At 72.3% G+C, this 459,237-nt stretch carries 369 protein-coding genes, 10 tRNA genes, 1 other RNA gene, 3 pseudogenes and 1 riboswitch (1 of these 384 only partly in view); of the genes and pseudogenes, 155 read left to right on the top strand and 228 right to left on the bottom strand.

All coding sequences use genetic code 11. The annotated features are described in order from the left end of the window. The 8 genes from rodA to folC all read right to left on the bottom strand — a co-directional run. On the bottom strand, positions 1 to 937 hold the 5' portion of the coding sequence (rodA, locus tag ACZ58N_RS09185) for a rod shape-determining protein RodA (protein ID WP_471157250.1). It extends 263 nt beyond the left edge of the window; only the first 937 of its 1,200 coding nucleotides appear in the window; it begins with the start codon at positions 935 to 937; the stop codon falls past the left edge of the window. 19 nt (positions 938 to 956) lie between these two features. Beyond that, entirely contained in the window at positions 957 to 3,137 is a 2,181-nt protein-coding gene (mrdA, locus tag ACZ58N_RS09180) for a penicillin-binding protein 2 (protein WP_471157248.1), read from the bottom strand. 13 nt (positions 3,138 to 3,150) lie between these two features. Further along, positions 3,151 to 3,855 carry a rod shape-determining protein MreD gene (gene mreD / locus ACZ58N_RS09175; protein ID WP_281209717.1) on the bottom strand — a complete coding sequence of 235 codons (705 nt, stop codon included), beginning with the start codon at positions 3,853 to 3,855 and terminating at the stop codon, positions 3,151 to 3,153. A gap of 12 nt (positions 3,856 to 3,867) precedes the next feature. Beyond that, a complete protein-coding gene (gene mreC / locus ACZ58N_RS09170) occupies positions 3,868 to 4,809 on the bottom strand; it encodes a rod shape-determining protein MreC (protein ID WP_471157246.1) in 942 nt (313 codons plus the stop codon). A gap of 167 nt (positions 4,810 to 4,976) precedes the next feature. Further along, positions 4,977 to 5,996 (bottom strand): rod shape-determining protein, encoded by a 1,020-nt coding sequence (locus ACZ58N_RS09165; protein WP_008738981.1) that lies wholly within the window; start codon positions 5,994 to 5,996, stop codon positions 4,977 to 4,979. A gap of 296 nt (positions 5,997 to 6,292) precedes the next feature. Next, positions 6,293 to 6,703 carry a nucleoside-diphosphate kinase gene (gene ndk, locus ACZ58N_RS09160; RefSeq protein ID WP_388894689.1) on the bottom strand — a complete coding sequence of 137 codons (411 nt, stop codon included), beginning with the start codon at positions 6,701 to 6,703 and terminating at the stop codon, positions 6,293 to 6,295. Between the two features lie 65 nt (positions 6,704 to 6,768). Then, positions 6,769 to 7,125: a DUF4233 domain-containing protein gene (locus ACZ58N_RS09155; protein ID WP_388894686.1), complete on the bottom strand. Its 357-nt coding sequence runs from the start codon at positions 7,123 to 7,125 to the stop codon at positions 6,769 to 6,771. A gap of 7 nt (positions 7,126 to 7,132) precedes the next feature. Next, complete coding sequence (gene folC, locus ACZ58N_RS09150) at positions 7,133 to 8,653, bottom strand: bifunctional tetrahydrofolate synthase/dihydrofolate synthase (RefSeq protein WP_471157243.1); 1,521 nt, start codon at positions 8,651 to 8,653, stop codon at positions 7,133 to 7,135. Positions 8,654 to 8,771: 118 nt separating this feature from the next. On the opposite strand from folC, the gene ACZ58N_RS09145 reads away from it, so the two are divergent. Then, positions 8,772 to 9,821: a rod shape-determining protein gene (locus ACZ58N_RS09145; protein ID WP_471157241.1), complete on the top strand. Its 1,050-nt coding sequence runs from the start codon at positions 8,772 to 8,774 to the stop codon at positions 9,819 to 9,821. A 69-nt stretch (positions 9,822 to 9,890) separates the two neighbouring features. Here the strand turns inward: ACZ58N_RS09145 and ACZ58N_RS09140 are convergent, their stop codons facing one another. Next, complete coding sequence (locus ACZ58N_RS09140; protein ID WP_471157239.1) at positions 9,891 to 11,042, bottom strand: sensor histidine kinase; 1,152 nt, start codon at positions 11,040 to 11,042, stop codon at positions 9,891 to 9,893. A 163-nt stretch (positions 11,043 to 11,205) separates the two neighbouring features. Between ACZ58N_RS09140 and ACZ58N_RS09135 the strand changes: the two genes are divergently transcribed. Continuing rightward, entirely contained in the window at positions 11,206 to 11,814 is a 609-nt protein-coding gene (locus ACZ58N_RS09135; RefSeq protein WP_471157238.1) for a vitamin K epoxide reductase family protein, read from the top strand. A gap of 79 nt (positions 11,815 to 11,893) precedes the next feature. Here ACZ58N_RS09135 and ACZ58N_RS09130 read toward each other — a convergent pair whose 3' ends face one another. Then, positions 11,894 to 14,515, bottom strand: coding sequence for a valine--tRNA ligase (locus tag ACZ58N_RS09130; RefSeq protein WP_471157236.1), 2,622 nt, complete (start codon positions 14,513 to 14,515; stop codon positions 11,894 to 11,896). A 219-nt stretch (positions 14,516 to 14,734) separates the two neighbouring features. On the opposite strand from ACZ58N_RS09130, the gene ACZ58N_RS09125 reads away from it, so the two are divergent. Continuing rightward, positions 14,735 to 15,718, top strand: a complete 984-nt coding sequence (locus ACZ58N_RS09125; RefSeq protein WP_471157234.1) for a hypothetical protein — start codon at positions 14,735 to 14,737, stop codon at positions 15,716 to 15,718. Positions 15,719 to 15,791: 73 nt separating this feature from the next. Here ACZ58N_RS09125 and clpX read toward each other — a convergent pair whose 3' ends face one another. From clpX to ACZ58N_RS09100, 5 genes are all read right to left on the bottom strand, one after another. Beyond that, on the bottom strand, positions 15,792 to 17,078 hold the full coding sequence (clpX, locus tag ACZ58N_RS09120; RefSeq protein ID WP_471157232.1) for an ATP-dependent Clp protease ATP-binding subunit ClpX: 1,287 nt from the start codon (positions 17,076 to 17,078) through the stop codon (positions 15,792 to 15,794). A gap of 151 nt (positions 17,079 to 17,229) precedes the next feature. Further along, entirely contained in the window at positions 17,230 to 17,904 is a 675-nt protein-coding gene (locus ACZ58N_RS09115) for an ATP-dependent Clp protease proteolytic subunit (protein WP_281211022.1), read from the bottom strand. Positions 17,905 to 17,978: 74 nt separating this feature from the next. Next, positions 17,979 to 18,596, bottom strand: a complete 618-nt coding sequence (locus ACZ58N_RS09110; RefSeq protein ID WP_471157229.1) for an ATP-dependent Clp protease proteolytic subunit — start codon at positions 18,594 to 18,596, stop codon at positions 17,979 to 17,981. 275 nt (positions 18,597 to 18,871) lie between these two features. Continuing rightward, the gene (tig, locus tag ACZ58N_RS09105) at positions 18,872 to 20,278 is read right to left on the bottom strand and encodes a trigger factor (protein WP_471157228.1); all 1,407 of its coding nucleotides are present in this window, start codon (positions 20,276 to 20,278) and stop codon (positions 18,872 to 18,874) included. Positions 20,279 to 20,453: 175 nt separating this feature from the next. Continuing rightward, a tRNA-Pro gene (locus ACZ58N_RS09100) sits at positions 20,454 to 20,530 on the bottom strand. 179 nt (positions 20,531 to 20,709) lie between these two features. Between ACZ58N_RS09100 and ACZ58N_RS09095 the strand changes: the two genes are divergently transcribed. Next, a tRNA-Gly gene (locus tag ACZ58N_RS09095) sits at positions 20,710 to 20,780 on the top strand. Here the strand turns inward: ACZ58N_RS09095 and ACZ58N_RS09090 are convergent. After that, a complete protein-coding gene (locus ACZ58N_RS09090) occupies positions 20,752 to 21,906 on the bottom strand; it encodes a helix-turn-helix transcriptional regulator (protein ID WP_471157227.1) in 1,155 nt (384 codons plus the stop codon). The two genes, ACZ58N_RS09095 and ACZ58N_RS09090, sit on opposite strands and share 29 nt — an antisense overlap. Before the next feature lie 97 nt (positions 21,907 to 22,003). Here ACZ58N_RS09090 and ACZ58N_RS09085 point away from each other — a divergent pair, with 97 nt between their 5' ends. After that, on the top strand, positions 22,004 to 23,242 hold the full coding sequence (locus tag ACZ58N_RS09085) for an FAD-dependent oxidoreductase (protein WP_471157225.1): 1,239 nt from the start codon (positions 22,004 to 22,006) through the stop codon (positions 23,240 to 23,242). 84 nt (positions 23,243 to 23,326) lie between these two features. On the opposite strand, the gene ACZ58N_RS09080 is transcribed toward ACZ58N_RS09085, so the two are convergent. The 4 genes from ACZ58N_RS09080 to ACZ58N_RS09065 all read right to left on the bottom strand — a co-directional run bounded on the left by ACZ58N_RS09080 (position 23,327) and on the right by ACZ58N_RS09065 (position 27,144). Continuing rightward, positions 23,327 to 23,521, bottom strand: coding sequence for a hypothetical protein (locus ACZ58N_RS09080; protein WP_079426944.1), 195 nt, complete (start codon positions 23,519 to 23,521; stop codon positions 23,327 to 23,329). Positions 23,522 to 23,675: 154 nt separating this feature from the next. After that, entirely contained in the window at positions 23,676 to 24,131 is a 456-nt protein-coding gene (locus ACZ58N_RS09075; protein WP_471157224.1) for an HD domain-containing protein, read from the bottom strand. After that, positions 24,128 to 25,516 carry a pyridoxal phosphate-dependent decarboxylase family protein gene (locus ACZ58N_RS09070; protein ID WP_471157223.1) on the bottom strand — a complete coding sequence of 463 codons (1,389 nt, stop codon included), beginning with the start codon at positions 25,514 to 25,516 and terminating at the stop codon, positions 24,128 to 24,130. The genes ACZ58N_RS09075 and ACZ58N_RS09070 overlap by 4 nt, the downstream gene beginning before the upstream one ends. 485 nt (positions 25,517 to 26,001) lie before the next feature. Further along, positions 26,002 to 27,144: a SpoIIE family protein phosphatase gene (locus tag ACZ58N_RS09065; RefSeq protein ID WP_471157221.1), complete on the bottom strand. Its 1,143-nt coding sequence runs from the start codon at positions 27,142 to 27,144 to the stop codon at positions 26,002 to 26,004. Positions 27,145 to 27,260: 116 nt separating this feature from the next. Here ACZ58N_RS09065 and ACZ58N_RS09060 point away from each other — a divergent pair, with 116 nt between their 5' ends. Further along, positions 27,261 to 28,496 carry a GNAT family N-acetyltransferase gene (locus ACZ58N_RS09060; protein ID WP_471157219.1) on the top strand — a complete coding sequence of 412 codons (1,236 nt, stop codon included), beginning with the start codon at positions 27,261 to 27,263 and terminating at the stop codon, positions 28,494 to 28,496. A 57-nt stretch (positions 28,497 to 28,553) separates the two neighbouring features. On the opposite strand, the gene ACZ58N_RS09055 is transcribed toward ACZ58N_RS09060, so the two are convergent. Both ACZ58N_RS09055 and ACZ58N_RS09050 read right to left on the bottom strand, forming a co-directional pair. Further along, on the bottom strand, positions 28,554 to 29,360 hold the full coding sequence (locus ACZ58N_RS09055) for an Fpg/Nei family DNA glycosylase (RefSeq protein ID WP_471157217.1): 807 nt from the start codon (positions 29,358 to 29,360) through the stop codon (positions 28,554 to 28,556). 66 nt (positions 29,361 to 29,426) lie between these two features. Further along, positions 29,427 to 29,915, bottom strand: coding sequence for a ribose-5-phosphate isomerase (locus ACZ58N_RS09050; RefSeq protein ID WP_281210771.1), 489 nt, complete (start codon positions 29,913 to 29,915; stop codon positions 29,427 to 29,429). A 220-nt stretch (positions 29,916 to 30,135) separates the two neighbouring features. Between ACZ58N_RS09050 and ACZ58N_RS09045 the strand changes: the two genes are divergently transcribed. Then, positions 30,136 to 31,566, top strand: a complete 1,431-nt coding sequence (locus ACZ58N_RS09045; RefSeq protein WP_471157216.1) for an amino acid permease — start codon at positions 30,136 to 30,138, stop codon at positions 31,564 to 31,566. 80 nt (positions 31,567 to 31,646) lie between these two features. On the opposite strand, the gene ACZ58N_RS09040 is transcribed toward ACZ58N_RS09045, so the two are convergent. Then, positions 31,647 to 32,231 carry a biotin transporter BioY gene (locus ACZ58N_RS09040; protein ID WP_471157214.1) on the bottom strand — a complete coding sequence of 195 codons (585 nt, stop codon included), beginning with the start codon at positions 32,229 to 32,231 and terminating at the stop codon, positions 31,647 to 31,649. A gap of 285 nt (positions 32,232 to 32,516) precedes the next feature. On the opposite strand from ACZ58N_RS09040, the gene ACZ58N_RS09035 reads away from it, so the two are divergent. From ACZ58N_RS09035 to ACZ58N_RS09025, 3 genes are all read left to right on the top strand, one after another. Continuing rightward, entirely contained in the window at positions 32,517 to 33,917 is a 1,401-nt protein-coding gene (locus ACZ58N_RS09035; RefSeq protein WP_471157213.1) for an amino acid permease, read from the top strand. 221 nt (positions 33,918 to 34,138) lie between these two features. Next, positions 34,139 to 35,548: an amino acid permease gene (locus ACZ58N_RS09030; protein ID WP_471157212.1), complete on the top strand. Its 1,410-nt coding sequence runs from the start codon at positions 34,139 to 34,141 to the stop codon at positions 35,546 to 35,548. Positions 35,549 to 35,756: 208 nt separating this feature from the next. Continuing rightward, a complete protein-coding gene (locus ACZ58N_RS09025; protein ID WP_471157210.1) occupies positions 35,757 to 36,413 on the top strand; it encodes a superoxide dismutase in 657 nt (218 codons plus the stop codon). Between the two features lie 122 nt (positions 36,414 to 36,535). Here ACZ58N_RS09025 and ACZ58N_RS09020 read toward each other — a convergent pair whose 3' ends face one another. After that, on the bottom strand, positions 36,536 to 37,183 hold the full coding sequence (locus tag ACZ58N_RS09020; protein WP_471157208.1) for a mycothiol-dependent nitroreductase Rv2466c family protein: 648 nt from the start codon (positions 37,181 to 37,183) through the stop codon (positions 36,536 to 36,538). A gap of 127 nt (positions 37,184 to 37,310) precedes the next feature. On the opposite strand from ACZ58N_RS09020, the gene pepN (ACZ58N_RS09015) reads away from it, so the two are divergent. Together pepN (ACZ58N_RS09015) and ACZ58N_RS09010 are read left to right on the top strand one after the other, a co-directional pair. Beyond that, complete coding sequence (gene pepN / locus ACZ58N_RS09015) at positions 37,311 to 39,866, top strand: aminopeptidase N (protein ID WP_471157207.1); 2,556 nt, start codon at positions 37,311 to 37,313, stop codon at positions 39,864 to 39,866. A 313-nt stretch (positions 39,867 to 40,179) separates the two neighbouring features. Next, positions 40,180 to 41,142 carry a hypothetical protein gene (locus ACZ58N_RS09010; RefSeq protein WP_471157205.1) on the top strand — a complete coding sequence of 321 codons (963 nt, stop codon included), beginning with the start codon at positions 40,180 to 40,182 and terminating at the stop codon, positions 41,140 to 41,142. On the opposite strand, the gene ACZ58N_RS09005 is transcribed toward ACZ58N_RS09010, so the two are convergent. Together ACZ58N_RS09005 and ACZ58N_RS09000 are read right to left on the bottom strand one after the other, a co-directional pair. Further along, on the bottom strand, positions 41,118 to 42,026 hold the full coding sequence (locus ACZ58N_RS09005) for a pyridoxamine 5'-phosphate oxidase family protein (protein WP_471157203.1): 909 nt from the start codon (positions 42,024 to 42,026) through the stop codon (positions 41,118 to 41,120). The two genes, ACZ58N_RS09010 and ACZ58N_RS09005, sit on opposite strands and share 25 nt — an antisense overlap. A gap of 30 nt (positions 42,027 to 42,056) precedes the next feature. Then, positions 42,057 to 42,524 carry a VOC family protein gene (locus ACZ58N_RS09000; RefSeq protein ID WP_471157201.1) on the bottom strand — a complete coding sequence of 156 codons (468 nt, stop codon included), beginning with the start codon at positions 42,522 to 42,524 and terminating at the stop codon, positions 42,057 to 42,059. Positions 42,525 to 42,714: 190 nt separating this feature from the next. Here ACZ58N_RS09000 and ACZ58N_RS08995 point away from each other — a divergent pair, with 190 nt between their 5' ends. The 3 genes from ACZ58N_RS08995 to ACZ58N_RS08985 all read left to right on the top strand — a co-directional run bounded on the left by ACZ58N_RS08995 (position 42,715) and on the right by ACZ58N_RS08985 (position 48,278). Next, positions 42,715 to 43,281, top strand: coding sequence for a CGNR zinc finger domain-containing protein (locus ACZ58N_RS08995; RefSeq protein WP_471157200.1), 567 nt, complete (start codon positions 42,715 to 42,717; stop codon positions 43,279 to 43,281). A 274-nt stretch (positions 43,282 to 43,555) separates the two neighbouring features. Then, on the top strand, positions 43,556 to 46,900 hold the full coding sequence (locus ACZ58N_RS08990; protein ID WP_471157199.1) for a S8 family serine peptidase: 3,345 nt from the start codon (positions 43,556 to 43,558) through the stop codon (positions 46,898 to 46,900). Positions 46,901 to 47,246: 346 nt separating this feature from the next. Next, positions 47,247 to 48,278, top strand: a complete 1,032-nt coding sequence (locus tag ACZ58N_RS08985) for an aspartate-semialdehyde dehydrogenase (RefSeq protein ID WP_471157197.1) — start codon at positions 47,247 to 47,249, stop codon at positions 48,276 to 48,278. A gap of 108 nt (positions 48,279 to 48,386) precedes the next feature. Here the strand turns inward: ACZ58N_RS08985 and ACZ58N_RS08980 are convergent, their stop codons facing one another. Next, a complete protein-coding gene (locus ACZ58N_RS08980; RefSeq protein ID WP_471157195.1) occupies positions 48,387 to 48,896 on the bottom strand; it encodes a DUF1203 domain-containing protein in 510 nt (169 codons plus the stop codon). 139 nt (positions 48,897 to 49,035) lie between these two features. Between ACZ58N_RS08980 and pepN (ACZ58N_RS08975) the strand changes: the two genes are divergently transcribed. After that, positions 49,036 to 51,618, top strand: coding sequence for an aminopeptidase N (gene pepN / locus ACZ58N_RS08975; protein WP_471157193.1), 2,583 nt, complete (start codon positions 49,036 to 49,038; stop codon positions 51,616 to 51,618). A gap of 69 nt (positions 51,619 to 51,687) precedes the next feature. Here pepN (ACZ58N_RS08975) and ACZ58N_RS08970 read toward each other — a convergent pair whose 3' ends face one another. From ACZ58N_RS08970 to ACZ58N_RS08955, 4 genes are read right to left on the bottom strand one after another with little or no spacing between them, the layout of a single operon-like run. Then, positions 51,688 to 52,590 (bottom strand): LysR family transcriptional regulator, encoded by a 903-nt coding sequence (locus ACZ58N_RS08970; RefSeq protein WP_471157191.1) that lies wholly within the window; start codon positions 52,588 to 52,590, stop codon positions 51,688 to 51,690. Positions 52,591 to 52,600: 10 nt separating this feature from the next. After that, the gene (locus ACZ58N_RS08965; RefSeq protein WP_471157189.1) at positions 52,601 to 53,569 is read right to left on the bottom strand and encodes a DMT family transporter; all 969 of its coding nucleotides are present in this window, start codon (positions 53,567 to 53,569) and stop codon (positions 52,601 to 52,603) included. Positions 53,570 to 53,612: 43 nt separating this feature from the next. Beyond that, positions 53,613 to 54,554, bottom strand: a complete 942-nt coding sequence (locus ACZ58N_RS08960) for an EamA family transporter (RefSeq protein ID WP_471157187.1) — start codon at positions 54,552 to 54,554, stop codon at positions 53,613 to 53,615. 54 nt (positions 54,555 to 54,608) lie between these two features. Then, on the bottom strand, positions 54,609 to 55,901 hold the full coding sequence (locus ACZ58N_RS08955) for an MFS transporter (RefSeq protein WP_471157186.1): 1,293 nt from the start codon (positions 55,899 to 55,901) through the stop codon (positions 54,609 to 54,611). Between the two features lie 107 nt (positions 55,902 to 56,008). Here ACZ58N_RS08955 and ACZ58N_RS08950 point away from each other — a divergent pair, with 107 nt between their 5' ends. Further along, on the top strand, positions 56,009 to 56,506 hold the full coding sequence (locus ACZ58N_RS08950) for a MarR family winged helix-turn-helix transcriptional regulator (RefSeq protein WP_385582845.1): 498 nt from the start codon (positions 56,009 to 56,011) through the stop codon (positions 56,504 to 56,506). A gap of 98 nt (positions 56,507 to 56,604) precedes the next feature. On the opposite strand, the gene ACZ58N_RS08945 is transcribed toward ACZ58N_RS08950, so the two are convergent. The 4 genes from ACZ58N_RS08945 to ACZ58N_RS08930 all read right to left on the bottom strand — a co-directional run bounded on the left by ACZ58N_RS08945 (position 56,605) and on the right by ACZ58N_RS08930 (position 60,381). Beyond that, on the bottom strand, positions 56,605 to 56,838 hold the full coding sequence (locus tag ACZ58N_RS08945; RefSeq protein WP_471157183.1) for a hypothetical protein: 234 nt from the start codon (positions 56,836 to 56,838) through the stop codon (positions 56,605 to 56,607). A 20-nt stretch (positions 56,839 to 56,858) separates the two neighbouring features. After that, on the bottom strand, positions 56,859 to 58,898 hold the full coding sequence (locus ACZ58N_RS08940; RefSeq protein ID WP_471157182.1) for a 4-alpha-glucanotransferase: 2,040 nt from the start codon (positions 58,896 to 58,898) through the stop codon (positions 56,859 to 56,861). Positions 58,899 to 58,910: 12 nt separating this feature from the next. Further along, positions 58,911 to 59,237 (bottom strand): hypothetical protein, encoded by a 327-nt coding sequence (locus ACZ58N_RS08935; RefSeq protein WP_471157180.1) that lies wholly within the window; start codon positions 59,235 to 59,237, stop codon positions 58,911 to 58,913. 607 nt (positions 59,238 to 59,844) lie between these two features. Continuing rightward, entirely contained in the window at positions 59,845 to 60,381 is a 537-nt protein-coding gene (locus ACZ58N_RS08930; protein WP_389703349.1) for an HNH endonuclease, read from the bottom strand. 262 nt (positions 60,382 to 60,643) lie between these two features. Here ACZ58N_RS08930 and ACZ58N_RS08925 point away from each other — a divergent pair, with 262 nt between their 5' ends. From ACZ58N_RS08925 to ACZ58N_RS08860, 14 genes are all read left to right on the top strand, one after another. Next, positions 60,644 to 61,732, top strand: a complete 1,089-nt coding sequence (locus ACZ58N_RS08925; protein ID WP_471157179.1) for a mechanosensitive ion channel family protein — start codon at positions 60,644 to 60,646, stop codon at positions 61,730 to 61,732. A gap of 152 nt (positions 61,733 to 61,884) precedes the next feature. Beyond that, positions 61,885 to 63,102, top strand: a complete 1,218-nt coding sequence (locus ACZ58N_RS08920; protein ID WP_471157178.1) for an ROK family transcriptional regulator — start codon at positions 61,885 to 61,887, stop codon at positions 63,100 to 63,102. A gap of 92 nt (positions 63,103 to 63,194) precedes the next feature. Continuing rightward, a complete protein-coding gene (locus tag ACZ58N_RS08915) occupies positions 63,195 to 64,529 on the top strand; it encodes an ABC transporter substrate-binding protein (RefSeq protein ID WP_471157176.1) in 1,335 nt (444 codons plus the stop codon). A gap of 5 nt (positions 64,530 to 64,534) precedes the next feature. Then, positions 64,535 to 65,503, top strand: a complete 969-nt coding sequence (locus ACZ58N_RS08910) for a carbohydrate ABC transporter permease (RefSeq protein WP_471157174.1) — start codon at positions 64,535 to 64,537, stop codon at positions 65,501 to 65,503. Further along, positions 65,500 to 66,363, top strand: a complete 864-nt coding sequence (locus ACZ58N_RS08905; protein WP_471157172.1) for a carbohydrate ABC transporter permease — start codon at positions 65,500 to 65,502, stop codon at positions 66,361 to 66,363. The genes ACZ58N_RS08910 and ACZ58N_RS08905 overlap by 4 nt, the downstream gene beginning before the upstream one ends. Before the next feature lie 5 nt (positions 66,364 to 66,368). Then, on the top strand, positions 66,369 to 67,634 hold the full coding sequence (locus tag ACZ58N_RS08900; RefSeq protein ID WP_471157170.1) for a 6-phospho-beta-glucosidase: 1,266 nt from the start codon (positions 66,369 to 66,371) through the stop codon (positions 67,632 to 67,634). Then, on the top strand, positions 67,625 to 68,632 hold the full coding sequence (locus ACZ58N_RS08895; protein ID WP_471157168.1) for an N-acetylglucosamine kinase: 1,008 nt from the start codon (positions 67,625 to 67,627) through the stop codon (positions 68,630 to 68,632). The genes ACZ58N_RS08900 and ACZ58N_RS08895 overlap by 10 nt, the downstream gene beginning before the upstream one ends. Positions 68,633 to 68,843: 211 nt before the next feature. Next, positions 68,844 to 70,241: a hypothetical protein gene (locus tag ACZ58N_RS08890; protein WP_471157166.1), complete on the top strand. Its 1,398-nt coding sequence runs from the start codon at positions 68,844 to 68,846 to the stop codon at positions 70,239 to 70,241. A 20-nt stretch (positions 70,242 to 70,261) separates the two neighbouring features. Beyond that, positions 70,262 to 71,293, top strand: coding sequence for a glutamate ABC transporter substrate-binding protein (locus ACZ58N_RS08885; RefSeq protein ID WP_471157567.1), 1,032 nt, complete (start codon positions 70,262 to 70,264; stop codon positions 71,291 to 71,293). Positions 71,294 to 71,349: 56 nt separating this feature from the next. Continuing rightward, positions 71,350 to 72,783, top strand: a complete 1,434-nt coding sequence (locus ACZ58N_RS08880) for a hypothetical protein (RefSeq protein WP_471157164.1) — start codon at positions 71,350 to 71,352, stop codon at positions 72,781 to 72,783. Beyond that, positions 72,780 to 75,575, top strand: a complete 2,796-nt coding sequence (locus ACZ58N_RS08875) for a serine/threonine-protein kinase (RefSeq protein ID WP_471157162.1) — start codon at positions 72,780 to 72,782, stop codon at positions 75,573 to 75,575. Before ACZ58N_RS08880 ends, ACZ58N_RS08875 begins: the two co-directional genes overlap by 4 nt. Before the next feature lie 3 nt (positions 75,576 to 75,578). Beyond that, complete coding sequence (locus tag ACZ58N_RS08870; protein ID WP_471157160.1) at positions 75,579 to 77,159, top strand: PP2C family protein-serine/threonine phosphatase; 1,581 nt, start codon at positions 75,579 to 75,581, stop codon at positions 77,157 to 77,159. Positions 77,160 to 77,201: 42 nt separating this feature from the next. Then, a complete protein-coding gene (locus ACZ58N_RS08865) occupies positions 77,202 to 78,527 on the top strand; it encodes a VWA domain-containing protein (protein ID WP_471157159.1) in 1,326 nt (441 codons plus the stop codon). 16 nt (positions 78,528 to 78,543) lie between these two features. After that, positions 78,544 to 79,596 carry an FHA domain-containing protein gene (locus tag ACZ58N_RS08860; RefSeq protein ID WP_471157157.1) on the top strand — a complete coding sequence of 351 codons (1,053 nt, stop codon included), beginning with the start codon at positions 78,544 to 78,546 and terminating at the stop codon, positions 79,594 to 79,596. On the opposite strand, the gene ACZ58N_RS08855 is transcribed toward ACZ58N_RS08860, so the two are convergent. Beyond that, positions 79,593 to 80,633, bottom strand: coding sequence for a methyltransferase domain-containing protein (locus ACZ58N_RS08855; RefSeq protein WP_471157155.1), 1,041 nt, complete (start codon positions 80,631 to 80,633; stop codon positions 79,593 to 79,595). The genes ACZ58N_RS08860 and ACZ58N_RS08855 overlap by 4 nt on opposite strands. Before the next feature lie 113 nt (positions 80,634 to 80,746). Between ACZ58N_RS08855 and ACZ58N_RS08850 the strand changes: the two genes are divergently transcribed. Next, positions 80,747 to 81,148, top strand: coding sequence for a globin (locus tag ACZ58N_RS08850; RefSeq protein WP_471157153.1), 402 nt, complete (start codon positions 80,747 to 80,749; stop codon positions 81,146 to 81,148). Between the two features lie 20 nt (positions 81,149 to 81,168). Here the strand turns inward: ACZ58N_RS08850 and ACZ58N_RS08845 are convergent, their stop codons facing one another. From ACZ58N_RS08845 to ettA, 3 genes are read right to left on the bottom strand one after another with little or no spacing between them, the layout of a single operon-like run. Further along, positions 81,169 to 81,900: a DUF8010 domain-containing protein gene (locus tag ACZ58N_RS08845; protein WP_471157151.1), complete on the bottom strand. Its 732-nt coding sequence runs from the start codon at positions 81,898 to 81,900 to the stop codon at positions 81,169 to 81,171. Continuing rightward, positions 81,897 to 82,352, bottom strand: coding sequence for an acyl-CoA thioesterase (locus ACZ58N_RS08840; RefSeq protein WP_471157150.1), 456 nt, complete (start codon positions 82,350 to 82,352; stop codon positions 81,897 to 81,899). The genes ACZ58N_RS08845 and ACZ58N_RS08840 overlap by 4 nt, the downstream gene beginning before the upstream one ends. Before the next feature lie 9 nt (positions 82,353 to 82,361). After that, complete coding sequence (ettA, locus tag ACZ58N_RS08835) at positions 82,362 to 84,026, bottom strand: energy-dependent translational throttle protein EttA (RefSeq protein ID WP_471157148.1); 1,665 nt, start codon at positions 84,024 to 84,026, stop codon at positions 82,362 to 82,364. A 214-nt stretch (positions 84,027 to 84,240) separates the two neighbouring features. Here ettA and ACZ58N_RS08830 point away from each other — a divergent pair, with 214 nt between their 5' ends. Further along, entirely contained in the window at positions 84,241 to 84,810 is a 570-nt protein-coding gene (locus ACZ58N_RS08830; protein ID WP_471157146.1) for a hypothetical protein, read from the top strand. A 394-nt stretch (positions 84,811 to 85,204) separates the two neighbouring features. Here ACZ58N_RS08830 and ACZ58N_RS08825 read toward each other — a convergent pair whose 3' ends face one another. The 5 genes from ACZ58N_RS08825 to ACZ58N_RS08805 all read right to left on the bottom strand — a co-directional run bounded on the left by ACZ58N_RS08825 (position 85,205) and on the right by ACZ58N_RS08805 (position 92,608). After that, positions 85,205 to 86,800: a phosphatase PAP2 family protein gene (locus ACZ58N_RS08825; RefSeq protein WP_471157145.1), complete on the bottom strand. Its 1,596-nt coding sequence runs from the start codon at positions 86,798 to 86,800 to the stop codon at positions 85,205 to 85,207. Positions 86,801 to 86,934: 134 nt separating this feature from the next. Beyond that, entirely contained in the window at positions 86,935 to 88,191 is a 1,257-nt protein-coding gene (locus tag ACZ58N_RS08820) for a TQXA domain-containing protein (RefSeq protein WP_471157143.1), read from the bottom strand. Positions 88,192 to 88,532: 341 nt separating this feature from the next. After that, entirely contained in the window at positions 88,533 to 88,940 is a 408-nt protein-coding gene (locus ACZ58N_RS08815; RefSeq protein WP_471157141.1) for a single-stranded DNA-binding protein, read from the bottom strand. Positions 88,941 to 89,064: 124 nt separating this feature from the next. Then, positions 89,065 to 90,990 carry a YfjP family GTPase gene (locus ACZ58N_RS08810; protein WP_471157139.1) on the bottom strand — a complete coding sequence of 642 codons (1,926 nt, stop codon included), beginning with the start codon at positions 90,988 to 90,990 and terminating at the stop codon, positions 89,065 to 89,067. Positions 90,991 to 90,994: 4 nt separating this feature from the next. Beyond that, positions 90,995 to 92,608: a dynamin family protein gene (locus ACZ58N_RS08805; RefSeq protein WP_471157565.1), complete on the bottom strand. Its 1,614-nt coding sequence runs from the start codon at positions 92,606 to 92,608 to the stop codon at positions 90,995 to 90,997. A 331-nt stretch (positions 92,609 to 92,939) separates the two neighbouring features. On the opposite strand from ACZ58N_RS08805, the gene ACZ58N_RS08800 reads away from it, so the two are divergent. Then, positions 92,940 to 93,015: transfer RNA gene (locus tag ACZ58N_RS08800), tRNA-Arg, on the top strand. Positions 93,016 to 93,213: 198 nt separating this feature from the next. Here the strand turns inward: ACZ58N_RS08800 and ACZ58N_RS08795 are convergent. The 7 genes and pseudogenes from ACZ58N_RS08795 to ACZ58N_RS08765 all read right to left on the bottom strand — a co-directional run bounded on the left by ACZ58N_RS08795 (position 93,214) and on the right by ACZ58N_RS08765 (position 100,350). After that, positions 93,214 to 94,593: a tyrosine-type recombinase/integrase gene (locus ACZ58N_RS08795; RefSeq protein ID WP_471157138.1), complete on the bottom strand. Its 1,380-nt coding sequence runs from the start codon at positions 94,591 to 94,593 to the stop codon at positions 93,214 to 93,216. Continuing rightward, positions 94,593 to 94,790: a helix-turn-helix transcriptional regulator gene (locus ACZ58N_RS08790; RefSeq protein ID WP_386957201.1), complete on the bottom strand. Its 198-nt coding sequence runs from the start codon at positions 94,788 to 94,790 to the stop codon at positions 94,593 to 94,595. The genes ACZ58N_RS08795 and ACZ58N_RS08790 overlap by 1 nt, the downstream gene beginning before the upstream one ends. Before the next feature lie 172 nt (positions 94,791 to 94,962). Next, positions 94,963 to 96,405 (bottom strand): DNA primase family protein, encoded by a 1,443-nt coding sequence (locus ACZ58N_RS08785; RefSeq protein ID WP_471157135.1) that lies wholly within the window; start codon positions 96,403 to 96,405, stop codon positions 94,963 to 94,965. Beyond that, complete coding sequence (locus ACZ58N_RS08780; protein ID WP_471157134.1) at positions 96,402 to 96,716, bottom strand: hypothetical protein; 315 nt, start codon at positions 96,714 to 96,716, stop codon at positions 96,402 to 96,404. Before ACZ58N_RS08780 ends, ACZ58N_RS08785 begins: the two co-directional genes overlap by 4 nt. Next, positions 96,713 to 97,629 (bottom strand): annotated as a pseudogene (locus ACZ58N_RS08775) (bifunctional DNA primase/polymerase). Before ACZ58N_RS08775 ends, ACZ58N_RS08780 begins: the two are co-directional and overlap by 4 nt. Positions 97,630 to 97,926: 297 nt before the next feature. Continuing rightward, the gene (locus tag ACZ58N_RS08770; protein ID WP_471157133.1) at positions 97,927 to 100,035 is read right to left on the bottom strand and encodes an ATP-binding protein; all 2,109 of its coding nucleotides are present in this window, start codon (positions 100,033 to 100,035) and stop codon (positions 97,927 to 97,929) included. A 93-nt stretch (positions 100,036 to 100,128) separates the two neighbouring features. Then, positions 100,129 to 100,350, bottom strand: a complete 222-nt coding sequence (locus ACZ58N_RS08765) for a DUF6257 family protein (protein WP_471157132.1) — start codon at positions 100,348 to 100,350, stop codon at positions 100,129 to 100,131. A gap of 356 nt (positions 100,351 to 100,706) precedes the next feature. On the opposite strand from ACZ58N_RS08765, the gene ACZ58N_RS08760 reads away from it, so the two are divergent. Then, the gene (locus ACZ58N_RS08760) at positions 100,707 to 100,883 is read left to right on the top strand and encodes a hypothetical protein (protein ID WP_471157130.1); all 177 of its coding nucleotides are present in this window, start codon (positions 100,707 to 100,709) and stop codon (positions 100,881 to 100,883) included. Positions 100,884 to 101,005: 122 nt separating this feature from the next. Here the strand turns inward: ACZ58N_RS08760 and ACZ58N_RS08755 are convergent, their stop codons facing one another. The 5 genes and pseudogenes from ACZ58N_RS08755 to ACZ58N_RS08735 all read right to left on the bottom strand — a co-directional run bounded on the left by ACZ58N_RS08755 (position 101,006) and on the right by ACZ58N_RS08735 (position 103,440). Beyond that, a complete protein-coding gene (locus ACZ58N_RS08755) occupies positions 101,006 to 101,377 on the bottom strand; it encodes a DUF6251 family protein (protein WP_471157129.1) in 372 nt (123 codons plus the stop codon). Between the two features lie 22 nt (positions 101,378 to 101,399). Next, complete coding sequence (locus ACZ58N_RS08750) at positions 101,400 to 101,549, bottom strand: hypothetical protein (RefSeq protein ID WP_471157591.1); 150 nt, start codon at positions 101,547 to 101,549, stop codon at positions 101,400 to 101,402. A 342-nt stretch (positions 101,550 to 101,891) separates the two neighbouring features. Continuing rightward, positions 101,892 to 102,251: pseudogene (locus ACZ58N_RS08745) on the bottom strand (DNA cytosine methyltransferase); the annotation flags it as partial. A gap of 62 nt (positions 102,252 to 102,313) precedes the next feature. Then, a complete protein-coding gene (locus ACZ58N_RS08740; RefSeq protein ID WP_471157127.1) occupies positions 102,314 to 103,174 on the bottom strand; it encodes a DUF2637 domain-containing protein in 861 nt (286 codons plus the stop codon). Further along, entirely contained in the window at positions 103,171 to 103,440 is a 270-nt protein-coding gene (locus ACZ58N_RS08735; RefSeq protein ID WP_471157125.1) for a DUF6284 family protein, read from the bottom strand. Before ACZ58N_RS08735 ends, ACZ58N_RS08740 begins: the two co-directional genes overlap by 4 nt. Positions 103,441 to 103,899: 459 nt before the next feature. Here ACZ58N_RS08735 and ACZ58N_RS08730 point away from each other — a divergent pair, with 459 nt between their 5' ends. Then, positions 103,900 to 104,745, top strand: coding sequence for a sigma factor-like helix-turn-helix DNA-binding protein (locus ACZ58N_RS08730; protein WP_471157123.1), 846 nt, complete (start codon positions 103,900 to 103,902; stop codon positions 104,743 to 104,745). Position 104,746: 1 nt separating this feature from the next. Beyond that, positions 104,747 to 105,565 carry a protein phosphatase 2C domain-containing protein gene (locus tag ACZ58N_RS08725; RefSeq protein WP_471157121.1) on the top strand — a complete coding sequence of 273 codons (819 nt, stop codon included), beginning with the start codon at positions 104,747 to 104,749 and terminating at the stop codon, positions 105,563 to 105,565. An 87-nt stretch (positions 105,566 to 105,652) separates the two neighbouring features. Here the strand turns inward: ACZ58N_RS08725 and ACZ58N_RS08720 are convergent, their stop codons facing one another. Beyond that, positions 105,653 to 106,048, bottom strand: coding sequence for an HIRAN domain-containing protein (locus ACZ58N_RS08720; RefSeq protein WP_471157119.1), 396 nt, complete (start codon positions 106,046 to 106,048; stop codon positions 105,653 to 105,655). Positions 106,049 to 106,245: 197 nt separating this feature from the next. Continuing rightward, positions 106,246 to 106,998 (bottom strand): hypothetical protein, encoded by a 753-nt coding sequence (locus ACZ58N_RS08715; protein WP_471157117.1) that lies wholly within the window; start codon positions 106,996 to 106,998, stop codon positions 106,246 to 106,248. A gap of 314 nt (positions 106,999 to 107,312) precedes the next feature. On the opposite strand from ACZ58N_RS08715, the gene ACZ58N_RS08710 reads away from it, so the two are divergent. Beyond that, a tRNA-OTHER gene (locus tag ACZ58N_RS08710) sits at positions 107,313 to 107,381 on the top strand. Positions 107,382 to 107,545: 164 nt separating this feature from the next. Beyond that, a complete protein-coding gene (locus tag ACZ58N_RS08705) occupies positions 107,546 to 108,238 on the top strand; it encodes a histone deacetylase (protein WP_471157116.1) in 693 nt (230 codons plus the stop codon). 146 nt (positions 108,239 to 108,384) lie between these two features. Here ACZ58N_RS08705 and ACZ58N_RS08700 read toward each other — a convergent pair whose 3' ends face one another. The 18 genes from ACZ58N_RS08700 to ACZ58N_RS08615 form a co-directional block, all read right to left on the bottom strand. Then, positions 108,385 to 109,203 (bottom strand): thioesterase II family protein, encoded by an 819-nt coding sequence (locus tag ACZ58N_RS08700; protein WP_471157114.1) that lies wholly within the window; start codon positions 109,201 to 109,203, stop codon positions 108,385 to 108,387. After that, positions 109,200 to 109,706, bottom strand: a complete 507-nt coding sequence (locus ACZ58N_RS08695; RefSeq protein ID WP_471157112.1) for a YbaK/EbsC family protein — start codon at positions 109,704 to 109,706, stop codon at positions 109,200 to 109,202. Before ACZ58N_RS08695 ends, ACZ58N_RS08700 begins: the two co-directional genes overlap by 4 nt. Further along, positions 109,703 to 111,361 (bottom strand): phosphoglycerate dehydrogenase, encoded by a 1,659-nt coding sequence (gene serA / locus ACZ58N_RS08690; RefSeq protein WP_471157110.1) that lies wholly within the window; start codon positions 111,359 to 111,361, stop codon positions 109,703 to 109,705. The genes ACZ58N_RS08695 and serA overlap by 4 nt, the downstream gene beginning before the upstream one ends. A 44-nt stretch (positions 111,362 to 111,405) precedes the next feature. Continuing rightward, a complete protein-coding gene (gene sbnA / locus ACZ58N_RS08685) occupies positions 111,406 to 112,419 on the bottom strand; it encodes a 2,3-diaminopropionate biosynthesis protein SbnA (RefSeq protein WP_471157108.1) in 1,014 nt (337 codons plus the stop codon). Beyond that, positions 112,416 to 113,489 (bottom strand): 2,3-diaminopropionate biosynthesis protein SbnB, encoded by a 1,074-nt coding sequence (gene sbnB, locus ACZ58N_RS08680; RefSeq protein ID WP_471157106.1) that lies wholly within the window; start codon positions 113,487 to 113,489, stop codon positions 112,416 to 112,418. The genes sbnA and sbnB overlap by 4 nt, the downstream gene beginning before the upstream one ends. A gap of 114 nt (positions 113,490 to 113,603) precedes the next feature. Further along, on the bottom strand, positions 113,604 to 117,143 hold the full coding sequence (locus tag ACZ58N_RS08675) for a non-ribosomal peptide synthetase (protein WP_471157104.1): 3,540 nt from the start codon (positions 117,141 to 117,143) through the stop codon (positions 113,604 to 113,606). Between the two features lie 11 nt (positions 117,144 to 117,154). Further along, positions 117,155 to 117,850 carry a DsbA family protein gene (locus ACZ58N_RS08670; RefSeq protein WP_471157102.1) on the bottom strand — a complete coding sequence of 232 codons (696 nt, stop codon included), beginning with the start codon at positions 117,848 to 117,850 and terminating at the stop codon, positions 117,155 to 117,157. Continuing rightward, positions 117,847 to 118,590 carry a 3-oxoacyl-[acyl-carrier-protein] reductase gene (gene fabG, locus ACZ58N_RS08665; protein WP_471157101.1) on the bottom strand — a complete coding sequence of 248 codons (744 nt, stop codon included), beginning with the start codon at positions 118,588 to 118,590 and terminating at the stop codon, positions 117,847 to 117,849. The genes ACZ58N_RS08670 and fabG overlap by 4 nt, the downstream gene beginning before the upstream one ends. Next, on the bottom strand, positions 118,587 to 119,108 hold the full coding sequence (locus ACZ58N_RS08660) for a 3-hydroxyacyl-ACP dehydratase FabZ family protein (protein ID WP_471157099.1): 522 nt from the start codon (positions 119,106 to 119,108) through the stop codon (positions 118,587 to 118,589). Before ACZ58N_RS08660 ends, fabG begins: the two co-directional genes overlap by 4 nt. Next, complete coding sequence (locus ACZ58N_RS08655; RefSeq protein ID WP_471157097.1) at positions 119,105 to 119,509, bottom strand: 3-hydroxyacyl-ACP dehydratase FabZ family protein; 405 nt, start codon at positions 119,507 to 119,509, stop codon at positions 119,105 to 119,107. The genes ACZ58N_RS08660 and ACZ58N_RS08655 overlap by 4 nt, the downstream gene beginning before the upstream one ends. Beyond that, positions 119,506 to 120,612 (bottom strand): beta-ketoacyl synthase N-terminal-like domain-containing protein, encoded by a 1,107-nt coding sequence (locus ACZ58N_RS08650; RefSeq protein ID WP_471157096.1) that lies wholly within the window; start codon positions 120,610 to 120,612, stop codon positions 119,506 to 119,508. Before ACZ58N_RS08650 ends, ACZ58N_RS08655 begins: the two co-directional genes overlap by 4 nt. Then, positions 120,609 to 121,613, bottom strand: coding sequence for a hypothetical protein (locus tag ACZ58N_RS08645; RefSeq protein WP_471157094.1), 1,005 nt, complete (start codon positions 121,611 to 121,613; stop codon positions 120,609 to 120,611). The genes ACZ58N_RS08650 and ACZ58N_RS08645 overlap by 4 nt, the downstream gene beginning before the upstream one ends. Continuing rightward, on the bottom strand, positions 121,613 to 122,368 hold the full coding sequence (locus ACZ58N_RS08640) for an alpha/beta fold hydrolase (protein ID WP_471157092.1): 756 nt from the start codon (positions 122,366 to 122,368) through the stop codon (positions 121,613 to 121,615). The genes ACZ58N_RS08645 and ACZ58N_RS08640 overlap by 1 nt, the downstream gene beginning before the upstream one ends. Then, on the bottom strand, positions 122,365 to 123,255 hold the full coding sequence (locus ACZ58N_RS08635; RefSeq protein WP_471157091.1) for a beta-ketoacyl synthase N-terminal-like domain-containing protein: 891 nt from the start codon (positions 123,253 to 123,255) through the stop codon (positions 122,365 to 122,367). The genes ACZ58N_RS08640 and ACZ58N_RS08635 overlap by 4 nt, the downstream gene beginning before the upstream one ends. Continuing rightward, a complete protein-coding gene (locus ACZ58N_RS08630) occupies positions 123,252 to 124,382 on the bottom strand; it encodes a beta-ketoacyl-[acyl-carrier-protein] synthase family protein (protein WP_471157090.1) in 1,131 nt (376 codons plus the stop codon). The genes ACZ58N_RS08635 and ACZ58N_RS08630 overlap by 4 nt, the downstream gene beginning before the upstream one ends. Beyond that, positions 124,379 to 125,629: a beta-ketoacyl-[acyl-carrier-protein] synthase family protein gene (locus tag ACZ58N_RS08625; RefSeq protein ID WP_471157088.1), complete on the bottom strand. Its 1,251-nt coding sequence runs from the start codon at positions 125,627 to 125,629 to the stop codon at positions 124,379 to 124,381. The genes ACZ58N_RS08630 and ACZ58N_RS08625 overlap by 4 nt, the downstream gene beginning before the upstream one ends. 54 nt (positions 125,630 to 125,683) lie before the next feature. Continuing rightward, on the bottom strand, positions 125,684 to 125,935 hold the full coding sequence (locus tag ACZ58N_RS08620; protein WP_281207732.1) for an acyl carrier protein: 252 nt from the start codon (positions 125,933 to 125,935) through the stop codon (positions 125,684 to 125,686). Positions 125,936 to 125,965: 30 nt separating this feature from the next. Next, positions 125,966 to 126,184, bottom strand: coding sequence for an MbtH family protein (locus ACZ58N_RS08615; protein ID WP_471157085.1), 219 nt, complete (start codon positions 126,182 to 126,184; stop codon positions 125,966 to 125,968). Positions 126,185 to 126,546: 362 nt separating this feature from the next. Between ACZ58N_RS08615 and ACZ58N_RS08610 the strand changes: the two genes are divergently transcribed. Next, positions 126,547 to 127,437 carry a thioesterase II family protein gene (locus ACZ58N_RS08610; RefSeq protein ID WP_471157083.1) on the top strand — a complete coding sequence of 297 codons (891 nt, stop codon included), beginning with the start codon at positions 126,547 to 126,549 and terminating at the stop codon, positions 127,435 to 127,437. On the opposite strand, the gene ACZ58N_RS08605 is transcribed toward ACZ58N_RS08610, so the two are convergent. Next, on the bottom strand, positions 127,341 to 127,874 hold the full coding sequence (locus tag ACZ58N_RS08605; RefSeq protein ID WP_471157081.1) for a hypothetical protein: 534 nt from the start codon (positions 127,872 to 127,874) through the stop codon (positions 127,341 to 127,343). The two genes, ACZ58N_RS08610 and ACZ58N_RS08605, sit on opposite strands and share 97 nt — an antisense overlap. A 279-nt stretch (positions 127,875 to 128,153) precedes the next feature. On the opposite strand from ACZ58N_RS08605, the gene ACZ58N_RS08600 reads away from it, so the two are divergent. From ACZ58N_RS08600 to ACZ58N_RS08585, 4 genes are all read left to right on the top strand, one after another. Next, positions 128,154 to 132,095, top strand: coding sequence for a PA14 domain-containing protein (locus ACZ58N_RS08600; RefSeq protein WP_471157079.1), 3,942 nt, complete (start codon positions 128,154 to 128,156; stop codon positions 132,093 to 132,095). A gap of 167 nt (positions 132,096 to 132,262) precedes the next feature. Beyond that, the gene (locus ACZ58N_RS08595; RefSeq protein WP_471157077.1) at positions 132,263 to 133,495 is read left to right on the top strand and encodes a sensor histidine kinase; all 1,233 of its coding nucleotides are present in this window, start codon (positions 132,263 to 132,265) and stop codon (positions 133,493 to 133,495) included. A gap of 199 nt (positions 133,496 to 133,694) precedes the next feature. After that, positions 133,695 to 134,633, top strand: coding sequence for an ATP-binding cassette domain-containing protein (locus ACZ58N_RS08590; RefSeq protein ID WP_471157075.1), 939 nt, complete (start codon positions 133,695 to 133,697; stop codon positions 134,631 to 134,633). A gap of 14 nt (positions 134,634 to 134,647) precedes the next feature. Then, positions 134,648 to 135,493 (top strand): ABC transporter permease, encoded by an 846-nt coding sequence (locus ACZ58N_RS08585; protein WP_471157073.1) that lies wholly within the window; start codon positions 134,648 to 134,650, stop codon positions 135,491 to 135,493. 84 nt (positions 135,494 to 135,577) lie between these two features. Here ACZ58N_RS08585 and ACZ58N_RS08580 read toward each other — a convergent pair whose 3' ends face one another. The 5 genes from ACZ58N_RS08580 to ACZ58N_RS08560 form a co-directional block, all read right to left on the bottom strand. Continuing rightward, positions 135,578 to 136,678 carry an NYN domain-containing protein gene (locus ACZ58N_RS08580; protein ID WP_471157071.1) on the bottom strand — a complete coding sequence of 367 codons (1,101 nt, stop codon included), beginning with the start codon at positions 136,676 to 136,678 and terminating at the stop codon, positions 135,578 to 135,580. Positions 136,679 to 136,871: 193 nt separating this feature from the next. Beyond that, positions 136,872 to 151,571, bottom strand: coding sequence for an amino acid adenylation domain-containing protein (locus tag ACZ58N_RS08575; protein WP_471157564.1), 14,700 nt, complete (start codon positions 151,569 to 151,571; stop codon positions 136,872 to 136,874). Positions 151,572 to 151,642: 71 nt separating this feature from the next. Beyond that, positions 151,643 to 167,131 carry an amino acid adenylation domain-containing protein gene (locus ACZ58N_RS08570; RefSeq protein WP_471157070.1) on the bottom strand — a complete coding sequence of 5,163 codons (15,489 nt, stop codon included), beginning with the start codon at positions 167,129 to 167,131 and terminating at the stop codon, positions 151,643 to 151,645. Further along, positions 167,132 to 173,431, bottom strand: coding sequence for an amino acid adenylation domain-containing protein (locus ACZ58N_RS08565; RefSeq protein ID WP_471157068.1), 6,300 nt, complete (start codon positions 173,429 to 173,431; stop codon positions 167,132 to 167,134). Between the two features lie 410 nt (positions 173,432 to 173,841). Continuing rightward, the gene (locus ACZ58N_RS08560) at positions 173,842 to 174,813 is read right to left on the bottom strand and encodes a TauD/TfdA family dioxygenase (RefSeq protein WP_471157067.1); all 972 of its coding nucleotides are present in this window, start codon (positions 174,811 to 174,813) and stop codon (positions 173,842 to 173,844) included. A 393-nt stretch (positions 174,814 to 175,206) separates the two neighbouring features. Here ACZ58N_RS08560 and ACZ58N_RS08555 point away from each other — a divergent pair, with 393 nt between their 5' ends. Then, positions 175,207 to 175,857, top strand: coding sequence for a response regulator (locus ACZ58N_RS08555; protein ID WP_471157066.1), 651 nt, complete (start codon positions 175,207 to 175,209; stop codon positions 175,855 to 175,857). 34 nt (positions 175,858 to 175,891) lie between these two features. Here the strand turns inward: ACZ58N_RS08555 and ACZ58N_RS08550 are convergent, their stop codons facing one another. From ACZ58N_RS08550 to ACZ58N_RS08540, 3 genes are all read right to left on the bottom strand, one after another. Further along, positions 175,892 to 176,146, bottom strand: a complete 255-nt coding sequence (locus ACZ58N_RS08550; protein WP_471157065.1) for a LysR family transcriptional regulator — start codon at positions 176,144 to 176,146, stop codon at positions 175,892 to 175,894. A gap of 242 nt (positions 176,147 to 176,388) precedes the next feature. After that, positions 176,389 to 178,929, bottom strand: a complete 2,541-nt coding sequence (locus tag ACZ58N_RS08545) for an ABC transporter permease (protein ID WP_471157063.1) — start codon at positions 178,927 to 178,929, stop codon at positions 176,389 to 176,391. Continuing rightward, complete coding sequence (locus ACZ58N_RS08540) at positions 178,929 to 179,717, bottom strand: ABC transporter ATP-binding protein (RefSeq protein WP_471157061.1); 789 nt, start codon at positions 179,715 to 179,717, stop codon at positions 178,929 to 178,931. Before ACZ58N_RS08540 ends, ACZ58N_RS08545 begins: the two co-directional genes overlap by 1 nt. A 242-nt stretch (positions 179,718 to 179,959) precedes the next feature. Between ACZ58N_RS08540 and ACZ58N_RS08535 the strand changes: the two genes are divergently transcribed. After that, entirely contained in the window at positions 179,960 to 181,177 is a 1,218-nt protein-coding gene (locus tag ACZ58N_RS08535; RefSeq protein WP_471157060.1) for a cytochrome P450 family protein, read from the top strand. Between the two features lie 18 nt (positions 181,178 to 181,195). Here ACZ58N_RS08535 and ACZ58N_RS08530 read toward each other — a convergent pair whose 3' ends face one another. Then, the gene (locus ACZ58N_RS08530) at positions 181,196 to 183,283 is read right to left on the bottom strand and encodes an ABC1 kinase family protein (protein WP_471157058.1); all 2,088 of its coding nucleotides are present in this window, start codon (positions 183,281 to 183,283) and stop codon (positions 181,196 to 181,198) included. A 72-nt stretch (positions 183,284 to 183,355) separates the two neighbouring features. Continuing rightward, complete coding sequence (locus ACZ58N_RS08525) at positions 183,356 to 184,909, bottom strand: tryptophan 7-halogenase (RefSeq protein WP_471157057.1); 1,554 nt, start codon at positions 184,907 to 184,909, stop codon at positions 183,356 to 183,358. 159 nt (positions 184,910 to 185,068) lie between these two features. Here ACZ58N_RS08525 and ACZ58N_RS08520 point away from each other — a divergent pair, with 159 nt between their 5' ends. Then, the gene (locus tag ACZ58N_RS08520; protein WP_471157055.1) at positions 185,069 to 185,311 is read left to right on the top strand and encodes a DUF6269 family protein; all 243 of its coding nucleotides are present in this window, start codon (positions 185,069 to 185,071) and stop codon (positions 185,309 to 185,311) included. A 184-nt stretch (positions 185,312 to 185,495) separates the two neighbouring features. Here the strand turns inward: ACZ58N_RS08520 and ACZ58N_RS08515 are convergent, their stop codons facing one another. Next, on the bottom strand, positions 185,496 to 187,373 hold the full coding sequence (locus ACZ58N_RS08515; RefSeq protein WP_471157054.1) for an AfsR/SARP family transcriptional regulator: 1,878 nt from the start codon (positions 187,371 to 187,373) through the stop codon (positions 185,496 to 185,498). 215 nt (positions 187,374 to 187,588) lie between these two features. Between ACZ58N_RS08515 and ACZ58N_RS08510 the strand changes: the two genes are divergently transcribed. Then, positions 187,589 to 187,885, top strand: coding sequence for a hypothetical protein (locus ACZ58N_RS08510; RefSeq protein WP_471157052.1), 297 nt, complete (start codon positions 187,589 to 187,591; stop codon positions 187,883 to 187,885). Positions 187,886 to 187,915: 30 nt separating this feature from the next. Here the strand turns inward: ACZ58N_RS08510 and ACZ58N_RS08505 are convergent, their stop codons facing one another. From ACZ58N_RS08505 to ACZ58N_RS08490, 4 genes are all read right to left on the bottom strand, one after another. Then, positions 187,916 to 190,918 (bottom strand): AfsR/SARP family transcriptional regulator, encoded by a 3,003-nt coding sequence (locus ACZ58N_RS08505; RefSeq protein ID WP_471157051.1) that lies wholly within the window; start codon positions 190,916 to 190,918, stop codon positions 187,916 to 187,918. Positions 190,919 to 191,036: 118 nt separating this feature from the next. Then, a complete protein-coding gene (locus ACZ58N_RS08500; RefSeq protein ID WP_471157049.1) occupies positions 191,037 to 191,246 on the bottom strand; it encodes an acyl-CoA carboxylase subunit epsilon in 210 nt (69 codons plus the stop codon). A gap of 11 nt (positions 191,247 to 191,257) precedes the next feature. Then, on the bottom strand, positions 191,258 to 192,805 hold the full coding sequence (locus tag ACZ58N_RS08495) for an acyl-CoA carboxylase subunit beta (protein ID WP_471157047.1): 1,548 nt from the start codon (positions 192,803 to 192,805) through the stop codon (positions 191,258 to 191,260). A 19-nt stretch (positions 192,806 to 192,824) separates the two neighbouring features. Then, the gene (locus ACZ58N_RS08490; protein WP_471157045.1) at positions 192,825 to 193,877 is read right to left on the bottom strand and encodes a polyprenyl synthetase family protein; all 1,053 of its coding nucleotides are present in this window, start codon (positions 193,875 to 193,877) and stop codon (positions 192,825 to 192,827) included. Between the two features lie 246 nt (positions 193,878 to 194,123). On the opposite strand from ACZ58N_RS08490, the gene ACZ58N_RS08485 reads away from it, so the two are divergent. Further along, positions 194,124 to 194,792 (top strand): hypothetical protein, encoded by a 669-nt coding sequence (locus ACZ58N_RS08485; RefSeq protein ID WP_471157044.1) that lies wholly within the window; start codon positions 194,124 to 194,126, stop codon positions 194,790 to 194,792. A 96-nt stretch (positions 194,793 to 194,888) separates the two neighbouring features. Here the strand turns inward: ACZ58N_RS08485 and ACZ58N_RS08480 are convergent, their stop codons facing one another. The 5 genes from ACZ58N_RS08480 to ACZ58N_RS08460 all read right to left on the bottom strand — a co-directional run bounded on the left by ACZ58N_RS08480 (position 194,889) and on the right by ACZ58N_RS08460 (position 199,272). Beyond that, positions 194,889 to 195,341, bottom strand: a complete 453-nt coding sequence (locus ACZ58N_RS08480; RefSeq protein ID WP_471157043.1) for a hypothetical protein — start codon at positions 195,339 to 195,341, stop codon at positions 194,889 to 194,891. After that, entirely contained in the window at positions 195,338 to 196,456 is a 1,119-nt protein-coding gene (locus ACZ58N_RS08475; RefSeq protein ID WP_471157562.1) for a beta-ketoacyl synthase N-terminal-like domain-containing protein, read from the bottom strand. Before ACZ58N_RS08475 ends, ACZ58N_RS08480 begins: the two co-directional genes overlap by 4 nt. Positions 196,457 to 196,612: 156 nt before the next feature. Further along, positions 196,613 to 197,374, bottom strand: a complete 762-nt coding sequence (locus ACZ58N_RS08470; protein WP_471157041.1) for an IclR family transcriptional regulator — start codon at positions 197,372 to 197,374, stop codon at positions 196,613 to 196,615. A gap of 283 nt (positions 197,375 to 197,657) precedes the next feature. Continuing rightward, the gene (locus tag ACZ58N_RS08465) at positions 197,658 to 198,446 is read right to left on the bottom strand and encodes a TrmB family transcriptional regulator sugar-binding domain-containing protein (RefSeq protein WP_471157040.1); all 789 of its coding nucleotides are present in this window, start codon (positions 198,444 to 198,446) and stop codon (positions 197,658 to 197,660) included. Between the two features lie 121 nt (positions 198,447 to 198,567). Next, positions 198,568 to 199,272 carry a DNA-binding response regulator gene (locus ACZ58N_RS08460; protein WP_471157038.1) on the bottom strand — a complete coding sequence of 235 codons (705 nt, stop codon included), beginning with the start codon at positions 199,270 to 199,272 and terminating at the stop codon, positions 198,568 to 198,570. 891 nt (positions 199,273 to 200,163) lie between these two features. On the opposite strand from ACZ58N_RS08460, the gene ACZ58N_RS08455 reads away from it, so the two are divergent. The 5 genes from ACZ58N_RS08455 (at position 200,164) to ACZ58N_RS08435 (ending at position 205,570) form a co-directional block, all read left to right on the top strand. Next, positions 200,164 to 200,550 (top strand): 4'-phosphopantetheinyl transferase family protein, encoded by a 387-nt coding sequence (locus ACZ58N_RS08455; protein WP_471157037.1) that lies wholly within the window; start codon positions 200,164 to 200,166, stop codon positions 200,548 to 200,550. Positions 200,551 to 200,623: 73 nt separating this feature from the next. Further along, positions 200,624 to 203,437: an AMP-binding protein gene (locus ACZ58N_RS08450; RefSeq protein WP_471157036.1), complete on the top strand. Its 2,814-nt coding sequence runs from the start codon at positions 200,624 to 200,626 to the stop codon at positions 203,435 to 203,437. Further along, on the top strand, positions 203,434 to 204,387 hold the full coding sequence (locus ACZ58N_RS08445; RefSeq protein WP_471157035.1) for an NAD-dependent epimerase/dehydratase family protein: 954 nt from the start codon (positions 203,434 to 203,436) through the stop codon (positions 204,385 to 204,387). Before ACZ58N_RS08450 ends, ACZ58N_RS08445 begins: the two co-directional genes overlap by 4 nt. After that, positions 204,384 to 204,809 (top strand): nuclear transport factor 2 family protein, encoded by a 426-nt coding sequence (locus ACZ58N_RS08440; RefSeq protein WP_471157034.1) that lies wholly within the window; start codon positions 204,384 to 204,386, stop codon positions 204,807 to 204,809. The genes ACZ58N_RS08445 and ACZ58N_RS08440 overlap by 4 nt, the downstream gene beginning before the upstream one ends. A 239-nt stretch (positions 204,810 to 205,048) precedes the next feature. Continuing rightward, on the top strand, positions 205,049 to 205,570 hold the full coding sequence (locus ACZ58N_RS08435; protein WP_471157032.1) for a hypothetical protein: 522 nt from the start codon (positions 205,049 to 205,051) through the stop codon (positions 205,568 to 205,570). A 112-nt stretch (positions 205,571 to 205,682) separates the two neighbouring features. On the opposite strand, the gene ACZ58N_RS08430 is transcribed toward ACZ58N_RS08435, so the two are convergent. Further along, positions 205,683 to 206,468, bottom strand: coding sequence for an alpha/beta fold hydrolase (locus ACZ58N_RS08430; RefSeq protein WP_471157030.1), 786 nt, complete (start codon positions 206,466 to 206,468; stop codon positions 205,683 to 205,685). A gap of 81 nt (positions 206,469 to 206,549) precedes the next feature. Between ACZ58N_RS08430 and ACZ58N_RS08425 the strand changes: the two genes are divergently transcribed. Next, positions 206,550 to 207,251 carry a 4'-phosphopantetheinyl transferase family protein gene (locus ACZ58N_RS08425; RefSeq protein WP_471157029.1) on the top strand — a complete coding sequence of 234 codons (702 nt, stop codon included), beginning with the start codon at positions 206,550 to 206,552 and terminating at the stop codon, positions 207,249 to 207,251. Between the two features lie 115 nt (positions 207,252 to 207,366). On the opposite strand, the gene ACZ58N_RS08420 is transcribed toward ACZ58N_RS08425, so the two are convergent. Continuing rightward, positions 207,367 to 208,059, bottom strand: coding sequence for a nucleoside deaminase (locus ACZ58N_RS08420; RefSeq protein ID WP_471157028.1), 693 nt, complete (start codon positions 208,057 to 208,059; stop codon positions 207,367 to 207,369). 42 nt (positions 208,060 to 208,101) lie between these two features. On the opposite strand from ACZ58N_RS08420, the gene ACZ58N_RS08415 reads away from it, so the two are divergent. The 4 genes from ACZ58N_RS08415 (at position 208,102) to ACZ58N_RS08400 (ending at position 213,152) form a co-directional block, all read left to right on the top strand. Continuing rightward, the gene (locus ACZ58N_RS08415) at positions 208,102 to 208,521 is read left to right on the top strand and encodes a GNAT family N-acetyltransferase (RefSeq protein WP_471157026.1); all 420 of its coding nucleotides are present in this window, start codon (positions 208,102 to 208,104) and stop codon (positions 208,519 to 208,521) included. Between the two features lie 497 nt (positions 208,522 to 209,018). Next, positions 209,019 to 210,494, top strand: coding sequence for a S8 family peptidase (locus tag ACZ58N_RS08410; protein WP_471157025.1), 1,476 nt, complete (start codon positions 209,019 to 209,021; stop codon positions 210,492 to 210,494). A gap of 233 nt (positions 210,495 to 210,727) precedes the next feature. Next, on the top strand, positions 210,728 to 212,020 hold the full coding sequence (locus ACZ58N_RS08405; RefSeq protein WP_471157023.1) for a hypothetical protein: 1,293 nt from the start codon (positions 210,728 to 210,730) through the stop codon (positions 212,018 to 212,020). 85 nt (positions 212,021 to 212,105) lie between these two features. Further along, the gene (locus tag ACZ58N_RS08400) at positions 212,106 to 213,152 is read left to right on the top strand and encodes a WxL protein peptidoglycan domain-containing protein (RefSeq protein WP_471157022.1); all 1,047 of its coding nucleotides are present in this window, start codon (positions 212,106 to 212,108) and stop codon (positions 213,150 to 213,152) included. Between the two features lie 57 nt (positions 213,153 to 213,209). Here ACZ58N_RS08400 and ACZ58N_RS08395 read toward each other — a convergent pair whose 3' ends face one another. From ACZ58N_RS08395 to iolC, 5 genes are all read right to left on the bottom strand, one after another. Further along, the gene (locus ACZ58N_RS08395) at positions 213,210 to 213,737 is read right to left on the bottom strand and encodes a hypothetical protein (RefSeq protein ID WP_471157020.1); all 528 of its coding nucleotides are present in this window, start codon (positions 213,735 to 213,737) and stop codon (positions 213,210 to 213,212) included. A 123-nt stretch (positions 213,738 to 213,860) separates the two neighbouring features. Next, entirely contained in the window at positions 213,861 to 215,360 is a 1,500-nt protein-coding gene (locus tag ACZ58N_RS08390) for a CoA-acylating methylmalonate-semialdehyde dehydrogenase (RefSeq protein WP_471157019.1), read from the bottom strand. An 11-nt stretch (positions 215,361 to 215,371) separates the two neighbouring features. Next, the gene (gene iolD / locus ACZ58N_RS08385; RefSeq protein WP_471157018.1) at positions 215,372 to 217,246 is read right to left on the bottom strand and encodes a 3D-(3,5/4)-trihydroxycyclohexane-1,2-dione acylhydrolase (decyclizing); all 1,875 of its coding nucleotides are present in this window, start codon (positions 217,244 to 217,246) and stop codon (positions 215,372 to 215,374) included. After that, positions 217,243 to 218,127, bottom strand: a complete 885-nt coding sequence (gene iolB / locus ACZ58N_RS08380) for a 5-deoxy-glucuronate isomerase (protein ID WP_471157561.1) — start codon at positions 218,125 to 218,127, stop codon at positions 217,243 to 217,245. Before iolB ends, iolD begins: the two co-directional genes overlap by 4 nt. Before the next feature lie 7 nt (positions 218,128 to 218,134). After that, complete coding sequence (iolC, locus tag ACZ58N_RS08375) at positions 218,135 to 219,067, bottom strand: 5-dehydro-2-deoxygluconokinase (RefSeq protein ID WP_471157559.1); 933 nt, start codon at positions 219,065 to 219,067, stop codon at positions 218,135 to 218,137. Between the two features lie 114 nt (positions 219,068 to 219,181). Between iolC and ACZ58N_RS08370 the strand changes: the two genes are divergently transcribed. From ACZ58N_RS08370 to ACZ58N_RS08360, 3 genes are all read left to right on the top strand, one after another. Further along, positions 219,182 to 220,096 carry a sugar phosphate isomerase/epimerase family protein gene (locus ACZ58N_RS08370; protein ID WP_471157016.1) on the top strand — a complete coding sequence of 305 codons (915 nt, stop codon included), beginning with the start codon at positions 219,182 to 219,184 and terminating at the stop codon, positions 220,094 to 220,096. Between the two features lie 30 nt (positions 220,097 to 220,126). Next, positions 220,127 to 221,140, top strand: a complete 1,014-nt coding sequence (locus ACZ58N_RS08365; protein WP_471157015.1) for a Gfo/Idh/MocA family protein — start codon at positions 220,127 to 220,129, stop codon at positions 221,138 to 221,140. A 285-nt stretch (positions 221,141 to 221,425) separates the two neighbouring features. After that, entirely contained in the window at positions 221,426 to 221,626 is a 201-nt protein-coding gene (locus ACZ58N_RS08360) for a helix-turn-helix transcriptional regulator (protein ID WP_471157014.1), read from the top strand. A 49-nt stretch (positions 221,627 to 221,675) separates the two neighbouring features. Here ACZ58N_RS08360 and ACZ58N_RS08355 read toward each other — a convergent pair whose 3' ends face one another. Beyond that, positions 221,676 to 222,896: a cation:proton antiporter gene (locus ACZ58N_RS08355; protein WP_471157558.1), complete on the bottom strand. Its 1,221-nt coding sequence runs from the start codon at positions 222,894 to 222,896 to the stop codon at positions 221,676 to 221,678. A 137-nt stretch (positions 222,897 to 223,033) separates the two neighbouring features. On the opposite strand from ACZ58N_RS08355, the gene ACZ58N_RS08350 reads away from it, so the two are divergent. Together ACZ58N_RS08350 and ACZ58N_RS08345 are read left to right on the top strand one after the other, a co-directional pair. After that, positions 223,034 to 223,333, top strand: coding sequence for a heavy-metal-associated domain-containing protein (locus ACZ58N_RS08350; protein ID WP_471157012.1), 300 nt, complete (start codon positions 223,034 to 223,036; stop codon positions 223,331 to 223,333). A gap of 94 nt (positions 223,334 to 223,427) precedes the next feature. After that, positions 223,428 to 225,707 carry a heavy metal translocating P-type ATPase gene (locus tag ACZ58N_RS08345; protein ID WP_471157010.1) on the top strand — a complete coding sequence of 760 codons (2,280 nt, stop codon included), beginning with the start codon at positions 223,428 to 223,430 and terminating at the stop codon, positions 225,705 to 225,707. A gap of 382 nt (positions 225,708 to 226,089) precedes the next feature. Here ACZ58N_RS08345 and ACZ58N_RS08340 read toward each other — a convergent pair whose 3' ends face one another. Next, the gene (locus ACZ58N_RS08340; RefSeq protein WP_281209936.1) at positions 226,090 to 227,379 is read right to left on the bottom strand and encodes a citrate synthase; all 1,290 of its coding nucleotides are present in this window, start codon (positions 227,377 to 227,379) and stop codon (positions 226,090 to 226,092) included. Between the two features lie 182 nt (positions 227,380 to 227,561). Then, complete coding sequence (recD2, locus tag ACZ58N_RS08335; protein WP_471157009.1) at positions 227,562 to 229,805, bottom strand: SF1B family DNA helicase RecD2; 2,244 nt, start codon at positions 229,803 to 229,805, stop codon at positions 227,562 to 227,564. Between the two features lie 333 nt (positions 229,806 to 230,138). Here recD2 and ACZ58N_RS08330 point away from each other — a divergent pair, with 333 nt between their 5' ends. Then, positions 230,139 to 230,693, top strand: a complete 555-nt coding sequence (locus ACZ58N_RS08330; protein ID WP_471157007.1) for a DUF937 domain-containing protein — start codon at positions 230,139 to 230,141, stop codon at positions 230,691 to 230,693. Positions 230,694 to 230,841: 148 nt separating this feature from the next. Then, on the top strand, positions 230,842 to 231,360 hold the full coding sequence (locus ACZ58N_RS08325) for a GNAT family N-acetyltransferase (protein ID WP_471157006.1): 519 nt from the start codon (positions 230,842 to 230,844) through the stop codon (positions 231,358 to 231,360). Here the strand turns inward: ACZ58N_RS08325 and ACZ58N_RS08320 are convergent. Further along, positions 231,305 to 232,246 carry an EamA family transporter gene (locus ACZ58N_RS08320; protein WP_471157004.1) on the bottom strand — a complete coding sequence of 314 codons (942 nt, stop codon included), beginning with the start codon at positions 232,244 to 232,246 and terminating at the stop codon, positions 231,305 to 231,307. The genes ACZ58N_RS08325 and ACZ58N_RS08320 overlap by 56 nt on opposite strands. Positions 232,247 to 232,328: 82 nt before the next feature. Here ACZ58N_RS08320 and ACZ58N_RS08315 point away from each other — a divergent pair, with 82 nt between their 5' ends. Continuing rightward, the gene (locus tag ACZ58N_RS08315) at positions 232,329 to 233,291 is read left to right on the top strand and encodes a LysR substrate-binding domain-containing protein (protein ID WP_471157003.1); all 963 of its coding nucleotides are present in this window, start codon (positions 232,329 to 232,331) and stop codon (positions 233,289 to 233,291) included. Positions 233,292 to 233,301: 10 nt separating this feature from the next. Next, entirely contained in the window at positions 233,302 to 235,122 is a 1,821-nt protein-coding gene (locus ACZ58N_RS08310) for a glycoside hydrolase family 3 protein (RefSeq protein WP_471157001.1), read from the top strand. Between the two features lie 66 nt (positions 235,123 to 235,188). Here ACZ58N_RS08310 and ACZ58N_RS08305 read toward each other — a convergent pair whose 3' ends face one another. Beyond that, positions 235,189 to 236,622 carry an aminopeptidase gene (locus ACZ58N_RS08305; protein ID WP_471156999.1) on the bottom strand — a complete coding sequence of 478 codons (1,434 nt, stop codon included), beginning with the start codon at positions 236,620 to 236,622 and terminating at the stop codon, positions 235,189 to 235,191. Positions 236,623 to 236,704: 82 nt separating this feature from the next. Continuing rightward, positions 236,705 to 237,022, bottom strand: a complete 318-nt coding sequence (locus ACZ58N_RS08300; RefSeq protein ID WP_471156998.1) for a hypothetical protein — start codon at positions 237,020 to 237,022, stop codon at positions 236,705 to 236,707. A gap of 345 nt (positions 237,023 to 237,367) precedes the next feature. Between ACZ58N_RS08300 and ACZ58N_RS08295 the strand changes: the two genes are divergently transcribed. Next, positions 237,368 to 237,922 carry an EF-hand domain-containing protein gene (locus ACZ58N_RS08295; RefSeq protein ID WP_471156996.1) on the top strand — a complete coding sequence of 185 codons (555 nt, stop codon included), beginning with the start codon at positions 237,368 to 237,370 and terminating at the stop codon, positions 237,920 to 237,922. 43 nt (positions 237,923 to 237,965) lie between these two features. On the opposite strand, the gene ACZ58N_RS08290 is transcribed toward ACZ58N_RS08295, so the two are convergent. The 3 genes from ACZ58N_RS08290 to speB form a co-directional block, all read right to left on the bottom strand. Continuing rightward, complete coding sequence (locus ACZ58N_RS08290) at positions 237,966 to 241,823, bottom strand: ABC transporter ATP-binding protein (protein WP_471156995.1); 3,858 nt, start codon at positions 241,821 to 241,823, stop codon at positions 237,966 to 237,968. Between the two features lie 224 nt (positions 241,824 to 242,047). Further along, entirely contained in the window at positions 242,048 to 243,730 is a 1,683-nt protein-coding gene (locus tag ACZ58N_RS08285) for a thiamine pyrophosphate-binding protein (RefSeq protein ID WP_471156993.1), read from the bottom strand. A gap of 5 nt (positions 243,731 to 243,735) precedes the next feature. Further along, entirely contained in the window at positions 243,736 to 244,701 is a 966-nt protein-coding gene (gene speB, locus ACZ58N_RS08280) for an agmatinase (protein WP_281210177.1), read from the bottom strand. 116 nt (positions 244,702 to 244,817) lie between these two features. On the opposite strand from speB, the gene ACZ58N_RS08275 reads away from it, so the two are divergent. From ACZ58N_RS08275 to ACZ58N_RS08250, 6 genes are all read left to right on the top strand, one after another. Further along, positions 244,818 to 246,335 (top strand): PucR family transcriptional regulator, encoded by a 1,518-nt coding sequence (locus tag ACZ58N_RS08275; RefSeq protein WP_471156991.1) that lies wholly within the window; start codon positions 244,818 to 244,820, stop codon positions 246,333 to 246,335. Between the two features lie 74 nt (positions 246,336 to 246,409). Beyond that, positions 246,410 to 247,453 (top strand): FUSC family protein, encoded by a 1,044-nt coding sequence (locus tag ACZ58N_RS08270; RefSeq protein ID WP_471156989.1) that lies wholly within the window; start codon positions 246,410 to 246,412, stop codon positions 247,451 to 247,453. Positions 247,454 to 247,602: 149 nt separating this feature from the next. Then, the gene (locus ACZ58N_RS08265; RefSeq protein WP_471156988.1) at positions 247,603 to 249,114 is read left to right on the top strand and encodes a cytochrome ubiquinol oxidase subunit I; all 1,512 of its coding nucleotides are present in this window, start codon (positions 247,603 to 247,605) and stop codon (positions 249,112 to 249,114) included. Between the two features lie 214 nt (positions 249,115 to 249,328). Continuing rightward, positions 249,329 to 250,486, top strand: a complete 1,158-nt coding sequence (locus ACZ58N_RS08260; protein ID WP_385574596.1) for an acyl-CoA dehydrogenase family protein — start codon at positions 249,329 to 249,331, stop codon at positions 250,484 to 250,486. Between the two features lie 6 nt (positions 250,487 to 250,492). Further along, positions 250,493 to 251,383 (top strand): acyl-CoA thioesterase II, encoded by an 891-nt coding sequence (tesB, locus tag ACZ58N_RS08255; RefSeq protein WP_471156986.1) that lies wholly within the window; start codon positions 250,493 to 250,495, stop codon positions 251,381 to 251,383. Positions 251,384 to 251,450: 67 nt separating this feature from the next. After that, positions 251,451 to 252,371, top strand: a complete 921-nt coding sequence (locus ACZ58N_RS08250) for a cation diffusion facilitator family transporter (RefSeq protein WP_471156984.1) — start codon at positions 251,451 to 251,453, stop codon at positions 252,369 to 252,371. A 67-nt stretch (positions 252,372 to 252,438) separates the two neighbouring features. Here ACZ58N_RS08250 and ACZ58N_RS08245 read toward each other — a convergent pair whose 3' ends face one another. Then, positions 252,439 to 252,864, bottom strand: coding sequence for a MerR family transcriptional regulator (locus tag ACZ58N_RS08245; RefSeq protein ID WP_471156982.1), 426 nt, complete (start codon positions 252,862 to 252,864; stop codon positions 252,439 to 252,441). Positions 252,865 to 252,967: 103 nt separating this feature from the next. Between ACZ58N_RS08245 and ACZ58N_RS08240 the strand changes: the two genes are divergently transcribed. After that, entirely contained in the window at positions 252,968 to 253,621 is a 654-nt protein-coding gene (locus ACZ58N_RS08240) for an O-methyltransferase (RefSeq protein ID WP_471156980.1), read from the top strand. 19 nt (positions 253,622 to 253,640) lie between these two features. On the opposite strand, the gene ACZ58N_RS08235 is transcribed toward ACZ58N_RS08240, so the two are convergent. Further along, the gene (locus ACZ58N_RS08235; RefSeq protein ID WP_471156979.1) at positions 253,641 to 254,447 is read right to left on the bottom strand and encodes a phosphatase; all 807 of its coding nucleotides are present in this window, start codon (positions 254,445 to 254,447) and stop codon (positions 253,641 to 253,643) included. Positions 254,448 to 254,503: 56 nt separating this feature from the next. Beyond that, complete coding sequence (locus ACZ58N_RS08230) at positions 254,504 to 255,082, bottom strand: SACE_7040 family transcriptional regulator (RefSeq protein WP_362879159.1); 579 nt, start codon at positions 255,080 to 255,082, stop codon at positions 254,504 to 254,506. Between the two features lie 98 nt (positions 255,083 to 255,180). Between ACZ58N_RS08230 and ACZ58N_RS08225 the strand changes: the two genes are divergently transcribed. From ACZ58N_RS08225 to ACZ58N_RS08200, 6 genes are all read left to right on the top strand, one after another. Next, positions 255,181 to 256,797, top strand: a complete 1,617-nt coding sequence (locus ACZ58N_RS08225; RefSeq protein ID WP_471156977.1) for a carboxyl transferase domain-containing protein — start codon at positions 255,181 to 255,183, stop codon at positions 256,795 to 256,797. Positions 256,798 to 256,813: 16 nt separating this feature from the next. Then, positions 256,814 to 258,820, top strand: coding sequence for an acetyl/propionyl/methylcrotonyl-CoA carboxylase subunit alpha (locus ACZ58N_RS08220; protein WP_471156976.1), 2,007 nt, complete (start codon positions 256,814 to 256,816; stop codon positions 258,818 to 258,820). 11 nt (positions 258,821 to 258,831) lie between these two features. Next, the gene (locus ACZ58N_RS08215; RefSeq protein WP_471157557.1) at positions 258,832 to 259,752 is read left to right on the top strand and encodes a hydroxymethylglutaryl-CoA lyase; all 921 of its coding nucleotides are present in this window, start codon (positions 258,832 to 258,834) and stop codon (positions 259,750 to 259,752) included. Positions 259,753 to 259,759: 7 nt separating this feature from the next. Beyond that, on the top strand, positions 259,760 to 260,920 hold the full coding sequence (locus ACZ58N_RS08210; protein ID WP_471156974.1) for an acyl-CoA dehydrogenase family protein: 1,161 nt from the start codon (positions 259,760 to 259,762) through the stop codon (positions 260,918 to 260,920). Between the two features lie 161 nt (positions 260,921 to 261,081). Further along, positions 261,082 to 262,122: an ABC transporter substrate-binding protein gene (locus ACZ58N_RS08205; protein ID WP_471156972.1), complete on the top strand. Its 1,041-nt coding sequence runs from the start codon at positions 261,082 to 261,084 to the stop codon at positions 262,120 to 262,122. A gap of 88 nt (positions 262,123 to 262,210) precedes the next feature. Beyond that, positions 262,211 to 263,137, top strand: coding sequence for a siderophore-interacting protein (locus ACZ58N_RS08200; protein ID WP_471156970.1), 927 nt, complete (start codon positions 262,211 to 262,213; stop codon positions 263,135 to 263,137). Between the two features lie 164 nt (positions 263,138 to 263,301). Here the strand turns inward: ACZ58N_RS08200 and ACZ58N_RS08195 are convergent, their stop codons facing one another. Next, positions 263,302 to 264,882 carry a beta-N-acetylhexosaminidase gene (locus ACZ58N_RS08195; RefSeq protein WP_471156969.1) on the bottom strand — a complete coding sequence of 527 codons (1,581 nt, stop codon included), beginning with the start codon at positions 264,880 to 264,882 and terminating at the stop codon, positions 263,302 to 263,304. A 52-nt stretch (positions 264,883 to 264,934) separates the two neighbouring features. On the opposite strand from ACZ58N_RS08195, the gene ACZ58N_RS08190 reads away from it, so the two are divergent. The 3 genes from ACZ58N_RS08190 (at position 264,935) to glmS (ending at position 268,076) form a co-directional block, all read left to right on the top strand. Next, on the top strand, positions 264,935 to 265,840 hold the full coding sequence (locus ACZ58N_RS08190) for a DUF4429 domain-containing protein (RefSeq protein WP_471156968.1): 906 nt from the start codon (positions 264,935 to 264,937) through the stop codon (positions 265,838 to 265,840). 107 nt (positions 265,841 to 265,947) lie between these two features. Beyond that, on the top strand, positions 265,948 to 266,223 hold the full coding sequence (locus ACZ58N_RS08185; RefSeq protein ID WP_030008735.1) for a hypothetical protein: 276 nt from the start codon (positions 265,948 to 265,950) through the stop codon (positions 266,221 to 266,223). A 35-nt stretch (positions 266,224 to 266,258) separates the two neighbouring features. Continuing rightward, the gene (gene glmS / locus ACZ58N_RS08180) at positions 266,259 to 268,076 is read left to right on the top strand and encodes a glutamine--fructose-6-phosphate transaminase (isomerizing) (protein WP_471156966.1); all 1,818 of its coding nucleotides are present in this window, start codon (positions 266,259 to 266,261) and stop codon (positions 268,074 to 268,076) included. A 73-nt stretch (positions 268,077 to 268,149) separates the two neighbouring features. On the opposite strand, the gene ACZ58N_RS08175 is transcribed toward glmS, so the two are convergent. Together ACZ58N_RS08175 and ACZ58N_RS08170 are read right to left on the bottom strand one after the other, a co-directional pair. Beyond that, positions 268,150 to 268,719 (bottom strand): acetate uptake transporter, encoded by a 570-nt coding sequence (locus ACZ58N_RS08175; protein ID WP_471156964.1) that lies wholly within the window; start codon positions 268,717 to 268,719, stop codon positions 268,150 to 268,152. A gap of 99 nt (positions 268,720 to 268,818) precedes the next feature. Then, positions 268,819 to 269,349, bottom strand: coding sequence for a universal stress protein (locus ACZ58N_RS08170; protein ID WP_281206489.1), 531 nt, complete (start codon positions 269,347 to 269,349; stop codon positions 268,819 to 268,821). A gap of 470 nt (positions 269,350 to 269,819) precedes the next feature. Here ACZ58N_RS08170 and ACZ58N_RS08165 point away from each other — a divergent pair, with 470 nt between their 5' ends. The 4 genes from ACZ58N_RS08165 (at position 269,820) to ACZ58N_RS08150 (ending at position 272,508) form a co-directional block, all read left to right on the top strand. Continuing rightward, entirely contained in the window at positions 269,820 to 270,098 is a 279-nt protein-coding gene (locus tag ACZ58N_RS08165) for a hypothetical protein (RefSeq protein WP_471156962.1), read from the top strand. 376 nt (positions 270,099 to 270,474) lie between these two features. Continuing rightward, positions 270,475 to 271,647 carry a helix-turn-helix domain-containing protein gene (locus ACZ58N_RS08160; protein WP_471156961.1) on the top strand — a complete coding sequence of 391 codons (1,173 nt, stop codon included), beginning with the start codon at positions 270,475 to 270,477 and terminating at the stop codon, positions 271,645 to 271,647. Between the two features lie 91 nt (positions 271,648 to 271,738). Continuing rightward, entirely contained in the window at positions 271,739 to 272,341 is a 603-nt protein-coding gene (gene orn / locus ACZ58N_RS08155) for an oligoribonuclease (protein WP_281206487.1), read from the top strand. 94 nt (positions 272,342 to 272,435) lie between these two features. After that, a tRNA-His gene (locus ACZ58N_RS08150) sits at positions 272,436 to 272,508 on the top strand. A 119-nt stretch (positions 272,509 to 272,627) separates the two neighbouring features. On the opposite strand, the gene ACZ58N_RS08145 is transcribed toward ACZ58N_RS08150, so the two are convergent. Then, positions 272,628 to 273,692, bottom strand: a complete 1,065-nt coding sequence (locus ACZ58N_RS08145) for a LacI family DNA-binding transcriptional regulator (RefSeq protein ID WP_471156960.1) — start codon at positions 273,690 to 273,692, stop codon at positions 272,628 to 272,630. A 102-nt stretch (positions 273,693 to 273,794) separates the two neighbouring features. On the opposite strand from ACZ58N_RS08145, the gene ACZ58N_RS08140 reads away from it, so the two are divergent. Genes ACZ58N_RS08140 through ACZ58N_RS08125 form a run of 4 tightly spaced genes read left to right on the top strand, consistent with a single transcriptional unit; the run spans position 273,795 to position 278,299 of the window. After that, positions 273,795 to 275,120 carry an ABC transporter substrate-binding protein gene (locus ACZ58N_RS08140; RefSeq protein WP_471156958.1) on the top strand — a complete coding sequence of 442 codons (1,326 nt, stop codon included), beginning with the start codon at positions 273,795 to 273,797 and terminating at the stop codon, positions 275,118 to 275,120. A 7-nt stretch (positions 275,121 to 275,127) separates the two neighbouring features. Further along, positions 275,128 to 276,144 carry a carbohydrate ABC transporter permease gene (locus ACZ58N_RS08135; protein WP_471156957.1) on the top strand — a complete coding sequence of 339 codons (1,017 nt, stop codon included), beginning with the start codon at positions 275,128 to 275,130 and terminating at the stop codon, positions 276,142 to 276,144. Continuing rightward, on the top strand, positions 276,141 to 276,965 hold the full coding sequence (locus tag ACZ58N_RS08130) for a carbohydrate ABC transporter permease (protein ID WP_471156956.1): 825 nt from the start codon (positions 276,141 to 276,143) through the stop codon (positions 276,963 to 276,965). Before ACZ58N_RS08135 ends, ACZ58N_RS08130 begins: the two co-directional genes overlap by 4 nt. Continuing rightward, positions 276,962 to 278,299 (top strand): GH1 family beta-glucosidase, encoded by a 1,338-nt coding sequence (locus ACZ58N_RS08125; protein WP_471156954.1) that lies wholly within the window; start codon positions 276,962 to 276,964, stop codon positions 278,297 to 278,299. The genes ACZ58N_RS08130 and ACZ58N_RS08125 overlap by 4 nt, the downstream gene beginning before the upstream one ends. Before the next feature lie 55 nt (positions 278,300 to 278,354). Here the strand turns inward: ACZ58N_RS08125 and ACZ58N_RS08120 are convergent, their stop codons facing one another. Then, entirely contained in the window at positions 278,355 to 279,179 is an 825-nt protein-coding gene (locus tag ACZ58N_RS08120) for an NAD(P)H-binding protein (RefSeq protein ID WP_471156953.1), read from the bottom strand. A gap of 225 nt (positions 279,180 to 279,404) precedes the next feature. Here ACZ58N_RS08120 and ACZ58N_RS08115 point away from each other — a divergent pair, with 225 nt between their 5' ends. After that, on the top strand, positions 279,405 to 279,902 hold the full coding sequence (locus tag ACZ58N_RS08115; RefSeq protein WP_471156952.1) for a MarR family winged helix-turn-helix transcriptional regulator: 498 nt from the start codon (positions 279,405 to 279,407) through the stop codon (positions 279,900 to 279,902). Positions 279,903 to 279,980: 78 nt separating this feature from the next. Here the strand turns inward: ACZ58N_RS08115 and ACZ58N_RS08110 are convergent, their stop codons facing one another. From ACZ58N_RS08110 to ACZ58N_RS08095, 4 genes are all read right to left on the bottom strand, one after another. Further along, positions 279,981 to 280,628: a disulfide bond formation protein B gene (locus ACZ58N_RS08110; RefSeq protein WP_471157555.1), complete on the bottom strand. Its 648-nt coding sequence runs from the start codon at positions 280,626 to 280,628 to the stop codon at positions 279,981 to 279,983. A 12-nt stretch (positions 280,629 to 280,640) separates the two neighbouring features. After that, a complete protein-coding gene (locus ACZ58N_RS08105) occupies positions 280,641 to 280,805 on the bottom strand; it encodes a DUF5993 family protein (protein WP_471156951.1) in 165 nt (54 codons plus the stop codon). A 165-nt stretch (positions 280,806 to 280,970) separates the two neighbouring features. Continuing rightward, positions 280,971 to 282,368 (bottom strand): sensor histidine kinase, encoded by a 1,398-nt coding sequence (locus ACZ58N_RS08100; protein WP_471156949.1) that lies wholly within the window; start codon positions 282,366 to 282,368, stop codon positions 280,971 to 280,973. Then, complete coding sequence (locus ACZ58N_RS08095) at positions 282,365 to 283,051, bottom strand: response regulator transcription factor (RefSeq protein ID WP_362879197.1); 687 nt, start codon at positions 283,049 to 283,051, stop codon at positions 282,365 to 282,367. The genes ACZ58N_RS08100 and ACZ58N_RS08095 overlap by 4 nt, the downstream gene beginning before the upstream one ends. A gap of 77 nt (positions 283,052 to 283,128) precedes the next feature. On the opposite strand from ACZ58N_RS08095, the gene ACZ58N_RS08090 reads away from it, so the two are divergent. Further along, a complete protein-coding gene (locus ACZ58N_RS08090) occupies positions 283,129 to 283,701 on the top strand; it encodes a hypothetical protein (protein ID WP_471156948.1) in 573 nt (190 codons plus the stop codon). Between the two features lie 68 nt (positions 283,702 to 283,769). Here the strand turns inward: ACZ58N_RS08090 and ACZ58N_RS08085 are convergent, their stop codons facing one another. Together ACZ58N_RS08085 and ACZ58N_RS08080 are read right to left on the bottom strand one after the other, a co-directional pair. Further along, complete coding sequence (locus tag ACZ58N_RS08085) at positions 283,770 to 284,669, bottom strand: spermidine synthase (protein ID WP_471156947.1); 900 nt, start codon at positions 284,667 to 284,669, stop codon at positions 283,770 to 283,772. A gap of 25 nt (positions 284,670 to 284,694) precedes the next feature. After that, positions 284,695 to 285,132: a hypothetical protein gene (locus ACZ58N_RS08080; protein WP_471156946.1), complete on the bottom strand. Its 438-nt coding sequence runs from the start codon at positions 285,130 to 285,132 to the stop codon at positions 284,695 to 284,697. 260 nt (positions 285,133 to 285,392) lie between these two features. Here ACZ58N_RS08080 and ACZ58N_RS08075 point away from each other — a divergent pair, with 260 nt between their 5' ends. Continuing rightward, a complete protein-coding gene (locus ACZ58N_RS08075) occupies positions 285,393 to 286,724 on the top strand; it encodes a tetratricopeptide repeat protein (protein ID WP_471157553.1) in 1,332 nt (443 codons plus the stop codon). Between the two features lie 19 nt (positions 286,725 to 286,743). Here the strand turns inward: ACZ58N_RS08075 and ACZ58N_RS08070 are convergent, their stop codons facing one another. Beyond that, on the bottom strand, positions 286,744 to 287,340 hold the full coding sequence (locus ACZ58N_RS08070; protein ID WP_471156944.1) for a histidine phosphatase family protein: 597 nt from the start codon (positions 287,338 to 287,340) through the stop codon (positions 286,744 to 286,746). Positions 287,341 to 287,457: 117 nt separating this feature from the next. On the opposite strand from ACZ58N_RS08070, the gene ACZ58N_RS08065 reads away from it, so the two are divergent. The 8 genes from ACZ58N_RS08065 (at position 287,458) to ACZ58N_RS08030 (ending at position 294,347) form a co-directional block, all read left to right on the top strand. Then, the gene (locus ACZ58N_RS08065; protein WP_471156942.1) at positions 287,458 to 288,372 is read left to right on the top strand and encodes a phosphatase PAP2 family protein; all 915 of its coding nucleotides are present in this window, start codon (positions 287,458 to 287,460) and stop codon (positions 288,370 to 288,372) included. Next, positions 288,299 to 289,480, top strand: a complete 1,182-nt coding sequence (locus tag ACZ58N_RS08060) for a hypothetical protein (protein ID WP_471156940.1) — start codon at positions 288,299 to 288,301, stop codon at positions 289,478 to 289,480. Before ACZ58N_RS08065 ends, ACZ58N_RS08060 begins: the two co-directional genes overlap by 74 nt. Beyond that, positions 289,468 to 291,054 (top strand): hypothetical protein, encoded by a 1,587-nt coding sequence (locus ACZ58N_RS08055; protein ID WP_471156939.1) that lies wholly within the window; start codon positions 289,468 to 289,470, stop codon positions 291,052 to 291,054. Before ACZ58N_RS08060 ends, ACZ58N_RS08055 begins: the two co-directional genes overlap by 13 nt. Continuing rightward, entirely contained in the window at positions 291,051 to 292,382 is a 1,332-nt protein-coding gene (locus ACZ58N_RS08050) for an AAA domain-containing protein (protein ID WP_471156937.1), read from the top strand. The genes ACZ58N_RS08055 and ACZ58N_RS08050 overlap by 4 nt, the downstream gene beginning before the upstream one ends. 172 nt (positions 292,383 to 292,554) lie before the next feature. After that, positions 292,555 to 293,112 (top strand): NADPH-dependent FMN reductase, encoded by a 558-nt coding sequence (locus tag ACZ58N_RS08045; protein WP_471156935.1) that lies wholly within the window; start codon positions 292,555 to 292,557, stop codon positions 293,110 to 293,112. 77 nt (positions 293,113 to 293,189) lie between these two features. Continuing rightward, positions 293,190 to 293,537: a hypothetical protein gene (locus ACZ58N_RS08040; protein ID WP_471156934.1), complete on the top strand. Its 348-nt coding sequence runs from the start codon at positions 293,190 to 293,192 to the stop codon at positions 293,535 to 293,537. Positions 293,538 to 293,689: 152 nt separating this feature from the next. Beyond that, entirely contained in the window at positions 293,690 to 294,283 is a 594-nt protein-coding gene (locus ACZ58N_RS08035) for a bifunctional DNA primase/polymerase (protein WP_471156932.1), read from the top strand. After that, positions 294,274 to 294,347 (top strand) — tRNA-Lys (locus ACZ58N_RS08030). The genes ACZ58N_RS08035 and ACZ58N_RS08030 overlap by 10 nt, the downstream gene beginning before the upstream one ends. Before the next feature lie 59 nt (positions 294,348 to 294,406). On the opposite strand, the gene ACZ58N_RS08025 is transcribed toward ACZ58N_RS08030, so the two are convergent. Then, positions 294,407 to 295,642 (bottom strand): M6 family metalloprotease domain-containing protein, encoded by a 1,236-nt coding sequence (locus tag ACZ58N_RS08025; protein ID WP_471156931.1) that lies wholly within the window; start codon positions 295,640 to 295,642, stop codon positions 294,407 to 294,409. 368 nt (positions 295,643 to 296,010) lie between these two features. On the opposite strand from ACZ58N_RS08025, the gene ACZ58N_RS08020 reads away from it, so the two are divergent. Continuing rightward, positions 296,011 to 297,864 (top strand): putative bifunctional diguanylate cyclase/phosphodiesterase, encoded by a 1,854-nt coding sequence (locus ACZ58N_RS08020; protein ID WP_471156930.1) that lies wholly within the window; start codon positions 296,011 to 296,013, stop codon positions 297,862 to 297,864. Positions 297,865 to 297,913: 49 nt separating this feature from the next. Here the strand turns inward: ACZ58N_RS08020 and ACZ58N_RS08015 are convergent, their stop codons facing one another. The 4 genes from ACZ58N_RS08015 to ACZ58N_RS08000 form a co-directional block, all read right to left on the bottom strand. Further along, positions 297,914 to 298,174, bottom strand: coding sequence for a DUF397 domain-containing protein (locus ACZ58N_RS08015; protein ID WP_471156927.1), 261 nt, complete (start codon positions 298,172 to 298,174; stop codon positions 297,914 to 297,916). Beyond that, complete coding sequence (locus ACZ58N_RS08010; RefSeq protein WP_471156925.1) at positions 298,134 to 298,982, bottom strand: helix-turn-helix domain-containing protein; 849 nt, start codon at positions 298,980 to 298,982, stop codon at positions 298,134 to 298,136. Before ACZ58N_RS08010 ends, ACZ58N_RS08015 begins: the two co-directional genes overlap by 41 nt. Before the next feature lie 165 nt (positions 298,983 to 299,147). Next, the gene (locus ACZ58N_RS08005; RefSeq protein WP_471156922.1) at positions 299,148 to 300,842 is read right to left on the bottom strand and encodes a glycosyl hydrolase family 18 protein; all 1,695 of its coding nucleotides are present in this window, start codon (positions 300,840 to 300,842) and stop codon (positions 299,148 to 299,150) included. 254 nt (positions 300,843 to 301,096) lie between these two features. Beyond that, on the bottom strand, positions 301,097 to 302,224 hold the full coding sequence (locus ACZ58N_RS08000; RefSeq protein ID WP_471156920.1) for an LLM class flavin-dependent oxidoreductase: 1,128 nt from the start codon (positions 302,222 to 302,224) through the stop codon (positions 301,097 to 301,099). Positions 302,225 to 302,466: 242 nt separating this feature from the next. Here ACZ58N_RS08000 and ACZ58N_RS07995 point away from each other — a divergent pair, with 242 nt between their 5' ends. Next, positions 302,467 to 303,225: an IclR family transcriptional regulator gene (locus ACZ58N_RS07995; protein WP_471156917.1), complete on the top strand. Its 759-nt coding sequence runs from the start codon at positions 302,467 to 302,469 to the stop codon at positions 303,223 to 303,225. 102 nt (positions 303,226 to 303,327) lie between these two features. On the opposite strand, the gene ACZ58N_RS07990 is transcribed toward ACZ58N_RS07995, so the two are convergent. The 5 genes from ACZ58N_RS07990 to ACZ58N_RS07970 all read right to left on the bottom strand — a co-directional run bounded on the left by ACZ58N_RS07990 (position 303,328) and on the right by ACZ58N_RS07970 (position 310,412). Next, a tRNA-Lys gene (locus tag ACZ58N_RS07990) sits at positions 303,328 to 303,401 on the bottom strand. Between the two features lie 65 nt (positions 303,402 to 303,466). Then, the gene (locus tag ACZ58N_RS07985; RefSeq protein WP_471156914.1) at positions 303,467 to 305,185 is read right to left on the bottom strand and encodes an AMP-binding protein; all 1,719 of its coding nucleotides are present in this window, start codon (positions 305,183 to 305,185) and stop codon (positions 303,467 to 303,469) included. A 26-nt stretch (positions 305,186 to 305,211) separates the two neighbouring features. After that, positions 305,212 to 305,856, bottom strand: coding sequence for a lytic polysaccharide monooxygenase auxiliary activity family 9 protein (locus ACZ58N_RS07980; RefSeq protein WP_471156912.1), 645 nt, complete (start codon positions 305,854 to 305,856; stop codon positions 305,212 to 305,214). A gap of 246 nt (positions 305,857 to 306,102) precedes the next feature. Beyond that, on the bottom strand, positions 306,103 to 309,018 hold the full coding sequence (locus ACZ58N_RS07975; protein ID WP_471156909.1) for an SPFH domain-containing protein: 2,916 nt from the start codon (positions 309,016 to 309,018) through the stop codon (positions 306,103 to 306,105). Between the two features lie 11 nt (positions 309,019 to 309,029). Next, on the bottom strand, positions 309,030 to 310,412 hold the full coding sequence (locus ACZ58N_RS07970) for a peptidoglycan-binding protein (protein WP_471157551.1): 1,383 nt from the start codon (positions 310,410 to 310,412) through the stop codon (positions 309,030 to 309,032). Between the two features lie 227 nt (positions 310,413 to 310,639). Here ACZ58N_RS07970 and ACZ58N_RS07965 point away from each other — a divergent pair. Then, positions 310,640 to 310,713, top strand: a tRNA-Lys gene (locus ACZ58N_RS07965). 110 nt (positions 310,714 to 310,823) lie between these two features. Here the strand turns inward: ACZ58N_RS07965 and ACZ58N_RS07960 are convergent. The 13 genes from ACZ58N_RS07960 to ACZ58N_RS07900 form a co-directional block, all read right to left on the bottom strand. Beyond that, positions 310,824 to 311,486, bottom strand: a complete 663-nt coding sequence (locus ACZ58N_RS07960) for a class F sortase (protein WP_471156906.1) — start codon at positions 311,484 to 311,486, stop codon at positions 310,824 to 310,826. Continuing rightward, a complete protein-coding gene (locus ACZ58N_RS07955) occupies positions 311,483 to 312,118 on the bottom strand; it encodes a hypothetical protein (RefSeq protein ID WP_471156904.1) in 636 nt (211 codons plus the stop codon). Before ACZ58N_RS07955 ends, ACZ58N_RS07960 begins: the two co-directional genes overlap by 4 nt. Positions 312,119 to 312,274: 156 nt before the next feature. Continuing rightward, entirely contained in the window at positions 312,275 to 313,054 is a 780-nt protein-coding gene (locus ACZ58N_RS07950; RefSeq protein ID WP_389706993.1) for an HAD-IIA family hydrolase, read from the bottom strand. A gap of 139 nt (positions 313,055 to 313,193) precedes the next feature. After that, positions 313,194 to 314,738: an alkaline phosphatase family protein gene (locus ACZ58N_RS07945; RefSeq protein ID WP_471156900.1), complete on the bottom strand. Its 1,545-nt coding sequence runs from the start codon at positions 314,736 to 314,738 to the stop codon at positions 313,194 to 313,196. A gap of 125 nt (positions 314,739 to 314,863) precedes the next feature. Beyond that, positions 314,864 to 315,931 carry a 2-aminoethylphosphonate ABC transporter substrate-binding protein gene (locus tag ACZ58N_RS07940; RefSeq protein WP_471156897.1) on the bottom strand — a complete coding sequence of 356 codons (1,068 nt, stop codon included), beginning with the start codon at positions 315,929 to 315,931 and terminating at the stop codon, positions 314,864 to 314,866. Positions 315,932 to 315,963: 32 nt separating this feature from the next. After that, on the bottom strand, positions 315,964 to 316,761 hold the full coding sequence (locus ACZ58N_RS07935) for an ABC transporter permease (protein WP_471156894.1): 798 nt from the start codon (positions 316,759 to 316,761) through the stop codon (positions 315,964 to 315,966). Then, positions 316,748 to 317,701 carry a 2-aminoethylphosphonate ABC transporter permease subunit gene (locus ACZ58N_RS07930; RefSeq protein ID WP_471156891.1) on the bottom strand — a complete coding sequence of 318 codons (954 nt, stop codon included), beginning with the start codon at positions 317,699 to 317,701 and terminating at the stop codon, positions 316,748 to 316,750. Before ACZ58N_RS07930 ends, ACZ58N_RS07935 begins: the two co-directional genes overlap by 14 nt. Continuing rightward, on the bottom strand, positions 317,694 to 318,743 hold the full coding sequence (locus tag ACZ58N_RS07925) for an ABC transporter ATP-binding protein (protein WP_471156889.1): 1,050 nt from the start codon (positions 318,741 to 318,743) through the stop codon (positions 317,694 to 317,696). Before ACZ58N_RS07925 ends, ACZ58N_RS07930 begins: the two co-directional genes overlap by 8 nt. Next, positions 318,740 to 319,435: a phosphonatase-like hydrolase gene (locus tag ACZ58N_RS07920; protein ID WP_471156887.1), complete on the bottom strand. Its 696-nt coding sequence runs from the start codon at positions 319,433 to 319,435 to the stop codon at positions 318,740 to 318,742. Before ACZ58N_RS07920 ends, ACZ58N_RS07925 begins: the two co-directional genes overlap by 4 nt. Positions 319,436 to 319,440: 5 nt before the next feature. Further along, the gene (locus ACZ58N_RS07915) at positions 319,441 to 320,562 is read right to left on the bottom strand and encodes a TIGR03364 family FAD-dependent oxidoreductase (protein WP_471156886.1); all 1,122 of its coding nucleotides are present in this window, start codon (positions 320,560 to 320,562) and stop codon (positions 319,441 to 319,443) included. Between the two features lie 155 nt (positions 320,563 to 320,717). Continuing rightward, on the bottom strand, positions 320,718 to 321,488 hold the full coding sequence (locus tag ACZ58N_RS07910; protein WP_471156883.1) for a GntR family transcriptional regulator: 771 nt from the start codon (positions 321,486 to 321,488) through the stop codon (positions 320,718 to 320,720). 115 nt (positions 321,489 to 321,603) lie between these two features. Further along, the gene (locus tag ACZ58N_RS07905) at positions 321,604 to 322,356 is read right to left on the bottom strand and encodes a hypothetical protein (protein WP_471156882.1); all 753 of its coding nucleotides are present in this window, start codon (positions 322,354 to 322,356) and stop codon (positions 321,604 to 321,606) included. A 208-nt stretch (positions 322,357 to 322,564) separates the two neighbouring features. Continuing rightward, positions 322,565 to 323,728, bottom strand: coding sequence for an ROK family transcriptional regulator (locus ACZ58N_RS07900; RefSeq protein ID WP_471156880.1), 1,164 nt, complete (start codon positions 323,726 to 323,728; stop codon positions 322,565 to 322,567). On the opposite strand from ACZ58N_RS07900, the gene ACZ58N_RS07895 reads away from it, so the two are divergent. Together ACZ58N_RS07895 and ACZ58N_RS07890 are read left to right on the top strand one after the other, a co-directional pair. Further along, complete coding sequence (locus ACZ58N_RS07895; protein ID WP_471156878.1) at positions 323,727 to 324,824, top strand: Gfo/Idh/MocA family oxidoreductase; 1,098 nt, start codon at positions 323,727 to 323,729, stop codon at positions 324,822 to 324,824. The genes ACZ58N_RS07900 and ACZ58N_RS07895 overlap by 2 nt on opposite strands. 110 nt (positions 324,825 to 324,934) lie before the next feature. Then, positions 324,935 to 326,194 (top strand): ALF repeat-containing protein, encoded by a 1,260-nt coding sequence (locus ACZ58N_RS07890; protein ID WP_471156876.1) that lies wholly within the window; start codon positions 324,935 to 324,937, stop codon positions 326,192 to 326,194. Between the two features lie 67 nt (positions 326,195 to 326,261). Here the strand turns inward: ACZ58N_RS07890 and ACZ58N_RS07885 are convergent, their stop codons facing one another. The 4 genes from ACZ58N_RS07885 to ACZ58N_RS07870 all read right to left on the bottom strand — a co-directional run bounded on the left by ACZ58N_RS07885 (position 326,262) and on the right by ACZ58N_RS07870 (position 329,671). Beyond that, complete coding sequence (locus ACZ58N_RS07885) at positions 326,262 to 327,119, bottom strand: fumarylacetoacetate hydrolase family protein (RefSeq protein WP_471156873.1); 858 nt, start codon at positions 327,117 to 327,119, stop codon at positions 326,262 to 326,264. 139 nt (positions 327,120 to 327,258) lie between these two features. Further along, positions 327,259 to 327,984, bottom strand: coding sequence for a YidC/Oxa1 family membrane protein insertase (locus ACZ58N_RS07880; RefSeq protein WP_471157549.1), 726 nt, complete (start codon positions 327,982 to 327,984; stop codon positions 327,259 to 327,261). Between the two features lie 177 nt (positions 327,985 to 328,161). Continuing rightward, positions 328,162 to 328,506 carry a DUF6412 domain-containing protein gene (locus ACZ58N_RS07875; protein ID WP_471156866.1) on the bottom strand — a complete coding sequence of 115 codons (345 nt, stop codon included), beginning with the start codon at positions 328,504 to 328,506 and terminating at the stop codon, positions 328,162 to 328,164. 298 nt (positions 328,507 to 328,804) lie between these two features. Next, positions 328,805 to 329,671, bottom strand: a complete 867-nt coding sequence (locus tag ACZ58N_RS07870) for a class E sortase (protein WP_471156864.1) — start codon at positions 329,669 to 329,671, stop codon at positions 328,805 to 328,807. Positions 329,672 to 329,727: 56 nt separating this feature from the next. On the opposite strand from ACZ58N_RS07870, the gene ACZ58N_RS07865 reads away from it, so the two are divergent. Further along, positions 329,728 to 330,726, top strand: coding sequence for an SEC-C metal-binding domain-containing protein (locus ACZ58N_RS07865; RefSeq protein WP_471156861.1), 999 nt, complete (start codon positions 329,728 to 329,730; stop codon positions 330,724 to 330,726). A 227-nt stretch (positions 330,727 to 330,953) separates the two neighbouring features. After that, entirely contained in the window at positions 330,954 to 331,427 is a 474-nt protein-coding gene (locus ACZ58N_RS07860) for a very short patch repair endonuclease (RefSeq protein ID WP_471157548.1), read from the top strand. Between the two features lie 40 nt (positions 331,428 to 331,467). Here the strand turns inward: ACZ58N_RS07860 and ACZ58N_RS07855 are convergent, their stop codons facing one another. Further along, on the bottom strand, positions 331,468 to 332,649 hold the full coding sequence (locus tag ACZ58N_RS07855; protein ID WP_471156858.1) for a hypothetical protein: 1,182 nt from the start codon (positions 332,647 to 332,649) through the stop codon (positions 331,468 to 331,470). Between the two features lie 174 nt (positions 332,650 to 332,823). Further along, complete coding sequence (locus ACZ58N_RS07850; protein ID WP_471156855.1) at positions 332,824 to 333,360, bottom strand: GNAT family N-acetyltransferase; 537 nt, start codon at positions 333,358 to 333,360, stop codon at positions 332,824 to 332,826. A 161-nt stretch (positions 333,361 to 333,521) separates the two neighbouring features. On the opposite strand from ACZ58N_RS07850, the gene ACZ58N_RS07845 reads away from it, so the two are divergent. Continuing rightward, positions 333,522 to 333,698, top strand: a complete 177-nt coding sequence (locus ACZ58N_RS07845; RefSeq protein WP_471156852.1) for a hypothetical protein — start codon at positions 333,522 to 333,524, stop codon at positions 333,696 to 333,698. Positions 333,699 to 333,810: 112 nt separating this feature from the next. Then, positions 333,811 to 334,110: a hypothetical protein gene (locus tag ACZ58N_RS07840; RefSeq protein WP_471156850.1), complete on the top strand. Its 300-nt coding sequence runs from the start codon at positions 333,811 to 333,813 to the stop codon at positions 334,108 to 334,110. 66 nt (positions 334,111 to 334,176) lie between these two features. Here the strand turns inward: ACZ58N_RS07840 and ACZ58N_RS07835 are convergent, their stop codons facing one another. The 5 genes from ACZ58N_RS07835 to ACZ58N_RS07815 form a co-directional block, all read right to left on the bottom strand. Continuing rightward, positions 334,177 to 335,391, bottom strand: coding sequence for a DUF445 domain-containing protein (locus tag ACZ58N_RS07835; protein ID WP_471157546.1), 1,215 nt, complete (start codon positions 335,389 to 335,391; stop codon positions 334,177 to 334,179). 248 nt (positions 335,392 to 335,639) lie between these two features. Then, positions 335,640 to 336,326, bottom strand: coding sequence for a DUF1707 SHOCT-like domain-containing protein (locus ACZ58N_RS07830; RefSeq protein ID WP_471157544.1), 687 nt, complete (start codon positions 336,324 to 336,326; stop codon positions 335,640 to 335,642). A gap of 166 nt (positions 336,327 to 336,492) precedes the next feature. After that, on the bottom strand, positions 336,493 to 337,461 hold the full coding sequence (locus ACZ58N_RS07825; protein WP_471156847.1) for an ABC transporter ATP-binding protein: 969 nt from the start codon (positions 337,459 to 337,461) through the stop codon (positions 336,493 to 336,495). Positions 337,462 to 337,467: 6 nt separating this feature from the next. Continuing rightward, the gene (locus ACZ58N_RS07820) at positions 337,468 to 338,358 is read right to left on the bottom strand and encodes an ABC transporter permease (protein ID WP_471157542.1); all 891 of its coding nucleotides are present in this window, start codon (positions 338,356 to 338,358) and stop codon (positions 337,468 to 337,470) included. A gap of 1 nt (position 338,359) precedes the next feature. Further along, entirely contained in the window at positions 338,360 to 339,175 is an 816-nt protein-coding gene (locus ACZ58N_RS07815) for an ABC transporter permease (protein WP_471156844.1), read from the bottom strand. Positions 339,176 to 339,349: 174 nt separating this feature from the next. On the opposite strand from ACZ58N_RS07815, the gene ACZ58N_RS07810 reads away from it, so the two are divergent. Continuing rightward, entirely contained in the window at positions 339,350 to 341,854 is a 2,505-nt protein-coding gene (locus tag ACZ58N_RS07810; RefSeq protein WP_471156841.1) for a transglycosylase domain-containing protein, read from the top strand. 66 nt (positions 341,855 to 341,920) lie between these two features. Here ACZ58N_RS07810 and ACZ58N_RS07805 read toward each other — a convergent pair whose 3' ends face one another. The 3 genes from ACZ58N_RS07805 to ACZ58N_RS07795 all read right to left on the bottom strand — a co-directional run bounded on the left by ACZ58N_RS07805 (position 341,921) and on the right by ACZ58N_RS07795 (position 343,159). Continuing rightward, positions 341,921 to 342,241: a DMT family transporter gene (locus ACZ58N_RS07805; protein WP_266947600.1), complete on the bottom strand. Its 321-nt coding sequence runs from the start codon at positions 342,239 to 342,241 to the stop codon at positions 341,921 to 341,923. Between the two features lie 31 nt (positions 342,242 to 342,272). Next, a riboswitch (guanidine-III (ykkC-III) riboswitch) is annotated at positions 342,273 to 342,351 on the bottom strand. Between the two features lie 102 nt (positions 342,352 to 342,453). Further along, on the bottom strand, positions 342,454 to 342,795 hold the full coding sequence (locus tag ACZ58N_RS07800) for a GroES family chaperonin (RefSeq protein ID WP_362880373.1): 342 nt from the start codon (positions 342,793 to 342,795) through the stop codon (positions 342,454 to 342,456). 46 nt (positions 342,796 to 342,841) lie between these two features. Next, positions 342,842 to 343,159 carry a DUF3618 domain-containing protein gene (locus ACZ58N_RS07795; RefSeq protein WP_362880375.1) on the bottom strand — a complete coding sequence of 106 codons (318 nt, stop codon included), beginning with the start codon at positions 343,157 to 343,159 and terminating at the stop codon, positions 342,842 to 342,844. Positions 343,160 to 343,279: 120 nt separating this feature from the next. On the opposite strand from ACZ58N_RS07795, the gene bcp reads away from it, so the two are divergent. The 3 genes and pseudogenes from bcp (at position 343,280) to ACZ58N_RS07780 (ending at position 344,135) form a co-directional block, all read left to right on the top strand. Continuing rightward, complete coding sequence (bcp, locus tag ACZ58N_RS07790) at positions 343,280 to 343,747, top strand: thioredoxin-dependent thiol peroxidase (protein ID WP_319193606.1); 468 nt, start codon at positions 343,280 to 343,282, stop codon at positions 343,745 to 343,747. Between the two features lie 133 nt (positions 343,748 to 343,880). After that, positions 343,881 to 344,072 (top strand): annotated as a pseudogene (locus ACZ58N_RS07785) (hypothetical protein); the annotation flags it as partial. Next, positions 344,052 to 344,135 (top strand) — tRNA-Leu (locus ACZ58N_RS07780). The pseudogene ACZ58N_RS07785 and the gene ACZ58N_RS07780, both read left to right, overlap by 21 nt. A gap of 54 nt (positions 344,136 to 344,189) precedes the next feature. Here the strand turns inward: ACZ58N_RS07780 and rdgB are convergent. From rdgB to ACZ58N_RS07760, 4 genes are all read right to left on the bottom strand, one after another. Next, positions 344,190 to 344,804: an RdgB/HAM1 family non-canonical purine NTP pyrophosphatase gene (gene rdgB / locus ACZ58N_RS07775; protein WP_453439978.1), complete on the bottom strand. Its 615-nt coding sequence runs from the start codon at positions 344,802 to 344,804 to the stop codon at positions 344,190 to 344,192. A gap of 29 nt (positions 344,805 to 344,833) precedes the next feature. Continuing rightward, positions 344,834 to 345,220 (bottom strand): hypothetical protein, encoded by a 387-nt coding sequence (locus ACZ58N_RS07770; protein ID WP_471156836.1) that lies wholly within the window; start codon positions 345,218 to 345,220, stop codon positions 344,834 to 344,836. Between the two features lie 168 nt (positions 345,221 to 345,388). After that, positions 345,389 to 346,123: a ribonuclease PH gene (gene rph / locus ACZ58N_RS07765; RefSeq protein WP_471156833.1), complete on the bottom strand. Its 735-nt coding sequence runs from the start codon at positions 346,121 to 346,123 to the stop codon at positions 345,389 to 345,391. A gap of 148 nt (positions 346,124 to 346,271) precedes the next feature. After that, positions 346,272 to 346,583: a PTS sugar transporter subunit IIB gene (locus ACZ58N_RS07760; RefSeq protein WP_281208483.1), complete on the bottom strand. Its 312-nt coding sequence runs from the start codon at positions 346,581 to 346,583 to the stop codon at positions 346,272 to 346,274. A 139-nt stretch (positions 346,584 to 346,722) separates the two neighbouring features. On the opposite strand from ACZ58N_RS07760, the gene ACZ58N_RS07755 reads away from it, so the two are divergent. Together ACZ58N_RS07755 and ACZ58N_RS07750 are read left to right on the top strand one after the other, a co-directional pair. After that, positions 346,723 to 348,024 carry a PTS transporter subunit EIIC gene (locus ACZ58N_RS07755; protein WP_471156829.1) on the top strand — a complete coding sequence of 434 codons (1,302 nt, stop codon included), beginning with the start codon at positions 346,723 to 346,725 and terminating at the stop codon, positions 348,022 to 348,024. Positions 348,025 to 348,344: 320 nt separating this feature from the next. Continuing rightward, on the top strand, positions 348,345 to 349,619 hold the full coding sequence (locus ACZ58N_RS07750; protein WP_471156826.1) for a PTS transporter subunit EIIC: 1,275 nt from the start codon (positions 348,345 to 348,347) through the stop codon (positions 349,617 to 349,619). A gap of 85 nt (positions 349,620 to 349,704) precedes the next feature. On the opposite strand, the gene ACZ58N_RS07745 is transcribed toward ACZ58N_RS07750, so the two are convergent. Continuing rightward, positions 349,705 to 350,457 carry an MBL fold metallo-hydrolase gene (locus tag ACZ58N_RS07745; RefSeq protein WP_471156824.1) on the bottom strand — a complete coding sequence of 251 codons (753 nt, stop codon included), beginning with the start codon at positions 350,455 to 350,457 and terminating at the stop codon, positions 349,705 to 349,707. A gap of 195 nt (positions 350,458 to 350,652) precedes the next feature. On the opposite strand from ACZ58N_RS07745, the gene ACZ58N_RS07740 reads away from it, so the two are divergent. Both ACZ58N_RS07740 and ACZ58N_RS07735 read left to right on the top strand, forming a co-directional pair. Next, entirely contained in the window at positions 350,653 to 351,078 is a 426-nt protein-coding gene (locus ACZ58N_RS07740; RefSeq protein WP_471156821.1) for a hypothetical protein, read from the top strand. Then, the gene (locus tag ACZ58N_RS07735) at positions 351,075 to 351,428 is read left to right on the top strand and encodes a DUF488 domain-containing protein (protein ID WP_471156818.1); all 354 of its coding nucleotides are present in this window, start codon (positions 351,075 to 351,077) and stop codon (positions 351,426 to 351,428) included. Before ACZ58N_RS07740 ends, ACZ58N_RS07735 begins: the two co-directional genes overlap by 4 nt. 33 nt (positions 351,429 to 351,461) lie before the next feature. Here ACZ58N_RS07735 and ACZ58N_RS07730 read toward each other — a convergent pair whose 3' ends face one another. The 7 genes from ACZ58N_RS07730 to clpS all read right to left on the bottom strand — a co-directional run bounded on the left by ACZ58N_RS07730 (position 351,462) and on the right by clpS (position 356,202). Next, the gene (locus tag ACZ58N_RS07730) at positions 351,462 to 352,412 is read right to left on the bottom strand and encodes a PLP-dependent cysteine synthase family protein (protein ID WP_471156815.1); all 951 of its coding nucleotides are present in this window, start codon (positions 352,410 to 352,412) and stop codon (positions 351,462 to 351,464) included. After that, complete coding sequence (locus tag ACZ58N_RS07725) at positions 352,412 to 352,699, bottom strand: MoaD/ThiS family protein (protein ID WP_281208476.1); 288 nt, start codon at positions 352,697 to 352,699, stop codon at positions 352,412 to 352,414. The genes ACZ58N_RS07730 and ACZ58N_RS07725 overlap by 1 nt, the downstream gene beginning before the upstream one ends. 88 nt (positions 352,700 to 352,787) lie before the next feature. Then, entirely contained in the window at positions 352,788 to 352,895 is a 108-nt protein-coding gene (locus ACZ58N_RS07720; protein WP_389706928.1) for a putative leader peptide, read from the bottom strand. Between the two features lie 77 nt (positions 352,896 to 352,972). Further along, entirely contained in the window at positions 352,973 to 353,395 is a 423-nt protein-coding gene (locus ACZ58N_RS07715; RefSeq protein ID WP_471156811.1) for a M67 family metallopeptidase, read from the bottom strand. A gap of 132 nt (positions 353,396 to 353,527) precedes the next feature. After that, positions 353,528 to 354,964, bottom strand: coding sequence for an amino acid permease (locus tag ACZ58N_RS07710; protein WP_471156808.1), 1,437 nt, complete (start codon positions 354,962 to 354,964; stop codon positions 353,528 to 353,530). A gap of 315 nt (positions 354,965 to 355,279) precedes the next feature. Continuing rightward, positions 355,280 to 355,888, bottom strand: coding sequence for a DUF2017 domain-containing protein (locus tag ACZ58N_RS07705; protein ID WP_471156805.1), 609 nt, complete (start codon positions 355,886 to 355,888; stop codon positions 355,280 to 355,282). Continuing rightward, the gene (clpS, locus tag ACZ58N_RS07700; protein ID WP_471156803.1) at positions 355,888 to 356,202 is read right to left on the bottom strand and encodes an ATP-dependent Clp protease adapter ClpS; all 315 of its coding nucleotides are present in this window, start codon (positions 356,200 to 356,202) and stop codon (positions 355,888 to 355,890) included. Before clpS ends, ACZ58N_RS07705 begins: the two co-directional genes overlap by 1 nt. A gap of 80 nt (positions 356,203 to 356,282) precedes the next feature. Here clpS and ACZ58N_RS07695 point away from each other — a divergent pair, with 80 nt between their 5' ends. Then, positions 356,283 to 357,611, top strand: coding sequence for a nicotinate phosphoribosyltransferase (locus ACZ58N_RS07695; protein WP_471156801.1), 1,329 nt, complete (start codon positions 356,283 to 356,285; stop codon positions 357,609 to 357,611). 118 nt (positions 357,612 to 357,729) lie between these two features. Next, positions 357,730 to 358,323 carry an isochorismatase family protein gene (locus tag ACZ58N_RS07690; RefSeq protein WP_471156798.1) on the top strand — a complete coding sequence of 198 codons (594 nt, stop codon included), beginning with the start codon at positions 357,730 to 357,732 and terminating at the stop codon, positions 358,321 to 358,323. Positions 358,324 to 358,348: 25 nt separating this feature from the next. Here ACZ58N_RS07690 and ACZ58N_RS07685 read toward each other — a convergent pair whose 3' ends face one another. Continuing rightward, the gene (locus tag ACZ58N_RS07685; RefSeq protein ID WP_471156795.1) at positions 358,349 to 358,654 is read right to left on the bottom strand and encodes a hypothetical protein; all 306 of its coding nucleotides are present in this window, start codon (positions 358,652 to 358,654) and stop codon (positions 358,349 to 358,351) included. A 112-nt stretch (positions 358,655 to 358,766) separates the two neighbouring features. After that, complete coding sequence (locus tag ACZ58N_RS07680) at positions 358,767 to 361,121, bottom strand: immune inhibitor A domain-containing protein (RefSeq protein ID WP_471157540.1); 2,355 nt, start codon at positions 361,119 to 361,121, stop codon at positions 358,767 to 358,769. Between the two features lie 500 nt (positions 361,122 to 361,621). Between ACZ58N_RS07680 and ACZ58N_RS07675 the strand changes: the two genes are divergently transcribed. Beyond that, positions 361,622 to 361,900, top strand: coding sequence for a hypothetical protein (locus tag ACZ58N_RS07675; protein ID WP_471156792.1), 279 nt, complete (start codon positions 361,622 to 361,624; stop codon positions 361,898 to 361,900). A 92-nt stretch (positions 361,901 to 361,992) separates the two neighbouring features. On the opposite strand, the gene ACZ58N_RS07670 is transcribed toward ACZ58N_RS07675, so the two are convergent. Both ACZ58N_RS07670 and ACZ58N_RS07665 read right to left on the bottom strand, forming a co-directional pair. Next, entirely contained in the window at positions 361,993 to 362,721 is a 729-nt protein-coding gene (locus ACZ58N_RS07670) for an RDD family protein (protein ID WP_471156789.1), read from the bottom strand. 68 nt (positions 362,722 to 362,789) lie between these two features. Then, on the bottom strand, positions 362,790 to 364,244 hold the full coding sequence (locus ACZ58N_RS07665; protein ID WP_471156786.1) for an RDD family protein: 1,455 nt from the start codon (positions 364,242 to 364,244) through the stop codon (positions 362,790 to 362,792). A 396-nt stretch (positions 364,245 to 364,640) separates the two neighbouring features. Between ACZ58N_RS07665 and ACZ58N_RS07660 the strand changes: the two genes are divergently transcribed. After that, complete coding sequence (locus ACZ58N_RS07660; RefSeq protein WP_471156783.1) at positions 364,641 to 365,120, top strand: SsgA family sporulation/cell division regulator; 480 nt, start codon at positions 364,641 to 364,643, stop codon at positions 365,118 to 365,120. A 53-nt stretch (positions 365,121 to 365,173) separates the two neighbouring features. Here the strand turns inward: ACZ58N_RS07660 and ACZ58N_RS07655 are convergent, their stop codons facing one another. Next, complete coding sequence (locus ACZ58N_RS07655; RefSeq protein ID WP_471156780.1) at positions 365,174 to 366,556, bottom strand: FAD-binding oxidoreductase; 1,383 nt, start codon at positions 366,554 to 366,556, stop codon at positions 365,174 to 365,176. 96 nt (positions 366,557 to 366,652) lie between these two features. Here ACZ58N_RS07655 and ACZ58N_RS07650 point away from each other — a divergent pair, with 96 nt between their 5' ends. Continuing rightward, complete coding sequence (locus ACZ58N_RS07650; protein ID WP_471156777.1) at positions 366,653 to 368,278, top strand: hypothetical protein; 1,626 nt, start codon at positions 366,653 to 366,655, stop codon at positions 368,276 to 368,278. Between the two features lie 90 nt (positions 368,279 to 368,368). Here ACZ58N_RS07650 and hppD read toward each other — a convergent pair whose 3' ends face one another. After that, on the bottom strand, positions 368,369 to 369,514 hold the full coding sequence (gene hppD, locus ACZ58N_RS07645; protein WP_471156775.1) for a 4-hydroxyphenylpyruvate dioxygenase: 1,146 nt from the start codon (positions 369,512 to 369,514) through the stop codon (positions 368,369 to 368,371). 133 nt (positions 369,515 to 369,647) lie between these two features. Between hppD and ACZ58N_RS07640 the strand changes: the two genes are divergently transcribed. From ACZ58N_RS07640 to ACZ58N_RS07625, 4 genes are all read left to right on the top strand, one after another. Beyond that, positions 369,648 to 370,118, top strand: coding sequence for an Lrp/AsnC family transcriptional regulator (locus ACZ58N_RS07640; RefSeq protein ID WP_281209580.1), 471 nt, complete (start codon positions 369,648 to 369,650; stop codon positions 370,116 to 370,118). 110 nt (positions 370,119 to 370,228) lie between these two features. Next, a complete protein-coding gene (locus ACZ58N_RS07635) occupies positions 370,229 to 370,819 on the top strand; it encodes an ArsR/SmtB family transcription factor (protein ID WP_471156771.1) in 591 nt (196 codons plus the stop codon). Between the two features lie 86 nt (positions 370,820 to 370,905). After that, the gene (locus ACZ58N_RS07630; protein ID WP_471156768.1) at positions 370,906 to 371,127 is read left to right on the top strand and encodes a hypothetical protein; all 222 of its coding nucleotides are present in this window, start codon (positions 370,906 to 370,908) and stop codon (positions 371,125 to 371,127) included. Beyond that, positions 371,124 to 372,422, top strand: coding sequence for an MFS transporter (locus tag ACZ58N_RS07625; protein WP_471156766.1), 1,299 nt, complete (start codon positions 371,124 to 371,126; stop codon positions 372,420 to 372,422). The genes ACZ58N_RS07630 and ACZ58N_RS07625 overlap by 4 nt, the downstream gene beginning before the upstream one ends. Here ACZ58N_RS07625 and ACZ58N_RS07620 read toward each other — a convergent pair. Next, positions 372,352 to 373,149 (bottom strand): S16 family serine protease, encoded by a 798-nt coding sequence (locus ACZ58N_RS07620; protein ID WP_471156764.1) that lies wholly within the window; start codon positions 373,147 to 373,149, stop codon positions 372,352 to 372,354. The two genes, ACZ58N_RS07625 and ACZ58N_RS07620, sit on opposite strands and share 71 nt — an antisense overlap. Positions 373,150 to 373,358: 209 nt before the next feature. Further along, positions 373,359 to 374,000, bottom strand: coding sequence for an IclR family transcriptional regulator (locus tag ACZ58N_RS07615; RefSeq protein WP_069920456.1), 642 nt, complete (start codon positions 373,998 to 374,000; stop codon positions 373,359 to 373,361). Positions 374,001 to 374,364: 364 nt separating this feature from the next. Here ACZ58N_RS07615 and ACZ58N_RS07610 point away from each other — a divergent pair, with 364 nt between their 5' ends. Continuing rightward, positions 374,365 to 375,423, top strand: coding sequence for a hypothetical protein (locus tag ACZ58N_RS07610; RefSeq protein WP_471156762.1), 1,059 nt, complete (start codon positions 374,365 to 374,367; stop codon positions 375,421 to 375,423). Positions 375,424 to 375,530: 107 nt separating this feature from the next. Here ACZ58N_RS07610 and ACZ58N_RS07605 read toward each other — a convergent pair whose 3' ends face one another. The 4 genes from ACZ58N_RS07605 to ACZ58N_RS07590 form a co-directional block, all read right to left on the bottom strand. Continuing rightward, positions 375,531 to 377,315 carry a DEAD/DEAH box helicase gene (locus ACZ58N_RS07605; RefSeq protein ID WP_281209574.1) on the bottom strand — a complete coding sequence of 595 codons (1,785 nt, stop codon included), beginning with the start codon at positions 377,313 to 377,315 and terminating at the stop codon, positions 375,531 to 375,533. A gap of 285 nt (positions 377,316 to 377,600) precedes the next feature. Next, a complete protein-coding gene (locus ACZ58N_RS07600; RefSeq protein WP_471156758.1) occupies positions 377,601 to 377,972 on the bottom strand; it encodes a type II toxin-antitoxin system death-on-curing family toxin in 372 nt (123 codons plus the stop codon). Further along, positions 377,972 to 378,169 carry a plasmid mobilization protein gene (locus ACZ58N_RS07595; protein ID WP_471156756.1) on the bottom strand — a complete coding sequence of 66 codons (198 nt, stop codon included), beginning with the start codon at positions 378,167 to 378,169 and terminating at the stop codon, positions 377,972 to 377,974. Before ACZ58N_RS07595 ends, ACZ58N_RS07600 begins: the two co-directional genes overlap by 1 nt. A 108-nt stretch (positions 378,170 to 378,277) precedes the next feature. Beyond that, positions 378,278 to 379,744, bottom strand: coding sequence for an MFS transporter (locus tag ACZ58N_RS07590; protein WP_471156753.1), 1,467 nt, complete (start codon positions 379,742 to 379,744; stop codon positions 378,278 to 378,280). A 195-nt stretch (positions 379,745 to 379,939) separates the two neighbouring features. On the opposite strand from ACZ58N_RS07590, the gene ACZ58N_RS07585 reads away from it, so the two are divergent. Further along, positions 379,940 to 380,011 (top strand) — tRNA-Cys (locus tag ACZ58N_RS07585). 71 nt (positions 380,012 to 380,082) lie between these two features. Here ACZ58N_RS07585 and ACZ58N_RS07580 read toward each other — a convergent pair. The 12 genes from ACZ58N_RS07580 to ACZ58N_RS07525 form a co-directional block, all read right to left on the bottom strand. Further along, the gene (locus ACZ58N_RS07580; protein WP_471156750.1) at positions 380,083 to 380,328 is read right to left on the bottom strand and encodes a hypothetical protein; all 246 of its coding nucleotides are present in this window, start codon (positions 380,326 to 380,328) and stop codon (positions 380,083 to 380,085) included. Between the two features lie 293 nt (positions 380,329 to 380,621). Continuing rightward, on the bottom strand, positions 380,622 to 382,916 hold the full coding sequence (locus ACZ58N_RS07575) for a DUF6571 family protein (RefSeq protein WP_471156749.1): 2,295 nt from the start codon (positions 382,914 to 382,916) through the stop codon (positions 380,622 to 380,624). A gap of 10 nt (positions 382,917 to 382,926) precedes the next feature. Further along, on the bottom strand, positions 382,927 to 383,349 hold the full coding sequence (locus ACZ58N_RS07570; protein ID WP_471156746.1) for a hypothetical protein: 423 nt from the start codon (positions 383,347 to 383,349) through the stop codon (positions 382,927 to 382,929). 31 nt (positions 383,350 to 383,380) lie between these two features. After that, positions 383,381 to 384,559 (bottom strand): type VII secretion-associated serine protease mycosin, encoded by a 1,179-nt coding sequence (gene mycP / locus ACZ58N_RS07565; protein ID WP_471156743.1) that lies wholly within the window; start codon positions 384,557 to 384,559, stop codon positions 383,381 to 383,383. A gap of 21 nt (positions 384,560 to 384,580) precedes the next feature. Then, positions 384,581 to 385,999 carry a WXG100 family type VII secretion target gene (locus ACZ58N_RS07560; RefSeq protein WP_471156740.1) on the bottom strand — a complete coding sequence of 473 codons (1,419 nt, stop codon included), beginning with the start codon at positions 385,997 to 385,999 and terminating at the stop codon, positions 384,581 to 384,583. Further along, a complete protein-coding gene (locus ACZ58N_RS07555) occupies positions 385,999 to 386,469 on the bottom strand; it encodes a DUF2563 family protein (RefSeq protein ID WP_471156737.1) in 471 nt (156 codons plus the stop codon). Before ACZ58N_RS07555 ends, ACZ58N_RS07560 begins: the two co-directional genes overlap by 1 nt. A 131-nt stretch (positions 386,470 to 386,600) precedes the next feature. After that, complete coding sequence (locus ACZ58N_RS07550; RefSeq protein WP_471157539.1) at positions 386,601 to 388,898, bottom strand: xanthine dehydrogenase family protein molybdopterin-binding subunit; 2,298 nt, start codon at positions 388,896 to 388,898, stop codon at positions 386,601 to 386,603. 65 nt (positions 388,899 to 388,963) lie between these two features. Then, complete coding sequence (locus ACZ58N_RS07545; protein ID WP_471156734.1) at positions 388,964 to 391,129, bottom strand: (2Fe-2S)-binding protein; 2,166 nt, start codon at positions 391,127 to 391,129, stop codon at positions 388,964 to 388,966. After that, complete coding sequence (locus ACZ58N_RS07540) at positions 391,126 to 392,046, bottom strand: FAD binding domain-containing protein (protein WP_471156732.1); 921 nt, start codon at positions 392,044 to 392,046, stop codon at positions 391,126 to 391,128. The genes ACZ58N_RS07545 and ACZ58N_RS07540 overlap by 4 nt, the downstream gene beginning before the upstream one ends. A 362-nt stretch (positions 392,047 to 392,408) precedes the next feature. Continuing rightward, entirely contained in the window at positions 392,409 to 394,097 is a 1,689-nt protein-coding gene (locus tag ACZ58N_RS07535; protein WP_471156729.1) for a beta-N-acetylhexosaminidase, read from the bottom strand. 160 nt (positions 394,098 to 394,257) lie between these two features. Then, positions 394,258 to 394,542, bottom strand: a complete 285-nt coding sequence (locus ACZ58N_RS07530; protein WP_281211013.1) for a DUF3039 domain-containing protein — start codon at positions 394,540 to 394,542, stop codon at positions 394,258 to 394,260. 28 nt (positions 394,543 to 394,570) lie between these two features. Continuing rightward, on the bottom strand, positions 394,571 to 395,131 hold the full coding sequence (locus ACZ58N_RS07525) for a YqgE/AlgH family protein (protein ID WP_281211014.1): 561 nt from the start codon (positions 395,129 to 395,131) through the stop codon (positions 394,571 to 394,573). 263 nt (positions 395,132 to 395,394) lie between these two features. Here ACZ58N_RS07525 and murA point away from each other — a divergent pair, with 263 nt between their 5' ends. Next, a complete protein-coding gene (gene murA, locus ACZ58N_RS07520; RefSeq protein WP_362880443.1) occupies positions 395,395 to 396,738 on the top strand; it encodes a UDP-N-acetylglucosamine 1-carboxyvinyltransferase in 1,344 nt (447 codons plus the stop codon). A gap of 130 nt (positions 396,739 to 396,868) precedes the next feature. On the opposite strand, the gene ACZ58N_RS07515 is transcribed toward murA, so the two are convergent. The 3 genes from ACZ58N_RS07515 to ACZ58N_RS07505 form a co-directional block, all read right to left on the bottom strand. Then, positions 396,869 to 397,150 (bottom strand): HU family DNA-binding protein, encoded by a 282-nt coding sequence (locus ACZ58N_RS07515; RefSeq protein ID WP_007264399.1) that lies wholly within the window; start codon positions 397,148 to 397,150, stop codon positions 396,869 to 396,871. A 577-nt stretch (positions 397,151 to 397,727) separates the two neighbouring features. After that, the gene (locus tag ACZ58N_RS07510; protein ID WP_471156725.1) at positions 397,728 to 399,134 is read right to left on the bottom strand and encodes an NAD-dependent malic enzyme; all 1,407 of its coding nucleotides are present in this window, start codon (positions 399,132 to 399,134) and stop codon (positions 397,728 to 397,730) included. A gap of 469 nt (positions 399,135 to 399,603) precedes the next feature. After that, entirely contained in the window at positions 399,604 to 401,910 is a 2,307-nt protein-coding gene (locus tag ACZ58N_RS07505; RefSeq protein ID WP_471156721.1) for a HelD family protein, read from the bottom strand. A gap of 267 nt (positions 401,911 to 402,177) precedes the next feature. On the opposite strand from ACZ58N_RS07505, the gene ACZ58N_RS07500 reads away from it, so the two are divergent. Then, the gene (locus ACZ58N_RS07500) at positions 402,178 to 402,396 is read left to right on the top strand and encodes a hypothetical protein (protein WP_471156718.1); all 219 of its coding nucleotides are present in this window, start codon (positions 402,178 to 402,180) and stop codon (positions 402,394 to 402,396) included. Between the two features lie 10 nt (positions 402,397 to 402,406). Here ACZ58N_RS07500 and ACZ58N_RS07495 read toward each other — a convergent pair whose 3' ends face one another. From ACZ58N_RS07495 to ACZ58N_RS07475, 5 genes are all read right to left on the bottom strand, one after another. Continuing rightward, positions 402,407 to 402,997: a CGNR zinc finger domain-containing protein gene (locus tag ACZ58N_RS07495; RefSeq protein ID WP_471156715.1), complete on the bottom strand. Its 591-nt coding sequence runs from the start codon at positions 402,995 to 402,997 to the stop codon at positions 402,407 to 402,409. Positions 402,998 to 403,079: 82 nt separating this feature from the next. Then, entirely contained in the window at positions 403,080 to 403,622 is a 543-nt protein-coding gene (locus ACZ58N_RS07490) for a GNAT family N-acetyltransferase (RefSeq protein WP_471156712.1), read from the bottom strand. Positions 403,623 to 403,721: 99 nt separating this feature from the next. Then, on the bottom strand, positions 403,722 to 404,972 hold the full coding sequence (locus ACZ58N_RS07485; RefSeq protein ID WP_471156709.1) for a uroporphyrinogen-III synthase: 1,251 nt from the start codon (positions 404,970 to 404,972) through the stop codon (positions 403,722 to 403,724). Positions 404,973 to 405,129: 157 nt separating this feature from the next. Continuing rightward, positions 405,130 to 406,500 (bottom strand): nitrate/nitrite transporter, encoded by a 1,371-nt coding sequence (locus ACZ58N_RS07480; protein ID WP_471156706.1) that lies wholly within the window; start codon positions 406,498 to 406,500, stop codon positions 405,130 to 405,132. A gap of 96 nt (positions 406,501 to 406,596) precedes the next feature. Then, entirely contained in the window at positions 406,597 to 407,565 is a 969-nt protein-coding gene (locus ACZ58N_RS07475; protein WP_471156703.1) for a LysR family transcriptional regulator, read from the bottom strand. An 84-nt stretch (positions 407,566 to 407,649) separates the two neighbouring features. Between ACZ58N_RS07475 and ACZ58N_RS07470 the strand changes: the two genes are divergently transcribed. The 4 genes from ACZ58N_RS07470 to ACZ58N_RS07455 all read left to right on the top strand — a co-directional run bounded on the left by ACZ58N_RS07470 (position 407,650) and on the right by ACZ58N_RS07455 (position 410,913). Next, the gene (locus tag ACZ58N_RS07470) at positions 407,650 to 408,936 is read left to right on the top strand and encodes an MFS transporter (protein ID WP_471156701.1); all 1,287 of its coding nucleotides are present in this window, start codon (positions 407,650 to 407,652) and stop codon (positions 408,934 to 408,936) included. Positions 408,937 to 409,029: 93 nt separating this feature from the next. Then, on the top strand, positions 409,030 to 410,205 hold the full coding sequence (locus ACZ58N_RS07465; protein ID WP_471156698.1) for an SH3 domain-containing protein: 1,176 nt from the start codon (positions 409,030 to 409,032) through the stop codon (positions 410,203 to 410,205). Positions 410,206 to 410,383: 178 nt separating this feature from the next. Next, positions 410,384 to 410,659, top strand: coding sequence for a type II toxin-antitoxin system Phd/YefM family antitoxin (locus tag ACZ58N_RS07460; RefSeq protein ID WP_471156695.1), 276 nt, complete (start codon positions 410,384 to 410,386; stop codon positions 410,657 to 410,659). Continuing rightward, a complete protein-coding gene (locus ACZ58N_RS07455) occupies positions 410,656 to 410,913 on the top strand; it encodes a Txe/YoeB family addiction module toxin (protein WP_471156694.1) in 258 nt (85 codons plus the stop codon). Before ACZ58N_RS07460 ends, ACZ58N_RS07455 begins: the two co-directional genes overlap by 4 nt. Positions 410,914 to 410,977: 64 nt before the next feature. Here ACZ58N_RS07455 and ssrA read toward each other — a convergent pair. From ssrA to ftsE, 5 genes are all read right to left on the bottom strand, one after another. Then, positions 410,978 to 411,366: a transfer-messenger RNA gene (ssrA, locus tag ACZ58N_RS07450) on the bottom strand. 128 nt (positions 411,367 to 411,494) lie between these two features. Then, complete coding sequence (gene smpB / locus ACZ58N_RS07445) at positions 411,495 to 411,980, bottom strand: SsrA-binding protein SmpB (RefSeq protein WP_243337352.1); 486 nt, start codon at positions 411,978 to 411,980, stop codon at positions 411,495 to 411,497. An 18-nt stretch (positions 411,981 to 411,998) separates the two neighbouring features. After that, positions 411,999 to 413,219: a S41 family peptidase gene (locus ACZ58N_RS07440; protein WP_471156691.1), complete on the bottom strand. Its 1,221-nt coding sequence runs from the start codon at positions 413,217 to 413,219 to the stop codon at positions 411,999 to 412,001. Positions 413,220 to 413,286: 67 nt separating this feature from the next. Next, complete coding sequence (gene ftsX, locus ACZ58N_RS07435; protein ID WP_471156688.1) at positions 413,287 to 414,267, bottom strand: permease-like cell division protein FtsX; 981 nt, start codon at positions 414,265 to 414,267, stop codon at positions 413,287 to 413,289. 17 nt (positions 414,268 to 414,284) lie between these two features. Then, a complete protein-coding gene (ftsE, locus tag ACZ58N_RS07430; protein WP_471156685.1) occupies positions 414,285 to 414,974 on the bottom strand; it encodes a cell division ATP-binding protein FtsE in 690 nt (229 codons plus the stop codon). Positions 414,975 to 415,199: 225 nt separating this feature from the next. Between ftsE and ACZ58N_RS07425 the strand changes: the two genes are divergently transcribed. After that, positions 415,200 to 415,388 (top strand): hypothetical protein, encoded by a 189-nt coding sequence (locus ACZ58N_RS07425; protein ID WP_389706849.1) that lies wholly within the window; start codon positions 415,200 to 415,202, stop codon positions 415,386 to 415,388. Positions 415,389 to 415,496: 108 nt separating this feature from the next. Here ACZ58N_RS07425 and prfB read toward each other — a convergent pair whose 3' ends face one another. Beyond that, entirely contained in the window at positions 415,497 to 416,606 is a 1,110-nt protein-coding gene (prfB, locus tag ACZ58N_RS07420) for a peptide chain release factor 2 (protein WP_471156682.1), read from the bottom strand. A 317-nt stretch (positions 416,607 to 416,923) separates the two neighbouring features. On the opposite strand from prfB, the gene ACZ58N_RS07415 reads away from it, so the two are divergent. Then, positions 416,924 to 417,988 (top strand): isopenicillin N synthase family dioxygenase, encoded by a 1,065-nt coding sequence (locus tag ACZ58N_RS07415; protein ID WP_471156680.1) that lies wholly within the window; start codon positions 416,924 to 416,926, stop codon positions 417,986 to 417,988. Between the two features lie 84 nt (positions 417,989 to 418,072). Here ACZ58N_RS07415 and ACZ58N_RS07410 read toward each other — a convergent pair whose 3' ends face one another. Together ACZ58N_RS07410 and ACZ58N_RS07405 are read right to left on the bottom strand one after the other, a co-directional pair. Further along, positions 418,073 to 419,335, bottom strand: a complete 1,263-nt coding sequence (locus ACZ58N_RS07410; RefSeq protein ID WP_281208859.1) for a serine/threonine-protein kinase — start codon at positions 419,333 to 419,335, stop codon at positions 418,073 to 418,075. 204 nt (positions 419,336 to 419,539) lie between these two features. Further along, positions 419,540 to 421,315, bottom strand: coding sequence for a serine/threonine-protein kinase (locus tag ACZ58N_RS07405; protein WP_471156677.1), 1,776 nt, complete (start codon positions 421,313 to 421,315; stop codon positions 419,540 to 419,542). Positions 421,316 to 421,804: 489 nt separating this feature from the next. Here ACZ58N_RS07405 and ACZ58N_RS07400 point away from each other — a divergent pair, with 489 nt between their 5' ends. The 5 genes from ACZ58N_RS07400 to ACZ58N_RS07380 all read left to right on the top strand — a co-directional run bounded on the left by ACZ58N_RS07400 (position 421,805) and on the right by ACZ58N_RS07380 (position 430,917). Next, positions 421,805 to 424,735, top strand: coding sequence for an FtsK/SpoIIIE domain-containing protein (locus tag ACZ58N_RS07400; RefSeq protein WP_471156676.1), 2,931 nt, complete (start codon positions 421,805 to 421,807; stop codon positions 424,733 to 424,735). 118 nt (positions 424,736 to 424,853) lie between these two features. After that, positions 424,854 to 426,251 carry an ABC transporter substrate-binding protein gene (locus tag ACZ58N_RS07395; RefSeq protein WP_471156673.1) on the top strand — a complete coding sequence of 466 codons (1,398 nt, stop codon included), beginning with the start codon at positions 424,854 to 424,856 and terminating at the stop codon, positions 426,249 to 426,251. A gap of 3 nt (positions 426,252 to 426,254) precedes the next feature. Further along, positions 426,255 to 427,640, top strand: a complete 1,386-nt coding sequence (locus tag ACZ58N_RS07390; protein ID WP_471156672.1) for a carbohydrate ABC transporter permease — start codon at positions 426,255 to 426,257, stop codon at positions 427,638 to 427,640. Then, positions 427,637 to 428,512, top strand: a complete 876-nt coding sequence (locus ACZ58N_RS07385) for a carbohydrate ABC transporter permease (RefSeq protein WP_471156670.1) — start codon at positions 427,637 to 427,639, stop codon at positions 428,510 to 428,512. Before ACZ58N_RS07390 ends, ACZ58N_RS07385 begins: the two co-directional genes overlap by 4 nt. A gap of 128 nt (positions 428,513 to 428,640) precedes the next feature. After that, the gene (locus tag ACZ58N_RS07380; protein ID WP_471156667.1) at positions 428,641 to 430,917 is read left to right on the top strand and encodes a bifunctional glycosyltransferase/CDP-glycerol:glycerophosphate glycerophosphotransferase; all 2,277 of its coding nucleotides are present in this window, start codon (positions 428,641 to 428,643) and stop codon (positions 430,915 to 430,917) included. Between the two features lie 157 nt (positions 430,918 to 431,074). Here the strand turns inward: ACZ58N_RS07380 and ACZ58N_RS07375 are convergent, their stop codons facing one another. Further along, positions 431,075 to 431,689: a TetR/AcrR family transcriptional regulator gene (locus ACZ58N_RS07375; RefSeq protein WP_471156664.1), complete on the bottom strand. Its 615-nt coding sequence runs from the start codon at positions 431,687 to 431,689 to the stop codon at positions 431,075 to 431,077. A 147-nt stretch (positions 431,690 to 431,836) separates the two neighbouring features. Between ACZ58N_RS07375 and ACZ58N_RS07370 the strand changes: the two genes are divergently transcribed. Together ACZ58N_RS07370 and ACZ58N_RS07365 are read left to right on the top strand one after the other, a co-directional pair. After that, positions 431,837 to 432,784, top strand: a complete 948-nt coding sequence (locus ACZ58N_RS07370) for an ABC transporter permease (protein ID WP_471156662.1) — start codon at positions 431,837 to 431,839, stop codon at positions 432,782 to 432,784. 61 nt (positions 432,785 to 432,845) lie between these two features. Further along, positions 432,846 to 433,598, top strand: coding sequence for an ABC transporter ATP-binding protein (locus ACZ58N_RS07365; protein WP_471157537.1), 753 nt, complete (start codon positions 432,846 to 432,848; stop codon positions 433,596 to 433,598). Positions 433,599 to 433,677: 79 nt separating this feature from the next. On the opposite strand, the gene ACZ58N_RS07360 is transcribed toward ACZ58N_RS07365, so the two are convergent. The 3 genes from ACZ58N_RS07360 to ACZ58N_RS07350 all read right to left on the bottom strand — a co-directional run bounded on the left by ACZ58N_RS07360 (position 433,678) and on the right by ACZ58N_RS07350 (position 440,181). Continuing rightward, a complete protein-coding gene (locus ACZ58N_RS07360; protein WP_471156660.1) occupies positions 433,678 to 438,645 on the bottom strand; it encodes an NAD-glutamate dehydrogenase in 4,968 nt (1,655 codons plus the stop codon). A 370-nt stretch (positions 438,646 to 439,015) separates the two neighbouring features. Beyond that, positions 439,016 to 439,684 (bottom strand): HAD family hydrolase, encoded by a 669-nt coding sequence (locus ACZ58N_RS07355; RefSeq protein ID WP_471156658.1) that lies wholly within the window; start codon positions 439,682 to 439,684, stop codon positions 439,016 to 439,018. Continuing rightward, positions 439,681 to 440,181, bottom strand: a complete 501-nt coding sequence (locus tag ACZ58N_RS07350; RefSeq protein WP_471156655.1) for a DUF6912 family protein — start codon at positions 440,179 to 440,181, stop codon at positions 439,681 to 439,683. Before ACZ58N_RS07350 ends, ACZ58N_RS07355 begins: the two co-directional genes overlap by 4 nt. 316 nt (positions 440,182 to 440,497) lie before the next feature. Here ACZ58N_RS07350 and ACZ58N_RS07345 point away from each other — a divergent pair, with 316 nt between their 5' ends. Continuing rightward, a complete protein-coding gene (locus ACZ58N_RS07345) occupies positions 440,498 to 440,983 on the top strand; it encodes an Rv3235 family protein (protein ID WP_471156652.1) in 486 nt (161 codons plus the stop codon). A 160-nt stretch (positions 440,984 to 441,143) separates the two neighbouring features. Here the strand turns inward: ACZ58N_RS07345 and secA are convergent, their stop codons facing one another. Continuing rightward, positions 441,144 to 443,936, bottom strand: coding sequence for a preprotein translocase subunit SecA (gene secA / locus ACZ58N_RS07340; protein ID WP_471156650.1), 2,793 nt, complete (start codon positions 443,934 to 443,936; stop codon positions 441,144 to 441,146). 240 nt (positions 443,937 to 444,176) lie between these two features. Here secA and ACZ58N_RS07335 point away from each other — a divergent pair, with 240 nt between their 5' ends. Further along, positions 444,177 to 444,758, top strand: coding sequence for a GNAT family N-acetyltransferase (locus ACZ58N_RS07335; RefSeq protein ID WP_471156647.1), 582 nt, complete (start codon positions 444,177 to 444,179; stop codon positions 444,756 to 444,758). 10 nt (positions 444,759 to 444,768) lie between these two features. Beyond that, the gene (locus ACZ58N_RS07330) at positions 444,769 to 445,950 is read left to right on the top strand and encodes a winged helix-turn-helix domain-containing protein (protein WP_471156645.1); all 1,182 of its coding nucleotides are present in this window, start codon (positions 444,769 to 444,771) and stop codon (positions 445,948 to 445,950) included. Between the two features lie 13 nt (positions 445,951 to 445,963). On the opposite strand, the gene ACZ58N_RS07325 is transcribed toward ACZ58N_RS07330, so the two are convergent. The 6 genes from ACZ58N_RS07325 to mtrA all read right to left on the bottom strand — a co-directional run bounded on the left by ACZ58N_RS07325 (position 445,964) and on the right by mtrA (position 453,303). Then, entirely contained in the window at positions 445,964 to 446,692 is a 729-nt protein-coding gene (locus tag ACZ58N_RS07325) for a response regulator (RefSeq protein ID WP_389711577.1), read from the bottom strand. A 187-nt stretch (positions 446,693 to 446,879) separates the two neighbouring features. Further along, a complete protein-coding gene (gene hpf, locus ACZ58N_RS07320; RefSeq protein ID WP_471156642.1) occupies positions 446,880 to 447,575 on the bottom strand; it encodes a ribosome hibernation-promoting factor, HPF/YfiA family in 696 nt (231 codons plus the stop codon). Positions 447,576 to 447,926: 351 nt separating this feature from the next. Next, on the bottom strand, positions 447,927 to 448,682 hold the full coding sequence (locus tag ACZ58N_RS07315; protein WP_471156640.1) for a ComF family protein: 756 nt from the start codon (positions 448,680 to 448,682) through the stop codon (positions 447,927 to 447,929). A gap of 149 nt (positions 448,683 to 448,831) precedes the next feature. Then, positions 448,832 to 450,670 (bottom strand): LpqB family beta-propeller domain-containing protein, encoded by a 1,839-nt coding sequence (locus ACZ58N_RS07310; RefSeq protein WP_471156638.1) that lies wholly within the window; start codon positions 450,668 to 450,670, stop codon positions 448,832 to 448,834. Beyond that, complete coding sequence (mtrB, locus tag ACZ58N_RS07305) at positions 450,660 to 452,519, bottom strand: MtrAB system histidine kinase MtrB (RefSeq protein ID WP_471157536.1); 1,860 nt, start codon at positions 452,517 to 452,519, stop codon at positions 450,660 to 450,662. The genes ACZ58N_RS07310 and mtrB overlap by 11 nt, the downstream gene beginning before the upstream one ends. Positions 452,520 to 452,613: 94 nt before the next feature. Then, on the bottom strand, positions 452,614 to 453,303 hold the full coding sequence (gene mtrA / locus ACZ58N_RS07300; RefSeq protein WP_323188307.1) for a two-component system response regulator MtrA: 690 nt from the start codon (positions 453,301 to 453,303) through the stop codon (positions 452,614 to 452,616). A gap of 238 nt (positions 453,304 to 453,541) precedes the next feature. On the opposite strand from mtrA, the gene ACZ58N_RS07295 reads away from it, so the two are divergent. Genes ACZ58N_RS07295 through ACZ58N_RS07275 form a run of 5 tightly spaced genes read left to right on the top strand, consistent with a single transcriptional unit; the run spans position 453,542 to position 459,007 of the window. Continuing rightward, the gene (locus ACZ58N_RS07295; protein WP_471156636.1) at positions 453,542 to 454,810 is read left to right on the top strand and encodes a hypothetical protein; all 1,269 of its coding nucleotides are present in this window, start codon (positions 453,542 to 453,544) and stop codon (positions 454,808 to 454,810) included. A gap of 6 nt (positions 454,811 to 454,816) precedes the next feature. Further along, positions 454,817 to 455,497 (top strand): DUF4129 domain-containing protein, encoded by a 681-nt coding sequence (locus ACZ58N_RS07290; RefSeq protein ID WP_471156634.1) that lies wholly within the window; start codon positions 454,817 to 454,819, stop codon positions 455,495 to 455,497. Next, complete coding sequence (locus ACZ58N_RS07285) at positions 455,494 to 456,738, top strand: DUF4350 domain-containing protein (protein ID WP_471156631.1); 1,245 nt, start codon at positions 455,494 to 455,496, stop codon at positions 456,736 to 456,738. The genes ACZ58N_RS07290 and ACZ58N_RS07285 overlap by 4 nt, the downstream gene beginning before the upstream one ends. Further along, entirely contained in the window at positions 456,735 to 457,697 is a 963-nt protein-coding gene (locus ACZ58N_RS07280; RefSeq protein WP_471156628.1) for an AAA family ATPase, read from the top strand. Before ACZ58N_RS07285 ends, ACZ58N_RS07280 begins: the two co-directional genes overlap by 4 nt. Beyond that, positions 457,697 to 459,007 carry a DUF58 domain-containing protein gene (locus ACZ58N_RS07275; protein ID WP_471156626.1) on the top strand — a complete coding sequence of 437 codons (1,311 nt, stop codon included), beginning with the start codon at positions 457,697 to 457,699 and terminating at the stop codon, positions 459,005 to 459,007. Before ACZ58N_RS07280 ends, ACZ58N_RS07275 begins: the two co-directional genes overlap by 1 nt. The last annotated feature ends 230 nt before the right edge of the window (positions 459,008 to 459,237 follow it).

Raw genomic sequence — 459,237 nt, 5'->3', positions numbered from 1 at the left:
GGATCAGCCCGGCCCCGAGGAAGCCCAGCTCCTCCCCCGCGACCGTGAAGACGAAGTCGGTCTGCTGCTCGGGCACGAACTGGCCGGTGGTCTGGGAGCCCTTGAAGAGGCCGGATCCGGTGAGTCCGCCGGAGCCGATCGCGATGCGGGCCTGGTTGGTGTTGTAGCCGACGCCCGCCGGATCGAGTTCGGGGTTGGCGAAGGCCGCGAAGCGGTTGATCTGGTACTCGTCGAGGACGCCGAGCTGCCAGATCAGGATGGCCCCGCCCGCGCCGGAGCCGATCAGTCCGAGCACCCAGCGGTTGGACGCGCCGGAGCCCAGCAGGACGCCGAGCACGATGACGACCATGACCATGACGGAGCCGAGGTCGGGCATCAGCATGACGATGCCCATCGGGGCGGCGGCCAGGCACAGTGCCTTGACGACGGTGCGGTGGTCGGGGTGGGCGAGGTCACCCGCGTCCACCCGTGACGCGAGCAGCATCGCCATGCCCAGGATGATCGTGATCTTCACGAACTCGGAGGGCTGGAGCGAGAATCCGCCGCCGATCACGATCCACGCGTGGGCGCCGTTGATGGTGGCGCCCAGCGGGGTGAGCACCGCGATGATCAGGACCAGTGAGAGCCCGTACAGGACCGGTACGGCGCCGCGCAGGGTGCGGTGCCCGAGCCAGATGGTGCCGATCATCAGCACGAGGCCGATGCCGGTGTTCAAGGCGTGCCGGAACAGGAAGTAGTACGGGTCGCCCTGGTTCAGCTGGGTCCGATTGCGGGTGGCCGACCACACCAGCAGGGCGCCGATGAAGGAAAGGGCGAGCGCGGACAGGAGTATCGGCCAGTCGAGCCGGCGCACGACGGAGTCGCGGGCGGTGAGCTTGGCCACCGTCCCGCGCTCGGGCGCGTACCGGGAGACGGAGAACTTGTTGGCGGTCTGCATGTCGTGCGGTCCTCGGTCCTCAGTCCTGGTGCTTGGGGGGTGTGGCCGGAGGGCCGGCGAGCACGGGCGGTGCCTCGTCCTCCGGGGACGGCGGCACGTAGGGCTTGATCTCGGGGGCCTCGATCGAGCCGTCGGCGTTGACCTTGGGCAGTTGTGCCTGCGGCTTCGGCAGCAGGGCCCGCTTGAGGTCCTGCTTGCCGGCCATGTCGAGCCCGTACATGGCGTTGTAGATGTTGCGGACGGCGGGCCCGGAGGCCCCGGAGCCGGTGCCGCCCTGGGAGATCGTCATGACGATGGTGAAGTCGTCGGTGTAGGTCGCCAGCCACGAGGTGGTCTGCTTGCCGTAGACCTGGGCGGTGCCGGTCTTGGCCCGCATCGGGATCTTGTCGAGCGGCCAGCCGCCGAACCTCCAGGCGGCGGTGCCGCCGGGCGCGACGACCGAGCGCAGCCCCTTGTCCAGGTCGTTGATCGTCTTGGCGTCGATCGGCAGCCGGCCGTGGGAGGCGGGCTTGATCATGTCGACGCGCTTGCCGTCGGGGCTGATCACGGCCTTGCCGACGGTGGGGTTGTAGAGGGTGCCGCCGTTGCTGATGGCGGCGTAGGCGGTGGCCATCTGGATGGGGGTGACGAGGACGTCACCCTGGCCGATGGCGAAGTTGATGCTGTCGAACGCCTTGAGTTGGTTGCCTTCGAGGCAGCTCTCGTAGGCGATCTGCTGGACGTAGGTGCCGCCCTTCTTGCCCTGCTTGCACCAGGAGTCCTTGTTGGCCGCCCAGAAGCTCTTCTTCCACCGGCGGTCGGGGATCCGGCCGGTGACCTCGTTCGGCAGGTCGACGCCGGTCTCCGAGCCGAGCCCGAACTCGCGGGCGGTCCGGTAGAACCAGTCGTGGGCGTCCTTCTTGGGCTTGAGGCCGCCGTCGCGCTGCCATTCCTTGTGGCCGAGGGCGTAGAAGACGGTGTTGCAGGAGAACTTGAGGGCGTCCCCGAGGGTGATGGGGCCGTGGCCCTGGGACTCGAAGTTGGCGAAGCTGCGGCCGCCCAGGCTGTAGGAGCTGCTGCAGTTGTACTTGCTGTTGAAGTCGTAGCCGGCCCGCACGGCCGCGCTCGCCGAGACCACCTTGAAGATGGAGCCGGCGGGGGCCTGGCCCTGGATGGCGCGGTTGAGCAGCGGGTAGTTGGAGCTCTTGCTGGTCAGCCTGGCGTAGTCGGTGCCGGAGATGCCGCCGACCCAGGCGTTGGGGTCGTAGTCGGGCTGGGAGGCCATGGCGACGATGCGGCCGGTCTTGGTCTCCATGACGACGACGGCGCCCGAGTCGGCCTCGTACTTGCGGCCGGTGATCTTGTCGGTCTCGTTGCGGACGGTCTTCATCGCCGCTTGGAGTTCGAATTCGGCGACGGACTGGACCCGTGCGTCGATGCTGGTGACGAGCGTGGCGCCGGGGATGCCCGGGTCGGACTTGGTCTGGCCCATGACCCGGCCGAGGTTGTCGACCTCGTAGGAGGTGACCTCCGCCTTGCCCCGCAGCTGCGTGTCGTAGGTGCGCTCGATGCCGGAGCGGCCGACCTGGTCGGACCGCAGGTGGGGCGAGTCGGTGTCCTTGGCCTTCTGGATCTCCGCGTCGGTGACGGGCGAGAGGTAGCCGAGGACCTGCGCGGTCCGGGTCCCGCCGGGGGCAGGGTAGCGGCGGACGGCGGTGGGTTCCGCGGTGATGCCGGGGAAGTCCTCGGGGCGTTCGCGCAGTTGCAGTGCCTGCTGCGTGGTGGCTTCGAGGGTGACCGGGATCGGCTGGTACGGGGAGCCGTTCCAGCAGGGTTTGGGGGTTTCGGAGTCGCAGAGCCGAACCTTGTCCATGACTTCCTTGGGAGCCATGTCCAGGACGCCGGCGAGGCGGGTCATGACGGCCTTGCCCCGGTCCTTCATCTTCATCAGCTGGGTGCGGCTGGCGGAGACGACCAGGCGGGTTTCGTTGTCGGCGAGCGCGATGCCGCGGGCGTCGAGGATGGAACCGCGTACGGCGGGTTGGACGACCCGCTGGACGTGGTTGCTCTTCGCCTCGTGGTAGTACTCCTCGCCGTTGCGGATCTGGAGGTACCACAGGCGTCCGCCGAGGGTGACGAACATGGAGAGGACGAGCACCTGGATGATGACCAGGCGGATCCGCACCCGGGAGGTGCGGCCGGTCTCGGGGATGTTGCTCACGTCCGCTCCCGTCTCACAGTTTCTTGACGCTCTTCACGCTCTTCACTGCCTTGACGCCCTTTATGCGGCCGGCCCGGTTGGCCCGTCCCCGTGCGGTCTTCAGGCGCAGGCCGCCGCGCTGGCTGCCGATGCGCAGTCCGGTGCCGCCGGCGAGCCAGCCGCTGGACACGTCGTTGCCCTGGGGCGGTCCGCCGCCGGCCTCGACGGCCATCGGGTCGTTCTCGGCGCGCCGGGCCAGGGCCATGATGAACGGCACCGTGAAGGGCGCGAGGAGCAGGTCGTAGAGGGTGGCGGTGAACACCAGCCCGGTCAGGCCCACGTGGCGGGCGGCGGTGTCGCCGACGAGGGCGCCCACTCCGGCGTAGAGGAGGGTCGAGCCGATCGCGGCGGCGACGACGGTGAGCATCGGCCCCCAGGCCGAGCGGAACCGTCCGTTGTCGGGCCGGACCAGGCCGACGAGGTAGCCGATCAGGCACAGCACGAGCGCGTACCGGCCGGCGGCGTGGTCGGCGGGCGGGGCCAGGTCGGTGAGCAGTCCGGCACCGAAGCCGATGAGGGCGCCGCTGAGGTGCCCGTACACGAGGGCGAGGGCGACGACGGTCAGGAGGACGAGGTCGGGTACGGCGCCGGGCAGCTGGAGGCGGCCGAGGACGCAGACCTGCACGACGAGGGCGACCACGATGAGGGTGGCCGAGAGCAGGATCCGGTTGAAGCGCATGACGGTCAGCTCCTACTCGTCGGCCGGCTTGCCGGACACGCCGGTGGAGGGCGTGACCGTGACCGTGACGGTCGGGGTCGGCTTGGGGGCCTCGGGCTTGGGCGGCAGGACCGTGTCGCGGGGGTCCTCGCGCGGCGGCATGACGACGACGCCGACAATGTCCAGGCGGGAGAAGCCCACGTACGGGCGGATCCAGACGGTCCGGGTCAGGTCGCCGCGCGAGGGGTCGACCTTGACGACCTCGCCGATCGGGACACCCGGCACGAAGGGCTTGTTCCCGCGCGAGCCGAAGGTGACGAGCCGGTCGCCCGGGCTCACCTTGGCCTTGCCGTTGAGCATCTGGACGGAGAGCGCCCGGTCGCCCTGGCCGGTGGCGAAGCCGAGTTCGTTGGTCTTCTCCAGCCGGGTTCCGACGGTGAAGTCGGGGTCGTTGGCGAGGACGACGGTGGCGGTGTCGGGGCCGACGGTGGCGACCCGGCCGACGAGCCCGTCCCCGTTGAGGACGGTCATGTCGCGCTCGATGCCGTCCTTGCTGCCGGCGTCGATGGTGACGGTCCAGGAGAAGCCCTGGGCCGCTCCTATGGCGATGACCTCGGCACCCTTGATGCCGTACTGACCGGCGCCGGCGCGCTTGAGCATCTCGTCGAGTTCGCGGATCCGGCTGCGGTTCTGGTCCTCGCTGCCGAGCTTCGCCTTCATCATGCTGTTCTCGCGTTCGAGCGTGGCGATCCGGTTGTGGCGCTCACCGGAGTCGCGCACCGCCCCTATGGCGTTGGCGACCGGGTCCACCGCGGTCGCGACGCCCTTCTCGACCGGGCCGAAGACCGCCGCGGCGGCCTGCCGGGCACCGTCGACCGGAGACTCCTCACCCGCTCTGATGTCCACCGTGATCAATGCGAACGCGATGGCGATCAGAAGCACCAGGAGCAGCCGGCTCTCTCGTGTGTCCCTCACGTGCGGCGGCCGTGCCTTCCTCGTAGATACCCGTGCGGCGAAGCCGCTCCGGTGGAGCCGGGACTCCGACCGGACTGTGCCTGTATATCAACGATCCGCCGCACCGGCGCGCTAGCACCCGTACGGCGGATCCTTGTGTTCCGCTTGCCCCTTCGACGGGGATCCGGTCATCGTCGGGGCTGGGCGTCCAGGACCTGCTGGAGGGCTTCGAACTCCTCCACGCACTTGCCGGAGCCGAGCGCGACGGAGTCGAGCGGATCCTCCGCGATGTGGATCGGCATGCCCGTCTCGCGGCGCAGCCGCTCGTCGAGGCCGCGCAGCAGGGCGCCGCCTCCGGTCAGCACGATGCCGCGGTCCATGATGTCGCCGGAGAGTTCCGGCGGGCACTTGTCGAGGGTCGTCTTGACCGCGTCGACGATGGCGTTGACCGGCTCCTCGATGGCCTTGCGCACCTCGGCCGCGGAGATGACCACGGTCTTGGGCAGACCCGAGACGAGGTCGCGGCCACGGATCTCGGTGTGCTCGTCCTTGTCGAGGTCGTACGCCGACCCGATGGTGATCTTGATCTGTTCCGCGGTCCGCTCACCGAGGAGGAGCGAGTACTCCTTCTTGATGTGCTGGATGATCGCGTTGTCCAGCTCGTCACCGGCCACCCGGATGGACTGTGCCGTGACGATTCCGCCGAGGGAGATGACGGCGACCTCGGTGGTGCCGCCGCCGATGTCCACGACCATGTTTCCGGTGGCCTCGTGGACGGGCAGGCCCGAGCCGATGGCGGCGGCCATGGGCTCCTCGATGATGTGCACCTGACGGGCGCCGGCCTGCGTGGACGCCTCGATGACGGCGCGTCGCTCCACTCCCGTGATGCCGGAGGGCACGCAGACCACCACGCGCGGACGGGCCAGGTAGCGGCGCTTGTGGATCTTGAGGATGAAGTACCGGAGCATCCGCTCGGTGATCTCGAAGTCGGCGATCACGCCATCCTTGAGGGGCCGTACGGCGACGATGTTGCCGGGCGTCCGGCCGATCATCTTCTTCGCCTCGGAGCCGACCGCCAGGATGCCACCGGTGTTCGTGTTGATGGCGACCACGGACGGCTCGTTCAGGACGATTCCCCGGCCCCTCACGTACACCAGCGTGTTGGCGGTCCCGAGGTCGATCGCCATGTCACGGCCGATGAACGACATAGTGTTCCCCTTGTTCCCCATGAGGAGCGTCTGGCCTTCCAGTTGATAGCGGCTGCTGTCAGGTCGGCGAGGTGGGTGTGTGGGTGGAGGCCCCATCGTAGTGCCGCAAGTACGGACACCGCGCGACGGGACTCCGGCAATCCCGCCGGAACGGATACCCGCCCCCTTAGTGGTGACGTCGCGTCCTGCCCATGCGTTCCCCGAAGGGGCCGGGAATACCGAAGGGCGACCGAAATTACTTCGGTCGCCCCAGGTCATGAGCGCTATTTGGCTGATGTCTCGTCAGGAAAGAGTATTCAGAGCGCGGGGAAGAACAGCTTCAGTTCCCGCTCCGCGGACTCCTCGGAATCCGAGGCGTGGATCAGGTTCTCCCGGGTGATGCTCCCGAAGTCCCCCCGGATGGAGCCGGGCGCGGCGGCGATCGGGTCGGTGGGGCCGGCCAGCTGACGGACACCCTCGATCACGCGTTCCCCTTCGACCACGAGGGCGACGACCGGACCGCTCGACATGAAGCCCATGAGCGGCTCGTAGAAGGGCTTGCCCTTGTGCTCGCCGTAGTGGGTCTCCAGTGTCTGCGCGTCCAGCGTGCGCAGCTCCAGCGCGGGGATGGTCCAGCCGGCCTTGCGCTCGATGCGACCGACGATCTCGCCGATCAGGCCGCGACGGACGGCGTCGGGCTTGAGCAGGACGAGCGTGCGCTGGGTCATGGTGGCAACTCCTTGCGGCATACGGGTGCGGTAGGACGAATCTACAGGGCCGTCACGGTGAACCGTCACGCAGCGTCAGGAGCCGCCGCTTCCGCCTGCTCGGCCCAGCGGGCCTTGATGGCGTCGATCCGCCGTCCGTAGTGCACCGAGCACCACCACAGACCGGCGAAGACCGCGCCCAGGAAGAACATCGTCGGCACCACGAAGCCGCTGGCGATCAGGCCGATCTGGAGCGCCCAGCCGAGCTGGACCGCGCCCGGGCGCGAGAGCATCCCGCACAGCAGCACGGACAGCAGCATGGTCACGCCGCAGACCGTCCACACCTGGGCCTGGGTCAGGTCCGGGTTCTTCATGGCCACCAGGCCCGCGAAACCGACGATGAAGAACTCACCGATCAGCGTGCTCGCGCAGAGCGTGCGCATCGATCCCTCAGCCTCTCTTGAACAGCAGGCGGGCCTCGCCCACCGTGATCACGGAACCGGTCACCAGGACTCCGGCCCCTCCGTACTCGGCCTCTTCCTCCGCCAGGGTGACGGCGGCCTCCAGGGCGTCGTCGAGCCGCGGCTCGACCTGCACCCGGTCGGCGCCGAAGACCTCGACCGCGACGGCCGCCAGCTCGTCCGCGCCCATGGCCCGGTGGCTGGTGTTCTCCGTGATGACGACCTCCGCGAAGATCGGCTCGAAGGCCTCCAGCACCCCCCTGACGTCCTTGCCCTCGCTCGCCGCCACGACCCCGATGAGCCGGCTGAAGCCGAACGCCTCGGTGACCGCCTCGGCCGTGACCCGGGCGCCCGCCGGGTTGTGCGCGGCGTCCAGCACCACGGTGGGACTGCGGCGGACGACCTCCATGCGGCCCGGTGAGGTCACCGAGGCGAAGGCCTTCCGCACGGTGTCGCCGTCCAGTTCGCGGGCGTGCTCCCCGCCGATCCCGAAGAACGCCTCGACGGCCGCCAGGGCGACGGCCGCGTTGTGCGCCATGTGGGCGCCGTACAGCGGCAGGAAGATGCCGTCGTACTCGCCGCCCACACCGCGCAGGGTCAGCATCTGGCCGCCGACCGCCACCTCGCGGGCGACGACACCGAACTCCATGCCCTCGCGGGCCACCGTCGCGTCGACCTCGACGGCCTTCTTCAGCAGCACCTGTGCGGCGTCCACCGGTTGCTGCGCCAGGATGACGGTCGCGTCCTGCTTGATGATGCCGCCCTTCTCCTGGGCGATCTCACCGGGCGTCGTGCCGAGCCGGTCGGTGTGGTCGAGGCTGATGGGGGTGATCACCGCGACCGTGCCGTCGATGACGTTCGTGGCGTCCCAGCTGCCGCCCATGCCGACCTCGACGACGGCCACGTCGACGGGCGCGTCCGCGAACGCCGCGTACGCCATGCCCGTGAGGACCTCGAAGAACGACAGCCGGTACTCCTCGGCCGCGTCGACCATCTCCACGTACGGCTTGACGTCGTGGTACGTCTCGACGAAACGCTCGGCGTCGATCGGGGCGCCGTCCAGGCTGATCCGCTCGGTCACCGACTGCACGTGCGGGCTGGTGTAGCGACCCGTGCGCAGCTCGAAGGCGTTCAGCAGGGCCTCGATCATGCGGGCGGTGCTGGTCTTGCCGTTGGTGCCGGTGACGTGGATCGAGGGGTACGCGCGCTGCGGCTCGCCCAGGACGTCCATCAGCGCGGAGATCCGGCTGACGGAGGGCTCCAGCTTGGTCTCGCCCCAGCGCGTCGCCAGCTCCTGCTCCACCTCCAGCAGCGCCTTCGCCACCTCGGGGTCCTCGGGGCGGGACGGCACGGGATCGCCCTGGGGCGCTCCGGCCTGCGCGCGCAGGGTACGACTACCGGCCTCGATCACCGCCAGGTCGGGGTCGCGGTCGGACTCCTCCGCGACGATCTGGTCGAACGCGTCGACGGTGTTGTCTCGGTCGGGGTTCTCGGGCTGCTGGTCACTCACGGACCCCAGTCTACGGACGGGGACCCCGAGGACTTTCGACCCGGCCCTTTCGGGACCTTCGGCGGGGATCGCGACCTGATCGTTATGCAAGCCTTGCGGGCAGGAGATTGGGGAACAAATGCCGCAGGCCAGCACCAAGAAGACCGCGTCCAGCCGCGACATAGGAATCGACCTGGGGACCGCCAACACCCTCGTCTACGCCCGGGGTCACGGGATCGTCCTCAATGAGCCGTCCGTGGTCGCGGTCAGGGCGGGCACGACCACGGCGCTCGCCGTCGGCGCGGAGGCCAAGGAGACCATCGGCCGCACGCCGGGCTCCATCACCGCGATCCGCCCCCTGAAGGGCGGGGTGATCTGCGACTACGAGGCCGCCGAGGAGATGATCCGGCACTTCGTCCGCAAGGCCGTCCCGGGCCGGCGCCCACGCACCCGCATGGTCATCTGCGTGCCCTCGGGGGTGACCCCGGTCGAGCGACGGGCCATCGTGCACGCCTCCACCCGGGCCGGCGCGAAGTCCGTCCACCTCATCGAGGAACCCATGGCGGCGGCCATCGGCGCGGGCCTTCCGGTGGCCGAGGCCCGCGGCTCGATGGTCGTCGACATCGGTGGCGGCACCTCCGAGGTGGCCGTCATCTCCCTCGGCGGCATCGTCACCGCCCAGTCCCTGCGGATCGGCGGCGACCGGCTCGACGCGGCGATCATGGATCACGTGCGCAAGGAGCACTCCCTGCTGATCGGCGAGCGCACCGCCGAGGACGTCAAGGTCGCCATCGGCTCCGCCGGGCCCGTCCCGGACCGGCCGGAGCTGGAGACCCTCACCTTCACGGTGCGCGGCCGCGAGCGGGTCGGTGGCATGCCCAAGACCCTCGAACTCACCGCCGCCGACGTCCGGGCCGCGCTCGACGAACCGGTCGAGGCCATCATCGCGGCCGTCCGCACCACCCTGGAGGAGTGCCCCCCGGAGCTCTCCGGGGACGTCATGGAACACGGCATCGTGCTCACCGGGGGTGGCGCGCTGCTGCCGGGCCTGGACCTGCGCATCGCCGCCGCGACCGGCATCCCCGTCTTCGTCGCGGACGCCCCGCTGGACTGCGTGGCCCTCGGCTCGGGCCGCTGCGTCGAGGACCTGGACACACTGAACGGCCTGCTGGCCCCGGCCAAGGCCTGACCGGACCGGCTCGGGAGGTCGCCCGGCGGTCGCGGCGGCTCCGCGCCCGCCGCCCACGGAGCCACGGCGTCAGGAGCGCGGCAGGGTGGCCACCACCAGGTAGCCCCCGTCCGTACGGGTGGCGGTCAGGGTTCCGCCGAGGCTGCTCACCCGTTCGGACATGCTCGCCGTGCCGGAGCCCGCCGAGACGGGGGCCCGGACCGGCGTACGGTCCGGCACGCTGTTGCGGACGGCGATCCGCAGCAGCGGTCCCCGCGCGGCGATGGAGACCTCGATGGTCTCCCCGTGGGCGTGCTTGGCCGCGTTCGTCAGGCACTCCTGCACCACCCGGTACACCGCCGCCTGCCGCAGCGGAGACAGCCCGTGCACCTCCGGGTCCAGCGTGAGCCGTACGGGTGAGCCCGCCCGTTCGCTCTCCCTCGCCAGCGCGGCGAGGCCCTCCACGCCGGGCGTCGCGTCCCGCCCCCCGCGCTGCACGATGAGCTCGTTCAGCACGAGGTGAGCCCGCCGCGCGGTGTCGGCGAGCTCCTCGAAGTCCTTCGCGTACGTCGTCTGCCGCGCCCGCACCGAGAGCACCTCGGAGCGCACCGTCAGCAGGGTCAGCTCCCGCCCGACGAAGTCGTGGACGTCCCGGGCGACCGAGGTCCGCTCCTCCTGGACGGCTTTCGACACGGCCGACTCCGCCCGCCGGGCCTCCAGCTCCCGTACCAGGTCGTGCCGGTAGGCGGCGATGCCCACGGCCGAGGCCAGGACACCGATCGGCAGGACGAGGCTGAGGAAGGAGCTCAGGGTCTGGATCCGCGGCTCGGGCCAGCCCGGAATGCTGAACACCGCGAACGCGAAGGCGACGTAGCCGACGGTCGCGAGGATCCCGGCCCGGCGGCCCCGGTAGCGGCCGACCGAGTACAGCGCGAACTGGATCAGGGTGAGCTCGTGCAGCCAGCCGACGAACAGCAGGGCCGTCACGTACGCGACCCAGGGCGCCCGACGTCGCACCAGCAGGCTCGAACAGCCCACGGCCAGCACGAGGGCGGCCAGCCAACCGTTGAGGGAATTGTCGGCGGCGGCCAGACCGGGCAGGTCCAGCGCCACCAGGGCCAGACAGCTCAGGGCCGTGATGACGTCCAGCGCGCGGGGCGAGGCCGCCCAGCACTCGGCCCGCCGGCGGCCCGAGGCGGCGACCCGGTGGTACGCCGCGAGGACGACGGGCTTGACGCGCATGCACCCCATCATCCGTGGTCGGCGCACCGGGATCGGGGCCGAGTGGGGGGCATATGAAGTGATATGCGGCACTCCGGTTACCGCCCGGCAGGGTCGATCGACCCTGCGCAGCCGCGACCTTCCGCCCTGGGCCGCGGGCACCGATCCTCGTAGCGTCGGGAGAATGACCGCCGCGAAGATCACCCCGCAGACCGTCGGGAAGACCTCCCGAAAGGGCGCCCCGCGGTTCGACGGGAGCCGGCGCACCGGATGGCTGCTGCTGATCGGCGGCCTGCTCGGCGCCCTGGCGTCCGGCGTCCTGACCCACGACCGCATCCGCACCCTGGAGGATCCCCTCTTCACCCCGGGCTGCAACGTCAACGCGGTGCTGAGCTGCGGTGACGTGATGAACACCTGGCAGGGCAACCTGCTGGGCTTCCCCAACATGCTGCTCGGCCTCGCCGGTTTCGCCGCGCTCGCCGCCCTCGGCGCGGCCCTCGCCGCCGGCGCCGCACTCCCCCGCCCGCTCTGGCGCGCCGTGTGGGCGGGCACCGCGGCGGGCTTCGCGTTCACGGTGTGGCTGATCGGCCAGTGTCTCTACGTCATCGGCGCGCTCTGCCCGTGGTGCGTGCTCGTCTGGGCGGTGATGATCCCGCTGTTCTGGTACGTCACCCGACACCTGTCCCGGCCCGGCTCCCCGCTGCGCGCCCTCCCCCACTGGCTGGTCCCGCTGACCCTGTACGCGGTCGTCGCCGTACTCGTCCTTGAGCGGTTCGGCACCCGGCTGCTGTGACGGCCGGGCACCCGGGCAGGTCCGGGGAACGCGAAGGGCCCCGTACGGCCGACAGCCGTACGGGGCCCCTCACCCGTGCTTACGCGGCGGGCAGCGCGTCCAGCTGGGCCTGGATCCGGGCGATGTCCGCCTCGGCCTTGGCCAGCCGGCCCTTGATCTTGTCCACGACGTTGTCGGGTGCCTTGGCGATGAACGCCTCGTTCCCGAGCTTCGCCTCGGCCTGCTGCTTCTCCTTCTCGGCGAGGCCGAGGTCCTTGGAGAGTCGCTTGCGCTCGGCGGCCACGTCGATGGTGCCCGACAGGTCGAGCGCGACGGTGGCGCCGGCGACCGGGAGGGTCGCGGTGGCGCTGAAGGCGTCGCCCTCCGGCTGGAGCCGCAGCAGCTGACGGATGGCGCCCTCGTGCGCGGCGAGCGCCGTACCCGACAGGTCGAGGCGGGCCGGAACCTTCTGGCCGTCCTGGAGACCCTGCTCCTTGCGGAACCGGCGGACCTCGGTGACCACGGCCTGGACGGTCGCGATCTCGGCCTCGGCGGCCTCGTCGCGGAAACCGCTGTCCTTCGGCCAGTCGGCGATGACGAGGGATTCGCCACCGGTCAGCGTGGTCCACAGGGTTTCGGTGACGAAGGGCACCACCGGGTGCAGCAGCCGCAGCATGACGTCGAGGACCTCGCCCAGGACCCGGCCGGAGACCTGTGCCTGCTCGCCGCCCGCGAAGAACGTCGTCTTCGACAGCTCGACGTACCAGTTGAAGACCTCGTCCCACGCGAAGTGGTAGAGCGAGTCCGACAGCTTCGAGAACTGGTAGTCGTCGTAGAACGCGTCGACCTCGGCCACGGTCTTGTTGAGCCGCGACAGGATCCAACGGTCGGTCGCCGACATCCGCTCGGGGTCCGGCAGCTCGCCCTCGATGGTCGCGCCGTTCATCAGGGCGAAGCGGGTGGCATTCCAGATCTTGTTGGCGAAGTTGCGGGAGGCCTGCACCCAGTCCTCGCCGATCGGGACGTCGACACCCGGGTTGGCGCCGCGGGCCAGGGTGAAGCGGACGGCGTCGGAGCCGTATTCGTCCATCCAGTCCAGCGGGTTGACGGCGTTGCCGAACGACTTCGACATCTTCTTGCCGAACTGGTCGCGGACCATGCCGTGCAGGGCGATGGTGTGGAACGGAGGAGTGCCGTCCATCGCGTAGAGGCCGAACATCATCATCCGGGCGACCCAGAAGAAGAGGATGTCGTAGCCGGTGACCAGGACGGAGTTCGGGTAGAACTTCGCGAGGCTCTCGGTCTGCTGCGGCCAGCCGAGCGTGGAGAAGGGCCACAGGCCGGAGGAGAACCAGGTGTCCAGAACATCCGTGTCCTGGTGCCAGCCCTCACCGCTCGGCGGCTGCTCGTCCGGTCCGACGCAAACGATCTCACCGTTCGGGCCGTACCAGACCGGGATGCGGTGGCCCCACCACAGCTGGCGCGAGATGCACCAGTCGTGGAGGTTGTCGACCCAGTCGAAGTAGCGCTTCTCCATCTCCTGCGGATGGATCTTGACCCGGCCGTCACGGACGGCATCGCCCGCCGCCTTCGCCAGCGGGCCGACCTTGACCCACCACTGCATCGACAGGCGGGGCTCGATGGTGGTCTTGCAGCGCGAGCAGTGGCCCACGGAGTGGCTGTACGGACGCTTCTCGGCGACGATCCGACCCTCGGCGCGCAGCGCGGCGACGATGGCGGAGCGCGCTTCCAGGCGGTCCAGGCCCAGGAAGGGACCGTGGACGGTGATGACGGCGTGCTCGTCCATGACGGCGATGTTCGGCAGGCCGTGGCGCTGGCCGATCTCGAAGTCGTTGGGGTCGTGTGCCGGGGTCACCTTGACGGCGCCGGTACCGAACTCGGGGTCGACGTGCTCGTCGGCGACGATCGGGATGCGGCGGCCGGTCAGCGGCAGCTCGATCTCGGTGCCGACCAGGTGCTTGTAGCGCTCGTCCTCGGGGTGGACGGCGACGGCCGTGTCCCCGAGCATCGTCTCGGCACGCGTCGTCGCGACGACGATGGCGTCTTCGCCCTCGCCGTAACGGATGGAGACCAGCTCGCCGTCGTCGTCCTGGTACTCGACCTCGATGTCGGAGATCGCGGTGAGACAGCGCGGACACCAGTTGATGATGCGTTCGGCGCGGTAGATCAGCTCGTCGTCGTAGAGCTTCTTGAAGATCGTCTGGACGGCCTCGGACAGACCCTCGTCCATGGTGAAGCGCTCGCGCGACCAGTCGACGCCGTCGCCGAGGCGACGCATCTGGCCGGAGATCTGACCGCCCGACTCGCCCTTCCACTGCCAGACGCGCTCGACGAACGCCTCACGGCCGAGGTCGTGACGCGACTTGCCCTCCTTGGCCAGCTCGCGCTCGACGACGTTCTGCGTCGCGATGCCGGCGTGGTCCATGCCGGGCTGCCACAGGGTCTCGAAGCCCTGCATGCGCTTGCGGCGCGTGAGGGCGTCGATCAGCGTGTGCTCGAAGGCGTGCCCCAGGTGCAGGCTGCCCGTGACGTTCGGCGGCGGGATGACGATCGTGTACGGGGGCTTCTCGCTCTTGGCGTCCGCCTCGAAGTAACCGCGCTCTACCCAGCGCTCGTAGAGCTTCCCCTCTACCTCGGCCGGCGCGTACTGGGTCGGCAGTTCGGAGTTGGGGGCGCTGGGTGTCTGCGTGTTCTCGGTCACGGGGCACAGGATACGGGGGGTGCCGCCCACGGTACGAATCCGTTTCACGGCGGCGCCCTCCGTTGACGCGGACCGCGGCCGGGCCGTCCCCGTGGCCCGTACGGACGTCGCGGCGGCGTCGTGGTTCGGTAACGCCTGGGACCCCGACGCCCCGGCCGGGGCCGCCTTCCGTCAGGATGTGAGGAACGGATAAGCAGATACCTCACAGGGGGACGCGGGATGAGTTTCAACCAGCCGGGACCGTACGGCCAGCAGCCGCAGCAGCCCGGACCGTACGGGCAGCAGCCCCCGCAGCAGCCGAACCCGTACGGCGGGCCCGCCCCGCAGCAGCCCGGCTACGGATACCCGCAGCAGGCCCCGCCGCCGCCCGGCGCCCCCTCGCAGGGCTACGGCCAGCAGCCCCCGCCGGGCTACCCCCAGCAGCCCCCGGCGGCCCCCGGCTACCCGCAGCAGCAGCCCGCGTACGGCTACCAGCAGCCCCAGCAGCCTCCGTACGGCGGCGGGATGCCCCCGCAGGAGACCCCGAAGAAGTCGAAGACCGGCGTCATCATCGGCGTGGTCGTGGCGGTCGCGGTGATCGCGGGCGGCGGCTGGTACTTCCTCGGAGGCGGCAGCGGCGGCTCGGTCTCCGACGCCACCAAGGGCTACAAGCTGGTCGCGCCGGAGACGGTGAACGACTTCAAGAAGAGCCCGAAGTACCAGCCGAAGCCCTTCACCGACGAGGAGCGCAAGGAGGCGGAGGCCGCCGGCGTCAAGAACCCGACCGCGGTGGAGATGGACTACCAGATCGCCGACCCCAACAACCCCCTCGCGATCAAGGGGCTGACCTTCAACGGCCTCTACGGTGAACTCGCCGACCCGGAGAAGTCGGTCGACTCCTACTTCACCGCGTTCAAGCTGAAGGCCTCCAAGGAGGGCAAGAGCCAGGTCGAACTCGTCGGAACCCCCAAGGCGATGAGCCCCGCCGGTTTCGACGGCGCCATCCTGAAGTGCCAGGAGGTCAAGGCCACGAACACGGACCCGAGCTTCAAGGGCCCCAAGGTGATGACCCTCCCGCTTTGCGTCTGGGGTGACTTCAGCACCCTGAGTCTCGTCTCCGCCTCCGACGCGATGGCCCTCCTCGCGGGCAAGCAGGGCTACACCCTCGACCAGACCGCCGAGTTCGCGGCCAAGCTCTACAACACCGCCCGCGTCAAGAACTGACACCGGCCGGCCGCGCACGCGAGAAGGGGCGCCCCCTCGGGGGCGCCCCTTCTCGTACGTATCTCCGGTACCGCTACGCCGACTTCTCGTGCGGGCCCTGGTCCTTCGGGACGATGCGCGGCACCAGCGTCGGGTTGACGTTGGAGCGGACCACGTCCGCGGTGATGACCACGCGGGCCACGTCCTTGCGGGACGGGACCTCGTACATCACCGACATCAGGACCTCTTCCATGATGGCGCGCAGGCCGCGCGCGCCGGTCTGGCGGAGGATCGCCTGGTCGGCGATGGCTTCGAGGGCCTCGCGCTCGAAGTCCAGCTCGACGCCGTCGAGTTCGAACAGCCGCTGGTACTGCTTGACCAGCGCGTTGCGCGGCTCGACGAGGATCTGCAGCAGGGCCTCGCGGTCCAGGTTGTGCACGGAGGTCAGTACGGGCAGGCGGCCGATGAACTCGGGGATCATCCCGAACTTCACCAGGTCCTCCGGCATGACCTCGTGGAACTGGTCGCTCGCCTCGATCTCGCGCTTCGAGCGGATCGTCGCCCCGAAGCCGATTCCCTTGGCACCCGCGCGCGACTCGATGATCTTCTCCAGGCCGGCGAAGGCGCCGCCCACGATGAAGAGCACGTTCGTCGTGTCGATCTGGATGAACTCCTGGTGCGGGTGCTTGCGTCCGCCCTGCGGCGGCACGGAGGCGGTCGTGCCCTCCAGGATCTTCAGCAGGGCCTGCTGCACGCCCTCGCCGCTGACGTCACGCGTGATCGACGGGTTTTCGCTCTTACGGGCGACCTTGTCGATCTCGTCGATGTAGATGATCCCGGTCTCGGCCTTCTTGACGTCGTAGTCGGCCGCCTGGATCAGCTTCAGCAGGATGTTCTCGACGTCCTCGCCGACGTACCCGGCCTCCGTCAGCGCCGTCGCGTCGGCGATGGCGAACGGGACGTTCAGCATGCGGGCGAGCGTCTGCGCGAGGAGGGTCTTGCCGGAACCCGTGGGGCCCAGCAACAGGATGTTGGACTTCGCGAGTTCGATCGCGTCGTCGCGGCCCTGCGCGCCGCCGTTCTCGCCGGCCTGGACCCGCTTGTAGTGGTTGTAGACCGCTACGGAGAGCGCCTTCTTCGCCGGCTCCTGGCCGACGACGTAGCTCTCCAGGAACTCGTAGATCTCACGGGGCTTGGGGAGTTCCTCCCACCGGACCTCGGAGGTTTCCGCGAGTTCCTCTTCGATGATCTCGTTGCAGAGGTCGATGCACTCGTCGCAGATGTACACACCGGGTCCTGCGATGAGCTTCTTCACCTGCTTCTGGCTCTTTCCGCAGAACGAGCACTTGAGCAGGTCGCCGCCGTCACCGATGCGTGCCACGAGGTGCTTCCCCTTCGCCTGGGAGACGCCTGGTTCAGCGCTCCTGGTGCCTCATATCCGACGGTACCTTGCCGGGGGCCCCGTGCGGGGCCCCCTTGACGTGGTTCACATCGCCGAACGGCGACGCGCCCACGCCAACTGGCGGCAAGGATCAGACCGCGCTGCTCTTACGGGTGGAGACGATCTGGTCGATCAGGCCGTACGCGAGCGCGTCCTCGGCCGTCAGGATCTTGTCGCGCTCGATGTCCTCGCGGATCTTCTCCAGCGGGGTGGTCGAGTGCTTGGCCAGCATGGACTCCAGCTGGTCGCGCATGCGCAGGATCTCGTTGGCCGCGATCTCCAGGTCGGAGAGCTGCTCGCGGCCGGTGCCGCCCGAGGGCTGGTGGATCAGCACGCGGGCGTTCGGCAGCGCCATGCGCTTGCCGGGGGTACCGGCGGCGAGCAGGACCGCGGCGGCGGAGGCGGCCTGGCCCATGCAGACCGTCTGGATGTCCGGCTTCACGAACTGCATCGTGTCGTAGATCGCCGTGAGCGCGGTGAAGGAGCCACCGGGGCTGTTGATGTAGATGGAGATGTCGCGGTCCGGGTCCATCGACTCCAGGCACAGCAGCTGCGCCATGACGTCGTTCGCGGACGCGTCGTCGATCTGCACGCCGAGGAAGATCACGCGCTCCTCGAAGAGCTTCGCGTACGGGTCGTACTCGCGCACGCCCTGCGAGGTGCGCTCGACGAAGCGCGGGATGACGTAGCGGTTGTCCACCTGCGGGCCGTTGTGGAGGCCGCTCGCGGGAGAGAGGTTGTTCATGTACATCTGGGTGTTCACCATCCTGGTGGCGTTCTGCGGGCTGAGGACTGCCTGGAACGGGCGGGCGTACGGAAGTGCGTTCGCCGGGGCCGGGATCAGGCCCCGGTGCCGCCGCCGCCCGGGACCAGGGACGCCGCGGAGATGATCTCGTCGATCAGGCCGTACGCCTTGGCCTCCTCGGCCGTGAACCAGCGGTCGCGGTCACCGTCACGGATGATCGCTTCCACGGTCTGGCCCGAGTGGTGCGCGGTGATCTCAGCCATGCGCTGCTTGGTGCGCAGCAGGTACTGGGCCTGGATCTTGATGTCCGAGGCCGTGCCGCCGATGCCGGCGGAGCCCTGGTGCATCAGGATGTCGGTGTTCGGCAGCGAGAAGCGCTTGCCCGGGGTGCCGCCGGTGAGCAGGAACTGGCCCATGGAGGCCGCCATGCCCATACCGATGGTGACGACGTCGTTCGGGATGTACTGCATGGTGTCGTAGACGGCCATGCCGGCCGTCACGGAGCCACCGGGGCTGTTGATGTACAGGTAGATGTCCTTCTCCGGCTCGGCGGCCAGGAGGAGGAGCTGCGCCGTGATCTTGTTCGCGATGTCGTCGTCGACCTGCTGCCCGAGGAAGATGATGCGCTCGCCGAGCAGCCGGTTGTAGACATGGTCGCCGAGGCCGCCACCGATGGACGGCTCACCCGCGGCGTAAGGCTTCAGATTCGTCACGTATCCACCTGCTCGTCTCCGACGGCCATGTGCCGTCTCAGCGTCTCGTTCTGGGGCGCGGACCTACCGGTGGGACGATGCCCTCCGGCTTCGGGTACTCCCGTGCCCTCGTATTCATGGACCCTAACGCGCAGGTAGGACAACGCCATCCCGCTTCCCGAACTGTTCGCTCGGAGCGCAAGGTCCGTACCCCTCACGACGGGTGTGCGGAAGGGCCCGGACGCGACTGCGTCCGGGCCCTTCACGGCACTGCTCAATGGGCTTCGCCCGGGGTGTTACTTGGCCTCGTCGGCAGCCGGCGCGACGTCGGCGTTGCCCTCGGCCTCGACGTCGGCGTCGGCCGCGGCCTCGACGGCCTCGGTCTCGTCCTCGTCGTCGGAGAGGTCGATGACCTCACCGTTGGTGTCGGTGACCTTGGCCTTCTCGACGACGACCGCGAGGGCCTTGCCGCGAGCGACCTCGCCGACCAGCATCGGGACCTGGCCGCCTTCGACGACCGCCTGGGCGAACTGGTCGGGGGACATGCCGGAGGACTGCGCGCGGCGCATGAGGTGCTCGGTGAGCTCCTCCTGGTTGACGCCCAGCTTCTCCTTGTTGACCAGGGCGTCCAGCAGGAACTGGGTCTTGATGCCCTTGACGGCCTGCTCGGTGGTCTCGGCGTCGAACTCCTCGACCGTCTTGCCCTGGAACTCCAGGTACTTCTCGATGGTCAGACCCATCTGGCCGAGCTGGTGGTGCTCCAGGTTGTGCTTGCGGGTCTGGACCTCGTCCGCGAGCAGCTTCTCGGGGACCGGGATCTCCGCGAGCTCCAGGAACTTCTCCAGGACGCGCTCCTGGGCCTGGGTGGCCTGGTCGTACTGCTTGGTGTCCTCAAGGCGCTTGCGGCTGTCCGCCTTGAGCTCTTCGAGGGTGTCGAACTCGCTCGCCATCTGGGCGAACTCGTCGTCCAGCTCCGGCAGCTCGCGGGCGGAGACCTTGGTGACCTTGACGGTGACCTCGGCGTCCTTGCCCTCGGCGGAGCCGCCCTTCAGCTGGGAGGTGAAGGTGGCCTCGCCACCGGCCTCCAGGCCCTTGACGGCCTCGTCGATGCCGTCGAGGAGCTCGCCCGAGCCGATGGTGTAGGAGACGTCGCTCGCGACGCCGTCCTCCAGCACCTCACCGTCGACCTTGGCCTCAAGGTCGATCGTGACGACGTCGCCGTCCTGGGCGGCGCGCTCGACGTCCTTGGTGGACGCGAAACGGCCGCGCAGCTGCTCGACCGCCTTCTCGACGTCCTCGTCGGACACCTCTACGGCGTCGACCTCGACCTCGATGCCGGAGTAGTCCGGGATCTCGATCTCGGGGCGGACGTCCACCTCGGCGGTGAAGGACAGCAGCTCGCCGTCCTTCAGCTCCTTGATGTCGACCTCGGGCTGGCCCAGCGGGTTCAGGTCGGCCTCGTTGACCGCCTCGGTGTAGAACTTCGGGAGGGCGTCGTTGACGGCCTCCTCAAGCACCGCACCGCGGCCGAAGCGCTGGTCGATGACGCGGGCCGGGATCTTGCCCTTGCGGAAGCCCTTCACCGTGACCTGCTGGTTGATCTTCTTGTAGGCCGCGTCGAGGCTGTCCTTGAGCTCCTCGAAGGGCACCTCAACAGTGAGCCGAACCCGAGTCGGGTTCAGGGTCTCCACGGCGCTCTTCACGGTTCGGTCTCCTTGTGGCTGACTGCTGGGGGTTCTGCCGTCACGCTGTGATTCAGCGGTTCGGCGGATTCGGCCCGGCATCAGACACACGGGCACGCAGCTTGCATAGTAACCGCAAGCGGCAATCAGCCCACAACGCGATCATCGACGTGATCTTGTCGAAGGGCAGTACTGGTGGTCGGGGTGGCCGGATTCGAACCGACGACCTTCCGCTCCCAAAGCGGACGCGCTACCAAGCTGCGCCACACCCCGTCGGTGCGACACGTAGGGTACATGCCCGGAGACCCTCCGACACGCGCGTTTCCCCTACGGGCGGCCGCGCGCGCGGAGCGGGGCTCCCGTGACGGCGCGCAAAGCGGTGTGCAATCCCCCGGTGGGACCCGCTAGGATGCTGTTCGTGCCGCGGTCCCCGGACCTGCGGCGCACGTGTTGCGGGTGTAGCTCAATGGTAGAGCACTAGTCTTCCAAACTAGCTACGCGGGTTCGATTCCCGTCACCCGCTCTGAAGTACGAAGGGCCAGGTCAGAGGATGTTTCCTCGACCTGGCCCTTCGTCATTCCCGGGGCTGGTTCGGAGCCGGACGGCCGCCTTTCGGGGCTGTCGGTCGCGGTGCCCGCGGCGATGGTGAGGCGGTGGGCGAGCCGGTGGCAGGCGTGCGCGAGTTCGGGCGGGCGGAATTCGGTGAGTTCGGTGTCGAACGTGGCGAGGATCCCGGCGACGCCGGCCCAGGACCATGCGCCGAGGGTCAGCCGGCAGTGCTCCGGGTCGAGGTGTTCGACGACCGAGCCGCTCGGTGCCCAGCGGGCGACGACGCCGGCCGGCAGGTTGAGGCGTGCCGTGCCGGTGCACTGCCAGGCGGCGGGGGTGTCGCCGCGGTCGTGGCTGCTCATGACGAAGTGCGCGAGGTCGCCGTGGGGAGGCAGGCGGGGACCGAAGGGCTGCGTCGTGGGGCGGACACGGAGCCGGTCGACACGGTCCACCCGCCACCGGTCGTCCGCGAGGTCGTAGCCGACCAGGTACCAGCGGCCGGCCCACACGACCAGGTGGTGGGGCTCGACGCGGCGGGCGGGCGGCCGGTCGGCGTCGACGATGCCGCCTCCGGCTGAGTCGGCGGCGGCGGTTGCGTGGTCCGGGTCGTCGGCGCGCGGCGGTTCGACGACGAGTACGTGGCGGCGGCGCACCGCGGCCCCCACGGTGGTGAGCGCGGTCGGATCGATGGGGGGCGCGGCGAACTCCCAGGGGTTCCCCAGCCTGGTCAGGCGCAGGGATCCCATGTGCGCGCGGAGGGTGGCGGGCATGGCCTGTTCCAGGGTCACCAGCGCCCGCGCCGCATCGTCGCCCAGGCCGAACACCGAGCCGGGCGCGGTCTGCAGGGCCACCGCGACCGCGAGGGCCTGATCGTGGTCGAACAGCAGTGGGGGGAGGGTGTGCCCCGCGCCGAGCCGGTATCCGCCGTGGGGTCCGTGGACGGTGGTGATCGGGTAGTCGAGCCCGCGCAGGGTCTCGATGTCGCGGCGGACCGTCCGCTCGCTGCAGTCGAGCGCCCCGGCCAACTCCCCCAGGGACCAAAGGCGGTGCGATCCGAACAGGGACAGCAGCCGCAGGGCCCGCCGTGAGGTGCTCGCCATCGTCCCATCATGCCCGGTGGTGGCCACTCGGTGTCCACCACCGGTGTCACCGTGAACCGCTCGTGCTGGTGAACGGCGATGAACAGGACGGACCGGTATGCGTGTTGTCGTGGTCGGTGGCGGGATCGGTGGGCTCGCGCTGGGAGCGGGATTGCGCCGCAGGGGGTTCGAGGTGGCGGTGTTCGAACGCGACACCGACCTGGCGGCGACGGGTGGCTACCACATCACCCTGGACGGACGGGCCCGGTCGGCGCTGGAGGAACTGATCGCCCCGCGGACGATGCGGCGGCTGCTGGCCTCGTCCTCGGCGCTGCGGCTGCGCGACCGCGACGCGTTGTGGGACCGGCGCGGCCGGCTGATCGGCCGTGGGCCGGACCTTCGCGACCACCCCGGCATCGACGTCGACCGCGTCACCCTGCGCCTGCTGCTGGCCGAGGAGGTGGGCGGCGCCCTGCACGCGGGGCGGACGGTGACCGGCGTCGACCCGGGTGACGACGGCGCGCCCCGGGTGCTGTTCGCCGACGGCTCGGCCACCACGGCGGATCTGGTGGTGGGCGCGGACGGCACCCACTCCCTGGTCGCCCGATACCTGGCGGGCGGCCGGACCAATCACCCGGCGGGCATCATCGGGTTCTCCGGGCGCACTCTCCGCTCGGACCTGACGCCGGGTGACGGGCATCGGCTCGGGACCCGTTCGGGGATGGCGATCGGTCCGTGGGGGGCGGCGTTGTACGTCGGTTTCCTGGACCCGGTCGGCAACGCCGCGCTCGACGCACCCGGGCTGCGGATGTCCGTCACCGCCGGACCCACCTACATCTGGGGCGCCATGTTCCCCGAATCCCCCGCGACCGACTCCCTCCGTGCGTTGCGCGACGGCGCGCTGCGGGCGGCGCTGGTGGGGCGGTTCCGTGAGCAGGGATGGGCCGAGCACACCTTGGACGTCATCGCCCGCTCCGACCCGCGGAGCGTGGCCGCGTACCGGTTCAACGCGGCCCCGACCCGCGCCGCCGAGCTCGCGCCCTGGCCCGCCGGGCGCATCACCGCGCTCGGCGACGCGGTCCACGCGACACCGCCCACCGCGGGAATGGGGGCGGGCGCGGCGATCCGCGACGCCGCCGCGCTGCTCCGGCACCTGGGCGAGGTCGAGGACGGCGGGACGCCGACCGAGGCGGTGGGGCGGTTCGAGGCGGGCATGCGTCTGCGCGGCAGCGAGGTGCTCACCCTGGCCATGCGGACGGTGCGGCTGATCCTGGCCACCGACACCACGCTCGGCGCCGCCGCCACCGCCCTGACGACTCCGGTCCTGGCCGCCGCCGCCCGGCTGGGTCGGCGGTGAAGCCCGTCGACGCCGGTGCCGTGGCCGGAACGGTTCCCGGGTCGGAGCGGGGCGTGCGGTGCGGTGCGGTGCGGTGCGGTGCGCCTAGAGCTTGATGCCGGCGATGGTGTCGGCGAGGGAGTTCAGGAAGCGGTTGACGTCCGGGGCGATGGAGCTGGACGCCAGGAAGAAGCCGAAGAGGACGGCGACGATGGCGGGGCCGGCCTTCATGTGCTTGCCGCGGATCAGGATCACCAGGATGATCGCCAACAGAACCACCACTGACAGCGAAATGGCCACTACTGATCACACCTTCGGTCGTCCCCTGGTCGGCCCGGGGTGTACAGCCGTGCGCACCCCCACACGTTCCATCCTCCCACCAACCGGCCCCGGCTATCCGTCTCGTGACGAATCGCCCCCGCATGTTTCCCTCCGCGTGGGCGTGTTGCGGATTTCACGGCACGGTGATGCCGAGGAGAGAGCGGACATAGGCGTACTTCGCGGACAAACGATCGCGGGTGGGGCCGTCGAGGACGGAGAGCCTGACGGGATCGGCGTTGTGTGCCAGGTCCGCCTCCTTCACGAGGACGGCCCCGGGGGTGGCCAGGATGCGGGCGGCGTACTCCTCCAGCGGCTCCCCGGGGCGTTTGGTCAGGGCCAGGACCATGTCCTTGACCGCCTCCGGGAGGGCCGCCGAGGCCAGCCATTCGGCGCTGAGGGCCTCGTCCTCGACGGAGTCGTGGAGCCAGGCGGCTGCCTGTTGTTCGGGGCTGCCGCCGCGTAGGCGGACGCCCTCGGCGACGGCCGCGAGGTGCTCGGCGTAGGGTCGGCCGGACTTGTCGGTCTGCCCGTCGTGCGCCGTGCGGGCGAGCGCTTCGACCTCCAGCAGGGTCAGGGGCTGTCCCGTCACGCGATCTCCTTCGCTGCCGTACGGAGGGCCTCGGCGGCCCGGCGCACATCTGCTTGCGTGGTGCGCCAGTTGGAGAACGCGGCGCGCAGCGCGGGGGTTCCCCCGTGGACGGTCGGGGTGACGAAGACCTCGGCCGCGGCGGCCTCCCGGAGGGCGGTGAGGCGCTCGGGGGTGGGGTCCTGGGCGAGGGTGAAGCAGACGACGTTGAGTCGGACGGGGGCGAGGAGCCGGAAGGCCGGATCGGCGTCGAGGCGCTCGCCGAGGGAGCGGGCGCAGGCGATGTCCCGTTCGACGATCTCCCGATGGCCCCGGCGGCCGTAGGCGCGCAGGGTGAACCAGGCGGCGAGGGCGCGCAGTCGGTGCGAGTTCTCGGGGGTGAGGTGGACCAGGTCGGGGTGCTCGCCGAGCGGGCCGAGGTAGGCGGCGGCGTTCTGGAGGACGCGGGCCTGGAGGTCGCGGCGGCGGGTGAACTGGACGGCGCTGTCGTAGGGGACGTTGAGCCACTTGTGGAGGTCGACGCAGACGGAGTCGGAGGCGTCGAGGCCGTCGGCGAGGTGGGCGTGCTCCGGGGAGAGGGCGGCGAAGGCGCCGAAGGCGGCGTCGGTGTGGAGCCAGAAGTCGTGGTGGTCCTTGAGGGCGGCGACCGCCCGGAGGTCGTCGAAGTCGACGGTGTTGACGGTGCCGGCGTTGGCGACGACCACCGCCGGGCCGGGGGTGTCCGCCAGGGCCCGCGCCAGGGCCGCCGGGTCGACGGCCTCGCGATCGGGCAGCGTGGGGACGCGGACGAGGGAGGAGCGGCCGAGGCCGAGGAAGGAGAGGGCCTTGGCGATGGAGGAGTGCGGAGCTCCGGAGAGCACCCGTACGGGGCCGAGGACGCCGGCGCCGTCCTCGGCCGGGGAGACCCCGAGGCGTTCGCCGAGCCACTCGCGGGCGATGGCGAGGCCGGTGGTGTTGGACATGGTGGCGCCGCTGACGAAGGTGCCGCTGTGGGCGTCGGAGAGGCCGAAGAGCTCGCGGAGCCAGCCGACGGTCTCCCGTTCGAGGAGTTGCCCGGCGCCGTCGAAGGAGGAGTTGGAGTTCTGGTCGTGGGCCGCGGTCAGCCAGTCCCCCACGAGGGCGGCGGGGGTGGCGCCGCCGGTGACGAAGCCGAGGTAGCGGGGGCCCGCGGAGGCCGACAGGCGCGGCGCCCAGCGGGTCGCGAAGTCGGCGAGGGCCTGTTCCGTGCCGTCGCCGTGCTCGGGGAGCGGTGGGGGAAGGGGCGGTGCTCCGGGGGCCGGTACGACGGGCCGGGCGTCCAGGGTCGCGAGGGTCTCGGTCGCGGCGAGGCGGGCGGCGTCGAGGAGGTCGGGGAGGCGGGCGAGGTCGCCGGCGAGGCTGCGGTCCATGGCGGCACCGTAGACGCGGGTGGGGGCGGCGGGGGTGTGCCAATGCGCGGCAATTGGCCGGTGTCGGAGCCGGGGCGGCGGTGGGCGCACCCCACGGGCCGCCACGGGCCCTCGCGGGCTCCTCGCGGTCCACTGCGGCCCGACCCGGCCCGCTGTGGCAGGGGCCCGCCCCGGGTCGGGGCGTTCCGTGGACCTCGCCGACGTCGGGAAGTCCGGTATCGGCCCGCCGCGGAATCGTGGGCCGCCGTGGGCCGTCATGGGCCGCCGTGGAGTGACGGCGGGGGCACCGGCCGGCGGAGGTCGCTCCGGTGGTCGGGGCGCCGGAAAGCGCGGTTGGGGGCCGGGGCCGCGGAGGGCGTTGCGGGCCGGGAGGGTGGTGGCGGCCGGGCCCGGAGGAGGGCCGCGGCCACGAAGGAGCCGTGGAGGAGCGGCGGACCGTACGGGTCGGGCGGGTCCGCTGTCGCACCGGGGGCCCGGGGGTGGGGTCAGGCCGACCGGCGGATGAGGAGGAGGGCGCGGTCGTCGTTGACGTCCTTGGCGACCTTTTCGATCAGGTGCCAGGCGGCGCCGTCCCAGCCGGCGGCGACGTAGCGGTCGGCTTCGCCGGTGAGGCGGTCCATGCCCTCGCTGATCTCGCGCTCGGCGGTCTCGACGAGGCCGTCGGTGAAGAGCATGAGGACGTCGCCGCGCCGCAGGTTGCCGCGGGCGGGCTCGAACTCGGCTCCGTCGTACACGCCGAGGAGCGGTCCCTCGCCGGAGACCTCCTGCCAGCGACCGGTTCCGGCGGAGAGCTGGAGGGCGGGGAGGTGCCCGGCGGAGAGGAGTTCGTAGTCGCCGGTCTCCAGGTCGAGGACGAGGTGGATGGAGGTGGCGAAGCCCTCGTCCCAGTCCTGTCGCAGGAGGTAGCCGTTGGCGGCGGGCAGGAAGCCGTGCGGGGGCAGCGCGCCGAGCAGGCCGCCGAAGGCGCCGGAGAGGAGCAGGGCGCGGGAGCCGGCCTCCATGCCCTTTCCGGAGACGTCGGTGAGGACGATCTCCAGGGTGCGGCCGCCGTTGGTGCGGGCGGCGACGACGAAGTCGCCGGAGAAGGACTGGCCGCCGGCCGGGCGCAGCGCCATCTCGCGGTGCCAGCCGCGCGGCAGGGCGGGCAGTTTGCTCTGCACGCGGATGCGTTCGCGCAGGTCGAAGAGCATCGTGCCGCCCCGTCTCCAGGGCACGCCGACGCGGCTGCGGAACTGGGCGATGACCAGTCCGAAGAACCCGCAGGCGGCCACCACGAGGACGGTCCCGGGCGTGACCCTCGCCGGGCCCTGGGTGTACGGGCCGAGGACGAGTGCCTCGACGATGAGCGCGGCGGCGGAGGCGGCGTACAGGGCGAGCAGGCTCGCGGGGCGCAGCAGCAGGCCGCCGGCCACGATGGGCAGGACGAGGGCGGAGGGCGAGAACCAGACGGGCAGCATGAGCGTGCCGCAGGCGATCGCGGGAACGGTCAGGAGCAGGCCGCCGAAGGCGAGCCAGTCGGAGGCGTCGCCGCGGAAGTAGTCGACGGCGGATTTGCGCAGGGCGGTGCGGGCCCGGTGCGACAGCATGCGCGCCCGGGCCGTGAGCGTCTCCACGCGTGCTCCGGCCATGGTTCGGGACCCTATCCATCCTGGCTGTGTGTGCGCAGGGGTACCCCCGGACGGCCGGTCCGTTCCGGGGGAAAATCGCTTCGTACGGGCCGGAAGGCCCTGGTAGGCATGGACTCATGGCTCTTGTTACGCGCGTATTGCAGTCCGATGAGTGGGATGTCTGGTACGACCATCTGGAACTGGCGTTCGGAGGTGTGGCCGAGCCGCCGGAGGAGCGGGAGCTGTACCGGTCGCTGACCGAGCCGGAGCGTTCGTTGGGGGTCTGGGACGGCGGGACGTGCGTGGGCTCGGCCGGTGCGTTCAGTTTCCGGCTGTCGGTGCCGGGTGGTGCGGCGGTTCCGGCGGCGGGCGTCACGATGGTCGGGGTGGCTCCCACGCACCGCCGGCGCGGGGTGTTGAGGTCGTTGATGCGCCGCCAATTGGACGACGTCAGGGCCGGCGGTGAACCGATCGCGGTGTTGACCGCCTCGGAACCGGAGATCTACGGGCGTTTCGGGTACGGGACGGCCGCGTACGCCCTGTCCGTGGACATCGACACGACCCGCGCGCGGTTGATCGCGCCACCGGCGGCGGACGCGGTGCGGTTGCGGTTGGTGGACCCGGAGAAGGCGGTGGACGCATGCGAGCGGGTCTACGCGGCCCTGGTCCCGTCCCGGCCGGGGATGACGGTGCGCCGGCCCGGCTGGGAGCGGCAGGGCCTGCTGGATCCGCGGGGGCGGCGGGCGGGCGCGTCCCCGTTGAAGTGCGTGGTGGCCGAGGACGCGGACGGTGAGGTCGTCGGCTACGCGCGTTACCGGGTCGCGCCGGACTGGGAGCCGACGGGTTCGGACGGCAAGGTCCACGTCGGCGAGGTGAACGCGCTGGATCCGTCCGCGTACGCGGCGCTGTGGCGCTACCTCTTCGAGATCGACCTGACCTGGCACGTGCTGGCGTTCGGGCGGCCGATGGACGATCCGCTGCTGCACCTGGTCAGTGACGTCCGCCGGACCCGGGCGCGGCAGCGGGACGCGCTCCACCTGCGGCTGGTGGAGCTGGGCGCGGCGCTGGAGGCGCGGACGTACGGGGCTCCGCTGGACGTGGTCATGCAGGTCGAGGACGCGTTCTGTCCGTGGAACACGGGCCGGTGGCGGCTGACGGCCGACGTCGGGGGCGCCGCGAAGTGCACCCGGACCGAGGACGCGGCGGAGCTGGAGCTCTCGGTGCGGGAGCTGGGCTCGGCGTACCTGGGCGGGGTGACGCTGAACTCGCTGGCGGCGGCGGGCCGGGTGCGCGAGCTGCGTCCGGGCGCGCTGCGGGAGGCTTCGCGGGCCTTCGCCGGGGACGTGGCGCCCTGGCTGCCCCACCAGTTCTAGGCCGACAGGTCCTATGCCCTGTGCTCGAAGGTTCGGGGCCGGGGCGGCCCCGGGCGTTCAGCGGGCCTGGCAGGTCGGGCACCAGAAGAGGTTGCGGGCGGCGAGACCGGCGGTGCGGATTCCGCCTCCGCAGAGGTGGCAGGGCATGTTCGCCCGTCGGTAGACGTAGACCTCGCCGCCGTGGTCGTCCACCCTCGGCGGGCGGCCCATGGCCTCGGGGAGGTGTTCGTCGCGGACGGTGTCGATGCGGTTGTGGCGCACGCCCTCGCGCATCAGGGCGGCGAGGTCCGTCCACATCGCGTCCCATTCGGCGCGGGTGACGTCCTTGCCGAGCCGGTATGGGTCGATTCCGTGCCGGAAGAGGACCTCGGCGCGGTAGACGTTGCCGACGCCCGCGATGACCTTCTGGTCCATGAGGAGGGCGGCGATCGTGGTGCGGGAGCGGGAGATCCGGGCCCAGGCGCGGTCGGGGTCGTCGGCCGGGCGCAGTGGGTCGGGGCCGAGGCGGTCGTGTATCGCCTTCTTCGCGCCCTCGTCGATCAGCGCGCAGGCGGTGGGGCCGCGCAGGTCGGCGTGGTGTTCGTCGTTCAGCAGGCGCAGCCGGACGGTGTCGGCGGCCGGCGGTGCGGGGGCGGGGCCGAAGCCGAGTTTGCCGAAGAGGCCGAGGTGGATGTGGATCCAGGCGTCGCCGAGTTCGAGGAAGAGGTGTTTGCCGTGTGCCTCGGCGCTCTCCAGGGTGCGGCCGTCGAGCAGGGCGGCGCTTTCGGCGAAGCGGCCCTGGGGGCTGCTGACCCGGACGGGGCGGGCGGCGAACCGCTCGGTGTGGTCCCGGGCGAGGCGGTGGATCGTATGCCCTTCGGGCACGGCGGTTCTCCTCGACGTGAACATGACCGTGCCGCCGGACTCCGGTCCGGCGGCACGGGCGGGGTCCTACTGGTCCTGCGGGTGGTGGGCCGGGATCGGGGGGAGCTCGCCGGTCTGTTCGTAGGCGGTGAGCATGTCGATGCGGCGGGTGTGGCGCTCGGCCTCGGAGTACGGGGTCTTCAGGAAGGCGTCGATGAAGCTGATCACCTCGTCCTGGGTGTGCATGCGGCCGCCGACGGAGATGACGTTGGCGTTGTTGTGCTCGCGGCCCAGCTCGGCGGTCTGGACGCTCCAGGCCAGGATGGCGCGGATGCCCTTCACCTTGTTCGCGGCGATCTGCTCGCCGTTGCCGGAACCGCCGATGACGATGCCGAGGCTGTCGGCGTCCGCGGCGGTCTTCTCCGCGGCGCGCAGGCAGAACGGCGGGTAGTCGTCGACTTCGTCGTAGATGTGGGGCCCGCAGTCGACGGGCTCGTGGCCGTTGTTCTTGAGCCAGTCCACCAGGGTGTTCTTGAGCTCAAAACCGGCATGGTCGGATCCGAGGTACACGCGCATGGGTCGAGTGTGGCATGCGGACGGTCGAAGGCCGGTGGAGGGGTGTCGCGTAGGTCACTCCGGAAGCTCAAATAATCCACAACACCGCAGATGGGACGCGGCAGGACGAAGGTCCGGGACTTCGTGCCCGAGGCAACGATACGGAATAGGGTCTTCCGTCCCGACGGCGTGTCGGGTTTGAATGCCGGGGCTCGAAACCCGAGAACCTAAGGATCCGTCCATGAGCTCCACGACGACCCTTCAGAAGGCAGGCGACCCCACCGGCAACCCCGGTGAAGGCCAGCCCTCCGACGGACTGAAGGCCGGTCTCAAGAACCGCCACCTTTCCATGATCGCCATCGGCGGCGTCATCGGCGCCGGCCTGTTCGTAGGCTCCGGCGGCGGCATCGCCAAGGCCGGCCCCGCCATCCTCGTGTCGTACTTCCTCGTCGGCGCGATGGTCGTCTTCGTGATGCGGATGCTCGGCGAGATGGCCGCGGCCAGCCCGAACTCGGGCTCCTTCTCCGCCTATGCCGACCGCGCGCTCGGCCGCTGGGCCGGGTTCTCGATCGGCTGGCTGTACTGGTTCTTCTGGGTCGTCGTGCTGGCCGTCGAGGCCACCGCCGGCGCCGTCATCCTCGAAGGTTGGGTCCCGGCCGTCCCGCAGTGGGCCTGGGCACTGATCGTGATGGTCGTGCTGACGATCACGAACCTCGGCTCGGTCGCCTCGTACGGCGAGTTCGAGTTCTGGTTCGCCGGGATCAAGGTCGTCGCCATCGGCGCGTTCGTGGTCATCGGCCTGCTGGCCGTCTTCGGCGTCCTGCCCGGTTCGGACAACCCCGGAGCCGGGTTCGCGCACCTGACCGACACCGGAGGGTTCGCGCCCAACGGCCTGGGCGCCATCCTCACCGGTGTGCTGATGGTCGTCTTCTCCTTCATGGGCAGCGAGATCGTCACCCTGGCGGCCGGCGAGTCCGAGGACCCGCGCCGCGCGGTCACCAAGGCCACCAACTCGGTGATCTGGCGCATCGGCATCTTCTACCTGGGTTCGATCTTCGTCGTCCTCACCCTGCTGCCGTGGAACGACAAGTCGATCGTCGAGAAGGGCTCGTACGTCGCCGCCCTGGACTCGATCGGCATCGCGCACGCCGGCCAGATCATGAACGTGATCGTCCTGACGGCCGTGCTGTCCTGCCTCAACTCGGGCCTGTACACCGCCTCGCGCATGGCCTTCTCGCTCGGTGAGCGCGGTGACGCCCCCAAGGCGTTCGCCAAGGTCAACAAGAAGGGCGTGCCCGTCGCCGCGATCCTGGGCTCCGTGGTCTTCGGCTTCGCCGCCGTCTACTTCAACTACGCGTTCAAGGACACCGTCTTCAACTTCCTGCTGAACTCCTCGGGTGCCATCGCGCTCTTCGTGTGGCTGGTGATCTGCTTCACCCAGCTGCGCATGCGCGGCATCCTGATGCGCGAGGCGCCGGAGAAGGTCACCGTCAAGATGTGGCTCTTCCCGTACCTGACGTGGGCCACCGCCGCGATGATCAGCTTCGTCCTGGTCTACATGCTCTTCGACGACGCCAACCGCGAGGTCGTGCTGCTGTCGCTCGCCGTGGCCGGCCTGGTCGTCGCGATCGGCTCGATCCGCGACGCCGTCCGCCGCAAGGCCGTGGCGTAGGACGGACCGGACCGGACCGCACGCACGAAACAGCCCCGGACCGCACTCGCGGTCCGGGGCTGTCGTGTGGGGCGCGGCGCTCAGCCGCGGCGGCCCAGCAACTTCCAGGCGGTCGGCAGGACGCCCATGGCCAGCGCGGCCTTCAGGGCGTCGCCGATCAGGAACGGGACCATGCCGGTCGCCAGGGCCGTGCCGAGGGACATTCCGGTGACGCCCATCAGGTACGGCACGCCCACCGCGTAGACCACCGCCGAGCCGAGGACCATCGCCCCGGCCGTACGGAGCACCGAGCGGTCGGCGCCGCGCCGGGCGAGCGCGCCGACGAGGGTGGCGGCCAGGAGCATGCCGAGCACGTAGCCGAAGGTGGCGCCGCCCGCGCCGGAGGCGCCGTTCGCGAACCACGGGACCCCGGCCATGCCGACCAGCGTGTACAGCGCGAGGGAGAGGAAGCCGCGGCCCGCTCCGAGGGCGGTGCCCACCAGCAGCGCGGCGAAGGTCTGGCCGGTGATCGGCGCGGCCAGCCCGTCGACCTTGACGGCGATCTGGGCGGCGACGCCGGTGAGCGCGGCTCCGCCGACGACCAACGCGATGTCGCGGACGCGGCTCGCGGGCAGCAGGTCGGCGAGGACGGCGCCGGGCCGGAAGGAAACGGAAGCAGTGCTCATCGTGGGGCTCCGCGAGGTGGTGATCGTTGGGGACACCGTGACGTTAGTCCGCGGCCCGCCGCCGCCCCACCGTCGTCCGACACAAAGCCGTACTGCCCGGTTTCGTGGGGAGTGGACAAAGGTCCCGACCTACACCCGAGTTGAAGTGATACGCATCACGGCCGACATTCGACACCACGCCCTTTTTGCTCCGACGGGTGTCCTCCAGCCAGACTGTAGGTTCCCGCCAATCCTCCCCGTGCAGCCCCCAGCGCCGCTTGGCCGACCGAGAGTGCGAGCATCCTCATGCGCGACCGCCTGCCCGACCCGCCCCCCACCGAGGACGGGCTCCGGGAACCACTGAGCCACAGCCTCAAGCAGCGCCACCTGACCATGCTGGGCCTCGGCGGCGTCATCGGGGCCGGCCTCTTCGTCGGCTCCGGCGCCGGCATCGGCATCGCCGGGCCGGCGATCATCCTGTCGTACCTCCTCGCGGGCGTGCTCGCGATGCTGGTGATGCGGATGCTCGGCGAGATGTCCGCCGCGATGCCCGCCTCCGGCTCCTTCTCCGTCTACGCGCAGAAGGCCCTCGGACGCTGGGCCGGGTTCTCGGCGGGCTGGCTGTACTGGTTCCTGCTGGTCGTGGTGCTCGCCGTGGAGGCGACCGGCGCCGCGAAGATCGCGAACGGCTGGCTGCCCGCGGTCGACCAGTGGGTGTGGGTGCTGGTCTTCATGGTGGTCTTCACGGTCTCCAACCTGGCGGCCGTGCGGAACTTCGGTGAGTTCGAGTTCTGGTTCGCCGCCCTCAAGGTCGGCGCGATCGTGCTGTTCCTGATCCTCGGCACGCTCGCGATCTTCGGGGTGCTGCCGGACACCGATCCGGTGGGCATGGCCAACCTGACCGGCCACGGCGGCTTCTTCCCCGCGGGGATGGGCGGGGTCGTCGCCGGCATGCTCGCGGTCGTCTTCGCCTTCGGCGGTCTGGAGGTCGTCACCATCGCGGCGGCCGAGTCCGACGACCCGGCCCGGTCGGTGGCCCGCGCCGTGCGCAGCGCCGTGTGGCGCATCCTCTTCTTCTACGTCGGCTCGATGCTGGTCATCGTGACCCTGCTGCCCTGGGATTCGCTGGAGCCCGGGCAGAGCCCGTACGTGGCCGTGCTCGACTCGATCGGCATTCCGGCGGCCGGTCAGATCATGAACATCGTGGTGTTCGTGGCGCTGCTGTCCGCGCTCAACGCGAACCTGTACGGCTCCTCGCGCATGGTGTTCTCGCTCGCCGAGCGCGGCGAGGCCCCCCGGTCGCTGCTGAAGGTGTCCGGTGGCGGCGTGCCGCGCCGGGCCGTGTTCGCGTCGGTGGCCTTCGGCTTCGTGTCCGTGGTGCTGAACCTGCTGTGGCCGGACACGGTGTTCCTCTACATGCTCAACGCGGTCGGCGCGGTGCTGCTGTTCGTGTGGGCGCTGATCGCCGTCTCCCAGCTGAAGCTGCGCGGCATGCTGGAACGGGAGATGCCGGAGCGGCTGACGCTGCGGATGTGGCTGTTCCCGTACCTGACCTGGGCGGCGCTGGTCGGAATGGCGGCGGTGCTGGTCCTGATGCTGTTCGACGACTCGGCGCGGCCGCAGCTGCTGTGGTCCTCGGGCGCGGCGGCGGCGGTGCTGTTGGTGGCGTGGCTGCGGGAGGTCCGGGCGCGGCGGGCCGGCGCCTGATCGACTCCCGCCCGTGAGGACCCCCGCGCCCCGTCGGCGCGGGGGTCCTCGCGCGTTCGGCAGGGCCGCGGCGGGCCGTGCCCGGCCGGGGCGGGCGTGGGGCCGCGATCACGATCCGTGAACCAGCTGTCCGGATACCGGACACGGAACGTCCGCTGAACGGACACTCGGCACACTGAGGGCATCGCTCGACCTCCCGCACACCGGACAGGCGCACCCCCATGAGCCACAGCGGCACCCTCGCACCCCCCGAACCCCAGCAGGACGACACCGGGTCCCCCCTCGGCAACGGCCTGAAGCAGCGGCACCTCTCGATGATCGCCCTCGGCGGGGTCATCGGTGCCGGCCTCTTCGTCGGCTCCGGCGCGGGCATCGCGGCCGCGGGACCCTCGATCGTCCTCGCGTACGCCGCGTCCGGGCTCCTCGTGATGTTCGTGATGCGGATGCTCGGCGAGATGTCCGCCGCCAACCCCGCCTCCGGCTCCTTCTCGGTGCACGCCGACCGGGCCATCGGGCCCTGGGCCGGTTTCACCGCGGGTTGGATGTTCTGGACCCTGCTGTGCGTGGGCGTGGCCATCGAGGCGATCGGCGCGGCGCACATCATGACGGGCTGGTTCCCCGGGACGCCCTCGTGGATGTGGGTGCTGGTGTTCATGGCGCTGTTCTGCGGCAGCAACCTGGCCGCGGTCTCCAACTTCGGCGAGTTCGAGTTCTGGTTCGCCGCCCTCAAGATCGGCGCCATCGCGCTCTTCCTCGGCCTGGGCGTCCTGGCCGTCCTCGGCCTGCTGCCCGGCACCGCCTCCCCCGGCTCGGCCAACCTCCTGCACGACGGCGGCTTCCTGCCCAACGGCGTCGACGGCCTGCTGGTCGGCCTGCTCGCCTCGGTCGTCGCGTACGGCGGCCTGGAGACGGTGACCATCGCCGCCGCCGAGTCCGACGATCCGGTCAAGGGCGTCGCCAAGGCGGTGCGGACCACCATGTGGCGGATCGCGATCGTCTACGTCGGCTCGATGCTGGTGATCGTGACCCTGCTGCCGTGGAACGACCCGGCCGTCACCGGGACCGGCCCGTACGCGGCGACCCTGGAGCACCTGGGCATCCCGGCCGCCGGCCAGATCATGAACGTGGTCATCCTGATCGCCCTGCTGTCCGCGATGAACGCCAACATCTACGGTTCCTCCCGCATGGCCTACTCCCTGGTCTCCCGCGGCCAGGGTCCCCGGGCGCTGGGCAAGGTCACCGGCCGGGTCCCGCGGCGCGCGGTGCTGGCCTCCTCCGGTTTCGGCTTCGTCACCGTCCTCCTCTCGTACTGGTACCCGGACACCCTCTTCGCCTGGCTGCTGAACATGGTCGGCGGGGTCATCCTCGTGGTCTGGGGCTTCATCGCCGTCTCGCAGTTCGTGCTGCGGCGCCGCACCGAGCGCGAGGCCCCCGAGAAGCTGGTCGTGCGGATGTGGGGCTTCCCGTACCTGACCTGGGTGGCGCTGGCCGGCGTCGCCGGGGTGCTGGTCCTGATGGCGTGGGACGAGGACACCCGGGTGCAGGTGCTCTTCACGGGCGGGCTGACGGTGGCCCTCGCCATCACCGGCCGGGTGATGCAGCGTCGGGCGGCGGCCCGCGCGGAAGCCTGACCGGGGCACGCGAAAAGCGGTAACACCCCCTGCGGAACGGCACGTCGGAGGCCGGGTTCATGCGATCGCATGGGCCCGGCCTCCGACGTTCCGGAGGTGCCGACAAGAGAGGTGACCCTTACTCGTGGGGTGGAATAGATACTGCTAGCGTGCAGTTGCGCATTAATTGCAATTAGCGATTGGCACGCTGAGGGGACCGGATACACGCATGGCCATCTACACGCTTCCTGAGCTTCCTTACGACTACGCGGCGCTCGAACCCGTGATCAACCCGCAGATCATCGAGCTGCACCACGACAAGCACCACGCTGCCTACGTGACGGGTGCCAACAACACCCTGGAGCAGCTCGAAGAGGCGCGCGACAAGGAGAATTGGGGCGCCCTCAACGGCCTGGAGAAGAACCTCGCGTTCCACCTCTCCGGCCACATCCTCCACAGCATCTACTGGCACAACATGGCCAGCCCGAAGACCGGTGAGGGCGGCGGCGAGCCGACCTCGGCCGACGGTCTCGGCGACCTGACCGACGCGATCACCGAGTCCTTCGGTTCCTTCGCGAAGTTCAAGAAGCAGCTGACGTTCGCGGCCTCCGCGACCCAGGGCTCCGGCTGGGGCGTGCTCGCGTACGAGCCCGTCAGCGGCCGTCTGGTCGTCGAGCAGGTCTACGACCACCAGGGCAACGTGGGCATCGCCAGCACCCCGGTCCTCGTCTTCGACGCCTGGGAGCACGCCTTCTACCTGCAGTACAAGAACCAGAAGGTCGACTTCATCGAAGCCATGTGGAACGTCGTCAACTGGCAGGACGTGGCCAAGCGCTACGCCGACGCCAAGGCGAACACCCCGCTGCTGATTCCCGCCAAGGGCTGATCGGCACACCCCAGCCGTCCGCCTCGTGATCGTCTTCTCAACCTTCACGGCGGACGTTTCCAACAGAAGGCCCCCGCGAGGACGTGACTCGCGGGGGCCTTCTGCGCACTGCTGCGGGCGGACTACTCGAAGCTCGGGCCCTTGTCACGGGTCCGCTTGATCTCGAAGAAGCCCGGGGTGGAGGCGACGAGCAGGGTGCCGTCCCACAGCCGGGCCGCGTCGTCGCCGCGCGGGGTCGGGGTGACGACCGGACCGAAGAAGGCCACGTCCGCGCCGTCGGCTCCGGGCACCGAGATCACCGGGGTGCCGACCTCCTGGCCGACCCGGTTGATCCCTTCGTTGTGGGACGCGCGCAGCTCGGCGTCGTACTCGTCGGAGATCCCGTAGTCCGCGAGCTCGGCCGGCAGGCCGACCTCGGCCAGCGCCTCGGCGACGACCTCGGCGGTGTTCCCGCGTCCCTCGTTGTGGATGCGGGTGCCGAGCGCGGTGTAGAGCTTGCCGGTGATCTCCTTGCCGTGCTTCTGCTGCGCGGCCGTCACCACCCGGACCGGTATCCAGGCCTCGGGTCCGAGCAGCTTGCGGTAGGTCTCGGGCAGCTCGTCGAGCTTGTCCTCGTTCAGGACGCCCAGGCTCATCACGTGCCAGCGGACCTCCACGTCGCGGACCTTCTCGACCTCCAGCATCCAGCGGGACGTCATCCAGGCCCAGGGGCAGAGCGGGTCGAACCAGAAGTCGACCGGGGTCTTCTCGCTCACCTGCGTGTCGGCCATGTCTCTCCTCATGTCAAAAACAAGCCATTGCCCAGTACCGTCCCCAGGGCCAACCGGACCGGGGCCGGCCGCATTCCCCGTGGGAGGATTCGAACCGAAGAACGCGATCACGCACGAAGGAGTGCACGTGCCCGGAGAGAATCTGTCCCGCGACGAGGCCCACGAGCGGGCCGAGCTGTTGTCCGTCGACGGGTACGAGGTGGTCCTCGACCTGAGGTCCGCGGTGGACGAGGCCGAGCCGGCCGACGGCCCCCGGACGTTCCGTTCGGTGACGACCGTCCGTTTCCGGGCAGCGACCCCCGGGGCCTCCTCGTTCGCGGACCTGATCGCCCCCTCGGTGAACGCGGTCACCCTCAACGGGCAGCCGCTGGACCCGGCCTCCGTCTTCGACGGGACGCGGATCGCGCTGGACGGGCTGGCCGCCGAGAACGTCCTCGTCGTCGACGCGAACTGCGCCTACAGCCGCACGGGCGAGGGCCTGCACCGGTTCGTGGACCCGCAGGACGGCGAGGTCTACCTCTACACCCAGTACGAGCCGGCGGACGCCCGCCGGGTCTACGCGAACTTCGAGCAGCCCGACCTGAAGGCCCCGTACCGCTTCGAGGTGACCGCGCCGGAGGGCTGGCAGGTGTGGAGCAACGGCGTCGAGGAGTCCCGCGAAGGGCTGACCCGGCGCTTCGCCGAGACCGCGCCGATCTCCACCTACATCACCTGTGTCGTCGCGGGCCCGTACCACTACGTCACGGACACCTACACGCGCGGCGACCTGACGATCCCGCTCGGCGCGATGTGCCGGAAGGCGCTCGCCGAGCACTTCGACGCGGACGACGTCTTCCTCGTCACCAAGCAGGGCTTCGACCTCTTCCACGAGATCTTCGACTACCCCTACCCATTCGGGAAGTACGACCAGGCGTTCGTGCCGGAGTACAACCTGGGCGCGATGGAGAACCCGGGGATGGTGACCTTCCGCGAGGAGTACATCTTCCGCGGGAAGGTCACGCAGGCCTCCTACGAGCGCCGCGCGAACGTCATCCTGCACGAGATGGCGCACATGTGGTTCGGCGACCTGGTCACCATGAAGTGGTGGGACGACCTGTGGCTGAAGGAGTCCTTCGCGGACTTCATGGGCTCCTTCGGACTCGTCGAGGCCACCCGCTTCGACCAGGCGTGGGTCACCTTCGCCAACAGCCGCAAGGCCTGGGCCTACCGTGCCGACCAGCTGCCGTCCACGCACCCGATCACGGCCGACATCCGTGACCTGGAGGACGCCAAGCTGAACTTCGACGGGATCACCTACGCCAAGGGCGCGGCCGTGCTCAAGCAGCTCGTCGCGTACGTGGGCCGGGAGGCGTTCCTGGAGGGCGCACGGCGCTACTTCAAGGCCCACGCCTACGGGAACACCACGCTCGACGACCTGCTGTCGGTCCTCGGCGAGGTCTCCGGCCGGGACATGGCCGAGTGGTCGCGGGCCTGGCTCCAGACGGCCGGGGTGAACGCGCTGACCCCGGTGGTGACCTGCGACGCGGGCGGCCGGGTCACGGAGCTGGCGGTGCTCCAGGAGGGCGACGAGCTGCGACCGCACCGGGTCGCCGTGGGCCTGTACCGGCTGGAGACCGACGGCACCCTGGTGCGCTTCGCGCGGATCGAGGCGGACGTCGCCGGCGCCCGTACGGCGGTCGCCCTGCCGGCCGGGTCCGAGCGGCCCGACCTGGTCCTGGTGAACGACGAGGACCTCACCTACTGCAAGATCCGCTTCGACGAGGTCTCCCTGGCGACGCTCCGGTCGCACCTGGGCGGCCTGACGGACCCGCTCGCCCGGGCCCTGTGCTGGTCGGCCCTGTGGAATCTGACCCGTGACGGGCTCATGCCGGCCCGGGACTTCCTCGCGCTGCTGCTCGCGCACGCGGGCCGGGAGACCGACGTGGGCGTGCTCCAGATGCTGCACCTCCAGGCGCTGACCGCGATCAACCGGTACACGACCCCGGAGCTGCGCGAGCAGCGCGGCCGGGAGCTGGCGGCCGGTGCGCTGCGCGAGCTGCGGCAGGCCGAACCGGGCTCGGAGCACCAGCTGACCTGGGCGCGGTTCTTCGCCGCGAGCGCCGCGACCGAGGGCGACCACCAGCTGCTGCTCGGCCTGCTGGACGGGAGCGCGCGGATCGACGGCCTGGAGGTGGACCAGGAACTGCGCTGGGACTTCCTGCTGCCGCTGACGGCGCACGGCTCGGTGGACGAGGCCGCCCTGGCCGCCGAACTGGTCCGGGACGACACCGCGTCGGGCAAGCAGCACCAGGTGCGCTGCCTGGCCGCGCGGCCGTCGGCGGCGGTGAAGGACCAGGCCTGGGCGGCGACCGTCGAATCGGACGCCCTGTCGAACGCGCTGGTCGAGGCGACGATCTCGGGGATGCAGCAGTCCTCCCAGCGGGACCTGCTGGCGCCCTACGCGGACCGCTACTTCGAGGTGATCGAGCGGGTGTGGGCGGAGCGTTCGATCCAGATCGGCATCCATGTGGTGCGGGGCATGTACCCCTCGCTCCAGGACTCGCCGGCCACGGTCGCGGCGACCGACGCCTGGCTCACCTCCCGTCCGGACGCCGCGCCGGCCCTGCGGCGGCTGGTGCTGGAGTCCCGTGACGACCTGGACCGGGCCCTGCGCGCCCAGGCCCGCGACGCGGCGGCGGGCTGACGGCGGGCAGGCGCGGGCGCCGGCCCCGACAGGGCGGGCGCGAACCGCGCGAGGAGCGGGCGGGGGCGGCGACGGACGGACATCCGTCGCCGCCCCCGCCCGTTCCCGCGTCGGCCTCCCGGGCTCATTGCCGGCCGCTTCCCCGCCTCCTTCCCCGTCGCCGGAAGCACCGATATGGTCATACGACGGATGTAGGGCGGCGGGGTCCCTTTCGGCAGTCGAACGCCCGTACTTTAGCCCTGCCTTGTCCGGATTTGTCGACGAGCGTGTAACAGGGGTTAGCAAGGCCATGGCCTGAGGGAATCACCGCGTCATGAACCAGAACGCGCCCCTCCCCCTCGCCCACCTCACCGCCAGCCGCCCCCGCGTGCTGACCCTGGCCCAGCTCCGCGAGCACGGCGTCAGCGCCTCCGACGCCGCCGGGCGGCCCTGGCAGCAGCTGCTGCCCGGGGTCTTCCTGCTCCACTCCGGTCCGGCGACCAGTGAGGAGCGGCTGCACGCGGCCCTGCTGTACGCCGGCCGTCGGGGCGGCGCCGAGGTCATGATCACCGGGCTGGCCGCCCTCGCCCTGTACCGCTTCACCTCCACCCCCGCCCTGCTGGGGCTCTCCCACATCGACGTCCTCGTGGCGAACACCCGGCGGCTGCGGTCCACCGGCGACGTACGGATCATCCGCACGCACACCCCGCCGCGCTCCGTCGAGGTGACCGGGCTGCCCGTGGCCCCGGTGGCCCGGGCCGTGGCCGACGCGGTGTCGCAGCTGTCCGACGCCACGACCGTGCGCCGCGTCCTCAGCGAGGCCGTCCGCGCCGGACACTGCGAGCCGGCCGCCATCGTCCGGGAGTTGACGGTGGCCCGGCTGCTGAACCGGCCGCACGTCGTGGACGCCGTCGAGGCCCTGCTGGCGGAGGGCCGGGCCATCGCGGAGGACCGGCTCTACCAGCTCGTACGGGGCCACGAGCTGCCGGAGCCCGTCTGGAACGTGGACCTGCGGCTCCCGGGGGGCCCGCACCTCGGCGGCGTCGACGCCTACTGGCCGGAGCAGGCCGTGGCCATCGAGATCGACACCCGCGCCCCGCGCCGGCACGACGACGAGGACTGGTCGGAGGCCGTCCGCAAGCGCGAGACCCTGGAGCGACTCGGGGTGACCGTGCTGCACCTGACCCCCCGCAAGCTGCGGGACTGGCCCGAGCAGCAGGCGACGGTCGTCCGGACCGCCCTGACGGCCGCCGACGACCGCGAGCCCGCCGCCTATCTGGTGGTGCTCCCCCGGTGAGGCACCGGCCGCGCGAGCGGCGGGTTGGCCGGGGAATACTCCGGGGCGCTCCAGCGCAGCCGCCCCGGATGCAGGCCCTCCACCACCGACTCCACGGTGAACCGCACCGTCCGCGCCCCGTCCGCCCCGAAGCCGGTCCGGGCCCGCCCGCTCAGCTGGAGCACGCCGCCGCCCTCCCAGTCGGGCAGGAGCAGCCCGGCCCGCCCGTCGGCCGCGAGGTTCCCCAGGGTCAGGAACATGGCGTTGCCGGAGTAGTCCGGCCAGGTCAGCTCGGTGGCCGAGAGCACCTCGACGAAACCCGGGAACCCTCCCCGGTGGCTGACGTCGGCCCCGTCCGGCGACGCGGTCGCCACGAAGAAGGTGTCGGCGTCGCGGACCGACGCCTGCTGGGCGGGGGTGAGCGCCTCCCCGCGCCGGACGATCCCGACCCCCTCGGCGAGCACCTCCAGCGGCAGGCGTTTCTGCAGGTACTTCGGGCAGTTCGCGAAGACCCGGTCCGCCTCGACCGCGAAACCGCCGGGCACCGGCGCGACGGTCCCGCCCAGCCGCATCCGGCGCCTGGTCCGCGGGTCGAGGGCGATGGTCCCGACCCGGGTACCCGCGGCGGCCAGGGCCCGCTCCAGCGGGTCGCCCTGCGGCAGGCCGCCGGTCACGACGATCCGGGTGCGCCCGGTGGCCCGTACGAAACCGGGTGCGCCGGTGAGCAGCGAGGCCCACACCCGACCGGCGGCATCGGCGGCTCCGACGACGAGGTGGGGCTGCGCGGCGAGGAAGGCCGCGGCCACGTCCCGGATGTCGGTGCCGATCGAGCGGCCGACGTGATCGGCGAGGTCGCGCACGCCGACCCGTTCCTGCACGGCCAGTGAACCCCAGTGGTACGTCATGACGGTGCTCCCTTTCCGCGTCCGCAGCCCCTAGAAGAACCCGCAGGTGGGAGCGGATCCCGTCGGGGCGGGAGCTCCTTGTGCGCCCGTGGCGACGGAGATCTCCAGGCGGGTGCCGTCGGGGTCGTGGAAGAAGATCCCGCCGGACTCGGCTCCCTCGGCGTGGGCGACGAGGCCCTCATGGGCGAAGTCGACCCCCAGCCCGCGCAACCGCTCCCCGTAGGCCCGGACCTCCTCGATGCCCCCGGCGGTGAACGCCAGGTGGTGCAGGCCCGCCGCGGCCGGCAGGTAGCCCCCCTCGGCCTGCTGCCAGAGCGTGAGGGCGAGCTCGCCGTCCCGGCCGAGGAAGGCGAAACGGCGACCCTCCTCCGCGCCCTCCGCGAGCGGGGCGAAGTCCAGCGCGTCGCGGTAGAAGGCGAGCGAGCGGTCGAGATCGGTGACGTTCAGGCCGATGTGGCCGGTGCGGAGCGTGCCGACGGCGGTGTGGGCGGCGGTCATGGTGCATTCCCTTCCCGAGGCTTCCGAGCATGCGGGTGTTCGAGCTTGCGAGGGCTTCGAGCGCCGAGGCCCGTGGGCTGTGGTGTGGACTGTCGATGCGTTCTAACCCTTCAATTCGAGATTAAGGGTTAGAGTCGGAGTGGTCAACCGGTCACGTACCCTTGAGCGGTTAGCGACGCGAGGAGGCGGCATGACGGCGCAGGTGGCGGACCCCCGTCCGCTGGTCGGGGAACCGGTCGCCCTCGACCTGCTGAACACGCGCTGGGTCGTCGACGGCGAGCCTCTCGACCTCTTCGCCGGAGCCTTCGGGCTGAGCCGCGTCGAAGGGCTCGCGGTCTGGCTGGGGAGCGTCGGTCTGGCCGATCGCTTCAGGGCCGACGCCGCGACCCTGGTGCACCTGCTGACCGCGCGCGAGTCGCTGGCCCGCGCCGTCGCGGACCCGGCCGACGAGGGGGCGCGCGCACTGGTCGACGCCGTGCTGGAACACGGCCGGATCCGGGCCACCCTGACGGCCGAAGGCCCGGGCGAGCGCGCCGAGTTCGCCGATCCCGCCTGGGGTCCCGCCTGGATCGCCGCCCGGAGCTACCTGGACCTGCTGGTCGCCGGCCCGGACCGGATCCGCAAGTGCGCCGCCGAGTCCTGCGTGCTGCACTTCCACGACATCTCGCGCAACGGCACCCGGCGTTGGTGCTCGATGGCCGCCTGCGGCAACCGCGCCAAGGCCTCGCGCCATTACGCGCGCACGCGCGTGCGCTGAACGATCGGAATCTGTCACACCCGCTGCAAGACGGAAGTCCGCTCCGACCCTGCCGCGAGCCGGGAAAGTCTATAAATCCACTCGCAGACACCCGAGAATTGCCCCGGCCTGCCCTACCTTGCGCCCCCTGGCGGGCACTGCATGGCGGCGGGTATCCGCCATGTCAGGTCTCGGTCAATGACAACACTCCCCAAACAGCAGTCACTTCGGCAAAGCTGACCGGTCATCCGGCACCGAAATCCGGACCGTATCTTTCACTTAGCCAGGGATGCTGATGACCCTCGACTCCCCCAGCTCCACCAACGGGGCCATACCGGGCACCCGGCGCGTGGCCCGCGTCGCCGCGGCCGCGGGCCTCGTGGCCGCCCTCTGCGCCACCGGTGCGATGCCCGCCTTCGCGGTGGGCACCGCCGACGGTCCGGGGACGGGACCGGCCTCCGCGCCGGTCAAGTCCGCCGACCAGAAGCTCGGTTCGGCGGACGCCGAACTGCTCCAGGAGGCCAAGGCCAAGGGTGACGCGACCGTCACCGTCATGGTCGCCACCGCCCCCGGGAAGACCAAGCAGGTCGCCGACCAGCTGGGCGCCGTCCAGGGCGCCTCGGTGGGTCGGACGTACGACAAGCTCGGCTACGTCCGCGCCACCCTGCCGACCGGCAAGGCCGAGGCCGCGCTGAAGGCCGCCGGCAAGCTGGACTCCGTCCACGGCATCGACCTGCGGCACGAGATCCAGCGTCCGGACCCCCGTCCGGACGCCGACCGGGAGACCGGCACGGTCAAGAAGACCGCGGCCGAGACGTACGCGGCGCCGGACAAGAACACCCCGGCGAAGAACCCGTACAACCCGTCCTTCGAGACGGGCTCGGTGGACTTCGTCAAGAACAACCCGCAGGCCGACGGCCGCGGCGTGACCATCGGCATCATGGACTCGGGCGTCGACGTCGGTCACCCGGCCCTGCAGAAGACCACCACCGGCGAGCGCAAGATCGTCGACTGGGTGACGGCGACCGACCCGATCACGGACAACGACGGGACCTGGCGCGCCCAGATCACCCCCGTCACCGCCGCGGGCGGCACCTTCAGCGCCGGTGGTCAGAGCTGGAAGGCCCCGGAGGGCAACTTCCAGTGGAGCCGCTTCAGCGAGTCGATCACCGCCACCGGTGACATGAAGGGCGACGTCAACCGGGACGGGGACACCACCGACCGGTTCGGCCTGCTCTACGACGTCGCCGCCGGCACCGTCCGCGTCGACACCGACCAGGACGGCGACTTCACGAACAACGAGCCGATGAAGCCGTACAAGGACGGCAACCAGATCGGCTACTTCGGCACGGACAACGCGGCGACCGATGTCGCCGAGCGCATCCCGTTCGTGATCGAGATCCGCAAGGACGTCCCGATGGACCCGCTGGGCGGTGACTGGGTCGGCAAGAAGGCCGACTTCGTCAACGTCGGCATCATCGAGTCCGAGCACGGCACCCACGTCGCGGGCATCACCGCCGCCAACGGCCTCTTCGGCGGCCAGATGAACGGCCAGGCCCCCGGCGCCAAGCTCGTCTCCTCGCGCGCCTGCTCCTGGTCCGGCGGCTGCACCAACGTCGCGCTGACCGAGGGCATGATCGACCTCGTCGTGAACCGCGGCGTCGACATCGTCAACATGTCGATCGGCGGCCTGCCGGCGCTCAACGACGGCAACAACGCGCGTTCCGAGCTCTACAAGAACCTCATCGACACCTACGGTGTCCAGCTCGTCATCTCGGCGGGCAACGAGGGCCCCGGCGTCAACACCATCGGCGACCCCGGCCTCGCGGACAAGGTCATCTCCGTGGGTGCCGCGGTCTCCAAGGAGACCTGGGCCGCCAACTACGGCTCCGGCGTGAGCAAGAAGTACAACATGTTCCCGTTCTCCTCGCGCGGTCCGCGTGAGGACGGCGGCTTCACGCCGACCATCACCGCCCCCGGCTCGGCCATCAACACCATCCAGACCTGGCTGCCCGGCGCGCCCGTGAAGGAGGCCGGTTACAACCTCCCGGCCGGTTACGGCATGCTCCAGGGCACCTCGATGTCCTCCCCGCAGGCGGCGGGCGCCGGCGCCCTGCTGATCTCGGCCGCCAAGCAGAGCAACATCGCTCTGAAGCCGGCCAACCTGCGGGTCGCGCTGACCAGCACCGCCAAGAAGATCGACGACGTCCCGGCGCACGCCCAGGGCGCGGGCCTGCTCGACGTGAACGCCGCGTGGGAGTCCATCCAGCGCGACGCGAAGGCCGAGGAGTTCACGGTCAAGGCCCCGGTCGACACCGCGATCGACCAGTTCCTGAAGACCCCCGGCTTCGGCACCGGCATCTACGACCGCGAGGGCGGTCTGAAGGTCGGCCAGAAGAAGGTCTACAACGTCGTCGTCACGCGCACCACCGGCGTGAAGTACGGCACCCGGCACAACCTCAGCTGGCGCAACGACGACGGCAGCTTCAAGGTCATCGGCGGCTACGACTACGTCACCCTGCCGCTGAACAAGCCCGTCACCATCAAGGTCGAGGCCAACGTCAAGTCGGCCGGCGTCCACAGCGGCATCCTGCAGCTCGACGACCCGAACACCGAGGGCATCGACAAGCAGGTCCTGGCGACGGTCGTCGCGGCCTCCCCGCTGGCGAAGCCGTCCTACACGCTGTCCGACACCTCGTCCGTGCAGCGCAACAGCCACAAGTCGTACTTCGTGACGGTCCCCCCGGGCACCAAGACCCTTGAGGTCGCCCTGGGCGGTCTGAAGCCCGACAGCCAGACCCGCTTCATCTCGATCCACCCGTACGGTCTGGGCGTCGAGGACAGCGCGACGACCCAGTGCTACCCGAACTACGACAACCCGGCGAACACCTGCCGCCCGGACCTGCGCTCGTACGCCGAGCCGACCCCGGGCGTCTGGGAGATCGAGGTCGAGTCGCGTCGTACGTCGCCGCTGCTCGACAACCCGTACAAGCTGGACGTGTCCGTCCTCGGCGCTTCCTTCGACCCCGCGGTCAAGGTCCTTCCCGAGGTCAAGCAGGGCACCCCGGCGCCGGTCCAGTGGACCGTCAAGAACGACGCCGCGGTCATCGCCGGCGGCAAGCTCCAGGGCGGTCCGCTCGGCTCCGCGAAGGTCGCCAAGCCGACCATCGCCGCCGGGGAGACCCAGACCACCGAGGTCACCATCGGTGAGGGCGTCTCCCGCCTCGACGTCGCCATCGGCAAGACGTCCGACACGGGCGCCGACCTCGACCTTGAGGTCTACAAGGACGGCGTCAAGGTCGGCACCGCCGCCGACGGCGACTCCGAGGAGGCCGTGAGCCTGCTCAAGCCGGCCGCGGGCACCTACAGCATCAAGGTCATCGGCTACGCGATCCCGGCCGGCACCACCACGTACGACTACCGCGACGTGTTCTTCTCGGCCGGTCTGGGCTCCGTCCAGGTCGACGAGGCCGCCACGGTGAACCTCGCCTCCGGCGCCTCGGCGCAGGTCTCGGCGAACGTCCTGGTCAACAGCGCGGCCCCTGAGGGCCGTCAGTTCTTCGGCCAGGTCCAGCTGCTCAACGCCCGCGGCACCGCCGCCGGCACCGGCAGCGTCCAGATCGACAAGGTCCTCCCGTAACCCGGTAGGACCGGCACGACCGGAGGGGCGGCGCTCATGACGAGCACCGCCCCTCCGGGCATTTCCCCCCTCCCCGGCCTCCCGCACGGTGGTCCTCCCCGCCACAGGGTTCGACACAGGGCACGGCGTGTCCGGATATCGGACCCGACAGTCCGGACGCCAACCCCCACCGACCAGGCAAAACGGCTGTTCGAGGGCGGCGGAACACGCGCTTCGCGCGTTCGTCACGGGGGTTCACGTCCGTGACACCGTCCGTCCCTCGGACAATGGATTGGACAAGGCTCGTGGGGTCGAACGCATGATGGCTCCACGCGCGCCCGCGTCGTACATACGTAGAGGAGTCACCGTGAGGGTCGGAATCGTCGGAGCCACCGGACAGGTCGGCGGAGTCATGCGCGGCATCCTGGCCGAGCGGAAGTTCCCGCTGGACGAGCTGCGGCTGTTCGCCTCGGCCCGTTCCGCGGGCTCGACCCTGGAGTGGGAGGGCCAGGAGATCACCATCGAGGACGCCTCCACGGCCGACTACTCCGGCCTGGACATCGTGCTCTTCTCCGCGGGCGGCGCGACCTCCAGGGCCCTCGCCGAGAAGGTCGCCGCCCAGGGCGCCGTCGTGATCGACAACTCCTCGGCCTGGCGCGGTGACCCGGACGTCCCCCTCGTCGTCTCCGAGGTCAACCCCCACGCGGTCAAGAACCGCCCCAAGGGCATCATCGCGAACCCGAACTGCACCACCATGGCGGCGATGCCGGTGCTGCGCCCGCTGCACGACGAGGCCGGCCTCCTCGCCCTGATCGCCACCACCTACCAGGCCGTCTCCGGCTCGGGCGTGGCCGGTGTCGCCGAGCTCGACGGCCAGGTCAAGGCCGTGGTCGAGGGCGCGGCCGGGCTGGCCCACGACGGCGGGGCCGTCGACTTCCCGGAGCCGGGCGTCTACAAGCGTCCGATCGCCTTCAACGTGCTCCCCCTGGCGGGCTCGATCGTCGACGACGGCTCCTTCGAGACCGACGAGGAGCAGAAGCTCCGCAACGAGTCCCGCAAGATCCTGGAGATCCCGGAGCTCAAGGTCTCCGGCACCTGCGTCCGCGTCCCCGTCTTCTCGGGCCACTCGCTCCAGGTCAACGTCCGCTTCGAGCGCCCGATCGGCGTCGAGCGCGCCTACGAGCTGCTCAAGGACGCCCCCGGCGTCGAGCTGTCCGAGATCCCGACGCCGCTCCAGGCCGCCGGCAAGGACGCCTCGTACGTCGGCCGCATCCGCGTGGACGAGACCGTCGACAACGGCCTCGCGCTGTTCCTGTCGAACGACAACCTGCGCAAGGGCGCCGCGCTGAACGCGGTGCAGATCGCGGAGCTCGTCGCCGAGGAGCTGCGGCAGGGCTGACCCGGTCCTCCGGGCGCGTGAGGGGCGGGTGCCGTACGTACGGCGCCCGCCCCTCCCCCGTTCCACGCCCGCCCCTCCCCCGGTGTCACGGCCGCCGCTCCCCCCGTGTCACGGCCGCCGCACCTCGTAGAGGAAGCAGCCGTACTCCACCGCCCGGACGTGCACGAGGGCGACCTCCGGGTCGGCGAAGGCCTCGGCGAGCGCCCGCCCGACGACCGCGTCGGGCTCCTCGCCCAGTTCCAGCGCCCGGCCGCCGAGGATCCGACCGGCCGCGTCGTAGCGCCGGGCGACGCGCAGCGCCCCCGGTGTCCCGAAGGGCAGGCCGTCGCCCTCCGGCGGGCCCGCGCAGGGATCGGCGTGCACGAACACGGGGCCCTGTTCGTCGTACGCCCCCGGGTCCGCGCCGGAGCCGGCCGCCCAGCGGCGCAGCGGCGCGTAGGACACCAGGGCGATGCGCTCGCCCGCCCGGCTGCGGCGCAGGCAGCAGCGCAGCGGGGCGCCGCCCTCGGGGTCCTCGTACGGGAGGCAGGGCCGGCCGGCGTCGTCGCGCAGGCGCAGCTCGGCGAGGGCGGCGGGGTCGAGGGGCAGGGCGCGGGGTCGCACGGTGGAGGAGGTCATGGCAGCGATCGTGCTGCGCCGGCGCCCCCGGCGCCGGCCGAAATCGGACCTCGCGTTCGCCCGCGGGATACTCCGCCGCGGTGGCCCGGACCTCGTGGAAGGATGGCGGGGCTACGTCACCATCAAAGGAGATGACCGCGTGCCTGGCACGAATCTCACCCGTGAAGAGGCTCAGCAGCGCGCGGCGCTGCTCACCGTCGACTCGTACGAGGTCGAACTCGACCTCAGCGGTGCGCAGGAGGGCGGTACCTACCCGTCCGTGACCACCGTGCGCTTCCGGTCGGCCGAGGCCGGCGCCGAGACCTTCATCGACCTCGTCGCGCCGGCCGTGCACGAGATCATCCTGAACGGCAAGTCGCTCGACGTGGCCGCCGTCTTCCGGGATTCCCGGATCGCGCTGCACCACCTCGCCGCCGGGGACAACGAGCTGCGCGTCGTCGCCGACTGCGCCTACACCAACACCGGGGAGGGCCTGCACCGCTTCGTCGACCCGGTCGACCAGCAGGCCTATCTCTACACCCAGTTCGAGGTGCCGGACGCGCGGCGCGTGTTCGCCAGCTTCGAGCAGCCCGATCTGAAGGCGACTTTCCGGTTCACCGTGACGGCCCCCGAGGGCTGGACGGTCATCTCGAACTCCCCGACGCCGGAGCCGAAGGACCGGGTCTGGGCCTTCGAGCCGACCCCGCGCATCTCCTCGTACATCACCGCGCTGATCGTGGGCCCGTACCACGCGGTGCACAGCTCGTACGAGGGCAGGGACGGCCAGTCGGTGCCGCTCGGCATCTACTGCCGTCCCTCGCTCGCCGAGTTCCTCGACGCGGACGAGATCTTCGACGTGACCCGGCAGGGCTTCGACTGGTTCCAGGAGAAGTTCGCGTACGACTACCCGTTCGCGAAGTACGACCAGCTGTTCGTGCCCGAGTTCAACGCGGGTGCCATGGAGAACGCGGGCGCGGTGACCATCCGCGACCAGTACGTCTTCCGTTCGAAGGTGACGGACGCGGCGTACGAGGTGCGCGCCGAGACCATCCTCCACGAGCTCGCCCACATGTGGTTCGGCGACCTCGTCACGATGGAGTGGTGGAACGACCTGTGGCTGAACGAGTCGTTCGCCACCTACACCTCGATCGCCTGCCAGGCCGACGCCGAGGGCTCGAAGTGGCCGCACGCGTGGACCACCTTCGCCAACTCCATGAAGACGTGGGCGTACCGGCAGGACCAGCTGCCGTCCACGCACCCGATCATGGCGGACATCCGTGACCTGGACGACGTCCTGGTCAACTTCGACGGCATCACGTACGCCAAGGGCGCCTCGGTGCTCAAGCAGCTCGTCGCGTACGTCGGCAAGGACGCCTTCTTCAAGGGCGTGCAGGCCTACTTCAAGGCGCACGCGTTCGGCAACACGCGCCTGTCGGACCTGTTGGGCGCGCTGGAGGAGACCTCGGGCCGCGACCTGACGGCCTGGTCGAAGGCGTGGCTGGAGACGGCCGGCATCAACGTCCTGCGGCCGGAGGTCGAGACGGACGTGCAGGGCGTGATCACCGCCTTCGCGATCCGCCAGGAGGCCCCGGCGCTCCCCGCGGGCGCGAAGGGCGAGCCGGTGCTGCGTCCGCACCGCATCGCGGTCGGCCTGTACGACCTGCGCGACGGCGCGCTCGTGCGCACGGAGCGGATCGAGCTGGACATCGACGGCGGCCTCACGGCGGTGCCGGAGCTGGTGGGCCGGGCCCGCCCGACGGTCATCCTGCTCAACGACGACGACCTGTCGTACGCGAAGGTCCGCCTGGACGAGGTGTCCCTCGCCAACGTGACCGCCCACCTGGGCGACTTCGCGGAGTCGCTGCCGCGCGCCCTGTGCTGGGCCTCCGCCTGGGACATGACCCGCGACGGCGAGCTCGCGACCCGCGACTACCTCGCGCTGGTGCTGTCGGGCATCGGCAAGGAGTCGGACATCGGCGTCGTGCAGTCGCTGCACCGCCAGGTCAAGCTCGCCGTCGAGCTGTACGCCGACCCGGCGTGGCGCGAGCAGGGCCTCGCCACCTGGACGGAAGCCACGCTGGAGCACCTGCGGGGCGCCGAGCCGGGCGGTGACCACCAGCTGGCGTGGGCCCGCGCCTTCGCGGCGACCGCCCGTACCGAGGGGCAGCTGACCTACCTGGCGGCGCTGCTGGACGGGACGGCCGAGATCGAGGGCCTGGTCGTGGACACCGAGCTGCGGTGGGCGTTCCTGGAGCGCCTGGTGGCGACGGGCCTCGTCGGGGAGGCGGCGATCGACGCCGAGCTGACGCGGGACGCGACGGCCGCGGGCGAGCGCCACGCGGCGACCGCCCGGGCCGCGCGCCCGACCGCGGAGGCGAAGGCCGCCGCGTGGGCTTCGGTCGTGGAGTCCGGCGACCTGCCGAACGCGGTGCAGGAGGCCGTGATCGGCGGCTTCGTCCAGACCGACCAGCGCGAGCTGCTCGCCCCGTACACGGCGAAGTACTTCGCCGCGGTCAAGGAGGTCTGGGACACCCGCAGCCACGAGATCGCCCAGCAGATCGCGGTGGGCCTCTACCCGTCGCTCCAGGTCTCGCAGGAGACCCTGGACGCGACGGACGCCTGGCTGGCCTCGGCCGAGCCGAACGCGGGCCTGCGCCGTCTGGTGTCGGAGTCCCGGTCGGGCGTCGAGCGCGCCCTGAGGGCCCAGGAGGCCGACGCGGCGGCGGGCGCCGCCGCCATCTGACCCGGCCCCGGACCGGCCCCGGCCCCCGCCCCGTTCACCGGGCGGAGGCCGGGTGCGTCCGGACCGGGTTCAGCGCAGCGCGCCCGCGGTCCCGCGCAGGGCCGCGAGGACGCGGGACACGGCGGGCGCCGATTCGGAGCCCCGGCGCAGCGCGGCGATGACGTGCCGGGCGGGCCGGTCGTGGGCGAGGACCCGTACGGTGACCCCCGCCGCCCGGCCGGTGACCATGCGCGGGACGAGCGCCACTCCCATGCCGGCCTCCACCATGGCCAGGATCGCGGTCCATCCGGAGGCCGAGTGGGCCTGCTCCGGGACGAACCCGGCGGCCTCGCAGGCGCTGCGGGTGATCTCCGACCAGGGGCCGCTGCCCCCGTAGATCCATCGTTCACCCGACAGGTCGGCCAGCCGTAGCGCGGGCGCGGCGGTCAGCGGGTGGCCGGGTGGCAGGGCCACGTCGAGGGGGTCCTCCAGCAGCGTGATCCGGCTGAAGCGGGGGTCGCGGGCGCCGGGCGCGTGCGCGGCCAGGGACAGCGCCAGGTCGACGGCCCCGGCGGTCAGCAGCTCGTAGGACTCGGCGGCCTCGGTCTCGCGGATCCGCACCTCCACCCCCGGGTGGGTGCGCCGCAGGGCGGCGACGGCGGGGACGACCAGGACGGGCACGGCGGTGGAGAAGGCCCCGATCCGTACCTCGCCGGCCTCCCCGGACAGGTACCCGGCGAGTTCGGCGTCGGCCCGCTCCAACTGTGCGAAGACGGCCTCGGTGTGCCGCAGGACCAGGTGGGCGGCGTCGGTGAGGCGGACCCGCCGGCCCTGGGCCTCCAGCAGCGGCACCCCGAGCTGCCGGGCGAGGTTGGTCAGCTGCTGCGAGACGGCCGAGGGCGTCATGTGCAGCGCCTCGGCCGTGGCGGTGACGGTTCCCCGGTCGGCCAGGGTCCGCAGGATCCGCAGCTTCTTGATGTCCCACTCGGTCATGGGACCGAACCTACCGGCGGGCACCGAGTCCCACGCCGCCCAGGATCAGCGCCATGCACAGCAGTTGGGCGGGGCCGGTGTGTTCGCCGAGGAGCAGGAAGCCCAGTCCGGCGACGCACACGGGCTGGAGGTAGTAGACGACGCCCGCCCGGGCCGCGCCGATCACCGAGACGGCCTTGTTCCAGGCGAAGAAGGCGACGGCGGAGGAGAAGACGCCGACGTACAGCAGTTGTCCGGCCGAGCCGGGGGTGACCGCGAAGCCGCCCTGGACCGCGAGGGAGACGGCGTAGGCGGGGGCCAACATCAGCGCGCCGAGGACGAAGGTGGCGAACAGGAAGGCCAGTTGGCCGATCTCGGCGGGCTTGCGCTTGAGCAGGGCGCTGTAGGTGGCGAAGGACAGGGCCGCGCCGAACATCCACAGGTCGCCGGCGCCGAAATCGAAGCCGATGGAGCCGTCGCCGACGAGCAGGAGGACTCCGAACGCGGCGAGCAGCAGCCCGAAGGTGCGTCGGGCGCCGAGGCGCTCGCCGCCGAGGCGGGAGTAGACGGCCATGATGACGGGCGAGGCCGCCATGATCATGCCCATGTTGGAGGCGGAGGTGGTGAGCCCGGCCTGGTGGACGAGGGTGTTGTAGAGGGTGACGCCGAAGAGGGTGGCGAGGCTGACGTAGCCGAGGTGCCGGCGCAGCAGGGCGCGTTGCCGCCAGGCCTGCCGGGCGGCGAACGGGGCGACCGCGACGGCGGCGATGATCCACCGCCAGAAGACGGCCTGGACGGGCGGGACGGTGTCGGCCATGCCGCGGGTGGCGACGAAACTGCCGGACCAGACGACCGTGGCGACCAGGGCGAGGAGGAGACCGATGCCGGCGGCGCCCTTGCCGCCGGGGGCGCCGGGCTGTCGAGGGGCCTGCCGGCCCTCGTTCTCCTGCTGGGCCTGCCGGGCCTGCCGGCCGGTGCGGACCTGGTCCGTGACGGTCACGTGGTGTCTCCCCCTCGGGGTCGGGATCGGTGTGTCGTGGGACCTACCGTCGCACCTCCGTATTGCTGAGGTCCATCGAAACATTTCGATCAATACCTTCAGCAGAACTGAACGTTTGCTGCGGGACCCGAGGGGTCCGACCGGGAAGCTGCCCGATGACGGTGGCGCCGAAGGCGATGGCCATGCCGACCAGCTGCACCGGTGACAGGGCCTGGCCGAGCGCGGCCCAGCCGATGACGGCCGCGGTGAGCGGGGACAGCGGGCCGAGCAGGGTGACGGAGGTGGCGCTGAGCCGGCCGATGCCGCGGAACCACAGCCAGTACGCGATGCCGGTGTTGATCAGCATCATGTAGCCGTAGCCGAGGAAGGCGTTGCCGTCGAGGGCGGGCGGCGCCCCCTCGATCAGGACGGCGAGCGGGATGATCACCAGCCCGCCCGCGGTCAGCTGCCAGCCGGTCACGGCCAGCGGACCCACGCCCTCGGGGCGCCCCCAGCGCTTGGTCATCACGGTGCCGGCGCCCATGGAGGCGGAGGAGACCACACCCGCGATGACGCCGATGAGGTCGAGCTCGGCCTCGGCGGTCAGCACCACCATGCTCACGCCGAAAGCGGCGGCGACGGCGGCGAGGACGGTGCGCAGCCGGGCCCGCTCGCCCAGCAGCAGGGCGGCGAGTCCGACGACGAACAGCGGGCCCGCGGAGCCCAGCACGGCGGCCACGCCCCCGGGCAGCCGGTAGGCGGAGAGGAAGAGCAGGGGGAAGAAGGCGCCGATGTTGAGCGTGCCGAGGACGGCGGACTTCCACCACCATTCGCCCTTGGGCAGGGTCCGGGAGAGGGCGATGAGGAGCAGTCCGGCGGGCAGGGCCCGCATGGCTCCGGTGAACAGGGGCCGGTCCGGGGGCAGGAGCTCGCTGGCGACGAAGTACGTCGAACCCCAGGAGATCGGGGCCAGGGCGGTCAGGAGGGTGGTGGTCAGGCGGTTCACGGGGACTCCTCGGGCGGATGAGGAAACGTGGGATCGGACCGGGCGCCGGCGGGCTCAGCCGACGGCGCCGGCGGGGGCGACGACGGGCCCACCGGCGCGGGCCGGCGGGGCGGTGTGGACGGCCTCGGCGGGCAGGTGCCGCTCCAGCAGGAGCAGGGCCGCGGCGGCACCGAGGGCGGCGACGGCGAGGACGGCCCAGGGCAACCGGCCGTCGACCGCGAGCAGGAGGGTGAACAGGGACGGGGCCAGTGCCGTGGCCAGCGCGTACGACAGTTGGTAGGTGGCCAGGTAGCGGCCGCGGACCGCTTCGGGGGCGGCCGAGACGGACAGGGCGCCGCCCGAGGGGCTGTGCACCAGTTCGCCGAGGGTGTAGAGGACGACGATGGCCAGCAGGGCGACCACGGTGACGGTCCGTCCGGGGCGCAGGGTGCCGAGCACGATGAGGGCGGCGAAGGCGGCGGCGAAGAGCAGCGCGCCGAGGGCGGCGGACCGGGTGCGGCGGGCTCCGGAGCGTCGCACCCGGCCGGCGACCAGGACGCCGATCCCGGCGCACAGCGCGGTGTTGAGGGTGAAGGCGGCTCCGGTGAGGGAGTCGGGCCCGCGCAGCCAGGTGGAGATGTAGAGGGGGAAGAGGACCGACAGGGCCGCGTAGCCCAGCGCGGTCAGGAAGTTCGCGGCCGTCAGCCCCAGGAAGGGCCGGTCGCGCAGCACCGTCCGGTACCCGACGGCCGGGCGGTCGGCGGAGCCCGGCGCGGCGGCGTCGCGCACGGGCCGGACCCGGGAGACGAGCGCTCCGGCGAGGGCGAAGGCGAGGGCGTTGCCCCAGGCGGTGTAATGGAACCCGCCGGTCCCCCAGAGCGCGAGGGCCCCGGAGACGAGCAGGGCGCCGGCGCCCATGCCCGCGTTCTGCAGGGCCCGCACGGAGGCCTGGAGGCGGTCGCGGGCGCTTCCGCGGGCCACCTCCCCGATGAGGGACTGCTGGACGACGGGGAAGGAGCGGTCGGCGAGCGCGGTCACCAGGGCGACGGCCGCGAAGGCGGTCGGCGACCCCGCGAAGGGGTAGAGGGCGAAGCCGAGCGCCCGGACCGCGTAGAGCGCGAGGTTGACCCTGCGGGCGCCGAACCGGTCCACGGCGGATCCGGCCAGCGGCACGAGAGCCAGCCCGGCCAGGCCGGTGACGGTGAGCACCAGCCCGACCAGGGTGAAGGAGAGGCCGGTGACGTGGTGGAAGAACACGAGGGAGAACGGGATGTACATCCCGATGCCGACCGCGCTGATGCCGACACCGGCGAGGAGGGAGCGTTCCCCCTCCACCCTGGTTTCCGCGGTCCCCCGGAACACCTTCATCACGCCTTCTCCCCCAAGTAGGTCACTTGAAAGTAGCTTAGCACTAAGCCACTTTCCGTCAAGCAACTTTCTTGCGAACGAGGAAGCGGAACCCGGATACTGCGTCCATGACCGAGGCCAACAAGGACGCCGTCGACGCCATCGCCGCGCAGTGGTACGCCGTACGCCCCGACCTGGACACGGCCCCCATGGCCGTCTTCGGGCGGATGTACCGGATCACCAAGGCCATGGGCGACGCGATGGAACGGACCTACAACCGCTACGGGATCTCCCGCGGGGAGTTCGACGTCGTCGCCACGCTGCGCCGCTCCGGAGCGCCCTACACGCTCTCTCCGCGCCAGCTGTCGGCCACGCTGATGCTCACGACGGGCGGGATGACGGGCCGGCTGGACAAGCTGGAGAAGGCCGGGCTGCTGGGCCGCAGCCCCGACCCGCACGACCGGCGCGGGCTCCAGGTGACGATCAGCGACCGCGGGCTCGCCCTGATCGACGAGGCGGTCACCGCGGGCCTGGAGGTCCAGCGCGCCGCCCTGGCCGGCCTTGACGGCGAAGAGGTCGAGCAGCTGACCGTCCTGCTGCGCAAGCTGATGGCCGACGTGCCGTAGACACGACGGGGCGCCGGAGGTCGCGCCGCGACCGTCCTACGACGGCCGCGCGGACCTCCGGCGCCCCGGAAGCATGAAGTTGGGACCTGCCCGGTCGGTCAGGCCTGGGTCTTGCGCGACTTGTCGCCGACCATCACCAGACCCGCGATGACCAGGAACAGCACGATCGGCGTGGCCACGAACAGGCCGAGCGTCTCGGCGATGCTCAGCTTGGGGCCCGGGTCGTCACCGTCGTCGGGGGTCAGCGCGAGGGCGGGAGACGTCATCAGCAGCATCATCAGCGTCGTTCCGGCCGTGATGGCGCCGGCGCGCAGAGCGTTCTTCTTGTCCACGGTGCAAACGTAGCGAACACCTAGAGCGGCCGCGCGCCCGGGGGTGCCGTACGGGTCCCCGCCCCCTCCCGCACCGCGCCCAGCAGGGCGTTCGCCCGGGGCGAGGCCGTCAGTTCCCCCAGGGTCAGCGGCCGGCCCGAGGCGTCGGCGATCGGCAGCCTCCAGTTGGGGTACTGGTCCCACGTGCCCGGCAGGTTCTGCGGTCGCCGGTCCCCCACCGCGTCCGGCAGCCACACGCCGACCAACCGGGCGGGCGTGCGCAGCAGGAAGGCGTACAGCGACCGGACGTCCGCCTCCTCGTTGCCGGTCTCCAGGCCGAGCCGCTCCAGGACCTCCAGCCACCGGGCGGTGTCGGCGGCGTCCTCGGCCTTCTCGACCTCCAGGGGCCGGGTCAGCAGCCCGAGCCGGTCCCGCAGTTCGACGTGTTCCCCGGCCAGCTTGGCGGCGGTGGGCGGCAGGTCGTGGGTCGTGACGCCGGCCAGGCAGTCGGCCCGCCACTCCTCGGGCTCCAGCGGCTCCCCGTCGCCCTCCCAGTCCCGTTCGAACCACAGCACGGAGGTACCGAGGATCCCGCGCCGGGCCAGCGCCCGGCGCACGCGCGGCTCCACCGTCCCGAGGTCCTCGCCGACCACCAGGGCCCCCGCCCGGTGGGCCTCCAGCACCAGGACGGCCAGCATCGCCTCGCCGTCGTAGGAGACGTACGTGCCTTCGGCCGGTGGCGCCCCCTGCGGGATCCACCACAGCCGGAACAGACCCATCACGTGGTCGATGCGGACGGCCCCCGCGTACCGGAACAGCCCGCGCAGCAAGGCCCTGAAGGGGGCGTAGGCGGTGCCCTCCAGGGCGTCGGGCCGCCACGGCGGCAACCCCCAGTCCTGGCCGCGCGCGTTGAAGGCGTCCGGCGGGGCGCCGACGCTGATGTGCCGGGCGTGGAAGGGCCCCGTACCGGCGTCCGAGCCCTCGGGGTGCACGCCGACGGCCAGGTCGTGCACGATGCCGACCGTCATCCCGGCCTCCCGCGCGGACCGCTGGGCGGCGGTCAGCTGGGTGTCCGTCAGCCAGACCAGCCAGCGGTGGAAGTCGGCCCGCTCCTGCGGGTCCTCCCCGGCCGCGGTCGCGCACCAGACGGCGTGCGCGTCGAGGTCGGCGCCCTGCTCCGCGCGGAACTCGCCGTAGCCCGCCTCCCGGGCGGGTGCGCGCGGTACGGCGTACAGCAGTTCCAGGGCCTCGCGCTTGAGGGCCCACACGGCGTCCCGGTCGATCAGGGCCCCCTTCTCCAGCACCTCCCGGCGCAGCTCCGCGCCGCGGGCGGCGAGTTCGGCGAGGGCGGCGCGGTCCGGGCAGTCGGCGTACTCGGGGACGTCCTCGATCCGCAGGTGCACCGGATCGGGGAAGCGGCGCGAGGAGGGCCGGTACGGGGACGGGTCGGTCGGGGTTCCGGGGACGGCCGCGTGCAGCGGGTTGACCTGGATGAAGTCGACGCCGTGGGAGCGGGCCGCCCACCGGGCGAGCTCCGTCAGGTCGCCGAGGTCGCCCATGCCCCAGGAGCGCTCGGAGAGCAGGGAGTACAGCTGGACGAGCAGTCCGTGGGCCCGGTCGGGCGCGGCCGGGGCCCGCTCCGGGGCGACGACCAGGGTGGCCCCGGCCGTGTGCCCGTCGGGCAGCTCGACGGTCAGGCGGTGCACCCCGAGGGGCGGTTCCGCGGGGCTCCCGGAGACGAGTCCCCGGGGTGGCTGCTCGCCGCCCGCCTCCCACACGAGGGGTTCGGGCCCCTCCTCCGGGTCCACCCGGATCCGGGTGCCGGCGGGCAGCGCGGTCAGCGGCGCGGGGGCGGGCTCGCCCTGCCAGAGCACCACCGTGGGGGGCAACGCCCGCCCGGCCCGCTCCCGCTCGTCCTCGTCGGCCATCGCCCGGACGTCCTGCGGGGTGTCCACGGGTACCCCGATCCGGCCGAGGACGGCCCTGACGGTGTCCCGGGGCACGGGGACGGTGACGTCCTCGGCCGGCTGGTAGGAGGAGGCGACGCCGTGCAGGGCCGCGAGCCGGTCGAGGTCGTCCATCGATGTCCCTGTCTAGTAGCCCGCGACGATCGCGGCGGGGAGGTTCGGCTCGCTGGTCAGCGGGACCTCTTCCATGAGCGGGGGTTCGCTGGTCAGCGGCGGGTACGCGGATCCGGCCTGCGGGGGCTCACTGATGAGGGGCGTGTCCTGCGGCCGGCTCGCGGCCGGCGGGTCGGCGAGCGGTGCCTCGGGTTTCGGGGTGGTCGGATCGGAGGGTTCGCGGGCGGCCGGACCCGCGGGGGCGGGGACGGTCGGTGCGGTACCGGCCGCCGGCCGGGAGGGGTCGGCGGGGTGAGAGGGGCGGGTGGGGAGAACGTCTGTCGCGGTACGGGCGTTCACAGCAACACTCCTTTGCGCGGAATTGTCGGACCCGCCCATGCAACACACCGGCGAACAACGCAGCCATACCCAGTCGGCGGCGGGGCATTCCTGGCGGATCCAGGTCGGATCACCCCATGATCATGGGATCCGGTGGTGGGCGGAAGACCGCCCGGGCCCGTACCGGCGGCCCGGCGCGCCCCGGGAAGGTGGGGCTCCGCCCAGCTCAGGGGCGGTGGACCGGGCCCCGATCGAGACGGTCCGGACGGCCGGGTCACCGGCGGGCGGCCCGGTGGTTCCCGCCGTCGGGGGCCGTCGCGGCGAGGGGTGGGGCCACCCCGAACGGTCCCGTCCCGGGAGGGCCGGGTCGCCCGCTTCGATCCGCCCTCCGGCGCGTCCCGAGACCGCGTCGAGGCGCCGGTCCGGGCGGCGACCACGGCCACCCGGACCGGGTCGCGGACACGGCCGACCGGCAGCCGCGTCGCCGCCGGCACCGGGCGTACCGGAGGCGGCGGCGACGGGGGCGACGGGGGCGACGGGGGCGACGAGCGATGGGGGCTGGGCCGGACGGACGGAGGGGATCGGGTGATCGGGGCGGTGGACGGCCGGCGGAGGCGGGCGGCCGGCCCTACGACGCCGCGGCTCCGATGCGTTCCAGCGCGTCGTCGGCGCCGTAGGGCTGGAGGTAGGGCATCCACCGGGGGTCCCGGTGGCCCGTTCCGATGATCCGCCAGGCCAGACCGGACGGCGGGGCCGGCTGGTGGCGCAGCCGCCAACCCAGCTCCAGGAGGTGACGGTCGGCCTTGACGTGGTTGCAGCGGCGGCAGGCGGCGACGACGTTGTCCCACGCGTGCAGGCCGCCCCGACTGCGCGGGATCACGTGGTCGACGCTGGTGGCGACGGCCCCGCAGTACATGCATCGACCGCCGTCGCGGGCGAAGAGCGCACGTCGGGTGAGCGGAACGGGCCCCCGGTAGGGGACCCGCACGAAGCGCTTGAGCCGGACCACGCTGGGCGCGGGGACGGCTCTGGTGGCGCTGTGCAGAAAGGCGCCCGATTCTTCCAGGGAGACCGCTTTGTTCTCCAGGACGAGGACGAGCGCGCGTCGGAGCGGTACGACGCCGAGCGGCTCGTACGACGCGTTGAGGACCAGGACGTGCGGCACGGACTGCCTCCTTGTACGCCGGCGGCGCGTGGCTCGCGCCGGGACGATCTGCTCTCCAGTCTCCCCTTACGGCTGGTCGAAGCGCCACCACGCGCCCGTAACGGGTCCGAGGTGTTTTCAACCACACCGCTCTTCATCCCCAGGTGAGTCCGGTCTCTCCCTCGAACACGACAACAAGGTCGGCCCCGTGCCCCGTTAGTGTGGTTGGTCTGCCCGCACACCCCGTTCGGCGGGCAGGCCGCTACGCCTGGAGGTTCCTGCCGTGCCCTCGCCCGCCACTCTGCTCCCGTTGGCAGCGACGACCACCGACGACGCCGCCGAGAGCGTGACCAACGCCGCGAGCTTCATCGAGGAGAACTGGGCCACCTGGCTGAGCATCGGCCTGCGCATCCTGCTGATCGTGGTGATAGCCGCGGCGCTGCGATCGGTGGTCCGCAAGGCGCTGACCAAGCTCATAAGCCGGATGAACAGCAGCGCCGAGGCGGTGGAGGGTACGGCGCTCGGCGGGCTCCTCGTCAACGCCGAGCGCCGCCGGCAGCGCTCGGAGGCCATCGGTTCGGTCCTGCGGTCGGTGGCCTCGTTCCTGATCCTGGGGACGGCCGCGCTGATGGTGCTGGCAGCCCTGAAGATCGACCTGGCCCCGCTGCTGGCGAGTGCCGGTGTGGCCGGTGTGGCCATCGGTTTCGGTGCCCGCAACCTGGTGACGGACTTCCTCTCCGGTGTGTTCATGATCATGGAGGACCAGTACGGCGTCGGTGACAAGATCGACGCCGGGGTCGCCTCCGGCGAGGTGATCGAGGTCGGACTGCGCGTGACGAAGCTGCGCGGTGACAACGGGGAGATCTGGTACGTCCGCAACGGTGAGATCAAGCGGATCGGCAACCTCAGCCAGGGGTGGGCGACGGCGGCCGTGGACGTTCAGGTCAAGCCGACGGAGAACCTCGCGCACATCCGCGAGGTGGTCCAGGAGGTCGCCGACTCGCTGGCGAAGGAGTCCCCGTGGGACGAGCGCCTGTGGGGTCCGGTGGAGGTGCTGGGCCTGGACGAGGTGCTGCTGGCCTCCATGACGGTGGCCGTCTCGGCGAAGACCATGCCGGGTCAGCAGTTCTCCGTGGAGCGCGAGCTGCGGTGGCGCATCAAGGAGGCCTTCGACGCGGCGGGCATCAAGATCATCGGCGGCCTGCCGGTCGCCGACGAGCCCGAGGAGGCCGCGGACGCGTCGGCCTCCGTCGCCGCGCCCTCCGCCCTGTCGAACCCGACCTCGCCGCAGTCGTTGGCGACCGCCCCGATCCCGCCGCACCCGGCCTCCGGCTCGGGCTCCGGTTCCGGCTCGCCGAGGATCACCAAGTAGCCCCTTCGCCCCCATGTCCGGGCGGCGCGAACCCGCCGTACCCCTCCGCTGCCCCGCCGGGCCCGTTTCCGGCGGGGCAGCGGCATTGACAGGGCTCGGAACCCGATAGGAAACTTACCTAACAGTTCACTTCGCTGAGGAGAGACCGCGCCATGCCCGCCGCCACGCCCGGAACGCCCAGCCTGCTGCGCGCCATGAACGACCGCGCCGCCCTGGAGCTGCTGCTGACGCACGGTCCCCTGTCCCGGACCCGGATCGGGCAGCTGACCGGGCTGTCGAAGCCGACCGCCTCGCAGCTGCTGGCCCGGCTGGAGAGCGCCGGGCTGGTCGTGGCCACCGGCACCGACGGCGGCCGTCCCGGCCCCAGCGCCCAGCTCTACGCCCTCAACCCCGGTGCCGCCCACGTCGGCGGACTCGACGTCACCCCGGAACGGGTGCTCGCCGCGGTCGCCGACCTGACGGGGACGGTGACGGGCAGCTTCGAACTCCCCTACACCGAGGGCGCCGGCGCCGTGGAGCAGGTCACGCGGGCCCTCGACGGCGCGGTCCGCGCCGCCGGGGTCGAACTCGGCGACCTGCACCGGCTGGTCATCGCCACCCCGGGCGCCTTCGACCCGCAGAGCGGTCAACTGCGGTACGCCAGCCACCTGCCCGGCTGGCACTCCCCCACCCTGCTCGACGAACTGGCGGCGGCGCTGCCGGTGCCCGTCGAGTACGAGAACGACGTCAACCTCGCCGCCGTCGCCGAGCAGCGGCTCGGAGCGGCCCGCGGTCACCAGGACTTCGTCCTCCTGTGGAACGAGGAGGGCCTCGGCGCCGCCCTGGTCCTGGGCGGCAGGCTGCACCGCGGCTGGACCGGCGGCGCGGGCGAGGTCGGCTTCCTGCCCGTGTCCGGGCACCCCCTCGTCCGCCAGGTCACCCGGGCCAACACCGGCGGCTACCAGGAGTTGGCCGGCGTGCAGGTGCTGCCCCGGCTCGCCGCCGAACTGGGCGTCGACACCCCGGCGCCGCCCGCGCCGGACGCCCCGCACGGGCCGCAGGTCGCCGTCGGCGTCGCGCTGCTGGAGCGGGCCGCCGCCGCGCCCGACGGGGCGAACCTCGACTTCCTGCGGTCGTACGCCACCGTCCTCGCGACCGGTCTGGCCTCGCTGGTCGCCGTACTGGACCCGGAGATCGTGGTGCTCTCCGGGGCCGTGATCACCGCGGGCGGCGACCCGCTGCGCACCCTGCTGGAGGCCGAGCTGGCGGAGCTGGCGCCGTCCCGGCCCCGGCTCGTGACCGGCGAGGTACGCGAGCGGCCCGTCCTGCGGGGCGCCCTGGAGAGCGCCCTGGCCGCGGCCCGCGAGGAAGTGTTCGACACCTCCCGCTAGGGCGTCCCGCCCCGTTCACTCCCGTCCCCTTCGTCCCGACCCTCCCTGGCACCCCTCACCGGAAGTTCCTCCCGCAGAGAGCGAGCCCCGCCATGCCCAGAACCGGACGCCTCACCACGGCCGCGGCCGCCCTGGCCGCCATATCCGTACTCGCCACCGCCTGCACCGGGCAGAGCGGGACCGCGGCCGCCGACGATCCGAAGGCGGACGTCACCCTCACCTTCTGGCACGGCTGGTCCGCGCCCGCCGAGGTCAAGGCGATCGAGGAGAACATCGCCCGGTTCGAGAAGGCCCACCCGAACATCAAGGTGAAGGCCACCGGAAACATGACCGACGACAAGGTCAACCAGGCCCTGCGGGCGGGCGGGGACAAGGCCCCCGACGTGGTCTCCTCCTTCACCACCGACAGCGTCGGAAAGTTCTGCAACTCCGGCGCCTTCGTCGACCTGAACCCCTTCCTCACGAAGTCCGGGGTCGACAAGGCGAAGGTGTTTCCCAAGACCCTGCTGGAGTACACGCAGTTCAAGGGCAACCAGTGCACGCTGCCCCTGCTCAACGACGCCTACGGCCTCGTCTACAACAAGACGGCCTTCGCGGCGGCCGGCATCACCGAACCGCCGCGCACCTGGAACGAATTCACCGAGGTCGCACGGAAACTGACCAGGCCGAGCGGCGACTCGTACGAACAGGTCGGCCTGATGCCCACCTTCCACGGCTACGAGACCACCCCCATGCGCCTGGCCGCCCAGTGGAGCCCCACCTACTTCACCCCCGACGGAAGGTCGAACCTCGCCGGCGACCCCGCCTTCGCGAAGATGCTGACCGCGCAGCGGGGCCTGGTGGCCGACCTCGGCGGCTACGAGAAACTGGAGAAGTTCCGCGCCGGCTTCGGAGACGAGTGGAGCGCCGAGCACCCCTTCCACCGGGGACAGGTCGCCATGCAGATCGACGGCGAGTGGCGGGCCGCCATGGCGAAGGAGGCCGGGGTCCCGTTCGAGATCGGCACCGCCCCGCTGCCCGTGCCGGACGACCAGCTCGCCGACTACGGCAAGGGCTACGTCTCCGGCACGATCATGGGCATCTCGGCGGCGAGCCGAAAGCAGAACGCCGCCTGGGAACTCGTGCGGTACATGACCACCGACACCGCGGCGGTCGTCGCCTTCGCCAACGCCATCCACAACGTGCCGTCCACGCTCGCCGCCCTGGATTCCCCGGACCTCCGGGTGACGCCCGAGTTCAGGACGTTCATCGACATCGCCCGGCATCCGAAGTCGAACACCACCCCGGCCCAGGCCGACGGCGGCACCTACCAGCTGACCTTCCAGGACTTCGCGTACGCGGTGGAGAAGGGCGCCGTGCCCGACGTCCCCGCCGGACTGGCCGCCACCGACCGGCAGATCGACACGGACATCGCGAAGGCCCGGTAAGCCCGATGCCCGACACCCACGCCCCCGCGGGCCCGCACGCGGGCGCCCTGAAGGCCAGGCGCCGCCGGTCCCGGCTGCGAACCCTCGCCTTCATGTCCCCCTGGCTGATCGGCTTCTCGGTCTTCTTCGCCTACCCGCTGCTGTCCACCGTCTACTTCTCCTTCACCTCCTACGACGGCTTCCGACCGCCCGTCTTCAACGGACTGGCCAACTGGAGCTACGTCCTCACGGACTATCCGCTGTTCTGGCCGGCCATGCGCAACACGCTCTGGCTGGTGGTGGTGATGGTGAGCTGCCGGGTCGTCTTCGGCCTCGGCGTCGGCCTGCTCATCACGAGGATCAAGACCGGGGCCGGACTCTTCCGGACCCTGTTCTACCTGCCCTACCTGGCCCCGCCGGTGGCGGCGACGCTCGCCTTCGTCTTCCTCCTCAACCCCGGGACCGGCCCGGTCAACACCCTGCTGGAGTCGGTGGGGCTGCCCGCGCCCGGCTGGTTCACCGACGCCGACTGGTCCAAGCCCGCCCTCACGGCGCTCGCGCTGTGGGGGGTCGGCGACCTGATGGTCATCTTCATGGCCGCGCTCCTCGACGTACCGAAGGAGCAGTACGAGGCCGCCGAACTCGACGGCGCCGGCGCCTGGGCCCGCTTCCGGCACATCACCCTGCCGAACATCTCGCCGATCATCCTGTTCGCGGTGGTCACCGGGGTCATCCAGGCCATGCAGTACTACACCCAACCGCTGGTCGCCGGGAAGGCGGCCGCCGGGGTCATCGGCGGCTCGGGGCAGCAGTTCGAGCCGGGCTACCCCGACAAGTCCACCCTGACCCTCCCCCAGGTGGTCTACAACGTCGGCTTCCAGCGCTTCGACTACGGCACCGCCTGCGTCGTCGCCCTGGTGCTGTTCGCCCTCTCCATGGCCTTCACCGCACTCCTCATGCGGCGCCGTGGCGGACTGATCGGAGCAGCGGAATGAGCACCCCGGACCCCGCGCCCGGCCGCCGGGCGCGGCGCGGGGCAGCCCTGCACTGGATCGCCGTGCACAGCCTGGGCGTGGCCGCCGCCCTGTTCTTCGTCCTTCCCTTCGTCTTCCTGCTCCTCACCTCCCTGATGAGCGACCAGCAGGCGCTGACCCGCGACCTGTGGCCGCGGACCTGGGAATGGGGCAACTACGCCACCGTCTGGCACACCCCCGGATTCCTCACCTGGTGGCGCAACACCCTGCTGTACGCGGGCCTCGGCACGCTGCTGACCGTGGTGTCCTCGGTGCCCGTCGCGTACGCCCTCGCCAAGTTCCGCTTCCGCGGCCGGCGGCCGGCGCTGCTGCTGGTGATCGCCATGATGATGCTGCCGCCGCAGGTGGTGGTCATCCCCATGTACCTCTTCTGGGCCAAGCAGTTGGACCTGTCCGGCACCCTGTGGCCGCTGATCGTCCCGATGGCCTTCGGTGACGCCTTCTCGATCTTCCTGCTGCGCCAGTTCCTGCTGACCATCCCCGACGAGTACCTCGACGCGGCCCGCGTCGACGGCTGCGGCGAACTGCGCACCCTGCTGCGCGTCGTGCTGCCCATGGCCAAGCCGGGCATCGCGGCCGTCGCCCTGTTCCAGTTCTTCTGCGCCTGGAACGACTACTTCGGCCCGCAGATCTACGCCTCGGACAACCCTGCCGCCTGGACCCTCAGTTACGGCCTGGAGTCCTTCAAGGGCGCGCACCACACCAATTGGAACCTCACCATGGCGGCGACCGTGCTCGTCATGGCACCGGTGATCGTCCTCTTCTTCTTCGCCCAGAAGGCGTTCGTCGAAGGCGTCACCCTGACCGGAGTGAAAGGCTGACGACCATGAAACTCGCAGTGGTGGGCGGCGGTTCCACCTACACCCCCGAGCTGATCGACGGGTTCGCCCGGCTCCGCGCCGGCCTGCCCGTCGAGGAACTGGTACTGATCGACCCCGCCACCGAGCGGCTGGAGCTGATCGGCGGCCTGGCCCGCAGGATCTTCGCCCGCCAGGGACACCCGGCCACCGTGACCACCACCTCCGACCTGGACGCGGGCGTCGCCGGCGCCGACGCGGTGCTGATCCAGCTGCGGATCGGCGGGCAGGCCGCCCGGCTCCAGGACGAGACCTGGCCACTGGAGTGCGGCTGCGTCGGGCAGGAGACCACCGGCGCGGGCGGCCTCGCCAAGGCCCTGCGCACCGTCCCGGTGGTGCTGGACATCGCCGAGCGCGTCCGGCGGGCCGCGCCCGACGCCTGGATCATCGACTTCACCAACCCCGTCGGGATCGTCACCCGAGCCCTGCTCGACGCCGGGCACAAGGCGGTGGGGCTGTGCAACGTCGCCATCGGCTTCCAGCGCAAGTTCGCCGGGCTGCTGGACCTCTCCCCCGCCGAGATCCACCTCGACCACGTCGGCCTCAACCACCTGACCTGGGAGCTCGGGGTCCGCAGGGGCGGCCCGCAGGGCGAGGACCTGCTGCCGCGGCTCCTCGCCGCCCACGGCGACGCCATCGCCGCCGACCTGCACCTGCCGCCCGCGGTACTGGACCGGCTCGGCGTCGTCCCCTCGTACTACCTGCGCTACTTCTACGCGCACGACGAGGTGGTCCGGGAACTGGCCGAGAAGCCCTCGCGGGCCGCGGAGGTCGCCGCGATGGAGAGGGAACTGCTCGGCCTGTACGCGGATCCCGCGCTCGACGAGAAGCCATCGCTGCTCGCCAAGCGCGGCGGCGCCTTCTACTCGGAGGCCGCCGTGGACCTGGCCGCCGCCCTGCTGGGCGACGGCGCCGGCGCCGTCCAGGTGGTGAACACCCGGAACGCCGGGACCCTGCCGTTCCTCCCGGACGACGCGGTCATCGAGGTGCAGGCCCGGGTGGACCGCTCCGGTCCCACCACGCTGGCAGTGCCCCGGCTGGACCCGCTGTACGCCGGTCTGGTCTCCCACGTCACGGCGTACGAGGACCTCGCGCTGGACGCCGCCCTGCGCGGCGGGCGCGAGCGGGTGTTCAAGGCGCTCCTCGCGCACCCCCTCGTCGGGCAGTTCGACCTCGCGGAAGGACTGACCGACCGGCTTCTTGCCCACAACAAGGAGCACCTGCCATGGGCGTGACGCCCGCCGGCGCCGCCGTGCTCGCGGTCGACGCCGGCAACAGCAAGACCGACGTCGCGTTGATCGGCGCCGACGGCAGCGTCCTCGGCACCGGTCGGTCCGGGGGCTTCCAGCCGCCCCGGGTCGGTGTCGAGGCGGCCGTGGACGTCCTCGGGCAGGCCGTCGCGGAGGCGGCCGAGGCCGCCGGTCTGCCCCGGCTGCGGCCCGGCGCCCCCTACGCCGCCCAGGTCTCCGCCTGCCTGGCCAACGCGGACCTTCCCGTGGAGGAACGCCGGCTGGCCGACGCCGTCAGCGCGCGCGGGTGGGGCGCGGCGACCGCGGTGCGCAACGACACCTTCGCGATCCTGCGGGCGGGGCTGCCCGCCGGGGACGCGCCGCGCGGGGTCGCGGTGGTCTGCGGGGCCGGCATCAACTGCGTCGGCATGCTGCCCGACGGGCGCACCGCCCGTTTCCCGGCCGTCGGAATGATCTCCGGTGACTGGGGCGGCGGGGGCGGACTCGCGGAGGAGGCCCTGTGGTGGGCGGCGCGCGCCGAGGACGGGCGCGGCGGTCCGACGGAGCTGGCGGTCGCGCTGCCCGGGCACTTCGGGCTCGGCTCCATGTACGAGTTGATCGAGGCGCTGCACCTGGGGTCCCTCCCCCGGCGGCGGGTGCACGAGCTGGTGCCGGTGTTGTTCGCGGTGGCGGCGGCGGGCGATCCGGTGGCGTCCTCCCTCGTGGAACGACAGGCCGACGAGGTGGTGGCGATGGCGTCCGTGGCACTGGAGCGGCTCGGCCTGTCGACACAGGAGGTGCCGGTGTTGCTGGGCGGCAGCGTGCTCGCGGCCGGGCATCCGCAGCTCAACGACAGGATCCGGGCGCGGCTGGCGCGGCGGGCCCCGCTCGCGCGGGTCTCGGTGGTGGCCGCGCCGCCGGTGCTGGGCGCCGGTCTGCTGGGACTGGACGCGCTGGGGGCGCCCCCCGGGGCCCACGGAAAGCTCCGTGCCCATTTCGGGTGAACCCGCCCGGGAACGCGGCGGGTCTGGAACCGTGGGGGCCCTCCCGACGTATTGACGGTGAAGGGGCGGCGGGGGTGGCGGGGGCGGCACCGGGGGCGTTCTCGGGGACGGTCGCGGGTACGGATCACCCAAGATCGAGCACCGGGTGCTGTGGTCGGCCGCCGCTAAGGCCATACTGCTCCGGAGCAGAGGGACCGAGGGGGAGGTCACGGTGGCCATCACGACACGCGCGCCCGCGCCCGGGGGCGGCACTTCCGGTGCGCCGCCCCGGCCTGCCGCGGGTCCGCCCGCCCCGCCGGGGCGGGGCACCGCCTGGGCGGAGGGCGTCGAGCGGCTGCGCGCCGCCGCGACCACCGAGCCGGGTCGGCTGCGGATCATCGGGGCCGGACTCGCCGCACTGATCGTGCTGTTCGGCGCGGTCGCCGTGTGGGAGGTGTCCGACCGGGTCGCCGCGTCCGAGGCCGTGGTGGGCCGCAGCCAGCCGCTCAGCGCGGACGCGGCGAACATCTACCGCTCCCTCGCCGACGCCGACACGGCCTCCTCCAGCGGGTTCCTCGCGGGCGCCCAGGAGCCCAGGGAGGTCCGCCGGCGGTACGAGAAGGACATCGCCAGTGCTTCCCGGCTCCTGATCAGCGCGGCGGCGAACACCGGCGCCGGCGGGGAGTCCCGCAAGGAGATAGCGCTGCTCGGCGAGGAGTTGCCCCGCTACACCGGCCTGATCGAGCAGGCCCGCGCCAACAACCGGCAGGGCCTGCCGCTGGGCGGGGCCTACCTGCGGCACGCCAACGAGCAGATGAGCACGGTCCTGCTGCCCGCCGCGCAGCGGCTTTACGAGGCGGAGACCGGCCGGCTCTACACGGACCACGACGAGGCCCGGTCCTGGCCACTGGCCGCGACGGGGGCCGGGGTGCTGGCCGTCGGCGCGCTGGTGTGGGCGCAGCGCCGCAACTACCTGCGCACCCACCGGGTCTTCAACCAGGGGCTGCTCGCAGCGACCGCCGCTTCGGTGGTGGTGCTGCTGTGGCTGACGGTCGGGCAGACCGTCGCCCGTTCGGGGCTGAGCGAGGCCCGGGCCGACGGGCAGGAGTCGTTGAAGGTGCTGAACGACGCGCGGATCGCCTCGCTCCAGGCCCGGGCCGGCGAGAACCTGACACTGATCGCGCGGGGCGCCGTGCTGGCCGAGGACAAGAAGTCCGACAAGTACGACGTCGACTACGCGACCAACATGCGGCAGCTCGACGAGGGGCTGGCGAAGGCCCTGCGACTGGCCGACGACGCCAGTGGCCGGGATCCCCTCAAGAAGGCCGCGGCCGGCGTGACCGAGTGGAAGCAGCGGCACGCGGCGGCCCGCGAGTCGGACATGAAGGGCGACTACGAGTTGGCCCTGCCCCAGGTCATCGGGGACAAGGACAGCAGTGGCGCGTCGTTCGACGTCGTGGACGCCTCCTTGGAGGAGGCCGTCGTCCACGAGCAGCAGGAGTTCACCCGGGCGGCCCGGAGCGGGCTCGGCGCGCTGGACGGACTGGTGACGGGCTCGGCGGCCCTGGCCGTCCTCGGCGCGGTGGCCGCCCTCCTCGGCATCGGTCGCAGGCTTTCGGAGTACAGGTGAGATCGATGCGGATACGGCGGATGCGGGCGGGGCAGGACGAGGCATCGGGGACGCCCGGGGCCTCCCCGGTGCGGCGCGCGGCGGGCCGGATGCGCGGCTGGGGCGGGGTCAGCGCGATGGCCGCCGCCTGCGCGGTGACCGCGGCGGCCGTGCTGCTGCCGCTCGCCCACGGCGCACCGGACGGCGCACGGACCGGACCGGTCCGTCCGCCGTCCGCGGTGGTCGCGGCGCCCGCCGCTCCCGCCGACACCTGCCCGGATCCGGAGGCGAGCCTGCGCCCGTCCACCATGGACGGGCCGACGATCGAGCGGATCCGCAAGGCCGGCAAGCTCGTCGCGGGCGTGGACCAGAACAGCTTCAAGTGGGGTTACCGCAATCCGGACGGCCACCTCGTCGGCTTCGACATCGACCTGGTGAAGGCCATCGCCAAGGACATCCTCGGCAACGAGGACCTGGTCATCTACCGGGCGATCCCCACCAGCCAGCGGATCCCCGCCCTCCAGGAGGGCCGCGTCGATGTCGTCGTCCGGACGATGACCATCAACTGCAAGCGTCTGGAGGACGTCGCCTTCTCCACCGCCTACTTCGAGGCCGGGCAGCAGGTCCTGGCGCCCAAGGGTTCGCCGATCACCGGGTACGACGGCTCGTTGAACGGCCGCCGGATCTGCACGGCCGCCGGGTCCACGGCGGAGGCGGCCCTCACGTCACAGTCCTACGGCTCGGTGCCGGTCTCCGTCCCGAACCAGCTGGACTGCCTGGTGCGGCTGCAACTGGGCGAGGTCGACGGGATCATCACGGACAACGCGCTCGCCGCCGGTCAGGCCGCGCAGGACCCGTCCGTGCAGCTCGTCGGCGCCCCCTTCACCCGCGAGTTCTACGGGGTGGCCATGAACAAGGACGCCTCCGACCTGGTGCGCCGCGTGAACAAGGTGCTGGAGGACTACCGTGCCGGCGGCGACGGCAGCCCGTGGGCCACCTCCTACCGGAACCACTTCCAGAACGTGCTGCCGAAGGTGGCCTCGCCGCCCGCGCCCAAATACCGGGACGGCTGAGGCCTGTGGCGGATTCGAGGCCGTACGTGAGCCTTCCGGGAACGGGGCCCGCATTGATGGACAGGGATGACGTCGACCGTGCGCTGACACGGCTGGGCGCGGAGCACGAGGCCGTGGAGACCTCGCTGCTCGCGCTCCAGGACCATGCCGGCCGCCGGCTCCTGGAAGGGGCCGCGCTGAGCGGGATCACCCAGGAGCGGTGGGCCGCCGCCGACACGGCCATCACTCGGCTGTGGACGTACTTCGACGCCTACAGCGGGGCCCTGGCCGCCGCCCGCGCGATCCGTGAGCGGCGGCGTTGGCCGAACCGGGAGGACCTGGCGGAGCTCACCGAGCGGCTGCGCGGCCCCGGGGTGACCATCGCCGGCGCCGGGCTGGAGGGCGCCGCGCTCGCGGAACGGTTCTCGCTGGCCGAGCTCGTCGCCCGGATGAACGAGCTCTACGCGAGCTCCCTGGACCTGGTGGTCGCGGCGGACGCGGTGTGGTCGGCGCTGCCCGCGCGGATCGACCTGCTGGCCGCCGAGCTGCACCGCACGCGGTCGCTGGCGCACTCGGTGGGGGTCCGGCCGGGCGAGCACCCGTCGGGGGACGACCTGGAGTCGATCACCGTCGAGCTGGCGCGGCTGCGCGAGCGGGTGATCGCGGACCCGCTGGCCTTCTGGACCCCGGCGCCGGGAAGTTCCGCCCCGGGCGGCGGGCGACCGGACACCGCCCGCTACGACCGGGCGGCCCGCGCCCTGGACGACGTACGGCGGGAGGTCGAGGCGGTGCTGACCGTCCGGCAGGACGCCGAGCAGCGGCTGGTCGCCCTGCGGGACGTGCTCTCGCGGGCCGATCGCACGCTCGCGGAGGCGCGCAACGCCCGCGTCGAGGTACTGGCGAAGATCGCGGCGTCCGAGGTGCCGGCCGTCAGCGGACCGCCGACCGCCCTGCACGAGCAGCTCGCGGCGGCGGCGGAGTACCGCCGGCACGCACAGTGGCACCGGTTGTCACCGCTGCTGGACGCCCTGGAGGACCGGGCCGAGGAGGAACTCCGGCGGGCCCGTGAATCGTTGACGGCGGTGACGGCCCCGCTGGCCGTGCGGGCCGAACTGCGCGGCAGGTTGGACGCCTACAAGGCGAAGGTCGCCCGGCACGGACTGGCGGAGGACCCGCTGCTGATCGAGCGGTACGACACCGCCCGGCGGATGTTGTGGAGCGCTCCCTGCGATCTGCGGGCCGCCGAACTGGCGGTCCTGCGCTACCAGCGGGCCACCGCCGAGGCGCTGGCACCACCGCAGGACCACGGCGCGCGGGACGACGGGGCTCAGGACCCGGCCGAAGGGAACCCCGGCGCACCGGACCGGCACGACGTGCGGGAGCACCATCTACCGGCGCCCCATCCGCCCGAGCAGCACCCGCGTGAGCACCACCTGCCCGAGCAGCACCTGCCGAAGCGGTACCCACCCGAGCAGCACCGGCCCGTCGGGCCGGGGAAGGAGGACGCATGAGCCTGATCGGAACGCCCTGCATGCGCCCCGGCTGCCCCGGCGCGTACGAGGACATGGGCGGCGGCGAGTTGTACTGCGACACCTGCGGGCTCGCCCCGACGGGCGCGGTCGCGGCGGGCGCCGAGGAGCTGGTCTCCCCGCCGACGGGCATGACCAGCGCCGCCCGGCACGGCGACTCCAGGGGCTCGGCGGGCTCCCGCGGATCGGGGCGGTCCTCGGCCTCGGCGCGTTCCTCCCGCTCCTCACGCTCCTCCTCGTCCCGCCGCTCGGTGTCCGGGCGGCTGTCGCGGTCCCTGCCGGGTTCCGCGTCCACCCGTTCGGTGTCGGTGCGCAGTTCCGGCTCGGCCTCCTCCGGCTCGGGGCGCGGCCGGTTGGGAGCCGGGCTGGTCAGCGTGCCGGAGGTGCCGCGTCCCGACCCCTCGGCGGCGGTGCTGGAGAACCCGGAGGTTCCGGAGCGCAAGCGGTTCTGCTCCCGCTCGGACTGCGGAGCGCCGGTCGGACGGTCGCGGGGCGAACGGCCGGGTCGTACGGAGGGGTTCTGCACCAAGTGCGGCCACCCCTACTCGTTCGTGCCCAAGCTGCGCGCGGGCGACGTGGTGCACGGCCAGTACGAGGTGGCGGGCTGCCTCGCGCACGGGGGTCTGGGCTGGGTCTACCTGGCCGTGGACCGGGCCGTCTCCGACCGGTGGGTGGTCCTCAAGGGCCTCCTGGACACCGGGGACCAGGACGCGATGGAGGCGGCGATCTCCGAGCGGCGCTTCCTCGCGGAGATCGAGCACTCCAACATCGTGCGGATCTACAACTTCGTGGAGCACCTGGACCAGCGGACGGGTTCGCTCGACGGGTACATCGTCATGGAGTACGTGGGCGGCAAGTCCCTGAAGGAGATCGCGAACGAGCGGCGCCGGCCGGACGGCAGACGCGACCCACTGCCCGTGGAGCAGGCCTGCGCGTACGGGATCGAGGCGCTGGAGGCCCTCGGGCACCTGCACAGCCGCAACCTCCTGTACTGCGACTTCAAGGTCGACAACGCCATCCAGCAGCAGGACCAGCTCAAGCTGATCGACATGGGCGCGGTCCGGCGGATGGACGACGACGAGTCGGCGATATACGGAACCGTCGGCTACCAGGCCCCCGAGGTGGCCGAGCTCGGTCCGTCCGTGGCCTCGGACCTGTACACGGTGGCGCGCACCCTCGCCGTGCTCACCTTCGACTTCCAGGGCTACACGAACGTGTTCGTGGACTCGCTGCCCGACCCGGAGCACATCGAGGTGTTCGGCCGGTACGAGTCGTTCTACCGGTTGCTGGTCCGGGCCACCGATCCGGATCCGGGTCGGCGGTTCGCGTCCGCGCAGGAGATGGCCGACCAGCTGACCGGCGTGCTGCGGGAGGTCGTCGCGTTGCAGACGGGTCGGCCGCGTCCGCAGCTGTCGACGCTGTTCGGGCCCGAGCTGCGGGTCCCGGACACCCGGCTGTACGCGGACGGGCCGGGCGCCGAGGTCTCCCGACTGGGTGCGCGAGAGATCGCGGGCCGGACGTGGGGCCGGGGTCGGGGCAGCAGACGGGCACCGGCCGGAACTCCGGCGCCGGTCGCCGTTCCCGCTCCGGTTGCGGCGCCGGCCGGTGGCCCGGGATCCGTCGCGGTCGTTCCGCCGCTGGTCGGCCCCTCGCCCGTCGCCGCACAGGCCCCTGCCGTGGGCGGCGTCGCCCCGCTCGGTACCACCGCCACACACCTGGCGGGCGCCCAGGTGCCCGGGGCCCGCCGGGCCGGCCCGGCGCAGGAGGCGCGGTCGGCGCAGGCCGGTCCGTCGGTGGTCGTCCTTCCGGTGACCGCGCCGGGCGCCGGGTCGGCCGCGGTGCGGACCGGGTTGGCCCGTCTCGACGCGCGCGACACGGCACTGGCCCTGCCCGTGCCCTTGGTCGACGCCGCCGACCCCAACGCCGGCTTCCTGACCGGACTCCTCGCGTCCGCGCCCGCCGACCTGTTGGGCGCCCTCGGCTCGGCCCCGGCCGACTCGGCCGAACTGCGGCTGCGCGAACTGCGGGCCCGGCTCGAACTGGGAGAACTCGCGGTGGCAGGCGAGGCCCTGACCGCGCTGGAGGACCGGCACCCGGACGACTGGCGCGTGGTGTGGGCCCGCGGGATCGCCTCGCTGGCCACCGGGGACGACGAGATAGCGGCGCTTTCCTTCGACGCGATCTACGACGCCTTCCCGGGTGAGCCCGCTCCGAAGCTGGCCCTCGGTCTGTGCGCCGAGATCCTCGGACAGCTGGACAACGCCGCCGAGTACTACCGCCTCGTCTGGACCACCGACCCGGGTTTCGTGAGCGCGGCCTTCGGCCTGGCCCGGGTCCAGCTGGCGTCCGACGACCGGGACGGTGCGGTGCGCACCCTGGAATCCGTGCCGGAGGCCTCCATCCACTACACCGCCGCACGGGTGGCGGCCGTACGGGCACGCCTGCGCGACCGGTCCCCGCAGGAGCCCCTGCTGACCGATCTCGTGGCGGCGTCCGGCCAGGTCGAGGCGCTGCGGCGGTTCGGGCTGGACCCGGAGCGGCAGGAGCGACTGGCGACGGAGGTTCTGGGCGTGGCCCTGGACTGGGTACTGTCGGGTAGCCGGGGCGCCGACCCCGGCCGGACCTCGCTGCTCGGCAGTCAACTGGACGAGCGGGGGCTGCGCTTCGGCCTGGAACGCTCGTACCGCGTCCTCGCCCGGCTGGCGCAGCGGGGCGAGGAGAGGATCGAACTGGTGGAACGGGCAAACCGTTTCCGTCCCCGGACGTGGGTGTGAGTGATGTCGATGCATCGGCCGTCGGGCTGCCCCAGCTGCGCGGAGCCCTTGGAGGAGGGTGACTGTTTCTGCGGCGTGTGCGGTTACGCGTTGTCCTCCCCACCCCCGCCCCCGGACCCCGATCCGACCCTGCCGGTCGGATCCCTGCCGGCGTCGGCTCCGGCCGCACGGCCCGCCGCCCCGGCACACGCACCGGCGGGCGGGACCCCCGGTGCGGTACCCGGCCCCTCGGGTGGGGCGGGCGAACCGGTCGGCGCGGGCCTGCGCAGCTCCGCCGGATACACCCCCGGCGTGCCCGCGCCCGGCTGGGGCAGTGTGGCCGAGGCCGCGCCGACCCTGGTCGGCGACGGCTCCGGCATGCCGGGTTCGACCCCGCCCCGGGGCGGGGTCGAACCCGGGCACGGGGCCCGGCACGGGCAGGAACCGGGCCGCCACGAAGCACCGCAGGAGCAGGGACCGGGCCGCCACGCGGCCCCGTACGGGCAGGAGCCCGTACGCCACGACCTCCCCGGCGGCGCCGGGGATCCCGGCACGCCGTCCGGGGACGGGGCCTGGGGACCGCCCGCGCACGAGGACCCGTACGCCCCGCAGGGCGGGCCCGCGCACGAGGACCCGTACGGCGCCGCCCCGGCGGGGGACGGCGGGAAGACCTGCGTCGCCTGCCGGTCCGGGCACGTCGATCCCGACGGGTACTGCGAGCACTGCGGCCACGCCCAGCCCCGCGAGCGGGACCACCTGGAGGAGGAGCTCGGCAGCGTGGCCGCCGTCAGCGACCGCGGCCTGCGCCACCACCGCAACGAGGACTCCTTCGCCGTGTCGGCGACCGCCCTGCCCGACGGGTCGGCCGCCACCGTGGCCATCGTCTGCGACGGCGTCTCCTCCGCGAGCCGACCCGACGAGGCCTCGGCCGCGGCCGCCCGCGCCGCCAACGAGGCACTGCTCGAAGCCCTCCCCCGCGGCGCCCACCCCCAGGAGGCCATGCACGAGGCGATCCTGGCCGCGGCCACCGCCGTGAACGCCCTCGCGCCCGAGACGCCCGGGGCGCAGAACGCGCCGGCCTGCACGCTGGTCGGCGCCGTCGTCAGTGGCGGCGTCCTGACCATCGGCTGGGTCGGCGACAGCCGCGCCTACTGGGTGCCCGACGACCGCGCCGCCATGCCGCGGCGCCTCACGGAGGACGACTCGTGGGCCGCCCAGATGGTCGCGGCGGGCCTGATGGGCGAGGCCGAGGCCTACGCCGACGTCCGGGCCCACGCCATCACCGGCTGGCTCGGGGCCGACGCGTACGAGCTCGAACCGCACACCGCCAGCTACAAGCCGGATCACCCCGGTGTCGTCGTCGTCTGCACCGACGGCCTGTGGAACTACGCGGAGTCCGCCCGGGACATGGCCCAGGTCCTGCCCCCCGACGCGGCCGTCCGTCCCCTGCACAGCGCGCAGGTCCTGGTGGGCCACGCCCTCGACGGGGGCGGGCACGACAACGTCACCGTCGCCCTGGTGCCCTTCGCGGCCCAACCGGAACCGGGAGATCCCGGCGCCGCACCGGAAGCGGAAGCCGAAGCGGAACCACACCCCCGGGCCTGACCAGCCCGTCCCCGTCAGCGAGCCCCCCGAGGAGTCCAGTCGATGGCGAACTTCGCCAAGCCGAGCGCCCCGCGCTTCAGCGTGGAGGTGTACCAGAACGAGTTCCTGCCCGAGGGCGGCCGGGACGTGCACGCCATCGTGACGGTCACCTCCAGCGGGGGCGCCACCGCGACCGCCGCCCGCGTCCTGGGGCAGGACGCGGCCGTGGTGATCATGGTCGACTGCTCGGGTTCGATGGAGTACCCGCCGGACAAGATGCGCGGGGCCCGCGAGGCGACGGCCGCCGCGATCGACACCTTGCGCGACGGCACCGCCTTCGCGGTGATCGCGGGCACCCACGTGGCCCGCGAGGTGTACCCGGGCCAGGGCCTGCTGGCCACCGCCGACCCGACGACCCGGGCCCGGGCCAAGGAGTCGCTGCGCGGCCTGTCCTCGGGCGGCGGCACCGCCATCGGGACCTGGTTGCGCCTGGCCGACGGCCTGCTCCGCCGGTCCACGGCCACGATCCGGCACGGGATCCTGCTCACCGACGGCCGCAACGAGCACGAGGAACCGGCGGTGCTGCGCGCCACCCTCGACGCCTGCGCCGGCCGCTTCACGTGCGACGCCCGCGGCGTGGGCACCGACTGGGAGGTCAAGGAGGTCACCGGGATCGCGGGCGCGCTGCTGGGCTCGGCGGACATCGTCGCCGATCCGGCCCACCTCGCCGAGGACTTCACGCGCATGATGGAGAACGTCATGGGCAAGGAGGTCGCGGACGTGGCGCTGCGCCTGTGGACCCCGGTGGGGGTGGAGGTCCAGTACGTCAAGCAGGTCGCGCCCGCCGTCCAGGACCTCACTGCCCGCCGCACCGGGGCCGGGCCCCGCGCCGGGGACTACCCGACCGGGTCGTGGGGCGACGAGTCCCGCGAGTACCACGTCTGCGTCCGGGTGCCGGGTGCCTCCGTCGGTCAGGAGATGTTGGCGGCCCGCGCCTCGCTGGTCCTGCCCGGGCCGGCGGGCGAGCCGCAGCCGCCGCTCGCGCAGGGCCTGGTCAGGGCGGTGTGGACGGACGATCTGGCGGCCTCGACCGCCATCAGCCCGCAAGTGGCGCACTACACGGGACAGGCAGAACTCGCGCAGGCTATCCAACAGGGCCTGGAAGCCCGCAAAATGGGTGATGTGGACGGGGCCACGGCCAAACTGGGGCGTGCCGTGCAGCTTGCCAGCGTCTCCGGGAACGCCGACACTGCCAAACTGCTGGCGAAGGTGGTGGATGTCGTCGATGCGGTGGCGGGTACTGTGCGGCTGAAAGCGAAGGTCGCCGATGCCGACGAGATGACCCTTGAAACGCGTTCGACGCAGACCGTCCGAGTGAAGAAGTACTGAGAAGAAACCTGACGCGATGACGCAGGGAGAAGGGGGAAGCGCCGCGATGCCGACCTGCCCGAACGGGCACCAGTCCGCCTCCGACGACTGGTGCGAGGTCTGCGGCCACCGCATGGCTGCCCCTACGGGCAACCCCGCGGCGCCCTCCTACGGATACGGCTACCCTCCCACGGCCGGTGAACCGACCGCCCAGGCGGAGCTGTGCCCGCAGTGCCGCACCCCGCGCGAGGCCATGGCCCCGTTCTGCGAGGAGTGCCGGTACAACTTCCTGACCCGCACGCCGACTTCGTACGCTCCGCTGTCCCCGGACGCCACGGGCGCGGGACCCGGCACCGGGGCGGGCGCGCAGCCCGGCCCGCCGCCGGCCCAGGCCCCGCCCGTCTTCTCCCAGGACCACTTCGAGTACCAGGGGTCCCGGCCGTCCCGGGTCAACCGGCCCGCCGAGCCGCTCCAGCGTGAGGACGACTGGCTGTTGCCGCCGCCCTCGCACGAGCAACAGGGTCGCTCCGGTCAGCAGCCCGTACAGCCCGTGCAGCAGGAGTACCAGCAGGACTACTACCAGCAGCAGGCACCGCCGCCGCAGGAGTACCACCAGCAGCAACAGCACCACGAGTACCAGCAGCAGCAGCATCAGTCGTTCCCGCCGCAGCACAACCCGGCGCCGGTGTCCTGGTCGGCGACGGTCGCGCCCGACCGCTCGTACTTCCTGGCCATGATGCAGCGCAGCGGACCGGAAGCGGCCGCGCTCAACCTGCCCGCGTACTCCCCCGAGCAGCACCTGCCGCTCTCCGGCGGCCAGATCACCATCGGCCGGCGGCGCGCGTCCACCGGCGAGGCCCCGGACATCGACCTGGCGGTTCCGCCGGAGGACCCGGGCGTCTCCCACCAGCACGCGGTGCTCGTCCAGCAGCCCGACCTCAGCTGGGCGGTCGTCGACCAGAACTCCACCAACGGCACCACCATCAACGGCGGCGAGGAGCCGATCCAGCCCTACGTCCCGGTCCCCCTCTCCGACGGCGACCGCGTCCACGTCGGGGCCTGGACCACCATCACCATCCGCCGCGGCTAACCGGGCCGGACGGGTTCCCCCAGCGGCCACACGTACGGTCCCTGGGGGTCGTCGAGCCAGGACCACTGTCCCTCGGCCGTCACCGTGACCCCGAACCGTTCGCGCGGCGGCCGGCCCTCCCTGCGCCACAGGTCCAGGGCCTCACGGGGGTGCAGAACGCCCGCGGTCAGGATCAGCAGGAACTGGAAGCGCTCGTTCTCCACCAGTTCGTACGGCACCCCGTGCAGCGGGCCCGTCGTCCCGGCGGGAGTGGGCGAGGCCGTGGCCCCGCGCAGGGGGACGAAGTAGGCCGAGGTGTGCAGGAAGTGCCCCTCGGCGAAACCGGCGTCCCGGACGGTGAGCGCGATCAACCCCGTCGACAACGGCGCCAGGATCCGCGCGCCCGGCCGGCACTGGCCGGGCCAGGCGTCCGGGATCAGCGGCAGGGTGCAGGTCACCAGGATCCGGTCGAAGGGGGCCCGGGAGGGGCAGCCGCGCGCGCCGTCCCCCGTCACCACCGTCGGGTGGTGACCGAGCAGCGCCAGGTGGGCCCGCGCCGACTCGGTGATCTCCTCGTCCAGATCGACCGTGGTGACCAGGTCCTCGCCGAGCCGGTGGCAGAGCAGGGCGGCGTTGTAGCCGGTGCCCGCGCCGATCTCCAGCACGTTGTCGCCGTCGCGCACCCCCAGCGCCTCCAGCATCCTCGCCATCAGCGAGGGCTGGCTGCTGGAGGAGACCAGCTCTCCGTCGCGCAGTCGGGTCGCCAGCGGGGCGTCGGTGTACACGCCGCGCAACCAGCGGGCCCGCTGCTCCGGATCCGGGTCCTCGCCCCACAGCCGTTCGTGCCCGGCGCCGCGGCCGGTCCAGAAGTACGGGACGAACACGTGCCGGGGCACGGCCGCGAAGGCGGCCCGCCAGGCGGGGTCCTCCAGCGCCCCGGCCGCCGTCAGCTCCCGCACCTGGGCGGCGTGCGCCGCCGCCCGCAGGTCCCGGACCGCTTCGTCCGGCGCGCCGCGGGACCTGCGTGGGGTGTGTGCCCCGGTGCCACCCGTGCCCATGACTCCACTGTGCTGCGGTCGGGCCGCCCGTGCGACCCCGGCGGACGGTCGGCGGGTCCCGGGCAGGACCTAGGACCGGGGTCCTCCGTCCGGGCGTCTGAGACGATGGTCGGGTGAATGACGAGTCGCAGAGCACGGTCCAGGAGCAGACCTTCTACGAGCTGGTGGGCGGCGAGGACTTCTTCCGCCGGCTGGTCCACCGCTTCTACCAGGGGGTCGCGGGGGACCCGCTGCTGCGCCCGATGTACCCGGAGGAGGACCTCGGGCCCGCCGAGGAACGGTTCGCGCTGTTCCTGATGCAGTACTGGGGCGGCCCGACGACCTACAGCGACAACCGGGGCCACCCCCGCCTGCGGATGCGGCACGCGCCGTTCCAGGTCGACGCCGCCGCGCACGACGCGTGGCTGAAGCACATGCGGGTGGCGCTGGACGGGATGGGTCTGGCGCCGGCGCACGAGGCGCAGCTGTGGCGCTACCTGACCTACGCGGCCGCCTCGATGATCAACACTGCCTGAGTCGGGGGCCGGCCGGCCGGTCAGACGGGTCGTACCTGGAGGGCGCCCAGGCCACCGGTCCGCCCGGGGCGCCGGGTGGCGACGGACCCGTACGGGGTGCTGAGGCGCAGCCAGCCACCGGAGGCGAACAGCGCCACGGGGGCGGGCGCCACGACCGGGGCTGCCGCGGGGGTCGTCGCGGCGGGGACGGGGGTCCGTACCGGCCGCAGGAAGCCGAGGGACTGCGCGGCGTGCACGGCGCGCAGCGGAAGTTCGGTGTCGCCCACGGTGCGCGACCAGATCTCGCGGCCGATGCGGTCCCGCTCGGAGCGGGTCCGGTGCTGCGGGGGCAGGGCCTCGTCGCGGGCCCGGAACTCGGTGACGGCCGCGGCCACGGAGGCCCGGACCGCCTCGGGGGCGGGCAGGCCCGCCACCGGCTGCCAGCCGCCGCGGGGCGGTAGCACACCGGCCCAGGGCGGGCCGGTCACCGGCGCGGGCACGACGGCTCCCGCGGTGGTCTCGTCGATCGCCTCCAGCAGCTCGCCCGCCGACACGGTCAGGTCGAGCGGTGTCGCGAGGGGCTCGGCGAGGCGGGCCGTACGGACGGCGAGCACGTCGAAGGACGGCGGGCGTCCGAAGACGGCGAGCGCGCCGCCGCCCGCCCGCGCCTGCAGGCGGACCGCGGCGGCGCGGTCGTAGTGCACCAGCCGACCCAGGAAGGCGGCGAGGTCCGCCGCCTCCCCGGGATCGACGAAGCGCAGCTGCTCGCTCATGCCGCGAGGCGCCCTTCGGCGGCCTCGGGCCGGTCGAGGTACTCCTCCAGGAAGCGACGCTCCTCCGCGGTGATGCGGCGGGGACGTCCCTCGGCGAGGTTGTAGGGCACGACCACGGTCTCGGCCCGTACGTACACCTTCTCCGGCGCGTCCTGCGTCGCCTCGTCCTTGACCTCGTAGCGAATGGTCAGGGACGCGGCGCCGATGCGGGTCACCCAGGACTCGATGAGGACGGGCTCGTGCCGGTGCACCAGGGGCAGCTTGTAGTCGATCTCGTGGCGGGCCACGACGGAGCCGCCCGTGAAGGATTCGCTGCCCTCCCCCGGCGCCAAGCGGAACATGAAGTCGATCCGTGCCTCCTCCAGGTAGCGGAGGAAGACGACGTTGTTGACGTGCCCGAAGGCATCCATGTCCGCCCAGCGGAGGGGGCACCGGTAGTGGTGTCTCGCCATGGTCTCGACCTAGCCCCGGGTGAGCTTCTTGTAGGTGGCACGGTGCGGACGGGTGGCGTCCGGGCCGAGCCGCTCGATCTTGTTCTTCTCGTAGGACTCGAAGTTGCCCTCGAACCAGTACCACTTGGACTCACCCTCGTACGCGAGGATGTGCGTGGCGACCCGGTCCAGGAACCAACGGTCGTGGGAGATGACCACGGCCGCACCGGGGAATTCGAGGAGCGCGTTCTCCAGCGACGACAGGGTCTCGACGTCGAGGTCGTTGGTGGGCTCGTCGAGGAGCAGCAGGTTGCCGCCCTCCTTGAGCGTCAGCGCCAGGTTCAGGCGGTTGCGCTCACCACCGGACAGGACACCGGCCGGTTTCTGCTGGTCCGGACCCTTGAAGCCGAAGGCGCTGACGTACGCGCGGGACGGCATCTCGACCTGGCCCACGTTGATGTAGTCCAGCTCGTCCGACACGACCGCCCAGAGGGTCTTCTTGGGGTCGATGTTGGCGCGGCTCTGGTCGACGTAGCTGATCTTGACGGTCTCGCCGACCTTGATGGCGCCGGAGTCCGGCGTCTCCAGGCCCTGGATCATCTTGAAGAGCGTGGTCTTGCCGGCGCCGTTCGGGCCGATGACGCCGACGATGCCGTTGCGCGGCAGCGTGAACGACAGGTCGTCGATGAGGACCTTGTCGCCGAACGCCTTGGTCAGGTTGTTGACCTCGACCACGATCGAGCCCAGACGCGGGCCCGGCGGGATCTGGATCTCCTCGAAGTCCAGCTTCCGCATCTTGTCGGCCTCGGCCGCCATCTCCTCGTAGCGGGCGAGACGGGCCTTGGACTTGGTCTGACGCCCCTTGGCGTTGGACCGCACCCACTCCAGCTCTTCCTTGAGGCGCTTCTGGCGCTTCTCGTCCTTGCGGCCCTCGACCTTGAGGCGGGTGGCCTTCTTCTCCAGGTACGTGGAGTAGTTGCCCTCGTAGGCGATGGCGCGGCCGCGGTCGAGTTCGAGGATCCACTCGGCGACGTTGTTCAGGAAGTACCGGTCGTGGGTGACCGCGATGACGCAACCCTTGTACTGCGACAGGTGCTGCTCCAGCCAGTTCACCGACTCGGCGTCGAGGTGGTTGGTGGGCTCGTCGAGGAGCAGCAGGTCGGGGGCTTCCAGCAGCAGCTTGCAGAGCGCCACGCGACGCTTCTCACCGCCGGAGAGGGTGGTGACCGGCCAGTCGCCGGGCGGGCAGCCCAGCGCGTCCATGGCCTGCTCAAGCTGGGCGTCGAGGTCCCACGCGTTGGCGTGGTCCAGGTCGTCCTGGAGCTTGCCCATCTCCTCCATCAGCTCATCGGTGTAGTTCGTCGCCATTTCCTCGGCGATCGCGTTGAACCGGTTGAGCTTGCCCTTGATCTCGGCGACGCCGTCCTCGACGTTCTCCAGGACCGTCTTCGACTCGTCGAGCTTGGGCTCCTGCATCAGGATGCCGACCGTGTAGCCGGGAGACAGGTACGCCTCACCGTTCGACGGCTGCTCGATGCCCGCCATGATCTTCAGAACGGTGGACTTGCCGGCGCCGTTCGGGCCCACCACACCGATCTTCGCGCCGGGCAGGAAGTTCAGGAAGACGTCGTCAAGGATCACCTTGTCGCCGTGCGCCTTGCGCGTCTTGCGCATGGTGTAGATGAACTCAGCCAAGAGAAACCGTCCGGCAGATCGATGATGGGCAGATACACCCCATCTTGCCAGTCGTCCATACCTGCGGGCGAATGGGTAGGTCAGAGGCCCCTGAGCTGGGGTGGGACGGTGGCCCGCGGGTGGCGGGGCGGCGGCGGGACGGGACCTGGTCGTATCTCCCCCTGGGAGGGCACGATGTGCTGCGCCACCCGGTGCCGGCAGCCCCGGAGGTCCCTTGAACGCCAGTTCCCTCGTCCCGCTCGCCATCGCGCTCATCGGGGTCGGCGGCACCCTGTTCGCCCCGCTGCTGACGCAGCGCCTCGTCGCCCGCGTCCAGGCGGAGCAGGGTGACCGGCAGGAGCGGGTGGCCGAGGCCCAGTGGCGGCGCGAACAGCAGGTCGCGGCGCTGGACCAGCGGCGCGACTGCTACGTGGCGGCGAACTCCGGCTACCGCCGCTTCCGCGTCGAGCTCATGAACCACCTCTGGCTGGTGCACAAGGACGCCGTCGCCCCGGAGCGGCGAACGGCCCTGGAGGAGGCGCGGCACGCAATGCACGCGTCCTTCGCCGAGGCCCAGATGGCCGCCTCCGACGCGGTCCTGGCGGAACTGGACGCGATGTCGCAGACCTTGGCGGCCCTGTACGACCGGGTCATGCGGCTGGAGGAGGGCAACCCGGCGCCGAACGGTTCGTTCGAGGAGATCCAGTCCGGGCTGCTCCGCGCGAACGAGCAATGGGTGGTCATGCGGGGCGCGATGCGCACCGACCTGGGGGTGGACCCGGGCCCGGCGGTGGAGCCCTACTAGGGCGTGCCGGCCGGGGCCCGGGAACGGCCGTCCCGGGCGGCGGCCCCGGGGCGGTCGGTCGCGGGGCGGTCGGTCGCGGGGCGCCCGGGTTGCTGCCCGAGGCGGAAGCCACGCCCCGGGCGGTGGCCCGAGGGCGGTCGGGGTGCCCGGGGCGGTCGGGATACCTGATCTGCGGCCCGCGGGCGATCGGGATGCCCGTGGTGCGGCCCAAGGCGGAAGCCACGCCCGGGTGGAGGCCCCCGGACGATCGGGGCGCGCGGGTTGCTGCCCAAGGAGGATCGGGGTGCCCGGGTGCGGTTCGAGGCGGGAGCGGCGACCGCGTGGCCTTCCGGGGGCGGGCGCGGCGCCCGGGCGGGCGGCTTCGCCCCGACCGTGGGGCCGGGGCGAAGGGGCGTCAGTGGGGGCGGTAGACGGTGAGGGCGTCCGGGAGGGCGTCGAGGACGAAGGCGGGGGGTGCCTCGGCGTACTCGCCGTCGTAGGCGAGGGGGGTGCCGGGCGGGACGTCCGAGACGCGCAGGCTGCGCAGCTTGCTCGCCACGTGCACCGGGGAACGCGTCAGCGGACCGGTGAAGGCAGCCGCCAGGAGCCGGGGGCCGGGCCGGCCACCGCCGAGGACGAGCCGCAGGTCGAGCAGGCCCTCGCCGAGGGTGGCACGGCGGCGCGGCGTCGGGCCGGTCCCCTGGTAGGTGCCGTTGCCCGCGAAGAGCAGCCACACGCTCCGGGGTCGACCGGCCAACCGGAGCCGGACGGGCCGCTCGGCGCGCAGCACCTGCCAGGCGGCGAGCAGCGCGGCGGGCCCGCCGCCGATGCGCGGCCCCCAGCGCAGCCGGTGCCGCAGCAGCTCCGGGTACGCGCCGACGCTGAAGTTGTTCAGGAAGTACCCGGAATCGTCGCCCGGCCGGGGGCCGGCGGCGGGGGCCGGTACGGCACCGGAATCGGAATCGGAGCCGGCGGCGGGCTCCGGGTGGTGGCCGGTGACCGGGTTCGCGGGGGCGTCCGGCGCGGCGGGATGCCGGGGGCCGGGGGTGAAGCGGCCGACGCCGACGCGAACCGCTTCGCCCGCAGCAACGGCCCGGCAGGTGTCCGCCGGACCGGCGAGGCCGAGGTCCAGCGCGAAGTGGTTGAGGGTGCCGCCCGGGAACACCGCGAGCGGGACCCCGGCCCGCAGCGCGGCGGTGGCCGCGGCGTTGATCGTGCCGTCCCCGCCGCACACTCCGAGGACGGTGGCCCCGGACGCCGCCGCCGCGAGCTCGGCCACCAGATCGCCGCTGTCGACCTCCACCAGCTCCGCCTTCGGCAGCCGCTCCCGCAGGACGTCGAGCCCGGCCTCCGCGGCCGTCCCCGACGCGGTGTTCACGACCACCGTCAGCCCCTCCCCGTCCGGGAGCGCGGGGACTCCGGGCGCGGGCCGTTCGTCCCCCGGCACCACCCGGGCCTCCTGGGCGTCCCGCGCGAGCCGCCGTACGACGAACCCGGCTGCCACCCCGAGTGCCGCACCCGTCACCACGTCGGACGGGTAGTGGACCCCCGTGTACACGCGGGAGAACGCCACCGAAGCGGCGACGGGCGCCACCACGGCCCCCCACCCCGGGGACTCCAGCGCCAGCCCGGCGGTGAACGCGAAGGCCGACGCCGCGTGCCCGGACGGGAAGGAGGTGGTCTGCGGCTGCGTGTGCAGCTGCCGCACGGCGGGCACGCCGTCCAGCAGCGGGCGGGGCCTGCGGACCGACCACTTGCCGACGGTGTTGATGGTCGCCGAGGCCAGCGCCAGCGAGGCGGCCCCGCGCACGGCGGCCTTGCGGGCCCGGGGGGAGCCGAGCACGCCGATCGCCACCGCGGTCCCGCCCCACAGGACCCCGTGGTTGGCGGCCCGACCGAGACGCGGCAGTACCCGGTCGGCCCCGGGCCAGTGTCGGCGCGCCACGGCTTCGAACAGCTGCCGGTCCCAGCGCGCGACCGCACCCCGCCAGGTGAGTTCTTGATCAGACATCCCCAGCGCCTACCCCGGGGAACGGGTCCGAAATCAGACGCGCCCCGAATGCCTCGGCTCAGGCAGGCCCCGGCTCCGGCGCGCCGCCACCCGCACGCCGGAGCCCGGGGCCCGGGCGGGGCCCCGGAGTCCGCCTAAGCGCCGTCCTCCTCCGCGTATTCGCCTTCGAGGGGGCGCTTGCGCAGCAGGAGGACGACCATTCCGCCCAGGACCACCAGGCCGACGGCCAGGGAGGCGATGACCGGGGTCGCCGCGGAACTGCCGCTGGAGGCCAGCCGCTCCTCGTCCGGCGAGGCCGGAGAGGTCGAGGAGGTCGCGGAGGTCGGGGAGGTCTCGAACACCTGGGACCGGGACGCCGGGGACTGCGGGGACGACGGGAGGGTCGCCCCGGCGGTGGCGACGGGGACCGCCGTCGCTCCGGACAGGTTTCCGACCGTGCCCGCCGGGGCCTGCCCCGGTGCGCGCCACGCCGCCGCCGCCCCGGCCGAGGCCGCGGATTCGCTGGAACCGGCCACGATCTGCGCCTCGGCGGGAACACCGCTGGTGAAGACCCGCCCGACGGGGACCTTGGTGGAGCCCTGGACGGTGACGGAGGCCCTGCCGTCCGGGGTGCCCGCCGGCACCTCGAAGTACAGGCGGCTTCCGTCGGCGGCGGACGTCAGGGGCTTGCCGTCGACGTCGACGACCCGGACCCCCATCGCGGCGGCCGCCGCGTCCGGGGTGACGGTCACGCTCTGGGCCCGGGTCCGCACCGTGACCGGGCCGATGCGGCTGCCGGTCGGTCCGGTGACGGGTCCCGTCGCCGAGCCGGGGTCGAGCCCCAGTGAGGCGGGTGGTTCGGGCAGTCGGCCCGCCTCACGCTGGAGGTAGTCGGCGAGGCGTTCGGCGGCCGGGTCGGCGGCCTCCACCGGGGCCCCGTCGGCCAGTCTCCAGATCGCCACCTGGGTACCGGCCGCCGCGCTCTCGGCGGTCAGGGAACCGGCACCGGAAGCCTTGGCGAGCCCCGCCAGATCGTTGAACTGGGGGTAGGAGTGCTCCAGGACCCAGCGGATGCGGCCCGCCTCGGCGTTCCCGGCGAGGGGGCTGCCGCCCCAACCGGTCTCGGTGAAGCGGGCCTGGGGCTGCGCGTAGCCCGCGACGCCCACCCCGTACGTCTGGAGGGTGCCTCCGCCGTCGACCCGCATCTCGTGCAGGCCGGCCGGGATCTGCCGGACCGAGCCGTCGCCGGCGCGCAGGACGGCCTGTCCGTACGTCTTGAGTCCGTCGAGGACGGCACTGGCCCCCTCCGACGTCCGCCCAGCGGGCGGCCCGGCGTCCGCCTCGGCCCGGGCCCCGGGTGCGGCGGTGAAGGCCGCCGCCGCCAGCAGCGCCACCGCGAGCGGCCGGCGCACGGAGGGCCTCCCCCCGCCGGCGGCCGCGGGGACGGTCCGGACAACAGGAACGGCGGTAACGGCGGGAACAGCCGGAGCAGCAGGACGAGCAGGGACGGCTTCCCGGCCAGGAAGCGGAACCGCGGGCTTGGCGGTTCTGGATGTTGGTCGGGCGCCGGAGGGCGCCACCGGAACGGACGTCGATCCGCCTGCGGCCGGGGCCGCGGAATCGGAGACCGCTGAGGATCCGGCGGATGCGGAGGATGCGGAGGACGCGGGAACAGCAATCGACACAGTCTTCCCCTTCGGGCCAAAGACCCAGGTGCCCGTGAGTACCGGGGAATCCTAGCCTCCTCGAACACTCAGACCACCGCCGCGTTCTGAGTGCCCATCAGCGGGGTGTCCGTCCTGACCACCCTGCGGAACGCGGCCGTGCCGCGGTTGAGGTCGTGTCCGATCGCGATGGCGTCGATGTCCGCGGAGAACCACCGGGCCCCGTCGCCGTCGGGCGGATCCTCCCGGACCCGCAGGCGGCCGTGCACCACGAGCGGTTCGCCGACCGAGACGGAACCGGCCAGGTTCACCGCGAGCACACGGCGTGCCCACACCGTGTAGAAGCTGGTGGCCCCGTCCGTCCAGGCGTCCGTCCGCCGGTCGAAGTACCTCGGCGTGACGGCGAAGCGGAACCTCGCCGACGGGCCGGTGGGCGTCTCCTTGAAGTCGATCTGCGTCGCCACGTACCCGACCAGCGTCACCAGGGTGTCGTTCATCCCGGCCGCCCTCCCCACATGTGCCGCACCCCCGCGGGCCGTCCGCACGGGTACCCCGGCGGACCGGCCGCGCGAGGTACGACCATGCTGGACCCGACCCCCGGGTCCCGCTCCGGCCTGTGGACTACTGGCGGGTTGTGGACAACTTGCTCCCCCCTGCGGCCACCGTGGCGTACTGCTCGCGCACCTCCCGGTAGCGCAGCAGCTCGGCCGCGACCGGCTCCAGGACCCGGGCCCGTCCGCAGCCCGCCGCGGCCTGCCGCAGCCGGCGTTCGGCGTCCTGCCCGTAGCGGCGGGCCGGACCGCGCGCCGCGAGGGAGCAGGCCCACTCCACCAGCGGTCCGCCGATGATGCCCGCCACCATGAACAGCACCGGCGGCATCAGCTTCGGTTCGAGGACGCCCACGATCTGCCCGACGAGCCACAGCCCGCCGAAGATCTGAACGAGCGTCATGGCCGCCTGGGCGAGCACCGCGGCGGGCCACCACGTCGGCCGGGGCGGCTTGGCGCCGGGAACGGCGACCTCGGGGCCCAGGGTCACGGCCAGCTCGTCCAACGCCTCGGGCAGCTGTTCGCCACCGCGCACGGCGGTCTCCCGGACCGCTTGCGCCCAGGGGTCGGGCAGCCCGATGACCGCCTCGTCGGCGACGGTCCGTACGGCCTGTTCCACGCGCTGCCGGGCGGTCACCTCCTCCTCCACGGGTGCCGGCGCGGACGGCGTAGTGGAGCGGCCGATCGCGGCGAGGGCGGCCAGTCCGGCCAGGGAGCGCGGGGCGCGGCGGCCCTCGTACCACCGCCACAGCCGCAGCCAGGGCGTCCCGCACGCCTTGCCGGCGTTGCGCCGCCAGGCCCGTTCGGCGGCGAGGCCCGCCGCGTAGGCGCCGACGGCTTCCGCGAGCCGGTCCTCGAACTCGGCGCGCGCCGCCTCGCCGATCTCCGGCCCCGGGTGCCCGTCGGCGACGTACAGCGGGCGCAGGCGCAGCGCGGCCCGATCGACATCGGCGGAGATCCGCCGGGTCGCGGCGCCCTTCTCCTGGGTGAACTGTCCGAGGAGTTCGCGGAGTTCCCCGACGCCTTCACCCGTGAGGGCGGACAGTCCGAGGACGGTGGCTCCGGGTTCGCCGTGCTCGCCGAGCGCGATGCCGTCGTCGTCGAGGAGCCGGCGCAGGTCGTCGAGGACGAGGTCGGCGGAGTCGCCGGGCAGCCGGTCCACCTGGTTCAGCACGACGAAGGTGATCTCCGCGTGTCCGGCGAGGGGGCGCAGGTAGCGCTCGTGGAGGACGGCGTCCGCGTACTTCTCGGGGTCGACGACCCACACCACCGCGTCGACCAGGGCCAGGACCCGGTCCACGTGGTCCCGGTGCACGCCGAGCGCCGAGTCCAGGTCGGGCAGGTCGACGAGGACCATGCCGCGCAGGGCCTCGGCCTCGGAGGTCTCGCGGGGCCGGCGCCGTAGCCGGCCGGGGATCTCAAGCCGGTCCAGGAGGCCGGCGGCCCCGTCCGACCAACTGCACGCGATGGGTGCGGCGGTGGTCGGGCGGCGCAGTCCGGTTTCGGAGATCTGCACTCCGGCGAGTGAATTGAACAGCGTGGACTTGCCGCTTCCGGTGGCCCCGGCGATGGCGACGACGGTGTGCTGCGGTGACAGACCGCGGCGCGCCGCGGCCTCGTCGAGGACCCGGCCGGCCTCGGCGAGGGTCTTGCCGTCGAGCCGGGTGCGGGACAGTCCGACGAGCTGGCGCAGGGCGTCGAGCCGCGTCCGCAGGGCCTGGGCCTCGGGGCTGAGGGGTGGCGCGGAGACCTTGCCGCCGTCGCTGCCCGCCCCGGAGACGGCGCGGACGAGTTCCTCGTCGCCCTCGCCCAGCACCTCCGCGTCGTCGTGGTCCCCGTCGCACAGGCCCTCGTCGCAGAGGCCCTCGCCGCACAGTTCGCCGCCGGAGCCGGGGACGGCGCCCAGGTTCCTTCGACTCTTGGGCCGGGGGCGGGAGCGCGCGATGAACCCGTCGTCCCAGCGGTCATCGGTGCGGTCACGGTCGGTCAGGGCGGTCACCGCGTCACCTCTCCTTCTGCAGTACGGACAGCGCGGCGATCAGCTCGGCCTGTGGTTCCGGGGTCACTTCGAGCGCTTCCAGCGGGGCGAGACGGCGGTCGCGTTCGGCGCGCAGCACCTCGTCGAGGTGGTCGCCGACGAGTTCCCCGCCCCGGTCGCGCAGGCGTACGGCGGCCTGGACGCCGATCCGCTCGGCGAGCTTCTCCCCGGCGGGGCGGGCACGCTTGCCGCCGAGGAGGGCCGCGACGAGGAGGGCCGCGACGCCGTCGGGGTCGGGCAGCGGTTGCTTGTCGAGGTGGGCGACCTCTTCCTCCGCGAGTTCCTCCAGGACGCGGCGCCAGCGCCGTACGGCCATGCCGATACGTTCCGCCGCGTCCCGGTCGGGCGCGGGCAGGGACACCGCCGCGGCGGCCGGTTCGCGTCGCCACGCTTCGGCGATCCGCTCGTCGGCGGCGGCGACGGCGCACTGGAGCAGTGCGGCGAGGGATTCGGCGAGGGAGTCCAGCAGCTCGTCGGCGCTGGTGTCGAGGGGGTATCCGCGCCACCTGGTCAGGGCGTCCCCGGCGAGGACGGCGCCTTGGTCGAGGCGGTTGCGGACCCGCTTGCCCTCCCGCTTGTACGCGTCCTCGACGGCCGATGTCAGCCGTACGGCGGCGGCGTGCTGGGCGGCGACGGCCGAGGCGAGCTCCGGCATCCGCCGCCCGAGGGAGTCGAGCGCGCCCAGCGCGGTGCGCCCGACGGCGTACTGCCGGGCGGCGGGGTCCTGGGCGTGGTGGCTGAGCCAGGCGAGCAGCGGCGCGACGGCGCTGGCCGGAAGCAGCCCGCCCCCACCCGCCGACTCGGGCAGTTCGGGCACCGTGAACCGCGGTACGTCGCCCAGCCCGGCCCGGGTGAGCAGGGCCCCGTACTGCCGCGAGACCTCGGTGAGCACCTGGTGCGGGACCCGGTCGAGGACGGTGACGAGGGTGGCCTTGTACTGCTTGGCGGTGCGCAGCAGGTGCCAGGGCACGGCGTCGGCGTACCGCGAGGCGGTGGTGACCATGACCCAGACGTCGGCGGCGCAGATGAGTTCGGCGGCGAGCGTGCGGTGCTCGACGACGAGGGAGTCGATGTCGGGGGCGTCGAGGATGGCGAGCCCGCGCGGGAGGGTGGAGACGGTCTCGATCCGCAGTTCGCGGGCGGAGGTGCGGCGGTTCTGGGTGCGGAGGGGGTTCCTCTTGGCCGGGGTGGCCGGTTCCTCGTCCTCCTGGGGCGCCCAGACGCGCATCAGGTCGGGGAGGATCCGCATCCCGGCGAACCAGTGGTGGTCATCCGGATGGCAGACGAGCACCGGTGTGCGTGTCGTGGGGCGCAGCACGCCCGCTTCGCTGACCTGCCGGCCGACGAGGGAGTTGACGAGGGTGGATTTGCCGGCCCCGGTCGACCCGCCGATGACGGCGAGCAGGGGCGCCTCGGGCGCCTTGAGCCGGGGTACGAGGTAGTCGTCGAGCTGCGCGAGCAGCTCGGCTCTGGTCTGGCGGGCGCGCGGGGCGCCGGGCAGGGGCAGCGGCAGACGCACGGACGCGACCCGGTCGCGCAGGGCGGACAGGGCATCGAGCAGCTGAGGCCGTACATCCAAGGTCACCACATGCGAAGAATGCCCAATTTAGGACCATTTTTGAAGCTTATACGCCCTCTGCGCGCCGACGGCGACTCCAGCGGAACATCAAGGACACGGCGGACGAGTGGGACGCAGGCATAACGAGTGCACAACACCCAGGGCGACGCGGCGCAAAAGCGATGCGAGAATCGCACCTGCCTGCGAGTATCGGGACCGCTTCACCGAACCTCCACATCGTGGCACGCGGGTGAAGCAACCGGGACAAGGCAACCGGAGCCCTATCCTTGACCCGGCACGGACGGCGCCCCACCCCCACCCAGGGGCTCCAGGCCACAACGGCCACCTTCCGGCCCCCGTAGCTCAGCGGATAGAGCAGGTGCCTTCTAAGCACTTGGCCGCAGGTTCGAGTCCTGCCGGGGGCACCACTTCTCCACCCCTCGAAGCCCTCCCTCACGGGAGGGCTTTCGTGCAGGTCAGGGGCACGCTACCGAGTCGCCGGTAGCCCCGCGGTAAGGGTCCGGCCGGCGCCTGGCGGCGCCGGCTACAGTCCGACTCTCACCGACTGATTCCCGCTTTCTACGGGTGTCCACGGTGGATACGCGGTGGCGTTTCCGGGTCCCCCCTCAGATCTCGGGCAGGTCCCCTCCGGCCTCGATGCGCTTCTTCAGGTCGCTCAGATGACCGACGATGCAGCGGGCATAGACCGCCAAGAGCACCGGGACGCTGTTGCCCGCCCACTCCGCCACCTGCGCCGGCGGCACCCCGTCGTTGAGCCAGTTGGTCAGACACGTGTTCCGCAGGTCGTAGACGCGCTTCCCGAGGGGAGATGCGAACTCCTCGGGAGTGAGAGTCTCCTGACGTGCAGATCGCCACGCTCGGCGGATGACCGAGCCGGCGAGCATCTCTCCCTTTTCACCCGGAAAGAGCAGGTCACCGGGCCTGAGCCCTTCCCGTTCGATGTGCTCTCGCAGGACCCTTGTCAACGCCGGTCGGCACGGGACCGTGCGCATGTCGTCCCTGGCCCGACCCTTCAGGCCTCTCTCCTCGTGAATCGCACCATCGTTCGTCCAGTGCTTGCCGACCTCGGGCTGGGCAGTGTGAATCAGCAGCTCGCCCCACTGGTCGGCAGCCTTCGCCGAAGGAAGCCGGACATCCATGACGTACATGGCGACCGCTTCTTCCGGCCGCGGCCCGGCGTAGTACATCGTGGCGAAGAAGGCGTGAAGGCGAAGACCCCCACGGGGTCGCCGACGTACCCACCCGAGAAGGGCAGCCGCCTGGCGCGGATTGATCAGCGAGCGCTTGTCGACGGCAATCGACGTCTTCGGCGCCGTACCTCGTCCCTTGGGCAGAGGGTTGGTACGTAAAACGTTCTCCTTTACGGCGTATTCGAGCATGACGTTCAACACACGCCGATTGCGCTTGATGGTGCTCGCAGCAGTCTCGGAGCCGTCGAGGCGGCTCGATACCGCCTGGAGTACCGCTTCGACCCGTGAGGAGTCCTCCCAGACCGCCATGGAATGGCAGTTGCGCTCCACCCACTTGAGCGCAGTAGCGACCTCCGGCGGTGCTTCCGCCCTACGGCGGGTGTTGAAGGCAAACTCACGGAGCGCGGTCCGCAGGGCCACGGGATCGAGTGTGCTCGGCACCGATGTCCGCAGGAGGGCACTGGTGGCCGTCATGAGGACCTTGGAGGTCGTCTTACGGCTATTGCCGCTGGTGCGGTGCCACTGGGCATCCGTGAACCTCAGGGCGAATTCGTACCAGCTCACCGAGCTAGCGCCCGACGTGTGCGAGAGCGGCCGTCCCGTCAGCACGCTGAAGGCCTCGCCGCGACGTGTGGCACTGACCAGTTCGGAGCGGAAGGCGTCGGCAAGCGCTCGGGTGGCGAAGGGGGTACGCCATTCACGCCCTGCCAAAAACCATCGCACGGTGTAGGTGGTGCCCTTGGCCTGCTTTCGGGACCCGATTTTCCAGATCTTGACCTCGTACGTGGTGTCCATCAGGCCGCGGCCTCGCAATCGTTCAGCCAGAGATCCAGGTCATCGCGACGCACGCGCAGTTCCCCGTTCGGGAGCTTGATGCAGCGGGGGGCGCGGTGTTTCAGCCGCCACTCGTAGAAGGTGGAGCGAGAGATGCCGAGTTCGTCACAGACCTCCGGGACTTTGAGCATCCCCCGCCTGCTGGTGTGCGTGGCCATGTGGGTTCCTTTGAACCGGCAGCAGGGCACGGTCGACGGGAGCCGGCCGTGCCCTGCTGAGGATGGGGTGTGGGCTAGTTGGGCTTCGGGAGACGGACTCGCGGCACCGAGGCTGGGGAAACCCGGTGAATCCACATTGCGTTGAGTCGCGACTCAAGCGACTCAGAGCGGCTCAGAGGGTGGTCTGAGTGGGGTTGAGTCGCTTGAGTCGCGACTCAGTGGAATGTGGCGCCGACTGGTTGAGCGTGATCCCGGTGTACGTCGGGACCTGTCGGCCGTACTCGTCCCGCGGGCGTTCCCGGTGGAGCTGGGGGACGACGGATTGCAAGTTGCGGCCGAAGACCTGCTTCGTGCCGGCACGTACGCCGTTGTCCTCGGCCCACTCGCGCCAGACGTTCCACAAGGCGTCCACGGGCACGGCGCATTCGGGTCCGGTGGTGCAGCGTTCGCGGACGAATGCACTGGTGGGGGAAGCGGTGTCCTGCATGATCATGACCGCGTCGAGGGAGGATGCGGGTTGGGTGATCCGGCCGGTCCGCTGGAGTCGGGCGAGGCCGTCCAAAGCCCAGTTCAGGATGCCGGGCATCTCGCGCTTGAGGGACGCGTCGAGGGTGGTGTCTTCCTTGCCGAGCCAGGAGACGGTCATGTTGAGGACGATGAACCGCCTTGCGATGACGCCGGAGGAGTCGCCGAAGCTGGGGAGTTCGTTGGTGAGGATCATCAGCCGGGTGGGGAGTTTCCCGGTCCACAGGTCGCGGTACTTACGGTCGATGTCGATGGTGTCCTCGCCGGAGATGGTCAGGAGCCGTTCCACCACCTGACCGCCCTCGTTGCCGGTCAGGCGGGCATCGGAGATGACGGCCAACGGCTTGTCGACCAGTGAGGACAGTCCAAAGTTGGTGCCGAGGCTGGCCAGGGTGGGGCCGGCGATGTTCTTCTTGCCGACGAACTCGGTCAGGATCCGTGTGATGGTGCCCTTCCCGGACCGGGTGGGTCCCTTCACGAGCAGGATCTTCTGTTGGTCCGTGCGCCCGGAGAGGACGTAGCCGAACCACTCCTGCAAGGCCTGGATGGCGCTGGGGTCATCGGGCCAGAGCTGGTTCAGGAACTTCTCCCAAGCCGGGGCCGTGGCGTCCTCGTCGTAGGCGAACGGCACCGACACCAGGTTGAAGAACCCCGGCGTGTGAGGCAGCAGGGCCCGGTCCCGGATCCGCAGAAGCCCGTTCTCGCACGCCACGATCGGGCTCCGGTCCGCCGCGGCTTCCTCCCCGTCGATCCATGACGGCGCGTCCACTTCGGAGGGAAGGAGCGTGATGGCCGAGAGAGCGTCCAGAAGGTTGCTGAGCTTGGTCCGGGTCGGCGCCCAGTCCTTGACCTCCGGCAGCCCGTCCTTGTCGGTCCCGGCCACGTAGGTCGCGTGCTCCAACAGCTTGTACAGCGTGGCGCGCATCTGCTGCTCCTCGAACTCGCGCCAGCAGGTGCCGGTCCAGCGCATCCACGATCCCCGCCACCGCCGGCACAGCAGGTGCCCTTGTTCGTCTTCCCAGTCGGGCAGGATCCGGCGTGCGACGGCCATGGGGTTGGTCGGAGCGGGCAGCTCCTCGGCGCGGCTCATGCGACCTTCCTCCCTTCCTGCGGGGTGATGCGGGGGCATTCGGTGCGGTGCTGCTGGTGGTCGGCGATCAGGGCGAGGGCGCGCCGGTGGCCGGCCGCGAACAGGTCGCGTCCGCACGAGCACCAGGACCGGACGGACGGGGTCACGCCGCGGCCGGGGGCGACGGTGTGGAGCCAGGCGACGGGGCGGCGGCCGTCGTCGCCGTGCGGGTCAGGGCGAGGGGCAGAAGGGACGCCTTCGGCGGCGGCCTTCGGCGCACCACGCCCGTCCGCGGCCGGGGTCTGTTCGGCGGGGTGGGGGTTGGTGGTCACGATGCCCTCACCGCGACCGCGTTGAAGCCGTTGGCGACCGCGCGGGCCACATACGCCTTGGGCACGTCGACGGCGACGGCCGCGTCGATGATGCGGTCACCGAGGATCTCCAGGCCGCAGGGGCCGGGGCAGGCGGTGTGCTGGTTGGCGAGGAAACGTGCGACCCCGTACGCGGTACTGCCGGCGCCTTCCTCGCGGCAGGCGGCGATCCGGGCGAGACCCCGTTCCAGACCGGTGCGGACGAAGGCTTCGGTATGGCGGCATCCCGTGGCTACCGACCGGTCCCAGACGGCGCGGGTGGGCGAGGAAGAGTCCACCTCCGCCCGAGGCGGGCGGGTGGTCTCTTCCCTCACGACCAGCTCGCGGACGATGTCCGGCAGGAGCGTGATCGACCCGGTTCCGGGGCCGTACCAGCGGGTGTATTGCATGCGGGATTTGACGTCGATGCCGGGCCGAACCTTGTTGGCGGACTGCATGGCGCCCCGGTAGATCCAGTGCTCCCCGCGGGTCGTCGCCACGACCTTGGTGACAGGAAGGTTCTGGCGAGCCCAGGTGACGGCGTCCGCGTTGTCGAGGTCCACAACCGTGAGGTCGGCGCCGCCCGGGTGGTAGCCGACCGCTTCGGCTTGGCGCCAGGCGGTCGCCCAGGCCGGGGAGGTGAGGACGCCGGGGTCGGTGGTCGCGGCGGCCCAGCCGTGGCACGGGCGGGGGCACTGGCAGGGGCCGGCGGCCTTCATTTGGGGCCGGTCGCCGCAGAGGGAGCCGGTGCAGGCGGGGCAGTCCCGAAGGGAAGCTTGCCCTCCCGCAGGGGCAGTGCGGGCAAGCCCATGTCGGCGAGCCAGAGAGCGGTTTGCAGGTTCGGGGGTAAGACCGCGCGGCCGGGGCCTCGCGGGAAGTCGGTGGTGTGAGTCATGCTGGTCTCTCCAGTTCTTGAGCGTTCTGGACGAGAGCGGCCCCGCTTCATTGGCGTGAGAGGGGGCCGCTCTTGGCCTGTCGGACGGGTGATGCGGAATCCCTGCCGCAGGTGGGGCAGGGAGGCTTGGGCACCCCCTGGCGGGGGGCGTGTGGAGGGGGTTTCGGGGGCCTGACCTGCGGCGCCTCCCTGCCTCCCTGACAGATCATTTGCGCAGGTCAAGCCGAGGGAGGGGGGTCAGGGAGGCGGTCAGGGACTTCTCCCTGCCTCCCTGCCCCGTGCGGGGTGCGGCTCCCTCTACTCGGCGGCGGAAGCGGAACCCGTCTCGGGGCGTCCGGCGAGGACGCGGGCGATGCGGTCGCGGCCGATGACCATGCGCCCGTCGGACTTGTAGGGTTCGGCGCCGGTGCCGTCGAGGACGCGCTTGAGGTCGAGGAAGGACCAGCCGCCGTACGCGTCCTCGTTCAGTGCGGCCAGCCGCTTGAGGACGTCATGGGTCAGGACGCGGGGGTTGTCACCGAGCACGGTGAGGATGTCCGCGAGCGGATCGACCGCCGGCTCTCGGGCGACCGTGTGGGCGGTGGTGACTCCGTCGCGCAGGGCCTTGGCCCGGTCGGCGACCGCGGTGGCCTGGTCGGTGTCGACGTAGTGCGTGCGGACGGTGATGGAGGCTTGGCCGGCGGGGATGGTGATGCCGTCCGAGGCGACGACCACGGTCCCCTTGTCGAGACCCTGCCGGAGCAGGTGCGGTGCCGCCCCGCCGTCGACGGCCTTGTCACCCAACGCCATGCGGGCCTGGGATTCGGTGCCGAGCACGAGGGACACGCGGGTGTGGGCGCCTTCCCGGACCAGCTTGGGAAGGTTCTGGTCGGTGGGGTCCTGTGTTCCCTCCCACAGGACGACGTCCACGGCCCGCCCCTGGTTGTGGATCTTCCGGACGGCCATGAAGTACCGGGATGTGGCCTTGGATCCGCCGTAAGGGCGCTTGTCGTCGCCGACGGCCGGGCACATGAACGCGACCTGCGCTTCATCCACGATGCCGACCAGCGGCGGGAACACGGTGCCGGGCGGGGCCTGGATGCGGCGTTCCATCTCGGCGACCAGGCCCTCGACCATCTCGGTCGCCTCGATCACGTGCTCATCGGTCGGCCCCTGGATCAGGGTGGTGGCGAGGCCGTCGAACATGCCCCAGTCTCCGACGCCCTTGAGGTCGGCGATCCGGAACTCCACCGTGCGATCGAGGGCGAGCCACAAAGCGAGTGCGCGCAGGGCGGCGGTCTTGCCCTGGTTGGAGAGGCCGGTGATGAGGACCATGCGCTGGTACAGGCTCATCCTCGCCGCGTCGCCGCGCAGGTCCTGACCCCAGGGGGCCTTGCCGGTCTTGTAGTTCGCGGTGGCCGTCTGGTCGGTGACCAGCGGGGACGGTCCGATCGGCTCGTCCAACGCTCCGGAGTCGGCGATCCACAGCCGGACGGTGCGGGCGGCGGTGGGCAGGGTGATGAAGACTTCGTGTTCGTGGCGGGCGAGGTTCTCGGCGAGCTTGCGGCGGCGGCCTTGGACTTCGGCGGTCGAGACGCCGGAGGGCAGGGTGACGTCGACTTCCACGCCACATCCCGCGATCCGGATCGGCCCGAGCATCCCGGCGCCCGCGTCCCCCATCTCCCTGATCGCACCCCGAAGCGGGCCGATGCCCAGATCCCGCAGGGCGGTGACGACGATCGAGGGGGTGATCGGGGCGCCGGCGTCGTCGCGCTGCTGGGTGGGAAGCGCCCACTGGGGTGCGGTCTGCCGTTGGCGGCCGACGCCCCACAGGGCCAGTAAGGCCAGCCAAGGCCCGATGGTGACGGCCGGTCCCCACACGATCGTGCCGATGTGGACGATCCAGCGGATCGCTTCGATCACCGCCGAGATCGGGGCGACCACGTCGGCGATGTCCTTGTTGGCGATGGCCAGCACGATCCCCAACGCCAGCAGACCACCCACGGTCAGCCCGGTGCCGAACAGAGCGCTCCGGGCAGCGTCCTGGGGTGCTTTCAACAGGTCCATGCGGCGGTGATGGCGGGCGGCCCGGAAGCGGGTGAGGCGGTCTTCCCACTCCTTGGCCTCCTCCCAGTTCCCCGCCGCTTCCGCCGCCCGGATCATGCGTTCGTACCGGGACCCGGTGCGGCCGTCCCAGGTGCGCTTCGCGGTGATCCGAGTTCCGCCGAACACGTACATGCCGTGCCGGGCCACCAACCGGGCCGCGGTGTGGGTCCGCTCGTGCGTGACGACCGTGCGCAGGCCGCGGGCGGTGCGCTTCCACACCCGAACCGGCCGCACACCCTCGGCGACCGAGGTCGTGTCGGTGGTGGGGGTCGTGTCGGTGGTGGTGGGTTCTTTGAACAGGGGGACGACGTTGTCGGTCATGCTGTGAACTCCTGCTCTCGCCGAAAGGCGGGTGGGTAGGGACCGGGGCGGCCGGCGTTCTTTGGCGAGAGGGACGGCCGCCCCGGGGCACAGCTACTTGTTGATGCGGGCCTTGCGCGCAGCCTTCTCGGCCGCCTTCGCGTCCAGCGCCTGGCGCTCTTCGCGCTCGCGGGCGCCGTCGATGATCCGATCGACCTTCTTCTCCAGGTCGCCCTGGTAGACGGTCTGGCTCGCGATGCCTCGCTTGGCCATCCGGGCCGCGTACCAGGCGATCTGCGCGGCTTCCTTCGCGGTGAACTTCGGGTCCTTCGCCATCACGGAACTCCTGCTCTGGGCCGGGCTGTCCGGCTCCCTGGCCGCACCGGAGCGTGTCCGGGGCGGCCAGGCAGCCGTCAGGTTCGCGCGGAGCGGCTCGGCCTGGTAGGCGGGCCATCGGTTGGTTACGGCGATGCGCGTGGGATCCGGGAGGTACTACCAACGATGGCCGGAGCAACCCGAGAAGCCGGATTGTTTTGCTCGGTTATCGCCTGAATCTCTGACCTCAGAACGTCCAGGGCCCTTGTCCCGCCCGCTGCTGTGCGAAGCCATCCGAGACCGCGAAAGGGGTGGAAGGGCCCGATGTCGGAGCCCGATACGAGCGCCCGTAGGGGCATCTTCAGGAGGACACGAAAATGGACGTTCTGATCTGGCTGGTGGTCCTGACTCTCGGTCTGGTGACGGCGGGCGCCGCTGTCGCCGCGGCCGTGATGGTCCGGCGCCACCCCGACTGGAATCAGCCGGTGCTTGTCGCGCTCGGCGTGATCACCGTCATCGTCATGGCCGTTGGCATGATCATCTCGATGCGCTGAGGCTGGCCTCGGCGCGTGGACGCGACGCACCGGCCTGAGGCCAGTTTCACAGCGCCGATCCGGTGAGGGCTCCCTGAACGGGTGAGCCCTCACCGGCGAGCTGAGACCTCCGAGGAGAAGGTTCAGCCGCGCTTGCGGCGGGCCTTGCGCACGTTATTCGCGGCCTGCGTTCCGGCCTCGCCACCGACCGCCTTGACGACGGTGTGGACGCCCCAGCCGAGGACCAGGGCGAGGAAGGCCAGGAACGCGATGTTCGCGGCCATGGCGGTCAGGGCGGCGATCAGCAGCGGGCCGAAGTACACGCCGGCCGCGACGGCCCCGGCGCCGACGCCGGAACCGAGCGCCAGGCGCTGAACCGTGCGGTCGGGGGCGGCCTGGTGGATGTGTTGGTGTACGACCTGCGGCCCGGTGTACGTCTCGGGGAGCTGGTCGGCGTAGACGTGGCGGCCGTCCGGGAGTTGGACGACGCGGGCGGGTTCGGGCAGGTGATTCACGAGCGTCTCCCTTCGAAGTGGTTCACGCGGCCACGGCCGCTTCGACCGGGTCCATGAGGGTGCGGAGAGCGGCGGTGGCCTGCTGGGGGACGACCCCGTTCCCCAGGGCTTTGAGCTGGGCGGCGCGCGACAGGCCGGGGACGTCGGTGACGTGGCCCTCGGGCAGGCCCATGAGCCACTCGACGAGGAGCGGGTTCAGGCGTCCCAGAGGGTCAGTTGGTCGGGGTGCGGGGCGGTCGAGGACCGTTTCCCAACGGTGGATGGCGGGGGCGAAGCGGCCCCAATCCGGTGTGCCACCGCCGGGAGCGCCAGATCGCCCTTCGAGCCGCGTTGGTTGGGGCCGCCCTTCTCGCCGTCCGACGCGCGAGGCGTCGGGAGCAGGGCGAGCGTCGTCCGCAGATCCCGGCCACCGCTGCCGTGTTCCCCGGGCCCGTTGGTGTCCGAGGACAGGGGTGTTGGCAGCAGTGGCGTGGACGATGAGCCGGCGCCGCCGGTGGGGCGCGCCGACCTCGTCCGCGCGTACAACACGCCACTCCGCATCGAACCCGAGGGCGGCAAGGTCGGCGAGGACGACGTCGAAGCCGAGTCGAAGGTGCCCGCCGACGTTCTCAAAGATCGCGTGGCGGGGTCGTAGAACGCGAAGGGCACGGGCAATGTCGGGCCAGATGTGCCGGTCATCGGCGACTCCCTTGCGCTTCCCCGCGGAACTGAACGGCTGACACGGATAACCCCCACACACGACGTCGACCGGCTCGACCCGCTCCCAGTCGACGGCGGTCAAGTCCCCCAGGTTCGGGACCTGCGGGTAGTGGTGGGCGAGGATGCGGGAGGCGCCCGGGTCGTTGTCCGCGACCCACGCGGTCGTGCCGCCCATCACGTTGTGGACGGCCATGTCGAGACCGCCGTAACCGGTACACAGCGAACCGATGCGAAGGCTCATCCGGCCACCGCCGCCGCGGCAGCGTCCCGCTCGCGCTCCGCCCGGAGCGTCTCCCGGACGATGCGGGCCTTCGCCGGCGACGTCCGCAGGGCCTTGCGGATCCCTTCGCCGGTCAGCTTCTCGACCGGCCACGACTCCGTCAGACTCCGCGCCTCAGCCAACAACTCGATTTCCGAGCGGGTCGGTCGGGTCGATCGGGCGACCTCGGGGACTCGACCGGTCGCCCGACGCGGACGCGTCGACTCGGCCGCCACCGCCACCAGCGGACGCACCTCGATCGGCTCGACCGGAGCGACGGGGGAAGAGTCCACCTCCTCCGCCGGCTCGGACTGCTCGGCGGGGGGTTCGGCCTGTTCAGAGGTAGACCGATATGCGGGGGTGTGGGTGGATTCTTGCTCGACCGGTTCGACCGGTTCGACCGGCTCGACTGCCGGTCGGTGGTGGAGGACTTTGGCTACGAGGTCGGAGCCGAAGTAGATCGAGGCGACCGGAAGCGACGTCGCCAGCAGCACGAGAGCCCAGTTCGTCAGGTTCCCCTCGGCCAGTCGACTCCAGCCGATCGACTCGGCATGCAGCTCCGGCAGCAAGCCGTGAACGTAGTTCAGGACCAGTGACGCCAGGGTGTATCCGGCGAGGACCCTCAGGGCGAACTTGCGGGCCTCGTTGGTCAGCACGAGGGCGGCGACCAGAGCGAGGGCCATCAGGCCGTCGACGACGAACGGGTACAGGGTCGCCGCGACGTCGTCGGCGCCGATGGCCTTCGCGATGTCCCGCAGGGCGTTCCAGGAGACCCGAAACGCCATGGCGACCACGACGACCAACGCGAGGACAAGGGCGATCTTCGCTTTGCGGTTCATGCCGCGTCACCGGAGGACGGGAGGTGTGCGGCCCGGTTCTCCAGCGCGGCCCACGCGGCGAGCACGCGCCGGCGGGCCCGGCGCAGTCGCTGCCGGTCGACTTCGGTGGGGGTGCGGTCCAGCGTCACGATCTGCGCGTCCAAGAGGTCGCGTTCCGCCAGGATCAGCGGCAACTCGATCTCGATCGCCATCAGCTCCGCGTCCGTCGGCTCCAGGCCGACGGACCACGGGGTAACACGGTTCTGAAGTGGGGCGATGATGTCCACGGGTCTTGCTCCTTCGGTAGAGGAACGGGACCCAACAGCAGCCCCGGCGTTCGAGCGCCGGGGCTGCACTGCGTTGGGGTGAAGCAGGAAGAAGAACTCCGGCTCCCCTCGACCCCACCCGTACGAGACGGGCAGAGGAGGCAACCGGCCGCGGCAAGGCGGCGAGGTTGAGCAGTACGCATGTCTCCTTCAGGTCTGAGACCTGGCGTAGGCGTATGGAGACGTGACCTTTCGGTCTAAGCCCTCCGGTCAATGACAAGGCGCCGGGTCGCCTCCCCCCGTCCAACGCGGGGCTCCTGGCCATGCAGAAGTGCAGTTCAAGCGCCTGTTAGGCCCCCAAGCAACTTGCCGCTTAGGGGGTCTATGCGCTGACCTGATAGCCAAGGTAGGCAGTCTCGGCGTAGCCGTCAAGCCCCCCTGGCGGTATGGTTGCTAGACCCCCTAAGCGCGGAGGATGGAATGAACGAAGAGATGCAGCGAGTTGCGCGGGTGGAAGTGCCTGTAGAGCGCGCGAAGGCTGCAATCGACCTGTTGGCGGACTACCAGGGGCGCGTAGTTGAACTCTCGCGGATCCGACGAGAGGCGATCGAAGAGGCTGCTGCGTCGGGGATGTCGCAGTCGGAGATCGCGGCACTTTTGGGTGTCAGTCGCGGCCGGGTAGGTCAGTTGGCCTCACAGGGGCCCCCGCCAGAGCGCGCCTTCTTCGGGACAGACCTCATGACGATCTCACTCGGCGGCAAGTACGAAGCCGGAAAGTCACCCGCGGAGAACCCGGGCGAGGTGGTCGCACGAGAAGACCTGGGGAACTTCGATCGACTGAGGAAGCTCTTGGCCACGCTCAAGCTCGATGCGCACTACGAAGTGATCCCACCAAGCGGCATGGTCAACCTGAACCGGGACAACCACGTCGTGGTCTGCGGGCCGCGACTCTCGCCGATCATCGCCCAGGTCCTTGAGGGCGACGACTACCTGCGCTTCGAGAAGGACCGGGCCTGGCATCTCGTGGACCTCAAAACCGAGGAGCGATTCCGGTCCCCCATGGACGAGGACGGATCGGCGGCAGACTACGGGTACCTGGCGCGTCTCCCGCGGCTTGATGGTCGAGGAACCTTCCTCTACGCCGCCGGCATCCACGCCATTGGGGCGAACGGCGTCGTGCACTACCTGGAGAACAACCTTCCGGAGCTGTACAGGGAAGTTCGCACCCGGCGCTTCTCCACTCTGATCTCCTGCCGATATGACCCCAAGACTTTGGAAGTCCTGGAGAGCAAGAGGGTCACACCGCTCTACCGACACGAGGGATGACATGCAGGTCAGCGTTGCAACTCAGGCCGGCGGTACGACCCCCAACGAAGACTGGGTAGCGGGTACCCCTAGCTTCGCGGTGGTCCTCGACGGGCTCAGCACGGCAGGTTTGGACACCGGATGCGTACACGGCGTTCCTTGGTATGTCGCGCAATTGGGCGGCCACATCGTCGCCGCTCTTGCGAACCCTGGTATGCCACTGCCGGACGCGTTGGCATCGGCGTTGGAGCGCGTGTCGCACCTTCACCAAAGCTGCGACCTGAAGAACCCCGGCACGCCGTCGGCAACCGTGGCCATTCTCCGAGAGCAGTCGGATTGCATCGATCATCTGGTCCTTGCCGACTCACCGATCGTGCTTGAGGGACCAGAGGGGTTCACAACCCTGACCGACCTCCGAGTAGATGACGTCTGCCAAGACCTACGGGCCGAAACAGAGCGTCACGCGACTGGTTCCCCGGAGCACCGAGCCAGCGTAGCGAGGCTCGTGACGGCTCAACGTCAAATCCGGAACACGCCTGAGGGCTACTGGGTAGCCGCTTCGACACCCGATGCGGCATTTCACGCACTGACGGGCACTGTGAACTCACGGGAGGTTCGGTCGGCAGCCGTTGTTTCAGACGGCGTCTCACGCCTCGTCACCGAGTATCGGATGGCCTCTTGGGAGGACGTGTTCACCCAACTGCGCAGCGAAGGCCCGGCAGCACTGATCGCGATGGTGCGCAAGGTTGAGGCGACCGATCCCCACGGTCAGCGGTGGCCCCGATACAAGGCCGGAGATGATGCCGCCGTGGCATTCTGTGAGCGTCATACCGACAATTGACCAGGCCCGAGATCAACCCGCAGACGAGCTGAACGCCCAAATTGCCACGGGACATGCGGTTTTGAAGGCAGCAGAGACGGCACAGACTTACAGGAGGAACACCGGCTTGGGGAGCGAGGAGGGCCTTGGTGATAGCAGGTGAGCAACCGTGCTCGGTTTGGCTGCTAGAACAGCCACAGCCTCGCACGCCAGCCCCGGGCCAGTCCCTCTAAGGCTCACCGCTGCGAGCTGCGTCCCTTCGGCAAGTAGCCGCGACCAATAGCGGGCCTTCTGTTTGTTCACATAGCCGATCGGCCCGACATCATTGACTGGATGTACTGCAACAGCATTGGAGTCGTGGAGGTTCGCAGGCTCGCGAACGAGATCGAGAGGCTGACCAGGGCGCAGGTCAGCCCGCGTGACTGCCGCCGCGCAATACGCGACACCTCGCAGATTGGCGACGTAAAGGCCGGCGTGCTGGAGCCGCCGATCAGTAGGGCCCACGAGTAGGCCCGTATCGTCCTCACAAAGGCGAAGTCCACCTTGGTATTCCACGAGATGAAGGCGATGCGGGCTCCCCAGTGGTGGGACAAAGCGATCTACAGGCCCACCCGACGACACATACACGATTCCCCCTCAAGTTACATTCACCTCTGGCAACCACTGCTGACATGTCTCTATAATTAACGAGATCCCGGGATTCACATCACAGGCAGCCGACTCCTTCGATGTAGACGCGCCTTCCTGTAAAGGTAGAACGGATCAGTTTCGGTACTCTCGAATTGCCAGCGATAGAATATCCCAACATATCCGATCAGGATTGAGCTGGAAAAGGAAGTGAGCCGGCCCAAGCTAGGGCTCACGAACCCCATCCCTCGCCCTATGGATACAATGGACACTTCGCTCAATCTGCGCTGCACCTTCCATACTTCGCGATCCTTGAAGGTGACCATCTGGACACTTTGCAGCAGTTCGGCACCGTCGAGGAAGGCGCAGAACTCTGGCGGGACTGCATAACCTTCCGCTTCCATTCGGCAGCCCATATGCTTCACAACGTAGCGAGCCAGATTTACGACGGCCGAAGACCAGTCGTCTCCATAGACTGCCGCCATGTCAATGAATCGCGAGGAGTAGAGCTGATCACTATTCTCCCAAATATGCTCAGCGAATCGATCGTAGGCGCGATCAAATTTTTGACTCCGCGCGTTGTTGCAGTTGGCGCAGAGATTCGAGGCGAACTTCACTCGGGATGACTTCCGCAGGGAGCGGACCGACTCTACCTTCCCCTCGCCACCCCACAGCAATCCCACACCATCAGCATTAAGCCTCCGCAGGTCGCTGTGCTTGAATTTGTGTTCTGCCGTGTCGGCCCGATTCCCACACCACCAACAATTTCCGGTTCGCGCCATCTTGTATGGGTCGAGTTCTGGCCCCTGCATGAATTCGGCATCCATGATTCACTCCGCGAATTCGAACCCAGACTGAACGAATGGATACAGGTTCCATGCTGCCGCCAGACTCGTCAAGCATTTAACATACTTCTGCCTGCACTAGATGTAGAGCGCCGACACCTAGATGCGCAAGCTTGCAGCGAAGCGGAGGTCAGCCCTGCAACGCCCCGCCAGAACGGCTGTGCAGCGGCCTTGCAGTCATTTTCCACAGGAGGTGGGGCGATCCTCGTTCAGTGCAACCGGAATACATACCTCCGGTGCACGTGCGGTGCGCCTGGCCGGAAGCAACGACACTCGCAGGCATAGATGCAGGTCGGAACCCCATAGACAGTAAACAGCGCCAGTCTCTTCTAAGCACTTGGCCGCAGGTTCGAGTCCTGCCGGGGGCACACTTCACGTCCCACCCACGGCCCTCCCTCCGGGGAGGGCTTTCGTGCAGGTCGGCGGCGCGTCACCGATCCGGCGCCGGTAGTACCGCGACACGATTCCGGCCGGCCGGTGACGGGGCCCACGGGCATCTCGCCCGTTCGTCCCGGGCAGGGTGGACCGCATGACGTCAGAGGAACCGAACACGGTCGTGCACACCGCCGTTCCCCTCACCCGGGCGATCCCGGTGCCCGAACGGGTCTGGTACGCCTCCTACGGGTCGAACATGCACATGGACCGCCTCGCCGCGTACATCTCCGGCGGGACTCCGCCCGGCGCGACGCGCACCTACCCGGGCTGCCGGGACGGACGGGCGCCGGAACGGTCGATCGCGGTCGAGCTGGAAGGCTGCCTGTACTTCGCCACGGAATCACCCGTGTGGACCGGCGGCCGCGCGTTCTACGACCCCGGGGCCACCGGGCGGCTGTGGGGACGCGCGCACCTGGTGACGGTCGGCCAGATCTCGGACATCGCCACCCAGGAGATGTACCGGGATCCCGCCGCGGACCTGGATCTGTCGACGGTCCTGCGGGACGGTCGCGACGAGATCGGCCCGGGGCGGTACGAGACGCTGATCTGCCCGGGCACGATCGACGGCGTCCCGGTGCTGACCTTCACGGCCCCCTGGGCCCACCGGGACGTCGAGGCCGTCACCCCGTCGGCCGCCTATCTGCGCCACCTGGCCGGCGGCCTCCTGGAATCCCGGCCCCGGGCGGAGCGGGGCATCGCGCGGTACCTCGCCGACTGCCCGGGCGCCGCGGGCACCTGGACGGCCCGCCGGGTCCACGCGTTGTTCGCCGGGGACACCGGTCGGTGACAGTCGCGCGGTGACGTACGGGCGATGGCATCGGTCGCCGGCATCACCGTCCGGCCGAACTGCTCCCCGTCCCGGCGCCGGGACGGCGGCGGCGGGGCCGGGGGCCGGTCGGGCCCCCGGAGCGGGCGTGCGGGCGTGCGGGTGGCTCAGGAGGTGGCCGTCAGGTGCCGGGAGACGGCCCCGATCAGGGCCTCCCGGTGCTCCAGGAGGTAGAAGTGGCCGCCGGGCAGCGTCTGGAGGTCGAAACCGGCCGGGGCGACGTCGGACCAGGCGGTCATGTCCTCGATGGTGGTGGACGGGTCCCCGTCCCCGATGTGGGCGTGGACGGGACAGCCGACCGGGGTCGCCGGTCGCGGGCCGTAGGTGCCGACGACCGTGAAGTCCGCCCGGATCGCGGGCAGGAGGATCTCCCTCAGGTCGGGGTCGTCCAACAGGGAGTCGTCGGTGCCGCCGAGCCGGCGGACTTCGGCGATCAGCGCCTCGTCGCCCTCCTTGTACAGGGCTCGCGGGGTCAGCCGGTGCGGGGCCTTGCGGCTCGACACGTGGAGCCCCGCGGGACTCACGCCGTACCGGCCTTCCAGCCTCAGGGCCACCTCGTAGGCGACGGAGGCTCCCATGCTGTGCCCGAAGAGGGACACGGGGACGTCCAGGAAGGGCAGCAGGGCGGCGGTGACCCGGTCGGCGAGTTCCTCCATGGAGTGGACGCAGGGGTCGGTGAGGCGGTCGTGGCGGCCCGGGTAGCGGGCGACGAGCACTTCGGTGTCCTCGTCGAAGGCGACGCCCCAGGAGTGGAAGAAGCTCGCCGAGCCGCCGGCGTGCGGCAGGATCACGAGCCGTCGGCGCGGATCGGCACGTACGGCGTACCGCCGGAACCACCGGTCCCCGTCCGGCCGGACGGGTGCGGCGGGGCGGCGCGTGGAAGCGAAGGCGGACGGGGAGGCCGAGGTGGAAGCGGAAGGGGTCATGCTGTCGTCCTCCGTACCAGGGCCCGTTGGGCGATGGCCACCACCCGGGGCCGGGCAAGGGCGAGGTAGTCGGCGGTGGCCAGGGCCACCGACCGGTCGAGTCGGGCCGCGTTGAAGAAGATCTCGTCGTGCACGAGCAGGTCCGGGTCGGCCACCAGGTCGAGTTCGGGATCGCGGGCGAACGGCACGACGGAACCGCTGACGCTGCCCGCCAGCCGCTCGGCCACCTCCCGGGTCGCGAACGAGGCCTCCGTCCCGGAGTACATGTCCCGCAGACCGTCCAGGTCGACCCTGCGGTCCCCCGGCACGACGGCCAGTACGTAGCGCCGCGTACGGCGGGTCAGCGCGACGCGCACCACCAGGCACTTGGCCGCCTGCTCCAGCGGGTGCCCGCGCAGCAGGCTGGCGGGTTCCGTGCGCCCCTCGGGGGCATGGTCGATGACCCGGAACCGGGCCTCGCCGGCCTCCAGCCGACCCATGAGCCAGTCGTGGGTCGTCGTCATCCCGACCGCTCCACGGACCAGCTGCGGGTGGCGTCGATCCGGGCCGCCGCGTCGTCCAGGTGGTCCTGGGCGGACGGTCCGCCAGGGTCCCGCGGCGACTGCTCCCGGGCGGAGCGGCCGACCACCACCAGGACCTCTCCCGGCGCCGCCGCGGAACGGGCGACCTGGAGGGTTTCGATCGGGATCCCGGCGCGGCCCAGGACCTCCCCGACCTCGGCGATCACCCCGGGTCGGTCCGGTGCCCGGAGGAACGCGAGGTCCGCGGCGAGCGAGAGGTCCACTTCGAACCCGCCTACCTCCACGAGGCGTTCCCCGGAACGGGGGCCGCTCAGGGTGCCGGAGACGGACACCCGTTCCCCGGACGCGAGCGTTCCCTCGATGGCGACCAGGCTGCGGCGGACGGGGTCGTCGGGGCCGGTCGTCACCTCGGCGTGCAGGCCGCGTTCCTGCGCGATCAGCGGGGCGTTGACATAGGAGATCCCGCCCTCGACGACGCCGCCGAGCGCGCCCTTGAGCGCCGACAGCGCCAGTACGGCGGTGTCGTGGCGGGCGATCTCGCCGGATACCGTCACCCGGAGCCGCTCGGGCAGCCCGCCGGCGGTGGCCGTGAACAGCCCGCTCAGCCGTTCGGTGAGGGTGAGCCACGGGTCGAGGTCCTCGTCGACCGTTCCCGTACGCACGTTGACGGCTTCGGGGACGAACCGTCCCGACAGGGCACGGCGCACGGACGCCGCGACGGACACCCCGGCCCGTTCCTGGGCCTCCTCCGTGCCGGCGCCCAGGTGCGGGGTGACGACCACGTTGTCGAGTTCGAACAGCGGTGAATCGGTGCAGGGTTCGGACGAGAAGACGTCGACGGCGGCGCCGGCGACCCGCCCCTCCTTGAGCGCGGCGTACAGCTCGGCCTCGTCCACGATCCCGCCTCGGGCGGCGTTGACGATCCGGACGCCGGGCTTGACCCGGTGCAGCGCCTCGAAACCGATGAGACCGGCGGTCTCGGGGGTCTTGGGCAGGTGCACCGTCAAGAAGTCCGACGTGGCGAGCAGCTCGTCGAGGTCGACGACCCGCACGCCGGCCGCTTCGGCGTATCCGGGGCGTACGTAGGGGTCGTGGGCGATCAGCCGCATGCCGAAGGCGGCCATGCGGCGGGCGACCAGGGTGCCGATCCGGCCGAGGCCGACGATGCCGAGCGTCTTGCCGGAGAGCTCGACGCCGGTGAACCGGCTGCGCTGCCAGTGTCCTTCCTTGAGGGCCGCGTCGGCCTGCGGGATGTTCCTGGCCACCGCGAGGAGCAGGCCGACGGTCAGTTCGGCCGCGCTGACGATGTTCGAAGTGGGGGCGTTGACCACCATGACGCCGGCCCGGGACGCCGCCGTCACGTCCACGTTGTCCAGGCCCACCCCGGCCCGACCGATCACTTTGAGCCGGGTACCCGCAGCGATGGCCTCCGCGTCCATGCGGGTGGCGCTGCGCACGAGAACGGCATCGGCCCCGGGCAGGGCCGCCAGCAGTTCCGCCCGATCGGCGCCCGCGCAGTGCCGGACCTCGAAGTCGGGGCCCAGAGCCTCGACGGTCGCGGGTGAGAGCTCCTCCGCTATCAGCACGACCGGTTTTCCCACCGGTCTGTCGGCCGTTTGTTCAACTGGCTTTTCCATGACGCGCGATTCCTCTTCTCGCGGGGACATTGCCGGGTACGTTTTCAGCCGACGCTAGTGACCAGCTGGGGCGGTGCGGCGACCGTGGCCGGTACCTCCGCGTCCCAGGTCCGGGGGTCGCCGAAGTGCTCCTGGACCCAACCGGGGTCGTAGAGGGTGTCCAAATAGCGGTCACCCTGGTCGGGCGAGAGCGCGACCGCGGTGAGCCGTTCACCGCGGGGCCGTCCGGCGAGCCAGCGCAGGGCGCCGCTGACGACGGTCCCGGTGGAACCGCCGAAGAGGAAGCCCTGCCGGGCCATCGCGTGGCAGCTCTCCAGGGTGTCCCGTTCGGGGACCATGACGACCTCGTCGACGAGGCCGTCCTCCAGCAGCGCGGGCCGTACACCCGCACCGAGGCCCGGGATGTGGCGGGTGAGGGCCGGCCCGCCGAAGGTCACGGAGCCGACGCTGTCGACGGCCACGATCCGGACGGGGCGCCGCTGTTCGCGGAAGTACCGGGCGCAGCCCATCAGGGTGCCGGTGGTGCCGGCGCCGACGAACAGCACGTCGAGCTCGGGGAACTGGGCGGCGACGGCGGGGGCCGTCGACCGGTAGTGCGCGAGCCAGTTGTGCGGGTTCACGTACTGGTTGAGCCAGACGTAGTTGGGGTCGAAGTCGACGAGTCGTCGGACGTAGTCGATCCGGGCGCCGAGCAGGCCGCGCTCCTTGTCGGGGCGCGAGATGACCAGGACGCGGGCGCCGAAGGACTCCATGAGGCGGCGGCTCGCCGGGTTGCAGCGGGAGTCGGTGACGCAGACGAAGCCGTATCCCCGGTTGGCGGCGATCATGCTGAGGGCGATGCCGAGGTTGCCCGAGGAGGATTCGACGAGCACGTCGCCGGGGGTCAGGGTGCCGTCGCGCTCGGCGGCGAGCACCATCCCCAGGGCGGCCTTCAGTTTGACCGAGCCGGCGAGGTTGAGTCCTTCGTACTTGAGGTAGAGCGGCACGTCGAAGACTGAGCGCAGATCGACGAAGACGTCGTCCACGTTGATCTCGTACGGGGCGGATATGACCGTCACTTCATCACCGTGTTCCGTTCGGGCGGCGTCGCCTGGTTGCGGCCGTAGCGGTCGAGCTCGTGGAAGAAGCCGTCGATGACGCCGAGCCCGCCCGCGTCCCGCAGCTGGTCGTGCACGTACCGGCCGAGGGCGATGTCGAGCACGCCGAGGCCGAAGGGGGAGAAGACGATCGTGCGGTCGGCGGGCAGCTCGACCCGGCCCTCCAGGACGTCGAAGAGGGTCCCGTCGAGGAAGTCGCGGTTGCCGGTCAGCTGTTCGGTCAGGTGCGGGGAGGTGTCGGCCTTCAGGCAGTGCTCGACGTCGTCGACGATGTTGGTGGCCGACAGCAGGATCTCGGGGGCGAGGTCGCGCAGGGACACGTTGAGCACCAGCGGGTGGTGGGCGAACCAGGACGGGTCGTGGACGTGGGGGCTGCCGGCGACGGTGGCGAAGACCACCAGGTCGCTCTCCCTGATCAGCTCCTCGGCGGTGCGGTGCACGACGACGGGGGCGTCGCCCGGACGGCCCGCGAGGTAGTCCGCGAAGGACTCGGCGTGCTGCTCGGACAGGTCGTGGACGCCGAGCGCGTCGAAGGTCCAGCCGGTCGCCTCCAGGTAGTGGTGGACGTAGCGGGCGATCAGCCCCGTGCCGACGAAGCCGATCCGGCGGGGGCGTTCGCCCCGGCTCAGCCGGTCGGCGGCCAGGGCCGCCGAGGCCGCGGTCCTGGACGCGCTGATGATGGAGCTCTCCAGACAGGCGAACGGGTAGCCGGTCGCGTGGTCGTTGAGGATCAGTACGGCGGAGGCGCGGGGAATGCCGGCCGCGACGTTCTCCGGGAAGCTGGAGATCCACTTCAGGCCGTCGGTGGGCCGGTCTCCGCCAACGGACGCGGGCAGCGCGATGATGCGCGAAGTGGGCCGGTCGGGGAAGCGCAGGAAGTACGACGGAGGGTTGACCGAGTCGCCGCGGCCGTGGAGGCGGTAGACCTCCTCGGTCAGCTCCACGACCTGCTTCTCGTTGCCGGTGAGGACCCCGGCCACCTGCGCGCCGGTGATGACGGCGAAGGGCGGCACGAGCGACGGGCGGGACATGGCTGCTCCATCCAAGGGGTTGGCGAGGGGCGGGCCGGGCGCCGTGGGGCGCCCGGCCGCGGGTCCGCGGGTGCGGCGGGAGGGCGGTGCGTGGTGCGTCGGGGCGGCGTGGTGCTACGGGTGTCCCGGGACGGTGACCGGGTCTCCGAGGACGACCGCGATCTCCCGGTCCCCCTCGTACGGCTCCCGGCTGTGCGCCATGCGGAGGTTGTCGACGATCAACAGGTCACCGGCACGCCACGGTTCGCGCAGCGTGTGCTTCTCGTACACCGCGTTGATGGCGAGCACGGTGTCCTCGTCCAGGTGGGTTCCCGAGCCGTAGGTGCTGTTGAACGGCAGCCCGTCGTCGCCGAACTCGAACTTGAGGTACTCCCTGATCATCGGGTCCAGCGTCCACTCGTTGAGGAACGCGATCTGGTTGAACCAGCCTCGGCGGCCGGTCAGGGGGTGGGTCAGGACCGCGGCGGCGCGCTGGCTGGTGCGCAGGTCACCGCCCGGCTGCCAGGTGCACGTGATGCCCCGCTCCGCGCAGTACGCCTCCACGGCCGCGCGGTCGTCGGTGCCGAAGGCGTCGGCGAGGGTGACGCCGACCGTGCCGGTGTAGTTGCGGTCGAGCCGCCACCCCTGTGCCTCGAAGCGGGACACCAGACCGGCCGGGAGGGCCTCCAGCACGTCCGCGGAGTCGGCCACGCCGGTCACGCCGCCGGAGGCGGGCTCGGTGAGGCAGGCGAACAGCAGGGTGGCGGGGACCTCCCGGGCGTAGCTGAGCTCGTGGTGCATGCACATGGGCTGGTCGGCGGGCCACTCCGAGGAGGAGTACACGCCGTCCGCGAGGCGCCGGCGGACGGCGAAGCCCTCCCGTTCGGTGATCACCTCGTGGAGGACCTCCCGGCCGACCGCGGCCACGGTCTCGGCGTCCGCCAGGCCGAGGCCCCGCACCAGGAGCGCCCCGTGCTCGGCGACGCCGGCCCGCAGCCGGGCGCGGTGCTCGGCGGCCCAGGCCGCCGGATCGGCGGGCGCCGGGCCGTCGAGGACGAGCACGGCCGGCCGGCCCTCGGTCCGGGTCACCTCGTACGCGTCCGCCGCCGCGTCGGCGGCGGACGGCCCGGCCGACGGGCCGCGGGGAGCGTCGGCGGAGGAGCCGGAGCGGGTGGAGGAGCCGGTGTCGGCGGAGGAGCCGGTGTCGGCGGAGGAATCGGACGGCGCGGCGCCGGCCCCGGAGGCGCCGGTGGCTCCGGCGTCGATCAGGGCGGCCAGTTCGCCGAGCGTCGGGTGGCGCATGACGTCGCCCAGTGTGAAGGCGCGCTCCATGTGGACGACCAGCCGTACGGCCGACAGCGAGGTGCCGCCCCGGTCGAAGAAGCCGTCGCCGCGCCCGAGCCTGCCGGCGGGCACCTTGAGCACCTGCGACCAGGCTTCGGCGAGCCGGCGTTCGGTGGCGGTGACGAGTTCCTCGTGCGCCCGGTCCTCCTCCCGGACCGCGAGTCGCGCGGCCAGTGCGGTCAGGGCGCGCTTGTCCGTCTTGCCGTTGGGCGTGAGCGGCAGCGCGTCCAGGCGCTCCAGCCGGGCGGGCACCATGTAGCCGGGCAGGGTCTCCCGCAGGCGCAGCCGCAGGGTGTCCGGGGTCTCGTCCGAGCCGGTCTGGAAGGCGACCAGGTGGCGACCCTCGTCGGCGCTCTCCACGACCACGACGGCGCCGTCGCGGACGTCGGGCAGCTTCAGCAGCTGGTTCTCGATCTCGCCGATCTCGATCCGGAAGCCCCGGATCTTGATCTGGGCGTCGCGGCGGCCGAGGAACTCCAGGGTGCCGCCGGGCAGCCAGCGTCCGAAGTCGCCCGAGCGGTAGAGCCGCTGCCCGGGCCGGTGCGGGTCCTCGCCGAAGGCCTGGGCGGTCCGCTCGGGGTCGTTGACGTAGCCGCGGCCCACGCACACACCGGAGAAGACGATCTCGCCGGGGGCGCCCAGGGGAACGGGCCGCAGGTTCTCATCGACGACGTACACGGTGACGTTGCCGACCGCCCGTCCGAGCGGCACCGAATCCCACACCGGGACGGACGTCATCACCTCGTGGTTGGTGTCGTCCGAGGTCTCGGTCAGGCCGTAGGCGTTCATCAGGGCGACGTTCGGGAAGCGCTCGAACCACCGGACGGCGAGTTCCTTCTTCAGCGCCTCGCCCGTGACCGACACGCAGCGCAGGGCGGGCAGCTCCCGGGGCCTCTCCTCCAGACGGGTGAGCACCACCTCCAGGTAGGAGGGGACGGCCTGCAGGACGGCGACCCCGCCCTGTTCGACGGTGTCGAGGTAGCGGTCGACGTCGAGGATCTCGTCCTGACCGACGATCAGTGTCCGGCCGCCCACGACGAGGGCCGCGACCAGCTGCCACAACGAGACGTCGAAGGACTGCGGCGCGGTCTGCGCGACCACCTGGCCCTCGGCGATGCCCTGGTCGTCGATCTTGGCGTACAGGTGGTTGAGGAACCCGGCGTGCTCGCACATCGCGCCCTTGGGTTCGCCGGTAGAGCCCGACGTGAAGTACAGGTAGGCGAGCTGGTCGGGCCCCACCGGAATGCGGGGATCCGACTCGCCCCTGTCCTCCGCGTGCGCGGCGGCGACGTCGAGGAGCTCCAGGCCCGCGGGCGCGGCCTGTTGGAGGTGCCCGGGTCCGCCCTTCTCGGTCAGGACGAGGCGGCAACCGCTGCGCACCAGGGTGCGGGCCATCCGGTCGACCGGCGCGTGCGGCTCGACGGGCAGGTAGGCGGCGCCGGCCTTGAGGATGCCGATGACGGAGGCGAGCCAGTCCAGGTTGCGTTCGGTGACGACGGCCACCACCGCCTCGGGTCCCAGGTCCCGGGCGAGCAGCGCGTGCGCGATCCGGTTGGCCCGGGCGTTGAGCTCCCCGTACGTCCAGCTCCGACCGGCGTGCGCGGCGGCGGTCTCCTCGGGGCGGGCGGCGGCCTGCGCCTCGAACAGTTCGTGGAAGCGCCGGTCGGGCAGTTCCCGCGCCGGACCGGCCAACTCGTGGACCTGGAAGCGGTACTCGGACTCGGAGAGCAGTCCCCGGTCGCGGACGCCGGTGTCGGGTCCGGCCACCAGCTGTTCCAGCGCGGTGAGGTAGTAGCCGGCGATCCGGCCGGCGGCCTCGGAGTCCAGGACGTCGGTGCGGTGGCGCAGCAGCAGGGCGGGGCCCCGCGGGCCGTACCGCAGGGTGGTGACCAGCACGGTGTCGCCGTCCGGGGCGGCCGGTTCACCGTCGGGGTGCCCGAGGTCCAGCACGGTCTCGAAGGCGCCGCCGGAGGGTTCGGCGGTCGCCGCGTCGGCGGCGGTCAGGAGCTCGCGCCAGGTGCCGGCGTCCGGGGACGGCGTCAGGGCGTGCGGGGCGGGCGCGGCGGAGCCCGGGGCGGCCGGCGGGACGTAGCCGCTCACCACGGCCCGTTCGCCGCTGAGCGCGCTCAGCACGGCGGTGTGGGCGGCGATCGGCGCGGCGGCCCAGCCGGTGTGCGACCGCCTGGTCAGCAGCCGCGCGCGGGCGGCGAGCCGGACCGGGACCGGTACGGTCGTCTCCGCCCACGCGGCGGGTACGGGCGCCCCGCCCGGACCGCGCGCCGGTGGCACGCGGCGCGGGACGAGCCGCTGGGGGGTTCCGGTGGTCGTCATCGTCTCTCCTGTCAGGCGTGCGGGCTGCCGTCGGGGACGACGGAGTGGGGAGCCGCGTCGAACGGGGCGTCGCTGATGCCGTCCCAGTCGTGGCCGCGGACGGCGGCCACGAACGCCCCGACCCGCTCGGCCCCCCAGAACGCTTCGCGTCCGTGCATGAAGAACGGCACCCCGAAGGCGTCGTCGTGGTAGGCGGCGATCAGGCACTCGACGCCCTTGAGCCGCAGGTCCGGGTCGTCGACGGCCTCTGCGAGTGAGGGGTCGAGACCGAGGGCGGCGGCGATGGCCTCGATGGTCTCCGGGTCCGCCAGGTCGCGTCCCTCGTTCCACCGGGCCCGGTAGGCGAGGTCGACGAACTGCCGTCCCAGGCCCTTCTCCTCCGCCGCGAGGTAGGCCAGGTGGGAGACCTCCCAGTGCGGGGCGCGGTCCACGGGCCAGGTCACGTGCCAGCCGCGGGCGTGGGCCCAGCGCCGGGCGTCGCGGAGGATGTAGAAGTTCTTCGAGCGGTGCATCGGCATCACCGGCAGGGTGACCCCGGCGTCCGCGAGGAGCCGGGTGGACTCCTCGTCCGGCTCCCAGTAGGGGATCCATTCGATCTGGTCGAGGACGTCGGGATACTTCTCGGTGAGGTCCCGGTACGCGAACCACGAGTACGGGCTGCGCAGCGAGAAGTACCACCGGGGGTGCTTCTTCCGGCGGGTGCTCACAGGGATATCCCCCCGTCGATCTGGAGGACGGCTCCGGTGATGTAGGCGGCGCGGTCGTCGGAGAGGAACGCGACGAGCTCGGCGACCTCCTCGGGCGTACCCATCCGTCCCAGCGCCACGTTCGCCAGGACGCCCTCGACGGCGCCCCCGGACACGGCCGCGGTCATGTCGGTGTCGACGAAGCCGGGGGCGACGACGTTGACGCGGATGCCGTAGCGGCCCGACTCCTTGGCCAGCGACCGGGAGAAGCCGATGATCCCGGCCTTGGAGGCGGCGTAGTTGGTCTGGCCGGCGTTGCCGTAGATCCCGGCGACGGAGGAGATGTTGACGATGCTGCCCTTGCGGCGCTTCATCATCGGGAAGGCCACCGCCCGGCACACGTGGAAGACGCCGTCGAGGTTGGTGCCGACGACCGATCTCCAGTCGTCGTCGGACATCATGACCAGCCCCTTGTCCCGGGTGATGCCCGCCGAGGTGACGGCGGTGGCGACCGGCCCCAGCTCGTCCTCGGTGGCGGCGACCCACTCGCGGACCGCGGCGGCGTCGCTGACGTCGACCCGCCGGTACAGGACGCGGGCGCCGAGCTCGTCGGCCTCCTTGGCCAGGGTCAGCGCCGCCTCCTCGCGGGAGTGGTAGCAGAAGCTCACGTCGTGGCCGTCGGCGGCGAGTTTGAGCACCGTCGCCCGGCCGATGCCGCGGGAGCCTCCGCTGATCAGGGCCACGGGCCTGTCGTCGGTCATCGGAGGGCCTCTCGGTCGGGGGTGTCGGTGGGCTGGTCGGTGGAGGCGCCGGCGGGGCGCAGCTGTTCGGCGGGGCGGAACGCCATCACCATCCGGGTCACGGTCATCACGGTGTCGTCGCCGCGGTGGCTGCTGCCCTCGAAGATCACCGTGTCGGTGAGGGCCCGGCTGACGCGGACCCGGTGTTCGATGAGCTCCCCGGGCCGGACCGGGAGGTGGAACTCGGCGTCGGCGACCGAGCCGAAGAGCATGACCTGCCCGACGGGCGCCTCGGCGAGCGCCGAGGCGAGCAGTCCGGCGGCCTGGCCCCAGGACTCGATGAGCAGGGCCGGCGGGTAGTCCAACGGCGAGTCCGGGGAGATCCCCCGGTACCAGGGCTCGTTGTGCGTGACGGCCTTGACGGCGCGCACGTACTCACCGGGTACGAGTTCCAGGACCCGGTCGACCAACAGCATCGGGTAGCGGTGCGGCAGGAGGTCCGTGACCCGGGGCAGGGCCCGCTCGGGTGCGGTGGTCATGGCGCGTCTCCGGGGAACTCGTAGCGCAGCCGTACGGAGGCGGCCTTGCCGCGTTCCGTGGCCGCGACGGCGTCGCAGCGCAGCCCGGTTCCGGTGCGGCGCCACTTGAGGGTGAGGGTGAGGGTGTCCCCGGGGTGGACGGCTCCGGCGAACCGCGCCGATTCCACGGCGGCGAGTTCGGTGGGGGCCGGCGCGGCGTCGCCGTCGGTGGCGGCGCGCTGCACGCACTCCAGCACGCACACCCCGGGGAAGATCGGGAAGTCCGGGTAGTGGCCGGCGAACACCGGTTCGCTCGGGTCGATCTCGACGCGGGCGGTGGCGGCCAGCCCGTCCGCGGTCCGGGACTCCACCCGGACCTCGGCGGCGACCGGGCTCACCCGGGAGGACGGGGCCGTGCTCACGAGGCACCTCCCAGCCGCAGGACCGCGCAGGCCAGCGAGCCGTCGCGGTCGGCGGAGCTGACGACGACGACCCGGCCGGCGGCGGAGGCGTCCGCCGCGGCGGTGGCCAGCACCATGGCGATCTGGAACGAACCGGAGGCCGCGGAGACGTCACCGAGGCGACTGACGGCGGGTACCCGTTCCAGGGCCTCGGAGCCGCAGACCGCGGTCAGTACCTCGCGCTCCTGGTGGCCCAGCAGGCCCGGCGCGTCTCCGGCACTCGCCGCCCACACCTCCCGGGGGTCGACACCGGCGGCTTCCAGGGCGGAGCGCACGCAGGCCTCCAGGACCGGGCGCACGAGGCTGCCCGTCGCCACCCTGGTCCGGACGGCCAGGACCTCGGCGAGCCGGGGCCGCTCGGGGGCGGCACGGTCGGCCGGTTCGACCAGGAGCACGGCCGCGCCCTCGCCGAGCGCGACGCCCGGCGCCTCGGCCCCCCGGCTGTGGCGCTCCAGCCAGTAACGGGCCGCCGAGTACTCCTCGGCGGCGGTGCAGAGCACGGTGTCGGCGCGGCCCGAGGAGAGCAGCCGCGTCGAGTAGTTGAGGGCCAGCAGGCCCGCCGCGCGCCCGCCCGCGAGGGTGGTGTTGGGTCCCTTGATGCCGTACCGGATGGCGCACTGGCCGGCGGCGCAGTTCATGACGGCGTTGGGCATGACGGCCGGGTCGACGTCGTAGGGCCGCTCCCCGACCAGCGAGCTGCGGGTGAAGTCCATCATGCTGGCGGCGCTGCCCGTGGTGGTGGCCAGGACGAGCGCGGCCCGCTCGCCGGTCTCCGACCCGCGCACGGCGCCGGGCCGTTCCAGGAGGGAGCCGACGGCGGCGACGGCCAGGCCGGTGACCCGGTCCATGGATCGGGTGCCCTTCTTGCCGAGGACCTCGCGGGTCTCGAAGCCGGGGACCAGGTGGGCGCGGCCGGCCGGTACCTTCCAGCGCGCGGTGTCGATCGGGGCGCCCGTGGAGCGCTCGCCGCGCAGTCCCTCGGCCAGCGCGTCGGCGCCGATGCCGTACGGGGAGACCGCCGACCAGCCGGTGATGACGGCCCCGGGGGCCGCGGTGGTGCTCATGCCACCGCCCGGGGAGCGGAGAGGGCGGTGACGGTGGCCTCGTCGAACTCGGCCATCTCCCAGTGGTTGGGGGCCGACTCGTGGAGGTAGCCGTGGGTGATGGTGCCGGTGGCGGTCTTCACGAGTCGGCCGTCGCGCAGCACCCAGCAGTCCATGCGGGTGGAGTAGAGGAGGGTCTTGAAGACGTCCTCGACGGTGTAGACGGTGTAGAGCTCCTCCTCCATCACGGTCTCGTCGAGGATCTCGATGCGGGACTGGGTGACGACGGGGATCCAGCCGCGGGTGTCGAGGACCTTCTTGATGGGCAGGCCGCGGTCGGCGAGGAAGAGGTCCTCGACCTCCTCCATCACGCGCAGGAAGCCGGACATCTGGACGCGCTCGTTGAAGTGGCAGTAGAAGTAGGGCATCCGCCAGCGCCAGCCGAACGCGTTCGTGTCGCCGATGAGTTCGTCGAGGACCGGGTCTGTGGTCGTGCCGCGGCCGGCGGTGAACTCCCCGTAGGGCAGCGGGACGGCCGTGGCCCGGCGGCTCTCGCCGGTGCCGAGGCGGGCGGCGGTGAACCGCTCGATGCCCTCGGGCCAGGCCTCCTCGGCCTTGATGTGGTCGTCGACGCGCAGGACGACGACCACGGTGGAGCCCGCGCACTTGATCCGTGCGCCGTCGCGTTCGACGTACAGGGCGACCTTGAAGCGGAGCCGGTCGTCGCTCGCCCTGACGGCCGGGGTGACGACCGCTTCGACCTCGTCGTCGACGGCGAGGAGCGCGGCGAGGCGGGAGTGGACGTCCACCACGTCGAATCCGAGGCCGAATCGCCGGTAGAGCTCACCGACGGGCAGGCCCGCCGTCCTGAAGTGGTTCAGCACGGCCGCTTCGGCCACGTAGTTGATGTGCTTGAAGCCGATGGCGAAGCTGATGTTGTTGCCTTCGAACAGGGGGCGCAGCCGTCCCGTCGTCGGGTTCTCCAGCAGCGCCGTCACAGCGGGATGGGGCGTCGGGCCCATCACGGACTCCTTCGTAGGGGGGCGGATCGGGCGGGGGTGCCGTCGAGGACGGACTCCACGGTGCGGGCGAACCACTCGGGCCGCTCCAACATCGGGAAGTGGCCGCAGTCGGGTGCGGTCACGCAGGTGCCGGCGGGCAGTCGGGCGGCGAGCCGGCGGGCCTCGTCCACGGGGGCCGAGAGGTCCAGCTCGCCGCCGATGGTCAGTACGGGGGTGTGGACGAGGTCCACGCGCTGCAGCGGGGTGCGCAGGTAGGTCTCGAAGAAGCGGAGCCAGCCGTAGGGGCCGACCCATTCGGTCATCCGCCGGGCCATGTCGGCCCGCAGGTCCTCGTCGATGGGCCGGTCCAGGGTGCGCAGCCGGATGGACTCGGACATCGTGCGGGGGAAGTCGGCCATGCTCGTGCCGAGCAGGTCCCAGTGGAACTCGTCGGCGTCGGCCCGGTAGAAGGGGTTGACGAGGACGACGGGAACGTCGAGGGGGTTCCCCTCTGCGGCCCGGCGACAGAGCAGTTCCAGCAGCAGGACGGAACTGAAGGAGTGGGCCACCACCAGGTCGGCGCCGCCGGGGACCGCGTCCAGGACGTCCTGGAGCAGGCCCGCCGAGTCGCCCTCGTGCCGCCACCCGGTGATGCCGCCGCTGTGCCAGGGCAGCCGGGGCGCGTGGACGCGTACCCGCGGGTCCCAGTGCGCCGCCGTGGGCTCCCAGATCGCCTCGTTGTTGCCGAGTCCGTGGAGCAGCACCACGGTGCTCATGCCGTGGCCCCGACGGGGAGCAGGGCGGTTCCGGCGCCGCCGAGGACGACGTGCACCGGGTCGGTGTGCCCCTGCGCGAACCAGCCGGCGGCGGCCGCGCACTGGACGACGCCCAGCGCGCCGGAGAGTTCGCCCCAGCCGCCGAGGGTGAGGTGGAGGGCATCGCCGGCGACCGGAACCCCCTCGGGGGTGAGCCGGAGTCCTGCGTCGGGTACCCGCTCGGCGAGCCGGGCGAGGGTCTCCTCGGAGCGGGGGGTGCGGACCACGGGGCCGAGGAGCGCCTTCGCCGGCGCGGTGGGGATGCGGCTGAGGACCAGGGCGGCGCCGCCGTCGGCGACGGGCCCGCCGACGAGGCGGCGGGTCACCTCGTTGTCCGGCTCGACGCCGGTGACCAGCATGTGGTCGGCACGGCCGGTGCGGAGCATCAGGGTGGCCCAGCGGATCGCGTCGAGGCCGGAGGTCCGGCCGTTGCAGACGGTGAGGTTGGGGCCGCGCAGTCCGAATCGGATGGCGGTCTCCGAGGCGATGATGTTGCTGGACGCGTTGGGGGTGTCCATGGGGCTGAGGGCGCTGGTGGACTCCTTGGCTATGGTCTCGACCGCGCGGCAGACGGTGTCCGCGTTGCCGAGGTTGGAGCTGACCACTGTGCCGATCCGGTCGCCGGGCACGGTGAGTTCCGTGCCGTCGAGGATCGCCGCGTCGGTGAGCGCCACGTGCGCCAGGTGCAGGCCGAGCCGGGTCGCACGGTCCTTGAAGCGCAGGCCCTTCCTGCCGATGAGGGCGGCGGCGTCCACCGGATCGGCGCCGGGCACTGCGGGCCTCAGGAGGGCCTGCGGGTCGGAAACGCCGGGCAGGGCCACGGCGACACCGGAGACGGCGAGGTTCACGCGGCGCCTCCCACGATCGCGACGGCGTTGACGCCGCCGAAGCCGAAACTGTTGACCTGGGCCACGCGCAGGGACGCCGCCAGTGGCCGGCCGGCCACCAGGTGCAGGTCCTCGCCCTCGGGCAGCGGGTCGGTGAGGCCCGCGATCGGCGGCACCAGTCCGGTGTCGAGGGCGCGCACGGCGACGATCAGGCTGAGCAGACCGGCCGAGCCCGAGGTGTGTCCGGTGAGCGACTTGATGCCGGTGAGGGCCGGCCTGGCTCCCGCGAACACCCGTCCGGTCACGGTGGCCTCGGTGAGGTCGTTGAGCGGGGTACCGGTGGCGTGCAGGACGACGAGGTCGATCTCCTCGGGCGTGACCTGCGCCAGTTCCTGGGCCTCGCGGACGGCCGCCTCCACACCGGCTCCGTCCGGGGCCGTCTGGTGGTGGGCGTCGCAGTTCACGGCCACCGAGCGGAGCCAGGCGTGGACGCGGCGGCCGGCGCCGGCCGCCCGGGTGAGGACGACGGCGGCCGCGCCCTCGCCCAGGATGGTGCCGCCGCGGTCCTTGTCGAAGGGGCGCACGGAGGTCGGCGGATCGAACTGGACGCGGTCCGCCTGGCCGAACATGCTCTCGGTGACGACGTCGCAGCCGGCCACGATGACCGTCTCCGCCTCGCCGAGTTCGAGCATGTCCCAGGCCAGCGCCAGGGCGTACAGCGAGGCGGAACAGGCCCCCGCGAAGGTGTGCGTGTCGGCGGCGGAGAACCTGCGCCGCAGGGCCTCCTCGAAGTGGAGGCCGTCGGTGTCGAAGGGGATGCCGTCGCGCCACCACAGTTCCAGCGAACGCAGTTCGCGCAGGCCGGTACCGACCAGGACGGGGATCCCGCCGAGGTCCTCGGGGAGCCCGGCGTCCTCGGCGGCCTGCCGGACGGCTTCGATCAGGAGGCGGGTGGCACGGCCGGGTTCGTCCACGCCGTCGAGCTCCCGGTCGTCGACCTCGAAGAGCTGCTGCGCGTTGAAGCGGGAGCGGTCGAAGGCCCGCAGGGGGGCGAGGCCGCTCCGGCCCGAGCACAGGCCGTCGAAGATCTCCTGGGGGTCCCGGCCGATGCTGGTGACTCCCCCGATGCCGATGATGGGGTACTTCACCGCCCGGCCCCCTCGTACTTGCCCAGGATCACGATGGCGTTGTTGCCGCCGAAGGCCAGACCGTTGTTCTGCACGACGCGCAGGTCGGCCTCGACCGCGTGGTTGGGTACGCAGTCGATGCGGCACTCCGGGTCGGTCGTGCGGTGGTTGATGGTCGGCGGGATGAAACCGTGGGTGATCGCCAGTCCGCAGGCGATGGCCCCCAGCGCGCTGGCGGCGCCCATGGTGTGGCCGAGCATCGACTTCAGCGAGATGGTCCGCGGTGGGCCTTCGCCGAAGACCTTGTTGATGGCCTCGGCCTCGGTGATGTCGTTGGCCTTGGTGCCCGTGCCGTGCGCGGAGATCAGATCGACCTCGGCGGGCTTCACGCCGGCGTTCTCCAGCGCGATGCTCATGGCCTGGGCGACGCTGTCGCCGTTGGGGGCGACCTGGTGGTACGCGTCGCAGTTGAGGCCGTACCCGAGGACCTCCGCGTAGATCGTGGCGCCCCGGGCGAGGGCCGAGTCCAGGCTCTCCAGGACCAGGACGCCGGCGCCCTCGCCGGTGAGGATGCCCTTGCGGTCCACGTCGAACGGCTGGCAGAACTCCGGCGCAATGGTGCCGAGTCGGTAGAAGCCGGTGAAGGTCTTGCGGCACATGGCGTCCGCCCCGCCGCACAGGGCGAACTCGACCTCGCCCGAGCTCACCGCGTCGAAGCCGTACCCGATCGCGTAGTTGCCCGCGGAGCAGGCGGTGGCGATGGTGGGGGCTTCGACGTCGGTGAGCTCCAGCTCCTGCGCGATGGCCGTGGAGAGCCTGGCGGGTGACACGCGCCGCACGACCTGCGGGTCCATGTGCTCGGGCCCGTCGACGAGTTCGGCGGCGACCAGCTGGTCCAGTTCGTAGGACTCGCCGTCCGTGGTGCCGACGGAGACCAGTCCCCGTCGGCCGGCGAGGTCCACCGGATCCAGACCCGCGTCCCGAACGGCCATCCGGGCCGCCGCGACGGCGAAGCGGCTGGCGCGTCCAAGCTCCGCCACGGGTGTACGGGTGATCCACTGCTCGGGGTCGAACCCCTTGACCTCGCACCCGTTGACGTGCGCGAAGCCTTCGACGTCGAACACCGAGATCGGGCTGACGCCGCTGCGGCCGGCCCGCAGACTGGCGGTGAACTCCTCCGCCCCGATGCCAATGCTGGAGATGACTCCGAAGCCGGTGAGGACCACCCGGCGTTTCCCGGTTCCGGCTCCGGGGCGTACTGAGGACATGCTGTTCCCCCTTCAGACCTACGGACCTGCGGTGCGGCGTGCGTACGGACCGGGTCAGCGGACGGGAGCCGCCGCGACGACCTCGTACACGCGCTCCAGGTTGACCATCTGGGCGAGCTCGGACTGGTCGATGGTGATCCCGAACTCCTTCTCCAGGGAGGCGAGGATCTCGATGGCGCGGAGCGAGTCGGCGCCGTGGTCGTCGATGAAGAGACTGGTCTCGGTGACCTCGTCGTCCTCCAGCTCAAGGATGTCGATGACGATTTCCTTGATGGCGGTACGGCGCTCGTCGGTGAGGGTCGACATTTCTTTTCTCCTAGGTCGTGGTTCGTCTGATCAGGACGCGTCGGCGGACATCGCCGCCGCGAGGCTGCGGGGACGCATGTCGGTCCAGTGCTCGTTCACGTATTCCAGGCATTCCGCCCTGGCGGCCTTGCCGTGCGCAACGGTCCAACCCGCCGGCACTTCGGCGAATCCGGGCCAAAGGGAATGCTGCCCCTCTTCGTTCACGAGTACCCAGTACTCGGCGCTGTCGTCCTCGAATGGATTGGCCATCGGCTCTTCCCTTCCTGGCACTGTCGCCCAATTCGGCTCGACCATAAGCACCCGGGAATCATCTCGACAAGGGCTGCCCGACCCGCGACGACCGGCCGGCCGTGAGAGATTGCAATGAAAAGAATTGAATAATGTGTTGCGCGGATTCGGGACGCGCCTCCACGCCGGTCGCGCCGACGGCGAAAAAGTACGTTTGCTCCGCCCTGGAGGCCGCTCCGCGCCGGCGCCGGCGCCGGCCGTCGTGCGCCCCGGCGGCAGGGGCCGCTTCCGGCCATCGAAGAATTCTTGGCGCGGTCGGCATCCTCGCGCGCCGACCAGTACGGTCCACCGTGCCATCCCCACACGACCAGCCGGGAGTTCAGGTGTCAGGACCGCTGATCAGACCGCTGCCGCGCCCCCGGGCCCGGCTGACCCTGTTCTGCCTGAGCTTCTGCGGCGGCGGCACGGCGCCCTTCCGTTCCTGGGCCCGGACCCTGCCGGAGGACGTGGAACTCGTCCTGTACTGCTATCCCGGCCGGGAGGGACGCTTCACCGACCCGTTCGCCCGGGACTGGGAGGAGCTGCTCGACGGCGCCCTGGGAGCGGTGCGGAGCCTGGGCGGCCGACCCTACGTACTGCTGGGACACAGCATGGGGGCCTGGGTCGCCTTCGACCTCGCGGTGCGGGCGGAACGGGCGGGCGGTGGAGACGGCCTGCGGGCCCTGGTCGTCTCGGCCGCTCACGCTCCCGACCGCGTACGGGAGGCCCTGGCCGCTCCGCCGAACCTGTACGGCACCGACGAGGAGCTGCTCGACTGGATGGGAGCGGCGGGGCAGTTGGCGGACGCGGTGCGGGCGGAGCCGGAACTGACGCGGATGGCCGTCGACGTGTTCCGCGCCGACCTGCGCGTCCTGGACGGGTACCACCACCGGCCGGGCACGCGCGTACGGGCGCCGTTGCAGTTGCTGTACGGCCGGCGGGACACGGTGGACGCCACCGACGCCGAGGCGTGGCGCCGGCTGACCGAGGGCGGCTTCACGGCCACGCAGCTGCCCGGCGGGCACTTCTACACGCCCGAGGTGTGGCGACGGCTGACCGACCACGTACCGGCGCTCCGTCCGGCCGGGCCGGGCGGAGCGGGCGCCCCCGGGACGGCCGACGTACGGGCCCCGGACGTTCAGGCCGCCGAAGCCTCCTTCAGCACCCGGTCCCGAATGGCCCGGAGCATGGACTTGCGCGTCGCCCCGCTGCCGAACCTGATGAACAGCCAGTAGGGGGCGAACCTGCGCCGGGCCCGGTCGTCCGTGGCGAAGATCCGGGTCTCCGTGGAGAGGATCCCCCGGGCGTACCGGACGTTCATCCCGATCTTCAGTATTCCGGGCCCGGGACAATCACGAATGATCTCGGAAATCGTGCCCGGGGGGCGAGGAATGTCCTCCATCGACTGCACCGCCGCGAAGAGGAACTCCTCCCCTCCGCTGGGAATCACCTCTCCGCTCTCCTTGAGGTAGTCGGATACGATGCGCCGCTCCGCCGACACGTCGGCCCGGGTGAGGGCGATGAGGGCGCGTGCCACGGGCGCCTCCGCCCAGGTGGTGGCGTACACGGCGCGCATCACGTCGTCCGTCGAACCCACAACGGGAATCCGGTGGATCTCCCTGAAATGCCATTTCGGCACCAGACGGTCCAATTCCGACCGGTCGTCGGTCATTTAACTCTCCCTCACGCCTTTACGGATCGACTCGCTGCACATCCTAAGGAAGAACGTCAGAACGGTCCGCCCGGACCCTTCCGGATGGCAGCTTGCTGCCATTTCTCCGAACGGAGAAGAATACTGGTCCGCCCGGATTCCGGAGAGGAACGACGGGGAACTCTCGGATCCGTTTTCAAGGATTAACAGCGGACTTCCCGCCCGCTCCCGATATTCGGCAGGGTTCGGGCGAATCCTCGTGCGCACCGGAGCACGGTGCCTACCCGTTGGGAGCGGTGAGTGGACGCTGGTCGGTTCAGAAGGACGAGAACGGGGCCGGCCTGCGCCGCCGCGTTGGCGGTGACGGTCGGCCTGCTCGGCGCGGCGCAACCGGCGTCGGCCGCCCCGGACAGGGGGAGCGCGCTGGGCGTCGCTCCGATCATCAGCAGGGCCGGTGACCCGGTCACGCCCGTATGGCCCGCCGGCAGGTTCGAGGCGGGTGGCCCGGAGCGGGACGCACAGGGTCCCGGGCGCCCCGCCCCCACCGGACCGGCCGACGGCGCGGTGCTCGCCGACGAGCGGCCCACGCTGGCGGCCGAGCCGCTCCCGGGGGCCGTGGCCTACGAGTTCGTGCTCGGCACCGGCGATTCGCCGCGCACGGGACAGGTCGTCACGTCGGGCTGGCTCCCCTCTCCCTCGTGGACGGCGCCGGCAGGGCTGCTGAAGGACGGCGGACAGTACCGTTGGACCGTCCGGGCGCGGAACGCGGGAGGCGGGACCGGCCCGGACGGCGCGGCAAGGTCCTTCACCGTGAACCAGCGGCTGGGCACTCCGGATCCGGCGGGCCCGGCCCCCTCGGACTCCATGGACCCGGTGTCGGTGAACCTGGCAACGGGCAACGTGTCGTTGTCGGTGAGCACGGGCCGTACCTTCACGGCGGCCGGCCCGCTGGCCGCGACCTTCACGTACGACTCGCGGGCGGCGGCCGTCGGCGGATTGACCGGGTCGTACTTCGCGGGTGACGCGGAGACGATCGGACCCGACGAGCGGCCCGCGGCCGTACGTACCGACGCCCAACCGTCCTTCGCCTGGGGCGGACAGGCCCCCTACCCGGGGGCGGAGGCGGACGCACCCTTCCGCGCCCGCTGGTCGGGAACGCTGCGGGTCCCCGAGTCGGGAAGCTACCGGCTGGGGGGAACGTACGAGAAGGGCCTGCGGATCACGATCGACGGCAAGCCCGTGCTCGACGACTGGAACCGTGCTTCGGGTACCGGTGACGTCCCCGCCCACGGCGCCTCCGTCGAACTGCGGGCCGGGCAGTCCTACGCGCTGCGGGTGGAGTACCGGCGCCCGGGCAAGGGCGGCGGCGTGGTCCTGTGGGCGGCGAAGCCGGGCCGGGACGCGGTACCCGTACCGTCCTCCTGGCTCTCGCCCTCCGGCGCGGTCCTGCCGCCCGGCTGGCGCGTGACGCCCGGCGCCGAACCGGCGGCCACGGGCACCACCGGTGCCGGCGGCACCCCCCTCGACCCGCAGGCCGGCTCCCCGCCGGCCGAATCCGCCAAGCCCAGGAAGCGGGCCGTGCCCGCTGCCTCCGCGCAGGCCGGGCCACGGGCGGGCGTCGAAGCCGCCGAGCAGGCGGGGGTGACGTTCATCCACTCGGGCAGCCCCCGGTGCGCGAACCGATCGGCCCCGACCGGGTACGTATGCGCGGTCGAAGTTCCGGGCGCCGGCCGGACCGACCTCGTGTACAGCGGTGGAAAGCTCGCGCGGATCGTCAACCCGGGCGCGGAGGTGACCGACTTCGGCTTCACCCCGGACCACCGGCTCTCCGCGGTTCGCACCCCCCTGGTGACTGACTGGATCGGCGTCGACCCCGCCCGACGCGACACCGGGGCCGCCCAGTACCGGATCGACTACGCCGGGAACTCCCCACGCGCCGCGTCCCTGACCGGGCCCGAGCCCACGGGGACCGTCAGCACGCCCTCGGTCAGGCCTCGGCACACCTACGAGTACGCCGCCGCGGCCACCGAGGTCCGGGTGGCCGGAACGACCACCCCTCAGGGTTGGTCCCGCCGGACGGTCCATGACCCTGCGGGCCGAACGCTCTCCGACACCGACGGCACCGGACGCACGGTCCGCACCGAATGGACGGCCGCCGACCTGACCGCGTCCGTGACCGACGCCGCGGGACGGATGACGACGACCGTGTACGACGACGCGTCGGGCAGGCCCGTCGGTGCCTACGGCCCCGGACCTCGTGCCTGCTTCGGCCCCGACCGCCGCCCCCTCTCCCCCGCGCCCGCGGGTTGTGACCGGGTACCCGCTCAATCGACGGTGTACGGGGAGCGGGACGTCACCACCGTTCGCGCCGACTCCGACGGGGTGCCGGAGCTGACCACCCGGACGGAGCTCGACGCGCTCGGCCTGCCCGTCGCGGTCGTGACCGACCCCGCGGGCCTAGGCCTGCGGACGCGGATGTCGTACGACTCCTCGTACCGGCTGACCGGGAAGACCCTGCCGACCGGCGCCGAGCAGCGGTTCGAGCACTACGGGGAGACCGAGAGCGTCGACAACCCCTGCACCCCGGGCGTCGATCCCGCGCCCCAGCGGGGCCTGTGGAAGTCGGTGACCCTGCCCACCCCGGCGAACGGTCCGAGCCGGCTCAACAAGAACGTCTACAGCGCCCGTGGCGTGCCGATCGCCCAGAACACCGGCTCCGACGGCTGGATCTGCCTGGACTACGACGCGCGGGGCCGGACGATCCGGATGCACATGCCGAAGACGGACGCGCTGCCCGAGCGGACCGTCGACTACGACTACGCCTTCGGTGGTGACCCGCTCGTCCTGCGGGGGTCCGAGCCCACCGACCGGTTGACGCGCACGGTGGACCTCCTGGGCCGGCAGGTCCTCTTCGTCGACGCCCACGGCACGCACACACGGACGGTCTACGACCGTGCGGGCAGGGCGGTCGAGGAGCGACTGACACCGCCGTCGCGGGCGGACCGGGTACAGGTGACCCGAACCGTCCACGACGCGGCGGGCCGGGTGCGGGAGATCTCGCTGGACGGCCGGAGGTTGGCCGTGGCCGAGCACGACGCGGCCGGCGGTCTGGCCGCCGTGCGGTACGCCAACGGGACCTCCCTGACGGTGTCCCGGGATGCCGCGGGCCGGATCACCGGCAAGGAGTGGACCTTGGCGGACGGACGGAAGGTCGGCAGCGGGGTGACCCGGTCCCGATCGGGCGCGGTCGTCGACGAGGTCACGGCGGGGGAGGACCCGGGCAAGGGTCGCCCCAACTACCGCTACGACGCGGCGGGCCGACTCGTCGAGGCCTCGGTGACCGGGCACGTGTACGGCTACGACTTCACGTCCGCCGCCCCTGCGGGCTGCCCTCGCGGCACCACGGCCGGTGCGGGCGCCAACAGCAACAGGGTGCGCCTGCTGGACCGGACCGCAGCCGGCACCGCGGTGACCGGATACTGCTACGACGCGGACGACCGGCTGCTCGCCACCACGGGGGCCTCGCCCCTGACCGACTTCAGGTACGGACCCAACGGCAACCTGGAGAGCTACTCCGCGGACGGCAAGAAGGTCACCCGCCGGTACGACTTCACCGAACGCTACCTGGGCGGCGCTGAGGGCGGCAGCGAGGTCGGCTACCTCCAGGGCCTCGGCGACAGCCTGATCCGACGGGACGTCAAGGCGGCGGGCACACGCGAGACCCTGCTCTACGCCCACAGCGCCATGACCGACCTGGACCCGGAGTTGGTCCTGCGAGCGGACAAGCGTCTCCTCACCCGCATCGTCCCCCTGCCCGGTGGCGTGCTGCACGTCACCACCGGGGGCCCGTACGGTGGCCAGGGAGGCTGGAACCACCCCACCGTGCGCGGTGACGTCTTCCTCGTCACCGGGGAGGACGGCCGGCAGCGCGGTCCCGTGTACCGCTACGGCCCGTACGGCGAGCCGCTCACCCCGGACGGCAAGGTCGACGCCGACCACGTGCCGGACAACCAGCCCGGCGACTTCGACTACGCCTGGCAGGGCCAATTCCGACAGGGATACGAGCACAGCGGCGACTTCTCCGCCGTGGTGCTGGGACTGCGCACCTTGAACGTCCGGTTCGCCCGGATGGAGGTGGGCTACTTCCAGAGCGAGTTCCTCAACGCCTACGAATACGGTGCCGGTGATCCGATCAACCACCGGAGCGTGAACGGCATCACCTTCGAAACCGTTACGGAGTAGTCGGAGGCGGTATGCCCGGCGCCGGTCGTCGGCGCCGAACAGCCCGGGTCCGGGTCCCGGCGACCTCCCGGTCGTCGGGACCCGGGCCGCTCGCCGTCCGTCAACCGGGCTTCTTCCGGGGCGCCTTGGCCGTACCTCCCGTATCCGACCCTTCTAGAATCGGCGAAATGCCCTACGAAGAGCGACACCGGCTGAGGACCGCCCTTCCGGGCATCCTCTGCGCGGTCCTGGGAGCGGGCGCCCTGACGGCCGCCCTGCTCGCCACACCTTCGGCGGGCCTGCGGGCCCTCCTGCCCATGTCGGTGGCGGTCATCGCGGCCCTCGCCCTGACCGTCCTGCCGTCACGGGTTCCGCTCGTGCCGACGGCCGCGGCCGTGGCCGTGGCGTCGGCCCTGGGAACCGCCGCCCAGTTCCCCCCGCCCATCGGGACGGAGCAAGGCCCGGCCGGCCTCCTCGCCCTGGTCGAGGTGGCCGCCCTGCTCGTGGTCGTCCTGCTGCTGGCACGACGCGCGCCCGCCCGTCAGGCCGTCGTGCTCGGCTCGGCGATCGGGCTGTTGGAGTCGACGATCGTCCTGCGGTTCCACGTGCCGCCGAGCGTCATGGAAGCCGCCGCACAGAGCGCCTTCTTCGCGCTCGGCGCCGTGGCGGCCGCGGCGGTAGGAGGCTATCTGCGCAGGCTGGAGTCCCACAGGCTGCTCGCGGTGCGCGAGGCCCGTCGCACCCAGCGCCTGCAACTGGCGCGCGACCTGCATGACTTCGTGGCCCACGACGTGTCGGGCATCGTGGTGCTCGCACAAGCCGCCCAAGTCGTCGGCGCCACAAGGCCGGAACAGGTCCTGCCGCTCCTGGCACAGATCGAGGCCGCGGGGCTCCAGGCCCTGAGCTCGATGGACCGCACCGTCCACATGCTCGACGGCGCCGACGCGACGTCCGGGGAGGTGGCGGGCCAGGGCGGTGAGGGCCCTCCCCAGCCGTACGGGCTGACGGACATCGTGGACGTCGTCGAACGGTTCCGGGCCGCCGGGCGGGCCGAGGTCGACCTCGGCATCGACCTGTCACCCGGGCACGTCGACCGGGTTCCGCGCGAGGTGGCCGCGACCGCCCACCGGGCCGTCGTGGAGGCACTGACCAACATCCGTCGGCACGCGCCGGGCACTGCCCTCGTCCGCGTCCGGGTCCTGCCCGACCTCTCCGGCCCCGTCCCGCTACTGGCCGTGTCCGTGACCAACAGCGCCCCGTCCCGCCACGGCGCCGGGGTCGCCGAACGGGGCCGGCGCGGCGGCGGTTCGGGGCTGGCGGGCCTGACCGAACGTGTGCGGGCACTCGGCGGCACGTTCGACTTCGGCCCGCGGGCCGAGGGCGGGTGGCGAACGTCCGCCGCACTCCCCCTCGGCGAATGACCGTGGGGAAAAGCGAATAGCAGCCCGTACAGCCGCCGCGCAATATCACTTCGAGACTTCTGATCCTCACTCCGCATTACCGCATGCCGCTACTACCGTACCGGTGACAGGTAACGGCCCGTGTTATCCATTTCGGTCATTCCTCCATTACGCCCGACGACCGGTGGGGGGCTCCCGGAATCGAGCGAGGACAGAATTCATGGACGACCTGATGATTGAAGTCTCGGAGATATCGAAGGTATTCGGTCCGGCCAAGGCGCTCGACGGGGTCAGTCTCGGAGCGGCACGAGGGACGGTACTGGGACTCCTCGGGCACAACGGCGCCGGGAAGACCACCCTCATCAACATCCTGAGCACGCTGGCCCTGCCCACCTCGGGCACGGCCCGCGTCTGCGGCCTCGACGTCACCCGCGACGCGGAAGAGGTCCGCCGCCGCATCGGGCTCACCGGCCAGTACGCGGCGGTGGACGAAACCCTCTCGGGACGCGGCAACCTCGTCCTCATCGCGCGGTTGCTCGGCGCGTCCCGGCGGCAGGCCGCGGCCCGCGCCGACGAGCTGCTGGAGGTGTTCGACCTCACGGGCGCCGCGGAACGCAAGGCGAAGACCTACTCGGGCGGAATGCGCCGCCGCCTGGACCTCGCGGCCGGCCTGGTCGGGCACCCGGACGTCATCTTCCTCGACGAACCCACCACCGGCCTCGACCCGGCGGCGCGGCGCGCCCTGTGGGAGATCGTCAAGCTTCTCGTCAAGGACGGCACCACAGTGCTGCTGACCACCCAGTACCTCGACGAAGCGGACTACTTGGCGGACTCGATCACCGTCCTGGCGGCCGGCCGGGTCATCGCGTCCGGCACCGCCGACGAACTGAAGGCCCGGGTCGGGCGGCGCAGCGTGTCCGTCACGGTGCGCGGCGAGCCGGACCGTCCGCGGGCGTCCGAGGCCCTGAGGGGCGCCGGCTTCGCCCCCGCCCACGAGGGTGACGGTCTGGTCCTGACGATGCCCGTCACGAACTCGACCGATCTGGCCCGTGTCGTCCGGGCCACGGACGAGGCGGGAGTGGACCTCGCCGGGCTGGCCTTCGCCGAACCGTCCCTCGACGACGTGTACATGGCCCTGAACCATTCCACCGGACGCTAGGCAGGGATCCCCCGATGACCATCACGACCAGCCGGGCGGCCGATCGGCCGACCCACGAAGCCGCCCCCGTGGCGCCTCCGAGGTTCGCCGGGACCGGCGTCCTCAAGCAGATCCAGGTCCTGTCCGGCCGGTCCCTTCGGGCCCTGCGCGAACCCGCCCTGGTACTGCCGGGCGCCCTGGAGCCCATCCTGATGCTGACGGTGTTCAGCCAGGTCTTCAAGAGTGTCTCGCAGACCTCGGCGTTCCCCGCCGGGGTCAGCTACATCGACTACCTGCTGCCTGCCTTCCTCGTCACGGGGTCGATCAGCGCGGGGCTCAAGTCGGGCGTGGCGCTGACGACCGAACTCAACAACGGCATCATCGCCCGCTTCAAGGCGATGCCCATCCACACGGCGTCCATCCTGATCGGCCGGAGCATCGCCGACACCGTGCTCAACACGGTCAACATGCTCGTCATGCTGGTGGCCGCGGCCCTGGTCTTCGGGTTCGACCCGGCGGGCGGCGTGTTCGGCGCGCTGGGCGCGGTCCTGGTCGCCGTGGTCCTCGGCTGGTCGCTGGGTTGGGTCTTCATGGCCCTGTCGGCCTGGCTGCGCCGCCCCGAGGCGCTGCAACCCATCGGCGGCATCATCAACATGGTGCTGCTCTTCGCCTCGAACGCCTTCGTGCCGGCCGAGGGGCTGCCGGGCTGGCTCAAGGGGTTCGCCGAGGTCAACCCGATGTCCCACGCGATCACGGCTGCGCGTGATCTGGCCTTCGGGGAGCCCCGGCTGAGCACCGTCCTGGCTCCCCTGGGCATCTGCCTGGTCGTCGTGGCCCTCACCGCGCCGCTGGCGATCCGCAGCTTCCGCAAGGTGACCTGAGACCGTTCCTGTACGCGCGAGGGCCCGCCGTCCCCTGGGGACGGCGGGCCCTCGCGCGTACAGGAACGGAGGTCTCCGGGTGCGTCACTCCTGTCCACAGCCGCGGCACCGGCCGCGGCGGCGCAGGTGGTAGAGGTAGGTGGCGGCGCCGAGGGCGGCGGCCCAGACCACCCAGAGGATCGAGGGGCCCATGATCCCCCACGAGTCGAGTTCGAAGCCGCGCAGGCCCATCAGGCCGGCGGGAACGAGGACGAGCGTCATGATGCCGGCCGGGACGATGGCGGTCGCCGGGTGGATCCGGCGCCCCTTCTTGAACCAGACCCAGCGCGGCCAGACCTCGCCCCACCTGGCGACGAGCCCGTGCGTCAGCAGGCTGCCAAGCGCCGACAGGATCCCCAGCACGAGTCCGATCTCCAGCATGCCGGGGGTGTCCTGCATCTCCTTGAGGAACTCGTCCGTGATGCCGAGCGGTTGGCCGAAATACCACGCGATGCGGGTGACGTCGTAGGGGATGGTCGCGATCAGCGCGACCCATACCGCCCGGCGCCCCCACGTGCGCAGCTCGGCCGGATCGCTCCAGGCAGCGGGACCGTGCGGGGCCCGGCCGCAGCGCACGCACCTACCCTTGGTGCGCCGTTGGTAGGCGACGGTCGTTGCGATCCGCAGCAGCCCTCCGATGAAGACGATCATCAGGTTGCCGCGGTGCCAGTAGAGGATGTCGCTCATTTCCTGCGCCCCGGGAACCCCGGTGAAGGCGAACACGAGCAGGGCGGGGGCGAACACCAGCAGCCCGAGCAGCGAGTAGTCGGGGATCACGAGGGTCAGGACGACGCCGGCGACCCACCCGTGGGCCAGGAGGACCGTGCGCAGCCACCCGGTGGCCCGGTTCCTCAACATCAGGATCCCGGCGACCACGCCGAGGGCACAGAACGCGGCCAGCACGGGGGCGACGACTTCGGCGCTGCTCGGCTCCAGGACCGATCCCGACGAGCGGTCCTCGTGGACCCGCTCGAAGGGGTAGGCGTCGCCGCCCAGGGCCCAGTACAGGGCCGCCGCCCCGTAGAGCGCCGACCACACGAGCGCCAGGTATCCCGCCCAGTCCGGCCACCTGGACCACCAACGCGGGCGCGGCGGAACAAGTGGAGAGGGTTCCCGGGTATGCGTTTCGGTGGCTGTGTTCGGCATGACGGACTTCCTCTGATTCACCGCTCGGAGCGGTATCTGTCGTCGTGGGATCAAGGCTGCCGCGCGGGGCGTCCCGGCACATCTGCCGATCGGCAGATCCTGCGCGGGCGCCCGGCCGGCAGCAGGAGGGCCCGGCGCCCGTCCGCGCGAAGGCGGAGGACGCCGGGCCCCGTCGTCCGGTGGTGCCCCGCGGTCAGTCCCGCGTCCCGCGGAGCCTTTCCTGGAGGGCGCGGCCGATCTCGGCGACCGGTCCGGTCTGGAGCAACTGCCGGTGCGCGCAGTCGACCTCGACGACGTCGATGCCGCCGCTGACGTACGGGCGGAGGCCGGCCAGGGAGTGCTCCACCTTGTCGTCGGGGTGGTCGTCGTCCCGAGTGGCGACGAAGAACAGCACGTCTCCCTCGAAGACGCCCGGCACGTGGTCGACCGTCAGTCCCCAGTTGTTGTTGTTGACCGCTCCGATCCGCAGGATGTGCTCGTCGTCGAAGGTCGCCAGCGCGCTTCCCTCCTCCCGCAGGACGGCCATGACCTCGTCGTACTGAAGCTGTTCGTCACCGAACATCCCCGGATCGCGTCCGACGAAGTCCAGCAGGGCCAGAAGTACCTTCTGTTCGTCGGCGGCCACGTACTCCCCACCGAGGTCCTCGGACTTGACCGGGACCTGGTCGAGGTTGGCCAGCAGGGCGATGGACTCGCCCTGCCGCTGGAGCTGGACGGCCACCTCGTGGGCCAGCAGCGCACCCATCGACCAGCCCACCAGGTGGTAGGGGCCGGAGGGCTGGACCTCCCTGATCCGTTCCACGTAGTGCTCGGCCATCCGCGGTATCGAAGTGGGCAGTTCCTCCCTACGGGCCAGGCCGCGGGCCTGGATCCCGTAGATGGGACGGTTCCCGTCGACGTACCGCATCAGACCCGAGTACATCCAGCTGACACCGCCCACCGGGTGCAGGCAGAACAGCGGGGGCTCCGCTCCCCCGGTGCGCAGCGGCAGCACCACGTCGAAGGAGTCCTCGTGCTGTCCGCCGGTCCCCATCAGGTCCATGAGGGCTGCCACGGTGGGGGCTTGGAAGACCGCGCGGTTGGACAGTTCGACACCGAAGACCGAGCGGATCCGGCTGGTCAGCTGGATGGAGACGATGCTGTCGCCGCCCAGTTCGAAGAAGTTGTCGTCGATGCCGACCCGGTCCAGCTTGAGCAGTTCGGCCCACAGCCGGCAGAGCAGTTCCTCGCGCGGGTCGCGCGGACCCCGGCCGCCGGCCGCGGGGCCGAAGTCCGGGGCGGGCAGGGCCTTGCGGTCGATCTTCCCGTTGGCGTTCAGGGGAAGGTCCTCAAGGACCACGAACGCCGAAGGGACCATGTAGTCCGGAAGCCGTTGCGCGACCGCGGCGCGCAGTCCGGCGGCCGTTGCGCCGGTGGCCGGGACGACGTAGGCCACCAGCTTCTTGGTGCCGGGCTGTTCCTCCCACACGGTCACCAGGACCCGGGAGACCTCCGGTCGGTCCTCCAGGACCGCCTCGATCTCGCCGAGCTCGATGCGCAGGCCGCGGATCTTGACCTGGTGGTCGGCCCGGCCGACGAACTCGATGTCTGCCGCCTTGTTCCGGCGCACCACGTCGCCGGTGCGGTACATCCGCTCCCCCGGCGTCCCGTACGGGTCGGGCACGAAGCGTTCCGCGGTCATGCCGGGCAGTCCGAAGTATCCGCGCGCCGTGCCGGCTCCCGCCAGGTAGAGCTCACCGGACACGCCGGCCGGCACCGGGCGCAGGCGGTCGTCCAGCACGTAGGCGCGCTGGTTGTCCATCGGGCGGCCGATCGGCACGTTCCGGCCGGTCCGGTACGGGGCCCGCAGCGGGTGGCAGGTGGCGTACACGGTGGTCTCGGTGGGTCCGTAGACGTGCACCACCCCGGTGTCCGGGCAGGCGTCGAGCACCCGTTGGAAGGCGGCCGGGGAGACTTGCTCGCCGCCGGTCCAGACCTCGACGAGCCCGCCGAACACGGACGGGTCCTCCTCGGCCACCAGGTTGAACAGGGCCGTGGTCATGAACAGGGCGGTGAGCTCCTCGTCCGCGACGAGCGTGCGGAGCCCGTCCGCGTCGAGCTGGCCGGGGGGCGCCACCACGATGCGGCCGCCGCCCAGGAGGGGCGTCCACATCTCGTACGTCGAGGCGTCGAAGGCGTGCGGCGAGTGCAACAGGACCCGCTCGTGTCCGGTGGTCCACCGGGTGTCGGCCGCGAAGGCGACGATGTTGCGGTGGGTGATGCCGATGCCCTTGGGCTTACCCGTGGATCCGGAGGTGTACATGATGTAGGCCAACCGGTCGGGGTGCTGCGGCACCTCCGGCGCGGTGGTGTCGTACCCGTCGGCCGGGCCGGGTCCGTCGACGGGGTCGACGGTCAGCACCTCGGCGTCGTGGCGGAACTCCACCTCGGCCATGGCCCGGTCGACGAGGAGCACCCCGCACCGGGTCTCCTCGACGATGCCCTCCAGGCGCGGCACCGGGTGCCGGGAGTCGAGCGGCACGTATGCCGCCCCCGCCTTCAGGACCGCGAGGGTGGACACCACGAGGGCCACGGAGCGTTCCTGGAGGATCGCCACCCGGTCGCCCGGGTTGACGCCGGCGGCGATCAGCCGGCGGGCCAGCGCGTTGGCGCGGGCGTCGAGTTCCGCGTAGTCGAGGCGTTCTCCGCCGCCGACGAGGGCGAGGGCCTTCGGGGTGTCGGCGGCACGCGCCTCGAACAGGGCGGGGACGGTGTCCCGCGGGAAGTCCCGGGCGGTGTCGTTGGCCTCGCGCAGGAGGGACTTCTCCCGCTCGGAGAGCAGGTCGAGCACGCCGACGGTCGCGGCCGGGTCGGTGACGGCTCCTTCCAGCAGTCGCACCAGGCGGTCGGCGAAGGTCTCGGCCGTGGAGCGGTCGAAGAGGGCGGTGCCGTACTCCAGGCGGCCTCCCAGAACGGTCGTCCCGTCGGGCAGCCGCTCCTCACCGAAGTGGAACGAAAGGTCGAACTTGGCGATCTCCGCGTCTGTCGGCTGCGGGGCCAGGGTGAGGCCGGGGAAGACCAGGTCGGCCTCCTCGTTGTTCTCCAGGCTGATCGCGACTTGGAACAGCGGGTTGCGGGACAGGGTGCGGACAGGATTGAGCTCCTCCACCAGACGTTCGAAGGGAACGTCCTGGTGGGAGAAGGCCGCCAGATCAGCCGTCCTGACGCGTTCCACCAGTTCCAGGAAGGTCGGGTCGCCGGAGAGGTCGGTGCGCAGGACGAGGGTGTTGACGAAGAAGCCGACGAGTTCTTCGAGGGCTTCGTCGCCCCGGCCGGCGACGACGGTTCCGACCGGGATGTCCGTACCGACACCGAGGCGGTGCAGCAGGGCCGCGACGGCGGCGTGCAGCACCATGAACAGGCTGGCGCCGCTCTCGGCGGCCAGTCGGTGCACCTCTCGCGAGAGCTCCGCCGGGATCGGCAGCGGCACGTGCCCGCCGGCGTTGCCCGCCTCGGCGGCGCGCGGTCGGTCGAAGGGGAGTTCCAGTTCCTCCGGCAGCCCGGTGAGGGTGGTGCGCCAGTGGTCGAGCTGTCGTCCGAAGGCGCTGTCGGGGTCATCCTCGTCGCCGAGGACGCGCCGCTGCCACAGGGCGTAGTCGGCGTACTGGACGGGCAGCGGCACGAACTCGGGTGCGCGGCCGTCGACGCGGGCCGCGTAGGCGGCCCCGAGGTCGCGTGCCAGGGGGGCCAGTGAGGAACCGTCGCCGGCGATGTGGTGCAGGACGAGCACCAGGACGTGCTCGCGGGGGCCCGACCTCAGCAGGCGGGCGCGCAGCGGGAGGTCCCGGCCCAGGTCGAAGTCCGACACCGCGAACGCGCGGAGCTCGTCCTCCAGTGCGGTCCCGGTCACCGGGACCGTGTCGAGGGTGAACGCGTGGGTTCCGGCGGGCAGGATCCGCTGGCGCGGTACGCCGGCCTCGGCGGGGAAGACGGTGCGCAGACTCTCGTGACGGTCGACGACGTCGACGAGCGCCTCCCGCAGCGCCTGCTCGTCCAGTTCGCCGAGCAGCCGTACGGCCAGCTGGATGTTGTACGAGCCGGTGGTGTCCGTGACGGAGTCGATGAACCACAGCCTGCGCTGGGCGTGGGACAGCGGGAGCACCTCGGGACGTTCGACGGGTTCGAGTCGCCCGCGCGCCGCGTCGGCGTCCGTCAGTCGGGCGGCGAGGGCCGCCACCGTGGGCGCCTCGAACACCGTTCGCACGGGCACTTCGGCGCCGAAGGCGGTACGGATCCGGTTGACGAGCCGGGTCGCGAGCAGCGAGTGGCCGCCCAGGTCGAAGAAGCTGTCGTCGATGCCCACGTCCGGCAGGCCGAGTACGTCGGCGTACAGGGCGCACAGCACCGTCTCCCGTTCGTCGCGCGGGGCCCGCGGTCCCGCGGCGCTCACGTACTCGGGGGCGGGCAGGGCCTTGCGGTCGATCTTGCCGTTCGCGGTGAGCGGCAGGGAGGCGACGGACAGCAACGCCGAGGGCACCATGTAGTCCGGCAGTTCGGTGCTCAGGTGTTCCTTCAGCGCGCCGGTGTCCACGGCGCCGGCGACGCCGACCACGTATCCGACGAGGCGCTTGTCGCCCGGCCGGTCCTCGCGGACGATCACCGCGGCCTGCGAGACGTCCGGATGGCGGGCCAGCCGGTCCTCGATCTCGCCGGGTTCGATGCGGAAGCCGCGCAGCTTGACCTGTTCGTCGGCGCGGCCGACGAACTCCACGACGCCGTCGGCGTTCCAGCGGGCCAGATCCCCGGTGCGGTACATCCGGGCGCTGGCGGGGCCGAACGGGTCGGCCACGAACCGTTCGCCGGTGAGGCCGGGCCGGCCGGTGTAGCCGCGGGCGAGTCCGGCGCCGCCGATGTAGAGCTCGCCGGCCACCGAGACCGGGACGGGGCGCAGCGCCGCGTCCAGGACGTAGACCCGCATGTTGTCGAGCGGACGTCCGACGGGGACGTGGGCCGGTACGGGCTCGTCCGCGGCGATGACGTGGCCGAGGGCGAAGGTGGTCGTCTCGGTGGGGCCGTAGCCGTCGGCGACGACCGTGCCGGGGCAGGCCTCACGGATCCGGCGGACCGCCGCGGCGGGTACGACGTCGCCGCCCGTCCACACCTCGCGGACGCCGGCCAGGGAGCGGGGTGCCTCCTCGGCGACGAGCCGGAACAGTCCGGCGGTGAGCCAGAGTCCGGTCACCCGGTGTTCGGTGAGGACCCGTTCCAGGCCGGCGACGTCGAGTTCCCGGGGCGGGGCGACGACCACGCAGCCGCCGGTGAGCAGCGGAACCCAGACCTCGTAGGTCGAGGCGTCGAAGGCCGTCGGGGAGTGCATGAGCACCCGCCGGTGGGCCTGTCCCTCCCAGCGTCGGTCGAAGGCGAGTTCGACCACGTCGCGCTGGGTGATCTCCACGCCCTTCGGCAGACCGGTGGATCCGGACGTGTACATGATGTAGGCGAGCTGGTCGGGAAGAACGGTCACCTCCGGCGCCCCTGCCGGCTCGTCCTCGTGCGCGGGCAGGACGTGGACACCGAGTTCGGCGGCACGTGCGGCCAGCGCGCGGTCGGTGACGACGACCGGGGCACCCGTGTCGTCCATGACGTGCCGCAGCCGCGTCACCGGGTCGGTGTCGCGCAGCGGCACGTACGCGCCGCCCGCCTTGAGGACGGCCAGCAGGGCGACCGGAAGGTCGGCGGACCGTTCCATCAGTACGGCGACGGGCGTCTCGCGGCCCACTCCGAGCGCGGCGAGCCGGCCGGCCAGCCGGTCGGACCGTTCGTCGAGCTGCCGGTAGTCGAGGCCTTCGGCGCCGAAGACGACGGCCGGGGCCTCCGGGGTACGGGCGGCCTGGGCGCGGAAGAGTTCGGCGACACCGGCCGACGGCACGGCGCGGGCCGTGTCGTTCCATGCCACGAGCAGGGTGTGGCGCTCCGCTGCGGAAAGCGGGTCGAGGGTGTCGACGAGCCGGCCCGGGTCGGCGGAGAAGTGTTCGAGGATCAGCCGGAGCCGCTCGGCGAGGGCGGCGGCCGCCTCGTCGTCGAACAGGTCGGCCCGGTAATCGATCTTGAGGGTGATCAGCGTCCCGTCGTCCCGGGCGCCCAGCGCCAGCGGATAGTGGGTGCCGTCCTGGATTCGGGCGTCGACGACCCCGAGCCCCGCGGCGGTCTCCTCCAGCGTCTCCGCGTCGACCGGGTAGTTGCTGAACTCGGTGGAGGTGTCGAAGAGCGCTCCGGTGCCCGCGATCCGCTGGATGTCGGTGAGCCCCAGGTACTTGTGCGGCAGGAGTTCGTACTGCTGCTCCTGGAGCCTGGTGAAGAGGGCCAGCAGCGAGTCGCCCCGCTCGACGCGCACCCGTACGGGCAGGGTGTTGATGAAGAGGCCCACCATCGACTCGACTCCGGGGAGGTCGGCCGGTCGGCCGTTCACCGTCTCCCCGAAGAGCACGTCGTCGCGGCCGGTGAGACCGGAGAGCAGCAGGCCCCAGGCGCCCTGGATCACAGTGTTCTTGGTGAGACCGTGGCGGCGCGCCTGCTCGGTGAGAGCGGCCGTCGTCGCGGCGGGGACCTCCACCTCCAACACCCGGGGGCGCATCGGGGCGCGGGCCGGATCGGCCGGCGCGACGAGCGTGGGCTCGTCGACCCCGTCGAGCGTCCGGCTCCAGGCCTCCTCCGCGGCGGTTCGGTCCTGGCCCGCGAGCCAGGCCAAGTACTCCTTGTAGGGAGTGACGGGCGGCAGGCCGGAGTCGTCGCCGGTGCGGTAGAGCTCGAACAGCTCGGCCGACAGGACCGGCCCGGACCAACCGTCGAACAGGATGTGGTGGCTGGCGAGCATCAGGCGGTGCGCCTCGGCACCCACCTTGACGAGGGTGAAGCGCAGCAGCGGTGCCCGGCGCGGATCGAAGCGTTCGGCCAGGGCCCGCGACGTCAACCCGTCCAGCTCCCGGTCGCGTTCCACCGCGTCCAGCGCGCTCAGGTCCACCTCGCTCCAGGGCAGCTCCACCTCGCGGGGGATGACCTGGAGCGACTGGCCGGAGGCGCCGGGCCGGAAGGCCGCGCGCAGGTTGTCGTGCCGGCGGAGCAGGGTCTCCGCCGCCCCGCGTAGCGCGGCCGCGTCGAGTCCGCCACGCAGTTCGAAGGCGAGGAGCGTGGTGTAGATGTCCGCGCCCCGCTCGTCGTAGAGCGCGTGGAAGAGCAGCCCCTCCTGGAGCGGGGAGAGGGGCAGCACGTCGCTGATCGCGCTCTGCGCGGATTCCAGCCGGTCGATCTCGTCCTGACCGAGCGTGACGAGGGTGAGGTCGGACGGGCTGAGCCCGCCTGCTCCCGGCGCTCCCTCGGCGTGCAGGACGAGGGCCTCCAGGGCCCGGAACCAGGTTTCGGCGAGGTCGCGGACGTCCTCGTCGGAGAAGAGCTGCTGGGCCCAGATCCAGTGGGCGACCAGGTGCGGGCCGTCGGGGTAGGTGACGGCCGTCGCGGTGAGGTCCATCGAGTGGGGCAGCGCCATGGCCGCGTCGGCGACGCCCGAGAGGTCGTGCTGGACCTCGGGCCGCCCGGTCGGTGCGGCCTCCTCGGCGACACCCAGCCGTCCCAGGTAGTTGAAGCCGATCTGGGGCTGCGCGTACCGGCCCAGGACCTGCGCGGTCTGCGGGTTGAGGTGGCGCAGCAGGCCGAAGCCGATGCCGTTGTCCGGCAGGGCCCGCAGTTGCTCCTTGATCCGCTTGACGGCCCGGCCGGCCCCCGGACCACCCGCCCAGAGCTCCTCGGACGGGGACTCGCCCGGGTTCAGGCGCAGCGGGTAGAGGCTGGTGAACCAACCCACGGTGCGGGAGAGGTCCACACCGTCGGCGATCTCCTCGCGGCCGTGTCCCTCCAGGTCGATCAGGACGTCCTCACCCCCGCCGCGCCCCGACCGCTCCCGCCAGTCGATGACGGCCAGCGCCAGCGCGGTCAGCAGGACGTCGTTGATACCGGCGTTGAACAGGGCGGGGATACGACCCAGCAGGGGCTGGGTCAGGGCGGCGGGCAGGTTCAGGCTGAGCGAGGCGGCCGTGCCGAAGGTGTCCCGTGCGGGGTCCAGCCGCTGGGGCGTCAGCAGCGGGTCGGGCCCGTCGAGGATCCCTCGCCACAGCGAGAGCTCCCGCATCCGGTCCGGCGCGCCGGCCAGTTCGGTCAGCTGCTGCGACCAGTGGCGGAAGGAGGTGCCGACCGGTTCCAACAGCACCGGCCTGCCCGCCGTCAGCGACTCGAAGGCCGCCTCCAGGTCGGGCAGCAGGATCCGCCAGGACACGCCGTCGATGACCAGGTGGTGGGCGACGACGGTCAGCCGGCCGGGGGCGTCGCCGCCCGCGTCGAACCAGACGCACCGGACCATCGCCCCGGCGCCGGGGTCCAACCGGCCCTGGGCCGCGGTGATCTCCCGGGTCGCACGTGCGTCGAGTTCCTCGTCCGTCAGACCGGAGGCGATCAGAGCGGCCGCGTCCACGCGGTGGACGAGGTCCTCGGCCCGGACCGTGCCGGCCGGGGCGGTCTCCAGCGACCAGCCGAAGTCGTCCCCGATGCGGGACAGCGTCATCCGCAGGGCGTCGTGGTGGTCGAGGACCGCCTGGAGCGCCGCGGCCACCAGGGAGACGTCGACGCCCGCGGGAACGGGGAGGGACATCGTCTGGTTGAACTGGTCGATGGCTCCGCCGCGTTCGCGGATCCAGTGGATGATCGGGGTCAGCGGGACGTCGCCGACCCCGTCGCCCGCGACGGGCGCCGGAGCGGCGTCCGCCGACCGGGCCGCCTCGACCACCGCCACGAGGGCCTCGACCGTCTTCGCGGCGAAGACGTCGCGCGGGCTGAAGTGCAGCCCGGCCCGGCGGGCACGGCCGACCAGTTGGATGGTGAGGATGCTGTCGCCGCCGAGCGCGAAGAAGCTGTCGTCGACGCCGACCCGCTCCACGCCCAGGACCTCGGCGTAGAGCGCGGCGAGGGTCTCCTCCGCCTCCGTGCGCGGCGGGCGCGAGGCCTCGTCGGCGTGGAACTCGGGTGCGGGCAGGGCCTTGCGGTCAACCTTGCCGTTCGGGGTCAACGGCAGCCGTTCCAGCACCACGAACGCCGCCGGCACCATGTAGCCGGGCAGCGCGCCGGCGACGTGGTCGCGCAGTGCGGCCGGGTCCGCGGTGCGCCCTTCGGCCGGCATCACGTGCGCGACCAGCCGCCTGTCCCCGGGCCGGTCCTCGCGCACCCCGGCCACGGCACGGCCGACGTCGGCGTGTCCGTTCAGTACCTCCTCGATCTCGCCGAGCTCGATCCGGAAGCCCCGCAGCTTCACCTGGAAGTCGGTGCGGCCGAGGTAGTCGATCCGTCCGCCGTCGGTCCAGCGCACCAGATCGCCGGTGCGGTACATCCGGGTACCCTCCGGGCCGTACGGGTCCGCCACGAACCGCTCCGCGGTCAGTGCCCGGCGGCCGTGGTAGCCGCGGGCCACCCCGGCCCCCGCGATGTACAGCTCACCGGCCACACCGGGCAGGACCGGGCGCAGCGCCGCGTCCAGGACGTACACCCTGGTGTTGGCGACCGGCCCGCCGATGGTGACCGGCTCGGCGGCGTCGATCTCGGTGCCGGTGGAGTAGACCGTCGTCTCGGTGGGGCCGTACAGGTTCGTCAGCGTGCCACCCAGCCCGCACAGCCGGCGGGCCAGGTCGGCGGGGAGCGCCTCGCCCGCCGTGACCTTGTGCAGTCCGCGCAGCGCGTCGGGGACGGCGCCCTCCAGCACGTGCCACAGGCTCGGGGGCGCCTCCATCACGGTGGTCCCGGTCCGGGTGATCAGGGATGCCAGCTCGTCGGGGTTCTTCACCGTCTCCGAGCCGGCGAGGACCACCGCGGCGCCGTTGACCAGCGGGACGAAGAGTTCCATGACCGCGATGTCGAAGCTGACCGTGGCCAGCGCGGCCAACCGGTCCGTCGGGGTGAGCCCGAGCCGCTGCTGCACCGCCCCCAGCAGGTTGCTCATCGCACCGCCGGGCACCACGACGCCCTTCGGCAGTCCGGTGGAGCCCGAGGTGTAGATGACGTACGAGGCCTGCGAGGGGAGCCTCGTCACGGCCGGCGCCGTGGCCGGGCGGGTCTCCAGTCCCGCCCGGGCGATCTCGTCCTCGGTCACGGTGAGGACCGGCGCGGCGTCCTCCAGCATGTAGGCGATCCGGTCCGCCGGGAGCGCGGGGTCGACCGGAACGTAGGCCGCTCCCGCCTTGAGCACGGCCAGCAGGGCCACGACCAGGTCGGCGGAGCGGGGAAGCAGCACGGCGACGAACGTCTCGGGACCTGCCCCGCGTGCGCGCAGCCAGTGCGCCATCCGGTTGGCCCGGGCGTCGAGCTCCCGGTACGACAGTTCCCGGTCCTCGGTGATGAGGGCGACCGCGTCCGGGGTCCGGGCGGCCCGTGCCTCGAACAGCTCGGTCACCGAGTCGTCGGGGAACGCGGCCCCGCTGTCGTTCCACTCCACCAGCAGCCGCCGGCGCTCGGCGCCGGTCAGCAGGTCGAGGTCCGCGACGGGCCGGTCGGGGTCGGCCGCGAACGCCCGCAGCACACCGAGGAATCGGTCGGCGACGGCGAGCAGCCGGTCCCCGTCCAGCAGGTCCGGTCGATAGGACCAGTCCACGGTGATCCGGTCGCCGCGCTGGGCCGCCAGCAGGGCCAGCGGGTAGTGAACGGCGTCCCGCACCTCGGCGTCGACGACGCCGAGTTCCTGCGCGGACTCCCGGAGCGGCTCGGACTCCACCGGGTAGTTCTCGAACACCACGAGCGTGTCGAAGAGTTCACCCGTACCGGCCAGACGCTGCACGTCGGCGAGACCCAGGTACTGGTGGGCCATCAGCCGCGACTGACCCTCCTGGAGCCGCTGGAACAGCCCGGACAGGGTGAGGGTGTGGTCGATGTCCAGCCGCACCGGCAGGGTGTTGATGAACAGGCCGATCATGCCCTCCACCCCGCCGAGCTCCGGCGGACGGCCCGAGACGGTGGCGCCGAACACCACGTCGTTGCGGCCCGTCAGCGCCGAGAGCACCAGGCTCCACGCGCCCTGCACCAGCGTGTTGACCGTCAGGCCGTGCCGGCGGGCCGCATCGGTGAGCGCGACGGCCAGCTCGTCCGGGATCTCCGTCCGCCGACGCTCGGGCACGGCGGGTTCCCCGGTTCCGTCCGTCGCGGGCGCGATGAGGGTGACCTCCTCGATCCCGGCCAGCGCCGCGCGCCAGGCTTCGTCGGACGCCGTCCGGTCCTGGGCGGCCAGCCAGCCCAGGTACTCCTTGTAGGGGGTGACGGGCGGCAGGGCGCTCCCGTCGCCACCGCGGCGGTACTCCCCGTACAGCTGGAAGAGGTCCCGGACGAGCAGCGGCATCGACCAGCCGTCGATGGCGATGTGGTGGACGGTGAGGACGAAGCGGTGCCGGTCTCCGCCGAGCCGGATCAGCGTGCAGCGGACCAGCGGGGGCCGGGACAGGTCGAAGCGCAGCGCCCGGTCCCCGGCGAGCAGGGCGTCCACCCGCTCGGCCGTCTCCTCGTCGCTCAGATCACCGAAGTCGACCTCGGTCCAGGGAAGTTCGGCGCGGGCGGGGACCACCTGGAGGGTTCGGCCCGCCGCGCCCTCGACGAAGTGGGCGCGCAGGTTGTCGTGGCGGCGCAGCAGGCCGCGGGCGGCCCGGTGCAGCACGGCGGCCTCGACGGGTCCGCGCAGTTCCAGGACGGACTGGACCGTGTAGACGTCCGATGCCGATTCGTCGAACGAGCCGTGGAAGTGCAGGCCCTGCTGGAGCGGGGACAGCGGGAGGAGGTCCGCGAGCCCCGTGGGGGCGGCTTCCAGCTGCTCGATCTCCGCCTGGGAGACGGTGACCAGCGGCAGGTCCGAGGGGGTGAGGCCGCCGGCGGCCGGGCGCGAGGCGTGCGCGGACAAGGCCTCCAGCGCCTCGAACCACAGGCCGGCGATCTCGCGGACCTCGGCCTCGGCGAGGAGTTCACCGGACCAGGTCCAGGAGGCGACGAGGCGCTGCCCGTCGGGGTGTTCCACGGCCGCCGCGTTCAGTTCCAGGGTGTACGCCAAGGGCATCTCCCCGTCAGCGGCGCCCGTCAGGTCACGGACCCGGACGGTGTCGGCGCGGGCGGCGTCCTCGGCGTCGGCGCGACCCAGCCGGCCGAGGTAGTTGAAGCCGATCTGCGGTTCCGCGTGGCCGGCCAGCTCCGGGCCGGTCTCCGGGTTCAGGTGGCGCAGCAGGCCGTAGCCGATGCCCTTGTCGGGGATGGCCCGCAGCTGCTCCTTGACCGCCTTGAAGGCGGCGCCGAGGGCCGGGCCGCCGGACCACAGTTCGTCCTGCGGTGCCGTACCGGGATCGACGGCGACCGGGTGGAGGCTGGTGAACCAGCCCACGGTGCGGGACAGGTCGAGCCCGTCGCCGATCTCCTCGCGACCGTGGCCTTCGAGGCCGATCAGGACGGCGGAGCCGTCGCCGCGTCCGCGTTCGCGCCGCCAGCGCGCCACCGCCAGGGCGAGGGCCGTCAGCATGGCTTCGTCGGGGCCCGCCCGGAACAGGGCCGGAACCGGACCCAGCAGCGACTCCGTCACCGTGGCGGGCAGGGTCACGGACAGCTGCCGTCCGGCGCCGACCACGTCGCGGGCGGGGTCGGTGCGGCGGTCGGCCAGCAGGGGGTCGTCGGTGGACAGCACCGACCGCCACAGGTCCAGCTCGCGGACGCGGGGCCCGGAGCGGGCCTCCTTCGCCAGCTCCCGGGACCAGCGGCGGAAGGAGGTGCCGACGGGGTCGAGCCGTACCTCGGCGCCGGCCAGGAGCGAGGCGAAGGCGGCTTCCAGGTCGGGCAGCAGGATGCGCCAGGAGACCCCGTCGACGGCGAGGTGGTGGACGACCAGGGCGAGCCGGCCCTCGGTGTCCGCTCCGGCGTCGAACCAGACGGCCTGGACCATCCGGCCCTCGGCGGGTGCGAGCCGGTCCATGGCCGCCTCCACGTGGGCGGCCGCGGCGTCGTCGTCCCCGGATGCCGCGCGCCGGACGCAGTCCTGCGCCCGCACCGAGCCCGGGGCGGCGATGTCCAGTTCCCAGCCGCCGGCGCCGTTGGTCAGTCGCAGCCGCAGGGCGTCGTGCCGGTCGAGGAGTGCCTGTACGGCCGCGCGGATCCCGTCCTCGTCGAGACCGGCGGGGACGGGAACGGTCATGGTCTGGTTGAAGCGGTCGACGGGACCGCCCTGCGCCTGCTGCCAACGCATGATCGGGGTGAGCGGCACCGGTCCGGTCCCGTCGTCGGCGACGGCGGGCGCGGGCCGGCCCGCTCCGGCGAGCGCGGCGAGCCGGGCGACGGTCCGATGCTCGAAGATCTCCCGCAGGCTGAGCGCGATGCCGGCCTTTCGGGCGCGGTGGGCGAGCTGGATGGAGCTGATGGAATCGCCGCCGCGCTCGAAGAAGCTGTCGTGGACGGAGACCGATTCGACTCCGAGCACCTCGGCGAACAGCCCCCTCAGGACGGCCTCGCGCTCGCCGTCGGCCTCCCCGGGGGCGGGAACGTCCGCGTCGCGCGTGGGAACCGTCGCGGCGGGGGCGGCGGGCCCGGCCAGGACCAGGCGCGCCCGGTCGGCGTCGGTGAACAGCCTTACGGATCCGACCGGTTGGGAGGGGTCAGCCGCGAAGGCCGCGAGGACGCGCAGCAGCCGATCGAGGATCTCGCGTCCGGCGCCCGCGGCGAAGAGGTCGGTGCGGTGGTCGAGGCGGACCGTCATCCGCTCGCCCCGTACGGTCCCCTCCAGGTTGAGGGCGTAGTGCGTGGCGTCCACGGTGGAGGCGGCGACCGCGCCGATCCCCTCGGCCGAGTCCTGGAGGGTGTCCGTGTCGATCGGATAGTTCGCGAAGATCGTGATGGCGTCGAACAGGGGTCCGCCGCCCATCAGTTGCTGGATCTCCGCCAGCCCCATGTGCTTGTGGGCGAGGAGATCGGCCTGCTGGTCCTGGAGGCCGCGGACCTGCTCGCCGAGCGTCAGCGCGGCATCGACGCGCAGCCGCACGGGGAGGGTGTTGATGAAGAGGCCGACCATCTTCTCGACTCCGGACAGCTCCGGGGGCCGGCCGGAGACGGTCTCGCCGAAGACGACGTCACCGCGGCCGGTCAGGGAGCCGAGCACCATGCCCCAGGCCGTCTGGACCACGCTGTTGAGGGTGAGGCCCAGCGACCGGGCCCGCTCGATCAGCGCCGCCGACAGCCGCGGCGGGACCTCTTCGATGAGGGTCGCGGGCAGGGCGACACCCGTGCCGTCGCCGGCCACCAGGGTCGGCTCGGCACCCGCCAGGGCCCGCTTCCAGGCCAGTTCCGCCTCGGAGCGGTCCTGCCGGCCCAACCAGCCGAGGTACTCCTTGTAGGGAATGACGGGCGGCAATTGGGCGGTGTCCCCGCCGTTGTTGTACAGCGCCATCAGCTCACCGAGCACCAGCGGCATGGACCAGCCGTCGAGCAGGATGTGGTGGGCGGTGAAGACGAACCGGTACTCCTGCTCCGCCAGCCTGATCAGCGAGAACCGCAGCGGCGGCCGGGCGAGGTCGAACTTGCGGGTGCGGTCGGCGTCGAGCAGACGCTGCAGTTCCGTCCCGCGCTCGCCGGGCTCGACGTCACTGATGTCGGTCTCGGACCAGTCGGGCTCCGCGTCACGGAGGATGATCTGGACCGGCTCGCCCGAGGCACGGTTGCGGAACGAGGCGCGCAGGTTGTCGTGCCGGCGCAGTACGCCGGTGACCGCTTCGCGCAGTCCGGCAACGTCCAGGTCGTGCCGCAGGTCGAGCGCCATCTGAATGACGTACACGTCCGCGCCCTGCTCCTCGTAGAGGGCGTGGAAGAGCATGCCCTTCTGCAGCGGGGACAGCGGCCAAATGTCGACGAATCCAGCCTTCGTCACTTTGCTGTTTCCTTTCATCAGCTCAGATCACTTTCGAATTCATCGATCTCGTCCTGCGACAGTTCGAGAAGGGACAGGTCGGACGGGGTGAGGCCACCGGCCTCGGGGCGGGCCGCGAACTCGGTCAGGGCCTCCAGCGCCCGGAACCACAGGCGGGCGAGCCTGCGGATCTCCGGCTCCTCGAACAGCTCACCGGGCCAGGACCAGATGGCGACCAGCCGCACCCCGTCGGGCCGGTCCTGCGCCACGGCGCTCAGGCCGACGGCGTGGGACAGCGGCCTGGCGTCGTCGCCGCCGCTGCCCAGGGTCTCGGTGGCCTCGGGCGGCGCCGTCCAGTCGTCGGACCGGGTGGCGGACTCGTCCACGGCCGCGAACCGGCCGAGGTAGTTGAAGCCGATCTGCGGTTCCGGTCCGCCGGCGAGCAGCGCCCGGGCCTGCGGATTGAGGTGGCGCAGCAGGCCGTAGCCGATGCCCTTGTCGGGGACGGCCCGGAGTTGTTCCTTGACCCGTTTCAGCGCGGTGCCGAGGTCGGCTCCGGCGGGCCACGGTTGCGCTGCCGGGGACGTACCGGGGTCGACGGCGACCGGGTAGAGGCTGGTGAACCAGCCCACCGTGCGGGACAGGTCGATCCCGTCGGCGATCTCTTCCCGGCCGTGGCCTTCGAGGCCGACCAGGACCGCGGTGCCGGCGTCGATGCCGCGGTCCGCCCGCCAGCGGGCGACCGCCAGCGCCAGGCCGGTCAGCAGCACCTCGTCGACCGCCGCGTTGAACACGGCGGGGACCCGGCCGAGCAGCGGACCGGCCACCTCGTCCGGGAGGACCACCGTCAGTTGTCGGGCCGTGGCGACGATGTCGCGGGTGACGTCGAGCGGACGGTGGGACAGGAGGGGGTCCGCGGTGGCGAGGACCGTCCTCCACAGGTCCAGTTCCCCGGTCCGCGCCGGGGAGAGGGCCTGCTGCTCCAGTACGGAGGACCAGCGTCGGAAGGAGGTTCCCACGGGTTCGAGCCGGGGTTCCCGGCCCTCGGACAGGGCCTGCCACGCGGTCGCCAGGTCCTCCTGGAGCACGCGCCAGGACACGCCGTCCACGGCCAGGTGGTGGACCAGGACCAGGAGCCGTCCCGGCCTGTCGGGGCCCGCGTCGAACCAGACCGCGCGGACCACTGCGCCGTCCGACGGGGAGAGCTCGGCCTGGACCCGCTCCTGGGTCGCGGCGACCAACCCGATCAGGTCCTGCTGCGGTACGTCCGCGATGTCGGTGCGGGTCAGCAGCGCGGCCGCGTCGACGGCGCCGCGGGCGGCGATGTCGAACCGTCGGCCCCCGGGCCCGTCGACGATCCGCGAGCGGAGGGTGTCGTGGTGGTCGAGGACCGCCTGGAGGGTGGCCACGAGCCGTTCCCGCGCGCAGTCCGCGGGCAGTTGGAGGAGGGCTGCCTGGTGGACGGCGTCGGTCGGGCCGCCCCGCTCGTACAGGTCGAGCATGACCGGGGTGAGGGCGAGTTCGCCGATGGCGTCCTCGGGCGCCTCGGGGGTCCCTTCCTCGTCCTCCCTCGCGATCCTGGCGAGCGCCCGGACCGTCTTGTGCTTGAAGACGTCCCGCAGGCTGATCAGCAGGCCCGCCTTGCGGGCCCGGCCCGCGAGCTGGATGGAGACGATGCTGTCGCCGCCCAGTTCGAAGAAGTCGTCGTCGGGACCGACCTCGGCGACGCCGAGGAGCTCCGCGAAGAGCCCTGCCAGCACGGCCTCCCGGGTGGCGGAGACCGCAGGCACCCCGCCGGCGATGGCCTCCCCGACCATGGCCTCGTCGGCCTCGTGGGCCGCGTGCGGAGCCGAACGGGCGCGGATCCCCGACCACCAGGCGGCCAACGGGTCGGGGTCCGCGGGTGCGGCCTGGACCGGCAGCCCCGCCGCGAGTGCTTCGAGGACCTCGCTCAGACCCTGGGCGACGGTCTCGGCCTCGGCCTTGGTGAACAGGTCGGGGCGGTAGCCCAGTCCGCAGTGCAGCTGGTCGCCGGAGAGTCCGGCGTCCAAGGTGAGCGGGTAGTGGGTCGCGTCGTTCATCTCCAGGTCGACCGCGCGGACCCGGTCGGCGTCGCCGCCGAATCCTGCGCCGTCGGCGGGAACGTTCTGGAAGACGAGCAGCGTGTCGAACAGTTCACCCTTGCCGACGGTCCGCTGCAGGTCCACGAGCCTGATGTGCTGGTGCGGCGTCAGGTCGACCTGTTGGTTCCACAGCCGGGAGAGCAGCGCCCCGGCCGGCTCGCCGGTCCGATGGACGACGCGCACGGGAACGGTGTTGATGAAGAGCCCGACCATGCGCTCGATGCCGGGAACCTCCGGCGGCCGGCCGGAGACGGTGGCGCCGAACACCACGTCCTGCCGACCGGTGAGGCGGGACAGCAGCATCCCCCAGGCGGCCTGGACGACCGTGTTCATGGTCGTTCCGTGACGGCCGGCCAGGGCGGTGAGCCCGGCCACGAGCTCGCCGCCGAAGGTGACGGAGAGCTTCTCGGTGGCCACCGCGGCCCGGTCCGGGTCCGCGGGCACCAGCAGCGTCGGTTCCACGGACGGATCGAGCACCTCGCCCCAGGCCCGTTCGGACGCCGCCCGGTCCTGCCGGCCGACCCAGTCCAGGTAACCGGCGTACGGACGGGTGGCGGGCAGACCTGCCGGGTCGCCACCGGAGGCGTACAGCTGCATCAACTCGTCCAGCAGGATCGGCGTGGACCAGCCGTCCAGCAGGAGGTGGTGGAACGTCAGCACGAGCCGGGCACGCCCACCGCCGAGGCGGAGCAGGGTGCAGCGCAGCAGTGGCGGTCGGGTGGTGTCGAAGCGTTCCGCCCGAGCCTCCCGCATCACCCTGCCGATCTCGGCCGTGCGCTCCCCGTCGGTCAGGTCCGTCAGGTCGCGCTCGGTCCACGGGACCTCGACGCCGGCCGGGACGAACTGGACCGGCCGGGACAGGCCCTCGTACGCGAAACCGGCACGGAGGTTGGCGTGGCGGGCCAGGAGGGCCCGGACGGCCGCGCGCAGGACCCGGGTGCTCGGTTCGCCCTCCAGGTCCAGCCCGAACTGGACGGTGTAGACGTCCTGGTCCCGCTGGTCGTACAGCGAGTGGAAGAGGAGCCCCTCCTGGAGCGGTCCCAGGGGGAGCACGTCGGCCAACTCACGGCCATCCCGCTCCAGCAGGTCGATGTCGCGCTGCTCCAGCCGGACCAGCGGGAAGTCGGAGGGGGTGCGTCCACCGGACCGGCCGGCGTCGGCGAGCAGTGCGCGCACCGCGTCCTGCCAGGCCCGGGCCAGCCCGGGCACGTCCCCTTCGCCGAACAGCGCGTCCGGCCAGGCCCAGCGGGCCGTCAGTCGGAGTTCGTCCCCGTCCTCGTCCACCCGGACGGTGACGTCGAGCGGGTGGACGACCGGCATGTCCGGGTCCTCGCCCGGCACCGCCCGGACGGCGCCCGCGGCGCCGAACGGCACGGAACCGTCGGCGAGTGGCGCGTCGAAGCGGCCGTGGTAGGCGAAGCGGACCTGTGGCGCGCCGAGGGCGGCCAGCAGGGGCACCGTCTGCGGGTTGAGGTACCGCAGCAGGCCGTGGCCGCTGCCGCCGTCGGGGAGGGCGGCGAGTTGTTCCTTGACCTGCTTGACCCGGGCGCCGGCGCCGGCTCCCGCCCCGTCCCCTCCCAGATGTACGGGGCGGATGGTGGTCAGGTGCCCAACGGTGCGGGCGAGGGCGGCGCCGGCGGGCCCGCGGCCCCGGCCGTCGTCCTCCAGGGCGACCAGCACGCCGGTGCCGCCTTCCCTGCCGAGGTGGGCGCGCCACTCACCGACGGCGGCCGTGAGGGCGCCGAGCAGGACGTGCTGGACGTCGGTTGCGAAAGCCTGCGGGACGCTTTCCAGCAGGGCCCGGGACTCGGAGGGCGAGAAGGACACCTCGATGTGGCGGACGGTGGCGACGGTGTCGCGGCGGGGGTCCGGCACGTGCGGGGTGAGGGGCGCGGTGCCCGCGCCGAGGACTTCGGTCCAGACGGGCAGTTCGTCGACCAGCTCCGGGGCGGTCGCGGCGACGGTCCTGTCCTCGGCCCACGCCTTGTACGAGGTGGTCACGGAAGGCAGCCGCACGGGGGCGCCGGCCGTGACCGCGGCCCACGCGGTGCGCAGGTCGGAGGCCAGGACCTGCCAGGAGGCCGGGTCCGCGGCCAGGGTGTGCGCCGCGAGCAGGAGCCGGTGCTCGCCGCCGGGACCGCCGTCGAACCACACGGCCCGGAACACGGCGCCGTCCTGCGGCGCGATGGCGGAACGGACCGATCCGGTGTGCGCGGCGAGCAGGCCGCCCAAGGTGTCCGGTTCGGCGCCCCGGACGTCGACCCGGCTGAGCAACGAGGCGGCGTCGGCCTCGGCGCGCGGGCGGGTCTCCAGGTTCCAGACCAGGTTGCCGGCGCGGCGGGTGAGCTTCAGCCGCAGCGCGTCGTGGTGGTCGAGGAGCGCTTGGAGGACGCGCACCAGACGGGGCTCGTCGGTGTCCGCGGGGAGGCCGAGCGCGATGGTGGTGACGCTGTGCGCGACCGGGCCTCCCCGCTCGCGCAGGGCGTGCGCGGCGGGGCTCAGCGGCACCTCTCCGATGCCGGTGCCGTCGATGGCGGCCTGCTCCTCGACGGTGTCGCCGCTCCGGACGGCGGCGGCGGCCAGGTCGGCGACCGTGCGGTGACGCAGTACGTCCGCCGCGGTGAACTCAAGGCCCGCCTCCAGGGCGCGGCTCACCAGTTGGATGGAGACGATGCTGTCGCCGCCGAGTTCGAAGAAGCTGTCCTCGACGCCGACCCGCTCGACCCCGAGGAGGTCGCGGATCAGCTCGCAGAGCAGCGTCTCCTTCTCGTCGGCCGGTGCCCGGCCCTCCTCGCGGGCGCCGAGGTCGGGCTCCGGGAGCGCCTTGCGGTCGACCTTGCCGTTGGCGCTCAGGGGCAGGGCGTCGAGGGCGGTGTAGGAGGCGGGCACCATGTGGTCGGGGAGCAGTCCGGCGAGGTGGGCGCGCAGGTCCGTCGTCGTCCCGCCGGCCCCCGCCGCGGGGACCACGTAGGCGGCGAGCTGCTTGCGGCCCGCCGCGTCCTCGCGGACCGAGACGGCCGCGTGGTCGACCCCGGGGTGGAGGGTGAGGGCCGCCTCGATCTCGCCGAGCTCGATGCGGAAGCCGCGGACCTTGACCTGGTCGTCGGCCCGTCCCGCGAACTCCAGCTGGCCGTCGGCGTTCCACCGCACCAGGTCGCCGGTGCGGTAGAGCCGTTCGCCGGGCGCCCCGAAGGGGTGGGCCACGAACCGCTCCGAGGTCAGGGCCGGCAGGCCCAGGTAGCCGCGGGCCAGCCCGTCGCCGGCGATGTGCAGTTCACCGGTCACTCCGTCCGGTACCGGTCGCAGGAACGCGTCGAGGACGTACACCCGGGTGTTCCAGAGCGGGGTGCCGATGGGCGGGTGGACCTCACCGGTCTGGGGGCGGCTCATGGTGGAGCAGACGGTCGCCTCGCTGGGTCCGTACACGTTCAGCAGGCGGCGCCCGCGGGACCAGTGCGCGACCTGGTCGGGGGGGCAGGGCTCGCCGCCGACCGCGAGGGTGCCCAGGGTGGGCAGTGCGGTGCGCGGAAGGGTGGCGAGCACTCCCGCGGTGATCTGGAGGTGGCTGACCCGGTGTACGTCGATCAGCGCGGCGAGTTCCTCGCCGGCGGGCGAGGTGTTGCCCGGTGCGATGACGAGTGCCGCGCCCGTCAGGAGGGTCATCGCCAGGTCCGCCATGGAGACGTCGAAGCTGGGTGAGACGGCCTGGAGGATCCGGCTGTCCGGGCCGATGCCGAAGTTCTCGGCGTGCGAGCCGGCCAGGCCCGCGATGCCCCGGTGGGTGACGAGGACTCCCTTGGGGCGGCCGGTGGAGCCCGAGGTGTAGATGACGTAGGCGGGGTGGTCCGGGCCGAGCGGATGCGTACGGTCGGCGTCGGTGGGGTCGGTCGCGGCGGCCGCGGCGGCCTCGGCCCGGACGGACGGGGCGTCGACGGGGATCACCGGGACCGAGGTGGGCAGGGCGAGCCGTCCGGTGGTCCCGTCGGTGGTCAGGACGAGGGCGGGACGTGCGTCCTCGACGATGTGGGCGATGCGGTCGGCCGGGTAGCCCGGGTCGACGGGCAGGTGCGTGGCACCCGCCTTGAGGACGCCGAGGGTGACGGCGAGCCAGTCCGCCGAGCGCGGCACGGCGACGGCCACCCGCTGCTCGGGGCCGACCCCCCGATCGATGAGCCAGTGCGCCCACCGGTTGGCCCGGGCGTTGAGCTCGGCGTACGTCAGCTCGGTGGGCCCTGCGACCAGGGCGACCGCGTCGGGGGTGGCGGCGGCGCGCTCCTCGAACAGCACCGGGAAGGTCGCCGCCCGCACCTCCCGGACGGTGTCGTTGCGGGTGGTGAGGACCTCGGTCAGCGCGGCGGCGGCGAGCAGCTCGATCCGGCTGATGGTGGCTTCGGGGTCGGCCGTGACCGCGTCGAGCAGGGCTGCGTAGCGGGCCGCGATCGACTCGACCGTGGAGCGGTCGAACAGGTCGGTGCGGTAGCTGATCAGGCCGCGCATCCCGGCGTGTCCGCCGTCGGCGTCGAAGACCTCGGTCAGCTCGATGCCCAGGTCGGTCTTGGCGGAGGTGATCTCGACGTCCGCCGGGGAGACCGTCAGGCCGGGCAGTTCCAGGCGTGGTGCCGCGTTGTTCTGGAAGGCGAGGAACACCTGGAACAGCGGGGTGTGCGCCAGTGTCCGCACGTCGGGGCCGAGCTGGTCGACCAGCCGCTCGAAGGGCAGGTCCTGGTGGGCGTAGGCCGCGAGGTCCGTGGCCCGGACCCGGCGCAGGAGTTCGGTGAAGGAGGGGTCGCCGGAGGTGTCGGTGCGCAGGACGAGCGTGTTGACGAAGAACCCGACGAGGTCCTCCAGTGCCTCGTCCGGGCGTCCGGCGACGGCGGTGCCGACGGGGATGTCGGTGCCTGAGCCCAGCCGGGTCAGGAGCCCCGCGAGGGCCGCCTGGGCCACCATGAAGAGGCTGACCTGGTGGGTCCGGGCGAGGGCGGCGAGTCGTCCGTGGAGCGCGGCGTCGAGAGTGAAGCCGACGGTGGCGCCGTCGGTGGTCATCTCCGCGGGGCGCGGTCGGTCGGTGGGCAGGGGCAGCTCCGTCGGCGCGCCGGCCAGGGTCCGCTGCCAGAAGGCGAGCTGGCGTGCGGCGAGGCTCTCCGGGTCGTCGGCGTCGCCGAGCAGCTCCCGCTGCCAGAGGGTGTAGTCGGCGTACTGGACGCGCAGCGGGGTGAAGCCCGGTTCCCGTCCGGCGGACCGGGCGGCATAGGCGGCGGACAGGTCCCGGGCCAGGGGGCCGTTGGACCATCCGTCGGAGGCGATGTGGTGGACGGTGAGCAGCAGGACGTGTTCGGTGTCGGAGACGGTGAAGAGGGTTGCCCGCAGGGGCGGTTCGACGGCCAGGTCGAAGCCGCGGGCGGCGGCGCGGCGGAGCTCGTCGTCGAGTTCGTGCGGCGTGGTCCGCACGGTCTCCATCGGAACCGCGGCCGCGGTCCCGGTGAGGACATGCTGGCGGGGCTTCCCGGCGGTGTCGGGGAAGACGGTCCGCAGGCTTTCGTGGCGTGTCACCACGTCGGCGATGGCCTCGCGCAGCGCGTCGGGATCGAGGGTGCCGGTGAGCCGGATGCCGATGGGGATGTTGTACGAGCCGGAGGGTCCCTCCAGCCTGCCGAGGAACCACAGTCGGCGCTGGGCGGACGACAGCGGGATCTCCTGTGGCCGCGGCCCGGCGGTCGGGCCGGGTCGGGCGGAGTCGCCGTGGACCATCAGGGCGGCGAGCCGGGCGGGGGTGGGCGCTTCGAAGACCGCGCGGACGTCGACCTCCGAGCCGAAGGCCGAGCGGACCCGGCTCAGGAGCCGGACGGCGCTGAGCGAGTTGCCGCCGAGTTGGAAGAAGTCGTCGTCGATGCCCGCTCCGGGCAGGTCCAGGACCTGGGCGAAGAGCGCGCAGAGGATCTCCTCCTGAGGGGAGCGCGGGAGGCGGGTGGTGGCTGCCGCGAACTCCGGTTCGGGCAGTGCCGCGCGGTCCAGCTTTCCGTTGACGGTCAGCGGCAGCTCGTCGAGGACGACGACGGCTTCCGGGACCATGTGCTCGGGCAGGGTGGCGGCGAGCCGCTCGCGCAGCTCCGTTCCCGTCGGTGCGGTGCCTGTCGCGGGGACGGCATAGGCGAGGAGGCGGACGCCGTTCTCGCCGCCGTCGCGGACGATCACCGCCTGGGCGGCGACGGCGGGCAGGGCGGCGACCGCCGCGGATACCTCGCCGAGTTCGACGCGGTGGCCTCGGATCTTCACCTGGTCATCGGCCCGGCCGACGAACACCAGGTTGCCGTCGGCGAGCCGGCGGGCCACGTCGCCGGTGCGGTACATCCGCTCGCCGGCCGGTCCGTACGGGTCGGCGGTGAAGCGCTCGGAGGTCAGCGCGGGGCGACCGAGGTAGCCGCGGGCCAGGCAGGGTCCGGCGAGGTAGAGCTCTCCCGCGACCCCGGCGGGGACCGGGCGGAGCGCCGCGTCGAGGACGTAGGCCCGTACGTTGCCCTGCGGGCGGCCCATCGGGACCGGCCCCGGGGCCAGGGCGGTGCCGGGCCCGACGCGGAACTCGGTGGCGTTGACGGTGGCTTCGGTGGGCCCGTACACGTTCCAGACGGTGGCGTCGGGGTGGCGCTCGCGCCACCCGGCCAGGGCCTCGCCCATCAGGGCCTCGCCGCCGAGGAGCAGTTCGGTGGTGGGCGAGTAGGCGGCGGGCAGCGCGCCGAGCAGCGGAAGGTGGCTGGGGGTGGCCTTCATGAAGGTCACCGGGGTGGTGGCGAGCCGGGCCGAGAGGCCGGCGCTCTCCTCCAGCGCGGAGATCAGCACGGCGCCGCCGACGGTGAGCGGCGTGAACAGGGCGGTGACGGTGAGGTCGAAGGAGACCGGTGAGTGCAGCAGTGCGAGGCCGGCCGCGCCGGCGTATGCGCCGCCCGCCCAGCCGAGGTAGTCGACGACCGAACGGTGCTCGACGACGACGCCCTTGGGGCGGCCGGTGGAGCCGGACGTGTAGATCACGTAGGCGGGGTGGGCCGGGTCCGGCCCGTCGGTGGGGGCGGTGGCGGGGAGGGCCGCGATGGCCGCGGCGGTCGGCGCGTCGTCGACGACGAGCCGCTCGATGTCCGAGGTCGGCAGCGCGGCGGCGGCCGCCCGGGTGGTCACCAGCAGGCGGGGGGCGGCGTCCTGGAGGAGGTAGGAGATCCGCTCCTGCGGGTACGCCGGGTCGACCGGTACGTACGCGGCGCCGGACTTGAGGACGGCGAGCAGGGTCACGACCAGTTCGGCGGAGCGCTCCATGGCCACCGCGACCAGTTCCCCGGGGCCCGCTCCCCGGGCGGTCAGGGCGTGGGCGAGCCGGTCGGCCCGCGCGTCGAGTTCGGCGTAGGCGACCTCCAGGGCGCCGTCGACGAGCGCGACGGCGTGCGGGGTGCGGGCCGCCTGGGCCGCGATCAGTTCGTGGACGAGGGCGTCGGCGACGGGGACGACCGGTCCGGCGGAGCCGGAGGTCAGCTCCCGGGTCTCGGCGTCGTCCAGCAGGGCCAGCCGGCCGACGGGGGTGTGCGGGGCGTTGGCCACGGTCTCCAGCACCCGGCGCAGTTGCCGGGTCGCGGAGGCGACGAGCCGCTCGTCCAGCAGGTCGGGGCGGTGGTACCAGTTGAGGACGAGGCGCTGCTCGTCCTGCATCACCACCATGCCCAGGGGGTAGTGGTTGTCGCCCTTGGTGTCGACCTCGGACAGCGTCAGGCCGTGCACGGGCTCCCCCGAGCCGGGCTCCGCCGGGAAGTTCTCGAAGACGACGGCGGTGTCGAACAGCGTTCCGAGGCCGGCCAGTTCCGTCACGTCGGCGAGGCCGAGGTAGTGGTGACCGAGCAGTTCCACGCGCTGTTCCTGCACCCGGACGAGGGTGTCCACGAGCGCCGTCGCGGGTTCGATCCGGACGCGGACCGGGAGGAGGTTCGTGAAGAGGCCCACCATCGATTCGACGCCGTCCAGCTCCGGCGGACGTCCGGAGACCGTCTCGCCGAACAGCACGTCGTCGCGCCCGGTGAGGCTGCCGAGGACGATGCCCCAGGCCCCTTGCACGACTGCGTTCATCGTGAGTCCGTGCTCGCGGGCCGTCGCCGTGAGGGCGGCGGTCAGGGCGGCGGGCAGTTCGTCCACGATGCGGCCGGGGCGACCCGAGGTGTGACCGACGGGGGCGACGAGGGTGGGTTCCCGTACCCCGGCCAGGGCCGAGCGCCAGGCCTCCTGGGCCGCCACGTGGTCCTGCTCGGACAGCCAGCGCAAGTAGTCCTTGTACGGGGCGACGCGGGGCAGGCCCGAGGCGTCTCCGCGGCTGCCGTACAGCTCGAAGAGCTCCCCGGCGAGCACCTGCGCCGACCAGCCGTCGAGGAGCAGGTGGTGGGCGGCGAAAAGCAACCGGTGGGTGTCGACGCCGAGCCGGACCAGGGTGAAGCGGAGCAGCGGGGGCTGCTCCGGAGCGAACGGACGGGTGCGTTCCGCCGCCAGCAGACGGTCCAGGGCCGCGGCCCGCCCGTCGGCGTCCAAGTCGCTCAGGTCGATCTCGTTCCAGGGCAGTTCGACGTCCGCCGGAACGAGCTGGACGGGTACGCCCTCACCCGTGCGACGGAAGGAGGCGCGCAGGCTGTCGTGACGGGCGAGGAGCCCGGCGACCGCGGCTCGCAGCGCCTCGACGTCCAGCTCGCCGCGCACGTCGAGGGCGAGTCGGGTGATGTAGACGTCCTCGGCACCCTGGTCGAACTGGGCGTGGAACAGCAGGCCCTCCTGGAGCGGGGAGAGCGGCAGGATGTCGGTGAGCCTCGGTTGGGCGCGCTCCAGCTCGCCGATCTCCGCGGGGGTGAGCCGGACGAGCGGCAGGTCGGAGGGGACGAGCCCGCCGACCCCCTCGGGGCGCTCGGCGCAGCGCACCAGGGCTTCGAGGGCGCGGAACCAGGCCTCGGCGAGCCGGCGCACCGCGTCCTCGGTGAGGAGGTCCCCCGGCCAGGTCCAGGTGACGGCGAGCCGGGGACCGTCGCCGTGGGTTTCGGTGACGGCGTTGACGGTGAGGGTGTACGGCAGTGGGGTGGCGTCCTCGGCACCGCCGCCCAGTCCGCTGTCGCGCGGGTCGTCGGACGCCCCGCCGATGCGGCCCAGGTAGTTGAAGCCGATCTGCGGTTCGGGGTACTTGGCCAGGTTCGCGGCGGTGCGCGGGTTGAGCCGGCGGAGGAGTCCGAAGCCGATGCCGTTGTCGGGGACGGCCCGCAACTGCTCCTTGACGGCCTTGACCGCGCCGACGAGGGCGGGTCCTCCGGCAGTCAGCTCCGCGGCCGGTACCTCGCCCGGGTCCAGGCGGACCGGGTACAGGCTGGTGAACCAGCCGACCGTACGGGACAGGTCGGTCCCTTCGGCGATGTCCTCGCGGCCGTGGCCCTCCAGGCCCACGAGAACCGAGGACCCTCCGTCGCGGCCGGCGCCGCGGCGCCAGTCGGCCACGGCGACGGCCAGGGCGCTGAGCAGGACGTCGTTGATCTGTGCGTGGAAGGCGGCCGGGACGCGGCCGAGGAGCGGTTCGGTGAGCTCCGGGGGCAGCCGCAGGGTCAGGTGACCGGCCCGGGCCAGGGTGTCGCGCTCCGGGTCCAGGGGACGGTCGGTGAGCCGCGGGTCCGGGCCCGAGAGGATCTCGCGCCACAGCGGGAGCTCACGGATGCGATCGGGCTCGCCGGCCGCCGCGGTCAGGTGCTGGGCCCAGCGGCGGAAGGAGGTGCCGACCGGTTCCAGGGTGTGGACCCGGCCCTCGGCGGCGGCGGTCAGCGCGGCGACGAGCTCGGGCAGCAGGATGCGCCAGGACACGCCGTCCACCGACAGGTGGTGGATGACGAGCAGCAGGCGGCCCGGGTGGGCGGCGCCCGCGTCGAACCAGACGGCCTGCACCATCCGGCCCTCCTCGGGGGCGAGCCGGGCCTGGGCCGCGGCGAACTCCGCTTCCGTCACGGCGGGCAGGGCGTCCTCGTCGAGGTGGGACACGTCCACCCGGTGCAGGCAGTCACCCGCCGCCACGGCACCGGGCGGCGGGATCTCCAAGGTCCACTCGCCGATGTCCTCGATCCGGGTCAGCTTCAGCCGCAGGGCGTCGTGGTGGTCGAGGAAGCCCTGCAGTACGGCGGTCAGCCCGTCCTCCTCCAGCCCGGCGGGCGTCGGGACCGGCATCGACTGACTGAACAGGGCGGCCGGGCCGCTGTGTTCGCTGAACCAGTGGATGACGGGGGTCAGCGGCACTCCGCCGATCCCGTCCGACGGATTGCCGCGCACGGGGGCTTCCTCTGCTTCCTCGGCCACGGAGGCGAGCGCCTCGACGGTCTTGTGGGTGAACACGTCACGCGGGGTGAAGCGGAGACCGGCCCGGCGGGCCCGGCTGACGAGCTGGATGGAGATGATGCTGTCGCCGCCCAGTTCGAAGAAGCTCTGGTCCGCTCCGACCTTCTCCAGACCCAGGACGTCGGCGAACAGCCCGCACAGCCGCTCCTCCCTGGCACCGCGGGGCGCCCGGCCGGCCGGCCCGGCGGGCCCGGGGGCGGGCAGCGCCTTGCGGTCGAGCTTGCCGTTCGCGGTCAGCGGCAGCCCGTCCAGCACCACGATGACGGCCGGCACCATGTGGGCGGGCAGCGCGGCCGCGGTGTGGGCGCGCAGGACCTCCGGGTCGATCCGGGCCAGGTCCGGGGTGACCACGTGGGCGACCAGCTGTTTCACCCCGGTCTGCGGCTCGTGCACGGTGACGGCGGCCTGGGTCACGTCGGGGTGCCGCAGCAGGACGTTCTCGATCTCACCCGGTTCGATCCGGAACCCACGGATCTTGACCTGGTCGTCGGCGCGACCGCAGAACTCCAGCTGCCCGTCCGCGCGGAGCCGCACCCGGTCCCCGGTGCGGTACATCCGGCCGCCGGCGGCGCCGAACGGGTCTGCGACGAACCGCTCCGAGGTCAGCCCGGGGCGTCGCAGGTAGCCGCGGGCCAGTCCGGCGCCCGCCACGTACAACTCGCCCGCCACGCCCGGCGGTACCGGTCGCAGCGATCCGTCCAGGACGTGGACGCGGGTGTCGGTGACCGGTGTGCCGATCGGAGGCGCGTCGTGCGACACCTCCAGCGGGGTGCTGATCGACACGGCGACCGTCGACTCGGTCGGCCCGTACGCATTGACCATGCGACGGCCCGGCGCCCACCGCTCCACCAGCTCCGGCGAGGTCGCGTCCCCGCCCACGATCAGGCAGGAGAAGCCGGATAGCCCCTCCGGCGGTACGCCGGCCAGGGCCGCGGGGGGAATCAGCGCGTGGGTGACCGCGCGCTCCGCGATGACCCGGGCCAGCGGCTCGCCCGCCAGCGGTCCCGGCTCGGGCACCACGAGCGCGGCGCCCGACGTCAGGGCCATGCACAGTTCGAGGACCGAGGCGTCGAAGCTCGGTGAGGAGAACTGCAGGACCCGGCTCGTGCCGTCGACGGCGAACCGGTCCCGTTCGGTGGCCGCGAACGCGGCCAGGCCCTGGTGGGTGACCATGACGCCCTTGGGGACGCCCGTCGATCCCGAGGTGTAGATGAGGTACGCGGGCGATCCCGCCGGCACGCTGCGCGCGGGCACGTCCGCGACCGCCCCCGGCAGCGGGGCGCCGTCGAGCACGAGCACGGTGGCGTCACCGGCCGGCGCCACGCCCTCGTACGCGCGTGTGGTCAGCACCGCGGCGGGAGTCGCGTCGTCGAACATGAAGGCGATCCGCTCCGCCGGATAGTCCGGGTCCACCGGCAGGTAGGCGGCGCCGGCCTTCAGGACGGCGAGGGTGGCGACCACCGACTCCAGCGACCGGCCCAGTACCAGTGCCACCACCTGCTCCGCGCCGATGCCGAGGCCGGTCAGGCGCGCGGCCAGTTCGTCGGCGCGCGCATCGAGTTCCGCGTACGTCAACGACCGTGCGGCCGACTCCACCGCGACTGCGTCCGGGGTCCGCGCCGCCTGCGCGGCGAACAGTTCGGGGAAGGTCGCCGGAGCCACGGACGGACCGTCGTCGACGCCGCCCAGCAGGAGTTCGCGCTCCTCGGCGGTGAGCAGGTCGAGGCCGGCCACCGGCCGCGTCGGGTCCTGCACGAGGGCTTCCAGCAGCCGTACCAGCCTGCCGCCGATCGCCTGCACCTCACGGGAGTCGAACAGGTCGGGACGGTGGTTGAGGACGAGCCGCAGCCTGCCCTCGTGGATGTGGGAGACCAGGCAGAGCGGGTAGTGGCTGGCGTCCAGGACGTCGAATCCGTTGATCGTGAGACCGGCGGCCCGCTCCTGGAGGGCCTGGAGCGCGAACGGGAAGTTCTCGAACGCCACGTAGGTGTCGAAGAGTTCGGCGTGACCCGAGACCTGCTGGATCTCCCGCATCCCGATGTGCTGGTGGGCCATCAGCTCGACGTGTTCCCGCTGGATCCGACGCAGCACCGTCAGGAGGGAGTCGTCGCGGTTCGTCCGCACCCGTACCGGCAGGGTGTTGATCAGCATGCCGACCATGCCCTCGACCCCGGCGATCTCCGGGGGGCGCCCGGACACGGCGGTGCCGAAGACCACGTCCTCCTGGCCCGTGAGCACCGACAGCAGGAGCCCCCAGGCCCCGTGCACGGCACTGGAGAACGTCAGGTCGTGGGCACGCAGCAGCGCGGCGAGCGCCTCGGTGGTCCCGGCGGACAGCTCCACGACGAACTGCTCCGGTTCGACGACCTCGCGCCCCGGATCGGACGGGACCAGTCGGGTCGGTTCGTCCAGCCCGGCGAGCGCCCGCCCCCACGCCGCGGCCGCGGCCTCGCGGTCCTGCCGGGCGAGGTGGGCGAGGTGGTTGCGGAACGGGGTGACGGGCGGCAGGACGGAAGGATCGCCGCCGTTGCCGTACACCTCGAACAGCTCGCCCAGCAGCACCGAGGTCGACCAGCCGTCGAGCAGGATGTGGTGGAAGGTGATGAGGAGTCGGTGGGCGTCGTCCGCGAGCCTCACCAGCCGGTAGCGCATCAGCGGGGGCCGGGCCGGGTCGAAGGGGTGGGTCTTCTCCTCGGCCTGGACGCGCCCCAGCGCGTCCTGCCGGGCGGCGTCGTCCAGGCCGCGCAGGTCGGTCTCCTGCCAGGGCACCTCGACGTCCCGGGAGACGACCTGCACGGGCCGGCTCTTCTTGGGGTGCAGGAAGCCGACGCGGAGGTTGGCGTGGCGGTCCAGCAGTGCTTGGGCGGTGGTGCGCAGCGTGGCGGCGTCCAGCGCGCCACCGAGGTCGAGCACGACCTGGACGGTGTAGACGTCGTTGCCGCTCTCGTCGTACAGCGCGTGGAAGAGCAGCCCCTCCTGGAGCGGCGACAGCGGAAGAATGTCCTCAGGACCCGACTTCGACATTTACAGCGTCCTCCACTCGGCTTCGAGCCCGTCGATCTCGTCTTGGGAAAGCTCCACCAGCGCCAGGTCCGATGGGCTGTAGCCACCGGCGTCAGGGCGCTCGGCGTGTTCGGTCAGCGCGCGCAGGGCGCGGAACCAGGTGTCCGCGAGTTCGCGGACGTCGGCGTCGGAGAGCAGCCGCCCGGGCCAGGTCCAGGTGGCGGTCAGCCGTGGGCCGTCCTCATCGGTCAGCGCCACCGAGTTGATCTCCAGCAGGTGGGAGAGCGGAAGGTCCGCGCCGTCGGTCAGGACCAGGTCGGTCTCGGCCGCGGGACCCCAGTCGGCGCCCGGCCCCGCGGCGGGGGCGTCGGCACGGCCCAGGTGGTTGAAGAGCAGGGGCGCGGTGGCCAGGGCCGCCAGCCGGGGTCCGGCCTCGGGGTCGAGGTGGCGCAGCATCCCGTAGCCGATGCCCTCGTCGGGCACGGCCCTGAGCTGTTCCTTGACGGCGCGCACCGCCCTGCCGGCCTCGGGTCCGCCCGCCCACAGGCCGGGCCAGTCCTCGACGCCGGGGTCGAGGCGGGCCGGGCGGATGGTGGTGAACCAACCGACGGTGCGGGACAGGTCGAGTCCCTCGGCGATCTCCTGCCGGCCGTGTCCCTCCACGTCCACGAGCACGCCGCGGCCGCCGGGGAGTCCCCGCCGGTCCCGCCATTGTTCGACGGCCAGGGCCAGGGCGGTGATCAGTACCTCGTGGACGCCCGCGTTCAGCGCGCCGGGCACCACGTCCAGCAGGGGTCGGGTGACCTCGACCGGCAGTGACTGGGTGAGCTTGCGGGCGCCGGCGGCCGTGTCCTGGGCGGGGTCGAGGGTGCGGAGGGTCAGCTCGGGTGCGGGGAGCCGCAGCGCGTCGGTCCACAGGTCCAACTCGGCGGCGGTCCGGCCGGGGGTGAGCTCCTCCAGGAGTTCCGCCCACCGGCGCAACGGGGTTCCGACGGGGGCCGGTTCGGGCTCCTTGCCGTCACGGGCCGCCTCCCAGGCGTCCCGCAGGTCGGGGAGCAGGATGTTCCAGGAGACCGCGTCGACGACCAGGTGGTGGGCCGCGACGAGCAGCCGACCGGGCGCCGCGGGGCCGGAGTCGAACCAGACGAGCTGGGTCGTGATCCCGGCTTCGGGAGCCAGCCGGTCCCATGCCGCGCGGGCCTCGCCCGTTATGGTCCCGCGCAGTTCCCCGTCGGTCAGCGCGGCGGTGTCGACGCGGCGCACGAGGGGGGCAGCCGGGACGCTGCCGCGCTCGCCGATCGCGTACGTCCACCGGCCGGAGGGGCCGCCGCGGTCGAGGCGGGTGCGAAGGGCGTCGTGCCGGTCGAGGACCGCCTGCAGGGCGGCGGTCAGTTCGCGGGTCCCGAGGCCGGCCGGGACCTGGATCAGGGCGCTCTGGTGGAAGGCGTCGACGGGGCCGCCGCGCCCCTCCAGCCAGCGCATGATCGGGGTGGCCGGGAACGGGCCGGTCGCGGCGCCCGCGTCGGCCGCGGATGTCACGGCCTCCTCGGTGACGGTCGCGGCGAGCGCCGCCACCGTCTTGAGTTCGAACACGGACTTCGGGGAGAGCGCGAGGCCGAGCCGGCGGGCGCGCGCCACGAGCTGGATGGAGACGATGCTGTCGCCGCCCAGCTCGAAGAAGCTGTCGTGCAGTCCGACGCCGTCCCGGCCGAGCACCTCGGCGAAGAGGGTGGCGATGGTCTCCTGCACCGCGGTGCGCGGTGTGTCGTCGGCGGCGGCGGCCCCCGTGACCTCGGGCGCGGGCAGCGCCTTGCGGTCGAGCTTGCCGTTCGGGGTCAGGGGCAGCGCGTCGAGGACGACGATCGCGGCGGGCACCATGTAGGCGGGCAGCGGTCCCCCCGCGTACGAGAGGACCTCGGCGGGGTCGACCGGCCGCGCCTCCCCCTCCGCTCGGGGGACGACGTACCCGACGAGCTGCTTGCGGCCGGGGACGTCCTCGCGGACGACGGCGGCGGCCCCGGACACGCCCGGGTGCCGGGCCAGGGCGGCCTCGACCTCGCCGAGTTCGATCCGGAAGCCGTTCAGCTTGACCTGGTCGTCGGCGCGGCCGAGGTACTCCAGTTGACCGTCGGTGCGCCAGCGGCCCACGTCCCCGGTGCGGTACATGCGGGCGCCCGCCGGTCCGTGCGGATCGGCGACGAAGCGTTCCGCGGTCAGCGCCGGACGGTCGAGGTAGCCGCGGGCGAGCTGGCCGCCACCGATGTGGATCTCCCCGCTGACGCCGGGCGGCACCGGGTTGAGTTCGGCGTCGAGCACGTGGATGACCGAGTTCCACATCGGCCGGCCGATGGGCACGGGCCCCCCGGGCGCGGCCTCGTCGGGGCCGATCCGGTACTCGACGCAGCCGACGGTCGCCTCGGTGGGCCCGTACTCGTTGATGACGGTGATGCCGGGCCGCTGCCGTCGCAGTTCGTCGACGACCTCGCCGATCAGCATCTCGCCGCCGACGACCAGCTCCCGGGTCGGGGAGAACTCCTCCGGCAGGACACCGAGGAGGGCCAGGTGCGCGGGGGTCGCCTTGAGGAAGGCGGGGCGGGGAGCGCCGGTGCCGGCGCCCTCCAGGGCGGTGACGCGGACGTTGCCGCCGGAGATCAGCGGGGCGTACAGGGAGGTGACGGTCAGGTCGAAGGAGACCGGCGAGTGCAGCAGGGTGCTCTCGCGGACCGCCGTGTAGTGCTCGCGGGCGTACTCCAGGTAGACGGCGACGGACCGGTGGGTCACGACGACGCCCTTGGGGCGGCCGGTGGAGCCCGAGGTGTAGATGACGTAGGCGGGGTGGGCGGGGTCCAGGGGGGCGGTCCGATCCTCGTCGCGCGGGTCGAGGGCGCGGGCGTGCCGTTCCTCGGTGACGTCGAGGACGGGCACGCCGGCCGTTACCGCGTGGAGGGTGTCCGGGCGGGTCAGGACCAGCGCGGGGGCCGCGTCCCCGAGCATGTGGGCGATCCGTTCGGCGGGGTACTCCGGGTCCACGGGTACGTAGGCCGCGCCGGACTTGAGGGTCGCGAGCAGGGCCGTGACCAGGTCGGCCGAGCGGGGCAGCAGGACGGCGACCCGTTGCTCGGGGCCGGCTCCGGCGGCGATGAGGGTGTGGGCCAGCCGGTTGGCGCGGGCGTTGAGTTCGGCGTACGACCAGGTCCGGTCGCCCTCGGTCAGCGCGGGGGCGTTCGGGGTGCGGGCGGCCTGTCGCTCGAAGAGGGCGGGCAGGAGCAGGGTGGGCTCCACCACCGGGGCCTGCGCGAACGTGCCGAGCACCTGGGCGCGTTCGGCGTCGGTGAGGACGTCGATCTCGCCGATCGGCTGCTCGGGGTCGGCGGTGAAGGCCTCCAGCACGCGGATCAGCCGGCGGCTCATGCCCTCGATGGTGGCCCGGTCGAACAGGTCGGTGCTGTACTCCAGGCGGCCGGAGATCCCGGCGGCCGCCTCGTGGCCGGCCGAGCGCTCGTCCAGCCCGAACAGCAGGTCGATCTTGGTGACGCCGGGGTCCACCTGCTGCGGGGTGGTGATCAGGCCGGGCAGCTCCAGGGTGGACGCGGCGGGCGTCTGGACGTCCATCATCACCTGGAACAGCGGGTTCCTGGCGAGCGAGCGCTCCGGGTTGAGCGCCTCGACGAGCCGTTCGAAGGGCACGTCCTGGTGGGCGTGGGCGGACAGGGACATCTCGCGGGAGCGGTCCAGGAGCCGGGAGACGCTCGGGTTGCCGGACACGTCGTTGCGGAACACGACGGTGTTCACGAAGCAGCCGACGAGGTCGTCCAGCCGGGCGTCGCCACGGCCGGCGACCGCGCTGCCCAGCGGGATGTCCTGCCCCGCGCCGAGCTTGCTCAGCAGGACCGCGACCGCGCTCTGGAGCACCATGAAGAGGCTGGCCCGGTGGGCGCGGCCGAGTGCGATGAGGCGCTGGTGCAGGGCCGCCCCGATGTCGAAGCGGACGATGTCCCCGCGCTGCGACAGTTCGCCGGGGCGCGGCCGGTCGGTCGGCAGGTGGAGTTCCTCGGGGAGGCCGGCCAGCGCCTGCTTCCAGTGCTCCAGCTGGGCGGCGAGCGGACTGTCGGGGTCGTTCTCGCTGCCGAGGACGGACTGCTGCCACAGGGTGTAGTCGGCGTACTGGACCGGCATCGGCGCGAAGGCGGGTGCCTCACCGGCCGCGCGGGCCGCGTAGGCGAAGCCCAGGTCGCGGGCGAGCGGCTCCAGCGACAGGCCGTCGCCGACGATGTGGTGGAGGACGACCAGCAGGACGTGTTCCTCGGGGCCGAGCACCAGGAGCCGCGGCCGGACGGCGAGGCCCGCGGTCAGGTCGAAGCCCTCCGCCACCACCGCGGCGACCGTGGCGTCGAGCGTGCCCGCGTCGGCTTCCACCTCGGCGAGGACCACCTGTGCGGCGGCCTCGGCCGGGGACAGCACGTGCTGGCGGGGCTTGCCGTCCGTCTCGGGGAAGGTGGTGCGCAGGCTCTCGTGGCGGGCCAGTACGTCGAGGAACGCCTCGGCCAGCGCGGCGCGGTCGAGCCGGCCGGTGAGCTTGAGGGCGAGCCCCATGTTGTAGGCGCCGCTGGGGCCCTGGAGGCGGTTGACGAGCCAGAGGCGCTGCTGGGTCAGGGACAGCGGGAGCTCGGCGGGACGGACCGCGCGCGCCGGCGGACGACGGCGCCCGGCGGCCCCGTCGAGGTGCGCGGCGAGCCCGGCGACCGTCGGGGTCTCGAAGACGGTGCGGATGGACAGTTCGGCGCCGAAGGTCTCGCGGACACGTCCCAGCAGTCGGATCGCGGAGAGCGAATGACCGCCGCGCTCGAAGAAGTTGTCGTCGACGCCGATCCGGTCGAGCTTCAGTACGTCCGCCACCAGCGCGCAGAGCGCCTCCTCGCGGGGGCCTTCGGGGGCGCGGTACGCGGCGGGCGCGGCGGTGGCCCGCGTTCGCGGGGCGGCGGGCGTCGGCGGCGTCCAATCGGCGGGCACCGTGACCGGGACGCTTCCCAGCGGATCGGCGGGGTCCGCGGCGGAGAGGGCGGCGAGGAAGCCGGTGAGCGCCTCGCGGTGGCCGCGCACGCCGTCCTCGGTGTAGAGGTCGGCGTTGGCGTGGAAGTCGATGAGGAAGCCGCCGTCCGGGGCCCGGTTGTCGACGATCAGCGACAGGTCTTCCTCGGGGCCGATCGAGAAGCCGCGGACGGTCGCGCCGTGGCCGGCGAAGTCGAGGCGGTCGCCGTACATGATCAGGTTGATCTCGGGGCCCCACAGCCGCTTGCGGTCGCCGACCAGGCCGAGGTCGCGGTGGATGTCCTCGTAGCGGTAGCGCTGGTGACGCAGGGCCTGGTGGAGCTCGTCGCTCACCGAGCGGAGGAAGTCCGCCACGGTGGTCCCGGGGTGGGCGGCGATCCGGACGGGCAGGGCGTTGGAGACCATGCCCGGGGTGCGCTTGGCGGCCGCGACGGGCCTGGCCGCGGCGGCGAGACCGAGGACGATGTCCTCGGCGCCGGTGAGGCGGTGCAGGTAGCCGGCGATGCCCGCCACGACCACGGCGGGCCAGCTGACCCGCAGTTCGCGCGCCAGGTCGCGCAGCGCGTCGGCGTCGGCGGCGGCGACCCGACCCGCCTGGCGGACGTGGTCGGTGGGAACACGGGTGGGACGGGGTGCGAGGCCGACGGGCTCGGCGGCCCCGGCCAGCCGCCGGGACCAGAACGCGCGGTCCTCGGCGAACTGCTCGGACGCCCGGTAGTCGGAGTCGAGTGCGACGAGCTCGTCCAGGGTGCCGAAGCCCGCGGGCTTCGCCGCGACGCCGGCGGCCAGTGCCGAGTAGAGCGCCGCGACCCGGGAGACGATCAGCGACCAGCTGTACCCGTCGACGATGGTGTGGTGCACGCGGCTGAACCAGGTGTACCGGTCCTCGGCGAGCTTGAGGAGGCCGAAGGTGAACAGGGGGCCCGTGTGGACGTCCACCGGGTCCTTGACGTGTGTGAGCATCCACTGCTCGGCGGCGCCCGCGGGGTCCGTCGCCCCGGACACGTCCCGGACGTGCAGCTGCCAGTCCGGCTCCGGCTGAACGGTCTGGACCGGGCCGTCCTCGCCCGGCAGGAAGCGGACCCGCAGCGCGTCCGCCTCCGCCACCACGCGCCGCAGCGCGTCCTCGAAGAGCGCGGCATCGACCTCGCCCGATATCTCAACGCATTCGGCGATGCTGTACATCGGGTTTTCCGGATTCACCTGCTGAGCCAGCCACATTCCCTGCTGGGCGGCCGTCAGCGGCAATTGGAGTCCATTCCGGTCGGCCATTGCCATTCACTCCGATTGAGTAGACGCTTCGATACCCGTAGAGAACCGCTCACCGGCCTTGTCGGCGGGGCGATGCGGCTCACACTACGAATCAACCGCGGGCGGACATCGATCTCATGAAAAACTTCGATCCGCCGCCATCCGCATATCGAAGAATGCTCATCACGCTGTACACGTCATCCCCGGGACGCTCTCCGGGGAGACGACGAGTGCCCCGCTCGCGGGAGCGGGGCACTCGTTTCGCGCGGCCTGGCCGGGGGTTTACCGGGCCGAACGCTGTGACACGGGCGGACTGCCGTACCCGTGCGGGAAATTGGATTGGATCGGCCGGCGGGTCGGGCGCTGCGGCGATCCCGACATCCGTCGTGGAGCGTCGGCCGGCACCCGTCCCGCCGTGGCCTCGGTCGTGCCTACGCCGCCTCACGTTGGGTCATCGCCACCAGCACCTTGCGGTCCCCGGTGAAGGGCCGGCGGCCGTGCGAGGTGAGGATGTTGTCGATCATCAAGAGGTCTCCGGTCCCCCACGTCTCGGCCAACACGGTCCGGTCGTAGACCCCGAGGATGGTGTCGATCTCGTCCGCCGTGATCGGTGTGCCGTCGCCGTAGTAGGCGTTGCGCGGCAGACCGTCCTCACCGCAGATCTCCAGCAGCCCCTCGCGGACGGCCTCCGGGAGGGCGTTGACATGGAACAGGTGGGCCTGGTTGAACCAGACCTTCTGTCCGGTGACGGGGTGCACCATGACCGCCTCGCGGCGCTGGCGGGTGCGCAGCACGTCGCCGTCCCAGTCCGTCAGGATGTCGTGGTCGGCGCAGTAGCTCTCGACGTATCCCTTGTCGTCGCTCTGGAAGCCCTCCTGCCACGACAGGCCCATGCCCGTGCGGTAGGTGCGGGTGTAGAGGACGCCCTTCTCCTCGAAGCGGCGTACCAGGCCGGCCGGGAGCTTGCCGAGGACGGCGGCGCTGTCGGCGACCGGGGTCTCGCCCCCGGTCCGCGCGGCGAGCGCGCAGAAGAAGAAGAGGTTGTGCGGCCAGTTCTCCGAATAGGCGCTCTCGTTGTGCTGCGGAATGCTCTGATCGGCCGGGTACTCGGTGGAGGTGTACACCTTGCCGGTGACCCGGCTGCGCGGCGTGGAGCGCTCGTTGTAGTCGAGGGTCCGGCCGCCGACCTCCTCGGCGATCTCAGCGAGCTCCGACTGCTGGACGAGGCCGCTGCCCTTGACCATGACGGCGGCGTGCTCGTACATCGCGGAGCGCAGGGCCCCCGCGTTGGCCGTGAACCAGGCCCGGTGATCGCTTCGTTCCCGGGGACGTACCCGGACCATGCGCGAGCCGTTGGTCTCCAGGATTTCGGTGTCGGCGTCGGTGAATGGCGTCTTCATCATTCCTTCTCCACGTCCGGGCTGTAGCCGTCGATGCTCGTGTGGTCGACCGGGTCTCCGGCCGCGTACTCGTGGGGTCGAGGAAACGAACGTCCGCCACGGGGGCGGGGGCCGGCAGCAGGCGGGTGTGTGCACCGGGGGTGCGTTTCGTTCGCCGCGCCGGGACCGGTCGCGCGGGCCCCGAGGCGGCGTTCCGCCACCTCCGACCGCCGTGTCAGCTTCCTGCCGTGTCCCGCCACCTGCCGCCCTCGCCGCGACGGGGACGCGCCGCGCGTAGCGCTCGACATCCATCTGCCCAGATGGTGGCAGCGGCCGGTTCCCGTCCGAAGGCCGCAGAGAATCTTTGAATACGATTCCGGTGGTTGCCCGAAGTGATCAGCGGATACGGTTCCGATCGTGACCATCCGCATACTTCTCGCCGACGATCAGGAATCCGTTCGCCTGGGATTCCGACTGATCCTGGATTCCCAGCCGGACATGGAAGTGGTCGGCGAAGCCGTGGACGGCCTCCAGGCCGTCGAACTCGCCGAAGAACTGCGTCCGGACGTGGTCCTCGCGGACATCCGCATGCCGCGCCTGGACGGCCTGGAGGTGACCCGCAGGCTCGCCGGACCCGAGGTGGCCGACCCGCTGCGGGTTGTCGTCGTGACCACCTTCGATCTCGACGAGTACGTCCACACGGCGCTCCACAACGGGGCGTGCGGCTTCCTGCTCAAGCGGTCCGGGCCGGCCCTGCTGGTGGAGGCGGTACGCGCCGCCGTGGCGGGCGACACCATGATCAGCCCCTCCGTGACGGTCCGGCTGCTGAAGCATCTGCGGAGCCCGACGAAGCCGAAGTCACCCTTCCCGACCGAGTCGTTGACGGACCGGGAGACGGAGATCGCGCGCCTGGTGGCCAAGGGTCTGACGAACGCGGAGATCGGGAGCGAGCTCTTCATCTCGGCCGGCACCGCCAAGACCCACATCGCCAACATCCAGCGCAAGCTCGACGTGCGGAACCGGGTCGGCATCGCGGCCTGGGTGTGGGACAGCGGCCTGGCGGCCTGAATCCGGCGGCTTCCGGGCCCGGAAGCCGCCGGATTCAGGCGGCGCAGACGCCCTTCATGCTGTCGATCAGGGCCAACACGGCACGGGCGGACGGAAGTATCATCCGGCCCTCCCGGGTCAGCCTCGCGCCCGTGGAATCCCTCGTGAAGAGCTTCGTACCCAGCATTTGCTCCAGGCACTTGATCTGATAGCTGATGGCCGGCTGCGAATATCCCAGCGATTTCGCGGCCTGATCCATGCGTCCGATTTCCGCTACGGACACAAAAGCGCGGAACTCACGCTCGTGCATCTCGCCCCCTGTCTGTCCGCGGACCACAAACGGACCCACCTCCGAGTCCCGCCGGGAACGGCGGTACCGCGGTGTGCCCTGGACCATGTCAGCCCACGGGCGCCGGAGCGGCAATGGAAGGTGCAGGAAGCTGCCGATCCGCCCTCGGACGCGGGAGCGCGGGCACACCGGGGCGCCCCCGGGGGCTGGATGCCCTCGGGGGCGCCTGCGTGCTCCGGCCCGCCCGCCGGAACCTGTCCCGGTCAGCCGTGGCTGATGGCGGTGAGCACGTTCAGCCGCGCACCGCGACGGGCCGGGGCGATCGAGGCGATGACTCCGACGACCCCCGCACCGACGAGGTAGGCGAGCATCTGACCCCAGGGCAGTGACAGTTCGCTGACGCCCTGGTCCTTCATGGCGTGGGCCATGGCGAGTCCGAGGACCCCGCCGACGACGATGCCGAGCACCGCCCCGAACAGGGAGATCACCACCGACTCCGTCATGACCATGCGGATGGTCTGGCCCCGGCTGAGACCGATCGCCCGGAGCGTTCCCATCTCCTTGGTGCGTTCCAGGATCGACAGGGCGAGTGTGTTGATGATGCCGAGCACCGCGATGAGCATCGCGATGCCGAGGAGCCCCTGGACCACGGTGAGGATCATGGCCATGCCGCCGCTGAACATCTCGATGACCTGGCGCTTGGTCTTCACCGTGACCTCGGGGCTGTCCGCGAGCAGCTTCTCGATCTCCGACACCACGGAGGCCGCCCGAACCTCGCCGTCCAGCTGGAAGTAGGCCTGTGAGGGCTGAGTGCCGCGGAACCCGGCCTCGGCGTCGACCCAGGGCACGACCACGCTGTTCGCCAGGGACGAGTCCTCGAAGATGCCGGCGACCTCGTAGGTGCGGGCGTCACCGCGCTGGAGCTGGAGGGTGAGGCTGTCACCGACCTTCACCCCGCGGGCTTTCGCGGTGCTCACGTTCATGACGACGGTTCCGGCGGCGGGGGCTGCGAGGGAACCCTTGGAGTCCCGGATCCCGAGGACTTCGCGGGCCTGGTCCCAGTCCTGCCAGGAGGTGACCGACTGGGACTGCTTGCCGACCGTCCCGGTATCCAGCATCGCGGCCGCGACCGCCTTCACCCCGGGCACCTCGGCGATCCGGGTCAGCGCGGCCGGGTCGATGGTCGCCGATGCCGCCGATCCCGCCTCGCCCATGGCCACGTAGTCGGCCTTCAGATCACGCCTGATGTCCTTGGTGACACTGGTCTCCGAGGAAGCGGCCACGGTGCTGATCGCGGTGACGAGCGCGACGCCGATCATCATCGCCGAGGCGGTTATGGCGGTACGGCGCGGGTTGCGGGCGGAGTTGCGGCGCCCCAGCTGTCCGGGCAGCGAACGGGAGAACGCCGCTCCGAGCACCTGCACCGACGGCCCGCTGAACAGCGGCGTCAGCAGCGCGACGCCGACGAAGGCCAGCAGGACTCCGGTGATGATCGTCGCGACCCCGCCGGAGCCGAAGAGGCCGAGGGCCAGCAGGACGACTCCGAGACCGAGCAGGACGAACCCGGTCCAGGTCTGCTTGCGGTGCTTGCCGTCCGGGACGCCCGCGGCGCGGATCACCGCGATGGGCGGGACCTTGGAGGCCCGCACGGCGGGGAGGAGCGCGGCCAGCATCGTCACCAGGATGCCCACCGCGAAGGAGGTGACCACAGCGCTCGCGGGCACGGCGAGGGAGCCGACCTTGAGGCCGCCCGTCGCCCCGGCCAGCAGGTCGGCGCCGAGGACGCCGATGCCGATGCCGGCGGCGAGACCGAGGGCGGAGGAGACCAGACCGACCACGAAGGACTCGACCAGCACGGAGGTGATCATCTGGCCCCGGCTCGCGCCGAGGGCCCGCAACAGGGCGAGTTCCCGCATGCGCTGGGCGATGATGATCGAGAAGGTGTTGACGATCAGGAAGACGCCGACGAGGACCGCGACCCCCGCGAACCCGAGCAGTAGCTGGTTCATCAGGTCGAGAACGCCGCGGGACTGGTCGGAGGCCTTCTTGGCGAGGCCCTCCCCCGTCAGGACCTCGAAGTCGGTGCCGAGCTCGGCGGACAGGGACTTCTGGACGGCGGCGACGGACGCGCCGTTCGCGACGTCGACCTTGATCCCGGAGAACGCGTCGGCCCGGCCGAGCATCAGCCGCTGCGCGGCCGGCTCGCTGAAGGCCACCGTCTGCTCGCCTCCTATGGAGTCCCGGTCCCCGGAGTAGCCGAAGACGCCGGCGACGGTGAAGGTCTGCTTCGGCTCCGTGGTGAGCACGCTGATCGGGTCGCCCGCCTTGAGGCCGGCCTTCTCGGCCAGGCCCGCGTTGACGGCGACCTCGGTGTCCGTGCGCGGCTCGTGGCCGGAGCGCAGGGCGATCAGCTTGCTCTCGCCGCGCCAGCTCTCGCCGTAGCGGGGGCCTCCGGTGTCCTTGACGATCTTGCCGTCCTTGCCGAGGACGCGTGCGCCCTCGGCAAGGACCAGCCCCTTGGCGGCGGCCACGTCGGCCGCCTTCGCCACGCGGGCGACTGCCGCCGCGTCGAGCGGGGACACGACCGCCGTCTCACCCGTGTCGGCCGCCACCTTGGGCTTGAGCGCCACGTGCAGGTCGATGTCGGCGTAGGCGCCGTTGAACTGGGCGTCGATGGACCGGTTCAGGGTGTCCTTGATGACCATCGAGCCGGACACGAACATCACCGCGAGCACGACGGCCAGGCCGGAGAGGACCAGCCGGAGCTTTCGCGAGAGGAGGCTCTTGAGGGTGGCGTTCAGCATTACGCCACCCGCGCCTTGCCATCGAGGTTGCGCATGGTGTCGAGCACGGCGTCCGCCGTCGGCTCCCGGAGCTCGTCCACGATCCGGCCGTCGGCCAGGAAGATGACCCGGTCCGCGTACGAGGCGGCGTGCGGGTCGTGCGTGACCATGACGATCGTCTGGCCGAGCGTGCGCACCGAGTGCTGGAGGAACCTGAGCACCTCGGTGCCCGAGGTGGAGTCCAGATTTCCGGTCGGCTCGTCGGCGAAGATGACCTCCGGCTGCGACACGAGGGCGCGGGCGCAGGCGACGCGCTGCTGCTGCCCACCGGACAGTTCCGTCGGCCGGTGTCCGAGCCGCTTGCCCAGACCCACGGTGTCGATGACGCGGTCGAACCAGTCCTTCGACGGCTTGCGGCCGGCGATGGCGAGCGGGAGCAGGATGTTCTCCTCCGCCGTGAGCATGGGCAGCAGGTTGAACTGCTGGAAGATGAAACCGATCCGGGTCCGGCGTAATTCGGTGAGCTTCTTGTCGGACATCCCGCTGACCTCGGCGTCACCGATGTACACCTGGCCGTCGGTGATGCTGTCCAGGCCCGCCAGGGCGTGCATGAGGGTCGACTTCCCGGAACCCGACGGACCCATGATCGCGGTGAATTCGCCGGCGGTGAATTCAACGTCGACTCCGCGCAGCGCCGCGACCTGGGCCTCGCCCTCGCCGTACAGTTTCGTCACGCCAACAGCTCGGGCGGCGGTCTGCCGCTTGGTCGAAGTCGCAATGGTCGCGGTCACACGACTCACACTCCCCATACACGGGTTGGAATTACGGACGGTCCATGACCGGAGCACTGTGCACGGTGTCCGGTGGTCGAAATGCAGCCTAGGAGCGGGCCGTGACCCGCCACATCTGCCAATCGGCATAGATCCTCCTCGCCGGAGGCCGGGATTCCGAGCGCAGATAGAACTCTTGAGACCAGGCCTGCGCCGCGGTGGCGGGCGCGCTTAACGTGCCGACGAATGGGCAGCTCCCGGTGACGGCACGGAGGACGGACATGACAGGCACGCGGGCACTCTCCAAGTACTGGATGCTCACGAACGACTTCACCCAGAACCCGTATCCGGTCCTGGAGTACGTGCGGCGCGAGAGCCCCGTGCGCGAGTTGTCCTTCCCCGACGGCGGGCGCGCCTGGGTGGTGACCCGGTACGAGGACGCCAAGGCGGCCCTCGCCGACCCCCGGCTGAGCCGGGACGTCCACGTCCACTACCGCCTCATGTCCGAGCGGACGGGTCGTCTGTTGACTCCTCCCCCGGAGGAGGCCAACCACCTGGCCAACCTGGAGCCGCCCCGGCACACCCCGCTGCGCCGGGCGATCAGCTTCGCGTTCACCCCGCGCCGGGCCGAGGCCCTGCGACCGAAGGTGGAGCAGATCGCCGACGAGCTGCTGGACCGGCTGGCCGGTCTGCCCCGGCCCGACCTGATCTCCGGGTACGCCGACCCGCTGCCCGTCATCGTCATCGCCGAGCTGATGGGCGTACCGGCCGACGCCTGGCCCGACTTCCTGCGCTGGTCGACGGCGCTGCGCACCCACTCCCCCGCCGGGTCCTCCGGAGCCCTGGACCGCAACATCCAGGAGCTGTCCCGCTACATGTCCGCCCTCATCGCGGAGAAGGAACGGGAGCCCGGCGAGGACCTCCTCTCCGCGCTGATCCACGCCGACCCGGAGCGGCGGCTGACCAGCACCGAAATCCTGTCCACCGGCTTCGCGCTGATGACCGGCGGCAACGACACCACCGCCAGCCTGGTCGGCGGTGTCATCGCCGCCCTGCTCACCCACCCCGTGGAGCGGGCCGGGCTGCTGGCCGAACCGGGCCGCTGGGGCAGGTCGATGGACGAGCTGATCCGCTACGTCAGCCCGATCGGCAACGCCCTCCAGCGCGTCACCACCGAGCCGGTCGAGCTGGGCGGGGTCACCATTCCGGCCGGCGAGGTCGTCGTCATCAGCGTGATGTCGACGAACCGCGATCCGCACCAGTTCCCCGACGACCCGGACGGGCTGGACCTGACCCGTCCGAAGCCCGCACACCTCAGCTTCGGCTTCGGCATCCACTATTGCTCGGGCGCCCACCTCGCGAAGGTGATGACGGAGATCGCCGCCCGGCGGCTCTTCGAGCGCTTCCCCCAGGTCCGCCTCGCCGTGAACCCGTCGGAGCTGCGCTACCAGCAGAACGTGGTCGTCCGCCCGCTGGAGGCGCTGCCCGTCGTGTTCTGAAACCGCCCGCCGGCCCTGTCAGACGGGCCGGCGCATCGCGGTGTACAGGGCTCTGAGCATGAGGATCGCGCTGACGACGAGCACGTGGTAGCCGATCAGCGGGAACAGCTCCAACTGCCTGGTCACCCGCGGCCCCTTGCCCGTGCCGAAGACCACGAGCATGACGCCCATCAGCCCCGTGCACGCGGCCAGCAGGGTCACCGTCACCTGGTGGATCAGGCCGGAGACGAAGTGCCGCTCCCGCTCGTCCGCGAGCACCCGGACCCGTACCCCCAGCCGGCCCTCCTCCAGTGAGGCACTGATGCGTTCGGCCCTGCGGGGCAAGCGGCGCAACATGGGTAGGACGGAGAGCAGTTCCTGGGCGGCTCCGTGCGCCAGGTCGGACAGGCCCGGCGGCGTGAAGCCGCCTCCGCCGCCCTCCGCGCCCCCGGTCCGGGGCTTCGCCGCGCCGAGGGTGAAGCGCTCCGTGAGCATCGCGATGGCGAACGCCCGAGCCTCTTCCAGGAGGTTGAAATCGGGGGCGAGTTGGGTGAGGGTCCCCTCGATGGTGGCGAGCGACCGGAAGACCGCCGCCACCTCCGGGGGGACGGCCAGCCCGAACCGGGAGAGCATCCGGAGCAGCGCCGTGAACATTTCGGAGTCGGGCTGGGCGCCCGCTCCCAGGTGCCGGGCCATGAACCGGCCCAGTTCCCGCTCCAACAGCGCGGGGTCGGGGACGAGTTCCTCATTGGTGGTGGCGCGCGTCCCGAGCAGGCTGAGCAGGGCGTCGTGCAGTCCCGCCGGGTCGCCCCGGTCCACGGCCACCAGCAGCTCCTGAATGGCCAACCGCACCGAGGGATCGGTCCGTCCCACCGAGCCGAAGTCGATGAGGCCGATCCGGCCGTCGTCCAGCAGCAGCATGTTGCCCGGGTGGGGATCCGCGTGGAAGACACCCACCCGCAGGATCTGGTGCAGGACGGCGGAGAAGGCGGCGCCGGCCAGTGCCGTCCTGTCCAGGCCCGCCGCGTCGGCGGCCTCCCCTGCCCGGTCGAGGGTGACGCCCTCCATCCACTCCTGCACCAGGACGCGCGCCGAGGTGTACTCGAAGTACACGCGGGGGATGCGCACCGGCGCGTCGGTCTCCCAGGCGCCCGTGGCCTGCGCGACCGCGGCGGCGTTGCGCCCCTCGATGCGGAAGTCCAGTTCCTCGCGCACGGATTCGGAGAAGCCGTCCCCGAGCTCGCGCAGGCCGAGGGCCTGGGCGGAACGGACCCTGGTCTGCAGGCTCCGGCTGATGGTGAGGACGATGTCGAGGTCCCGCTCGACCGCTTCGCGGATGCCGGGACGCTGGACCTTCACCACGACCGTCGGGCCGCCGAGCAGCCGGGCGCGGTGCACCTGCGCGATGGAGGCCGCCGCCAGGGGCACGTGCTCGATCCACTCGAAGACCTCGGAGACCGGCTTGCCCAGTTCCTTGTGAAGAATGGCCTCGACCTCCGGCCACGGCGCCGGGGGCACGTCGCTCTGCAGCCTGCTGAGTTCTTCGATGAAGTGGGACGGGAGCAGGTCGCGCCGGGTCGACATCACCTGGCCGAACTTGATCAGCGCTCCGCCGCACTCCTCCAGCGCGAGCCGCGCCGAACGGGCCGCCCTCTCCCCGACCTCGCCCGGTTTCAGGGCTCGTTCCCACCCCGAACGGCCCCGCAGCATCCGGCTCAGGCCGTGCCGCATGAAGATCCGGCTGATCTGGGAGTAGCGGCGTGCCCGGCGCATCCGGTCGCCCAGCCCGCGCAGGACCTGGAGCGGCCGCGTCCAGCTGCCGTACGGGAGGAACACCTCGACGATCACCAGGGTGGCCATCGCCGCGAACAGGGCCAGGGGGATCTGGATCGTCGACAGGGCTCCCCGGTCGTCCTCGTCCCTCACCACTTCGTTGAAGGCGAGGAAGACACCCAGTCCCATCAGGCCGGCGCCCAGCGCCCGCAGCGGCCCGACCCTGATCCCCAGGAGTCTGCGGGAGGCGGTGGACACGCCGAAGACGACGACGCCGAGCGAGGCCGCCGTCCCCAACACGATGAGGAGGACGAGAGACACGTCGTCGATCGTGCCGGAGGCCAGTGCGGTCATGGGGCAGCTCCCTCGGTAGGTCGCCGGCCACCCTAGGCCGATCCGTCCGGGAGCCGGAGGAATCTGGCAGCTTCATGCAGCCGCCCGTTCGTGGAGCCTCTCCAGGTAGGCGTGGGCCGTCGGCAGCGTCTCCAGCAGGATGCGCTGGCGGCGCCTGACACGGCTGATGTGCTCCTCGGCCGACCTCAACGCGTCGGGGCCCGGACCTGGGGCGGCGCACGCGTCCGGCGCGGCGGCGGTCAGCGCCGACAGCAGTGCGTGGTGTGCTCGCGCGCCCGGCCCGGGGGCCGCCCCCCGGCGGTGGGAGTCGACGCGTTCCGCCAGGTCGACGGGCAACGGCAGGGCCCGCTGGGCCCGCCAGAACCCGGCATCGGTGCGCCCGGACGCCGCGTGGTGGAGCTGTACGGCGTCGGTGGCGCGCTCGTACCGCTCGCGGGCGGCCCGGTTGAAGCGGGCGGCGGGGGCCTCGCCGGCGGCCGCGGAGGGAAAGTCCCGGACCAGCAGGTCCACCGCGTCCAGGACCTCGGTCAGCGCGTCTCCGGCCAGGGGTTCCACCTGCCGGGCGGCCTCGCCCAGTGCCACGCAGTTCTTCACCCAGGCGCGACGACTGCGCCCGAAGCGGTGCCGGACGTGCCGCACCCGCGTCCGCTCCGGGTCCAGCCCGTACAGCGCGCACAGCCGGCGCTCGGCCTCGTGGGGCCGGGTCGCCGCACCGGCGTACAGCAGACCCGCGCCGAACAGGCCGGGCAGCGGCAGCTTCCAGGACCATCCTTCGGGCACGGCGGTGGCGGTGGCGAAGGGTTCGATCCCGTGGGCCCCGTCGTCGTGGGGGACGGTGACGGTGGCGGTGCTGTCGCAGAGCAGCCGGTCCTGGGCACCGACGAACGGCTCCCCCAGGACCTTCGTCAGCAGGAGGCCCTCCCGGCCCGTGCAATCGACGAACAGGTCCCCTTGGACGCCGTGCCCCTTCTCCGTGTGCAGCACGGTCAGCATTCCGTTCCCGTCGCGTTCGACGGAACGGACGGAATCGTGAAGCACGCGCACCGCGAGCCGGCTCATGGCGAGGTCGCGCAGAAATGCGCAGAACCTGCGCGTGTCCACGTGCCATCCGTGGGGAAAGGCCGCCCGGCCGTCCAGCCAGCGCGGCGATTTCATGGCGTCCATCAGGGGCGGTTCGTGGAAACAGGCGTAGTCGGACGGCTCCAGGGTCCGACCACCGCTCCGGAGGTGTCGCCAGTAATGGGAGAGCGGGCTGTTCCCGAATTCGGGCATGGCAGTGTAAGGGCGGTAGAAATGGTCCGCCGTTCCGTCGGCGAGGGCCCGCGCACCCGAGGCGGCCGCACCGTCGCTGCGCCAGTTCACGTACCTCACGGCCGTCCTGAAGGAGGCCCCGCAGGCTCTCGTCCAGTGCTCCTCGGTGACGCCCAGCGGATCGAGGAGCAACGGCTGGAACTCCGGTGGTACGGCGGTGACCTGCCCTGTGTCCGTGAGGTCGGGGAGGGCCTGCGGGATCTGCAGCACGGTGACCTCGGCCGTCCCGCGCCAGGCCCGCGCGAGCCGCACGGCGGCCGTCCAGCCGGCCGCGGAACCTCCCACGACGACGACTCTCCTCATTGTGCTGTCCATGCCCGAAATTCTTCGTCGGGTTTCTGTACGGGATCTGTACGGAGCCCCGCAAGAGGCTCTACGAGCCGGTGCAGAACCGTGCGGGAATCCGTACATCACCTCATCCGAATCTGTGTGTGCCGGACCTGAACGGGGCCCGAGGAACACACGGGAGCAGAGATGAACATGAACGAGAACACCTTCGGTGAAGCTCGCGACGTACTGGACGTCCTGACGGAGATCGAGCAGCAGGGAACGCTGGCACAGGAATTGCAGCTGCGCTCCGACTCCGCACCCTGGGCGGAACTGCTGGCGGAATACGTGGACGCGCTGACCGCGCTGGTGGCGCAGAACCCTCGTTTCCGGGCCCCCGCCGAAATGACCCACACCTTTGACGAGGGCCACGCGGGCGGTTGCGGCTGATCCGGCCCCTCCGGTCCGGAACGCGGAAGGGCCTTCGCGGGCCGGCCCCCCGGTGGGGGCGGGCCGGTCCGCGAAGGCGGGGGCGGGGAAGCGGGCGGAGACGGGGGCCGAGCAGCGGGGGCCGAACGGCCGGAGGAACAACCGGACGAGCGGGCGATCGAAGAGGCGGACGAACGGTCCGGCCTCAGGCGGCGAGCAGGACGGCTGAGCCACGCTCCCGGGCGAACAGCCGGACCAGCCCCGCGAACCGGTAGCACGGCCCGGCGTCCCCGTCGGTGGTCCGGGCGTCCGCGAGGCGGACGTCGGTCAGTTGGTCCAGCGTCTCCTCGGCCTCGTCCGTTCCGGTGCCGAGGAGCGCCGCCGCGTCGGCTGCCGTCAGGTCGCCCGGGCCGGCCGCGGCGAGGACGCCGAAGGCGTGCCGAAGGCGCGCGGGCAGCCGGTCGACCTCCCCGGCCAGCGTGGCCCGTACGTCGAGGCCGCCCAGCCGCAGCTCGCCCAGCCTGCGCTCCTCGGGCTCCAGGCGGGCCGCGAGCCGGGCGGCCGTCCACTGGGGCCGGGCGGCGAGTCGGGCGGCCGCGATCCGCAGGGCGAGCGGCGACCGGTCGCAGAACTCGGCGATGCGCGCAGCCGATTCGGGGTCGTCGACGATCCGTCCGGGGCCCGCGACGGCCATCATCAGCCCGAGCGCCTCCCGGGGCGTCATGGGGCCGGTCCGCACCAGGCGGGTGCCTTCGAGGGAGGCCAGCGGTGAGCGGGTACCGGTGACGACGGTGCGGCTGTCGCCGCCCGGCAGCAGCGGGCGTACCTGGGCGTCGTCGTCCGCGTTGTCGAGGACGACCAGCACGCGGCGGCCGGCCAGCAGGGTCCGGTACAGCTGGACGCGCTCGTCGAAGCCCTCGGGCAGTCGCACGGGGTCGGTGCCCAGGGCCCGCAGGAACCAGCCGAGCACCTCGCCCGGTGTGCGGGGACCGCCGGCCGGGGTGCGCAGCTCGGCATGGAGCTGGCCGTCGGGGAACTCCGCGCGGCAGAGTTCCGCCGCCCGCAGGGCGAGCGCCGATTTGCCGGTGCCGGGCGCGCCGGTGACGACGACGTCCCGGCCGGCGCGCAGGGCGGTGAGGATCTCGGTGGTCTCCTCCTCGCGGCCCGTGAAGTCCCGGGGAGCGGCGGGCAGCAGCGCGGGAACCAGGCCCGGCCGGCCCTCGTACCCGCCGGCCGGTGCCGCGGGGGACGCGGCGGGCAACGGCGCCGCGGGGATGTCCGCAGCTCCGAGGAGCCGTACCGGAGCCGCCGCCGGGAGGGCCGGGGAGGACTGTTCGGGGGCCGCGGGCGCGGGCAGGGTGCCCGTGAGTACGCCCTGGTGCAGGGCGCGCAGTGCCGGGCCGGGGTCGATGCCGAGCTCCTCGGCGAGGACCCGGCGCCCCTCCTCGTAGACGGCGAGCGCGTCGGCCCGGCGGCCGGAGCGGAACAGTGCGGTCATCAGCTGGCCGCGCAGCCGTTCCCGTACGGGGTGCAGGGTGACCTGGCGGGTCAGGCCGGGGACGGCGTCCGCGTGCCGGCCCAGCGCGAGGGAGGCCTCGGTGTGGAGTTCCAGCACGGAGAGCCGGGATTCCTCCATCCGGGGACCCTCCGCCTCGGCGAGTTGCGGGGTGACGTCGGTCAGGGCGGGACCGCGCCAGAGCGCGAGCGCGGCGTGGAGCCGGCGTTCGGCGTCCGCGTACCGTCCGGCGGTCAGGTCGGCGCCGCCCGCGTCGGCGAGCCGCCGGAAGGCGGCCCAGTCGAAGTCGGCGTCCCCGATGTCCATCCGGTAGCCGGCGCCGACCCGCTCCAGGCCGTGGCCGGCGCCGAGGCGGGTCCGCAGCCGGGACACGTACGTGTAGAGCTGGTTGGTGCTGCCGGCCGGCGGCTCCCAGCCCCAGAGCAGGGTGGTGAGCCGCTCGTCCGTCATGACCTTGCCGCGGGCCAGCAGCAGCGCGGCGAGCACGGTGCGCTGCTTGCTGCCGTCCAGCGCCACCGGGCGGCCGTCGGTCTCGGCCGACACGGGTCCGAGGATGGTGAAGTCCATGACGCCTCCGCCTCGCACGGGCCCGCCGCGGTCGGCCGGCCTCATGCCGCGAAAACTACTGACCTGCGATTGTTCCCCGGCATCGGGGCGATTTCGCGGGCCACGAAATCGAGGCGAAAGCGCGCGGAAAAGGGGGCTTCCTACTGTTCGGGTCATACCCCGGGGGCCACGGCCACAGCGGCCCCGGACCGACCGCGAACCCTCAGGAGCATCCCGTGAAGAACCTCGTCCGTTCCACCAGGTCCGCTGCCGCCGCCCTCGTCACGGCCCCCTTCGGCCGCCTCGCCGCCCGGACGGCACTCGCCCTCACCCTGGTGTCGGCCGGCGGTGTCGCCCACGCCGTCTCGCAGGCCCCTGAGGTCCTGGCCGCCGCGCAGGTGGTGGCGGACGACCCGTGGTCGAGCGCCCCCCTGACGAAGAGCGACGACCCGTGGTCCGTCGCCCCCGTCAAGAAGAGCGATGACCCGTGGTCCGCCGCCCCCGCCGGCGTGAACGACGACCCCTGGAGCTGACCCCCGTCCCGTTCGGTCCGTCATCCGCCGTCACGGCTGGACCAGCGAGAAGAGTTCTGCGGGATCAGGTCGGCCGCCGACTCCGCCGGCGCCGTCCCCGAGCAGTTCCAACAGTCGCCGCGCCCGCCCCTGCCAGGACGGCGCACCGACTTCGGCGAAGAGGTCCGACGCGGCCTTGAAGCGGCCCGCCGCACCGCTGCGGTCGCCGCGCACCGCGCGCACGCAGCCGAGTACGACGCCGGCCCGTGCCTCCAGGTAGCGGTCGGGGACCTTGGCCGCCGTCTCCAGGGCGTCGTCGAGGACCGATTCGGCCTCCTCCGGCAGGTCCCGGCACCACAGGGCCTCGCCCAGCACGCGCAGCGCGTGCGCCTCGCCCCGCCGGTCCCCGCTCGACCGGACCAGCCCCAGCGCCCGCCTCGACGCCTCCTCCGCGCGTTCCCCGTCACGCTGGTTGAGCAGCGCCTCCGCGAGCCGGACCACGCTCTGCGCCTCGCCGCGTACGGTGCCCAGGCCGCGGCTCCTGACCACCGCCTCCGAGGACAGCACCAGGCTGGCCTGCGCGTTGCCGAGTTCCAGTTCGATCTGCGCGAGCAGACCGAGCACGTGGGCCTCCGCGTAGTGGTCGCCGCCGGCCCGGAACAGTTCCAGCGACCGGTGGGCCATCTCCCGGGCCCGGTCCAGGTCGCCCCGGTAGCGCCCGCAGAGGGCCAGGTTGCGCAGGACCAGTGCGCGCCCCTGGTCCTGGCCCTCCTCCTCGAACAGCCGCAGCGCCAGGTCCAGGTGTTCGACGGCCGCGTCGTGCTGCCACGAAAGGATCCCGAGCGTGCCGAGCGAGTGCCGCATCACGGCCTCGCCGAGCCGGTCGCCGGTGCGGCGGGCCACCTCCAGGGACCGCTCGGCGCAGGAGCGCCAGTCGTCGAGGTAGTTGCGGCTCTGGAAGAGGGTGACCGTGGTCATCGTCAGGTCCCAGGCGTACGCGGACTCGTCGTCCCGGGCCGTCTGGTCGACCAGGCCGGTGATCGCCACGCGTTCGGTCTCGAACCATTCCATCGGCTCCTCCAGCAGGCTGTCGACCAGGGAGGCGGGCAACGCGTGGAGCGGGGCGCGGCCGTGGATGACGGTGTAGTCGCCGCCGTAGATCCTGCGGTGGGCCTCCGCGGCGAGTCCCAGCCAGGCACCCGCCGCCCGGCGGGTCGCGGCGCGCAGGTCCTCCGCGGGTTCCTCCGCGAGGGCCACCTCGCGGGCGAAGAGCCGGGGCAGGGACTGGAAGCGGTAGCGGACGTGGCCGGTGGTGGCGGACTGCGGGACGAGGAGTTGGGCGTCGACGAGTTCCTCGATGAGGTCCTCGGCGTCCAGCAGGTCGACGTCCAGCAACGCGGCGCCGACCCAGGCCGCGAAGTCGGGCACGTTGGCCGCCCCCAACAGCCGGAACATGCGGGCGGTGGCGGTGGGCAGGTCGCGGTAGCTGAGCCGCAGGCCGGCGCGGACGCCGCGTTCGTCGGGGCTGAGTTCGTCGAGTCTGCGGTGCTGGTCCTCCAGGCGGGAGACGAGGGTCCGTACCGGCCAGTGGGGTTTGGCGGCGAGCCGGGCGGCCGCGATCCGCAGCGCCAGGGGCAGTCGGTCGCAGAGCGCGCCGAGCCGGGCCGCCGCGACCGGGTCGGCGGACAGCCGGTCGTCCCCCGCGACGCGGGAGAGCAGGGCGATCGCCTCGTCCTGTTCGAGGGCACCGAGGTGCAGCGGTACGAAGGCGTAGTCGCCCGCGAGCGCGCCGCCCATGGGGTCACGGCTGGTGACCAGGACGCAGCAGCGGCCCCGGCCGGGCAACAGGGGGCGGATCTGCCGGAAGGAGCGCGCGTTGTCGAGGAGGATCAGCACCCGGCGGCCTTCGAGGACGCTGCGGAAGAGCGCGGAGCGTTCGTCCTGGTCGGCGGGTATCTCCGGTCCGGGGACGCCGAGCGCGCGCAGGAACCGGTCGAGCACGGCGCCGGGCCGCAGCGGCGCCTCCTCGTCGTAGCCGCGCAGGTCGGCGAAGAGCTGCCCGTCGGGGAAGCGGTCCAGGACCTGGTGGGCCCAGTGCACCGCGAGGGCCGTCTTGCCGACGCCCCCGATGCCGGTGACCGAGCCGACGGGCAGGGCGGCGCCGCCGAGGTGGTCGAGGAGCCGGTCGAGGGAGGCGAGTTCGTCGCCGCGTCCGGTGTAGGAGGCCGTACCGGAGGGGATCTGGGCGGGCACGTCGCACACGGGGAGGGCGACGGCGACGGCCCCGGCGGGCCGGTTCAGCTGTGGGGAGTCGGCGAGGATCTGGTCGTGGAGCTCCTGGAGGGCGGGGCCGGGCTCGATGCCGAGTTCGTCGTTGAGGAGCCGTCGGCCCTCGCGGTACGTCTCCAGGGCTTCGGCCCGTCGGCCGGAGCGGTAGTGGGCGAGCATGAGGTGGCCCTTGGCCTGCTCGCGGAGCGGGTGCTCGCGTACGAAGGCGGTGAGTTCGCCGATCACGTCGCGGTGGTGGCCGAGCGCGAGGCGCAGGCCCATGTGTTCCTCGTAGACGTCGAGGCGCAGTTCGGTGAGTCGGGCGGCCTCGACCTCGACGCGTTCCGTGGTGATGCCCTCCAGCGCGGGGCCGCGCCACATGGCGAGGGCGTCGCCGAGGTGCGCGCAGGCCTCTTCGGTCCGGCCGCCACGGGCGGCCTCCCGGCCCAGCTCGGCGAGGTCCTCGAACTCGACCGCGTCGATGCGGTGTTCCCCGGCGAACAGCATGTAGCCGGGGTGGCTGGTGACCAAGAGGTCGTCTATGCCGACCGCCGTCTTGAGGGTCTTGCGGAGGGCGGATACGCAGATGGCGATCTGGTTGCGGGCCGTGGCGGGCGGGTTCCCGTACCAGACGGCGTCCGCGAGGGTGTCGACGGAGACGATCCGGTTGGGGGCGAGCAGCAACATGGACATGATCGTGCGCTGGCGGGCACCCGTGAGGTTCACCGGTATCCCGTCGGCACTGATGTCCAGGGGACCCAGGATCCGGAACACCACCTGAAGCACGAGTTGCCTCCCCGTATCGCGGCCGCGGCCGACGTCGTGCGGCCCGGTTCGTGCCGCTTTGGTCTTGACTAGCAGTGGCTCCGGGGGGCGGCAACGCGAGTGGCAGCAAGCTGCCGGCTCAAGGTCTCGCCCGCCAGGACATGGGCGGGTACGGCTCGGCACGGTCCCAGCCCGCGGCGGCGGGCGCCGGTTCGGGCTCCGGGGCCGCGGTGGACGCCAGCGTGGTGAGCAGCGCCGTGACGACGGCGAGCTCCTCGGTGGTGGGGGTGCCGCGGATGATCTCGATCAGTGCGGGGCCGAGCGGCCCCTCGAAGGCCGGTACCGACATGGCGCTTCTCCTCACATCGGGGGGTTGCCGTGCTTGCGGGAGGGCAGCGGGGCGTGTTTGGTGCGGAGCATGTCCAGTGCCCCGATCAGGGCGGATCGGGTGTCGGCCGGGTCGATGACGTCGTCGACGAGACCCCGTTCGGCCGCGTAATAGGGGTGCATGAGCTCGGCCCGGTACTCCTTGACCAGTTGATCCCGGGTCGCGTCGGGATCGTCCGCCGCCCGGATCTGCCGACGGAAGACGACGTTGGCCGCGCCTTCGGCGCCCATGACGGCGATCTCGTTGGAGGGCCAGGCCAGGGAGAGGTCGGCGCCGATGGAGCGGGAGTCCATGACGATGTACGCGCCCCCGTAGGCCTTGCGCAGGATCACCTGGACCCGGGGCACCGTCGCGTTGCAGTAGGCGTACAGCAGTTTGGCGCCGTGCCGGATGATCCCACCGTGCTCCTGACCGACACCGGGCAGGAACCCCGGTACGTCGACGAGGGTGACCAGCGGGATGTTGAACGAGTCGCACATCTGCACGAACCTCGCGGCCTTCTCCGAGGACCGGATGTCGAGGACCCCGGCGAAGGACTGCGGCTGGTTCGCGACGATCCCGACGACCTGGCCGCCGAGCCGCGCCAACACCGTGATGACGCTGGTCGCCCACCGCTCGTGGACCTCCATGTACTCGCCGTCGTCGACGATCTCCCCGATCACGCCCCGCATGTCGTAGGGGCGGCTGCCGTCGACGGGCACCAGGTCGAGCAGCCGGTCGCAGCGCCGGTCGACGGGGTCGGCGGCGGGGGCGCCGGGCGGCATCTCCTTGTTGTTGGCGGGCAGCATCGACAGCAGGTACCGCACCTCCGCGATGCACGTCTGCTCGTCGTCGTACGCGAAGTGCGCGACGCCGGACACCTCCGCGTGGACGTCGGCGCCGCCGAGGCCGTTCTGGGTGATCTCCTCGCCGGTCACGGCCTTGACCACGTCGGGGCCGGTGATGAACATCTGCGAGGTGTCGCGCACCATGAACACGAAGTCGGTCAGCGCGGGGCTGTAGGCGGCGCCGCCCGCGCACGGCCCGAGCATCACGCTGATCTGCGGGATGACGCCCGAGGCCCTGGTGTTGCGCTGGAAGATCCCGCCGTACCCGGCGAGCGCGCTGACGCCCTCCTGGATGCGGGCGCCGGCGCCGTCGTTCAGTGACACCAGGGGGGCGCCGGCGGCGAGGGCGAGGTCCATCACCTTGTGGATCTTGGCGGCATGGGCTTCGCCCAGCGCCCCGCCGAAGATCCGGAAGTCGTGGGCGAAGGCGAAGACCGTGCGGCCCTCCACCGTGCCCCAGCCGGTGACGACGCCGTCCGTGTGGGGCCGTTTCACCTCCAGGCCGAAGCCGGTGGCCCGGTGTCGCCTCAGCTGCTCGATCTCCCGGAAGGACCCCTCGTCGAAGAGCAGGTCGAGGCGTTCGCGGGCGGTCAGCTTCCCGCGGCGGTGCTGCGCCTCGGCGCCCTGCCCCCCTCCCGTCAGGATCTCTTCGCGGATCCGCGTGAGCTCGCCGACCCTTTCGTGCATCGTCATGGTCAACTCCCGTCCTGTCTCAACTGGTTCTGAAGGCGACGAAGTCGCAGAGGGCGTCCAGCGCCCGGCGTGCCGTGCACTGCGGGAGGATCCCGAGCGCGTCCCGGGCGGCGGCGAGCCGCTGGTGCATCATCGACTCGGCCAGGGCCGTGGCGCGTGCGACGGCGAACAGCTCCAGGGCCCTCTCGTGCGCGGCCGGATCGGTGACCGGGCCGTCGAGGAGCAGCGCCCGCAGCTCCTCGTTCCCGCGACTCCGGTCGGCGAGGGCGAGCAGGACGGGCAGGCTCGGCACCCCTGCGAGCAGGTCCTTGCCCCTCTCCTTCCCCGTCACCTCGGCCGGACCGGTCAGATCGAGCAGGTCGTCGGCGATCTGGAAGGCCGCGCCGAGGTCCTCGCCGTAGGAGGTCAGGGCGCGGACGTACGGTTCGGGCGCCGCGGCCTGGAGCGCCCCGATGCCCAGCGACATCGCGAGCAGCGCGGCCGTCTTGCCGGCCGTCACCTCGAAGTAGTGGTCGATCGGGTCCTCGTCCGGTGCGGGGCCGGTGAGTTCGCGCAGTTGTCCCGCCACGAGCCGGCCGGCCGTCTCCGCGTTCAACCGCAGGGCGTGCGGCCCCAGGTCGGCGGCGAGCTGCGCGGACCGGGCGAGGAGCCAGTCACCGCCGAACACGGCCACCCGCCGGCCCCAGCGCACGTTGGCGCTGGGCACCCCGTGCCTGGTCGCGGCCTCGTCCATGACGTCGTCGTGGTAGAGGGAGGAGATGTGCACCAGTTCGGCGATGACGGCGGCCTGGATCACTCCGTGCCGCCACGGATCACCGAATTCGGCGCCCAGCAGGACCAGCACCGGACGCATCCGCTTGCCCCCGGCGGAGGCGAGATGTCCGGTGAGGTCGGCTATCCGGGGATCCCGCGCACCACGGGCGCAACCCTGGAGCCGCTCCTCCGCGGCGGCCAGCGCCTCACCCATCCGGGATTCGAACTCCGGTTCCTCCAGGCACAGTCGGGCCAGCAGACCGCTGCCCGCTTCCACCCGGTCGACCGTGGCGGTCGATTGCGTCCGAATACGACCCACGAGGAATCCCCCACCTCACGACGGACCGCCATTCGCCATCCGAACGGCGACGCTCCGCGGAACTCTGGCATCCAATCCGGTTACGACCCAAGGGAATTGGCATGAAGGTGCCATCGACACGCCCTGCGGAGTCGCACCAGCTCAATGCCATCTTCCTGCCAACATTCCGCCGCTCGACTCCACCCCGAATAAGCGTGGTTAAGCTCCCACATCAAGGAACTCGAAGAAAAACAAGGGGAATTGAGAATGCGCATCGCAACCGTCGTTTCCGTATCGGCAGGCCTGCTGGCCCTCATGGCCGGTAGCGCCGTCGCGGCCCCCGCCGACACCACGGCGGCGGCTCCGACCTCCGACCGGAAGTGCGAGGGCGTCAAGCTGTCCGGGGCTCTGCCCGTGCCGCCCGCGGGCATGGCCGTGCAGCAGGTGGTCACGATCGGTGAGGACTGTAGGCCGGTCCTGGGAGAGGTCCGCTACGTCCCCGCGGCCGCGGGGACCGTGCGGAAGGGGGCGCTCGGCAGCGCCGCCGCGAAGGCCGGAACCAACCGGACCGTCCGCAGCTGGAACGAGATGTTCGACTGCTGCAACATCCGGATGACCGGCCTGTACACGGACTCCACGTGGGACACGGCCGGCGGACAGGTCTCCAACACGACCAACACGGCCCGCCAGGAGTGGAACCGCGAGCCGTGGAACGCGGGTTGGTCGCTGAAGTCGTCCAACGCCACGGGCACCGCCTCCTACGAGGCCCACGCCGACTTCACGTACAAGGGGATCTTCGACCTAGGCGGCAACCGGTACGCGAACTCCCACCACTCCTACGTGAAGCTGAACGGCGACGGGACCGCCACCTGCACCTTCGACGTGGAGCTGAAGAACACCTTCATCGGTTGGAACTGGCAGCGCGGCTGCGCGTGAGCACCCGCGCCCGGGGTGGTGGTGACCGGAGGACCGGTCACCGACCGCCCCGGGCGCGTCGGCTTCACGTCACGGGTTCAGGACCACGGCACGGGTTCAGTGCCACATCACCCGCACGGACGGGTCGAGGATCCAGCCCGCGACCTCGTCCATGCCCGTGATCCTCGTGCCCCGGCGCAGCGTTCCCGCGTCGAGGCCGCGCTCCTCCAGCGAGAAGCGGTCCGCGGCGAGCAGTCCGCCCTCGCGCTGGAACCGGTCGAGATCGGTGTCCCGGCCGGGTACGGCGAGCACCACTCCCTCCTGGACCAGGAAGAGCATGACGGAGTTGCCCATGAGCACCTGCGTGACCGCCTCGCTCCTGAAGTCGTCGGCCCCGCCCTCCCCCTCTCCCGTGTCCGGCGCACCCCTGTTCTCCACGAACAGGAGCCGGGGGGCGCCCGCGGCGCGGTCCGCCCAGTCCTCCGCGATCCCCTTCCGGCCTCCGACGGGCGACCGGACCTCGCGGGGTGCCGGTCCGGTACGCGGCCCGGTGGCGGCGTTCATGCTCATGGACCTCCTTCCACAATGGCGACGGCATTGATGCCGCCGAGTCCGAAGGCGTTGAGTTGCGCCACGTTCATCCGCCGTCCCGCCGTCGCGGCACCCGTCACGAAACGCAGCGGCGCGCCGTCGGCCGTGGCGTGCGGCCGGGCGACGGGCGGCACCCGCCCCTCGCCGAGGGCGCGGATGCCGACGATCAGGTCGATCAGGCCCGCCGCGCCCAACGCCTGTCCGGTCATGGACTTCACCGCCGTCATCAGCGGGGCGGCCGCGACGGTGCCGAACACCTCGGCGAGCGCCGCGGCTTCGGCGTCGCCCTCGCCCGGGGTTCCGCCGTGGAGCATGACCAGGTCGACGTCGCCGGGTCGGACGCCCGCAAGCCGGTACGCGGACCTCATGGCCGCGGCGATGCCGTCCCGGGACGGCGCGGTGACGTGGTGCGCGTCGCAGCTGAGGGAGACGCCCCGCAGCCGGCCGTGCACCCGGGCCGCGTTCCCGCTGGTCCGGCGCAGCACGATCGCGGCGGCTCCGTCGCCCGGGGAGACGCCCCGGCCGGCGCCCCCGTAGGGGCGCGCCCTCTCCGCCGGCCCGTACATGGACCCGGTCACGACGTCGACGCCGGCGACGATCACGTTCTCCGGGGCGTCGTCGCCCTCCTGTCCCAGCAGGTCGGAGGCGAGGGCCAGCGCGTACAGGGAGGCCGAGCAGCCGTTGGAGAACGTGTGGGTGACGTCGGCGCGGAACCGCTCGCGCAGCGCGGCGCCGAAGTTCGTTCCCGAGTCCGCGAAGGGGGAGCCGTCCCGCCACCACAGTTCCGGCGAGCGCGTCTCGCGCATCCCGGTGCCCACGAGGATCGGGATGCCACTGAGGTCATCGCCCAGGCCGGCGTCCTCCGCGGCCTGCCCGACCGCGTCGAGCAGCAGCCGGGTGGCCCGGCCGGCTGCGTCCCCGCCTCCCACCGGTCGGCCGTCGACCTCGTGGGCGTGCTGCGCGGTGAACCCGCTCCGGTCGACGCCGCGCCGCCGCGCCCGTCCGCTGCGGCCGGCGCACACGCTCTCGAAGAGCGCGTCGACGCCGGATCCGACGGCGGCGACGGCGCCCATGCCCACGATGGGGCGGCTGATCGGTTCGGTGAGAACTGCGGTGGACACGCCTCGTACTCCTTCGAAGGATTGCCGGCACGAACGCGGCGGACGGGCCCGCTCTCGACTGTGGTGGTGGAACCGGAGGCATCACAACGGGACTGGCAGCTTGCTGCCGCCGGTCGGCGGCGGGAGGGCTCAGGCGACCGGACGGACGCCCCCGCGCCGGGAACGCGCCGCCGCTTCGCCGAGCCGGGACGCGGCGTCGATCACCGCGCCGAGCAGGGCGCGGCCGGGTTCCGCGGCCGGCATCCGGGGAGCCTTGCCGGTCAGTACGAGGACGCACACGACCCGGTCCCCCTTGGCCCGCACGGGAACCGCGATGGAGCAGGCGTCGGGCACCGCCCCGTCGGGACCGTGCGCCCATCCCCGGCGGCGCACCAGCGCGAGCTGGGCCGCTGTGAAGCGGGCCCCGCGCAGGCCCTCGTACAGGTCCTCGGGGTCCTCCCAGGCGAGCAGTGCCTGGGAGGCCGCGCCCGCCTTGGCGGGCCTGGTCGTGCCGAGCGGCAACGGGTCCGTGAGGCTGTCCGGGTCCACCGAGGTCGCGACGCAGACCTGCTTCTCGCCCCGGCGCCGCATGATCCTCGCGTCGAGCCCGGTCAGGCAGGCCAGGTCCGCCAGGACCGGCGCGGCGGACTGGATCAGCCGGTCCCGCTGGGCCTCCACGGCGATGTTCCCGAGTCGCGTGCCGAGCACGAAACGGCCGCGGTCGTCACGGGTGAGCAGGTCGAGGCGCTCCAGGGCCTGGGCGATCCGGTGCGCCGTGGGCCGGGTGAGGCCGCTGATCCGGACCAGTTCCGCCAGCGTCGCCGGCCCGGCCTCCACGATGCTCAGCAGCACGGAGGCCTTGTCCAACACGCCCACCCCGCTGACCCGCGGCTCCTGGGTCATGACCTTCATCGGACCCGCACCCGGTGTGCGGGCGTGGCCGCGCCGGCGCGCCGGCCGTCCGATCCCCGGGCCGGAACATCCGGACCCACCGGCAACTGATTCATGGACCTGCCTTCCGTAGGACGTTCACCTGAGGGCACGGGGCGGGTTCGGCGATCCGAACCCGCCCCGTGCGGCGACGGCGCTCGGAGGGGTGACCGGCCGCCAGGGAAACTGCGTTCCGCACGTGCTGCGCGATCGCGTTCCTGGCGGCCCATACAACTGGCGTCGAACGGGAGGGGCAACGCTCCTTTCAGGAAGTTGCCGGCGGAGTGCCGCGCCCCCCTCCTTCGGCCGGTGGAGGCAGAAGTCCCAGCTCCGCGGCTCGTACACCGGCCTGGAAGCGGGAGTTGGCCCCCAGCAGCACCATGATGTCCGCGACGTAGCGGCGGTACGTGCGCACCGAGACGGCCAGCTCCCTGGCGGCGACGTCATCGGTGACGCCGGCCTGCAACGCGCCCAGGATCTGTCGTGCGAGCGCGGCGCGGTCCCAGTCACCGAAGACGATGCGCTCCCCGGCCGGCACGGCGTTGGCCCACACGCTCTCGAACAGGGTGTGCAGGGTGTGCAGGACCTCGGGAACCCGGATCACCGAGGCCCGCCGGCCGACGGCCGACTCCGCGACCACCAGCGCGGACCGACCGTCGACGATCAGTGCCTGCAGCGGGGGCACCTTGGCCACCCGCACCGCCATCGGCCTGTCCATGCTCATCTGTTCGCGCACGAACTCCTCGTCGAGCAGCGCCGGCGAGGCCAGCACACGTACGGACACGCCTTCGGCCGCCCGGTAGATCAACCCCCGTTCCGTTCTGCCCGGGGTCTCGTCCGATCCCCGGAGCCTGGCGTGGACAATGTCGATGGACTCGGTCGCGCTCTCGATCAGCCGCTGGGCGGTGTCGAGGACGACCTCGTAGTCGTTTTCGACCACTTCGATGAGCTGTTCCTGGAGACTGCGGTCGCGGTGAATGGCGACGGTCGACTCCAGCAGCTCCCGGACCTGGAGCAGTGCACGCTCCATCACGTCCTCGGTGTTCCGAGACACGTGCACCCCCTCTTCCTGACCATGCGATCGACGTGAAGGGCCGCGTGCGGGCGGCCCGGCGGCACGCCCCGCGTTGCCCGTTCGAAAATGTCGTTCCGCACGGACGCGTGGCGACGCACCGCTATTCGGCCAGCAGGCCGAACTCCACGGCTCTCACACCCGCCTGGAATCGGGAGTTGGCGTCGAGTTCGCGCATGATGTCCGCGACGTGACGCCGATAGGTCCGCAGGGAGACGTTCAGGTCCCGGGCCGCGATCTCGTCGGTGTTCCCCGCCCGGAGCCGCTCAAGGATGTTCCGGGCGAGATCCGTGCGCAGGCGCGGGCTGAGGTGGAGGTGGTCGGCGAGCTTGCGGCCGCGGGACCAGGCACCGGCGAAGAGCAACTCCAGGGCACGCACCGCCGCCGCGTCGTTCACGAGGGCGGCCTGCTCACCCCCGTTGCCGGTGGCCCGCACCAACGCCACCGAACCGTCGACCACGAGGATCTCTCGAAGATCGCTCTCGGACACCCGGACTTCCACGCGTCGGTCCGGAACCTCCGTTAACGTGATGAGCGGCGACCCGGCGGCTTCGGCGGTGCACAGGACGCGCACGACCACCCGGGGAGGGATCGTCGCCAGGAGTTTCAGTACGGCGTCCGCGAACTCTCCGGTGCCGGTCAGGGCCACGCAGACGGAGTGGCGCGCGCGCCTGACCAACTGCTCAAGGGTGTCCCCGACGCGAGCGGCGTCGGTACGCGCCACCGAGGACGGTGGTACCGGCCGCGTCCGGTGCAGGGACACGGTCGATTCGATCAGCGCGTGCGCCTGGAGCAGCGCTTTCTCCAAATGCGCGGCGTGGTCGGTGCGAGGCTCTCCCTCCCCCGCGTCCACGGCCGCGCCCGGTGGTTCAATTCCAGTTCCCATCATTTCGCCCCCGTATGTTTAGCGGCGCCCCCGCGTGCAGGACATCCGCTGGTCGGGCACATCCTAACCGGTGAACCGTGCGACTCAGGGTGGCCAATTGGGCATACCCATGGCCGATGTGGTTGAGGCGTGCACTATTCGAAGCACCGTCAAGAACGACCGTATCCGGCCCGTCTCCGGTTCGGATGGTGAGACCGGGGCAGGGGAACATCGCCGCGGTGAGACGCGCCGACCGCGCGGGGCTCGGATATCCCGCGTGTCACGGGGCGTCGAGACTCCTCACCACGCGTGACAGGAAACTGCACGGACCACCCGGAAGCGGTAGCTCCCATTGTCATTTCGGGCACGCTCGGCAGCGCATCATTCACAGGGCGTTCCATAGCTGTCCGCAATTTGTCAAGGGATCACCAGGTGAGACGAGTTGCTGCCTACGGTCCCCTCGTGACCACACGCCCCGCAGACGCCATCCGGACAGTCGACACCACCTTTTCCAGCCTCGATTCCGCTGATGCGCTGGTGTGGTGGTGGCGTATACCGCACGGTCGTTCCAGTTCCGCCGATCTGGCTCTTCTGGACACTTCCGAAGCGAGGCGCGCACAGGCATTCAAATCACCCGCACGGGCTGCCGAGTTCATCAGCTCCCGCGCCACCATTCGCCGCATCATGTCCGAAATTCTTCGGATTCCCGCCCATGGCATATCAATAGGCCGCGCCCCATGTGGCGGCTGCGGAGACCCGGAACACGGGCCGCCCGCCGTCATAAGGCCCGATATTTCCCTACGCATCAGCCTTTCCCACACGGCCGGACTGGGCATGCTGGCCGTCTCCCCGCACCCCGTCGGAATCGACGCCGAACCCCTGCGCGACGTATCGGTCACCGACATCGCCGACGTCGCCCTGACGGCGCACGAGCGCCGCGCCGTGCTCGCCGAACCTGCCGGTCCCGCGCGCAGCCTCGCCTTCCTGCGCTGTTGGACCCGCAAGGAGGCCGTGCTGAAGGCCGCGGGGGTCGGCATCACCGACGAGCTCACGCAGCTGGAGACCCACGCCGGCGTGCCGGGGCCGGCCGAGGTGACCACGCTCGCCCTCGGCGCCCCGTCCACGTGGTGGGTGACCGACGCCGAGGTCCCGCCCGGCTGGACGGCAACGGTGGCCCTCCCCTCGAACGTCGGCCACCACGTGGTCGTGCGGCCCATCTGACGCCGCCCGGTTCCACGCCCCTCCCCATCCGCGGCGGGTCCACCCGACCGCGTCCCCAGGCAACGGAGTGACTGTGAACACCGCACCTTTCCGGAGCACCGCCGACCTGCTGCTCGACGCCGCTCGGAACCACCCCGCGACCACGATCCGCCACTGCGCGGGCCCCGCCGACGCCGGATTCCGCGACCAGAGCCACGCCGAACTGCTGCACGACGCCCTGCGCGTGCTGACCGGCCTGCGCGCCCGGGGACTCCGACCCCAGGACAAGGTCGTCCTGATCCTGGAAAGCCCGCAGGAGTTCATCACCGCGTTCTGGGCCGCCGTCCTGGGTGGCTTCGTCCCGTGCCCGATGGCGCCCCTGCGCGGCGACCCGGACCGGTGGGCCGGCCTGCTCACCCATGTGTACGTGCTGCTCGACAGACCGGTCGTCGTCACGAGCGGTTCACTCGCCGCCGAACTGCCGCCCGTCGCCGGCCTGGACGTCGCCGTGCTGGACGAGCTGTACGGGGCCACCCCTGCCTCCCCGTACGGCGGGGGCTCCGCCGACGACGCCGCCGTCCTCGTCCTCACCTCGGGTTCCACGGGCAACTCCAAGGCGGTGGTGCTCAGTCACGCGAACCTGCTCGCCTCGATGGCGGCCAAGAACGGCCGGCACCGGTTGATGGCCGGCGACACCACGATGAACTGGGTCTCCTTCGACCACGTGGCCGCCCTGCTGGAGTGCCATCTCCTCCCGCTCTCCGTGGGCTGCCGCCAGCTCCACGTCGAACCCTCGGTCGTCCTCGGCGACCCGCCGGAGTTCCTCCGGCTCGCCTCGCGCCACCGCGTGACGATGACGTTCACACCCAACTTCCTCCTCGCGCAGCTCAATGGGAACACGGACCGCTCGGAGGCCGGTGGAGAACGACTCGACCTCTCCGCCCTGCGGCAGATCATCAGTGGCGGGGAAGCCGTGGTCCGCACCACCGGCGAAGCGTTCCTGGAGCGGTTCGCGCCGTACGGACTGGCGCCCGACGCCCTGTGGCCCGCCTTCGGCATGACCGAGACCTGCGCCGGCTCCGTCTACTCACGGGAGTTCCCGAGCGCGGACGGCGGTGCGGAGTTCGCCTCCCTGGGCACCCCCGTGGACGGCATGCGCATGCGGATCGTCGATCCGGCCGACCGACCGCTGCCGGAGGGCGAGGTGGGTGAACTCCAGCTGTCCGGGCCGATGGTCACCCCCGGCTACCACAACGACGAGGAGGCCACCCGTGCGGCCTTCACCGCCGACGGCTGGTTCCGCAGCGGTGACCTGGGCCGCGTCGACGACGGCCGGCTCACCCTCGTCGGCCGCAGCAAGGACAGCGTCATCGTCAACGGCGTCAACCACTTCAGCCACGAACTGGAGACCGCCCTCGAACAGCTCGACGGCGTCGCCGGCTCCTACGTCGCCGCCTTCCCCACCCGCTCGCCCGGCAGCGACACCGAGGCACTCGTCGTCGCCTTCCACTGCGAGGCGGCCGAGGAGGACGAGGCCGAGCTGCACCGGGTGATCAGCGCCGTCCGCAGCGGCGTCGTCACGCAGTGGGGGTTCCGCCCCTCCCTCATCCTCGCACTGCCCCGCGAGGCCTTCCCCAAGACCAGCCTCGGCAAGATCCAACGCGCGCTGATGCGCCGCCGCCTCGAAGCCGGTGCCTACGACACGGAACGCGACCGGCTCGCCGACCTCACCGTGCGCATGCTGGGCGGGCACACCGCACCGGAGGGCGAAACGGAGCGGATCCTGGCGGAGGTCTACGCGGAGACGTTCGGCGTGGACGCCGCCGCCCTGAGCGCCACCGCGAACTTCTTCGACCTGGGCGGTACCTCCCTGGACATCCTGCGGCTGCGCAGCAAGGTGGCCCGCCGCCTCGGCATCGACGACCTGCCGGTGATCACCGTACTGACCGCCCCCACCGTGCGGTCCCTCGCCGCCCGCCTGACCGCGGTGGCCGCATCCGCCCCGCAGGCGTACGAACCCGTCGTGCCCATGCAGACCACCGGCAGCAAGACCCCGCTCTTCTGCGTCCATCCCGGTGTCGGTGAGGTCCTGGTCTTCGTCAACCTCGCCAAGTACTTCGTCGGTGACCGGCCGTTCTTCGCGCTCCGGGCCCGCGGCTTCAACGAGGGCGAGAAGCCGTTCGCCACGTTCGACCAGATGGTCGACCGCTACGTGGAGGCCATCAGGGCCCGTCAGCCACGCGGTCCCTACGCCGTCGCCGGCTACTCGTACGGTGGAGCGGTCGCGTTCGAGATCGCCAAGGTGCTCCGCGCCGACGGCGAGCGCGTCGACTTCGTCGGCAGTTTCAACCTGCCGCCGCACATCAAGTACCGCATGGACGAACTGGACTTCGTGGAGACCGCCGTCAACCTGGCGTTCTTCCTGTCGCTGATCGACAAGAAGCAGGCCGGGGAACTCCCGGGCGACCTGCGCGACCTGCCCCGCGAGGAGCAGGTGGATCGCCTGATGGCCCTCTCCGCCCCCGACCGCCTCACGGAACTCGACCTCGACTCCGACAAGTTCGCGGCCTGGGCCGAGGTGGCGGCACGGCTCACCGAGCTGGGCCGCACCTACGAGCCCGGCGGCACGGTCCCCTCGATGCACGTCTTCCACGCGACCCCCCTGCGCGGCAGCAGGCAGGAGTGGCTCGACGGCGAGCTGCGGCGCTGGGACGAGTACACGACCGGGCCGAACCGGTACGTCGAGGTCCCCGGCGAGCACTACACGCTGATGGGCCCCCGGCACGTCGCCGCCTTCCAGAGCATCCTGCGCCGGGAACTCGACCTGGCCCTCGTCGACGCGGACCGCGTCACCGCCGCGCGAGCCGCCGCCCCGTACGCCGCGAACCAGCAGGGAGAAACCCGATGAAGGGCAAGAAGATCCTCGTCACAGGCGGTACCGGCCAGGTCGCCCGGCCGGTGGCCGAGGCCCTGGCGGAGCACAACGAGGTCTGGTGCCTCGGCCGGTTCGGCACCCCGGGCGTCGAGCGCGCGCTGAACGCGAAGTCCATCACCACCCGTCACTGGGACATGGACGACCCCTCCCGCGATGCGCTCCGGGGCCTCCCGCACGACTTCACCCACGTGATCCACTCCGCGGTCCGGCGCGGCGAGGACGGGGACTTCAACGCCGTCGCCGAGGTCAACGCGGTGGCCACGGGCCGGCTCATGACCCACTGCGCAGACGCGGAGGCCTTCCTGTACGTCTCCACGGGCGCCCTGTACGCACGGCAGACCCTGGACCACCGGTACACGGAGACCGACCCGGTCGACGGGGTCGCCGCCTGGCTGCCCGCCTACCCCGTCGGGAAGATCGCGACGGAGGGTGCCGTGCGCGCCTTCGCGCAGGTGCTGGAGCTGCCCACGACCATCGCCCGTCTGAACATCGCGTACGGGCCCGGCGGCTACGGCGGCGTCCCGATGCTGTACTTCGCGCGGATGCTGGCCGGTGAGCCCATCGCCGTACCCGTCGAGGGCCAGAACTGGTTCTCGCCGCTTCACACCGACGACCTGGTGCGTCAGGTGCCCCACCTGTGGAAGGCCGCCGCGACCCCGGCGACGCTCGTCAACTGGGGCGGCGACGAGCCGGTCGGCATCACCGACTGCGTCCGTCACATGGAGGCTCTCACCGGCGTCGAGGCCCGCCTCGTACCGAGCGAGGTCACCCGCGAGACGTACCAGTTCGACCCGACGCTGCGCCGCAAACTGACCGGCCCCTGCACCGTCCCCTGGCGCGACGGGATCCGCCGCACCCTCGAAGCCCTGCACCCCGGGCTCGTCCACCGGCACACCGACCTCGAAGGAGTCCGAGCAGCATGACCACCGCCCCCAGCACCTGCCTCGCACCGTCGGACAACCTCACCCTCATCCGCTCCGCCTACGAGGCCTTCCACACCCACGACGTGGGCGCGCTGTTGGCCGCCCTGGCGCCGGACGTGGAGTGGGTCCACCCCGACAGCATGGCCGACTACAACCTCGGCGGGACCAAGTACGGCCACCAGGGCGTCCTGGAGTTCCTGGCCCACGCGCCCACCGTCGTGGGCGGGATGCGGTTGGACCCCATGGAGTTCGTGGAGTCCGGTGACCGGGTGGTGGTCTTCGGGGTCCGCCACGTCACCTCGGTGAGCGGCCGCACGGAGCGGCTGAGCTTCATCCACTCCTGGACCATCCGGGACGGCCGCGCCGTCCGGATGGAGGACATGTTCGACACGGTGGCCTTCCAGCGGCTGATCGAGAGCTGAGGGGCGGGGGGATCGACGGCCCAGGTCGGCCGGGCGGACGCGTACGCGGTCCAGGCGGCCCGGTCGGCGCGCGCGGGCTCCCGTCCCCCGTCCTCTCTCGGACCGGCAAACGCGCGGGGCGCTTCCGAGTGGCGGTCAAGCCCCTCTCAGGTATGAGGTCGTATGCGACTTGCGGCAGAGGCGAACTTGGTACTGCGGAGGGACGCGGCACCGTACGTCCGCCCGGAACACTTGGCCGTATGAACCGCCGCCCGCTCGTGATCGCCGCCGCTGCCGTGGGAGTCATGGCCACGGCCGCCCTCGCCCTGCCGAACCTGCCGCCGAACCCGATCACCAACGCACTCGACGACCGCGTGCTGCACGAGAAGGGCAAGCGCTTCGCCACCGCGGCCGACGCGCCGGCGCGCGGCGACCGGGCGTTCGCCCTGCCCAGTTGGATACCGGCGGACGCCACGGACATACGGATACGCGTCCGGACGAACGGCGAGGCCAGGCTGATCCGCTTCACCCTGGGCCGGACCGCGCTCGACGGACCGCAGTGCGCCGCCGGTACCCAGAAGGTGAAGGACGGTCCCCGTCTGGCGGCCCGCTGGTGGCCGCGTGACACGAGGGCGGAGGAGCGCCCCGAGTGCCGCGACCGGCACCAGTACCAGGTCGCGGTGCGCGGCAAGCGGGTCTACGCCTGGACCGACGGAACCCCGTCCCCCGACGCCCCGACGAAGCGCACGGCCGGAATGGTCAGAACAGCCGGGCAGCGCTGACCACCGTCACGAAGCACTGCGAAGCTCGCGGGGTGCTGCGGGGTACAGCGGGGTACTGCGGGGCGCTGTACGAGGCGGGCCGCCGCCCCCCTTTCCGGAAGAGGGGCGGCGGCTACCCGGCCTCGGGGGTGCTGTCGCGCAGGAGGGCGGACACGGTCCGGGCGAAGGCGTCCGGGTTGTCCAGCATGATGTTGTGCCCGCAGTCCGGTACCGGCAGGACGCGTACTCCCGCCGCCTCCAACGCTTCGGTCCCCGCGGGGGATCCGTCCGCCTCCGGGTACAGGAAGCCGCGCGGGATCCGCAGGTCCAGCAGCAGCTCCCGCATGGTGGGGGTCGTACCGGTCACGAGGTGCACGGCGCTGCGGTGCAGGGCGGTCCGCCCGGCCAGGCGCATGGTCGACCACCAGTGGGCGCCGGCCCGGTCGCGCACCTCGGCCCAGCCACCGGCCAGGAACTCCTCCTCCGTATAGGAGGCGATCCCGCTGCTGCCGGGGCCGGCGGGTACGCGGGGCAGCGGGTCGAGGTTCGCGTCGACGAGGACGAGCCGCGCCACCAGGTGGGGGTGGCGGGCGGCCAGCACGATGGCGACGGCGCCGCCCATGCTGTGCGCGATCACCTCGGCGGCCTCGACATGGGCCTCGGTGAGGGCCCGGGCGAGGGCGTCGGCGTGTGCCTCCAGGGTGTAGGAGAAGGTGTCGGGGCGGTCGCTGTGCCCGTGCCCCATCAGGTCGACCAGCAGCGACCGTCCGCCCGCGAGCAGCGGGTGCACCGCGCCGGCCGCGAAGTACGCGGGCGAGGTGGCGCCCAGCCCATGGACGTAGACACGGGCCGGCCCCTCCCCGGGCAGCTCGACCCAACGGATCCGGTCGCCTTCCGGCGTCACGACGGCACTGCGCACGGCCTGTCCCCCTGGTGGTGATCGCCACGAAACTCGGACGAGGGTAACCGGGCCGTCGATCTCCTCGTCTACGCTGCTCGGATGACCGAGTACGTGAATCAGCTCGGCGGTGACATACCGCGGACGGGCACGCTGCCCGTGGGGTCGGACGCCGTCGTGTGGTCCCTGGACACCACGCTCGCGGTGATCGGCGGCCACCGGGTCGACGAGGCCGCGGCGTTGCTCGACGCGGCCGAGCGGGACCGGCTGGCCCGCCTGCTGCGCCCGCACGACCGGCGCAGCTACCTCGCCTCCCACATCGGGCTGCGGGTGCTGCTCGGCTCCTACCTGGGCCTGGCACCCGAGAAGGTGACCCTGGTCCGCGAGGACTGCCCCTGCTGCGGTGGCCCGCACGGCCGGCCGGCCGTGGCGGGGGGCGCGGTGCACTTCTCCCTGTCGCACAGCGCGGACATGGCCTACTTCGCCTTCGCGGGCGCCCCGGTCGGCGTCGACGTGGAGGGCCTCCCGAACGCGGGGGCCGTGGGCGACGTGATGGGCACGCTGCACCCGGCGGAGACCGCCGAGCTGACCGCGCTCCCGGTGACGGACCGGCAGGAGGCCCTGGCCCGGCTGTGGTCCCGCAAGGAGGCGTACCTCAAGGCCACCGGCACGGGACTCGCCCTCGGGCTGATCGAGCCGTACGTCGGCTCCGCGGCCACGCCCGCCCCCGTCCCGGGCTGGTCCCTGCGCGACCTCCCGGCGCCGCCCGCCTACGCGGCCGCCCTGGCGGTCCGCACGACCTGACGGCCCCGCCGTCCAGGGACTCGCCCCTGTCCCGAACCGGGGTCCGGCCGCGACGACGCGCCCAAGGCGGCGACGTCGACGGCGATGAGGAGCGCGGCCGTACCGGTCGGCGCCGTCAGCGGGGCCGGCCGAGGCGGCCCTCCCGGTTCCGCGCGGCCTCCGTGAGCGCGGGCCACAACCGGGGCAGCCACTCCTCCACCGCGTCGTTCCCCGGGAGCCCCGGTGGGACGGTGTCGTGGAGCGCGGCCGTCTCCGGTTCGGCGCCCCGGTGGTGGCGCAGGATCTCCGGTTCGCCCGGACCGGTCGCGGCCTCCACCACGCTGCGCAGGAACATCACGTTCGCCGCGAGCAGCCACAGCGTCCCGGCGGCGGGTGCGGCCACGTAGGCTCCGGAGCCCCGTGACGTCGGGGAGCCCGTCGCGAGTGCCCACGGGTCCGGTGCGAGGTGGCGCACGGCGCCGACCCCGCAGAACCGGGCCGCCGCCGCGCACATCGCGCACGGCTCCTGGGTGCTCCACAGCGTCGCGACGCCGAGGTCCCAGGCCGTTCGGGCGGCCCCGAGCACGTTCATCTCCGCGTGCGCGAGGGGTGTGCCCCGCAGCGGACCGGTGCCCGGGCCGCCGGTGCCGGGCTCCTCGTAGGCCTCGTTCCGGCCCTCGGCCAGTACGGTCCCGGCCGGGTCCGTCAGCACCGCCCCGACCGCCAGGCCGCCGGCCGTCAGCGCCTCGTACGCCCGGGACAGGACACGGCGTACCGCCTCGGGTGCCGTGTGCCACGCCGCCTCGAACTCCCCGCCCGCACCCGTCATGTCCGCATGATCACACGGGGTCCGGCCCCTATCGTGGCGGGCATGGACATTCGCCCCGCGACCACCGCCGCCGAACTGCAAGCCGCCGAGGGGCTGTTCGACGGCCCCGCCCGCGAGGAGTGGTCCGAGCGCTTCCTGCGGTCCCCCGGACACCTGATGCTGATCGCCTACGTCGACGGGGTGCCCGCCGGCATGGTGTCCGGCATCGAGATGAGCCACCCGGACAAGGGCACCGAGATGTGCCTCTACGAACTCTCCGTGGACGAGGGCTACCGGCGGCGCGGCATCGGCCGCGCCCTGACCGAGGCCCTGGCCGCGGAAGCGGGAAGGCGGGGTTGCTACGGCATGTGGGTGGGCGTCGACACGGACAACGAGGCCGCGCTGGCCACGTACACCGCGTCCGGCGCCGAGGACGAGGGCGTCTTCACGATGCGCGGCTGGCCCCTGCCTCCCGCCCCCTGACGCACGGTCCGGGGGCGGGGCGGCCGATCCCCCGTCCGAGGTCGCCCCCGCCGCCGCCCCGCCGGGGTCCGGGTACGGCGCACGCCCCCGGCACCCTGGTGCGGCGCGCGTCCCCGGACGCGCGCACGAGGCAAAACCCGATCGAGGCCGCCCGGCCCGACTGGTGCAGGTGCGTGAACCCGCCGGGGCCGGGTGCGGCGCGTGTCGCCGGCGCCCGAACGCGGCGCACGCCCTGGCCCCGCGCGCGAGGCAGGACCGATCGTGGCCTCCCGACCCGACCGGCGCAGGTGCGTGAACCCGCCGGGGCCCGGGTACGGCGCACGTCCCCGGCACCCGAACACGGCGCACGCCCACGGACCCGCGCGCAAGGCAAAACCGATCGCGGCTGCCCGACCCAACCGGTGCGGGTGCGCCGGGGACCCCTTCGGCGGCGTGTCGTGCCGCCAGTCGGCGCACCCTCCGCGCGCCCCCGGCCCGGCGGCGGGAGCGTCGGGGGCATGACAGCACTGACCTCGCTCCTGCCCGCCGCCGCCCTGCTCGCGGCGGCCGCCGCCCTTCCGCCGCCCGCTGCCGCAGCCGGGTCCGAAGCGCCCACCGCCTCCTACGTGGTGGTCCTCAAGGACGCCACCCCGCGCGCTCCGACCCGCGCCCTGGCCTCCGAGGCCGAGGAGGCCGGGGACCGGGTGGGGCCGGTCTACGACACCGTCCTCAACGGCTTCGCGGTGCGCACCACCGCGACCCGTGCGGCAGCACTCGCCGCCGACCCACGGGTGGCCTCCGTCGAACCGGACACGGACTTCCGGATCTCCGACACCCCCGCGCCGGGCACCCCCGCACCCGGCACCCCCGCACCCGGCGCCCCAACCCCCTCCCCCACCCCAACGCCCGCCCCCAACACCCTGGTACCCGACACCCCGACGCCCGCTCCCACACCGACCACCGCACCCGACACCGAGCCCGCCCCACCCCCCGCAGCCCCGGCGCCGGCCCCGACCCCCGCCCCCACCACCGCACCCGCACCCGCACTCCCCAGCGCCCCCACCGCCCCCACCGCCACGCCCACCCCCTCACCCCCCTCCGTCCCCGCTCCCGCTCCCGCTCCCGTCGGAGTCCCCCTCACCGCCCAGGCCTCCGCCCCCTGGCCGCTCGACCGGATCGACCAGCGCGAGCTCCCGCTCGACGGTTCGTACACGTACGCCGGCACCGCGCGGGGCGTCACGGTGTACGTCGTCGACACCGGGATCAACACCGCGCACCAGGAGTTCGGGGGCCGCGCCCGGGTCGGGTACAACGCGGTGTTCATGGAGGGCGCGGCCGACTGCAACGGTCACGGCACGCACGTCGCCGCGACCGTCGGCGGGGCGACGTACGGGGTGGCCAAGGGGGTCTCCCTCGTGGGCGTGAAGGTCGCCGACTGCCGTGGTGACGGCAAGCTGTCGGCGATCCTGCGCGGGCTCGACTGGCTGGTGAAGGACGCGGCCCGGAACGCCGCCCGGGGCCCGGCCGTCGCCAACATGAGCATGGGCGGCACCCCCAGCCGGGCCATGGACGCGGCGGTGGTCCGTGCCGTGGCATCCGGGATCACCTTCACGGTGGCCGCGGGCAACGACGGCCGGGACGCCTGCGCCGGCTCCCCCGCGGGCGTCGGGCAGGCCCTGACGGTGGGGGCCACGGACGCCGCCGACCGGCGTCCGGAGTTCTCCAACCACGGCCGTTGCGTGGACCTCTCGGCGCCGGGCGTGGCCGTCACCTCGGCGTGGAAGGGCTCGACGACGGCCCTCGCCCGCTCCTCCGGCACCTCCATGGCGGCCCCGCACGTGGCGGGCGCGGCCGCGCTGCTCCTGGCGGGCGGCACCGCCCGCACTCCCGATGAGGTGGGTCGGGCGTTGCTGCGCGGCGCCGTCCCGGACCGGATCACGGGCCTGCCCGCCGGGACCGCGAACCTGCTGCTGCACGTCCCGACGGCCCCCTGAGGCGGAGGCCGGGCAGGGCGTGGCGCACCCGTCCCCGCCGGCACCGACCGGTCGGTATTCGATGTCCCATCAGACCGGTTCTGATGGGACATCAATGTGTGTGTGCTTCGGGCGAAACCCATCCATTGACTTCTCATCACCGCGACGCGTCAATGACGACCTCCGCACCGGCTCTACCTCCCCCACACAGCGGGTGGGGGGAGGGGTTCGTCCGACGAAGGAGTCGCGACCCAGTGAGTACTACGTTCCGACGAAGAATGCTGGCCGGGGCGGGCGCCCTTTCCCTCGCCCTGACGGGCGGTGTCGTGGCCCTGACGGGGACGGCGCAGGCCGCGACCAAGACCACTCCGGTACCCGTGAAGTGTGTCGCCCCCGCGCCCCAGCCGGGCGCCAACGGCACCCAGGACTTCACCGTCACGGTCCCCGACACCGCCAAGGCGGGTCAGTCCGTGCCGATCACCATCGATCCGGGCGAGACCCCCGTCGTCCCGATGTTCACCATCGACACGGTCAACACGATCAAGATGAAGCTGCTCGTCGGTGGGGTCGCCCAGACGGTGACCAGCCCGGCCGTCCCCAGCCATCAGGAAGCCGGGAAGAAGGCGGATCCGCCCGCGTTCAGCGGGAACATCACCCTCCCCGAGGGCACCGAGGGAACGACGGTGCAGATCACCATCGACCAGGTGATCACGGACGCCGATCTGGGCGGCACGGTCTACACCACGACGTGTACGCCCGATCCGCGGCCCAGTGCCTCGGTCGGTTCGATCGCCTCCGAGGCCCTGCCCAAGGATCCGGTCACGACGAAGCTGACGCCCAACAGCGGCCCGGCGGGCACCGCCGTGGTCGTCTCCGGGGCCAACTTCCCGGCCGGCGCGGTCGCCTGTTCCGCGCTGCTGGGCGGTGCGGCGACCGGTGACACGGGCACCGGCACGGCGGACGCCTCCGGCGCCGCCACCTGCAACATCACGGTCACCAAGAAGGCCGACGCCATCCGGATCGACGGTTCGGCGCTCGCCCCCAAGCCCTTCGTGTTCGTCGAGGAGCAGGCGGGCGTGAAGAACCCGGTGGACATCGAGGTGCTGCCCGGGCCGCTGGCCCTCGGCCCGAAGGACGGCCAGCCGGCCGTCAGCTTCGGCTCGGTGACCATCAACGGGAAGGCCCAGTCGGTGTTCGGCGCGTTCAACGCCGCGACCGTCCAGGACTTCCGCGGTGGCAGCCTCGGCTGGGACGTGACGGCGACCCGTACGCCGTTCCTGAACCAGACGACCGGCCACTCGATGGCGAAGGCGCAGCTCGGCATCCAGCCGTCCTGCACCGTCACCAACCCGGACAGCCCGAGCGCGTGCACCGCGGGCACTCCGGGCGCGATCACCGACACCCCGATGAAGGTCGCCTCGCAGGCGGCCGGCGGTGACGAGCTGACCGGCGGCGAGTTCGCCGTGGGCGGCGCGGCGATGCTCCAGCTGCCGCCGTTCATGTTCGCCGACACCTACCAGTCGGTCGTGACGTTCTCGATCGCCTGACCGGTTCCGACCCGGGGTGGTGCGGTGCTCCGGCGCCGCACCACCCCTTTTCCCGCTCCGCGCCGCGACTGGAGAGACCCCGCCCATGCGCATCCGCCGCCGCCCCACGCGCCCCCGCAGCATCGCCGTCCTCCTCGGCGCCCTGTGCGCCCTGCTGCTCCCCGCCACTGCCACGACCACCGCGACGGCGGCGGACAACGGCACCTGGGGGGTCTTCCCGACGCCCCCGGCCGGGGCGGCGATGACCGACCGCGGCTACTTCTTCCACCAGGGCGCGGCCGGGACGACCCTCTCCGACAGCGCGACGATCCTGAACTCCTCCGACAAGGAGCTGACCTTCCAGGTCTTCGCGACCGACGCGATGAACACCCCGTCGGGCGGTGCGTTCGCCCTGTTGCCCGTGGAGGCGAAGCCGAAGGACGTCGGCGCGTGGATCGCGCTGGCTCCCGAGGCGGCGACGACCGTGACCGTTCCGCCGAAGGGCCGTAAGGACATCGCGTTCACGGTGAAGGTGCCCGCGGACGCGACCCCGGGCGACCACGTCGGCGGGATCGTGGCGTTGAACACGGTCGTCGAGGGCGTGCAGCGGGACGGCAAGGTGCAGGTCGGGGTGAAGCGGTCGGTGGGTGCGCGCCTTTACTTCCGGGTGCCTGGGCCGGTGACCGCGGGCCTGAGCGTGGAGGACGTACGGGTCGCTCGCGGCGCACCGGTCGTGCCCTGGCTGAAGGACGCCCGCGCCACCATCACCTACACGCTGGTCAATCGGGGCAACGTGGTGGTCGAGCCGCGCGTGACGATCTCCGCGCGGGGGTTGTTCGGACGGGAGGTACTGGACCGGCCCGCCCGGGCGACGGGCCTGGTCCTGCTTCCCGGGCAGCGCGCCGAACTGACCGAGGCGTGGCCGGACGCACCGCAGTTGGACTGGGTCGACGTCAAGGTCTCGGCGGACGCGCCCGCCCACCCGGACGTGGTGTCGGAGTCCGGTACGGACTTCCTCGCCGTGCCCTGGCCGGCCGCCGGCGTCGTCCTGCTCCTGGCGGGCGCCGGCGTCGCCCTCCTGATCCTGAGGCGCCGCCGCCGTGCCGTCCCGGAACTCCCGGAGCCCGTACCGGACCTGGTCGGCGGGCGCTGACGGAGCCGGTCAGCACCGTCGGGGCGGACCCGGTCAGTACCGTCGCGGCGGACCCGGTCAGCCCCGACGGGTCCCCTCGGCCAGTTCCTTGAGGGTCAGCAGCTGCTTGCGCATCATGACGAGGTCGCCCCAGGCGAGGAGGCGTCGACGCAGCCTGCGCCGCACGGTCCCGCCGGCCTCGGCGACGACCTTGACGACGAGCCGCGAGCCCTCCCCGCGCGGGCGCACCGTGTAGCTCACGGCCATCCGCCCGTGGCGGGCGGCGGTCGCTTCGGGGAGCAGGCCGGTGATGTGTTCGTCGGCCCGGAAGTCGGTGATCGTGAAGACGAGGAGGGTCTGCCCGACCGCCAGTTCGGGCAGCGGTACCAGGGCGCGCGGACTCCTGCGGCCCCCGAAGTCGAGCCGGTCGTAGCTGTACGGGGCGATGGTCAGCTGCCGGAGCCACCGGAAGAGGACGGCGGGCGGGGCCGCGACGTCGACGGCCCGCGTCCAGCCCTCGGACCCGGCGGCCAGGAGCCGGTCGCACGGGTACACCGCCTCGCGCTCGGCGCTCGTGGCACCCCAGACCCGCCCGCTCACGTCCATTCCCCGACCGTACCGCCGCCCGGCCCGGGGGCGCTCGCCCGATGGGCGGCACCCCCGGACGGCGGGGAACCCCCGACCGGTGAGGGTGGTCGGGGGTTCCCGTGTTCGGGGCGGCGGTGGCCGTCAGTGGTTGCGGGGGAAGCCCAGGTCCACGCCGGCCGGGGCGTCGGCCGGGTCGGGCCAGCGGGTCGTGACGACCTTGCCGCGGGTGTAGAAGTGGATGCCGTCGTTGCCGTAGATGTGGTGGTCCCCGAAGAGGGAGTCCTTCCAGCCGCCGAACGAGTGGTAGCCCACCGGCACGGGGATCGGGACGTTCACGCCGACCATGCCCGCCTGGATCTCCAGCTGGAAGCGGCGGGCGGCGCCGCCGTCGCGGGTGAAGATCGCGGTGCCGTTGCCGAACGGCGAGGCGTTGATGAGGGCGACGCCCTCCTCGTAGGTGTCGGTGCGCAGCACGCACAGGACCGGGCCGAAGATCTCGTCGCGGTAGGCGTCGGAGTCGGTCCTGACGTGGTCGAGGAGGGACAGGCCGATCCAGTGGCCGTTCTCGTTGCCCTCGACGGTGTAGCCGGTGCCGTCGAGGACGACGTCCGCGCCCTGGGCGGCGGCGCCCTTGACGTACGAGGCGACCTTGTCGCGGTGGGCGGCGGTGATCAGCGGGCCCATCTCGGAGGTCGGGTCGTTGCCGGGGCCGATCTTGATCTTCTCGGCGCGCTCGCGGATCTTCTCGACGAGTTCGTCGGCGATGGCTCCGACGGCGACGACGGCGGAGATCGCCATGCAGCGCTCGCCGGCCGAGCCGTAGGCGGCGGAGACGGCCGCGTCGGCGGCGGCGTCCAGGTCGGCGTCGGGCAGGACCAGCATGTGGTTCTTCGCACCGCCCAGGGCCTGGACGCGCTTGCCGTTGGCGGAGGCGGTGGTGTGGATGTGGCGGGCGATCGGGGTCGAGCCGACGAAGGACACGGCCGCGACGTCGGGGTGGGCGAGCAGCGCGTCGACGGCGACCTTGTCGCCGTGGACGACGTTGAGGACGCCCGCCGGCAGGCCGGCCTCGGTCATCAGCTCGGCGAGCTTGTTGGCGGCCGAGGGGTCCTTCTCGCTCGGCTTGAGGATGAAGGTGTTTCCGCAGGCCACGGCCAGCGGGAACATCCACATCGGGACCATCGCCGGGAAGTTGAACGGGGTGATGCCGGCGACGACGCCGATCGGCTGGCGGATCGAGGAGACGTCCACCCGGTTGGAGACGGAGGTGGACAGCTCGCCCTTGAGCTGCACGGTGATCCCGCAGGCCAGTTCGACGATCTCCAGGCCGCGGGCGACCTCGCCCAGCGCGTCCGAGTGGACCTTGCCGTGCTCGGCGGTGATCAGCTCGGCGATGGCGTCACGGTTGGCGTCGAGCAGGGCGCGGTAGGCGAACAGCACCTTGGTGCGGGCGGCCAGCGAGGACTGCCCCCAGCTGAGGAAGGCCTCCTTGGCGACGCGTACGGCCGCGTCGACCTCGTCGGTCGAGGCGAGGGCCACCTGCGTGGTGACCTCGCCCGTCGCCGGGTCGGTGACCGGGCCGTAGTTGCCCGACGCGCCCTCGACGGTCTTGCCACCGATCCAGTGGTTGACGGTCTTCATGCCTTGCTCCTTCACAGATGGCGACGTCGCTGCGCGGCTTGCCGGTCGTACTCTTCACGGGCCCGCGCCGCCGACCCACGGGTCGCGGTCTCGGCCACAGGAACATCCCACCACGCCTGTGCCGGGGGTGGGCCCGACACAGTGTCGGGTGTTCGGGTCTGTGCGTAGACACATGTGGGACGGTCCGCCTCCCGCGCCGCGGCCAGGGCTTTCCGCAGGTCACCGATGGTGCGGGTGCGGATGACGGCCATCCCGAGGGAGGCCGCGTTCGCCGCGAGGTCCACCGGAAGGGGGGCGCCGTCGTAGGCGCCGTCCGCCCCCCGGAAGCGGTACGCGGTGCCGAACCCCTCCGCGCCGACGGCCCCCGATAGGCCGCCGATGGAGGCGTAGCCGTGGTTGTCGAGGATCAGCAGGCGCAGCGGCAGGCCCTCCTGGACGGCGGTGACGATCTCGGTGGGGTTCATCAGGTACGTCCCGTCGCCGACCAGCGCCCACACCGGGCGGCCGGGTGCGGCGAGGGCCACGCCGATCGCGGCGGGGATCTCGTAGCCCATGCAGGAGTAGCCGTACTCGACGTGGTACTGGTCTCCGGAGCGGGTACGCCACAGCTTGTGGAGGTCCCCGGGGAGCGAGCCGGCGGCGTTGACGAGGATGTCGGTGTCGTCGACGAGGGCGTCGAGCAGGCCGAGGACCTGGACCTGGGTGGGCGGCCGGTCCTCGTCGGCGGCGGGCAGGGCATAGGCGGCGTCGACGCGGGCCTCCCAGTCGGCCTTCGCGGCCGTGTAGGCGGCCTCGTAGGCGGGGTCCACCCGATGTCCGCGCAGGCCCTCGGCGAGTGCCCGCAGTCCGGCCCGGGCGTCGGCGAGCAGCGGGGCGCCGGCCATCTTGTGCGCGTCGAACGCGGTGACGTTCAGGTTGACGAACCGGACGTCGGGGTGCTGGAACAGGGTGGAGGAGGCGGTGGTGAAGTCGGTGTAGCGGGTGCCGACGCCCAGCACCAGGTCGGCGGTGCGGGCGAGGTCGTTGGCGGTGGCCGTGCCGGTGTGGCCGATGCCGCCGACGTCCGCCGGGTGGTCGAAGGGCAGGGAGCCCTTGCCCGCCTGGGTGGACGCGACGGGGATGCCGGTGGCGTCGGCGAGCGTGCGCAGGGCGCCCGCGGCGTCGCTGTGGCGGACCCCGCCGCCGGCGATGATCAGCGGTCGGCGGGCCGCGCGGACGGCGGCGCGGGCCGCGTCGAGTTCCTCGGGGTCCGGTTGCGGCGAGCCGACCCGCCAGACCCGTTCGGCGAAGAACTCCTCGGGCCAGTCGTACGCCTCCACCTGTACGTCCTGCGGCAGCGCGAGCGTGACGGCGCCGGTCGCGGCGGGGTCGGCGAGCACCCGCATCGCCCGCAGGGCGGCGGGGAGCAGGGCCTCGGGCCGGGTGATCCGGTCGAAGTACCGGGACACGGGGCGCAGGGTGTCGTTGACGGAGACGTCACCCGCCCAGGGCACTTCGAGCTGCTGGAGCACCGGATCGGCGGGCCGGGTCGCGAAGGTGTCGCCGGGGAGCAGCAGCACCGGGAGGTGGTTGATCGTGGCGAGGGCGGCCCCGGTGACGAGGTTGGTCGCGCCGGGCCCGATGGAGGTGGTCACGGCGTGCGCGGACAGCCGTCCGCTCTGCCGGGCGTAGCCGACGGCGGCGTGCACCATGGCCTGTTCGTTGCGTCCTTGGAGGAACGGCATGGCGTGCGGCCCGCTCTCCAGCAGGGCCTGGCCGATCCCGGCGACGTTGCCGTGTCCGAAGATCCCCCAGGTCGCGGCGATCAGCCGGTGCCGGTGGCCGTCGCGTTCGGTGTACTGGCGGGCCAGGAAGCGTACGAGTGCCTGGGCGACGGTGAGCCTCACGCTTCCTCCGCGCGGTAGAAGGGCAGCCGGGGGTCAATCTCCCGCCCGGTCCAGGTGTCCCGGATCCAGCCGTGGTCGGGGTGGTCGCGGATCAGCCACTCCCGGGTGCCGCCGGCCGGGCCGGCCATGACGTTCAGGTAGTACATGTCGTGCCCGGGGGCGGCGATGGACGGGCCGTGCCAGCCGTCCGGGATGAGGACGGTGTCGCCGGTGCGCACCTCCGTGAGGATGTCGGTCCGCCCGGCCGGCGAGGGGCTGACGCGCTGGTAGCCGAGCCCGGGGACGCCCTCGTGGGCGGCGATCTCGTACCAGTAGATCTCCTCCAGCCGGGATTCCTCGCCGGGATGGTGCTCGTCGTGCTTGTGGGGCGGGTAGGAGGACCAGTTCCCGCCGGGGGTGAGCACCTCGACCGCGATGAGCCGGTCGCAGGGGAAGACGTCGGCGGCGGCGAAGTTGTTGACCTGCCGGGAGCACGTCCCGGCGCCGCGCAGCTCGACGGGTACCCCTGCGGCCGGGCCGTGACGGGCGGGCAGCCGCCGTTCGCAGCGCGCGCCGGCGAGGGCGAAGCGCCCGCCCGCCGCGGAGGTGACCTCCGCGCGCGCGTCCCGCGGCAGGTAGGCGAAGTCGCTGACCGCGTCGAACACCCCGCGGCGCCCCTTCAGTCGGAACACCGCCTCGCGGTGCGGCTCCCCCGTGTTCCCGCCCGCCGCACCGGCCCCGGGCGCGCCGGGCGCGCCCGGGGCCGCAGCCCCGTCCGCCTCCGCGCAGCGGACCTCGCAGCCGCCCGACAGCGGCAGCACGATCCACTCCGCCTCCCCGCACGCGAAGGCGTACGTCTCACCGGGTGCGAGGTCGAGGACCCGCAGCCGGGTGAAGTCCATCTCCGTCTCAGACAGCACCGGCACGATCCAGCACCTCCTCCACCTCGGTCGGGAACGGCATCGCCGCCCCGCAGGCGAGCCGGGAGGCGACGATGGCCCCCGCGGCGTTCGCGTAGCGCAGTACCCGTTCGAGGTCCCAGCCGGCGAGCAGCCCGTGGACCAGCGCGCCCCCGAAGGCGTCGCCGGCGCCCAGCCCGTTCACCACGGTCACGGGGACGGGCGGCACCTCCACCACCCTCCCGCTCCGATCGGCGGCCAGCACGCCCAACGGGCCCCGCTTGACGACGGCGAGCTCCACCCCGGCCGCGAGGAGGGCCCGGGCGGCCCCGTACGGGTCGCTCTCCCCGGTGGCGACCTCGCACTCCTCGGCGTTGCCGACGGCGACGGTCGCCAGGGCGAGCGCCCGCCCGTACCAGGGCTGCGGCGACCCTTCCCACAGCATGGGCCGCCAGTCCAGGTCGAAGACCGTGATGCCGTCCGGCCCGGATCCCGAGCGGGCCTCCAGTGCGGCGAGAGTGGCGCTGCGGCTGGGCTCCGCGCTGAGGCCCGTGCCCGTCATCCAGAAGACCCGGGCGGCGCGCACCGCGTCGCGGTCCACCTCGTCGGGCCGGATCTCCAGGTCGGGGGCCTTGGGCAGCCGGTAGAAGTACAGGGGGAAGTGGTCCGGCGGGAAGATCTCGCAGAAGGTGACGGGCGTCGGGTAGCGGTCCACCTCCCCCGCCCACCGGTCGTCGACGCCGAAGCCGCGCAGCTCGGAGCGCAGGTACTCGCCGAAGGGGTCGGCACCGGTACGGGTGATCACCGCGGTGCGGCGTCCCAGCCGGGAGGCGGCGACGGCGACATTCGTCGGTGAGCCGCCGAGGAACTTGCCGAAGGTGTCCGCCTCGGCGAGCGGTACGCCGGTCTTCAGCGGGTAGAGATCCACCCCGATCCGCCCCATCGTGATCAGGTCGTACGCCCCGCCGTCCGCGTGGCCTCGCGCCGTGGTCACAGCAGGCCCTCCTCCCACTCGTCTTCCTCGTCCCTTCGAGCCTCGCACCCTAAGGTGGCCGACATGACGTCCTCCCCGCCCGCGTTGACCCGTATCCGCATCGGCTCGGCTCCGGACTCCTGGGGTGTCTGGTTCCCGGATGATCCCCTCCAGACGCCCTGGGACCGCTTCCTCGACGAGGTCGCGGAAGCCGGTTACGAGTGGATCGAGTTGGGCCCGTACGGCTACCTGCCCACCGATCCGGCCCGTCTGGCCGACGAGACCGCCCGGCGGGGCCTGCGGGTGTCCGCCGGCACGGTCTTCACCGGACTCCATCACGGGCCCGCCGTATGGGACGAGACCTGGGCGCACGTGTCGCGGATCGCGGAGCTCACGGCGTCGACGGGCGCGGACCGGCTGGTCGTCATCCCGTCCTTCTGGCGGGACGACAAGACCGGGAAGGTGTTGGAGGACCGGGTGCTGACCCCGGACCAATGGCGTGAACTGGCCGCGCAGACCGAGCGCCTGGGCCGGGAGGTCCTCGACCGGTACGGGCTGCGGATCGTCGTCCACCCGCACGCCGACACCCACATCGACACCCCGGAGAACGTGGCCCGGTTCCTGGACGCCACCGATCCCGCGCTGGTGTCCCTGTGCCTGGACACCGGGCACTACGCGTACTGCGGCGGGGACAGCGTCGAGGCGATCGAGGCCTTCGGGGAACGGATCGGCTACCTCCACCTCAAGCAGGTGGATCCGCGGATCCTCGCCGAAGTGGTGGCGGAACAGCTTCCGTTCGGGCCGGCCGTGGCCCGCGGGGTGATGTGCGAGCCGCCGTCGGGGGTACCCGCGCTGGAACCCGTACTGGCGGCCGCGCAGCGGCTCGGCGTGGACCTGTTCGCGATCGTGGAGCAGGACATGTATCCGTGTCCGCCGGACCGGCCGCTGCCCATCGCCCGGCGCACCCGCGCCCACCTGCGCTCCTGCGGCGCCCGCTGACCGTACCGACTCCCGAGGGGACACCGTCACATGAGCACGCTCGGCATCGCCGTCATCGGCACGGGAAGGATGGGCGCGGACCACGTGCGCCGGATCGGCTCCACGGTCGGCGGGGCGCGGGTGGTGGCGCTGGCCGACCCCGACGGGGACCGGGTCAAGGAGGTGGCGGCGGGCCTGGACGGCGCGGGCGCGTACACGGACCCGGCGGCCGCGATCGCCCACCCCGGCGTGGACGCCGTCCTGATCGCCTCGCCCGGCCCCGCCCACGAGGAAGCGATTCTGCGGGCCCTGGAACGGGAAGTGCCGGTGCTGTGCGAGAAGCCGCTGACCCCCGACGCGGAGGGCGCCCTGCGGGTGATGGAGGCCGAGCGCCGGCTCGGCCGCCGGCTGGTGCAGGTGGGGTTCATGCGGCGGTACGACGCCGAGTACGAGCGCCTCAAGGAACTGCTCGACTCGGGTGGCATCGGACGGCCCCTCTTCCTGCACTGCCGCCACCGCAACGTGTCCTCGCCGTCCTTCTTCACGAGCGACATGCTGATCTCCGATTCGGTGGTGCACGAGGTGGACGCGGCGCGCTGGCTGCTGGGGCAGGAGGTCACCGCCGTGACGGTGCTCTCCCCGACACCGTCCTCGGCCGCTCCCGAGGGGCTGCGCGATCCCCGGCTGGTGCTGCTGGAGACCTCGGGCGGGGTGATCGTGGACGTCGAGATCTTCGTCAACTGCGGGTTCGGCTACCAGGTCCGCTGCGAGGCGGTCGGGGAGTCGGGCAGCGCCCGGATCGGCGACGGTCGCGCGATGGTCGTCGAGTCGGCCGGCCGCTGGGGCGGGGAGATCACCCAGGACTTCACCACCCGGTTCGCCGACGCCTACGACCGCCAGGTGCGGCGCTGGGTCACCGCCGCCGCGCGGGGCCGCGTCGACGGTCCGGACGCCTGGGACGGCTACGCGGCCGCCGCGGTCTCCGAGGCGGGGCTGACCGCGGCCCGCACCGGCGCGCGCACCGAGGTCCGACTGGTGGAGCGTCCGGATCTGTACCGACGCTGACGGTCCGTCCGTCGACCACCGCAAGCGCGTCGCCGGTCGTACAAGCATGTCGGGAACGGCGTTCTCGACCGTCGCGGCCCGTACCGCGTCCGTCACGGGAGTCGCCCTTGTGTCACACATGTCCGCATCACGCGGGTTTTCCGTCACAGGCGCTCGACAGCCGCTCCCCTGCCCTCACCCAGCGTCGTTCTCCGGGCACAACCTGAGTGATCGTCTGTGTCCACGCGCCGGCTCCCCCGACGGCCTCCCGGCCGGCCCCGCGGCGTGGACGAGGAGGTGTCGTCGATGAACGACCGTCAGCTGTGGTCGTACAAGGAGATCGCCGCCCATATCCGGGTGCAGCCGGACACGGTGCGCTCCTACCGCAAGCACGGACTGCTTCCCAAGCCCGACCACGTGGAGGGCGGCAAGCCCTACTGGTACGCCGACACCGTCCGGGCATGGGTGGCGCGCCGCCCCGGCAACCGGGGCCGCCGCGAGGACTGACCGGGGCGCCGCCGGTCCCGGGCGGGAATCCCCCCCGGGACCGACCGGTTCACCAGGATTCCGCCTCGTCCGCCGCCCGGGCGCCCCGCGGTCGGGGGTCCCCCCGCCGGGCCCGCAGCCGCATCCCCAGCAGCGGGAAGGCCAGCACCGACAGCATTCCGGCCCCGACCAGTGCCGCCGCCTCACCCGGCTCCACCTTCCCGGCCTCGACGCCGAGCGTGGTGATCGCGACCACCAGCGGCAGGGCGGTCGACCCGAACAGGACGAGCGCCGAGCGGTCCCGGCGCCCCAGGTCGCGGGGGGCCAACAGCCACATCGGCAGCCCGCGCACCACCAGGAACAGCGCGAGGAAGACGGGCAGCAGCAACAGCGTCCCGCCGCCCGCCAGCAGGGCGTCCAGGTCGAACTCGATGCCGGTGACGACGAAGAAGAGCGGCACGAGGAAACCGAACCCGATGGCCTCCACCTTCGACAGCACGGCGTCGCTGCTCTCCGGCGCCGCCCCCTGCAACACCAGCCTGGTGATCAGTCCGGCGGCGAAGGCGCCGAGGAGCACGTCGAGTCCGAGCAGCTGGGCCAGCGCGAGCATGGCGACCAGCATCAGGAACACCAGCCGGACGGCGAACTGCGCGCTGCTGTGCAGGGTGGTGGCGATGACCTTGGAGAACCAGGGCGGCTTGGGCCGCAGGGCCCAGAACACCGCCGCCGCCGTCAGGACCCCGAAGGCGATCAGCACGGCCGCCGAACCGGCCGGGGCGCGCCCGCTGAGGAGCAGCGCCATGGCGATGATCGGCCCGAACTCGCCGACCGCGCCCATGGCCATCATCACCGTCCCGAAGCGGCTGCCGAGGTCCCCGGAGTCCCGCAGCACCGGCAGGATCGTGCCGAGGGCGGTGCTGGTGAGGGCGGTGCCGATGTAGACGCCCTTCTCGAACCCGTCCCCGTGGGCGAGCAGGACGCCGGCCGTCAGGCCCAGCACGAGGGTGACGAGCCAGGCCACCACGGACCGGTTGAGGGTGTCGCCCTTGACCTGGTCGAACCGGATCTCGTACCCGGCGAGGAAGATGAGCATGGCGAGGCCGAGTTCGCTGAGTACGTCGATCACGTCGCCCGAGTGGGCCCAGCCGAGCGCGTCGGGCCCGATGAGGATGCCCAACACGATCTCGAAGATCACCAGCGGAACGGACAGCCAACGCGAGACGCCGTAGGCGAGGATCGGAGCGAGGACGGCGATGACCATGATCAGGACGAACGTCCCCGGATGATCCATGGGGGTCATTTACTTATGTCGCACATGGTTTGTCCACGACACGGGCCGCGCCGACGCCACGCGAACCGCCAAATGGTCGCTGAATACCCCCTAGGGGTATAATCTGTGGGAAAGACCCCCCGAAAGAGGAGAACGAGATGACCGCCGAGACGGACACCACGCAGTCGAGCGGATCCTGCTGCTCCAGCACCGGCTCCTGCCACGACGGCACCGTCGAGGTCGGCACCGTCACCGCCGTGTACAAGGTCACCGGCATGACCTGCGGGCACTGCGAGGGCGCCGTGACCGCCGAGCTCACCGCACTGCCGGGCGTGACCTCGGTCAAGGCCGTCGCCGCCACCGGCGAGGTGACCGTGATCTCCGCCGCCCCGCTCCCGGACGAGGACGTGCGCGCCGCCGTGGACGAGGCCGGTTACGAGCTCGCCGGTCGGGCCTGATCCCGCGACCCCGCACTTCCGCGGCACTCCGCCGGGTCGTGCCGGCCGGCTCATACCGGTTCCGCACGACCCGGCCCTCCCCCTGGAGCCGGACATGAGCAGCAGCACAGTGCACGACGGGCCCATAGCGGTGGCCGGCACGGCCGAGGTCGAGCTGATGATCGGCGGGATGACCTGCGCCTCCTGCGCGGCCCGCATCGAGAAGAAGCTGAACCGGATGGACGGGGTCACCGCCACGGTGAACTACGCCACCGAGAAGGCCCGGGTCTCGTACGCGGGTGACGTGCGGGTCGCCGATCTGATCGCGACCGTCGTGAAGACCGGCTACACCGCCGAGGAACCCCCGCCGCCGGCTCCGGAGATCGAGACGGAGGCCGCCGCTCCGGAGACCGATCCCGAGTCGGCCGCGCTGCGGCAGCGACTGCTCGTATCGGCGACCCTGGCGCTGCCCGTCGTCCTGATGTCCATGATCCCCGCCCTCCAGTTCGACAACTGGCAGTGGCTCTCCCTCACCCTCGCCTCCCCCGTGGTCGTCTGGGGCGGCCTCCCCTTCCACCGGGCGGCCTGGACCAACGCCCGGCACGGCGCCGCCACCATGGACACCCTGGTCTCCGTCGGCACGATCGCCGCCTACGCGTGGTCGCTGTGGGCCCTGTTCTTCGGGCACGCGGGCATGCCCGGCATGCGGCACGGCTTCGATCTCACCGCCACGCGCGCGGACGCCTCCTCCGCCCTGTACCTGGAGGTCGCGGCGGGCGTCATCACCTTCATCCTGCTCGGCCGGTACCTGGAGGCCCGCTCCAAGCGGAAGGCGGGGGCGGCCCTGAGGGCGCTGTTGGAACTGGGCGCCAAGGAGGTGGCGGTGCTGCGCGGGGGCCGGGAGGTGATGGTCCCGGTGGGCGCGCTCGCCGTGGGCGACCGGTTCGTGGTGCGGCCCGGCGAGAAGATCGCCACCGACGGATCGGTCGTCGAGGGCGGCTCCGCCGTGGACGCCTCCATGCTGACCGGTGAGTCCGTGCCCGTCGAGGTCTCCGTCGGCGACCCCGTCACCGGCGCCACCGTCAACACCTCGGGCCGCATCGTGGTGCAGGCGTCCCGCGTCGGAGCCGACACCCAGCTCGCCCGGATGGCCAGGATGGTCGAGGACGCCCAGACCGGCAAGGCCGAGGTGCAACGCCTCGCCGACCGGATCTCCGCCGTGTTCGTCCCGGTGGTCCTGCTGCTCGCGCTGGGCACCTGGGTGACCTGGCTGCTGATCACCGACGACGCGACGGCCGCGTTCACGGCCGCGGTGGCCGTCCTGATCATCGCCTGCCCGTGCGCCCTGGGGCTGGCCACGCCGACCGCACTGATGGTCGGCACCGGCCGGGGCGCGCAGCTCGGCATCCTGATCAAGGGGCCGGAGGTGCTGGAGTCCACCTGTCGCGTCGACACCGTCGTCCTGGACAAGACGGGAACCGTCACCACCGGCCGGATGGCCCTGTCCGCGGTGCACGTCGCCGAGGGCGTCGACGAGAAGGAGCTGCTGCGGCTCGCCGGCGCTCTGGAGCACGCCTCCGAGCACCCGGTCGCCCGCGCGATCACGGCGGGGGCCGCCGAGCGGACGGGCGGCGGGGAGGTCCCGCAGCCCGCCCCCGGGGCCTTCGAGAACCTGGCCGGGCTCGGTGTCAGCGGCGTGGTCGACGGTCACGCCGTTCTCGTCGGTCGGGAGCGGCTGCTCGCCGAGCGGTCGATCCCGCTGCCCGCCGGGCTCGCCCGGGCCAGGACCGCCGCCGAGGCCGAGGGCGGCACCGCCGTGCTGGTGGCCTGGGACGGGGAGGCGCGCGGGGTGCTGGTGGTCGCCGACGCCGTCAAGGAGACCAGCGCCGAGGCCGTGTCCCGGCTGCGGGCGCTCGGACTCACGCCGGTGCTGCTGACCGGTGACAACCGGGCCGTCGCCGAGACGGTGGCCCGCGAGGTGGGCATCGAGAAGGTGATCGCCGAGGTGCTCCCGCAGGACAAGGTGGAGGTCGTGCGCCGCCTCCAGGCCGAGGGCCGGACGGTCGCCATGGTGGGCGACGGCGTCAACGACGCGGCCGCGCTGGCCCGCGCGGACCTGGGCCTGGCCATGGGCACGGGCACCGACGCGGCCATCGAGGCCGCGGACCTGACCCTCGTACGGGGCGACCTGCGGGTGGCCGCGGACGCGATCCGGCTCTCCCGGCGGACGCTCGCCACGATCAAGGGGAACCTGTTCTGGGCCTTCGGTTACAACGTGGCGGCCCTGCCGCTGGCCGCCGCCGGCCTGCTCAACCCCATGATCGCGGGGGCGGCGATGGCCTTCTCCTCGGTCTTCGTCGTCACCAACAGCCTGCGGCTGCGGTCCTTCCGCTGAGCGATCACCCGGACGTCAGCCTCCCCCGGTCCTCCACATCTCCTTCACGGGAGACGCAGATCACAGTGATGACAACGTAACCATCCGGGGTCGCCACGGGTCTAATGGGGCGATGCCGAAAACGTCTTGGGGGACGTTTGACGGAGGTCTTGGGGGACGTCCGGGCATCAGCCGGCCGGGGCACGTGCCCGCGGGAGCCTTGAGCGGCCTTCCCGAACCGAACGGGTCCCGGCACACAGACGCCCCGGCGCGGGTCCCGTGGGGGGAGTCCGCATCCGGGGAATGGGAAGCGCCCCGACCGTCGACCCGTGGGGGGATCGACGGCGGGGCGCTTTTCGCAGAGCGGCCGCCGCGGCGGCGTGACCGCCGCGAGGTCCGATTGCTAGCGGGCCTCGACCGGGACGAAGTCGCGCAGGACCTCGCCGGTGTAGATCTGGCGCGGGCGGCCGATGCGGGAGCCGGGCTCCTTGATCATCTCGTGCCACTGGGCGATCCAGCCGGGGAGCCGGCCGAGCGCGAAGAGCACGGTGAACATCTCGGTCGGGAAGCCCATGGCCCGGTAGATCAGACCGGTGTAGAAGTCCACGTTCGGGTAGAGGTTGCGCTCGACGAAGTACTCGTCGGCCAGCGCGTGCTCTTCCAGCTTGAGCGCGATGTCCAGCAGCTCGTCGCTCTTGCCGAGCGCCGAGAGGACGTCGTGCGCCGCCGCCTTGATGATCTTCGCCCGGGGGTCGAAGCTCTTGTAGACGCGGTGCCCGAAGCCCATGAGCCGGACGCCGTCCTCCTTGTTCTTCACCTTGCGGATGAAGGCGTCGACGTCGCCGCCGTCCTGCTTGATGCCTTCCAGCATCTCCAGGACGGACTGGTTGGCGCCACCGTGCAGCGGACCCCACAGGGCCGAGATGCCGGCGGAGATCGAGGCGAACATGTTCGCCTGCGAGGAACCGACCAGACGCACGGTGGAGGTCGAGCAGTTCTGCTCGTGGTCCGCGTGCAGGATCAGCAGCTTGTCGAGCGCCGAGACCACGACCGGGTCCAGGTCGTACTCCTGGGCCGGCACGGAGAAGGTCATGCGCAGGAAGTTCTCGACGTAGCCGAGGTCGTTGCGCGGGTAGACGACCGGGTGGCCGACCGACTTCTTGTACGCGTACGCCGCGATCGTCGGGAGCTTGGCGAGCAGCCGGATCGTCGAGAGGTGACGCTGCTGGTCGTCGAAGGGGTTGTGGCTGTCCTGGTAGAACGTGGACAGCGCGCTGACCACGGAGGACAGCATCGCCATCGGGTGCGCGTCACGCGGGAAGCCGTCGTAGAAGCGCTTCACGTCCTCGTGCAGCAGCGTGTGCTGGGTGATCTCGTTGCGGAACGACGCGAGCTGGTCGACGGTCGGCAGCTCCCCGTTGATCAGCAGGTAGGCGACCTCGATGAAGGTCGAACGCTCGGCCAGCTGTTCGATCGGGTATCCGCGGTAACGCAGGATCCCCTGCTCGCCGTCGAGATAGGTAATCGCGGACTTGTAGGCGGCGGTGTTGCCGTAGCCACTGTCCAGAGTGACGAGCCCGGTCTGGGCCCGCAGCTTCGCGATGTCGAAGCCCTGGTCACCGACGGTGCTCTCGACCACCGGGTAGGTGTATTCACCGTCCGCGTACCGGAGTACTACAGAGTTGTCGCTCACGTCATCCCTCACCGACGTAGTGCCTCTTCTTCGAGGTGCCCTGACTGCCTCTACCTTCCCCCATTTGGCGCAGGAGAGTGCACTCGGGGTCGGCCTTTGGTCCGATTGACGGCACTGAGTGCCGCCAACCTGAACATCCTGCCCCCTCCGCACCGGCCGGGGAACCCCAGATGATCGATCATTTAGGTGATGTTTCCCACCGGTATCCGGCCGGACAGTCTTGAAGCCACCGCCGTGTACCTCCTGCCTGCCGAAACGGTACGCACCGCCTGACCGAGGGCCTTGCGTGACCCGACCAGGACGACCAGTTTCTTCGCCCTGGTCACGGCCGTGTAGAGCAGGTTCCGCTGGAGCATCATCCAGGCGCCGGTGGTGACCGGGATCACGACGGCCGGATATTCACTCCCCTGGGAACGGTGGATGGTGACCGCGTACGCGTGGGCGAGCTCGTCGAGTTCACCGAACTCGTATACGACCTCCTCGTCCTCCTCCGTACGGACCGTCAGGCGCTGTTCGTCCAGGTCGAGGGCGGTGACCACGCCGACCGTGCCGTTGAAGACGCCGTTGGCGCCCTTCTCGTAGTTGTTCCGGATCTGGGTCACCTTGTCCCCCACCCGGAAGACCCGGCCGCCGAACCGCTTCTCGGGGAGGTTCGGCCTGGCCGGTGTGATCGCCTGCTGGAGCAGGCCGTTGAGGTTCCCCGCCCCGGCCGGACCGCGGTGCATCGGGGCGAGGACCTGGATGTCCCGGCGGGGGTCGAGGCCGAATCTGGCCGGAATTCGCCGTGCGGCCACGTCGACGGTGAGGATTCCGGCCGCCTCCGTGTCCTCCTCGGGGAAGAGGAAGAAGTCGGACAGGTTGTCGGTGAGGGGTGGCAGCCCCGTGTTGATGCGGTGCGCGTTGGTGACCACCCCCGACTGCTGGGCCTGGCGGAAGATCCTGGTCAACCGGACGGCCGGGACCGGGCCGCCCTCGGCGAGCAGGTCGCGCAGCACCTCGCCGGCGCCGACCGACGGCAGCTGGTCGACGTCGCCGACGAGCAGCAGGTGCGCGCCCGGGGCCACCGCCTTGACCAGCTTGTTGGCGAGCAGCAGGTCCAGCATCGAGGCTTCGTCGACCACGACGAGATCGGCGTCCAAGGGGCGGTCCCGGTCGTAGGCCGCGTCGCCGCCAGGCTTCAGCTCCAACAGCCGGTGCACGGTGGACGCCTCGGCCCCGGTGAGCTCGGACAGTCGCTTCGCGGCCCGGCCGGTGGGTGCGGCGAGCACCACCTTCGCCTTCTTGGCCCGGGCCAGTTCGACGATGGAGCGCACCGTGAAGGACTTGCCGCAGCCGGGCCCGCCGGTGAGGACCGCGACCCGGCGGGTCAGCGCGAGGCGCACGGCGTCGCGCTGCTCGGGGGCCAGGGCGGCCCCGGTCCGGCCGGCCAGCCAGCCGAGGGCCTTCTCCCAGTCCACGTCCCGGAAGGCCGGCATCCGGTCCTCCTCGGCGTTCAGCAGCCGGCGGACCTGGCCGACCAGCGAGAGTTCGGCGCGGTGGAAGGGGACGAGGAAGACCGCGGTGATCGGCGGGCCGCCCTGCGGATCGGGTACGGCCTCGCGCACGACTCCTTCCGGATCGGCGGCGAGCTCGGCGAGGCAGTCGATGACCAGCCCGGTGTCGACCTGGAGGAGTTTGACGCCGTCGGCGATGAGCCGTTCCTCGGGCAGGAAGCAGTGGCCCTGGTCGGTCGACTGGGACAGGGCGTACTGGAGCCCGGCCTTGACCCGCTCGGGGCTGTCGTGCGGGATGCCGACGGCCTGGGCGATCCGGTCGGCGGTGAGGAAGCCGATGCCCCACACGTCGGCGGCGAGCCGGTAGGGCTGGTTCTTCACGACCGAGATGGAGGCGTCGCCGTACTTCTTGTAGATGCGCACCGCGATGGAGGTGGAGACGCCGACCCCCTGGAGGAAGACCATGACCTCCTTGATGGCCTTCTGCTCCTCCCAGGCGGCACCGATCAGCTTCGTCCGCTTCGGGCCGAGGCCGGGCACCTCGATCAGGCGCTTGGGTTCCGCCTCGATGACGTCGAGGGTGTCGGTGCCGAAGTGCTCCACGATCCGGTCGGCGATCCTGGGGCCGATGCCCTTGATGAGGCCGGAGCCGAGGTAGCGGCGGATGCCCTGGATGGTCGCCGGGAGGATCGTCGAGTAGTTGTCGACGCTGAACTGCTTGCCGTACTGGGGGTGCGAGCCCCAACGGCCCTCCATGCGCAGGGATTCGCCGGGCTGCGCGCCGAGGAGGGCGCCGACGACGGTCAGCAGGTCCCCGGAACCGCGGCCGGTGTCGACCCGGGCGACCGTGTACCCGCTCTCCTCGTTGGCGTAGGTGATGCGCTCCAACACCCCCTCGACCACCGCCGGCTGCACCGCCCCGTTGGATGTCATGGCACGACGCTACCGTCCGGCTCCGACACCGCGCCGAGGGGTGTGGACGAAGGGCGGCGGAAGGGCCGCGGGTCGGGAGGGGGGAGAGGGAAGGGGAGGAGGACAAACGAAAGGGGGGCCGGCCTCGCGGCCGGACCCCCTCACGGTTACCCCTCCCTCGTCGGACTTCCCGATCCCCCCGGATCCCCTCCCGAAAGTCCCGACGCACCATACGACCCGCGATCCGCGCGCAGGGTTGCACAGGGAAGCGGAACTTTACCTTTCCATTACCTGGGGGACCCCCGGAGGCGGTCCGAGGTGCCACCGAATCACCGCACACGTAGCGTTTCAGGCATGAGCGAATCTTCCTTCCAGGACGACGTGCTGGGCGAACTCGGCGACGACAGGCTTCAGGAGATCGCCGGTCTGCTCGGCACGGACGTCGGCGGCGCCCGCGAGACCGTCGCCGAGACCGTCGGCGCCATGACGGGCGACCTCCGGCAGAAGGCCGGAGCCGATGACGACGACGGCGTGGAGGTGCGCCAGGCCTTCGCGGAGGTGGCGGAACCGCCGCTCCAGGGCGTGGCCACGCTCGGCGGCGGCATGGGCGGCCTGCTGAGCGGCGGCATGATGGCCGGGGTGCTCGCCAAGGTGAGCAAGCCCGTGGCCAACGCCGTGTCGAAGAAGACCGGCATTCCCGCCCCCACCATCAGTCGGGTCATCGAGATGCTGATCCCCGTGCTGCTGGCCGTCCTCGCCAAGCGCGCGTCCGCCGGCAAGGGCGCGGGCGCGCCGACGGCCGGGGGCGCCCCGGCGGGCGGCGCCCCGGCTCCGGGAGCGGCCCCCGACGCGGCGGGCGGCGGCCTCGGCGACCTGCTGGGGCAGATCCTGGGCGGCGGCAAGAAGTAGCCCGTACGCGGGAGGCGGCCCGTACGCGGGAGCGACGTGACCCGTACGGAGCAAAGGTGCCCGGCCGTGCGCGGCCGGGCACCACGGCGTCCCGGGCCCGCCCCGGCCATGCCCCCCGGCGACGGCCCGCGCGCTATCCTCGGGCGCCATGGAGACCTCCGGCGAACAGGTACGGCTCAGGGATCCGCAGCCCGGGGAACTGGGCTGGATCGTGCAGCGGCACGGCGCGCTCTACGCGGCCGAGTACGGCTGGAACCAGGAGTTCGAGGGGCTGGTGGCCCGGATCGTCGCGGACTTCGCCGAGGACCACGACCCGTACGTGGAGCGGGTCTGGATCGCCGAGCACGAGGGGCGTCCGGTGGGCTCGGTGATGTGCGTGCGGGACGAGGGCTCGCCGGGCACCGCCCGGCTGCGCCTGCTCCTGGTGGAGCCCGCCGGACGCGGCCTCGGCATCGGCGGCCTGCTCGTGGACACCGTCGTCGCCTTCGCCCGTTCCGTCGGCTACCGCGAGCTGGTGCTGTGGACCAACGACGTGCTGCGCGAGGCCCGTTCGCTCTACGAACGGGCCGGGTTCACGCTGGTCGCCGAGCGTCCGCACCGCTCGTACGGGGTCACCCTGACCGGACAGGACTGGCGGCTGCCGTTGCAGGAGGGCTCCCCGCGCTGACGCCCGAACCGACCCCTGTGCGGTTCGGGCGCCGCGCGGGGGCCAGCGAGGTGAGGCCGACGCCGGCGACGAGGAGCACGGCGGCCGGCCAACGGGTCCCGGAGATCCCCTCGCCGAGCACGAGGGCGGCCGAGGACATGCCGAACACCGGTACCAGCAGGGAGAACGGGGCCACGGAGGAGGCCGGGTAGCGGCGCAGCAGGTGGCTCCAGGCGCCGAAGCCGAACACCGTGGACACCCAGGCGACGTAGACGATGACGCCGACGCCCGACCAGTCGAGGGCGCGCAGGGCGGCCAGGTCCCGTTCGGGCCCCTCGATCAGCAGGGACAGGGCGATCAGGGGCAGGACCGGGACGGTGCAGACCCAGATCATGAAGTTCATGGCGTCGGCCGGGGCGGCCTTGCGCGTCAGGACGTTGGAGACGCCCCAGCAGGCGGCGGCCGCGACGACCAGGGCGAAGCCGAGCCCGGTTCCGGACAGGCCCCGGTCCACGGCGGCGACGGCGATTCCGGCCAGGGCCACGGCCATCCCCAGCAGCCTGACGGGACCGGGTCGTTCGCGCAGGACGAGACCGGCCAGGGCCGCGGTGAACACGGCCTGCACCTGGAGCACGAGGGAGGACAGTCCGGCCGGCATCCCGGCGGCCATGCCCATGAACAGGAGGCCGAACTTGGCGACGCCGAGGGCGGCCCCGACACCGAGGATCCACTTCCAGGCGACCTTGGGCCGGCCGACGAAGAACACGGCGGGCAGGGCCGCGACCAGGAAGCGCAGCGCGGACAGGAGCAGCGGCGGGAAGTGGCCGAGGCCGATCTCGATGACGACGAAGTTGAAGCCCCAGACGGCGGCGACGACCACGGCCAGTGCGGTGTGTACGGGACGCATGCATCGAGCATCGGCGCCCCGACCGTGAAGCACCAGCGCGGATCCCTTCCGGGTTGGATGAAGCAACGCTTACGATCGGGGCATGCTCGACCTGTCCCGGCTGCGCGCCCTGCACGCCGTCTCCGTCCACGGTTCGGTCGCGGGCGCGGCGGCCGCACTGGGCTACACCCCGTCCGCCGTCTCGCAGCAGATCGCCAAGCTGGAGCGGGAGACCCGCACGACGCTGCTGGAGCGGCGCGGGCGCGGGGTCGCGCTCACCGAGGAGGCCCGGCACCTGGCCGACACGGCGCAGGAGCTGCTGACGATCGTGGAGCGGGCCGAGACCACGATGGAGGAGCGTCGTGGCCGGCCGAGCGGGTTGCTGACGGTGGCGGCCTTCGCCTCGGCCGCGCGCGGTCTGCTGCCCGGCGTGCTGGCCGATCTGGCGCGCCGGCATCCGGCGTTGGACGTCCGGATGACGGAGGTCGACCCCCACCTGTCGGTGGACCTGGTGGCCCGGGGCGTCACCGACCTGGCGGTGGCCCACGACTGGGACATCTCCCCGCTGCCGGCCCCGGAGGGTGTGGAGCACGTGGTCATCGGTTACGACCACTGCGATCTGGTGGTCCCGGCCGGGCACCCCTTCACCTCGCGGCGGGTGGTGCGGCGCGCCGACCTCGGCGGGCTCCGGTGGGTGTGCCAGCCGCCCGGCCGGGTGTGCCACGACTGGTTGGTGCGGACCCTGCGGACGGCCGGCTTCGAGCCGGAGATCGCCCATGTGGCGGAGGAGAACCACACCATCGTCGCCCTGGTCGCGGCCGGGCTCGGGGTCGCCGTCGTGCCCCGGCTGGGAACCGGCGCGCTGCCCCCGGGCGCGGTGGCGGTACCCCTGGAGCCGGGCCCGGTACGCAGGCTCTACGCCCTGTGGCGGACGGGGGCCGCTCGCCGGCCCGCGATCACCGAGGCGGTACGGACGCTGCGGGAGCACTGGCCGGCGGTGGCGGCGGCCCCACTTCCGGGGGACCTCCCGAGTGTCCCCGGGGCCCCGGAGCCGGCCCGGCAGTAGGGTCCGGCGGGTGCCGAACCACGCCTCCCGCCGGACCCTGCTCGCCGCCGCCCTGGCCACCGTCGCCGCCGCCGGGGTCGCCTCCGCGGCTGTGGGGTCCCACTCCGTGCCCGATGACTCCCGCTCCCCCGAGGAGCCGCCGGGCCGCGTTCCCGACCGGGCGCGGCTGCGGGACCTGGTGGCCGGGATGAGCTTGGCCGAGCAGGTCGGGCAGCTCTTCGTGTCCCGGGTGTACGGACACTCGGCGACCGATCCCGACCCCGCGGACGCCGAGCAGAACCTGGCGCAGTTCGGGGTGCGCACCGCCGCCGAGCTGGTCGCGCGCCACCACCTGGGCGGGGTCGTCTACTTCGCCTGGGCCCACAACACGCGTTCCCCCCGGCAGATCGCCGACCTGTCCGACGGCCTCCAGCGGGCGGCGCGCGGCTCCGGCTCCGGGATCCCGTTGATGCTGTCCGTCGACCAGGAGCACGGGGCGGTGGCCCGGATCGGCAGGCCGGTGACCCTGTTCCCGGGGGCGATGGCGTTGGGCGCGGGCGGCTCCACGGCCGATGCCCGCCGGGCGGCGCGGATCGCGGGCGGCGAGCTGGCCGCGCTGGGGATCCGGCAGGACTACGCGCCGGTGGCCGACGTGAACGTGAACCCGGCCAACCCGGTGATCGGCGTGCGGTCCTTCGGCTCCGACCCGCGTGCGGTGGCGGCGCTGGCCGCCGCGCAGGTCCGCGGCTACCAGAGCGCCGGGGTGGCCGCGACGGCGAAGCACTTCCCCGGCCACGGCGACACCGAGACGGACAGCCACGTCGGGCTTCCGGTCATGCGGCACTCGCGCGCCCGGTGGGAGGAGTTGGACGAGCCGCCGTTCCGGGCGGTGGTGGAGGCGGGCGTGGACTGCGTGATGACGGCGCACATCGTCTTCCCCGCGCTGGACCCCTCGGGGGACCCGGCGACCCTCTCACGCCCCATCGTCACGGGCATCCTGCGCGAACGCCTGGGCTTCCGGGGGGTGGTGGTGACCGACGCCCTCGACATGGCCGGGGTCCGTCAGAAGTACGGGGACGACCGGGTCCCGGTGTTGGCGCTCAAGGCGGGCTGCGACCAGCTGCTGAACGCGCCGGACCTCGGACTCGCGCAACACAGCGTGCTGGCGGCGGTGGAGTCGGGCGAGCTGTCGCGGGATCGGATCACGGAATCGGTGCTGCGCATCATGGAACTCAAGGCCCGTCGGGGCCTGTTCGAGGCGCCGACGGACACGGCCGGGGCGGCGGAGCCGGAGGTCGGCACGGCCGCGAACCTGGCCGCGGCCGACGAGATCGCGGCCGCCACGACGACGCTGCTGGCAAATCCGCGGGGGCTGCTGCCGCTGGACGCGGCCACCCGACCGCGGCTGTTGGTGACCGGGGCGGAGCCGGTGTCCCCCACCGGTACCACGGGACCCCCCACGACGGTCCTGGCCCGGGAGTTGGAGGCGTTGGGCTGCCGGGCGACGGCGGTGCCCGCGGCCGGTGCCGCGGCCGCGGCGGCCGGGCACACCGCGGTGCTCGTGTGCACGTACAACGTCCCCGAGGGGGAGAGCCCGCAGCGGACGCTGGTCACGGAGCTGGTCGCCACCGGGGTGCCGGTGGTGCTGGTGGCCGTCCGCAACCCGTACGACCCGGCGCGGCTGCCGACGTGCGCGGCGGAGGTGGCGACGTACTCCTGGACGGACGTGGAACTGCGGGCGGCGGCCCGGGTGATCACCGGGGTCCGGCGGCCGATCGGCCGGCTCCCGGTCCCGGTTCCGGGCCGCTACCCGCTGGGCCACGGGCTGTCCTACCCGCCCGTGGCCCCCTGAGCCGCCGTCACGGCCGGAGCCGTCACGGCGGCATCGACCACGGCCGCATCGCTGCGGCCGCGTCGGCTACGGCCGCAGCTGCGGCTCGCGCTCCAGGTCCTGCTGGTCGAGCTGCGCGTCGGCGGCCGCCAGCGGCGCCGCCTTCGCGGAGTCGGCGAGCGCGGCGGCGGGTGCCACCCCGGCCCACTGGAGGATCTTCGCCGTGGCGAGGGCCTTCTCGCCCTCCTGGAGCTGGGCCACGTTGGCCCCGTGGTTCGCGCCCGGCGCGATCATCACGTGGCTGTCGCGCGACTTGTACCCGGGGCGGAACTGCTCGGCGCCCCACGGGTCGTTCTGCCCGTAGACGAAGAGCATCTGGTGGGCGTTGTCGCGCACCCAGCCGTCGATGTCCGCCATGGCGCCCGACTGGAAGGTCATCGGGATGTCACGGGGCACGAACTCGCGCGGTGCCTGGTAGCCGTAGCGGCTCAGTCCCTTGAGGTGGGGCTGCTTGATGTCGGGCGAGCCGAGCTGCGTGCCCGCCTGGTAGTAGTACGGCGTGTACGTCTGCAGTCCCTGGTCGGCGTAGGCCGAGAAGCCGGAGATCGCGTCGATGGTGTCCCAGATCTCCTGGTCGCTCGCGGTGGCGGCCGTGGGGATGGAGGAGCAGTCGGCGAGCAGGCTGTACTGCCAGAACGCCCACACGTAGTCGAGGACGACGGCCTCGTACGCCTTGTCGAGGTTGCCGACGGTGGTGAAGGTCCAGCCGTTCTCGGCGGCGGCCGTGGCGTACTTGGCCTCCAGCGGCGTGCGGCGCACGAGCGCCTCGCGCTGGACGGCGTTCAGCCGGTCGCGGCACTCCTTGGTGCCGACCTTGGCGAAGAACCGGTCGTAGGCCGAGTCCTCGTTGTTGACGACGTCGTTGGGCGCGACGTAGGCGACGACGCCGTCCATGTCACGCGGGTAGAAGCGCTCGTAGTACGTCGCGGTCATGCCGCCCTTGCTGCCGCCGGTGGACAGCCAGTTCTTGTTGTAGATCTTCTTCAGCGCGGTGAAGATGCGGTGCTGGTCGCTGGCGGCCTGCCAGATGTCCAGCTTCGCCCAGTTGGCCGGGTCGGGCCGGGAGGGCGTGAAGAATCGATACTCCATGGAGATCTGGTTGCCGTCGATGATCGTCGTCGGCTCGCTGCGGCGCGGGTTGGTGTTGACGTTGTAGCCCGAGGTGAAGAACACCGTGGGGCGGGTGACGTCCTTGTGCAGCAGGGTCATGCGCTGCTTGAAGGTGCCCTTCCACGGCTGCCGGTGGTCGACCGGCTGCTCGTAGTTCAGTACGAAGAAGCGGTACCCGGGGTACGGCTTCTCCTCTATCAGGCTCATCCCCGGGATGCCGAGGATCCGGTCCTTGATGTCCGTGGCGGCGGCCGGCCCCGCGGCTGTGGCCGCCTGAGCCGTGGCGCCGGCCGCACCCATGGTGCCGATGAGCACCACGAGCGACAGCAGCCATCCGAGCGTCTTGCGCATTCACCCTCCCCTTGGTTCACACTGGTCGCCGTGAACCTAGCGGGGTCAACACGCCTGTGAACAGTAGTGGTTGGGCCCTACGTCAGCACAGGATCCAGCCGGATGCGACGGATTCGGCCGCCACGCTCCCCGTCACGTGGACGCAGCGGTTCACCGCGCCGACCACGACGGGGCCCGCATACCGGGTGAACTGCCCCGCGTCGCGCACGGGAACGCTCCCCCGCGGCTGGACGACCACCGTCATCCGCCGGCGCTCGCCGGGTCGCGCGGCGACCGTCACGGCGCAGGCCTGGGTCCGGCTCTTGTACACGCGCACCTCGCCCGCGGCGAACGGCAGCGTCCTGACGAGCCGACCCGGACAGCCACCGGTCGCGGCCTGTGCGGGGGGCGCCGCGAACATGCCTCCGACGCCGAGCCAGAGAGCCGCCCCGAACACCCCGGCCGACACGACCCGCCGCCGACCCCGCCCCTTCCACCGCTTCAACACCCTCGCCCCCCGATCCGTCGTACGTAACACGCACGCACGTACGACGCCCGGGCCCGCCGGATGGTTGCACGACACAACGGAATCCGGCCCGCACCCGCCCCGCCCCGGGCGGTCCACCGCCGGGGGCCGGGGCGCCACCGCTACCTCGTACGAGTGCATCCACAACTTCCCAGCCGGGGAGGGGGAGTTCACGATCGACGCGGACATTACGCTAGGCGACCGGACAACCGCCCACCGTAGCCGCGAAAGGCATCCGACATGACGAACGACCTGCTGGACCGCAAGCTGGAGCGCGCCTTCGCGCACTTCGACGACAACGGCAACGGCGTCATCGACGCGGAGGACGTGATCGCGCTCGGGACCCGCCTGATCGCCGCCATGGAGGAGCCGTCCGACTCCCCCAAGGCCGCCGAGGTGTTCCGCGGGCTGACCGACTTCTGGGTGGACCTCTTCGCGGAGCTCGACATCGACCGGGACGGCAAGCTCACCCCTCAGGAGTACGCGGAGGGGATGACGCGGCTGTACAAGGACGGCGGGCCCGCCTACGACAAGTCCTTCCGGCCGCTGGCGCGGGCCATCCTCACGGTCGTCGACACCAACGGCGACGGGCACATCAGCCCCGAGGAGTTCCACAAGGCGCAGCTCGCCTTCGACACGAAGCTGGAGCTCGCCGACACGGAGGCGCTCTTCGCGAGGATCGACAAGAACCACGACGGCTACCTGTCCGTGGACGAACTCCTCGACGCCGTACGCGAGTACTACACCGGTGACGACGAGGACGCCCCGGGCAACCTGCTCTTCGGCGAGCTCTGATACCCGGGACGTCCCGCGGCGGTACGGGTGGGGCGGAGCGGGGTCAGGCGGCCGCCGCCCGCTCGTCCTCCCCGACGAAGGTCCGCCACAGCGTCGCGTAGCGGCCCCCGCGGGCCAGGAGTTCGGCGTGGCTCCCGTCCTCGACGACCTGCCCCCGGTCCATGACCACGACCCGGTCGGCGCGGGCGGCGGTCGTCAACCGGTGCGCGACGACCAACGTGGTGCGCTTGCCCGCGAGCCGGTCGGTGGCCTGGTTGACCTGGGCCTCGGTGGCCAGGTCGAGGGCCGCGGTGGCCTCGTCGAGCAGCAGCACGTCCGGGTCGACGAGCTCGGCCCGGGCCAGGGCGATCAGCTGGCGCTGGCCCGCCGAGAGGTTGCGCCCGCGTTCGGTGACGGTGTGCAGGTAGCCGCCGTCGAGCGTGGCGATCATGTCGTGGGCGCCGACCGCGCGGGCCGCCGCCTCGACCTCGGCGTCGGCGGCCTCGGGCCGTCCGTAGGCGATGGCGTCCCGGACCGTCCCCGGGAAGAGGTACGGCTCCTGGGGGACGACCCCGAGCCGGTGGCGGTACCCCGTCAGGTCCAGCTCCTTCAGGTCCGCGCCGTCGGCGGTGACCCGGCCGGAGGTCGGATCGTAGAACCGGGCCACCATCTTGACCAGGGTGGACTTTCCGGCGCCGGTCTCGCCGACGAAGGCGACGGTCTGCCCGGCGGGTATCCGCAGGGTGATGCCGGCCAGCGCCTCGCCCTTCTCGCCTCGCTCCTCGGCGGTGCCGTACTGGAAGCGCACGTCCTCGAAGGCGATCTCGCCGCGCAGTTCCCGCACCTCGCGGGGTGCGACGGGCAGCGGGGTGCTGGTGGGCTCGCGCAGCAGGTCCTGGATCCGCCGGAGGGAGACGGTGGCCTGCTGGTAGCCGTCGAAGACCTGGGACAGCTGCTGGACGGGGGCGAAGAACAGGTCGATGTACAGCAGGTACGCCACGAGCGCGCCGGTGGTCAGCGTGGCCGCGTCGACCCGGCCCGCGCCGACGATCAGCACGGCGGCCGCGGCGCCCGAGGACAGCAGTTGCACGAAGGGGAAGTACACGGAGATCAGCCACTGGCCGCGCACCCGCGCCTCGCGGTACGCGTCGCTGCGCTCGGCGAACCGGGTGGCACCGGTCCCCTGCCGGCGGAACGCCTGGACCAGGCGCAGTCCGGCGACGGACTCCTGGAGGTCGGCGTTGACCGTGCCGACCCGGTCGCGGGCCAGCTCGTAGGCGGCGACGGACTTGCGGCGGAACACGATGGTGCCGACGACCAGGAGGGGCAGCGTCGCGAAGACGAGCAGGGCCAGCTCGACGTCGAGGACGAGCAGGGCGACGAGGATGCCGAAGAAGGTCAGGACCGAGACGACGGCGGTGACCAGGCCGGTCTGCAGGAACGTCGACAGGGCGTCGACGTCGGTGGTCATCCGCGTCATGATCCTGCCGGTGAGTTCGCGCTCGTAGTAGTCGAGGCCGAGCCGCTGGAGCTGCGCGAAGATCTTGACGCGCAGGGAGTACAGCACCCGCTCGCCGGTGCGCCCGGTCATCCGGGTCTCGGCGAACTGGGCCGCCCACTGTCCGAGGACCACGACGAGGGCGAGCCCGGCGGCCACCCACACCGCGCCGAGCGCGGCCTGTTCGACGCCCTGGTCGATGCCGTGCCGGATCAGTACGGGCAGGAGCAGTCCGGAGCCGGCGTCGAGGGCGACGAGGCCGAGGCTGATCGCGAGCGGCGGCCAGAAGCCGCGGAGCAGGCGGCGCAGGCCGTAGCTGTCCTCGGCGGAGGCGGCGGCGCCCTCGTCCACGGCGGGCCGGTCGTCGACCGGCGGGAGCGCCGCCACCTGGGCGAGCAGTTCGGGGGTCGCCGGCATCCCGGCGACGGCCCCGGCCAGGGAGTGCCCTGCTCCGGGCGAGCGGGGCGCGCCCGTGGCGGCGGCCGGGCCGGCCGTCGGTCGGTCGTCGCCCTGGCGGCGCCACAGTTCGGGGGTGACTCCGTCGCTGACCCGCCGCTTGGCGTTGACCGGCTCGGAGTCGATCTCCGCCTCCAGTTCGAGGTCCCGCTCCAGGTCCCGGTCGGCGCCCCGCTCGAACTCGGCCGCCGGCGGTGCTTCGGGGGTGCGGGGCGATCCGGCGCCGAGGGCCTCGGGGTCCGTCAGCAGCCTGCGGTAGAGCGCCGAGCGGTGTTCCAGTTCCTCGTGGGTGCCGATGTCGGCGAGTCGGCCGTGCTCCAGGACGGCGATCCGGTCGGCGAGGGCGAGGGTGGAGCGGCGGTGGGCGATGAGCAGGGTGGTGCGGCCGGCCATGACGGACCGCAGGGCCTCGTGGATCTCGTGCTCGACGCGGGCGTCGACGGCGGAGGTGGCGTCGTCGAGGAGCAGCAGTCGGGGGTCGGTGAGCAGGGCGCGGGCGAGGGCGATGCGCTGGCGCTGGCCGCCGGAGAGGGTGAGTCCCTGTTCGCCGACCGTGGTGTCGTAGCCGGCGGGCAGTGCCTCGACGAAGCCGTCGGCCTGGGCGGCGCGGGCAGCCGCGCGGATCTCCTCCTCGGAGGCGTCGGGGCGTCCGTAGGCGATGTTCGCGCGGATGGTGTCGGAGAAGAGGAAGGAGTCCTCCGGGACCAGCCCGATGGCGGAGCGCAGCGAGTCGTACGTCAGGTCCCGCACGTCGTGGCCGCCGACCCGGACGGTGCCCCGGTCGGGGTCGTAGAACCGCGGGAGGAGGAGGGAGACGGTGGACTTGCCGCTGCCGGAGGCTCCGACGACGGCGACGGTCTCGCCCTCCGCGACGGTGAGGGAGAAGCCGTCGAGGACGGGCCGCTCGGGGTCGTACCCGAAGCGGACGTCGTCGAACTCGACGGTGGCGGGCACGTCGGCGGGCAGTTCGCGCGCGCCCTCGCGGATGACGGGCTCGGTGTCGATGAGCTCGAAGACGCGCTCGGCGCCGGCGCGGGCCTGCTGGGCGACGGTGAGCACCATGGCGAGCATGCGGACGGGGCCGACGAGCTGGGCGAGGTACGTGGAGAACGCGACGAAGGTGCCGAGGGTGACGCGGCCCTCGGTGGCCATCCAGCCGCCGAGGGCGAGCATGGCGACCTGGGCGAGGGCGGGGACGGCCTGGAGCGCGGGGGTGTAGCGCGAGTTGAGGCGGATGGCCCGCATCCGGCCGCCGAACAGGCGACGCCCGGCGGCGCGCAGCTTGCCGGTCTCCTGGTCCTCCTGGCCGAAGCCCTTGACGACGCGGACGCCGGTCACGGCCCCGTCGACGACGGAGGCGACGGCGGCGGCCTGGGCCTGCGCGTACCAGGTGGCGGGGAAGAGCTTCTTGCGGCTGCGCTTGGCGATGAACCAGAGTGCGGGGGCCATGAGCAGCGCGACGAGGGTCAGCAGCGGCGAGAGCCACAGCATGATCCCGAGGGATATCCCGAAGAGCAGGAAGTTCCCGATGGTCATCGGGAGCATGAAGAGCAGGCCCTGGATCAGGGTGAGGTCACTGGTGGCGCGGCCGACCACCTGGCCGGTGGACAGCTCGTCCTGGCGGCGGCCGTCGAGGCGGGAGATGGTCTCGTACATGTCGGTGCGCAGGTCGTGCTGCACGTCCAGGGCGAGGCGTCCGCCGTAGTACCTGCGTATGTAGGTGAGGACGTACACGAGGACGGCTGCGGCTATGAACATTCCGGCCCAGGGGGCCATCTCGCGGGACTTGTCGCCGACGACGTCATCGATGATGACCTTGGTGACCAGCGGCACGAGCGCCATGACGGCCATGCCGGCCAGTGAGGATCCGAGAGCGAGCAGGACGTTGGTCCTGTACCGCCAGGTGTAGGCCGTCAGTCGCCTGGCCCAGCCCTGTTTGCCGCCGGCCGCCTGCTGTCCCGCCGTCACGTGATGCCTCCCCGTAGCTGCTGTCCTGCCGCCTCCCCCAACGCGCCGACCGGCGGATTTCATCCCGCCGCAACAATCGCACCGGTGTCCGGACGCCGCGAGCGGGGCGTACTCCGGTCGGGGTGGGGGGAGACGTGCTCCGGGTCGGCTCCGGCGCGGGGCCGGAACCGAGCGGTGCCGTGACGGGGCGGCGCACGGGCCGGCGGACCGGCGCGGCGATGGGCTCACACGTGCGTCGGGGCGAACATCCGCAGCGTGGTCGGGAGGACGAGGACCGAGGGGCCCGGGGTGGCGAGGGCCTTGGCGAGGTCCTCGCGGAGGGTGTCGGGGGTGGTGCCGGCGGCCGGGACGCCGAAGGAGCCCGCGAGGGCGACGAAGTCGGGGCGGGTGAGTTCGGTGCCGGTCGGGGTGCCGTAGGCGTCGGTCATGTACTCGCGCAGGATGCCGTAGCCGCCGTCGTCCACGATGAGCCAGGTGACGTCGAGGTCGTGCTGGCGGGCGGTGGCCAGTTCCGCGATCGAGTACATGGCGCCGCCGTCGCCCGAGACGGCCAGGACCGGGGTGCCGGGTTCCGCGAGGGCCGCGCCGAGGGCCGCCGGGAAGGCGTAGCCGAGGCCGCCGGCGCCCTGGGCCGAGTGCATGGTGTTGGGGTGCTTGGCGTCGAAGGCGGACCAGGCCCAGTAGGACAGGATCGTCATGTCCCAGAACGACGGGGCGCGGGCCGGCAGGGCGGCGCGGATCGAGGTCAGGAGGCCCTGTTCCAGGGTGACGTCCTGGCCGGCGAGGCGGGCGGCGATGTCGGCGAGCAGCAGGCGGACCCGCTCGGGGGCGTCGGGGTCCTGGCGCTCGGGGACGGTCTCCAGGAGGGCCTGGAGGGCGAGGCGGGCGTCGGCGTGGATGCCGAGGGCCGCGTGGTTGGACTCCAGCTTGCCGAGGTCGGCCTCGATCTGGACGACGCGGCCGGTCGGGAAGAACGTGTGGTAGTTCGAGGAGAGCTCGCCGAGGCCCGAACCGACCACCAGCAGGACGTCGGCGTCCTCCAGGAAGTCCGTCATGTGCCGGTCCTCCAGCCAGGACTGGAGGGACAGCGGGTGCGTCCAGGGGAAGGCGCCCTTGCCGCCGAAGGTGGTGACCACGGGGGCGTTCAGGCGCTCGGCGAGCTGCTTGAGCTTGCCGGCGGCGTCGGCCCGGACCACTCCGCCACCCGCGATGATCACCGGCCGGGAGGCGTTCGCCAGCCAGTGCGCGGCGACCGCCGTCAGCTCGGGGCGGGGGGCGAGCTCGTGCGGGGTCGCGTCCATCCCGGTGACCTGCGGGATCAGCGTCGGGGCGCGCAGCACGTCCTCGGGGATCTCCACCCAGACGGGGCCGAAGGGGGCCGTCAGGGCGGACTCCCAGGCCTCGGCGATCACGGAGGGGATCTGCGAGGGGGTGCGCGCGACGTGCACCGACTTGACGATCTCCCGGAAGGAGGCGGCCTGGTCCCGCAGCTCGTGCAGGTGGCCGCGCCGGCCGCCGCCGAGGCCCGGGGTCGGGACCTGGGAGGAGATCGCGAGGACGGGTGCCGAGGCGGCCGCCGCCTCCGCCAGCGCGGGCAGCGCCATCAGGGCGCCCGGGCCGGTGGAGAGCAGCAGCGGGACGGCCTCGCCGGTGATCCGGCCGAAGGCGTCGGCGGCGAAGCCCGCGTTGTTCTCCGTGCGCAGGCCGACGAGGCGCAGGCCGGAGCGGCCGACGGCGTCGAAGAGGGCCAGTGCGTGCTGGCCCGGCAGCCCGAACACGGTGTGGGCGCCGAGCGAGTGCAGCGTTTCCACGACCAGGTCCCCGCCGGTGCGGCCCGGCGGCGGCGCGAGGGCGGCCGCCGTCTGGGCGTCGGTGGGTCGGAGTACCAGGTCGTGGTCGTGCGTCACTGTGCTTACTTGCCCTTCGCCTGCGCGATCTGACGGCTCATGATCGTGGTGAGCTCGTACGCGGTGTGCGAGGCCGCGACCGAGGTGATCTCGGCGTGATCGTACGCCGGGGCGACCTCGACGACGTCGGCGGAAACGAGGTTGCAGGACGACAGGCCGCGGATGATCTCCAGCAGCTCGCGGGAGGTCATGCCGCCCGCCTCGGGTGTGCCGGTGCCGGGCGCGTGGGCCGGGTCGAGCACGTCGATGTCGATCGAGATGTACAGCGGGCGGTCGCCGATGCGCTGGCGCAGCTGGTCGGCGACCTCGTCGGCGCCGCGCCGGTAGACGTCCGCGGAGGTGACGATGCCGAAGCCCATCTTGGCGTCGTCGTCGAGGTCCTGCTTGCCGTACAGCGGGCCGCGGGTGCCGACGTGGGAGAGCGCCTCGGTGTCGAGGATGCCCTCCTCGACGGCGCGGCGGAACGGGGTGCCGTGGGTGTACTCGGCGCCGAAGTAGGTGTCCCAGGTGTCGAGGTGCGCGTCGAAGTGGAGGAGCGCGACCGGGCCGTGCTTCTTCGCGACGGAGCGCAGCAGCGGCAGGGCGATGGTGTGGTCGCCGCCGAGGGTCATCAGGCGGGAGCCGTTGCCGATGAGCTCGTCGGCGGCGGCCTCGACCGTCTCGACGGCCTCGTTGATGTTGAACGGGTTGCAGGCGATGTCGCCGGCGTCCGCGACCTGCGCGAGGGCGAACGGGGAGGCGTCCTGGGCCGGGTTGTACGGGCGCAGCAGGCGGGAGGCCTCGCGGATGGCGTTGCCGCCGAAGCGGGCGCCGGGGCGGTAGGAGACACCGGAGTCGAAGGGCACGCCGACGACGGCCACGTCGGCCTTGCCTCCGACCTCGTCGAGGCGGGGCAGCCGGGCGAAGGTCGCGGGGCCCGCGTAGCGCGGGATGCGGGAGGAGTCGACGGGGCCGCGCGGCTGCGTGCTCATGGGGGGTTGCCCTTCTGGTGGTCCTACGGTCCGGTACTTCGAGCGTACGGGGACGGTTCGGACACGTGCAGTGTACGTTTCATCCACTGTTGGCCTTGTCGATGTACGGAGTGGCCATGGAGGCTCCCCCCACCCCGCCGGTTCCCCTCGCGCGCCTCCTCACGGACGCGGAGCTGGGCCTGCGGCTGCTTTCCGGCCCGGCGGAGGCGGAGGTCCACGGGGTCCACGCCTCCGAGATGGCGGACCCGTCGCCGTACCTGCTGGGCGGGGAACTCCTCCTGACGGCGGGGGCGGAGCTGGCGGGGGGATCCGAGGGTGCGGGGCTCGTGGACGCCGGTACCTACGCGGCCCGGCTCGTCCGGGCCGGGGTGGGGGCGGTCGGGTTCGGGGTGACGCCGGTGCACGGGACGGTGCCGCCGGAGCTGGTGGAGGCCTGCGAGCGGTACGGGTTGCCGCTGGTGGAGGTGCCGCCCGGGACCCCGTTCACGGCGGTGGGCCGGGCCGTGTGGCGGTTGATGGAGCAGGCCCGTACCGGTGAGCTGCGCCGGGTGACGGAGGCGCAGCGGTCGCTGGCCGCGGCGGCGGCCCGACCGGATCCGGTGCCGGCGGTGCTGTCCCGGCTGGCGGCGAGCCTGGGCGGCTGGACGGCCCTCCTGCCCCCGGCGGGCGGCGCGGGGGCGGGGGCGGGCGCCGGGGCGACCGGGCGGGCTCCCGGCCCGGCGTCGACGCCCGCGACCACGGCGGGCGAGCCGGGGGCGCCCGGCCGGCGGCCCCCCGTCGCCTCCGCCGGGGCTCCCGTCGGCGACGGGGTGCGGGCGGCGCTCGACGGGCTGGCCGCGCGGCTGACCGCCGGGGGCGCCGTGACCGCCACCGACAGCCTCGACGGGACGCACCTGGCGGCGCACGCGGTGGGCGGCGGGCGGGCCCTGATCCTCGCCGGCCCGGACCGGGCCCCGGGGGACCACACGATCGCCTCCGTCGCGGCCGTCCTGCTGACCCTGCTCACAGCGCACCGCCCGGCGGGCGACGAGGCGGCGGCCCTGACCCGGCTCCTCCTCGACGGGGATCCGGCCGCGGCCCTGCCCCCGGGCCCCTGGTACGCCGTCCACGCCCGGGGCGGTACCGGGTCGCAGGCGCTCGCCGCGGCGCTGGGCACCGTACTGCTGGACCCGCGCCCCGACGGCCTTCGCCTGCTCACCGACCGGGAGCCCGGCCCGCAGCCCGGCTGGCGGCTCGGGGTGAGCGCGCCGGCGCCGCCCGAGGGGTTGCGGATCGCCGACGCGCAGGCCCGGCGGGCCCTGGAGCGCGCCGAGGCGGCCCGGGCGCCGCTCGCCCGGCACGCGGACCCCGGTCTCGCGGGCCTGGTCGGTGAGGAGGAGGCCCGCGCGCACGCGGCGGCCCTGCTCGCGCCGCTCTCCCCCGCCCTGCGGGACACGCTGCGCGGCTGGCTGGCGCACCACGGCGGGTGGGACCGGACGGCCGCCGCGCTGGGCGTGCACCGCAATACGGTGCGCCAACGCGTCGCCCGCTGCGCGGAGCTGCTGGACCGGGACCTGGACGACCCGGACACCCGGATGGAACTGTGGTTCGCCCTGCGCGGGGAGCCGCCCGCCCCGGGACGGCCGACCGACTGAGCGCGCGGTGAGGGGCGGCCGGCCGGGGTGCGGCGCGGGTCCGGCGGGGCGGCAGCCCGCCTACGATGTGCCGCATGTCCGGGATGTCCGTAGCGGCGGGGAAGCGTTCCGCCGATCCGACCGGTCCCGCCGGGTGGATGGCGCCGGCGGCCCGGCTGGTGGTGTGCGCCGCCCTCCCCTGGTACCTGTGCCTGTGGTGGTTCGGTACGAGCACGGCTCCCGTGGCCGCCGCCCTGCCAGCCGTGCTGATCCTGCGCGACGACGTGTTCGCTGCGCCGCGGCTCGCCCTCCAGCGCCTGCTGGGCGTGATCGCGGGGGTGGTGCTGGGCCTGACCGTCCTGCACTGGCTGCCGGCGGCCCCGGCGTCGTTCCTCGTCGTCCTGGTCTGCGGATGCGCCGGGATGTACCTCCTGCGCCAGGGGGGCACCCCCAACCAGCAGGTGCTGATCACCGCCGTGATGATCTACTCGACGCCCACGCCCGGGTATCCGCTGGCCCGCCTGGTGGAGAGCGCCGTCGGCATCGCCGTCGTGACGCTCCTCGGTCCGTTGCTGTGGCCCCCGAACCCGTACCGCGCGGCGGCGGGCGGCCTGGAGGCCTACCGCGCCGGGCTGAGGGCGCGGCTGGCGGGGATCGCGGCGGGGGCGGCCTCCGGGCGGACGGTCCCGACCCGGCCGGATCCGTTCGCCCTGTGGCACCGGCCGCACGAACTGCTCGTCACCCTGGAGCGCCGGACGGGCCGTACCGTCCTGCTGCCACCGCGGCGCCCCCCGGCCGCCGACACCCTGGGGCCCCGCCTGCGACTGGCCGCGCGCACGGCTCCGGCCCTGCTGCTGCTCGCGCGGGAGCTGGAGGTACGGGAGTCGGCGCCCCGGAGCCCCGCCGACGCGCCCCCGCCCGACGCGGCGGTACTCGCGCTGGCCCCGGTGGTGGAGGCGACCGCCCGGGCCCTGGACGCGGCGCTGGGCGGGGAGGACTGCGCGGCGGACCTGCGCGTGGCCCGGGACCTCGCCGCCGAGCACCGGGCCGCCCGTCCCGGCCGCCGTGACGACGTCCTGCGGGCGGGCCTGGACCTCACCCACGAGGCCCTGACCGACCACCTCGCGCCCCCGGCCTGACTCCCCTCGCGCCCCCCGCCCCGACTCCCCTGGGCGCCTGTGCGTCGGCCGTCCGGCGTAACCCCGGGGCCGTCCGGCCGTCGTTGCCGGGCCAGGGGTGCGGACGGGCGCGAGAGTGAGGGTCCGCGCAGTGGTGAGGAAGGACCCGAATGGACCTGGCTCTGGCCTTCGACACACTGGCCCGGTGGCAGTTCGGCATCACCACCGTCTACCACTTCCTGTTCGTCCCGCTGACGATCTCCCTCGCCACGCTGGTCGCCGTCCTCCAGACGGCGTGGGTGCGGACGGGGAAGGAGAAGTACCTCGCCGCGACGAAGTTCTGGGGCAGGCTCTTCCTGATCAACATCGCGATGGGTGTCGTCACCGGCATCGTCCAGGAGTTCCAGTTCGGCATGAACTGGTCCGACTACTCGCGCTTCGTCGGCGACGTCTTCGGGGCGCCCCTGGCCTTCGAGGCGCTGATCGCCTTCTTCTTCGAGTCCACCTTCATCGGCCTGTGGATCTTCGGCTGGGACAAGCTGCCCAAGAAGATCCACCTCGCCTGCATCTGGGCGGTGTCGATCGGCACCATCCTGTCCGCCTGGTTCATCCTGGCCGCGAACTCCTTCATGCAGCACCCCGTCGGCTACCGCATCGACGCGACGCGCGGTCGGGCCGAACTCACCGACTTCTGGCTGGTCCTCACCCAGAACACCACCCTGGTCGTCGTCTACCACACGCTCTCCGCGGCCTTCCTGACCGGCGGCGCCTTCATGCTCGGCATCGCGGCCCTGCACCTGCGGCGCGGCAGGCACGTGCCGGTGATGCGCACCTCGATGCGGCTGGGCATGGTGACGATGCTGCTGGCCGGGGTGCTGGTCGCCTTCAGCGGGGACACCCTCGGCAAGGTGATGGTCCAGCAGCAGCCGATGAAGATGGCCGCCGCCGAGGCCCTGTGGGACGGCCAGACGTCCGCGCCGTTCTCGGTCTTCGCCATCGGGGACGTCTCCGAGGGCCACAACAAGGTGGAGTGGTCGATCCCCGGCCTGCTGTCCTTCCTCGCGGAGGGCAACTTCACCGCGTACGTGGCGGGCATCAACGACACGCAGACGGCCGAGGAGGCAAAGTACGGGCCCGGTGACTACAAGCCCGACATCCCGGTCGCGTTCTGGGGCTTCCGCTTCATGATGGGCTTCGGCATGGCCTCGCTCGCCATCGGTGTCGTGGGCCTGTGGCTGACCCGCAAGAGGTTCTTCCTCGATCCCGGACTGCGGACCGGCGAGGACGAGGTGCCGCACCTGGCCGTGACCCGGAGCAGGACCCTGGGCTCGCTGCTGACCACCTGGTACTGGCGCGCGGCGGTCTGGACGCTCCTCTTCCCGCTGATCGGCAATTCCTGGGGCTGGATCTTCACCGAGACGGGGCGGCAGCCGTGGGTCGTCTACGGGGTGCTGCGCACCAGTGACGCGGTCTCGCCGAACGTCTCGCACGCCGAGGTCATCACCTCGATGTCCGCCTTCACCCTCCTGTTCGCCGTGCTCGCGGTGATCGAGATCAAGCTGCTGGCGCAGGCCGTGATGGCCGGCCCGCCCGAGCTGACGGCCGCCGACCTCACCTCGCCCCGCCGGGTCGGCGGCGACGACGACCAGGACCCGGACCGACCGATGGCGTTCTCGTACTGACGGCGCCGCCGCGCCGGCGGCTCCCGACCGGCATACGCGTACCGGGAGCCGGTGCGGGCACGGAGGTGATGTGCGGGGGTGACGAACGGCACCGCGCGCGGCCCGCACCCACCGCTCCCCGCTCTGGACAGGGTGGACAACCCGCCGGTAACTTAATCTGAGCAAGCGCTTAGGCATGAGCGGCGGACCGCCGCGACCGAAGGGAGCCGGCCCAGTGCGCCGTACCGTTTTCAACGAGGACCACGAAGCGTTCCGCGAGACCATCCGCGCCTTCATCGAGGCCGAGGTCGTCCCCGTCTACGACGAGTGGTTCCAGGCGGGCCAGGCTCCCCGCGACTTCTACTACAAGCTCGGCGACCTGGGCGTCTTCGGCATCAACGTGCCCGAGGAGTTCGGCGGCGCGGGCCTGGACACCCACAAGTTCGAGGCCGTCCTCTACGAGGAGACCTCGCGCGCGGGAGTCAACTTCGGCGGCTCCGGCGTGCACGTGCTGCTCGCGCTGCCCTACATCAAGATGCTCGGCAACGACGAGCAGAAGAAGCGCTACCTCCCGAAGTTCGTCTCCGGTGAGGAGATGTGGGCCCTGGCGATGACCGAGCCGGGCACCGGTTCCGACGTCGCGGGCATGAAGACCACCGCCAAGCTCTCCGAGGACGGCACGCACTACGTCCTCAACGGCTCCAAGACCTTCATCACCGGTGGCGTCCACGCCGACCGCGTGATCGTCTGCGCCCGCACCTCCGCCCCGCGCGAGGACGACCGCCGCTTCGGCATCTCCCTCTTCGCCGTGGACACCAAGTCCGAGGGCTACTCGATCGGCCGCAAGCTCGACAAGCTCGGCCTGCGCACCTCCGACACCGCCGAGCTGGCGTTCGTCGACGTGAAGGTGCCGGTCGAGGACCTGATGGGCGAGGAGAACAAGGGCTTCTACTACCTCGGCGCCAACCTGCCGTCCGAGCGCTGGGGCATCGCCTTCGGCGCCTACGCGCAGGCCAAGGCCGCCGTCCGGTTCGCCCAGCAGTACGTGACGGACCGTACGGTCTTCGGCAAGCCGGTCGCGCACTTCCAGAACACCAAGTTCGAGCTGGCCTCCTGCCAGGCCGAGGTGGACGCCGCCGAGGCGGTCGCCGACCGCGCCCTGGAGGCCCTGGACGCCGGTGAGCTGACCGCCGCCGAGGCCGCCTCCGCGAAGCTGTTCTGCACCGAGGTCGCCCACCGCGTCATCGACAAGTGCCTCCAGCTGCACGGCGGCTACGGCTACATGAACGAGTACCCGATCGCCCGCCTGTACGCGGACAACCGCGTCAACCGCATCTACGGCGGCACCAGCGAGGTCATGAAGTCGATCATCGCCAAGTCGATGGGTCTGTAAGTCCCCTTGACCGAGCCCGACGAGAACGAGGCGCTCGCCGATCTCCTCGACCTGCTCGACCTGGAGCAGATCGAGGAGAACATCTTCCGCGGCACGAGCCGGCAGTCGCTCGTGCCGCGGGTGTTCGGCGGGCAGGTCGCGGCCCAGGCGCTGGTCGCGGCCGGCCGGACCGTGCCCGCGGACCGGACCGCGCACTCGCTCCACTCGTACTTCCTGCGGGCCGGCGACCCGGGCGCGCCCATCGTGTACTCCGTCGACCGGATCCGCGACGGGCGCTCCTTCACCACGCGCCGCGTCGTCGCCGTGCAGCACGGACAGCCGATCTTCCACCTCTCCGCGTCGTTCCAGACGTACGAGGAGGGGCTGGACCACCAGGCGGCGATGCCGGCGGCGCCGGACCCGGAGTCCCTGCCGACGGCCGCCGAGTCCCTCCCCCTGTACCGCGACGTCTTCCGGAACCCGGGGACCGTGGAGCGGCTGGTCGCGGCCCGGGCCGCGGTGGACCTGCGGTACGCGACGACCCCGCCCTGGGGCAGCGTCGGCAAGCCGGTCGAGCCGCGCTCGCAGGTGTGGTTCCGCACCGGGGGCAAGCTCTCGGACGACCCGCTGCTGCACACCTGCCTGGCCACGTACGTCTCCGACATGACCCTGCTGGACTCGGTGCTGCTCGCACACGGCCGGGGCGGCTGGGCGGTGGGCGACGTGGTCGGCGCCTCGCTGGACCACGCCATGTGGTTCCACCGGCCCTTCCGCGCCGACGAATGGCTCCTGTACGACCAGGAGTCCCCCTCCTCGGCGGCCGGCCGCGGCCTCGGCCAGGCCCGCATCTGGACCAGGGACGGCCGCCTGGCGGTCACCGTCATCCAGGAGGGCGTCGTACGGGTCCCGCGCGCCTGAGGCCGCGCGGCCCCGGCGCCGGGTGTCGCTGACCTCCCGATCCCGGGGCCGGACATACCGTCACGTCATGCCCGAACAACCCGAAAGCGTCGCCACGGTGGTCGTGGCCACCGTCACCAACCTCGGGATCGCCGCCGCGAAGGCGGTCGCCGGTGTCCTCGGCGGATCCAGCGCCATGCTGTCCGAGGCGGCGCACTCGGTCGCCGACACGGTGACCGAGGTACTGCTGCTGACCGCCCTCAAGCGCAGTGCCAGGCCGGCCGACGAGGCGCACCCGCTCGGCTACGGGCCCGAGCGCTGGATCTGGGCGCTGCTCGCCTCGATCGCCACGTTCGCCGGTGGCGCGGTCTTCGCGATCTACGACGGCGTCCACACCCTGATCCACGGCGAGGACCCCGGCAACCCGACGCTCTCGTACGTCGTCCTCGCGGTCGCCGCCGTCCTGGAGGGCTGGTCGCTGCTGGTGGCGTGGCGCCAGGTGCGGGGCGAGGCGGAGCGGATGCGGGCGCCGCTGGGCCTCTACGTGAAGCACACCCCGGACACGGCGGTGAAGGCGGTGCTGCTGGAGAACGCCGCCGCGCTGGTCGGGCTCGCGCTGGCGGCGGGCGGGTTGTTGGGGGCGCAGTTGACCGGTTCCGGTGTGTACGACGGGGTGGCCTCGCTGCTGATCGGGCTGCTGCTGGTGTGGGTGGCCTGGGAGTTGGGCCGCTCGAACGCGCAGTACCTGATCGGGCGACCGCTGCCGGCGGCGATGCGGGACGAGGTCCGCGAGGAGTTGCTCTCGGTGCTGCACATCGAGGCGGTGCTGGAGCTGACGACGCTGGTGCAGGGCCCGGACGAGGTGCTGATCGCGGCGAAGGTCGACTTCCACGACCTGGCGTCGGCCCGTCAGGTGGAGACGGCCTGCGAGGTGGCGGAGACGCAGCTGCGCGAGCGGTTCCCGGCGATCCGCCGCGTCTACCTGGATCCGACGCCGACGCCCTCCTGAGGCGCCGCGGGACCCGTTCCCGCGGCGACCGCGGTCGGCCCGGCGCCCGGAACGGCGCGTCCCGCTGTCACGGCAGCAGGTCCCGCAGCCCCGCCCGGAAGGTCGGGCAGTCCAGCAGGGACGGGTGCTCACAGGTCAGGGCGTGGCCGATGCGGGCGCGGGCCTGTCGCATCTCCTCGATCCGCCGGTCGAGGACCTCGATCCGACCGATCAGGTAAGGGCGCACCTCCTCGGGGTCGCCCGCCAACAGTTCCGCCACCTCGGCGAGCGAGAACCCGCTGGCCCGGGCGGCCAGGATCAGCGCCACCCGGTCGACGGCCCCGGGGCGGTAGGTGCGGCGCAGGCCGTGCCGGCCGGCGGGCTCCAGCAGGCCGAGCCGCTCGTAGTAGCGCAGAGCCGAGGGGGCCGCACCCGTGGCGGCGGCCACCTCGGCGATGTCGAGGAGGCCTGCGGCCTCCACCGGTCGCGCCCGTTCCGGTCCTTCGCGGTCCACGCGCGCCCCCGTCGTCGGCCCTTGACTTGAAGTCCGCTTCAAGTGCCACCGTACCCGTCGGGAGGCGCGGCGCGGGCCCGCCCCGAACCCCTGGGAGCACACGATGACGAGCAGCGGGACGAACGGCGGAGCGGGCGTCCGGACGGCCGCGAGGACCGCCGGTTGGAACCGGATGCGGACCGCCGCGGTGGCCGTGGTGGCGGCCGTCCGGCATCCGCTCGACGTGCCGGACGCGTTCGCCGACGTGCAGGAGGCGACCCGTCGGCACCGTCGGGCGCACCGGTGCGGGGCGTTCGCGTACGGGGAGGGCTCGCTGCCCGCCACGATCGCGGCGGCGGTGGGCGCCCTGCGGATCGTCGAGGTGGGCACCGCGCTCGGGTACACCGCGATGGCGATGGCGGACGCGGCGCCGCTCGCGCACGTCGAGACGGTCGAGTGCGACGCCGCCCACGTCCGGCTCGCGCGGGAACAGATCGCCCGCCGCGGCCTCGGTGACCGGGTGACGGTGTGGGGCGGCGCCGCCGAGGACGTCCTGCCCGGGCTCGACGCCGGCGGCTTCGACCTCGCCTTCTTCGACGGCTTCACCCCGACCGTGCGGGTCGTCGCCGACCTGCACCGGCTGCTGCGCCCCGGCGGCACGCTGATCGCCGGCAACCTCGTCCTCGGTCCGTCGGCCGAGGTCTGCGACGACCTGGCCGACCCGGCGCGCTGGCGCACGCACTCCCTCGGCGAAACGGCGCTGTGCGTCAAGCGCTGATCGCCCGCCCGGGGCAGGCTCAGTCGTCGAGCAGGCCGGCCGTGGCCAGCAGGTAGGCCGTCATGGGGTCGTAGAACCGCGGGTCCCGGACGTGGTCGTCCAGCGGGACGGCCACCTGGAGGGTGCCTTCGGCCTCGCCGAGGAAGAGCGCCGGGTCGTTGCAGTCGGCGTACCCGACGGCGTCGATGCCGCGCTGGGCGGCGCAGCCCGCCCACCCGTGGTCGGCGACGACGAGGTCCGGCTGCGGCCGGTCCTCGGCGGCGAGCCCGTCGAGGATCGCGGCCATCGGTGCCGGCGAGTGGGTGTGCCACAGGGTGGCCCCGCGTTCCTGCACGGCGACGCCCGCGAACTGCCACACGGAGCCCTCGTCGGCGGTGAGACCGCGCGGAATGACGACGATCTCGCAACCCGCCGCCCGCAGGGCGTCGGCGGTGGCGCGGTGGACGTCGAGGAGGCCGCCGGGGTGGCCGGTGGCGAACAGGACGCGCTGGCGGTCGAGGGCGGCCTTGCGCAGGCGCGCGGCGAGCCGTTCGAGGCCGGACACGGTCAGCTCGGGGTCGATGGTGTCCTGGCCGAAGCGGTGCGCCGGGTCGTCCACGACCCCGCAGCGCTCCGCCATGACCGCGAGCACGTCCTGCTCGTCGCTCCAGCGGTCCCCGAGCTCCAGGCCCAGCCAGTAGTGGCGGTCCCCGTTGGCGAGCTTGCGGTAGTGGCTCAGGTTGTTCTCGCGCGGGGTCGCGACCTCCCCCGCGATCCGCGTACGGACCAGGTGTTCGACGAGTTCGGCACGGGTGGGTACGGGCGTCTCTATCGGCATGCCGCCCATTCTGCCGCCGTCCGACCGCGGCCGTCTGCTCCGTCCCGGACGTCGGACACCCGACCTCAGTCCGACAGTGCCCCGAAGGCCCCGTTCGCCATCCGCCTCAGCAGGGACTCCGTGGCGTCGCGGCCGAGCGCGGCGAGGTGGGGGGTGGAGTTGAGCAGGCCGAAGACCGCGTGCACGGAGACGCGCACCTCCGCTTCGCCCACCCGGGGGTGCAGTTCCCGCACGACCGCGACCCACAGCTCCACGTACTGGCGCTGGAGCTGGCGCACGAGCTTGCGGTCGGCGTCCCGCAGGCGGTCCAGTTCACGGTCGTGGAGGGTGATCAGCGCCCGGTCGTCGAGCGCGAAGTCGATGTGGCCCTCGACGAGGGACGCGAGGAGCTCCACCGGGTCCCCGGCGGCCTCCTCGACGCGCCGCCGGCCGCCGGTCAGCAGCCGCTCGCTGATGCCGACGAGCAGTTCGGCCAACATGGCGTCCTTGCCCGCGAAGTGCCGGTACAGGCCGGGGCCGCTGATGCCGACCGCGGCCCCTATCTCGTCCACGCCCACGCCGTGGAAGCCGCGCTCCGCGAAGAGACGAGCGGCCTCACTGAGGATCTGCTCGCGACGGGTCGGGGCGGCCGCTCTGGTGCTCATGGGAATCCATTCTAGACAGGGCCGTTAGCGCTCGTTAACCTGAGGGCGAGAGTGTTAACGCTCACTAACAGCATGCACCGAGCAAGGGAGCTCGACCGATGCAGCAGGCACCAGTGCTGACGAGCGCCGCGGACCCGGCGTCCGAGGCCTGGCGGACCAATGAGGCCGCCCACCACGAGCTGACCGAGGGCCTGCGCGCCCGGCTCGACGCGGCCCGGCTCGGCGGCGGCGAGCGGGCCCGCGCCCGGCACACCGCGCGCGGCAAGCTCCTGCCCCGCGACCGCGTGGACGCCCTCCTGGACCCGGGGTCCCCCTTCCTGGAGCTGGCCCCGCTGGCCGCCGAGGGCATGTACGGGGGCTCGGCCCCGGCCGCCGGGGTGATCGCCGGCATCGGACGGGTCAGCGGCCGCGAGTGCGTCATCGTCGCGAACGACGCCACGGTCAAGGGCGGCACCTACTACCCGATGACCGTCAAGAAGCACCTGCGCGCCCAGGAGGTGGCCCTGGAGAACCGTCTCCCCTGCCTCTACCTGGTCGACTCGGGCGGCGCCTTCCTGCCCATGCAGGACGAGGTCTTCCCCGACCGGGAGCACTTCGGCCGGATCTTCTACAACCAGGCCCGCATGTCGGGAGCCGGGATCCCGCAGATCGCGGCCGTCCTCGGCTCCTGCACGGCGGGCGGGGCCTACGTCCCGGCGATGAGCGACGAGGCGGTCATCGTGCGCGGCCAGGGCACGATCTTCCTGGGCGGCCCGCCGCTGGTGAAGGCCGCGACCGGGGAGGTCGTCACGGCCGAGGAGCTGGGCGGCGGCGAGGTCCACTCCCGGGTCTCCGGCGTCACCGACCACCTCGCGGAGGACGACGCGCACGCGCTGCGGATCGTCCGGAACATCGTGGCGACCCTGCCGGAGCGCGGGGCCCTGCCCTGGTCTGTCGAGGCTCCCGAGGAGCCCAAGGTGGACCCGCACGGCCTGTACGGCGCGGTCCCCGTCGACTCCCGCACCCCGTACGACGCCCGCGAGATCATCGGGCGGATCGTCGACGGCTCCCGCTTCCAGGAGTTCAAGGCCGAGTACGGCCAGACCCTGGTCACCGGCTTCGCGCGGATCCACGGCCACCCGGTCGGGATCGTCGCCAACAACGGCATCCTGTTCTCCGAGTCCGCCCAGAAGGGCGCCCACTTCATCGAGCTGTGCGACCAGCGCGGCATCCCGCTGCTGTTCCTCCAGAACATCTCCGGCTTCATGGTCGGCCGGGACTACGAGGCCGGCGGCATCGCCAAGCACGGCGCCAAGATGGTCACGGCGGTCGCCTGCACCCGGGTCCCGAAGCTGACCGTGGTCGTCGGCGGCTCGTACGGCGCGGGCAACTACTCGATGTGCGGGCGGGCCTACTCGCCCCGGTTCCTGTGGATGTGGCCCAACGCCAAGATCTCGGTGATGGGCGGCGAGCAGGCCGCCTCCGTCCTGGCCACCGTCAAGCGGGACCAGATCGAGGGCGCGGGCCAGGAGTGGCCCGCCGAGGACGAGGAGGCCTTCAAGGCCCCGGTCCGCGCGCAGTACGAGGAGCAGGGCAGCGCGTACTACGCCACGGCCCGGCTGTGGGACGACGGGGTCATCGACCCGATGGAGACCCGGCAGGTGCTGGGACTGGCCCTGACCGCGTGCGCGAACGCCCCCCTGGGCGAGTCGGGCTTCGGCATCTTCCGTATGTGACGTGAGGACCTCACTGATGTTCAGCACTGTTCTGGTCGCGAACCGGGGCGAGATCGCGGTCCGGGTCATCCGCACCCTGCGGGAGCTCGGCATCCGCTCCGTGGCCGTCTTCAGCGACGCGGACGCCGACGCCCGGCACGTACGGGAGGCCGACACGGCCGTCCGGATCGGCCCGGCGGCCGCCGCCGAGAGCTACCTGTCCGTGGAGCGGCTGCTCGACGCGGCCCGCCGCACCGGCGCCGAGGCCGTCCACCCCGGCTACGGCTTCCTCGCCGAGAACGCGGCCTTCGCCCGGGCCTGCGAGGAGGCGGGGCTCGCCTTCATCGGTCCGCCCGCCTCCGCCATCTCCCTGATGGGCGACAAGATCCGCGCGAAGGAGACGGTGAAGGCCGCCGGTGTCCCGGTGGTCCCCGGGTCCTCCGGCAGCGGCCTGACCGACGCCGAACTCGTCGCCGCGGCGCGCGAGATCGCCATGCCGGTGCTGCTCAAGCCCTCCGCGGGCGGCGGCGGCAAGGGCATGCGGCTGGTCCGCGACGAGGCCGTGCTGGCCGAGGAGATCGCGGCGGCCCGGCGCGAGGCGAAGTCCTCGTTCGGTGACGACACCCTGCTCGTGGAGCGGTGGATCGACCGTCCCCGGCACATCGAGATCCAGGTCCTCGCCGACGGCCACGGGAACGTGGTGCACCTGGGCGAGCGCGAGTGTTCCCTCCAGCGACGCCACCAGAAGGTGATCGAGGAGGCCCCGTCGGTGCTCCTCGACGAGGGGACGCGGGCGGCGATGGGCGCGGCGGCCGTGGAGGCGGCCCGCTCGTGCGGGTACGTCGGCGCGGGCACGGTGGAGTTCATCGTCCCCGGCGAGGACCCGTCGTCCTACTACTTCATGGAGATGAACACCCGCCTCCAGGTCGAGCACCCGGTGACGGAACTGATCACCGGCCTGGACCTGGTCGAGCAGCAGCTGCGGGTCGCCTCCGGCGCCGAGCTGGGCTTCGGACAGGCCGACGTCACGCTGACCGGCCACGCGATCGAGGCCCGCGTCTGCGCCGAGGACCCCGCCCGCGGGTTCCTGCCCTCCGGCGGTACGGTCCTCGCGCTGTCCGAGCCGTCGGGCGGTGCGGTGCGCACCGACTCGGGGCTGACGGCGGGCGTCGACACCGGCTCCACGTACGACCCGATGCTGTCCAAGGTGATCGCGTACGGCCCGGACCGGGCCGCCGCCCTGCGGGTGCTGCGCGGGGCGCTGGCGGACACGGTGATCCTGGGCGTCCAGACGAACACCGGGTTCCTGCGCAGGCTCCTGGCCCACCCGGACGTCGTCTCGGGGAACCTGGACACCGGCCTGGTCGAGCGGGACCTCGCCGAGCTCCTGCCCGACGGCGTGCCCCCGGAGGTGTACGCGGCGGCGGCCCTGCTCGCGGCCGCCCCGCCGGCGCGGACGCCGGGCTGGGTCGACCCGTTCGACGTGGCCGACGGTTGGCGCCTCGGCGGCACCCCGGCCTGGACCGTCCACCACTTCCGGCTCCCGGGCCAGGAGCCGGTGGAGGTCCGCACCCGCCCGTCCGGCGCGGGCACGGAGCTGCTGACGCCCGCCTCCGACGGCGCCGCGACCCCGGCCCACGGCCGGATCGTGGCCCGCACCGCGGACCGGGTGACCGTCGAACTGGACGGTGTCACCCACACGTTCAGCTGCGCACCCTCCCCCGAGGGCACCTGGCTGGGCCGCTCGGGCGACTCCTGGCACCTCCAGCGGCACGACCCCGTCGCCGCCCAGGGCCGGGCGAGCGCGGGCGCCGACACCCTCGCCGCCCCCATGCCCGGCACGGTGACCGTCGTCAAGGTCGCCGTCGGGGACCGGGTCGTCGCGGGTCAGAGCCTGCTCGTGGTGGAGGCCATGAAGATGGAGCACGTCATCTCCGCCCCGCACGCGGGCACCGTCACCGAACTCGACGTCTCGCCCGGCACCACGGTGGCCATGGACCAGGTCCTGGCCGTGGTCACCGCCGACGAGGAGGCGGGCGAGTGAACGGGCTGCCGATGACCGTCCCGGCCCCCGCCGGGCTGCCCGCGCGGGTGCGGATCCATGAGGTCGGCGCGCGCGACGGGCTCCAGAACGAGAAGACGGCCGTCCCCACGGAGGTGAAGGCGGAGTTCGTGCACCGCCTGGCGGCCGCCGGCCTCACCACCATCGAGGCCACCAGCTTCGTCCACCCGAAGTGGGTGCCGCAGCTCGCGGACGCCGAGCTGCTCTTCCCGCTGCTCGCCGACGTCGGGGCACAGCTGCCGGTCCTGGTCCCCAACGAGCGCGGTCTCGACCGCGCGCTCGCCCTCGGGGCCACCCGCATCGCGGTGTTCGGCTCGGCGACGGAGACCTTCGCCGAGCGGAACCTGAACCGCACGGTCGCCGAGTCCCTGGCCATGTTCGAGCCCGTCGTGGCCCGGGCCAAGCAGGAGGGGGCGCACGTCCGGGGCTACCTGTCGATGTGCTTCGGCGACCCGTGGGAGGGCGCCGTCCCGGTCGAGCAGGTGGTGGGCGTCGCCAAGGCCCTCCTCGACCTCGGCTGTGACGAGTTGAGTCTCGGCGACACCATCGGCGTCGCCACTCCCGGGCACGTCCAGGTCCTGCTCTCCGAGCTGAACGCGCGGGGCGTGGGCACCGACCGGATCGGCGTGCACTTCCACGACACCTACGGCCAGGCCCTGTCCAACACCCTCGCCGCGCTCCAGCACGGCGTGACGACGGTCGACGCCTCCGCGGGCGGCCTCGGCGGCTGCCCGTACGCCAAGAGCGCCACCGGCAACCTCGCCACCGAGGACCTGGTGTGGATGCTCGACGGCCTCGGCGTCGAGACCGGCGTCGACCTGGCCGCCCTCACCGCCACGAGCGTGTGGATGGCCGAACAGCTGGGACGCCCCAGCCCCTCCCGTACCGTCCGCGCCCTCTCCCACAAGGAGTAGTCACACCATGTCCCTCGACCACCGGCTCACCCCCGAGCACGAGGAACTCCGCCGCACGGTGGAGCAGTTCGCCCACGACGTCGTCGCCCCGAAGATCGGCGACCTGTACGAGCGGCACGAGTTCCCGTACGAGATCGTCGCCGAGATGGGCCGCATGGGCCTGTTCGGTCTGCCCTTCCCCGAGGAGTACGGCGGCATGGGCGGCGACTACCTCGCCCTCGGCATCGCCCTGGAGGAACTGGCCCGCGTCGACTCGTCGGTCGCGATCACCCTGGAGGCCGGCGTCTCCCTGGGCGCCATGCCCCTGTACCTGTTCGGTACGGAGGAGCAGAAGCGCGAGTGGCTGCCGAAGATGTGTTCCGGCGAGGTCCTCGGCGCCTTCGGCCTGACCGAGCCGGGCGCCGGCAGCGACGCGGGCGGCACCCGCACCACCGCCGTCCGTGACGGCGACGAGTGGGTCATCAACGGTTCGAAGTGCTTCATCACCAACTCCGGTACGGACATCACCGGTCTGGTCACCGTCACCGCCGTGACGGGCCGCAAGGCCGACGGCCGACCCGAGATCTCCTCGATCATCGTCCCGTCCGGCACGCCGGGCTTCACGGTGGCGGCGCCGTACTCCAAGGTCGGCTGGAACTCCTCGGACACCCGCGAGCTGTCCTTCAGCGACGTACGGGTGCCGCTGGCCAACCTGGTCGGCGCGGAGGGCCGCGGCTACGCGCAGTTCCTGCGGATCCTCGACGAGGGCCGCATCGCCATCTCGGCGCTCGCGACCGGCCTCGCGCAGGGCTGCGTGGACGAGTCGGTGAAGTACGCGAAGGAGCGGCACGCCTTCGGCAAGGCCATCGGCGACAACCAGGCCATCCAGTTCAAGCTGGCGGACATGGAGACGCGCGCCCACATGGCCCGCATCGGCTGGCGCGACGCGGCCTCGCGGCTGGTGGCGGGCGAGCCCTTCAAGAAGGAGGCGGCCATCGCGAAGCTGTACTCCTCGACGGTGGCGGTCGACAACGCGCGCGACGCCACCCAGATCCACGGCGGGTACGGCTTCATGAACGAGTACCCGGTGGCCCGCATGTGGCGCGATTCCAAGATCCTGGAGATCGGCGAGGGCACCAGCGAGGTGCAGCGCATGCTCATCGCCCGCGAGTTGGGCTTCGGCGGCTAGGAACGGGCCGTTCCGCGGCAGTGGGGTGTCCGGGCGGTCGGTCCGCCCGCCCGGGCCCGTACGGCAGTGCGCTCTTCGCACTTTGGGGGAAGGTTAGGCTAGCCTTCCTGGCGAACGGCCCTGTGGTCACCTCGCACGCACGCACGAAAGCGGACCTTGACATGCCCAAGCCCCGGACCTCCTCCCTCTCCCGTCGCGGCGTCATCGCCGCCGGCGGCGCCCTCGGCCTCGTCGCGGTCCTCTCCGCGTGCGGGAGCACCGACGCGGCGAAGGACGGCACGGGCAAGGACAAGGCCGCCGCCTCCGCCCCGGCCGGCCCGTGGAGCTTCAAGGACGACCTGGACAAGGACGTCACGGCCAAGTCCACCCCGAAGAACATCGTCGCGTTCACCGGCACCGCCGCCGCGCTCAACGACTACGGCGTGAAGGTCAAGGGCGTCTTCGGTCCCACGAAGACCGCGGACGGCAAGCCCGACGTCCAGGCCGGTTCGCTGGACATATCCAAGGTCGAGATCCTCGGCAACGTCTACGACGAGTTCAACGTCGAGAAGTACGCAGCCCTCCAGCCCGACCTGCTCGTCACCAACACCTGGGACGGCTCGTACTGGTACATGCCCGAGGCCTCCAAGGACAAGATCCTGAAGCTGGCCCCGGCCGCCGCGATCTCCGTGGGCGGCAACGCCACCCTGGACAAGGCCCTGGAGCGCACCGCGGCCCTCGCCAAGTCCCTCGGCGCCGACATGAACTCCAAGAGCACCGTCGACGCCAAGGCCCGCTTCGAGGCCGCCTCGGCCAAGGTCCGCGAGGCCACCAAGGCCAACCCGGGCATCAAGGTGCTCGTCGGCTCCGGCTCCGCCGACCTGTTCTACGTCTCCACCCCGAAGACCTCCGCCGACCTCAAGTACTTCGAGCAGCTCGGCGTCGAGTTCGTGACCCCGGACAAGGTCGAGGGCGGCTTCTTCGAGAGCCTCAGCTGGGAGAACGCGGGCAAGTACAAGGCCGACCTCGTCCTCCTCGACAACCGCACCGGCACCCTCCAGCCGGAGCAGTTGAAGGCGAAGCCGACCTGGGCCGAGCTCCCCGCCGTCAAGGCCGGTCAGATCACCCCGCGCGTGACCGAGCCGATCTACTCGTACGACCGCTGCGCCCAGATCCTGGAGGACCTCGCCAAGGCCATCCAGAACGCGAAGAAGGTCGGCTGACCCGACCCGGCTCCGGCCACCGCCCCGGGACCGGCCCGACCGCCGGCTCCCGGGGCGATCCCGTACCCGAACCCCTGGGGGACCCCGCATGACCGCCGCCGCATCCGACACCCCGGCCGCCGCGCACTTCCGGTTCTTCGTGCTGGAGGTCCTGCGCACGCGGCGGCTCGGCCACTCCTTCCTGCGGGTCACCTTCGGCGGCGAGGCCCTCGCGGGGTTCCGTTCGGGCGGCTTCGACCAGAGCCTGTCCCTGTTCCTGCCGCCGCCCCACCGGGAGCACACCGAACTGCCCTCGACCGACGAGGACACCTGGTTCGCGGCCTGGCGCGGGATGCCGGACGAGGAGCGCCCCGTGATGCGTTCGTACACGGTGCGCGAGCAGCGGCGTACGCCGGGGGGCGCGGTCGAGGTGGACATCGACTTCGTCCTGCACGGTCCCGGCGCGGCGGCCGCCCCCGGGGCGGGGACCCCGGCGTCCGACTGGGCCGGGCGGGCCGTGACCGGCCGCCGGATCATGGCGATCGGCCCGGCCGTGGCGCAGAACAAGTCCGTACGCTTCCAGCCGCCGGCCGACGCCGACGCGATCCTGATGTACGCGGACGAGACGGCGCTGCCCGCCGCCGCCGCGATCCTGGACCGGCTCGACGCCGGCACCCGGGTCCGGGCCTGGTTCGAGGTGCCCCACGCGGGCGACCGCCTCGACCTGACGACGCTCGCCAACGCGGACATCACCTGGATCGTCCGCGGGGACGCCACGGGACGCGAGCGCACCGAGCGGGTGCTGGACGCGCTGCGCGCGGCGGCCCTGCCCCCGGCCGAGACCCCGTACGCCTGGGTGGCGGGTGAGGCGGGCACGGTCCGCGAGGTGCGCCGGCACCTCGTGCGGGAGCGTTCCGTGGACCGCCGGGCGGTCCGCTTCACCGGCTACTGGCGGCTGGGCGCGAGCGAGGAGCAGCTCCTCGCGGAGGCGTACGCGGGCCGGGCCCCCAGCGAGGAACCCACCGCCGAGCTGTAGCGGAAGCCCCGCCCCGACCCTTGCCCTTCCATTTAGGTTAGGCTAACCTAAATTCAACACACCGTCACGGGACCTGCCCCTGACGGTGGAGCAAGCCCGGGCGGGCGATCGATACGGTCCCTCGATCGCCCGCCCGCTGCTCTTCCCCCTCGCGTCCCGAACCGTCAGGACCAGGGGACGTCCGGCGCCCGGTGGTAGTCGATCTCCTGGGCGTCCAACCGGGGCCCCTGCGCCGCCAGCCGCTCGCGGTACGAGGTCCACCCCAGCGCCCCCGCCGGGGACCAGCCGAGCTCCGCCACCCCGAGCACCCTCGGGAAGGCCATCAGGTCCCAGTCGCCCCGCTCGGAGATCGTCTCCGTCCACAGCGGCGCCTCCACGCCCAGGACGGCGGATTCCGGAGCCCCGGCCAGGTAGCTCCCCGGATCCCAGGAGTAGGACCGCTCCACCGGCACGTACCCGGCCCACGCCAGCCCCGGCTTCGTCGTCGTGTCGTACTTCATGTCCAGGTACGCCCGGTCCGCCGGCGACAGGATCACCGGATGCCCGGCCTTCGCCGCCGCCACCACGGCCGCCTTCTCGGCGGCCGGGGTGCGGTCGTGCCCCCAGTACTGGATCACCGCGCCCGCCGCCGGGCGCGCCTGCGCGAGCTGGTGCCAGGCCACGACGGTCTTCCCGTGCCGGGCGACGACCGCCTGGGCCCGGTCCATGAAGGCCGCGTAGTCCGCGGCCGGCGTCGCGTGCGCCTCGTCGCCCCCGATGTGCAGGTACTTCCCCGGGGTCAGCTCCGCGATCTCGCCCAGCACCTGGTCCACGAACGTGTAGGTCCGCTCGTCCCCCACGCACAGGGAACTGAAGCCGACCTTGACCCCGGTGTAGCGCTCGCGCGCCTTCCCGTCGCAGTTGAGCTCGGCATAGGACGCCTGCGCCGCGTTCGTGTGGCCCGGCATGTCGATCTCCGGGACCACGTCCACGTACCGGCGGGCCGCGTACTCGACCAGGTCCCGGTACTCCTCCTTGGTCCAGTGGCCGCCGGGTCCGCCGCCGACCTCGCTGCCGCCGCCGTACTCCGCGAGCCGGGGCCACGAGTCGATCGCGATCCGCCACCCCTGGTCGTCGGTCAGGTGCACGTGCAGCGTGTTGATCTTGTACTGGGCGAGCTGGTCGACGTACCTCTTCACCTGCTCCACCGGGAAGAAGTGACGCGCCACGTCGACCATCGCCCCGCGGTAGGCGAACCTCGGCGCGTCCGTGACCGTGCCGCCCGGCACGTCCCCCGTCCCGCGCACCGGCACCAGTTGGCGCAGCGTCTGCCCGCCGCGGAGGAGTCCCGCCGGGGTCCGGGCGGTCAGGGTCACCCCGGAGGCGGTCGTCCGCAGCCGGTAGCCCTCCGCCCCCAGCTCCTGGGCGGCCTCGTCCAGGAGCAGTCGGATCCCGTCGCCCTCCTGCCCGTCGACCACCGGCAGCGGCAGCCCGCTCGGCCCCCGCAGTTGCTCCGCGAGGAGCTCGCCGACCCGGCGGACCTCCTCGGGGGCGCCCGCCCCGGTACGGATGACCGTGCCGGCGCCGAAGGCGTACCCGGCGCCCTCGGCGCGGGCGGACACGGGCGCCGGCAGGAGCCGGTCGTAGGGGGCGAGGGCGGCGGCGCGCGGGCCACCGGGTTTGCCGTCGTCGCCGTGGGCGGCGGTGCAGGAGACGGCCGCGCCGAGGACGAGGAGGGTGCCGAGCGTGCGTCGCAGGACTCTCATGCAGCCCAGGTATAGACCAAACGGCGGGTCGTGACGATGGGAGAATCGCCGGATGGCGGAAATCATCCAGAAGGACGGTACGTGGACCTTCGACGGGGACGCGGTGCGCATCGTGCCGGGCCGCGACAAGGGGGTGTCCCTGCTGCGCCAGCACCTCGGCGAGGTGACCGTACCCCTGCGCGCGGTGGCGGGGATCAGTCACGAACCGGGCCGCAAGGCGGGCCGGTTGCGGCTGCGCCTGCGTGACGGCGCGGACCCGCTCCTCCAGGTCACCGGAGGGCGACTCCCGGAGGGTTCGGACCCGTACCGGCTGACGGTGGAGCCGGACCGCACGGGCGTCGCCGAGTACTTCGTCGACGAGGTCCGCAACGCCCTGCTGCTGGACCAGATCGACTCCGGACCGTCGGACGCCTACCTGATGCCCGGTCCCCCGGTGCCGATCTCGGTGAGCGCGGGCGACGGGACGGTGACCTTCGACGGGGACGCCGTCACCCTGCAGTGGAGCTGGACCGCCGAGGACGCGAAGACCGCTGGCGGGGCCCGCACGTTCCGCACGGCGGACCTCAGGTCGGTCGAGTGGGTCCCCGCCCGGGGACTGGAGAACGGCTGGCTGCGCTTCTCCCTGGCGGGCGTGCCCTCGGCCGGCCCGCCCAAGTACGACCCCTACACCGTGGAGATCTTCGGGCTCAAGAAGGACCCGCTGATGGCGCTGGCCGCCGCCGCGGTTGCGGTACGCCTGCCCCACCCGGCGGCTGCCGCCGCCACGTCCGCCCCCGCCCTCGCCCCGCCCGCCCCGGCGGCACCCGCCCCGGTGGCCCTCCCCTCGCCGACCCCGGCGGGCGACGACCACGACGCCCTGCTGCGCCGCCTGCGCGAGCTGGGCGAACTGCACACGACGGGCATCCTGACCGCCGAGGAGTTCGCCCTGGCCAAAGCGGCGATTTTGAGTCGTTTCTGACCGACCCGAGCCGGAATAGCCCATTCCTCTGGTCCAGACCAGCGGGATCCTGCCCGATTCCGGGCAGGATCTTTGCGTTCCGCCCGTTTGCCCGTCAATATCTACGAGTGCTCGACCGCCGCCCGTCGCATGACGACCTCGTCGACCACCTGGTGCGCAGCACCGCGCTGCAGCGCGGCGAGGCCGCCCGGGTGGTGCTCGACGTACTCGCCTACTTCGACGAGACGACCGAGGAGTTCGTCCGGCGCCGCCACCGCGAACTGCAGTCCGGCGGGGCGGTCAACGCCGAGATCTTCGAGCGGATCGCGGCCGAACTGCCGCACCGCGCCGTGGCGCCCCCGGAGCTCTCCCTCCGGCAGCTGCGCCGCATCGTCTACGGCTGAGCACGGCATCCGAACTTCAGGAGGGGCAATACCGTATGTGCGGAATCGTGGGATACATCGGCAAGCGCGACGTGGCACCGCTGCTGCTGGAAGGACTCCAGCGGCTGGAATACCGCGGCTACGACTCGGCGGGCATCGTCGTCAACAGCCCGAAGTCGGCGGCCCTGAAGGTCGTCAAGGCCAAGGGTCGCGTCCGTGAACTGGAGTCCCGCGTCCCCAAGCGCTTCGCCGGCACCACGGGCATCGCGCACACCCGCTGGGCCACCCACGGCGCGCCGAGCGACATCAACTCGCACCCGCACCTCGACGCCGAGAACAAGGTGGCGGTCGTCCACAACGGCATCGTCGACAACGCCTCCGAGCTGCGCGCCAAGCTGGAGGCCGAGGGCGTCGTCTTCGTCTCGGAGACCGACACCGAGGTCCTCGTCCACCTGATCGCCCGCTCGCAGGCCGGGACGCTGGAGGAGAAGGTCCGCGAGGCCCTCAAGGTCGTCGACGGCACCTACGGCATCGCCGTCATGCACGCCGACTTCGCCGACCGCATCGTCGTCGCCCGCAACGGCTCCCCCGTCGTCCTCGGCATCGGCGAGAAGGAGATGTTCGTCGCCTCCGACGTCGCCGCCCTGGTCGCCCACACCCGCCAGGTCGTCACCCTCGGCGACGGCGAGATGGCCACCCTGAAGGCCGACGACTTCCGCACCTACACCACCAGCGGTACGACGACCACCGCCACGCCCGAGACCGTGGAGTGGGAGGCCGCCTCCTACGACATGGGCGGCCACGACACCTACATGCACAAGGAGATCTCCGAGCAGCCCGACGCGGTCGACCGCGTGCTGCGCGGCCGGATCGACGACCGCTTCAACACCGTGCACCTGGGCGGCCTGAACCTGGACCCGCGCGAGGCGCGCGGCATCCGCCGGGTCAAGATCCTGGGCTGCGGCACCTCGTACCACGCGGGCCTCATCGGCGCGGGCCTCATCGAGAGCATGGCCCGGATCCCCGCCGACGCCGAGCCGGCGTCCGAGTTCCGCTACCGCAACCCGGTCGTGGACCCCGACACCCTGTACATCGCCGTCTCCCAGTCCGGTGAGACGTACGACGTGCTCGCGGCCGTCCAGGAGCTCAAGCGCAAGGGCGCCCGCGTCCTCGGCGTGGTGAACGTGGTCGGTTCCGCCATCGCCCGCGAGGCCGACGGCGGCGTGTACGTGCACGCCGGCCCCGAGGTCTGCGTCGTGTCCACGAAGTGCTTCACCAACACGGTCGTCGCCTTCGCGCTGCTCGCCGTGCACCTCGGCCGGATCCGGGACCTGTCCGTCACCGACGGCAAGCGGATCATCGAGGGCCTGCGCAAGCTGCCCGCGCAGATCCAGGAGATCCTGGACGGCGAGGAGGACATCAAGAAGCTGGCGGCCGAGTACGCCGAGGCCAAGTCGATGATGTTCATCGGTCGCGTCCGCGGCTACCCGGTGGCGCTGGAGGCCTCCCTCAAGCTGAAGGAGATCTCCTACATCCACGCCGAGGCCTACCCCGCCTCCGAGCTCAAGCACGGCCCGCTCGCCCTCATCGAGCCGGCGATGCCGACGGTCGCGATCGTCCCGGACGACGACCTGCTGGAGAAGAACCGCGCCGCGCTGGAGGAGATCAAGGCCCGCAGCGGCCGTATCCTCGCCGTCGCCCACCGGGAGCAGGAGAAGGCCGACCACACCATCCTCGTCCCCAAGAACGAGGACGAGCTGGACCCGATCCTGATGGGCATCCCGCTCCAGCTCCTGGCGTACCACACCGCCCTGGCCCTGGGCCGGGACATCGACAAGCCGCGCAACCTGGCGAAGTCCGTCACCGTCGAGTAGTCGCAGCGCGCACATGGGGAACGGCCCCCGGGGATCCCCCCGGGGGCCGTTCCGCGTCCGCTCCGCACCCGCCTCAGCCCGCGGCGACCGCGCCGCGACGGGAGGACCTGCCGAACGCCACCGGCCAGTGCGCCAGGGCCGCGGTGGCCCCGTACCAGGCGAGCAGCCCGGCGACCGCGGCCACCCAGCCCGCCGCCTTGGCGAGGACACCGCTGTCGGCGAAGGCGCCTATCGCGAGCAGCAGCAGGGAGAGCGTGAAGAGCCCGTACACGCCCTGGCCGAAGAGCCCGCTCGCGGCTCCCACGGTGAGGGTCAGGCCGAGCAGGGCGAACAGGACGAGGAAGGATCCGGCGGCGTCCGCCGAAACCTTTCCGTCGGCTCCGGCCGCCCAGGTGAACCAGAAGGCGCCGAGGCCCGCGAACGCCGTGCCGTTGAAGCCGTTGCCGCCGCGGAACTCCATGAGTCCGAGGACGAACAGGGCGAGACCGCCGACGTAGGTGGCGAGCGACACGGAATTGGCCGCGGACACACCGTCGATGATGCCGGTGTGGCCGATACCGAACGCGAGAAGGGTGAGACCCAGGGCGATGTGCCCCAAGGTCGAGGTCGAGGCCGTGCTTCCCGCAGAGACACCGTTGTCCACGGCGGGCTCCCTTCGATCTGCAGTTGTTTGCTGCGTCCCAGCAGCATTTATCTACCCTTTACACGAGGGTTCACAACCGCACGAGCGACCTACAGCGGGTTACGGAATGACAACAACGGGTCGCTGCGCCCGCTTGGCCAGCCGTCCCGCGACCGATCCGAAGATCCGGCCCACGATCCCGTGCGTGGAGCCGACCACGATGGCGTCGGCCGAATACTCCCGGCCGACCTCCTCCAGCTCGTGGCAGATGTCCCCGCCCCGCTCGACCAGGATCCACGGCACCTCGGCCAGATAGTCCGCGCAGGCCAGTTCCAGCCCCAGCACCTCGGTGCGGTGGTCGGGCACGTCCACGAAGACGGGCGGCTCGCAGCCGGCCCAGACCGTGGTCGGCAGCCGATTGGCCACGTGCACGATGATCAGACCGGAGCCGGAGCGCCGGGCCATGCCGATGGCGTACGCGAGGGCTCGTTCACTGGAAGTGGAGCCGTCGAAGCCCACCACCACCCCGTGCCGGAAGGCAGGGTCGCAGGGGTGGCGTGTCTGTTCCACCGCGCGCAGGTCGGCCGAAACGGAGTCGGCGAGGGGTTTGCGCTTGCGGTCCGCGGGTTCGGAGAATTCGTGACCGGCCATGGATGTCTCGGCGAAGGATCCTCGGGGGAAGCGACAGGGACGGTTTCGGCGACGCAGTGTGACGGGGCTCTGTCCGGGAAGCATCTTCCCAAGCCCTTACCCACCAGGGTACGGCGACACTCCTGTACTGCACAGGGCATGCCGCCCTTGGAGAGCGTCCCAGGGAGCATGCCGGAGGTCGGGCGCCTTGGCAATGTCCGCTGTCCCCTACAGCCAGTGACGAAGGACCCTTCCGTCACCCCCGCACACAGTGACCGAGCGCTGTCGCCGGCGTTGGACAGGCGTCCGACCGTCCAGGAAGAGCCCGCAGGGAGTACGCCGTGCCCGGCCATCCGGTTCACCCCGTCCAGCCCGCTCCGCCGACGCAGTCCGCCCCGTCCGCCCCTCCTTCCCCCTCCTCCGCACATCCACTGCTTCACCCGTCCGTGCCATCCGGCAGGACGTCCCGGGATGACGACCCGGCGGGTGACGTGGTCCGTTGGGCCGCCTTCAGCTGTCTGCTCGTGCCCGTGGTCCTCGTCGTCTACGGCACCTCCTACGGCGGGGCCGCCGTGGCGACCCTGGGGCTGGCCGCCGTCACCGCCGCCTGCCGGGTACTGCTGCGGCACTCCGAGAAGGCCGAGCGGGCCGCCGCCCGGGTGCTCGCGGAGGAACCGCTTCCGTCCGGACACCGCGGCCGGCACTCGCGCACCGGGGGCGGCTCGCACCGCGGTTGCCACGGTTCCGGGCCGGCATCCCCTCACGACTGACCGGTTCGCACGTACACACCCGGTTGTTTTCAGCCAACTTCCCGATCGAGTGCCCCCCTTGCCGGAATGTCCCCCCAACCCCCCTACCACCAGCGACTACAGAGCCTCGGCGGCGTCACGACCCCATGGGTACTGGCCATGGCCGGACAGGACGCTTCCCACCCGGGTAGCGGAGTGGAACGCTTCCTGATCGAATGCTTTTCGCCAAGTTGCCAAGTCGACATAGCGCTGCGTGCTGAACTTGTCACGCCGACACCACGGGACGCAGTAGATTCGATCATGTATTTACGGCGGGGGATCCACGTGCAAGGCCGAGGGGAAACGTGCAGGTGCGACCAGACCAAGGAGTCGCGACACCCAAGGGGGGCTTAGCGCCATGAGCCAGGATTCCACCGCCGTCGTCGCGGACGCGGGGCGGAAACTCGCGGGGCGTCGCCGCAGGGAGATCGTCGCCGTGCTGCTGTTCAGCGGCGGGCCGATCTTCGAGAGTTCCATTCCACTTTCCGTGTTCGGCATCGACCGGCAGGACGCGGGAGTTCCACGCTATCGACTGCTCGTGTGCGCCGGGGAGGACGGTCCGCTGCGGACCACCGGCGGACTCGAACTGACCGCGCCATACGGGTTGGAGGCGATCGCCCGGGCAGGCACGGTCGTCGTGCCCGCCTGGCGCTCCATCACCTCACCGCCGCCGCCCGAGGCGCTCGACGCTCTGCGTCTGGCGCACGAGGAGGGGGCCCGGATCGTCGGTCTGTGCACGGGAGCCTTCGTGCTGGCCGCCGCCGGACTGCTGGACGGCCGGCCCGCCACGACGCACTGGATGTACGCGCCGACGCTGGCCAAGCGGTACCCGTCCGTCCACGTCGATCCGCGCGAGCTGTTCGTCGACGACGGCGACGTGCTCACGTCCGCGGGCACCGCGGCCGGAATCGACCTGTGCCTCCACATCGTGCGCACCGACCACGGCAGCGAGGCGGCCGGGGCCCTGGCCCGCAGGCTCGTCGTCCCGCCGCGGCGCACGGGTGGCCAGGAGCGCTACCTCGACCGGTCGCTGCCCGAGGAGATCGGCGCCGATCCGCTCGCCGAGGTCGTCGCCTGGGCGCTGGAACACCTCCACGAGCAGTTCGACGTGGAGACGCTGGCCGCCCGCGCCTACATGAGCAGGCGCACCTTCGACCGGCGGTTCCGTTCGCTCACCGGCAGCGCGCCGCTGCAGTGGCTGATCACCCAGCGGGTGCTCCAGGCGCAGCGGCTGCTGGAGACCTCCGACTACTCGGTCGACGAGGTCGCCGGACGCTGCGGGTTCCGTTCGCCCGTCGCGCTGCGCGGTCACTTCCGGCGGCAGCTGGGGTCCTCCCCGGCCGCCTACCGCTCGGCCTACCGGGCGCGCCGCCCGCAGGTCGACGTGGCCCCGGTGACCCAGCTCCCCGACGTTCCGGTACCGCACCAGCGCACCGCCCAGCCCCAGCGGGCGGCGGCGGCACTGGCCGCGTCCGGTCCGAGCGTGACGGAGCTGTACGCCCCGGGCAGGGTGCTGCGCGAGCACGCGTAGCGTCCCGGGGAGCCATGCCTGCTCCCATGACGAAGGTCCCCCGCACCGGCAGAGCACCGATGTGGGGGACCTTCGGCATAAGGTGGGGCGCATGAACGATCGCATGGTGTGGATCGACTGCGAGATGACCGGGCTCTCGTTGACGGACGACGCACTTATCGAGGTGGCCGCACTGGTCACCGACTCGGAGCTCAACGTGCTCGGCGAAGGCGTGGACATCGTGATCCGCCCGCCGGACGCGGCCCTGGAAACCATGCCGGACGTGGTGCGCGAAATGCACACCTCGTCCGGACTGCTCGACGAGCTGGCCGCCGGCACCACCCTCGCCGACGCCGAGGCGCAGGTCCTGGCGTACGTGCGGGAGCACGTGAAGGAGCCCCGCAAGGCGCCCCTGTGCGGCAACTCCGTCGGCACCGACCGCGGGTTCCTGCTGCGCGACATGGGCGCGCTGGAGAGCTACCTGCACTACCGGATCGTGGACGTGTCCTCGGTCAAGGAGCTGGCACGCCGCTGGTACCCGCGGGCCTACTTCAACAGCCCGCCGAAGAACGGCAACCACCGGGCGCTCGCGGACATCAAGGAGTCCATCGCCGAGCTGCGGTACTACCGCGAGGCGGTCTTCGTGCCGCAGCCCGGACCGGACTCGGACACGGCCCGCACCATCGCCGCCAAGCACGTCGTGCCCGGCGAGTAGGACCCGGGGCGACGGGTGCGGGGAAAGGGGGGAGCGAGCACCCTCCCGGACCCTGTACCCTTTTCTTCGGCCGGTCGTTCTGCGACCGGACATGGTGGGTGTAGCTCAGTTGGTAGAGCACCTGGTTGTGGTCCAGGTGGCCGCGGGTTCAAGTCCCGTCACTCACCCTGAAGGAAGGCCCCGGTACGCGGAAGCGGACCGGGGCCTTCTGCGTGTCCGGGCCCTCACCGCGAGGGGAGGGCGGTTCCGTGCGGGAGGGCGGTTCCGGGGCGCCGGTTCCGGGGCGCTACGAGGACTCCCGGACGACGAGCTCCGTCGGCAGGACCAGCGCCCGCTCGCCCCGCTCCCCGCCCGCGCCGCCGCTGTCGCCGTCGCCGTCGCGCAGGCCCGCTATGCGGTCCAGCAGGACCCGGGCCATGGTCCGGCCCATCTCCTCGATCGGCTGGCGGACGCTCGTCAGCGGCGGGTCCATGTGGCGGGCCACCACCGAGTCGTCGAAGCCGACCAGCGCCACGTCCCGGGGGACGCGGCGGCCCGCCGCGCGGAGCTCGCGCAGGGCGCCGGCCGCCATCACGTCGGAAGCGGCGAAGACGGCGTCCAGGGCGGGGCGCCGCTCCAGCAGTTCGCGCATGGCCCGGCGGCCGCCGTCCTCGGTGAAGTCCCCGACGGCGATCAGCGGCTCGTCGACGGGGTGCCCGGCGGCGGCGAGGGCCTGCCGGTAGCCGTCGAGTCGGCACTGGGCCCCGTACACGTCGAGGGGGCCGGTGATGGTGGCGATCGTGCGGCGTCCCCGCCCGAGGAGGTGGCGCACCGCCCCGGCGGCGCCCGCCAGGTTGTCGGAGTCCACGCTCGGGAGGGTCTCGGCGGCCGACCGGCGGCCGCTGATCACCGCCGGGATGCCCAGCTCGGCCAGCAGCTCGGGCAGCGGGTCACCGGCGTGCACCGAGGCCAGCAGCACCCCGTCGACCCGGTGCCCCGACAGGTACTGCGCCAGTCGCCGGCGCTCGCGGTCGCTGCCGGCGAGGGTGAGCACCAGCTGCACGTCGGTCTCGGCGAGGGTCGCGCCGACGCCGCGCACGACGTCGGAGAAGTACGGCTCCGAGAAGAAGCGGGCCTCCGGCTCCGGGATCACCAGGGCGATGGCGTCGGTGCGGTTGGCGGCGAGCGCGCGGGCCGCCCGGTTCGGTACGTACCCCAACTCGGCGACGGCGGCTTCTACGGCCTCCCGCGTACGGTCGCTGACCTTGGACGATCCGTTGATCACCCGGGAGACGGTGCCCCGCCCGACCCCGGCCCGGACCGCGACCTCCTCCAAGGTCGGCCGTCCCCCACTGCGCCCGTGCCCGTTCATGGCTTCCTCCCGGTTGTGAATCTACCCCTTGACGACTGTGGGAGCGCTCCCACACTGTGTCACACGACACCCGGCACGTTCCGTCCTTCAGGGAGGACCCAGATGCGAGCCCGAAGAAATCTCGTCAGCGCGGCCTGCGTGGCCGCCGCGACCGCCCTGCTGCTCGCCGGCTGCGCGCAGGACCCGGAGGAGGCCCCCAAGGCGGGTTCCTCGTCGGGCGGATCGGGGCGGACGACCCTGACGGTCGGCGTCTTCGGCGCCTTCGGACTCAAGGAGGCCGGTCTCTACGACGAGTACATGGCGCAGAATCCGGGGATCCGGATCGAGCAGACCTCCATCGAGCGGAACGAGAACTACTACCCGCAGCTCCTGACCCACCTGGGCACCGGCAGCGGTCTCGCCGACATCCAGGCCGTCGAGGTCAACAACATCGCGGAGATCACCGCGACCCAGGCGGACAAGCTGGTCGACCTCGGCAAGGTGGCGGGGGTGGACAAGGCCGCGTACCTGCCGTGGAAGTGGGCGCAGGGCACGGCTTCCGCCGCGAAGGGCGGGGCGACCGTCGGTCTCGGCACCGACATAGGCCCGCAGGGCATCTGCTACCGCAAGGACCTCTTCGCGGCGGCCGGACTGCCCACCGACCGGGCGGCGGTCGGCGCGCTGTGGGGTGGGGACTGGAACAAGTACCTGGAGACGGGCCGCGCCTACAAGGCGAAGGCCGGGGAGGGCAAGGCCTTCGTCGACTCGGCGTCCGGCGTGATGGCGGCCGTCACCGCGAGCAGCGCCCAGCGGTTCTACGACGAACGGGGCGAGGTCGTCTACAAGACGAATCCGGCGGTGCGCGGGGCCTTCGACCTCGCGGCCTCCTTCGCCTCCGAAGGGCTGAGCGCGAAGCTCCAGCAGTTCACGCCGACCTGGGACCAGGGCTTCGCCAACGGCACGTTCGCGACGATCTCCTGCCCGGCCTGGATGCTCGGGTACATCCAGGACAAGGCGGGGCCGGCGGGCAAGGACAAGTGGGACGTGGCCCCGGCCCCGAAGCCCAGCAACTGGGGCGGCTCGTTCCTGGTGGTGCCGAAGGCGGGCAAGCAGGCCCAGGAGGCGGCGAAGCTGGCGGCCTGGCTGACGGCTCCCGCGCAGCAGGCCAAGCTGTTCGAGAAGCGCGGCAGTTTCCCGAGCGCGAGCGCCGCCTACGGGCTGCCGGCGGTGGCGGGCGCACAGCACGCCTACTTCGGGGGCGCGCCCATCGGGGAGATCTTCGCGCGGGCCGCCGAGGGGGTGCCGGTCACCGTGATCGGCCCGAAAGACCTGGTGATCGCCCAGAACCTGGCGGACATCGGGATGCTCCAGGTCGACCAGAAGGGCCGCAGCGCGCAGGAGGGCTGGGACGCGGCGGTGAAGGCCATCGACAACGCCCTGGAGCGGTGAGGTTCCGGTGACGGACACGACCGCTGCGCCCGCGCCGGCCCCGGCCCCGGCCTCCTCCGCCCGCCGCGTGCGGGGCGGGGCGGGCGGGACCGGGGGCGGGAGGTCCGGCCGGGGCCAGGTGTGGCGCTCGCGCCGCTACCGGTGGGACCTGCGCTGGAGCCCGTACGCCTTCGTGGCGCCCTTCTTCCTCTTCTTCGCCGCCTTCGGGCTGTTCCCGCTGCTGTACACGGGCTGGGCGGCGCTGCACCAGGTGGAGCTGACCGACCCGGACTCCATGACGTGGGTGGGGCTGCGGAACTTCACCCGGCTGTGGGACGACGCCTTCTTCTGGAACGCCCTGCGCAACACCGTCACCATCGGGCTGCTGTCCACGGTGCCGCAGTTGGCGATCGCGCTGGGGCTGGCCCACCTCCTCAACTACCGGATGCGCGGCTCGGCCTTCTTCCGGGTCGTGGTCCTCACTCCGTACGCGACGTCCGTGGCGGCGGCCACCCTGGTGTTCGTGCTGCTCTTCGGCCGGGACTACGGAATGGTCAACTGGGCCCTATCGGCGGTCGGGTTCGGGGCGGTGGACTGGCAGAACGGTCCACTGGCCTCGCAGCTGGCGGTGTCCGCGATCGTGGTGTGGCGGTGGACGGGCTACAACGCGCTGATCTACCTGGCCGCCATGCAGGCCGTGCCCGGGGAGCTGTACGAGTCGGCCGCGCTGGACGGGGCTTCGCGGTGGCAGCAGTTCATCCACGTGACGGTGCCGTCGCTGCGGCCGACCATCTTCTTCACCTGTGTCGTTTCCACGATCGGCGCGACCCAACTCTTCGGCGAACCACTGCTGTTCAACGCGGGCGCGGGCGCGACGGGCGGCTCGGACCACCAGTTCCAGACGCTGGGGCTGTACCTGTACGAGCAGGGCTGGGTGAACCTGCACCTGGGGCGGGCCTCGGCGATCGCCTGGGCCATGTTCCTGATGCTGCTGCTGGTCGCGGGGGCCGCACGGCTGCTGCGGGGACGGGGGGCGGGGCGATGAGTTCACTGCGCGCGGGCAGGCTGACGTACGTCGCTCTCGCCCTGTTCACCGTCGGGTCGCTGTTCCCGCTGGTGTGGACGGCGATCGCGGCCTCGCGGAGCAGTACGCGGCTGGCGCAGACCCCGCCGCCGTTCTGGTTCGGCGGCAATCTGGGCAGGAACCTGAGGACCGCCTGGACCGACGCCAACATGGGCTCCGCCCTGCTGAACACGGTCGTCGTCGCCGGCACGGTCGCGGCCGTGACCGTCGTGCTGTCGACGATGGCCGGGTTCGCCTTCGCCCGGCTGCGGTTCCGCGGGCACCGGGTCCTGCTGTCGCTGGTGGTCGGGACGATGCTGATCCCGCCGCAGCTGAGCGTGGTCCCGCTGTACATGCTGGTCGCCGAACTGTCCTGGACGGACCGGCTCCAGGCGGTGATCCTGCCGGCGCTGGTGTGCGCCTTCGGGGTGTTCTTCATGCGGCAGTACCTGGCGCAGGCGCTGCCCATGGAGTTGGTGGAGGCGGCCCGCACCGACGGGGCGAACTCGCTGCGGGTGGTGTGGCACGTGGTGTTCCCGGTGGCCCGCCCGGCGATGGCGGTCCTCGGGATGCTGACCTTCGTCATGACGTGGAACGACTTCTTCTGGCCGATCGTCGCGCTGACCCAGAACGGCAGCCCGACGGTGCAGGTGGCCCTGACGGGGCTGGGACGGGGCTACGTCCCCGACCAGTCCGTGATCATGGCGGGTGCGCTGCTGGGCACGCTCCCGCTGCTGCTGGTGTTCGTCGTCTTCGGCCGCCAGATCGTGGGCGGCATCATGCAGGGAGCGGTGAAGGGATGAACGGCGTGGGGGACATGCGATTCCCGGAGGGGTTTCTCTGGGGGGCGGCCACGGCCGCCTTCCAGATCGAGGGCGCGGCCGGGCTGCGCGGGCCGTCGATCTGGGACACCTTCTGTCGTACGCCGGGCAAGGTGCACGGCGGTGACACGGGTGATGTGGCCGTCGACCACCACCGGCTGTGGCGTGAGGACGTCCGGCTGATGGCGGAACTCGGTCTGGGCGCCTACCGGTTCTCGGTGTCGTGGCCGCGCGTCCTGTCCGGTGGGATCGGCTTCTACGACGCGCTCGTGGACGAGCTCCTCGCCCATGACATCGAGCCCTGCGTGACCCTGTACCACTGGGACCTGCCGCAGCACCTGGAGGAGGCGGGCGGCTGGCCGGCCCGGGGGACGGCCTACGACTTCGCCGAGTACGCGCAGACCGTCGCCGACGTCCTCGCCGACCGGGTCGGGCTCTGGACCACGCTCAACGAGCCCTGGTGCAGCGCCTTCCTCGGCTACGCCTCCGGGGTCCACGCCCCCGGCCGCACCAGCCCGGCCGACGCCCTGCGCGCCGCCCACCACCTGAACCTGGCCCACGGGTTGGCGGCATCGGCCCTGCCCTCGGGTGTCCGTACGGGCATCGCGCTCAACCCGAGCGCGGTACGGCCGCTGACCGACTCGGCCGGTGACCTGGACGCCCAACGCCGCATCGACGCCCTCGCGAACCGGATCTTCACCGGCCCCCTGCTGTACGGCGCCTATCCCGATGACCTCCTCTCGGACACGGCGGCGCTGACCGACTGGTCCTTCGTCCGGCCGGGCGACGAGGCCCTCATCCACCAGCCGCTCGGCTTCCTCGGCGTGAACTACTACACCCCGGCGGTGGTCTCGGCCTCCCCCGACGGCCCCCGCGCCGACGGGCACGGTTCCACCGGCCACTCCCCCTGGCCCGCTGCGGACGGCATCGCCTTCCACCAACCACCGGGCGAACGGACCGACATGGACTGGTCGATCGACCCGACGGGCTTGTACGACCTGCTGATGCGGTTCAGCTCCGAAGCGCCGGGCCTGCCCCTGCTGGTCACCGAGAACGGGGCCGCGTACGCGCCGGACATTCACGACCCCCGACGCATCGGGTACCTGCGCGAGCACCTGTCGGCGATCCACCGGGCGATCGACGACGGCGCCCCCGTCGGCGGGTACTTCCTGTGGTCGCTGCTGGACAACTTCGAATGGTCCTACGGATACAGCAAGCGGTTCGGCATCGTCCACGTCGACTACGAGACCCAGATCCGCACGCCCCGTTCCAGTGCGCGCTGGTACGCCCACCTGGCCCGCACGGGCGCCCTCTGACCATCGGCGCCCGGTCCTGGAGCCCCCAAGCCTCGCGCCCTGTCCTGCGCCCCTCCTACGACAGGTGGAAGTCGTCGGCGTTCTCCTCCGCCCAGGTCGTGAAGGATCGCGCCGGGTGGCCGGTGAACCGTTCGACGGTGTCGGTGGTGGCGGCCGGAAGGCCTTCGGCCGCGGCCCAGTGGCCGAGGAGGGCATCGGCGTAGGGAGCGGGCAGGTACTCCGCCACATCGGCCTTCCACTGCTCGGGGGTGACGCTCTCGTAGGGCAGGGGCCGGCCGAGGACGGAGCCGAGTATCTCCAGCTGGGTCACGAAGGTCAGGGACTGCGGCCCGGTCAGGGTGTGGGCTCCGCCGCCGAGTCCGGGGTCGGTGAGCAGGGTGAGGGCGGTCTCGGCGATATCGACCTCGTGGATCGGGGTGGAGTGCGCCTGCGGGTAGGGCAGTCGGACGGGCTGCCCGGAGGCGAGGGACGAGAACCAGGGGCGGGCGTTGCCCGCGAAGGCTCCGGGGCGCAGCAGGGTGGTGTGCAGCGCGGAGGCCGACAGGGCTTCCTCGACGGCGAGGTGGGCGGCGGCGAGCGGGTTCACGGCGGCGTCCTCCGTGATCACCGCGGAGGAGGACAGGAGCACCACGTGCTCCACCCCTGCGGCGCCCGCTTCTTCGACGAACGCCTCGATCCCGGCGGCCTCGGCGTAGAGGAAGACGGCACGGATTCCGGCCAGCGCCCCGGGGAAGGTCGCGGGATCGGCGAGGTCGCAGCGCACGACCTCGGGAGTGTCCGGCTCACGTGACGCGAGGCGGTGAGGAAGGCCGCGGTCGGCGAGGAGCGTGGTGAGGGAACGGGCGACGGCGCCGCGGCCGCCGGTGACGAGGATCGACATGATGATCTCCTGCTCTGCTTGATCCGGTTCTGCTTGATCCGGCTCTGCTCGATCCGGTTCGGCTGGTGCCGGTTCTGCTCGATCCGGCTCTTCTGGTGCCGGATCAGCTCGTGCGGTGGGTGCGGGTGTCGAATGGGTCCCGTGACTTAAGCTGAGTACGTGGCACAGATTCTGTGCGATACATTCTCTGCGCCACACAGTTAAATTTCCGGCATGGAGAGGTCGATGTCAACCGATTCCCCCCGCACGGGTGACTGGAGCCGCGCCGAGCTGCTCGCGCGCATCGTCACGGAGAGCCAGCGGCACTACGCCGACTACTCGCTCTTCAGCCAGGCCATGGCCGACCACGTCGGCCTGCACCCCACCGACCTCCAGTGCGTCGGCCTCCTCGACCTGGAACCGGGTCCCGTCAGCACCGGCGACGTCGCCCGCCTCACCGGTCTCACCTCGGGGTCCGCCACCCGCCTCGTCGACCGCCTGGTCAAGGCGGGCATCGTCGAGCGGCAGGCCGACCCGCACGACCGGCGCCGCTCCCTCGTCGTCCTCGCCCCGGCGGCACGCGAACGGATCAACAAGGCCTGGGACACACCCGGCCGGGCCTTCGGCGCCGTACTCGACCGCTACTCCGACGCCGAACTCGCGCTCATCGCCGACTACCTCCACCGCGCCGCCGAGGTCGGCCGGGCCCAAGCACACCGGCTGAACGCCGGCGACCCCGCCTGACCGCTCCGTGACCGGCCCGCGGTGTCCGGGACGGGACCGGAGCGGCCTCCACCGCGTCGGCGGACCGGGGAACGAGCGTCAGCCCGGGAGGTGGAGGCCGATGTCGAGGAAGGAGCGGGGGCGGGTCGGTTGCTCCGGCAGGAACCAGTGGAAGCCCTCGTCCAGGAAGACGGCCGCCGCGCTGACGGCGAGGACCACTCCGAGGAAGCCCAGCGCGAACGTTCCCGCGGCCCGGTGCGGGCCGGGGCGGGCGGCCGGGACGGCCCGGTCGGCCGTCGCGTGGGCCAGGGCGAGGACGACGCCGATGGCCGCGGCCGAGACCGTGAACAGGATCCACGCCCACACGTACATGTGCAGACCGAACAGGGCGCTGCCGTGGCCGGCGTCCCCGGGCAGCGCGTGCAGCAGCGTCTGCCGCCCGGCGGCCACGGAGCCCCCGATGACGGCGACCAGGGCCATGCCCCAGCCCGTCATGTAGTCCCGGCCGGTCACGGCGCCCTCGCCGAGCGCCCTGCGGATGACGTACCCGGCCCCGACCGCCGCCAGCAGCATGAACATGCGCTGCACGACGCAGAGCGGGCAGGGCGTCTCGCGGAGACCGAGTTGGTGGAAGAGGCCGGCGCCGACGAAGGCCGTCCAACCGATGACGAAGCAGCACGCGAACCAGTACTGGGCCCGTCCGAGCAGGCCGCCCTCCAGGGCGGTCTCCGGGACGAGGGTGTTCATCGCGGCCACGGGTCAGTGGCTCAGGTGGAGGGCGGGACCGCCGGCGACGTGGTGCGCCATCAGCAGCAGCACGGCGCCCAGCATGACCCACCAGGCGCCGAGCACCACGCTCCGGGACGACTCCCGGTACATGGCGATCAGGGTGGCGAGGATGCCGCCGAAGATGAGGGTGTCCATGGGGCGGACCGTACCGACCTGCGGACTCGCCTCCCACGAGGCGCGCCCCGGGCGTACGTCGGTTGCCCCGCAGCCCCGGACCGCCCCCGACCCGCCCGGACCGCCCCCGACCCACCCCGACGCACCCCGACCCACCCCGGACCGCCCCCGCCCCGGGCCCGTGCGTCAGTCGCCCCGTCGCTTGCGGCGGGTGCGGCGCCCGCCGGTGCCCCGGTCGCCGCCGCGGGCGCGGTCGTCCAGGGCGATCCAGACCCGTACCTCGGTCCCCCCGAGGACGGAGCGGCCCAGCCGGACGTCGCCGCCGGTGGATTCCGCGACCCTGCGCACGATGTCCAGTCCGAGGCCGGTCGAGCCGTCGCGGCCGCCGTCGTTGCCGCGCCGCAGGGCGGCGTCGGGGTCGGCGATGCCCGGTCCGGCGTCGGAGACGAGGACGATGACGGCGTCGCCCGCGTCGTGCACGTCGACGGCGAAGGGGGTGGCCTCGGGAGTGTGCCGGAAGACGTTGCCGAGCATGGCGTCGAGTGCGGCGGCGAGCTCGGGCCGGGCGACGGGGATGCGGACGACGCGGTCCACTCCGGCGAGCCGGACCTCGCGGCCCTCGTCCTCGGCGAGCGCCGACCAGAAGTCCATGCGGTCGCGGATCACCTCGGAGGCGTCGCAGCCGGCTCCCGCGCCGCCGGTGGCTCCCGCGAACCCCTGGGAGACGGGGCGCTGTTCACGGGCAGTACGGATGATCGTGTCGACCTCCCGTTCCAACTGCTCGACCGCGGCCCGGGTGTGGTCGGCGGCCGGGCCGTCGCCGAGGGAGGCGGCGTTGAGCCGCAGCACCGTCAGGGGCGTGCGCAGCCGGTGGGAGAGGTCGGCGGCGAGTTCCCTCTCGTTGGCGAGGAGTTCGACCACCTGGTCGGCCATCGAGTTGAACGCGACGGCCGCCGAGCGGAGTTCCTTGGGCCCCTCCTCGGGCACGCGGGCCCCGAGCCGGCCCTCGCCGAGCTGGTGCGCCGCGTCCGCGAGCCGTTCGGCGGGCCGTACGAGGCGGGCGCCGAGCCGGTCCGCGACCGCGACGGAGCCGATGATCAGGGCGAGGCCGACGCCGGCGAGGACCAGCCAGGCGGTGGTGACCCCGTTGCTGACCTCGTTCTCCGGCACCAGGATCTCGATGACCGCGATGTCCCCGGAGCCGAGCGCGGTGGGCTGGAGGACGACGGAGTCCCCGCCGGCGACGTGGGCGGTCGTCGCCCGGCCGATGCTGCGGACCTCGGCGACGACGCCGGCGCCCGCCCAGCCGTCGCCGATGTCGACGGGTCCGGAGCCGCCGATGGCGGGCACGTGGACGGCCATCCGTCCGGCGGCGCCCATCTGGGTCGACTCGACGGCCTTGCGCAGTTGAACCGGGTCGGTGGTGATCGACAGGGTCGGCCCCATGGTGGCGGCCTGCCGCTCCGCGTTGGAGATGGCCCGGTCGCTGGCCATCTCCTGGACGACCATCCCGAGCGGCACGGCGAAGGCGACGACGACCATCACCGTGACCGCGAGGCACACCTTGACCAGGGCCCACCTCACGCCGGCGGCTCCAGCTTGACGCCGACGCCCCGCAGCGTGTGGAGGTAGCGGGGCCGGGCGGCGGTCTCGCCGAGCTTGCGGCGCAACCAGGACAGGTGCACGTCGATGGTCTGGTCGTCGCCGTAGGACTGCTGCCACACCTCGGCGAGCAGTTCGCGGCGGGCGACGACCACGCCGGGCCGGCCGGCGAGGAAGGCGAGCAGGTCGAACTCGCGCCGGGTGAGGTCGAGGACGGCTCCGTCGAGTTCCGCCTGGCGGCGCAGCGGGTCGATGGCGAGTCCGCCGACGCGCAGGACCCGCGAGGGGGGTTCGGCTCCGGTGGCGCGGGCGCGGCGCAGGACGGCGGCCATCCGGGCGGAGAGGTGCTCGACGGAGAAGGGCTTGGTGAGGTAGTCGTCGGCGCCGTCGTTGAGGAGCCGGACGATCTCCGCCTCGTCGTCGCGCGCGGTCGCGATGATGACCGGTACGTCGGTGATGCCGCGCAGCATCTTGAGCGCCTCGGCGCCGTCGAGGTCGGGCAGGCCGAGGTCGAGTATCACCACGTCGAAGCGGTGGTGGGCGACCTCGCGCAGCGCCTCCAGGGCCGTGCCGACGCTCCGCACGGTGTGGGAGGCCTCGGTCAGGTGCCGGATCAGGGCGGAACGTACGAACTGGTCGTCCTCGACCACGAGCACACTAGCCATGGCCGCACGGTAGTCCATTCGGGGGAGCCCGGGAGGCGCCGGGCCGCCTCCGGGGCGGGTGGGGCAGTATGTGCCCGATGCGTCGAGGACTTGTACATGCCATGGCTTGGATCCTGGCGACCGCCGCGGCCGTGACCCTGTCGTGGTGGGGCGTGCGCACGGTCATGTCCGGGACGGCCTACGATCCTCCGCTCGCCGTGCCCCTGACGACGCCGCCGTTGTCCTCGTCGACGCAGGGCACGGTGGTGCCGGGTTCGGGGTCGCCGTCGCCCTCGGCCCCGCCGTCCTCGTCGCCGTCCGCGACGCCCTCCCCGTCCGCTTCCCCCTCCGGCTCCCCTTCGGACCCGCCGGCGGACTCCGCCCCGGCGGCGCGACCGAAGTCCCCGCCGCCGGCCGATGCCGGGCCGTCCCGGGGGTCGGACGCGGCGGGCCGGGTCAAGGGGTACTCGGTCACGGGCGGCCGGGTCGTCCTCGACCTCGGGACCGACTCGGCCGAGTTGGTGTCGGCGACGCCGGAGGCGGGGTGGCGGATGCAGGTGTGGAAGCAGGAGCTGTGGATCCGGGTCACCTTCACCCGTGACGGGCGGGAGTCGTCGGTGTTCTGCACCTGGCACGACACCGCCCCGCGCGTGGAGTTCGACGAGCGCTGAGCGGACCCGGTCACCGCACCCGGTCGGCGCTCCCGTCCCTCGCACCCGGCCGCGCACCCGCCGGGGCCCTACCGGAACACCGACAGCGGCGGCTGCGGCGAGGCGACGGCCGAGGCGTCCTCGACGGGGGCGGCCCCGCCGGTGAAGTCGGCGAGGGCCCGGCCGTGTTCGACGCGGCCGGGGTGCGGGTCGCTCGCGACCCGCCGGGTGAACTCCGCGACGGGCAGTTCCCGATCGGCGGCGACGAGCACGGCGTTGCCGAAGCGCTTGCCCCGCCACACCACCGGGTCGGCGGCCAGCGCCAGTTCGGTGAACCGGGAGGCGGCGGTGGCGATCTGGCTCCGCAGGTGGGTCAGCGGCGGACCGTCCGCGAGGTTCGCCACGTACCAGCCGGTGGGCGCCAGGGCCCGGCGTACGTCGTCCAGGAACTCCGTGCTGGTCAGGTGCGCCGGGGTGCGGGCGCCGCTGAAGACGTCGGCGATGACGAGGTCGGCCCAGCCGTCCGGGATCCTGGCCAGGCCGGCCCGGGCGTCCACGGCGCGGACCCGGATCCGGGCCTGGGGGTCCAGCGGCAGGTGTTCGCGCACGAGGGCGACGAGGGCGGCGTCGATCTCGACGACCTGCTGGGTGGAGCGCGGACGTGCGGCGGCGGTGTAGCGGGCCAGGGTGAAGGCGCCGCCGCCCAGGTGGACCACGTTCAGCGGCTGCCGGGCGGGCGCGACGAGGTCGATCAGGTGGCCGATCCGGCGTTGGTACGAGAAGTCCAGGTGTGCGGGGTCGTCCAGGTCCACGTGGGACTGGGGGGCTCCGTCGATCAGCAGGGTCCAGGCGCGGGCGCGCTCGCGGTCGGGCGTCAGCTCCGCCAGGCCGCCGCCCACCTGCCCGGTGACCGGCTCCGCGCTCCCGCGCGGAGCGCTGCCGCCGCTGCCGCCCTTGCCACCCCTGTTGCCCTTGCTCTTGCCTGCCACGTCTCCATTATGGCTGGTCAGCGCATCAGCGACAGTTGTCGGCCGCTTCGATGAGCCGGGCGGCCTCGCCGAGGGCGGCACGCAGCACCGCCGGGTCGGTGACCGGCCCGACGGCTTCGGGCGGGAGCAGCCAGCCGGTGCCGCCGGCGGTGGGCGAGGCGGCGTCGCCGAAGCGCATGCCGCGGCCGTTGGTCTGCGTGCAGGCGCTGCCGGGCATGTCCCAGGCGTCGGCGGTGCCGGGCGGGACGAGGAACCCGAGGGTGCCGCCGGAGCCGTCGTGCAGGACCGGGCCGACGCCGGGGGCGGCGAGACCGGCGCCGCGACGGATGATGTCGACGGCCTCCAGGCCCTGCCGGGTGGGGACGGTCACCAGGTCGGGGGCGTCGAGTGCGTCGGGGGCGTCAGGGGTGTCGATGGCGGTCGCGCCGGTCCCGTGCGCGAAGTTCGTTCCAGTGCTGTCCATGCCGGCCTCCACCAAGGGAACCCCTCCTCGATCCGTATCCGCATGGGTCCAACGCACGGGACCGTCAACGGATGCGGCACCAAGACGCCGCAAAGGATGGCAGTTCATGGCGGATCGCGGGTGAGATATCCGTTTTGTAGGCAAACATCGCGTGAACGGGCCTCCGCTGGCGGTACGTTCATGCGCGCCGGGGCCCTTCAGGGGGCGAGCACGACCGGGATCCACGGAGATTGCCGAGCTTGTCCAGAGAGGCCACGTCCATGGCGGCGTTCCCCCACTCACCCAACTCCTCCTTCCGGCGACTGCGCGCGACGCACTCCCCGGCCGAGTTCGCGGCCATGGTGCGCCGGGCCGCACGGGAGATCGGAGAAACGGTTTCCTGCGACGCCCGTTACATCGGTCGGGTCGAGTCCGGCGAGATCCGTTGTCCCAACTACGCCTACGAACGCGTCTTCCTGCACATGTTCCCCGGCCGCACGCTCGCCGATCTCGGCTTCTCCCCCCGCGAGACGGTGCGCGGCAGGTCGGCGCAGCGCGCCGTCCCCGAACCACCGACCCCCTGCCCCTCCCTCCACCCCACCCACCGTTCCAAGGAGAGCGACGTGCTGCGTCGCGCGTTCATGGCGGGCGGCTCCGCGACCGTGGCGGCCGCGACGCTCAGCCTCACCCTGCTCGGCGACACCCGCCGGCTCCCCACCCGCGCCGGCGAGGCCGAGGCCGCCGCCGTCGAGGACGCGGTACGTCAGATCCGGCTGCTGGACGACCGGCACGGGGCGGACGCCCTCTACCGGCGCGCGGCCGGACCGCTGCGGACCGCCTACGCGCTCCTCGACGCGGGGGCCACCCGGCAGTCCACCGAGGACCGGCTGCACGCGGGCGCCGGGGAGCTCGCCGTCTCGGTGGGCTGGCTCGCGCACGACTCGGGCCGTTTCGAGGACGCCCGCTCGCACTACGCCGAGGCCCTGGCCACCGCCCGGGTGTCGGGTGACTGCGGGCTGGAGGCCCACGCGTTCAGCAACATGGCCTTCCTGGCGCGGGACTGCGGACGCCCCCGCGAATCGGTGCGGGCCGCCCAGGCGGGCCGGCTCGCGGCCCGCTCGGTCGGCTCCCCCCGACTGTTGTCGCTACTGGCGCTGCGGGAGGCGGGCGGTTGGTCGGGGCTGGCCGACCGCAGGGCCTGCGAGGAGGCGTTGGCCCGGGCGCACACCGAGTTCTCCAAGGGCCCCTCGGCGGCGGACCCGGAGTGGATGTCCTTCTTCGGCGAGGCCGAGCTGGAGTCGCTGGAGTCCCGCTGCTGGGCGTCCCTCGGCGAGTTCGCGCGCGCGGCCCGGCACGCCCGGCGGGCCGCCGACCTCCAGGACCCGCACTTCGCGCGGAACGTGGCCCTCTACACCGCCGAGCTCGCCGACGACCTCGCCCGGGCGGGGGCGCCGGACGAGGCCGCCTGGGCGGGGGGCCGCGTGCTGGACCTGCTCACCGAGGTCCGGTCGACCCGGATCCGGTCCATGGTCGCGGGCACGGCCAAGACCCTGGTCCCGCACCAGCGTTCGCCGCGTGTGGGCGCCTTCCTGACCCGGCACGCCGCCATCTGAGGGCCGCGCCGGGCGGCCTTCAGGCGTCGAGGTGGCCGGTGTCGTTCCAGCGTTCCAGCGCGGGGGCCCCGTACGCCCATCCGAGGACGGACAGGGACGTCGGATCCAGCCGGATGCGGGCGCCGAAGGAGGCCTCGAAGCCGAGCCAGCGGGCGGCGAGGGTGCGCAGGATGTGGCCGTGGGCGAAGACGAGGACGTCGCGTTCCGCCGAACGGGCCCACGCCACGACCTCGTCCGCGCGGGCCGCGACGTCGGCCACGGACTCGCCGCCGGGCACCCCGTCGCGCCAGATCAGCCAGCCCGGCCGGACCGCCTGGATCTCGGCCGGGGTCATGCCCTCGTAGTCGCCGTAGTCCCACTCCACCAGGGTGTCCCAGGGCTCCGCCCGGAGCCCGAAGCCGGCCAGGTCGCAGCTCTCGCTCGCCCGGACCAGCGGGCTGGTGCGCACCTGGAGGTCGCGCAGGTCCGACCAGGGTTTGCGGGCGAGGCGTTCGCCCAGCAGCTTCGCGCCCTGCCTGCCCTCCTCCAGCAGCGGCACGTCCGTGCGGCCGGTGTGCTTGCCGAGGCGCGACCAAGCCGTCTGGCCGTGGCGGGCCAGCAGGATGCGGGGAGCCATGTGAGTTTCTCCTGGTCCGTGGGGGTTCGCTCCGGTACGGGCGAATCCGTCGTCCGACCATCATCCATCACATGAACACGGGGCAACTCCTCCCCTCCCTGCGGCGTCGTACACCGTATGACCAATCGACGGCGACCCACGTGGTGGGCGGAACTACTGCTCCTGGCCCTCGTCTACGGCGCCTATTCCGGCGGCAGGCTCCTGGCGCGGGGCGACGTGGACCTCGCGGTCGATCACGGGCTGGCGATCCTGCGCGTCGAGGAGGCGCTGTGGATGGACTTCGAGAGGCCGCTGAATCGTCTCTTCTCCGGGTCCGGGCTCTTCGGCATACCCGCCGACTTCGTCTACGCGTCCCTGCACTACCTCGTCACCCCGGCCGTGCTGGTCTGGCTGTACCACCGCCGCCCGCACCACTACCGCGCCGCCCGGACCTGGCTCGTGGCGTCCACCCTGCTCGGGCTCGTCGGGTTCTCCCTGATGCCCACCTGCCCGCCCCGGCTGCTCGACGCCTCCTACGGGTTCACCGACACGATGGCCCAGTTCAGCGCGTACGGCTGGTGGGGCGGCGAGGCCAGCGCCCCGCGCGGGCTCGGGTCCTTCACCAACCAGTACGCGGCGATGCCGAGCCTGCACGTCGGGTGGGCGCTGTGGTGCGGGATCCTGCTGTGGCGGCACGCCCGCACGCCGCTGGTGCGGGCGCTGGGCATCGCCTACCCGGTCCTGACGACGGTGGTGGTCATGGGGACCGCCAACCACTACTTCCTCGACGCGGCGGCCGGGGCGGCCGTGATGGGAGCCGGCGCGCTCATCGCCCGCCGACTGCCCGCGTTCCGCACCCCGGAACGGGGCGTCGCGCCGACCGGCACGACGACGGCCCCGACGCCGGTCCGTGGAGGAGGAGCAGCCGGTTTCCGCGGTAAGTCCCCGATTGTCGGTGGCGGATGGGACACTTCCGCCCGTGAGCTCCTTCCCGCCCGGCGGCCGCCCGCAGCCGACGCCGCAGACGACGACACTGCGGCAGCGGCTCGCTGACCTGCGCGGCCCCGCCGTACCGCCCCGCCCGCTCGACGCCAGGGCACTCGCGGCCCTCGCCGCCAACCCCGGCTGCGGCAGAAGGGCCCTGCTCGACGGCGCGGGCGTGGACAAGACGGCGCTCGCGGCGGCCCTCGGTTCGCCCGCCTCCTTCGGACAGTCGCAGTTCGCGATCGTGCGCGGGAACTCCTTCGAGGCCAAGGTCAAGGGCGACGGCGGCGCCGAGCTGCTGCGGCTGGTCCACGACCGGCTCGGCGCCGGCACCGAACCGCCCGGTCCCGGAGCCCGCGTCCCCGACCTCACCGCCGCCGGCCCCGAGGGCCGCGCCGCCCGTACGGCGCTCGCACTGCGCGAGGCCACCACCGCCCGGGCGTGGACGCTGCTCGACCATCCGATGCTGGCCCTGGAGGTGGCGGGCACCCCCGCCTACCTGGAGCCGGACGCCGTCGTGGTGCACCCCGACGGCCGCTGGACCGTGGTGGAGATCAAATCGTTCCCGATGATCGACGGGGCGGCCGACGCGGCGAAGGTGGGGGCCGCCGCACGGCAGGCCGCCGTGTACGTGCTGGCGCTGGAGCGGACCGCCGGAAAGCTCCCCGAGGCCGAGGTGGGGCACCGGATCGTGCTCGTCTGCCCGAAGGACTTCTCCAACCTGCCCACCGCCGCCCTGGTGGACGTGCGCCGCGAGCACGCGGTGACCCGGCGCCAGTTGGAGCGGCTGACCAGGGTCGAGGACCTCGCCGCGGCCCTGCCCGAGGGGCTCTGCTTCGATCCGGCCCGCCCCGCCGAGGAACTCGACCAGGCCGTGTCCGCCGTCACCGCGGCCTACGCCCCCGAGTGCCTGGCCGCCTGCGAGCTGGCCTTCCACTGCCGCGAGCGGTCCCGCGCCGCGGGCGACCCGGCCGCGCTGGGCCGGTCCGTACGGGGTGAACTGGGCGCCCTGACCACCGTGGAGGCGGCGCTCGCGGCGGCTTCCGGAGCGGGCCCCACCGACGACCCCACGGCAGCCGCGCTGCACCACGCCGCCCGGCTGCGAGCCGAGGCGCTCGAACAGGCCGCGGCCCGTCCCCCGCACCACGCCCCGGAGACCCCCGAATGCCCCTGCTGAGCACCCTGGCCCGGCTGGAGGCGGTCCGCGCGGGCCGCGCCCAACCGCTGGCGACCGTACGGCACCGCCACCTGAGCCCGCGGCCGATGGTCTTCGTACCGCTGACCACCGCGGGCGAGGCGGGCGCCCCGCTCGGCGCGATGGTGGGCACCGACCGGCACGACCCGCGGGTGTTCGTGATACCCCAGCCCCGTGACCGGGACCTGCGCTGGGCGTTCCTGGCCGAGCTGGCCGTCCACGTGCTGGCGCACATCGACGCGTACGCGGACACCGTCGAGCCCGCCGAGCGGACCGAGACCGACCCGGAGAGCGGCAAGCGCGTCAAGGTCGAGGCCGAGCTGTGCGTGGACGCGCCGCAGCTGATCGTGCCCAGCCGCGCGGGCATCGAGTACGTACGGCTGCTGGGTCGGTCGATGCGGTTCCGCCGGACCGCCGAGGAGGACCCGGAGAACCCCTACCCGGCGCCCTCGCAGGTGCCGATGCTGGGGCGCTGGTTCTCGCACCTCGCCGAGCGTTCCCGGGTGCCCGGCTCCTCGATGCTGCTGTCGGCGACCGATCTGCTGTCCCGGCACTGGGCGACGGGGCAGAGCAACCTGGAGGACCAGCACCTGGGCGCGCTGCTGGGCTGGATCGACCCGCCGGAGGGGACCTCGGGTGCGCGCGCGGCGCACGAGGCGGAACTCGACCGTGACGCCAGGGGCCAGTTGTCCTGCCCGCCCGCCGGTCCCGCGACCGACCCCGCGTTCGACAACACGCTGCTGGCGCCCGCCATCGCCCGGTTCGACGCGGCCCGCTCTGCCCTCGCGGCCGGGACCGCCGGTGACGGACCGGTGCGGCTGGCCGAGGGTGCGGTCCACACGCTGGTCGTGTCGCAGATGGAGAACACCTGGCGGCAGACCTGGCAGGCACTCGACCTGGTGCGCGCCCTGCCGTCGGGCGGGCGGACCGAGGACCGTTGGACCCGCGACCGCTGGTCCTACACCGGCCACCGGGACCGCGTCCGGGCGGGCGAGCCCCCGCAGCCGCGCCGCGACGACGCGGTGACCGCCGCGCAGAAGCTCGCCACCCGGGAAACCGAGCAGGTGCGCCTCGACGCCCAGGAAGCCCTCGACGACCCCCTGGTCATGGCGGGCCGGCGGCTCGCGGGCGAGGCCTTCGCCGGTGAGGTCACCGAGGTGGTGATGGAGTGGACGGACTCGAAGCGGCCCAGTCCGCGACCGCTGGTGACGGTGGCGACGGAGGACCGGCCGCAGCTCGCCGAGGACGGCGGCGGGAAGGTGTACCGCTCGTTGGACGGCCGACCCCAGTCGGCGCTCTTCGTGCGCCGGGAGGACGACGGGCACCTCGTGCTGCGCCTGCTGGACAAGATGGGCCGCACCCGGGAACCGGAGCCGGGCTCGGTACCGGAGAAGGGCGACCGGATCTGCTGGACGCTGTTCGAGCACGACGCGCGCGGCGGGCCGAAGCTGCCCGACCCGGAGAACACCCCGTGGACGCACGGAGGACCGCCCGGCTCCGCGGCGTCCGCTCCCGCGGGCCTGCCCGACGCCGTGACCGACGAGGACATCCTGTGACCGCCTTCGACCCCGGCGCCGCCGCCGACCGGGCGACCGCCGACATCCTGCACGACACCCTGCACGGCACCGAGCGGGGCGTGGTGGTGGATTCACCGCCCGGGGCCGGCAAGTCGACGCTCGTGGTGCGCGCCGCGCGGGAACTGGCCGCCGCCGGGCGCCGACTGATGGTGGTCGCGCAGACCAACGCCCAGGTCGACGACCTGGTGCAGCGGCTGCACGAGAAGGATCCGGAGCTGAGGGTCGGCCGGCTGCACAGCAGCGACGGCGACGCCTACGACCCGGCGCTGCGCGAGCTGCCCTCGGTCACCCTGTCGTCGAAGCCGGGGGACCTCGCGGAACTGCCCGTCACCCTGTCGACGGCGGCGAAGTGGGCGTACGTGAAGGACGTCGAGCCCTGGGAGCACGCCATCGTGGACGAGGCGTACCAGATGCGCTCGGACGCGCTGCTGGCCGTGGCGGGGCTGTTCGACCGGGCGCTGTTCGTCGGCGATCCCGGTCAGCTGGATCCGTTCAGCGTGGTCGGCGCCGAGCAGTGGGCGGGCCTGTCGTACGACCCCTCGGCGTCGGCGGTGTCCACGCTGCTGGCGCACAACCCGGGTCTGCCGCAGCACCGGTTGCCGGTGTCGTGGCGGCTCCCGGCGACGGCCGCGCCGCTGGTCTCGCGCGCCTTCTACCCGTACAACCGGTTCCGCAGCGGCACCGACCACGGCGACCGGCGGCTCTCGTACGGCGTCGCGGGCGACGGTTCGGGCCCCGACCGGGTGCTGGACGAGGCCGCCGAGTCGGGCTGGGGGTTGCTGGAGCTGCCCGCGCGCCACACGCCGCGCACCGACCCGGAGGCCGTCCGGGCGGTGGCGCTGGTGGTCCGCCGGGCGCTGGACCGCGGCGCGGTGACGGTCGACGAGCGGTCCCCGGACCCGTCTCCGCTGACGGCGGACCGGATCGCCGTGGGCACCGCGCACCGCGACCAGGCGGCGGCGGTCCGCGCCGCCCTGGCGGCGCTGGGCGTGTCCGGGGTCGTCGTGGACACCGCGAACCGCCTCCAGGGCCGCGAGTACGACCTCACGGTGGTGCTCCATCCGCTGTCGGGCCGCCCCGACGCCACGGCCTTCCACCTGGAGACGGGCCGCCTGTGCGTGCTGGCCTCCCGGCACCGGCACGCCTGCGTGGTGGTGGCCCGGGCGGGCATCGCGGACCTGCTGGACGCCCACCCGTCGACGGAGCCGGTACAGCTCGGGGTGACGGTGAAATTCCCGGACGGCTGGGAGGCGAACCACTCGGTGCTGGCGCATCTGGCGGAGCACCGCGTCCCCTGGCGGCCCTGACGGGACGGGCCCGCAGACGGCATCGGCGGGGCGTCGGCGGGCCCGACTTTGACATAGTGCGCGGCCCGCGTTTCCCCGGGTGGGGCGCCCGCGCCCAGAATGGCGGCCGATCAGCACGGTGCGGCCCGCCTTCGGCCGCACCACGGCACCACCCACGGGGAGTTCGCCCATCATGACCCGCCTGCACGTCATCTCCGCCGCCACCCGGCCCACCTCCAGCGGCCGCCCGCTCGCCGCCTGGGTCGCCGACCGGGCCCGCGCCCACGGTGGTTTCGAGGTCACCCCGGTGGACCTGGCCGAGATCGCGCTGCCCTTCCTGGACGAGCCCGAGTACGCCTCCAGCGGCGTCTACGCGCACCAGCACACCCGCGACTGGAGCGCCCTGGTCTCCTCCGCCGACGCGTTCCTGTTCGTGCTCCCGATGTACAACGGCGGGTTCACCGCGCCGTTCAAGAACGCGATCGACTTCCTCTACGGCGAGTGGCAGGGCAAGCCCGTCGGGCTGGTCAGCTACAGCGCGGGCGGGACGGGCGGCGCGCCGGCCGCCGAGATGCTGCTGCCCGTCCTGACCCGGCTCGGCATGCTGCCCGCCGGTCGTTCGGTGGCCGTCCCGGGCATCAACGCCCTGGTCGGGGAGGCGGGCTTCGACGCTCCGGCGGGTCTGACGGACGAGTTGGACGGGGTGCTCGACGACGTCGCGGCGCTGGCGAAGGAGCCCGTCGCCGTGTGACGCGGGGCACTCTTGCGCGACGTTGGACAATGGAGGGTGGCCCGGAAGGATTTCGTACGCGCAGCAGGAGGACACGCATGGCAGAGCCCGAGCGGACCGAGCGGAGGCTGCGGCCCGCGCCGCTGCTCTTCGAGCCCTCGGACGCCGCCACGGACCCGGAGCACTTCTTCGACCTGGAATCCATCGAGGATCCGCGTGAGCTGCTGGCCCGGGCCACGGAGCTGACGCTGGCCTTCCGGGCGGCGCACGACCGGGCCGTGGAGTTCCAGGCGCTGGCGGCGGCCCAGCTGGCGGATCCCCGCCGCTTCGACCGGATCCCGCCGGAGGCGATCGCGGAGCTCGCGGAGTGGACCGAGGACTACGCGCGCAAGATGATCGAGTTCGGTGACGACCTCCAGCGCGGCACCGCCCCCGACGCCCACTAGGCCTTGGGGCCCGTCGGGCGGGTACGGGCTCCGTACCCGCCCGACGGGGCACCTGGCATATGCGCGGCGCAACATACCCCAGCGCCGCACGCCGTGTCCCGACTTTCGGTAACTCCGGGGAATGGTCACATCACGCCCGGTAGACCTTGGGCATGACGACGCTGACGACGGCCACCGGTTGCCCCTCCTTCGACGGCACGGACGGACGCCCCGCGTCCGCGACCCACGTCACACCTCAGGGCGCCGCCTGGCTGGCGTCCGCGTCCGCCCTCCCCGAGCACACGCTCGTCGCCTGGCAGGCCCGACCCGGCACGCCCGCCGTACTGCCCTGTGGGACCGCCTTCGACGTCGTCAACGTCCCGGTCGTACTGGGCCGCCGGATGCTCGACCTGCTGTGGGAGCGGGGCCCCGGCTCCGGCCCGGCCGCCGTGCACCGGGGCCGGATGCTGCTCTTCGCCACCCCGGGGACGGCCCAGCGGCTGCCCGCCCTGCTCGCCTGGGAGGAGTGGAGCCCGGGTGCGCCGGCGCCGCTCTGTCACGGCCTCGGCGACGCCGTCACCGTGCCCCCGCTCGCCGCCGCGCCCGGCCCCTCCCGCTGGCTCGTGGCCCCCGGATCCCGGCTCCCGTGGCTGCCCGGCCCGGACGCCCTGCTGTGGGCGTTCCTGCACGCCACCCGGGGTGCGGCGGCGATTTTTCCTTCGGCGGATCAGGATGCTAATGTCTACGACGTCACCAAGCGCCGCTAGCTCAGTTGGTTAGAGCAGCTGACTCTTAATCAGCGGGTCCGGGGTTCGAGTCCCTGGCGGCGCACAGACGGAAGAAGGCCCCCCACGCGCGTGGGGGGCCTTCTTCGTGTTCCGTTCGACGGGCTACGTGGTGATCTTCACCGTGTAGGCGCCGGACCGGGTCCGGTCGGCGACCTCGATCGTGATGCCCTCCCCCGGCACGGTGAAGGCCTCGCCGACCTCCAGGGGCGCGTCCGCCAGCGGCGGGTACACGGAACGGTCCCCGCAGGCCTCCGTGCCCGGGTGGGCGTCGAGGACCTCGATGGGGCCGCCGCCCGAGGACGCCTCGTTGCGGACCCGGTAGACGAGCACGCCTTCGGTGCAGGTCTCCCCGTCATTGCCGACGGAGCCCCGCGCCTCGACGGCGATGGCGCTGCCGGGGCCGGTACGGATCACCGCGAGCCGGGTTCCGCCGGTGCTGCCGGGGGCCGGGGCCTGGGCGAGCGGCTGGAGGGTGTGCATCGAGGAGCCGGACCGTACGCAGTCCACCTGCGTACGGTCCAGCCAGCCCAGCTTCCACTTGTGCCAGGCGAACAGGTCGGGCGCCATGCCGAACTGGCTGCCCATGACGTCCCAGTCCCCGACGTACGTGTCCCAGTCGCCCTTGCCGTCCGACGGGCGGTGGTAGAGGTCGGGCAGGTCGAAGACGTGCCCGGTCTCGTGGGCGAGGACGTTGCGGTCCGGCGGGTGCCGTTCGAAGACGGTGACGATCCGCCGCAGCGGCGTGCCGTCCGCGGTCAGCGGCCGGTCGAAGTTGACGACCTTGGTGGCGTCGGAGTCCACCCCGGGGGCTTCCGGGTCGGCCACGAAGTAGACGACGTCGTACGCGCTGAAGTCCACCTCCGGGTCCGCGACGGCGACGGCGTCGCGCAGGTAGGCCGCCCGGTCCTCGGGCGCCCAGTCCCGCCTTATCCCGTACTCGGTGGACGCCTTCGGCATCCGGATCCATCGCTTCTGGGGGTGCGGGACCAGTCGGAACCTCCCGTACGAGGCCCGTTCGAAGAAGTCGCTGGTGGAGGGGAAGTAGTCGGAGGTCAGTTCCTCCGGGGTGAGGCCGGTGCGGTGGTCGGGGAAGGAGAGGAAGACCATGACCGCGTTGAGGCTGCGCTCCGGCTTGGGGTAGGCGCGGTTCCAGGTGTCGAGTCCGAGCGAGTGGTGCGCCGCCGTGCGGGTCAGGGCACAGGGGCCCGCCTCGGAATCGGCCGCGGCGGGGCCGGCGATCAGCGACATCGCGGCGAGGGCCGCCATGGAGGTGAGGACCGCCGCCGCACTTCGGGCGCGGGAGCCGTCCACTCCCCCGGGTGTCTGCTGTCGCGGCACATCGACCTCCGGTGGTGGATTGGTGACCTTTCATCCACTTTGAGGCGATTGTCTGATTAATGCCCTGTTCCGGTGCCCCACACGAGTGAGCACTACGGCAAGCCGGTGACCCTCGGGGTTCACGCACACGCATACGGAACGTCACGACCGATCACCGGGGATCAAGCACGGCTGCCGGGTGCTCAGAGGTGCGCAGAAACGATCGCCCCGGGTCGGTCGGGGTGGTGTCCGACGGGGCGTCAGCAGGACGTCATCACGACGAAGGACCGTGTTCCGTACGGCGACGCCGCTGGATAGGGCCTCCCGACAGCCTCTATGATCGGCACACTTTCCTGCGCGGACACCCACGAGCACTGCGGGAGCCAACGGTGAGCGGAACCTCAGAGGGGACCGGTTCGGCGGCCGACAGCATCCGACCGGCCCTTACGGAGCGTCACCCGGCAGTGCCGGCCGTGCCCGGCATGGCGGCGGCGCCGGCCATGTTCGCCGCGGAACCACTCGACTACCGGGCCGCCTTCGACGCGGCCCACCTCGCGATGGCCGTGGTCGGCCGCGACGGCGACGTCATCGCCGCGAACCAGGCCCTCGCCGGGCTGCTGGGCGCCGAGCCGCGCGCGCTGGCCGGGCAGTCGGCGGCGGACCTGGTGGACCTGGCGGCCGAGGCCCGTACCTGGCAGGCGTACCAGGAGGTGTTGCGCGGCCGGCAGGCCCGGCTGCGCTGCACGCGCCGCCTCAAGCACCCCGACGGGCACTCGTTGTGGACGGAGGTGACGCTGGGGCCGGTCCCCGGCACCAAGGACGTCCTGCTGTCGGTCGCCGACATCAGCGATCGGCGCGACCTCCAGGCCCGGCTGCGGCACCTCCAGATGCACGATCCGGTGACGCGGCTGCCGAACCGGGCGCTGTTCTTCGAGCGGCTCTCGGCCGCCCTGGAGGCCTCCGCGTACGGGCAGGGCGGCACGGGGCGGATCGGGCTGTGCTACCTCGACCTGGACGGCTTCAAAGCCGTCAACGACACCATGGGGCACCGGGTCGGGGACCGGCTGTTGACGGCCGTGGCGGCCCGGCTGACACAGTGCGCGGACCAGTCCGGCTACGGCCGCACCGGAGGGCACCTGGTGGCGCGGCTCGGCGGCGACGAGTTCGCGCTGCTCGTGGAGGACTCGACGGGCACGGACCAACTCACGGACCTGGCACGGAGCGTACTGGCCGCCGTGCAGGAGCCGTTCGACCTGGCCGGGCAACGGCTGTCGGTGTCCGCGTCGATCGGTGTCGTGGAACGCGACGCGGAGGGGACGACGGCGACCGGGCTGATGCAGGCCGCCGATACGACGCTGTACTGGGCGAAGGCGGACGGCAAGGCCCGCTGGACCCTCTTCGACCCGGAGCGCAACGCGCACCGCATGACCCGGCAGGCGCTTTCCTCGACGCTGCGGCCGGCCGTGGAGCGGGGCGAGTTCGAGCTGGAGTACCAGCCGTTGGTGGATCTGGAGAGCGGCGCCGTGCGCGGCGTGGAGGCCCTCGTCCGCTGGAACCACCCGCAGTTCGGCACGCTGACGCCGAATCGGTTCATCGGCATCGCCGAGGAGGACGGCTCGATCGTCCAGCTCGGCGGCTGGGTCCTGCGGACCGCATGCCGGCAGGCCCGGCGATGGCAGATCGAACAGCCCAGCGACGCGCCGGTGTTCGTGTCCGTCAACGTGGCGGTCCGCCAGGTGTGGGACTCCGACCTGGTCGGGGATGTCGCCGAGATCCTCGCCGAGACGGGGCTGGCGCCGCAGCTGCTCCAGCTGGAGCTGACGGAGTCGGCGGTGATGGGCTCGGCCGGCAGGCCGTTGCAGGCCCTCCAGGCCCTCAGCGACATGGGCGTGCGGATCGCCATCGACGACTTCGGCACCGGGTACTCGAACCTGGCCTACCTGAGCCGGCTGCCCGTGTCGGTGCTGAAGCTGGACGGCTCCTTCGTGCACGGCTTCCGCTACGAGGACGGGGCGCACCCGAACCCGGCCGACGAGACGATCGTGGAGGCATTGGTCCAGCTCGCGCACCGGCTGGGCCTGACGGTCACCGCGGAGTGCGTGGAGACCGCCGGCCAGGCCGCGCGGCTGCGCCGCGTGGGCTGCGACACGGGCCAGGGCTGGCTGTACTCGCGCGCGGTGGCCCCGGACGTCATCGCCCGCATGATCGGCCGCCAGGCGACGGCCCCGCATCCCGTGGTCTGAGGGGGCGCGGGACCGATCCGCGGGTCGGCCGGGCGGCGGGGCCGGAAGGTCAGAGGCTCCGCACGAAGACGGCGAACGCCTCCGGGGCGACGGCGAAGACGGGACCACCGGGGTTCTTGGAGTCCCGCACGGCGACCCGGCAGGGCTGGGGGGCGACTTCGACGCAGTCGCCGCCGGTGTTGCCGCTGTACGAGGCCTTGCGCCAGGTGATGCTGCCGATCGGGGCGCACTCGACGCATTCGCCGCCGCTGGAGCCGCTGTAGGACGACTTACGCCACCGCGCGCCCGGCAGGTTCTGGATGCTTGCCATAGCGTTCCTCCATTACGCGAGCGATCAGCTCTGCCGACGCCCGGGGGGAGAGGGCCTCGGCTTGGAGGCGAGCGTAGCCGATCGAACGCTCCTTGATCACTTGTGGGTTGGCGGTCATGTGGCCGGAAGCGTAGCTCTCGCTGTAGTGGATATCCGGATCGCCGTCGAACCGCAGAAGGGTGAACGAGCCCATCATTGCCGCATGCTGGCCTGCGCTGAAAGGCAGCACCTGGATCTCCAGCCACTGCCGCTCTCGAAGGCTCAACAGGTGGGCGAGCTGGTCTCGCATAACCTGACGACCTCCGATCTTGCGATAGAGGGCCGCCTCGTCCAACACCACCCACAGCACCGGAGGATCGCCCCGGAGAAGGATGCGTTGGCGATCGAGTCGAGCCGCCACGGAGGCGTCGAGCCGGTCGGGATTCTCGACGCCGAGCACCGCGTGCGCGTACGCCTCGGTCTGGAGCAGCCCGTAGACCAACTGGCACTGGTACGTCGAGATGTAAGTCGCCCGGGCCTCCATCTCCGCGTACGCCTGGAACCAGCAGGGCAGTTGGGTGCGCAGCACCAGCCCCACCAAGCGGGAGAACTGCCCGTCCGTGCCCAGCGCCGCGTCCAACCGTTCGGAGAAGTCGCGGGTCGGGACCCGTTTCGTCGTCTCCACCTGGCCGATCAGGGAGCCGGTGCAGTAGATGATGTCGCCCAACTGCGTCTGTTTCAGGCCGGCCGCCTCGCGCAGCCTGCGCAGTTCGGAGCCGTAGTAGTCCAGCGGCGAGGCGCTGGGATCGAGGTCGCGGGTCAGGACCACGGGACGGTCACCCCCATGAAGACGCGGGTCCGGTTCGGTCGTGACCAACCGTAGCGACCGCGCCACTCACCGATGGGGGCATTCGGGCAACCATGTGACACACCCCGCCCCGCACCCGGAATCCGGGGCGGGGCGGGGTGGCGCTCGGCGCGGGGTGGGGGGAGATCAGCAGGCGCCGAGGTCCTTCCAGACACCCCATTCACCGGTGGTGCCGGGTGCCTCGTTCTGGGTCCACCACTGGGCCTTGTACTTGCGGCCGTTGTGGGAGACCTCCGTACCGCCGGTGTAGACGGTGCCCGCGACGTAGGCCGGGACGGAACCGCAGCCGGTGGGCGGCGTCGTCGGAGGCGTGGTCGGCGGGGTCGTCGGCGGGGTGGTGGGAGGCGTGGTCGGCGGGGTGGTCGGCGGCTGGGTGGTGCCGCCGAGGGCGTCCGAGATCTGGTTCAGCAGGGTGGTGTTGTTGTCCAGACCGAGGAGGGAGTACATCATCGCGCCGGCCAGGCCGCGCTGCTTGCCGTAGTCGACCCGGGCCTGGATGGCCTTCTGGTTCAGGCCGGTGAAGAACTCGCCGTCCTTGTAGAAGTAGGCGGACTTGGCGCCCTCGTCCCAGAAGGTGGTCGCCGGGTTGTCGACGATCCCGCCGAGCTCCTTGTAGTGGGCGATGCCGGCCTGCTGGCTGACCGGGCGGACGTTGGAGGCTCCGGTGGCCGACTGGGCGAGACCGTTGTTCGCGCCGGCCGGGACACCCTTCCAACCGCGGTAGTAGAACTCGTAGCCCAGGGTCAGCTTGTTGGCGGGGAAGCCGCCGGCGATCCCGTAGGCCGGGTTGCCGTCGATCCAGGAGTCGATGGCGTTGTCGACGCTGTACTTCTGGGTGCCCGGGGCGATCGGGTCGGTCGGGTCACCGGCCGGGGAGTAGAGCGGGGACTGGTGGTAGGTCGGACCGTCGCTGTCCCAGGCGCCGTGCATGTCGTACGTCATGATGTTCGCGTAGTCGAGGTACGCGCCGATCTTGTCCGTCTCGATGTACTTGATCTTGTCCTGGCCGGCCGGCAGGGCCGCCGTCAGCAGGTACTTCTTTCCACCGTTGGCCGCGCCCTCGGCGTCGAGCTGCTTGCGGAACTCCTGGAGCAGCAGGGTGAAGTTCTGCTTGTCCTCGGGGCCGTAGTGGTTGCCCAGGTGGCCGCCGGAGGAGCCCGGGTACTCCCAGTCGATGTCGATGCCGTCGAAGATGCCCGCCGCGGTGCCGGGGCCGCCGAAGCCGCCCTCCACCGGGAGGTCGCCCTTGATGTACTGCTTGATGCAGGAGGCGACGAGCTTCTTGCGGGAGGCGTCGGTCTTCGCCGCGTCGTGGAAGAACTTCGAGTAGGTCCAGCCGCCCAGCGAGATGTTGATCTTCAGGTGGGGGTACTTGGCCTTCAGTTCCTTGAACTGGTTGAAGACGCCCACGATCGGCTGGTCCCACTTGTCGGCGACGCCGTCCACGCTGTCGGCCGCGCTGAAGGACTTCTGGTAGTCGGCGTAGCTGTCGCCCGCGCCGTCACCGGCGTTGGGGTTGTTGTCGTCCCCGGCCGCCTTGTTGGCCTCGAAACAGGTGAGGTCGGTGGGGTGGATGTTGCCGAACGAGTAATTGATCACGTCCAGCTTCCCCGCTATGCCCCGGGTGTCGAGGTGCTTGGGGTAGAAGGCGTTGCCGTAGACGCTCCACTGGTCGTAGTAGGCGATGCGGACGCCGCCGTTGCTCGCGGCGGCGGAGGCGTCCGCGGCCTGCGCGGTGCCGAGCCCCGCGAAGGTGGCCAGCGCTCCGGCTGCCAACGCGGCCGTGGCGGCGGCCGCGATGAGGGGTTTACGGATGTGCATGAACTGCCTCCGGGGGGTGGGAGGGGAGGGCATCAGCTTCAGGTGAGAGAAGTGATAGCGATCACCGACCACCCCAGTCAATGGTTTGGACCAAAGAAGGACTAGACCACTGAGCGGCCAAATGTGCTCGTCAGAGACTTGGGCGCACACGAAGAACCGCTCGCCACCCCGGGTGACGAGCGGTTTAAGACTCCCTTAGGTCATGCTCCGGCAAGTGTTCGGCAACAAACCAGCCAAACCCCGTTCTTGGCCGCTCAAGACGGAATCGAGAGGTCCGTCGGCATGCCGTACGCATCTGCGACGAGCCCGTAGGACCGCAGCCGTGCGTCGCCGCCGTGCGCGTTGGCCGTCAGCATCAGCTCGTCCGCGCCGGTCCGCTTCACCAGCGCGTCCAGCCCGGAGCGGACCTCGTCCGGAACGCCGTGGACGATGTTCGCCAGCCAGCCGTCGACGAACTCCCGCTCCAGCAGGGAGAAGGGGTACGCCGCCGCCTCCTCGGGCGTCGGGACCAGCCCGGGCCGGCCGCTGCGCAGCCGGAGCATCGACAGCGCCCCGGTCAGGACCTGGGCGCGGGCCTCCTGCTCGGTGTCGGCGGCGAGCGCCGAGACGCCGATGACCGCGTACGGGGCGTCCAGGACGGCCGAGGGCCGGAAGCTCTGCCGGTACAGGTCGAGCGCGGGCAGGGTGCCGGCGGCCGAGAAGTGATGGGCGTACGCGAAGGGCAGGCCGAGCTCGCCCGCGAGGCGGGCACTGAAGCCGGAGGAGCCGAGCAGCCATACGGGCGGACGCCCGGCGGGCCCCTGCACCGGGCCGGGGACGGCGTGCACGCGGGCGTACGGGTGCCCGTCGGGGAAGTCGTCGTCGAGGAACCGGAGCAGCTCCGCGAGCTGCCGGGGGAACTCGTCGGCGGCCTCGTCGAGGCGCCCGGAGCCGCGCAGCGCCGCGGCGGTGCGCGGGTCGGTGCCGGGCGCGCGGCCGAGTCCGAGGTCGACCCGGCCGGGGGCGAGGGCCTCCAGGGTGCCGAACTGCTCGGCCACGGTCAGCGGCGCGTGGTTGGGCAGCATGACCCCGCCCGAGCCGAGCCGGATGCGGGAGGTGTGGGCGGCGAGGTGGGCCAGGATCACGGCCGGCGAGGAACTGGCGACGCCGGGCATGGAGTGGTGCTCGGCGACCCAGTGCCGGTGGTAGCCGCGGGCCTCGGCGAGCCGGGCGATCTCCACGCTGGTCCGCAGCGAGGCCGTCGCCGTGCTGCCGCTGCCGACGGTGACGAGGTCGAGGACCGACAGCGGCACCGTCGCCCGGCCCCGGACGGTCCCGCGGATCGGATCCGCGGCCCCCCGTCCCTCGTCCGTGTGCCGGCCCGCGTCCCCGGTGTCGCTCATCGTCGTTCCCGTCCCGTCCCGTTCGTCTCGTTCGGTGGCTCTACGAAGTAATCGAACGGTCTCGGCGCCCCCGGGCATTCCCGGCAGACCGGGACGCGAGCATGCGTCTGGCATATGCCAGACGAGTAGCGCCTGATGGAGGGACTTGATTAAGCCATCAATCTCATCAACACACGCTCCACGTGGGCCTCTTGATGGCTATCGTGGTAGAGCAAGCGGTAACAACCTGGTAGGGGGAAACCGTGGCGCTGAAGCCCGAGCCGACCGCGCCGTTCCACTCGGTGCAGTACGCCCTGCGCGTACTCGAAACGATCGCCCGCCACACCGGCGGTGTGACCGACGTACAGATCGCGCGTGAGACAGGCCTGCCCGCGGCCCATCTCGCCCCGATGCTGCTGATGCTGCGCCGGGAGGGGTACGTCCTGCAGGTGTCGGACGGCGCCTACGCCATAGGGGACTCCCTCGTCCTGCTCGGTTCCGGGATCGACCGGCAGCAGGCGCTCCACGAGAAGCTCCAGGAGACCCTGGACCGGCTGCGGGACTCCGTCGGCGCGGCCGTGTACATCAGCCGCTACGTGGACGGCGAGGTCCGCATCACCCAGTTCGCGGACAGCCCCCGCACCCCGAAGGTGCACGAATGGGTCGACTTCCGTTCGGCGGCGCACGCCAGCGCGGTCGGCAAGTGCCTGCTGACCCAGCTCGACCTCAACGGGCGGCGCGACCACCTGTCGCGGCACAAGATCGCCCGACTCACCTCGAAGACGATCGTGAACGAGCGGATCCTGTTCTCCAAGCTGGACAGCCAGCCGGCCACCGTTCCCATGCTGGACCTGCAGGAATACGCGGTCGGCACCGTCTGCGCGGCCGTACCGATCACCGCCGGCGCGGCCGTGGGCTGCCTGGCCCTCTCGCTTCCCGTCGAGCACGCCCACCGGCTGCGGGCCGCAGCGGACACCCTGAACCGGAAAGCGGCACCCCTGCTGCTGTCGCTCACCCTCTGAGCCACCGGGTCCCGCACCGGGGACCGGTGGCACGGGCCCGCCAGGTGCCCGGAAAACACTTCGGGCGGTTCCCGGTGAACCGGAAACCGCCCGAAGTACAGGTGCGCCGCCAGGGACTCGAACCCCGGACCCGCTGATTAAGAGTCAGCTGCTCTAACCAACTGAGCTAGCGGCGCCTGACAAAGAAAATACTACCTGCTCCCCGAGGGTGCTCAAAACCATTACTCGCGCGCGGGCCGGCTCAGCGGTCCAGCAGGCCGAGGCGGCCGTGGGCGTCGTACGCGGCGAGCAGTACGCGCAGGTCCGGTGCGTCGAGCGGGCGGTAGCCGGGGGCGCCGGGCGGGCGCCACCAGACGGGTTCCGGGCAGCGGAATCCGGTCCGGCGCAGGGCGACCCGGTGGACCTTGTTCGTCGCGGTGACGGGCATGGCGTCGAGGATCCGCAGGTAGCGGGGGGCCATCTTGGTGCCGAGGTCCGGCTGCGCGGCGAGGAAGCGGGTGAACGCCTCGGGGTCGAAGGCCTCTCCCCCGCGCAGGGCCAGGGCGGCCATGACCTGGTCCCCGGCGGCCTCGTCCGGGACGGCGTAGACGGCGACGGCACCCGCCGGGTCCCAGCGGGCCAGGATGTTCTCGATCATCGCGGCGGCCAGGTTCTCGCTGTCGACGCGCAGCCGGTCGTCCGTGCGGCCCGCGAACCAGAGGAACCCGCGGGCGTCGCGGAAGAAGAGGTCCCCGGTCCAGTACCAGCCCTCGCGGGTGCGGGCGGCCTCGGCGTCGGGGTTGCGCCAGTAGCCCTCGAAGTGACTGCGGCCCCGGTTGACCAGCTCGCCTATGGCTTCGTCACCGTTCAGCAGGCGGCCGTCGGAATCCAGGAGGGCCGCCGGGCATTCCCGTCCGGTGTCCGGGTCGACGACGGCGAGGTCGTCGCCCGCACCGGCACGGCCCAACGCGCCCGCCGGGGTGTCGGGGGTGCGCTGCACGGAGGCGCCGCCCTCCGTCGCCCCGTAGCCCTCGACGAGCCGCACCCCGAACCGGTCGGCGAAGCGGGCCGCGTCGACGGCCCCGGCCTCGGTGCCGAAGCCGAGGCGCAGCGTGTGCTCCCGGTCGTCCGGGCGGGGGCCGGTCGCGAGGAGGTACTGGACGGCCCGGCCGACGTAGGTGAAGTAGGTCGCGCCGTAGTCCCGTACGTCGTCCAGGAACGCGGAGGCCGAGAAGCGGCGGCGCAGCGCGACCGAGGCGCCGCCGGCGAGGGCGGGCAACCAGTCGGCGATCACCGCGTTGCCGTGGAACAACGGCATGCAGACGTAGTGGACGTCGTCCGGGCCGACCGAGAAGTGCCGGGCCAGCGAGTGTCCGGCGGCGGCGAGCCGGCCCTGCGTGCAGATGGCGGCCTTGGGGGCGCCGGTGGACCCGGAGGTGAAGTAGAGGAGGAGCCGGTCGGCGGGGCCGGGCGGGCGGCGCACGGCCGCGTCGCCGGGCGCGGCGCCGGCGTACGGGGCGAGCAGGGCCTCGTACTCCTCGGTGTCGGTGATCAGGATCCGTACGCCGGGCAGGTCCAGGCCGCGCAGCAGCGGCAGGTGGGCGGCCTCGGTGACGAGGATCCGGCAGTCGGTGTGCAGGATGTCCCGGGCCAGCTCGGGGCCGCGCCGGGTGGGGTTGATCCCGGCGACGGCGGCCCCGGCCAGGGCCGCCGCGCCGAGCCAGAACGGGAACTCGGGGGTGTTGTCGAGCAGCACCCCGATGTGGGGCTCCGCCCCCGGCGGCAGCAGGTCGACGAGCAGGGCCGCGCGGGCCGCGGCCTCCCGGGCGGTCCGGTGGTGGCTGAGCGCGGTGGGGCGGCCGTCGGCGTCCCGGAACTTCAGGCCGGGCCGGTGGTCGCCCCATCCGCGCGCCACGAGTTCCGCGACGGTTCCGGGTGCGTCGGATGCGTGGGGGGCATCGGGTGCAGTCGTCGTCCGCATGCCGCCGGAGGTTAGCTGACGTTCCGTCAGAATTGAACGTCGGAGCAGGAGTAGAAGGCCATCGGGGTGTCGTGGACGGTCCACACGGCCAGGATCAGGTGCCGGCCGGTCTTGCCGCTCGGCATGGCGCCCTGGTGGACGGTGGTCATGGCGGGACGGGCGCCGTTGTAGGCCACGGTGAGGAAGGGTTGGAGGTCGAGCGCGGAGCGGGTGAGGGGCTTGGTCGGGTCCCAGCCGTTCTTGGTGACGTAGTACTTGATGTCGGTGGTGGCGTGGTTGGCGGTGAACTGCCAGCGGAAGTTGTACCCCTGCCCGGCACTCACGCTCGTGGCGGGCCAGGAGCCGCCGCGCGGGTTGTCGAGCTGCGCGAACTCGGGGTGACCGGCGGCACATATCGTGCCGTCGGAGGGACCGAGCGCCGGGAAGCCCTTGGGGCCCTCCGCGCTCTGCGGCTCCCACTGGATGGGCCCGCAGTCGGAGACGGTCTTGTTGGCGCAGAGCTTCTGGCGGCTGATCGGGGTGTCGGTGTAGCCGTGGCTGCTCGCGGTGGGCGCCGTGATCAGGGCCGCGCCGGCGAGGAGGCCGAGGCCGAGCACGGCGGCCCCGGCGCGTCCGGGCCGCACGGCGCGGTCGGACCGGTCGGGGCGTGTGGGCATGCGGAAGAGACGCATGATGCTCCTTGGTCGTGGGGGGATCTGACGAGAGCGTGCGCACGCGTGGGGATGTTTTCAGGTCTAGACCAAGTTCCACATTATTGACGGGAGTTGGCCATGTCTATACCAATGCGAGAACGGGTGGTCCGGTCCTGACCGGCCACCCGTTCCCTTTGGTCCGGTCCATGCGCCGGACCGGTGTGTTCGCTGCTCCTGGTGCTCCTGTCGTTCCCGCTGCCGGTGTTCTCGGGGCCCGCCGCGCCGCTACTGCTCGGCGCGGCCGGTGTAGAAGGCGACGGTGAGGTCCTTCACCAGGGCCTTGCGCTCGTAGTCGTCCAGTTCGACGATCCCGCGCGAGGTCAGCCGATGGACGGTGTCGTCCACCGCGTCCACCACCGAGGTCAGGACGGCGTCCCGGTGCTTGGCGTCGATGGCGGCGATCCGCCGGCGGCGCATGGCCTCCGCCACCTCCGGGGCGTACTCGATCCGCGTCGGCTGGGCCGAGAACACCTCCACCCCGACGGCCTCGGTCTCGGCCGCCAGCATCCGGGTCAGCGCGTCCCCGACGGCCTCGGCGTCGCGCAGGGTCGGGGCGTCCGCGTGGAAGGCGTCGGCGGGGAGCTGGGACAGCACCCGCGCCATGGCCGACTCCACCTGCTCGGCGAGGTACTCGGTGTGGTCCTCGACGGCGAGGGTGGCCCGAGCCGTGTCCTTGACCTGCCAGACGACCTGGACGACCACCTGGAGGGCGAGGCCGCCGGAGTCCACGGCCGGCATCGGCTCGCTGCGCCAGTGCCGCAGCCGCACGTCGACCCGGCGGCGCAGCAGGAGGGGACTGACCCAGGTCAGGCCGGTACGGCGGACCGTGCCGCGGTAGCGCCCGAAGAGGGTGAGCACCCAGGCGTGACCGGCCTTGGCCCGCCCGAGACCGCCCAGCGCGAGGAGGGCCACGATGCCGAGGAAGGCCAACGGGGGCCAGTGCGTGCTGCGGAGCCCGCGGTAGGGGCGGGGAGTCACCCCGAAAGCCTCCGCGAGGGCGGCCGGGACGACACCCGCCCGCCACAGCAGGGCCGCGCAGCCGGTCATGGCCAGCGCGCCGACGGCGAGCGCGAACCAGCCGGGAAGCACCGGGCCCCGGTGCTCGCGGAGCCGGTCGTCACCGCGGGGGACGCGGCGGCCGGCCGGCAGCCGGGTGCTGCCACCGGGGCGCCGGGGGGTCCTCGCGGCGTCCGGGGTCGCGGTCGGGGTCGGGGTCGGAGTCGGAGTCGCGGTGCTGGTCGGTGCCGGGATCGGTACCGGTGCCGGGGTCGGGTGGGCGCGGAACGGGAGGTGTACGGGGATCTCCGTCACCGCCGCTCCGCGCGGGAGCCGGACGTGGGGCAGGTCCTGCGTGTCGTCGTCCTCCCGCGTCGCGTCCATGCCGCGGGCGACGGCCCGGGCCACGAGTTCCGCGACGTCGGGGGCGGGGACGGGGGCGGTGGCCGGCTCGGCGGCGCCGTCGGGGTCGGGGGTCTCCGGGATCCGGTCGGGGGTCCGGTCGGGGCCGGGGATCCCGCTCCCCCGCGGGGAGTCGGGGGCTTCGGCCGGCCAGAGCTCGCCCTGGGGGTGGCCGCGGACCGGCTCGGGGGCCGGGTGCGGGATGCCCAGGGCCGGTACGGGACCGGCCGGGGCGGCCTCCGCGTCGGCGGGGGCCGGCAGGGCCTCGCCACGGGGGTCCGGAGCGGAGAGGGCGGCGTCGGGTCGCGGCGCGGAGCCGAAGGCGTCCCCGTCACGGACCTCCGGCGCGGCGAGCCTCCCGTAGGTCATCGACGCGGAGCCGAACGAGCCCTCACCGAACGAGCCCTCGCCGAGCGGGTCTTCGCCGAACGAGCCCTCGCCGAGCGGGTCCGGAGCGGACGGGCCCCGGTCCTGTCTCGGCGCGGAGTCGAACGAGCCGGCGCCGCGCGGGCCCGAGGCCGCGGGGGCGCCGTCCCGCCAGGACGCGAGCCCGGAGGAATCACCGACGCGGGGGTCCGGAGCGGTCGGGGCCGTGTCGTGCAGCGGCGCCGGACCACCCCCGTCCGCGTCCGTGCCGCGCGGGTCCGCGGCAGCCGGGGCCTTCTCGGGCTCCGGCGCCACGAGGGGCAGGCCGCGGCCCGCGGTCGGAACCTCGATCCAGCGGCCCCGGCGCGGGGCCGGTGCCTCCGGCTCGGCGGGGTCCGGCCGGGCGGCCGGAACGCCGATCACCACCGCGTCCTGCGGGTGGGGCCGCGCCGGGTGGTCGACCGACCCGACGCCCGACGCCGTGCGGGCGTCGGCCGCCGCCGCCCGCACGGGCTCCGCGGCGCGGCCGGCGGAGGAGACGGCAGGCCCCTCCGGGGCGACGACGGGGCCGCCCCGACCGGACGCCGGGTCCACGAGGTCCGCACCGGGAGCCCCGGCCGGTACCGGGACCGGTGCCTGGATCCGCGGCCCCGCGTACTCCTGCGCCCGCGCCTCGACCTGCACCCGCACCCGGTGTTCCGCCTCGTACGGGCCCACCGGGGCGGCGGGCCAGGAGCGGTACTCCGGCGACCGGTCCACGTCCCGGGCCGGAGCCTGCAACGCCCCGGAACCCGACACGGACGGAGCCGGCTCGGCGAACGCCGCCGCCTCCCGGTACCGGGAGGCGGACTCCGGCCCCGGGGCCGCGCCCCGTACCGGGTACTCCGTACCGAACCGGTCGGGCTCGGCCGCGACCGGTGTCGGCTGCGGCCACCGCGCCCCGACGGAGGCCGTCGGCAGGGCCCCGGCCGTGGGCTCCTGGGACCGGACCCGCGCGAGCGGATCGAAGACGCCGCCGGCCACGAACGCGGGGGCCCCGGCCTGCTCCTGCGGTTCCGCGATCCGGTGCGCGGGCCCGGCCGCCTGCCGGGCGCCGGAACCGTCGGCCGGGAACGTCTCGGACCGGGCAGCCGTGTGCGACCCGGCCCGCGCCGGCGCCCCGGCGACCCGGTCCGCGGACTCGGGGGCCGGCACGGCGCCGGTTTCCGACGGGTGGGGCGCCGGCCGGGGCGACGCCTCGCCGGGGCGGTCCGTCACGGGTGCCGACGCCGCGCCGGCCGATGACTCCGTCGGGCGGGCGTGCCGAGCCGGGTCGTGGGTCCCGGCCGGGGTGACGCGGAGGGTGCCCGTCGTGAACGTGGTGCGCGTGGGGTACATCGTTGCCTCCGTCATGCGAACAGCCGCCGCCAGGTCTCCGGGCCGGGGTAACCGTCGGCCGAGGAGCCGCGCCAGCCCTGGGCGCGCTGGAAGGCCTCGACGTTGCGGCGGTCGGCCTCGCTCCAGCGGGCACCCGGACCGGACGTGTAGTGCTTGCCGAAGCCCTTCTTCACCAACTGGCGGCCGAGGGCGGTGATGGCCGGATGGGACTTGCCCGGGCGGAAGACCGACGCCCCCGGGTACGCGGGCACCCCGCCCGGCCCCGCGTGGCCGATCGGGACCGTCGGAGCGGTGGGGGTGGTGGGAGTGGTGGGCGACGTCGCCCCGCCGGGAGCCGCGGGCGGGATGTCCTTGCCGCCCCGTTCCACCAGCAGCCGCCAGGTGTGGGAGCCGGGGATCCCGTCGGCGTCGGTGCCCGTCCAGCCCTGCGCCCGTTGGAAGGCCTGGGTGGCCAGCCGGTCCGAGTCGCTCCATTTCCTGCTCGCACCCTGCGGGTAGAAGCGGGACGCACCCCGGCCGATCAGCATCGCGCCGAGCTCGGCGACGTGCGCGTTGTCCGCGCCGGGTCCGAACTTCGACGTCCCGGGGAAGACGGTCGAGACGACCGGGCCGGGGCCGGGCTGCGGAGCGTCCGGCACGATCCCGCCCGACACCCCGGTGAACCGGTACGGCAGGTACTTGGTCGCGTTGTTCCAGTACGCGTACGGCGTGGCCTGCTTCCGCGTCGTCGGGCGGGTCTGCTCGTAGGCGATGTAGTGGGTACGCGTCGCGTCGGCCCAGCCGCCGAAGAGGGTCACGTGGGAGCCGTTGTTGGGATTCGCCGGGTTGTGGAAGAGCAGCATGTCCCCCGGCAGCAGCTCGTCCTTGGTGATCGGTGTGGCGAACGTGTGGAGGCTGCCGGTCCACTCGTTGGTGCCGAGGTTCCAGGCCATCGAGACGTAGCCCGAGCAGTCCTGCCGGTAGCCGTCCGTCCAGTACTCGGACATGCTGTAGGGGACCTTGGCGTCCAGCCACAGCTTGGCCCGGTTGATGATCGTCGCCCGGTCGATGCGCCGGACGGCCGACGGGGCGCCGGGCAGGCCCGACGGGCGGCCGGTCGACGGGCGCCCGTGCAGCGGGGCCCGACCGCCCTGCGGGGTGTCGGGGTCGTCCAGGGTCACCGGCCCCGGGCCGGGGGCCGGCGTGTGCAGGGCCACCGCGCTTCCGCCGCCGCTCAGCACCACACCGGCGGCGGTGGCGAGCACCAACGCCCGGCGGGCACCCCGCGCGGCCGGGTGGCCGCCGTCCCGAAGCGGTATGGCCCGCCCGCGCGCGAGGGCGCGACGCCTCTGCGCGCATCCCGGGCACCGGCAGTCGCCCGCGGGCTGGTAGTCCTCGAAGACCGGCATCGGCATCGGTGCCGGCGGCTGCTCGTGCGCCGGAGGCTGCGTCGTCATGCGGTTCCGTCCACTCCCCTGCTCGTCCACTGGTCGGCCGGGCACGCATCTGGCGGGGCATCAGATTCGGCTCGACCAGACATATCGTGCACGATAAACACCCCAAACATGGGTTAATCGGACAACGCGGGCGCGGCTGGTCACGAGCAACCCTTGAGGTGGGGTAGAGTTTTCTCTGTCAGCAGGCGCCGCTAGCTCAGTTGGTTAGAGCAGCTGACTCTTAATCAGCGGGTCCGGGGTTCGAGTCCCTGGCGGCGCACGACAAGGAGAAGCCCTCCACAGCGAAAGCTGTGGAGGGCTTCTTCCGTTGCATCGGTTCGTTCGGCGTCCGTCGGCGCGTGCGGTCCGCCTCCCGGCGGTCCGCGCCGGCTACACCTCGGTGCCGGAGCGGAGGCCCGCACCCGTCAGGTAGGCGGAGACCACCACGTTCGCCGAGTACTGCTTGGCCGTCTTGTCGTAGTTGCCGCCGCAGGTCACCAGCCGGAGCTCGGCCCGGCCGTCGACCCGGGGGCCGTACGCCTTCTTCGGGTCGAAGTCGGTCCGCTCGTAGGTCTTCACGTCCTCGACCGTGAACTCGGCGACCGATCCGTCCGCCCGGGCCACGCGGATCTTCGCCCCCGGTTTCACCGTCGACAGCCCGAAGAACACCGCCGGCTTCGACTTCGTGTCCACGTGCCCCACCATCAACGCCGTACCGGCCGCCCCCGGCGCGGCCCCGGCACCCCACCAGCCGACCGTGCCCGGGAGCTCGTACGGCGGCGGGTCGATCGAACCCCGGGCGTCCAGGCCCCGCGAGATCACCGGGGCCTGGACGCCTATGGAAGGTACGTCGACCCGGGCGGGCATCGCCCCGGACATCGGGGCGTGGGCGGCCGGCATGCCCGCGGCCACCGGGCCGCCGCCCTGCCCGGCCTGCGCACCGGACGGCACCCCGGTGATCTCCTTGCCCCACAGCCACAGGCCCAGGACCAGCACCGACCAGGCCGTGAAGGTCAGCAGCCGGCCGCCCGGGGTGGCCCGGTCCTCGCTCATCCGCCGCTGCGGCGGCGGCGCAGGGTGAGGGCCCGGCCCGCGACCGCCAGGGTGGCCACGGCCGCGAGGGCCGCTCCGATCAGGGTGTGCGGCAGGCCCGGACCGTCGGCGACGTGGCTCTTCTTCGTCGCCGCCGCGAGCCGCGTCGTCTCCGCGAGCTGCGCGGACATGCCACCGCCGCCCGCGTGGACGGGCCAGACCGGCGAACGGTACGGGTCGGGGCGGTGGTGTTCGCGGTTGCGGACCTCGATCGAGCCCCGCACCTCCTCGTAACCGCCCTTGCCGCCCTTGTCGCCGTGGCCGCCCTTGCCCTCGCACTTGACGCGGATCTCGTGCCAGCCGGACTGGGCGTGCGAGCGGATGATCGCCTCGCCGTACAGCGCCTGGCCGTCGCGGCCGTCCGACAACCGGACCTCCGACACGAAGACGGAGGAGTGGGCCAGACCCCGGCCGCCGTCACAGCCGCGGACGCGCAGCTTGACCAGTGCCCCGGGCTCCGCCGGGTTCGGTTCCGCCGAGACGCCGCCGCGGTCCCATTCGTTGGCGAAGGCCGTGGGGGCGGTCACGACGGAGCACGCCGTCAGGGCGACGGCCACCCCCGCGACACGGAGAGCGAGCAGTGAACTGCGCATGGTGAACCTCCTCTCCTAGGAGATTCACGCGCGACGCGCCGCTCCGCATCCGGAGCAGCGCTCTTTTGGCCCGTCCGGGTCAGCCGTACGCGCCAATGCCGCACGGCGTGCGGGTCGCTCGGAACGTGTCGCGCGGGGTGTTTCGCGCGGGGCGACCTAGACCAGGTCGATGAGGTCGGCGATGGAGTCGACCGTCTTCGTCGGGCGGTAGGGGAACTTCTCGGTGTCCTGCGCCGTGGTCAGTCCGGTCAGCACGAGGAAGGTCTGCATGCCCGCCTCCAGTCCGGCCAGGACGTCGGTGTCCATCCGGTCACCGATCATGGCGCTGCTCTCGGAGTGCGCGCCGATGGCGTTGAGGCCGGTGCGCATCATCAGCGGGTTGGGCTTGCCCGCGAAGTAGGGCTTCTTGCCGGTGGCCTTGGTGATGAGTGCGGCGACGGCGCCGGTGGCGGGCAGCGGGCCCTCGGTGGAGGGGCCGGTCTCGTCGGGGTTGGTGCAGATGAAGCGGGCGCCGCCGTTGATCAGGCGGACGGCCTTCGTCATGGCCTCGAAGCTGTAGGTGCGGGTCTCGCCGAGCACCACGTAGTCGGGCTCGTGGTCGGTGAGGATGTAGCCGATGTCGTGGAGGGCCGTGGTCAGACCGGCTTCGCCGATGACGTAGGCGGTGCCGCCCGGGCGCTGGTCGTCGAGGAACTTCGCGGTGGCGAGCGCCGAGGTCCAGATGTTCTCCACGGGCACGTGGAGGCCCATCCGGCTGAGGCGGGCCTGGAGGTCGCGCGGGGTGTAGATGGAGTTGTTCGTCAGCACCAGGAAGGGCTTGCCGGACTCCCGCAGCCGCTTGATGAAGGCGTCGGCACCGGGGATCGGGGTGCCCTCGTGGATGAGGACCCCGTCCATGTCGGTGAGCCAGGATTCGATCGGCTTGCGCTCTGCCACGGGACTGTTCTCCGCTCTGCGGGGCCTGTGACCTCGGAGGTCCACCGGCCTCGGGGACCTCTGGTCTGTACCACCCTATCCGTGCCGGGCCGTGGACGCGGCGCGCGTCCACGGCCCGGACGGTCACCCGGGTGGCGGATCAGCCGAGGGTGACGTTGTCGACGGCCCAGAACCAGTTGTTGCTGCCGCTGTAGCGGAACCGGACCTGGACGTCGGTGGCGCCGGCCGGGACCTGGAGGGCGATCGTCTCGGCCTTGGCGAGGGCGTCGGCGGTGTAGTTCTTCACGACGGTGGGGGCGGCGCCGTCGTAGGAGACGAGGACCTGCGCCGTCTGGCCCGCCTCGTGGCGGTAGTGCGATTGGAAGGCGAGGGTGTGGACGGCGCCGCCGGTGACGGCCCACCTGGGGGTGATCAGCGTGGAGTCGAAGGTGCCGGTGTGGCTCTTGTCGTCCCACTCGTCGGAGTCGGCGACGGCGAACACGTCACGGGAGCGGACGTTCAGCTCGCGCCACTGGTCGCGCTGCGCCTGGGTCCAGAACTCGTCGGTGGCGAAGGTCCAGCCGGACCACTCGGTGATGCCGCCGGTGCCCATCCGCGAATTGTCGACGGCCCAGCCGGTGGGCGGGGTGCGGGTGAAGCCCTTGGTGCCGGCGGGAATGCCGGTCTCGTCGACGCGGGTCCCGAGGGCGGGTCGGAGCGTGTCGAAGGCGTCGTTGTCGGGGGCGTTCAGGGGTACGCCGTCGAGGCCGGTGGTCGGGACGCCGACCTGGGCGAGGGCGGTCGCCGCGACGTCGGCGAGGCGCACGTCGTCGCGTACGGAGCCGGCGGGGATGCCGGCGCCCTTGGCGATGACGAAGGTGCCGCGTTCGGCGGCGCTGGAGCCGCCGTGGCCGCCGGTGGTGGTATGTCCGTGGTCGGTGGTGACCAGGATCTTCCACTTCTCCTGGGCGTAGGTGGGGCGCTGCTGGACGGCGGTGAGGAGTTGGCCGACGAGGACGTCGACGCGGGCGACGGTGTCGAGGTAGGTCTGGCTGCCGGCGCCGGAGGAGTGGCCGGCGGCGTCGATCTCGCCGAGGTAGACGAAGGCGGCGTCCGGGTTCCGGGTGCGCAGTTCCGTGGCGGCCGCCGCGGCGATCTTCGGGTCCTCGTTGCGGTAGCCGTCGCGGTCGCCCTTGAGGGAGAGGCGCTTGTCGACCTTCGTGGAGAAGATCGGGCCGTTCTGGTCGGTGGAGGTGACGGGCTCCCAGTCCGCTGCCGCGTAGGTGTTGAGCGCGGGCTTCGCGTTCTCGATGCGGGTCAGGAAGTCGGGGTGGGCCGCGTAGTTCTTGCCGATGAAGGAGTTGTCCTTCACGCCGTGCTTGTCGGGCCACACGCCGGTGGCGATGGTGGACCAGCCGGGGCCGGAGGACGTGGCGCCCATCGGGTTGGCGTAGAGGGTGCTGCGGGCGGTCAGGCCCTGGGCCATGAGGCCCTTGAGGTGGGGGGCGTCGGCGGCCACGACGCGGTCGAGGACCGCGCCGTCGAGGCCGATGACGAGGACCTTGTCGGTGTTGGCCGCCTTCGCCGCCGCGCTCGCGGTGTGCGCGCCGAGGGCGGTGGCGAGCAGGGCGGTGGCGGTGGCGGTCGCCGCGACGGCGAGGGCGCGACCGGACAGGGCAGGGGACACGTACTCCTCCAGGAGCAAGTGGGCATGGTGAGCAGGTGGGCACTGCGGACATGCGTCGGGTCCGGACCGGGGGTGCGGTCGTGGGTCCAGACCCGTTATGCGAGCGTCACTCTTCCGGGCGGGGGTGGCCAGGAAGTAACCGGTCAGCTTCCGGTTGCCGACTTCCACGCGTCGACGTAGGCGGTGAGGTTCGTGTCGATGTCGGCCCAGTCGGGTTCGAAGACCTCGACGCCCGTCATCAGCTTGGTCAGTTCGACGGCGTTGGCGTCGGTCGGCTTGACGTCGGCGCGCGCGGGGAATCCGCCGCCGACGCCGCTGACGAGCTTCTGGGCGTCCTCGCCGAGCATGAAGTCGAGGAGCTTCTTGCCGTTCTCGGCGTGCGGGGCCTTGTCGAGGAGGCCGGCAGCGTAGGGCAGGGCGAAGGTGGTGGGCCTGCCGCCCTCCTTCGCCGGGAACCATATGCCCAGGTTCGGCATGGACTTGGACTGCGCGAAGTTCATCTGGACGTCGCCGTTGGCGACGAGCAGCTCGCCCTTGTCGGTCTTCGGCGCGAGCTTGCTGGTGGAGGAGGATGGGCCGACGTTGTTGGCCTGGAGCTTCTTCAGGTATTCCATGGCGGGTTCCTTGCCGCCGAAGTCGTGCATCGACTTGATGAGGACGGCGGTGCCGTCGCCGGCGACGCCGGGGGTGGAGTACTGGAGCTTGCCCTTGTATTTGGGGTCGAGGAGTTCCTCCCAGGTCCTGGGGGCCTCGGCGAGTTCCTTCTTGTTGTGGATGAAGCCGAAGTAGTTGTTGACGACGGACGTCCACGTGCCGTCGGCGGCCTTGTTCGAGCCGTTGACCTGCTCGGAGCCCTTCGGCCGGTACGCCTGGAGCAGGCCCTTGCCCTCGGCCTGTTGGATGAAGGGGGGCAGGGTGACGAGGACGTCGGCCTGGGTGTTGGTCCTCTCGCGGACGGCGCGCTGCACCATCTCGCCGGAGCCGCCCTCGACGAACTTGACCTCGATGCCGGTCTTCCTGGTGAACTCGGCGAACACCTTGTCGTACCAGCCGTCGCCCTTGTCGCTCTTGAGGCCGTCGGCGCTGTAGACGGTGACGACCGCGGCCCCCTCGGCGGAGGAGCCGGCGCCGCAGGCGGTGAGGGCGCAGGTGAGGACGAGGCCGCCGGTGACGGCGGTGGCGGTGCGCAGGAGGGTGCGGATGCTGGGCATGGAACGTCCTTACGGGGAGGGGGAGCCGGGGATCAGCGGTACGAGGCTCTGGTGCGGATGCGGGAGACGGCCGCCAGCACCAGCAGGGTGGTGGCCATCAGGACCACGGCGACGGCGGCGCCGCTGAAGAGCGAGCCGCGGTCGGTGGCGGTGAAGATCCGGACCGGCAGGGGCGTCCAGTCCGGCGGGTAGAGCATCATCGTGGCGCTCAGCTCGCCCATCGACAGGGCGAAGCAGAGCCCGGCGGCCGAGGTGAGGGACGGCAGCAGCAGGGGCAGCCGGACCCGCCACAGGACGTACGCGGGCCGGGCGCCGAGGGAGGCCGCGGCCTGTTCGTAGGCGGGGTCGAGGCGGGTGAGCGCGGCCGAGACGGACTGGTACGCGAAGGCCGTCACGAGGACGGTGTGGGCCAGGACCACGAGGGAACCCGTGCCGTTGAGCAGCAGCGGGGGCCTGCTGAACGCGACGAGCAGGGCGAGGCCGACGACCACGGACGGTACGGCGACGGGCAGCATGAACAGGGCGTCCAGGCAACGCCTGCCGCGCTCCTTGAGGCCGGCGGCGGCCAGCGCCGCCCAGGTGCCGAGGGTGAGCGCGAGCAGGCTCGCGACGAGGCCGGTGACGAGGGAGGTGGTCAGCGCCCGCAGGGATTCGCCGCGCACGGCGGCGGCGTAGTTCTCGGTGGTCGGGCCGGAGGGGAAGGCTCCGGACCAGTGGGTCGAGAAGGACGCGGCGACCACGACGAGCAGCGGCAGGGCGAAGAGGGGCAGGAAGAGGAGGCCGAACAGGGCCCAGGCGGCTCGACGGCCGGTCCTGCTATGCACCAGCACGCTTGCTCACCACCCGGTAGAGGCCGAACAGGCCGACGGAGATCGCGATGTTGACGACGGCGACCACGCAGGCGGCCGCGTAGTCGGATTCGAGGATCGCCTTGCCGTAGATGAGCATCGGCAGCGTCGTGACGTCCTTGGCGCCCGTGAACAGCACGATCCCGAACTCGTTGAGGCACATGACCAGGACGAGGCTGCCGCCCGCGGCGAGGGCCGGCAGGGCCTCGGGCAGGATGACCCGTCGGATGATCCGGGCCGGTTTCGCCCCGAGCGAGGAAGCCACTTCCAGTTGGGCGGTGTCCAGTTGGGAGAAGGCGGCGAGCAGTGGGCGCATCACGAACGGCGTGAACCAGGTGATCTCCGCCAGCAGGACGCCCCAGGGGGTCGCCAGGAAGCGGAAGGGCCCCTCGGCGGCGCCGGTCAGGTCGGTCCAGGCCCCGTTGGCCATGCCCACCGTCCCGTAGATGAAGAGGAGGGCGAGGGTGACGAGGAAGGAGGGGAAGGAGAGGAAGACGTCGATGAACCTGGCGACGGCCCTGGATCCGGGGAACGGGACGAAGGCGATGACCAGCGCGAGGGCGAAGCCGAGGACGAGGCAGCCGACGGTGGCTCCGACTGCCAGCCACACCGTCGTGCCCAGGGCCTCGCGGAAGCCGCGGGAGGCGAACACGGAGGTGTAGGCGTCGAAGGCGCCGCCGCCCTCCGGGGTGAACGACTGCCGCACGACCAGGGCGAGGGGGTGGAGGAAGACCACCGCGAGCACGGCCAGGGGCGGCGCCGTCCACACCCAGGCCGGGACGGTGCGCGGGCGCCGGGCGGACGGGGTCCGGGACGGGCCGGGGCCGCCGGCCCGCACGGTCCGGGCCGCCGAAGTCGCGGCGGCGGGATCGGGCGCGTTCCCGGCGACGGGATCGCGCAGGTCCCCGGCGAGCTCAGCCATCGGAGACCCCCGCCGACAGCAGGACCGCGTCGCGCGGCTCGAAGTGCAGGGTCACCGTGTCGCCCAGCGCCGGGGTTTCGCGCAGTTCGGGCAGGTCGGCCTTGACGCGGTGGCCGTCGACGTCCACGTACAGCCGGTGCGTGGAGCCCCGCCACTGGACCTCGGTGATGGTGCCGCACAGGGCGTTGGGGCCCTCGCCCAGGCCGATCAGGTGCGGCCGTACGCACAGCGTGGCGCGGGCGCCGGGTGCGGCGCCGCCGCGGTCCAGCTCCAGGCCGCGCCCTTCGAACACGGCTCCGTCGTCGGCCACCGTGACGGGCAGCAGGTTGGCGTTGCCGACGAAGGAGGCGGTGAACTCGGTCCGCGGGGACCGGTACAGCTCCTGCGGGGTCCCGCAGTCCTGGAGCCGGGCCCGGTCCATGACGGCGATCCGGTCGGCCAGGGTGAGGGCTTCCACCTGGTCGTGCGTGACGTACAGGATGGACACGTCGGGAAGTTCGCGGTGCAGCCGGGCCAGTTCGACGAGCATCCCGGAGCGCAACTGCGCGTCGAGCGCCGAGAGCGGCTCGTCGAGCAGGAGCACGCCGGGGCGGATGGCGAGCGCCCGGGCGATGGCCACGCGCTGCTGCTGGCCGCCGGACAGCTCGCGCGGGTAGCGGGTGGCGTAGGCGCCCATCCCGGTCATCTCCAGGGCCTCGGCGACCCGGTCCGGGATGCCGGCCCTGGGGGCCTTCTGCGCCTTGAGGCCGAAGGCGACGTTCTCCGCGACCCGCATGTGCGGGAACAGCGCGTACTGCTGGACGACCATGCCGATGCCGCGCTTGTGCGGGGGCATCGCGGTGACGTCCCGGCCGCCGATCAGGATCCGGCCGGCGGCGGGCCGTACGAAGCCGGCGACCGCGCGCAGCGCCGTGGTCTTGCCGGAGCCGGAGGGCCCCAGCAGTGCCATGACCTCGCCGGGTTCGACGGTCAGGTCGAGGGAGTCCAGGACGGTGTTCCCGCCGTAGGCGACCGAGACGGAGTCGAAGCGGATGCCGCTCACGCCCCGGTCCCCCGCTCCAGCAGGCCGGGGAGTTCGGCGACGGAGCCGAGCACGTGGGTGGCGCCGCTCCCGGTCAACGCGGCCCGGTCGTGGGCGCCGGTGAGGACGCCGGCGACGATGCCCGCTCCGGCTCGCCGGCCGCTGAGCACGTCGTACGAGGTGTCACCGACGACGACCGTGTCCCGTACGTCGGCCGCGGCGCCGGTGCGCAGGAACGCGGTCAGCACCATGTCCGGGAAGGGCCGACCGCGACCGCCCGCGTCGGCGGGGCACAGGGTGAGGTCGGCGAGGTCCCGCCAGCCGAGGGCGTCGAGGATGGCTTCCTGGGTGACCCGGGCGAAGCCGGTGGTCAGGACGACGGCGCGGCCCTCGGCGCGGAGCCGCTCGACGGCCTCGCGGGCGCCGGGGAGGGCGGTGACGAGGCCGCCGTCGACGAGTTCCCCGTAGGCCCGCTCGAAGGCGGAGTTGGCGCGGCGGGCGAATTCCTCCGTACCGAAGAGGTGACGGAAGACGGAGATCTTCGACTCGCCCATGGTGTCGCGCACGTACCGGAGCTTGGCCGCGTGGTCGGCGCTGCCGGGCTCGACGCCGAGGGCTTCGGCGGCATGCTCGAAGGCGCGCTCGACGAGACCGCCGTCGGCGACGGTCGTGCCGGCCATGTCGAGGACGATCAGTTTGTTGGCATCGGTCATGTCGGTCACCAGCCCAGTTCGTTCGCGGTGGTCTCGGCGATGGCGGGCGAGCAGGTCATCCCGCGCCCGCCGGGTCCGGTCACCAACCACACCCCGTCGGCCACCTGTTGGCGGTGGACGACGCGGGTGGTGTCGGTGCACTGGGCGTAGACGCCCGCCCAGCGGTGGCGGATCCTCGGCAGCGGCCGGCCCAGGAAGGACTCGGCGACCGCGGCGACGTGCTCGTAGGGGTCTTCGAGGGTGTCGAAGGCGAAGGGGTGCTCGTAGGCGTGGGTGTCGCCGATGGTCAGTCCGCCGTCCCGGCGCTGGACCATCAGCAGTTGCATCGCGTGCGCGGCGGCGACGGGTTCCTGCGGCTGGTCGGCGTTGAGTTCGTCGAGCGCCGGGGACGCGTAGGCGGGGTAGTAGCGGAAGCTGTCGGCGTCGGCGACGGAGGTGGTCAGGGCCTCGCCGAGCGGGGCCGTCTGCATCATCTGCAGCCGGACCCGGCGCACCGGCAGGTCGGGGACCAACTCGCGGACCAGGCCGGACAGCCAGGCGCCGGTGGCGAGGACGACCGCGTCGCCGCGGTGGACGTCACCGTGGTCGTCGCGGACGGCGCCCGCGCCGACGACCTCGCGGACCTCGCGGCCGGTGAGGAAGGTGTACCGGCCGGACGCCCGCAGGGCTTCCCGGAGGTGGAGCTGTGCGGTGCGCGGTTCCACGGCCGCGTCCCGCTCGCACCACAGGGCCGCCTCGAAGTCCCCGCGCAGGGCCGGGTTGATGGCCCGCGCTTCGACCGCGGTGACCAGTTCGTGGCCGCGGGCGGCGGCGTCGGAGCGGGCCGCCGCCGCCTCCGCCACCGCGTACTCGCGGGCGTCGCGGACGGGGGTGAGGGACCCGATCGCGCGGAAGCCCAGTCCGGGCACCTCCGCGCCGATCCGCTCCCAGAGCTCGCGGGCCCGCAGGGCGGTGTCGAGTTCCTCTCCCCCGGCTCGCCCACTGACCCATATCTGGCCGAAATTGCGCAGTGACGCGCCGCGTGCCTCCGCTTCCCGTTCGATCTGGACGACCTCGTGGCCGCGTTCGATTGCTTGCCAGGCGTGCATGGTGCCGACCACGCCGCCTCCGACGACTATGACTCTCACGCCCCCAAGGTGGCGGCGGCCGGTGGCCCGGGAGGGTCCGGTCGACGACCGGTCGGTGAACAGCCCTCGACGCTTGGACCAGACCCGTTACCGTTCCGTGATCCCAAGGCGCCCGTTTTGGATCGTTTGCGGGGTGTCGGGGGCCGCCCGCCCCGCTATTCGGGGCGTAGGCGCGTCGTGAAACTGAACCGGTCGCCACGGTAGAGCGAACGCACCCGCTCCAGCGGGCGGCCCTGCCCGTCCCGCGAGAACCGGTGGATGAGCAGCATCGGAAGCGCCGGCGGGGTGCCGATCAGCAGGGCTTCCCGGGGGGTGGCGAGGACCGTCTCCAGCTTCTCGTCGGCCTCACCGAAGGCGATGCCGAGATCGTCTCGGAGGTAGCCGTAGAAGGAGGAGTCGGGCCGGAAATCGACGTCGAGGCGGGGGGCGCGGGCGACCCTGATGTACGTGCTCTCCAGGCCGACGCGCTCATCGTCGGCGAGCAGCACCCGCTCCAGGTGCCAGACGGGCTCGCCGCTCTCCGCGCCGATGCCGGCGGCCAGGCCGTCCGGGCAGGGGAAGCGCTCCAGGCCGATCAGGTTGCGGCCGGGGCGGCGGCCCTGCCGGCGCACCCCCTCGGTGTAGCTCGCGAGGGAGAGCGGCTGCTCCAGTTTGGGTCCGGCGACGACCGTGCCGCGCCCCGACCGACGGAGCCGGCCTTCGAGGAGCAACTCGCGCAGTGCCTGCCGAACGGTCTCGCGGGACACCGCGCAGCGCTCCGCGAGATCGCGCTCGGTGGGCAGCGAGCCGCCCTCGCCGAGCTCGTCGAGCAGATCGGCGATCAGCGCCTTGACGGCGTAGTACTTGGGGATCCGACCGTGCTCCGGGATGCCCGAGCGCACGGGGCCGCCGGGAAGGTGCTGGTGCCGCCGGGTCTGTTCTTCCACGTGGGGACTGTAACCGGGGCAGATGTACGGAGATCGTCGCGCGGGGAGCCGTACGGGCGCGCGCGGAACCGGCGGGCGCAGGCGTCAGCGGGCGCGGCGTGCGGGTGCGCGGGCGTCAGCGGGCGCGGGGTGTGCGGAACCGGCGGGCGCCCAGGAGCAGGCCGCCTCCGGTGGTGAGCGCGGCGAGGGCGCCGGCCCCGTACGCCCAGGGGTGGTCGCGGGAGCCGGTGTGCGCGAGGGCGCCCGCCTCGGTGGTGTCCTGCGGGCCCTCGACCTCGAACCGGTAGCCGCCCGCCTCCCCGACCCAGTCGCCGTCGTCACCGTGATCGCCCTTGCGCTGGACGAGGGCGGCGTCCGCGACGACCTCGCCGTGGGGGGTCTCCTCGGCGAAGGCCAGCCGCACCGTGACGGTGATCGAGCCGCCCGCGCCGACGGAGAACCCGGAGAAGGCGTCGCCGCCGTCGAACACCGCGATGATCTCGTCGCGGTCGGTGCGTTCGAGGCTGACGGGATGGGAGCCGCCCGGAGCGTCGAACTCCATCCTGAGGTGGGCGGGGCGCAGGGCCCGCGCCTTGTCCGTGAACACGACGACGGGGTGGATGGCCGTGCACGCGCCGCTCGTGGTGTTCGTCAGGTCCAACAGCCAGGTCTGCGCCCCGCCGCCGGCCCGATAGACGGACGGGCCGCCGCGGATCCGGGCCCCGATGGGGAAGGCGGCGCCCTTGCCGTCCCCGCAGCTGGCCAGCGCGCGCGAGGGGAGCGCCGGGGCGGGTCGGGCGCCGCCTCCGGTGCCGATGTCCGCCACGGCGGAGGGCGCGGCGGAGGCGAGGAGCACGGCGGTGAGGGCAAGGGCTTTGCGCAGTCGCATGGAAGACCTTCGCTGCTCGCCGGACGGGACGATGATAGGACGAGGCGACAATCACCCCGGCCTTGTCCGCACCCTTCCACGCGCGCGCGACCCCCTGCCGGGAGCCGCGCGTGAGCACCTCCGGTTTACGCCCGGATGGCGCACCGGGTCAAGCGCCGAACGCGTTCCCGCACGTCGGCGGGGGTGCCCGGGTCGGCCGGCGGGACCGTCACGCACCGGCCCGGGGTGTTCCGGGGTGGACGTACAGCGGGGTCAGGGCCAGTTCCGCGGCGCCCTCGGCGACGCCGCCCGGGGCCTGCGCCACCGTCGGTGGGGCCGTGTCGGTCAGGGGGCGCGCCGCCAGCGCGGCCCTGACCCCGGTGACGAAGACGTCCGGATCGGCGTCCACGACCCGCCCTCCCAGCAGTACCCGGTCCACGTCGAGCAGCGCGACCAGGTTCGCCGCGCCCTCCCCCAGGATCCGGGCCGCTTCCGGCAGGTCGCCGCGGGCCACCGCGTCGAGGCAGAGCACCTCAAGGCAGCCCCGCCCCCCGCACCGGCAGGGTGGGCCGTCCAGCCACAGCACCTGGTGTCCGAACTCCCCGGCCGCCGACCTGGCGCCCCGGTGGATCTCGCCGTCCAGCCGGAGTCCGGCACCGAGCCCGGTGCCGACGTGCAGGTACACCGACGTGCCGGCGCCCGGCCCGCCCGGACCCCCCGTCGCGACGGCGGCGTTGGTGTCCTTGTCCAGCACCACCGGCAGCCCCAGCCGCCCCGCCAACACCTCCCGCAGCGGGAATCCCGCCCAGTTCGGGAACCCGGTCACCCGGCCCAGCACCCCGCTGCGCCAGTCCAGCGGCCCCGGCGCGGCGACCCCCACGCCGACGGGCGGGGGCGTGCCCGGCCGGCCGCCGAGCCCTGCGACGGCCTCCACGACCGCGTCCACGACCGGCTCGGGGCCCGCCCCGAAGTCCAGCGGGGCGCGCAGGCGGTCGACGACGCCGCCGGCGAGGTCGACCCGTACGGCCCGCAGTTCGTCACGGTCCAGGTGGACGCCCACGGCGTGCCGGGCGCCGGGCACCAGGCGCAGCAGCGTGCGCGGCTTGCCGCCGGTGGAGGGGCCACGGCCGGCATCGGCCACCAGGCCGTCCGCGGCGAGCCGCGCCGCGATCTTGCTGACGGCCTGCGGCGTCAGCCCCGCGGCGTCGGCGAGCTCGGCGCGGCCGAGGCCGGGCGGTCCGGCGGCGCGCAGCAGCCCCAGCAGTACCGCCTCGTTGTGCCCGCGCAGCGCGGGCAGGTTCACCCCGCCACGACCGGCCCCGTCACCCCTGTTCACCTGCCCATTGTCCACCCTCCTTGCACTTGCGCAACGCTGTTGCCAAAGTGGTGCCATGAACACCGCCTCCCCCACCGCACCCCTGCGCGTCGCCCTCGTCGGCTACGGACTCGCCGGTTCCGTGTTCCACGCCCCCCTCGTGACCGCGACCGAGGGGCTCGTCCTCGACACGGTCGTCACCTCCGACCCCGGCCGGCAGGGGCAGGTCCGCGAGGCCTTCCCCGACGTCCGCGTCGCCGCCTCCGCCGACGAGCTGTGGGCCCGCGCGGGCGGCGGGGACGCGCCGGACCTCGTCGTCATCGCCTCCCCCAACAAGACGCACGTCCCGCTCGCCACCGCCGCGCTCACCGCGGGCATCCCGGTGGTCGTGGACAAGCCGCTCGCCGCCACGGCGGCCGAGGCCCGCGAGCTCGCCGCCCTCGCCGACCGGACCGGCACCTTCCTGTCCGTCTTCCAGAACCGCCGCTGGGACAACGACTTCCTCACGCTGCGCCGGCTCCTCGACGGCGGCGACCTGGGCGAGGTCCTGCGCTTCGAGTCCCGTTTCGAGCGCTGGCGCCCGCAGCTCAAGGGCGGCTGGCGCGAGTCCGGCGCGCCGGAGGAGATCGGCGGCCTGCTGTACGACCTGGGCAGCCACGTCGTGGACCAGGCGCTCGTGCTGTTCGGTCCCGCCGTACGCGTCTACGCGGAAGCGGACGTGCGGCGCCCGGGCGCCGAGGCCGACGACGACACGTTCATCGCGCTCACCCACGCGAGCGGCGTCCGCTCGCACCTGCACGTCAGCGCGACCACGGCCCAGCTGGGACCGCGCTTGCGGGTCCTGGGATCCCGCGCCGGCTACGTCAAGTACGGCCTGGACCCCCAGGAGGCCGCCCTGCGCGAGGGTCTGCGCCCCGGGGACGACAGCCGCCCGTGGGGCGAGGAGCCCGAGCACCTGTGGGGGCGGCTGGGTTCCGGCGAGTCCCCGCTGACCGGCGGCGGCCTCCCGGTGCGCACCGCGGCGGGCGACTACCCCGCGTACTACGCGGCGGTCGCGGACGCGCTGCGGTCGGGCGGACCGGCTCCGGTCACCGCGCACGAGGCGGCGCAGTGCCTGGCGGTGCTGGAGGCCGCACGCCGGTCCTCGGCGGAGGGCGTCAGCGTCGACCTCTGACCGGCCGCAGGGGCCGCGACCGGCCCGGTCAGGGCGCGGGTTCGGCGTGAAATCGACGGTTCGGGCGGAGCGGGCGACATATTCTTCACAGGTTGTCGATCATCACACGTATGAAGAATGGAATTCCCTCGGTGAAACTGCCCCGGATCGCCACCGTCGTGGCCACCGCCGCGATGGCCCCGGCCGTCCTGCTCTCCTCGCCCGCGTTCGCCGCCGACTCCACCACGGCGACGACCACGGGCCCCTCGGCGACCGTGCCCGACGTGGCCGCCCAGCCCGCGAACCCCGCTCCGGGCGGCACGACGACCACCCCCGCCGAGGACCCGCAGGCGGCCAAGGACCGGACCGAGATCGACGCGATCCTCAAGAACCCGGCGACGAGCAAGGACATGCGCGAGGCCGCGGAGAAGGCCCTCAAGGGGAAGCCCGAGGACATGCGGCGCTTCCTTGAGGTCGAACGACCGAAGCTGCAGCTGGAGGACGACCGCGTACGGGTCGCCGCGATCGCCGAGGCGGGCGGCCGGATCGTGCGGGAGGCGGCCGACGAGGCCCTCCGGGTGAACACCCAGGAGGCGCTCACCGCGTTCCTGACGACCGGGCAGCACAAGGCCCGGGCCCAGGACGACCGGGTCGCGATCGCCCGGATGCTCGCCGGAGCCGGCAAGGGCATCACGAAGGCCGTCAACGAGCTGCTCTCGAAGGGCACGCCGGAGGAGATCCGCGCGTTCGTCGCGACCGGTCAGCACGTGGTCCGCGCGGAGGACGACCGGGTCGCGGTCCTCGGGATGCTGAAGGACGCCGGGCCGGGGCTGAAGGAGGGCATCATCAAGCTCCTCGAAGGCAACCCGAAGCCGGCCCAGTTGCGCGAGTTCGTCACGACCACGCAGCACGCGCTGCGCGACGACGACAACAAGGTCCTGATCTCGGCGATGGTCGCGGAGACCGGCCCCGAGCTGAAGAAGGCCGCCCTCGCCGCCCTCAGGGGCACCGCCCAGGACCGGACGGCGTTCCTGCAGACCGGCCAGCACGAGGCCCGCGCCAAGGACAAGGCCACCGGGGGCCAGACCGGCGGCACCGGCACGACGGGCTCGACGGGCTCGACGGGCACCACCGGTACGACGGGCACCACCGGTTCCACGGGCACGACCGGATCGACGGGGACGACGGGCACCACCGGTACGACGGGCACCACCGGCACCACCGGGAACACGAACGTGACCCCCGCGGGCAGCACCGCCTCCGGTCCGCTCGCGAACACGGGCGCCGGGTCCGAGAACGTCCTGATCGGGGGCGCGGCCGCCGCGACCCTCGCCGCGGGCGCGGGCCTGGTCATCGCCAACCGCCGCCGCCGCACGACGACCGAGGGCTGATCGGCACCACGTACGGGGACACGGAAGGGGCGGACCACGACGGTCCGCCCCTTCGCCGTGCCGTGGGTCAGGCGCTCTTGAACTCCTGGCGCTGGCGTCCGAGGCCCTCGATCTCCACCTCGACGACGTCACCGGCCCGCAGGAACGGCTTCGGCTCGGGCTGTCCGGCCGCCACGCCCGCAGGCGTGCCCGTGACGATGACGTCGCCCGGGTACAGGGTCATGAAGTGGCTCAGGTACCGCACGACCTCGCCGACCGCGAAGATCTGGTCGGAGGTGTGGCCGTCCTGCTTCAGCTCGCCGTTCACCCACAGCCGTACGTCCAGGACCTGCGGGTCCGGGACCTCGTCCGCGGTGACCAGCCAGGGGCCGAGCGGGGTGAAGGTCTCGCAGTTCTTGCCCTTGTCCCAGGTCCCGCCGCGCTCCGTCTGGAAGGCGCGCTCCGTCACGTCGTTCGCCAGCACGTAACCGGCGACGTGCGCGAGGCCCTCCTCGGCGGAGCCCAGGTAGCGGGCGGTGGCACCGATGACGACGCCGAGCTCGGCCTCCCAGTCGGTCTTCACACTGCCGCGCGGGATCAGCACGGTGTCGTCCGGGCCGACCACGGTGTCCGGGGCCTTGAGGAAGACGATCGGCTCCGGCGGCGCCTCGGCGCCCACCTCGGCGGCGTGGCCGTGGTAGTTCAGCCCGATGCCCACGATCTTGCCGATGCGGCCGACCGGGGAGCCGACGCGCAGCCCCTCCGCGTCGAGCACCGGGAGCCCGCCCGCCGCCGCGGCGTCCCGTACCCGGGACAGCGCGGAGTCGTCGGCGAGCAGGTCGCCGTCCACATCCGTGATCAGGCCGGACAGGTCACGCAGGGTGCCGTCCTGGTCGAGCAGCGCGGGGCGCTCCGACCCAACGGGTCCGACACGCAGCAGCTTCATGGGCATTCTCCCGTGGTCGTGGGTGGTCGACCCCGGGCATGCCGGGGCCGGCCGATGGGTTGCGGCCATCGGAGGATTGGTTGATCCTCCAAGATGACCGCCCAATCCGCAAGACCCTGTTCACGGACTGGAACGCCCGCTACCGCCGGCCGCGCCCCGCGGGACCGGCCGTGACCTCCGCGCCGGCCTTACCGGCGACCGCCGCCGCACGGTCCTTGCGGTGCTGGAGCCAGACCCGCTCCGCGACGGACCAGGCGGTGGTGGTCAGCAGGTACAGCCCGGCCGCGAGCGGCACCACGGCGGCGGTGATCAGCGTCCCGAACGACAGCAGGGGCAGGACGCCGCCCAGCTTGCGCATCGCCGCCTGCTGCTCGGCGCTCAGCTCCACCGCCGGCTTCGCCCGCTCCCCGGCCCTGGCGGCCCCGGTGCCGGCGGCTCCCGGCCTGCCCGCGCGCGGGCCCGGCGTCGGGACGGGCAGCGCGGGCGCCGCCGCGGCGGCACGCCGCCCCCGGACCGCGCTCCACGCGGCCACGCCGGCGATGGCCGCGAACAGGCCGAGGAAGACCAGGCCCTGGGGTCCGAACGGGCCGCCCTCCGCCAGCGCGCCCGTCAGGCGCGATCCGAGCGGCGCCGCGAACAGTCGGTGGCCCAACAGCTCGTTGGCCTCTCCCCCGACCTCCGAGGAGGAGAACGCCTGGTACATGACGAAGAACACCGGCAGCTGGAGCAGCACGGGCAGGCAACCGGCCGCCGGCGTGGCGCCCCGGAACGCCGCACGGCTCAGCGGATGCAGGGCGAGCCGTACGAGCACGGTGAACAGCACGATCGCGGCAGCGGTCGCGGACTCGGCCAGTACCGGCTCCATGAGCCGGCCCAGCGCGGCAACGAGATGGGTGAAAACGGACACGCGGGCCCTCCGAAGGGTCTCGTCGAACGTCGAAGAAGGTGCATTTCGGCGTGACGACCCGCGAGGGGCGACGACAGTGATCGGCCCGACCGTGACCGGTCGGCGGAAGCAGAAGGCGGAAGGTGCTGCGCGCCCCTACGCGGCCGTCGGAAGGAGACGGCCGGGCGCCCTGGGCCGGGACCGGCCCGAGGCATCGGGATCGCGCTGCGGCAGGAACGCCGTGCGCTGCTCGCGATCACGGATCGCGGTGCGTATGCGGTGCGGTGGCACGGGCCGGACGAGGCACGCGGCCAACGCGGCGGCGCCCACGGCCACGACGGCCGCCAGCGCGACCACGGCGGCGGCCAGGCCGTTCTCCCCCGCCATCAGGCCGAGGAACCCCCCGAGCAGCAGGAGCAGGGCGGCGAGCAACCGCGAGCCCCTGGAAGTGGCGAGGAAGGACAGCGGAGTGCGCACGGCGGTTCGCTTCGTCCCGGTCATGCCGGCCACCCCCTCCCCCTCACGGGCCGCCCGATCCGGCGGCCCCACGCGACGGTGCCCGCACGCCTGAGCGTGCGGACTCCCGTACGAAATCGGGCTCTCGGAATCGATACTAACCGGGCCCACCGACAAGGAGCGTGGGTCGGCCGACGGATTCCCGACGTTCGAACGGATCCCGGGCCGGCGCCTCCCCGTCGGGCCGGGTCACGTCCGGTGAGGACCGGTCCGCGGACCGCACCCGGTCCGTCCCGGGGCCCCGCGTCACACCCGCGCCTGAACCCCGGCGACCGCACCTCCGTCAGGACGACTTGAGCGTCCCCCACACCACCAGGCGGTACTTGGAGCTGTACTCGGGCGTGCAGGTGGTGAGCGTGATGTACGCGTCCGGCCGGCTGTACCCGTACTCGGGCCGCACCACGCTGCGCGGCACCGGTGCGATCACCCCGGTGTCCCGTTCCGTGGTCTCGCTCAACACCTGCCCGACCACGTACGTGTGGCGCCGGCCGCGCACGTCGACGTACAACTCGTCGCCGGGGCGCAGCCTGTTCACGTACCGGAACGGCTCGCCGTGCGTGTTGCGGTGTCCCGCCAGCGCGAGGTTGCCCCGCTCCCCGGGCCGCGCGGTGCCCGGGTACTGGCCGACGTACCCCTTGTCCAGCACGGCCCGCTTGTCGATCCCCTGCGCGACGGGAACGGCGAGGCCGAGGCGCGGAATCCGCAGGACGGCGTACGCCTCCTCCGGGGCGGGCGCGGGCTTCGGTCGCGGCGCCGCGGAGGCCACCGACCCGGCCGTCGGCCGCGCGGACGGGGACACCGGCCCGGAACCGGAAGGGGGCGGCGGGCCCGCCTCGGACGGTGACGGACCGCCCCCGGGGAGCTCTCCCGCGGAGTCGTCCTCGACCCCGGCACCGCCCGGACCGGGATCCTCCGGTACGCCCGCCTCCGCAGGCTCCCCCTCCCAGGCCCGCTCCAGGGCCTGGACCTGGTCCTGCGCGGCGGCCGCGGCCTGCCGGTTCGTCCACCACACCTGGTGCACCACCAGCAACGCCACCACCACGCCCAGCGTGGTGACCACCTCGGCGCCCACCCACAACAGCCGTGCGAGCCGGGCCCCGCGCCCCCGCCGGCCGCTCCCCTGCACCACCACACGTATGTGATCCCGCACGGGCCGCACCCTAAGTCCTCCCCCCTCAACTGACCAGCGGCAGTACGGTGTGAACCATGCGCCCCGATACGCCTGCAGAGCACCTTGCCGAAGCCGAGCGCCTCATCCGCACGGCGACCCGCTACCCCGAGGACCAGGAGCCGCTCCTCCTCCAGGCCGCCGCCCACCTCGAACTGGGTGACGCGCGGGACCGGGCGAGCGCCCTTTACGACCAACTCCTCTCCGCCTCGCCCGCGGACCCACACCTGATCAAGGCCCTGCAGGCCGCGAACCTGTGGGAGTACGGCCACGAGGCCGAGGCCCGCGCCCTGATCTCCGGGATCCGGGCCGCCGCCCCCGAGGACCCGGCGCCCTGGGAGGTGATCGCGGAAACCCTCGAAGCGCACGACGAGCTGGAGGCCTCGCACGACTGCTTCACCGAGGCGGCGACCCTGCTGACCTCGGAGGAGACCCCCCTCACCCAGGCCACCACCGCCCTCCTCACGGGCCGCCACCGGGTCCGTCGACTCCTCGGGCTCCCGCACGACGAATGGGACATGGTCGCCGACACCCGCCACATCGGCCCGATCCCCCTGGACGAGCTCCACGACCCGAAGCGGATCTGGGCCCTCGGCTCCGACGACCCGGCCGAACTGCGCGCCGAGATCGCCCGCCTGCGCGCCGAACTGGGCGACCGTCGCGCCGCCCTCTCCCGGCCGTTCCCGGTGGCGGTCCTGCACTGGCCCCAGCGCGAACTCGCCGAGCTCCTCACCTCCTACCCGACCCTGTCGGCGGAGTACTCCTCGCACGCGACGCACCTGAGCGGCATCGAGGCCTCCCTCCGCGCCCTCGCCGCGTCGGGCACCACCAACCTCGGCATCGTCACCGGCAACGTCCCCTCGTACGAGGCCTTCGCCGCCTCCGAGAAGACCTCCCCGGCCTCCCCCTCCCTGCTCGCCGAGTACGCCACCACCCTGGCCGCCCGCGGCAAGGCCACCTCCTGGCCGCCCGGACCGACGGCCCCGTGCTGGTGTGCCTCGACGAAGCCCTATTCGGAGTGCCACGGGGAGCCCTGACCGCCCGGACCGGCAGGCCCTTCCGCCCGCGGAGGGCGCCGGCCGGCCGGGGCACGGCCGTCCCCGCCCGTGTCCGACGCCCCTGTCGGTGGTGTTCCGTACCATCGGCCCCGGGGGCACCCGCCGAGCGTTCCGGGCGGGTCGAACCCCGTCGCCCATGACCACCGGCAACCGGGGAGGACCTGATGATCCCGGCGGAACCCTCCTCCGCGGCCGTCTCCGCGCGGATGAGCCAGCAGGCCGTGCGCAACACCGCGCCCGAGGTGGCGGTGCGCAAGCTGCTCCACGCCGCGGGGCTGCGCTACCGGCTCCAGGTGAAGGTGCCCGGGATGCCGCGCCGCAGCATCGACATCGCCTTCCCCGGCCCGAAGGTCGCCGTGTTCCTGGACGGGTGCTTCTGGCACGGATGCCCGCAGCACGCGACGCGGCCGAAGGCCAATGCCGAGTGGTGGCGCGAGAAGCTCGAACGCAACATGGCGCGGGACCGCGAGACGAACGAGCAGTTGGTGTCGGCCGGTTGGACCGTGCTCCGGTTCTGGGAGCACGAACCGCCCGAGGTCGTGGCGGCGCGTGTCATCGCGACCCGGGAAGCGACCGCACCCCACCGGGCCACACCGGCCACCCCGGAACGCCGCACGCGGCCCGCCGCCGGGGCGGACGGGCCGGTCGGCGCGAACGGGCCCGCCCCGGAAGCGGGTTGATCCGCCGCACCGTGGGCGGACCCCGGTCGGCCTCCCTTCCTCAGCCCTTGTCCGCGAACAGGGTGAGCTGTTGGTGGCCGCGGGCCAGGGCCGTGGGCGGGGCGGGCCGGGACGCCCCGAGAGCGAGCACGGCGCGGAGCGCCGCGATCACCTCGGTCGAGGCGTCGCGGAGCATCGAAGGGGTCGCGCTGACCACCAGGACGCCGTGGGACTCCAGGCGCATGCGGCGGCGCAGGGTGGCCTGCCAGGCGTCGCGGGTGTAGTGGTACTCCGCCGAGTCGACCTCCAGAGCCACGCCCTCGTCGGGCCAGTAGGCGTCAGGACTGGCCAGGAAAGCGCCGTCCGCGGTGTGGAGGCGGGCGTTCCAGAGCGGGGTGGGCAGGTCGGTGGCGACGAGGGTGTCGCGGGCCCGGGCCTCGGCGACCGAGCGGACCCCGGCCAGGAGTTCCGCGGCGGCGGCGCGGACCGCGGGGCGGGTCAGCAGGCGGGACGTGCGGAGTTCCGCGTGCAGGTCGTGCGGGTGACACCAACCGGCCTGCACCACCTGGGCCAGGACGGAACGGATCCGGTCGGGCGGCGCGCACGGATCCGTACGGGCGGCGAAGTCGGCGGCGGCCCGCACGGGGCGGGCCGCGGGAACGCCGGCCACGGTCATGGTGCGCGGCCAACGTGAGGTGGCCCGGGGCCTGACCCCGGGGGTGGGCGCGAGCCGGCGCGGGGCCCGGATCAGGACGTCGGCCGGCGCGGCCGGGGCCTCGCGGATGCCGAGGAGGGCGAGGGCGGCGCCGCCGGTGAGGACGGCCGTGTCGCCGGAGAGCGGCTCCGCGGTGGGTTCGGCCGCGTACAGGACGGCGGCCAGCGCGCGCTGGCGAGGGTCGGGCGGGCCGGTCTGCAGGAGGTACACGCGGGGCAACAGCCGCTGCCAGGGGCCGCCGGGGCGAGCCCGGGAGGTGACCGTGCCGTCGGGAACACCCGCACCGACGGTGAGTTGGTGCCGTGTGGCCAGCCCGTGCTGCCGCCGGGCCAGGCGCGACGCGACGTCCCGGCCGGAGTCCCGCGTCGCCGGCCGTGTGATGGCGGGCCGTGTGATGGCGGGCGTGGCGGTGGCGGGCGGCGTGCCGGTGGCCGATGTGGCGGTCCCGGGGACGGTCGCCGGGTTCGGGACGGCGGTCGTACCGGACGGGGACTCGGAGGTGGCGGGGTTCCGCGGCTCTGTGATCATGGCCCCGGTATGCCCCTCCCCCGACCCGGTGTACCCCCCCGCGCGGTCGTCGTCGGCCGCGCCCCCGGCCCGTAAGGGGCCCGGTCCGAAGAGGCCCGGGCCCGCAGGGGAAGGGGAACGGCCCGGCGGACCGGGGTGGCGGAACGATTCAGCGGACCGGGGCGGAGGTCCGGGTCAGAGGTTCGGGTGGGTCGGCGAGAGGAAGACGACCACGCCCGTCTCCGTGCCCGGGAGCGCGGGGACCTCGTGCCAGCCCAGGCGGCGGTACGTGGCGACGGTGTCCGTGGCCAGACGCGAGGTCAGCAGCCATGCCCGCCCGTCGGGGGCGTCCGCGGTGATCTCGGTGAGGAGGGTCCGGCCGGTGCCGTGGCCGCGCGCGTAGCCGCGTACGGCCAGTTCGTCGATCTCCAGGGCCCCGACGAGGAGCTCCCGCACGCGGGCCGCCCCGAGTTGGGCGGTGACCTGCGGGTACGCGCGGTTCTTGGGGAAGGGGGCCGGGGTCAGCCATCCCGTGGCGAAGCCGTCGATGCCCGTCGCGGACTGGGCGAACGCCGTACGGAACCCCGGGCGCCGGACGTCCGCCTGGAGCCGGGTCGAGAACTGGCGAATGGTTTCTTCACCTTCGTTCCACGGCGGACCGGAGAACACGTCCGCGTAGGCGTCGACCAGCTCGTCCGCGAGGTCGAGGACGGCCCGTCCGTAAGAGATCAAGGCGTCGACTCCTGGTGGTGGGTTGAGCGGGTTTCCCCCTGGAAGACCGAATCTACGCCTTCCGGGTTCCCTCCCCGGCCGCTCCGCAGAAACGGAGAGTGTGCGACAAATCGCCTCGACGTGGTCCGTGTCGCGTGCCCCGCCACCGCGTTGAGCAGCCCGTGGACAGACTCCTGCGCGCGGCGGGCGGATTCGCCCTCGCCTTCCTGCTCGTCCTCGGCATCGTGGCGGTACTGCCCCGGGCCGTGCAGGACGCGGTGCCGCACGCCGTGATCGGCGGGGCCGTGCTCGTACTGGGCGCGGTGGGCGCCCGCCGGGCTTCCGGGCGGCCGCGTTAGCCTCGGGGAGGAGCCATCGGACGGTCGGACCATCGGACCGCAGCCCGGTGTGACCGACGACGCGCAAGCGAAGAACACGCATCATCAGCCGAGAAGACCGAGGGAGTTCGACATGGCGCGGGTACCGAGTTCCGTGGTGACGGCCGCAGGCCTGGTCGGCGGCTACGCCGTCGCCCGCTGGACCAAGAAGCGCCCGCTGGGCGGTGTCGTGCTCGGCGCCGCCGGGCTCGTCGCCGGACGGGAATGGCACCGGCGCGGCGGCGTCCCCGTCGCGGCGGGCCTGGGAGCCCTGTACGTCGCCGGTTTCGCGGGCTCGCACCCGCTGGCCAAGAAAGTCGGCGCCTGGCCGGCCGTCATCGGCGCCGCCGGTGTCGTGGCGGCCACGACCTGGGCGGTGGCCGACCGGGGCTGACCCGGAGCGGACGGCCCGACGCCCGGTCGGGCCGTCCCCGGAGCAGCACCCCGCGACGCCCCCGGGTTACGCGCCGAACGCCCGCGACACCGTGTAGATCAGCAGACCGGCCAGCGCGCCGACCACCGTTCCGTTGATGCGGATGAACTGGAGGTCGCGCCCGATGTGGGCCTCGATCTTGCGGGAGGTGTGTTCCGCGTCCCAGCTCGCCACCGTGTCCGTGATCAGCGAGGTGATCTCGGTGCGGTACGTCGTGACCACGTAGACGAGGGCGCCCTCGATCCAGCCCTCCACCTTCGCCTGGAGCCGGCCGTCGGTGGCCAGGCGCGCGCCGAGCGACATCAGCGAGGCGCGGACCCTCAGCCGCAGCTCGCTCTGCTCGTCCTCCGCCGCCGAGAGGATCATCGAGCGGATCGCGGTCCACGCGGAGGCGATCACGTCCTGGACCTCGCCCCGGGCGAGGATCTCGGACTTCAGCCGTTCGACGCGCGCCCGTGTCTGCGTGTCCGACTGGAGGTCGGCGGCGAAGTCCGTCAGGAAGCGGTCGACCGCGCCGCGCGCCGGGTGCTCCGGCATGTCGCGCATCTCGGTGACGAAGCGCAGCAGCTCCTTGTAGACGCGGTCGCCGATCTTCCGGTCGACGAAGCGCGGCGTCCAGCCGGGAGCCCCGCCCTGGACGGCGTCCATCACCGAGTCGCCGTGCGTGACGAGCCAGTCGTGGGCCTTCGTGCACACCAGGTCCACGGCCCGTCGGTGGCCGCCGTCCGCGACCACCTTCTCCAAGGTCTTGCCGAGGCCGGGGGCGATCTCGGCGTGCTCGGCGCGCCGGGTGATGGCCTCGCCGACGACGGCCTGCACGTCGGAATCGCGCAGGACGGTCAGCGCCCCGCGCAGTGCGGTCGCCAGCTCCGCGGTGACCCGGTCGGCGTGTTCGGGTTCCGCCAGCCAGGCGCCGAGTCGGCCGCCGATGCCGAGCGCTCCCAGCCGGGCGCGCACGACGTCGGAGGAGAGGAAGTTCTCGCCGACGAACTCGCCGAGGGAGACTCCCAGCTGATCCTTCTTGGTCGGGATGATCGCGGTGTGCGGGATCGGCAGGCCGAGCGGCCGGCGGAACAGCGCGGTGACCGCGAACCAGTCCGCGAGGGCGCCGACCATGCCGGCCTCGGCCGCCGCCGCCACGTACCCGGCCCAGCCGCCCGCGCCCCAGGCGTGCTGGGCGTACTTGGCGAGTACGTAGACCACCGCGACCAGGGCCAGCAGGCCCGTCGCGGTGGTCTTCATCCGGCGGACGCCGCGCCGGCGCTCCTCGTCCGCCGCGTTGAACACGAACGCGCCCCGCGGCGGCGGGGGTGGCGCGGTCCGCGCCCTCGTGTCGCTGTCCACGTGATCCACGGGTTCCTGCCTTCCCCCTGGGGCCGGTTTTGTCTGCATAGCATCCGACTCCCGGGAGGCCCCGGGAGTTCCCGGCGCGCCGTGCGGGTGCCCCCGGCACCCCCTGGGACCCCTCCGGTCCCGTGCCCCGTGCCGGCCTACAGCTCCTTGCGGCGCTTCCCGCCGTCCAGGGGCTTCGAGCCCTTCGGCGACTTCACCTTGATGCCGACCCCGCCCCAGAAGGCGAGACCGTTGACGATCACGCGCGGTGCCCCGGGTTCCGGTCGGGACTGGGCCCGTCCCTGGTCGAAGCCGCCCATGATCCCGATGCCCCGTACGTCGACTTCCACGCCCGGCGGGACCGTGATCTCGATGCCGCCCATCACGGCAACGCAGGTGATGACGACCTCGCGTTCGGCGAAGTCGGCGTCGCGGAGGTCGATCTCGCCGCCGCCCCAGAAGGCCACCGCGTTGAAGCGGGCGGGCACCGTCCAGTGTCCCTTGCGCTGGAACCCCGACATCACGGCGACGGCCGTGGCGGAGGTGCCCCTGCCCCCGATGCGGGACTGCCAGGACGAGCGTGCCGCCGGGCCGGGGTCGGGGGCGGCGGTCGCGGGGAAGCCCGCGGGGGACTCGCCGGGCACCTGCGGCAGGTCGCGGGTCAGGGGGGCCAGCTCGGCGTACGTCCTGGAGGCGTAGACGGCCTCCAGGCGCTCCTCGAACTCCTCCATGTCGAGCCGGCCCTCGGCGACCGCGTCCCGCAGGCGCTCCACCACCCGGTCCCGGTCTGCGTCGGAGGCCCTCAGCTCCGGCAACGGGGCCCGGTCCGGCGACGCCTTCTCCAGGGACGGCCGTTCCGGCGACGCCGCCCCCGGTGCCGGGGCCTTCTCGGGCAAGGACTTCTCGGGCCGCTCGTCACTCATGTGGACCACACTATGCAGAGATCCGCACCAGTTGAATGGCCCGCCCCGGCAGGTCTCCCCCGGATCGACCCTGAGGCGGGACCCTGACTCAACCCCGACCCGCGTACATCCGCGCGATCACGTCCTCGATGTCGGGTTCGCGCACCGACAGGTCCAGGAGCGGGTAGCGGGCCGCGACCTCGGCCACCAGCGGCGCCGCCGAGGCCCCGGCGGGGAAGGCCAGCCACTGTCGGGGGCCGTCCACCTTCACCACCCGCGCCCCCGCGACCTCGATCGGCGCGATCTCCGCCTCCAGGTCCACCACGAGGGTCCGCTCGCCCGCCCCCTCGGGTCCCGCCTCGTGCAGCCCGCCGAGCGCGCCGTCGTACATGAGCCGACCGTGGTCGATGACCATCACCCGCTCGCAGAGCTGCTCGATGTCCTGGAGGTCGTGGGTCGTGAGGAGGACGGTGGTGCCGAGTTCCTCGTTGAGCTGCTTCAGGAAGCCCCGTACCTTCGCCTTGCTGACCACGTCGAGGCCGATCGTCGGCTCGTCCAGGTAGAGCACCTCCGGATCGTGCAGCAGCGCCGCCGCGATGTCGCCGCGCATCCGCTGCCCCAGCGACAGTTGCCGTACCGGTACGTCGAGCAGTTCGCCGAGGTCGAGCCGGTCGACGCACCGCTCCAGGTTCTCCGCGTAGCGGGCCGCCGGGATCCGGTACATCCGGCGCATCAGCCCGTACGAGTCCTTCAGCGGCAGGTCCCACCACAGCGTGGTGCGCTGCCCGAACACCACGCCGATCCGGTGCGCGAGGCGCATCCGTTCCCGCGCGGGGTCGATGCCGGCGACGCGCAACCGGCCGCCGCTCGGGGTGAGGATGCCGGTCAGCATCTTGATGGTGGTGGACTTGCCGGCGCCGTTCGGCCCGATGTAGCCGACCATCTCGCCCCGCGCGACCTCGAAGCTGATCCCGTCCACGGCCCTGACCTGCCGCTTCTCCCTTCGGATCCAGTTGACGCGGCGGCGCACGTCGAAGACCTTCTCGACGCCGTCCAGTGCGATCAGCGCTTCTGTCATCAGCCCTCAACTCCCCGTGCTGCGGTACGAACGGACACCCGCGCGCCACGCCAGCGACGCGGGCAGGAACACCAGGAAGGCCACCAGCGGGCTCGTGAACGCCACCCACTGCGGCAGGCCCAGCGGATCGGGCCGGCCCAGGACGTACAGGGCGGGCAGCCAGTTGACGAAGGCGAGGGGCACGATGAAGGTGACCCCGCGCAGCAGGTCCTTCGCGAAGACCGTCGGCGGGTACTGGAGCATCGTGCAGCCGCCGTACGTGAAGGAGTTCTGCACCTCGGCCGCGTCCCCGGCGACGAACTGGAAGGCGGCGCCGGCCACCATCACGGCTCCGAAGATCCCCGCCCCGGCCAGGATCATCTCGGGGACCAGCAGGATCCTCCCGGCCGTCCAGTCCACGTCCAGCGCCAGGACGCCCCAGGTCAGCACGCCGAGGCCCTGCATGATCCGACCGAGGCGGCGCAGGGCGAACCGGTCGGCCGCGACCTGCGCGAGCACCGGGACCGGTCGCACCAGCATGGTGTCGAGCGAGCCGTCGCGGATCCGGGACCCGATCCGGTCCGTGTTGCCGAGGAGCAGGTCGGCCAGGCCCAGGGAGGCCGAGCAGGATCCGTAGAGCAGGGCGATCTCGGGGAGCGCGAAGCCGCCGAGCACGTCCACGTGGGAGAACATGATGGCGATGGCGGCGAAGTCGAGCAGGGTGATCGCCCCGTTCCCGAAGGTCGCGAGGAGGAACGAGGTCCGGTAGGTCATGGTCGAGCGGATCCACATCGTGACGATCAGCCCGTAGCCGCGCAGCCCCTCCCACGCCCGGTTGCGGACCGGGCCGTCGAACCCCACGGGCCGGGTGGCCGCCGCGTCCGTGCCGGCGCCCTCGCGCACGGCCGTTCCCGTCACCTCAGCCACCCTGGACCACCACCTTCCGCGTCGCCGCAGCCTGCATCAGCCGGCCCGCGCCCAGGAGGGCCAGCACCCATCCGGCCTGGAACCCGAGCGCCCGTACCGCTCCCCCGGCCCCGGAGTGCGTGCCGAGCAGGACGTCGAGCGGGACCTGGAGCATCGCCGCCCACGGCAGGACCCGCGCCACGTCCCCGAGTTCGCCGGGGAACACCGTCAGGGGCAGCACCATCCCCGAGAAGAAGATGGTCACGACGGTGGCCATCAGGTTGATCCCGGTGCCGTCCAGCAGCCAGAACGCGGCCAGCCCGAGCAGGTACCGGACCGCGAAGCTGACGGTCAGCCCGAGCGCGACGGACACCAGGAACAGCAGCCAGCGCGCCGGGTCGACCGGCAGCGCCAGCTGGAAGGCGAGGGCTCCGGCGACGAGCGGCACCAGCCCGCGTCCCAGCAGTTGGAAGGCGGCCCTGCCGAGGTCCGAGGCGAGCCACCACAGCTGGAGGTCGGCCGGCCGGTAGAGGTCGACGGCGATGTCGCCCGTGCGGACCCGTTCCTGGAACTCGTCCTGGAAGCCGCCCCCGATGAGGGCCCCGGCCGCGAGCAGGGACTGGCTCACCCAGACGAAGGTGAGGGCCTGGGCCTGGTCGTAGCCACCGAGGCCCGGCCGCTCGTCCCACAGGGCGATGTACGTGTACGCGACGATGAAACCGAACACGGTGTTGGTGAACACCCCTGCGGCCGTCGCCGTTCCGTAGGCCGCGTAGCGCCGGAAGCCACCCGCCGCGACGGCCCCGTAGAGCAGCGCTCTCTGACGCACCGTATCCCTCCGTTTTCCACGTCGTTCCTACGTCGGCCAAAGCGCGCGAGCTTAGTGCGGAGGGGCGAGCCACGCGACCGATTTATGCCCGTCCGGCGCGGATGCACCGGCCATCGGGTAGACACCATGAGGTACGGATGTGGACATTTCACACAGCCCCGAGGAGCACCGGCGATGAGCGACCAGTCACCACCACCGGGCTGGACGCCTCGCGATCCGGACACCCCCGGGGGCGTTCCGGCCGAGCCCGTCGTCGAACGGGCTCCCCGTAAGGGTGGTGCCGGCGGACGGCCCGCCGGCAAGGCCGGTCGCAGGCGCACCGGTTGGCGCCGCGTCCTGCCGACCTGGCGCATGGTGCTGGGCGGTCTCCTGCTGATCGGGCTGCTGCTGGGCGGCGCCTTGGTCGCCGGGTACCTGCTGGTCGACATCCCGCCGGCGAACGCGGCGGCCACCGCGCAGTCCAACGTGTACCTGTACTCGGACGGATCGCAGCTCGCCCGTGACGGCGAGGTCAACCGCGTCAACGTGCCGCTGTCCCAGGTGCCGTCGACGGTCCAGGAGGCCGTACTGGCCGCCGAGGACCGGGACTTCCACTCGGCGCGTGCGGTCGATCCGAAGGCCATGGTCCGTGCCGCCTGGAACACCGTCACCGGGAAGGGCAAGCAGTCCGGCTCGACGATCACCCAGCAGTACGTCAAGAACTACTACCTGGGCCAGGAACAGACGGTGAACCGGAAGGTCAAGGAGTTCTTCATCGCGATCAAGCTCGGCCGGGAGAAGTCGAAGGACTACATCCTGGAGGGCTACCTGAACACCAGCTACTTCGGTCGCAACGCCTACGGGATCCAGGCCGCCGCCCAGGCCTACTACGGCAAGGACGTCACCCGGCTGACCACCGCCGAGGGCGCCTACCTGGCGACCCTGCTCAACTCCCCCAGCGCCTTCGACGTCGTCGCGCACCCGCGCAGCCGCGACCGTGCCGTCGCCCGCTGGAACTACGTGCTCGACGGCATGGTGAAGAAGGGCTGGATGGACCCGGCCGAGCGGGCGGCGGCGCGGTTCCCCGAGCCGGGCAGGCTCCGTCCGGCGTCCGGCCTGTCGGGGCAGCGCGGATACCTGGTGGAGGCCGTCAAGGACTACATCACCGAGCACGGGATCCTGGACGACAAGACCCTCGCGGAGGGCGGCTACCGGATCACCACGACGATCGACAAGCGCCGTCAGACCGCGTTCGTCGACGCCGTACGGACCGAAATGGTGGACGACCTCGACCCGGCGGCCCGTCCGGCGGACCGTCTGGTGCGGGCGGGCGGGGCGTCCATCGATCCGGCCACCGGCAAGGTCGTCGCCCTGTACGGCGGCATCGACTACACCAAGCAGTACGTGAACAACGCGACCCGGCACGACTACCAGGTGGCCTCCACCTTCAAGCCGTTCGTCTTCGCGGCGGCCGTGGAGAACGACTCCCGGACCCAGGACGGCCGTCGCATCACCCCGAACACGATCTACAACGGCGACAACGAGCGCCCGGTGGTCGGCGGCCGGATCCGCTTCGCCCCCGAGAACGAGGGGCAGGTGTCGTACGGGAACATCACCGTCAACACGGCGACCGACCTCTCCGTCAACACCGTGTACGCGCAGATGGCCGTGGACGTCGGCGGGGAGAGGGTCAAGCGGACGGCCATCGCCCTCGGCATCCCGAAGAGCACCCCGAACTTCGACGCGGGCCCGGCCATCGCGCTGGGCACCATGCAGGCGAGCGTGCTGGACATGACGCAGGCGTACGCGACCCTCGCCGACCACGGCCGGCGCACCCCGTACACCTTCCTGGAGAAGATCACGAAGGACGGGGACACCATCGGGCTCCCCGACCGCACCCCGGAACAGGTCATCAGCCGGGAGGCCGCCGACACGACGACGGCCATGCTGGTCAGCGTCGTCGACAACGGCACCGGTACGGCCGCTCTGGCGGCGGGTCACCCGGCGGCGGGCAAGACGGGCACGGCCGAACTGGACCGCTCGGCGTGGTTCGCGGCGTACACCCCGGACCTGGTCACGGTGGTGTCGATGATGGGCCAGGACCCGGACACGGGCACGCTCCAGTCCCTCTACGGGGCGTTGGGCGAGCGGCGCATCGGGGGCGGCGGCTACCCGGCGCGGATCTGGGCGGCCTACACGAAGTCGGCCCTGGAGGCCTCGGACCCCGTGGACTTCGAACTCGAACTCCAGCGGGGCGCTTCCCCGCCCCAGCAGCCGGACGTCCCGCAGCCCCCGCCCAACTTCCCCGAGGACCCGGCCACCCCGCCGACGGGCGGTCGGACGGACGGCGGGGACGGCGGTCGGACGGACGGCGGCGGCGATCAGGGCGGCCGGACCGACGGGGGCCGCACCGATGGCGGGCAGACGCAGGGCGGGCAGACGCAGGGCGGGCAGACCCAAGGGGGCCGGACCAACGGCGGCCAGAACAACGGCGGGCAGACCAATGGGGGGCAGACCAATGGGGGGCAGACCAATGGGGGGCAGACCGAAGGCGGGCAGACGAACGGCGGCCAGGATCAAGGCGGCCGGACGGACGGCGGGCAGACGGACGGCGGGCAGACCGATGCCGGTCGGAACGCCGGCGGCGACGCCCAGGGCGGCGTCTTCGGCCGCCGCCCTCCGGCCGACTACCTCGAATGAGACCCGGTCGGGGCCCGCACGGGCCCCGACCGGTCCCACCGGGCTTCCGGTCGGGCCCAACCGGGGTCAGTGGCCGGAGGTGGCCTTCAGCCCGACCACGGCGACCAGCAGCAGGCAGATGAAGAAGATCCGGGCGGCGGTGACGGGTTCCCCCAGCACCGCCATGCCGAGCACGGCGGCGCCGGCCGCGCCGATGCCCACCCAGACCCCGTACGCGGTGCCGATGGGCAGGGTCTTGGCCGCGTAGGACAGCAGCACCATGCTGGCGACGATCCCGGCGCCGGTGAAGACGGACGGCCACAGCCGGGTGAAGCCCTCGGTGAATTTCATGCCGATCGACCAGCCGACTTCGAGCAGACCGGCGACGATGAGAAGAACCCAGGCCATGACAGGCACCTCCGGGACGAGACGGAAACGGGGTGCGTCGTCTTTGCGTCCTGCAACCCGGTACGGCGCGTCTCGTCGGGGGTTCCCCTCCACCGTAGCAAAGGGGCGGCGAAAAGGGCCGGTGACCTCGGCCACCGGCCCTCAGGGGTACTGCGGGACGGGACGCGGGGCCCGGCGGAGGCCTCGTGGGGGCCCGCCGGAGACCCGCAGGATCAGAGGTAGAGCCCGGTGGAGTCCTTGGACCCCTCCAGCCGCTCCGCGGCCACGGCGTGCAGGTCCCGCTCGCGCATCAGGACGTACGTCGCCCCGCGCACCTCGACCTCGGCCCGGTCCTCCGGGTCGTACAGCACCCGGTCGCCGGGCTCCACGCTGCGTACGTTCTGCCCCACCGCGACCACCTCGGCCCAGGACAGCCTCTTGCCCACGGCCGCCGTCGCCGGGATCAGGATGCCGCCGCCGGAGCGGCGTTCGCCCTCGGGCAGGTCGGACTTCACGAGCACGCGGTCGTGCAGCATGCGGATGGGCAGCTTGTCGTGGGTGGTGTTCTCGCTCACGCCCCGAACCTACCCGCCCGGCCCCGCCCCGTCCGCCGGTGGGTGCTCAACGCTTGCGACGCGCCGAGACCACGAGCAGTCCGACCACGCCGGCGGCCAGCAGGGCCACGGGCACGATCCGCTCGATGCGCGGCGCCCCGTCCTCGTGGCGCAGGCCGTCCTTGACGTCGGTGACGAGCCGGTTGACGGCGACGAAGGCCCGTCCGGCGGTCTGGTCGACCGTCGAGGCGACCCTCGCCTTCGCGTCCCCGACGATCGTCTTCGGGTGCATGCGCACGCCGATCTCGTCGAGCGTCTCGGCGAGCTGCTCGCGGCGACGGACGATGTCCGCCTCGATCTGAGCGGGGGTCCTGGCTTCCGGCACCGCGCTGCCTCCGTCGTTGTGTCGTCGTGTCGTCTGTGGCGTGATCCGTCAGGGACAGTCTGTCAGCTCCGTCAGCTTAGGCTCATGACGTACCGATCCCCTCCCGAGGAGACTGTTGAGATGAGCGAGCGACTCCAGCCGGGCGACACCGCCCCCGCCTTCACCCTGCCCGACGCGGACGGCAACGAGGTCTCGCTGGCCGACCACAAGGGCCGCAAGGTGATCGTGTACTTCTACCCGGCGGCCCTGACGCCCGGCTGCACCAAGCAGGCCTGCGACTTCACCGACAACCTGGACGCCCTGGCGACCGCGGGGTACGACGTCATCGGTGTCTCCCCGGACAAGCCGGAGAAGCTCGCCAAGTTCCGCGAGCAGGAGAACCTGAAGGTCACCCTGGTCGGGGACCCGGAGAAGGAGACCCTGACGGCGTACGGCGCCTTCGGCGAGAAGAAGCTGTACGGCAAGACGGTGACCGGGGTCATCCGTTCCACGGTCGTCGTGGACGAGGAGGGCAAGGTCGCGCACGCCTTCTACAACGTGAAGGCGACCGGCCACGTAGCAAAGATCATCAAGGACCTGGGCATCTGACGCGCCCCATTCCTTGGACGCGGCGGCCCGCACCCAACCGGTGCGGGCCGCCGCGCTCATCGGACCCCATGCCCGGCGACCGTCCGGCCATCGACCGTTGCTCCGTACGAGGGCCGTACGCGCGGCCGCGGCGGTCGACCACGTCGACGGCGGCCGGAGCGACGACCGCCGCGGGAACCTGCGACTCCTGTGCCCCAACTGCCCTGCGATCAGCAGCACATGGCGCCGGGAAGGGCGCCCCGACGGGTTCGATGATCCTTGCCGACACTCCTCGACCGTCTGCCGCTATCATTGCAGGCGGCTAGCGGTGGTGGCGCAGTGGTGACGCAGCAGACTTAGGATCTGTGGCCCGTGAAACGGCTTGAGGGTTCGAATCCCTTCCGCCGCACGACAACGGCCTGCGAATCGAAGGCATGATTCGCAGGCCGTTTGCATGTCGGCGTCAGCCCAGCAGTTCCCGGATCACCGGGACCAGGGCGCGGAAGGCCAGGCCGCGGTGGGAGATGGCGTTCTTCTCGGCCGCCGTCAGTTCCGCGCAGGTACGCGATTCGCCCAGCGGCTGGAGGATCGGGTCGTAGCCGAAGCCGCCGCCTCCCTCGGGGGCGTGCCGCAGGGTGCCGAGCAGTCGGCCCTCGACGACGCGTTCGGTGCCGTCCGGGAGGGCCAGGGCCGCCGCGCAGAAGAAGTGGGCGCCACGGTGCTCGTCGGCGATGTCGCCGAGCTGCGCGAGCAGCAGGTCGAGGTTGGCCCGGTCGTCGCCGTGGGAGCCGGCCCAGCGGGCGGAGAAGATGCCGGGCGCGCCGTTCAGGACGTCGACGCACAGGCCGGAGTCGTCGGCGACGGCCGGCAGGCCGGTGGCGCGGGCGAGGGCGTGGGCCTTGAGGAGCGCGTTCTCGGCGAAGGTGACGCCGGTCTCCTTGACGTCCGGGATGTCCGGGTACGCGTCCGCGCCGACCAGCTCGTGCGGCAGGCCGGCGTCGGACAGGATGGCGCGGAGTTCGGTGACTTTGCCCGCGTTGCGGGTGGCCAGGATCAGGCGGCTGGGCGTCGAGGTCATGCCCTCATTATTCCGGGCCGCCGGGCGGCTCAGCCCGGGGTGCAGACCTTGGAGATCTCCGAGGCGGCGTCGGCGACGGGCTTGATGTCCGGGTTGACGTTGCCGCTCTCCAGGGAGGTGCGGACGTTCTCCACGGCCGTGGTCATCGAATCGATGGCCTTGCCCAGGTCGGCGTTCTCGGTCTGGTCGCCGATCTTCTTCAGGCTCGCGTCGATCGAGTTCAGCGCGTTCTGGGCGTCCTGCGGGCTGTTGCCGGCCTGCGAGACCGCCTGCTGGAGGTCGTTGGCGCTGTCCGCGATGGCCACCGCCGTGTTGGCACAGTCCATCGCGGTGGAAATGGCGTCGCAGGAGGTCAGGGCCGGGACGGTGAGGGCGGCGGCGAGCACCACGGCGGCTATGCGGAACTTCGGCTTCATTTCGGGGTCCCCCCACGGGTCGGATATGTGGACGGGCGCACGGCTGTGACCCCGTGCGCCCGTACTTGCTCGGACGCGGCTGCGCGCCCGGTGGTTCTGCGCGGACCAGGGCCTGTCGTCAGAGTCCCGTCGTCGCCCGCGAGGCAGACGGGAGTTCGACGACAGGTCCTACGGAGCCTGCAGCTCCAGCGCGCCGAGCTGGAGGGCTTCCAGGTCGGCGCAGCCTCCGGTGGCGAGGTCGAGGAGGGCGTTGAGTTCCTTGCGGTCGAAGGGCTCGCCCTCGGCGGTGCCCTGGACCTCGACGAAGCGGCCGTCCCCGGTGCAGACGACGTTCATGTCGGTCTCGGCGCGGACGTCCTCCTCGTAGCAGAGGTCGAGGAGCGGGACGCCGTCGACGATGCCGACGCTGACGGCGGCGACGGTGTCGGTGAGCGGCTTGCGTCCGGCCTTGATCAGCTTCTTCTTCTGGCCCCAGGCGACGGCGTCGGCGAGGGCGACGTAGGCGCCGGTGATGGCGGCGGTGCGGGTGCCGCCGTCGGCCTGGAGGACGTCGCAGTCCAGGACGATGGTGTTCTCGCCGAGGGCCTTGTAGTCGATGACCGCGCGCAGCGAGCGGCCGATGAGGCGGGAGATCTCGTGGGTGCGGCCGCCGATCTTGCCGCGGACGGATTCGCGGTCGCCGCGGGTGTTGGTGGAGCGCGGCAGCATCGAGTACTCGGAGGTGACCCAGCCTTCGCCGCTGCCCTTGCGCCAGCGCGGGACGCCTTCGGTGAAGGAGGCGGTGCAGAACACCTTGGTGTCACCGAAGGAGATGAGGACGGAGCCCTCGGCGTGCTTGCTCCATCCGCGTTCGATGGTGACCGGGCGGAGCTGTTCGGGCGTGCGGCCGTCGATGCGAGACATGGCTGTGAGCCTAGTCGGTGCGGGGATGCGGGAGGACCCCGTCCGGGTCGGTCCGGGACGGGGTCCTGTCGTGGGTGCGGCGGCCGTGCGGTGACGCCGGCGAGCGGCGTGCGGTGCGCCGGCCGGCGCGGAGCCGGGTGGGCTCAGCTCACATCATGTCCTCGATGTCGGCGGCGATCGGGTCGGCGTCGGTGCCGATGACGACCTGGATCGCGGTGCCCATCTTGACGACGCCGTGCGCGCCCGCGGCCTTCAGGGCGGCCTCGTCGACCTTGCTCGGGTCGATGACCTCGGTGCGCAGGCGGGTGATGCAGCCCTCGACCTCTTCGATGTTCTCGATGCCGCCGAGCCCGGCGACGATCTTCTCAGCCTTGGTGGCCATGTGTTTCTCCCTGAGTGGTTCGAAGAACGAGTCTCGGCGGCCGTAACCAGCGTCGTCCGCTTCGTCACGGTAACTCACGGTTGGCCTATCTACACGGGCGCGTGCCCTGTAGCTGCCGAATGATGACCATCAGCAGCAGCCTGCCCACCAACTGGTCTACACCAGTGTGCCGCAAGTGTTGCGACTGCCAAAAACGGGCCGGGTCAGGGAGGACGCGATGAGCGCCAGCAGTGCCGCGACGGTGCCACAGCCGAAGTGGTGGAACGGCTTGTTCCAGGGCCTGCAGAAGATGGGGCGGAGCCTCCAGCTCCCGATCGCCGTCCTTCCCGCGGCGGGCATCCTGAACAGGCTCGGCCAGCCCGACGTGTTCGGCAAGGACGGGCTCGGCTGGAACAACGTCGCCAAGGTCATGGCCTCCGCGGGCGGGGCCCTCCTCAACGCGGACCTCGGCCTCCCCCTCCTCTTCTGCATCGGCGTCGCGATCGGCATGGCCAAGAAGGCGGACGGCTCCACGGCCCTCGCCGCGGTGGTCGGCTTCCTCGTCTACCGCGCGGTGCTGCGCGCCTTCCCGAATGCCTGCCCGACGGACACGAGGGACATCGGGGGCGGCTGCCTGGGGCCGGACTACACCTTCGCCGAGTACACCTTCCAGAACCCCGGGGTGTTCGGCGGCATCATCATGGGCCTGCTGGCCGCCTGGTTCTGGCAGCGCTACCACCGGGTGAAGCTGGTCGACTGGCTGGGCTTCTTCAACGGGCGCCGGCTCGTCCCGATCATCATGACCTTCGTCGCCATCGCCTTCGCCGTCCTGTGCCTGTGGGTCTGGCCGCCGATCGGTGACGCGCTGGAGGCCTTCTCCGACTGGCTGGTGGGGCTCGGCTCCTGGGGCGCCGGCATCTTCGGCATCGCGAACCGCGCCCTGCTGGTGATCGGCCTGCACCAGTTCCTGAACGTGCCGGTGTGGTTCCAGTTCGGCAGCTTCACGACGCCGGACGGAGCCGTGGTCCACGGCGACATCCCGATGTTCCTGGCCGGCGACCCGAACGCGGGACAGTTCCTGTCGGGCTTCTTCCCCATCATGATGTTCGCCCTCCCGGCCGCGGCCCTGGCCATCACCCACTGCGCGAAGCCGCTGCGCCGCAAGGAGGTCGGCGGCCTGATGCTGTCGGTCGGCCTGACCTCGTTCGTCACGGGCATCACCGAACCGCTGGAGTACTCCTTCCTCTTCGTGGCGCCGGCGCTGTACGCGATCCACGCCGTCCTGACGGGCGCGTCGATGGCGGTGACGTGGGCGCTGGGCGTGCACGACGGCTTCAGCTTCTCCGCCGGCCTGATCGACTACGTCATCAACTGGAGCCTGGCGACGAAGCCCTGGATGATCATTCCGATCGGCCTGTGCTTCGCCGTCGTCTACTACGCCGTCTTCCGCTTCGCCATCACCAAGTTCGACATCCCGACCCCGGGGCGCGAGTCGGACGAGGAGATCGCCGCCATGCAGTCGGAGAACACCAAGGCGTAGCCAAGCCGTTATGGAGGCGCGGCCGGGCGGCCGGGCCCTTCGACCCGGCCGGTGGAGGCCCTCGGATCCCAGGATCCGGGGGCCTTCGTCACGTCCGGAGGGCCGGCGTTCCGGATGGCGGACCGACTCGGGGCGAGTGTGGCGTAGACCACTAGAAATTGAAGGTTCCTTATCTAACCCTCACCGTGTTACAACTGGTCTACACCACCTATTGGTGTAGACCACGCGTGGCTCGATCCGGCCCCCGCGGTCCCCCTTTCCGAGACGTCGCCAACCCCCTTTTCTTGCCCTGGCAGCGCCTTGTCCACTGGAGGAAGTCCATGTCCACAGCCACCGCTGCTGAGGAAAAGAAGAAGGGCGCTGGCGTGATGGCCGTCATGCAGCGCATCGGCCGGAGCCTCATGCTCCCCGTTGCCGTGCTGCCTGCCGGCGCGCTCCTGCTCCGCCTGGGCGCGGACGACATGCTCGGGGACAAGGACGTCTTCCCGACGTTCATCCTCAAGATCGCCGGATACATGGCCGCCGGTGGTGGCGCGATCCTCGACAACATGGCGCTGCTGTTCGCCGTCGGCATCGCGATCGGCTTCGCGAAGAAGTCGGACGGCTCGACCGCCCTCGCCGCGGTCACCGGTTACCTCGTCTTCAAGGCGGTGCTCGCCACCTTCACCGACAGCAACCTGCCCCAGGTCGCCAAGGTCGTCGGCGGGAAGATCGTCAACGTCGACGCCCCGGTCAACGCCGGTGTGCTCGGCGGTGTCGTGATGGGTGTCATCACCGCGCTGCTCTACCAGAAGTTCTACCGGACCAAGCTGCCGGACTGGGCGGGCTTCTTCGGCGGTCGCCGCCTCGTCCCGATCCTCTCCGCCCTCGCGGGTCTCGTCACCGGCATCGTCTTCGGTCTGATCTGGCCGGTGCTCGGCACGGGCCTGCACAACTTCGGTGAGTGGCTGACCGGTTCGGGCGCCGTCGGCGCGGGCATCTTCGGTGTCGCCAACCGTGCGCTGATCCCGATCGGCATGCACCACCTGCTGAACTCCTTCCCGTGGTTCCAGGCCGGCTCCTTCGACACCCCCAACGGCGCCGTCCACGGCGACATCGGTCGCTTCCTCGCCGGTGACCCGACCGCCGGACAGTTCATGACCGGCTTCTTCCCGATCATGATGTTCGCCCTCCCGGCGGCCTGCCTCGCGATCGTCCACTGCGCCCGCCCCGAGCGCCGCAAGGTCGTCGGCGGCATGATGTTCTCCCTCGCGCTCACCTCCTTCGTCACCGGTGTGACCGAGCCGATCGAGTTCACCTTCATGTTCATCGCCCCGGTGCTGTACGCGATCCACGCGGTGCTGACCGGTGTCTCCCTCGCCCTCACCTGGGCCCTGGGCATGCGGGACGGCTTCGGCTTCTCCGCCGGCCTCGTCGACTTCCTGCTGAACCTCGGCATCGCGGAGAAGCCGTGGATGCTGGCGGGCGTCGGCCTCTGCTTCGCGGCGGTCTACTACTTCGTCTTCCGCTTCGCGATCACCAAGTTCAACCTCCCGACGCCGGGCCGCGAGTCCGACGAGGAGCTCGCCGAGCTGCAGAAGGCCGAGGCCAAGTAAGCACCCCGCACGACGCGACGGAGCCCCCGCTCCCCCGGAAGGGAGGGCGGGGGCTCCGTCGTGCCGAGGCCTCCTGCAGACGCTCTCAGACCTCGTAGACGGCGCCCGCGTACGCGAGGTCGACCCGACCGTCGTAGACCGCGCGGGCGTCCGCGAGGTTCTGCTCGGCGTCCGTCCACGGCGGGATGTGGGTCAGGACCAACCGGCCGACCCGACCCGCGCTCGCGTACTCCCCGGCCTCCCGGCCGTTGAGGTGGAGGTCGGGGATGTCCTCCTTGCCGTGCGTGAAGGACGCCTCGCACAGGAACAGGTCGACGCCGTCGGCCAGCGCCCCGAGCTCGGGGCAGACCCCGGTGTCCCCGGAGTACGTCAAGGACCGCCCCCCGTGCTCGACGCGGATCGCGTACGACTCCACCGGGTGGCAGACCTTCTCGGTGCGCACGGTGAACGGCCCGATCTCGAACGCGGCCGACTTCAGCGTCCGGAAGTCGAAGACCTCGCTCATCGAGCTCGCGTCGGGGACGTCCTCGTAGGCGGTCGTCAGGCGCTGTTCGGTGCCCTCGGGGCCGTAGACGGGGATGGTGCCGCAGCGACCGCCCTCGTGGCGGTAGTAGCGGGCGACGAAGTACGCGCACATGTCGATGCAGTGATCGGCGTGCAGATGGCTCAGGAAGATCGCGTCGAGGTCGTAGAGACCGCAGTGGCGCTGGAGCGCGCCGAGCGAGCCGTTGCCCATGTCGAGGAGCAGCCGGAAGCCGTCGGCCTCGACGAGGTAGCTCGAACAGGCCGATTCCGCGGACGGGAACGACCCCGAGCAGCCGACGACGGTGAGCTTCATGGAGCGTGAACCTCCGTGGACGGTCCGTGGACGGAATGCGGGCCGTGCGTGGGTCGAGCGTAAGGCGCGAAACCTCAGGTCGCTCCTCCGCGGCAGGCCGTTGTGGGGGGAATCACCTGTCCTGTCACCCGGGGGAGCGAAGGCGGGTACGGGCGTTGCCGCGCCGGGCGCCCCGTGCGCGACTACGGTCGGAACATGGACACGTCCTGGTGGCCCGCGCTCGCGGCGGTGGTCGCCGTGGCGCTGGTGGTGGTGCTGCCGCGGCGGGTCCTGGGCGTCCGCGACGGCACGCCGACGATCCCGCCGCACGGCCCGGGGCCGCCCCCGCCGGTGCGGACGGGCGAGCTGTGGGCCCTGGTGGACGGCCGGTCCTGCCTGGTCCTGGCCGTGCGGGCGCACCGGGGGCGGGCCCGGATCGCCTGGATCACCGGGAAGTACGACGACCGTCGGCCCGGGGTGATCCCGCTGCCGCCCGGTGTGGTGGGCCGGCAGGGGCGGGGCGCCTTCCTGGAGGCGGACCGGCCGGCGGAGGTGTCGTTGTGGGAGTTCCGCACCCGGCTGGGGACACTGGACCCGACGGTGTGGGACGAGGTCAAGGGACTCGGAGGTGGTGCGGGGTGATCCGGTTGCGGCGCGTCTACGATGCCCCCGATCCGGAGGCGGACGGCGTACGGGTCCTCGTGGACCGGCTCTGGCCGCGCGGGCTGTCGAAGGCGGCGGCCGAGGTCGATGAGTGGCCCCGGCCCCTGACCCCGTCGGCGGACCTGCGCAAGTGGTTCCACGCCGGGGGCTCCCCGGAGGAGTTCCGGCAGCGCTACGAGGCGGAGCTGGGCGTGCCGGGCGCGGTCGCGGAACTGGAGCGGCTGCGCGACCTGGCCCGGACGGGCCCCCTCACCCTGCTGACCGCGGTCCGGGACCCGGCGACGAGCCACGCCGCCGTCCTCGCCGAACTGCTGGCGCACGCCCCCTGACCCCGCCGGGCGGGCAGGGGGCCGCTGCGGCCGTCAGGCCCAGAGCTGGCCCTGGAGGACCTCGATGGCCTCCTCCGTCGTGGCCGCCGTGTAGACGCCCGTCGACAGGTACTTCCAGCCGCCGTCGGCGACGACGAACACGATGTCGGCGCTCTCCCCCGCGGCGACGGCCTTGCGGCCGACGCCGATCGCCGCGTGCAGGGCGGCGCCGGTGGAGACGCCCGCGAAGATGCCCTCCTCGCGGAGCAGGTCCCGGGTGCGGGTGACGGCGTCCGCGGAGCCCACCGAGAAGCGGGTGGTGAGCACGGAGGCGTCGTACAGCTCGGGGACGAAGCCCTCGTCGAGGTTGCGCAGGCCGTAGACGAGGTCGTCGTACCGGGGCTCGGCCGCGACGATCTTGATGTTCTCGACGTGCTCGCGCAGGTAGCGGCCCACGCCCATGAGGGTGCCGGTGGTGCCCAGGCCCGCCACGAAGTGCGTGATGGACGGGAGGTCGGCGAGGATCTCCGGGCCCGTGGTCGCGTAGTGCGCGCCGGCGTTGTCCGGGTTGCCGTACTGGTAGAGCATCACCCAGTCCGGGTGCTCGACGGCCAGTTCCTTGGCCACCCGGACCGCGGTGTTCGAACCGCCGGCCGCCGGCGACGGGACGATCTCGGCTCCCCACATCGCGAGAAGGTCGCGCCGCTCCTGCGAGGTGTTCTCCGGCATCACGCACACGATCCGGTAGCCCTTGAGCTTCGCGGCCATCGCCAGGGAGATGCCCGTGTTGCCGGAGGTGGGCTCCAGGATGGTGCAGCCGGGGAAGAGGCGGCCGTCCTTCTCCGCCTGCTCGACCATGTGGAGCGCCGGGCGGTCCTTGATCGAACCGGTCGGGTTGCGGTCCTCCAGCTTCGCCCAGATCCGCACGTCGGGTGAGGGCGAGAGCCGGGGCAGTCGGACCATCGGCGTGTTGCCGACGGCCGCGAGCGGGGAGTCGTAGCGCATTACTTCGAGCCGCCGGCCACGGCCGGGAGGATGGTGACGCTGTCGCCGTCCTTGAGGGCGGTGGAGATGCCGTCAAGGAAGCGGACGTCCTCGTCGTTGAGGTAGACGTTGACGAAGCGGCGCAACTGACCGCCGGCGGCCTGGTCGACGATGCGCTCCTCGATGCCCTTGTGCCGCGTCTCCAGGTCCGCGAACAGCTCGGACAGGGTCGCGCCCTCACCGTTCACGGCCTTCTCGCCGTCGGTGTAGGTGCGGAGGATGGTGGGGATGCGGACCTCGATGGCCATGGCAGGCTCCAGTGTCGTGAAGGGCGTAAAACCGTAAGAACATGAAGGCGCGCGGTTCTTGCGCCCCCGCGCGGGAGGGCTGGATCGCTCAGCCGGCCGGACAGATGGCGCTGGCGAGACGGCACAGGTCGACGTGCAGCCGCGCCACGAGCAGCAGCCTGCCGGGCGTCTCGATGCTCACGTCGTGGGAAACCATGCGGTCATGTTAACGATTCCCGGTCCCCCGTTTGGAGTGTGATCCCGCATCGTGGACCACATCCGCTCACATACTGGTCAGTAGCCTGCTACGACCTGCACTTCTTCCTCGGTGATCACGCCGTCGACGATCCGGTACGAGCGGAACTGGAACTCGCCGAGGCCGTCCTGGTCGGCCGTGGAGACGAGCACGTAGTGGGCGTTCGGCTCGTTCGCGTACGTCACGTCGGTGCGCGAGGGGTAGGCCTCGGTGGCGGTGTGCGAGTGGTAGACGATCACGGGCTCCTCGTCGCGGTCGTCCAGCTCGCGGTAGAGCTTCAGCAGGTCCTTCGAGTCGAACTCGTAGAACGTGGGCGAGCGGGCCGCGTTGAGCATCGGGACGAAGCGCTCGGGGCGCCCGGTGGCCACCGGACCGGCCACGACGCCGCACGCCTCGTCGGGGTGGTCCTTGCGGGCGTGCTCGACGATCCGGTCGTACAGGTCCTGGGTGAGGGTCAGCATGAGCGACAGGATAGACAGAAGGGCCCTTCCGTACCGAGGCGTGGTACGGAAGGGCCCGAATGTCGGACGGAGCGCCGCGGGGACACGGGTCCCGGCCGGGACGGCGGCCGGGGAGGTCCGGTCCCCGCGGGGTCAGGAGACCTTGTTGAAGGCCGCGCCGCGCGGGTTGCGCGACTTCAGCACCAGGTAGGACACGCCGAGGATGAGACCCCACAGCGGCGCGCAGTACAGCGAGACGCGGGAGTCCTTGTCGATGCCCATCATGACGATGACCATCCCGATGAACAGCAGGGCGAACCAGCTGGTCCACGGGGCGCCGGGGGCGCGGAAGGAGGACTGGGGCAGCTCCCCCCGGTCGGCCTTGGCGCGGTAGCGGATCTGGCAGACCAGGATCATGATCCAGGCCCACATGCCGGAGATGGTCGCGAAGGAGACGACGTAGTCGAAGGCCTTGCCCGGGGCGACGTAGTTGATCCAGACGCCCACCAGCATCAGCGCGGCGGAGAAGGTGGTGCCGAGCAGCGGGGTCCCGTTCTTCGTCAGCTTGGTGAAGAACTTCGGGCCCTGCCCGTTGAGCGCGAGGTCGCGCAGCATGCGACCGGTGGAGTACATGCCCGAGTTGCAGGAGGACAGGGCCGCGGTCAGGACGACGAAGTTGACGATCGCGGCGCCGATGCCCAGGCCCATGCGCTCGAAGGCGGCGACGAAGGGCGAGACGCCCGGCTGGAAGTGCGTCCACGGCACGACCGAGAGGATCATGATGAGCGCGCCGACGTAGAAGACGGCGATGCGCCACGGCACGGTGTTGATGGCCTTGGGCAGGGTCTTCTCGGGGTCCTTCGACTCGCCGGCGGTGACGCCGACCAGCTCGACCGCGAGGAAGGCGAACATCACGATCTGGAGGGTCATCAGCGTGCCGCCGATGCCATTGGGGAAGAAGCCGCCGTCGTTCCACAGGTTGGAGACGGAGGCGGTCGCCGCGGCGTCGGAGAAGCCGATCGTGAGGATGCCGGCGCAGATCAGGATCATGCCGACGATGGCGGTGACCTTGACCATGGAGAACCAGAACTCCAGCTCGCCGAAGAGCTTCACGGAGATCAGGTTGGCGCCGTAGAGGATGACCGTGAAGATCAGCGCGAACGCCCATTGCGGGAAGCTGTCGTCGGTCCAGTACGCCATGTACTTGGCGGCGGCCGTGACCTCGGTGATGCCGGTGACCACCCAGAAGAGCCAGTACGTCCAGCCCGTCGCGTAGCCCCAGAACGGGCCCAGGAACTCGCGGGCGTAGTCCGAGAAGGAACCGGACACGGGGCGGTACATGAGCAGTTCGCCCAGGGCCCGCATGATGAAGAAGATGACCAGGCCCGCGATGGCGTAGGCCAGGATCAGGCTCGGTCCGGCCTTGGAGATCGCCTTGCCCGCCCCGAGGAACAGGCCGGTGCCGATGGCGCCGCCGATCGCGATCATCTGGATCTGGCGGGCTCCGAGTGCGCGGTGGTACCCCTCGCCCTCGCCCCGGTCGCCCTCGCCGGGCGTCCTGTCGTGCTGCTCGACCTGCACAGAGGTCATGTCTGGTGCGCCTTTCTCCACGCCGATCCGCGCCTCGTCGGCCGCGGATCGGGTCCTCGATCCCCCCGGATACGGATGGAGTTGCACGCCGGCGGTCAGCCGGTTCAAGCAGGCCTGGGGACAGGGGTGGCGTCCCTTCGGCAGTCGTGAAGATTTATCACGGGCTTATGGGCACGGGAGGGGAGGAAATGTGGCGGAAGGCATAAAAAAATCGGGGCATAGGCCCCGATGGCGATCAGATCACCGCACGGCGGTGATCTGATCGTTATCCGGATTTGAGCGTCCGCTGAGCGAACATGATCCTCGATCGAGTGATCAGCGGATCAGCGTCTCGATCAAGGTTTCCTGGAGGCCGCCGAGCCACAGGTAGGCCATCACCATCGGCTTGCGCGGATCGTCGTCCGGCAGCCGGAACAGCACCGCGCTCTCGTCGTCCTCGGTGATGTCGAGCCGGGCGGCGATCGTCAGCCGCAGGTCGTTGAGGGCGCCGAGCCAGCGGTGCGGCAGTTCGCCCGTCAGCTCCAGGACGGCCGCCCCGTCGTCGGCGGCGGCGAGCCCGTCCAGACTGCGCACGACGGCCAGCGCGTCCTCCCGCTTGCGGGTGCGCAGGTCGTTCTCGGTGAAGCGACGGAATTCCGAGGAGCGGGCCCGCAGCTCCTCCGGATCGTCCTTCGGGCCCGCGCCGGGGCCCCCGTAGGCGTCGGGGAAGAGCCGGGCCAGGGCCGGGTCGGACGGGGGCTCGCTCGGGCCGTCGGAGGCGAAGAGCACGGCCAACGGGTCAGCGTCCGCGGCGGGCTCGGGCTCGCCCGGGCCGATCAGCTCCAGCAGCTGGACCGCGAGGGAACGCAGGATCGAGATCTCGATCCCGTCCAGCGCGACGGCGGCCCCGGGGCCGCCCTTCAAGGGTTCGAACACGCCGCCCATCAGTTGCGGTCCTGCGAGAGGGTCGCCCAGAGCCCGTACCCGTGCATGGCCTGCACGTCGCGCTCCATCTCCTCGCGGGAGCCGCTGGAGACGGCCGCCCTGCCCTTGTGGTGGACGTCCATCATCAGCTTGGTCGCCTTGTCCTTCGGGTAGCCGAAGTACGCCTGGAACACGTACGTCACGTAGCTCATGAGGTTGACCGGGTCGTTGTGCACCAGGGTCACCCAGGGGACGTCGGGTTCGGGGACCGCGTAGGTCTCTCGGGCCGATTCGGTGCGTTCGATCTCAACGGGAGCAACACTCACTTGTCCCATGCTGCCACTGCCGGGGGGCCGTCGCACAAACGGGCCCCACATCTCGTCACTTTGACGAGATGTGCGCTAGCATCCGTGACATGAACCCTGCGGACCTGGGCCTGCCGGTGGACGTGCCGTCGACAGCGCTCTTCACGGACCATTACGAGCTCACGATGCTGCAGGCCGCCCTGGCCAACGGCACGGCGGACCGCCGTTCGGTCTTCGAGGTCTTCACCCGACGACTGCCCGAGGGCCGCCGCTACGGAGTGGTGGCGGGGACCGGACGCGTGCTCGACGCCGTCGAGAACTTCCGTTTCGACGGAGCGGTGCTGGAGTTCCTGCGGGAACGGGCCGTCGTCGACATGCGGACGCTCGACTGGCTCGCCTCGTACCGCTTCTCGGGTGACATCTGGGGCTACCCGGAGGGCGAGACGTACTTCCCCGGCTCGCCGGTCCTGCGCGTCGAGGGCAGCTTCGCCGAGTGCGTGCTGCTGGAGACCGTGATCCTGTCGATCCTCAACCACGACTCGGCCATCGCCGCCGCCGCCTCCCGGATGTCCTCGGCGGCGGGCGGGCGCCCGCTGATCGAGATGGGCGCCCGACGCACCCACGAGCTGGCGGCCGTCGCCGCCTCGCGGGCCGCGTACGTCGGCGGCTTCACCTCGACCTCGGACCTGGCCGCCGGCTTCCGGTACGGCATCCCGACGGTCGGCACCAGCGCGCACGCCTTCACCCTGGTCCACGACAGCGAGCGGGACGCCTTCACGGCGCAGGTCGCCTCGCTCGGCCGCGGGACGACCCTGCTGGTGGACACGTACGACGTCGCGGAAGCGGTGCGCACGGCGGTGGAGGTCGCGGGCACGGACCTCGGCGCGGTCCGGATCGACTCCGGGGACCTGCTGCTGGTAGCCCACCGGGTGCGCCAGCAGCTGGACGAACTGGGGGCGACCTCGACCCGGATCGTCGTCACCTCCGACCTGGACGAGTACGCCATCGCCTCGCTGGCGGCGGCGCCGGTGGACGCGTACGGGGTCGGCACCCAGCTGGTCACCGGCAGCGGGCACCCGACCTGCTCGATGGTCTACAAGCTGGTGGCGCGGGCCGGCTCCGACGACCCGAAGGCGCCGCTGGTCCCCGTCGCGAAGAAGTCCTCGGGCGGCAAGACCTCCCTCGGCGGCCGCAAGTGGGCGGCCCGTCGGGTGGACGCGGACGGCGTCGCCGAGGCCGAGGTCATCGGGACCGGCCCGGTCCCCGCCGCCCTCGCCGGCAGCCAGCTGCTGACCCAGCTGGTCAAGGGCGGCGAGGTCATGGCCCGGGAGTCGCTGGAGACCGTGCGCGAGCGCCACGCGGAGGCCCGGCGACGGCTCCCGCTGTCGGCGACGCAGCTCTCGCGCGGCGAGGCGGTCATCCCGACCGAGTACGTGTGACCGCCGCCGGGGCCCGCGGATCCGCCGCGGGCCCCGGGTTCGGGGAGGGGCGGGGTGGGGCAAGAGCCCCCGCAGGGCCCCGCCGCACCACCACCCACCGATCCGAAGGACACGCGACATGCACCGCGCACTGATCGTCGTCGACGTACAGAACGACTTCTGCGAAGGCGGCAGCCTCGCGGTCACGGGCGGGGCCGACGTCGCCGCCGCGATCACCGAGCTGATCGGCCAGAGCACGCCCGGCTACCGGCACGTCGTGGCCACCCGCGACCACCACGTCGACCCGGGCGCGCACTTCGCGCACCCCCCGGCCGTCCCGGACTACGAGACGTCCTGGCCGGTGCACTGCGTCGCCGGGACCGAGGGCGTCGGGTTCCACCCGAACTTCGCGCCGGCCGTCGCGTCGGGCGCCGTCGCCGCCGTCTTCGACAAGGGCGCGTACGAGGCCGCCTACAGCGGCTTCGAGGGCGCCGACGAGAACGGCGTGACCCTCGCCCGGTGGCTGCGGGACCGGGAGGTCACCGAGGTCGACGTCGTCGGCATCGCCACCGACCACTGCGTCAAGGCCACCGCCCTCGACTCGGCCCGCGCCGGCTTCACCACCCGGGTCCTGCTGGACCTGACGGCCGCCGTGGCCCCCCACACCACCGCGAAGGCCCTGGAGGCCCTCCGCGAGGCCGGGGTCACCCTGGTCGGCGACCGGGCCGTCTGAGGGGTCGCTGGGGCCGCACCGGCGGCTACGCGCCGCCCAGCAGGGCGCGGATCGGGTGCCAGAGTTCCGCCGCGCGGTCGGGGGCGCAGCGCCACAGGAGGCCGTCGGGGTGGTGCAGGACGGCCGTGACCTCGTCCGGGGTCGGCGGCTGGGCGTTCCCCCGCAGGTACACCGCCCGCATCCCGAGGTTCCGCAGCCTGGTCAGGGCGCGGGCCCGGTTCGCGGCGTGCACCAGCACGCGGACGTTCCCACCTTCTCCGGACGGTCTGGGCAGCGTCAGGGCCACCACCACACTGCCTCCGGGCAGTCTGACGAATCCTCCACCGGGCATGCTTTTCATCTCCCCCGTCAATAAGAAACTCGCACCACGCATCTAAACGCGATCGGCCGCCGCCCGCTAGAGGGCGACGGCCGATCATGCTTTGACCTGCGGTTTTACCGAATTACTTGCTGGAGGGTCCGACCTCGATCGTCATTTCGGTGCCCTCGTAGGACTCCTTGAGGATCTTGATCTTGGTGTTGGTGTCAGTGACCTTCACCGAGCCGGTCGGGTTCTCGTCGTAGTAGTACTTGCCCTTGCGGTCGTCGAAGACGAGGTTGGTCGGCTTCGGCTTCAGGAAGAGCGACTCACCGTTCTTGTGAAGGGTGAAGGCGTCCGTCGAGTACGCGCTGAAGGTGGCGTCGTACGGCTGGATCTTGTTCCGCAGCAGGGTGCCGTCCGACCACTTCATCGGCTTGGCGTTGGCGTCGATCGGAAGGATCAGGCCCTGGCCGGGGTGCTGGCTGGTGTTGTTGTCCTTCTGGGAGGTGTCCCAGAGCCAGATCAGCAGGCCGTCCTGGTACGGGTAGTGCTCGACCCAGTCGGGACGGGTGTTGGCGTGACCGAAGTTGTACGGGCCGACCTTGAGGGTCTGGTCGTACGAGACGTAACGGCGGTTCTCGGCCAGGTAGTACTGCGCGTACTCCTTGGTGAAGCCGGCGCCGATCCGCGAGAAGCCCTTGCCCGTCCAGCCGTTGTCGCCGTTCTCGGCGCCGTCGGTGAACAGCGGGGAGCCGTCCGCGGTCAGGGTGACGGCGTCGGCCGTGAAGCCCTTGCCGCCCGCGCCGCCGTCCGTCTGGTAGCGGAAGCGGAGGTCGACCTTCTTGCCCGCGTAGGCGTCCAGCGGGAAGTTCAGCGACTTCCAGGCACCCGAGACGCCGGTCAGCGAGGGGCTGCCGGCCGCGTCGACCGGGAGGGCCGCGCCGTCGGCGGTGCCGGCGAGGGCGGTCCAGTTGGCGCCGCCGTCCGTGGACACCTCGGTGTAGAGGTAGTCGTAGTCGGCCTCGATGTCCCACCAGCCCTTGAGGGACAGGGCGGCGGAGGTCTTCCCGGTGAGGTCGACCGAGCGGGTCAGGGTGTTCTTGAGGTCGTCACCCATGTTGCTCCACCACTGCGAGGAACCCTCGGCGGGAGCGACGATGTCGGTCTTGACCTGCTTCTTCGGCAGCTCGACGACCAGCGCCTGCTTGTCCTTGGTGTTGTACGCGGAGACGCCCAGCTTGTGGGTGGACTTCGTCGCGGCCTTCGCCTGGTCGAAGTTCAGCCAGCCCAGCTGGAGCTTGTCCCAGGCGGTCATGTCGCCCGGGAGGTCGCCTATGGATTCCTTGCCGGTGCCGAGCCAGGAGCCCGCCGACATCAGGGACCAGAAGCCGACGCCGTTCTCGCCGCCACCGGAGGTGTCGTAGAGGTCCGGCAGACCCAGGTCGTGGCCGTACTCGTGCGCGAAGACGCCGAGGCCGCCGTTCTCGGGCTGCATCGTGTAGTCGCCGACCCAGATGCCCGAGTCACCGATCTGCGTGCCACCGGCCTTGTTGCCCTCGGGGCCGGTCTTGCCCGCGCTGGTGCCGTAGGCGTACCAGCGGTGCGCCCACAGGGCGTTGGTGCCCTGCACGCCGCCGCCGGCCGACTCGTCCTCACCGGCGTGGACGACCTGGAAGTGGTCGATGTAGCCGTCGGGCTCGTTGAAGTTGCCGTCGCCGTCGAAGTCGTAGCGGTCCCACACGTCGTACTGGGCCAGCTGCGCCTTGATCTGCGCGTCGGTCTTGCCGGCCTTCTTCTGTCCCTCGGTCCACGCCAGGACGCCGTCCTTGACGGTGTCCCACACGTTGGAGCAGTTGGTCTGGCCGCAGTAGTTCGAGCCGTAACGGGCCTCGTTGTACGGGACCTTGACCCAGTCGGCGACCTCGCCGTCGACCGAGTAGCGACCCGAGGAAGTCTTCTCGTAGTAGGTCTTCAGCGAGTTCTTGCCCTGGCCGGTACCGAAGTACAGGTCCTGGAAGTAGGAACGGCTGAAGTCCTTGCGCCACGCGGTGCTGTTGTCCTGCGCGCGGTCCGGCTGGGCGATCTGGTTGTGCAGCGGACCGGGGGTGCCGCCGTACTTGGGGGCCGGCGGCTTCGGGCCCTCGGCGCCGTCCGGGTCGTGCATGGTCGTGCTGTCGACCTGGTCACCGAACTCGACGAGGATCGTGAAGATCTTGTCGGTCTTCTCGCGGCCGAGCTCGACGTACTTCTTGTCGTCGAGCTTCACGACCTTGGAGGCGCCGCGCTGCTCGATGCCCTTCTTGCCCGACAGCACCTGGTCAAGGGCCGCCTCGCGCTGCTGCGCCTGCTGCTTGCTGAACGGGCCTTCGAGGTCGTGCTTGACCTTCTCCTTGGACGGAGCGGTCGGGTCCTGGTGGTCGGCCGCGGGTGCGCCGCCCCAGCTGGAGTCGGCGGTGGCCGTGGTGAAGAAAGCGCCGGAAACCGCGGTCGCGGCCATCGTCACGCCGACGGCGGCGGCACGCAGCGCGCGCTTCCTTGCGGAGTTGCTGGTCACTTGATGTCGTTCCCCTCCCGCGGCCGCAACGTAGGTCGGAACGTCTCCATAGGAGCGGGGGGTTCCGCGCGGCGCGCGTCTCAAGTGACGACATTTGACCGGAGAGTCGAGAGAAAAGACAGACCTTGACTTGTTCCTTACAACTGCACTATGCGGTCAGTCAGTTCCGCTATTCGGACGTTCCGCAGCCTTACGGGGCCTTCCGGGGCGAAGGACCCGCCGCCCCCTCCCCCTCGAAGACCGCTCGAAGGTCGCTCGAAGACCGGTCGGGAACCGCTCGGAACCGGCCGGCCGATGACCCGTGTGCGCCCCCCCGTGCTCCGACAGCGGGGGTCGCCCCGCGCTTACCGGTGGGTCGCCTCGGGAATCCCGTCAGGGACTCACTTGACACGCGCACCTGTCGAGCGGTCTCCCCACTCCCCGCCTTGAGGACGGAAAACGTCATGCCGCGACCGACTGCCGCACAGCTCGCCTACGGGTCCGCCACCGTCATCGTGTCGACGATCGCCATGCTCCTGCTCTCGCAGACGAGCACGGGGCTCGGGGTGGCGGTCATCTCCGCCGCCGCGCTCGCCCTCGGGCTGCTGGTCGCGCTGACGGTGCCCACGCCGCGCCGCCGCGGCCGGCACGCCGCCCCGACCGCCCGTCAGGGCGCCGCGGAGGACGCCTCCCCGGCCGCCGGTCCCGCCAGGGCCGACACGGAACACCCCGTGCACCACTGAGCCACCGGGCCCGGCCGCCACCGGGCCCGGACACAAGGGTGCGGGCGGCCGCCCCCCTTCCGGGGACGGCCGCCCGCGACGGGCCGACCGGGTCAGGTCGTCGATCTGACCACCACGGTCTTGGCGACCTTGTCGTGCAGGCCCTGCTTGTACGGCTTGTCGATGAGCATCGACACGATCAGGGCGAGCGGCCACAGGCACAGGCAGCACACCAGGGTCGGGATCCACAGCAGTGCGGCCCTGCTCAGCGCGGCGTTGGAGGGGGGCACGCTGCCGTCGTTGAGCATCGCGGTGCGCAGGCCCATCGCCCTCTTGCCGAGGGTCTGGCCGTTCTTCTTGGTGAACCACCAGTCGTACCCGACGTACGCGATGATCGAGATCAGCGTCCACACCAGGCCGGTACCGCTGTACGAGCGGGTGATGATCTCGGTCGCGTCCTCGCCGCGGTTCGAGTCGACCATGTACCGCCGGGTGTTGAACGGGAGTTGGATCAGGTAGAGCGGGACGCCGACGATGAGCACGTCGATGACGCGCGCCGCGAGCCGCTTCCCGAAGTCCGCGAGCGGCGGCATCCCCGCGAGCGGGTCCGGCATGCCGTAGCCGCCTCCACCGCCGTACGGGTCGCCGCCCCCGCCGTACGGGGGAGGCGGCGGCGGGTAGCCGCCGCCCGGGCCTCCGGGTGGTGGCGGAGGCGGGTACCCGCCACCACCGGGGGGCGGGCCGTACGGCGAGCCACCCGACGGAGGCGTCGGTTCCTGGGGCTTCTTGAGGAACGGGTCGTCCTCGGGCGGCTGGCCCGGCGGCGGCTGGTCGGTGCTCATGGCCCGAGTCGAACCCGGGCCCGCCCGACTCGCAACGGGACCGCGTCCGTTCGGGGTAGGGGCTGCGCCTACCGCGCTACGTACGTGCCCGCCGCCCGGTCGTGCCAGGCCTGGCGACGGGTCCGGTCGAAGAGGGACCGCAGGCTGCCCGGCAGGCCGAACAGGGCCCCCACGAGCCAGCGGCGCAGGGCCGCGCCGAAACCGGGCGGGCGCAGCGTGGCCACGGCCAGAACGCGGACGCCGCACAGCTTCTTGCCCGGGGTGCGGCCCCAGCGGGCGGTGGGCAGCACCTCGTAGAAGAGGCCGAAGAGCAGTACGGCGGCCAGCAGGAGGCACCCGTACCCGGCGGTGGTGGCGTCGAGCAGCCACACGGTGGTGGTGTGTCCGCTCCCCCGGGCGGCGTCGACCTTGGCCTGGAGGTGGTCCGTCACCCGGGGCACCAACGGCACGGCGACCCCGGCCGCGAAGGCGGCGAGGACGACGGAGTCCAGGACGCGCGCCACGGCGCGGCGGACCAACCCGGCGGGGCGCACCGCCCGCTCGGCCATGCGCTCGAAGACGGCCCGGGTGGTGGCCGGCGCGGGCGGCTCCGGCGGGTTCTCCGGGAGGGTGGGGCGGCGCCGGGGCGCGGGCTCGCGACGGACCTCGTCGTCCCAGGGGACGGCCGGACGGGGCCGCTCCGCGCGGGCTTCCCCGACGCCCGGGTTACGGGTCGGCGCGGACCCGGCGGCCTCGGACCGGGATCCGGTCGGCCGGACCCCGCGGGCCTCGTCCTCCCGGGGCGCGGTGGGGGCGGCGGCCGGGGCCCGGGCGGCGGTGGGGCGGGCCGGCGCGGGAGCCGCGGGCGCCCGGCGGGCCTCGTCCTCCCAGGGCGCCGGTCGGGTCCGGTGGGCGGGGTGGCCCGCGTCCGGCGGGCCGGCCTGCGGTGCGGCGGTCCGGGCGGGGGTCGCCTCGGGCCAGGACGAGGTCAGGCCGGACACGCCGCCGCCGGGGGCGTCGGGCCAGGCCGGCGGACGGGCGGACAGGATGCCCACGCTCTCGGACGCGGATTGCGTCGGGAGCCGCCGCGCGGCGGACGCGACGACGGGAGGGGAGGCGGACGCGGCGGCGGCAGCGGGTACGGGGGCGTCGGCGGGGGCCGGGGCGGGCGGTGCAGCCTCCGCCGTGTCCCGGGCCAGGGAGATCCCGGCGGGGCGGCGTTCGGGTTCCGGCTCGCCCGGGCCGCCCCGGTCGCCCCAGGAGACGCGTGCGTCGCGGGGGCCGCCGAAGCCGGCCTGGTGCGCGGGGTCGGCCTGCCAGCCCGGCGACGCGGGCCGGGGTTCGGGTTCCGGTTCGGGGAGCGCCTCGGTCACGGAGGTCTGGTCGAGGAACACCGGCCCGGTCTCATCCGCGGGGGCGGCGGGGCGGCTCGTGCCCGGCACCCAGGCCGCGCCGTTCCAGTACCGGACGTACCCGGGGATGGACGGGTCGGGGTAGTAGCCCTCGCGGGCAGCGTGATCGCCGTCACCAGGGGAGGCCGTCAATGTCCCCAACTCCGATCGTGGCTTGAGGCTTGTGCAGGGGAGGACCCAAGGGGAGGACCATAGCCAAGAACCCCCTCCCGACAGGTCCGGTAACGGGAGATTCCAAGCCTTCGGGCGAACCTCGGCCCTTTATTCGCCGTGTGGTGCCCCCGGGACGGGCTCGGACCGGCGTACGGCGACGCGCGACGGCGCGCATCGGCCGGCACCGGCGAACGCCGGCATCGGATCGGCCCCGCCCGACGCCGGGCATCGACTTTCGGTCAGCCGAATGATTTCGGCCAATCCGTGGTTCGTTGCCCGGACTCGCGTCATCACCGGCCCCCGGGGCGCTCTCTGCGGGTGCGGGGCCCCGTCCGGCCCCGCGTCCGGACACGAACGCACCGAAGCGAGGCCGTCATGCACCACCCCGTCATCGAACGCGAGCTGGAACTCAAGCTGGTCCTGTCCCCGGAACGCGCCGTCCCCGTCCCCGCCCGCCTGCTCTACCTCCTCGACGACCCGTTCGCGGTGCACATCACCTTCCACACCGGCTCCAGCGCACCCGTCAACTGGACGTTCGCCCGCGAGCTGCTCGTCGAGGGGGTGTTCCGTCCGTGCGGGCACGGGGACGTCCGGATCTGGCCGACGAAGATCGACGGCAAGGCGGTCCTGTGCATGGCCCTCAGCTCCCCCGACGGCGACGCCCTGCTGGAGGCGCCGGCCGGTTCCGTCTCCGCCTGGCTGGAGCGGACGCTGCGCGTGGTCCCGCCGGGGACCGAGGCCGACCGGCTCGGCCTGGACGCGGCACTGGCGGAACTGCTCGCGCCGACCCCGGCCGACGACCTGTGGCTGCGGGACCCGTGGCCCTCGGACGAGTCGGCGGACGGGGACGCGTGATGCGGGGAGGTCAGGTGCGGGACCGGACGGCACACCGCTCCCGGTGGGTCGCGTCAGAAGAGCTTGCCCGGGTTCAACAGGCCGAGCGGGTCGAAGGCGTGCTTGACGTTGCGCTGCATCTCCAGCCCGACCGGCCCCAGTTCGCGGGCCAGCCACTCCTTCTTCAGTACGCCGACGCCGTGTTCGCCGGTGATGGTGCCGCCCAGCTCCAGCCCCAACTCCATGATCGCGTCGAAGGACGCGCGGGCCCGCCGCGCCTCGTCCTCGTCGGCGGGGTCGAAGCAGACGACCGGGTGGGTGTTGCCGTCGCCCGCGTGCGCGCAGACGCCGATGAGCAGATCGTGCGTCCGGGCGATGGCGGCCGTGCCGTCGAGCATCTCGGCGAGCCGCGACCGCGGGACGCACACGTCGTCGATCATCGTCGCGGGCCGCAGCGCCTCCAGCGCGGTCAGGGACATCCGCCGGGCCTGGAGCAGCAGTTCGGACTCCGCCTCGTCCTCGGCGGGCACGACGTCGGTGGCCCCGGCGGCAGCGCACAGGGCGGCGACGGCGTCGAGTCCGGCGGCCGCGTCCGGGGTGTCGAAGGCGGCCAGCAGCAGGGCCTCGGTGCTCTCGGGCAGGCCCATCCTCCCGAGGGCGTTGACGGCGCGGACCGTCGTGCGGTCCATCAGCTCCAGCAGCGAGGGCGCCAGGCCCGCCTCCATGACGGCGCACACGGCCTCGCAGGCGGCGGCCACGGAGGGGAACTCGGCGGCCAGCGCCAGCTGCCGGGGCGGCGCGGGCCGCAGGGCGAGAACGGCCCGGACGACGACGCCGAGGCTACCCTCGGAGCCCACGAAGAGCCGGGTCAGGTCGTATCCGGCGACCCCCTTGGCCGTGCGCCGCCCGGTGCGCATCAGCCGGCCGTCGGCGAGGACCACGTCGAGGCCGAGCACGTACTCGGCGGTGACCCCGTACTTGACGCAGCACAGGCCGCCCGAGGCGGTGCCGATGTTCCCGCCGATGGTGCACTGCTCCCAGCTGGAGGGGTCGGGCGGGTAGTAGAGGCCCTGCTCGGCGACGGCCCGCGAGAGCACCGCGTTGACCACGCCGGGCTCGACGACGGCGATCCGGTCGACGGCGGAGATCTCCAGGATGCGGTCCATCCTGACGAGGGACAGCACGATGCAGCCGTCGGCGGCGTTGGCGCCGCCCGACAGGCCCGTACGGGCGCCCTGCGGGACGACGGGGACCCGCAGGGCGGTGGCGGTGCGCAGGACGTGCTGGACCTGTTCGACGGTCCGGGGCAGGGCGACGACGGCCGGGGTGCCGGCGGCGCAGAAGCTCGCCATGTCGGTGGAGTAGGAGGCGGTCACCTGAGGGTCGGTCAGGAGGGCTTCGGGAGGGAGTCCTTCGGCGAGGCGCGCGAAGAGCCGTGCGGAGAGGTCATCAGCCATGGGGCCAGCGTGACAGCCGGGGCCATCGGTGTGAACACGGCCGCGACCGGCTTCGGGCACCTCCGCACGCTCTTCATATTGACGCACAGTGACCCCATGGACCGTATCGACGAGGAATCGCAGCAGCCCGCGCCGCCCGTGACCTTCACCGGCCGCAAGACGGTCGTGGCGGCCGCGGTCGCCGTGGTCCTGATCGCGGGCGCCCTGCTGATCCGCCCGGCCCGCACGGCCGACGACGCACGGCCGCCGGGGCCCACCGAGCGGGCCGCCTCGGCGGTCGGCATGGGCGCGCCGCCGGCGGCGGTGGACCTGACGGCGCTGGTGGCGGACCGGGAGCAGTGGGTCGCGGGGCATCCCGACGACGACGCGTCGTGGGCGGTGCTCGGGTCGGCGTACCTGGAGCAGTCGCGGCGCACGGCCGATCCCGGCTGGTTCCCGAAGGCGGAGAAGGCTCTCAAGCGGTCGCTGGAGGTGCGGCCCGCGGAGAAGGGCAACTACGACGCGATGACGGCCATGGGCGCGCTGGCCAACGCCCGGCGGGACTTCGGGACGGGCAAGAAGTGGGGCGAGCTGGTCCGGGCACAGGCCCCGAAGCGCTGGACCGCGTACCCGGTCCTGGTGGACGCGTACACGGGCCTCGGCGACTACAAGGCCGCGGAGAAGGCCATGGAGCGGCTGTCGGAGCTCCGGCCGGGCCTGGTGTCCCACCTGAGGGCCGCCCAGGTCTACCGGGACCGGGGCTGGCGCGAGGACGCGGTGGTGTCGCTGGAGCACGCGGGGGGCGCGGCGAAGGCGCCCGCGGAGAAGGCGTACGTCCTGTACCGGCTCGGGGAGATGTCCTGGGAGCGGGGCGAGACGGCCGAGGCGATGCGGCAGTTCGAGGCCGCGCTGCGGACCGACCCCGCGCAATCGGACGCGCTGGGCGGCCGGGCCCGCGCCCTGGCCGCGCTGGGCCGTTCCGGGGAGGCGGTGCGGGACTACCGGCTGGCGCTGGGCCGCACCCCGGCGCCGCGGCTGGCGCTGGAGCTGGGCGAGCTGTTGCAGTCGCTGGGCCGGGAGGAGGAGGCGCGCGCGCCGTACGCGTCGCTGTCGGCGCTGTCGGCACGGGGCACGACGAACGGGGTGAACGAGGAGTTGGTGCTCGGCCTGTTCGAGGCGGACCACGGCGATCCGTCGGCGGCGGTGCGCCGGTTGTCGGCGGAGTGGTCGCGGCACAAGAGCGTGCAGGTCGCGGACGCGTTGGGGTGGGCCCTGCACAAGCTGGGCGAGGACGCGGCGGCGTTGGAGTACGCGAAGAAGGCCACCGAACTCGGGCTGCGCAACGCCGAGTTCTCCTACCACCGGGCGATGATCGAGCGGGGTCTGGGCGACGACGAGGCCGCCCGCCGGCACCTCCAGGAGACGCTGCGGACGAACCCGCTCTTCTCGCCGGTCCGGGGACCGTTGGCGAAGGAGGCGCTGGCCGCGATCGGACAGCAGGCGGCGGGCGGCCCGGAGAACATGCAGCCCAGCAAGCCGTGGGTGGCGCCGGAGATGCCGAAGCCCCGTCCGAAGCCGAAGCCGAAGCCCAGGCCGGCTCCGAAGGCGGAACCGAAGGCGGACCCGACGACCGCCCCGAAGGCGGCCCCCAAGCCGGACGCGAAGAGCGACGGGAAGCCGGCCGCCCCGAAGCCGGCCGCCCCGAAGCCCGCGGCGCCGAAGCCCGCCCCCTCGGCCCGCTGAACGCGGGGCGCTCCCGGCCCCGCCGGAGGGCGGGGCCGGGAGCGGGGTCCTCGGACGTGATCGGCGCGGCGGAGGTGACCCGCGCGACGGCTACAGGTTGCCGCGCTTGTCCTGCTCGCGCTCGATGGCCTCGAACAGGGCCTTGAAGTTGCCCTTGCCGAAGCCCATCGAGCCGTGGCGCTCGATGATCTCGAAGAAGACGGTCGGCTTGTCCTGCACCGGCTTGGTGAAGATCTGCAGCAGGTAGCCGTCCTCGTCGCGGTCGGCCAGGATCTTCAGCTCGCGCAGCTCGTCGATCGGCACCCGGGTGTCGCCGACCCACTCGCCGAGGGTGTCGTAGTAGCTGTCCGGGACGGACAGGAACTGGACGCCCGCCGCGCGCATGGTGCGGACGGTCGCGACGATGTCGTTCGAGGCGAGGGCGATGTGCTGGACGCCGGGGCCGCCGTAGAACTCCAGGTACTCGTCGATCTGCGACTTCTTCTTCGCGATCGCCGGCTCGTTGATCGGGAACTTGACCTTCTTGGTGCCGTCCGCGACGACCTTGGACATCAGCGCCGAGTACTCGGTCGCGATGTCGTCGCCCACGAACTCCTTCATGTTCGTGAAGCCCATGACCTTGTTGTAGAAGGCGACCCACTCGTTCATGCGGCCGAGTTCCACGTTGCCGACGCAGTGGTCGATGGCCTGGAAGGTCCGCTTGGCGGGCGGGGCGACCATCGGCTCGACGGCCACGTAGCCCGGCAGGTAGGGGCCGGTGTACGCGCCGCGCTCGACCAGGGTGTGGCGCGTCTGCCCGTACGTGGCGATCGCGGCGAGGACGACGGTGCCGTGCTCGTCCTTGACCTCGTACGGCTCGTCCAGGCCGCGGGCGCCCTGCGCGACGGCGTACTCGTACGCGGCGCGGGCGTCCGGGACCTCGATGGCGAGGTCGATGACCCCGTCGCCGTGCTCGGCGACGTGCTCGGCGAGGAAGCGGCCGTGGTCCGTGGCGGGCTTGATGACCGAGGTCAGGACGAAGCGCGCGGAGCCGTTGGTCAGGACGTAGCTCGCGGTCTCGCGGCTGCCGTTCTCCGGTCCGGAGTAGGCCACGAGCTTCATGCCGAAGGCGGTCGAGTAGTAGTGCGCGGCCTGCTTGGCGTTGCCGACGGCGAAGACGACCGCGTCCATGCCCTTCACCGGGAAGGGGTCTGCCTCACGCGCGGTGGCCGGGGTGGTTTCGAGGGTCTCAGTCATGAGCGCAGATTCCCGCCCTTCCACAAGCTGCGCAATAGTTTCGATTTTGGCTGTACATACTGACCAGCCCGGCCGCAGGATGACTGAGAGATCTGTGCAGTATGACCAGCTCCGGAACGCCGGGAGGAACCCCATGGGAATCGACGAGCTCGACGGTCGGCTCATCGTCCTGCTGGCCCGCGAGCCGCGGATCGGCGTGCTGGAGGCCTCGCGTCGGCTCGGGGTGGCCCGCGGCACGGTCCAGGCGCGCCTGGACCGGCTCCAGGCGAAGGGCGTCATCCGCGGCTTCGGCCCCCAGGTGGACCCGACGGCCCTCGGGTACCCGGTGACGGCCTTCGCCACCCTGGAGATCAAGCAGGGGCAGGGCGCCGACGTACGGGCCCACCTGGACGGGGTGCCGGAGGTGCTGGAGCTGCACACGACCACGGGGCACGGGGACATGCTGTGCCGCCTGGTGGCGCGGTCCAACGCCGATCTCCAGCGGGTGATCGACCGCGTCGTGGGCTTCGAGGGGATCGTGCGGGCCTCGACGGCGATCGTGATGGAGAACCCCGTCCCGCTGCGGATCATCCCCCTGGTGGAGCAGGCGGCGGAGGACGACTGAGGGCGCCGCGCCACCACCGGGCGCGCCGGGTTCCCGACCCCGGGAAGTTACAAAGATTTCTCTGCAAAGAATCCCTTGCACAGAAACCTTTGCAACTCTATCGTTGAGGCATGCCCGAGGAAAACACCGAAGACCCCGCACTCAACGTCCGCACCCTGGACGCCCGTTCGCTGCGCGGCCTCGCCCACCCGCTGCGCATCCGCATCCTGTCCACGCTCCGTCTGGACGGGCCGGCCACCGCCTCACAGCTGGCGCAGCGGCTCGGCGAGTCCAGCGGGGCCACCAGCTACCACCTGCGCCAGCTCGCCGCGCATGGGTTCGTCGAGGACGCCCCCGGGCACGGCAAGGGGCGCGAGCGCTGGTGGCGGTCGGCTCACGACGGCACCACGTTCGACGAGACGCTCATGTACGAGGACGACCCCGAGACGCGCGGCGCCGCCGACGCCTTCCTGCACGAGATCGCCACGATCCACGCGCAGGAGGTCAACACCTGGATCGGCAACGCCGCCCACTGGAGCAAGGAATGGCGCGCCGCCTCGGACATCAGTGACTTCACGCTGCGACTCACCCCCGAGCAGGCCCACGAGCTGACGCACCGGATGCACGACCTGGTCAACAGCTACCGGGACCTGCCGGCCACCGAAGGGACGCGGGCCGTCCGCGTCCACACGCACACGCTGCCGCGCGCCGACCCCGCGTAGCCGGCCCGCCCCTCCCGCACCGCTCCCCTCCGCGCCGCCCCCGCCCCCACACGGCGCTCCCACCCATGCCCTGAAGGAGTCCTGCCGTGCACGCCTTCGACCACGCCCTGAACCACGCCGCCCGCACCACCGAGCTCGCCGCCGAGGCCGCCACCTGGCACCTCGCCCAGGGGGCCGACCCCGCCGTCAGCGCCGCGCCCGCCCTGCCGGCCCTGCGGAACCGCCTCGGGGAGGCGCTGGTGGCCGCCGGGATCCGGCTGATGCAGCCGGCGCACGTCCACGCCCGCATCCACCGACACGTCGCGTGAACCGGCGGCCCTTCGCGGCGGTGCTGGCCGCCAACACGATCTCCATAGCCGGAAGTTCACTGACCCTGATCGGCATTCCGTGGTTCGTGCTCCAGACCACGGGCAGCGCCGGCCGGGCCGGGATCGTCGCCTTCTGCGCCACCCTGCCTGTCGTCGTGGCCGCGCTCGTCGGCGGTCCCGTCATCGACCGGATCGGCCGCCGTCGGGTCTCCGCCGCCTCCGACCTGGTCTGCGCCGTCGCCGTCGGCGCGGTCCCGCTGCTGCACCACGCGGGGCTGCTGGAGTTCTGGATGCTGTGCGCGCTGATGGCCGTCAGCGGCCTCGTGCACACCCCGGGCCTCACCGCCCGCTACGTGTTGCTGCCCAGCCTCGCCGAGCACGCCGGGACCACCCTGGCACGGGCTGCGAGCCTCTACGACGCCGTCTCGCGCGGGGCCCGGATGATCGGCGCCGCCGTGGCGGGCCTGCTGATCGCCGCCTTCGGCGCCGAGACGGTACTGCTCGTGGACGCGGCCACCTTCGCCGCCTCCTCGCTGCTGGTCACCGCCTTCCTGCGCGGAGTTCCGGCCGCCGAGCCCCAACGCCGCACCGGGAAGGTCTCGTTCGCCTCGTACCGGACCGAACTCGTCGAAGGATGGGCCTTCCTGACCCGCTCGCGGCTGCTCCTGGGCATCACCGTGATGGTGATGGTGACCAACGGGCTGGACCAGGGCTGGTCCGCGGTCCTGCTGCCGGTCCACGGCGACGAGGCACTCGGCGGCCCCACCGCCCTCGGCCTGATGGTCTCCCTGTTCGGCGGCTTCGCGCTGCTGGGGGCCCTGCTGTACGGGATGTGGGGTGAGCGGTTCCCCCGCCGCGCGGTGTTCGCGGTGGCCTTCCTGCTCTGCGGCGGCCCCCGCTACCTCGTCGCCGCCTTCACCGACACCCCGCTGCCGCTCGCGGTCACCATGGCGCTGGCCGGCCTGGGCGCGGGCGTGCTCAACCCGATCCTGAGCACCGTCGTTTACGAGTTGGTGCCGGAGGAGCTCCGCAGCCGCGTCTCCAGCGTGTCCACGGCGGGCGGCGAACTGGCCATGCCGATGGGCGGACTCGCCGCGGGGCTGCTCGTCGACGGCTTCGGGATCGTGCCCGCGCTGCTCCTCTTCGGCGGCGTCTACGTGCTGACCACGCTGACGCCGCTGCTCTTCCCGGTCTGGCGCGGCCTGGACCGCAGCACGTCGCGGATCAGCAGGACGGAACCTCTCCGTTCCGGTTCAGCGCCCGCAGGGAGTTCACCGCGTCCGTCAGCGAAGTGACCGGGATCAGCCGCAGCCCCTCGGGCAACTCCGCCTGCGCATCGGAGCATTCGGCCTTCGGCACGAGGAACACGCTCGCCCCGTCGCGCTTCGCGGCCTGGGTCTTCAGACCCACCCCGCCGACCGGGCCGACCGCTCCGTCCGCGCCGATGGTTCCCGTACCGGCGATGCTCCGGCCGCCCGTGAGGTCCGCACCGCTGCCGTCGCCGTCGAGCTTGTCGACGATGCCGAGGGAGAAGAGGAGCCCGGCGCTCGGGCCGCCGACGTCGGCGAGGTTCAGTTCGACCTTGACGTCCTTCGGATCCTTGTGCAGGAACCCGAGGGCGGCCTGGGAGGCGGCGGACTGGGACTTGGTCATCTCCTCCAGGTTGTGCTCCTCGATCTCCTTGTCGCTCCCGCCCGACGGGTAGACCGCCTCGCGGGGCATGACGGCCTCGCCGGTCCCGAACCAGTACCCGAGCAGCTCGTGCAGTTTGATCGTCGAGGACGGGCCGGTCGCCCGGATGGTGGTCATGCGGAGCTGCCCCTTGGTGTCGCGGACCGGGGCGCCGGTGATCGAGATGACGGGTTTGCCCTGGTCGGAGCCCAGCACGTCGGCCGTGGGCCCGGGCACGGCGACCACGTAGGGCAGTGGCGCGAGGGCGGCCACGGCGAACAGCCCGAGGACGGGCGCGGCGCAGACGGCCAGGGCGGCGGGACGCGGCAGACGTGTGAGGCGTGAGAGCACCCGGCCAATCTACCGACCCGACCCGTCCGGGCCCCGACCCCGGGCCCCGGCACGGCGAAGCCGGACCCCCGGGTCGGGGGCCGGCGGTCGGGTCCGGGCGTACCGGGTCGGGGTCCGGCGCCGGGCCCTGCACGGCCGACCGCGTCCGGGCGTACGGAAACCCGGCCGGGCTCGCGGCCGGGCCGGGGTCGACGGTCGGCGTCGCCGGGTCAGCGCAGGGCGTCGGCGACCTCGCGTGCCGCGTCGACGACCCGGGGGCCCACCCGCTCCGGTACCGCGTCGGCCAGCATGACGACGCCCACGCTGCCCTCCAGCCCGGTGATGCCGACCAGCGGAGCGGCGGCGCCGCTGGCGCCCGCTTCGAGTTCGCCGTGGGTGAGCGTGTATCCGGGCTCGATGAGTGCCCCCTGACGGGCCGCCAGGATGGCCCGTCCGGCCGCGCCCCGGTCCAGCGGGTGGCGGAAGCCGGCCCGGTAGGCGACGTGGTAGTCCGTCCAGGTCGGCTCGACGACGGCCACGGCCAGCGCCTCCGTGCCGTCGACGAGGGTCAGGTGCGCGGTGGCCCCGATGTCCTCGGCGAGCGACCTGAGGGCGGGCAGGGCCGCCTCCCGTACCAAGGGGTGGACCTGGCGTCCCAGACGCAGCACGCCGAGCCCGACGCGGGCGCGGCCGCCGAGGTCACGGCGGACCAGGGCGTGCTGTTCGAGGGTGGCGAGCAGGCGGTAGACGACGGTGCGGTTCACACCGAGTCGGTTGGACAGCTCTGTGACAGTCAGACCGTGGTCGGTGTCGGCGAGCAGCTTGAGGACCCTGAGCCCTCGGTCGAGAGTCTGGGAGGTTTCCGCGGTCACGACGCCTCTCCCTCTTTCGGTGGGCGGCGGTGACTCTCACGGGGTGGAGCGCTGCCGGTCCCTCGGCGACGCACGGAGAGGCCGCCGGTAGCGGCCATGGCACCGGCTGCGCTCCCGCGGCGGCGCTGCCACGGGGCGTTCGATGCGGGGACAGTAGCGAGCGGGTCCGCTCAGCGGAAGGCCTCGTCCAGAATCCGGGCGCATGCCGCCGTTTTGCACGGATTGCTCCGCACGCATGTATCAATTCGTAATGATCATTTGCTGAAAATCGCTTTACACGCCCATTACTCTGATCATGTTCAAAAATTGCTGGGGGTGGGCGGGCCGTCACGGCCCGAGCTCACACAGGGGAGAGAAGTTCACAGTGAATCTGAAGCGCATGGCCGTCGTGGCCGCCGCCGCCGTAGTGGGTCCGACCGTCCTGATGGCGACGCCGGCGATGGCCGACGAGGCCCAGCCGACCGCCGTCACCACGCCGGACGCGGCCCCGGCCGCTGAGGCCCCGGCCGCCGAGGCCCCCGCCGCGGAGGCGAAGCCCGCCGCCGAGGCCCCGGCCGAGAAGGTCGAGGCCCCGGCCGAGACCCCCGCCGCCGTCGCGCCGGTCGCGCCCGTCGCCCCGGTCGCGCCGCCGGTCGTCCCGCCGGTCCCGGTGGCCCCGGTGGCCCCGGCCACGCCCGACGCCAAGCCGGCGACCCCGGACGCCAAGCCCGTCGCCGACGAGGCCGAGCTGGAGGCGGGCGACGAGGACCTGCTCGCGACCGGTCCGGTCCTGGAGCTCAAGGACGTCCCGGCCACGTTCAAGACCGGCACCTGGACGAAGTTCTCCGTCGCGGTCGACAACTCGAAGAACAAGCCGCAGGAGAGCTACGTGCTCGTCCTGGCCGTCGAGGACGAGCACGGCAAGCTCCGGGGCAAGGACGTCCAGGTCCAGGTCTTCTGGAACGGCACCTGGCACTCGGTTCAGGTCATCAGCGAGGGCGGCGTGCCGGTCGCGCTCCTGAACGACGACCTGCAGATCCCTGCGGGCAAGATCAAGCTCGACGTCCGCGTGAAGTTCGGCACGGGCGCCCCCAAGGGCAACATCGCCATCGCGGTCGCCGGTGGCAGCAACGTCGAAGAGGACGTCTGGTCCGAGACCGTCTGGGTCGAGTCGAAGATCGTCTCCGGCGGCAACGGTGGCGGCAACAACGGTGGCGGCAACACCGGCACCAAGCCGAACGGCGGCACCTCCACCACGCCGATCGTCGACAACAGCAACAACGGCGGCACCACCAACAACGGTGGCACCACCACCGCCGGTGAGCTCGCGGAGACCGGTTCCGACGCGGCCACCAGCTGGGCCATCGGTGGCGCCGGCGTCGCGCTCGCCATGGGCGCGGCCCTGGTCGCCGGCACCGGCCGTCGTCGCCGCACCAACGCCTAAGCCTTAGGCACCACGAGATCGGGGTCCGTGCGCAGCGGCGCACGGACCCCGATCCGTATCGATTCCTCGGGACGGCGGCAACGCGTCCTCGGAACGGCTGCGACGCGCTACCGCATCCGCGTGGCCCACTCCTGGACCTTCTTGATCCGCTCGCGCAGCTGGCCCGCCGTGGCCTCCGCGCTCGGCGGTCCGCCGCACACGCGGCGCAGCTCGGTGTGGATCACCCCGTGCGGCTTGCCGCTCTGGTGGACGTACGCGCCCACCATCGTGTTCAGCGACTTGCGCAGTTCCAACAGCTCCTTGTGGGAGACCACCGGCCGCCGGTCGGCCGGCAGTTCCAGCAGGTCCGCCTCCGCGTCCGGCTTGCGCCGACTGTGCGCGATCTGCCGCGACTGCCGCTTCTGGAGCAGCATCTGCACCTGGTCCGGCTCCAGCAGCCCGGGGATGCCGAGGTAGTCCTGCTCCTCCTCACTCCCGGGGTGGGCCTGCATGCCGAACTCGGCGCCGTCGTAGAGGACCCGGTCGAAGACGGCGTCGGACTCCAGCGCCTCGAAGGACATCTGCTCGTCCTCGGCGAGGTCCTCGTCCTCCAGCTTGTTCGCCTCGTCCATCTCCTTCTCGGACTCGGCGTACGGATCCTCCTCGCCCTGCTTCTTCGGCTTGTCGAGGACGTGGTCGCGCTCGACCTCCATCTCGTTGGCGAAGCCGAGGAGGTAGGGGATCGTCGGAAGGAACACGGACGCGGTCTCGCCGCGCCTGCGCGATCGCACGAAGCGGCCCACGGCCTGCGCGAAGAACAGCGGTGTCGAGATCGTCGTCGCGTACACGCCCACCGCGAGGCGCGGGACGTCGACGCCCTCGGACACCATGCGGACGGCGACCATCCAGCGGTCGTCGTTCCCGCTGAAGGTGTCGATGTTCTTCGAGGCGCCGGTGTCGTCGGAGAGCACCAGGGTCGCCTTCGTCCCGGTGATCTCGCGGATCAGCTTGGCGTAGGCGCGTGCCGAGTCCTGGTCGGAGGCGATGACCAGGCCGCCCGCGTCGGGGATGCCCTTCCTGACCTCGGTCAGGCGCTGGTCGGCGGCGCGCAGCACGTTCGGCATCCAGTCGCCGCGCGCGTCGAGCGCCGTGCGCCAGGCCTGGGAGATGGCGTCCTTGGTCATGGGCTCGCCGAGCCGGGCGGCGATCTCGTCGCCCGCCTTCGTCCGCCAGCGCATGTTGCCGCTGTAGGACAGGAAGATCACGGGCCGGACGACGCCGTCACCGAGGGCGTTGCCGTAGCCGTAGGTGTAGTCGGCCGAGGAGCGACGGATGCCGTCGTTGCCCTCCTCGTACGTGACGAAGGGGATCGGGTTCGTGTCGGACCGGAAGGGCGTACCGGTCAGGGCCAGCCGGCGGGTCGCCGGATCGAAGGCCTCCAGGCAGGCCTCGCCCCAGGACTTCGAGTCGCCCGCGTGGTGGATCTCGTCGAGGATGACGAGGGTCTTGCGCTGCTCACAGCGGTTGCGGTGCAGCATCGGGCGCACGCCGACGCCCGCGTACGTCACCGCGATGCCGTGGTAGTCCTTGCTCAGCGGGCCGGCCGAGTACTCGGGGTCCAGGCGGATCCCTATGCGCGCGGCGGCTTCGGCCCACTGCTTCTTCAGGTGTTCGGTCGGCGCGACCACGGTCACCTGCTGCACCACGTGGTGGTGCAGCAGCCAGGAGGCCAGGGTCAGCGCGAAGGTCGTCTTGCCGGCGCCGGGGGTCGCCACCGCGAGGAAGTCACGCGGCTGCTTCTCCAGGTACCGGTTCAGGGCACCCTCCTGCCAGGCACGCAGCTTGCTGGCGGTACCCCACGGCGCGCGGCCGGGGAAGGCGGGTGAGAGGTGGTGGGAGGCGGTAGTAGTCACGGTCTCCGGTTCGTCTCGGTCGCGGGTCGCGGTCGTAACGCGGTCATCCGCGGTCGTACGTAGGACAACCGGGCCACCTTACCGGCCCGCGCACGCCCCTCGCGGAGGGACAGGCCCGTGACCTCGGCGGGTGCGGCGAGCGTCACACACGACGCCCACCGCACCCCGCGCGGGAGTCCCGCGGGAGCGCCCGGGAGTGCCCGGGAGTGCGCCGGGAGTGCCCGGGATTCGCCGGCGGCGCCGCCTGCCGCGCTTCACGGCTCGGCCGCTTGGCCACGGGCCGCTTCACCGAGAGGCGAACCTCGGGAGCTGCTCGGCGATCTTGGGGACGTCCAGCGCGCCCTGGCAGACGTCCAGCACGAACCGCTCGGCCTCGTCCACGTCGAACGCCCCGTCGAGCGGGTGTCCGTTCACGTGCAGGAAGACCCAGGTCGCGTACCAGGCGATGCGCTTGTTCCCGTCGACCAGCCCGTGGTTGCGGGCCAGGGACTCCATCAGGGCCGCGGCCTTCTGCCAGATGTCCGGGTAGGCGTCCTGCCCGAACACGCTCGCCTGCGGACGGGCGAGTGCGGAGTCGAGCAGTCCGTAGTCGCGGATTTCGTTCACCCCGAGACGCTCCGTGAGGTTCAGCAGCTCGGGAAGCGTGAGGTAGCGCATCAGGCGAGTCGCCGGTTGAGCTCCGCACTCGCCTTGAGGACGTGCTCCGCCGCCTCGTCGAACAGCCTGGAGTGCTCGTTCACGGCTCCCATGACCGCGTCGTGCGCGAAGGACTGCATGCTGCGGCCCTCCGCCTCGGCGCGCTCGCGCAGGGCGTCCAGTTCTTCTTCGGTGAATCTGACGTTGAGTCCGGCCATGCACCCACGGTACCGCGCGGTACCACGCGGTGCCACGCCGATTTCGGCGCCGCGATGAAGGCGGGGCGGGGGTGGATCGGGGACGGGGTGGAGGTCGGGCCCGGGCGCCTACGCAGGATCCAGGCGGGTCGCGACCCAGGCGCCGACGAGCGCGACGGCCGCCATCGGCAGGAAGACCACCACGAACGCGGCCGGGTGCGAGGCCCCCGCCGCGACGGCGTGCCCCGCCGCCCCGACCGCTCCCCCGCCCAGCGCGGCGAAGGCGGCGCCGCCCGCGGCCAGCAGGACCACGTTCGCGAGGGCGTCCGAGATCTGCAGCGCGGCGGAGTTCGTCCCCGCCTCCTGCGGCGGGGACAGCTTGAGCAGCAGCACGCTCGTCGAGCCGATCACCAGTCCCATGCCGAGGCAGCCCACCCCCCAGGCGAGGGCCAGGGTCCACACGGGGACGGACTGCACGAGCACGGCCGGGGCCGCCGCGATCGCGAACGCCACCATCACCATGCCGAGCACCATCAGCCGCTCACGGTAGGGCGCCGTCCGGCCCTTGGACTGCACCCACGAGCCGGCCGCCCAGGTCACCCCGCCCAGCGCGAGCGAGAACCCGGCCAGCGTCGGGCTCAGCCCCCGCTGGGTGACCAGCATCAGCGGCACGAAGCTCTCGGCCGCGATGAACGACCCCGCCGCCACCCCGCGCAACAGCACCACGGACGGCAGCCCGCGCCGCGCCAGGTACGTCCCGCGCGGCAGCAGCCCCAGCACGGCGGGCACCAGCAGCGCCGCGCCGACGACCCCGGGGAGCAACGACAACCACCGCAGGTCCTGGGCGGCGTACTGGAGCAGCGCCGCACCGGCCGAGATCCCGAGGGCGAGCCGAATCCGCCGCCCGTCGAAGGCGGCTGGGCTCCCGCCGCCTTCGACGGGGCCGGAGGCGGTGCGCCGGATCGCGGGCAGCGCTATGGCGAGCGGCACGATGACGAGCGCCGGAATGCCGAGGAACACCCACCGCCACCCGAGGTGCTCGGTGACCGTACCGGCGGCGAGCGGGCCGACGATCGACGGCACCACCCAGCTCGCCGCGAACGCCGCCATGATCGCGGGCCGCAGCCGCTCCTCGTAGGCCCGGCTGACCACGACGTAGAGGGCGACGATGACCAACCCGCCACCGAAACCCTGCACGGCCCGCCCGAGGACGAACACCCACATCGCCCCGGCGGTCCCCGAACACACCAGCCCGGCGGCGAACGCCCCGATGCCGACGGTGAGCGGCCGGAGCGGCCCCTGCCGGTCCGACCACTGCCCTGACAGGACCATGGCGAACAGGCTGGTGGTGAAGTAGGCGGAGAACGCGAACGCGTAGAGCGCGATCCCGTCCAGCTCCCGCGCGGCGACGGGCATGGCCGTCCCGACGGCCGTGGCCTCGAACGCGATCAGGAAGATCACCGAGATGATCCCGATGCTGAGCGCCCGGTACGCCGGCTCCATGATCCCGCCGGGCGACGGCTGCGGCGACTGCGGCGGCTGCACGGGCACGGTGGAATCGGACCCGCTCGGCACGCGGGGTTCAAGGGCACTCATCGCCCCAGAGTAAGGTGCGTAGCCCGCGAGCGCCCCTGTCAATTAGTCCCATTCCGCCTCGGCCGGGCGACCTAGGTCCATGAACGCGACATGGCAGTCACATTGCAGCCCCCCGATTCGTCTTCCCCACCCCCGGGACTCCCCGTACGTTCATGAGCAGCACCGAGCAGCACGCACCACCAAGCACCACCCCACAGCCGTGTGCCCGAGTGGTTGAGGGACTCGCCTGCAAAGCGAGTTACGCCGGTTCGATTCCGGTCACGGCTTCTACTGAAGGCCGTCCAGAGGCGGGAGGTCCCCTGGACGGCCTTCAGCACGTCCAGGGGCCCCGCCCGCCCCTACTGCCCACACCGGGTCTGCTCCCGGGCGGCCGCCAGGTACTTCGTCATCAGCCGCGCGAACAACGCCCGCGAGGTCCCCGGCTCCATGTGCTCCACGGACCCACTGATCCCCAACTCCAGCTCGAAGGCATCGGAGGGGCCGTCACAGGTGACAGCGACCCGGGCCCCGGTGTCCCACACGATCCCCTTGTCACCCAGGGGGAGGGGGTCGGGCTTCTGCTCGGTCAGGGGCCAGAAGAACATCCGACCGAGAGGCTGGCGGACCGCAGTGGCATGTACGCGATCTCGGTCGTCCACTTTGACGGTACACATTGCTTCGGGACGTTCTGCGGTGAGCCGGATAACACTCACCGACTCCCCTGTGGCCGTCTCGCCTTCACCCAGAAGGGGCTTGAGGTCCGACTGGGCGAATACGCCGAAGCACGCTGGGGCCGACAACTGTGGGACCCTCGACCTCTCCTGGTCAGTGCACCCTGCCAGTAGTACTGAAGTAGCCAGCGCCGCGCAGTACACGAAGACCTTCCTAAAGGCGGACATCAGGATCCGCCAGTCGATGTCGACACGTGGCCCCGGCCAACCGCGTGGGCGTTCGCCGTCTCAGTCGAAGCGACACCAGCCAAAGCGTCGATGCTCCGCTGATTCATGTCGGTTCCCTCCACTGCCCTGCGGACTGATTGCGCGGCAGAGACGCCAGCCGCCAACTGCGCGTTTCCGTAGTCGATCACAGCCTTGTCATCAACTTCGCCCGTCTTTTCCGCGTAGTCCTTTTTAGCCCGTTCCACGACGCTCTCTGTGACATCCTCCTGGAGCCACGTCACCACATCCCCCGCCAGCGGGATCATCTCCAGGTACTTGCCGCCCGCCGCGTCGATGCCGCGTTCGATCCACTTCGCGTTGTCCTCCACGCCCTGTACGTACTCCTCCTGCTTGTGCGCGCTCTCGGCGAAGACCCCTTCCGCCCGGGCCTGGGAGAGGATTCCGGCGATCTGGCCGCCCGGGTGGACGGCGCTCTTGATGGCCGCGTCGACCTCCTCGTACTCGGCCCGGTGGACGATCACGTCGTTCACCAAGGTCGTCGTGAAGGCGCGCTGGGCGTTGGTCATCGCGCCGTACGCGTCCGGGTCCTGCCCCACCGCCCCGACGAAGCTCGCCATGGCGGACTTGTCGAACTCGGCCATCTCGCCGTTCGTCTTGATCATCCGGCTGCCGTTCTCCGCCGATGCCTGGATGTCCGGCATGTACTCCGCCGCCATCTGCCCGAAGTGGCCGGAAAGGCCCTTCAACGGCCCGTCCGGCTTTCCGGGGTCGGCCGCCACCAGTTCCGGCTTGTCGCCGATCTTCTCGACGATCCGTTCCATGACGGCCGCCATCTCCTTGGTGTGCGGCACCGGCGGGGAGTCCTCGTCTCCGGGGGTCCGGTGGGAGACGGCGGCCATGAGCGCGTCGCCCACCGCCTGCTGTCCCGCGTGCAGGCCGCCGGTCCGCGTGACGTCGAACCCGTCCGCGCCCGGCGGCTTGTCGAGCATGTAATCGACCATGCCCTGCGCCTTGCCGTACTGCCCCGGGACCGTCCTGTCCGCCGTCGTGACGATGCCGTCGCGGTTGCTGTCCTCGCGGACGGGCTCGTTGAAGAACGCGGTGGCTGCCTCGGGGTTGTTGCCGAGGGCCTCCATCAGTCCGGTGAGCGGGTAGAAGCCCTTGCCGCCCTCCACACCGTGGTTGAGGGCCATGTCCATGTCGTACGGAACCCCGTACGCCCACCCCGTCGGGTCCTTGCGGTCCATGGCGACCATGTCCCGTCCGACCGACGTCAGGAACTCGGTGTCGTAGGCCCCCTCGCGCAGCAGGGAGCCCAGCGCCTGGTAGCCGAAGACCCTCGCGTTCAGCCCGGCGACGCCGGTGACGTCCAACTCCTTGTGGCCGGCCCGCATCAGCTGCCGGGTCCAGGCGGCGTCGAGGTGGTGCGGAACGTCCTTGTGCGTGGCCAGGCCGAGCATGGCGCCCATATCGCTCTGGATGTTCGCGACCATCATCTGACGGTCCCGGCCCGTGGGGCCGAGGCCGGTGGCGTCCAGTGACATCTTCGCGTACATCTCCAACGTGCCTTCGGCGCCGACCGAACGGTAGAAGGACGTCGCGAACTCGGGATCCGTCCGGTTGTCGTCGAGCAGTTCCTCCAGTTCGCGCAGCGCCCCGACGTTGCGGGCCGTACCGCCTTCGCCGGTGACGGTCCGCATCAGGGCGGCCGCGCGGGCGGACTGTTCCGCGTCCAGCGTCGCGAACCTCGGCGCGACGAAGTTGTGGTCCTCGGCGACGTTGGCCCGCAGGACGCGCACCAGCGAGTCGTCCGCGTCCTGTGCGTCCTCCACGGCCCGGTCGACCCGCTGCTGCCACAGCTGCCGGTTCGTGCGGAGCAGTTCCTGGTAGTCGGGGTCGTGACGGGCGGCGTTCCGGTCCGCTTCCGTCGGAAGGGGGACGACGACGACCCGGCCCGCGCCGTCGACCCGGAAACCTGCGGCCGGGGCGTCCTCGGCGATCTTCCTCAGCTGTTCGCGGGCGACCTTGAAGGTGGTGTGCGCGTCCGTGAGCACCAGGTGGACGCCTTTGGCCTCCTTGGCCGCGTCCTCAAACTCCTTGGCCGTCCTGGTGACGAACGGTCGGGCCACGCCGGCGGTGACCCCGCTCCACTCGGCCTTGTCGGATTTCGCCTTCATGCGGTTGCGTGCGGTCTCGGCCAGCTCGTCCAGTTTGCCCGCCATCACCTTCCAGTCGCCCGCAGCCGTCAGGAGCTTGTCGAGCGGGGCGTTCAGGACGTTCTCGTACGTCAGCACGGGGCCCCGCCTACTTGAGGTATTCGTCGAGCTTGGACGTGGTGAAGGCGGCGTAGAGCTGCTGCTCGTCCTTGTTGTGGGACGCGAGCGAGTAGTTCAGCCCGTTGGAGATCTGGGCGCACGCGGCGACGAGGGTCGTCACCTGGCTCTCCCAGCGTGCGTTCACCCTGCTCAGGGCCGCGCCGCTCGCGAATCCCTCCCGCGTCAGGGCGCCGGCCGCCTCGGCGGTCGCGGTGGCGGCGTGCTTGCCGTCGGTCCGGAGGCGCGAGTGGAGCCGGTGCGCCTCTGAGCCGACGGCCCCGATGTGGTCCTGGTTGAGCTCCAGGTCCGTGCCTCCGGCCCGGGGGCCGGCCGGGGACGCCTGATTGAGTCGCAGGGAGACGTTGGCCGCAGCCGTGGCACGGGCTGCGGACCAGTCCTCGTCGAACGACATCGTGTGCACTCCTGTGTCGGGTCGGGGCGGGTCAGCGTTTGGCGCGGCGTACGACGGCTGCGGTGACGGCCCCACCGATGAGGAGGCAGGCCCCGAGCCCCAGCGCGAGCCAGGGCGGCCCTTTCCCGTCGCGCTCCCCCTCCGCCGCCGCCCGGGCGGCCGGTCGGCCGGTGGAGCCGGCGGCGGGCGGCGACGCCCTCCGGGCGGCGGCCTCGGAGTCGGCCGCGGCCAGGTCGGGGAGCGGAAACAGGTCGGCCGGCCCGGGATCCCCGGGCGTGGGCACCGCGACCCGGGGGCGCACGACGCCGTAGCCGACGTAGTCGTTCCGCTCGACGCCGTCCACGGGCTTCCCGGCGGTGTTCAGGAGGACCCGCAGGACCTGGTTGTTGGTCCAGTCGGGGTGCGCGGCCCAGACCAGCGCGGCGGAGGCGGACGCGAGCGCGGACGCGTCACTGGTTCCGTGACTGGTGCACAGCCCGGTCTCCCTGGCGCAGCCCGTGACGATTCCTGTGCCGGGAGCCGACAGGTCGACCTGTTGCCCGCGTTGCGATTCCTTGGTCGCCGCACCATCCGCGTCCACGGCCGCGACCCCCACCACACCGGGCGTGGCGGCGGGGTAGAGGACCTCGTTGGTCGTGTCGCCGTCGTTCCCGACACTGGCAAAGATCAGTTTTCCTTTGGAGAGGGCGTACTTCACGCTCTCTGCCCGGTCGGGATCGTCCTTGGCCGTGGCCATGGAGATATTGATGATCCGGGCTTGCGAGTCAGCCGCGTACCGAATGGCGGCTGTCCACAGCGGCCTCGTCTCGTTGAACTCGTGCGGTACTCGGATCGGCAGGATCTCCGCTCCAGGTGCCAGTCCGTACGCGCCATCGCCGCTCGGATGCCTTCCCGTGCCGGCGATAACTGCCGCCATGGTGGTTCCGTGCTTCTCATGGTCGTCACGCTCGTCGCCCGGATAGCCCGTGTGCCCGGCCGCGAAATCCTTGCCGGGAAGCACCTGCCCCTCAAGCTCAGGAATTCGCCCGACCCCGCTGTCGATGACGGCGACGGCAACCCCCTTGCCCGTGCTGGTCTTCCAGATGTTTTCGGCTTTCATGGCATCGAGGTGCCATTGCTGTTCTCGGATCGTCTCCGCATGGGCCGGGGTCGCAGCGACTCCGGTCAGCAGCAGGCCGACCAAGGCCGAGGTCGCGTTTCGCGTGCGCATCCCGTTCAGTGTCCGTTTCGCTCAGTCGATCACCGGCGGAACAACGCGACGGTTGCCCTGCCAGGTCTCTTCGTCCTCGACCAGGTAGTCGGGGCGACTCCCCTTGCGCACGTCGCGCCCACCTCCCCATGTCCGGGCACCCGCTCCTGGGCCCATCACCCCACCAGGGGTCATCCCGTGGCGCACGAGGCCGGACCCTCCTTGCGTGAAGGGCTGGCCCCCTGCCGCTGAAGGCTGTCCGCCCACGACACCACCGGCCTCCATCGCCGGCCGACGACCGCCCCCTGTTCCCGGGCCCCCGGGCGGCACAACGCCCGTGCCACCGCCCATACCGCGGCCCGCTCCCGGCATCCCCTCCGAGCCGATCACCGTGCCACGTGTGATTGCCGGGTTCGTGCCGAGGGGAGGGACTGATCGGCTACCGACCATGCCGCTGCCCCTCGGAGGAAAGGAAGTTCTGCCGTCGCCGCCCCTGGCTGCGGAGCCACCACCGGCCGGCGTACGCGTGGCAGGCGGTGACCCGGCGACAGAGCTGGATGCAACGGCACTCCGAGGGAGCACGAGGGACGGGTTGGGCTGATGTGACGCGCTGCTTGCTGCGACGCCAGGGCTCATGGACCCCATTTCCCCAGGCCCGCCGAAGGGCGAAGGCGACATCCGTTCCGGTGGCGTCACCGCACGGTCGAGGGACAACGCCACATCAAACCCCGACACGACGGGCTCAGAAACAGGCCGCATCATCGTCGAAAGGACCGGCCCGCTCGCAGCCTGCCGTTCGGCCTCCGATTCGACCTCAGTCACGACGGAGGCACCCCCTGAAGTCCGAGACACGTCCGGAACACGCCACCCGACGTCAACGTCCGGCACACCCCCTGCGCGGCTTTGCGCCACGTCACCCGAGGAGGGCGTCGGCACGAAAACCCCCGGCGGCGGTGGGAACGTCGGGGCGGCGGCTCGGTTCAGGTGGGTTGCCGAGGCCTCGTACGACTGGGCCAGCTTCGTCAGTTGCTGGATCGCTCGTTCGTGGTCGGCGTCGAGCTTCGCGTGGGCCGTTCGGGCGGCTTCCCGGGCGTCGGGGTCGTTGTGGTTCGCGCGGGCCGATCGGAGGTTCGCCGCGGCGGCGGTGTCGTACGGCGGGGTGTTGGCCTTGACCTCGATCATGGTCTGGGCGGCTTCGGTCAGCCACCTGCCGGCCTCGGCGCCGTACTCGGACAGCCGGAGCGTCGCGTTGCCCGCGCGGCCCACCCAGTCCCGGAAGGCGTCGGCGGCCTCGCCCTCCCAGCCCCCGACCCGGTGCCTCTTGAGGCTTTCGCCGATCTCCTCGATCGCCTTCGCGGCGTTGGAGAGTTGAGCGGCCCGTGCCGTGACCGCCTCCGGGTCGATGGAGGCGATCATGGCCAGCAGCCGCTCGTGCGTGTGGGCCTCGAAGTCCGTGGCCATCAGAGGCTGCCCCCCGCCGTGCTCGCGCCGGGCCGTTCGGCCGGCGCGTACGGTGCCGCCTCCAGCGGTGCCCGCTCCTCGCGGGTTCGCGGGTCGCGGTCGGGTACGTAGTCCCGCTTGGACTGCCCGACGATGGCCCGCATCCGTTGCCGCGTGTCCTCGTCCACTCCCCCGTAGCCCAGACCCGCCGTCCGGATCGCGATGCCCAGGGCCTCGATCTGGGCCGCGAGGGCGCGGGAGAGGTCGCGGAGTTCGGTGTGGACCGTCGAGTACGCACGGAAGAGGGAATCCGCCTCCGCGAAGCCCCCGCCCAGCGCGCCGCGCGCGAGGGCGCCGTGGGCGAGTCTTCCGGCGGCGGCCTCGGAGGTGGCGAGTTGCTCCAGGAGGGCGTCGACCAGTTTCCGGTAGCCGGTCATCGACGCGTACTCGACCTCCAGGGCCCCGGCCTGCCGCATCAGGGCGTTCGCCACGCCCCCGGCGACACCGGTCCCGGATAACCCTGACACCGCCGCCACACCGGCCTCCCGTCACGCATCGGGTGCGAACGCACACGCTCCGTGACCACTCTAGCCGGGGTCGGCCCGCAACGCGGCGCGCCCGATCAGGAGTTGGGTGCCGCCGCGGGCGCCGCCACCGCGGCCGACGGGCGGATCGGGATCCTGTTCACCGGCCGGCCCGTGGCCGCCCGGACCGCCGAGGCGATCGCCGCCGGGGTGGTCACCACCGGGACGGCGCTGGCCGCCTTCGCGCCGAACGGGGCCACCACGTCGCGTTCCTCGACCAGCTTGACGATGCGCACCGTCGGGGCGTCCAGCGACGTCGGCAGGGCGTAGCCCGTCAGGTCCGGGTGTCGGACGAGGCCGGCGATCGAGCGGAGGTTCTCCGTCAGGGCCGCGCCCACGCCCTGGGTGACGCCTGCTTCGATGCGGGCTTCCAGCTGTCGCGGGTTGAGGACGCAGCCGACGTCCTGCGCGACGGCCAGTTCCACGACCCGGACCGAGCCGAGTTCGATGTCCACGTCGACCACGGCGCGGATCGCGCAGAACGCCAGGCCGACGAAGGCGTCGCCCTGCCCGTCCGCGTCCAGCGGCTCCGTCGGGTGGGGGCGGCACTGGGCGGTCGCCCAGAGCTCCTTGCCCTCTATCGCCTCCGGGACGGACATCGAGAACGCGCCGTCGTAGGAGGTGATCCGACCGTCCGCGATCTGCAGCAGCTCGGTCGACATGCCGAGCTTGTGCGCCATGGGTTGCAGGAGTTGGGTGCGGACCATCTTCGCGGCGCGTTCCACCGCGCCGCCCGACACCCACGTGTGGCGGCCGTGCGCCGACGGGCCGGCCGGCGGCTGGTCGGTGTCGACGGGGGCCATCGCCACCTCGTCCACGCCGAGGACCTCCTGGACGATCTGGCGGGCCAGCGTCGCGAAGCCCTGGCCGGTGTCGACGGCCGCGCAGATGACGGTCGCGGTACCGCCGACCACCTTCACGGTGGCGGTGGAGACCTCGTCCGTGCCCTCCGCCCCGAGCATGTGGACCATGCCGACGCCGTACCCGACCCCGCGCCGCACCGCACCGGGCTCGCCCGCGCCCTCGGGGCCGCCCGGCAGCAGCCATTCCTCCTCCGGGGTGTCCTTGGGGAGGGCGGGCAACGGGTGGTCCCGTACGGAGCTCAGCAGTTCCGCCACGGGTGCCGGGCAGGTCACCGTCTGGCCCGTGGGCAGGATGTCGCCGGTCGCCATCACGTTGCGCATGCGCAGCTCGGCGCCGTCGATGCCGAGCGCGGCGGCCAGCTTGTCCATCTGGCCCTCGTACCCGGCGCAGACCTGCATCGCGCCCTCGCCCCGTACGTGACCCGACGGCGGGTTGTTCGTCCGGACCGCCCAGCCCTCGACGAAGGCGTGCGGGACGACGTACGGGCCGCAGGCGAAGGCCACGGCCGCGGCCAGGGACTCGGAGGAGGCGTCGGCGTAGGCGCCGGCGTCCATCAGGATCTGCGCCTCGACCTTGACCAGTCGGCCATCGGCGTCCGCGTGGTGGCGGTAGCGCAGCAGCGTCGGGTGGCGGTGGGCGTGGCCGAGGAAGGACTCCTCGCGGGTGGCGGCGAGTTTCACCGGGCAGCCGGTGCGCAGGGCGAGCAGGCCGAGCGGCAGTTGGAAGGCGGGGTCCTCGCGGTCGGAGGTCGCGCCGGGGACGCCGGTGACGACGACCCGTACCCGGTCCGGCTCCAGGCCGAAGCAGGCGGCGGCGAGGTCGCGGTCGGTGTGCGGGTCGGTGGAGGCGGTGTAGATCTCCACGCCCCCGTCGGGACGCGGTACGGCCAGGCCGGCCTCCGCGCCGATGGGCGCGGGGTCCTGGCGGCCGATCCGGTACAGGCCCTCGACGACGATCTCGCCGGTCGCCTCGGGGTCGCCGTAGCGGAGCGGGATGTGCCGGATCAGGTTGCCGTCCGGGTGGAGCGGTGCCGCGCCGAAGGACTGCTCGGGGTCGGTGACGGGGTCGAGGAGCTCGTACTCGACGGCGATGGCGGCGGCCGCGAGGCGCGCCGTGTCGGGGTGGTCGGCGGCGACGGCGGCGATGGGCTCGCCGTGGTGGCGCACGACGTCGTGGGCGAAGACGGGCCGGTCGGCGATGCGGCGGCCGTGCGTGCCGGCGCCGGGGACGTCGAGGTGGGTGATGACGGCCCGGACGCCGGGCATCTCGGCGGCGGCCGAGGTGTCGACGGACAGGATCCGGGCGTGGGCGTGCGGGGAGCGCAGCACGGCGGCCCACAGGAGGCCCTCGGCCCACAGGTCGGCGGCGTAGGGGAAGGTGCCCTCGGCCTTGGGGCGGGCGTCCGCCGAGGGGACGGAGGCTCCGATGCCGCGCGCGGTCCGCTGCTGTTCTCCGTCGCCGCCGACGGTCACCGTCGTGACGCCGGCCGTGGCCGTGGTGGTCGCCGTGGTCGTGGCCGTCGCCCCGTCGTGCCCGCTCACGCCATGCCTCCGTTGTGCTGGATCCCGAGGTTGCCGGGGTCACCGGTGCCCCCGAGGTTCCCGGTGTTCCCGAGGTTCCCGGTGTTCCCCGGATTGCCGAGGTTGCCCGCGATCCCGAAGTTGCCCGGGTTCCCGAGATGACCGGAGTCACCCGGACCGCCCGCGCCCCCGGAACCTCCCTGGGCGCCGCCCTCGCCGGGCAGTGCCTGGTGCGGGATCCGCGGCTCGCCCGCGCCGCCGGCGGGGCCGCCCGCCGACGTCCCGCCGTCCGCGTCGGTCGCGGCCGGCGCCCCGCGTTCCGCGACGACCTCGCGGACCGCCTCGATGACGCCCTTGTAACCGGAGCAACGGCACAGGTTGCCGCACAGGGCCTGTCGGGTCTCCAGATCGCTGGGGGCGTGGTTGCCCTCCAGCAGGTCATGGATCGTCATGGCCATGCCGGGGACGCAGAATCCGCACTGCACCGCACCCGACCTGCACAACGCCTGCTGCACGTCGGAGAGTTCCCCGTCCGTGGCCAGCCCCTCCACCGTGCGGACCTCGCTGCCGGCGGCCGTCGCGGCCGGCACCAGGCAGGAGGCGACGAGACGCCCGTCGACCTGCACCGCGCAGGCCCCGCACTCGCCCTGCGAACAGCCGTCCTTGGCGCCGGCCAGGCCGAGGCGCTCGCGCAGCACGTACAGCAGGGACTCGCCGATCCAGGCACCGGTGACGGGCCGGTCGGCGCCGTTGACGCGCAGGACGTAGGAGGCCGCCGGGTGCTCGTGCTGGGCGACGGCGGGGCTTTCCTCTTCCTCGTACGCCGCCCCCTCCACCGGGAACGCCTCGGCGTCGTCCTCGGCCGGGGGTGCCTGGTCGCCGTCGTCGCTGTCGCCGTCCGGCACGGGCGCGGCCACCGCTTCGCCCGGTGCGGGCGGCACGGCCTCGAATCCGTGTCCGTGCGTGTCACCGGGGCCGGTGGCCGCGGCATCCACCGGACGGGGCCGCTCCTCCTCGACCGGCGTCCGCGCCGGGCCGTGGTCGGCGTCGATGTCAGGGGTGGCGTGCAGCAGCGGCTCCGGCTCCGGACCGCGCTCGGGCAGCGGCTCCGGGAGCGGGGTGCCGACGCCGGGGCCGCCCAACACCCTCGGGCCGCGCCCCGCGGCGCCCGCCCCGGGCCCCGCGGCCCGTGCGGCGTCCTCGCCGGCTCCGGCCGGTCCGGTCCCGCCCGGCAGGACACCACCGGTCAGCATCCCGGCGGGGCCCGCGGCCCCGGCGTCGGCGGGGGTTTCCGCCCAGGGGGCGGCGGCGCCGCCCGGAAGCGTCCCCGGAGCCCGGTTCCAGTCGGCGTCCGCGGACCGCGCCTGGAACTCCCCGGTGTCGATGCCGGCCGCGCCGCCGAAGGTGTCCGTCCGGCCGTCGTCCTGGTAGCCGCCCGCGTACCCGCCCCGGTACTCGCCCGGGTATTCGTCCTGGGAGGCGCCCGAGAACCCACCGGCCGCCGCGAACCCGTCGCCGTCCGAAGTGTCCACAGGACCCGGGAAGTCGGGGACACCCCCGAAGTCCTGTACGTCCTGGAAGTCGGAATAGCCGGAAGAGTGGGAGAAGTCCGTGAACTGACCGGTGTCACCGGACAGTTCCGTTCCGCCCGCTCCGCCGGTCGGCAGCGTCCACTGCCCGGTGCTCACCGACTCGTCGGACTGCTGCGACGCGTCGGGGAACCGCCATTCGGCCGTCGCGGACGGATCGGGGTCGGGTCCGGTCTCCTCCGGGCCGCCGTCCCCGTAGGCGGCCGCCACGGACGGCGGCAGCGGGATCGAAGCCGGGATCGGGCCACGGCCCGGCGCCCCGCCGGCGCCCGCACCGCCCCCGTCGCCCGTTCCGGCCTCCGGCCACTGGACCGGCATGGTCCAGGTGCCCGTGGCCGACGGGTCGGCGCTGGCCGAACCGAGGGGCACGATCATCGGTGGCGGCACGTACCCGTGTCCGGGGGCGGCGAGGGGCTCACCGCTGTCGAGGGCGTCCAGCATGTGCTGCGGCAGCTTCACGAAGGCCGTGGCCTCGGAGTCGAACTCGCCGCCGTGCGGCACCGGCTCCCAGCCCCAGTCGGCGCCCGCGCCGGCCCTGTTGCCCGAGTTGCCCGAGTTCCCGGTCGATCCGCTCACGTTCTCGTTCTCACTCATGAGGTCAGTGCCCTCCCCAGGGCCCTGCGCGCCAGCACGGCCACCGTCCGCCGCAGATGCAGTACTCCGGAGGAAACCGGTTCCCCCTGGTCGGGCACACAGGCGGCCGCGACGTACTCGCCGAAGGCCTCCAGCGCCTCGGGGGCCAGGGTCCGTTCCCCGTCCCAGTCGATCAGCGAGGCCACCCACCGCTCGGCCTCCAGCGGCCGCAGCGGCATCGGGGCGACCGCGCCGACGGCGCACCGCACTCCCCTGCGCGCCGGGTCGAGCACGAGCCCGACGGAGGCCAGGGCCCGCCCCGGTCCCGTGCGGCCCGTGGCCTTCAGGAACACCTGCGGCGCGTGCAGCAGGGGCACCCGTACGAAACCGATCAGCTCGCCGGGCCGGAGCATCTCGCGGCCGGCCAGCAGGTGGGAGACGGGGATCTCGCGCTGCGCCCCACCGGGGCCGACGATGATCAGCATCGCTTCCAGCGCCGCGAGCACCGGAAGGGCGTCACCGGTCGGGGCGGCCGTGGCGATGTTCCCGCCGAGGGTGCCCGCGTTGCGGATCTGCGGCGGGCCGGCGGCGCGGGCCGCCGCCGCGAGCGCCGGGATCAGGGCGGCGAAGTCCGGCCGTCCCATCCGGGCGTGCGTCAGTCCGGCGCCGAGCAGCGCGTGTCCGTCCTGGTACTGCCAGCCGCGGATCTCGTTGATCCGGCCGAGGCCCACCAGCGCGGCGGGCCGCAGCAGGCCCGCGTTGACGGCCGCCATGAGGTCGGTGCCGCCGGCGACGGGTACGGCCGCGGGCATGGCGGTGAGTGCCGCCACGGCCTCGTCGAGCGAGGTCGGCAGCGTCACGGACTGCGCCGCCTGGGCCGCATGCGGAGGTTGCGGCCCCTGAGCCGCATGCGATGCGTGCGGTGCGTGCGTGGTCAACCCAGCTGCCCCTTCCCGATGTCCCGGTCCCGGCGCTCACGCCTGTCCGCCGTACGGTACGTCCTCACCGCCGGGAGGTGGCAACTCTGGCACATCTTCCGGAGCACCCGGCGCGAGGGTCTCCCGGGTACCGCCCGACCCGGAAGCCGCCCCGGTGGCGAAGTCCGCGCCGCGACCGCGCGGCCCACGCCGCCCGAGCGCCGTCCGACCGTCGTGGGGACGCCCGGGCGGCGGTCGTTCGACCACGCGCCCGGGCGTCCGTTTATCCCCGTATCGGCCTTATTCGGGAGAGAGTTCCAAAGGTTTCCGAAGAGTTCCGCTTCCGGCCGTCGGACGGCACCGGGACGCCGCCCTCCCCGAGGTCACACGATCGGAGGCTCCCCCTCGATCGGACGGCCCAGCACCCCCGGCCGGCGCTGCCACGGCAGCGGACCGCCCGGAGGCCGGTACTCCACGCCGAGCGCGTCGAGGCGCGCGTAGTGGGTCGCCATCCGCTCCCCGAACCCGGCGTGGTCCCGGGATTCCGGTTCCGGCAGCGTCGACCACACCACCTCGGCGAAGGCCGCCAGCCTCGGGAACACCTGGTAGTCGACGCGGCTCTGGTTCTCCATCACCTCGGTCCACACGTTGGCCTGCGCGCCCAGCACGTGCGCGGCGGCTTCCGGCGACAGCTTCGGCGGCACCGGCTCGAAGCGGTACACGTCCTCCAGGGACCGCACGTACCCGATGGGCATCGGCTCGTCCGGGCCGCCCGCCTGACGGTGGTCCAGGTACACCTGCTGTTCGGGGCACATCACCACGTCGTGCCCGGCCTCGGCGGCGGCGACCCCGCCGGCGTAGCCCCGCCAGGAGGACACGACGGCGCCCTTGCCGAGGCCGACGGCGCTCACCTCGTCACCGGACTCCGCGGCCCGCGCGCCGGCTTCCGCGCCGCCCTCCAGGATCTCGTCCCAGCCGACGAGCCGCCGTCCGCGCTCCGCGAGCCAGCGGTCGAAGTGCCGGATGAACCAGGACTGGAGTCCGTCCTCCCCGTCCACGCCCAGCGCGGCGATCCGCTCCTGCGCGGCCGGGGACGCCTTCCACTGCGCCTTGGGGCACTCGTCGCCGCCCACGTGGACGAAGGGGGACACCTCCGCCGGGAACAGTTCCAGCAGCTCCTCGAAGACGCCTTCGTAGAACCGCAGTACGGCCTCGGTCGGCGCGAGGACGTTCTCCGAGATGCCCCAGTCGTCCCACACCTCCAGGGCGGCGGTGTCCACCACGTCGGTGTTCCCGAGCTCGGGGTAGGCGGCGATGGCCGCCTGGGAGTGTCCGGGCACGTCGATCTCGGGCACCACCCGCACGTGCCGTTCGGCGGCGTAGGCGACGATCTCGCGGATGTCGTCCTGGCTGAGGAAGCCGCCGTGGGGCACCTCGTTCCACAGCGGCGAGGCCCGGTGCCCCCGGCGGCTGCGGGCCCGCCAGGCGCCGGTTTCGGTGAGCCCGGGGTAGCGCTTGATCTCGACGCGCCACCCCTGGTCGTCCGTCAGGTGCAGGTGCAGCACGTTGAGCTTGTGCGCGACGAGCAGGTCGATGTAGCGCAGTACGCCGTCCTTCGGGAGGAAGTGCCGGGCGACGTCGAGCATCATCCCGCGCCACCCGAAGCGCGGGCCGTCGGCGATGGCGGCGTAGGGCAGGCTCCAGGTCCGCCCCGGCAGCGGCGCCCTGCGGTACGCGTCGGGGCCGAGCAGCTGACGCAGCGTCTGCGCGCCCCAGAACAGCCCGGCGGCCGAGGCGCCGGTCAGTTCGACGCCGTCCTCGCCGATGTCCAGCCGGTACGACTCCGGCCCGCCGCCCGCGCGCTCCGGGTCGACGGCCAGCCGTACGTCGCCCCGCGCGCCGGGGCCGGCGTCCGGGAGGTCCCACCCGGTGGCCGCTCCGAGTTCGCGGCGCAGCCACCGCGCGACGCCTTCGCAGTCGGGCCCGACGGTCAGGGACGGTCGGGGCCCGAAGGCGTGGGTCCGTCCGTCCCCGTCGGGAACCGCGTTCCGGGGTGCGGGGATCAGGTCCATGCGTCAGCCCTTCGCCACAGACAGCGTGTTGCGCCCTGCGCAACGATCGTTCCGCAGGGCGCTCGTCGCGCCGACACTAACCCGGGCCGGGGGCACACAAAAGGCCCCCGGCGCGCATCCGCGCACACGGGGACCTTCGGCGAACGGTTCGAGGACCTTCCTACTTGTCCTTGCCGCCCTTGTCCTTGTCGCCACCGGCGCCCATGGACTCGTAGATCTCCTTGCACATGGGACAGACCGGGTACTTCTTCGGGTCGCGGCCCGGGACCCAGACCTTGCCGCAGAGCGCGACGACGGGGGTGCCCCCGAGCGCGCTCTCCATGATCTTGTCCTTCTGGACGTAGTGGGCGAAGCGCTCGTGGTCGCCGTCGCCGTGGGACACCTGCGGCGTCGGCTCTACGAGGGTCCCCGTACCAGTCCCGCGATCGGGCTCAAGAGTGCTCATAAAGCCAGGGTACTGAACCCCACCCGGCTCAGTTCAGCGACGGGTCGTCCAGATAGGTGGCGACCATCGCGAGGTCGCTGCGCTGGCGGCGCAGGACCGCCCGCCAGAGCCGTTCGGGGTCGGGGAAGGAGACGTCACCCGGTTCGGAATCCACCACGTACCAGGCGCCGTCGCCCAGCTCGACCTCCAGCTGGCCCGGCCCCCATCCGGAGTAGCCCGCGAAGATGCGCAGCCCGCCGAGCGCCGCGGCCAGCAGTTCGGGCGGGGCCTCCAGGTCGACCAGGCCGATCGCGCCGTGCACCCGGCGCCACCCGAGCGGCCCCTCCTCGCCCGGGATCACGGCAACGCCCAGAGCGGAGTCGAGCGCGACCGGCCCGCCCTGGAACACCACCCCGGGGTCACCGGCGAGCGGCGCCCACGGCAGCAGGATGTCCCGTACGTCCACGGGGGTGGGGCGGTTGAGGACGACGCCGAGGGAGCCCTGCTCGTCGTGGTCGAGCAGCAGGACGACCGCGCGGTCGAAATTCGGGTCCGCGAGGGCTGGGGTGGCCACGAGCAGCCGCCCTGTGAGGGAGGACACCTCGGTCATGCGGACATGATCCCGCACAATCGCCCTTCAGGGGGAGCGGACGCCGGTATCGGATCGTGCGCAGCTCAGGGCGCACGGCGGCAGCGAGGAGCGCGCGGGGCGAAAACCCCCGGAAGTGAACACTCCGCTACTTGCCGCGCACACAGGGTGCTGTACCGAATTCATGACAGTCCTACGGCCGCGTCAGCCATACAAACAAGGGGGTGGTGCCCCTTACCCTTTTCACTGATCCCCTGCCCATCCCTCTCCGGAACGCGAGATCCATGACCGGCATCAGCGACGATGTACTGCTTGTTCACGGCGGAACCCCGCTTGAGGGCGAGATCCGTGTCCGCGGCGCGAAGAACCTCGTGCCCAAGGCCATGGTCGCCGCTCTCCTCGGCAGCGAGCCCAGCCGTCTGCGCAACGTGCCCGACATCCGTGACGTCCGGGTCGTGCGCGGGCTCCTGCAGCTGCACGGCGTGACCGTGCGTCCCGGCGAGGAGCCGGGCGAGCTGGTGCTCGACCCGACCCACGTCGAGAGCGCGAACGTCGCCGACATCGACGCGCACGCGGGTTCCTCCCGGATCCCGATCCTCTTCTGCGGTCCGCTGCTGCACCGCCTCGGCCACGCCTTCATCCCGGGCCTGGGCGGCTGCGACATCGGCGGCCGACCGATCGACTTCCACTTCGACGTGCTCCGCCAGTTCGGCGCGACCATCGAGAAGCGCGAGGGCGGCCAGTACCTGGAGGCCCCGCAGCGCCTCCGCGGATGCAAGATCCGCCTGCCCTACCCGTCGGTCGGCTCGACCGAGCAGGTCCTGCTGACGGCCGTCCTGGCCGAGGGCGTGACCGAGCTCAGCAACGCCGCCGTCGAACCGGAGATCGAAGACCTCATCTGCGTGCTGCAGAAGATGGGCGCGATCATCTCCGTCGACACCGACCGGACCATCCGCATCACCGGTGTCGACCGCCTCAGCGGCTACAACCACAAGGCGCTCCCGGACCGCCTGGAGGCCGCCTCCTGGGCTTCCGCGGCCCTGGCGACCGGCGGCAACATCTACGTCCGCGGGGCGCAGCAGCGCTCGATGATGACCTTCCTCAACACGTTCCGCCGGGTCGGTGGCGCGTTCGAGATCGACGACGAGGGCATCCGCTTCTGGCACCCGGGCGGCCCGCTCAAGGCGATCCACCTGGAGACGGACGTCCACCCCGGCTTCCAGACCGACTGGCAGCAGCCGCTGGTCGTCGCCCTGACCCAGGCCTCGGGCCTGTCGATCGTCCACGAGACGGTCTACGAGTCCCGCCTCGGCTTCACCTCGGCGCTGAACCAGATGGGTGCTCACATCCAGCTGTACCGGGAGTGCCTGGGCGGCAGCGCGTGCCGTTTCGGCCAGCGCAACTTCCTGCACTCGGCGGTCGTGTCCGGACCGACGAAGCTCCAGGGCGCCGATCTGGTCATCCCCGACCTGCGCGGCGGGTTCTCGTACCTGATCGCGGCGCTGGCGGCCGAGGGCACCTCGCGCGTCCACGGCATCGACCTGATCAACCGCGGCTACGAGAACTTCATGGAGAAGCTCGTCGAGCTGGGCGCGAAGGTCGAGCTGCCGAACGGCGACCTCGTCTGATCCCCTCCGGGGCCCCACGGGCCCCGGAAAGGCCGAAGGGCGGCCACCCCCGCGGGGGTGGCCGCCCTTCGGCGTTCTACGTACCACTGCCGTCCCGAGGGCCTCTGCGGCCCTCGGCACAAGGGCGGTACTACTTGCCCTTGGCGGCTTCCTTGAGCTTGGAGCCCGCGGAGACCTTCACGCTGTAGCCGGCCGGGATCTGGATGGGGTCGCCGGTCTGCGGGTTGCGCGCGGTGCGAGCGGCACGGTGGGTGCGCTCGAAGGTCAGGAAGCCGGGGATGGTGACCTTCTCGTCGCCCTTGGCGACAATCTCGCCGACGGTCTCGGCGAGCGCGGCCAGAACGGCGTCGGCGTCCTTGCGGGTCACCTCGGCGCGCTCGGACAGAGCGGCCACCAGCTCACTGCGGTTCATGTTGTACTCCCGTGTTCAACTTGCCTTAGAGGCGTGAGATCGAAGCCGATGCTGCCAGGGCCCTCGGACAGTCCCCGGACCCGGGTCTGAACGTCAGACCCTCTCGCCCGGTTACGCATCCTGCCCCCACCAGCGGCGGGAAAGCCAATCCGGCACCCGCCGGGGTCACACGAAAAGCGCCACAGTCACGCCGCGGTGACGCTCCGTCCGCACCGCCAGGCTCCGACCGGGTGCGGACCGCGAGCCACGCGGGCATCCCCGCAACCCTAGAGGCGCCCCGCCGGGCCCGCATCCCGCGACGCGCCGGTAGCGGGGCGTGGGGCCCGTCACAACAGTGTCGGGCGGGTGCTCCGGCGCGACCTCGGGGCGGGCGGTCGAACGGGCGGCCGAGGGGCGGGGCGACCCCGGCGGACGAACGCGTCGGGCGAACCGACCGGCGGGGCGGGTCCGTCGGGCCCGCCCGGGATCCCACGGGCCGTCACCCGCCCGCCGCAGCCGCCCCAGGGGCCGCTGCGGGGGCCGGACGCGCCGGACGGGCCCGGCGGGGGCCCCGGAGGCCGCCGGGCCCGTCCAGGGGCTACTGACCGGCGGTGGCGGCCTTGCGGACGGCTCCGGCGACCGCGCCGGCGACCTTGTCGTTGAAGACGGACGGGATGATGTAGTTCGCGTTCAGCTCGTCCTCGCCGACGACGTCGGCGAGGGCGCTCGCGGCGGCCAGCATCATGTCGGTGTTCACGGTCCGGGACTGGGCGTCCAGCAGGCCGCGGAAGACGCCCGGGAAGACCAGCACGTTGTTGATCTGGTTCGGGAAGTCCGAGCGGCCGGTGGCCACGACGGCGGCCGTCTGACGGGCTACGGCCGGGTCGACCTCGGGGTCCGGGTTCGCGAGCGCGAACACGATGGCGCCCTCGGCCATGGCCGCGACGTCCTCGCCGGAGAGCACGTTGGGAGCCGAGACGCCGATGAAGACGTCGGCGCCGACCACGGCCTCCTTGAGGGTGCCGGTGTAGCCCTCGGGGTTGGTGTTGTCCGCGATCCAGCGCAGCGGGGAGTCGGCCGCGGTGTCCACGAGGTCGGGGCGGTCCGCGTGCACGACACCGTGGATGTCGGCGCTGACCGCGTTCTTCACGCCCGCCGCGAGGAGCAGCTTCAGGATGGCCGTACCGGCCGCGCCGGCGCCGGACATGACGACCTTGACGTCCCCAACTGCCTTGCCGACGACGCGAAGTGCGTTCGTCAGGGCGGCGAGGACGACGATCGCGGTGCCGTGCTGGTCGTCGTGGAAGACGGGGATGTCGAGGGCCTCGCGCAGGCGGGCCTCGATCTCGAAGCAGCGCGGCGCGGAGATGTCCTCCAGGTTGATGCCGGCGAAGCCCGGGGCGATCGCCTTGACGATGGCGACGATCTCGTCGGAATCCTGCGTGTCCAGGCAGATCGGCCACGCGTCGATGCCGGCGAACCGCTTGAAGAGGGCGGCCTTGCCCTCCATGACGGGCAGCGCGGCCATCGGGCCGATGTTGCCGAGGCCCAGGACGGCGGAGCCGTCGGTCACGACTGCGACGGAGTTGCGCTTGATGGTGAGGCGGCGCGCGTCCTCGGGGTTCTCGGCGATCGCCATGCACACGCGGGCGACACCCGGGGTGTAGATCATCGAGAGGTCGTCGCGGTTGCGGATGGGGTGCTTGGACGCCATCTCGATCTTGCCGCCGAGGTGCATCAGGAAGGTTCGGTCGGAGACCTTGCCGAGGCTGACGCCCTCGATGCCGCGCAGCTTCTCGACGATCTCGTCGGCGTGCGCGGTGGACGTCGCGGCGATGGTGACGTCGATGCGGAGCTTTTCGTGGCCGGACGCGGTCACGTCGAGGCCGGTGACCGAACCTCCTGAAGACTCCACGGCGGTGGTGAGCTGGGAGACCGCGGTTCCGCTCGCGGGCACTTCCAGGCGGACCGTCATCGAATACGAGACGCTGGGCGCCGTTGCCATGGCCGTGTTCCTCTTCTGTCCCTGATTTCGCTGTACACAGGGCCCGCACACGGCAGGTGTGACAGGTCCCGTTGTCCGATCGTCCCACCTACCAGCCGGTAAAAGGTAACCAGCTACAAGTTTCGGAAGAACTCTTCCACCATACGAGAGACCAGGGGTCGGCGGAATGGTGGATTAATACAAAACAGGTCCGCGCCCCCCACTGGGTGGAGGGCGCGGACCTGGTATTCCGTCTGAGACACCGACCCGCCATGCTCGCCTCGCGGCAAGTGGTCGCTCTGAGCGACGAAGGTTGGGCCCGGGGGCTTGGATCGAGCCGGTGTCCTGACCAGGCTAACAAAGGTTCGCCGAAAGTGATCCCCCTCCGGCGACTTCGATGGCCCGCGTCACGCTCCTGGCCGCGGGCCATCCGGCCCCGTCCCGGAGCCGCCCCCCGGGCGGGCGGCTCCGGGCAGGACCGGCTCGCCCGTCAGGGCCTCAGCAGCTCCGGGACGCCGTCCGCGCCCGGCCGGTCGGCCGCCGCCGAGACCACCGTCAGCTGCTGCGTCGCGCGCGTCAGCGCCACGTACAGCACGCGCAGGCCCGCCGGGGACTCGTCCGCGATCTCCGCCGGGGAGACGACCACCGTGGCGTCGTACTCCAACCCCTTGGCCTCCAGACTGCCCAGCGCCACGGCCCGCTCCCCGAGGTCGGCCAACCAACCGGCCGCCTCGGCCCGACGGTCCATGGCCACGACCACGCCGACCGTGCCGTCCACCTGCTCCAGCAACCGCCGCGTCTCCTCGCGGACCGACGCGCCCAGATCGGCCCCGGCCGCCGAGAAGCGCGGCTCCAGGCCGGTGGAGCGCACCGCGGTCGGCGGCTCCATGTCCGGCATCGCCCGCTTCAGCACCCGGGAGGCGACCTCGGCCACCTCGGCCGGGTTGCGGTAGTTCACCGTGAGCGTGAAGCGCCTGCGCGGCCTGCGCCCCAGCGCCTCGTCCCGGGCGGCGGCGGTCTCCTCGGGATCGGTCCACGAGGACTGGGCCGGGTCACCGACCACCGTCCAGGTGCCCGTCCGGCCCCGCCGACCCACCATCCGCCACTGCATCGGCGTCAGGTCCTGGGCCTCGTCGACGATGACGTGGGCGTACTCGGTGCGCTCGGCCGCGATGCGCTCCGCCCGCTCCCACTGGGTCTCCTCACGGGTCGGCATCAGCTCCTCCAGCCCGCTGAGCTGGTCGAGCGGATCCATGTCCCGGCGCCGCTTGGGCCGCGCGGGCGCGCCGAGGAGCTGCTGGAGCTCGTCCAGCAGGGCCACGTCGTGCACCGACAGCGGACCCTTGCCGTCCGGGCCGACGCGGCGCAGGGAACGCGCCAGCTGCCGGGTCTCGCGCGGGTTCAGGTCCCGGCGCGACCAACGGCCCAGGCGCCGCTCGTCGGCCATCGCCGCGAGGACCTTGCGCGGGGTCAGTTCGGGCCACCAGGCGTTGAGGAAGCCGATGAAGTCGTCCTCCGTGGAGATGTCCTCGTCGAACGCGGACCGCAGCTCGGCCGCGAGCTCCGGGTCACTGTGCCGGCCCGCGCCGCCGGACTTCGAGTACAGGGCGTCGAGGAGCAGCTTGCGGGCGCGCGGGCGCAGCAGGTTCACCGGCGCCGTGCCCCCGAGCACGTTCTGCCGGATCCGGTTCAGCTCGGCCGACTCCAGCTCCTGACGTCGCCCGAAGGCCACCACGCGGAGCCGGTCCGGCGCCTCGCCCAGCTCCAGGGCTCCCCGTACCGCCTTGCGGAGCACCTTGAGCATCCGGGAGGAGCCCTTGATCCGGGCGACGGCCGGATCGTCGTACGTGGTCGCCTCGGCCCCGTCGACGAGCGAGCCCAGCGCCCGGATGGCGACCTGTCCCTCCTCGCCGAGGGAGGGCAGCACGCCCTCCGTGTAGGCGACGAGCAGCGGGGTCGGCGAAACGATCAGGATGCCGCCGGAGTAGCGCCTGCGGTCCTGGTAGAGCAGGTACGCCGCCCGGTGCAGGGCGACGGCGGTCTTCCCGGTACCCGGCCCGCCCGCCACCTCGGCGACGGACGCGGCGGGAGCCCGGATGACCAGGTCCTGCTCGGCCTGGATGGAGGAGACGATGTCCCGCATCGAGTGCGTCCGCGCCCGGCCGAGGGCGGCCATCAGCGCGCCGTCGCCGATGGCGGGCAGCTCGACGCCGTCGAGGGTGGCGGTGACCTCGGGACGCATCAGGTCGTCCTCGACGCCGAGGACCTTGCGGCCCTTGGACCGGATCACGCGACGGCGCACGACACGACCGGGGTCCTTGGGCGTGGACCGGTAGAACGGCGCGGCCGCCGGGGCGCGCCAGTCGATGACGAGGGGCGCGTAGTCGGTGTCGAGCACGCCGATCCGCCCGATGTGGAGGGTCTCGGCGATGTCGGCGGTGAGGTCGGGCCGGATCGCGTCGTCGGCGGGCTCGACGGAGGTGAACGCGCCGTCCGAGCCGCGCTCCCCGTCCTTGCCGAGGAGGAGGTCGATCCGTCCGAAGAGGAAGTCCTCGAACTCGTTGTTCAACCGGTTGAGGTGGATCCCGGCGCGGAAGACCTGCGCGTCGCGTTCGGCGAGCGCGCCGGGCGTGCCGACCTGGCTCCGTTTGGCGGCGTCGTTCACCAGGAACTCGGCCTCGTGGATCTTCTCCTCAAGGCGTCGGTACACCTGGTCGAGATGCGTCTGCTCGCCCGCGATCTCCCGATCGCGGACGGAATCCGCCGTGCTGTCGACAGCGGCATTCTGCGCGGCCACCAAGGCCCCCTTCTGACGTGCATGGGCGACCGTCAACCGTACGCGAATCCGGGCCCTGTGCGCACGCCGGTTCCGCGCGCCGGACGAATTACGCGGATCGGGATGGGGTGAGCGGGATCGGACGTGCCCGGATCGGGGTGGTTTCGCCGACTTCCGCTCCCGCGAGGGTCGTCCGTCGCTTCGTCCACTCGGAGGACGGCGCCACTGCGGCGGGTTGGTCAGATGGAGGGGACCGACTTCCCTTCCGTACGTCCCCAGGAGGTTTCCGTGCCCAGCACCACTTCTTCCACCGCCCCTTCTCCCACCGCGCTCGACGGGACGGGACCCGACTTCCTGGAACTGCTGAGGATTCCGGTGATCTCCAGTAGGCATTCCAACGAGCAGGAGCTCTGCGTGGCGGCCTGCGGTTCCTTCTGCTTCCAGAGCGGGAACGCGAGGCTGTCGCCGAAGGCGCGAGCCCGGGCCGAGGCGCCGACCCCCGCCTGACCGGCCGTCGTCAGCCCTCCCCCGCCACCCCCGCCGCTCCCGCCGCACCCGCCAGCCGCTTCCGGTGGCGGGCCACGCGCTCGCGGTTGCCGCAGAGTTCGCTGGAGCACCAGCGGCGGCGGTGGCCCCGGGAGGTGTCCAGGTAGACCCGGGCGCAGCCGTCGCCCTCGCAGGCGCGGAGCAGGGCCATGTCGCCCGGGTCCGTGAGCAGTTCCACGGCGTCACGGGCCACCGAGGCGAGGAGGCCGGCGCATTCGACGCCGCCGCACAGTTCCCGTACCAGGTGGCCCTCGCCGTCCCGGACGGCACACAGGCCCGGGGGTGGACCGGCGGCCGCGGCGTTGACCCGGGCGAGGGCCTCCTCGGCGGGGCCCCGTCCGGCGAGTTCGGCGCGCACGAGGCGGTCGACGTCGTCGCGCAGGCCCCGGAACGCGGCCACCCAGTCGGGTCCCAGCCCTCCCAGCGGGGTCCGGTCGGGCACCAGGCCGACGCCGACGAGCCACAGGCGCAGTTCGTCGCCGTCACGGATGCCTTCGGTGTGCCCGTGGGGGCTGAAGGTGGCCAGTAGGTCCAGACAGATCCGTCCGGAGTCGAACCACATGCCCGTCACCGCCTCGGTCGCCGTGGGCCGCCTCCCCAGAGTGCCGTCGGCGGGGGCGTTGCGGAACCCCCCGTGAGGTGGGCTACGCGGCGGGCGGGTCGTCGTGGAGCAGGCGTTGGAAGAGCCGGTGGTCGCGCCAGGCGCCGTTGATGTGGAGGAAGCGGGGTGCGAGGCCGTACTGGGTGAAGCCCGCCTTGGCCAGGACCCGCTGGGAGGCGAGGTTGTCGACCAGCGTCCCGGCCTCGACCCGGTGCAGGCCGGCCTCGTCGCGGGCGATCCGGCAGACCTCCTCGACGGCGGCGGTCGCGAGGCCCTTCCCGGCCCAGGCCTGGTCGATCCAGTAGCCGACGCCGCCGCTGCACAGGGGGCCGCGGACGATGCTGCCGAGGTTGATCGTCCCGATGGGGTCGCCGTCGGCGGTCAGGACGTACGGCAGGACCCGCCCGGCGTCGCGGTCGGCGAGCAGGGTCGCGACGCGGGCCAGTTGGCCGTCCTCCGTGTAGAACTCCGGTGCGCGGTGGGGCTCGTAGGGCGCCATGTAGGCGCGGTTGCGCGCCAGTACGTCGGCCAGCGCCCCGGCGTCGTCGAGCGTGACGCCCCTCATCTCCACCCCGTGCATGACCATCCGAGCACGCTAACGGAACCGCCCCGGCCTGCCCAGTCCCCCGACCCGACCGGTGGCGGGCCCCGGCCCCGCCCCCCACCTCCGTGCCGTGGGGCGTCCTCACCCCCGGGCCGTGAACCGGTCCTCGCCGCCCGCGTCCACCGACAGCCGGTACCCGCGCTTGACGACCGTCTGGATCAGCAGCGGCGCCCCGAGGGCGGCCCTCAGTCGGGCCATCGCCGTCTCGACGGCGTGCTCGTCGCTGCCCGCGCCCGGCAGGGCCCGCAACAGGTCGGCCCGGGACACCACCCAGCCGGGCCGGCGGGCCAGCGCCTCCAGCAGGGCCATGCCGGCCGGGGGTACGGGCCGCAGCTCGGAGTCGACGAGCACCGCGTGGCCCCGGATCTCCAGCCGGTGCCCGGCGACGGGGAGCACCCGGGCCCGCCCGGGCAGTTCCTGGCAGAGCAGTTGGACGAGCGGCCCGAGCCGGAAGCGTTCGGGCTGGACGGTGGGGACGTCCTGTGCCTGGAGCGGCAGTGCGGTGACCGGGCCGACGCACGCGGACAGGACGGGTCCGCGCAGCGCCTCCAGGACGGCCTCCCGCAGTCCGCGTTCCGCGGCCCGGGAGAGCAGCGAGGCGGCGGCGGGCGCGGAGGTGAAGGCGACGGCGTCGACGGCGCCCACGGCCACCGCGTCGAGCAGCCGGTCCAGGGGGGCGAGGTCCTCGGGCGGCATCCACCGGTAGACGGGTACGGGGACCACGTCGGCGCCGCCGGCGCGCAGCGCCTCGACGAAGCCGGGCAGGGGTTCTCCGTGGAGCTGGAGGGCGATGCGGCGGCCGGCGACGCCGGCGTCGAGCAGCCGGTCCAGTACCTCGGCGAGCGATTCGGACGCCGGGGACCAGGCCTCGACCAGTCCGGCGGCCCGTACGGCGCCCTTCACCTTCGGTCCGCGGGCGAGGAGTTCGGTGGCCCGGAGCCCGGCCAGCAGGTCCTCCCCGATGCCCCACCCGTCGGCGGCCTCGATCCAGCCGCGGAAGCCGATCGCGGTGGTCGCGACGACGGCGTCCGGCGGGTCGGCGACGAGTTGCTCGGTCGCGGCCATCAGCTCGCCGTCGTCGGCCAGGGGCACGATCCGCAGGGCCGGCGCGTGGATCACGGCCGCCCCGCGCCGCTTCAGCAGGGCGATGAGGTCGTCGGCCCTGCGGGCGGCGGTGACTCCGATGGTGAACCCGGAGAGCGGCCCGGCGGCGGGCGCGTCCGCAGCGGTGGACGGACCGGCCGCCCCGCGGGCGGAGCCCGTGCCCGGAGCCGCGGCCGGCCCCCCGACCGACCCCGTGTCCCTGGCGTCGTCGCCGTCTTCGTCGACCATCGTTGTGACCTGCCTCGGCTGCCTCGCCCGGTGCCCGGCTGGGCCTACCCGGTGGGGGTGGGGTGTCTCGTCGCGGGACCGAGCCTGCCAAGCCGTCGTGTCGGACTCGGTTCCACCGCATTTCCGCGCCGTAACGCCGCACGCCGCGCCCCTGCCGTCACACGGTCGTGAGGTGCGGTTCCGCCTCGGTTCCGGCGGTGGGGGCCGTCACCCGGGCGGGTCGGCGAAGGTATACCGCCCAGGTGACGGCGCAGCACGCCGCGTAGAAGCCGAGGAAGGTGACGAAGGCGGCGCTGCCGGATCCGGAGGAGGCGAACGCCTCCCGGAAGACCAGGTTGATGGCGAGTCCGCCGAGCGCGCCGACGGCTCCGATCAGTCCCATGGCGGCCCCGGAGAGTCGACGTCCGTAGGCGGCGGCCTCCTCGCCGGTCATGCCGCGGGCGAGGGCCTTGGCCTGGAAGATCCCGGGGATCATCTTGTAGGTGGAGCCGTTGCCGACGCCGCTGAGGGCGAACAGTGCGACGAAGCCGATGAGGAACACGGGCAGCGATTCCCGTACGGAGGCCAGGACGACCACACCGGTCGCCGCGGCCATCGCCACGAACCCGGCCAGGGTGATCCGCGCTCCGCCGAAGCGGTCGGCGAGCGCGCCGCCCACGGGCCGTACGAGGGAGCCGAGGAGCGGTCCGATGAAGGTCAGCGACGCGGCCTGGAGCGGGGTCCGGCCGAACTGGGTCTGGAGCACGAGGCCGAAGGCGAAGCTGTAGCCGATGAAGGAGCCGAAGGTGCCGACGTAAAGGAACGCCATGATCCACGTGTGGACGTCACGGGCCGCCTCCCGGACGGCGCCCGCGTCGTTGCGGACGGGCGCCAGGTTGTCCATGCGGACCAGCGCCAGGACAGCCGCGGCGACGATCAGCGGCAGGTAGGCGGCGAGCAGCAGCCTCGGCCGGTCCGCTCCGGCGGTCGCGATGACGAGGAGGGCGGAGAGCTGGACGACGGGGACGCCGATGTTGCCGCCGCCCGCGTTGAGGCCGAGGGCCCAGCCCTTCTTGCGGAGCGGGAAGAAGGCGTTGATGTTCGTCATCGAGGAGGCGAAGTTGCCGCCGCCCACCCCGGTCAGCGCGGCGACGGCCACGAAGCCGGCGTACGAGGTCCCGGGTTCCATGACGACGAGCGCGGCCACCGTCGGCGCGAGGAGCAGCAGCGCGCTGACGACGGTCCAGTTGCGGCCTCCGAAGCGGGCGACGGCGAAGGTGTAGGGCACGCGCACCAGGGCGCCGACGAAGGTGGCGGTGGCGATGAGGAAGAACTTGCCGGCGGGGTCGATGCCGTACTGCGGGCCCATGAAGAGGACCATCACGGACCACATGGACCAGATGGAGAAGCCGATGTGTTCGGAGAACACGGAGTAGAGGAGGTTGCGACGGGCGGTCCGCTCGCCGGTCTCCTTCCAGAACGTCTCGTCCTCGGGTTCCCACCGCTCGATCCAGCGGCCCCCCTTGCGCGGTGCGGTCGTACCGGTCATCACACGCCTCCACAGCTGTCGCGTCCGTGGTCCGACCGTAGGAAGGGCGCGTTTCGGCCCCGGTCCCCGCCGGATGACCGGCGGGAAACCTTGCACTCACCAGCTTGCGGAGCCCGGTGTGAGTGCGGCGGGGAGCCAACTGTCCGCGGGCACTTCCGGCCGGCCCGCCGGGCCCTGGAGCTCCTCGACGGCCCGGAGCAGGGCGTCCAGGCCGGGGTGGACCAGGCCCTTGCGCCACACCATGGACAGCGGGGACAGCGGGACGGGGTCGACGAGGGGCCGTTCGACGGCGCCGGGCATGTCGGGGAAGCCGACGGTGACCAGGACCGGGTTGCGGGTCTTGGCCATCACCCGACCGAACTCCTCCTTGCCGACGGCCACCGGGGCGGGCGGCGCCGCTTCGATGCCCCGTCCGGCGAACAGTTCGGCGGCGAGCCGCGTCCACTCCATGGTGCGCGGGTTGCCGGCGCCCGTGTAGACGGTCTCCCCGGCCAGCGCGGCCAGCGGTACGTGGTCCCGCGCGGCCAGCGCGTGCCCGTCGGGCAGCAGTACGGCGAGGGGTTCGTACCGTACGGGTCGGTGGGCGAGGCGGGTCCGCAGGGCCGGGTCGAGGCCTGCGGCGTAGCCGAAGGAGACGTCGAGGCGGCCCGCGACGATCTCCCCGGCCGCGTGGGTGAGGCCGCTCTCGAAGCGGGCCATCAGCTCGCAGCCGGGGGCGAGCTCGCGGGCGCGTTCCAGGACGCGGCGACCGGTGCCGGGACCGTCGGTGTTCACGTCCACGAGGAGCGCGCGGGGCGGGCCGGCGAAGGCGGCGGCGAGTTCCTCGTGCGCGCGCAGCACGGCGCGGGCGTACGGCAGCAGCCGCTCCCCCTCGGGGGTGAGGTCGACGGCCCGGGTGGTGCGGACGAACAGGGGCGCCCGTACGACGCGTTCGAGGCGGCGCACATCGCGACTGAGAGCCTGCTGCGCGATGTGGAGCCGGGCGGCGGCGCGGGAGAAGTGGAGGTCCTCGGCGACGGCGACGAAGCGGCGCAGCAACCGGGGGTCGACGTCGCGGGAGAGCATCCCCGGAGATTAACAACAGGGAGCGGTGAATGGCTCCCGAACAGGTGTTGGACCGCCGGCGGGTCCGGGCCGCAGGCTCGGGGCATGCCGCAGAAGACCCCGTTCATGGCCGTGACGGGCAGCACCCTGGTCCTGTCCCCCCGCCGGCCCGACGCCCCCCGCACCACCGCCACGGCCCGCGGCCCCGCCGCCACCCGCACCCGTGCCCCGGGCCCGTACCGGCGGCTCTTCGCCCTCCCGGGCACCCGCGGCTTCACCGCCGGGAACCTGATCGCCCGCCTGCCCATGGGCATGTTCGGGATCAGCGCGGTGCTGATGATCGCGGGCCAGCGCGGTTCGTACGCCCTCGCCGGCGCGGTCACCGCGACCGGGTTGGCCGCCACCGCGCTCGTCGCCCCGTGGACGGCCCGGCTGGTCGACCGGTACGGCCAGGCGCGGATCGCCCTGCCCGCCACCGCGATCGCGGTCCTCGGCTCGCTGTCGCTCATCCTGTGCGTCCGTGCGCAGGCGCCCGCCTGGACCCTCTTCGCCTCGTACGCGGCGACCGCCACCACCCCCAACATCGGCGGCATGTCCCGGGCCCGTTGGACCCACCTGCTGCCGCCGGCCTCGCACCACACGGCGATGTCCTTCGAACAGGCCGCCGACGAACTCTGCTACCTGCTCGGTCCCGTGGCGGCGGCGTTCCTGTGCACGGCGCTCTTCCCGGAGGCGGGCACCCTCGTCGCGGCGGTGCTGCTCCTGGCCGGGATGACGGTGTTCACCGCGCACCGCGCCACGGAGCCCCCGCCCGCCGGCCTGCGGCCCGCCGCCGTCGGGCCTTCCCTGGCGAGCCGGTTGCTGCCGCTGCTCGGTCTGTTCCTCGCCACCGGTGTCGTCTTCGGCTCGATGGAGGTCACGTCCATCGCCCACCTCGGCGCGCAGGGGCTCGGCGCCGCGACCGGACCGGTCCTCGCCCTCCAGGCGGCGGGCTCCTGCGCGGCCGGCCTGTTCTACGGGACCCGGCGGCCCCGGAGCCTGCGGACGTGCCTGCTCGCCCTGGCCGCCGCGATGGCGTTGCCCTGGATCGCGGCCGGCGCGGGCTCCCTCGCCCTGCTGGGTTGCGCGCTGCTGCTGGCGGGCGCGGCGACGGCCCCGGCAATGGTCACCGCGATGGCGCTCGTCCAACGGATCACCCCGCGGGAGCGGCTGAACGAGGGCATGACCCTGGCCGTCACCGCGATCCTCGGGGGCATCGCCGTCGGTTCGGCGACCGCGGGGCTGACCGTCGACCACCTCGGCACGACGACGGCGTACCTGCTGCCCGCCACTGCCGCCCTGTTCGCCCTGTTCACCTCCGTTTCGGGACGATTTGATCCGGCGGCCGAGTGATCACTCCCGCGTGGGACTCCCCGCCGCCGCGCGGGATCGGCCATAACTGGGGGGTCTTCCCCCAGCGCCCTTCCCCTTGCGGAGGAACACCCCTTGCCTGCTTTCCGTTCCGTGCCCGCCGCCCTGTTCGTCGCCGCCGTCACCGCCGGCTGCCTCCTGCCGGCAGCGCCGGCCCTGGCCGACTCCTCGAACCTGCGTTTCTCCCAACCGTACGTCCCCTCGATCGCTCCCGGCCGGACGGGACGCGTCGTCATCGCGGCCGTGGGCGGGGCGGAGGCGACGCGCAGCAGCGCCTTCCGCATCACCGCTCCGGAGAGCACCACGTTCCCCGAGGCCCGCGTCTACTGGAACGGTGACCGCGCCGGCGGCTCCTGCGAACGCTCCTCGGACGCCCGCCTGCTGACCTGCGACGCCGGAACCCGCGCGGGCTTCACCTTCCCGGCGAACACCCGGACCCGCCTTTCGGTGTCGGTCCACGTGGACGCCGACGCTCCCGAGGGAGTCACCCTGGACGGCGGCGAATGGGCCGCCGGCACCGAGGAGTCGGCCCTGTTCGCGGTGTCCACCCCGGTGACGGGCCCCAAGGGCGACGACGGCCGGCCGGGCCACGACGGCAAGCCCGGCCACCACGGCAAGCCGGGCCGCCCCGGTCCGCAGGGCGAGAAGGGCGACAAGGGCGACAGGGGCGACCGCGGGGAAACCGGCCGCGACGGCCGCGACGGCGTGACCGGCCCCACCGGCCCGCAGGGCCCGACCGGCCCGCAGGGCCCGAAGGGCGACAAGGGCCCCAAGGGTGACCGGGGCCCGGCCAACGGCCCCCGCGGACCGCAGGGCCCCAAGGGCGAGAAGGGCGAGAAGGGCAACCCGGGTCCGCGGGGTCCCAAGGGCTCCGACGGGAACCGCGGCCCGACCGGCCCTCAGGGCCCCCGAGGCCCGAAGGGCGACAAGGGCGACACCGGCAAGCCCGGCGCCTGCAAGAAGTGCGGGAACGCACACGGCGGTCACGACAAGCCCGGCCACGACGACCACGGCGGGAAGACCCCGAAGGCCCGCATCGTCTCCCCCGGCAAGGGCCTCGGCATCCGCTCCGGCCCCGGCACCCGGTACGCCGAAAAGGGCAAGGTGGCGACCGGCGCCGTCGTCGCCCTCCAGTGCAAGGTCAACGGGCAGACGGTCGACGGGAATTCGATCTGGTACAAGCTCGCCGACGGCACCGGCTGGATCGCCGCCCGCTACGCCCAGAACCTCAACAAGGTCCCCTTCTGCTGACCTGATCCCCCGGCGGGCCCCCACCCCGCCCGGACATGACGAAGGCCCCGCAGCACGAGCCGCGGGGCCTTCGCCCGCATGTACCACCGACAGTGGGGAGCGGGAAAACCGGCACACTCGTACCACTCTCCGGTACCTATCCCGTACCGTAAATACGTACCGGAGAGAAGGAGTGATCATGTCCATGAGCGCCAGCGAAGCCCGGGCCGCCCTCTTCCCCCTCATCGAACGCGTCAATACCGACCACCACCCGATTCGGATCACGTCGCGCAACGGCGACGCCGTTCTCATGTCGGCCGACGACTACGACTCGTGGCAGGAGACCGTCTACTTGCTGCGGTCCCCCGCCAACGCCCAGCGTCTGATGGAGGCCGTGGCCAGAGACCGCGCAGGCGCTCCCACGACGGTCACGTCCCTCGATGAGCTGCGGGAGTTGGCCGGAGGCGAGGAGTGAGGAGCGTTCACTTCGATCCCGACGCCTGGGAGGACTTCCTCTTCTGGCTCGCCTCCGACCGGAAGATGGCCCGCAGGATCACCCGCCTGATCGGCGAGATCCAACGCGATCCGTTCACCGGAATCGGCAAGCCCGAGCCGTTGAAGGGGGAACTGTCCGGCTACTGGTCCCGCCGCATCGACGATGAGCAGCGCCTCGTGTACCGGGCGGACGAGAAGGAAGTGAAGATCCTCAAGGCCCGCTACCACTACTGACCTTCGGCCCGGACATGACGAAGGCCCCGCAGCCTGAGCCGCGGGGCCTTCGCCCACATGGGGTTGGTGGAGATGGCGGGAATCGAACCCGCGTCCAACGGTGCAGAAGTAGGGCTTCTCCGAGCGCATTCCGCTGCGCTTTTCTCGGCCCCGGAGATCACACGGACAAGTCTCCGACGGGCTCAGTCACTGTTTGATTTCCCTCTATCCCCCGTGACCGGAGTTAGAGGTTTAGATCCCTAATTGACGCCAGGATCCGGACCGGGACCACTTCCGGGCTGACGCTCCTCACAGAGGCTTCAGCTCACTGTTATTAGGCAGCGAGGGTGAAGCGGGAGTTATCGCTCTTGGAGTTGGCGATTATTGTTTGCGACATATGGTTAACGAGATCATTGCCGCTTCCTCGGCTCGCTTCCCCTACATCGACATCCGCTGTCGAAACCGATCATCCCCATGTTTCACGCTGTTCAGTTGTTGAGATCCAGCAGGCGCTCTCCATGCGTCCCGCTCGACCGGCACCACCCGCGAACGCGTGGTGCTGACGCCATCGTACGCGAAGTGGACCTCCGCGTGCCAGGACATTAAAGCCGGCCGCGCTCCTTGCGCTTGACGGCCGAGATCACGCGGTTCGTCTCGCGCGTGTCCTGCTTCTCGCGCAGCGCCTGACGCTTGTCGTACTCCTTCTTGCCCTTCGCCAGTGCGATCTCGATCTTCGCCCGGCCGTCCTTGAAGTACAGGGCGAGCGGCACGATCGTGTTGCCGGTCTCCCCCGTCTTCGAGTCCAGCTTGTCGATCTCCTCGCGGTGCAGGAGGAGCTTGCGCTTGCGCCGCGCGCTGTGGTTGGTCCAGGTTCCCTGGCTGTACTCCGGCACGTGCACGTTGTAGAGCCAGGCCTCGCCGCTCTCCACCGACACGAAGCCGTCCACCAACGAGGCACGGCCCTGGCGCAGGGACTTGACCTCGGTGCCCGTGAGCACGAGACCGCACTCGTAGGTGTCGATGATCGTGTAGTCGTGCCGCGCCTTCTTGTTCTGGGCGATCAGCTTGCGCCCTGTTTCCTTAGCCATAGTGCGGTCATTTTCGCACTACGGACCCACCCCGAGGCCACCCAATACCTTGCGCGCCCGCTCCTCGGCCCCCTCGCGGGCGGCCAGGTCCGGGGTGATCCCGCCGCCGTCGAGGCTGCGGCCCCCCGGCGTGCGGTACGTGCCCACGGTCAGCTCGGCCACCGAACCGTCCGGGAGCTCGGTGGGCATCTGCACCGAGCCCTTGCCGAAGGTGCGGGTGCCGACCGTCACCGCGCGGCCCCGGTCCTGGAGGGCGCCGGTGACCAGCTCGGCCGCGCTCATCGTGCCGCCGTCGACGAGGGCGACCAAGGGCCGCCCCGTGTCCCCGCCGGGGGCGGCGTACAGGGCGCGCTCGGAGCCCCGTACGTCGTACGTCGCCACCAGCCCGCCGTCCAGGAACGCGGAGGCCGCGGTCACCGCCTCGGCGACCAGCCCGCCGGGGTTGCCGCGCAGGTCCAGCAGCACCCCGGCGCCGGGCGGGGCCTCGCGCACCGCCGTCCTCACCCGCTCCCCCGAGCCTCGGGTGAAGGAGTCGACCTTGATGACGGTGATCCCGTCCGCGAGGCGGTGTACGGTCACCGGTTCGGCGCGCAGTTGCTCCCGGCGGACGGTCTCGGTCAGGTCCACGCCGTCCCGGCTGAGGTGCAGCACCACCGGGGTACCGGCCTCGCCGCGCAGCAGGGCCACCACGTCGACCACGGCGAGGCCGGAGACGCCCTGCCCGTCGACGCTCAGCAGCCGGTCACCGGCGCGCAGGCCGGCGCGGGCGGCGGGGCCTGCGGGTTGGACGCGGTCGACCCGGATCCAGCCCTCCCGGGTGCGTTCGGCCCAGAGGCCGACGCCGGTCCAGTGGCCGTCGAGGTCGTCGGCGAAGGCCGCGTATTCACCCCGGTCGTAGACCGTGCCCCAGCGGTCCCCGCTGCGGCTGACCACCTCCTGCGCGGCCTTCTTGCCGGACTTGCCCTCGGCGACGGCCTCCGCGGCGGCGCGGGCGACGGCCTCGCGGTCGGCGGTGCCGGTCGCCCGGGGCGCGTCGGGTGCCGCGGGCGCGGGTGCCGGGGCCGGGTCGGGAGCGGCGGCCCGCGCGGGAACGCTCGTACGGGCGAGGGTTCCGGCCTCCGCGGCGTCCCAGCGGCCGGTGCTCACCGCGGCGACGACGGAGGTCAGGAACACCAACGTCAAGACGGCCCCGCGACGCAGGTCGCGGGGCCGGGGACAGTGAGCGGGCAGACCCGGCATGGCGCCGAGTCTAGGACAAGCCCCGTCGCGGTACGGCGGGTTGGGCGTACCTCACAGGGGGCGCTCGTCACACCTTCAGGTACTTGCGCAACGCGATGAAGGCGGCCAGGGAAGGCATCAGCAGCCCGATGACCAGCACCAACGGCAACTTGGTGAGGACGGCGTCCCACCCGATGAAGTTGATCAGTTCGAGCTTGTCGCGGAGCGCGGCGCCGTGGTCGATCACGAAGTACTGGCCGGCGCCCAGCATCAGGCAGGCCAGTGCGGCACCGATGAGGCCCGCGACGGCCGCCTCCATGATGAACGGGACCTGGATGTAGAAGCTGGAGGCGCCGACGAGCCGCATGATGCCCGTCTCCCGCCTTCGGCTGAAGGCCGAGACGCGCACCGTGTTGACGATCAGCAGCAGCGCCACGATCAGCATGATCAACATGATGCCGAGGGCGGCCCAGTTGAGGTAGCCGAGCAGCTTGAAGAGGTTGTCGAGCTGCGAGCTCTGGTCGGCGACCGACTGGACGCCGTCGCGGCCCGTGAAAGCGGAGGTGATGACCTCGTACTTCTCCGGGTTCCTCAGCTTGACGCGGAAGGAGTCGGGCATCTGGTCGGGGGTGACGACCGAGGCCAGGGCCGTGTGTCCGAAGCGTTCCTTGTAGTGCTTGTAGGCCTCGTCCGAGGACTCGTACGTGACGGTCTGTACGAGCTCCATCCGCTTCAGCTCGGTCTCGATCCCCTGCCGCTGCTCGGGGGTCACGGCCCCCTCGGAGCAGGCGCGGGGCGAGCCGACCGCGTCGGACGCGCCTCCGGCGGCGGGCGGACCGGCGGCCGCGTTCCCGGCGGCCTCCAGGGCGTCGTTCTTGGTGCAGAGGTAGACCGTGACGTTGACCTTGTCGTACCAGTACCCCTTCATGGCGCTCACCTGGTCGCGCATGAGCAGGGAGCCGCCGAACAGGGCCAGCGACAGGGCCACGGAGATGATGACCGCGAAGGTCATGGTGAGATTGCGGCGGAGGCCGACGCCGATCTCCGACATGACGAACTGGGCGCGCATGACGTCTCAGGGGCCTTTCAGTGCTGGTAGCCGTAGACGCCGCGCGACTGGTCGCGCACGAGTCGGCCCTCTTCGAGTTCGATGACGCGCTTGCGCATCTGGTCCACGATCTGCTGATCGTGCGTCGCCATGATGACGGTGGTGCCGGTCCGGTTGATCCGGTCCAACAACTTCATGATCCCGACGGAGGTCTGCGGGTCGAGGTTGCCCGTCGGCTCGTCCGCGATCAGCAGGGCGGGCCGGTTGACGAAGGCGCGGGCGATGGCCACGCGCTGCTGTTCGCCGCCGGACAGTTCGCCGGGCATCCGACCCTCCTTGCCGCCCAGACCGACGAGTTCCAGCACCTGCGGGACGGACTTGCGGATCTCTCCCCGCGGTTTGCCGATGACCTCCTGTGCGAAGGCGACGTTCTCGGCGACCGTCTTGTTGGGCAGCAGCCGGAAGTCCTGGAACACGGTCCCCAGCTGGCGCCGCATGTGCGGCACCTTCCAGTTGGAGAGCTTGGCGAGGTCCTTGCCCAGGACGTGCACCTGGCCGTGACTGGCCCGTTCCTCGCGCAGGACCAGCCGCAGGAAGGTGGACTTGCCGGAGCCGGAGGAGCCGACCAGGAAGACGAACTCGCCCTTGGCGATGTCCAGGGAGACATCTCTGAGTGCGGGCCGGTTCTGCTTCGGGTAGGACTTGGAGACGTTGTCGAATCGGATCACGGGTGCACCACGGGGTCGCCGGGAGTAGGTGAGCGTGACCATACGCGAACGTGCGGTGGGTGTGGACCCGCCCACCGCAGTTGCCCGAATAATCCCCGGGTGCCCGCGCAGCCCGATCGTGATTGCCCGGACGGGTCGCGCCGAATGCCTTCGGAGCCGGCACAGTGGTAGGGGGAACGGACTCGCTCCCCGTGCCGTTGTACGAGGGGACGAGAGGAGGAGCGCATGACATATGACCGGCTCGTGTGCGCGAACTGCGCCGCGCCCGTCAACCAGGGCCGGTGCCCGGTGTGCCGGGCGAACCGGAAGCACCTCCAGCAGGAGGGGCCCTTCGCCGGGCTGAACCCGGTGACACTCATCGCGCTTCTGGTGGTGCTGGTGGCGGCGCTGGCGCTGGCGGCCCAGACCGCCTAGACCGCCCGCCCGCGGGCACGTCCCGATCACACGGAATGGGGAAGGGCCCGGACACCCAAGGTGTCCGGGCCCTTCCTCGCGTCGTGGGTCCGCACGCGGTGAGGTCCGTTACGCGGACTGCTCCTGCTGCTTGCGCCAGCGGATCCCGGCCTCCAGGAAGCCGTCGATCTCGCCGTCGAGGACCGCCTGCGGGTTGCCGACCTCGAACTCCGTCCGCAGGTCCTTGACCATCTGGTACGGGTGCAGGACGTAGGACCGCATCTGGTTGCCCCAGGAGCTGCCGCCGTCCTTGAGGGCGTCCATCTTGTCCTTCTCCTCCTGGCGGCGCCGCTCCAGCAGCTTGGCCTGGAGCACGTTCATCGCGCTGGCCTTGTTCTGGATCTGCGAGCGCTCGTTCTGGCAGGAGACGACGATGCCGGTGGGCAGGTGCGTGATGCGTACCGCCGAGTCGGTGGTGTTGACGCCCTGGCCACCGGGGCCCGAGGCGCGGTAGACGTCCACGCGCAGCTCGGCCTCGTCGATCTCGACGTGGTCGCTGGTCTCGACGACCGGCAGCACCTCGACGCCCGCGAAGGAGGTCTGGCGGCGGCCCTGGTTGTCGAAGGGCGAGATCCGGACGAGCCGGTGGGTGCCCTGTTCGACGGAGAGGGTGCCGTAGGCGTAGGGGGCCTTGACGACGAAGGTGGTCGACTTGATGCCGGCCTCCTCCGCGTACGAGGTCTCGTACACCTCGGTCGCGTAGCCGTGGCGCTCCGCCCAGCGCAGGTACATGCGCTGGAGGCGCTCGGCGAAGTCGGAGGCGTCGACGCCGCCGGCCTCGGCACGGATGTTGACCAGGGCCTCGCGCTCGGCGTACTCGCCGGAGAGCAGGGTCCGGACCTCCATCTCGTCCAGTGCCTTGCGCACCGAGACCAGCTCGGCCTCGGCCTCGGCGAGGGTGTCCGCGTCGTCCATTTCCTGGGCGAGCTCGAACAGCACCGCGAGGTCGTCGATGCGCCCGCGCAGGCTCTCGGTCTTGCGGACCTCGGCCTGGAGGTGCGAAAGCTTGCTCGTGATCTTTTGAGCGGCTTCCGGGTCGTCCCACAGGGACGGCGCGGCGGCCTGCTCCTCAAGCACGGCGATATCTGCCCTCAGCTTGTCGAGGTCCAGGACGGCCTCGATCGACCCCATGGTCGAGGAGAGGGACTTCAGCTCTTCGGATACATCGACAACTGCCACGGGCCCAGCCTAGCCGGTCCCCGGGCGGCACTCTCCGGCCAGGCCGGATCGGTACGTACGGACAGGGGTGGGTACAGGCGTACGCTCACCGTATGACCGTCCCACTCGTGAAGCGCCGCCATGTGGACCACATGCGTGTCACGACGACGAGCTGTCTGCCGACGGACCTCGCACGAGCCTGATCCACCCCGATCCGACTTCGGTCCTGTACGCGTTGGCCACGCGGCCCCGGCGCCATCCCTGCCGGCCGGCCGTTCCCTCCGTTGCCCCTCCATCTCCGGGGCGCAGGACCCCGTGACATCCGAAACGGAGCCGTCATGCCGTCCGCGCATCCCTCCTCCTCTTCCGTGACCCCCTCCGGCGTGGCCCCCGCCGCCCCGGCCCCCTCTTCTTCCTCCCTGGCCGTGATCGACCTCTCCCGGGCCGATGACCCCGCGGAGCGCGGCGACTTCCTGCGGCAGTTGCACGCGGCCGCCCGGGACACCGGTTTCCTGTATCTGACCGGCCACGGGATCAGCGAGGCGGAAATCGCCCGGATCCTGGAGCTGACCAGGGCCTTCTTCGCCCTTCCGGAAGCCGACCGGCTGGCCGTGAGCAACCTGAACTCCCCGCACTTCCGGGGCTACACCCGCATAGGGCACGAGCTGACGGGCGGCACCTCCGACTGGCGCGACCAGCTGGACGTCGGCGCGGAACGGCCCGCGCCGGAGGTGGGCCCCGGCGATCCCTCGTACCTGTGGCTGGAGGGCCCGAACCAGTGGCCGGCGGCCCTGCCGGAGCTGCGGGACGTGGTGCTCTCCTGGCAGTCCCGGCTGGCGGACGTGGCCCACCGGCTGCTCCGCGAGCTGCTGGCCTCGATCGGCGCGGCCCCCGACTTTTTCGACCCGGTCTTCGCCGACCGCCCCCACCTGCACACGAAGCTGATCCGCTACCCCGGATCGGCCCCGTCGGGCGCGGACCAGGGTGTCGGGGCGCACAAGGACTACGGATTCCTGACCCTGCTGCTCCAGGACGGGGTGGGCGGACTCCAGGTGGTGCGCGACGGCGGCTACGTGGACATCCCGCCGATGCCGGGGGCCTTCGTGGTCAACCTGGGCGAGCTGCTGGAGATCGCGACGGAGGGGTACCTGGTGGCGACGGACCACCGGGTGGTCAGCCCGCCGGGCGCGGTGGAGCGGTTCTCGGTGCCGTTCTTCTACAACCCGCGGCTGGACGCGGTGGTGGAGACGGTCCCCGGGGACTACCTGCGCACCGCCCCGGGCGTGGCGCACGACGCGTCGAACCCGCTGCACGCGGAGTACGGCCGCAACGAGCTGAAGGGCTGGGTGCGCGCCCACCCGGCGGTGGCCCGCCGCTGGCACCCGGAGCTGATCACGGCCTGACGGCGCCCGGATCCGGCCCCGGACCCGGCGGGACGCGACCGGACGGCCTCGGACCGCCGGGGACCGCCGGGGACCGCCGCCGGCCTACGGTCGGGCCGGGGCCGAGCGCTTGCCGTCCTGCGGCGGCGGGGTGCCCTCGTCGCCGCCGGACACCGCGAGCCAGCTGCCCAGCCCCACGGCGGCCACCAGCGCCACCGCCGAGGCGGACATCACCAGCCGCCGCTTGCGCGCGGCCTCGGCCCGGTGCCGGGCGGAGCCGGGCCGGTGCCCACCGGCGGGACGCGGGACGCGGGCGGTGCCCAGGGCCCCGCCCGCCAGCTCGTCCGGACCGGGTACCCGCATGGAGGTGTGGGTGTCGCGGTTGGAGTCCGTGGCGGAGCCGGGGACCAGCGGGACCACGCCGCGCCGCCGGACCGGGTCGGCCGGCAGGTCCTCGGCCTCGGGTTCCTCCGGCTCGGCGTCGTCCGGTTCGTCCACGTCCAGGGGCGGCATCCCGGCCAGCATCGGCAGCATGTCCCGCAGCCGGACCGACAGCTCCGAGGCGCGCAGCCGGGAGGCGGGGGCCTTGGCCAGGCACTGGACCATCAGCTGCCACAGCTCGTCCGGGATCCCCGGCAGCGGGACCACGGTCTCCGTGACGTGCCGGCGCAGGACCGCGCCGGGGTGCCCGCCACCGAAGGGCGTGAAGCCGGCCAGCAGCTCGTACAGCACCGTGGCGAGGGCGTATATGTCGACGGCCGCCCGCGGGGGCAGGCCCTCCACGATCTCGGGGGCCAGGTAGTCGGGGGTGCCGATGATCCGGGTGGTCGGGGTCGAGGCCCGCGTCCCGGGCGCCCCGGCGGCCCGCCGCGGGGAGTCGATGAGCTTGGCGACGCCGAAGTCGGTGAGCAGCGCGGGGTGCGCGCCGCCCGGACCGAGCGGGCCCTGCATGTCCAGCAGGACGTTCTCCGGCTTGACGTCCCGGTGGACGACGCCCGCCGCGTGCGCGGCGGCCAGCGCGTCCGCGACGTCCGCGACGATGGCCACGGCCGCCTCGGGGGCGAGGCGGCGCTCGCGGTCGAGGCGCGTGCGCAGGTCCGTGCCGCGGACGAGGTCCATGACGAGGGCGAGGTCGTTGCCGTCGACGACGAGGTCGCGGACGGAGACGACGTGCGGGTGTTCCAGGCCGAGCAGCGCGCTGCGCTCCTGCACGAACCGTCCGACGAGTTCCTGGTCGGACGCGAGGTCCTCGCGCAGCAGTTTGACGGCGACGGGCCCGTCCGGCCCCTCACCCAGCCACACCGTGCCCGCGCTGCCGCGCCCCAGGATCTGGTGCGCGGTGTACCGGCTGCCGATCTTCCGTGCCACGACTGCTCCCTCAGCGGCTGGCGTACGCACCAAAGCTACGCGGCCGAATGGGGGTTGGGCGCTCCGGATCGCGGCGACCTTGACTTCTGGGGGCGAAATCACGTCCCGGATGTCGACAAATCCACGAACTCGGCACTCCGGGCGCCGCCGACGGACGGCCGCCGGACCGCGCGGGGCGGATCCGGCGGCGCGTGCGGACCGGGGTCAGGGGGTGGCGGAGCCGCCGGAGCCGTCGCCGACGGAGGTGACCCAGTCGACCGTCTCGGAACCCCAGGTCCACACCTGGTCCCACCAGCCGCGGCCGGTGCCGACCCATTCCTGGAGCGGGGTGAGTTCCCAGACCAGCCAGCCCGCCACGAAGAACAGCAGGATCATGACGAGGCAGCCCTTGAGGCAGCCGAGGCCGGGGATCCGCACCGGGTTGGCGCTGCGGCGGCGCGGCTCACGCGGTTCGCGCGTGGGTCGCGGGGCCCGCTGCTGGGGCGGCGGGGACTGCGGCGGCTGCCGGTACTGGGGCTGCTGCTGTTGAGGCTGCTGGTACTGCTGCGGCGGCTGCGGCTGGTACTGCTGGGGCTGGTGCTGCGGCTGCTGGTACTGAGGCGCCCGGTGCTGGGGCTGCTGCTGCGGCGGCTGCTGGTACTGCTGCGGCGGCTGCGACTGCTGCTGGTAGTGCTGCGGCGGCGGGGCCTGGCGGTACTGGGGAGGCTGCTGCGGCTGCTGCGGCGGGCGGGGCTGGTGCTGCGGGGGCGGCGGGGCCTGGCGCTGCGGGCGGCGGCGCAGCGGGTCCTCGCTCGGGTCGAGCCGGTGCATCTGCGTCTGCTCGTTGCGGTCGCGGACCGCCCGCATCTGCGACTGCCACGGGTGCGGGGCGTCCGGCTGCTGCACGGGCGGCATGACCGAGGTCGCTTCCGCGGGCGCCGGGCCGGTGCTGGGCAGCACGGTGGTGGCGTCGGCCCCACCGATGGGCGGCATCACGCTGGTCATGGCGTTCGGGTCGTACGCGCCCTGCGGGCCGGCCGGGGCGTGCGCCGGACCGACGACCCCGGGCGTCGTCGGGACCGGGGCGGGCGAGGGGTCGGGGGCGAGCAGCGCGCCGACCCCGAGGGCGGCCTCCACCTCGGCCGGCGAGGAGTGCACGCCGATGCCGGAGGCGACCACGCGCAGGCCGCGGGCCAGACTCTCGGCGCTGGGGCGCTCGTCGGGCTCCTTGCGCAGGCAGCGCTCGATGACGATCCAGACCGGTTCGGGCAGGGTCGGGGGGCGCTGCGGTTCCTCGCTCAGGTGCCGGTGGAGCACTTCGAGCGCGGTGCCGCCGGCGAACGGCGGTCGGCCGGTGACCAGCTCGTAGAGGAGGATGCCGGCGCCGTAGATGTCGACCGCGGAGGTCTGCGGGCGCCCTTCGGCCGATTCGGGGGCCACGTAGGCGGGGGTGCCGACGAACTCGTGGGTGCGGGTCAGGCCCGGGGAGTCGGCGAGGCGCGCGATGCCGAAGTCGGTGAGCATCGGCTTCATCTGGCCGTTGCTCTCGTCGAGCAGCACGTTGGCGGGCTTGAGGTCGCGGTGGACGACGCCGTCGGCGTGGCTGGCGGCGAGCGCGTCGGCGATCTGCGCGGTCAGCAGGCTCGCGGCGACCGGGCTGAAGGGGCCGTTCGCGCGGAGGTATTTGTGCAGGTCGGGACCGTCGATCAGGTCCATGACCAGCGCCAGCAGGTCCCCCTCGACGACGAGGTCGCGGGTGCGCACGATGTTGGGGTGGGTCAGGCGCAGCAGGACGGAGCGTTCGCGCAGGAAGCGCATGACGATGTCCGCGTCCTGGGCCAGCTCCTCCTTGAGGACCTTGATCGCCACGGTCTCGCCGGGCTGCCCGGCGACGGCTGCCTCCGCACCGGCGGTCTCCCGCTGGCGGGCACGCCAGACAGTGCCCGTGGCGCCGCGTCCGAGCGGCTCCTCGAGCAGGTACTTGCTGCCGACTGGCCGCACGTCTCGCGCTCCCCTGCTGTCGTCTGTTCCGTTGTTCGGGTCGTCCGGCTCTCGGGTCGTACCGGAGTTCCTCGGCTGATTCCGCTGGATGGGTTTCGGCCCCCCAACTCTAGGGGGTGTCCCCGGGGAAGACGCGGGGCGACGGTGGTTGGTTGCCGCACATATGTACGAAGGGTGAGATTTACCGGGTATGCCGGGGGCGCTTTCGCTCGGATTTCATCCAGCGCCCTGTCCGGATTTGTTCGGTCCCGGCACCCCCACCGACCGATCAAGATCATTTGTTGCCGGGTGCCGGGCGTGTTGTGTGTGACAGGTGCGAGGATGCACCCGTACGGAACGGCCGGGACGGGAGCCCTGCCCTTCCGGCGTACCTGACCGGACGAGGCGTCCGCGCCGGGTGGGGGTGGTCGGGCGGGCTCGTCCCGCCCGTTCCCTGCCGGGCGCACGCTCCGCGCACTGCGCTCCGCGCAGAAGGGACCGCTGACGGCGATGCAGATCCGGCTGACCGTGCTTGGGTCGCGCAGCGGCCACCAGACCGCCTCCGCGCCGGCCAGTGGTGACGTACTCGTCACCGCGCCCGCCGGCACCCCCCTGGCCGGCGTGGCCTCCGGGCTCGCCGCGGCCGCCGGAGGGCCCGACACCGGCGGCACCGTGGTGCTGTACGCCGGTTCGCAGCGGCTCGACCCGCAGCGGGCCGTCCTGGGCGAGCCCCCGCTGGTCGACGGGGCGGTACTGGCCCTGCACGCCCCGCTGCCGAACGCCGACGTGCTGCCCGAGGAGGGCCCCGGCGCCGCGCAGCTGCACGTGGTGGCCGGCCCGGACGCCGGCGGGGTCCACCTGCTGCACCCCGGCGCCGTACGAATCGGTCGCTCGGCGGACGCCGACGTGCCGCTGGACGACCCGGACGTGTCGCGGCTGCACTGCGCGGTGACCGTCATGTCGGACGGACGGGTCGCCGTGGCCGACCTCGGCTCGACGAACGGCACCACGTTGGACGGAACGCCCGTCGGCCCGCGGCCGGTCGCGCTGGCCCCGGGCGCCCTGCTGCGGATCGGCGAATCGACGTTGCGACTGGCCCGCGCGGGCGCGGCCCCCCTGACCGTGGTCCCGGACCTGGAGGGGCACCTGTCCCTGCAACGCCCCCCGGCCGCACGCGAAGCGGAACCGGCCCCGACCCCCGCCCCCGCCGGATCTCACGACACCGCTGCGCCGGCGGCCGGCCGACCGCCGACCGCGGGCGCCCTCCCCTACGGAGCCGCCGAGCCCCGCACCGGCGCTGCCCCCGACGCCGCGGCGCCCGACGCCGCCAGGTCGCGCCGCGGGATCGGGGCCTGGGCCCGCAAGTGGGTCCGGGGCGAGGAGGCCGAGCCGGAGGCCGTGGCCGAGCCGGAGGCGCCCGTCGCCGCGGCTCCCGACCCGGACGAACCGGCCTCGCTGCTGCTGGCCGCGCTCGGCCCGACCGGCCGGCTCTGGTCGCGGGGGCCCGAGCACCCCCGGCTCCTGGAGGTCGGGCTCGGCGCCGGCAGCCGGGTCGCGCTGCTCGGCGTCGGCTCGCTGGGCATCGCCGGCCCGCGGGCCCGGCTGACCGGGGTGGCCCGCTCCGTGGTCGCGCAGTTGGCCGCGCTGCACGCGCCCGGACAGCTGGAGATCGTCCTCATCGCGGCCGACCGGGCCCGGCCCGTCCAGGAACGCCTGCGCGACTGGGGCTGGCTGGGGTGGCTGCCGCACGTGCGCCCCGCACACGGACAGGACTGCCGGCTGCTGCTGGCGTACGACCGCGACCAGGCCGCGGCCCGGGCCGGTGAGTTGACCCGTCGGCTGGACGACAGCCCCCTCGGCACCAACTGGGCCGCGGCGGACCCGGCCGCCGTGCGGGAGGCCGCCCGCGGCTACGGAGGGGCGCGCACGGTCGTCGTCCTCGACGGCGATCCGGGCTCGGGCGCCCTGCGCGAGGTGACCGGCCGGCTGGCCTCCCACGGGCCGGCCGCCGGGATCCACGTCGTGGCGCTCGCGGACGCGCCGGCGGCGACGCCCGCCTCCCCGGTGGTCGAGACGTACGAGGACGCCTGCGCGGCCTCGCCCGCCTTCCGCCACTGCGCGACGGCAGCCCTGCTCAGCGGGGACGTCGCGACCGCCGTACGAACCTTCGCGGTCAGCGGCGGCAGACCGGTGGCGCCCGGCGGCACCGCCGTCGCCGACGCGGTCTCCGCCGCCTGGGCGGAGCGTTTCGCCCGGGCCCTGGCACCGCTGCGCGCGGACGCCCCGGCCGGCGACGACGGGTACCGGCCGGCCGCCGCCAACCTGCCCGCGACCTCGCGGCTGTTGGACGAGCTGGGGCTGGCCCGGGCCACTCCGGCCTCCCTGATGGCACGGTGGGCCGCCGCGACCGAGCAGGGGCAGGGCGTCGGTGGCCTCGCCGAGATCGTCCTCGGTACCGGGAAGCGCGGTCCGGTCGGCGCGGAGCTGGCCCATGAGGGCCCGCACCTCCTCGTCGAGGGCCCGGCCGGGAGCGGCCGTACGGAGCTGCTGCGCTCACTGGCCGCCTCGCTCGCGGCGGCGGCCCGTCCCGACCGCCTCGCGCTGGTCCTCCTCGACGGCGCCGGCGGCGAGCGCGGCGACGGCCTCCTGCCCTGTACGGAGCTGCCGCACGTATCGGCGCACCTGGTGGCGTCCGACCCGGTGCGCATGCGGGAGTTCGCGCAGGCCCTCGGTGCCGAACTGAAGCGCCGCCACGAGCTGTTGGACGGGGTGCCGTTCGCGGAGTGGCACGCCCACCGGGCCGTGTCCGACCACATGGTGTCCCCGCGCCGGCCCACGCCCGGCGAACAGCACGGTGACCTGGATCCGCCGCGCAGCGGAACCCTGCGGTTGCGGGCCTCCACCCCGCGCACCGACCCCGCTGCCGGTCCCAGTCCGTTGCCCCGACTGGTGGTCCTGGTCGACGACTTCGACGCGCTGGTGGCGCCCGCCCTGGGCAGTACGGGGCGGCCCGCGGCCGGTTCGGTGGTGCGCGCGCTGGAGGCGGTGGCCCGTGAGGGGACCCGGCTCGGGGTGCACCTGATCGCGGCCACCGCCCGACCGGAGCGCACGGCCGACTCCGAGCCGGCCCGGTTGGCGACGCTGCGGGTCGAGTTGGACTCCCCCGACCAGCCCGGCCCCGGACGCGGCGTGCTCCGGTACGCCGACGGCCGCAGGGTGCCCTTCCAGGGCGGCCGGGTCACGGGCCGGATCCCTCGGACGGCGACCCTGAGACCGACGGTCGTGCCGGTGGAGTGGGACCGGATGGGCGACCCGCCGACCCGTCGGCCGGTGCGGGAACTGGGCAACGGCCCGACCGACCTCGCGCTCCTGGCCAGCGCCCTCGACCGGGCTTCCCACCTGGTGTCCGCGGTGCCCGTGCTCTTCCCGCCGGCCCCCTGACGTCGGCACCGGCCTCCCCGGCGCCCCCGCGACGCGGTATTGCGGGGGTGCGCGGGGCGGCGTAGACCTTGTGGCACGGGACACACCACCAAGGCCACACGGCATCGGGGGCGACACCATGCGACGACAGGGACGACAGCGGGAACGGCGAAGTACGGGCAGGACGCGGGCCCTTGTGCAGGGCGGGGCGTGGACGGCCCTGGCCGCGGCGGGGGCACTGACCCTCGCGGGCTGCGGGGACGGCAAGGATCCGGAGCCCGGCCCCCCGCAGGGGGAGCGGCCGTCGGCCTCCCGGGTGCAGTTACCGCAGTTGCCCGGCGAGAAGCTGGAGGTCGCGGCGGTGTGGACGGGCCCGGAGCAGGCCAACTTCACCAAGGTCCTGAAGGAGTTCGAGAAGCGGACGGGGGCGAGCGTCACCTTCGTCCCGGCCCAGGACCCGATCGTCACGTTCCTCGGTACGAAGGTGGCGGGCGGCGCCCCACCGGACGTGGCGCTGCTCCCGCAGGTCGGGGCGCTGCGCGCGGCGGTGCAGAACAAGTGGGCGCAGCCGGTGGGTCCGGAGACGAAGGCCCAGTTGGACGCGAACTACTCGGCGGGCTGGAAGGACCTCGGCGCGGTCGACGGCACCCAGTACGGCGTGTACTACAAGGCCGCCAACAAGTCGCTCATCTGGTACAACGCGAAGGCCTTCGAGGCGGCGGGCGTGACGCCCCCCAAGACCTGGAAGGACCTGGTCGCGGCGGCCGACACGCTCTCGGCGTCCGGTACGCCGGCGGTGTCGGTGGCGGGGGCCGACGGCTGGACGCTGACGGACTGGTTCGAGAACGTCTACCTCTCCCAGTCGGGTCCGCAGAAGTACGACCAGTTGGCCAAGCACGAGCTGAAGTGGACGGACGACAGCGTCAAGCAGGCGCTGACGACGCTCGGCGAGCTGTTCGGACGCAAGGACTTCCTGGCGGGCGGCCAGAGCGGGGCGCTGTCGACGGAGTTCCCGAAGTCGGTGACCCAGACGTTCACCGGTGGTGACCGGCCGGCGGCGGCGATGGTCTTCGAGGGCGACTTCGTGGCGGTGAACATCGCGCAGACCGAGGCGAAGGTGGGCGAGGACGCCCTGGTGTTCCCGTTCCCGGCGGTGGGTGCGAAGCCTCCGGTCGTTTCGGGCGGTGACGTGGCGGTGGCGTTGAAGCCGTCGAAGGGCGCGCAGGCGCTGTTGACGTTCCTGGCCTCGCCGGACGCGGCGGAGATCCAGGCCCGCGAGGGCGGTTTCGTCTCGCCGAACAAGGCCGTGGACCCGGCCGCCTATCCGAACGACATCCAGCGCGGGATCGCGAAGTCGCTGATCGCGGCGGGCGACGACTTCCGCTTCGACATGTCGGACCAGGCTCCGGCGGCGTTCGGCGGTACGCCGGGGTCGGGCGAGTGGAAGGCGCTCCAGGACTTCCTGGCGAACCCGGCGGACGTGGCGGGGGCGCAGGCGAAACTGGAGGCCGAAGCGGCCAAGGCCTACGGGGGCTGACCCGTGGCGGCCACAGCCTCACGGAGGTCGGCCCCGCGGGAGCCGGCCGCGGGAAGGTCCGGTCCGGGAGGGTCCGCTCCGCGGAAGTCGGCCCCGCGGTCGGCCGAGGACCGGCGCCGCCGGCTGATCGCGGCGGCGTTCCTCCTCCCGGCCCTCGTCCTGCTGGGTGCGCTCGTCGTGCACCCCATCGGCTACTCCGTGTACCGCAGCTTCTTCGACCGCTCCGGCGACGCGTTCGTCGGCGGCGCCAACTATCGGGAGATCCTCGGCGACGACACGATCCGCACGGCCCTGAAGAACACCGCCGTGTGGGTGGTGCTGGCTCCGACGACGGCGACCGCGCTCGGCCTGATCTTCGCGGTGCTGACCGAACGGGTGCGCTGGGGAACGGCGTTCAAGCTGATCGTCTTCATGCCGATGGCGATCTCCATGCTGGCGGCGGGGATCATCTTCCGGCTCGTCTACGACCACGACCCGGGCAAGGGCGTCGCCAACGCCGTCTGGGTGGGGGTGCACGACACCTTCGCGGAGTCCTCGGCCTTCCCCCGGGCCCGGCCGGGCCGGGACTCGCCGCTGGAGCCCGCGGCGGGCGGCGCCTTCGTGACCCGCGAGCCGGCGCGGGCCGGCGTGCCGGTGCTGCTCCCGCTGGTGGGGGTGGCGCCGGAGGACCTGCCCGCGGGGACCGCCGCGGCCGGGGCGGCCGGTTCGGATCCGCGGAAGGTCACCGGGACGGTCTGGCAGGACTTCACCCGGGGCGGGGGCGGCACGACGAACACCGTGGACCCCACGGAGTCGGCCTTCGCCGGGATGCGGGTCGAGGCGGTGAAGGGCGACAGGGTGGTGGAGTCGGCGAAGACCCGCGCCGACGGGACGTTCCTGATGTCCGCGAAGGCCGACGGGGCACTGCTGCGGCTGCCCGCCGAGAACTTCCGGGAGGCGTACGCGGGGGTCCAGTGGCTGGGCCCGGCGCTGGTGACCCCGGCGGTGATCGGTGCGTACGTCTGGATGTGGGCCGGTTTCGCGATGGTGCTGATCGGGGCCGGGTTGGCCTCGGTGCCGCGCGAGCTGCTGGAGGCGGCGCGGGTGGACGGGGCGGGTGAGTGGCAGGTGTTCCGCCGGATCACGGTGCCGTTGTTGGGGCCCGTGCTCGTGGTCGTGCTGGTCACGCTCGTCATCAACGTGATGAAGGTGTTCGACCTGGTCTTCGTGATCGCTCCGGGCGCGGTCCAGGACGACGCGAACGTGCTCGCGCTCCAGCTGTACCGGACGTCGTTCGGCACGGACGCCGATCCGGGGCTGGGCAGCGCCATCGCCGTACTGCTGCTGGTGCTGGTGCTGCCCGTGATGCTGGTGAACATCCGCAGGCTGCGGAAGGAGGGATCGCGATGAGCGGCTCCGCGGGCGGGCGGACGACGTCGGCGGGCCGGGCGGTAGCCGCCCGGGTGGCGTCGGGGGCGGTGCGGGTGTTCCTGGTCCTCGTCGCCCTGTTCTGGCTGGTGCCCGCGCTCGGGCTGCTGCTGTCCTCGTTCCTGGCTCCCGACGACCTGAACCGGGGCGGCTGGTGGCAGGTGCTGACGGCGCCGTCGCGGCTGACGGCGTCGAACTACGGGCGGCTGCTGGAGAACGACACGATCACCGGATCGCTGCTGAACACGGTCGCGATCGCCGTCCCGGCGACGGTGCTGGTCCTAGTGTTGGGCGCGTTCGCCGGATACGCCTTCGCCTGGCTGGAGTTCCCCGGCCGGGACTGGCTGTTCCTGCTGGTCGTCGGCCTGTTGGTGGTCCCGGTGCAGGTCGCCTTGATCCCGGTGTCCGAACTCTTCGGTTCCATCGGGCTGTTCGAGACGACGGCGGGGGTGGTGCTGTTCCACACGGCCTTCGGACTCCCCTTCGCGGTGTTCCTGCTGCGGAACTTCTTCGCGGAGATCCCGCGCGAACTGCTGGAGGCGGCCCGCCTGGACGGCGCCGGCGAACTGCGCCTGTTCGCGAAGGTGGTGCTGCCGCTCGGCGGTCCGGCACTCGCCTCGCTCGGCATCTTCCAGTTCCTGTGGGTGTGGAACGACATGCTGGTGGCGCTGGTGTTCGCCGATTCCGCACATCCGCCGGTGACGGTGGCGCTCCAGCAGCAGGTGAGGCAGTTCGGGAACAACATCGACGTCCTGGCCCCCGGGGCGTTCCTGTCGATGGTGGTGCCGCTCGCCGTCTTCTTCGCGTTCCAACGGCAGTTCGTGACGGGGGTGATGGCCGGCGCGGTCAAGTGATCCGCTCCTGATCACGCTGTTGACGTGGGACGTTGACGCCGGGTAACCCGTATGGCGCACGCGGCGTAACCCGATCACCACGCCCGGGGTTCCTGGGCCATATGCCCGCGCCGACCCCTGGATGTGCCGTGCCCCGGTTCAGCGTCATCGTGCCCGCGTACAAGGTTCAGGCGTACCTCCAGGAGAGTCTGGATTCGGTCCTGTCCCAGTCGTACCCGGATCTGGAGCTGATCGCGGTCGACGACGCCTCCCCGGACGCCTGCGGTTCGATCATCGACGAGTACGCGGCCCGTGACCCCCGTGTCACCGCGGTGCACCTGGCGCACAACCTGGGCCTGGGCCCGGCCCGCAACGCGGGACTGGCCCGGGCCCGCGGCGATTACCTGATCTTCCTCGACGGTGACGACACCCTCGCCCCGGGGGCCCTCCAGGCCGTCACCGACCGGCTCAAGGCCACCGGCTCCCCGGACGTCCTGGTCTACGACTACGCGCGCGCCTTCTGGACCGGCGAGGTGGTGCGCAACCGACTCGCGCACCGTCTGGACGAGGAGGGCCCGGCCAGCTTCCGGCTCGCGGACCGTCCGGACCTGCTGGGCATGCTGATGGTGGTGTGGAACAAGGCGTACCGCCGCGAGTACGTGGAGCGCGAGGGCCTCACCTTCCCGCCCGGCTTCTACGAGGACACCCCCTGGACCTATCCGGCGCTGTTGGCGGCCGAGTCCGTGGCCGTCCTCGACCGGGTCTGCGTCCATTACCGCCAGCGCCGCACCGGGTCGATCCTCACCACGTCGAGCCGCCGCCACCTCGACGTCTTCGACCAGTACGAACGGGTCTTCGCCTTCCTCGGCACCCGGCCCGAGCTGGAGCGTTGGCGCCCGGCCGTGCACCGGCGGATGGCCGAGCACTTCTGCGCCGTGTACGGCGACCCGCGCCGCCTCCCGCGCGCCGCGCGCGCCGAGTTCTTCGCGCGGGCCTCGACCCTGCTGCGCCGCCGGCGGCCCCCGACCGGCCCGGCCGGTGGGCTGCCGGTGGCGACCCGTACCGACCAGCTCCGGCACGCCCTGATGCGGCTCGGGGTCCGGCGCACCTACCGGGTGCTGTCGACGGCCCGCCGGGCCGCCCTGGCCGCCGGCGGCGGGGCCCGGGTGCTCGGTCGGGGCCTGCGCGAGACGCTGCTGCGGCTGCACTACCGGATCCAGCGGCTGCTGCCGCTGCGCCCGGAGCTGGCCGTCTTCTCCGCGTACTGGCACGGCGGTTACGCCTGCAACCCGGCGGCGATCGAGGCGAAGCTGCGCGAACTGGCCCCGCGGATGCGCACGGCGTGGATCTGCGATCCGGAGCACGCGGCGACGCTGCCGGCGACGACGGCCGCGCTGCGTCCCGGTTCCGCCGCGTACTGGACGGCCCTCGCCCGGGCCACCTACCTCACCACGAACGTCAATTTCGACCGCGCGCTGGTCAAGCGGCCCGGCCAGATCCTGGTGCAGACCCAGCACGGCACCCCGCTCAAGCGGGTCGGCCTGGACCTCCAGGACCGGCCGGCGGCGACCCCGACGACGGATTTCGCGGGGCTGCTGCGCGGCGCCGACCAGTGGGACTACCTGCTGTCCGCGAACCGGCACTCCACCCTCGTCTGGGAGCGGGCGCTGCCGTCCTCGTACACGACGCTGGAGTACGGCTACCCGCGCAACGACGCCTTCCACCGGGCCACCCGCTCCGAGGTCCTCGAACTGCGCGAACGGCTGGGCATCGCGCCGGGGTCGACCGCGATCCTGTACGCGCCGACGCACCGGGACTACCGGCGCAGTCGCCCCGACCACCTGGACTTCGAACGGGTGCTGCGCGATCTGGGTCCGCGGTTCACCGTGCTGGCCCGTACGCACCTCACGTACGCGGGCACCAGCCCGGCGTGGGAGCCGCACCCGCGGCTGATCGACGTCTCCGCGCATCCGTCGGTCGAGGAGTTGTGCCTCGCCTCGGACGCACTCGTCACCGACTACTCCTCCCTGATGTTCGACTACGCGACCCTGGACCGGCCGATCGTGATCCACGCGGATGACTGGGAGGCGTACGAGGCCGCCCGCGGCACCTACTTCGACCTGCGGACGTGCCCGCCGGGGGCGGTGGCCCGCACCGAGGACGAGCTCGTGGACATCTTCGCGACGGGTCACTGGCAGGGCTCCCGCTCGGCCCAGCTGCGCGCGTCGTTCCGCGCCAGGTTCTGTTCGCACGACGACGGCCACGCGGCCGAGCGGGTCGTGCGCCGGGTCTTCCTGGGGCAGGCCGTCCCGGTCCCCGCGATCGTTCCGCTGGAGGAGCGCCGGCCCGCGCCCGCGGCCCCGGCCCCCGCCCCGGAGCCCCTGCCGACGCCCGCACGCCTCGGCGCGGGCGGCTTCGGCTTCTGAGCGGTCCCACCTCCCGGCCGGGCCCGCGCCGCACCCCGGCCGGGCCCGCTCGGAACCGCGCCGCACCCCGGCCGGGCTCCGTCCCCGACGACGCCCCGGGCCCCCGATACTCCGGGCCCCGACGCCGGTGGGGCGTCCGTCCCGGTCACGCCCCCGGTCAGGCGGCCTTCAGGCCGGCGACCACCGAGCGGGCCAGCTCGTCCAGGTAGCCCGCCGGCACCTCGTCCCGTACGACCACCTGGCGCCAATACAGCGGGCCGATCGCCAGGTCCAGGGCCCGATCGGGGGTCGCCGACTCCGACAGTTCGCCGCGCGCGACCGCCTCGGCGACGATCCCCTCGGCGAGCCGGCGCTGGCCGTCCAGGATCGCTCCGCGCACCGCGTCCGCGATCTCGGGGTTGCGCGCGGCCTCGACGAGCAGGTCGGGAATGACCGCCGAGGCGACCGGGTGGCGCAGGACGTGTGACATCACCTCCAGCAGGGCCCGTACGTCGCCGTGCAGCGAGCCGGTGGCCGGTACCGGCAGACCGTCGGCGGCGAAGGCCCCGACGAGGTCCAGGACCAGGTGGAGCTTCGACTTCCAGCGGCGGTAGACCGCGGTCTTGCCGACCCCGGCGCGGCGGGCGATGCCCTCGATCGACATGCGGGCGAAGCCCACGGCGGCCAGTTCCTCCACCACGGCCGCCCGGATCGCCTCGGTGACGTCCTCGCGCAGGACTGCGGCCCCGGCGGGGGCTCGGCGGGCGGGGCTGGCTGCGGGCTCGGAAGTCATGCAGCGAGCATAGCCGCGCACGCCGCCCCCGACGCGTCACGACGATACGGTTGCGTTCCGACGTCGATCGACCTAATCTCCACGTAGCGACGATACGGACCCGTTCCGACGTCATCCGACGCCACGCCCCCGTCGAAAGCGACTCCTGTGACCGCGACCCCCGTGACCACCGTGACCGCCCCGGCGTCGCACGCCCCGCCGCCCACCCCGGCGTCGCACGCCCCGCCGCCCACCCCGGCCGAGCTGGCCGCCGCCCACGGGCTGACCGTCAGCGGCGCCCGCCCCTCCCTCCCCCGGTACGTCGCCCAGCTCTGGGACCGCCGGCACTTCGTGACGGCGTACGCCACCGCCCGCATGCACGCCACGTACAGCACGGCCAAGCTCGGGCAGGTCTGGCACCTGGTGACCCCCCTGCTCAACGCGGCCGTCTACTACTTCATCTTCGGCATCGTGATGCGGGCCGGGCACGCCGTGCCCGACTACCTGCCCTTCCTGATCACCGGCGTGTTCGTGTGGGACTTCATCGGCAGTTCCATCAACGCGGGCACCCGCGCCGTCCACGGCAACCTCGGCCTGGTCCGCGCCCTGCACTTCCCGCGCGCCAGCCTGCCCCTGTCCTCGGTCGTCCAGCTCTTCCAACAGCTGCTGGTCACGATGGCCGCACTGGTGGTGCTGCTGCTCGCCTTCGGCCAGACCCCCGCCTGGTCCTGGTTCCTCGCCGCCCCGACGCTGCTCCTCATGGCCGTCTTCTGCGCCGGCTGCGCCATGGTCATGGCCCGCATCGGGAGCAAGAACCCGGACGTCAGCCAGCTGATGCCGTTCATCCTGCGGACTTGGATGTACTCCTCGGGCGTCATGTGGTCGATCGACAGCTTCCTGAAGGCCGACGACCTGCCGCACTGGGTGCTGCTGCTGCTCAAGGCCAACCCGGCAGCCGTGTACATCGACCTGATGCGCTTCGCCCTGATCGACAGCTTCGGGACCGGCTCCCTGCCCCACCACGTCTGGCCGATCGCCATCGGCTGGGCCCTGCTCGCCGGCGTCGGCGGGTTCGTCTACTTCTGGAAGGCAGAGGAGGAGTACGGCCGTGGCTGACACCTCGACCCGCACCGCACCCGCACCCGCACGGACCGCCCCGCCCGTCCCCGGCGCCCGGATCCCCACCGTCATCGCCGACGACGTGCACGTCATCTACAAGGTCCAGGGATCCGGCGCCCGCAAGGGCGGCGCCACCGCCGCCCTCAGCCGGATCTTCTCCCGCGGCCCCACCCCCGGCGTCCGCGAGGTGCACGCCGTCAAGGGCGTCACCTTCACCGCGTACAAGGGCGAGGCCATCGGCCTCATCGGCTCCAACGGCTCGGGCAAGTCCACCCTCCTGAAGGCCATCGCCGGACTCCAGCCGGTGGCCTCGGGCACCGTGTACTCACACGGCCAACCCTCGCTCCTCGGAGTGAACGCCGCCCTGATGAACGACCTGACGGGCGAACGCAACGTGGTCCTCGGGGGCCTCGCGATGGGCATGTCCCGGGAACAGGTGCGCGAGCGCTACCAGGACATCGTCGACTTCTCCGGCATCAACGAGAAGGGCGACTTCATCGGGCTGCCCATGCGCACCTACTCCTCCGGCATGGGCGCCCGGCTGCGCTTCTCCATCGCCGCCGCCAAGGACCACGACGTCCTGATGATCGACGAGGCCCTCGCCACCGGGGACGCCGCCTTCCAGCGCCGCAGCCAGGCCCGCATCGAGGAACTCCGCGAGCGCGCCGGCACCGTCTTCCTCGTGAGCCACGGCATCGGCACGGTCCGCGAGACCTGCGACCGGGCGATCTGGCTGGAATCGGGCGTGCTGCGCATGGACGGCCCGTCCGCCGAGGTCTGCGACGCCTACGAGGCCTTCACCCGCGGCTAGGTGTATTGACCCGCCCGAACGGGGAGGGCCCCGGTTCCCGGACGTCGTCCGGGAACCGGGGCCCTCCCCGTTCGAGGTGTCAGCTGTGCGTGCGCAGCAGGCTGCGCATCGTCCGCATCGCCACCGACAGGTTCGCCAGGTCGAAGTCGTCCGACCCCTGGATCTCCTCCAGCGTGGAGCGGGCACGCCCGATGATCGCGGCGTTCTTGTCCTCCCACGCCTTGAAGCGCTCCTCGGGCGTCGAGGTGCCGTTGCCCACCGCGAGGACGTCGGCGGTCAGCGCGGCGTGCGCGGCGAACAGGTCCTCGCGGATGGAGGCCCGCGCCATCGACTGCCAGCGGTCGGCCCGCGGCAGTTCGATGATCCGGTCCATCAGCTGGGTGATGTCCAACCGGTCGGCGAGGTCGTAGTAGACCTCCGCGACGTCCAACGGGTCCATGCCCAGGCGGTCCGCGATGGCGACGATGTCCAGCGTCGGGAAGGCCGAGGAGAACCCGGCGACCTTGGCCGCGAGCTCCTCCGGCACGCCCTCACCGGTCAGTTCGTCCATGATCGACCGGTACCAGTCCAGGTCGGCGCCGCGCACCAGCTTGGGCAGCTCGGCCCAGACCTCGGAGACCCGGCGGCCGAAGGCCTCGATGGTCTCGGTGATCTGGAGCGGCTGCGGCCGGTTGTTCAGCAGCCAGCGCGTACCGCGCTCGACCAGCCGCCGCGAGTGCAGCCGCACCCGGGTCTGGACACTGGCGTCGACCTCGTTGTCCAGCGCCTCGACCGCGTCCCACACGTCGGCCAGGCCGAAGATCTCGCGGGCCGCGAGCTGCGCCCGGACGATCTCCTCCAGCGAGGCGCCCGTCTCCTCGCGGAGGCGGTGCAGGAACGTCGAACCACCGGTGTTGACGGTGTCGTTGACCAGCAGGGTCGTGATGATCTCCCGGCGCAGGGCGTGGCCCTCGATCTGCTCGGGGAACTTCGCCCGCAGCGCGCCCGGGAAGTAGGCGTGCAGCAGTCGGCGCAGGTACGGGTCGTCCGGCAGGTCCGTCGCGATGAGTTCGTCCGCCACCGTGATCTTGGTGTAGGCGAACAGGACGGCCAGCTCCGGCTGCGTCAGGCCCTTGCCGTTGCTCAGGAGCTCGCGGATCTGCCGGTCGGTGGGCAGGAACTCCAGCCCCCGGTTGAGCAGCCCGTCGCGCTCGAGCCGGCGCATGAAGCGCTGCTGGGCGTGCAGCAGGCTCGGGGCCTGCGACGCGCCGTTGGCCAGCGCCACGTTCTGCGCGTAGTTGTTGCGCAGCACCAGGTGACCGACCTCGTCGGTCATCTCGGCGAGGAGCGCGTTGCGCTGCTTGACGGTCAGGTCGCCGTCGGCGACGACCGCGTTGAGCAGGATCTTGATGTTCACCTCGTGGTCGGAGGTGTCCACGCCCGCGCTGTTGTCGATGGCGTCGGTGTTGATCTTTCCGCCCTCGCCACCGGCTCCGGTGCGGGCGAACTCGATCCGGCCGAGCTGGGTGAGCCCCAGGTTGCCGCCCTCGCCGATGACCTTGGCGCGGACGTCGGATCCGTTGACGCGGATGGCGTCGTTGGCCTTGTCGCCGACGTCGGCGTGCGTTTCGGCCGTCGACTTGACGTAGGTGCCGATGCCGCCGTTCCACAGCAGGTCCACCGGTGCCTGGAGGATGGTCTGCATGAGCTCGGCCGGGGTCATCTTCGTGACGCCCGCCTCGATGCCGAGGGCCTCGCGGACCTGCGCGTTGAGCGGGATGGCCTTGGCGCTGCGCGGGTGGATGCCGCCGCCCGCCGAGAGCAGCGCGGTGTCGTAGTCGGCCCACGAGGAGCGCGGCAGGTCGAACAGGCGCCGGCGCTCGGCGTAGGAGACGGCCGCGTCCGGGTTCGGGTCGATGAAGATGTGCCGGTGGTCGAACGCCGCGACGAGGCGGATGTGCTCCGACAACAGCATGCCGTTGCCGAAGACGTCGCCGGACATGTCACCGACGCCGACGACGGTGAAGTCCTCGGTCTGGGTGTCGTGCCCGAGCTCGCGGAAGTGCCGCTTGACGGACTCCCAGGCGCCGCGGGCGGTGATGCCCATGCCCTTGTGGTCGTAGCCGGCCGAGCCGCCGGAGGCGAAGGCGTCGCCCAGCCAGAAGCCGTAGGCCTCGGCGACCCCGTTGGCGATGTCGGAGAAGGTGGCGGTGCCCTTGTCGGCGGCGACGACGAGGTAGGTGTCGTCCTCGTCGTGGCGGACCACGCCGGTCGGGGGCACGACCTCGCCCGAGACCATGTTGTCGGTGATGTCGAGCAGCGCCGAGATGAAGATCTTGTACGAGGCGATGCCCTCGGCGAGCCAGGCGTCGCGGTCCACCGACGGGTCGGGCAGGTTCTTCGCGACGAAGCCGCCCTTGGCGCCGACCGGGACGATGACGGTGTTCTTCACCATCTGCGCCTTGACCAGGCCGAGGATCTCCGTACGGAAGTCCTCGCGGCGGTCGGACCAGCGCAGCCCACCGCGGGCGACCTTGCCGAAGCGCAGGTGGACGCCCTCGACGCGCGGGGAGTACACCCAGATCTCGTAGGCCGGGCGCGGGGCCGGCAGGTCCGGGATGGCCTGCGGGTCGAACTTCACCGACACGTAGGAGTGCTGCTCGCCGGCGCTGTTCAGCTGGAAGAAGTTCGTGCGCAGCGTCGCCTTGATGAGGGTGAGGAAGGCGCGCAGGATGCGGTCCTCGTCGAGCGAGGCGACCTGGTCCAGGGCCCCGTCGAGCTCCTCCAGCATGGCGTCGACGAGCTCGCTGCCGGCGGCCTGGCGGACCGGCGACATGCGCGCCTCGAAGAGCGAGACCAGCAGCCGGGTGGTGTGGACGTTGTTGCGGAGGGTGTCCTCCATGTAGTCCTGGCTGAAGGTGGAGCCGGCCTGCCGCAGGTACTTGGCGTACGCGCGCAGCACCACGGCCTGCCGCCAGGTGAGCCCGGCGCCCAGGACGAGGGTGTTGAAGTTGTCGTTCTCCGCCTCGCCCTTCCAGACCGCCGCGAAGGCGTCCTGGAAGCGTTCGCGGGCGTCGTCACCGAGGTAGGAGTCGTCGTTGCCGGTCGACAGCGGCATGCGCAGGCCGAAGTCGTAGATCCAGGCGCTGACCCGGTCGGTGCGGCGCAGCTCGTAGGGCCGCTCGTCGGTGACCTCGACGCCGAGGCGCTGGAGGACGGGCAGGACCGCCGACAGGGAGACCTGCTCGCCGGTCCGGTAGATCTTGAAGCGGCGCTCGCCCGGGCCCGCGCCGACGGGCTCGTACAGCGAGAGCGCGAACTCGCGGTCGCTGGCGGAGAGCCGTTCCAGGTGGCACAGGTCGGCCACGGCCGCGCGCGGCGAGTGGTCGGCCTTGTAGCCCTCGGGGAAGGAGGTGCCGTACTTGCGCAGCAGCTCGGCGGCGCGCTCCTCGCCCAGCTCCGCGACGAGGGCCTCGCCGAAGCCGTCGGCCCAGGACCGGGCGGCCTCGACGAGCCGGGCCTCGATGCGTTCGACGTCGCCGTCGGTCAGGACGGGCAGTTCCTTGCCCTGCGGGACGCGGACGACGAAGTGGATGCGGGAGAGGATCGACTCGGTGTTCCAGGCGGTGAAGTCGACGCTGATGCCGTCGAGCTCCTCCTTCAGGATGTCGATCAGGCGCAGCCGCACGCCGGTGGTGTACCGGTCGCGCGGCAGGTAGACCAGCGCGGAGTAGTAGCGGCCGTACTCGTCCTGGCGCAGGTAGAGCCGCAGCCGACGGCGTTCCTGGAGGTACAGGACGGAGGTCGCGATGGACTGGAGCTGGTCGACGGGGGTCTGGAACAGCTCGTCGCGCGGGTAGGTCTCCAGGATCTGGAGCAGGTCGCGGCCGTCGTGGCTGCTCGGCGAGAAGCCCGCGCCGTCCAGCACCTCGGCGACCTTGCGGCGGATCACCGGGACGCGGCGCACCGACTCGGTGTACGCGGCCGAGGAGAACAGGCCGAGGAAGCGGCGCTCGCCGACGACGTTGCCGTCGGCGTCGAACTTCTTGACGCCGACGTAGTCGAGGTACGAGGGGCGGTGCACGGTGGACCGGCTGTTGGCCTTGGTCAGCACCAGCAGCCGGTGCTCGCGGGCCTTGGCGCGGGCGTCGGCGGGCAGCCGGTTGAAGGACGGCGAGACCGGGTGGCCGTCGTCCTTGCCGCTGTGGTGCGGGTCGGAGCGCAGGATGCCGAGGCCGGTGCCGGGTACGGCCGAGAGGGCGTCGCCGTCGACCAGGTTGTACTCGCGGTAGCCGAGGAAGGTGAAGTGGTCGTCGGCGAGCCAGCGCAGCAGCTCGCGGGCCTCTTCGAGCTCGTACTCGCGCAGGTCCGGGGCGGTCGGCTCGGCGGGCAGCTCGTCGGCGATGCGCAGCGCGGCGTCGCGCATCTTCTCCCAGTCCTCGACGGACTCGCGGACGTCGGACAGGACGCGCAGCAGGTCGACGGTGATCTGCTTGAGGTCGGCCTTGTCGGTCTCGCGGTCGATCTCGACGTGGATCCAGGACTCCACGAGGGAGTCGTGGGGCCGCGCGGTGCGCGGACCGTGGGCGTCGCAGTCGGGGCCGAGGATCTCGATGAGCTTGCCGGTGACGTCACGGCGCACGACGACCTGCGGGTGGATCACGACGTGGATGCCGCGGCCCTGGCGGGACAGCTCGTTGGTGACGGAGTCGACCAGGAACGGCATGTCGTCGGTGACGACCTCGACGACCGAGTGGCTGGAGGTCCAGCCGTTCTCCTCGACCGTCGGGGTGTGCACGCGCACGTTCGCGGTGCCCTGCGGGCGCTTCTCGGCCAGCCGGTAGTGCGAGAGCGCTGCCCCGAACACGTCGACCGGGTCCCGGTCGAACAGGTCCTCGGGTGCGGTGTGCAGGTAGTAGCGCTGGAGGTAGGAAAGCGTCGTTCCCCGGTCGGGGCGCTCACCCCGCTCGGACCCAGTCGGAAGTAGCCCCCCGGCCGGGCTGTTCTCAGCTACCCGTGCCGCCCGCGCGAGCAGCTCGGCCTTTGCTTCGTCCAGCTTGGTCTGCATGTCCTCTGGCTCCTGTCGCGCGCCATTGCGTGACGTAGGTGGTGAAGGAAGGAATGACAAGGCGCCGCCACGAGGCGGGATGTCCGTCAGGGATCGTTGCCGACGCTATGTCGTCGAGTGGGCCGACCGGGAGGGATTCGGCCAAGATCGGCTCGGTGTCCCGGCAGCGGGGATCAGCGAAGGCCCGGGCACGTTCGTGCGCCGGGCGCGGGCCGGGGGCTTCAGTGCCCCCGATGACTATCGCGCTGATCACGGGTACCAGGCTATCCCGATCCACCCCCGGCACGTCATGAGCTGTATGTGTACAAATCCGGGGGTGGAACTTTGACACTCTGGACAGCGACCCGACGGCCCTGTTCGTGCCGGGTGGCTATCCGGCCTGTTCGCGAGCTGCGGCTACGGCTTCGGCCAGGGTGTCCACGACGAGCACGCCGGCCGATTCCAGACTTGTGCGGCTGTGCGAACCGCCGGTGTAGAGCACCGCGCGGGCGCCCACGTGGGCCGCGGCGAGCGCGTCGTCCACGGCGTCCCCGATGAGGACCGTACGGGTGGCACTCACACCGGCTGCCTCCATGGCCGCCAAATGGCGTACGAGATGTCCCGCCTTGGTCGTGTGCGAGGGCCCGGTGCGCCCGTCGACGCGCAGGAAGTGCCGGTCGATGCCGTGCGTCCGGACGAGGGGCACCAGCTTCTCGTGGGGTGCCAGGGACAGCAGGGACTGGGTCAGTCCGTCGGCCTGCCACCCCCGCAGCAGCTCCGGCACGCCCTCCGTCAGCCCGGCGCCGTCGGCGGCGGCCCAGTAGTGGCGGTGGAAGGCCTCGTCCATGACGAGCCACTCGGCGTCGGTGGGCAGCCGTCCCATGAGGCGCTCGTAGAACTTGGGGACGGGGACGACGTACAGGTCGCGGTACCGCTCCAGGGTGATCGGGGCGAAGCCCAGCTCGGCGAAGGAGGCGTTGGTCGCGGCTATGACGGCGTCGATGTCGTGCAGCAGCGTGCCGTTCCAGTCCCACACGATGTGGGGGTTCGACCCGGTCACTTGAGCAGCCCCGGGATCTCCTGGACGCCGAACCACAGCAGCTCGTGGTCCTCCGCGGCGTCCACGACGCGGCGGGCGGCGCCGTCCCCGCCCTCGGCGGCCTCCACGGCACCCGCGGCGGCCGTGACGTCCTCGACGGCGTCGTCGGCGTCCAGGTGGACCGCCGCGGCCACGGCGAGGCGTACGGGGGCGGCCAGGACGACCCGGCCCAGGGCGGCCTCGTCGGTCCCGGGGTCCGCGGCGGCGGCCTTGTCGTCGACGTCGAGGGCGACGACGACCCGCTTGCGGGGTGCGTCGGCGTCCGCGGAGAGCAGCCGCAGCGAGGCGACGGCGGCCCGGCCGAGCGCCGCGTACTCCAGTTCCTCGATGTCGTCGGACACGTACCACTCCCGCAGCTCCGGGGTCACGGCGTAGGCGCGGAGCGGGGCGGGCCCCAGCTCGCCCGCCTTGTGCGCCTCGGCGAGACCGGGGAGTGTCAGGGGGACGTACACGCGCATGGCCGGCTGCTTTCGGTAGTCGGGAACGCCCTCAGGATACGACCGCCCGCGCGGTTCCCGACGGTGCGTCCGCCGGAGTGACGGGCCCGTACCCTTTCGGGCTCGCCCGGCCGCCCCCGGACGCGTCCACCGGCGTCCCCCCGGAGGGTCCCGGGTACGCCCCGACGGGGCTGTGACCACCCGGATAAGTGAACCGGGCCCGCCGTCCTCCCGGCACCGTCGGCCGGTTGCGGAGCGTGTTCGGCGGCCGTAGAAATCCACCACCGAGTTACCGCCCGGTATGACCACCGGGCCCGGCCCGCACGGGGGAGACGCCATGGACACCACCACGCGCAGCACGGTCGGCGGCGAGGGCAGCCGCAGCAGGCCCGCCTCCGCCCCGGCCCCGGGCCGGACCCGCCCCGTCGGCCGGCGCGACCAGCGGCGCCCCCCGTCCGGCCCCCGCACGATCCCCCGGGCCGTCCCCCGACCGGTGCGGCGCCCCGGCGGCCCGCACGACTGGTTCGCCGAGCGCCTCCTGGCGGTGCTCAGCGGGCAGCGACCCGTCCATTCCATGCTCGGCCTCACAGTCGGCGAGGCGTACGAGCAGCTGGTCACCCTGGCGCCGACCGGGCCCCTGCGCGAGCGCCTGCGGCCCGTACTGCGGCACTGCGGCCGTTTCCACCCCGGCCCCGGCGTCATCGAGGCGTTCGCCCGCATCACGACGGGCGACCGGGTCTCGGCGATGGCCTTCCGCCTGGAGCAGGGCTCCGACCTGCGCTGGCGCTGCGCGGCGGTCGAGGTGGGCGCCCCGCGCCCCTGACCGACCGGACGGCACACGGGCCGCGCGCCCGACCCACCCCACCGGACAACCGCGACCGGCCGGAAACCGGGAACGGTCGGGGCCGGGCACCCTCACGGTGCCCGGCCCCGACCGTCGTGCGCGGCGGGAAGATCCCTACGCGGTCACTTCTTGTACGCGGTCACTTCTTGCGACGGCGCCCACCGGAGGCCTTCTGCGCCTTGCGGCGCTCCGCGCGGGTCATGCCGTCGCCGCCGTCGGCCGAGCCGTCCGCGTCGAACTCGCCCTCGATGACACCGCCCTCGCCGTCCACGGACGGGGCCGAGAAGTGCAGCCGGTCCGGACGCTGCGGGGCTTCCAGGCCCTTGGCCCGGATCTCCGGGCGGGCCGCCGGCTCCTTCGTCAGGGACGGCGCGTTCTGCACCGGAACCTCCTCGACCTGCTGCTCGACCTGGACCTCCAGGTTGAACAGGTAGCCGACGGACTCCTCCTTGATGCCCTCCATCATGGCGTTGAACATGTCGAAGCCCTCGCGCTGGTACTCGACCAGCGGGTCCTTCTGAGCCATCGCGCGCAGGCCGATGCCCTCCTGGAGGTAGTCCATCTCGTAGAGGTGCTCACGCCACTTGCGGTCCAGCACCGACAGCACCACGCGACGCTCCAGCTCGCGCATGATGTCGGAGCCGAGCGCCTTCTCACGGGACTCGTACTGCTCGTGGATGTCGTCCTTGACGGACTCCGCGATGAACTCGGCGGTGATCCCGACGCGGTCGCCGGCGGCCTCCTCCAGCTCGTCGACCGTGGTCTTGATCGGGTAGAGCTGCTTGAAGGCGCTCCACAGCCGGTCCAGGTCCCACTCCTCGGCGAAGCCCTCGACCGTCTCCGCCGCGATGTACGCGTCGATGGTGTCGTCCATGAAGAAGCGCACCTGCTCGTGCAGGTCCTCGCCCTCCAGGACGCGGCGGCGCTCGCCGTAGATGACCTCGCGCTGGCTGTTGAGGACCTCGTCGTACTTCAGGACGTTCTTGCGCGTCTCGAAGTTCTGGGTCTCGACCTGCGACTGGGCCGACGCGATCGCGCGCGTCACCATCTTGTTCTCGATCGGGACGTCGTCCGGGACGTTGGCCATGGCCATGACCCGCTCGACCATCTGCGCCTTGAACAGGCGCATCAGGTCGTCACCGAGCGACAGGTAGAAGCGGGACTCGCCCGGGTCGCCCTGACGGCCGGAACGACCGCGCAGCTGGTTGTCGATGCGACGCGACTCGTGCCGCTCGGTGCCGAGGACGTACAGCCCGCCGAGGGACTTGACCTCCTCGAACTCGGCCTTCACGGCCGCCTCCGCGCGCTGGAGCGCCTCGGGCAGGGCGTGCGCCCACTCCTCGATGTGCTCCTCCGGGTCGAGGCCGCGCTGGCGCAGCTCCGCCTCGGCGAGGTCGTCCGGGTTGCCGCCGAGCTTGATGTCTGTACCACGACCGGCCATGTTCGTGGCGACCGTGACCGCGCCGCGGCGGCCGGCCTGGGCGACGATCGTGGCCTCGCGGTCGTGCTGCTTGGCGTTGAGGACCTCGTGCGGGACGCCCCGCTTGGACAGCTGCTGCGAGAGGTACTCGGACTTCTCGACCGACGTCGTGCCGACGAGGATCGGCTGGCCCTTCTCGTGCTTCTCCGCGATGTCGTCGACGACGGCGGCGAACTTGGCGACCTCGGTGCGGTAGATGAGGTCGGGCTGGTCCTTGCGCTGCATCGAGCGGTTCGTCGGGATCGGGACGACGCCGAGCTTGTAGATCTGGTGGAACTCGGCGGCCTCGGTCATGGCCGTACCGGTCATGCCGGACAGCTTCGAGTAGAGGCGGAAGAAGTTCTGCAGGGTGATCGTGGCGAGGGTCTGGTTCTCGTCCTTGATGTCCACCCCTTCCTTCGCCTCGATCGCCTGGTGCATGCCCTCGTTGTAGCGGCGACCGGCCAGGATGCGGCCGGTGTGCTCGTCGACGATCATGACCTCGCCGTCGATGACGACGTAGTCCTTGTCGGCCTTGAAGAGTTCCTTGGCCTTGATCGCGTTGTTGAGGTAACCGACGAGGGGGGTGTTCACCGACTCGTACAGGTTCTCGATGCCGAGCCAGTCCTCGACCTTCGCGACACCGGCCTCGTGGATGCCGACGGTGCGCTTCTTCTCGTCGACCTCGTAGTCGCCGGTCTCCTCGATGCCCTTCAGCGGCTGGCCCGCCTCGCCCTTGGTCAGGCGGGTGACCAGCTTGGCGAAGTCGGCGTACCACTTGGTCGCCTGGTCGGCCGGGCCGGAGATGATCAGCGGGGTACGGGCCTCGTCGACGAGGATCGAGTCGACCTCGTCGACCACCGCGAAGTTGTGGCCGCGCTGGACGAGCTCCTCCTGCGACCACGCCATGTTGTCGCGGAGGTAGTCGAAGCCGAACTCGTTGTTCGTTCCGTACGTGATGTCGTGGCCGTACTGCTCGCGGCGCTGCGCCGGCGTCATGTTCGCCAGGATGCAGCCGACGTTCAGGCCGAGGAACTTGTGGACGCGGCCCATCATCTCGGAGTCGCGCTCGGCGAGGTAGTCGTTCACCGTGATCAGGTGGACGCCCTTGCCGGACAGCGCGTTCAGGTACGCGGGCAGCGTGCCGACGAGGGTCTTGCCCTCACCGGTCTTCATCTCGGCCACGTACCCGAGGTGCAGCGCCGCGCCGCCCATGATCTGGACGTCGTAGTGACGCTGGCCGAGGACGCGCTTCGCGGCCTCGCGGACCGTCGCGAAGGCCTCGGGAAGCAGGTCGTCCAGGCTCTCGCCGTCCTGGAAGCGCTGCTTGTACTCGTCCGTGAGCGCACGCAACTCGGCGTCGGAGAGGTTGACGAAGTCCTCTTCGATGGAGTTGACCTGGTCCGCGATGCGGTGCAGTTTGCGCAGGATCTTGCCTTCGCCTGCACGCATGAGCTTGTTGAAGACGGACACCGAGGTTTGTCTCCTTGCCGGTCGGGCCTGGGCACTGTACGTACACGGGCACGGCAGGTGGGCCCCACCGCAACGGCCATCGTAAGCGAGGACGTGGTCGCGTCGGGAGGTCCGCCGTATCAGTAGGGCACGGACGCCCGGAATGAGAACGTACGGGGACGGCCGAAGGTGCCGCACTTCACGGCAGGGCTTTGGGAAATCTGTTCGCGGCGGCACCTCCTGCGGCCGCAGAATCCGCCCATGAAGCCGATCACGCTCACCACCGGCCGTCTCGCCCTGCGCCCCTTCGTCCCCACCGACGAGGACGAGGTGTACGCCGCCGCGCAGGACCCGGACGTACAACGCTGGACGATGGTCCCCTCCCCCTACGAACGCGCCGACGCGCACCACTTCGTGAACGAGGTGGTCCCCACCGGATGGCGCGAGGACACCGCCTACTCCTTCGCCGTACGGATCGCGCCGGACGGCCCCCTGGTCGCGGCCCTGGGCCTGCACAAGCGCGAGGCGGACGCCTTCGAGATCGGTTACTGGGCGGTCAGGGAGCACCGGGGCCGGGGATTCATGACCGAGGCCGTGACGGCCGTCGCCCGCTGGGCCTTCACCGACCTGGGCGTCGTACGACTGGAGTGGCGCGCGGAGGTCGGCAACGCGGGCTCCCGGGCCGTCGCGCAGAAGGCCGGCTTCACGATGGAGGGCCTGCTGCGGGGCGCCCTGCGCAAGGGCGACACCACCCGCGACTGCTGGATCGGCTCGCTGCTGCCCGCCGACCTCGGCCTCACCCCCGCCCTCGCGCACCTCCCCGCTGTCGGTGGCCCGGCCTAGGCTGCGGCTCATGACGAGCCTGCCGCAGCCGACCCTGTCCCTGTCCGCCGACGAGGCCCGCCGCATCGCCCTGCGCGCGCAGGGCTTCCTCGGGGCGCCCGACCGCAAGGGCGGCGTCCGCGGGGTCCTGCGCCATCTGGGCGCCGTGCAGCTGGACACCATCTCGGTCCTGGCCCGCTCGCACGAGCTGATCCCGTACGCCCGCCTGGGCGCCGTCGGCCGGAGCACCGTCGAGCAGGCCTACTGGTCGCAGAGCCATGCCTTCGAGTACTGGTCGCACGCCGCCTGCATCCTGCCGATCGAGGAGTGGCCGCACTTCGCCTTCCGCCGGCGCGCCCGCCGGGCGCGCGGCCACCGCTGGCACGTCCTCCAGGACAAGGACCGCTCGACGAGGGCGGTCCTGGACCGGCTCCGCGCGGACGGGCCGCTGACGTCCACGGAGCTCGGCGGCGCCAAGAACGGCGGCGAGTGGTTCGAATGGTCCGAGACCAAGATCGCCGTGGAGTGGCTGCTCGACACCGGCGAGGTCGTCTGCGCCGAGCGGCGCGGATGGAAGCGGGTCTACGACCTGCCCGAGCGGGCCGTCCCGGACGCCCTGCTCCACGACGACCTGGACGATCACGAGTGCCTGCGGCGCCTGGTGGCCCTGGCCGGCCGCTCGTTGGGCGTCGGCACCCGCGCCGACATCGCGGACTACCACCGCCTCAGGGGCGACGAGTTCGACTCGGTCGTCGCGGAATCCGGTCTGGTCCCGGTGACGGTCGAGGGGTGGGGCAAGCCCGCGTGGGCCGACCCCGAGGCCCTGGCGTCCGTACCGCGCGGCCGGCACCGCACCACCCTGCTGTCCCCGTTCGACTCGCTGGTCTGGGACCGCCCCCGGACCGAACGGATCTTCGGGTTCACCCACCGGCTGGAGGCGTACGTCCCCAAACCGCAGCGGATCCACGGGTACTTCGCGATGCCGCTGCTGTCCGGCGGCAGGCTCCTGGGCCGCGTCGACCCGGGCCGGGAGGGCAGCACCCTGGTGGCCCGCCAGCTGTCCCTGACGTCCCCGAAGGCGGCCGGTGCGATGGCCGAGGCACTGTGGGAGGCGGCCCGGTGGGTGGGATGCGAGGAGGTCCGCGTCGACCGTGCGACGACGGCACCGGAGGCCGGGGCGGTGACGGCGGAACTCCGCGCGCGCGGCGCGTGAGCGGCCGTCCGCCTCAGCGGATCTCCAGGATCTTCTCCCGCATCGCGTAGACGACGGCTTCCATCCGGGAGTGCAGCTGGAGCTTCTCCAGGATGTTGCGGACGTGGTTCTTCACCGTGTTCTCGGAGATGAACAACTGCTTCGCGATGTCACGGTTGTTCATGCCGGTGGCCACCAACTTGAGGACCTCCAGCTCGCGGTCCGTGAGCCGGGGGGCCGGTACCAGCCGGCGCTCGTCGGTGCGCTGGATCATCGACTTGAACTCGGTGAGCAGCTTCGACGCCATGGAGGGACTGATCTGCGACTGGCCGTCCGCGACCGCGCGGATCGCCGTCGCGACCTCGTCCGTCGAGATCTCCTTGAGCAGGTATCCCGTGGCGCCCGCCTTGATGGCGTCGTAGAGGTCGGCCTCCTCGTCGCTGATCGTCAGCATGATGATCTTCGCGGAGGGGGCCACCTCCTTGATCGAGGTGCAGGCCTCGATGCCGCCGCGCCGGGGCATCCGCACGTCCATCAGGATGATGTCCGGCAGCAGGTCGGCGGCCTTGTCCACCGCCTCGGCCCCGTCCCCGGCCTCGCCGACGACCTGGATGTCCTCCTCCTGCGCGAGGACGATCTCCAGGCCGCGCCTGAACAGGGCGTGGTCGTCGACCACGAGAACCCGGATGGGCTCGCCGGCCGGGTCCGCCTCCTGACAGCTCGCGCCGTCGTCACCGCGCACCGGCCCGAAGCTGTCCGCCATCGTTCCTCCCCCTGCATGTGCTGAGCTGCTGGGCCGAACCGGCGGGATGGAGCGCCGGCTGACTGCCCGCCATGATTCCACGTCCGCACCGCCGGGCGGGGCTCCGGCGGAATTCGACTGGCTCATACACGTCCATGCAGGCGCCCCCGCGGAACGCCGGGCGTCCCGCGGGGGCGACAACCAATGCTCAGCCGCCGAGAGCACCGCCCGCGCCGGCCGCTCCCTCGTCGGAGCTGGAGGCGCCGTCGGCGTTCAGGTGGACGACGCCGTAGTCGTAGGCGTGGCGACGGTAGACGACACTGGGCATTTTGGTTTCGGAGTCAACGAACAGATAGAAGTCGTGGCCCACCAGTTCCATTTCGTACAGGGCCTGGTCGAGCGACATGGGTCCGGCGGAGTGGGTCTTCTCGCGGACGATGAGCGGTCCTTCGCCCTGGACCTCCAGGGATCCGATCCGGGTGGTCGGGATCCCGTCCGTCGTCTCCTCGCCGACCGGCTCGCCGTTGGCGTTGAGCGACGCGACCCCCGGGACCACGTCGGCGACCTCCGCCGCCGAGATCCGGCCGTTGCCGCGGCGCGTGTAGCGCTTGTCGTGCTGCTTGCGCAGCCGGGCCTCCAGCTTGTCCTGAGCCAGGTCGAGCGCCGCGTACGGGTCGGCTGCGGCGGCCTCGGCACGAATCACCGGGCCCCGCGAACGCAGGGTGATCTCCACGCGGTCGGAACGGTCGGCCTGACGCGGGTTGTGCTCCTTGGACACCTCGACGTCCAAGCTGATCACCTTGGCGTCGAGCTTCTGGATCCGCTCCGGATTCAGCTTCTCGGCCACGTGCTTGCGGAACCGCTCGGGCACCTCGGTCTTGCGGCCCTTGACGACGATGTCCACGCAGAACTCCGTTCCCGGAGAGCCCCGCCTCGTGCGGCGAAGCGTCTCCCTTTCGCACCAGACTCCGGTGAACACCGGAGTCTCGGACTTGGCGACTTTCACCTCCTCCTCCCCCATCGGCAAGATCTACATCCCACCGACTTCGGAGTAGAGAGACACACCCTCTTCACGAAGATTCCAAACGGGCGGACTGGTGCTCCGGTACCTGGGGCCCAAGGATCGCCAGTTCCTCACAACCGAACATATCTCTCAATGCCGGTTGTCGGCACCCGCTACCGGAACATACCTCCGTTCAGGTGGCTGTTCCCTCTTACTACCTGCAACGTTGCGCATTCCCCAGCAGTTCCAAATCTATTCGCTGGTTTTTTGCTCTGTTCGGGTTCCCGGCCGGTTCCGGTCGAATGAGTCCGCAGGCGCCGCCACCACCGCGGCCGCCTCCACCCGCAGTCCGGCCTCCCTCAAGGCCCGGGCCGCCTCCGCCAGCGTGGCCCCGGTGGTGACCACGTCGTCCACCAGCACGATCCGGACCCCGTCCAACAGCCGGGCGCAGCCCCGGCGGACCTCCAGGGCCCCCGAGAGGTTCTCCAGCCGCTGCCGGGCCCCCAGCCCCGCCTGGTCCTCGACCCGTCTGCGCTGGCGCAGTACGGATGCCACGCGGGCGGCCGTACCGGCCCGCCGCAGCCGCGCCGAGGCGGCCAGCGCGATCCTGCGCGCCGGGTCGTGACCGCGCGCCCGGACGGCGCGCGCCGCCGACGGGACCGGGACCAGGGCCACCTCCCCCGGCCGGTACTCGCCGGAGCGGAGCACCGCGGCCGCCAGGGCGCCGCCCAACGGCCCTGCCAGCGGGAGCGCCCCGCGTTCCTTGTGGGCGAGTACGACCGCCCGTACGACTCCCTCGTAGCGCGCGGCCGCGTGCACCGCGGGCAGCCCGACCGGCCCCGTGGACCCCACGGTCGCGGGCCGCCGTGTCCCGGGGCGCACCGGGGCCGCCCCGGACCCGCTCAGGGCGCTCCGGCAGTCCGCGCACAGCGGCGCCCGCGGCGCACCGCAGCCCGCGCAGTCCGCCGGGAGCACCAACCCGGAGATCTCCTGCCACCAACCCCGCACGGCCGCACCCCCGCGTTCCACTGTGGCGGGAGCGCGCCGCGCCCGCCACCCCTGTGGAAAACCCCGGGGGCCGGGGCCTCGGCGGAACCGCGGACCGAGGCGCGGCGGGGCCCCGCGGGCCAACGTCCGCCGTCGGCCCCGGTACGCCGTCAGCCCGGGTACACCGGGGCCTGGCCGCCCGCCGCCACCGTGCGCCACTGCGCGCCCGGCGGCAGCCACACGATGCCGTCCTCGCCCGAGTAGGCCAGCACCGGCCGGGACTCGTCCTCGGCGGCGGCGATCGCGGTCAGCCCGGTCGCCCCGGGCAGGCTCGCCGCGACCATCGAGCCGTCCGCCAGCATGTACCGGGCCTGGTCGACGCCGCCGCTCTCCCGGCCCACCACCAGCAGCCGGCCTCGCGGCGCCCAGCTCATCGCCGTCACCTCGGCCATCTGCGGGGCCGCCGGTCGCAGCTCGCGCACCGAGACCCGCGAGGTGTCGCCGTTGCCCTCGGGCCGTTCGATCCGCCCGGTGAACAGGTTCTTGCGACCGCCCTCCTTCTCGACGAGCAGCGCGAGGCGCACCCCGTCGGAGGAGGCCTTCAGCCCGGTGATCCGTCCGTCCAGTCCGGCGACGTCCACCTTCTGCGGGGTGCCGGTGCCGCCGGGGATCCGCCACAGGCCCTGGGCCTGCGGGTCGAGGTCCGCGACCCACAGGTCGCCGTGGGCGTCCCAGCTGGGTGCGGTCAGCTTGCCGCTCTTGCTGTTCAGCAGGGGCTGCGGCATCGGGCCGGCCGTCGTCAGCGTGACCACGTACAGGTCGCGCCCGTCCAGGGAGACGACCGCGGCGCGCTTCTCGTCGTAGGTGACGGCCGCCGAACCCACCTTGAATCCGGCGGCGGTTGCCAGCGGACCGGGCGCCGGCTCGGCCTTGTCCTGCTGCTCCTCGGCGTTGACGCTGAGGAACATCCGGACCAGCCTGAAGTCCTTGTCCACGTAGTACTGGTGCTCGGGTGACGGGGTCGGGCTGACGAACGCGGCGGCGGAGGCCGCGGTCACCGCGCACAGCAGCGACTTGCCGTCGGGCCGCAGCAGTTCGACGCGGTCGAGTCGGGATCCCGTCAGGTCCCGGACGGTGTAGAGGAGTTGGGTGGCCATCTTCTGGCATTGCGGCTGTGCGACGTTGGCGCCGTTGCGGTTGAGGGGCACGCGCAGGGTGTTCTGCCCGTCGTAGGAGAGGGACTTGGTGCCCTCGCGCAGTTCGGTGCCGGTCGGAAAGCTGGTGGAGACGACCGGGCCGAGCCACTTGGAGGGGCCCGCGAGCAGGGACTGGACGGTCTGCGTGGTCGGGTCCATGCGGGATTCGGGGTCGCTGCGCTGGCGGACGTACACCGGGTCGGCGACGAGCGAGTTCCCCGCGAAGTAGTACTTGTTGACCGGCTTGTAGATGCGCTGGAAGTCGGACTCGCTGAGCACGAGGTTGCTGGGCGGGGTCGCGATCCGCCACTGCTTGTCGACCTGGACGAGCTGGAGGTACTCCTCGTAGCGGCCCCCGCCGGTCTCCGGCTGGTAGGCGCTGCGTTCGTCGACGGTCGCCAACTTCTTGCCGGTGACCTTCCAGCGGGGCCCGTCCGGGTCCTTCTCGCCCTGGACGGGGAGCCGGTCGAGGCCCGCGGACAGGACGGTGACCGCCGAGCCGGGCCTCCATTCCTTCGCCGCGTCCGGGGTGAGGTACTTGCGCGCGGTCTCCAGCTGCGGGTCGTCGCTGGTCATGGCTTCGAGGAAGCCCTCGACGATGTCCGCGGGGCTCGCCTTGTCGGCGGGCGGTACGCCGAACACCCGCACCTGGGAGTCGACGCCCTGCGAGGCCTCGACGGGGCGGATCTCGCCGCGGGTCGGCATGGACGCGCAGCCCGACACCAGTACTGCGACCGCGCCGAGTGCGAGGAGCGTCGTCGCCGCCTTCGACCGCCCGACCTCCGCGCGTCGCGGCCCGCGCTCAGCGTCCACCGGTTCCGTCCTCCTGTGCTGTGGGCTGGTCGGCGGGCCTGGCGACGACCCGGGAGCCGCTGCCCGGCAGCGCCGTCGGGTCCGCGGGGACCGGCGGGGCCGTGGCGACGGCCGGGCGCGGCGGTATCGGCGAGCGGTCGGGGCGCTCGGAGCGTTCGGTCGGGCGGCCCGCGGCGCCGGGGCCGCGGCCGGCTGCCTCGGCGGCGGCGCGGGCCCGGTTGCCGCGCGAGTCCTCGGGCTCCAGCGGGATCGGGGATCCGCGCAGGGGCTCGTCGGCGGTGCGGGGCAGGGTCAGCCGGAACTGGGAGCCGCCGCCGGGTTCGCCCCAGGCCTGGAGCCAGCCGCCGTGCAGGCGGGCGTCCTCGACGGCGATGGACAGGCCGAGGCCCGTTCCGCCGGTCGTACGGGCCCGAGCCGGGTCGGCGCGCCAGAAGCGGTTGAAGACCCGGGTGGCCTCGCCGGGCTTGAGGCCGACGCCGTAGTCCCGGACGGCGACGGCGACGGCCCCGCCCGCGGACGCGAGCCGGACCACGACGTCGCGGCCCTCGCCGTGCTCCACCGCGTTGACGACGAGGTTTCGCAGCACCCGCTCGACGCGTCGGGCGTCGGCCTCGGCGATGACGGGCTGGGTGTCGCCGAGGACGCGGATCCGGGTGCCCTTGTGCTCGGCGAGCGGTTCCGCCCCGTCGATGACGCGCCGCACGACGTCCCTCAGGTCGATGGGTTCGGCCTCCAGGGCGGCCGCGCCCGCGTCGAAGCGGCTGATCTCCAGCAGGTCGGCGAGCAGCGACTCGAAGCGGTCGAGTTGCCCGGCGAGGAGTTCGGCGGAGCGGGCGGTGACGGGGTCGAAGTCGACCCGGGCGTCGTGGATGACGTCGGCGGCCATCCGTACGGTCGTGAGCGGGGTGCGCAGTTCGTGCGAGACGTCGGAGACGAAGCGGCGCTGCATCCGCGAGAGGTCCTCCAGCTGTTGGATCTTGTTCTGGAGGTTCTGGGCCATCTTGTTGAAGGCCTCGCCGAGGCGGGCGATGTCGTCCTCGCCGGTGACCTTCATCCGTTCCTGGAGCCGCCCGGCGGACAGCCGCTCGGCGATCCCGGCGGCCATCCGGACCGGGGTGACGACCTGGCGCACGACGAGCCAGGCGATGGCGCTGAGCAGGACGACGACGAACAGGCCGGCGGTCGCGATGGTGCTCTTGACCAGGTTGAGGGACTCCTCCTCCTGGGTGAGCGGGAAGAGGTAGTACAGGTCGTAGGGGGAGCCGTTGATGTCGGTGAGCTGTTTGCCGACGACCAGCGCGGGCTCGGGTGCCTTGTCGCCGACCCCGGCGGTGTACCGGATCTCGGAGAAGGTCTTGAAGGTGCCGGTGGCGTTGTTGACGGCGCGGCGCAGCTCGACCGGGACGCTGGCGGTCGGGTCGACGTTGCCGGATGCGCGGGCGCCCTTGACGCCCTGGGCTCCGGACGCCTGCTCCCCGGAGCCGAGCGCGGCGACCTCGAAGGCGGTCTGGCCGCCACTGGCGAGCTGTTTGACGAGCGAGTTCATCCAGGTGCTGGCATCCCGGCCGACCTTGTTGTCGGTGGCGTCGGGCCCGTCGACCGACAGGGGGGTGTTCGCCTTCTCCTGTGCGACCGCGAAGCCGCCGGCGGCCTGGCTCTGCGCGGCCTCCTCCTTGGCGTCAAGGAGGCCCTTGCTGACCTGCGCGACGACGACGAAGCCGAGGGCGAGGACCACGGCGAGCGACATGAGCAGCGTCGCGACGACCACCCGGAGCTGGATGTTGCGCCGCCAGAGCCGGACAGCCGGAAGCAGCGGCCGGCGTACGAAGCGTACGAACAGCCGCAGCACGGGGCCGCCGGCCGCTCCGTCCGTCATCCGGCGGAGGTGCCGGCCCCACGGGGCTCCCCATCGGGAGCCGCCACGGGGCTTGCCGGGCTGCACGTCAGCTCGGTCCGGCCTTGTAGCCGACACCGCGCACCGTCACGACGATCTCGGGGCGCTCCGGGTCCTTCTCGACCTTCGAGCGCAGGCGCTGTACGTGCACGTTGACCAGGCGGGTGTCGGCGGCGTGCCGGTAGCCCCAGACCTGCTCCAGCAGCACCTCGCGGGTGAAGACCTGCCAGGGCTTGCGGGCGAGGGCGACCAGCAGGTCGAACTCCAGCGGGGTCAGTGCGATGGAGGCGCCGTCGCGCTTGACCGAGTGCCCGGCCACGTCGATGACGAGGTCACCGATGACCAGCTGCTCGGGCGCGGGCTCCTCCGACCGGCGCAGACGTGCCCGGATGCGGGCGACCAGCTCCTTCGGCTTGAACGGCTTGACGATGTAGTCGTCGGCCCCGGACTCCAGGCCCACGACCACGTCAACCGTGTCACTCTTGGCGGTGAGCATGACAATCGGCACGCCCGACTCGGCCCGGATCAGCCTGCACACCTCTATGCCGTCCCGTCCGGGCAGCATGAGGTCGAGCAGCACGAGGTCCGGCTTGGCCTCCCTGAAGGCAGCCAATGCCTTGTCACCGTCCGCTACGAACGACGGCTCAAAACCTTCTCCACGCAACACGATGCCGAGCATCTCGGCCAGTGCGGTGTCGTCGTCGACGACAAGGACGCGTCCCTTCATGCTTGACATCATCCCATTAGCTAATCGTTACCCGGCGGTGAGCTGTCCCACAGCCAAAAGGGCTGGAAATCGCCCCTCGGACCTGCGTGGTGAACAGGACGACCAGTCTGCCCCGGATCCGCGCGACAATTGAAGGGACGAGCTGCCCGAGATCTTGGAGGGGGACGGCCGGTCCGTCCGGCGTTCCCCCATGGCACGATGGCAGCCGACCAGCGCGCCCGCCACGGCAGGTGCACGTGAAGGAGCGACGATGAACGACTCTCCGGGCTGGGCCACGCCCGGATCCCCGTCCGACGGCGAGGGCTCCGACGGCAGCCGGCCGCCCGCAGGGCCCGCCGACACCTCCAAGTGGTCGGCCTCCCAGCCCCCGCCCGGACAGTGGTCGAGCCCGGCGGCCGGCCCGACCCCGCCCCCGCAGCCCCAGGGCCCCGGCTGGGGCCCGTACGCCCCGCAGCCGGGACAGCAGCCCGGACACGGGCCCGGCGCACCGTACGGCGGGCCGTACGGCCATCCGGGTGGCCCCGGCGGCTGGGGCGGCCCGCCCCCCGCCGCCAAGCCCGGAGTGATCCCGCTGCGGCCCCTGGGCCTGGGCGAGATCCTGGACGGCGCCGTCAGCTCCCTGCGCGCCCATTGGAAGACGGTCCTGTCCGTCAGCCTGGTCGCCGCCGTCCTGGTACAGCTCGGCCTGCTCGGCGTACAGCGCCTCATGCGCGACCGCCTCGTCGTGACGACCGAACCCACGACCCCCGGCGAACTCGCCGACACCATGGGCGACACCCTGCTCGCCGCCTACGCCAACTACTACCTCCAGCTCCTCGGCCTGCTCCTGGTCACCGGACTGCTCGCCGGCGTCGTCAGCAACGCCGTCCTCGGCCGCAGCTCCACCGTCGCCGCCCACCTGCGCGGCGTGCGCCCCCTCGTCCCGCGCATGCTCGGCCTCACCGGCCTGCTGTTCCTCGGCGCCCTCGCGGCCGGCCTCGTACCCGTACTCCCCGGCCTGCTGACCGGCAACGGCGTTGTGGCGGCCCTCGGCGCCCCCGTCGGCATCGTGCTGCTGGCCTGGTTCTACGTCACCTTCGTCCTCGCGCCGCCCGCCCTGATGATGGAACGCGGCAAGGTCGGCGACGCGCTGAAGCGTTCCGCCAAGCTGGTCAAGGGCTCGTGGTGGCGGATCTTCGGCATCAGCGCCCTGACCTGGGCCATCACCTGGATCACCTCCATGATCATCGCGATCCCCTTCGCGGCGATCGCCGTGTTCGTGTCGCCCGGCGGCCTCAGCGACATCCTCGACGGCACCTCCGCCCAGTCCTGGACCTTCCTGCTGGTCACCGCGATCGGCGGACTCATCTCCCTCACCGTCACCGTCCCCATGCAGACGGGCGTCACCAGCCTCCTCTACATCGACCAGCGCATCCGCCGCGAGGCCCTCGACCTGGAACTCGCCCGCGCCGCCGGCGTCCACGACCAGGTCACGGTCCCCCCGCAGCCCGGCGGCGCCGGACCTGCCTCGGGAGGCTGACCGACGATGGGAACGGGGGGACTCATCGTCACCGGCGCCGCGGCCCTGCTGCCCGGCGCCGAAACACCACCACTGACGACACCGCGCGACGCCGCCCGCGAGGCGGCCGAACGCGAGCTGGCGAAACGCGCCTACCACCAGGACGACCCCGGCCTCTTCGAACGCGGCCTGGAACGCCTCTGGGACTGGATCGGCGGCCTCTTCGACGGCGCCTCCTCCGCCACCCCCGGCGGCGGCTTCGGCCTCCTCGCCGTCGCCCTCCTGGTCGTCCTGGCCGTAGCCGCCCTCTGGTGGCGCCTCGGCACCCCCCGCCGGACACCCGGCACCACCGGCGACCTCTTCGACGGCGGCCTGCGCAGCGCCGCCGACCACCGCGCGACGGCCGACGCCCACGCCGCCGCCGGCCGCTGGACCGAAGCCGTCCAGGAACGCATGCGCGCCCTCGTCCGGTCCCTGGAGGAACGCACCCTCCTCGACCCCCGCCCCGGCCGCACCGCCGACGAGGCCGCCGCCGAAGCCGCCGTGTCCCTGCCCGCCCACACCGGCGACCTCCGCGCGGCCGCCCGCACCTTCGACGACGTCACCTACGGCGGCCGCACCGCCGACGCCGACACCTACGCCCGCCTGCGCGCCCTCGACCTCACCCTGGAGCGCACCAAGCCGCTCCTGACGGGACCCACCGCATGACCGGCCCCACCGAGCCCGCGGCCCCGCCCGCCGAGGCCACCGAGCCCACCCGCCCGGGAACCCGCGCCGGCACCTCCACCGCGCTCACCCGCGCCCAGATCTGGACGCGGGGCCGCGGCTTCCTCCTCGCCCTCGGCATCCTGGTGGCCGGCGCCGTCCTCCTGGCCGGCCTGCAGACCGGGGACCACCACGGCCGCCTCGACCCCCGCTCGGCCGACCCCTCGGGCAGCCGGGCCGTCGCCCAGCTCCTCCAGGAACGCGGCGTCACCACCCGCGTCGTCACCAACGCCGCCGACGCCGCGGCCGCGACGGGACCCGACACCACCCTCCTGATCACCGACCCGGACCTGCTCGGCCCGTCCCAGCGCCGCACCGTCCGCTCCGCCATCGACCTCTCCGGCGGCCGCACCGTCCTGATCTCCCCCGACGACGCCGTCCCCGAACTGGCCCCCTCCGCCCGCACCGCGGGCCGCGCCTACCGGGACGAACTCGACGCGGCCTGCACCCTGCCCGCCGCCGTCACCGCGGGCCCCGCCACCACCGGCGGCGACCTCCGCTACTCCGCGGACCGGCCCGGAGCCACGGCCTGCTACCCCTACGACGGCGATCCCACCCTCCTCGTCCTGCCAGGCACCACCAAGGGCGGCGACACCGTCCTCCTCGGCTCGGACTCGATCCTGCGCAACGAACACCTCGCCGAGCAGGGCAACGCCTCCCTCGCCCTCCAACTCCTCGGCTCCCGCGCGGACCTCGTCTGGTACCTGCCGACCCTGTCCGACATGACGGACTCCCCCGACGGCGCCGAGGACCGGAGCCTCCTCGACCTCGTCCCGGCCGGCTGGCACTGGGCCCTGCTCCAACTGTTCCTCGCCGCCGTCCTCGCCGCCCTCTGGCGCGCCCGCCGACTCGGCCCCCTCGTCACCGAGAGGCTGCCCGTCGCCATCCGCGCCTCCGAGGCCACCGAAGGCCTCGCCCGCCTCTACCGCAAGGCCGACGCCCGCGACCGCGCCGCCACCGTGCTGCGCGCCGCCACCCGCGAACGCCTCGCCGCCCTGGTCGGCGTGGCGTCCGCCCAGGCCCACGACCCGCTCTCCCTGGTCCCCGCCGTGTCCGCCCGCCTCGGCGACGGCACCCGCGACGTGACCACCCTCCTCTTCGGCACCACCCCCGCCGACGACGCGGCACTCGTCGCGCTCGCCGACCACCTCGACGCCCTCGAAAGAGAGGTCCGCACTTCATGACGGCCACCACGGACAGCGCCCGCACCTCGCTGGAAGCGCTCCGCACCGAGATCGCCAAGGCCGTGGTCGGCCAGGACTCCGCCGTCACCGGTCTGGTCGTCGCCCTCCTGTGCCGCGGCCACGTCCTCCTCGAAGGCGTCCCCGGCGTCGCGAAGACCCTCCTCGTCCGCGCCCTCGCCGCGTCCCTCGAACTCGACACGAAGCGCGTCCAGTTCACCCCGGACCTGATGCCCAGCGATGTCACCGGCTCCCTCGTCTACGACGCCCGCACCGCCGAGTTCTCCTTCCAGGACGGCCCGGTCTTCACGAACCTCCTGCTCGCCGACGAGATCAACCGCACGCCCCCCAAGACCCAGTCCTCGCTCCTCGAAGCGATGGAGGAACGCCAGGTCACCGTCGACGGCGTCCCCCGAAAGCTCCCCGAACCCTTCCTCGTCGCCGCCACCATGAACCCGGTCGAGTACGAGGGCACCTACCCCCTGCCCGAGGCCCAGCTCGACCGCTTCCTCCTCAAGCTCACCGTGCCGCTCCCCTCCCGCGAGGACGAGATCGGCGTACTGACCCGGCACGCCGCCGGCTTCGACCCCCGTGACCTCGCCGCCGCGGGCATCCGCCCCGTCGCCGGCCCGAAGGAACTCGAAGCCGCCCGCGAGGCCGTCACCCACGTCACCGTCTCCCCCGAGATCACCGGCTACGTCGTGGACATCTGCCGCGCCACCCGCGAATCGCCGTCCCTCACCCTCGGCGTCTCCCCGCGCGGCGCGACCGCCCTGCTGGCCACGGCCCGCGCCTGGGCCTGGCTCGTCGGCCGTGACTACGTCACCCCCGACGACGTGAAGGCCCTCGCCCTGCCCACCCTGCGCCACCGCGTCCAACTGCGCCCGGAGGCCGAGATGGAGGGCGTCAAGGCCGACGCCGTCATCACGGCGATCCTCACCCACGTCCCCGTCCCGCGCTGATGGCCCTCACCGGACGCGCCGCCCTCCTGGCGGCCCTCGGCTCGCTCCCCGTCGGCATCCTCGAACCGAGCTGGACGGGCATCCTCGCCGTCAACGGCGGCCTGGCCCTGGCCTGCGCCGTCGACTGCGCCCTCGCGGCGCCCGTCCGCAGCCTGCGCCTCACCCGCTCCGGCGACACCTCGGTCCGCCTCGGCGAGAACGCCGACGTCCACCTCACCCTCACCAACCCGGGCCGCCGCACGCTCCGCGCCCGCCTCCGCGACGCCTGGCCCCCCAGCGGTTGGCAGCCCGGCACCGAGGGCCGCGCCTCCCGCCACGCGCTGACCGTCCCCGCCGGGGAACGCCGCCGCATGACCACCCGCCTGCTGCCCACCCGGCGCGGCGACCTCCGGGCCGACCGCGTCACGATCCGCTCGTACGGTCCGCTGGGCCTGATGTCCCGTCAGGGCACCCACGTCGTCCCGTGGACGGTCCGTGTCCTGCCCCCCTTCGCGAGCCGCAAGCACCTCCCGTCCCGCTTGGCCCGCCTGCGCGAACTGGACGGCCGTACGAGCGTCCTGACGCGCGGCGAGGGCACCGAGTTCGACAGCCTCCGCGACTACGTGCCGGGGGACGACACCCGATCCATCGACTGGCGCGCCACCGCCCGCCAGAACAAGGTCGCCGTGCGCACCTGGCGCCCCGAACGCGACCGGCACATCCTGATCTGCCTCGACACCGGCCGGACCGCCGCGGGCCGTGTCGGCGACGCCCCGCGCCTGGACTCCGCCATGGACGCGGCCCTGCTCCTCACCGCCCTGGCCACCCGCGCCGGCGACCGCGTGGACCTGTTGGCCCACGACCGCCGTCTCCGCGCCCAGGTCCAGGGCCGCTCCGCGAACGACACCCTGCCCGCGTTCGTCAACGCCATGGCCCCCCTCGAAGCGGAACTCGTCGAGACGGACTCCCGCACGCTGGTGTCCACGATCCTGCGCAGCGCCCCGCGCCGCTCCTTGATCGTCCTCCTGACCAGCCTGGACGCGGCCCCGATCGAAGAGGGCCTGCTCCCCCTGCTCCCCAGCCTGACCCAGCGCCACACGGTCGTCCTGGCCTCGGTGGCCGACCCGCACGTGGCCGACATGACCCGCGCCCGCGGCACCATCGACGCCGTGTACGAAGCCGCCGCGGGCACCCAGTCCCAGGCGGCACGCCACCGCACGGCCGACCAACTGACCCGCCACGGCGTCCACGTCGTCGACGCGACCCCGGAGACCCTCGCCCCGGCCCTGGCCGACGCCTACCTCTCCCTCAAGGCCGCCGGCCGCCTCTAGACCGCGTCGCGCACGACGCGGCGTCGCTGGGGTGCGCCGGCCTGAATTCCGATGGTCCCGGATCGGACGCAGGCAGATCCGGGACCGATGAGCCGCGACCACATTCCCGAATGCCCGCAGACTCCAAATACCCCGTGAACGCAGAAAAGCCCCGTACCGGTATCCCGGTACGGGGCTTTCCACAATGATTGTTCGGCGGCGTCCTACTCTCCCACAGGGTCCCCCCTGCA

It is taken from the genome of Streptomyces sp. NPDC040432 (assembly GCF_055595445.1).
Note: the sequence above shows the minus strand (reverse complement) of the source record. Positions and strands in the feature narration are given on the sequence as shown.

Bases quoted from the DNA above. Each gene is read 5' to 3' on its own strand.
- ACZ58N_RS08540 (WP_471157061.1), bottom strand. From the start codon at position 179,717: ATGGGGAGTGTGAGTCGTGTGACCGCGACCATTGCGACTTCGACCAAG.
- ACZ58N_RS07715 (WP_471156811.1), bottom strand. From the start codon at position 353,395: ATGCTGACCCTCACCCAGGACCTGTACGACCGGATCGTCGAGCACGCC.
- orn (WP_281206487.1), top strand. From the start codon at position 271,739: ATGAACGATCGCATGGTGTGGATCGACTGCGAGATGACCGGGCTCTCG.
- ACZ58N_RS07810 (WP_471156841.1), top strand. From the start codon at position 339,350: ATGAGCGACCAGTCACCACCACCGGGCTGGACGCCTCGCGATCCGGAC.
- ACZ58N_RS08000 (WP_471156920.1), bottom strand. From the start codon at position 302,224: ATGAGCGACACCGGGGACGCGGGCCGGCACACGGACGAGGGACGGGGG.
- ACZ58N_RS08790 (WP_386957201.1), bottom strand. From the start codon at position 94,790: ATGGCCACGCACACCAGCAGGCGGGGGATGCTCAAAGTCCCGGAGGTC.
- ACZ58N_RS08420 (WP_471157028.1), bottom strand. From the start codon at position 208,059: ATGACGGGTGCGGGCGGGGAGTTCGAGGCGGCGTGGCACACGGCACCC.
- ACZ58N_RS07535 (WP_471156729.1), bottom strand. From the start codon at position 394,097: ATGGACCTGATCCCCGCACCCCGGAACGCGGTTCCCGACGGGGACGGA.
- ACZ58N_RS08295 (WP_471156996.1), top strand. From the start codon at position 237,368: ATGACGAACGACCTGCTGGACCGCAAGCTGGAGCGCGCCTTCGCGCAC.
- ACZ58N_RS08235 (WP_471156979.1), bottom strand. From the start codon at position 254,447: ATGGGCGGCATGCCGATAGAGACGCCCGTACCCACCCGTGCCGAACTC.
- ACZ58N_RS09035 (WP_471157213.1), top strand. From the start codon at position 32,517: ATGCGCGACCGCCTGCCCGACCCGCCCCCCACCGAGGACGGGCTCCGG.
- ACZ58N_RS07275 (WP_471156626.1), top strand. From the start codon at position 457,697: ATGGCCCTCACCGGACGCGCCGCCCTCCTGGCGGCCCTCGGCTCGCTC.
- ACZ58N_RS07750 (WP_471156826.1), top strand. From the start codon at position 348,345: ATGTCCACAGCCACCGCTGCTGAGGAAAAGAAGAAGGGCGCTGGCGTG.
- ACZ58N_RS08265 (WP_471156988.1), top strand. From the start codon at position 247,603: ATGGACCTGGCTCTGGCCTTCGACACACTGGCCCGGTGGCAGTTCGGC.
- ACZ58N_RS08040 (WP_471156934.1), top strand. From the start codon at position 293,190: ATGGCAGAGCCCGAGCGGACCGAGCGGAGGCTGCGGCCCGCGCCGCTG.
- ACZ58N_RS08500 (WP_471157049.1), bottom strand. From the start codon at position 191,246: ATGTCGGTACCGGCCTTCGAGGGGCCGCTCGGCCCCGCACTGATCGAG.
- ACZ58N_RS08570 (WP_471157070.1), bottom strand. From the start codon at position 167,131: ATGTCGAAGTCGGGTCCTGAGGACATTCTTCCGCTGTCGCCGCTCCAG.
- ACZ58N_RS07895 (WP_471156878.1), top strand. From the start codon at position 323,727: ATGAACACCGCCTCCCCCACCGCACCCCTGCGCGTCGCCCTCGTCGGC.
- murA (WP_362880443.1), top strand. From the start codon at position 395,395: ATGACCGGCATCAGCGACGATGTACTGCTTGTTCACGGCGGAACCCCG.
- ACZ58N_RS08920 (WP_471157178.1), top strand. From the start codon at position 61,885: ATGCCCGCCGCCACGCCCGGAACGCCCAGCCTGCTGCGCGCCATGAAC.
- ACZ58N_RS08360 (WP_471157014.1), top strand. From the start codon at position 221,426: ATGAACGACCGTCAGCTGTGGTCGTACAAGGAGATCGCCGCCCATATC.
- ACZ58N_RS08485 (WP_471157044.1), top strand. From the start codon at position 194,124: ATGCGCATCGCAACCGTCGTTTCCGTATCGGCAGGCCTGCTGGCCCTC.
- ACZ58N_RS08770 (WP_471157133.1), bottom strand. From the start codon at position 100,035: ATGACCGACAACGTCGTCCCCCTGTTCAAAGAACCCACCACCACCGAC.
- iolB (WP_471157561.1), bottom strand. From the start codon at position 218,127: ATGGACTTCACCCGGCTGCGGGTCCTCGACCTCGCACCCGGTGAGACG.
- ACZ58N_RS08275 (WP_471156991.1), top strand. From the start codon at position 244,818: ATGGAGGCTCCCCCCACCCCGCCGGTTCCCCTCGCGCGCCTCCTCACG.
- ACZ58N_RS07425 (WP_389706849.1), top strand. From the start codon at position 415,200: ATGACATATGACCGGCTCGTGTGCGCGAACTGCGCCGCGCCCGTCAAC.
- ACZ58N_RS08330 (WP_471157007.1), top strand. From the start codon at position 230,139: ATGAGCGAATCTTCCTTCCAGGACGACGTGCTGGGCGAACTCGGCGAC.
- ACZ58N_RS07860 (WP_471157548.1), top strand. From the start codon at position 330,954: ATGAGCCAGCAGGCCGTGCGCAACACCGCGCCCGAGGTGGCGGTGCGC.
- ACZ58N_RS08195 (WP_471156969.1), bottom strand. From the start codon at position 264,882: ATGAGAGTCCTGCGACGCACGCTCGGCACCCTCCTCGTCCTCGGCGCG.
- ACZ58N_RS07350 (WP_471156655.1), bottom strand. From the start codon at position 440,181: ATGCGCGTGTACGTCCCCCTGACACTCCCCGGTCTCGCCGAGGCGCAC.
- ACZ58N_RS08560 (WP_471157067.1), bottom strand. From the start codon at position 174,813: ATGATGAAGACGCCATTCACCGACGCCGACACCGAAATCCTGGAGACC.
- ACZ58N_RS07325 (WP_389711577.1), bottom strand. From the start codon at position 446,692: ATGGCGGACAGCTTCGGGCCGGTGCGCGGTGACGACGGCGCGAGCTGT.
- ACZ58N_RS07740 (WP_471156821.1), top strand. From the start codon at position 350,653: ATGGACACGTCCTGGTGGCCCGCGCTCGCGGCGGTGGTCGCCGTGGCG.
- ACZ58N_RS08605 (WP_471157081.1), bottom strand. From the start codon at position 127,874: ATGACCGACGACCGGTCGGAATTGGACCGTCTGGTGCCGAAATGGCAT.
- ACZ58N_RS07595 (WP_471156756.1), bottom strand. From the start codon at position 378,169: ATGGCCGGACTCAACGTCAGATTCACCGAAGAAGAACTGGACGCCCTG.
- ACZ58N_RS07805 (WP_266947600.1), bottom strand. From the start codon at position 342,241: ATGGCCTGGGTTCTTCTCATCGTCGCCGGTCTGCTCGAAGTCGGCTGG.
- ACZ58N_RS08520 (WP_471157055.1), top strand. From the start codon at position 185,069: ATGAACATGAACGAGAACACCTTCGGTGAAGCTCGCGACGTACTGGAC.
- ACZ58N_RS07495 (WP_471156715.1), bottom strand. From the start codon at position 402,997: ATGTGGTTCGACTCCGGACGGATCTGTCTGGACCTACTGGCCACCTTC.
- ACZ58N_RS08565 (WP_471157068.1), bottom strand. From the start codon at position 173,431: ATGGCCGACCGGAATGGACTCCAATTGCCGCTGACGGCCGCCCAGCAG.
- ACZ58N_RS08120 (WP_471156953.1), bottom strand. From the start codon at position 279,179: ATGTCGATCCTCGTCACCGGCGGCCGCGGCGCCGTCGCCCGTTCCCTC.
- ACZ58N_RS08725 (WP_471157121.1), top strand. From the start codon at position 104,747: ATGCAGGTCAGCGTTGCAACTCAGGCCGGCGGTACGACCCCCAACGAA.
- ACZ58N_RS08045 (WP_471156935.1), top strand. From the start codon at position 292,555: ATGACCCGCCTGCACGTCATCTCCGCCGCCACCCGGCCCACCTCCAGC.
- ACZ58N_RS08250 (WP_471156984.1), top strand. From the start codon at position 251,451: ATGCCCGAACAACCCGAAAGCGTCGCCACGGTGGTCGTGGCCACCGTC.
- ACZ58N_RS07940 (WP_471156897.1), bottom strand. From the start codon at position 315,931: ATGCCCAGCATCCGCACCCTCCTGCGCACCGCCACCGCCGTCACCGGC.
- ACZ58N_RS07670 (WP_471156789.1), bottom strand. From the start codon at position 362,721: ATGAGCACCGACCAGCCGCCGCCGGGCCAGCCGCCCGAGGACGACCCG.
- ACZ58N_RS08320 (WP_471157004.1), bottom strand. From the start codon at position 232,246: ATGCGTCCCGTACACACCGCACTGGCCGTGGTCGTCGCCGCCGTCTGG.
- ACZ58N_RS08590 (WP_471157075.1), top strand. From the start codon at position 133,695: ATGGACGACCTGATGATTGAAGTCTCGGAGATATCGAAGGTATTCGGT.
- ACZ58N_RS07640 (WP_281209580.1), top strand. From the start codon at position 369,648: ATGGGAATCGACGAGCTCGACGGTCGGCTCATCGTCCTGCTGGCCCGC.
- clpS (WP_471156803.1), bottom strand. From the start codon at position 356,202: ATGGGACAAGTGAGTGTTGCTCCCGTTGAGATCGAACGCACCGAATCG.
- ACZ58N_RS08035 (WP_471156932.1), top strand. From the start codon at position 293,690: ATGACGACGCTGACGACGGCCACCGGTTGCCCCTCCTTCGACGGCACG.
- ACZ58N_RS07885 (WP_471156873.1), bottom strand. From the start codon at position 327,119: ATGAAGCTGCTGCGTGTCGGACCCGTTGGGTCGGAGCGCCCCGCGCTG.
- ACZ58N_RS08270 (WP_471156989.1), top strand. From the start codon at position 246,410: ATGTCCGGGATGTCCGTAGCGGCGGGGAAGCGTTCCGCCGATCCGACC.
- ACZ58N_RS08075 (WP_471157553.1), top strand. From the start codon at position 285,393: ATGGCGGCGTTCCCCCACTCACCCAACTCCTCCTTCCGGCGACTGCGC.
- ACZ58N_RS07395 (WP_471156673.1), top strand. From the start codon at position 424,854: ATGCGACGACAGGGACGACAGCGGGAACGGCGAAGTACGGGCAGGACG.
- ACZ58N_RS08160 (WP_471156961.1), top strand. From the start codon at position 270,475: ATGAGCCAGGATTCCACCGCCGTCGTCGCGGACGCGGGGCGGAAACTC.
- ACZ58N_RS08675 (WP_471157104.1), bottom strand. From the start codon at position 117,143: ATGACGACCACCGGAACCCCCCAGCGGCTCGTCCCGCGCCGCGTGCCA.
- ACZ58N_RS07720 (WP_389706928.1), bottom strand. From the start codon at position 352,895: ATGGTTTCCCACGACGTGAGCATCGAGACGCCCGGCAGGCTGCTGCTC.
- ACZ58N_RS09115 (WP_281211022.1), bottom strand. From the start codon at position 17,904: ATGGTGAACACCCAGATGTACATGAACAACCTCTCTCCCGCGAGCGGC.
- ACZ58N_RS08895 (WP_471157168.1), top strand. From the start codon at position 67,625: ATGGGCGTGACGCCCGCCGGCGCCGCCGTGCTCGCGGTCGACGCCGGC.
- ACZ58N_RS08065 (WP_471156942.1), top strand. From the start codon at position 287,458: ATGACCAATCGACGGCGACCCACGTGGTGGGCGGAACTACTGCTCCTG.
- ACZ58N_RS08995 (WP_471157200.1), top strand. From the start codon at position 42,715: ATGACGGCGCAGGTGGCGGACCCCCGTCCGCTGGTCGGGGAACCGGTC.
- ACZ58N_RS08305 (WP_471156999.1), bottom strand. From the start codon at position 236,622: ATGCGCAAGACGCTCGGATGGCTGCTGTCGCTCGTGGTGCTCATCGGC.
- ACZ58N_RS08910 (WP_471157174.1), top strand. From the start codon at position 64,535: ATGCCCGACACCCACGCCCCCGCGGGCCCGCACGCGGGCGCCCTGAAG.
- ACZ58N_RS07600 (WP_471156758.1), bottom strand. From the start codon at position 377,972: ATGCGCTACCTCACGCTTCCCGAGCTGCTGAACCTCACGGAGCGTCTC.
- ACZ58N_RS08530 (WP_471157058.1), bottom strand. From the start codon at position 183,283: ATGACCGCACTGGCCTCCGGCACGATCGACGACGTGTCTCTCGTCCTC.
- ACZ58N_RS07570 (WP_471156746.1), bottom strand. From the start codon at position 383,349: ATGTCGTTCGACGAGGACTGGTCCGCAGCCCGTGCCACGGCTGCGGCC.
- ACZ58N_RS07920 (WP_471156887.1), bottom strand. From the start codon at position 319,435: ATGACCGATGCCAACAAACTGATCGTCCTCGACATGGCCGGCACGACC.
- ACZ58N_RS08845 (WP_471157151.1), bottom strand. From the start codon at position 81,900: ATGAGCGAGCAGCTGCGCTTCGTCGATCCCGGGGAGGCGGCGGACCTC.
- ACZ58N_RS07690 (WP_471156798.1), top strand. From the start codon at position 357,730: ATGCACCGCGCACTGATCGTCGTCGACGTACAGAACGACTTCTGCGAA.
- ACZ58N_RS07970 (WP_471157551.1), bottom strand. From the start codon at position 310,412: ATGCCGATGCCGGTCTTCGAGGACTACCAGCCCGCGGGCGACTGCCGG.
- ACZ58N_RS08825 (WP_471157145.1), bottom strand. From the start codon at position 86,800: ATGTCTGATCAAGAACTCACCTGGCGGGGTGCGGTCGCGCGCTGGGAC.
- ACZ58N_RS08990 (WP_471157199.1), top strand. From the start codon at position 43,556: ATGACCCTCGACTCCCCCAGCTCCACCAACGGGGCCATACCGGGCACC.
- ACZ58N_RS07330 (WP_471156645.1), top strand. From the start codon at position 444,769: ATGACGAGCCTGCCGCAGCCGACCCTGTCCCTGTCCGCCGACGAGGCC.
- ACZ58N_RS08585 (WP_471157073.1), top strand. From the start codon at position 134,648: ATGACCATCACGACCAGCCGGGCGGCCGATCGGCCGACCCACGAAGCC.
- ACZ58N_RS07580 (WP_471156750.1), bottom strand. From the start codon at position 380,328: ATGTTCTTCTGGCCCCTGACCGAGCAGAAGCCCGACCCCCTCCCCCTG.
- ACZ58N_RS07975 (WP_471156909.1), bottom strand. From the start codon at position 309,018: ATGTACCCCACGCGCACCACGTTCACGACGGGCACCCTCCGCGTCACC.
- ACZ58N_RS08650 (WP_471157096.1), bottom strand. From the start codon at position 120,612: ATGAGCACCACCGCGGCCCCCGGGGCCGTCATCACCGGCTGGTCGGCG.
- ACZ58N_RS08415 (WP_471157026.1), top strand. From the start codon at position 208,102: ATGGACATTCGCCCCGCGACCACCGCCGCCGAACTGCAAGCCGCCGAG.
- ACZ58N_RS08535 (WP_471157060.1), top strand. From the start codon at position 179,960: ATGACAGGCACGCGGGCACTCTCCAAGTACTGGATGCTCACGAACGAC.
- ACZ58N_RS08390 (WP_471157019.1), bottom strand. From the start codon at position 215,360: ATGAAGACCGTCAACCACTGGATCGGTGGCAAGACCGTCGAGGGCGCG.
- ACZ58N_RS07985 (WP_471156914.1), bottom strand. From the start codon at position 305,185: ATGCGGACGACGACTGCACCCGATGCCCCCCACGCATCCGACGCACCC.
- ACZ58N_RS07745 (WP_471156824.1), bottom strand. From the start codon at position 350,457: ATGAAGCTCACCGTCGTCGGCTGCTCGGGGTCGTTCCCGTCCGCGGAA.
- ACZ58N_RS07675 (WP_471156792.1), top strand. From the start codon at position 361,622: ATGCCGCGACCGACTGCCGCACAGCTCGCCTACGGGTCCGCCACCGTC.
- ACZ58N_RS08125 (WP_471156954.1), top strand. From the start codon at position 276,962: ATGAACGGCGTGGGGGACATGCGATTCCCGGAGGGGTTTCTCTGGGGG.
- ACZ58N_RS07470 (WP_471156701.1), top strand. From the start codon at position 407,650: ATGCCGCAGAAGACCCCGTTCATGGCCGTGACGGGCAGCACCCTGGTC.
- ACZ58N_RS07960 (WP_471156906.1), bottom strand. From the start codon at position 311,486: ATGAGCGAGGACCGGGCCACCCCGGGCGGCCGGCTGCTGACCTTCACG.
- hppD (WP_471156775.1), bottom strand. From the start codon at position 369,514: ATGACTGAGACCCTCGAAACCACCCCGGCCACCGCGCGTGAGGCAGAC.
- ACZ58N_RS08370 (WP_471157016.1), top strand. From the start codon at position 219,182: ATGACGTCCTCCCCGCCCGCGTTGACCCGTATCCGCATCGGCTCGGCT.
- ACZ58N_RS08105 (WP_471156951.1), bottom strand. From the start codon at position 280,805: ATGGACACCCTCATCTTCGGCGGCATCCTCGCCACCCTGATCGCCATG.
- ACZ58N_RS07650 (WP_471156777.1), top strand. From the start codon at position 366,653: ATGGACCGTATCGACGAGGAATCGCAGCAGCCCGCGCCGCCCGTGACC.
- ACZ58N_RS08225 (WP_471156977.1), top strand. From the start codon at position 255,181: ATGCAGCAGGCACCAGTGCTGACGAGCGCCGCGGACCCGGCGTCCGAG.
- ACZ58N_RS07890 (WP_471156876.1), top strand. From the start codon at position 324,935: ATGAAGAATGGAATTCCCTCGGTGAAACTGCCCCGGATCGCCACCGTC.
- ACZ58N_RS09030 (WP_471157212.1), top strand. From the start codon at position 34,139: ATGAGCCACAGCGGCACCCTCGCACCCCCCGAACCCCAGCAGGACGAC.
- ACZ58N_RS07375 (WP_471156664.1), bottom strand. From the start codon at position 431,689: ATGACTTCCGAGCCCGCAGCCAGCCCCGCCCGCCGAGCCCCCGCCGGG.
- ACZ58N_RS08365 (WP_471157015.1), top strand. From the start codon at position 220,127: ATGAGCACGCTCGGCATCGCCGTCATCGGCACGGGAAGGATGGGCGCG.
- ACZ58N_RS08455 (WP_471157037.1), top strand. From the start codon at position 200,164: ATGCTGGCCGTCTCCCCGCACCCCGTCGGAATCGACGCCGAACCCCTG.
- ACZ58N_RS07865 (WP_471156861.1), top strand. From the start codon at position 329,728: ATGCGCCCCGATACGCCTGCAGAGCACCTTGCCGAAGCCGAGCGCCTC.
- ACZ58N_RS08200 (WP_471156970.1), top strand. From the start codon at position 262,211: ATGACCGCCGCCGCATCCGACACCCCGGCCGCCGCGCACTTCCGGTTC.
- ACZ58N_RS09000 (WP_471157201.1), bottom strand. From the start codon at position 42,524: ATGACCGCCGCCCACACCGCCGTCGGCACGCTCCGCACCGGCCACATC.
- ACZ58N_RS07730 (WP_471156815.1), bottom strand. From the start codon at position 352,412: ATGCGCTACGACTCCCCGCTCGCGGCCGTCGGCAACACGCCGATGGTC.
- ACZ58N_RS07980 (WP_471156912.1), bottom strand. From the start codon at position 305,856: ATGCGTCTCTTCCGCATGCCCACACGCCCCGACCGGTCCGACCGCGCC.
- mtrA (WP_323188307.1), bottom strand. From the start codon at position 453,303: ATGATGTCAAGCATGAAGGGACGCGTCCTTGTCGTCGACGACGACACC.
- ACZ58N_RS07400 (WP_471156676.1), top strand. From the start codon at position 421,805: ATGCAGATCCGGCTGACCGTGCTTGGGTCGCGCAGCGGCCACCAGACC.
- ACZ58N_RS08495 (WP_471157047.1), bottom strand. From the start codon at position 192,805: ATGACGATGCACGAAAGGGTCGGCGAGCTCACGCGGATCCGCGAAGAG.
- smpB (WP_243337352.1), bottom strand. From the start codon at position 411,980: ATGGCTAAGGAAACAGGGCGCAAGCTGATCGCCCAGAACAAGAAGGCG.
- ACZ58N_RS07515 (WP_007264399.1), bottom strand. From the start codon at position 397,150: ATGAACCGCAGTGAGCTGGTGGCCGCTCTGTCCGAGCGCGCCGAGGTG.
- ACZ58N_RS08865 (WP_471157159.1), top strand. From the start codon at position 77,202: ATGGCGAACTTCGCCAAGCCGAGCGCCCCGCGCTTCAGCGTGGAGGTG.
- ACZ58N_RS08080 (WP_471156946.1), bottom strand. From the start codon at position 285,132: ATGGACAGCACTGGAACGAACTTCGCGCACGGGACCGGCGCGACCGCC.
- ACZ58N_RS09125 (WP_471157234.1), top strand. From the start codon at position 14,735: ATGAGTTTCAACCAGCCGGGACCGTACGGCCAGCAGCCGCAGCAGCCC.
- ACZ58N_RS08170 (WP_281206489.1), bottom strand. From the start codon at position 269,349: ATGGCCGGTCACGAATTCTCCGAACCCGCGGACCGCAAGCGCAAACCC.
- mreD (WP_281209717.1), bottom strand. From the start codon at position 3,855: ATGCGCTTCAACCGGATCCTGCTCTCGGCCACCCTCATCGTGGTCGCC.
- ACZ58N_RS08750 (WP_471157591.1), bottom strand. From the start codon at position 101,549: ATGGGCCTGCCCGAGGGCCACGTCACCGACGTCCCCGGCCTGTCGCGC.
- ACZ58N_RS09165 (WP_008738981.1), bottom strand. From the start codon at position 5,996: ATGTCGTTCATCGGCCGTGACATGGCGATCGACCTCGGGACCGCCAAC.
- ACZ58N_RS09065 (WP_471157221.1), bottom strand. From the start codon at position 27,144: ATGGCCGGAGCACGCGTGGAGACGCTCACGGCCCGGGCGCGCATGCTG.
- ACZ58N_RS08440 (WP_471157034.1), top strand. From the start codon at position 204,384: ATGACCACCGCCCCCAGCACCTGCCTCGCACCGTCGGACAACCTCACC.
- ACZ58N_RS09010 (WP_471157205.1), top strand. From the start codon at position 40,180: ATGAACCAGAACGCGCCCCTCCCCCTCGCCCACCTCACCGCCAGCCGC.
- ACZ58N_RS08205 (WP_471156972.1), top strand. From the start codon at position 261,082: ATGCCCAAGCCCCGGACCTCCTCCCTCTCCCGTCGCGGCGTCATCGCC.
- ACZ58N_RS07710 (WP_471156808.1), bottom strand. From the start codon at position 354,964: ATGACCTCTGTGCAGGTCGAGCAGCACGACAGGACGCCCGGCGAGGGC.
- ACZ58N_RS08950 (WP_385582845.1), top strand. From the start codon at position 56,009: ATGACCGAGGCCAACAAGGACGCCGTCGACGCCATCGCCGCGCAGTGG.
- speB (WP_281210177.1), bottom strand. From the start codon at position 244,701: ATGAGCACGCAGCCGCGCGGCCCCGTCGACTCCTCCCGCATCCCGCGC.
- ACZ58N_RS07840 (WP_471156850.1), top strand. From the start codon at position 333,811: ATGGCGCGGGTACCGAGTTCCGTGGTGACGGCCGCAGGCCTGGTCGGC.
- ACZ58N_RS08880 (WP_471157164.1), top strand. From the start codon at position 71,350: ATGGACAGGGATGACGTCGACCGTGCGCTGACACGGCTGGGCGCGGAG.
- ftsX (WP_471156688.1), bottom strand. From the start codon at position 414,267: ATGCGCGCCCAGTTCGTCATGTCGGAGATCGGCGTCGGCCTCCGCCGC.
- ACZ58N_RS07295 (WP_471156636.1), top strand. From the start codon at position 453,542: ATGAACGACTCTCCGGGCTGGGCCACGCCCGGATCCCCGTCCGACGGC.
- ACZ58N_RS08955 (WP_471157186.1), bottom strand. From the start codon at position 55,901: ATGAAGGTGTTCCGGGGGACCGCGGAAACCAGGGTGGAGGGGGAACGC.
- ACZ58N_RS08425 (WP_471157029.1), top strand. From the start codon at position 206,550: ATGACCGAGTACGTGAATCAGCTCGGCGGTGACATACCGCGGACGGGC.
- ACZ58N_RS08435 (WP_471157032.1), top strand. From the start codon at position 205,049: ATGAACCGCCGCCCGCTCGTGATCGCCGCCGCTGCCGTGGGAGTCATG.
- ACZ58N_RS07855 (WP_471156858.1), bottom strand. From the start codon at position 332,649: ATGATCACAGAGCCGCGGAACCCCGCCACCTCCGAGTCCCCGTCCGGT.
- ACZ58N_RS08645 (WP_471157094.1), bottom strand. From the start codon at position 121,613: ATGGGCCCGACGCCCCATCCCGCTGTGACGGCGCTGCTGGAGAACCCG.
- bcp (WP_319193606.1), top strand. From the start codon at position 343,280: ATGAGCGAGCGACTCCAGCCGGGCGACACCGCCCCCGCCTTCACCCTG.
- ACZ58N_RS08325 (WP_471157006.1), top strand. From the start codon at position 230,842: ATGGAGACCTCCGGCGAACAGGTACGGCTCAGGGATCCGCAGCCCGGG.
- ACZ58N_RS09060 (WP_471157219.1), top strand. From the start codon at position 27,261: ATGGCTCTTGTTACGCGCGTATTGCAGTCCGATGAGTGGGATGTCTGG.
- ACZ58N_RS08395 (WP_471157020.1), bottom strand. From the start codon at position 213,737: ATGGACGTGAGCGGGCGGGTCTGGGGTGCCACGAGCGCCGAGCGCGAG.
- ACZ58N_RS08740 (WP_471157127.1), bottom strand. From the start codon at position 103,174: ATGAACCGCAAAGCGAAGATCGCCCTTGTCCTCGCGTTGGTCGTCGTG.
- iolC (WP_471157559.1), bottom strand. From the start codon at position 219,067: ATGGGGCGGATCGGGGTGGATCTCTACCCGCTGAAGACCGGCGTACCG.
- ACZ58N_RS08970 (WP_471157191.1), bottom strand. From the start codon at position 52,590: ATGACCGAGTGGGACATCAAGAAGCTGCGGATCCTGCGGACCCTGGCC.
- ACZ58N_RS07525 (WP_281211014.1), bottom strand. From the start codon at position 395,131: ATGACCGAGGTGTCCTCCCTCACAGGGCGGCTGCTCGTGGCCACCCCA.
- ACZ58N_RS08230 (WP_362879159.1), bottom strand. From the start codon at position 255,082: ATGAGCACCAGAGCGGCCGCCCCGACCCGTCGCGAGCAGATCCTCAGT.
- ACZ58N_RS08410 (WP_471157025.1), top strand. From the start codon at position 209,019: ATGACAGCACTGACCTCGCTCCTGCCCGCCGCCGCCCTGCTCGCGGCG.
- ACZ58N_RS09045 (WP_471157216.1), top strand. From the start codon at position 30,136: ATGAGCTCCACGACGACCCTTCAGAAGGCAGGCGACCCCACCGGCAAC.
- ACZ58N_RS08595 (WP_471157077.1), top strand. From the start codon at position 132,263: ATGCCCTACGAAGAGCGACACCGGCTGAGGACCGCCCTTCCGGGCATC.
- ACZ58N_RS08445 (WP_471157035.1), top strand. From the start codon at position 203,434: ATGAAGGGCAAGAAGATCCTCGTCACAGGCGGTACCGGCCAGGTCGCC.
- ACZ58N_RS08815 (WP_471157141.1), bottom strand. From the start codon at position 88,940: ATGAACGACACCCTGGTGACGCTGGTCGGGTACGTGGCGACGCAGATC.
- ACZ58N_RS07335 (WP_471156647.1), top strand. From the start codon at position 444,177: ATGAAGCCGATCACGCTCACCACCGGCCGTCTCGCCCTGCGCCCCTTC.
- ACZ58N_RS08090 (WP_471156948.1), top strand. From the start codon at position 283,129: ATGCGTCGAGGACTTGTACATGCCATGGCTTGGATCCTGGCGACCGCC.
- ACZ58N_RS09005 (WP_471157203.1), bottom strand. From the start codon at position 42,026: ATGACGTACCACTGGGGTTCACTGGCCGTGCAGGAACGGGTCGGCGTG.
- ACZ58N_RS08940 (WP_471157182.1), bottom strand. From the start codon at position 58,898: ATGGACGACCTCGACCGGCTCGCGGCCCTGCACGGCGTCGCCTCCTCC.
- ACZ58N_RS08515 (WP_471157054.1), bottom strand. From the start codon at position 187,373: ATGGACTTCACCATCCTCGGACCCGTGTCGGCCGAGACCGACGGCCGC.
- ACZ58N_RS08300 (WP_471156998.1), bottom strand. From the start codon at position 237,022: ATGTTCGCGGCGCCCCCCGCACAGGCCGCGACCGGTGGCTGTCCGGGT.
- ACZ58N_RS08915 (WP_471157176.1), top strand. From the start codon at position 63,195: ATGCCCAGAACCGGACGCCTCACCACGGCCGCGGCCGCCCTGGCCGCC.
- ACZ58N_RS07360 (WP_471156660.1), bottom strand. From the start codon at position 438,645: ATGCAGACCAAGCTGGACGAAGCAAAGGCCGAGCTGCTCGCGCGGGCG.
- ACZ58N_RS07530 (WP_281211013.1), bottom strand. From the start codon at position 394,542: ATGAGCACTCTTGAGCCCGATCGCGGGACTGGTACGGGGACCCTCGTA.
- fabG (WP_471157101.1), bottom strand. From the start codon at position 118,590: ATGACCGACGACAGGCCCGTGGCCCTGATCAGCGGAGGCTCCCGCGGC.
- ACZ58N_RS07590 (WP_471156753.1), bottom strand. From the start codon at position 379,744: ATGAGTGCCCTTGAACCCCGCGTGCCGAGCGGGTCCGATTCCACCGTG.
- ACZ58N_RS08355 (WP_471157558.1), bottom strand. From the start codon at position 222,896: ATGGATCATCCGGGGACGTTCGTCCTGATCATGGTCATCGCCGTCCTC.
- ACZ58N_RS07905 (WP_471156882.1), bottom strand. From the start codon at position 322,356: ATGCGACTGCGCAAAGCCCTTGCCCTCACCGCCGTGCTCCTCGCCTCC.
- ACZ58N_RS08055 (WP_471156939.1), top strand. From the start codon at position 289,468: ATGCCCCTGCTGAGCACCCTGGCCCGGCTGGAGGCGGTCCGCGCGGGC.
- ACZ58N_RS08005 (WP_471156922.1), bottom strand. From the start codon at position 300,842: ATGCACATCCGTAAACCCCTCATCGCGGCCGCCGCCACGGCCGCGTTG.
- ACZ58N_RS08130 (WP_471156956.1), top strand. From the start codon at position 276,141: ATGAGTTCACTGCGCGCGGGCAGGCTGACGTACGTCGCTCTCGCCCTG.
- ACZ58N_RS07655 (WP_471156780.1), bottom strand. From the start codon at position 366,556: ATGGCTGATGACCTCTCCGCACGGCTCTTCGCGCGCCTCGCCGAAGGA.
- ACZ58N_RS08870 (WP_471157160.1), top strand. From the start codon at position 75,579: ATGTCGATGCATCGGCCGTCGGGCTGCCCCAGCTGCGCGGAGCCCTTG.
- ACZ58N_RS08145 (WP_471156960.1), bottom strand. From the start codon at position 273,692: ATGAACGGGCACGGGCGCAGTGGGGGACGGCCGACCTTGGAGGAGGTC.
- ACZ58N_RS08905 (WP_471157172.1), top strand. From the start codon at position 65,500: ATGAGCACCCCGGACCCCGCGCCCGGCCGCCGGGCGCGGCGCGGGGCA.
- ACZ58N_RS08070 (WP_471156944.1), bottom strand. From the start codon at position 287,340: ATGGCTCCCCGCATCCTGCTGGCCCGCCACGGCCAGACGGCTTGGTCG.
- ACZ58N_RS08545 (WP_471157063.1), bottom strand. From the start codon at position 178,929: ATGCTGAACGCCACCCTCAAGAGCCTCCTCTCGCGAAAGCTCCGGCTG.
- ACZ58N_RS07900 (WP_471156880.1), bottom strand. From the start codon at position 323,728: ATGGCACCACTTTGGCAACAGCGTTGCGCAAGTGCAAGGAGGGTGGAC.
- ACZ58N_RS08625 (WP_471157088.1), bottom strand. From the start codon at position 125,629: ATGTCCTCAGTACGCCCCGGAGCCGGAACCGGGAAACGCCGGGTGGTC.
- ACZ58N_RS08760 (WP_471157130.1), top strand. From the start codon at position 100,707: ATGGACGTTCTGATCTGGCTGGTGGTCCTGACTCTCGGTCTGGTGACG.
- ACZ58N_RS08640 (WP_471157092.1), bottom strand. From the start codon at position 122,368: ATGAGCACCGTGGTGCTGCTCCACGGACTCGGCAACAACGAGGCGATC.
- ACZ58N_RS07490 (WP_471156712.1), bottom strand. From the start codon at position 403,622: ATGGTCATGCACGGGGTGGAGATGAGGGGCGTCACGCTCGACGACGCC.
- ACZ58N_RS09020 (WP_471157208.1), bottom strand. From the start codon at position 37,183: ATGGCCGACACGCAGGTGAGCGAGAAGACCCCGGTCGACTTCTGGTTC.
- ACZ58N_RS08900 (WP_471157170.1), top strand. From the start codon at position 66,369: ATGAAACTCGCAGTGGTGGGCGGCGGTTCCACCTACACCCCCGAGCTG.
- ACZ58N_RS09135 (WP_471157238.1), top strand. From the start codon at position 11,206: ATGACCGCCGCGAAGATCACCCCGCAGACCGTCGGGAAGACCTCCCGA.
- ACZ58N_RS07510 (WP_471156725.1), bottom strand. From the start codon at position 399,134: ATGGCAACGGCGCCCAGCGTCTCGTATTCGATGACGGTCCGCCTGGAA.
- ACZ58N_RS08015 (WP_471156927.1), bottom strand. From the start codon at position 298,174: ATGGCAAGCATCCAGAACCTGCCGGGCGCGCGGTGGCGTAAGTCGTCC.
- ACZ58N_RS08220 (WP_471156976.1), top strand. From the start codon at position 256,814: ATGTTCAGCACTGTTCTGGTCGCGAACCGGGGCGAGATCGCGGTCCGG.
- ACZ58N_RS08795 (WP_471157138.1), bottom strand. From the start codon at position 94,593: ATGGACACCACGTACGAGGTCAAGATCTGGAAAATCGGGTCCCGAAAG.
- ACZ58N_RS07695 (WP_471156801.1), top strand. From the start codon at position 356,283: ATGAACCCTGCGGACCTGGGCCTGCCGGTGGACGTGCCGTCGACAGCG.
- ACZ58N_RS07930 (WP_471156891.1), bottom strand. From the start codon at position 317,701: ATGGCTGAGCTCGCCGGGGACCTGCGCGATCCCGTCGCCGGGAACGCG.
- ACZ58N_RS09155 (WP_388894686.1), bottom strand. From the start codon at position 7,125: ATGCGCACGCTCTGCGCGAGCACGCTGATCGGTGAGTTCTTCATCGTC.
- ACZ58N_RS07440 (WP_471156691.1), bottom strand. From the start codon at position 413,219: ATGCCGGGTCTGCCCGCTCACTGTCCCCGGCCCCGCGACCTGCGTCGC.
- ACZ58N_RS07560 (WP_471156740.1), bottom strand. From the start codon at position 385,999: ATGGCCACGGACTTCGAGGCCCACACGCACGAGCGGCTGCTGGCCATG.
- ACZ58N_RS08875 (WP_471157162.1), top strand. From the start codon at position 72,780: ATGAGCCTGATCGGAACGCCCTGCATGCGCCCCGGCTGCCCCGGCGCG.
- ACZ58N_RS07385 (WP_471156670.1), top strand. From the start codon at position 427,637: ATGAGCGGCTCCGCGGGCGGGCGGACGACGTCGGCGGGCCGGGCGGTA.
- rdgB (WP_453439978.1), bottom strand. From the start codon at position 344,804: ATGACCTCGACGCCCAGCCGCCTGATCCTGGCCACCCGCAACGCGGGC.
- ACZ58N_RS09145 (WP_471157241.1), top strand. From the start codon at position 8,772: ATGCCGCAGGCCAGCACCAAGAAGACCGCGTCCAGCCGCGACATAGGA.
- ACZ58N_RS07725 (WP_281208476.1), bottom strand. From the start codon at position 352,699: ATGGCCATCGAGGTCCGCATCCCCACCATCCTCCGCACCTACACCGAC.
- ACZ58N_RS09070 (WP_471157223.1), bottom strand. From the start codon at position 25,516: ATGGACCGCAGCCTCGCCGGCGACCTCGCCCGCCTCCCCGACCTCCTC.
- ACZ58N_RS09140 (WP_471157239.1), bottom strand. From the start codon at position 11,042: ATGCGCGTCAAGCCCGTCGTCCTCGCGGCGTACCACCGGGTCGCCGCC.
- ACZ58N_RS08550 (WP_471157065.1), bottom strand. From the start codon at position 176,146: ATGCACGAGCGTGAGTTCCGCGCTTTTGTGTCCGTAGCGGAAATCGGA.
- ACZ58N_RS07770 (WP_471156836.1), bottom strand. From the start codon at position 345,220: ATGAAGCCGAAGTTCCGCATAGCCGCCGTGGTGCTCGCCGCCGCCCTC.
- ACZ58N_RS08210 (WP_471156974.1), top strand. From the start codon at position 259,760: ATGTCCCTCGACCACCGGCTCACCCCCGAGCACGAGGAACTCCGCCGC.
- ACZ58N_RS09050 (WP_281210771.1), bottom strand. From the start codon at position 29,915: ATGCGCGTGTACCTCGGATCCGACCATGCCGGTTTTGAGCTCAAGAAC.
- ACZ58N_RS08580 (WP_471157071.1), bottom strand. From the start codon at position 136,678: ATGCCGAACACAGCCACCGAAACGCATACCCGGGAACCCTCTCCACTT.
- ACZ58N_RS08855 (WP_471157155.1), bottom strand. From the start codon at position 80,633: ATGGGCACGGGTGGCACCGGGGCACACACCCCACGCAGGTCCCGCGGC.
- ACZ58N_RS07705 (WP_471156805.1), bottom strand. From the start codon at position 355,888: ATGGGCGGCGTGTTCGAACCCTTGAAGGGCGGCCCCGGGGCCGCCGTC.
- ACZ58N_RS07485 (WP_471156709.1), bottom strand. From the start codon at position 404,972: ATGGTCGACGAAGACGGCGACGACGCCAGGGACACGGGGTCGGTCGGG.
- ACZ58N_RS08785 (WP_471157135.1), bottom strand. From the start codon at position 96,405: ATGAGCCGCGCCGAGGAGCTGCCCGCTCCGACCAACCCCATGGCCGTC.
- ACZ58N_RS07875 (WP_471156866.1), bottom strand. From the start codon at position 328,506: ATGACCGGGACGAAGCGAACCGCCGTGCGCACTCCGCTGTCCTTCCTC.
- ACZ58N_RS08700 (WP_471157114.1), bottom strand. From the start codon at position 109,203: ATGACCCCTTCCGCTTCCACCTCGGCCTCCCCGTCCGCCTTCGCTTCC.
- ACZ58N_RS07460 (WP_471156695.1), top strand. From the start codon at position 410,384: ATGTCCATGAGCGCCAGCGAAGCCCGGGCCGCCCTCTTCCCCCTCATC.
- ACZ58N_RS08980 (WP_471157195.1), bottom strand. From the start codon at position 48,896: ATGACCTCCTCCACCGTGCGACCCCGCGCCCTGCCCCTCGACCCCGCC.
- ACZ58N_RS08400 (WP_471157022.1), top strand. From the start codon at position 212,106: ATGCGCATCCGCCGCCGCCCCACGCGCCCCCGCAGCATCGCCGTCCTC.
- ACZ58N_RS08840 (WP_471157150.1), bottom strand. From the start codon at position 82,352: ATGGCGAGACACCACTACCGGTGCCCCCTCCGCTGGGCGGACATGGAT.
- ACZ58N_RS08660 (WP_471157099.1), bottom strand. From the start codon at position 119,108: ATGACCACCGCACCCGAGCGGGCCCTGCCCCGGGTCACGGACCTCCTG.
- ACZ58N_RS08190 (WP_471156968.1), top strand. From the start codon at position 264,935: ATGGCGGAAATCATCCAGAAGGACGGTACGTGGACCTTCGACGGGGAC.
- ACZ58N_RS07835 (WP_471157546.1), bottom strand. From the start codon at position 335,391: ATGAAGACCACCGCGACGGGCCTGCTGGCCCTGGTCGCGGTGGTCTAC.
- ACZ58N_RS07290 (WP_471156634.1), top strand. From the start codon at position 454,817: ATGGGAACGGGGGGACTCATCGTCACCGGCGCCGCGGCCCTGCTGCCC.
- ACZ58N_RS08215 (WP_471157557.1), top strand. From the start codon at position 258,832: ATGACCGTCCCGGCCCCCGCCGGGCTGCCCGCGCGGGTGCGGATCCAT.
- ACZ58N_RS09085 (WP_471157225.1), top strand. From the start codon at position 22,004: ATGCGTGTTGTCGTGGTCGGTGGCGGGATCGGTGGGCTCGCGCTGGGA.
- ACZ58N_RS08350 (WP_471157012.1), top strand. From the start codon at position 223,034: ATGACCGCCGAGACGGACACCACGCAGTCGAGCGGATCCTGCTGCTCC.
- rph (WP_471156833.1), bottom strand. From the start codon at position 346,123: ATGTCTCGCATCGACGGCCGCACGCCCGAACAGCTCCGCCCGGTCACC.
- ACZ58N_RS09090 (WP_471157227.1), bottom strand. From the start codon at position 21,906: ATGGCGAGCACCTCACGGCGGGCCCTGCGGCTGCTGTCCCTGTTCGGA.
- ACZ58N_RS08140 (WP_471156958.1), top strand. From the start codon at position 273,795: ATGCGAGCCCGAAGAAATCTCGTCAGCGCGGCCTGCGTGGCCGCCGCG.
- ACZ58N_RS09025 (WP_471157210.1), top strand. From the start codon at position 35,757: ATGGCCATCTACACGCTTCCTGAGCTTCCTTACGACTACGCGGCGCTC.
- recD2 (WP_471157009.1), bottom strand. From the start codon at position 229,805: ATGACATCCAACGGGGCGGTGCAGCCGGCGGTGGTCGAGGGGGTGTTG.
- ndk (WP_388894689.1), bottom strand. From the start codon at position 6,703: ATGACCCAGCGCACGCTCGTCCTGCTCAAGCCCGACGCCGTCCGTCGC.
- ACZ58N_RS07475 (WP_471156703.1), bottom strand. From the start codon at position 407,565: ATGCTCTCCCGCGACGTCGACCCCCGGTTGCTGCGCCGCTTCGTCGCC.
- ACZ58N_RS08765 (WP_471157132.1), bottom strand. From the start codon at position 100,350: ATGGCGAAGGACCCGAAGTTCACCGCGAAGGAAGCCGCGCAGATCGCC.
- ACZ58N_RS07880 (WP_471157549.1), bottom strand. From the start codon at position 327,984: ATGGAGCCGGTACTGGCCGAGTCCGCGACCGCTGCCGCGATCGTGCTG.
- ACZ58N_RS08345 (WP_471157010.1), top strand. From the start codon at position 223,428: ATGAGCAGCAGCACAGTGCACGACGGGCCCATAGCGGTGGCCGGCACG.
- ACZ58N_RS08575 (WP_471157564.1), bottom strand. From the start codon at position 151,571: ATGCTCTTCCACGCCCTCTACGAGGAGCAGGGCGCGGACGTGTACGTC.
- ACZ58N_RS07660 (WP_471156783.1), top strand. From the start codon at position 364,641: ATGCACCACCCCGTCATCGAACGCGAGCTGGAACTCAAGCTGGTCCTG.
- ACZ58N_RS07755 (WP_471156829.1), top strand. From the start codon at position 346,723: ATGAGCGCCAGCAGTGCCGCGACGGTGCCACAGCCGAAGTGGTGGAAC.
- ACZ58N_RS08620 (WP_281207732.1), bottom strand. From the start codon at position 125,935: ATGTCGACCCTCACCGACGAGCGCCGTACCGCCATCAAGGAAATCGTC.
- ACZ58N_RS08705 (WP_471157116.1), top strand. From the start codon at position 107,546: ATGACGTCAGAGGAACCGAACACGGTCGTGCACACCGCCGTTCCCCTC.
- ACZ58N_RS09040 (WP_471157214.1), bottom strand. From the start codon at position 32,231: ATGAGCACTGCTTCCGTTTCCTTCCGGCCCGGCGCCGTCCTCGCCGAC.
- ACZ58N_RS07685 (WP_471156795.1), bottom strand. From the start codon at position 358,654: ATGCCCGGTGGAGGATTCGTCAGACTGCCCGGAGGCAGTGTGGTGGTG.
- ACZ58N_RS08615 (WP_471157085.1), bottom strand. From the start codon at position 126,184: ATGGCCAATCCATTCGAGGACGACAGCGCCGAGTACTGGGTACTCGTG.
- ACZ58N_RS08480 (WP_471157043.1), bottom strand. From the start codon at position 195,341: ATGAGCATGAACGCCGCCACCGGGCCGCGTACCGGACCGGCACCCCGC.
- ACZ58N_RS07825 (WP_471156847.1), bottom strand. From the start codon at position 337,461: ATGACAGAAGCGCTGATCGCACTGGACGGCGTCGAGAAGGTCTTCGAC.
- ACZ58N_RS07345 (WP_471156652.1), top strand. From the start codon at position 440,498: ATGGACACCACCACGCGCAGCACGGTCGGCGGCGAGGGCAGCCGCAGC.
- ACZ58N_RS07680 (WP_471157540.1), bottom strand. From the start codon at position 361,121: ATGGCCGCGACCGCGGTTTCCGGCGCTTTCTTCACCACGGCCACCGCC.
- ACZ58N_RS08860 (WP_471157157.1), top strand. From the start codon at position 78,544: ATGACGCAGGGAGAAGGGGGAAGCGCCGCGATGCCGACCTGCCCGAAC.
- ACZ58N_RS07955 (WP_471156904.1), bottom strand. From the start codon at position 312,118: ATGCGCAGTTCACTGCTCGCTCTCCGTGTCGCGGGGGTGGCCGTCGCC.
- ACZ58N_RS07415 (WP_471156680.1), top strand. From the start codon at position 416,924: ATGCCGTCCGCGCATCCCTCCTCCTCTTCCGTGACCCCCTCCGGCGTG.
- ACZ58N_RS08470 (WP_471157041.1), bottom strand. From the start codon at position 197,374: ATGAAGGTCATGACCCAGGAGCCGCGGGTCAGCGGGGTGGGCGTGTTG.
- ACZ58N_RS07480 (WP_471156706.1), bottom strand. From the start codon at position 406,500: ATGACCGGTACGACCGCACCGCGCAAGGGGGGCCGCTGGATCGAGCGG.
- ACZ58N_RS08730 (WP_471157123.1), top strand. From the start codon at position 103,900: ATGAACGAAGAGATGCAGCGAGTTGCGCGGGTGGAAGTGCCTGTAGAG.
- ACZ58N_RS08095 (WP_362879197.1), bottom strand. From the start codon at position 283,051: ATGGCTAGTGTGCTCGTGGTCGAGGACGACCAGTTCGTACGTTCCGCC.
- ACZ58N_RS08885 (WP_471157567.1), top strand. From the start codon at position 70,262: ATGCGGGCGGGGCAGGACGAGGCATCGGGGACGCCCGGGGCCTCCCCG.
- mycP (WP_471156743.1), bottom strand. From the start codon at position 384,559: ATGCGCACGCGAAACGCGACCTCGGCCTTGGTCGGCCTGCTGCTGACC.
- ACZ58N_RS08715 (WP_471157117.1), bottom strand. From the start codon at position 106,998: ATGGATGCCGAATTCATGCAGGGGCCAGAACTCGACCCATACAAGATG.
- ACZ58N_RS07545 (WP_471156734.1), bottom strand. From the start codon at position 391,129: ATGAGTGAGAACGAGAACGTGAGCGGATCGACCGGGAACTCGGGCAAC.
- ACZ58N_RS07635 (WP_471156771.1), top strand. From the start codon at position 370,229: ATGCCCGAGGAAAACACCGAAGACCCCGCACTCAACGTCCGCACCCTG.
- ACZ58N_RS08240 (WP_471156980.1), top strand. From the start codon at position 252,968: ATGACGAGCAGCGGGACGAACGGCGGAGCGGGCGTCCGGACGGCCGCG.
- serA (WP_471157110.1), bottom strand. From the start codon at position 111,361: ATGGAAAAGCCAGTTGAACAAACGGCCGACAGACCGGTGGGAAAACCG.
- ACZ58N_RS08115 (WP_471156952.1), top strand. From the start codon at position 279,405: ATGTCAACCGATTCCCCCCGCACGGGTGACTGGAGCCGCGCCGAGCTG.
- glmS (WP_471156966.1), top strand. From the start codon at position 266,259: ATGTGCGGAATCGTGGGATACATCGGCAAGCGCGACGTGGCACCGCTG.
- ACZ58N_RS08695 (WP_471157112.1), bottom strand. From the start codon at position 109,706: ATGACGACGACCCACGACTGGCTCATGGGTCGGCTGGAGGCCGGCGAG.
- ACZ58N_RS07280 (WP_471156628.1), top strand. From the start codon at position 456,735: ATGACGGCCACCACGGACAGCGCCCGCACCTCGCTGGAAGCGCTCCGC.
- ACZ58N_RS08110 (WP_471157555.1), bottom strand. From the start codon at position 280,628: ATGAACACCCTCGTCCCGGAGACCGCCCTGGAGGGCGGCCTGCTCGGA.
- ACZ58N_RS07285 (WP_471156631.1), top strand. From the start codon at position 455,494: ATGACCGGCCCCACCGAGCCCGCGGCCCCGCCCGCCGAGGCCACCGAG.
- ACZ58N_RS08525 (WP_471157057.1), bottom strand. From the start codon at position 184,909: ATGGACAGCACAATGAGGAGAGTCGTCGTCGTGGGAGGTTCCGCGGCC.
- ACZ58N_RS08315 (WP_471157003.1), top strand. From the start codon at position 232,329: ATGCTCGACCTGTCCCGGCTGCGCGCCCTGCACGCCGTCTCCGTCCAC.
- sbnB (WP_471157106.1), bottom strand. From the start codon at position 113,489: ATGTCCCGCCCGTCGCTCGTGCCGCCCTTCGCCGTCATCACCGGCGCG.